At 37.9% G+C, this 438,856-nt stretch carries 412 protein-coding genes, 1 tRNA gene and 6 pseudogenes (1 of these 419 running past the window's edge); 235 read left to right on the top strand and 184 right to left on the bottom strand.

All coding sequences use genetic code 11. From position 1 onward, the window contains the following. The 3 genes from I5515_RS05575 to I5515_RS05585 all read right to left on the bottom strand — a co-directional run. A protein-coding gene (locus tag I5515_RS05575) for a 3-hydroxyacyl-CoA dehydrogenase (RefSeq protein ID WP_199965149.1) crosses the window boundary here: on the bottom strand, window positions 1-1,288 show its 5' portion. It extends 236 nt beyond the left edge of the window; 1,288 of the gene's 1,524 nt are visible here — the first part of the coding sequence; the start codon lies at window positions 1,286-1,288; the stop codon falls past the left edge of the window. A 61-nt stretch (window positions 1,289-1,349) separates the two neighbouring features. Next, entirely contained in the window at window positions 1,350-2,111 is a 762-nt protein-coding gene (locus tag I5515_RS05580) for an SDR family oxidoreductase (RefSeq protein ID WP_199965150.1), read from the bottom strand. A 29-nt stretch (window positions 2,112-2,140) separates the two neighbouring features. Continuing rightward, on the bottom strand, window positions 2,141-2,929 hold the full coding sequence (locus I5515_RS05585; RefSeq protein WP_199965151.1) for an enoyl-CoA hydratase: 789 nt from the start codon (window positions 2,927-2,929) through the stop codon (window positions 2,141-2,143). Window positions 2,930-3,240: 311 nt separating this feature from the next. On the opposite strand from I5515_RS05585, the gene I5515_RS05590 reads away from it, so the two are divergent. From I5515_RS05590 to I5515_RS05615, 6 genes are read left to right on the top strand one after another with little or no spacing between them, the layout of a single operon-like run. Then, complete coding sequence (locus tag I5515_RS05590) at window positions 3,241-4,395, top strand: acyl-CoA dehydrogenase family protein (protein WP_199965152.1); 1,155 nt, start codon at window positions 3,241-3,243, stop codon at window positions 4,393-4,395. Between the two features lie 58 nt (window positions 4,396-4,453). Continuing rightward, window positions 4,454-5,737, top strand: a complete 1,284-nt coding sequence (locus I5515_RS05595) for an MFS transporter (RefSeq protein ID WP_199965153.1) — start codon at window positions 4,454-4,456, stop codon at window positions 5,735-5,737. Window positions 5,738-5,784: 47 nt separating this feature from the next. Further along, window positions 5,785-6,453, top strand: coding sequence for a 3-oxoacid CoA-transferase subunit A (locus I5515_RS05600; RefSeq protein ID WP_000608703.1), 669 nt, complete (start codon window positions 5,785-5,787; stop codon window positions 6,451-6,453). Beyond that, complete coding sequence (locus tag I5515_RS05605; protein WP_199965154.1) at window positions 6,453-7,106, top strand: 3-oxoacid CoA-transferase subunit B; 654 nt, start codon at window positions 6,453-6,455, stop codon at window positions 7,104-7,106. The genes I5515_RS05600 and I5515_RS05605 overlap by 1 nt, the downstream gene beginning before the upstream one ends. A gap of 37 nt (window positions 7,107-7,143) precedes the next feature. Continuing rightward, complete coding sequence (gene dcaP, locus I5515_RS05610; protein WP_199965155.1) at window positions 7,144-8,460, top strand: outer membrane trimeric porin-like protein DcaP; 1,317 nt, start codon at window positions 7,144-7,146, stop codon at window positions 8,458-8,460. A gap of 18 nt (window positions 8,461-8,478) precedes the next feature. Beyond that, the gene (locus tag I5515_RS05615; RefSeq protein WP_199965156.1) at window positions 8,479-9,696 is read left to right on the top strand and encodes an MFS transporter; all 1,218 of its coding nucleotides are present in this window, start codon (window positions 8,479-8,481) and stop codon (window positions 9,694-9,696) included. A gap of 20 nt (window positions 9,697-9,716) precedes the next feature. Here the strand turns inward: I5515_RS05615 and I5515_RS05620 are convergent, their stop codons facing one another. Further along, a complete protein-coding gene (locus I5515_RS05620) occupies window positions 9,717-10,166 on the bottom strand; it encodes a PaaI family thioesterase (protein WP_199965513.1) in 450 nt (149 codons plus the stop codon). Between the two features lie 304 nt (window positions 10,167-10,470). Here I5515_RS05620 and I5515_RS05625 point away from each other — a divergent pair, with 304 nt between their 5' ends. Then, entirely contained in the window at window positions 10,471-12,273 is a 1,803-nt protein-coding gene (locus tag I5515_RS05625; protein ID WP_199965157.1) for an acyl-CoA dehydrogenase C-terminal domain-containing protein, read from the top strand. A gap of 196 nt (window positions 12,274-12,469) precedes the next feature. Beyond that, window positions 12,470-13,273: a thioesterase family protein gene (locus I5515_RS05630; RefSeq protein ID WP_199965158.1), complete on the top strand. Its 804-nt coding sequence runs from the start codon at window positions 12,470-12,472 to the stop codon at window positions 13,271-13,273. A 61-nt stretch (window positions 13,274-13,334) separates the two neighbouring features. On the opposite strand, the gene I5515_RS05635 is transcribed toward I5515_RS05630, so the two are convergent. Further along, on the bottom strand, window positions 13,335-16,817 hold the full coding sequence (locus tag I5515_RS05635; RefSeq protein ID WP_199965159.1) for an indolepyruvate ferredoxin oxidoreductase family protein: 3,483 nt from the start codon (window positions 16,815-16,817) through the stop codon (window positions 13,335-13,337). Between the two features lie 204 nt (window positions 16,818-17,021). Between I5515_RS05635 and I5515_RS05640 the strand changes: the two genes are divergently transcribed. Next, window positions 17,022-17,963, top strand: coding sequence for a LysR family transcriptional regulator (locus tag I5515_RS05640; RefSeq protein WP_199965160.1), 942 nt, complete (start codon window positions 17,022-17,024; stop codon window positions 17,961-17,963). Window positions 17,964-18,214: 251 nt separating this feature from the next. Here the strand turns inward: I5515_RS05640 and I5515_RS05645 are convergent, their stop codons facing one another. From I5515_RS05645 to I5515_RS05665, 5 genes are read right to left on the bottom strand one after another with little or no spacing between them, the layout of a single operon-like run. Further along, window positions 18,215-19,117: a hydroxymethylglutaryl-CoA lyase gene (locus I5515_RS05645; protein ID WP_199965161.1), complete on the bottom strand. Its 903-nt coding sequence runs from the start codon at window positions 19,115-19,117 to the stop codon at window positions 18,215-18,217. Beyond that, window positions 19,114-21,105, bottom strand: a complete 1,992-nt coding sequence (locus I5515_RS05650) for an acetyl/propionyl/methylcrotonyl-CoA carboxylase subunit alpha (protein ID WP_199965162.1) — start codon at window positions 21,103-21,105, stop codon at window positions 19,114-19,116. The genes I5515_RS05645 and I5515_RS05650 overlap by 4 nt, the downstream gene beginning before the upstream one ends. A gap of 11 nt (window positions 21,106-21,116) precedes the next feature. Continuing rightward, window positions 21,117-21,920, bottom strand: coding sequence for an enoyl-CoA hydratase/isomerase family protein (locus I5515_RS05655; protein ID WP_199965163.1), 804 nt, complete (start codon window positions 21,918-21,920; stop codon window positions 21,117-21,119). Between the two features lie 9 nt (window positions 21,921-21,929). After that, complete coding sequence (locus I5515_RS05660; protein ID WP_199965164.1) at window positions 21,930-23,531, bottom strand: carboxyl transferase domain-containing protein; 1,602 nt, start codon at window positions 23,529-23,531, stop codon at window positions 21,930-21,932. Window positions 23,532-23,555: 24 nt separating this feature from the next. Beyond that, window positions 23,556-24,728 (bottom strand): isovaleryl-CoA dehydrogenase, encoded by a 1,173-nt coding sequence (locus tag I5515_RS05665; RefSeq protein ID WP_199965165.1) that lies wholly within the window; start codon window positions 24,726-24,728, stop codon window positions 23,556-23,558. 143 nt (window positions 24,729-24,871) lie between these two features. Here I5515_RS05665 and I5515_RS05670 point away from each other — a divergent pair, with 143 nt between their 5' ends. From I5515_RS05670 to I5515_RS05685, 4 genes are all read left to right on the top strand, one after another. Then, window positions 24,872-25,489 carry a TetR/AcrR family transcriptional regulator gene (locus I5515_RS05670; protein WP_000120687.1) on the top strand — a complete coding sequence of 206 codons (618 nt, stop codon included), beginning with the start codon at window positions 24,872-24,874 and terminating at the stop codon, window positions 25,487-25,489. 111 nt (window positions 25,490-25,600) lie between these two features. Further along, window positions 25,601-27,295, top strand: coding sequence for an AMP-binding protein (locus I5515_RS05675; protein WP_199965166.1), 1,695 nt, complete (start codon window positions 25,601-25,603; stop codon window positions 27,293-27,295). A gap of 71 nt (window positions 27,296-27,366) precedes the next feature. Further along, on the top strand, window positions 27,367-28,038 hold the full coding sequence (locus I5515_RS05680) for a class I SAM-dependent methyltransferase (protein WP_199965167.1): 672 nt from the start codon (window positions 27,367-27,369) through the stop codon (window positions 28,036-28,038). Window positions 28,039-28,280: 242 nt separating this feature from the next. Continuing rightward, on the top strand, window positions 28,281-29,564 hold the full coding sequence (locus I5515_RS05685; RefSeq protein WP_199965514.1) for a DcaP family trimeric outer membrane transporter: 1,284 nt from the start codon (window positions 28,281-28,283) through the stop codon (window positions 29,562-29,564). A 45-nt stretch (window positions 29,565-29,609) separates the two neighbouring features. Here I5515_RS05685 and I5515_RS05690 read toward each other — a convergent pair whose 3' ends face one another. Beyond that, window positions 29,610-30,848 carry an SGNH/GDSL hydrolase family protein gene (locus I5515_RS05690; protein ID WP_199965168.1) on the bottom strand — a complete coding sequence of 413 codons (1,239 nt, stop codon included), beginning with the start codon at window positions 30,846-30,848 and terminating at the stop codon, window positions 29,610-29,612. Window positions 30,849-30,959: 111 nt separating this feature from the next. Here I5515_RS05690 and I5515_RS05695 point away from each other — a divergent pair, with 111 nt between their 5' ends. Further along, window positions 30,960-31,865: a LysR family transcriptional regulator gene (locus tag I5515_RS05695; protein WP_199965169.1), complete on the top strand. Its 906-nt coding sequence runs from the start codon at window positions 30,960-30,962 to the stop codon at window positions 31,863-31,865. 1 nt (window position 31,866) lies between these two features. Here I5515_RS05695 and I5515_RS17505 read toward each other — a convergent pair whose 3' ends face one another. Continuing rightward, a complete protein-coding gene (locus I5515_RS17505; protein ID WP_227562642.1) occupies window positions 31,867-32,160 on the bottom strand; it encodes a hypothetical protein in 294 nt (97 codons plus the stop codon). A 903-nt stretch (window positions 32,161-33,063) separates the two neighbouring features. Here I5515_RS17505 and I5515_RS05700 point away from each other — a divergent pair. Next, the gene (locus I5515_RS05700) at window positions 33,064-33,207 is read left to right on the top strand and encodes a hypothetical protein (protein ID WP_199965170.1); all 144 of its coding nucleotides are present in this window, start codon (window positions 33,064-33,066) and stop codon (window positions 33,205-33,207) included. A gap of 255 nt (window positions 33,208-33,462) precedes the next feature. Then, the gene (locus I5515_RS05705; protein WP_199965171.1) at window positions 33,463-33,891 is read left to right on the top strand and encodes a hypothetical protein; all 429 of its coding nucleotides are present in this window, start codon (window positions 33,463-33,465) and stop codon (window positions 33,889-33,891) included. A gap of 91 nt (window positions 33,892-33,982) precedes the next feature. On the opposite strand, the gene I5515_RS05710 is transcribed toward I5515_RS05705, so the two are convergent. From I5515_RS05710 to I5515_RS17510, 3 genes and pseudogenes are all read right to left on the bottom strand, one after another. Beyond that, a complete protein-coding gene (locus tag I5515_RS05710) occupies window positions 33,983-34,300 on the bottom strand; it encodes a hypothetical protein (RefSeq protein ID WP_199965172.1) in 318 nt (105 codons plus the stop codon). 115 nt (window positions 34,301-34,415) lie between these two features. Next, window positions 34,416-34,625: a hypothetical protein gene (locus I5515_RS05715; protein WP_199965173.1), complete on the bottom strand. Its 210-nt coding sequence runs from the start codon at window positions 34,623-34,625 to the stop codon at window positions 34,416-34,418. Window positions 34,626-34,958: 333 nt separating this feature from the next. Then, window positions 34,959-35,371: pseudogene (locus tag I5515_RS17510) on the bottom strand (damage-inducible protein CinA). Window positions 35,372-35,630: 259 nt separating this feature from the next. On the opposite strand from I5515_RS17510, the gene I5515_RS05720 reads away from it, so the two are divergent. Then, window positions 35,631-37,043 carry an iron-containing redox enzyme family protein gene (locus tag I5515_RS05720; protein WP_199965174.1) on the top strand — a complete coding sequence of 471 codons (1,413 nt, stop codon included), beginning with the start codon at window positions 35,631-35,633 and terminating at the stop codon, window positions 37,041-37,043. A 50-nt stretch (window positions 37,044-37,093) separates the two neighbouring features. Then, entirely contained in the window at window positions 37,094-39,238 is a 2,145-nt protein-coding gene (katE, locus tag I5515_RS05725; protein ID WP_199965175.1) for a catalase HPII, read from the top strand. A 53-nt stretch (window positions 39,239-39,291) separates the two neighbouring features. On the opposite strand, the gene I5515_RS05730 is transcribed toward katE, so the two are convergent. Further along, the gene (locus tag I5515_RS05730; protein ID WP_009388226.1) at window positions 39,292-39,525 is read right to left on the bottom strand and encodes a hypothetical protein; all 234 of its coding nucleotides are present in this window, start codon (window positions 39,523-39,525) and stop codon (window positions 39,292-39,294) included. A 286-nt stretch (window positions 39,526-39,811) separates the two neighbouring features. Here I5515_RS05730 and I5515_RS05735 point away from each other — a divergent pair, with 286 nt between their 5' ends. Beyond that, window positions 39,812-40,423: a LexA family protein gene (locus I5515_RS05735; RefSeq protein ID WP_199965176.1), complete on the top strand. Its 612-nt coding sequence runs from the start codon at window positions 39,812-39,814 to the stop codon at window positions 40,421-40,423. Window positions 40,424-40,494: 71 nt separating this feature from the next. On the opposite strand, the gene I5515_RS05740 is transcribed toward I5515_RS05735, so the two are convergent. After that, complete coding sequence (locus I5515_RS05740; RefSeq protein ID WP_199965177.1) at window positions 40,495-41,106, bottom strand: LysE family translocator; 612 nt, start codon at window positions 41,104-41,106, stop codon at window positions 40,495-40,497. Between the two features lie 156 nt (window positions 41,107-41,262). Between I5515_RS05740 and I5515_RS05745 the strand changes: the two genes are divergently transcribed. Next, window positions 41,263-41,718 (top strand): Lrp/AsnC family transcriptional regulator, encoded by a 456-nt coding sequence (locus I5515_RS05745; RefSeq protein ID WP_000376211.1) that lies wholly within the window; start codon window positions 41,263-41,265, stop codon window positions 41,716-41,718. Between the two features lie 56 nt (window positions 41,719-41,774). Here I5515_RS05745 and I5515_RS05750 read toward each other — a convergent pair whose 3' ends face one another. Continuing rightward, the gene (locus I5515_RS05750) at window positions 41,775-43,391 is read right to left on the bottom strand and encodes a purine-cytosine permease family protein (RefSeq protein WP_199965178.1); all 1,617 of its coding nucleotides are present in this window, start codon (window positions 43,389-43,391) and stop codon (window positions 41,775-41,777) included. 196 nt (window positions 43,392-43,587) lie between these two features. Here I5515_RS05750 and I5515_RS05755 point away from each other — a divergent pair, with 196 nt between their 5' ends. Both I5515_RS05755 and I5515_RS05760 read left to right on the top strand, forming a co-directional pair. Next, window positions 43,588-47,052, top strand: coding sequence for an ATP-binding protein (locus tag I5515_RS05755; protein WP_199965179.1), 3,465 nt, complete (start codon window positions 43,588-43,590; stop codon window positions 47,050-47,052). After that, complete coding sequence (locus tag I5515_RS05760) at window positions 47,049-48,008, top strand: response regulator transcription factor (RefSeq protein WP_199965180.1); 960 nt, start codon at window positions 47,049-47,051, stop codon at window positions 48,006-48,008. Before I5515_RS05755 ends, I5515_RS05760 begins: the two co-directional genes overlap by 4 nt. A gap of 46 nt (window positions 48,009-48,054) precedes the next feature. Here the strand turns inward: I5515_RS05760 and I5515_RS05765 are convergent, their stop codons facing one another. After that, window positions 48,055-49,125, bottom strand: coding sequence for an alpha/beta hydrolase (locus tag I5515_RS05765; RefSeq protein WP_199965181.1), 1,071 nt, complete (start codon window positions 49,123-49,125; stop codon window positions 48,055-48,057). A 44-nt stretch (window positions 49,126-49,169) separates the two neighbouring features. Then, complete coding sequence (locus I5515_RS05770; RefSeq protein WP_199965182.1) at window positions 49,170-49,646, bottom strand: cyclophilin-like fold protein; 477 nt, start codon at window positions 49,644-49,646, stop codon at window positions 49,170-49,172. A gap of 287 nt (window positions 49,647-49,933) precedes the next feature. Here I5515_RS05770 and I5515_RS05775 point away from each other — a divergent pair, with 287 nt between their 5' ends. Next, a complete protein-coding gene (locus tag I5515_RS05775) occupies window positions 49,934-50,824 on the top strand; it encodes a LysR family transcriptional regulator (protein WP_199965183.1) in 891 nt (296 codons plus the stop codon). On the opposite strand, the gene I5515_RS05780 is transcribed toward I5515_RS05775, so the two are convergent. Continuing rightward, on the bottom strand, window positions 50,802-52,007 hold the full coding sequence (locus I5515_RS05780) for an MFS transporter (RefSeq protein WP_199965184.1): 1,206 nt from the start codon (window positions 52,005-52,007) through the stop codon (window positions 50,802-50,804). The two genes, I5515_RS05775 and I5515_RS05780, sit on opposite strands and share 23 nt — an antisense overlap. Before the next feature lie 261 nt (window positions 52,008-52,268). Here I5515_RS05780 and I5515_RS05785 point away from each other — a divergent pair, with 261 nt between their 5' ends. Further along, window positions 52,269-52,553, top strand: a complete 285-nt coding sequence (locus I5515_RS05785; RefSeq protein WP_199965185.1) for a GNAT family N-acetyltransferase — start codon at window positions 52,269-52,271, stop codon at window positions 52,551-52,553. Window positions 52,554-52,656: 103 nt separating this feature from the next. Here the strand turns inward: I5515_RS05785 and I5515_RS05790 are convergent, their stop codons facing one another. Beyond that, window positions 52,657-52,776, bottom strand: a complete 120-nt coding sequence (locus I5515_RS05790) for a hypothetical protein (RefSeq protein ID WP_199965186.1) — start codon at window positions 52,774-52,776, stop codon at window positions 52,657-52,659. 62 nt (window positions 52,777-52,838) lie between these two features. Between I5515_RS05790 and I5515_RS05795 the strand changes: the two genes are divergently transcribed. From I5515_RS05795 to I5515_RS05815, 5 genes are all read left to right on the top strand, one after another. Continuing rightward, complete coding sequence (locus tag I5515_RS05795; protein WP_199965187.1) at window positions 52,839-53,498, top strand: amino acid ABC transporter permease; 660 nt, start codon at window positions 52,839-52,841, stop codon at window positions 53,496-53,498. Beyond that, window positions 53,488-54,153, top strand: a complete 666-nt coding sequence (locus I5515_RS05800; protein WP_199965188.1) for an amino acid ABC transporter permease — start codon at window positions 53,488-53,490, stop codon at window positions 54,151-54,153. The genes I5515_RS05795 and I5515_RS05800 overlap by 11 nt, the downstream gene beginning before the upstream one ends. A 2-nt stretch (window positions 54,154-54,155) precedes the next feature. Then, window positions 54,156-54,887, top strand: coding sequence for an amino acid ABC transporter ATP-binding protein (locus tag I5515_RS05805; protein WP_199965189.1), 732 nt, complete (start codon window positions 54,156-54,158; stop codon window positions 54,885-54,887). Between the two features lie 30 nt (window positions 54,888-54,917). Beyond that, window positions 54,918-55,778, top strand: a complete 861-nt coding sequence (locus I5515_RS05810) for a transporter substrate-binding domain-containing protein (RefSeq protein ID WP_199965190.1) — start codon at window positions 54,918-54,920, stop codon at window positions 55,776-55,778. A gap of 82 nt (window positions 55,779-55,860) precedes the next feature. After that, a complete protein-coding gene (locus I5515_RS05815) occupies window positions 55,861-56,727 on the top strand; it encodes a cysteine ABC transporter substrate-binding protein (protein WP_199965191.1) in 867 nt (288 codons plus the stop codon). Window positions 56,728-56,786: 59 nt separating this feature from the next. Here I5515_RS05815 and I5515_RS05820 read toward each other — a convergent pair. Continuing rightward, window positions 56,787-56,900: pseudogene (locus tag I5515_RS05820) on the bottom strand (hypothetical protein); the annotation flags it as partial. A 76-nt stretch (window positions 56,901-56,976) separates the two neighbouring features. After that, complete coding sequence (locus I5515_RS05825) at window positions 56,977-57,912, bottom strand: LysR family transcriptional regulator (protein WP_199965193.1); 936 nt, start codon at window positions 57,910-57,912, stop codon at window positions 56,977-56,979. A 90-nt stretch (window positions 57,913-58,002) separates the two neighbouring features. Between I5515_RS05825 and I5515_RS05830 the strand changes: the two genes are divergently transcribed. Together I5515_RS05830 and I5515_RS05835 are read left to right on the top strand one after the other, a co-directional pair. Next, a complete protein-coding gene (locus I5515_RS05830) occupies window positions 58,003-58,644 on the top strand; it encodes an alanyl-tRNA editing protein (protein ID WP_199965194.1) in 642 nt (213 codons plus the stop codon). Further along, the gene (locus I5515_RS05835) at window positions 58,645-59,283 is read left to right on the top strand and encodes a LysE family translocator (protein WP_199965195.1); all 639 of its coding nucleotides are present in this window, start codon (window positions 58,645-58,647) and stop codon (window positions 59,281-59,283) included. Between the two features lie 467 nt (window positions 59,284-59,750). Here I5515_RS05835 and I5515_RS05840 read toward each other — a convergent pair whose 3' ends face one another. From I5515_RS05840 to I5515_RS05860, 5 genes are all read right to left on the bottom strand, one after another. Further along, window positions 59,751-61,712, bottom strand: a complete 1,962-nt coding sequence (locus I5515_RS05840) for a family 2A encapsulin nanocompartment cargo protein cysteine desulfurase (RefSeq protein WP_199965196.1) — start codon at window positions 61,710-61,712, stop codon at window positions 59,751-59,753. Further along, window positions 61,687-62,619: a family 2A encapsulin nanocompartment shell protein gene (locus I5515_RS05845; protein ID WP_199965197.1), complete on the bottom strand. Its 933-nt coding sequence runs from the start codon at window positions 62,617-62,619 to the stop codon at window positions 61,687-61,689. Before I5515_RS05845 ends, I5515_RS05840 begins: the two co-directional genes overlap by 26 nt. 243 nt (window positions 62,620-62,862) lie before the next feature. Beyond that, on the bottom strand, window positions 62,863-63,804 hold the full coding sequence (gene epsC / locus I5515_RS05850) for a serine O-acetyltransferase EpsC (protein WP_199965198.1): 942 nt from the start codon (window positions 63,802-63,804) through the stop codon (window positions 62,863-62,865). Window positions 63,805-63,822: 18 nt separating this feature from the next. Then, window positions 63,823-64,332, bottom strand: coding sequence for a rhodanese-like domain-containing protein (locus tag I5515_RS05855; RefSeq protein WP_199965199.1), 510 nt, complete (start codon window positions 64,330-64,332; stop codon window positions 63,823-63,825). Window positions 64,333-64,568: 236 nt separating this feature from the next. Beyond that, window positions 64,569-65,306 carry an SDR family oxidoreductase gene (locus tag I5515_RS05860; RefSeq protein ID WP_199965200.1) on the bottom strand — a complete coding sequence of 246 codons (738 nt, stop codon included), beginning with the start codon at window positions 65,304-65,306 and terminating at the stop codon, window positions 64,569-64,571. Between the two features lie 126 nt (window positions 65,307-65,432). Here I5515_RS05860 and I5515_RS05865 point away from each other — a divergent pair, with 126 nt between their 5' ends. Next, window positions 65,433-66,353 carry a LysR family transcriptional regulator gene (locus tag I5515_RS05865; RefSeq protein WP_199965201.1) on the top strand — a complete coding sequence of 307 codons (921 nt, stop codon included), beginning with the start codon at window positions 65,433-65,435 and terminating at the stop codon, window positions 66,351-66,353. 39 nt (window positions 66,354-66,392) lie between these two features. Further along, on the top strand, window positions 66,393-67,211 hold the full coding sequence (locus tag I5515_RS05870; protein ID WP_199965202.1) for an AraC family transcriptional regulator: 819 nt from the start codon (window positions 66,393-66,395) through the stop codon (window positions 67,209-67,211). 49 nt (window positions 67,212-67,260) lie between these two features. Here I5515_RS05870 and I5515_RS05875 read toward each other — a convergent pair whose 3' ends face one another. Continuing rightward, complete coding sequence (locus I5515_RS05875; RefSeq protein WP_199965203.1) at window positions 67,261-67,863, bottom strand: LysE family translocator; 603 nt, start codon at window positions 67,861-67,863, stop codon at window positions 67,261-67,263. Between the two features lie 161 nt (window positions 67,864-68,024). Between I5515_RS05875 and I5515_RS05880 the strand changes: the two genes are divergently transcribed. Then, the gene (locus tag I5515_RS05880) at window positions 68,025-68,432 is read left to right on the top strand and encodes a DUF2000 domain-containing protein (RefSeq protein ID WP_199965204.1); all 408 of its coding nucleotides are present in this window, start codon (window positions 68,025-68,027) and stop codon (window positions 68,430-68,432) included. Window positions 68,433-68,509: 77 nt separating this feature from the next. On the opposite strand, the gene yghU is transcribed toward I5515_RS05880, so the two are convergent. The 3 genes from yghU to I5515_RS05895 all read right to left on the bottom strand — a co-directional run bounded on the left by yghU (window position 68,510) and on the right by I5515_RS05895 (window position 71,044). Then, window positions 68,510-69,358 (bottom strand): glutathione-dependent disulfide-bond oxidoreductase, encoded by an 849-nt coding sequence (gene yghU, locus I5515_RS05885; protein ID WP_199965205.1) that lies wholly within the window; start codon window positions 69,356-69,358, stop codon window positions 68,510-68,512. A gap of 33 nt (window positions 69,359-69,391) precedes the next feature. Then, window positions 69,392-70,018 carry a glutathione transferase gene (gene yfcF / locus I5515_RS05890; RefSeq protein ID WP_199965206.1) on the bottom strand — a complete coding sequence of 209 codons (627 nt, stop codon included), beginning with the start codon at window positions 70,016-70,018 and terminating at the stop codon, window positions 69,392-69,394. A gap of 120 nt (window positions 70,019-70,138) precedes the next feature. Further along, complete coding sequence (locus tag I5515_RS05895) at window positions 70,139-71,044, bottom strand: LysR family transcriptional regulator (protein WP_199965207.1); 906 nt, start codon at window positions 71,042-71,044, stop codon at window positions 70,139-70,141. A gap of 110 nt (window positions 71,045-71,154) precedes the next feature. Here I5515_RS05895 and I5515_RS05900 point away from each other — a divergent pair, with 110 nt between their 5' ends. Together I5515_RS05900 and I5515_RS05905 are read left to right on the top strand one after the other, a co-directional pair. Continuing rightward, window positions 71,155-71,586, top strand: a complete 432-nt coding sequence (locus I5515_RS05900) for a CidA/LrgA family protein (protein ID WP_199965208.1) — start codon at window positions 71,155-71,157, stop codon at window positions 71,584-71,586. A 13-nt stretch (window positions 71,587-71,599) separates the two neighbouring features. After that, the gene (locus I5515_RS05905; RefSeq protein WP_002157453.1) at window positions 71,600-72,289 is read left to right on the top strand and encodes an LrgB family protein; all 690 of its coding nucleotides are present in this window, start codon (window positions 71,600-71,602) and stop codon (window positions 72,287-72,289) included. A gap of 7 nt (window positions 72,290-72,296) precedes the next feature. On the opposite strand, the gene I5515_RS05910 is transcribed toward I5515_RS05905, so the two are convergent. Further along, a complete protein-coding gene (locus tag I5515_RS05910) occupies window positions 72,297-73,790 on the bottom strand; it encodes a PLP-dependent aminotransferase family protein (protein ID WP_199965209.1) in 1,494 nt (497 codons plus the stop codon). A gap of 114 nt (window positions 73,791-73,904) precedes the next feature. Between I5515_RS05910 and I5515_RS05915 the strand changes: the two genes are divergently transcribed. Both I5515_RS05915 and I5515_RS05920 read left to right on the top strand, forming a co-directional pair. Next, a complete protein-coding gene (locus I5515_RS05915; protein WP_199965210.1) occupies window positions 73,905-74,540 on the top strand; it encodes an FMN-binding negative transcriptional regulator in 636 nt (211 codons plus the stop codon). A gap of 42 nt (window positions 74,541-74,582) precedes the next feature. Continuing rightward, the gene (locus tag I5515_RS05920) at window positions 74,583-75,176 is read left to right on the top strand and encodes a GNAT family N-acetyltransferase (protein ID WP_199965211.1); all 594 of its coding nucleotides are present in this window, start codon (window positions 74,583-74,585) and stop codon (window positions 75,174-75,176) included. Window positions 75,177-75,185: 9 nt separating this feature from the next. On the opposite strand, the gene I5515_RS05925 is transcribed toward I5515_RS05920, so the two are convergent. Beyond that, window positions 75,186-76,373: an MFS transporter gene (locus tag I5515_RS05925; RefSeq protein WP_199965212.1), complete on the bottom strand. Its 1,188-nt coding sequence runs from the start codon at window positions 76,371-76,373 to the stop codon at window positions 75,186-75,188. A 408-nt stretch (window positions 76,374-76,781) separates the two neighbouring features. On the opposite strand from I5515_RS05925, the gene mdcA reads away from it, so the two are divergent. The 9 genes from mdcA to madM are packed head-to-tail and all read left to right on the top strand — an operon-like array spanning window position 76,782 to window position 84,087. Next, the gene (mdcA, locus tag I5515_RS05930) at window positions 76,782-78,461 is read left to right on the top strand and encodes a malonate decarboxylase subunit alpha (protein WP_199965213.1); all 1,680 of its coding nucleotides are present in this window, start codon (window positions 76,782-76,784) and stop codon (window positions 78,459-78,461) included. Then, complete coding sequence (locus I5515_RS05935) at window positions 78,461-79,345, top strand: triphosphoribosyl-dephospho-CoA synthase (RefSeq protein ID WP_199965214.1); 885 nt, start codon at window positions 78,461-78,463, stop codon at window positions 79,343-79,345. The genes mdcA and I5515_RS05935 overlap by 1 nt, the downstream gene beginning before the upstream one ends. Window positions 79,346-79,347: 2 nt before the next feature. After that, the gene (locus tag I5515_RS05940; RefSeq protein WP_199965215.1) at window positions 79,348-79,647 is read left to right on the top strand and encodes a malonate decarboxylase subunit delta; all 300 of its coding nucleotides are present in this window, start codon (window positions 79,348-79,350) and stop codon (window positions 79,645-79,647) included. Further along, window positions 79,640-80,491: a biotin-independent malonate decarboxylase subunit beta gene (locus I5515_RS05945; protein WP_199965216.1), complete on the top strand. Its 852-nt coding sequence runs from the start codon at window positions 79,640-79,642 to the stop codon at window positions 80,489-80,491. The genes I5515_RS05940 and I5515_RS05945 overlap by 8 nt, the downstream gene beginning before the upstream one ends. Then, a complete protein-coding gene (gene mdcE / locus I5515_RS05950) occupies window positions 80,488-81,315 on the top strand; it encodes a biotin-independent malonate decarboxylase subunit gamma (protein ID WP_199965217.1) in 828 nt (275 codons plus the stop codon). Before I5515_RS05945 ends, mdcE begins: the two co-directional genes overlap by 4 nt. Further along, window positions 81,306-81,914, top strand: a complete 609-nt coding sequence (locus I5515_RS05955) for a malonate decarboxylase holo-ACP synthase (RefSeq protein WP_199965218.1) — start codon at window positions 81,306-81,308, stop codon at window positions 81,912-81,914. Before mdcE ends, I5515_RS05955 begins: the two co-directional genes overlap by 10 nt. 12 nt (window positions 81,915-81,926) lie before the next feature. Continuing rightward, window positions 81,927-82,865 carry a malonate decarboxylase subunit epsilon gene (mdcH, locus tag I5515_RS05960; protein ID WP_199965219.1) on the top strand — a complete coding sequence of 313 codons (939 nt, stop codon included), beginning with the start codon at window positions 81,927-81,929 and terminating at the stop codon, window positions 82,863-82,865. Between the two features lie 48 nt (window positions 82,866-82,913). After that, window positions 82,914-83,330: a malonate transporter subunit MadL gene (madL, locus tag I5515_RS05965; RefSeq protein WP_199965220.1), complete on the top strand. Its 417-nt coding sequence runs from the start codon at window positions 82,914-82,916 to the stop codon at window positions 83,328-83,330. Continuing rightward, window positions 83,323-84,087, top strand: a complete 765-nt coding sequence (madM, locus tag I5515_RS05970) for a malonate transporter subunit MadM (RefSeq protein ID WP_199965221.1) — start codon at window positions 83,323-83,325, stop codon at window positions 84,085-84,087. The genes madL and madM overlap by 8 nt, the downstream gene beginning before the upstream one ends. 57 nt (window positions 84,088-84,144) lie before the next feature. On the opposite strand, the gene I5515_RS05975 is transcribed toward madM, so the two are convergent. The 5 genes from I5515_RS05975 to I5515_RS05995 form a co-directional block, all read right to left on the bottom strand. After that, complete coding sequence (locus I5515_RS05975; RefSeq protein WP_199965222.1) at window positions 84,145-85,062, bottom strand: LysR family transcriptional regulator; 918 nt, start codon at window positions 85,060-85,062, stop codon at window positions 84,145-84,147. Between the two features lie 101 nt (window positions 85,063-85,163). Beyond that, the gene (locus I5515_RS05980; protein WP_199965223.1) at window positions 85,164-86,582 is read right to left on the bottom strand and encodes a PLP-dependent aminotransferase family protein; all 1,419 of its coding nucleotides are present in this window, start codon (window positions 86,580-86,582) and stop codon (window positions 85,164-85,166) included. A 98-nt stretch (window positions 86,583-86,680) separates the two neighbouring features. Beyond that, on the bottom strand, window positions 86,681-86,815 hold the full coding sequence (locus tag I5515_RS05985; RefSeq protein ID WP_199965224.1) for a DUF2474 domain-containing protein: 135 nt from the start codon (window positions 86,813-86,815) through the stop codon (window positions 86,681-86,683). Window positions 86,816-86,829: 14 nt separating this feature from the next. Then, a complete protein-coding gene (gene cydB, locus I5515_RS05990; protein WP_199965225.1) occupies window positions 86,830-87,837 on the bottom strand; it encodes a cytochrome d ubiquinol oxidase subunit II in 1,008 nt (335 codons plus the stop codon). After that, window positions 87,830-89,275 (bottom strand): cytochrome ubiquinol oxidase subunit I, encoded by a 1,446-nt coding sequence (locus I5515_RS05995; protein WP_199965226.1) that lies wholly within the window; start codon window positions 89,273-89,275, stop codon window positions 87,830-87,832. Before I5515_RS05995 ends, cydB begins: the two co-directional genes overlap by 8 nt. Before the next feature lie 653 nt (window positions 89,276-89,928). Between I5515_RS05995 and I5515_RS06000 the strand changes: the two genes are divergently transcribed. From I5515_RS06000 to I5515_RS06015, 4 genes are all read left to right on the top strand, one after another. Continuing rightward, complete coding sequence (locus I5515_RS06000; protein ID WP_199965227.1) at window positions 89,929-90,747, top strand: hypothetical protein; 819 nt, start codon at window positions 89,929-89,931, stop codon at window positions 90,745-90,747. Window positions 90,748-90,864: 117 nt separating this feature from the next. Then, complete coding sequence (locus I5515_RS06005) at window positions 90,865-92,160, top strand: acyl-CoA dehydrogenase family protein (protein WP_199965228.1); 1,296 nt, start codon at window positions 90,865-90,867, stop codon at window positions 92,158-92,160. A gap of 175 nt (window positions 92,161-92,335) precedes the next feature. Further along, on the top strand, window positions 92,336-93,727 hold the full coding sequence (locus I5515_RS06010) for an LLM class flavin-dependent oxidoreductase (protein ID WP_004642499.1): 1,392 nt from the start codon (window positions 92,336-92,338) through the stop codon (window positions 93,725-93,727). Window positions 93,728-93,920: 193 nt separating this feature from the next. Next, window positions 93,921-95,387 (top strand): MFS transporter, encoded by a 1,467-nt coding sequence (locus I5515_RS06015; protein WP_199965229.1) that lies wholly within the window; start codon window positions 93,921-93,923, stop codon window positions 95,385-95,387. 61 nt (window positions 95,388-95,448) lie between these two features. On the opposite strand, the gene I5515_RS06020 is transcribed toward I5515_RS06015, so the two are convergent. Beyond that, window positions 95,449-96,633 (bottom strand): hypothetical protein, encoded by a 1,185-nt coding sequence (locus I5515_RS06020; protein WP_199965230.1) that lies wholly within the window; start codon window positions 96,631-96,633, stop codon window positions 95,449-95,451. A gap of 440 nt (window positions 96,634-97,073) precedes the next feature. On the opposite strand from I5515_RS06020, the gene tauA reads away from it, so the two are divergent. The 4 genes from tauA to tauD are packed head-to-tail and all read left to right on the top strand — an operon-like array spanning window position 97,074 to window position 100,671. Beyond that, on the top strand, window positions 97,074-98,114 hold the full coding sequence (gene tauA, locus I5515_RS06025) for a taurine ABC transporter substrate-binding protein (RefSeq protein WP_199965231.1): 1,041 nt from the start codon (window positions 97,074-97,076) through the stop codon (window positions 98,112-98,114). 9 nt (window positions 98,115-98,123) lie between these two features. Further along, window positions 98,124-98,918: a taurine ABC transporter ATP-binding protein gene (locus I5515_RS06030; RefSeq protein ID WP_199965232.1), complete on the top strand. Its 795-nt coding sequence runs from the start codon at window positions 98,124-98,126 to the stop codon at window positions 98,916-98,918. Continuing rightward, window positions 98,915-99,784 carry a taurine ABC transporter permease TauC gene (gene tauC / locus I5515_RS06035; RefSeq protein WP_199965233.1) on the top strand — a complete coding sequence of 290 codons (870 nt, stop codon included), beginning with the start codon at window positions 98,915-98,917 and terminating at the stop codon, window positions 99,782-99,784. Before I5515_RS06030 ends, tauC begins: the two co-directional genes overlap by 4 nt. A gap of 8 nt (window positions 99,785-99,792) precedes the next feature. Next, window positions 99,793-100,671: a taurine dioxygenase gene (tauD, locus tag I5515_RS06040; RefSeq protein ID WP_199965234.1), complete on the top strand. Its 879-nt coding sequence runs from the start codon at window positions 99,793-99,795 to the stop codon at window positions 100,669-100,671. Between the two features lie 94 nt (window positions 100,672-100,765). Here tauD and I5515_RS06045 read toward each other — a convergent pair whose 3' ends face one another. Then, the gene (locus I5515_RS06045; RefSeq protein WP_199965235.1) at window positions 100,766-101,656 is read right to left on the bottom strand and encodes a LysR family transcriptional regulator; all 891 of its coding nucleotides are present in this window, start codon (window positions 101,654-101,656) and stop codon (window positions 100,766-100,768) included. 197 nt (window positions 101,657-101,853) lie between these two features. Here I5515_RS06045 and I5515_RS06050 point away from each other — a divergent pair, with 197 nt between their 5' ends. The 3 genes from I5515_RS06050 to I5515_RS06060 all read left to right on the top strand — a co-directional run bounded on the left by I5515_RS06050 (window position 101,854) and on the right by I5515_RS06060 (window position 104,749). After that, a complete protein-coding gene (locus tag I5515_RS06050; protein WP_199965236.1) occupies window positions 101,854-102,540 on the top strand; it encodes a hydrolase in 687 nt (228 codons plus the stop codon). A gap of 115 nt (window positions 102,541-102,655) precedes the next feature. Then, entirely contained in the window at window positions 102,656-104,530 is a 1,875-nt protein-coding gene (locus tag I5515_RS06055) for an amidohydrolase (protein ID WP_199965237.1), read from the top strand. Window positions 104,531-104,587: 57 nt separating this feature from the next. Beyond that, window positions 104,588-104,749 (top strand): DUF1427 family protein, encoded by a 162-nt coding sequence (locus tag I5515_RS06060; protein ID WP_199965238.1) that lies wholly within the window; start codon window positions 104,588-104,590, stop codon window positions 104,747-104,749. A gap of 71 nt (window positions 104,750-104,820) precedes the next feature. Here I5515_RS06060 and arsC read toward each other — a convergent pair whose 3' ends face one another. Continuing rightward, on the bottom strand, window positions 104,821-105,249 hold the full coding sequence (arsC, locus tag I5515_RS06065; RefSeq protein WP_199965239.1) for an arsenate reductase (glutaredoxin): 429 nt from the start codon (window positions 105,247-105,249) through the stop codon (window positions 104,821-104,823). 83 nt (window positions 105,250-105,332) lie between these two features. On the opposite strand from arsC, the gene I5515_RS06070 reads away from it, so the two are divergent. Both I5515_RS06070 and arsB read left to right on the top strand, forming a co-directional pair. After that, complete coding sequence (locus I5515_RS06070; RefSeq protein ID WP_199965240.1) at window positions 105,333-105,662, top strand: ArsR/SmtB family transcription factor; 330 nt, start codon at window positions 105,333-105,335, stop codon at window positions 105,660-105,662. A gap of 103 nt (window positions 105,663-105,765) precedes the next feature. Continuing rightward, on the top strand, window positions 105,766-106,809 hold the full coding sequence (arsB, locus tag I5515_RS06075; RefSeq protein WP_199965241.1) for an ACR3 family arsenite efflux transporter: 1,044 nt from the start codon (window positions 105,766-105,768) through the stop codon (window positions 106,807-106,809). Between the two features lie 87 nt (window positions 106,810-106,896). Here the strand turns inward: arsB and I5515_RS06080 are convergent, their stop codons facing one another. Continuing rightward, window positions 106,897-107,799 carry a LysR family transcriptional regulator gene (locus tag I5515_RS06080; protein WP_199965242.1) on the bottom strand — a complete coding sequence of 301 codons (903 nt, stop codon included), beginning with the start codon at window positions 107,797-107,799 and terminating at the stop codon, window positions 106,897-106,899. A 101-nt stretch (window positions 107,800-107,900) separates the two neighbouring features. Between I5515_RS06080 and I5515_RS06085 the strand changes: the two genes are divergently transcribed. From I5515_RS06085 to ahpF, 3 genes are all read left to right on the top strand, one after another. Further along, the gene (locus I5515_RS06085) at window positions 107,901-108,461 is read left to right on the top strand and encodes a chromate transporter (protein ID WP_199965243.1); all 561 of its coding nucleotides are present in this window, start codon (window positions 107,901-107,903) and stop codon (window positions 108,459-108,461) included. After that, entirely contained in the window at window positions 108,461-108,982 is a 522-nt protein-coding gene (locus I5515_RS06090; RefSeq protein ID WP_199965244.1) for a chromate transporter, read from the top strand. The genes I5515_RS06085 and I5515_RS06090 overlap by 1 nt, the downstream gene beginning before the upstream one ends. A gap of 173 nt (window positions 108,983-109,155) precedes the next feature. After that, the gene (gene ahpF / locus I5515_RS06095) at window positions 109,156-110,721 is read left to right on the top strand and encodes an alkyl hydroperoxide reductase subunit F (RefSeq protein ID WP_151987887.1); all 1,566 of its coding nucleotides are present in this window, start codon (window positions 109,156-109,158) and stop codon (window positions 110,719-110,721) included. Between the two features lie 54 nt (window positions 110,722-110,775). Here ahpF and I5515_RS06100 read toward each other — a convergent pair whose 3' ends face one another. From I5515_RS06100 to I5515_RS06135, 8 genes are all read right to left on the bottom strand, one after another. Then, entirely contained in the window at window positions 110,776-112,782 is a 2,007-nt protein-coding gene (locus I5515_RS06100; RefSeq protein WP_199965245.1) for an esterase/lipase family protein, read from the bottom strand. Window positions 112,783-112,898: 116 nt separating this feature from the next. Beyond that, on the bottom strand, window positions 112,899-113,840 hold the full coding sequence (locus I5515_RS06105; RefSeq protein ID WP_199965246.1) for an ABUW_2363 family tetratricopeptide repeat lipoprotein: 942 nt from the start codon (window positions 113,838-113,840) through the stop codon (window positions 112,899-112,901). Between the two features lie 105 nt (window positions 113,841-113,945). Next, entirely contained in the window at window positions 113,946-114,761 is an 816-nt protein-coding gene (cysE, locus tag I5515_RS06110) for a serine O-acetyltransferase (RefSeq protein ID WP_009388236.1), read from the bottom strand. Next, the gene (locus I5515_RS06115; RefSeq protein WP_199965247.1) at window positions 114,754-115,593 is read right to left on the bottom strand and encodes an RNA methyltransferase; all 840 of its coding nucleotides are present in this window, start codon (window positions 115,591-115,593) and stop codon (window positions 114,754-114,756) included. Before I5515_RS06115 ends, cysE begins: the two co-directional genes overlap by 8 nt. A gap of 14 nt (window positions 115,594-115,607) precedes the next feature. Next, window positions 115,608-119,171: a DNA polymerase III subunit alpha gene (gene dnaE / locus I5515_RS06120; RefSeq protein ID WP_199965248.1), complete on the bottom strand. Its 3,564-nt coding sequence runs from the start codon at window positions 119,169-119,171 to the stop codon at window positions 115,608-115,610. Window positions 119,172-119,370: 199 nt separating this feature from the next. Then, window positions 119,371-120,438, bottom strand: a complete 1,068-nt coding sequence (locus I5515_RS06125; RefSeq protein ID WP_199965249.1) for a type II asparaginase — start codon at window positions 120,436-120,438, stop codon at window positions 119,371-119,373. Window positions 120,439-121,123: 685 nt separating this feature from the next. Further along, window positions 121,124-122,431, bottom strand: coding sequence for a dicarboxylate/amino acid:cation symporter (locus I5515_RS06130; protein ID WP_199965250.1), 1,308 nt, complete (start codon window positions 122,429-122,431; stop codon window positions 121,124-121,126). A gap of 475 nt (window positions 122,432-122,906) precedes the next feature. After that, complete coding sequence (locus I5515_RS06135) at window positions 122,907-124,337, bottom strand: pyridoxal phosphate-dependent aminotransferase (protein ID WP_199965251.1); 1,431 nt, start codon at window positions 124,335-124,337, stop codon at window positions 122,907-122,909. Window positions 124,338-124,576: 239 nt separating this feature from the next. Between I5515_RS06135 and msrB the strand changes: the two genes are divergently transcribed. The 4 genes from msrB to I5515_RS06155 all read left to right on the top strand — a co-directional run bounded on the left by msrB (window position 124,577) and on the right by I5515_RS06155 (window position 127,020). Beyond that, the gene (gene msrB / locus I5515_RS06140; RefSeq protein WP_199965252.1) at window positions 124,577-124,996 is read left to right on the top strand and encodes a peptide-methionine (R)-S-oxide reductase MsrB; all 420 of its coding nucleotides are present in this window, start codon (window positions 124,577-124,579) and stop codon (window positions 124,994-124,996) included. Beyond that, entirely contained in the window at window positions 124,993-125,478 is a 486-nt protein-coding gene (locus tag I5515_RS06145; RefSeq protein ID WP_003651303.1) for a glutathione peroxidase, read from the top strand. Before msrB ends, I5515_RS06145 begins: the two co-directional genes overlap by 4 nt. Next, window positions 125,478-126,323, top strand: a complete 846-nt coding sequence (locus tag I5515_RS06150; protein ID WP_199965253.1) for an AraC family transcriptional regulator — start codon at window positions 125,478-125,480, stop codon at window positions 126,321-126,323. The genes I5515_RS06145 and I5515_RS06150 overlap by 1 nt, the downstream gene beginning before the upstream one ends. A gap of 64 nt (window positions 126,324-126,387) precedes the next feature. Beyond that, window positions 126,388-127,020: a LysE family translocator gene (locus tag I5515_RS06155; protein ID WP_199965254.1), complete on the top strand. Its 633-nt coding sequence runs from the start codon at window positions 126,388-126,390 to the stop codon at window positions 127,018-127,020. Window positions 127,021-127,076: 56 nt separating this feature from the next. Here the strand turns inward: I5515_RS06155 and dapC are convergent, their stop codons facing one another. The 6 genes from dapC to I5515_RS06185 form a co-directional block, all read right to left on the bottom strand. Continuing rightward, window positions 127,077-128,246: a succinyldiaminopimelate transaminase gene (gene dapC / locus I5515_RS06160; protein WP_199965515.1), complete on the bottom strand. Its 1,170-nt coding sequence runs from the start codon at window positions 128,244-128,246 to the stop codon at window positions 127,077-127,079. A gap of 25 nt (window positions 128,247-128,271) precedes the next feature. Further along, window positions 128,272-130,935, bottom strand: coding sequence for a [protein-PII] uridylyltransferase (glnD, locus tag I5515_RS06165; RefSeq protein WP_199965255.1), 2,664 nt, complete (start codon window positions 130,933-130,935; stop codon window positions 128,272-128,274). A gap of 27 nt (window positions 130,936-130,962) precedes the next feature. Continuing rightward, window positions 130,963-132,180: a formate-dependent phosphoribosylglycinamide formyltransferase gene (gene purT / locus I5515_RS06170; RefSeq protein ID WP_199965256.1), complete on the bottom strand. Its 1,218-nt coding sequence runs from the start codon at window positions 132,178-132,180 to the stop codon at window positions 130,963-130,965. Between the two features lie 102 nt (window positions 132,181-132,282). Further along, window positions 132,283-132,672, bottom strand: coding sequence for a tautomerase family protein (locus I5515_RS06175; RefSeq protein WP_199965257.1), 390 nt, complete (start codon window positions 132,670-132,672; stop codon window positions 132,283-132,285). Window positions 132,673-132,793: 121 nt separating this feature from the next. Further along, window positions 132,794-133,135: an L-valine transporter subunit YgaH gene (gene ygaH / locus I5515_RS06180; RefSeq protein ID WP_199965258.1), complete on the bottom strand. Its 342-nt coding sequence runs from the start codon at window positions 133,133-133,135 to the stop codon at window positions 132,794-132,796. 1 nt (window position 133,136) lies between these two features. Further along, window positions 133,137-133,859 (bottom strand): AzlC family ABC transporter permease, encoded by a 723-nt coding sequence (locus tag I5515_RS06185; protein ID WP_199965516.1) that lies wholly within the window; start codon window positions 133,857-133,859, stop codon window positions 133,137-133,139. A 119-nt stretch (window positions 133,860-133,978) separates the two neighbouring features. On the opposite strand from I5515_RS06185, the gene I5515_RS06190 reads away from it, so the two are divergent. Further along, window positions 133,979-134,449, top strand: coding sequence for a hypothetical protein (locus I5515_RS06190; protein WP_199965259.1), 471 nt, complete (start codon window positions 133,979-133,981; stop codon window positions 134,447-134,449). A gap of 73 nt (window positions 134,450-134,522) precedes the next feature. Here I5515_RS06190 and I5515_RS06195 read toward each other — a convergent pair whose 3' ends face one another. Together I5515_RS06195 and I5515_RS06200 are read right to left on the bottom strand one after the other, a co-directional pair. Next, window positions 134,523-134,837: a hypothetical protein gene (locus I5515_RS06195; RefSeq protein WP_199965260.1), complete on the bottom strand. Its 315-nt coding sequence runs from the start codon at window positions 134,835-134,837 to the stop codon at window positions 134,523-134,525. A gap of 171 nt (window positions 134,838-135,008) precedes the next feature. Then, on the bottom strand, window positions 135,009-135,716 hold the full coding sequence (locus tag I5515_RS06200; RefSeq protein ID WP_199965261.1) for a Crp/Fnr family transcriptional regulator: 708 nt from the start codon (window positions 135,714-135,716) through the stop codon (window positions 135,009-135,011). A 91-nt stretch (window positions 135,717-135,807) separates the two neighbouring features. Between I5515_RS06200 and I5515_RS06205 the strand changes: the two genes are divergently transcribed. Further along, entirely contained in the window at window positions 135,808-136,332 is a 525-nt protein-coding gene (locus I5515_RS06205; RefSeq protein WP_199965262.1) for a DUF962 domain-containing protein, read from the top strand. Window positions 136,333-136,381: 49 nt separating this feature from the next. On the opposite strand, the gene ychF is transcribed toward I5515_RS06205, so the two are convergent. The 7 genes from ychF to I5515_RS06240 all read right to left on the bottom strand — a co-directional run bounded on the left by ychF (window position 136,382) and on the right by I5515_RS06240 (window position 144,017). Further along, complete coding sequence (gene ychF / locus I5515_RS06210; protein ID WP_004642544.1) at window positions 136,382-137,473, bottom strand: redox-regulated ATPase YchF; 1,092 nt, start codon at window positions 137,471-137,473, stop codon at window positions 136,382-136,384. 93 nt (window positions 137,474-137,566) lie between these two features. After that, window positions 137,567-138,226 carry a methionine ABC transporter permease gene (locus tag I5515_RS06215; RefSeq protein WP_199965263.1) on the bottom strand — a complete coding sequence of 220 codons (660 nt, stop codon included), beginning with the start codon at window positions 138,224-138,226 and terminating at the stop codon, window positions 137,567-137,569. Further along, window positions 138,207-139,283 carry a methionine ABC transporter ATP-binding protein gene (locus I5515_RS06220; protein WP_199965264.1) on the bottom strand — a complete coding sequence of 359 codons (1,077 nt, stop codon included), beginning with the start codon at window positions 139,281-139,283 and terminating at the stop codon, window positions 138,207-138,209. Before I5515_RS06220 ends, I5515_RS06215 begins: the two co-directional genes overlap by 20 nt. Before the next feature lie 5 nt (window positions 139,284-139,288). Beyond that, on the bottom strand, window positions 139,289-140,119 hold the full coding sequence (locus I5515_RS06225) for a MetQ/NlpA family ABC transporter substrate-binding protein (protein ID WP_199965265.1): 831 nt from the start codon (window positions 140,117-140,119) through the stop codon (window positions 139,289-139,291). A 14-nt stretch (window positions 140,120-140,133) separates the two neighbouring features. Continuing rightward, window positions 140,134-141,546 carry an LLM class flavin-dependent oxidoreductase gene (locus I5515_RS06230; protein ID WP_199965266.1) on the bottom strand — a complete coding sequence of 471 codons (1,413 nt, stop codon included), beginning with the start codon at window positions 141,544-141,546 and terminating at the stop codon, window positions 140,134-140,136. Next, window positions 141,546-142,769, bottom strand: coding sequence for an SfnB family sulfur acquisition oxidoreductase (locus I5515_RS06235; RefSeq protein WP_199965267.1), 1,224 nt, complete (start codon window positions 142,767-142,769; stop codon window positions 141,546-141,548). The genes I5515_RS06230 and I5515_RS06235 overlap by 1 nt, the downstream gene beginning before the upstream one ends. Window positions 142,770-142,781: 12 nt before the next feature. Continuing rightward, a complete protein-coding gene (locus tag I5515_RS06240) occupies window positions 142,782-144,017 on the bottom strand; it encodes an SfnB family sulfur acquisition oxidoreductase (protein WP_199965268.1) in 1,236 nt (411 codons plus the stop codon). 344 nt (window positions 144,018-144,361) lie between these two features. On the opposite strand from I5515_RS06240, the gene I5515_RS06245 reads away from it, so the two are divergent. The 5 genes from I5515_RS06245 (at window position 144,362) to I5515_RS06265 (ending at window position 148,926) form a co-directional block, all read left to right on the top strand. Then, window positions 144,362-145,126 carry a glutathione S-transferase family protein gene (locus I5515_RS06245; protein WP_199965269.1) on the top strand — a complete coding sequence of 255 codons (765 nt, stop codon included), beginning with the start codon at window positions 144,362-144,364 and terminating at the stop codon, window positions 145,124-145,126. Between the two features lie 534 nt (window positions 145,127-145,660). Further along, a complete protein-coding gene (locus I5515_RS06250) occupies window positions 145,661-146,554 on the top strand; it encodes an amino acid ABC transporter substrate-binding protein (protein ID WP_199965270.1) in 894 nt (297 codons plus the stop codon). A gap of 92 nt (window positions 146,555-146,646) precedes the next feature. Continuing rightward, on the top strand, window positions 146,647-147,489 hold the full coding sequence (locus tag I5515_RS06255; RefSeq protein ID WP_199965271.1) for an amino acid ABC transporter permease: 843 nt from the start codon (window positions 146,647-146,649) through the stop codon (window positions 147,487-147,489). 2 nt (window positions 147,490-147,491) lie between these two features. Next, window positions 147,492-148,169 carry an amino acid ABC transporter permease gene (locus I5515_RS06260; protein WP_199965272.1) on the top strand — a complete coding sequence of 226 codons (678 nt, stop codon included), beginning with the start codon at window positions 147,492-147,494 and terminating at the stop codon, window positions 148,167-148,169. 13 nt (window positions 148,170-148,182) lie between these two features. Beyond that, window positions 148,183-148,926 carry an amino acid ABC transporter ATP-binding protein gene (locus tag I5515_RS06265; protein WP_042896581.1) on the top strand — a complete coding sequence of 248 codons (744 nt, stop codon included), beginning with the start codon at window positions 148,183-148,185 and terminating at the stop codon, window positions 148,924-148,926. Window positions 148,927-148,978: 52 nt separating this feature from the next. Here the strand turns inward: I5515_RS06265 and I5515_RS06270 are convergent, their stop codons facing one another. Further along, on the bottom strand, window positions 148,979-150,292 hold the full coding sequence (locus tag I5515_RS06270) for a DcaP family trimeric outer membrane transporter (RefSeq protein ID WP_199965273.1): 1,314 nt from the start codon (window positions 150,290-150,292) through the stop codon (window positions 148,979-148,981). Between the two features lie 343 nt (window positions 150,293-150,635). Here I5515_RS06270 and I5515_RS06275 point away from each other — a divergent pair, with 343 nt between their 5' ends. Further along, window positions 150,636-151,106, top strand: a complete 471-nt coding sequence (locus I5515_RS06275; RefSeq protein WP_004642558.1) for an Lrp/AsnC family transcriptional regulator — start codon at window positions 150,636-150,638, stop codon at window positions 151,104-151,106. Window positions 151,107-151,150: 44 nt separating this feature from the next. On the opposite strand, the gene I5515_RS06280 is transcribed toward I5515_RS06275, so the two are convergent. The 3 genes from I5515_RS06280 to I5515_RS06290 all read right to left on the bottom strand — a co-directional run bounded on the left by I5515_RS06280 (window position 151,151) and on the right by I5515_RS06290 (window position 153,355). Beyond that, the gene (locus I5515_RS06280; RefSeq protein ID WP_003651352.1) at window positions 151,151-151,900 is read right to left on the bottom strand and encodes a YebC/PmpR family DNA-binding transcriptional regulator; all 750 of its coding nucleotides are present in this window, start codon (window positions 151,898-151,900) and stop codon (window positions 151,151-151,153) included. A gap of 161 nt (window positions 151,901-152,061) precedes the next feature. Then, window positions 152,062-152,607: a 1-acyl-sn-glycerol-3-phosphate acyltransferase gene (locus tag I5515_RS06285; protein ID WP_151827946.1), complete on the bottom strand. Its 546-nt coding sequence runs from the start codon at window positions 152,605-152,607 to the stop codon at window positions 152,062-152,064. A 175-nt stretch (window positions 152,608-152,782) separates the two neighbouring features. Further along, entirely contained in the window at window positions 152,783-153,355 is a 573-nt protein-coding gene (locus I5515_RS06290) for a TetR/AcrR family transcriptional regulator (protein WP_199965274.1), read from the bottom strand. A gap of 280 nt (window positions 153,356-153,635) precedes the next feature. On the opposite strand from I5515_RS06290, the gene I5515_RS06295 reads away from it, so the two are divergent. Continuing rightward, window positions 153,636-154,499 carry a hypothetical protein gene (locus I5515_RS06295; RefSeq protein ID WP_199965275.1) on the top strand — a complete coding sequence of 288 codons (864 nt, stop codon included), beginning with the start codon at window positions 153,636-153,638 and terminating at the stop codon, window positions 154,497-154,499. A 174-nt stretch (window positions 154,500-154,673) separates the two neighbouring features. Here I5515_RS06295 and I5515_RS06300 read toward each other — a convergent pair. Together I5515_RS06300 and I5515_RS06305 are read right to left on the bottom strand one after the other, a co-directional pair. Next, window positions 154,674-154,750 (bottom strand) — tRNA-Ile (locus I5515_RS06300). A 1,266-nt stretch (window positions 154,751-156,016) separates the two neighbouring features. Beyond that, complete coding sequence (locus I5515_RS06305) at window positions 156,017-156,901, bottom strand: LysR family transcriptional regulator (RefSeq protein WP_199965276.1); 885 nt, start codon at window positions 156,899-156,901, stop codon at window positions 156,017-156,019. Window positions 156,902-156,990: 89 nt separating this feature from the next. Here I5515_RS06305 and I5515_RS06310 point away from each other — a divergent pair, with 89 nt between their 5' ends. Next, the gene (locus I5515_RS06310) at window positions 156,991-157,428 is read left to right on the top strand and encodes a PACE efflux transporter (protein ID WP_199965277.1); all 438 of its coding nucleotides are present in this window, start codon (window positions 156,991-156,993) and stop codon (window positions 157,426-157,428) included. A 58-nt stretch (window positions 157,429-157,486) separates the two neighbouring features. Here I5515_RS06310 and I5515_RS06315 read toward each other — a convergent pair whose 3' ends face one another. The 3 genes from I5515_RS06315 to I5515_RS06325 all read right to left on the bottom strand — a co-directional run bounded on the left by I5515_RS06315 (window position 157,487) and on the right by I5515_RS06325 (window position 160,791). Beyond that, complete coding sequence (locus tag I5515_RS06315) at window positions 157,487-158,902, bottom strand: purine-cytosine permease family protein (protein WP_199965278.1); 1,416 nt, start codon at window positions 158,900-158,902, stop codon at window positions 157,487-157,489. 242 nt (window positions 158,903-159,144) lie between these two features. Further along, complete coding sequence (locus I5515_RS06320; RefSeq protein WP_199965279.1) at window positions 159,145-159,609, bottom strand: hypothetical protein; 465 nt, start codon at window positions 159,607-159,609, stop codon at window positions 159,145-159,147. A gap of 252 nt (window positions 159,610-159,861) precedes the next feature. After that, window positions 159,862-160,791, bottom strand: coding sequence for a DMT family transporter (locus I5515_RS06325; RefSeq protein ID WP_199965280.1), 930 nt, complete (start codon window positions 160,789-160,791; stop codon window positions 159,862-159,864). Between the two features lie 94 nt (window positions 160,792-160,885). On the opposite strand from I5515_RS06325, the gene I5515_RS06330 reads away from it, so the two are divergent. Then, the gene (locus I5515_RS06330) at window positions 160,886-161,737 is read left to right on the top strand and encodes a LysR family transcriptional regulator (protein ID WP_199965281.1); all 852 of its coding nucleotides are present in this window, start codon (window positions 160,886-160,888) and stop codon (window positions 161,735-161,737) included. Window positions 161,738-161,901: 164 nt separating this feature from the next. Here I5515_RS06330 and I5515_RS06335 read toward each other — a convergent pair whose 3' ends face one another. From I5515_RS06335 to I5515_RS06355, 5 genes are all read right to left on the bottom strand, one after another. Then, window positions 161,902-162,081, bottom strand: coding sequence for a hypothetical protein (locus tag I5515_RS06335; RefSeq protein ID WP_199965282.1), 180 nt, complete (start codon window positions 162,079-162,081; stop codon window positions 161,902-161,904). A 557-nt stretch (window positions 162,082-162,638) separates the two neighbouring features. Continuing rightward, window positions 162,639-163,658: a fimbrial protein gene (locus tag I5515_RS06340; RefSeq protein WP_199965283.1), complete on the bottom strand. Its 1,020-nt coding sequence runs from the start codon at window positions 163,656-163,658 to the stop codon at window positions 162,639-162,641. Beyond that, window positions 163,655-166,111: a fimbria/pilus outer membrane usher protein gene (locus tag I5515_RS06345; RefSeq protein WP_199965517.1), complete on the bottom strand. Its 2,457-nt coding sequence runs from the start codon at window positions 166,109-166,111 to the stop codon at window positions 163,655-163,657. Before I5515_RS06345 ends, I5515_RS06340 begins: the two co-directional genes overlap by 4 nt. Before the next feature lie 140 nt (window positions 166,112-166,251). Further along, window positions 166,252-166,995: a molecular chaperone gene (locus I5515_RS06350; protein ID WP_199965284.1), complete on the bottom strand. Its 744-nt coding sequence runs from the start codon at window positions 166,993-166,995 to the stop codon at window positions 166,252-166,254. 73 nt (window positions 166,996-167,068) lie between these two features. Next, entirely contained in the window at window positions 167,069-167,641 is a 573-nt protein-coding gene (locus tag I5515_RS06355) for a fimbrial protein (protein ID WP_199965518.1), read from the bottom strand. A gap of 398 nt (window positions 167,642-168,039) precedes the next feature. On the opposite strand from I5515_RS06355, the gene I5515_RS06360 reads away from it, so the two are divergent. Then, window positions 168,040-168,390, top strand: a complete 351-nt coding sequence (locus tag I5515_RS06360; RefSeq protein ID WP_199965285.1) for a hypothetical protein — start codon at window positions 168,040-168,042, stop codon at window positions 168,388-168,390. Between the two features lie 63 nt (window positions 168,391-168,453). Further along, complete coding sequence (locus I5515_RS06365) at window positions 168,454-168,666, top strand: hypothetical protein (protein WP_199965286.1); 213 nt, start codon at window positions 168,454-168,456, stop codon at window positions 168,664-168,666. 48 nt (window positions 168,667-168,714) lie between these two features. Here I5515_RS06365 and bioB read toward each other — a convergent pair whose 3' ends face one another. Both bioB and queG read right to left on the bottom strand, forming a co-directional pair. Then, the gene (gene bioB, locus I5515_RS06370; protein ID WP_199965287.1) at window positions 168,715-169,704 is read right to left on the bottom strand and encodes a biotin synthase BioB; all 990 of its coding nucleotides are present in this window, start codon (window positions 169,702-169,704) and stop codon (window positions 168,715-168,717) included. Between the two features lie 87 nt (window positions 169,705-169,791). After that, the gene (gene queG, locus I5515_RS06375; protein ID WP_199965519.1) at window positions 169,792-170,892 is read right to left on the bottom strand and encodes a tRNA epoxyqueuosine(34) reductase QueG; all 1,101 of its coding nucleotides are present in this window, start codon (window positions 170,890-170,892) and stop codon (window positions 169,792-169,794) included. A 26-nt stretch (window positions 170,893-170,918) separates the two neighbouring features. Here queG and I5515_RS06380 point away from each other — a divergent pair, with 26 nt between their 5' ends. Continuing rightward, window positions 170,919-172,379, top strand: coding sequence for an NAD(P)H-hydrate dehydratase (locus I5515_RS06380; RefSeq protein WP_199965288.1), 1,461 nt, complete (start codon window positions 170,919-170,921; stop codon window positions 172,377-172,379). Window positions 172,380-172,383: 4 nt separating this feature from the next. On the opposite strand, the gene ruvC is transcribed toward I5515_RS06380, so the two are convergent. Further along, entirely contained in the window at window positions 172,384-172,929 is a 546-nt protein-coding gene (gene ruvC / locus I5515_RS06385; protein WP_016138349.1) for a crossover junction endodeoxyribonuclease RuvC, read from the bottom strand. Between the two features lie 239 nt (window positions 172,930-173,168). Between ruvC and I5515_RS06390 the strand changes: the two genes are divergently transcribed. Both I5515_RS06390 and I5515_RS06395 read left to right on the top strand, forming a co-directional pair. Next, a complete protein-coding gene (locus tag I5515_RS06390; RefSeq protein WP_199965289.1) occupies window positions 173,169-173,762 on the top strand; it encodes a helix-turn-helix domain-containing protein in 594 nt (197 codons plus the stop codon). Continuing rightward, window positions 173,759-174,304 carry a GNAT family N-acetyltransferase gene (locus tag I5515_RS06395; protein ID WP_199965290.1) on the top strand — a complete coding sequence of 182 codons (546 nt, stop codon included), beginning with the start codon at window positions 173,759-173,761 and terminating at the stop codon, window positions 174,302-174,304. Before I5515_RS06390 ends, I5515_RS06395 begins: the two co-directional genes overlap by 4 nt. A gap of 70 nt (window positions 174,305-174,374) precedes the next feature. Here the strand turns inward: I5515_RS06395 and blaOXA are convergent, their stop codons facing one another. Then, window positions 174,375-175,196 carry an OXA-213 family carbapenem-hydrolyzing class D beta-lactamase gene (gene blaOXA, locus I5515_RS06400; protein ID WP_199965291.1) on the bottom strand — a complete coding sequence of 274 codons (822 nt, stop codon included), beginning with the start codon at window positions 175,194-175,196 and terminating at the stop codon, window positions 174,375-174,377. A gap of 497 nt (window positions 175,197-175,693) precedes the next feature. On the opposite strand from blaOXA, the gene I5515_RS06405 reads away from it, so the two are divergent. Next, window positions 175,694-176,257, top strand: coding sequence for an FxsA family protein (locus I5515_RS06405; RefSeq protein WP_199965292.1), 564 nt, complete (start codon window positions 175,694-175,696; stop codon window positions 176,255-176,257). Between the two features lie 60 nt (window positions 176,258-176,317). On the opposite strand, the gene I5515_RS06410 is transcribed toward I5515_RS06405, so the two are convergent. After that, entirely contained in the window at window positions 176,318-176,512 is a 195-nt protein-coding gene (locus I5515_RS06410; protein WP_199965293.1) for a hypothetical protein, read from the bottom strand. A 258-nt stretch (window positions 176,513-176,770) separates the two neighbouring features. Here I5515_RS06410 and I5515_RS06415 point away from each other — a divergent pair, with 258 nt between their 5' ends. Continuing rightward, window positions 176,771-177,019: a hypothetical protein gene (locus I5515_RS06415; RefSeq protein ID WP_199965294.1), complete on the top strand. Its 249-nt coding sequence runs from the start codon at window positions 176,771-176,773 to the stop codon at window positions 177,017-177,019. A 124-nt stretch (window positions 177,020-177,143) separates the two neighbouring features. On the opposite strand, the gene metK is transcribed toward I5515_RS06415, so the two are convergent. Next, window positions 177,144-178,310 carry a methionine adenosyltransferase gene (metK, locus tag I5515_RS06420; protein ID WP_199965295.1) on the bottom strand — a complete coding sequence of 389 codons (1,167 nt, stop codon included), beginning with the start codon at window positions 178,308-178,310 and terminating at the stop codon, window positions 177,144-177,146. A gap of 538 nt (window positions 178,311-178,848) precedes the next feature. On the opposite strand from metK, the gene tkt reads away from it, so the two are divergent. Then, entirely contained in the window at window positions 178,849-180,837 is a 1,989-nt protein-coding gene (gene tkt / locus I5515_RS06425) for a transketolase (protein WP_199965296.1), read from the top strand. A 56-nt stretch (window positions 180,838-180,893) separates the two neighbouring features. Here the strand turns inward: tkt and I5515_RS06430 are convergent, their stop codons facing one another. Beyond that, entirely contained in the window at window positions 180,894-181,301 is a 408-nt protein-coding gene (locus I5515_RS06430) for an OsmC family protein (protein ID WP_199965297.1), read from the bottom strand. A gap of 218 nt (window positions 181,302-181,519) precedes the next feature. Between I5515_RS06430 and I5515_RS06435 the strand changes: the two genes are divergently transcribed. Continuing rightward, window positions 181,520-182,101, top strand: a complete 582-nt coding sequence (locus tag I5515_RS06435; protein ID WP_068566101.1) for a YceI family protein — start codon at window positions 181,520-181,522, stop codon at window positions 182,099-182,101. Window positions 182,102-182,143: 42 nt separating this feature from the next. Here the strand turns inward: I5515_RS06435 and I5515_RS06440 are convergent, their stop codons facing one another. Further along, complete coding sequence (locus I5515_RS06440) at window positions 182,144-182,734, bottom strand: lecithin retinol acyltransferase family protein (RefSeq protein WP_199965298.1); 591 nt, start codon at window positions 182,732-182,734, stop codon at window positions 182,144-182,146. 193 nt (window positions 182,735-182,927) lie between these two features. Between I5515_RS06440 and I5515_RS06445 the strand changes: the two genes are divergently transcribed. Continuing rightward, a complete protein-coding gene (locus I5515_RS06445; protein WP_199965299.1) occupies window positions 182,928-183,674 on the top strand; it encodes a phosphodiester glycosidase family protein in 747 nt (248 codons plus the stop codon). 30 nt (window positions 183,675-183,704) lie between these two features. Here I5515_RS06445 and I5515_RS06450 read toward each other — a convergent pair whose 3' ends face one another. From I5515_RS06450 to putA, 4 genes and pseudogenes are all read right to left on the bottom strand, one after another. After that, window positions 183,705-183,935, bottom strand: coding sequence for a hypothetical protein (locus tag I5515_RS06450; RefSeq protein WP_199965300.1), 231 nt, complete (start codon window positions 183,933-183,935; stop codon window positions 183,705-183,707). A gap of 248 nt (window positions 183,936-184,183) precedes the next feature. Then, window positions 184,184-185,269 carry a tRNA (uridine(54)-C5)-methyltransferase TrmA gene (trmA, locus tag I5515_RS06455; RefSeq protein WP_199965301.1) on the bottom strand — a complete coding sequence of 362 codons (1,086 nt, stop codon included), beginning with the start codon at window positions 185,267-185,269 and terminating at the stop codon, window positions 184,184-184,186. A gap of 100 nt (window positions 185,270-185,369) precedes the next feature. Beyond that, window positions 185,370-185,633: pseudogene (locus I5515_RS06460) on the bottom strand (hypothetical protein). A 105-nt stretch (window positions 185,634-185,738) separates the two neighbouring features. Continuing rightward, a complete protein-coding gene (putA, locus tag I5515_RS06465) occupies window positions 185,739-189,491 on the bottom strand; it encodes a trifunctional transcriptional regulator/proline dehydrogenase/L-glutamate gamma-semialdehyde dehydrogenase (RefSeq protein ID WP_199965302.1) in 3,753 nt (1,250 codons plus the stop codon). A 124-nt stretch (window positions 189,492-189,615) separates the two neighbouring features. Here putA and I5515_RS06470 point away from each other — a divergent pair, with 124 nt between their 5' ends. Beyond that, window positions 189,616-190,104, top strand: coding sequence for an Lrp/AsnC ligand binding domain-containing protein (locus I5515_RS06470; RefSeq protein ID WP_199965303.1), 489 nt, complete (start codon window positions 189,616-189,618; stop codon window positions 190,102-190,104). A gap of 33 nt (window positions 190,105-190,137) precedes the next feature. Here the strand turns inward: I5515_RS06470 and putP are convergent, their stop codons facing one another. From putP to I5515_RS06540, 14 genes are all read right to left on the bottom strand, one after another. Then, window positions 190,138-191,628 carry a sodium/proline symporter PutP gene (gene putP, locus I5515_RS06475; protein ID WP_199965304.1) on the bottom strand — a complete coding sequence of 497 codons (1,491 nt, stop codon included), beginning with the start codon at window positions 191,626-191,628 and terminating at the stop codon, window positions 190,138-190,140. A gap of 401 nt (window positions 191,629-192,029) precedes the next feature. Further along, window positions 192,030-192,737, bottom strand: coding sequence for an SIR2 family NAD-dependent protein deacylase (locus tag I5515_RS06480; protein WP_199965305.1), 708 nt, complete (start codon window positions 192,735-192,737; stop codon window positions 192,030-192,032). Between the two features lie 101 nt (window positions 192,738-192,838). Beyond that, window positions 192,839-193,213 carry a glycine cleavage system protein GcvH gene (gene gcvH, locus I5515_RS06485; protein ID WP_199965306.1) on the bottom strand — a complete coding sequence of 125 codons (375 nt, stop codon included), beginning with the start codon at window positions 193,211-193,213 and terminating at the stop codon, window positions 192,839-192,841. A gap of 37 nt (window positions 193,214-193,250) precedes the next feature. Next, window positions 193,251-194,276 (bottom strand): AraC family transcriptional regulator, encoded by a 1,026-nt coding sequence (locus I5515_RS06490; protein WP_199965307.1) that lies wholly within the window; start codon window positions 194,274-194,276, stop codon window positions 193,251-193,253. Between the two features lie 107 nt (window positions 194,277-194,383). After that, a complete protein-coding gene (locus I5515_RS06495; RefSeq protein ID WP_199965308.1) occupies window positions 194,384-194,824 on the bottom strand; it encodes a MaoC family dehydratase in 441 nt (146 codons plus the stop codon). After that, the gene (locus I5515_RS06500; protein ID WP_199965309.1) at window positions 194,824-196,671 is read right to left on the bottom strand and encodes an ABC transporter ATP-binding protein; all 1,848 of its coding nucleotides are present in this window, start codon (window positions 196,669-196,671) and stop codon (window positions 194,824-194,826) included. Before I5515_RS06500 ends, I5515_RS06495 begins: the two co-directional genes overlap by 1 nt. Before the next feature lie 373 nt (window positions 196,672-197,044). Beyond that, complete coding sequence (locus I5515_RS06505) at window positions 197,045-197,581, bottom strand: DUF2058 domain-containing protein (RefSeq protein WP_199965310.1); 537 nt, start codon at window positions 197,579-197,581, stop codon at window positions 197,045-197,047. Window positions 197,582-197,584: 3 nt separating this feature from the next. Beyond that, the gene (locus tag I5515_RS06510) at window positions 197,585-198,265 is read right to left on the bottom strand and encodes a YoaK family protein (RefSeq protein WP_199965311.1); all 681 of its coding nucleotides are present in this window, start codon (window positions 198,263-198,265) and stop codon (window positions 197,585-197,587) included. Between the two features lie 5 nt (window positions 198,266-198,270). Beyond that, window positions 198,271-199,473, bottom strand: a complete 1,203-nt coding sequence (gene sstT / locus I5515_RS06515) for a serine/threonine transporter SstT (protein WP_199965312.1) — start codon at window positions 199,471-199,473, stop codon at window positions 198,271-198,273. Window positions 199,474-199,884: 411 nt separating this feature from the next. Continuing rightward, entirely contained in the window at window positions 199,885-200,196 is a 312-nt protein-coding gene (locus I5515_RS06520) for an ArsR/SmtB family transcription factor (protein WP_199965313.1), read from the bottom strand. A 466-nt stretch (window positions 200,197-200,662) separates the two neighbouring features. Continuing rightward, window positions 200,663-201,226, bottom strand: a complete 564-nt coding sequence (locus tag I5515_RS06525) for a TetR/AcrR family transcriptional regulator (RefSeq protein WP_199965314.1) — start codon at window positions 201,224-201,226, stop codon at window positions 200,663-200,665. A 365-nt stretch (window positions 201,227-201,591) separates the two neighbouring features. Then, on the bottom strand, window positions 201,592-202,755 hold the full coding sequence (locus tag I5515_RS06530) for a cupin domain-containing protein (protein ID WP_199965315.1): 1,164 nt from the start codon (window positions 202,753-202,755) through the stop codon (window positions 201,592-201,594). Between the two features lie 30 nt (window positions 202,756-202,785). Next, window positions 202,786-203,379 carry a Maf family protein gene (locus I5515_RS06535; protein WP_199965316.1) on the bottom strand — a complete coding sequence of 198 codons (594 nt, stop codon included), beginning with the start codon at window positions 203,377-203,379 and terminating at the stop codon, window positions 202,786-202,788. Next, entirely contained in the window at window positions 203,379-203,762 is a 384-nt protein-coding gene (locus tag I5515_RS06540) for a DUF2237 family protein (RefSeq protein WP_003651438.1), read from the bottom strand. Before I5515_RS06540 ends, I5515_RS06535 begins: the two co-directional genes overlap by 1 nt. Before the next feature lie 138 nt (window positions 203,763-203,900). On the opposite strand from I5515_RS06540, the gene I5515_RS06545 reads away from it, so the two are divergent. The 3 genes from I5515_RS06545 to fba all read left to right on the top strand — a co-directional run bounded on the left by I5515_RS06545 (window position 203,901) and on the right by fba (window position 206,616). After that, window positions 203,901-205,088 carry a phosphoglycerate kinase gene (locus I5515_RS06545; protein WP_199965317.1) on the top strand — a complete coding sequence of 396 codons (1,188 nt, stop codon included), beginning with the start codon at window positions 203,901-203,903 and terminating at the stop codon, window positions 205,086-205,088. Between the two features lie 123 nt (window positions 205,089-205,211). Then, on the top strand, window positions 205,212-205,457 hold the full coding sequence (locus I5515_RS06550; protein ID WP_199965318.1) for a hypothetical protein: 246 nt from the start codon (window positions 205,212-205,214) through the stop codon (window positions 205,455-205,457). Between the two features lie 121 nt (window positions 205,458-205,578). Beyond that, window positions 205,579-206,616: a class II fructose-bisphosphate aldolase gene (fba, locus tag I5515_RS06555; protein ID WP_003651441.1), complete on the top strand. Its 1,038-nt coding sequence runs from the start codon at window positions 205,579-205,581 to the stop codon at window positions 206,614-206,616. A 119-nt stretch (window positions 206,617-206,735) separates the two neighbouring features. Here fba and I5515_RS06560 read toward each other — a convergent pair whose 3' ends face one another. Further along, window positions 206,736-208,046 (bottom strand): peptidylprolyl isomerase, encoded by a 1,311-nt coding sequence (locus I5515_RS06560; RefSeq protein WP_199965319.1) that lies wholly within the window; start codon window positions 208,044-208,046, stop codon window positions 206,736-206,738. Further along, window positions 208,046-210,484 carry an LPS-assembly protein LptD gene (locus tag I5515_RS06565; protein WP_199965320.1) on the bottom strand — a complete coding sequence of 813 codons (2,439 nt, stop codon included), beginning with the start codon at window positions 210,482-210,484 and terminating at the stop codon, window positions 208,046-208,048. Before I5515_RS06565 ends, I5515_RS06560 begins: the two co-directional genes overlap by 1 nt. A 120-nt stretch (window positions 210,485-210,604) precedes the next feature. On the opposite strand from I5515_RS06565, the gene I5515_RS06570 reads away from it, so the two are divergent. The 28 genes from I5515_RS06570 to pyrF all read left to right on the top strand — a co-directional run bounded on the left by I5515_RS06570 (window position 210,605) and on the right by pyrF (window position 232,673). Then, window positions 210,605-211,618: an aminoglycoside phosphotransferase family protein gene (locus I5515_RS06570; protein WP_199965321.1), complete on the top strand. Its 1,014-nt coding sequence runs from the start codon at window positions 210,605-210,607 to the stop codon at window positions 211,616-211,618. After that, complete coding sequence (gene murU, locus I5515_RS06575) at window positions 211,618-212,307, top strand: N-acetylmuramate alpha-1-phosphate uridylyltransferase MurU (protein WP_199965322.1); 690 nt, start codon at window positions 211,618-211,620, stop codon at window positions 212,305-212,307. Before I5515_RS06570 ends, murU begins: the two co-directional genes overlap by 1 nt. 87 nt (window positions 212,308-212,394) lie before the next feature. Next, window positions 212,395-213,027 (top strand): 16S rRNA (guanine(527)-N(7))-methyltransferase RsmG, encoded by a 633-nt coding sequence (gene rsmG, locus I5515_RS06580; RefSeq protein WP_199965323.1) that lies wholly within the window; start codon window positions 212,395-212,397, stop codon window positions 213,025-213,027. Between the two features lie 21 nt (window positions 213,028-213,048). Further along, window positions 213,049-213,831 (top strand): ParA family protein, encoded by a 783-nt coding sequence (locus tag I5515_RS06585; RefSeq protein ID WP_003651453.1) that lies wholly within the window; start codon window positions 213,049-213,051, stop codon window positions 213,829-213,831. Further along, window positions 213,828-214,715, top strand: a complete 888-nt coding sequence (locus I5515_RS06590) for a ParB/RepB/Spo0J family partition protein (RefSeq protein WP_199965324.1) — start codon at window positions 213,828-213,830, stop codon at window positions 214,713-214,715. Before I5515_RS06585 ends, I5515_RS06590 begins: the two co-directional genes overlap by 4 nt. Before the next feature lie 50 nt (window positions 214,716-214,765). Then, on the top strand, window positions 214,766-215,401 hold the full coding sequence (locus tag I5515_RS06595) for a MotA/TolQ/ExbB proton channel family protein (RefSeq protein WP_199965325.1): 636 nt from the start codon (window positions 214,766-214,768) through the stop codon (window positions 215,399-215,401). Window positions 215,402-215,416: 15 nt separating this feature from the next. After that, window positions 215,417-215,845 (top strand): ExbD/TolR family protein, encoded by a 429-nt coding sequence (locus I5515_RS06600; RefSeq protein WP_199965326.1) that lies wholly within the window; start codon window positions 215,417-215,419, stop codon window positions 215,843-215,845. Beyond that, on the top strand, window positions 215,842-217,569 hold the full coding sequence (gene msbA, locus I5515_RS06605; protein WP_199965327.1) for a lipid A export permease/ATP-binding protein MsbA: 1,728 nt from the start codon (window positions 215,842-215,844) through the stop codon (window positions 217,567-217,569). Before I5515_RS06600 ends, msbA begins: the two co-directional genes overlap by 4 nt. A gap of 2 nt (window positions 217,570-217,571) precedes the next feature. Next, on the top strand, window positions 217,572-218,582 hold the full coding sequence (gene lpxK, locus I5515_RS06610; RefSeq protein WP_199965328.1) for a tetraacyldisaccharide 4'-kinase: 1,011 nt from the start codon (window positions 217,572-217,574) through the stop codon (window positions 218,580-218,582). Window positions 218,583-218,591: 9 nt separating this feature from the next. Further along, a complete protein-coding gene (gene kdsB, locus I5515_RS06615) occupies window positions 218,592-219,353 on the top strand; it encodes a 3-deoxy-manno-octulosonate cytidylyltransferase (protein ID WP_199965329.1) in 762 nt (253 codons plus the stop codon). 12 nt (window positions 219,354-219,365) lie between these two features. Beyond that, complete coding sequence (locus I5515_RS06620) at window positions 219,366-220,346, top strand: DNA polymerase III subunit delta' (RefSeq protein WP_199965330.1); 981 nt, start codon at window positions 219,366-219,368, stop codon at window positions 220,344-220,346. Window positions 220,347-220,356: 10 nt separating this feature from the next. Next, window positions 220,357-220,698, top strand: coding sequence for a PilZ domain-containing protein (locus I5515_RS06625; RefSeq protein WP_199965331.1), 342 nt, complete (start codon window positions 220,357-220,359; stop codon window positions 220,696-220,698). 17 nt (window positions 220,699-220,715) lie between these two features. Further along, window positions 220,716-221,489, top strand: coding sequence for a TatD family hydrolase (locus I5515_RS06630; RefSeq protein ID WP_199965332.1), 774 nt, complete (start codon window positions 220,716-220,718; stop codon window positions 221,487-221,489). Window positions 221,490-221,525: 36 nt separating this feature from the next. After that, a complete protein-coding gene (locus I5515_RS06635; RefSeq protein WP_005041096.1) occupies window positions 221,526-222,134 on the top strand; it encodes a TetR/AcrR family transcriptional regulator in 609 nt (202 codons plus the stop codon). 9 nt (window positions 222,135-222,143) lie between these two features. After that, window positions 222,144-222,698: a type II secretion system protein gene (locus tag I5515_RS06640; RefSeq protein WP_199965333.1), complete on the top strand. Its 555-nt coding sequence runs from the start codon at window positions 222,144-222,146 to the stop codon at window positions 222,696-222,698. Beyond that, window positions 222,688-223,068 carry a type II secretion system minor pseudopilin GspI gene (gspI, locus tag I5515_RS06645; RefSeq protein WP_199965334.1) on the top strand — a complete coding sequence of 127 codons (381 nt, stop codon included), beginning with the start codon at window positions 222,688-222,690 and terminating at the stop codon, window positions 223,066-223,068. The genes I5515_RS06640 and gspI overlap by 11 nt, the downstream gene beginning before the upstream one ends. Beyond that, window positions 223,068-223,769, top strand: a complete 702-nt coding sequence (gene gspJ / locus I5515_RS06650; RefSeq protein WP_199965335.1) for a type II secretion system minor pseudopilin GspJ — start codon at window positions 223,068-223,070, stop codon at window positions 223,767-223,769. The genes gspI and gspJ overlap by 1 nt, the downstream gene beginning before the upstream one ends. Further along, the gene (gene gspK / locus I5515_RS06655; protein WP_199965520.1) at window positions 223,769-224,728 is read left to right on the top strand and encodes a type II secretion system minor pseudopilin GspK; all 960 of its coding nucleotides are present in this window, start codon (window positions 223,769-223,771) and stop codon (window positions 224,726-224,728) included. The genes gspJ and gspK overlap by 1 nt, the downstream gene beginning before the upstream one ends. A gap of 229 nt (window positions 224,729-224,957) precedes the next feature. Then, a complete protein-coding gene (locus I5515_RS06660; RefSeq protein ID WP_199965336.1) occupies window positions 224,958-225,554 on the top strand; it encodes a 6-pyruvoyl trahydropterin synthase family protein in 597 nt (198 codons plus the stop codon). Window positions 225,555-225,603: 49 nt separating this feature from the next. After that, a complete protein-coding gene (ung, locus tag I5515_RS06665) occupies window positions 225,604-226,317 on the top strand; it encodes a uracil-DNA glycosylase (RefSeq protein ID WP_199965337.1) in 714 nt (237 codons plus the stop codon). Next, window positions 226,314-227,438 carry an enoyl-CoA hydratase/isomerase family protein gene (locus I5515_RS06670; RefSeq protein WP_199965338.1) on the top strand — a complete coding sequence of 375 codons (1,125 nt, stop codon included), beginning with the start codon at window positions 226,314-226,316 and terminating at the stop codon, window positions 227,436-227,438. The genes ung and I5515_RS06670 overlap by 4 nt, the downstream gene beginning before the upstream one ends. Before the next feature lie 5 nt (window positions 227,439-227,443). Further along, window positions 227,444-227,947, top strand: a complete 504-nt coding sequence (gene tadA, locus I5515_RS06675; protein WP_199965339.1) for a tRNA adenosine(34) deaminase TadA — start codon at window positions 227,444-227,446, stop codon at window positions 227,945-227,947. A 75-nt stretch (window positions 227,948-228,022) separates the two neighbouring features. After that, window positions 228,023-228,463: an SRPBCC family protein gene (locus I5515_RS06680; protein WP_199965340.1), complete on the top strand. Its 441-nt coding sequence runs from the start codon at window positions 228,023-228,025 to the stop codon at window positions 228,461-228,463. A 10-nt stretch (window positions 228,464-228,473) separates the two neighbouring features. Further along, on the top strand, window positions 228,474-229,154 hold the full coding sequence (cmk, locus tag I5515_RS06685; protein WP_199965341.1) for a (d)CMP kinase: 681 nt from the start codon (window positions 228,474-228,476) through the stop codon (window positions 229,152-229,154). 111 nt (window positions 229,155-229,265) lie between these two features. After that, entirely contained in the window at window positions 229,266-230,939 is a 1,674-nt protein-coding gene (gene rpsA, locus I5515_RS06690) for a 30S ribosomal protein S1 (RefSeq protein WP_009387126.1), read from the top strand. 156 nt (window positions 230,940-231,095) lie between these two features. Then, window positions 231,096-231,398, top strand: a complete 303-nt coding sequence (locus I5515_RS06695; protein WP_003651488.1) for an integration host factor subunit beta — start codon at window positions 231,096-231,098, stop codon at window positions 231,396-231,398. A gap of 25 nt (window positions 231,399-231,423) precedes the next feature. Continuing rightward, on the top strand, window positions 231,424-231,789 hold the full coding sequence (locus I5515_RS06700) for a lipopolysaccharide assembly protein LapA domain-containing protein (RefSeq protein WP_199965342.1): 366 nt from the start codon (window positions 231,424-231,426) through the stop codon (window positions 231,787-231,789). Window positions 231,790-231,974: 185 nt separating this feature from the next. Then, a complete protein-coding gene (gene pyrF / locus I5515_RS06705) occupies window positions 231,975-232,673 on the top strand; it encodes an orotidine-5'-phosphate decarboxylase (RefSeq protein ID WP_199965343.1) in 699 nt (232 codons plus the stop codon). Here pyrF and I5515_RS06710 read toward each other — a convergent pair. Next, a complete protein-coding gene (locus tag I5515_RS06710) occupies window positions 232,670-233,581 on the bottom strand; it encodes a lysine exporter LysO family protein (protein WP_199965344.1) in 912 nt (303 codons plus the stop codon). The two genes, pyrF and I5515_RS06710, sit on opposite strands and share 4 nt — an antisense overlap. Before the next feature lie 49 nt (window positions 233,582-233,630). Next, window positions 233,631-235,178: a flavin-containing monooxygenase gene (locus I5515_RS06715; RefSeq protein ID WP_199965345.1), complete on the bottom strand. Its 1,548-nt coding sequence runs from the start codon at window positions 235,176-235,178 to the stop codon at window positions 233,631-233,633. 121 nt (window positions 235,179-235,299) lie between these two features. Here I5515_RS06715 and I5515_RS06720 point away from each other — a divergent pair, with 121 nt between their 5' ends. The 3 genes from I5515_RS06720 to I5515_RS06730 all read left to right on the top strand — a co-directional run bounded on the left by I5515_RS06720 (window position 235,300) and on the right by I5515_RS06730 (window position 240,077). Then, a complete protein-coding gene (locus I5515_RS06720) occupies window positions 235,300-236,322 on the top strand; it encodes an AraC family transcriptional regulator (protein ID WP_199965346.1) in 1,023 nt (340 codons plus the stop codon). Between the two features lie 77 nt (window positions 236,323-236,399). Further along, complete coding sequence (gene zapE, locus I5515_RS06725) at window positions 236,400-237,542, top strand: cell division protein ZapE (protein WP_199965347.1); 1,143 nt, start codon at window positions 236,400-236,402, stop codon at window positions 237,540-237,542. Between the two features lie 369 nt (window positions 237,543-237,911). Then, window positions 237,912-240,077, top strand: a complete 2,166-nt coding sequence (locus I5515_RS06730) for a malate synthase G (RefSeq protein ID WP_199965348.1) — start codon at window positions 237,912-237,914, stop codon at window positions 240,075-240,077. A gap of 69 nt (window positions 240,078-240,146) precedes the next feature. Here I5515_RS06730 and I5515_RS06735 read toward each other — a convergent pair whose 3' ends face one another. The 5 genes from I5515_RS06735 to I5515_RS06755 all read right to left on the bottom strand — a co-directional run bounded on the left by I5515_RS06735 (window position 240,147) and on the right by I5515_RS06755 (window position 245,433). Further along, window positions 240,147-240,560 (bottom strand): ExbD/TolR family protein, encoded by a 414-nt coding sequence (locus I5515_RS06735; protein ID WP_199965349.1) that lies wholly within the window; start codon window positions 240,558-240,560, stop codon window positions 240,147-240,149. Between the two features lie 17 nt (window positions 240,561-240,577). After that, the gene (locus I5515_RS06740; RefSeq protein ID WP_199965350.1) at window positions 240,578-241,000 is read right to left on the bottom strand and encodes an ExbD/TolR family protein; all 423 of its coding nucleotides are present in this window, start codon (window positions 240,998-241,000) and stop codon (window positions 240,578-240,580) included. Window positions 241,001-241,015: 15 nt separating this feature from the next. Then, window positions 241,016-241,897, bottom strand: coding sequence for a MotA/TolQ/ExbB proton channel family protein (locus I5515_RS06745; protein ID WP_199965351.1), 882 nt, complete (start codon window positions 241,895-241,897; stop codon window positions 241,016-241,018). A gap of 40 nt (window positions 241,898-241,937) precedes the next feature. Then, entirely contained in the window at window positions 241,938-242,651 is a 714-nt protein-coding gene (locus tag I5515_RS06750; RefSeq protein WP_199965352.1) for an energy transducer TonB, read from the bottom strand. 109 nt (window positions 242,652-242,760) lie between these two features. Next, the gene (locus I5515_RS06755; protein ID WP_199965353.1) at window positions 242,761-245,433 is read right to left on the bottom strand and encodes a TonB-dependent receptor; all 2,673 of its coding nucleotides are present in this window, start codon (window positions 245,431-245,433) and stop codon (window positions 242,761-242,763) included. A 665-nt stretch (window positions 245,434-246,098) separates the two neighbouring features. On the opposite strand from I5515_RS06755, the gene I5515_RS06760 reads away from it, so the two are divergent. The 7 genes from I5515_RS06760 to I5515_RS06790 all read left to right on the top strand — a co-directional run bounded on the left by I5515_RS06760 (window position 246,099) and on the right by I5515_RS06790 (window position 256,366). Next, window positions 246,099-247,883, top strand: coding sequence for an ABC transporter substrate-binding protein (locus tag I5515_RS06760; protein ID WP_199965354.1), 1,785 nt, complete (start codon window positions 246,099-246,101; stop codon window positions 247,881-247,883). A 15-nt stretch (window positions 247,884-247,898) separates the two neighbouring features. After that, on the top strand, window positions 247,899-249,722 hold the full coding sequence (locus tag I5515_RS06765; RefSeq protein WP_199965521.1) for an ABC transporter substrate-binding protein: 1,824 nt from the start codon (window positions 247,899-247,901) through the stop codon (window positions 249,720-249,722). Window positions 249,723-249,742: 20 nt separating this feature from the next. After that, a complete protein-coding gene (locus tag I5515_RS06770) occupies window positions 249,743-251,755 on the top strand; it encodes a M3 family metallopeptidase (protein ID WP_199965355.1) in 2,013 nt (670 codons plus the stop codon). 11 nt (window positions 251,756-251,766) lie between these two features. Further along, the gene (locus tag I5515_RS06775; RefSeq protein ID WP_199965356.1) at window positions 251,767-252,705 is read left to right on the top strand and encodes an ABC transporter permease; all 939 of its coding nucleotides are present in this window, start codon (window positions 251,767-251,769) and stop codon (window positions 252,703-252,705) included. A 7-nt stretch (window positions 252,706-252,712) separates the two neighbouring features. Continuing rightward, window positions 252,713-253,855 (top strand): ABC transporter permease, encoded by a 1,143-nt coding sequence (locus tag I5515_RS06780; protein ID WP_199965357.1) that lies wholly within the window; start codon window positions 252,713-252,715, stop codon window positions 253,853-253,855. Window positions 253,856-253,867: 12 nt separating this feature from the next. After that, the gene (locus I5515_RS06785) at window positions 253,868-255,601 is read left to right on the top strand and encodes an ABC transporter ATP-binding protein (protein ID WP_199965358.1); all 1,734 of its coding nucleotides are present in this window, start codon (window positions 253,868-253,870) and stop codon (window positions 255,599-255,601) included. 105 nt (window positions 255,602-255,706) lie between these two features. Next, window positions 255,707-256,366, top strand: a complete 660-nt coding sequence (locus I5515_RS06790) for an SOS response-associated peptidase family protein (RefSeq protein WP_199965359.1) — start codon at window positions 255,707-255,709, stop codon at window positions 256,364-256,366. Window positions 256,367-256,425: 59 nt separating this feature from the next. On the opposite strand, the gene I5515_RS06795 is transcribed toward I5515_RS06790, so the two are convergent. Further along, a complete protein-coding gene (locus I5515_RS06795; RefSeq protein WP_009387158.1) occupies window positions 256,426-256,794 on the bottom strand; it encodes a hypothetical protein in 369 nt (122 codons plus the stop codon). A 295-nt stretch (window positions 256,795-257,089) separates the two neighbouring features. Between I5515_RS06795 and I5515_RS06800 the strand changes: the two genes are divergently transcribed. Beyond that, window positions 257,090-257,947, top strand: a complete 858-nt coding sequence (locus I5515_RS06800; protein ID WP_199965360.1) for a 3'(2'),5'-bisphosphate nucleotidase CysQ — start codon at window positions 257,090-257,092, stop codon at window positions 257,945-257,947. A 57-nt stretch (window positions 257,948-258,004) separates the two neighbouring features. Beyond that, window positions 258,005-258,739, top strand: coding sequence for a histidine phosphatase family protein (locus I5515_RS06805; protein WP_199965361.1), 735 nt, complete (start codon window positions 258,005-258,007; stop codon window positions 258,737-258,739). A 57-nt stretch (window positions 258,740-258,796) separates the two neighbouring features. Here I5515_RS06805 and rpsT read toward each other — a convergent pair whose 3' ends face one another. Further along, a complete protein-coding gene (gene rpsT, locus I5515_RS06810) occupies window positions 258,797-259,063 on the bottom strand; it encodes a 30S ribosomal protein S20 (RefSeq protein WP_199965362.1) in 267 nt (88 codons plus the stop codon). Between the two features lie 212 nt (window positions 259,064-259,275). On the opposite strand from rpsT, the gene I5515_RS06815 reads away from it, so the two are divergent. The 8 genes from I5515_RS06815 to I5515_RS06850 all read left to right on the top strand — a co-directional run bounded on the left by I5515_RS06815 (window position 259,276) and on the right by I5515_RS06850 (window position 268,536). Further along, window positions 259,276-259,941, top strand: a complete 666-nt coding sequence (locus tag I5515_RS06815; RefSeq protein WP_199965363.1) for an NAD(P)H-binding protein — start codon at window positions 259,276-259,278, stop codon at window positions 259,939-259,941. Window positions 259,942-259,953: 12 nt separating this feature from the next. Further along, the gene (gene rraA, locus I5515_RS06820; protein WP_199965364.1) at window positions 259,954-260,460 is read left to right on the top strand and encodes a ribonuclease E activity regulator RraA; all 507 of its coding nucleotides are present in this window, start codon (window positions 259,954-259,956) and stop codon (window positions 260,458-260,460) included. 24 nt (window positions 260,461-260,484) lie between these two features. After that, a complete protein-coding gene (locus I5515_RS06825) occupies window positions 260,485-261,264 on the top strand; it encodes a glutathione S-transferase N-terminal domain-containing protein (RefSeq protein ID WP_199965365.1) in 780 nt (259 codons plus the stop codon). Window positions 261,265-261,409: 145 nt separating this feature from the next. Next, window positions 261,410-262,342 (top strand): Dyp-type peroxidase, encoded by a 933-nt coding sequence (locus I5515_RS06830; RefSeq protein WP_199965522.1) that lies wholly within the window; start codon window positions 261,410-261,412, stop codon window positions 262,340-262,342. Window positions 262,343-262,424: 82 nt separating this feature from the next. After that, window positions 262,425-262,781, top strand: coding sequence for a hypothetical protein (locus tag I5515_RS06835; protein WP_199965366.1), 357 nt, complete (start codon window positions 262,425-262,427; stop codon window positions 262,779-262,781). A 134-nt stretch (window positions 262,782-262,915) separates the two neighbouring features. Next, window positions 262,916-266,377: a transcription-repair coupling factor gene (mfd, locus tag I5515_RS06840; protein ID WP_199965367.1), complete on the top strand. Its 3,462-nt coding sequence runs from the start codon at window positions 262,916-262,918 to the stop codon at window positions 266,375-266,377. A 201-nt stretch (window positions 266,378-266,578) separates the two neighbouring features. Further along, a complete protein-coding gene (locus I5515_RS06845; RefSeq protein ID WP_002117900.1) occupies window positions 266,579-267,013 on the top strand; it encodes an HIT domain-containing protein in 435 nt (144 codons plus the stop codon). A gap of 56 nt (window positions 267,014-267,069) precedes the next feature. Continuing rightward, window positions 267,070-268,536, top strand: a complete 1,467-nt coding sequence (locus I5515_RS06850; protein WP_199965368.1) for an adenylate/guanylate cyclase domain-containing protein — start codon at window positions 267,070-267,072, stop codon at window positions 268,534-268,536. 45 nt (window positions 268,537-268,581) lie between these two features. Here the strand turns inward: I5515_RS06850 and fdx are convergent, their stop codons facing one another. The 8 genes from fdx to I5515_RS06890 form a co-directional block, all read right to left on the bottom strand. Beyond that, window positions 268,582-268,920 (bottom strand): ISC system 2Fe-2S type ferredoxin, encoded by a 339-nt coding sequence (gene fdx / locus I5515_RS06855; RefSeq protein WP_009387062.1) that lies wholly within the window; start codon window positions 268,918-268,920, stop codon window positions 268,582-268,584. A gap of 17 nt (window positions 268,921-268,937) precedes the next feature. Next, window positions 268,938-270,797 carry a Fe-S protein assembly chaperone HscA gene (hscA, locus tag I5515_RS06860; RefSeq protein WP_199965369.1) on the bottom strand — a complete coding sequence of 620 codons (1,860 nt, stop codon included), beginning with the start codon at window positions 270,795-270,797 and terminating at the stop codon, window positions 268,938-268,940. Window positions 270,798-270,835: 38 nt separating this feature from the next. Then, on the bottom strand, window positions 270,836-271,354 hold the full coding sequence (gene hscB, locus I5515_RS06865) for a Fe-S protein assembly co-chaperone HscB (protein WP_199965370.1): 519 nt from the start codon (window positions 271,352-271,354) through the stop codon (window positions 270,836-270,838). An 84-nt stretch (window positions 271,355-271,438) separates the two neighbouring features. Then, entirely contained in the window at window positions 271,439-271,759 is a 321-nt protein-coding gene (gene iscA / locus I5515_RS06870) for an iron-sulfur cluster assembly protein IscA (RefSeq protein WP_009387121.1), read from the bottom strand. 30 nt (window positions 271,760-271,789) lie between these two features. Next, window positions 271,790-272,176: a Fe-S cluster assembly scaffold IscU gene (gene iscU / locus I5515_RS06875; RefSeq protein WP_004792646.1), complete on the bottom strand. Its 387-nt coding sequence runs from the start codon at window positions 272,174-272,176 to the stop codon at window positions 271,790-271,792. Between the two features lie 67 nt (window positions 272,177-272,243). Next, window positions 272,244-273,461, bottom strand: coding sequence for an IscS subfamily cysteine desulfurase (locus tag I5515_RS06880; RefSeq protein WP_009387124.1), 1,218 nt, complete (start codon window positions 273,459-273,461; stop codon window positions 272,244-272,246). Between the two features lies 1 nt (window position 273,462). After that, window positions 273,463-273,936: an Rrf2 family transcriptional regulator gene (locus I5515_RS06885; protein WP_003651563.1), complete on the bottom strand. Its 474-nt coding sequence runs from the start codon at window positions 273,934-273,936 to the stop codon at window positions 273,463-273,465. A gap of 109 nt (window positions 273,937-274,045) precedes the next feature. Then, window positions 274,046-274,693, bottom strand: a complete 648-nt coding sequence (locus I5515_RS06890; RefSeq protein ID WP_199965371.1) for a hypothetical protein — start codon at window positions 274,691-274,693, stop codon at window positions 274,046-274,048. A gap of 208 nt (window positions 274,694-274,901) precedes the next feature. On the opposite strand from I5515_RS06890, the gene I5515_RS06895 reads away from it, so the two are divergent. The 3 genes from I5515_RS06895 to I5515_RS06905 all read left to right on the top strand — a co-directional run bounded on the left by I5515_RS06895 (window position 274,902) and on the right by I5515_RS06905 (window position 277,795). Then, the gene (locus tag I5515_RS06895; RefSeq protein WP_199965372.1) at window positions 274,902-275,357 is read left to right on the top strand and encodes a phasin family protein; all 456 of its coding nucleotides are present in this window, start codon (window positions 274,902-274,904) and stop codon (window positions 275,355-275,357) included. A 168-nt stretch (window positions 275,358-275,525) separates the two neighbouring features. Beyond that, window positions 275,526-275,798 carry an HU family DNA-binding protein gene (locus tag I5515_RS06900; RefSeq protein ID WP_001043034.1) on the top strand — a complete coding sequence of 91 codons (273 nt, stop codon included), beginning with the start codon at window positions 275,526-275,528 and terminating at the stop codon, window positions 275,796-275,798. Between the two features lie 131 nt (window positions 275,799-275,929). After that, entirely contained in the window at window positions 275,930-277,795 is a 1,866-nt protein-coding gene (locus I5515_RS06905) for a SurA N-terminal domain-containing protein (protein WP_199965373.1), read from the top strand. A 48-nt stretch (window positions 277,796-277,843) separates the two neighbouring features. On the opposite strand, the gene I5515_RS06910 is transcribed toward I5515_RS06905, so the two are convergent. Next, a complete protein-coding gene (locus tag I5515_RS06910) occupies window positions 277,844-278,788 on the bottom strand; it encodes an AraC family transcriptional regulator (RefSeq protein WP_413784475.1) in 945 nt (314 codons plus the stop codon). Between the two features lie 189 nt (window positions 278,789-278,977). Here I5515_RS06910 and I5515_RS06915 point away from each other — a divergent pair, with 189 nt between their 5' ends. Continuing rightward, window positions 278,978-280,198, top strand: a complete 1,221-nt coding sequence (locus I5515_RS06915) for an alkane 1-monooxygenase (protein ID WP_199965375.1) — start codon at window positions 278,978-278,980, stop codon at window positions 280,196-280,198. Window positions 280,199-280,293: 95 nt separating this feature from the next. Here the strand turns inward: I5515_RS06915 and I5515_RS06920 are convergent, their stop codons facing one another. From I5515_RS06920 to I5515_RS06935, 4 genes are all read right to left on the bottom strand, one after another. Next, on the bottom strand, window positions 280,294-281,499 hold the full coding sequence (locus tag I5515_RS06920; RefSeq protein ID WP_199965376.1) for an acyl-CoA dehydrogenase family protein: 1,206 nt from the start codon (window positions 281,497-281,499) through the stop codon (window positions 280,294-280,296). Between the two features lie 24 nt (window positions 281,500-281,523). Continuing rightward, window positions 281,524-282,807: an acyl-CoA dehydrogenase family protein gene (locus I5515_RS06925; RefSeq protein WP_199965523.1), complete on the bottom strand. Its 1,284-nt coding sequence runs from the start codon at window positions 282,805-282,807 to the stop codon at window positions 281,524-281,526. Window positions 282,808-283,036: 229 nt separating this feature from the next. After that, on the bottom strand, window positions 283,037-284,410 hold the full coding sequence (locus I5515_RS06930) for an ABC1 kinase family protein (protein ID WP_199965377.1): 1,374 nt from the start codon (window positions 284,408-284,410) through the stop codon (window positions 283,037-283,039). A 232-nt stretch (window positions 284,411-284,642) separates the two neighbouring features. Next, complete coding sequence (locus tag I5515_RS06935) at window positions 284,643-284,945, bottom strand: hypothetical protein (protein ID WP_199965378.1); 303 nt, start codon at window positions 284,943-284,945, stop codon at window positions 284,643-284,645. Window positions 284,946-285,136: 191 nt separating this feature from the next. Here I5515_RS06935 and ybaK point away from each other — a divergent pair, with 191 nt between their 5' ends. The 8 genes from ybaK to I5515_RS06975 all read left to right on the top strand — a co-directional run bounded on the left by ybaK (window position 285,137) and on the right by I5515_RS06975 (window position 293,737). Further along, entirely contained in the window at window positions 285,137-285,604 is a 468-nt protein-coding gene (ybaK, locus tag I5515_RS06940; RefSeq protein ID WP_199965379.1) for a Cys-tRNA(Pro) deacylase, read from the top strand. Between the two features lie 561 nt (window positions 285,605-286,165). Continuing rightward, on the top strand, window positions 286,166-288,313 hold the full coding sequence (mtlD, locus tag I5515_RS06945; protein WP_199965380.1) for a bifunctional mannitol-1-phosphate dehydrogenase/phosphatase: 2,148 nt from the start codon (window positions 286,166-286,168) through the stop codon (window positions 288,311-288,313). 105 nt (window positions 288,314-288,418) lie between these two features. Next, window positions 288,419-289,045, top strand: a complete 627-nt coding sequence (locus I5515_RS06950; protein ID WP_199965524.1) for a 2'-5' RNA ligase family protein — start codon at window positions 288,419-288,421, stop codon at window positions 289,043-289,045. Further along, the gene (cobU, locus tag I5515_RS06955) at window positions 289,033-289,551 is read left to right on the top strand and encodes a bifunctional adenosylcobinamide kinase/adenosylcobinamide-phosphate guanylyltransferase (protein WP_199965381.1); all 519 of its coding nucleotides are present in this window, start codon (window positions 289,033-289,035) and stop codon (window positions 289,549-289,551) included. The genes I5515_RS06950 and cobU overlap by 13 nt, the downstream gene beginning before the upstream one ends. 1 nt (window position 289,552) lies before the next feature. After that, window positions 289,553-290,614: a nicotinate-nucleotide--dimethylbenzimidazole phosphoribosyltransferase gene (cobT, locus tag I5515_RS06960; RefSeq protein ID WP_199965382.1), complete on the top strand. Its 1,062-nt coding sequence runs from the start codon at window positions 289,553-289,555 to the stop codon at window positions 290,612-290,614. Continuing rightward, window positions 290,601-291,200 (top strand): histidine phosphatase family protein, encoded by a 600-nt coding sequence (locus tag I5515_RS06965; protein WP_199965383.1) that lies wholly within the window; start codon window positions 290,601-290,603, stop codon window positions 291,198-291,200. Before cobT ends, I5515_RS06965 begins: the two co-directional genes overlap by 14 nt. A gap of 124 nt (window positions 291,201-291,324) precedes the next feature. Continuing rightward, the gene (locus I5515_RS06970; protein ID WP_199965384.1) at window positions 291,325-292,890 is read left to right on the top strand and encodes a histidine-type phosphatase; all 1,566 of its coding nucleotides are present in this window, start codon (window positions 291,325-291,327) and stop codon (window positions 292,888-292,890) included. A 106-nt stretch (window positions 292,891-292,996) separates the two neighbouring features. Further along, on the top strand, window positions 292,997-293,737 hold the full coding sequence (locus I5515_RS06975) for an adenosylcobinamide-GDP ribazoletransferase (RefSeq protein WP_199965385.1): 741 nt from the start codon (window positions 292,997-292,999) through the stop codon (window positions 293,735-293,737). 118 nt (window positions 293,738-293,855) lie between these two features. Here I5515_RS06975 and I5515_RS06980 read toward each other — a convergent pair whose 3' ends face one another. The 6 genes from I5515_RS06980 to I5515_RS07005 all read right to left on the bottom strand — a co-directional run bounded on the left by I5515_RS06980 (window position 293,856) and on the right by I5515_RS07005 (window position 300,431). Beyond that, window positions 293,856-294,965 carry a 3-deoxy-7-phosphoheptulonate synthase gene (locus I5515_RS06980; protein WP_133746676.1) on the bottom strand — a complete coding sequence of 370 codons (1,110 nt, stop codon included), beginning with the start codon at window positions 294,963-294,965 and terminating at the stop codon, window positions 293,856-293,858. A gap of 96 nt (window positions 294,966-295,061) precedes the next feature. Beyond that, window positions 295,062-295,949, bottom strand: a complete 888-nt coding sequence (locus I5515_RS06985; protein ID WP_199965387.1) for a sulfite exporter TauE/SafE family protein — start codon at window positions 295,947-295,949, stop codon at window positions 295,062-295,064. Between the two features lie 153 nt (window positions 295,950-296,102). Beyond that, window positions 296,103-296,384: a DUF1634 domain-containing protein gene (locus tag I5515_RS06990; RefSeq protein WP_199965388.1), complete on the bottom strand. Its 282-nt coding sequence runs from the start codon at window positions 296,382-296,384 to the stop codon at window positions 296,103-296,105. Next, window positions 296,381-297,937: a PepSY-associated TM helix domain-containing protein gene (locus I5515_RS06995; RefSeq protein WP_199965389.1), complete on the bottom strand. Its 1,557-nt coding sequence runs from the start codon at window positions 297,935-297,937 to the stop codon at window positions 296,381-296,383. The genes I5515_RS06990 and I5515_RS06995 overlap by 4 nt, the downstream gene beginning before the upstream one ends. Further along, window positions 297,930-298,229 carry a hypothetical protein gene (locus I5515_RS07000; RefSeq protein ID WP_199965390.1) on the bottom strand — a complete coding sequence of 100 codons (300 nt, stop codon included), beginning with the start codon at window positions 298,227-298,229 and terminating at the stop codon, window positions 297,930-297,932. Before I5515_RS07000 ends, I5515_RS06995 begins: the two co-directional genes overlap by 8 nt. A 66-nt stretch (window positions 298,230-298,295) precedes the next feature. Then, window positions 298,296-300,431, bottom strand: a complete 2,136-nt coding sequence (locus tag I5515_RS07005; RefSeq protein ID WP_199965391.1) for a TonB-dependent siderophore receptor — start codon at window positions 300,429-300,431, stop codon at window positions 298,296-298,298. Window positions 300,432-300,651: 220 nt separating this feature from the next. Between I5515_RS07005 and lpxB the strand changes: the two genes are divergently transcribed. Continuing rightward, complete coding sequence (gene lpxB, locus I5515_RS07010; protein ID WP_199965392.1) at window positions 300,652-301,827, top strand: lipid-A-disaccharide synthase; 1,176 nt, start codon at window positions 300,652-300,654, stop codon at window positions 301,825-301,827. Window positions 301,828-301,829: 2 nt separating this feature from the next. Here the strand turns inward: lpxB and I5515_RS07015 are convergent, their stop codons facing one another. After that, a complete protein-coding gene (locus I5515_RS07015; RefSeq protein ID WP_199965393.1) occupies window positions 301,830-302,471 on the bottom strand; it encodes a TetR/AcrR family transcriptional regulator in 642 nt (213 codons plus the stop codon). 118 nt (window positions 302,472-302,589) lie between these two features. On the opposite strand from I5515_RS07015, the gene I5515_RS07020 reads away from it, so the two are divergent. Genes I5515_RS07020 through I5515_RS07035 form a run of 4 tightly spaced genes read left to right on the top strand, consistent with a single transcriptional unit; the run spans window position 302,590 to window position 307,626 of the window. Further along, window positions 302,590-303,612, top strand: a complete 1,023-nt coding sequence (locus I5515_RS07020) for an HlyD family efflux transporter periplasmic adaptor subunit (protein WP_199965394.1) — start codon at window positions 302,590-302,592, stop codon at window positions 303,610-303,612. Beyond that, window positions 303,602-305,365 carry an ATP-binding cassette domain-containing protein gene (locus I5515_RS07025; protein ID WP_199965395.1) on the top strand — a complete coding sequence of 588 codons (1,764 nt, stop codon included), beginning with the start codon at window positions 303,602-303,604 and terminating at the stop codon, window positions 305,363-305,365. Before I5515_RS07020 ends, I5515_RS07025 begins: the two co-directional genes overlap by 11 nt. A gap of 10 nt (window positions 305,366-305,375) precedes the next feature. Continuing rightward, window positions 305,376-306,503: an ABC transporter permease gene (locus I5515_RS07030; protein ID WP_199965396.1), complete on the top strand. Its 1,128-nt coding sequence runs from the start codon at window positions 305,376-305,378 to the stop codon at window positions 306,501-306,503. A gap of 4 nt (window positions 306,504-306,507) precedes the next feature. Next, window positions 306,508-307,626, top strand: a complete 1,119-nt coding sequence (locus tag I5515_RS07035; protein ID WP_199965397.1) for an ABC transporter permease — start codon at window positions 306,508-306,510, stop codon at window positions 307,624-307,626. 44 nt (window positions 307,627-307,670) lie between these two features. On the opposite strand, the gene I5515_RS07040 is transcribed toward I5515_RS07035, so the two are convergent. Beyond that, complete coding sequence (locus I5515_RS07040) at window positions 307,671-308,540, bottom strand: DUF2797 domain-containing protein (protein WP_198078578.1); 870 nt, start codon at window positions 308,538-308,540, stop codon at window positions 307,671-307,673. Between the two features lie 39 nt (window positions 308,541-308,579). On the opposite strand from I5515_RS07040, the gene I5515_RS07045 reads away from it, so the two are divergent. Together I5515_RS07045 and I5515_RS07050 are read left to right on the top strand one after the other, a co-directional pair. Further along, window positions 308,580-309,041 (top strand): DUF6231 family protein, encoded by a 462-nt coding sequence (locus I5515_RS07045; protein WP_199965398.1) that lies wholly within the window; start codon window positions 308,580-308,582, stop codon window positions 309,039-309,041. A gap of 99 nt (window positions 309,042-309,140) precedes the next feature. Then, a complete protein-coding gene (locus tag I5515_RS07050) occupies window positions 309,141-309,728 on the top strand; it encodes a YidB family protein (protein ID WP_199965399.1) in 588 nt (195 codons plus the stop codon). Window positions 309,729-309,841: 113 nt separating this feature from the next. On the opposite strand, the gene I5515_RS07055 is transcribed toward I5515_RS07050, so the two are convergent. The 4 genes from I5515_RS07055 to I5515_RS07070 form a co-directional block, all read right to left on the bottom strand. Next, a complete protein-coding gene (locus I5515_RS07055; protein WP_199965400.1) occupies window positions 309,842-310,948 on the bottom strand; it encodes a porin in 1,107 nt (368 codons plus the stop codon). A gap of 254 nt (window positions 310,949-311,202) precedes the next feature. Then, window positions 311,203-311,616, bottom strand: coding sequence for an HIT family protein (locus tag I5515_RS07060; protein WP_199965401.1), 414 nt, complete (start codon window positions 311,614-311,616; stop codon window positions 311,203-311,205). 17 nt (window positions 311,617-311,633) lie between these two features. After that, on the bottom strand, window positions 311,634-311,903 hold the full coding sequence (locus I5515_RS07065; RefSeq protein WP_004792570.1) for a YARHG domain-containing protein: 270 nt from the start codon (window positions 311,901-311,903) through the stop codon (window positions 311,634-311,636). A gap of 650 nt (window positions 311,904-312,553) precedes the next feature. Further along, window positions 312,554-313,639, bottom strand: a complete 1,086-nt coding sequence (locus I5515_RS07070; protein ID WP_199965402.1) for an alpha/beta fold hydrolase — start codon at window positions 313,637-313,639, stop codon at window positions 312,554-312,556. Between the two features lie 135 nt (window positions 313,640-313,774). Between I5515_RS07070 and I5515_RS07075 the strand changes: the two genes are divergently transcribed. The 8 genes and pseudogenes from I5515_RS07075 (at window position 313,775) to I5515_RS07105 (ending at window position 319,572) form a co-directional block, all read left to right on the top strand. Next, window positions 313,775-314,962, top strand: coding sequence for an O-succinylhomoserine sulfhydrylase (locus I5515_RS07075; RefSeq protein ID WP_199965403.1), 1,188 nt, complete (start codon window positions 313,775-313,777; stop codon window positions 314,960-314,962). A 177-nt stretch (window positions 314,963-315,139) separates the two neighbouring features. Beyond that, the gene (locus I5515_RS07080) at window positions 315,140-315,373 is read left to right on the top strand and encodes a hypothetical protein (RefSeq protein ID WP_199965404.1); all 234 of its coding nucleotides are present in this window, start codon (window positions 315,140-315,142) and stop codon (window positions 315,371-315,373) included. 276 nt (window positions 315,374-315,649) lie between these two features. Next, complete coding sequence (locus I5515_RS07085) at window positions 315,650-315,979, top strand: YbaB/EbfC family nucleoid-associated protein (protein WP_004642711.1); 330 nt, start codon at window positions 315,650-315,652, stop codon at window positions 315,977-315,979. Window positions 315,980-315,988: 9 nt separating this feature from the next. Further along, complete coding sequence (gene recR / locus I5515_RS07090) at window positions 315,989-316,585, top strand: recombination mediator RecR (RefSeq protein WP_199965405.1); 597 nt, start codon at window positions 315,989-315,991, stop codon at window positions 316,583-316,585. Window positions 316,586-316,912: 327 nt separating this feature from the next. Beyond that, on the top strand, window positions 316,913-318,037 hold the full coding sequence (locus I5515_RS07095) for a ribonuclease D (protein WP_199965406.1): 1,125 nt from the start codon (window positions 316,913-316,915) through the stop codon (window positions 318,035-318,037). A 578-nt stretch (window positions 318,038-318,615) separates the two neighbouring features. Beyond that, a pseudogene (locus tag I5515_RS17525) lies at window positions 318,616-318,713 on the top strand (LysR family transcriptional regulator); the annotation flags it as partial. Between the two features lie 96 nt (window positions 318,714-318,809). Then, the gene (locus I5515_RS07100; RefSeq protein ID WP_199965407.1) at window positions 318,810-319,076 is read left to right on the top strand and encodes a hypothetical protein; all 267 of its coding nucleotides are present in this window, start codon (window positions 318,810-318,812) and stop codon (window positions 319,074-319,076) included. Between the two features lie 160 nt (window positions 319,077-319,236). Next, window positions 319,237-319,572, top strand: a complete 336-nt coding sequence (locus I5515_RS07105) for a hypothetical protein (RefSeq protein WP_199965408.1) — start codon at window positions 319,237-319,239, stop codon at window positions 319,570-319,572. Window positions 319,573-319,638: 66 nt separating this feature from the next. Here I5515_RS07105 and I5515_RS07110 read toward each other — a convergent pair whose 3' ends face one another. Next, the gene (locus tag I5515_RS07110; protein WP_199965409.1) at window positions 319,639-319,803 is read right to left on the bottom strand and encodes a hypothetical protein; all 165 of its coding nucleotides are present in this window, start codon (window positions 319,801-319,803) and stop codon (window positions 319,639-319,641) included. 469 nt (window positions 319,804-320,272) lie between these two features. On the opposite strand from I5515_RS07110, the gene I5515_RS07115 reads away from it, so the two are divergent. The 8 genes from I5515_RS07115 (at window position 320,273) to I5515_RS07150 (ending at window position 327,689) form a co-directional block, all read left to right on the top strand. Continuing rightward, the gene (locus I5515_RS07115) at window positions 320,273-320,578 is read left to right on the top strand and encodes a YcgL domain-containing protein (RefSeq protein ID WP_199965410.1); all 306 of its coding nucleotides are present in this window, start codon (window positions 320,273-320,275) and stop codon (window positions 320,576-320,578) included. Continuing rightward, window positions 320,571-320,957 carry a hypothetical protein gene (locus tag I5515_RS07120; protein WP_199965411.1) on the top strand — a complete coding sequence of 129 codons (387 nt, stop codon included), beginning with the start codon at window positions 320,571-320,573 and terminating at the stop codon, window positions 320,955-320,957. Before I5515_RS07115 ends, I5515_RS07120 begins: the two co-directional genes overlap by 8 nt. Window positions 320,958-320,986: 29 nt before the next feature. Next, complete coding sequence (locus I5515_RS07125) at window positions 320,987-321,838, top strand: AAA family ATPase (RefSeq protein WP_199965412.1); 852 nt, start codon at window positions 320,987-320,989, stop codon at window positions 321,836-321,838. A gap of 15 nt (window positions 321,839-321,853) precedes the next feature. After that, entirely contained in the window at window positions 321,854-323,041 is a 1,188-nt protein-coding gene (locus I5515_RS07130; RefSeq protein WP_199965413.1) for a vWA domain-containing protein, read from the top strand. Between the two features lie 37 nt (window positions 323,042-323,078). Next, complete coding sequence (gene trpB, locus I5515_RS07135; protein ID WP_199965414.1) at window positions 323,079-324,284, top strand: tryptophan synthase subunit beta; 1,206 nt, start codon at window positions 323,079-323,081, stop codon at window positions 324,282-324,284. Window positions 324,285-324,525: 241 nt separating this feature from the next. After that, entirely contained in the window at window positions 324,526-325,530 is a 1,005-nt protein-coding gene (gene prmB, locus I5515_RS07140) for a 50S ribosomal protein L3 N(5)-glutamine methyltransferase (RefSeq protein ID WP_199965415.1), read from the top strand. Between the two features lie 12 nt (window positions 325,531-325,542). Continuing rightward, window positions 325,543-326,634: a chorismate synthase gene (gene aroC, locus I5515_RS07145; RefSeq protein ID WP_199965416.1), complete on the top strand. Its 1,092-nt coding sequence runs from the start codon at window positions 325,543-325,545 to the stop codon at window positions 326,632-326,634. A gap of 329 nt (window positions 326,635-326,963) precedes the next feature. Then, window positions 326,964-327,689, top strand: a complete 726-nt coding sequence (locus tag I5515_RS07150; RefSeq protein ID WP_199965417.1) for a hypothetical protein — start codon at window positions 326,964-326,966, stop codon at window positions 327,687-327,689. 251 nt (window positions 327,690-327,940) lie between these two features. Here I5515_RS07150 and I5515_RS07155 read toward each other — a convergent pair whose 3' ends face one another. Next, complete coding sequence (locus tag I5515_RS07155; RefSeq protein WP_199965418.1) at window positions 327,941-329,170, bottom strand: GGDEF domain-containing protein; 1,230 nt, start codon at window positions 329,168-329,170, stop codon at window positions 327,941-327,943. A gap of 319 nt (window positions 329,171-329,489) precedes the next feature. Here I5515_RS07155 and I5515_RS07160 point away from each other — a divergent pair, with 319 nt between their 5' ends. Further along, window positions 329,490-330,242 carry a TenA family transcriptional regulator gene (locus I5515_RS07160; RefSeq protein ID WP_199965419.1) on the top strand — a complete coding sequence of 251 codons (753 nt, stop codon included), beginning with the start codon at window positions 329,490-329,492 and terminating at the stop codon, window positions 330,240-330,242. Between the two features lie 54 nt (window positions 330,243-330,296). Here I5515_RS07160 and I5515_RS07165 read toward each other — a convergent pair whose 3' ends face one another. Both I5515_RS07165 and lipA read right to left on the bottom strand, forming a co-directional pair. After that, window positions 330,297-331,436: a helix-turn-helix domain-containing protein gene (locus I5515_RS07165; protein WP_199965420.1), complete on the bottom strand. Its 1,140-nt coding sequence runs from the start codon at window positions 331,434-331,436 to the stop codon at window positions 330,297-330,299. 156 nt (window positions 331,437-331,592) lie between these two features. Then, window positions 331,593-332,579 (bottom strand): lipoyl synthase, encoded by a 987-nt coding sequence (lipA, locus tag I5515_RS07170; protein ID WP_199965421.1) that lies wholly within the window; start codon window positions 332,577-332,579, stop codon window positions 331,593-331,595. Between the two features lie 349 nt (window positions 332,580-332,928). On the opposite strand from lipA, the gene I5515_RS07175 reads away from it, so the two are divergent. From I5515_RS07175 to I5515_RS07200, 6 genes are read left to right on the top strand one after another with little or no spacing between them, the layout of a single operon-like run. Beyond that, window positions 332,929-333,891 carry a thiamine pyrophosphate-dependent dehydrogenase E1 component subunit alpha gene (locus tag I5515_RS07175; protein ID WP_199965422.1) on the top strand — a complete coding sequence of 321 codons (963 nt, stop codon included), beginning with the start codon at window positions 332,929-332,931 and terminating at the stop codon, window positions 333,889-333,891. 13 nt (window positions 333,892-333,904) lie between these two features. Beyond that, entirely contained in the window at window positions 333,905-334,924 is a 1,020-nt protein-coding gene (locus I5515_RS07180) for an alpha-ketoacid dehydrogenase subunit beta (RefSeq protein WP_199965423.1), read from the top strand. A 1-nt stretch (window position 334,925) separates the two neighbouring features. Continuing rightward, entirely contained in the window at window positions 334,926-336,467 is a 1,542-nt protein-coding gene (locus I5515_RS07185; protein ID WP_199965424.1) for a 2-oxo acid dehydrogenase subunit E2, read from the top strand. Between the two features lie 10 nt (window positions 336,468-336,477). Further along, a complete protein-coding gene (lpdA, locus tag I5515_RS07190; RefSeq protein ID WP_199965425.1) occupies window positions 336,478-337,881 on the top strand; it encodes a dihydrolipoyl dehydrogenase in 1,404 nt (467 codons plus the stop codon). Between the two features lie 26 nt (window positions 337,882-337,907). Then, window positions 337,908-338,693, top strand: a complete 786-nt coding sequence (locus I5515_RS07195; RefSeq protein ID WP_199965426.1) for an acetoin reductase — start codon at window positions 337,908-337,910, stop codon at window positions 338,691-338,693. Between the two features lie 29 nt (window positions 338,694-338,722). Beyond that, entirely contained in the window at window positions 338,723-339,781 is a 1,059-nt protein-coding gene (locus I5515_RS07200) for a 2,3-butanediol dehydrogenase (protein WP_199965427.1), read from the top strand. Window positions 339,782-339,828: 47 nt separating this feature from the next. Here the strand turns inward: I5515_RS07200 and I5515_RS07205 are convergent, their stop codons facing one another. Together I5515_RS07205 and I5515_RS07210 are read right to left on the bottom strand one after the other, a co-directional pair. Beyond that, window positions 339,829-340,740 carry a bestrophin family protein gene (locus I5515_RS07205; protein ID WP_199965428.1) on the bottom strand — a complete coding sequence of 304 codons (912 nt, stop codon included), beginning with the start codon at window positions 340,738-340,740 and terminating at the stop codon, window positions 339,829-339,831. A gap of 69 nt (window positions 340,741-340,809) precedes the next feature. Then, window positions 340,810-342,081: a sigma-54 interaction domain-containing protein gene (locus tag I5515_RS07210; RefSeq protein ID WP_199965429.1), complete on the bottom strand. Its 1,272-nt coding sequence runs from the start codon at window positions 342,079-342,081 to the stop codon at window positions 340,810-340,812. Window positions 342,082-342,273: 192 nt separating this feature from the next. On the opposite strand from I5515_RS07210, the gene I5515_RS07215 reads away from it, so the two are divergent. The 4 genes from I5515_RS07215 (at window position 342,274) to I5515_RS07230 (ending at window position 346,801) form a co-directional block, all read left to right on the top strand. Beyond that, on the top strand, window positions 342,274-342,969 hold the full coding sequence (locus tag I5515_RS07215; protein ID WP_199965430.1) for an MBL fold metallo-hydrolase: 696 nt from the start codon (window positions 342,274-342,276) through the stop codon (window positions 342,967-342,969). Window positions 342,970-342,978: 9 nt separating this feature from the next. After that, window positions 342,979-344,634: a bifunctional protein tyrosine phosphatase family protein/NAD(P)/FAD-dependent oxidoreductase gene (locus tag I5515_RS07220; protein WP_199965431.1), complete on the top strand. Its 1,656-nt coding sequence runs from the start codon at window positions 342,979-342,981 to the stop codon at window positions 344,632-344,634. Between the two features lie 251 nt (window positions 344,635-344,885). After that, window positions 344,886-345,677, top strand: a complete 792-nt coding sequence (locus I5515_RS07225) for a sulfite exporter TauE/SafE family protein (protein WP_199965432.1) — start codon at window positions 344,886-344,888, stop codon at window positions 345,675-345,677. A 113-nt stretch (window positions 345,678-345,790) separates the two neighbouring features. Beyond that, complete coding sequence (locus I5515_RS07230; protein WP_199965433.1) at window positions 345,791-346,801, top strand: homoserine dehydrogenase; 1,011 nt, start codon at window positions 345,791-345,793, stop codon at window positions 346,799-346,801. 25 nt (window positions 346,802-346,826) lie between these two features. Here I5515_RS07230 and I5515_RS07235 read toward each other — a convergent pair whose 3' ends face one another. Further along, window positions 346,827-347,744, bottom strand: coding sequence for a DMT family transporter (locus I5515_RS07235; RefSeq protein ID WP_199965434.1), 918 nt, complete (start codon window positions 347,742-347,744; stop codon window positions 346,827-346,829). A 166-nt stretch (window positions 347,745-347,910) separates the two neighbouring features. On the opposite strand from I5515_RS07235, the gene I5515_RS07240 reads away from it, so the two are divergent. After that, window positions 347,911-348,765 (top strand): helix-turn-helix domain-containing protein, encoded by an 855-nt coding sequence (locus tag I5515_RS07240; protein WP_199965435.1) that lies wholly within the window; start codon window positions 347,911-347,913, stop codon window positions 348,763-348,765. A 17-nt stretch (window positions 348,766-348,782) separates the two neighbouring features. Here the strand turns inward: I5515_RS07240 and chrA are convergent, their stop codons facing one another. Continuing rightward, entirely contained in the window at window positions 348,783-350,132 is a 1,350-nt protein-coding gene (gene chrA, locus I5515_RS07245; RefSeq protein WP_199965436.1) for a chromate efflux transporter, read from the bottom strand. 250 nt (window positions 350,133-350,382) lie between these two features. Between chrA and I5515_RS07250 the strand changes: the two genes are divergently transcribed. The 5 genes from I5515_RS07250 to I5515_RS07270 are packed head-to-tail and all read left to right on the top strand — an operon-like array spanning window position 350,383 to window position 354,437. After that, complete coding sequence (locus tag I5515_RS07250; protein WP_199965437.1) at window positions 350,383-351,126, top strand: GntR family transcriptional regulator; 744 nt, start codon at window positions 350,383-350,385, stop codon at window positions 351,124-351,126. A 28-nt stretch (window positions 351,127-351,154) separates the two neighbouring features. Beyond that, complete coding sequence (locus I5515_RS07255) at window positions 351,155-352,888, top strand: fumarate reductase/succinate dehydrogenase flavoprotein subunit (protein ID WP_199965438.1); 1,734 nt, start codon at window positions 351,155-351,157, stop codon at window positions 352,886-352,888. Window positions 352,889-352,908: 20 nt separating this feature from the next. Continuing rightward, window positions 352,909-353,154, top strand: a complete 246-nt coding sequence (locus I5515_RS07260) for a ferredoxin family protein (protein WP_004739001.1) — start codon at window positions 352,909-352,911, stop codon at window positions 353,152-353,154. Window positions 353,155-353,173: 19 nt separating this feature from the next. Further along, window positions 353,174-354,172 carry a HEAT repeat domain-containing protein gene (locus tag I5515_RS07265; RefSeq protein ID WP_199965439.1) on the top strand — a complete coding sequence of 333 codons (999 nt, stop codon included), beginning with the start codon at window positions 353,174-353,176 and terminating at the stop codon, window positions 354,170-354,172. Then, entirely contained in the window at window positions 354,156-354,437 is a 282-nt protein-coding gene (locus I5515_RS07270; protein WP_199965440.1) for a gamma-butyrobetaine hydroxylase-like domain-containing protein, read from the top strand. Before I5515_RS07265 ends, I5515_RS07270 begins: the two co-directional genes overlap by 17 nt. A gap of 39 nt (window positions 354,438-354,476) precedes the next feature. Here the strand turns inward: I5515_RS07270 and I5515_RS07275 are convergent, their stop codons facing one another. Continuing rightward, the gene (locus I5515_RS07275) at window positions 354,477-355,763 is read right to left on the bottom strand and encodes an MFS transporter (RefSeq protein WP_199965441.1); all 1,287 of its coding nucleotides are present in this window, start codon (window positions 355,761-355,763) and stop codon (window positions 354,477-354,479) included. Between the two features lie 523 nt (window positions 355,764-356,286). Between I5515_RS07275 and I5515_RS07280 the strand changes: the two genes are divergently transcribed. Continuing rightward, entirely contained in the window at window positions 356,287-358,500 is a 2,214-nt protein-coding gene (locus I5515_RS07280; protein ID WP_199965442.1) for a TonB-dependent siderophore receptor, read from the top strand. A gap of 54 nt (window positions 358,501-358,554) precedes the next feature. Here I5515_RS07280 and I5515_RS07285 read toward each other — a convergent pair whose 3' ends face one another. Continuing rightward, window positions 358,555-359,973, bottom strand: coding sequence for an aspartate ammonia-lyase (locus tag I5515_RS07285; protein ID WP_199965443.1), 1,419 nt, complete (start codon window positions 359,971-359,973; stop codon window positions 358,555-358,557). A 418-nt stretch (window positions 359,974-360,391) separates the two neighbouring features. Between I5515_RS07285 and I5515_RS07290 the strand changes: the two genes are divergently transcribed. From I5515_RS07290 to I5515_RS07305, 4 genes are all read left to right on the top strand, one after another. Then, window positions 360,392-360,574 (top strand): hypothetical protein, encoded by a 183-nt coding sequence (locus I5515_RS07290; RefSeq protein ID WP_199965444.1) that lies wholly within the window; start codon window positions 360,392-360,394, stop codon window positions 360,572-360,574. A gap of 112 nt (window positions 360,575-360,686) precedes the next feature. Then, window positions 360,687-360,908: a hypothetical protein gene (locus tag I5515_RS07295; RefSeq protein ID WP_199965525.1), complete on the top strand. Its 222-nt coding sequence runs from the start codon at window positions 360,687-360,689 to the stop codon at window positions 360,906-360,908. Window positions 360,909-361,453: 545 nt separating this feature from the next. Then, on the top strand, window positions 361,454-362,347 hold the full coding sequence (locus I5515_RS07300) for a LysR substrate-binding domain-containing protein (RefSeq protein WP_199965445.1): 894 nt from the start codon (window positions 361,454-361,456) through the stop codon (window positions 362,345-362,347). Between the two features lie 232 nt (window positions 362,348-362,579). Then, the gene (locus I5515_RS07305) at window positions 362,580-363,473 is read left to right on the top strand and encodes a LysR family transcriptional regulator (protein ID WP_003651675.1); all 894 of its coding nucleotides are present in this window, start codon (window positions 362,580-362,582) and stop codon (window positions 363,471-363,473) included. Window positions 363,474-363,524: 51 nt separating this feature from the next. On the opposite strand, the gene I5515_RS07310 is transcribed toward I5515_RS07305, so the two are convergent. From I5515_RS07310 to I5515_RS07335, 6 genes are all read right to left on the bottom strand, one after another. Continuing rightward, window positions 363,525-364,697: a thiolase family protein gene (locus tag I5515_RS07310; protein WP_199965446.1), complete on the bottom strand. Its 1,173-nt coding sequence runs from the start codon at window positions 364,695-364,697 to the stop codon at window positions 363,525-363,527. A 66-nt stretch (window positions 364,698-364,763) separates the two neighbouring features. Then, complete coding sequence (locus I5515_RS07315) at window positions 364,764-366,173, bottom strand: short-chain fatty acid transporter (protein WP_199965447.1); 1,410 nt, start codon at window positions 366,171-366,173, stop codon at window positions 364,764-364,766. A gap of 111 nt (window positions 366,174-366,284) precedes the next feature. After that, entirely contained in the window at window positions 366,285-366,926 is a 642-nt protein-coding gene (locus I5515_RS07320; protein WP_199965448.1) for a 3-oxoacid CoA-transferase subunit B, read from the bottom strand. Window position 366,927: 1 nt separating this feature from the next. After that, window positions 366,928-367,632, bottom strand: coding sequence for a CoA transferase subunit A (locus I5515_RS07325; protein WP_199965449.1), 705 nt, complete (start codon window positions 367,630-367,632; stop codon window positions 366,928-366,930). A 245-nt stretch (window positions 367,633-367,877) separates the two neighbouring features. Next, a complete protein-coding gene (locus tag I5515_RS07330) occupies window positions 367,878-368,759 on the bottom strand; it encodes a LysR family transcriptional regulator (protein ID WP_199965450.1) in 882 nt (293 codons plus the stop codon). Window positions 368,760-368,873: 114 nt separating this feature from the next. Beyond that, window positions 368,874-369,263: a hypothetical protein gene (locus tag I5515_RS07335; RefSeq protein WP_199965451.1), complete on the bottom strand. Its 390-nt coding sequence runs from the start codon at window positions 369,261-369,263 to the stop codon at window positions 368,874-368,876. 150 nt (window positions 369,264-369,413) lie between these two features. Here I5515_RS07335 and I5515_RS07340 point away from each other — a divergent pair, with 150 nt between their 5' ends. Beyond that, window positions 369,414-369,761, top strand: coding sequence for a hypothetical protein (locus tag I5515_RS07340; RefSeq protein WP_199965452.1), 348 nt, complete (start codon window positions 369,414-369,416; stop codon window positions 369,759-369,761). A gap of 37 nt (window positions 369,762-369,798) precedes the next feature. On the opposite strand, the gene I5515_RS07345 is transcribed toward I5515_RS07340, so the two are convergent. The 3 genes from I5515_RS07345 to I5515_RS07355 form a co-directional block, all read right to left on the bottom strand. Beyond that, window positions 369,799-370,212 carry a hypothetical protein gene (locus I5515_RS07345; protein ID WP_199965453.1) on the bottom strand — a complete coding sequence of 138 codons (414 nt, stop codon included), beginning with the start codon at window positions 370,210-370,212 and terminating at the stop codon, window positions 369,799-369,801. Window positions 370,213-370,316: 104 nt separating this feature from the next. Beyond that, window positions 370,317-370,778: a hypothetical protein gene (locus I5515_RS17535; protein ID WP_227562647.1), complete on the bottom strand. Its 462-nt coding sequence runs from the start codon at window positions 370,776-370,778 to the stop codon at window positions 370,317-370,319. Window positions 370,779-370,808: 30 nt separating this feature from the next. After that, window positions 370,809-371,072 carry a hypothetical protein gene (locus I5515_RS07355; protein ID WP_004792482.1) on the bottom strand — a complete coding sequence of 88 codons (264 nt, stop codon included), beginning with the start codon at window positions 371,070-371,072 and terminating at the stop codon, window positions 370,809-370,811. Between the two features lie 230 nt (window positions 371,073-371,302). On the opposite strand from I5515_RS07355, the gene I5515_RS07360 reads away from it, so the two are divergent. The 7 genes from I5515_RS07360 (at window position 371,303) to I5515_RS07390 (ending at window position 377,582) form a co-directional block, all read left to right on the top strand. Continuing rightward, window positions 371,303-371,746, top strand: coding sequence for a BLUF domain-containing protein (locus tag I5515_RS07360; RefSeq protein WP_199965454.1), 444 nt, complete (start codon window positions 371,303-371,305; stop codon window positions 371,744-371,746). Between the two features lie 104 nt (window positions 371,747-371,850). Continuing rightward, window positions 371,851-372,225 carry a hypothetical protein gene (locus I5515_RS07365; RefSeq protein WP_199965455.1) on the top strand — a complete coding sequence of 125 codons (375 nt, stop codon included), beginning with the start codon at window positions 371,851-371,853 and terminating at the stop codon, window positions 372,223-372,225. A 147-nt stretch (window positions 372,226-372,372) separates the two neighbouring features. Beyond that, a complete protein-coding gene (locus I5515_RS07370) occupies window positions 372,373-372,876 on the top strand; it encodes an SH3 domain-containing protein (RefSeq protein WP_199965456.1) in 504 nt (167 codons plus the stop codon). A gap of 269 nt (window positions 372,877-373,145) precedes the next feature. Continuing rightward, window positions 373,146-373,562, top strand: coding sequence for a hypothetical protein (locus I5515_RS07375; protein ID WP_199965457.1), 417 nt, complete (start codon window positions 373,146-373,148; stop codon window positions 373,560-373,562). Between the two features lie 466 nt (window positions 373,563-374,028). Next, complete coding sequence (locus I5515_RS07380) at window positions 374,029-375,450, top strand: GntP family permease (RefSeq protein ID WP_199965458.1); 1,422 nt, start codon at window positions 374,029-374,031, stop codon at window positions 375,448-375,450. A 33-nt stretch (window positions 375,451-375,483) separates the two neighbouring features. Beyond that, complete coding sequence (locus tag I5515_RS07385; RefSeq protein WP_199965459.1) at window positions 375,484-376,269, top strand: 3-hydroxybutyrate dehydrogenase; 786 nt, start codon at window positions 375,484-375,486, stop codon at window positions 376,267-376,269. 326 nt (window positions 376,270-376,595) lie between these two features. After that, window positions 376,596-377,582 carry an AraC family transcriptional regulator gene (locus I5515_RS07390; RefSeq protein WP_199965460.1) on the top strand — a complete coding sequence of 329 codons (987 nt, stop codon included), beginning with the start codon at window positions 376,596-376,598 and terminating at the stop codon, window positions 377,580-377,582. 67 nt (window positions 377,583-377,649) lie between these two features. Here the strand turns inward: I5515_RS07390 and I5515_RS07395 are convergent. Continuing rightward, window positions 377,650-377,820 (bottom strand): annotated as a pseudogene (locus I5515_RS07395) (MFS transporter); the annotation flags it as partial. A 333-nt stretch (window positions 377,821-378,153) separates the two neighbouring features. Here I5515_RS07395 and I5515_RS07400 point away from each other — a divergent pair. The 5 genes from I5515_RS07400 to I5515_RS07420 are packed head-to-tail and all read left to right on the top strand — an operon-like array spanning window position 378,154 to window position 383,042. After that, window positions 378,154-379,404: a dienelactone hydrolase family protein gene (locus I5515_RS07400; RefSeq protein ID WP_199965461.1), complete on the top strand. Its 1,251-nt coding sequence runs from the start codon at window positions 378,154-378,156 to the stop codon at window positions 379,402-379,404. A 12-nt stretch (window positions 379,405-379,416) separates the two neighbouring features. Then, on the top strand, window positions 379,417-380,202 hold the full coding sequence (locus I5515_RS07405) for an SDR family oxidoreductase (protein ID WP_199965462.1): 786 nt from the start codon (window positions 379,417-379,419) through the stop codon (window positions 380,200-380,202). 43 nt (window positions 380,203-380,245) lie between these two features. After that, window positions 380,246-381,484, top strand: coding sequence for a styrene monooxygenase/indole monooxygenase family protein (locus tag I5515_RS07410; RefSeq protein ID WP_199965463.1), 1,239 nt, complete (start codon window positions 380,246-380,248; stop codon window positions 381,482-381,484). Window positions 381,485-381,510: 26 nt separating this feature from the next. Next, window positions 381,511-382,041, top strand: a complete 531-nt coding sequence (locus I5515_RS07415; protein WP_199965464.1) for a flavin reductase family protein — start codon at window positions 381,511-381,513, stop codon at window positions 382,039-382,041. A 53-nt stretch (window positions 382,042-382,094) separates the two neighbouring features. Then, on the top strand, window positions 382,095-383,042 hold the full coding sequence (locus tag I5515_RS07420) for a transporter (protein ID WP_199965465.1): 948 nt from the start codon (window positions 382,095-382,097) through the stop codon (window positions 383,040-383,042). Window positions 383,043-383,098: 56 nt separating this feature from the next. Here I5515_RS07420 and I5515_RS07425 read toward each other — a convergent pair whose 3' ends face one another. The 4 genes from I5515_RS07425 to antA all read right to left on the bottom strand — a co-directional run bounded on the left by I5515_RS07425 (window position 383,099) and on the right by antA (window position 387,548). Further along, on the bottom strand, window positions 383,099-384,151 hold the full coding sequence (locus I5515_RS07425) for an AraC family transcriptional regulator (RefSeq protein WP_199965466.1): 1,053 nt from the start codon (window positions 384,149-384,151) through the stop codon (window positions 383,099-383,101). Window positions 384,152-384,598: 447 nt separating this feature from the next. After that, complete coding sequence (gene antC / locus I5515_RS07430) at window positions 384,599-385,633, bottom strand: anthranilate 1,2-dioxygenase electron transfer component AntC (RefSeq protein WP_199965527.1); 1,035 nt, start codon at window positions 385,631-385,633, stop codon at window positions 384,599-384,601. A 5-nt stretch (window positions 385,634-385,638) separates the two neighbouring features. Beyond that, window positions 385,639-386,130: an anthranilate 1,2-dioxygenase small subunit gene (gene antB / locus I5515_RS07435; RefSeq protein ID WP_199965467.1), complete on the bottom strand. Its 492-nt coding sequence runs from the start codon at window positions 386,128-386,130 to the stop codon at window positions 385,639-385,641. A gap of 2 nt (window positions 386,131-386,132) precedes the next feature. Further along, window positions 386,133-387,548, bottom strand: coding sequence for an anthranilate 1,2-dioxygenase large subunit (gene antA, locus I5515_RS07440; protein ID WP_199965468.1), 1,416 nt, complete (start codon window positions 387,546-387,548; stop codon window positions 386,133-386,135). Window positions 387,549-387,767: 219 nt separating this feature from the next. Here antA and I5515_RS07445 point away from each other — a divergent pair, with 219 nt between their 5' ends. The 4 genes from I5515_RS07445 to I5515_RS07460 all read left to right on the top strand — a co-directional run bounded on the left by I5515_RS07445 (window position 387,768) and on the right by I5515_RS07460 (window position 390,401). After that, window positions 387,768-388,118: a winged helix-turn-helix domain-containing protein gene (locus I5515_RS07445; protein WP_199965469.1), complete on the top strand. Its 351-nt coding sequence runs from the start codon at window positions 387,768-387,770 to the stop codon at window positions 388,116-388,118. Window positions 388,119-388,301: 183 nt separating this feature from the next. Continuing rightward, the gene (modA, locus tag I5515_RS07450) at window positions 388,302-389,087 is read left to right on the top strand and encodes a molybdate ABC transporter substrate-binding protein (RefSeq protein ID WP_199965470.1); all 786 of its coding nucleotides are present in this window, start codon (window positions 388,302-388,304) and stop codon (window positions 389,085-389,087) included. Continuing rightward, on the top strand, window positions 389,084-389,776 hold the full coding sequence (gene modB, locus I5515_RS07455; protein ID WP_199965471.1) for a molybdate ABC transporter permease subunit: 693 nt from the start codon (window positions 389,084-389,086) through the stop codon (window positions 389,774-389,776). The genes modA and modB overlap by 4 nt, the downstream gene beginning before the upstream one ends. 4 nt (window positions 389,777-389,780) lie before the next feature. Beyond that, window positions 389,781-390,401 carry an ATP-binding cassette domain-containing protein gene (locus tag I5515_RS07460; protein ID WP_199965472.1) on the top strand — a complete coding sequence of 207 codons (621 nt, stop codon included), beginning with the start codon at window positions 389,781-389,783 and terminating at the stop codon, window positions 390,399-390,401. A gap of 46 nt (window positions 390,402-390,447) precedes the next feature. On the opposite strand, the gene I5515_RS07465 is transcribed toward I5515_RS07460, so the two are convergent. The 3 genes from I5515_RS07465 to I5515_RS07475 are packed head-to-tail and all read right to left on the bottom strand — an operon-like array spanning window position 390,448 to window position 392,578. Continuing rightward, entirely contained in the window at window positions 390,448-392,052 is a 1,605-nt protein-coding gene (locus I5515_RS07465; RefSeq protein WP_199965473.1) for a PepSY-associated TM helix domain-containing protein, read from the bottom strand. Between the two features lie 2 nt (window positions 392,053-392,054). Next, on the bottom strand, window positions 392,055-392,345 hold the full coding sequence (locus I5515_RS07470; RefSeq protein WP_199965474.1) for a hypothetical protein: 291 nt from the start codon (window positions 392,343-392,345) through the stop codon (window positions 392,055-392,057). Beyond that, entirely contained in the window at window positions 392,342-392,578 is a 237-nt protein-coding gene (locus tag I5515_RS07475; RefSeq protein ID WP_227562649.1) for a hypothetical protein, read from the bottom strand. The genes I5515_RS07470 and I5515_RS07475 overlap by 4 nt, the downstream gene beginning before the upstream one ends. Window positions 392,579-392,758: 180 nt before the next feature. Between I5515_RS07475 and I5515_RS07480 the strand changes: the two genes are divergently transcribed. After that, a complete protein-coding gene (locus I5515_RS07480; protein WP_199965476.1) occupies window positions 392,759-393,490 on the top strand; it encodes a 4'-phosphopantetheinyl transferase family protein in 732 nt (243 codons plus the stop codon). 42 nt (window positions 393,491-393,532) lie between these two features. Here the strand turns inward: I5515_RS07480 and entS are convergent, their stop codons facing one another. The 4 genes from entS to fes are packed head-to-tail and all read right to left on the bottom strand — an operon-like array spanning window position 393,533 to window position 403,388. Continuing rightward, a complete protein-coding gene (gene entS, locus I5515_RS07485; protein WP_199965477.1) occupies window positions 393,533-394,783 on the bottom strand; it encodes an enterobactin transporter EntS in 1,251 nt (416 codons plus the stop codon). Next, entirely contained in the window at window positions 394,780-401,931 is a 7,152-nt protein-coding gene (locus tag I5515_RS07490; RefSeq protein WP_199965478.1) for a non-ribosomal peptide synthetase, read from the bottom strand. Before I5515_RS07490 ends, entS begins: the two co-directional genes overlap by 4 nt. 12 nt (window positions 401,932-401,943) lie before the next feature. Beyond that, the gene (locus tag I5515_RS07495; protein ID WP_003651732.1) at window positions 401,944-402,159 is read right to left on the bottom strand and encodes an MbtH family protein; all 216 of its coding nucleotides are present in this window, start codon (window positions 402,157-402,159) and stop codon (window positions 401,944-401,946) included. 29 nt (window positions 402,160-402,188) lie between these two features. After that, complete coding sequence (gene fes / locus I5515_RS07500; protein WP_199965479.1) at window positions 402,189-403,388, bottom strand: enterochelin esterase; 1,200 nt, start codon at window positions 403,386-403,388, stop codon at window positions 402,189-402,191. Between the two features lie 266 nt (window positions 403,389-403,654). Here fes and I5515_RS07505 point away from each other — a divergent pair, with 266 nt between their 5' ends. From I5515_RS07505 to I5515_RS17540, 5 genes and pseudogenes are all read left to right on the top strand, one after another. Further along, on the top strand, window positions 403,655-404,425 hold the full coding sequence (locus I5515_RS07505; protein WP_199965480.1) for an SDR family oxidoreductase: 771 nt from the start codon (window positions 403,655-403,657) through the stop codon (window positions 404,423-404,425). 44 nt (window positions 404,426-404,469) lie between these two features. Then, entirely contained in the window at window positions 404,470-405,693 is a 1,224-nt protein-coding gene (locus I5515_RS07510) for an isochorismate synthase MenF (protein ID WP_199965481.1), read from the top strand. A gap of 11 nt (window positions 405,694-405,704) precedes the next feature. Further along, a complete protein-coding gene (locus tag I5515_RS07515) occupies window positions 405,705-407,369 on the top strand; it encodes a (2,3-dihydroxybenzoyl)adenylate synthase (RefSeq protein WP_199965482.1) in 1,665 nt (554 codons plus the stop codon). A 21-nt stretch (window positions 407,370-407,390) separates the two neighbouring features. After that, window positions 407,391-408,041 (top strand): annotated as a pseudogene (locus I5515_RS07520) (isochorismatase family protein); the annotation flags it as partial. Between the two features lie 30 nt (window positions 408,042-408,071). Then, window positions 408,072-408,260 carry a phosphopantetheine-binding protein gene (locus tag I5515_RS17540; RefSeq protein ID WP_235823111.1) on the top strand — a complete coding sequence of 63 codons (189 nt, stop codon included), beginning with the start codon at window positions 408,072-408,074 and terminating at the stop codon, window positions 408,258-408,260. 54 nt (window positions 408,261-408,314) lie between these two features. Here the strand turns inward: I5515_RS17540 and I5515_RS07525 are convergent, their stop codons facing one another. Beyond that, on the bottom strand, window positions 408,315-411,476 hold the full coding sequence (locus tag I5515_RS07525) for a multidrug efflux RND transporter permease subunit (RefSeq protein ID WP_199965484.1): 3,162 nt from the start codon (window positions 411,474-411,476) through the stop codon (window positions 408,315-408,317). 217 nt (window positions 411,477-411,693) lie between these two features. Between I5515_RS07525 and I5515_RS07530 the strand changes: the two genes are divergently transcribed. Both I5515_RS07530 and I5515_RS07535 read left to right on the top strand, forming a co-directional pair. After that, window positions 411,694-413,655, top strand: a complete 1,962-nt coding sequence (locus tag I5515_RS07530; RefSeq protein WP_199965485.1) for a TonB-dependent receptor plug domain-containing protein — start codon at window positions 411,694-411,696, stop codon at window positions 413,653-413,655. Between the two features lie 140 nt (window positions 413,656-413,795). Then, window positions 413,796-414,197 carry a transcriptional repressor gene (locus I5515_RS07535; RefSeq protein ID WP_199965486.1) on the top strand — a complete coding sequence of 134 codons (402 nt, stop codon included), beginning with the start codon at window positions 413,796-413,798 and terminating at the stop codon, window positions 414,195-414,197. Between the two features lie 57 nt (window positions 414,198-414,254). Here the strand turns inward: I5515_RS07535 and I5515_RS07540 are convergent, their stop codons facing one another. Next, window positions 414,255-416,036 carry a bifunctional metallophosphatase/5'-nucleotidase gene (locus I5515_RS07540; protein WP_199965487.1) on the bottom strand — a complete coding sequence of 594 codons (1,782 nt, stop codon included), beginning with the start codon at window positions 416,034-416,036 and terminating at the stop codon, window positions 414,255-414,257. A 306-nt stretch (window positions 416,037-416,342) separates the two neighbouring features. Here I5515_RS07540 and ppk1 point away from each other — a divergent pair, with 306 nt between their 5' ends. The 10 genes from ppk1 to I5515_RS07590 all read left to right on the top strand — a co-directional run bounded on the left by ppk1 (window position 416,343) and on the right by I5515_RS07590 (window position 424,817). After that, entirely contained in the window at window positions 416,343-418,418 is a 2,076-nt protein-coding gene (gene ppk1, locus I5515_RS07545) for a polyphosphate kinase 1 (protein ID WP_199965488.1), read from the top strand. Between the two features lie 224 nt (window positions 418,419-418,642). Next, window positions 418,643-418,717 carry a pyrroloquinoline quinone precursor peptide PqqA gene (gene pqqA, locus I5515_RS07550; RefSeq protein ID WP_001982218.1) on the top strand — a complete coding sequence of 25 codons (75 nt, stop codon included), beginning with the start codon at window positions 418,643-418,645 and terminating at the stop codon, window positions 418,715-418,717. A 75-nt stretch (window positions 418,718-418,792) separates the two neighbouring features. Further along, window positions 418,793-419,704, top strand: coding sequence for a pyrroloquinoline quinone biosynthesis protein PqqB (pqqB, locus tag I5515_RS07555; protein WP_199965489.1), 912 nt, complete (start codon window positions 418,793-418,795; stop codon window positions 419,702-419,704). Window positions 419,705-419,712: 8 nt separating this feature from the next. Next, a complete protein-coding gene (gene pqqC / locus I5515_RS07560; protein ID WP_199965490.1) occupies window positions 419,713-420,471 on the top strand; it encodes a pyrroloquinoline-quinone synthase PqqC in 759 nt (252 codons plus the stop codon). Continuing rightward, the gene (pqqD, locus tag I5515_RS07565; RefSeq protein WP_199965491.1) at window positions 420,468-420,752 is read left to right on the top strand and encodes a pyrroloquinoline quinone biosynthesis peptide chaperone PqqD; all 285 of its coding nucleotides are present in this window, start codon (window positions 420,468-420,470) and stop codon (window positions 420,750-420,752) included. The genes pqqC and pqqD overlap by 4 nt, the downstream gene beginning before the upstream one ends. Continuing rightward, window positions 420,749-421,903 carry a pyrroloquinoline quinone biosynthesis protein PqqE gene (gene pqqE, locus I5515_RS07570; protein WP_199965492.1) on the top strand — a complete coding sequence of 385 codons (1,155 nt, stop codon included), beginning with the start codon at window positions 420,749-420,751 and terminating at the stop codon, window positions 421,901-421,903. The genes pqqD and pqqE overlap by 4 nt, the downstream gene beginning before the upstream one ends. Window positions 421,904-421,921: 18 nt before the next feature. Next, window positions 421,922-422,974, top strand: coding sequence for a dipeptidase (locus I5515_RS07575; protein ID WP_199965493.1), 1,053 nt, complete (start codon window positions 421,922-421,924; stop codon window positions 422,972-422,974). Window positions 422,975-423,379: 405 nt separating this feature from the next. Continuing rightward, window positions 423,380-423,556, top strand: a complete 177-nt coding sequence (locus tag I5515_RS07580) for a hypothetical protein (protein ID WP_199965494.1) — start codon at window positions 423,380-423,382, stop codon at window positions 423,554-423,556. A 234-nt stretch (window positions 423,557-423,790) separates the two neighbouring features. Then, window positions 423,791-424,027, top strand: a complete 237-nt coding sequence (locus tag I5515_RS07585; RefSeq protein WP_199965495.1) for a hypothetical protein — start codon at window positions 423,791-423,793, stop codon at window positions 424,025-424,027. A 202-nt stretch (window positions 424,028-424,229) separates the two neighbouring features. Next, the gene (locus I5515_RS07590; RefSeq protein WP_199965496.1) at window positions 424,230-424,817 is read left to right on the top strand and encodes a uracil-DNA glycosylase family protein; all 588 of its coding nucleotides are present in this window, start codon (window positions 424,230-424,232) and stop codon (window positions 424,815-424,817) included. Window positions 424,818-424,834: 17 nt separating this feature from the next. On the opposite strand, the gene I5515_RS07595 is transcribed toward I5515_RS07590, so the two are convergent. Next, window positions 424,835-426,406 carry a phospholipase D family protein gene (locus I5515_RS07595; protein WP_199965497.1) on the bottom strand — a complete coding sequence of 524 codons (1,572 nt, stop codon included), beginning with the start codon at window positions 426,404-426,406 and terminating at the stop codon, window positions 424,835-424,837. A 534-nt stretch (window positions 426,407-426,940) separates the two neighbouring features. Here I5515_RS07595 and I5515_RS07600 point away from each other — a divergent pair. Then, complete coding sequence (locus tag I5515_RS07600) at window positions 426,941-427,249, top strand: hypothetical protein (protein ID WP_199965498.1); 309 nt, start codon at window positions 426,941-426,943, stop codon at window positions 427,247-427,249. Between the two features lie 63 nt (window positions 427,250-427,312). Here the strand turns inward: I5515_RS07600 and I5515_RS07605 are convergent, their stop codons facing one another. Next, window positions 427,313-428,470, bottom strand: a complete 1,158-nt coding sequence (locus I5515_RS07605) for a catalase family protein (RefSeq protein WP_199965499.1) — start codon at window positions 428,468-428,470, stop codon at window positions 427,313-427,315. 185 nt (window positions 428,471-428,655) lie between these two features. On the opposite strand from I5515_RS07605, the gene I5515_RS07610 reads away from it, so the two are divergent. Beyond that, on the top strand, window positions 428,656-430,527 hold the full coding sequence (locus tag I5515_RS07610) for a phage capsid protein (protein WP_199965500.1): 1,872 nt from the start codon (window positions 428,656-428,658) through the stop codon (window positions 430,525-430,527). Between the two features lie 228 nt (window positions 430,528-430,755). Further along, on the top strand, window positions 430,756-431,865 hold the full coding sequence (locus I5515_RS07615) for an S-(hydroxymethyl)glutathione dehydrogenase/class III alcohol dehydrogenase (RefSeq protein WP_199965501.1): 1,110 nt from the start codon (window positions 430,756-430,758) through the stop codon (window positions 431,863-431,865). 56 nt (window positions 431,866-431,921) lie between these two features. Here the strand turns inward: I5515_RS07615 and I5515_RS07620 are convergent, their stop codons facing one another. From I5515_RS07620 to I5515_RS07645, 6 genes are all read right to left on the bottom strand, one after another. Further along, the gene (locus I5515_RS07620) at window positions 431,922-432,872 is read right to left on the bottom strand and encodes a DUF4882 family protein (RefSeq protein WP_199965502.1); all 951 of its coding nucleotides are present in this window, start codon (window positions 432,870-432,872) and stop codon (window positions 431,922-431,924) included. A 113-nt stretch (window positions 432,873-432,985) separates the two neighbouring features. Next, window positions 432,986-434,014: a fimbrial protein gene (locus I5515_RS07625; RefSeq protein ID WP_199965503.1), complete on the bottom strand. Its 1,029-nt coding sequence runs from the start codon at window positions 434,012-434,014 to the stop codon at window positions 432,986-432,988. Next, window positions 434,011-436,569, bottom strand: a complete 2,559-nt coding sequence (locus tag I5515_RS07630; protein WP_199965504.1) for a fimbria/pilus outer membrane usher protein — start codon at window positions 436,567-436,569, stop codon at window positions 434,011-434,013. The genes I5515_RS07625 and I5515_RS07630 overlap by 4 nt, the downstream gene beginning before the upstream one ends. 58 nt (window positions 436,570-436,627) lie before the next feature. Continuing rightward, window positions 436,628-437,362 carry a molecular chaperone gene (locus tag I5515_RS07635; RefSeq protein ID WP_199965505.1) on the bottom strand — a complete coding sequence of 245 codons (735 nt, stop codon included), beginning with the start codon at window positions 437,360-437,362 and terminating at the stop codon, window positions 436,628-436,630. A gap of 86 nt (window positions 437,363-437,448) precedes the next feature. Then, window positions 437,449-437,982: a fimbrial protein gene (locus tag I5515_RS07640; RefSeq protein ID WP_000731817.1), complete on the bottom strand. Its 534-nt coding sequence runs from the start codon at window positions 437,980-437,982 to the stop codon at window positions 437,449-437,451. A gap of 491 nt (window positions 437,983-438,473) precedes the next feature. Further along, on the bottom strand, window positions 438,474-438,764 hold the full coding sequence (locus I5515_RS07645; RefSeq protein ID WP_199965506.1) for a hypothetical protein: 291 nt from the start codon (window positions 438,762-438,764) through the stop codon (window positions 438,474-438,476). Window positions 438,765-438,856: the final 92 nt, after the last annotated feature.

Raw genomic sequence — 438,856 nt, forward strand, 5'->3', positions numbered from 1 at the left:
AGCCTAAATTAATCACCATTGCTAAAACGCGCTGTGCAACAAAGCCAATACTTTCAGCAATCATACTGACCAGATTTCCATCTAGATTGAAAATAGAGTGAGCTGCCTGACGATATTCAGGTTTAGTAATGAGTGATGGCATTAAGGTTCGATGCTTTGCAATGCCATAAAGCATGTCGATAGCCACGGTTTGCTCTGGATTAACGCCTAGGCGTGTAGCCGCTTGAGTCGTATCTTCGCCGTAACAAGCCAGTAAACATAAGCTATCTGTTTGAGGCTGGGTGTTGGTGTCTAAAGCAATATTTTGCTGAGTTAAATAATTTTCAAGCTGCTTTTTATCATCTAAAAAATCTGCCGCAATCCAAACTTTGGGATATTGCGCTAAACGCTCTACAAACTTCGCAGGTTGTTCACCTGTTTTTGAACCAGTTTCGTAGTTATAAAAACCTTGATTAACCTTACGTCCAAGTTGCTTGGCGTCTAGCATTTGCTTGGTCAGCGGGTTCGGTTTGTAGCGGGCTTCTTCATAATACTGATGATAAATCGACTCCATCACAGGATGAGAAACATCAAGGCCTGTTAAATCGAGTAATTCAAATGGCCCCATTCTAAAACCAACGCCGTCACGTAAAATTCGGTCAATTTCACTAATATCACAGACATTCTCGTTTAAAATTTTGAGCGCTTCGGTTCCATAAGCCCGACCTGCATGATTAATAATAAAGCCTGGTGTATCTTTTGCCACAACAGGGCGATGGCCAAATGCACGAGACAGATCGTTTAAGGCCTCAATAATAAGTAGGTCAGTTTTTAAACCACGAATCACTTCGACCACTTTCATGAGTGGAACTGGGTTAAAAAAGTGATAACCCACAACACGCTCAGGCTTTTTGCAATTTGCCGCAATGGCTGTAATAGACAGAGAAGACGTATTTGAAGCTAAAATGGTATTTTCTGAAACGACCTCTTCAAGCTGCTGCATCAAGCTTTGTTTGATGTCCAAACGTTCAACAATTGCTTCTACAATCAGGTCGCAATTTTTTAAATCTTCAATTTGCTGGGCAACAATTAAATGGCTATTTGCCGTTGCTGCTTGCTCAGGGGTAATTTTATTTTTGTCGACTAACTTCTGAAATGTCGCGGCAAGTTTTTCTTTAGCCTGTTCTGCTGCACCCGCTTTAGTATCATATAAATAAGTGGTATGACCTGACTGCGCGGCAATTTGAGCAATGCCGCTGCCCATAATACCGACACCAATCACAGCCATGCTTTGAATATCATAAGTCATGTCGATCATCCTGATGATTAATCTATATTTGAAATTAAACGGAAAAATAGGGTTTGAGGATTTAGGTTAAGCATTGTTTATCACCATCAATTGGTAAGATTTGACCTGAAATAGAGCGTCCGCTATCTGATGCTATAAATAGGCATAAATCTGCAATATGCTTTGGATTTACAAAATATTTGAGCGACTGATTTTTTAGTGCGTTTTGAGTCACTTCTTCAAGTGAGGTATGGGCTACCTCGGCACGAGCCTGTAATACACGTTGAACCCGATCACCATCAACAGCCCCCGGAAGAATAGCGTTAACCCGAATATTCTCTGCACCAAGTTCCATAGAAAGCGTTTTGGTAAAACCGATCAGCCCCCATTTTGAAGTGGAATAGGCCAAGCGGTATGGATAGCCTAAGCGACCTGCAATAGACGACATATTAATAATTACGCCTGCTTGTGCTTTCTTTAAATAGGGAATGGCTAACTGGGTAATTAAAAAAGTGCTATTCAGGTTTAAATTAATGACCGTATTCCAATCTTCAAAACTTAGTTCATCTGCGGCAACAGTCGGGCCTGAGATGCCTGTGTTATTGACTAAAATATCAATACCGCCAAGTTTTTGAACTGCTTGGCTAAACATCAGCTTAATTTGCTCATGATTAGCTAAATCACATGTGTATATGTGCAGCTTTGGGTAATCTTGCTGAAACTGTTCTAGGCTTTTAGCATTAATATCACAAATGAAAACTTCATCATGATTATTTAAAAATGCTTCGGCAATGCATCGTCCAATCCCTGAACCACCTGCACTAATCAATACTTTTCTGGTCATTTTCATTCCTTTGTTCTTATTGATTTAAATTATTTGCCTTGATAAGACGGTTTACGCTTTTCAATAAAAGCTTGAACGCCTTCATTTTTATCTTCGGTAGAAAACAATAACTGGAATGCTTTACGTTCTAGGGTTAGGCCTGCATTTAATGGAACGTCTTCACTCATAAGGGCGACTTCTTTAATTTGTTGCAGGGCAATTGGAGGCTTTTTGGCTAGGCTTTGTGCCATTTGAATTGCTGTTGGAATAGTTTGGTCGTCTTCTGTGACTTGTGAAACAAGACCAATGGTATAGGCTTCTTCTGCTTTCACCATGGCACCCGTCATAATCATGCGCATGGCATGAAACTTACCGACTGCCCGAAATAAACGTTGTGTACCACCAGCACCCGGCATTAAACCGACTTTAATTTCTGGTTGACCAAAAGTCGCACCCTTACCCGCAATAATAATGTCGGCATGCATTGCAAGTTCACAGCCACCACCTAATGCATAACCATTTACAGCGGCAATCACAGGTTTAGGACACTGCGCAATTGCGTTCCAATAACGTTCAGTGTGTCTTAATAACATTTCTGTTGAAGTTGCAGTTGCCATTTCTTTTAAATCGGCACCTGCGGCAAAAACTTCTTCACCACCCGTAAGCACAACTGCATTGATCTCATCATTAAAACTTAATTCGGTAAAAGCTTGAGCTAATTGTTTGCGAACTTCTGTATTGAGTGCATTTTTAGCATCAGGTCGGTTTATTTTTACTATGGCTACTTTTTGAATAGAAAAGTCGATTTCTACGAAATTGTTCCCTGTTGACACACTCATTTTTGAATTCCTTGTTTCGCATATCAAAACTATATTCCTTTTATGATGCTTATTTTGGAATTTATTTCAAGTCTTATTTAGTTGAATAGCTCATTTGTAAATCTATTTTGATTGTAAGTCATTGATATTGTGTGTTGGTCTATTTTTAAATTTCGTTTAACGAAATTAATTTTCAAAAAAGCTTGAATTTTGTATTTTTGTTCTCGTACTATGAAACACATTCGCAGTAAACAAGATTTAAAACATGGTATCCAGACAAGCTGGAGATGGCTGATGGGTGCGATGTAAATACATAAAAAGGGAGATCACAGATGATCCGTGATGAAGGGATGTTGGAGCAGTTACTTTCAACAATTCGAGATTTTGTAAAAAATGAATTGATCCCTCGTGAAAACGAAGTGGTAGAGAAAGACAAAATTCCGGATGACATTGTGCAGCAAATGCGTGAGCTTGGCTTATTCGGCCTCACAATTCCAGAAGAATATGGTGGCTTAGGCATCACCATGGAAGAAGAAGTAAGAGTCGCATTTGAACTTGGACAAACTTCACCAGCTTTTCGTTCTTTAATTGGCACCAATAACGGAATTGGTTCAAGTGCAATCTTGATTGATGGTACAGAAGAGCAAAAGCAAAAATATTTACCACGTTATGCAAGTGGTGAAATTATTGGTTCATTTTGTTTAACCGAGCCTGAATCTGGTTCTGATGCTGCCTCTTTAAAAACCAGTGCCGTAAAAGATGGCGATTTTTATGTGTTAAACGGTACCAAACGTTTTATTACCAACGCTCCCCATGCTGCAACTTTCACTGTAATGGCGCGAACGAATCCTGAAATTAAAGGGTCGGGTGGTATTTCAGCTTTTTTAGTAGAAGCCAACACACCAGGCATTACCTTGGGCAAAATTGACCAGAAAATGGGTCAAAAAGGTTCGCACACGTGCGACGTGATTTTTGAAAATTGTCGTGTACCTGCATCTGCTCTTATTGGTGGGGTAGAAGGTGTCGGTTTTAAAACGGCCATGAAAGTGCTTGATAAAGGGCGTTTGCATATTGGTGCATATAGTGTAGGCGTTGCCGAGCGCATGTTAAATGATGCACTTCATTATGCCATTGAGCGTAAACAGTTCGGCCAACCTATTGCGAACTTCCAGCTTATTCAAGCCATGCTTGCTGACTCAAAAGCTGAAATTTATGCCGCTAAATGTATGGTTCTAGATGCTGCTCGCCTACGTGATGCAGGACACAACGTCAGTACTGAAGCCTCATGTGCAAAAATGTTTGCAACGGAAATGTGTGGCCGCGTCGCAGATCGCTGTGTACAGATTCACGGTGGCGCTGGTTATATCAGTGAATATGCCATTGAGCGTTTTTATCGAGATGTCCGTTTGTTCCGCCTATATGAAGGAACCACGCAAGTTCAACAAATTATTATTGCTAAAAATATGATTAGGGAAGCTACAACCTAATAAAAAATTAAATGCCATGAGGCATTGGATGCCTCATGTTCCTCCTGAGGATATGGACATGACAACAGAAACAATTACACAAAATACGGCTAGCAATGAAGCTATTCAAACGCCGAAAAAGATTTGGATTACAGCATTTATATTCGCTTTTTTAACATTGTTGTGTGATGGGGCTGACTTAGGTTTTTTGGCATTAAGTCTGACTAGTCTTAAATCTGAGTTTCATTTAAGTGGTGTGCAAACTGGAACATTAGGTAGCTTAACACTTTTCGGTTCAGCAATTGGTGGCCTCATTGGTGGTTGGGCATGTGACCGTTTTGGACGGGTTCGCATTATTGTGTTCTTTATTGCTTATTCTTCAGTTTTAACCTGTGCACTTGGCTTTACTGACTCTTATATGCAATTTGCAGTTTTAAGAACATTTGGAGCGATGGGCTTAGGCGCACTTTATATTGCCTGTAATATTTTAATGTCAGAAATGGTTCCGACCAAACATCGTTCGACTGTTTTGGCAACCCTCATGACAGGTTATACCTTGGGTTCTTTACTCGCGACCTTATTGGCAGGACATATTATTCCTGAACATGGCTGGCGTTTTCTGTACTGGATTGCAATTACCCCTCTAGTGTTATCAGTTTTGATGCACTTTTGTGTGCCTGAACCTGAATCATGGAAAAAAGCCCGTCAATTAAAAACTTTAGAGGTGGCTCAAAGTACACACCCTAGAAAACGTCAAAATCCATATCTTGAGATTTTAAGAGATAAAAAACATGGCACCATGTTTGTGCTTTGGATTATCAGTACAGGTGCTTTGCAGTTCGGTTATTACGGCGTAAGTAACTGGTTACCGGCTTATTTAGAGTCCGATCTTGGCATCAAATTTAAAGAAATGGCCATGTATATGGTCGGTACCTTCCTGATTATGATGTTTGCCAAAGTGATTGCAGGGATCGTGGCAGATAAATTGGGTCGCCGTGCTGTGTTTGCATTTGGAACCATTGGTACAGCACTCTTTATTCCTGTCATTGTCTATTTAAATACACCTACCAATATTTTATGGATGATGCTGTTCTTTGGTTTCCTTTACGGTATTCCATACGCAATTAATGCCACGTATATGACGGAAAGTTTCCCAACTTCAATTCGTGGTTCAGCAGTGGGCGGTGCTTATAACATTGGTAAAGTGCTTTCAATTTTCTCTCCATTAACAATTGGTTATCTGTCTCAAAATGGTTCTATTGGCTTAGGACTTTTGGTGATGGCCGCTGCGTACTTTATCTGTGGCGTAATCCCGTTGTTATTTATTAAAGACCGACTATTTAACCCGCAAAAGGCAGAGTGACAGATCAATCTGTCACCTTAAATTAAGGATGAAAAGGGACAAGTGAGATGATAAATAAAATCACCAGTGACATTGAACCAATTTTAAAAGCTATTCCTGATGGAGCAACCATCATGACGGGCGGATTCGGTGTTACAGGGCAACCTGCTGAATTAATTGAGGCCTTAATTGATTTAGGAAAAAAAGAACTCACGATTGTAAATAACAATGCAGCTTCTGGTGACCGTGGTTTAACAAATCTGATTATTGCTGGCTGTGTAAAAAAAATGATTTGTTCGTTTCCAAAATCTGCTGGATCAACCGTTTTTCAAGATTTATATCGTGCGGGAAAAATCGAGTTGGAACTGGTTCCGCAAGGTAATTTGGCTTGTCGTATTCAGGCTGCGGGTGCAGGTTTGGGTGCTATTTTTACTCCGACTGGTTATGGCACTAAAGTTGCCGAAGGTAAAGAAACCAGAACCATTAATGGTAAAAATTACGTACTTGAATATCCACTTGAAGCTGACTTTGCATTGATCTATGCCGATAAAGCCGACCGCTGGGGTAATTTAACCTACCGTAAAGCGGCCCGTAATTTTGGGCCAATTATGGCAAAAGCTGCCAAGACCACGATTGTTCAAGTCAATGACACCGTAGAGCTAGGAACGCTTGACCCAGAGTGCATTATTACACCGGGAATTTTTGTACAGCACGTTGTAAAAGTAGGAGATATCTAATGTCAGTTCAAAAACGTTCTCGTGAAGATATTGCCAAACTCATTGCCAATGATATTCCCGAAGGTTCTTATGTCAATTTAGGTATTGGCTTACCGACCAACGTTGCTAAGTTTCTGCCAAAAGACAAAGAAATCTTTTTACATTCGGAAAATGGTGTTTTGGCTTTTGGTCCACCGCCACAACCGGGTGAAGAAGATGAAGATTTAGTCAATGCTGGCAAAGAACTCGTGACTTTGTTAGACGGTGGATGCTTTATGCATCATGGTGACTCATTTGACATCATGCGTGGCGGTCATTTAGACATTTGCGTGATTGGGGCTTTTCAAGTTGCTGTAAATGGAGACTTGGCAAATTGGCATACTGGTAAAGCAGATGATGTCCCAGCCGTAGGCGGTGCTATGGATCTGGCTGTCGGTGCTAAAACGATTTATGTCTACATGGAACATGTCACCAAAAAAGGTGAGTCCAAAATTGTAAAAGAGCTTACATACCCAATGACGGGTGAGCAGTGTGTAAACCGTATTTATACCGATTTATGCATTATTGAACTCAAAGACCAAAAAGCTTATGTCACGGAAATGGTAGAAGGCTTAACTTTCGATGAATTACAGGCAGTCACAGACTGTGAGCTGATAGATGCACGTGTAGCCTAAATTACACACGGAAAAACGCTTCTTTAAGGATTAAAAGATGAAAAAATTAATTTTAGCTGCAGCTTGCGCTGCGGCTTCAGGGACTATTTTTGCAAATTCTTCAGATATAACAGAACAAAGAATTAATTTGCTAGAAACCGAGCTGCAAAAATTAAAAGCAGACCTTGCCGCTCAAAAAGAAACTCAAAATAATTTACAAGTCAAACAGGTAAAAATTGAAGAAAACATCGAAAAAAATAAAACGATTGAACCTGCTAAACCTATTGCTCCGTCATGGGTGACTTGGACGGATAATGTGAAGGTATATGGTATTGCCCGTATTGATGCAGCGGTCGATTTTAAGTCATCACCTGACTCGGGTGGTCGAACAACAAGCAGTCTGTATCGAACACCTTTTGAAAGTGATAAACGTTCTAATCATGCGCGTTCCGATGCCATGATTAATGCAAGCCGAATTGGTGTTTATTTTAATAGCCCAAATAAAGCTGTTACGGGAAATATTGAAGCCGATTTCTTTGATAGCTCTAACATGGGAACGGGTGATGGGAAATTCCGTATCCGCCATGCATTTTTTACTTATAAAGATTGGACCTTTGGTCAAACATGGTCACTCATGTCCAATATGGAAACCCGTACAGAAGCAGTCGACTACACGCAATTTGTGGGAACCTCATATACACGTACTCCGCAAATTCGTTATGACTGGAAAATCGATGCCAATAATGATTTAAAAGTAGCTCTAGAATATACAGGGTCTAGAGTTTCAGCACTGCCATCTTTAACGGGTCGCTATTCTTTTAAACAAGGGCCTTTAACTGCACTTGCTCAAGGTTTTATTAATGAGAAATCAGCAGATGTAGCAACTGCCACGGTTAAAAAAGTAAGTTGGGGTGCAGGAGGTGGCTTAAAATATCAATTAACGCCACAACAATCGGTACAAGCGAATTATCAATATATTGTCGGTGATCAAAAGTTTATGCCGTACACCACGCAAAGTGGCTTGGCAAATTCGACAAGTTTAAATGCAGCGGGTGATTTTTCTTTAAATGAAGATAAAACAGATTTAGTGATGAATAAGTTGAATAGCGTAAATATTGGTTATTCATATAAATTCAATGAACAATGGCGTGCAAACTTATCGGCTTCAATGTTTGATTATGATGATGATACAGCTTATGCAAAACTCAATCCGGATGCCAATAAGCGTTTAATTGACTATGCAGCTAACGTCTTTTATTCACCGATTGAACAAATGGATATTGGTATGGAATATCATCAAGGCAAGCGAGAAGTTTTTGATGGCAGAACCGCTGACGTGTCACGTGTAAACTTTGTGTCGATGTATAAATTTTAAAATAGGGCGTAATTAAAAATGGAAAAAATAGTTGAGCCCAATGCAGAAAATATACTGTCAAAAAGCTTTATTTTTATCATGGCAATGACATGTGGAATTTGTGCGGGTTCAAACTATTATAACCAGCCCTTAATCTATTCAATTGCTGAAGCATTAAAAGTAAATGCCGATCAAGTGGCTTTAACCATTGTCATTAGCCAACTGTCCTATGCCGTTGGCCTTTTTATATTGGTTCCTTTAGGCGACTTTTTTGAAAAGCGTAGTTATATTTGTTTGCTCATGTGTTGTACGGGCTTTGCACAGGTGGGGCTTTCACTCAGCCAAACCTTGCCAGCTTTATATGGCTTTACTTTTTTAGCGACATTCTTTTCTATTGCGACTCAAGTTCTAGTTCCTTTCGCTGCAGGTTTAGCTGGCCCGCAAAAAAGTCCACAAGTTGTGGGTACTCTCATGAGTGGTTTGTTCTTAGGGATTTTATTGGCGCGCTCTATTGCTGGCTTACTTTCTACAGTTTGGTCTTGGCATGCGGTCTATTTAATTAGTGGAATCGTCATTTTAATTTTTGCTGGGGTGATGTGGACAAAGTTACCAATTGCACGTAAGTCGCACCAACTCAATATTCTACAGATTTATGGTTCGCTATTTTCATTAGCTGTTCATCAACCTCATTTGCTACGCCGTGGTTTGGCAGGGGGAATTGGCTTTGGTATTTTGGCGCTCATTTTTACCACCATGACTTTTATTTTGGCGAATGCACCGTATCACTTTAATGATTTTCAAATTGGTTTATTTGGAATTGTTGGATTGGCTGGCGTATTTGCAACGCCTTGGGCGGGTAAGAAAATTGCGGCGGGACTTGAAAATAAAATTGCTGTGATTTGTATGGTGTTATTAATTAGTGCGTGGATTCCTCTATTTTTTGCACAGCAATCTTTAGTGGCGTATGCAGTCGGTGTGATCATGGCATATTTTGGATTATCGGCATTTCATGTGTTGAACCAAAATCTGGTCTACCGAATTTCTGCAGAAGCTCGTTCCCGTATTAATTCAATCTATATGACTCTATATTTTGGTGGAGCTGCCTTAGGTTCTTTTATTGCAGTGTATGCATGGAAGCATTGGGGCTGGGAAGCATGTGCCGCTTTAGGTTTAGCAATGGCAATATTAAGTTTTATGATTGATCGCTTAGATTTTTATGAAATGGGCAAGCTTGCAAAGCAAGAAAAAGCTCCATAAAGAGGAGCTTAGATATTTTATTATTTTCGAATAATCATTAAGGTTGCCGAGGCAAAGGCATATACTTTGCCATTTTCATCTACGATTTTACCTTCGGTACTAATAATATTGCGTCCCGCATTAATTAATTCGGCTGTCGCATAGTAAGACGTGTCAACTTGCATGGGGCGAATCATTTTTACATTTAAATCAATAGTTCCATAGCCAACCCCATGTTCAAGTAAGGTATGAGCTGCACTGCCTGTAGCGGTGTCTAGCGCTGTCGCGCAAAAACCGCCGTGTACACCGCCTTGTATATTCCGATGTTCTTTGCGAGGAGTAACTTTATACGTTGCTTTACCTTCGGACACCTCTACGAGTTCCATCGGTATGGTGTGAGCCATAGGTGAGGGTGAAACTTCACAATTTTTTAAAGCGGTTAAAAACTCAAGACCTGTGTATTTCGGGCTTTCCATGAATCGTCCTTGGATGATTAAGCAATGTAATCACCATACTATAAATTGAATTTTTACGGAATAAAATTTTGCAATACAAAATTTAAATTTATTCTTGTTAAGTGAACCTAATTACTTTTTATTTCATGTTTATATTTAAAACATATACTTATATTTCATGATTATTATTGAGTTGTAATAATTATATTAAATTAGTGAAAATATATTTTGCTATAAGAAATTTTTTGATATTTTGGTGAAGTTGAAATAATAAAAGTCCATTTTAAGGAAAAAACGATATCTGCCTCTCTCACCGGCAGTATCGTGGAAGGGAAAAACTATGCCTTTATATAAAGCTCCATTACGTGACATGCAATTTGTGCTGCATGAAATGCTTCAAACAGAACAGAACTACCAAGGTTTAAGCAAATATCAGGAAAGCGTAAATCGAGAGTTAATTGATCAATATTTAGAGGCGGCAGCAGATTTTTGTGAAAATGAGTTGGCGCCCATAAATCAAAATGGCGATCAGGAAGGATGCCATTTAAATCAAGGCGTGGTGACAACTCCGAAAGGTTTTAAAGAAGCCTACCAAAAATATGCCGAGCTTGGATTCACTTCACTAACGGCTAACCCTGAATATGGCGGACAAGGCTTACCGACTTTATTACGGATTGCCATTTCCGAAATGTTATGTGGTTCTAATTGGGCTTGGGCGATGTATCCGGGACTGTCACATGGCGCAATGAGAACAATTGAGCATCATGGAACCGAGCAACAAAAACAAAAGTTTTTAACTAAACTCATTAGTGGTGTTTGGACGGGAACCATGTGTTTAACCGAATCACATGCGGGCTCAGACCTCGGTTTAATTAGAACAAAAGCAGAACCAAATCCGGATGGTAGTTACTCAATTACAGGTGAAAAGATTTTTATCTCGGCGGGTGAACATGACCTTTCTGAAAATATTATTCATATTGTTTTAGCTCGGTTGCCTCAAGCACCGGCAGGGACTAAAGGTATTTCTTTATTTATTGTGCCTAAATTTAATGTGAGTGATGATGGGAATTTAGAGGACCGTAATAAAGTCGTCTGTAGTGCCATTGAACATAAAATGGGTATTCATGGCAACGCGACGTGTGTGCTTAATTTTGATGGTGCAAAAGGTTATTTGATTGGTCCGGAAAATCGTGGCCTAAATTGTATGTTTACCTTTATGAATACGGCGCGTATTGGAACTGCGGTACAGGGACTGGCAGCTTCTGAAATTTCATTTCAAGGGGCATTAAATTATGCCAAAGAGCGACTCGCTATGCGTTCGTTATCTGGCCCCAAATATCCAGAAAAAAATGCTGACCCAATTATTGTGCATCCCGCTGTGCGTTCGATGTTGATGACCCAAAAAGCTTTTTCTGAAGGTGGTCGTGCACTGGCTTACTTTCTAGCTCAGCATGTCGATATTGTGGAAAGTTCAGCCGATCAGGAGCAACAAAAACAATCTGATGAGTTACTCGCTTTTTTAACACCAATTGCTAAAGCTTTTTTAACCGAGTCTGGCAATGAATCTGCAAAACATGGTGTTCAGGTGTTTGGCGGCCATGGCTTTATTGTTGAGCATGGAATGGAGCAAATTGTACGCGATGCACGGATTTCAACATTGTATGAGGGAACAACCGAAATCCAGTCTTTAGATCTGCTTGCACGTAAAGTCCTCAAGTCAGAAGGTAAACTTTTAAAGAATATGACTGGTTTAATTGATCAATTTATTAGTCAACAGCAAGCCAATGAAGTGCTTAAATCTTATTTAGAAAAATTAGCTGACCTTAAACAACAATGGTTGTCACTAACTAAAACGATTGCCGAGAAAGCGAAGCACAACCCTGAAGAAATTGGTGCAGCTTCGGTCGATTATCTTTATTTTTCTAGTTACGTCGTCTTTGCTTATCTTTGGGCTCGAATGGCACAAGTTGCCCATGAAAGATTAGAGGCAGGTACACAAGAGGAAGCTTTCTATAAAGCGAAGTTAACAACAGCTAAGTTTTTCTATCAAAAACTTCTGCATCGGACACAAAGCCATGCTGCTTCTATTGAGTCTGGAGCTGAATCGGTCATGGAGCTCGACCAAGATGCTTTTGCATTTTAGTGAATCGTCATTTTTAGGATCACTGGGTGAAATTTAAATGTTTGATTTTACCCAGTGATTAAATTTGTAACTTTAGACTCATGAGTTTTTGGTAGGAAAAACCAATTTAGCCAAAGAAATAGATGGTTAACATAAGCATTAAAACGTGAATTTTCATTAAATATTGATGTTGGATAAGGACTATGGAAAGAAAGTCATGAATGCTTATTATCAATTAATAGATAGAACAATTGGCTCTCAATGTGAAGTAATTGCTCGTTATTGTTCAACTGTTCATGCACAAGGGGCATGGAACCCTCATGAACAGCATATGGCACCTGCAAGTGGGGTTATTGCTGCAGAGTTAGAGCAATTTTCACCACGACAAGATATGCGAATTGGTCGAATTAGTTTTGATATTTTCGGCTTGATTGCATTTGGTGAATTTACCATTAAGACACAAGTGATTCGTGCTGGAAAAACTATTGAATTGATTGAAGCCGAAATGCAAGCACAAGGCAAAACTTGCATTGTGGCTAGAGCATGGCGCATGTGTACTCAAGATAGCTCAGATATTGCTGGGCTTGAAGATCGGCCTGTCCATCATCCAGATACCTTTACAGAGTGGAAGGGTATGAAAAGATGGCCGGGTGGTTTTATTCAAACGCTAGTAACTAAAACTGACGATCAACATCGTGCGGGCAAAGGCATTGTTTGGCTCAATAATGATAACGAAATCATTGAAGGACAGCCAACGACAGATTTTGCACATTTGATTGGCATGGTAGATACCGCAAACGGAATTGTACCTAGACAAGAAGGTGAATTTACGTGGGGCTTTCCAAATCTTGATTTGCAAATTCACATGCACCGCTATCCGCAAGGTAAATGGTTGGGTTTGGAAACCGTTCAGCAATATGGTTCGGATGGCATTGGCTTAACGAGTGCTGTTTTACATGATGTATATGGCCCATTTGGACGAAGCGAACAAATTTTGACTTTACGTAAAATGGCTAAATAAATATGCGACCCAATAAAAAAGTCATCTCTAAGGATGACTTTTTTATTATAGGACTAAATTTTTAACTGCGAACTTTAATCAGTGTTGGTGTAAGTTCATCCCAACGAGCTTTTGCAGCATCCATTGCTTTCATTTTGATATGGCCATAACCACGAACTTCTGCTGGTAATTTTGCAATTTGTTCAGCAACTGCCAAGTTGTGATTGTTTGGTGCTTCAACAAGTGCTTCAACGAAAGTAATATAACGATCACGCCATGCTTGTTCATGTTGACGCTCTTCTTGACGCGCAAATGGGTCAAGGAAAGTCTCACGAAGCCATTGTAAGCGGGCAAGCATCATCATTGGGAAGCGCATCCAGTAACCAAACGCACGTTTACGAACATTTTTCAGACCACCGAGTAAGGCGGGTGGAGCAAGATGGTAAGTTAAACGTAGGTCTTTACCAAACTGTGTTTCAATCGATTCTTTGAAGCTTTTGCCTGTTAAAAGACGTGCAACTTCATATTCATCTTTATACGCCATAACTCTGTATAGCTGAGTCGCAATCGTACCTGTTAATTCTTCTGGTAACTTTTTAGCTGCCAGCTCTACAAGCGTACGGTATTTAGTCGCATACGCGTCATTCCAATACTCTGTTAGACGAGCAGAGCGGTCTTCAACAAGTTCAGCCAAAGTTTGCGGCGTTTTTGTTTTTGGCATTGCTGCAAGTAGACGAGCAGCTAACGTTGGATCACTTGCAAGGTGACAACCCACACGGAAAGCTTCAAGGTTCTTTTCAACAGCCGTACCATTTAACTTAATTGCTTTTTCAATGCTTTCACGTAATAACGGGATACGACCAGATTGCCACGCCATACCGAGTAACAACTGATTTGTATAAATTGCATCACCTAAGAGTTGTGTTGCAATGCGAGCTGCTGGCAGAGAAACAAGTTGACCTTGATGAACACGAACACGGAGACGATCAATTAAATCGGTAATTGGCGCAAACCAGTCACGAGATTTAATAAATTCAGAAGTAGGAGTGCTGTCTTCATTTACAATAACCAAAGCATCATCTCTTAAGCGAGAAAGAGCTGCACTACCACCTGCGACTACGGCATCGGCACCAATCAATAATTCACATTGACCTGCCGGAATTTTAGTAGAAGAAATTTGCTCATCAGTTGCTGCAAGTTGTACATATGAATAAACCGTACCGCCTTTTTGGGCAAGTCCAGCCATGTCCATGACACGTGTTGCTTTGCCTTCTAGGTGAGCTGCCATACCAAGTAGTGCACCAACAGTCACAACACCTGTACCACCAATACCACCGACCATAATACGACTTGGAACATCATATAATTGAGGAATGATTGGTGAGGTAGGCCAGCCTGCGCTAATTCCTTCAAATTTAGCAGGGCGTTTCATATCACGTGTATGAACAGTCACAAAACTTGGGCAGAACCCTTCAGCACAAGTAAAGTCTTTATTACAGCTACTTTGGTTAATTTGACGTTTAGTGCCTAACGCAGTCTCTACAGGTTCAATAGATAAGCAATTTGATTTTTTCGAACAGTCGCCACAGCCTTCGCAAATATCGCTGTTGATGTATAGACGTTCGGCTGGGTCAGGATATGCATCACGTTTACGGCGACGGCGTTTTTCACTTGCACAAGTTTGTACATAAATTAAAGCGGTTACACCTGAAACTTCACGCAATTCACGTTGAACGGCATCGAGTTCATTGCGGTGGCGAATTTCCACGCCTGGTGCAATGCCATCTTCTTCGTTTAATAGTTTAACTTCATCAGTCACAATGACTTGTTTTTTAATACCTTCGGCATCGAGCTGGCGCGTTAACTGTGCAACGCTCAAATGTCCATCTACATGTTGACCACCTGTCATCGCAACAGCATCGTTGTAGAGGATTTTGTAGGTAATATTAATTTTTGCAGCAATAGACTGACGAATTGCTAAGTAACCTGAGTGGAAATAAGTTCCATCACCAAGGTTAGCGAAAATATGTTTTTCATTGGTAAAGTGCGATGCACCCGCCCAACTTACACCTTCACCGCCCATTTGCGAGAACGTTTCTGTACCACGGTCAAGTGAAACGGCAATATAGTGGCAACCAATACCACCGAGTGCGCGGCTACCTTCAGGGACGACTGTTGATGAGTTATGTGGGCAACCACTACAGAAATACGGTTTACGTTCAGCAAGATCAATGACACGTTTTGATTCTTGCTCTGCTTTTAGCAGTAAGTCGATTCTACTTTGAATTTGTACTTTTAAGCTTTCTGGAATATCTAATTTTAAGAAGCGTGCAGCCAGCATTTTTGCAATCGGTTCAGGCTGGTACTCATAGTGACCAATGAGTGGGGCTTCTTCAATTGAGGTACTCCATTCACCTTTACCATCGGTTGCTTTACCAATCACATGTGGACGTTTGTCATCAGGAAGTGAGTACAGCTCATCCTTAATTTGTGTTTCAATAATTGGACGTTTTTCTTCAATAACGATCAGTTCTTGCAAGCCTTCGGCAAACTCACGAACGCCTTGAGGTTCTAAAGGCCAAATCAGACCAACTTGATAAACACGTAGCCCAAGCTGCTGAGCAGTTTCATCTTCAATACCTAAAATGCGTAAGGCTTCAATTGTATCTAAATAACCTTTACCACTTGCGGCAATACCAATACGGGCATTTTCACAAGGCCATGTAACGGTATTGATTTTATTGGCACGGGCATAGGCCAAAACAGCAGGTAAGCGATATTTATAAAGACGTTCTTCTTGCTGAATTCCGTGATCTGGCCAACGAATATTAACGCCGTCGGCAGGGAAATTAACGTCTTTTGGTATAACAGGGGTGACTCGGTCTAGATCAACATGAACTGAAGCGGAAGTTTCTACAATTTCACTGACCAGTTTCATTGAAGACCAGAGACCAGAAAAACGTGAAATAGCAATGGCGTGAACACCAAAGTCTAAAATTTGTTGAACGGATGTTGGATAGAAAATTGGAATACCGCAACCAATCATGACATGTTCGGATTGGTGAGGGATTGTAGAAGATTTACATGAGTGGTCATCACCAAATAAAGCAACGACACCACCACGTTCAGAGGTACCAGCTAAGTTAGCATGGCGGAGTACATCGCCTGAACGATCAACACCCGGGCCTTTACCATACCACCATGAAGACACTCCATCATATTTGCCTTGACCTGAAAGGTTAACTTGTTGAGTACCCCAAATTGCGGTAGCAGCCAAGTCTTCATTTACGCCAGGTTGAAATACGACATTATGGGATTTAAGTAATCCTTCAACTTGCCAAAGGAAACTATCATAGTTACCAACAGGGGAGCCGCGATAACCAGAAATAAAACCAGCAGTATGATAACCATTAATGGCGTCACGGCGAGTTTGGGCAAGAGGCAACCGAACAAGCGCCTGAATACCCGTCATATATGCTGTACCGTTATCACTTACATATTTATCTTCAAGTGACACATCCTTTGTTGCAATAATATTTGGAGTGACTTTTGTAGCTATATTCATTTATATCTCCTTAGAATTTTTAGTAGCTCGGACTACTTTCTTTTTTCAACATCCAGTTGAATATTTGGAGCAAGTGACATACAAAATAAAAAGAATCGGTTCCTCTTCTTAAAAAAGAATTAGTGCCAATGTATGTACATTTAGTCATTGTGGTTGATCTAAACTGGTGCAACAATCCGTAATTTAGGAAAAGATATTTACGTTATGCGCAAAAATCTCGATGGTGGACTTTTGCATGCCATGCATGCATTCCTGAAAGTGATTGATAGCGGGAGTTTCACAGCAGCAGCTGAGCAGATGGATCTGACCACAGCACAGGTTTCACGTCTTATCAGCGAGCTAGAAACACGCTTAGGTACAAAACTAATACAACGATCGACCCGTCAGCAGTCACTAACCGATATTGGTGCGGCTTATGCAGAACGTTGTCGTCAAGTGATTTCAATGGTGGATGAGGCCGAATCAGAAGTCGCTGGAACTGCTTCAAAACCGAAAGGACGTTTGCGTGTATTAAGCATGGGAAGTTTTGGGCATCACTATGTTTTTCCAGTCATGGCCGAATTTTGCAAAAATTACCCTGAACTAACCGTGGAATATACGACCTCACAATACGTTCCAGACCTGTTAGCAAAAGGGGTTGATGTCAGTCTATATCTCACTGAATCATTAACAGACTCTCGTTTTGTTGCACGTAGAATTGGTACTATTTTTTCTGTTTTATGTGCTTCACCTGCATACCTCGAGAAACATGGTGTACCGAATTCTCCAGAAGACTTAAAAAATCATGCCTGTTTACGCTTGGTAAACCCGTCTATTACTCCAGATTGGCACCTATTAAATGCCAAAGGTGAGTCTTGCCAAATCGATATTGGTGGGCAACTCATTGCAGATAACCCTGAGTTATTGTTAGATGTGGTGCAGCAAGATATGGGAATTGCATTATTACCGATGTTTTCGGCTTTAGATGCGGTTCAAAATGGAAGATTATGTCATATCTTGCCAGAGTGGCGTTCGCCCGATATTGGGGTATATACCTTATTACCTTCACGCCATTTTATTGATGCTAAAACACGCGCATGGTTGGATTGGGTAGAAGAATATATTTCACCAAGAATTGAAATGGATGCTTCTTATTTTTATAAATAATGAGATAAATTTTTAAGGACTACAATTGAAAAAGGATGAAGAATAATACGGATTAGAATAAAAATAGGGTAAAGAATGCTTCTGTTGAGAGAGGCATTTAATACAAAGATAAATAATAGATTTTAAATAAAATGTGCAAAGAGATTTAATCCCAATTCCGGAACGGAATGAGATAGAGACTAGACATAATGATCTGGTACTCGGCCTAATATTAAGCCTTATACCAGAAGTTAAGCTATTTTAATTTATTGTTACGCACACTTGGTTTGCCAATAAGCATTTGCATAATTCGACAAGCTTTTTCGGTTTAATACATTGCTAATATTTTGGCTGGCTTGCATCAGTTTTTCTAAGTCAATGCCAGTTTCAAATCCCATGTGTGAAAGCAAATAAAACAGATCTTCGGTCGATACATTGCCAGAGGCGCCTTTGGCATAAGGACAACCACCAAGTCCTGCAAGGGACGAATCAAAAACTCGAATCCCTTGCTGTAGAGACTGATAAATATTGGCAATCGCCATGCCATAGGTGTTGTGGAAATGCCCAGCTAAGACCTTGCTGTCAAGTTCAGCGAGACAAGCTTGCCAAACCTTTTGAACTCGATCTGGTGTTGCCGTACCAATGGTTTCACCTAAAGATACTTCATAGCAGCCCATGTCATAGAGCCGCTTAACAACTTTCACCACTTGCTCAGGTGCAATTGCGCCTTCATAAGGACAATCGACAATACAAGAGACATAACCGCGTACACGGATGTTATGGGCTTTTGCCGCTGCCATGACATCACTAAACTTCTCAAAGCTTTCATCAATAGAGCAATTAATATTTTTACGAGTAAAGCTTTCAGAAGCTGCGGTAAATACTGCAACTTCTTTGCATCCTACCGCTTGAGCAGTTTCAAAACCTTTAATATTGGGCGTGAGCAGGCTAAATTGCACATTGGCTGTTTGGGGTAATTGCTCAAATAGCTCATCACTTTGAGCCATTTGCGGCACCCATTTTGCCGAGACGCATGAACCCACTTCAATCGATTTTAGGCCAGCACCAATTAGGTCCTTAATAAAGTCTAAGCGTTGTTCGACGGTTAAAGCCTGCTTCTCGTTTTGGAGGCCATCTCTGGGACCGACCTCCACGATTTTGACAAACTCACTCATGCAACTTCCTCCTGAGCAGGCTGAAATTCCACAAGCTCATCGCCAGCTTTGACCTGATCGCCAACTTGGAAATATGAATCTACAATCAAGCCGTCTTTAGGGGCACGAATGGTATATTCCATCTTCATCGCTTCAAGCGTCATTAAAATATCGTCTTTCTTCACGCTATGATTTGCACTTACTAGCACTTGAGTGACTACACCCGGCATTGGTGCTTTAAGGTGACCTTCGTCAGCTTGGCTATCTGCTTGATTAAAGTCTTGACGGATATAAGCAAACTTATAGCTTTGTCCATTTTTGAATAAGGTGATGCCTTGCTGACTTTGATTAAAAGACAGCTTTTGCTGAGTACCATTAATTTTAATAGACGCGGTGTGGGCATCAATCAACTCACCCGAAATCGGGTAGCTTTGACCGTTATATTCTGCGGTGAATTCACCTTCATTTGAGGCAAACTTGATTTGGATATTTTGGTTTAAATAGTTCAGTTTAATACTGTGCTGATAAGCAATATTTAAACGCCAAAGTGGTTGAGCCTGCCAAAGCTGTTTTTGGCTTGAGCTGTTGTTATTAAGTTTACTTAGAAACTCAATAAATGCCGCTGCCACCACAAGTTCTGGTTTGATTTCTTCAGGACTAAACAAGAAGTTTTGTTCACGTTGAATCAGGTTGGTATCAAGCTTGGCTTGTTTAAACGATTCGCTACGAACAATCTTTTCCAGAAAGGCAATGTTGTTGCCTAAGCCATCTACATGGAATTGGCTTAACGCGTGTTGCATTTGAATAAGTGCAGCTTCACGGTTTTTACCCCATACGATGAGTTTGGCAATCATTGGGTCGTAATACGTTGTGATTTCATCGCCTTCGACAATACCGCTATCTACACGTACATATTGGTTTTGAGTTGGGTAGTGTAGATAGTCAATTTTACCAATGGCAGGTAAAAAGCCTTTTTCAGGTTCTTCTGCGTAGATACGTGCTTCGAGTGCATGTCCGTGAATGTGTAATTCGTTTTGTAGTTTAGGTAAAGGTTCGCCATAAGCCACACGAAGTTGCCATTCAACAAGGTCTTCACCTGTAATCATTTCGGTGACAGGGTGCTCGACTTGTAAGCGCGTATTCATTTCCATGAAATACGCCGTACCATCTTGTTCCACAATAAACTCAACCGTACCTGCGCCGACATAATCTACCGCACGTGCAGCATCAATTGCAGCTTGGCGCATTGCATTGAGCTTTTCGCTGGGCATTTGTGGAGCAGGGGCTTCTTCTAGCACTTTTTGATGGCGACGCTGTACCGAACAATCACGTTCAAACAAATGCACATAGTTGCCATGCGTGTCACCAAACACTTGCACTTCAATATGACGCGGTTGAATCACATAACGCTCAATCAAGACATCATCATTACCAAAGCTCGATTTGGCTTCACGTTTACAAGAGGCTAAGGCATGCAGAAAATCTTCACTGCGTTCAACCAGACTCATGCCTTTACCACCACCGCCGGCACTGGCTTTAATTAAAACTGGATAGCCAATTTGGTCGGCCTGTTGTTTTAAAAATTCGGCATCTTGGTTGGTTCCGTGATAACCCGGTGTTAATGGTACACCTGCTTTTTCCATTAGAGATTTAGAGGTGGCCTTTAAACCCATTGCTAAAATGGCATCCACTGGTGGGCCAATAAAGCAAATATTGTGTTGTTGGCAAGCAAGCGCAAATTGGTCATTTTCTGATAAAAAACCGTAACCCGGATGAATCGCTTGGCTGCCTGTATCAATTGCTGCCTGAATAATACGGTCAGCTTGTAAATAACTTTGCGTTGCAGGGGACTGACCAATATAGATGGCTTCATCGGCAAGTTTGACGTGTTGTGCATTTGCATCTGCATCGGAGTAAACAGCAACTGTTGCGATACCTAATTTTTTGGCTGTACGAATCACACGACAGGCAATCTCGCCACGGTTCGCAATTAAAATCTTTTCAAACATGATGATCGTCCTTAATTATTGTTATTTGAGTTAGAAACCCACGCAGGCTGTTGTTTATTTAAAAAGGCGCTTAGTCCTTCTTTTGCCTCGCTGCCTTGACGAACTTGAGCAATATGATGCGCCGTTTGTTGCAGCAAGTCATTGCTCATGGTTTGGTTACTTACCATTTGAATGAGTTCCTTTGATGCTGCTTGAGCGTATGGGCCACCGAGTAATAGAGCATCAATAATTTCTTGAACTTTTCTGTCTAAGTCTTCTGCATCTGCAACTTCGTGTGCCAAGCCAATTTGTTTAGCATCACGTGCTGAAATTCTCTCAGCTGTCAAGAAGTAACGAGAAGCTTGTCGTGCACCAATTGCACGGATCACATAGGGACTAATGGTAGAAGGAGCAAGACCTAAACGTACTTCAGAAGTTGCAAATTTAGCGTCAGTACTGGCAATGCAAATATCACAAGCTGATGCCAAACCCATACCGCCACCAAAGGCAATGCCATGCACACGAGCAATAGTCGGTTGCTTAAGCGTTGCAAGTGCATCTAACATTTGTGCAAGTTTCAATGCATCTGCTTCATTTTCTGCTGAAGATGCCTGACCCGCCTGTTTCATCCAGTTCAGGTCAGCACCTGCCGAAAAGCTTTTGCCGCGACCCGCTAGGACTACCACACGTATATCATCACGTGTATTAATTTGCTTAAAACAAGCATGTAACTCTTCAATAACTGTTGTATTAAAGGCATTGTGCAATTCAGGGCGATTCAGCCAAACATAGGCAACTTGACCTTGTTGTTCGAGTTGTAAAAATTGATAGCTCATATACACCTCTTACATGCGGAATACGCCAAATTTGGTTGGCTGGATTGGGGCATTCATAGCAGCGGCAAGACTTAAACCAAGTACCTGACGAGTTTGAGCTGGGTCAATTACACCATCATCCCAAAGGCGGGCAGAAGCATAGTACGGATGGCCTTGGCGCTCGTATTGTTCACGAATTGGTTGTTTAAACTCATCTTCCTCTTGCGCTGACCACTCTGCACCTTTTTGCTCAATTTGATCACGTTTTAAGGTTGAGAGTACGCTTGCTGCTTGCTCGCCACCCATCACTGAAATACGAGAGTTCGGCCAAGTCCATAAAAAGCGCGGTGAATAAGCACGGCCACACATCCCGTAGTTACCTGCACCAAAAGAACCACCAATAATCAGGGTGAGTTTAGGTACATTTGCAGTCGCAACTGCCATCACCAATTTGGCACCATTTTTTGCAATGCCTTCATTTTCATACTGACGGCCAACCATAAAGCCCGTAATATTTTGCAAAAATAACAATGGAATATTGCGCTGTGTGCATAGCTCAATAAAGTGTGCACCTTTTTGTGCAGACTCTGAAAATAAAATCCCGTTATTGGCAATAATGCCGACTGGCATACCGTAAAGCGAAGCAAATCCAGTAATCAGTGTTGAACCGAAGCGAGCTTTAAACTCATCAAAACGCGAGCCGTCTACAATACGCGCAATGACTTCGCGAATGTCAAAAGGCTTACGTGCATCACTTGGCACCACACCATAGAGTTCCGATGCATCAAACAGCGGTTCATCAACTTGTTTACTTAAGTCATTTGGCTTTTTATTGAGGTTAGCAACAATGTTCCGTGCAATCGCAATTGCATGTTCATCATTTTCAGCTAAATGGTCAGCTACACCTGAAAGACGTGTGTGTACATCGCCACCGCCTAAGTCTTCACTGCTCACCACTTCGCCTGTTGCAGCTTTTACAAGTGGAGGGCCACCTAAGAAAATCGTACCCTGATTACGTACAATAATGGTTTCATCAGACATGGCAGGTACATAAGCCCCACCTGCGGTACAGCTCCCCATCACCACAGCAATTTGAGCAATCCCTAGGCTCGACATACGTGCCTGATTATAGAAAATACGCCCGAAGTGATCGCGGTCTGGGAAGACTTCATCTTGCATTGGTAAATAGGCACCGCCTGAATCTACCAAATAAATACAAGGCAAGTGATTTTGTTCAGCAATTTCTTGTGCGCGTAAATGTTTTTTAACCGTAAGGGGATAATACGTACCGCCTTTAACCGTTGCATCGTTGGCAACGATCATGCAAGTGATGCCGTTGACTTGACCAATACCAGCAATCACACCCGCAGCAGGAACATCATCTTGATAAACGTTGTATGCTGCCAATTGACCAATTTCTAAAAATGCCGTGCCGACGTCAATCAATTGATCAATACGTTCACGGGGTAAAAGTTTACCTCGAGCCAAATGTTTTTGACGGGCATTTTCACCACCACCTAAAGCAACACGCTGTGCAACTTGTTTTAGATCTGTGACCAATGTTTGCATGGCTTGTTGGTTTGTTTTGAAGTCTTCACTTCTAACATTAATCTTGCTTTGTAATTGGTTCATAAGATGCGTCCTTATTTATAATTATTATTTGGTTTCATTGAAGAGTTCGCGGCCAATCAGCATACGGCGAATTTCAGAAGTTCCAGCACCAATTTCATAAAGTTTTGCATCGCGCCATAAACGGCCAGCAGGGAATTCATTGATATAACCGTTGCCGCCTAAAGTCTGAATTGCTTCACCAGCCATCCATGTTGCTTTTTCAGCAGCATATAAAATGGCACTTGCGGCATCTTTACGTAGGCTGCGGTCATGGTCAGCTTTATCGCAAGCAGCACCAACGGCATAGACGAGGGCTTTACAAGCTAACCAAGTTGAATACATATCGGCAAGTTTTCCTTGCATGAGCTGGAATTCACCTAAAGCCTGACCAAACTGTTCACGCTGATGTACATAAGGAATCACGACATCTAAACAGGCATCCATAATTCCTAAAGGTCCAGCACTTAAAACCGCACGTTCGTAGTCCAGACCACTCATAAGCACTTTGGTGCCATTACCCACGCCGCCAAGCACGTTTTCCGCAGGTACTTCCACATTGTCAAAAAACAGAGGGTAAGTGTTAGAACCACGCATACCCAGTTTGTCTAAGTGGTTACCATGACTAAAGCCTTTCATGTCTTTTTCAATTAAAAAAGCAGTCATGCCTTTTGCACCAGCTTTTGGGTCAGTTTTGGCATAAACCACAAGCACATCTGCATCACCACCATTGGTGATCCACATTTTTGAACCGTTTAACACGAAATGATCACCTTTTTGTTCGGCACGTAATTTCATGCTAACCACATCAGAACCGGCGTTTGGTTCAGACATAGCGAGGGCACCTACATATTCACCAGAAATCAGTTTGGGTAAATATTTCTGTTTTTGTTGTTCGTTACCGTTACGGTTAATTTGGTTTACACATAAATTAGAATGAGCGCCGTAAGAAAGGCCAATGGCTGCCGAAGCGCGAGAAATTTCTTGCAGGGCAATAATATGAGCCAGATAACCCATATTGGCACCGCCATATTCTTCAGAAACTGTCATGCCTAAAAGACCCATATCTCCGAATTTTTTCCAGAGATGTGCAGGGAATTTATTGTCTTGATCAACTTGTTGAGCAATCGGCGCAATTTCCTTTGCACAAAATGCAGCAACTGAATCTTGAAGCGCAATTAAAGTTTCATCTAGACCGAAATTCAAGCTGCGTAGGTTCATAATCTTTTCATCCTATTGGTTATATTTGTTGTCCATAAATATTTTGTGGGTGTTTGATAAGTAACATACAATGATTTTTCAAAAAAGTGAATACTGATTCATAAAATGATTTACAATTCATTTTATTTGTTAGAGAATAAATTATGAGCTATAAACGATCATCTTTAATGCAGGAGCGGATGGAGCAAAATCGTAAGTCGATTTTGAATTCAGCCAGAAAAATAATTTCAGAAGGAGGGTTTAAAGACGCGCAAATACAAACAATTGCAGAGCAAGCGGGTGTATCAAGTGGTCTGGTTTATCGCTACTTCGATAATAAAAGCCAAGTACTCATTGAGGTTTTGTCTGATGCCATTAATACAGAACTCTTGGTGATTGATTCAATTACCGAAAGTGACTTATCGGCAAAGCAGAAATTACACAAGGCGGTGGCAACCTTTGTAAAACGGGCACTCAATAGTCCTCAGCTTGCATATTCACTCATGTTTGAACCCGTCGATTCAACGGTTGAGCATGAGCGTTTTCGTGTGAAGCAATTGATTAAGCAAAGTATTAAAAAAATACTGGCAGATGGAAATGCAAGTGGTGAGTTTGTCTTGGATGATTTAAACACAGCCGCACTTTGTGTTGTTGGAGCCATGACTTATGTGGTGGTTGAACCTCTAGACCCAGCTCAAAATACCAAGTTTGATCATGCGCACAAAGACTATTTTTCAAAACAGATTGCTGACTTTTGTGTGGATGCTGTGCAAAAGAAATAGGGCATATAAAAGATAAACGTCACAAAATAAGCAGTTTAGGAAAGTAGTTGCAGTAACAATAATTAGGATTAGGTAAGAAGAGAATTACAAAGAATCAAGGAGAATGATTCAATGCAACAAGAACGGTTAAGCTACGCCTCGGGACCAAGCACACAGCCCTTATTGGGTATGACTATTGGTGAACAATTTGATCAGGCCTGTCGGCAATATGCAGAAAAGGAAGCAATCGTCAGTTTCCACCAAAACAGACGATTAACCTATAAAGCTTTACAGGATGAAGTAAACGCTTTTGCTTGTAGTCTTTTAAAATTGGGATTAAAAAAAGGAGATCGGTTAGCCATCTGGTCGCCAAACTGTGTGGAATGGACTGTAACCCAATTTGCAGCTTTTAAAGCAGGGATTATCTTAGTTAATTTAAATACAGCTTATAAAAGTCATGAACTTGAATATGTGTTGAATAAAGTCTCATGCAAAGCATTGATTATTGCTTCCCAATTCAAAACGACTGATTACCAAGAATTACTGACAAAAATTGCCCCTGAGCTAACCAACAGTCCTGATAAAGTGCTCAGTTCAGAGCGGCTGCCACATTTAAACTTTGTGATTAAAATAGATGATCAGCAACATACAGGCATCCATCGTTTTAGTGATTTAGTCACTACACCCACTTCTGAACAGCTAGAACAATTAATACAATTAGCGAAGCAACATCAGTTTGATGAGACTATTAATATTCAATTTACCTCAGGTACAACAGGTAACCCTAAAGGGACCATGTTGACCCACCATAATATTTTAAATAATGGTTATTTTGTGGGTGAAGGTATTCGTTTAACACCTCAAGATAAAGTCTGTATTTCTGTGCCGTTGTTTCATTGTTTTGGCATGGTTATGGGGAATTTAGCATGCGTTACGCATGGTTCAACCATGGTCTATCCATCGGCGGTATTTAATCCTTTAGAGACTTTAAAAGCGATTCATCAAGAACGTTGTACGGCAGCTTATGGCGTACCAACTATGTTTATTGCAACTCTAGAACATGAGCAGTTTAATGAGTTTGATCTGTCGAGTTTAAGAACAGGTATTATGGCAGGCAGCCCTTGTCCACGTGAAATCATGCAGCGGGTCATAGACCGCATGCATATGTCTGAAATCACCATTTGTTATGGCATGACCGAAACCTCGCCAGTGAGTGTACAAAGTTCAGTAAATGATTCAATTGATAAACGCGTGAGTACAGTTGGACATGTTCACCCACATGTTGAAATTAAAATTGTCGATTTAGAAGGGCAGATTGTTCCGCAAGCAACTTTAGGTGAATTATGCGTTCGTGGTTATTCAGTGATGGCTGGTTATTGGGGCGAAGAAGAAAAGACTAAAGAGGTCATTGATTCAGCTGGCTGGATGCATACGGGTGATATTGCCGAAATGGATCAAGATGGTTTTATTAAAATTAAAGGCCGTATTAAAGATGTCGTGATTCGTGGTGGAGAAAACCTCTTTCCAAAAGAAATTGAAGACTTTCTATATACCCATCCTGATGTAAGTGATGTCCAAGTGATTGGTTTGCCAGATGCGAGATATGGTGAAGAACTCTGTGCTTGTATTATTTTGCATGAACATCATCAAATTGATGAAAATAGTATTCGCCAATTCTGCAAAGAGCATATTTCACATAACAAAGTGCCGCGCTATGTCCGATTCTTTAATGAGTTTCCAATGACTGCTTCTGGTAAAGCCCAAAAGTTTAAGTTACAAGAAATTATGCGTGCTGAGCTTAACTTAACAGGAAATGTCTTTGATTGAAGAGGTCTAAAGCTCCGTTAAATTGCAGCAAATTATAAAGTGAAAGGTAGTTTCAAAAGGGATAAAACAAAATGGCAAAAGACTTTAATAGCCCAAAAGTAGTCGAAGGATATGACGAACATATTCGTAAATTAATTCCAGGTTATGAAGTCATCCATCAACAGGTGGATGCCATTTTGCAATCGGTATTGCCTACAAATGCTCATATATTAATTGTGGGCTGTGGTACGGGTTATGAACTTGAATATTTATTGAAAAGACATCCTGACTGGAAATTTACAGCGGTTGATCCGTCTTTAACCATGCTGCAAAAAGCACAGGAACAAGTTGAACTTTTAGGTAAATCTTCACAAGTTACCTTTGTACATGGTGAAACTTCAGTACTGTCTTTGGAACCTTGTTTCGATGCGGCACTGTCTATTCTTGTGGCACATTTCGTTGCTGATGATATCAAGCCTACATTCTTTAAAGATATTTATGATCGTTTAAAAGAAAATGCAGTTTTGCTTACTTATGACCTCATGACCTGTACAAACCCTAAGCAGCTTCAGGCACTCCGTTATTTATGTTTAGCTCAAGGTTTAACAGAAGAACAATGTCAAAAAATGCTAGAGCGTATGGCACAAGACTTTTTTAGTCTGACAACTGAGGGGTATATAAAACTTTTAGAAAAAACTGGCTTTGTAAGCGTACAGTCTTATACACAAATTTTGACTTATCAGGGGTTTATTGCAAATAAATAATACGATTGGGGGATATAAATAAGGACTTAAAACCGAATATTCTCAATGTGGAAGAGAATATAAAAATGAAAAATTAAAAGGTTGCTTTTGCTGCTTTAGGGAGGATGGGGCTAAAAAATATGAGAGAACGTCTTTCTTGTGAAAGAAAGGCAAATTTTCAAGGATCTATTTTAGATAGGTACATAACAAAAAGGATGTCGAGATCTTTAAGTCTATTTAAAGGTCTAAAGGAAAATTTCATGATGAAAGTTTTTAATACAATGGTTCAAAAAAGCCTATTGGCGGTTTCTGTGTCTTTGCTCGTGTCTTCTGCTTTTGCGGGTCAAGTAAATCCTGAAATAGAGCAACTTCGCCAAGAAGTAAATGAGCTACGGGCAATGCTACAGGCAGATATACAAACTCAAAAATCTTTAGCACAAGAAAGAGTAGAACAAGCAACTCCTGTAGCTACCCAAGCCCCGCAACCTATACAACAAGTATTAACGAAGTCTGGTACAGAATTTAACTTATATGGATATATACGAGCAGATGCTTCTTATCAAATTAAGGGCGCATCTACGATGTATAACAATATTAGTGGGGTTCCACTTGAACATACGCCAGAGGAATCTGCCCAGAAAGACCAATTGCACAGTACGGTCTATGTGACGCGTTTCGGGTTCAATTTTAAAACGCCGACAAGCGTTGGTGATGTAGGCGGAAAACTGGAAATGGACTTCTTTGGGGCCGCCACTCGTGATCAGTTTCGTATACGCCATGCTTATTTAACTTTTGATAAATGGCTCATCGGTCAAACATGGTCGACATTTATTGCACCTGAATATTACCCAGAAACAATTGATGCAGGAACATTTGTAGGTAGTGCCTTGCTTAGATCGCCAATGGTTCGCTATAGCGATAACTTAACGGCAAATACAAGTTTTGCAGTATCAGTTGAAGACCCGAAATATACAGCGGCAACAGACCCAGATAACAAAATGCGCTTACCTGCTTTAGTGGGACGCTTAAATCATAAATTTGCGAATGGTTCGATGCTTTCAGGTCGTAGTTTTGTTGCTGAAAAAAGAACGAATAATGATAGTGAATGGGCATGGGGTGTAGGTCTAGGCGGTAAATACCAAATGACACCTGATACTTTACTTAAAGCTGATTATTACCATGTTAAGGGTGATGGACGTTTCTTGTTATGGAGCAACAGTGGCTATGCAATAGATGATCAAAACAACATGCATAGCAATGAATTTGACACGATTTCATTAGGTATAACCCATCAGTTTACACCGAAAATTCGCTCGACTTTAGCTTATGGCTATATGAAGGCCAAAGACGATAACCGTTTTGCCGAATTACAGCGCAATAGCACGACTCAAAACAAACAGCTTTGGCAGGGCTGGGTAAATACGATGTATAACCCATATAAACCCATTACCTTAGGTGTTGAGTATGTATATGGAGAACGAGAAACTTTCGATGGTCGAAACGGCATTGATAACCGCTTTAACATGATAGCGAGTTATGATTTCTAAATAGATATTCCCATCAGGTGAGCATTTCACCTGATGGGGTAATCATTAATTGTGAATCATTTGATTTAAGTTTACCAAATCTGCCATGTGTTGATTGCCACGATCATTAGGATGTAAATGATCACCAGAATCATAAATTGGATTTAATCGATCAGGGTATTTTGGATCTTTTAAGCCTTGATCAAGGTCAAGTACACCATCAAACGTATGACTGGTTCTAATCCATTGGTTGATGCGCTGACGTAATTGATCTTTGTTGGGTTGATAGTAATTATCTAAAGGGGTATTGGGTAAAGCGCCTGAAAACGGTAATAAGGTTGCCCCAATCACCTGAATACCTTGTTTGTGAGCTTCATTCACGATACGTTGATAACCTTGGGTTAAAGCTTCAAAAGACGGTATTTGTTGTTTTGGTGCAAAAGCTGTACCAGGCCATGAAATATCATTTATACCAATTAAAACAATGAGTGTTTTAACTCCAGAATATTGAAATACCTCTTTTTTTAAGCGTTCTAGTGCACTGTCACCCATACCATCTGTAAGCAGTCGGTTTCCTGAAATTCCGCTATTAATCACAGCCACTTCGTGTGGCGATAAACGCTTAGCTAAAAAGTCTGTCCATCTGCTATTAGCATCTAAAGTTGCAGTAGCTCCATCGGTAATGGAGTCTCCAATGACTGCAACCACATGAGTTTTTCGTTTTGGTTTTACCTCTACAGCAGACAGTAATAAACGTGCTGTTGTTGTTTGGGCATGAGCAGGAGTGCTTAAACTGGCTGTCTGATTTCCAGCAATTAGCCAACTGGTTTGTTTAGCATCCCAATGGAACGTTTTAAATTGGGTTGGTTTTTGAATAAAGGTATTTACCATTAATTGACTATGGTCTGGAACAGGTAGCTGAATTGGGTCACTAATCAGTTGTTTGCCCGGTAAAACTTGTGCTTTAAGCTTTCCAGAAAAATAAACAGGATAAGCGCTCTTAGATTTTAGATTTTTCGAATTAACTAAACCTACGGTGGTTTTATCAATATAAAGCGGTTTTTTGCCATATTGATTGGTAAAAACAAGTCGAATAGCTTCACCACCTAAGCTAATTTGGCTCACCTGTCTAATTGTCTGATTAGATATTTGCTCTGGAATAAGTGTTGGAAAAATGAAGTCTTTATTCCAGACTTTTTGGGGACTAGCAGACCAAGTGGTAACCCATTGGCCCGTTTGTAGCTCTGCTTGTGCAAAGCTTGTAAATAATACTAAAGAGAATAAAGCAGATTTATAAAGTTTCATCTCATGAACTCTTTAAAACGAATTAGAGTTATCTTGAAACAAATTAGTGGCTTGTTATAGCGGTCTAAGCGGAATAAGATTTGTGAATCAAATTCATAAATAGATTTTTTTATGGCTTATTTTGATATAAATCGATCGGGTGAGCTGGCGATATTTATTCGAGCGGTTGAGTTGGGAAGTTTTTCTGCCGTAGCAAGGGCTTGTGACATGACGCCGTCTGCTGTTAGTAAGTTGATTTCCCGTTTAGAAAAACGACTTGGCGTAAGGTTACTTAACCGTTCAACACGCCAGTTTCAGCTTACGAGTGAAGGGTGCCAGTTTTATGAGCAAGGCATTCAAATTCTTAATGATCTGGATGAGCTTGAACAATCGGTTACGGCAAATCATATGCCTCAAGGGCGAATTAGAATACATACGAGTCTTTCATATTGGACTCATTTTTTATTGCCTTGCATCGCTTTATTTAATGAGCATTATCCTCAAATTGAACTAGAAGCTCACTTAAGTGATGAAGTCATTAATTTAGTTGAGCAAAGAATTGATGTAGCCATTCGAACTGGCCCTTTAAAAAGCTCCAATTTGGTGGCTCGTTCATTAGGCAGTACGACAAAGCACTATGTGTGTTCATCTGAATATATTGCTCGATATGGCCACCCGCAACATCCTGATGAACTACAAGCACATCAACTTTTAGATGTGAGTTATCAGCGCCAAAATAAAACATGGCAATTTAAAAAAGAGCATCAAGAAATCACACTCATACCTACTCAGGTTTTAAGAGTAAATCATGGAGAAGCGATTTTGCAGTTAGCACTTGCCGATGTGGGCATTGCACAGCTAAATGAATTTCAAGTTCGAAAAGCACTAGAACAAAAGCAGTTAATTAAAATTCTTGAAGACTGGAATATTAATGCTTCTGAAGAGTTTCATGCTGTCTGGATCGGTCATGATAAATATGTTCCTAAACGTGTAAGGGTCTTTTTAGATTTCTTAGTGGAACATGCAAATTTAAGCTAGTTTAATCATTTCTGACACTTAACTGACATTTGTGAATTGTTTCATTCATGGTTTCCACAAAGTTCATATTCGCATCAATATTTTGTAGGCTTACTTTTTCTAGATCTTCTACAAACTGTGGCGAATAATGTTCTTCTAAAGAGTTGTAAATACAATTGCATTGTGAGAGCGCACGGCCTGACCACACACAATGTGTATTGAATTCGTTTTTACTGATAGGTCTGCAACCTAATAAACTTATAGAACTTATTAATAGGATGCACACTAAAACAATACGATATGAAAAAAACATCATTATTGCTCTTCGTTGGTTGTTGTTATCGTTAAGTCATGTTTATGAGAGTTCTAATCTTTAACTGGCAATAAATCTTGCGATTTTTTCAGTATAGAGATGAAAGTGTGGATAGATAAAAAGGTGTGAGGAGTTCTTTAAAAGTGTTTTAAGCTGAACAATAAGATAATGAAGGTTAAGAAAAATAAAATGATATAAAATAATAGTCATTAGAGACTCCTTGATAAAAGAAGTTGTGCCCAATCACTGCTATTAATTATGGTGGTGAAACGAAAGAGGGTTAGCAGACTGATACCTAAGAAACCAGCACACCCGAAGGTGTCCCACTCCCGTTCCTCCGTCAAAGGCACGAGGGGCTCCACACCAAAAAACGTGTTTTTAGTGCACTTAGGTAGACGATCTGCTAAAACCGACTGACAAAATAGGTCAGCCGGAGCATCATAAGCCGAGCATTAAAGCGGGTCAATTGCAAAAATAAAATATTGGTTTATATAAACAAATATTAATATTCTTAAAATTTCACTAATAAAATAACCAATTATTTAGAATTTAAACGATTGAATAATGATTAAATATGATCTCAATAATTGAGTTTTAATGTTTATATATCAAATATTTATTAATTGTTAATTTATATATTGTTTGCAATCATTGACTTAATAAGACACAAACTCAGAAAGGATGAACAATTTTACTTTTACGAATATGATAATCTTAAATAATTAACCTTTGCCAAAATTTAATTAAAATATCAATTGCAAGAATGATATTTTTTAATCATTTATTTAATTTTGATTTTTACAAAAGCTTGCATAATCTACAAAAGTTAAGAGAAGCACAGCGGTAGGCCAACAGAAGATAATGTTATTCATAAGCCTACATCTTAAAATTATAAGGGTGAACTCAATGTTAAGAATCTGTTGTGCCGTTAGCATGGTCGTTGCAATCGCAATAGGTATGAGTGCTTGCCAAGATCGAGATTCAAGGAGTGATGGAACTCATGGTGTTAATGACCCAACGACGCCTCACCAAATGGATAAAAATTCATAACTATTTTTTAAGAAAACTTACTTTTTTGTGAGTTTTCTTATCGTTATTTTCTATAAAATATGTAACATAATAAAAAACCAATTATATAAAATTAATCAGTTAATTAGTGGGTTATTCGATTTATATGAATTTATTGTCAATGAATTGTTTCTAAAAAGAGCTGTGGTTTCAAAAAATTAATAAAATATACACAATAAATTACTTATATTCATCCAAAATTCATTTTAGTGATGACAATTTTATAAAGGTAAGGATATGCCCCAATACTTAAGAATAGCTGAGAAAATATATCAAAATGTTAAAGAAAAAAAAGGCTTTACAGATGAGCCTATGGAAGATCTTAACAATTTGATGATCGAACTCAGACATGAGCTTAAGGGGACAAAGCTTAAGCTTTTATACAATTATATTGATTTTGCTGAATTACTGATTAAACCGCTACAAGAATCTAAAATTAAATTAGATTTAAGTATTATTCCCAAGAGTAAAAATACTCAAGAATTTGTACTTTGGCTTGCGGGGTTTATAGAGCGAATTACAACTGGCGGACAGGAAAAATTGCCTCCTATTCAGGCTAAGATTGGCCTACCTTCTTATGCCTATGAAGAAACATATCCTTCAACAGGAAACCCTGTAAATAATGGGGATGAGATTATTGAATATTTCAAGAAAAAAGACGGCTAAATAAAATGATGCAAAAAGAGCTTATTTCCGATGATCAATAGGAAATAAGCTCATATTTTTTCACACTATAGAAAATGCTAAATTACAGATTCTATCTATCGTTCCATGCATCTTTAATGGCTTGTTTAGCATGTTCCCATTTTAAACGAGATTCAGCTTTAAGCTCTTCCCATTTTTGTTGCAGGCTGCCTTCAATATCTTCAAACTGAGCACCTTCTTTTGACTCAGTACGGGCACGATGACCTATTTCATAGGCTGCTGAGAAATCTCGATCATAATTTAAATCTGGCGTAGTAAGCTGAGCTTCTTGATAGTAAGGACGAGTAACGTAACTTTCACGCCAATAAGAATCAGAGTAATTATGATCGCCAGCTGGCAGACGTGCATGATCGTTATTTAGATCTGTCATTAGTCTTTCCTCATCTATTATTGAATTTTATGCTTATGGTAAATTTAGGAAGGTGAGGGCACCTTCCTAAATAAAATGAATGGCCGTATCAAATGACAATTAAGTCAACAAAGAATTAACGTTGCTGATTGTTGTTATTTGATTTTTGTTGGCCTGAGTCTTTTTGATTAGAGCCTTGTTGTTGGTGACGATTGTCATTTTGCTGTTGTTGCTGTTGATCGTTTTGCTGTTGGTTGCCTTGTTGCTGCTGGTTATTGCGGTTGTCATTCTGCTGTTGTTGCTGCTGATTATTACGTTGATTGCTTTGATTATTAGTAGTGCTCATCTTTAATTACCTCATATCATTTATGATGTGTGTTTTATCTGAGAGCTTCAGATAGGTTTATTAAAACATGAAAATTTTTAATGTATAGCCTTAGGGTGTTACCCTATATTTAACTGTAACTTTCAAAATTAAATAAAACCTTGATTTCTATAAAATGTAATTTTAATCAATAAACATAATTAATATGAAGAGTGATTAAATTACATTTAGGTACATTGGCGTTAAACAAATGCTATGGTCGTTTCTAAATGTGTATTTGTTATCTTTTATGAAAAATCTATTTTTATTATCTACTATAATAAACTCAATATCTTGTGTAATGTAATAGGAATTCTATTTAATTTTAATGAGGGGAGCTTTAAAAGTAAACTTAAAATTATAAAATTGATTTTTATAGTAAATAGAATAAAAAAGGTTCCTTTAGTTTTTTCCTCAATTTAAATTCCACCTTATTTTTAATAAACCCGTAGGCAACATAAAGGTCGGAATGTATAGGTTTTTTACCTTTTTTGATTATTTTTATAGTCACTTATATTGTCTTAAGTGTATATTTTTAAAAAATTTATGAAGAAATGTGAAGAGTGTTTTCTTTTATCCGTAGGTCATAATTGACTAAGTGTCTAATAAGAATATCGCCTGAATAAAGGTTAAAAGGAAAATGATAGGATAAGTAACCAGTATAAGCACTTTCAAAAAATTAATTTTAATTTTTCATCAGCCAATAATTTGCAATATAAATTAAATATTTTGTTAAATTTTTAATCTTTGTAGTTTTAAAGGTAACTCTATGTAATGAAAAATTAATATTTATATATTTTTTATAAAAACAAGGGGTTAAATTATTCTAAAGGTTAGAATGTAATCTTGTGTTAATTGTTATGTTGCTGATTTTTATTGCTTTAATAAGATATCAATTGCTTTTAATAACCTAAACTCACAAAGATAGGGTGGGATTATAAAATGAGTAAAGTATGGTAGTTTATATCTCACAAAAGGAGAATGGAAATGCCTGTTGTAGTAAAAGAAAGATTATTAGACTTATTAAAAGATAATCAACAGAACTATTACGAATTATTTATTTTTTTCCTTGATCCTGATATTTCTAGTTTTGAGAAAGAGAAAAAAGCAAGAGATTTTCTTGCTCATGAAATTGATAAGGTAGATCAGACAGAAATTGATTTTCCTTCAAACATAAATATGATTAATGAATGGTGCCATAAAAATAGTAAAGAAAATTGTGAGATATTTCAGTCTTATTTAAACCGTCGGCAAGCCGGTGGTGAGAGAGAATATTTTAATAATGTTGGTCAAGCATTTGAATTTTTAATTAAAGTCTCTCCCACCAAAAAAGTCGATGGCGCATGGCTATATAGTACAGTTCACTATTGGAATGACCCTGTCTTCCATGACTTAATCGTTACATATCTGGAAGAGCTTGGGTTAGGTGAACCGAAAGCAAACCATGTATGTATTTATGATGATTTACTCAGTAGTTTGGGACTGGATAGTTTTGATCTGCTTTTAGAAGACGAATATTATTATCAGGCTGTCATTCAGTTGGCACTTGCTTATGCTCCACCTGAGTTTATTCCCGAAATTGTGGGCTTTAATCTGGGCTATGAGCAGCTACCTTTGCATCTATTGATTACTAATTATGAGTTGGCTGAACTTGGTATTGATTCTAAGTATTTCAACCTGCATATCACCATTGATAACATTGACAATGGGCATGCCAGTAAAGCCATTAAAGTTATAGAAAATATTTTTGATAAGTACCGAGATAAAGAGCTTTTTCTGACTAAATTAAAGCGTGGTTTTGCGCTTAATAATCATGGCGTAACTTCTTCTACAATTATAAAAAATTTAAATCTTGAAAATTTTGTTCTTAAAATTTTAAAGAGAAAGGCTCTGGTTGGACAGTTAATTCATAACCAAACTAGAGAGTTCGGATGTAAAACGATTAATCAATGGTTATCTAATCCTGAGGATGTTGGTGGGCTCCTATCTCATTTAATTGAAAATAAGTGGATTAAACTTAATACCGATCCGGAACAAAGCATTTTCTGGAGATTAATTAATGATGAGAATGGAAAAATGTATGGGGTATTTAACCCTGTAGAGCGCCAGATCATTCACGACTGGATTGCAGGCAATGACCACTCTTCTAATTTCCTGACATATAGCAGGGCACTAAATAACAGCCGACGTATTCAGGATTATCTATTTAGCTATATCTCTGATGGTGAGCTTGATGCTTTGCAAGAGCGTTTACAGCAATCGAATGATCTTGCTATAAAAATATGCAAACTGACTCCGTTTTTGGGGCCAGATTCACATCACAAAAGTATTGGGCTTTGGAGCACACGCAAATATGTCGAGCTTCTTTTTCCATATTTAAGTTCTTTTAATAAAAACTAGTTCTTTAATTTTTTTTACTTCACCCCACGTTTAACTTTAAAACATAGGTAATGAACATGACTGATAACGGCAAATTAACAAATAAAACAAGTGAAATGGCTGGAGCAGATGCTGCCAATAAAGCTAACACTACTCAAAAAACTGAACAGTTAGACACAGTAAGAGATGATGCAACCAATCAGGCTTTAACCACAAATCAGGGGGTTAAAATAGCTGATAACCAAAATAGTCTCAAAGCAGGAACACGTGGTTCAACACTATTAGAAGATTTTATTTTAAGAGAAAAGATTACTCACTTTGACCATGAACGAATTCCCGAACGTATCGTACATGCACGTGGGGTAGGAGCTCATGGTTACTTTCAGGCCTATGAAGGCAATGAGCGTTTGACAAAAGCTGGTTTTCTAACTGACCCAAGCATTCAGACGCCAATTTTTGTACGATTCTCGACGGTGCAAGGACCACGTGGTTCAGCCGACACTGTGCGTGATATTCGCGGATTTGCTATTAAGTTTTATACCCAAGAAGGTAACTTCGATTTAGTCGGAAATAATGCTCCGGTTTTCTTTGTTCAAGATGGTATTAAGTTTCCCGATTTTGTACATGCTGTAAAACCTGAGCCAGACACAGAAATGCCTACTGGTGCGTCTGCTCATGATACATTCTGGGATTTTGTTTCTTTAGTACCAGAATCCGCACATGCAGTAATTTGGGCGATGTCAGATCGCGCAATTCCGAGAAACTTACGCTCAATTCAAGGGTTTGGGGTGCATACTTTCCGCCTAATTAATGCAGAAGGTAAAGCTCATTTTGTTAAATTCCACTGGACACCTAAACAGGGTTTAAGTGCTTTAGTTTGGGATGAAGCACAAAAACTTGCAGGTAAAGACCCAGATTTTCATCGTCGAGATCTGTACGAAGCCATTGAGCTGGGCGTTTATCCTGAGTGGGAATTAGGGGTTCAAATTGTTGAAGAAAAAGATGAAATGAAGTTTGACTTCGACTTGCTTGATCCAACTAAAATTATTCCTGAAGAGTTGGTGCCAGTAACACCTATTGGTCGTTTTGTTTTAAATCGAAATGTTGATAACTTCTTTGCTGAAACAGAGCAGGTGGCATTTTGTCCAGGCCATATTGTACCGGGGATCGATTTTACAAATGATCCGCTGTTACAAGCACGATTATTTTCTTACACCGATACACAGCTCAGCCGTTTAGGTGGTCCGAATTTCCATCAAATACCAATTAATAAACCTGTGTGCCCATTCCACAACAATCAACGTGATGGTATTCATCAGCATACGATTCATAAAGGGCAAGCCTCTTATCAACCAAACTCAATTGATGGTAACTGGCCAGTTGAGACGCCTCCAGCTGCGGAAAATGGCGGATTTGAAAGTTATTATGAAAAAGTGAGTGGTCAAAAGATTCGTGAAAGAAGTGAGTCTTTCTCGGATCATTTTTCTCAACCACGACTTTACTATAAGAGTCTTGCACCTCATGAGCAAAAACATGTGGTTGATGCCTATACCTTTGAATTGAGTAAGGTGAAAAGAAAACATATTCGAGAGCGCCAAGTTCAGCAAATTTTGGCAAATATTGATCTCGATTTAGCACGACAAGTAGGTGCAAATTTAGGTATTGAAGTACCTGATTTGAACCTTGATTTTAAACATCAGGCTGTTGAAAAATCAGCGAAGTTATCTATGGTGGCTTTTCCACCAGCAGATATTCAAGGCCGAAAAATTGCCGTACTGATTCATAATCTAGTGAAATCTGATGCACTAGAAGCTATGAAAAAATGGGCAATTAAAGAAGGTGTAACCCTACACTTATTAGCACCAAGCTTGGCCCCTGTTAAAGATCATCAAGACAAAGTTATTGCCGTAGACGGTATGCAAATGGCAGAACCTTCTATTGCCTATGATGCCGTAATTATTCCCGATGGCGATAATTTAAATGCTGTGATGCAGGATGGTGTAACTCGTCATTATGTACTTGAAGCCTATAAGCATTTAAAACCAATTGTTTTTTTAGGCAATAAATCTGAATTACTTGAACCGTTAGGTCTAGTCGCAGACGAAGGCACTTTAATTGAGGATGACTTCAAACCTATTTCAGATAAACTTAAAAATCTCATCAAAGCTCACCGTGTTTGGGCGCGAGAGCAAACAGCTCAACACGTTCCTGCTTAATAAACAAAAAACAAAGGAGGCTTTTGCCTCCTTTGTTTTTTAATTTATTTACTTTACTGTGGGAGCAGTTGTAGTCCTTTTACAATATCAATGTATTCAGAACCGTTTAACCAAAAAGATTTTTTTAAGAATAACGTTGTCATAATACTTTCTGCTGCTTCACTCTCTGGATTTTCACAGAATAATCCGTAGCTTTCACCCAAAACCGCATCATTTTCAATCAGGCGAATATAGTAGGCATGTTGCTCATTTGCATAACCTAAAACTGCATCACGTTGATTTTTCATTTCGCATGTCTCCATACCAAAAAACTGAATTTAACCAGAATGTTAAATGCTCAGAATCTTATTTGATAAAAATCATAAACAGTCAGTCATAAAGACTATCTCGAAACAGGTTTCGATTTTCTTCAAATTACCATTTTAGTTTAAACATCCCTGTTAAAAGCAAAATGGATTAAAATCTGATCATGGGATTTATTGTTATGCAAAAAAAATATTTCGTCAACTTGAAAATGTAACTTTTTCAAGTTACATTGTCTCTATAGGATTTGAACGGTGAAATGGGGGCAATATGTCAAAGAAAAAAGAATTTGAGCATGGTGGCGTCCGAGAAAATGCTGGTCGTAAAGCACAGTTCAATGAACCTACAAAAGTGATTCGTGTTCCCGAGTCTCAAGTGAACTTTATCAAAAATTGGTTACTAAATAATGTCAAAACCAATAACTTGACCGATTTTAATTCAAAACTTAACGTTCAGCCGGTCCATCCAAACAACGATAAAATTTACCATATTCCTTTGGCCACGGAACGTGTTGCTGCGGGTTTTCCTTCACCAGCACAAGATGACATTGAGCAAGCACTAGATTTAAATGAATATTTAATTAGAAATGAAAATGCTACGTTTATTGTCAAAGCCAATTCTTTGTCGATGTTAGATGCGGGAATTGATATTAATGACCCGCTTATTGTTGACCGTAGTCTTCCCGCTAAATCTGGCGATATCGTTATTGCGCTTATTGACAATGATTTTACCGTTAAACGTTTAATGATCGATAACAATTACCACCCAGCTAAAATTTGGCTAAAAGCTGAAAATTCTGATTATCAAAATATTTATATTGAAGATGGGCAAGAGTTGGTCATTTGGGGAGTTGTGACTTATAACTTAAAACGAATGAGATAAATTTTTTCTCGTATTTGCTATTTAAGTTACTGACCTGAAATGGTGGCCAGTAACTTTTGGCTGAGTAACTTTTAAATTTGCCCAATCAATAAACATGTAGCGATAACCACCATAAGACCACCTGAAAAACGGCCTATTAAGCGTGCTGCTTGTGGTCTGGTTTTAAGAATGGCTTCTGAGCCATAGCCCACCATTAAGTAAATAATCGCGCAGCTAATCATGTGGACAACACCGAAAGCAACAATTTGTGTCGTCACAGACCATGAAGCGGTGGTGTCAATAAATTGAGGAAGCAAGGCTAAAAAGAGTAAAAACACTTTCGGATTTAACCCGCTTACATAAACGCCTTTAGTTGCCCATCTCAACCATGACTGTGCCTTTTCAGAATCGGACTGATTTGGAGTAGGAGGGGTAATGAGTAAATTTATTCCCATCCATAATAAATAAGCAGAACCCGCAATTGTTAGAATCATGAGTGCGGTCGGGTTATTTGCCACAAGTAGGCCAACACCAGCCGCTACCAATAAAATAGTTATAAAGTGCCCACATAACATACCTGCAACAGCAGGTACGACGACTTTGCCTTTAATTCCTGCCGAAATGGCATAGGCCCAATCTGCCCCTGGCGTAATAATAAAAAGAATGGATACACTCCAAAATGCAATAAAAATGTTAAAAGCCATATGCTTATCTCGGCAAACTATTTCCTAATGGTTTCGCTCGTGATTTAGAAAAAATTTCTATTCATTCGAACTTGTTGAAAATAATATGCTCATGTATTTAGAATGTGCTTTTAAATGTTTGCTCATATCACACTCATTTGGGGTAAATTTTTCTAAATGGATCGCACAGATAAAAAGATTCTTGCTGAATTGCAGTTAAATGGCCGATTATCTATTACTGAATTGGCAGAAAAAGTAGGTTTAAGCATTTCACCATGTCATAGACGAGTGAAGGCTTTAGAAGAGTCGGGAGCCATCAAAGGGTATCGGGCAGAACTCGACCCCAATTTAGTTGGATTTGAATTTTCAGCTATTGTTTTTATTACACTTAAAGAAGGTGATAAGCAGGCAGTTGAGAAGTTTGAAAATGCCGTGATTGATATTCCACAAATTATTCAGGCTCAGCGGTTGTTTGGTGAACCAGACTATTTGCTGCATGTAGTGGCTAAAGATTTACCTGCTTTCCAGCGACTATACGATGAAAAGTTATCTGCTATTCCGAGTGTGCAAAGGCTCATCTCAACCATTGTGATGAAAGATGTGGTGCCTGAACGTTTATTCCCGATTGGCTAAGAATAGTTAGACGTAAAAAAGAAGCTTAAAAGCTTCTTTTTTATTTTTAGATCATTTTAGGTATCTAGTGTTTTACACAAAGAGCAAATCGTACCGTTATGTTTATGAGAGAACATGATATCTGGGCGTTCATAACCTTCTTCACATACACGGCAGTGGTAAACTGTCGCAACTGGTGTACCTTCAGCGTCATAACGTGGTTCTTTAATGCCATCATCGTGTGACTTGATATAGTATTTTCCTTTGGTTAATAAGCCCATGATTGGGGTTAATACAAAAGCAAGTACCAGTGCGATAAGCGGTGAGTAAGGAGCCAAGAAGCTACCAAATAATCCGAAGAATGCGGCAATCGATAATCCTGCTGACACAAGGAACGCCACCATACCAACAGGGTTTACGTTGTATAGCATGTCGCGGCGATATTCAGGTTCTTTTGGTGAAAGTTTTAAAACGTATTTGTTGATTGAAATGTCTGTTGCAACAACCACAACCCACGCAATGGCAAAGTTTGAATAGAACCCTAAGATTTTACCCAGTACCGCAAACATGTTGCCTTCCATTAAGGCAAGTGCAATTACTAAGTTTACGATCACAAATACAATACGACCCGGATAATGTTTGCTAATACGTGTGTAGGCGCTTGTCCATGCAAGGGAACCAGAGTAAGCATTGGTCACGTTAATCTTAATTTGAGAAATGACCACCAAAATAACCGCAAGTGTTAAAGCAGCCCAGCCCGGAAGCATGTCATGAAACGCTGCATTAAACTGTTGAACAGGTTCAGTGCTGTTTACGCCCGGTATTTTAGTGAGTAAATAGAAACCTAAAAATGCCCCAATAACTTGTTTGATCGCACCTAAAATGACCCAACCCGGACCCGCTGAAATAACCGCAGCCCACCATGCTCTGCTATTTTCTTTTGTTTTAGCCGGCATGAAACGTAAATAATCAATTTGCTCACCAATTTGCATAATCAAAGATAAACAGATACCAGCACCTAACATGATGGCTGCCATGTCTACAGTTGCAAAACCTTCTTTACCAGTAAAAGTAGCAAATTGGCTGACTAAGGTTGGTTCTTGGTAAATCAGATAGGCGACCGGACCAATCATGAGAATAAGCCAAAGTGGAGTGGTCCAGACTTGTAATTTACTTAAGGCTTTCATGCCGTAAATCACCAGCGGAATAACCATAATGGTCGAGATGAGATAGCCTGCCCAAAGTGGAATGCCTAAACCGAGCAATAACCCTTGCGCCATGATTGAACCTTCAAGTGCAAAGAAAATAAATGTGAAACTGGCGAAAATGATACTGGTCAGAACTGAGCCGATATAACCGAAACCTGCACCACGGGTAATCAAGTCAAGGTCGATGTTATAACGTGCGGCGTAGTAGGCTAAAGGAATGCCAGTTAAGAAGATAATAATTGCTGCAAATAAAATGGAGAAAACAGCATTGGTTGTTCCATAAGACATACCAATACTGGCACCAATAGAAAAGTCAGCAAGATAGGCAATACCGCCAAGTGCAGTAATAGCAACAACTTTGGGACTCCAGCGCCGAAAGCTGTGTGGAGCATAACGTAAAGTATAATCTTCTAAGGTTTCATTCACGGCTTTTTGTGAATCTGTACCTTGCACAGTGTCCAGATTTGGATGTTCAGATACACTCATAACATCAATCTCCCAATCATTTTCGGTCAATCAACACAAATATTGATCATTGTTTTTTAATGAATCTGAGTGTGTGATTTTTGGGAAAAATTGAAAATACGTTATTTTGCGTATATGTGCGTATTAGAAAAAATAGCCATGATAAATGACTTTTGGCATAAGGATTGCTGGGTTTAATACCTGCCACATCCTAAACATGAGTGTTATGCCAGATTCTTCACGCCCCCAACAAGCGCCACAACGTGTGATTAAAACACGCCGTGAATATAATATTTGGGTGGCAGATGAAAGTATCGAAGATTATGCACTCCGCTATGCGCCGACCTCAGTACGTAAATGGTCACCTTGGACGGTGACCAATACTGCAATTTCTACGGTCAGCTTTTTGGCAATGGAAGCCATTGGGGCGACCATGCTTTGGCAGTATGGCTTTAGCAATGCGGTGTGGGCAGCAATAGTGGTATGTACCATTATATTTTTAACCAGTTGGCCGATTAGTTACTACGCTGCAAAATATAATGTAGATGTCGATTTGCTCACTCGTGGTGCAGGTTTTGGTTACATTGGCTCGACCATTACGTCTCTGATTTATGCCAGCTTTACCTTTATTTTGCTTGCATTTGAAGCCGCAATTATGGCGATGGCACTTGAGCTGGCTTTAGGCATTCCACAAGTTATTGGTTACTTAATTTCCGCACTAGTGATTTTGCCTTTAGTGGTCAAAGGTATTGGTTTTATTAACAAAGTTCAGGCAATCACTCAGCCCATCTGGCTCTTATTGCTTTTATTGCCGTGGTTTTTTGTACTTTGGAAACAACCACAAATTTTAAGTAGTAGCCTGCATTTTGTTGGTGCGGTTTCGAACTCGACCGATTTTAATCTGTATTATTTTGGTGCGGCATGCACTCTTATATTTTCGTTTGTGATACAAATTGGTGAGCAAGCCGACTATTTACGCTTTTTGCCGCAACAAGAAAACAATAGAACTGCATGGCGCTTTGCTGTTTTTCTGGGTGGTCCATCTTGGATTATTTTCGGATTTTTAAAAGTTTTGATGGGCATGCTGCTCATGGTTCTGGCTTTTCAACTTTTTATTCCTGCTTCTGAACTGGACAACCCAACTTATCTGTATTGGATTGCCTATCAACAATTTATTCCAAACCCACAGCTTGCTTTAATCTTGACTCTGGCACTGGTCTGCGTGGCCCAAATTAAAATTAATATGACCAATGCCTACGCTGGCTCATTGGCATGGTCAAACTTTTTTGCCCGTTTGACGCATAGCCATCCGGGGCGAATTGTTTGGCTTCTTTTTAATGTTTTTATTGCTATTGTTTTGATGGAAATGGGCATTAGCCATGCAGTTGAACGCATTTTGGGGTTATATAGCAATGTTGCGTTGGCATGGATTGGCGCCGTTGTTGCCGATTTAATTATCTGTAAGCCTTTAGGTTTAAGTCCAAAGGGAATTGAATTTCGCCGTGCTTATTTATATGACATTAATCCCGTAGGTGTGGGGGCTTTACTGATTGCTTCAGTTTTATCGATGCTCAGTTATCTAGGCTTTTTCGGATTGATGGCGAAAGGTTTGGCAAGTTTCATTGCTTTGGGGAGCGCGATGTTATGTGTTCCTATCATTGCTTATTTAACCAAAGGCAAATATTACATTGCTCGGCAGCCTGAAAAGATTCAGGCAACTTCAGTGGCAAACTGTGTGGTGTGTGAAAGGGACTATGAACTGGCTGATATGGCGGGCTGCCCAGCCTATAACGGTACGATTTGTTCTTTATGCTGTTCACTTGAAGCACGCTGTCACGATTTATGTAAACCTGATGCACGTTGGTCAGTACAACTAAAAAAAGCCATTTGGCAGTATTTACCTGAACGTTGGGCTAGTCGTTTAAATAGCAGGGTCAGTTTATATTTATTACTCACTTTAGGGCTATCGATCGTTTTGGCAGTGAGTTTAAGTCTGGTTTATATCCAAGAAAAAACCTACTTAGAAACAATTAATGCGGCAGCCGTTCCTCAGTTATTTACACTGTTTGTCAAAATTTACACCATCTTATTTTTATTGATGAGCGTTGCTGCATGGTGGTTAGTGTTAAATGATGAAAGCCGTCGTAATGCCGAAATCGAAACGCATCAGCAAACAGCATTATTGTTTGATGAAATTGCTGCCCATGAAGTCACTTCAAAAGACCTGCAAGACGCCAGAATTTTAGCAGAACGGGCAAATGATGCAAAAAGTCGTTATGTCATTGGTATTAGCCACGAATTACGAACACCTCTAAATAGTATTTTGGGCTATAGCCAATTGCTTCAAAAACAAGAGCAGCTTTCAGAACAAGGCAAAATGGCGCTCGGGGTGATTAGCCGTAGTGGGCAGCATCTGACTTCACTGATTGACGGTTTACTGGATTTAGCACGAATTGAAACGGGCAAAATTTCTTTAAATGTGGTGGATGTGCATTTTCCAAATTTTATTGAACAGATTATTCAAATGTTTCAGCCGCAGTTTGAACAGAAGAATTTACAGTTTGTTTATGAAATTGGAGATAACCTGCCGCACTATGTTCGTACCGACAAAAAACGCTTAGAGCAAGTGCTCATCAATTTGCTGGGCAATGCTTTAAAATTTACGATGAGCGGCACAATAACGTTGAAAGTCGAGTATCGTTTTCAAACGGCTTATTTTGAAATTAGAGATACAGGCTGTGGTATCGCCGAAGGGGATTTGGAGCGGATATTTAACCCGTTTGAGCGTGGCAGTAACGTGGTTCAAGGTGGGTTTACCGGAACAGGACTCGGACTGCCGATTGTAAAATTATTGGTAGATTTACTCGGTGGCCAGCTATCTGTGAGTAGCCAGCTCAATCAGGGTTCGCAGTTTAAAGTTAAGTTTTATTTGCCTTCAAAAGAAGTGGTTCATCCAATTTCTAATGTTTATTCCAATCAAATTACTGGCTATCAAGGTGAGCGGAAACGAATTTTGGTTGTCGATAATGAAGCGGTAGACCGAGGTTTAGTCGCTAATTTTCTAAAACCTTTAGGGTTTATTATTGAAGAAGCCGAGTCGGGCATTGATTGTTTAAGACGTGTTCCTATTTTTCAGCCTAACTTAATTTTGATGGATTTGAATATGCCTTTGATGGGCGGGTGGGAAACTGCACGGTTATTGCGTCAGAACAATATTACCAATGTGCCCATTTTAATTATTTCGGCCAATGCAGGTGAGCGCGAAGTCAATCCACAAGATGCAGTCTTAAGTGAAGACTTCATGTTAAAGCCAATCGACCTCAATTTATTGCTCAGTAAAATTGGAGACAAGTTAGGTTTGGTGTGGGTTGATTCTAAATCAACTTCACGAGAAGAAAATAATTTGTTTAATCCTATCGATATAAAGGTGTTAAAAAAAGAACAAGACGCGGGGCAAGAACCTCAATTAAAACCGGAAAATAATGATATACAAGATTTAACTCAAGCGCTGCAACAGTTAAATGAGTTAATTGGACAAGGTTATATACGTGGAATTCAACAGACTTTAACGCAATGCCGTCAAAATTTTCCAGAGCATAACGAGTTATGGGAACAGCTTACCCAAGCAATTCAAAGATTTGATTTAAAACATGCCCAACGATTGATTCAGGATAAACAATGAGTACGCAACACGTTTCTTTTCAGCAAGCTTCGCCAAACGAGCAGGTTGTTATTCTGATTGTGGATGATGTGCCGGAGAATCTGGGCTTGCTGCATGAAAGTCTGGATCAGGCAGGTTATCGCGTGCTTGTCACAACGGATGGGTTGAGCGCAATTGAAATTGCACATCGTTGCTTACCAGATATGATTTTGCTTGATGGCAATATGCCACATATGGATGGCTTTGAAAGTTGTATACAACTTAAAGCGAGTCCAATTACGCAGTTTATTCCCGTTATTTTTATGACAGGCTTGTCTGAAACAGAACATATTGTGCGTGGTTTTCAGGTCGGTGGGGTAGACTACGTAACCAAACCACTGAATATTGAAGAAGTACTGGCAAGAGTAAAAACGCATTTGGCACATGCCAAACTGTTGCAACAACAAAAACAGGTGATTGATGCAACGGAAACAGCAATTCTTGCGCTAGATGTTCACGGTAAAATTGTTTGGAAAACTCAAAAAGCCAGTGATTTATTAAACCAATATTTGCCTGAAATAGAAGGTTTTGAGGCAGGTTTGAAAGCATGGTTTTCAGACTTAGAGCAAGAAAAAGACCCTAAAAAACTAACAAGCTGTTCTTATTCGACACCATCTCAGCAATTACAACTTTTATTACTCACGCCGTGGCAAACACAAACAAGTGTGGCTAAAAATTATCTTATACAGATTAAAACTTCTACACCTGCCTTGGAAATGGCTGATATTTTGAAATATTGCCCACAATTGACTCAGCGTGAAGCCGAAGTTATGCACTGGCTATTATTGGGTAAAACCAATAAAGATATTGCAGAAATTTTAGAGCTTAGCCCACGGACGGTAAACAAACATTTAGAACATGTTTTTGAAAAACTTTGCGTTGAAAACCGAACCGCTGCCGTGGCACATATTAATAGTCTGGTGCAAGAATTTCATTAAGCAAATTAAAAAGCTAGAGGCTCTCATTGAGCCTCTATTGTTTGTATTACTTCAAGTTCTGTTTAAAGAAACTGGTCAATTTATCAAATGGAATAAGATCGGTCCGATCATATAAATCAACATGTCCAGCGCCTTTAACGTAGTAAAGCTCTTTAGGTTGGCCTGCGAGTTTATAAGCTTCTTCACTAAACTCTTTTGAATGGGCCTGATCACCTGTAATAAACAACATTGGACGTGGTGAAATTGTTTCAATGTCGTTAAATGGATAGAAGTTTAAAAATTTGACATTACTTGTCAGTGTTGGATGTGTTGTAAGGTCTCTTGATGATCCTTTAGGCGTATATTCTCCACGTGGAGTACGATAAAAATCATAAAATTCACGCTGAATAGGGTGTGTATTTGCGGTTAACTCATGCGTAGTGCCGCTGGTATATTTTTTTTCACCGCCTGTAAATTCAACATAACGCTGAGCAGCCGCTTCTGCAATATTTTGCTTTCTCTGCTCTAAGGTTTGCGAGTGACGTAAGCCATTTCGGTTTACTGCACCCATGTCGTACATGCTGACAGTTGCTATCGCTTTCATACGCGGATCAATTTTTGCAGCACTAATGACAAAACTTCCACTTCCACAAATGCCCAGAGCACCAATATGTTCACGATCAATAAAGGATTGTGTTCCCAAATAATCTACAGCGGCACTAAACGCTTCTGCATAAATGTCTGGTGCAACCACATTTCTTGGTTGGCCCGAGCTTTCACCCCAAAATGATTGATCAATTGCTAAGGTTACAAAACCCTGTTCAGCCAGTTTTTGTGCATAAAGCATAGAGCTTTGTTCTTTGACAGCACCCATAGGGTGACCAATTACAATTGCAGGTGCTTTAACCTTTTTATTCAGATTTTTGGGAATAACCAGATTGCCGACAATATCCATATTGTATTGATTTTTAAAAGTCACCTTTTGAATGGTCACTTGCTGACTTTGATAGAAGTTATTTGCACCATTAGACATATCGGCCGCCATACCAGAAGTTGAAGAAAATAGACCAATAGTTGCTGCACAAATTGCAGCCGCCGTATGGGTTTTAAGCTTTTTAAACAAGGGAGATGTAGTCATAGATACCTCAATAAAACCATTTAAAGTGGGGGATTAATTCACGCTTATTTCACTTGAGAAATTGAAATTTTGATCGGTCGGTTCTGCTTAAATTGTTGAGGAATGGCATCCAGTTTCCCAAGAAAAATGAGACCATTTGCATAGCCAACATGAGAATTTTTATAGAAAAAAGCCAGATTACCCCACGGAGCATAATAGGTAAGATCACCAGCTTTGCCCGCATAACCAAGAGGCGCATTCTGCATAGTTAGCTTGTTTGGTAGATTGGCTATTTTTTCAGTAGAGTCATAATCTTTAAGTGTTAATGTCAGTGGAAGTTGTTTGATAAAATCTTCAACAGTAGGTGTCATGCGTAATGTGGCAAATAGCGGTTGCTGTGTTTCATCAATATCAATACGGATTTTCATCATCGATACCCTTTGTTGATTTTTACCTTGAGGCTTTATTGCATAAGAGGCGGAAGTAACTGAGAACAAAACACATAGGCTGACTAAGCCTTTAAAAAACTTATGATTAACCATATCAAATTACCTCACTTCTTTAAGAAACAAGCACATAAATGCGATGAAACTATTTATTCTTTAACGTAAAGATATGAATGGAATTTATTAATTTTTTACAATAATAAAAATGACTCATAATAATCGCCTCAGTTTATTTAAATCTTCATGTTTACTGCTTAATATGGATTTTAACGAATCTTCTTTTTAATAATTAGTCTAAAAAACAAACATGGACTTATGAGTAATATTCATGAATGGTTTTATGCTCTATAATGAGATTGACTTCCCAATAAGAGATAAAGCAGATGATAAATAAAGAAAACTATAATGATCTTTATGCCTTTCTAATGGTGGCTCGAGAGGGCAGTTTTACTAAGGCTGCTGGGAAAATGGGAATTTCACAATCTGCCCTAAGCCATACCATTCGAGGGTTAGAAGAGCGGTTAGGCATGTTACTTTTGACTCGAACCACACGAAGTGTTTCACCAACAGCAGCAGGCGAAAGGTTGAAACAAACGATTAGTGCCAGCTTCGATCAGATTGATAATGAATTATCTCTTTTAACTTCATTTCGAGATCAACCTGCTGGCACGGTTCGGATTAATGCCAGTAGTCATGCAATACGGGAAGTACTTATTCCAAAACTTAAAAAGATTGCAGGTGAGTATCCAGATGTACAAGTTGAGCTGACTGCCAATAGTGGGATGGTCGATATTGTTGCTGAGCGGTTTGATGCAGGTGTTCGTTTTGGAAGCCGTGTGGCTGATGGCATGATTGCAGTACGTATAAGCCCAGATGTCAAAATGGTGGTCATAGCAACTCCGGCATATTTTGAAAAATATGGAATTCCACAAACACCGAAAGATTTATTGAGTCATCAATGTATTGGCTTTCGTTTAACGACCCAAGGCAGTGTTTATGCATGGGAATTTATGAAAGATGGTCAAGAAACAAAAATGAAAATTCAGGGTCAATGGATATTTAATGAAAGCTACGATATCGTCGAGGCGGTTAGAGCTGGATTTGGACTTGCTTATATTCCAGAAGACTTGATTCGAGGAGATCTAAAAGAGGGGAAGCTTGTGCAGGTCTTAAAAGATTATAGTATCCAGTTTCCCGGATACCATTTGTACTACCCACATCGCAGACAACTTTCACCTGCGTTACGATTGGTTATTGATGTGTTGCGTGAGTAGCACTACGCCATGTAAGAAAAGCAGTGATAGACCCTAACAATAAGATAATAGCGCTCAGATAAAATGTCGCGGTATAGCCATGTGAGTCATATAACAACCCGCCTACGGTTGCACCTAAAGTAATTGCAAACTGAATAATCGCAACCATCAAACCACCGCCAATTTCGGCATCTTGATGTAGTGTTTGGGCAAGCCACGTGTTCCATGCAACAGGTGCCGACGTTCCGATAAAGCCCCATAAACCCATCAATATGGCAACAAACCATATATGCTGACCACCCAGCACAAAGGCTCCCGCAGTGCCTGCCATCATGAAAGGAATGATGATGAGATAACGATAAACATGTCGGTGAAGCATCAAACTAATAAGGAACGTACCCACTAAGCCTGTAACACCTAATATTAATAACAAGGTAGATAGTTGGGCTGCATCGACATGAGTGATAGTTTCTAAAAATGGACGCAAATAGGTAAAGAGTGCGAATTGCCCCATAAAGAGTAATAAAACACCTAACATGCCGTACAGTACAATAGGACGTTTAAGCAGGCCAAAAGGGTTTTTTGACTTCTCAGCCGATATAATTGCAGGTAAAGCAGGCATACTTTTAAATTGCCAAATAAGCGCAAAAACCGCAATTGGCACAATACAGAAAAAAGCACCGCGCCAACCAATGATTGAACCTAAAAAACTTCCTAAAGGTGCAGCAATGGTTGTCGCTAAGGCATTTCCTCCATTTAACAAACCTAATGCTTTAGGAACTGCTAAAGGGGGTACAAGCCGCATAACGATTGAGGTAGACATGGCCCAAAAGCCACCAATAACTACACCTAAAATTGCACGGCCCAACATAAATAAAACAGCAGAATGGGCGAATGTAATAATAATGCCTGAAATAATCATAAGTAGGGTTAGCAACAGCATGATAGGGCGTCGGTCCCATGTTTTAAAAACACGGCTAATTGATAGGCTGGTTATCACAGCAAAAATGCCTGAAATGGCAATAGCTTGACCGACTTGCCCTTCACTCATGTTTAAATCTGCAGAGATTGGCGTGAGTAAACTGACGGGCATGAACTCCGAGGCAATTAATACTGAACAGCAGAGTGACATTACAAATACGGCACCCCATGCGGGTGTATTGTTTTCCTGTAAGTTCTGCTCAATTTGACGAAAAGAAGACATAAAAGTTCCGATTTTAAAACCTTTGAATGTTCATGTGAGAAATGAATCAATTTGATCAGAGAGCTTAACAGCAATGGTTTGAAAGGATTAGGCACGAAATTACGAATAGAATTATGAGTTTTATGCATGAATTGTATTTAAAAAGCATACAGACTCACTGCTAAAAACAGGCTATTTTTTTACACTTAAATTTGTTCTTATAGTCAAAGATAAACAAAGTCATTTTTAAATAAATATGAGTCGTAATACGAGGAATTCATTGTGAATATTCAACAAAAAGATGATACGAAACATGGTAGTTTTAGTTTGCTTGATGGTGAAACCGTCGCGGGTGAAATGACGTATACATGGGCTGGCGAAGGCATGTTGATTATTGATGCCACAGATGTAAATGAAAATTATCGGGGACAAGGCGTAGGTAGACAAATGCTAGATGCACTAGTTGCCTTTGTTCGTGAAAAAGACGTAAAGGTAATTCCGCTTTGCCCCTATGCAAAATCGGTATTTGATAAAGATCCAAGCACTGGTGATGTACTTAAAAAATAAATGAATAGACTTAAAACTATTTAATGAGAATCGGACATTTAATGTCCGATTTTTTTATGGATTTTGTTAGGTAGTATGAGTGTGGCGAATATGTTTTAAGCAGTTATAAAATACTGATTTTAACGTTGTAGACTGCCAACTCAGAGTTATCAAACTTATAGAAAAGCTTATCAAATAAAAATAGTTTTAGACCAATTGGGAAAAAAATAAACTCGCTACACAAATATTTAATGGCTGATGAAAGCCAAATATTTATAACGTTTTTATATTATTTTGGAATTTTCCTTGAACTGGCAGTATATCCATAGTGTGTTGCCGCAATTTTTCTCTGCAACTTTGACCACGCTGAAAATTTCAATTATCAGCATTATTCTGGCTATTATTGTAGGGCTGATTTGCAGCATTTTAATCACATATCGCGTGCGGGTGCTAAATAGAATTGCCCAGTTCTATATTGAGTTATCTCGAAATACCCCTTTATTAATTCAACTGTTCTTTTTGTATTACGGTTTGCCAAAACTTGGTATCAAAATCGATGGTTTTGCCTGCGGTGTGATCGGACTGACCTTTTTAGGCGGCAGCTATATGGCTGAAGCTTTTCGAGCAGGTTTGCAATCGATTGCAAAAGGCCAGATTGACTCTGCAAAAAGTATTGGCTTACAACCGACTCAAATTTTTAGATATGTCATTTTTCCTCAAGCGCTTGCCATTTCAATTCCGGCAATAGGGGCAAATTGTCTATTTCTCATTAAAGAAAGTTCTGTGGTGAGTGCTATTGCTGTGGTTGAGCTGCTTTTTGTCACCAAAGACTTAATTGGCATGGACTATAAAACCACGGAAGCTTTGTTTTTACTCATCATGGCTTATCTGATTATTTTATTGCCCGTATCGATTTTAACCAGTTATCTGGAGCACAGAAGTCGGAAGGTGAGCCATGGAACTTGATTATCTATTTCAAGCGAGTCACCTCGAACGTCTAATGTGGGGACTTTGGTCAACTGCAAAAATTGCTTTTATTTCAGTGTTTTTCTCTGCAATTTTCGGCACGGTTTTAGGAGTCATTATGACTTCTAAAAACATAGTCGTTAAAGCGCTGTGCCGCCTGTATTTAGAAGCGATTCGGATTATTCCAATTTTAGTTTTGCTGTTTGTGTTTTATTTCGGCTTTGCGACATGGTTTAACTGGCAGTTTTCTGCAATGTGGGTCTGTGTTGTTGTGTTTGTCTTGTGGGGTACGGCTGAAATGGGAGACTTGGTCCGTGCAGCCATTACTTCAATTGATCAACATCAACGCGATTCAGCCTATGCGCTCGGACTTACCCATGTTCAAGCTTTGGTCTACGTCATTTTTCCGCAAAGTCTAAAACGAGTAACACCTGGCGCGATTAATTTATTTACTCGAATGGTGAAAACCAGCTCTTTGGCAGTGCTTATTGGTGTGGTTGAGGTGATTAAAGTTGGCCAGCAAATTATTGAAAATTCGCTATTGACCGTGCCGAGCGCTTCTCTTTGGATTTATGGCTTTATTTTTATTTTGTATTTTCTGATTTGCTATCCCTTATCTCGTTTGGCGGCACATTTAGAAAAGGTCTGGGAGTAATTATGCCTTTGTTATCGATACAACAATTACAGAAATCATTTGCACAAAGTCATATTTTACAAGGCATTGATCTGGATGTAGAACAAGGTGAGGTCGTTGTAATTTTAGGTCCATCGGGCTGCGGTAAAAGTACCTTATTGCGCTGTATTAACGGCTTAGAACCGATTCAGGGTGGTGAAATCCATTTAACTGGTTCAGGTGTTTTGGGTAAAGATGTGGACTGGACTAATGCTCGTCAAAAAATTGGCATGGTTTTTCAAAACTATGAGCTGTTTGGGCATATGAACGTCATTGACAATATTTTGCTTGGACCACTCAAAGTACAAAAACGCCACCGTGATGAAGCTGAACAAGTAGCAGATGAGTTGTTAAAGCGAGTTGGACTGTTTGAGCGAAAACTTGATTATCCACGACAGCTTTCAGGCGGACAAAAACAACGTATCGCTATTGTGCGTTCACTGGTAATGCAACCTAAAGTCATTTTGCTTGATGAAATTACTGCTGCGCTTGACCCAGAAATGGTTAGAGAAGTGCTCGATGTAGTCCTTAAGTTGGCGAATGAAGGAATGACCATGTTGATTGTGACACATGAGATGTCCTTTGCCCGCAAGGTTGCTGACCGCATTATTTTTATGGATAAGGGTAAAATTATTGAACAGGCCACACCTGAAGATTTTTTTGAACAGCCGAAAACAGAACGAGCGAAAGCTTTCTTAAATATTTTGTCGTACTAAATTTTTATTATTTGAATCATGAGGAAGTGAATGTTTAAACGTAATTCAATAAAAATATTAAGCAGTCTTGCTGTTGCTGGGGTGTTGTTAACTGCATGTAGTAAAACGCCATCAACTGAACAGGCAAGCAATAGTCAAGAAGACCATTCTTTAGAGCAAGTCAAAAAAAATGGAGTTCTACGAGTTGCCGTTTTTGCCGATGATCCGCCGTTTGGTTATGTAGACAGTGCTGGGAATAATCAGGGTTTTGATGTGGCTTTAGCAAAACGGGTGACTAAAGATTTGCTCGGTGATGATAAGAAAATTGAATTTATTGTGACTGAAGCTTCAAATCGGGTAGAGTTTTTAAAATCAAATCGTGCCGATGTGGTGTTCGCGACATTTACAGTGACGCCTGAACGTAAGGAAGTTGTAGATTTTGCTGAACCTTATTTAAAAGGTGCATTTGGTATTGTCTCGCCTAAAACCAAGCCGATTACAGATATTGCCCAATTAGAAGGTAAGACCTTAATTGTAAATAAAGGCACAAGTTCAGATACCTACTTTACCAAGCATTATCCTAAAGTGAATTTATTAAAGTTTGAAAGAAACTCAGATGCTTTTAAAGCCTTAACCGACGGTCGTGGTGACGCAATTTCACAAGATAGTACCTATGCTTTAGCGTGGGCCGCGAAGAACCCAAGTTATGTGGCGGGTATCCAGTCTATTGGTGATCAAGAGTTTATTGCACCAGCAGTTAAAAAGGGCAATACCCAATTATTGAATTGGCTCAATACTGAAATAAAGCAACTGAGAACCAGCGGTGAAATCAAGAAAATTTATGATGAAACCTTAAAACCAATTTACGGTGACTCGGTAAATCCGAATGTGTTTTTAGATGTAGGCCAATAATTTTCGATATCGCTGAAGCAGTGTCTAAAAGTAGGCGCTGCGATTTTAAATAAGACTTTTACAAGAACGATAGGGTGAAATAATGACAACATTAACATTTCAAAACGTGAAGCATATTTTGGCTGCATCTTTACTGAGTTTAGGTTTGGTTGCATGTGATAAAGGAAGCCAATCTACTGAAAAAAAGGCCGATACTACACAAACTACGTCAAGTATTGAACAGATTAAAAAGAATGGTGTGGTACGAATTGGCGTATTTAGTGATAAACCGCCGTTTGGATATTTAGATGCTCAAGGTAAAAATCAGGGCTTTGATGTAGAAATTGCCAAGCATGTCGCTAAAGATCTGTTGGGCGATGAAAACAAAGTAGAGTTTGTTTTAACTGAAGCGGCTAACCGTGTTGAATATTTAAAAGCCAATAAAGTGGATATTATTTTTGCAAACTTTACTGTTACGCAAGAACGTAAAGAAGTCGTCGATTTTGCTAAGCCTTATTTGAAAGTAGCACTAGGTGTCGTTTCTCCTAAAAGCCATCCGATTACCGATGTTGCTCAACTTAAGGACAAAACTTTGTTGGTGAACAAAGGGACGACAGCTGATTCATTCTTCACCAAGACCCATCCTGAAATTAAGCTACAAAAGTATGAGCAAAACACTGAAACTTTTGATGCTCTAAAAGATGGCCGTGGCGCTGCGCTTGCACATGATAACTTGCTGGTTTTAGCGTGGGCTAAAGAAAATCCAAATTACACCGTTGGCATTACCAATTTAGGTGAGCAAGACTTAATTGCACCAGCAGTGAAAAAAGGCGATAAAGAGTTATTGGACTGGTTGAATCAAGATTTAGAGAAATTGGCGAAAGAAGGTGTGATTCATCAAGCCTATGAAAAAACTTTAAAACCAGTCTATGGCGATACCATTAATCCAAAAGATTTATTGGTTGATTAATCGTGCTAATCATCTTTAATGATTAAGATTCTTCTAAATAGTATTTGCTCGAGCAAAGGGTCATCTACAGCCTGCCCATAATTTTTAAAAATAATGTTTTTGCAATATTTTTTATAGATGTAAACAGTGGTCAGGTTCTGTAGATGAGAAAGTTTTTTGGTTACTTTTTTCAAAAAAAGTAATCGTATTAGCTGTTTGTTTTAGAGATTAAAAGGTAGGATTTTATTGTGCTAATTATTTGATTTTATATTACTTCAACTTAAATAAAGTCGGCTCTGCTGCTAATTTATCTGCCAAATATTGAATCAACACACTTAATTTAGGTGGTACATGGCGCGTTGGTGGGTAAAGTAACCAAAGCCCACCACTATAGTACGTTTTAAAGTACCAGTCGGGTAAAACCTGAACTAAGCTCCCTTCTTGCAGGGCATGACGGGCAACAAAGTACGGTAAGCTCGCAATACCCAAATGCTGTAATGCTGCACTCAAACGCACACCTGTATGGTTTGCAGCGTAGCGGCCACGTACTGCAACACTAATTGATTTATTGCCTTGTTGAAATTTCCATTTTGAATCACTGGTTTGTTCACCCAAATAGATACAGTCGTGCTGCTTTAAATCATGCGGATGGATCGGCGTTCCATGCTTTGCTAAATATTCAGGTGTGGCACAAACCAAATGATCAATATCAATGAGCTTTCTACCCATGAGGCCACCCGCTGGCTGTTCGGTAATTCGAAGTGCTAAATCGACTCCATCATCAATAAGGTCTACATAGCGATCTTCTAAAAGCATTTGTATATCAATTTTAGGGTGACGTGCTAAAAATTCGGGTAAATGTGGGTGAATCATAAAATGCCCCACGGCTTTTGGAACACTCATGCGAATAATACCTTCGGGTTCGACATGGAATTGACCTGAACTTTCCATAACAGCTTGAGCTGCATTCACCATGTCTAAACAACGTTGATACACCTGTTGCCCACTTTCACTTAAACGAAGTTTCCGTGTAGTCCGATAGAGTAAGCGGGTGCCCAACGCACGTTCTAAACGAGCAATCGCGCGGCTAACAGCGGAAGGCGTAGTACCAAGTTGCCTTGCAGTTTCGGAAAAACTTTCCGACTCGACAACTTTAACGAAAGTTGCCATTTCATTTAACAGAACCAGACTGTGATTTGTGCTCATGAGGCAAAAGTTATTTGGATTTTAATTGGATTATCGCGCCTAATAAATCGCAATACAATCTTTTTCATCTTAAGGGGTGTGTGAAAAAGTATGACACAAGCATTGTATTTAGAAGGTGTACTGAGTGCTGAAATTGAAATTTTAGCGTGTAACCCATGTGAAGATGGGCGTTTTGCAGTGCGTTTATCTGCAACACCTTTTCATCCTCAAGGTGGTGGACAGCCAAGTGATACGGGAAAAATTGCAGAAGCAGATGTTGTTCATGTAGTGATTGAACAAGGGGAAATCATTCATTACTGCACACAGCCTGTTGAGTTAGGAGCAGCATTGGCACAAGTGGATGAAAAGAAGCGAAATTATCATAGTCGATTACATTCGGCTGGACATCTCATTGCCCATGTAATGCATTTATTTGGCTGGCAAGCCACAAAAGCTCAGCACTGGCCCAACGATGCTCGGGTTCAGTTTATTCCTTTGGAAGCGGCCGAACAACTTGATGCTGAAATGCTTCAGAACCAATGTTTAAAGTATATTCAGGCCAATTTTCCCACCAATCTGCATCAACATGGTGATGGTTTTCGTGAAATTAATTTTGGAGATTTTCCTGCATTTCCATGTGGTGGAACCCATGTCGCAGCATTAGGGGATATTGGCTCTATAGACATTCAGTCTTATCAGTTTAAAAAAGGAAAGCTGAGTATCAGTTATGGCGTGGCCGAGGAGACTGAATAGATGTGGCAGTTGTATGGACATGAGTTTTTGACGCTAGCTGTGATTCATTTTTTAGCCGTAATTTTACCGGGGCCTGATTTTGTGATTACGGTCAGACAAAGTGTGCGTTATGGCTATTTAATTGGATGTTTGACTGCAATTGGTATTGGTGTCGGGATTTCGGTTCATGTGTTTTATACACTCGTTGGTATTGGCTTTTTGATTCAACAAAGCGAATGGCTCATGTCACTTATCAGAACAGCGGGGGCAGCTTATTTATTGTATTTAGGATGGCAGTGTTTACGTAGCCAGCCGAATACCAATATTGATATTAATGGCCAAACTGATAGTGATGCTCCAAGTTTATTTAAAGCTTTTACAATGGGTTTTCTTACCAATGCGTTAAACCCGAAAGCCACCATCTTTTTTCTCGCAATTTTTACGACGATTGTAAGTACGGCTACACCAATGAAAGTTCAGGTCTTTTATGGGGTTTGGATGTGTATGGTCAATGCCATTTGGTTTATGGTGGTAAGTGTCCTGTTTGCACAGCCTATTGTACGTAAAAGATTTTTGGAATTTGGGGTTTATTTTGAGCGGGTGATGGGAGTGTTGTTGATTGGGATTGCATTGAGATTGATTTGGGGATTGTTTGTTTAATTGCTGTGAGTATTTGAGGATATTACAGAAGTACGATTGTAGATTGTATATATAGTTTTCACGACAGTCATACCAGTATTTGCTCGTGCTAAATTTCATCCACAGCCTGCCCATAATTTATAAAGATAATGTATTTGCAATTTTTTTTGAAAAATGAAAACAGAGAACAGGTTCTGTGGATGAGAAAGTTTTTGGTTACTTTTAAAAAAAAGTAACAGAATTAGCTACTTTCTTTGGAGGCAAAACGGTAAGACTCCGCCGTGATAATTACTTTAAATTGTCTAGAGTATTAATAACTCTTAGCGCGAGCCGAAGGCTAATCCAGAAATCGAATTTAAAATAATAAGACTCCGCCGTGATAATTACTTTGACTTGTTACTTCTATATTTAACTTTTGAGCTAAAGTAGCTTCAGTAAATAATCCATAAAAAAGACCACTCGAAAGCAGTCTTTTTTCAAAAATAGAATTAACTCGTACGCCTATTACGCGTAAGTTGATGTAACACTGAAACCAATAAATCAATTTCTTCGGTCGTATTATAAAAAGCCAAAGATGGACGTACAGTTTGTTCTACACCAAAACGACGTAAAATTGGCTGTGCACAGTGGTGACCAGAACGTACAGCAATACCATGTTGATTTAAAGCTTTACCGACTTGTTCAGTTGAATAGCCTTGTAAAATAAAGGACATGACACTGGCTTTGTTATGTGCCGTTCCAATTAAACGTAAACCCGACACACTGCTCAGCGCATTTTGACCATATTCGAGTAGATCATGTTCATAGCGAGCAATGTTATGAATACCTAGACTTTCGACATATTCAAGTGCAGCACCTAAACCAACAGCATCGGCAATGTTTCCAGTTCCAGCTTCAAACTTGTTTGGTGCAGGTTGGTAAACTACTTGTTCGAAGGTAACATCCTGAATCATGTTACCGCCGCCTTCCCAAACGGGCATGCTTTCTAGCAACTCTGGTTTTGCATAGACCGCGCCAATACCCGTTGGACCAAACACTTTATGTCCAGAAAACACAAAAAAGTCTGCATCGAGAGCTTGTACATCGGTAGGGATGTGCGAAACAGATTGAGCACCATCAACTAAAACACGTACACCTTTGGCATGTGCAATTTTAATGACTTCAGCAACAGGTGTGACTGTACCTAAAGCATTCGAAACTTGAGTAATCGACAGCAGTTTAGTGCGCTCATTAATTAGTTTTGGCAACTCTTCTAAAATAATCTGACCCGTATCATCCACAGGAATGACTCTTAATTTTGCACCAGTTTTTTTAGTGAGTTGATACCAAGGCACAATATTGGCATGGTGTTCTAAGTGAGAAACAATAATTTCGTCACCCTCGCCAATATTTTGCTCACCCCATGTTTTTGCAATGAGGTTAATCCCTTCAGTTGTTCCTCGGACAAAGATAATTTCTTTGGAAGAGGGTGCACCAATGAATCGGGCAACTACATTTCTTGCATGCTCATAGGCATCAGTTGCACGAGCCGCTAACTCATGTGCAGCACGGTGAATATTTGAGTTTTCATGCTGGTAAAAATAAGCAATCCGGTCAATCACGCGCTGCGGTTTTTGTGTGGTCGCAGCATTATCCAACCAGACCAGAGGTCGGCCATTGACGCGTTCCTGTAAAATGGGAAAATCGCGACGTATGGCATGCACATCAAGTGGTTGAGCACTACTTGCTACAAAAGTGGGTTGTGATGGTTGATAGTGACTATAACTTTGTCCACTTTGAGGCAAATCTAAAAAATAAAATCCAGAGCCTGCCGAACTTTGGGTAGGTGTGTTCGTTGCAAAACGATCTTCCGTCAGCAACGATTTTAGCTGGTCACCATGTGGTAACTGAAAAGACTGCGCAACCGAATAATTATCTTCAACACCTTTAACAGATGGCTCTGCTGCATTTGGGGCAGAAAAATCATTTAAAAAATAATAAGGTGATTCACCAGCACCAGTGGGTAAGTTTGGTTCAATGCGTGGCACATTTGGTTCACTATGAGCAGCTTGTGGCAAATGTGGTTCAAATGGTGGGCGTGGCAAATTAGCTCCACCAACCACAGGTGCTGAGGCTACAATTCGTCGTTCAGGATAGTCTGGCAAATTTGGAATATGTTCAGGATATTCCGGATTGAGACTTTTCTGAAAGGCGATATTGGGCGCACGACCACTGAGTGCAGAAAATGATTCACCCGGTTGTGGTGGGTGCGGTGGCGCTCCGACAGGTAAGTCCAAGTTAAGGCCCGATGGAGAAGTCGAACTGCTTGAGCTGGGTAATGCTGAAAAAAACTCATTGGCAAGTCGAGCAATGGTGGACTCATTGGGTAAGTTGGCTGGTGGGTGAGCACCAGTCACTTCCGGCCCTGTTGGACTACCTTGCAGATTATTTGTAGTTAACTGGGTAGTCATGATATTTGTCCACCTCCACATCATCTAGCACTGCTAATGCATCATCAGTGAGTACTGCAAGTGAGCAATATAATGAGATCAGATATGACGCAATCGCGTTACGGTTAATTCCCATAAAACGTACTGAAAGCCCAGGTGACTGTTCACCAGCAAGACCCGGTTGGAACAATCCAACAATCCCTTGACGCTTTTCACCAACACGAAGCAGCAAAATTTTAGTTTTGCCGTCTTCTACAGGAATTTTATTGGATGGAATAAGTGGAATCCCGCGCCATGTAATAAATTGCGAACCAAATAAACTAACCGTTGGTGGTGGTACACCACGACGTGTACATTCACGGCCAAATGCTGCAATCGCATCAGGATGTGCTAAGAAAAATCCCGGTTCTTTCCAAACTTTACGCAGCAAATCGTCAAAATCATCTGGAGTAGGCGGGCCATTTAAGGTCGAGATACGTTGGTCATCAGTCACACTCGCCAACAAACCATATTCAGGGTTATTAATGAGTTCACTTTCTTGGCGTTCTTTAATCGTTTCAATGGTTAAACGAAGTTGTTCTTTAATTTGGTCGTGTGGGCTGCTGTAAAGGTCAGCAACACGTGTATGCACATCTAAAACGGTAGATACGCCATTTAAAAAGTATTCACGTGGCTCTGGGTCATAATCAACAAAAGTTTGAGGTAATGTTGCTTCATCACGTTGTGTGCAGGCTACTTGAATATCATCGGTATTATTGACACGGTTTAGGCGATAAATACCTGCTTCAACAGGCAACCATTGAAGTAAGTGAGTCAGCCATCGGGGAGTAATTGTAGAAAGTTGAGGAGCTGTCTTGGTTGCATTGGCCAGTTGGCGTGCTGCGTGGTCCCCAAGTGCAAGCTGGGCTTTTTCAGTATTTTTCGCCATGAATCATTTTTCCTTATTACATTGGCTTTTGAAAATAAAAATTCTAGAATTTATATAAACTAGAATTAGTTCTGGTTTTAAAAATAAAATAACGATCTAAATTTTTTAAATAGAGAGCTTATTAATCATTAATCTATCTTTTGAATAAAAATATATTTAGATTAGAAATAAGCATTAAATTAACTTGTTAAATTCTTACTATTTATTTTTTCTCCTTATCTATTTATTTCACATCTATAGTTTTTAACCAGCAATATGATTTTTTTGATAAGACTCATTGGGAGACTGTAATATCTGGCTACCTGCGGAAACACTATGTGTTAACCAGACATTCCCCCCAATAATTGAGCCACGCCCAATCGTAATACGACCTAAAATGGTGGCACCTGCATAGATCACGACGTCATCTTCAACAATTGGATGGCGCGTATAATCTTTTTTTAAGGCACCATCTTCATGAGTTTCAAAACGTTTTGCCCCAAGTGTTACGGCTTGATAAATGCGGACACGCTCACCAATAACGCTGGTTTCCCCAATCACTACACCAGTACCATGGTCAATAAAAAAACCTTTTCCAATATGAGCGCCGGGGTGAATATCAATACCCGTTGCAGAATGCGCCAACTCGGAAATAATGCGAGACAATAAAGGCACTTGGGCATAGAGCTGATGCGCAATTCGATGATGAATAATCGCAAATATGCCCGGATAGCAAAGTAGTACCTCGTCTACACTATGTGCTGCCGGATCTCCTTCATAGGCTGCATGTACGTCTGCATCTAAAAGACGCCGTATAGAGGGCAAAGTGTTGGCAAAATCCTGCACAATATTTTGAGCAATTTCTTGTGACTGCTGCGCTTTGTTTAAATGATCGGCGTGGCGTTTTGCTTCATAATTTAAAGCGAGCTGTACCTGCGTATGTAACGCGGTAAGTACCCGATTTAAAGTGTAGGCAATATAAGAATCTTCAGTTTCTTGGCGTAAGTCAGCAGGGCCTAAACGCATTGGAAATAAAATACCGCATAGGTCATCCAAAATAGCTTTTAGAGATTCTTTAGAAGGAAGCTCGCGCCCACCAAACTCTTTGATTCTGTGTTGCTGCTGACGCCAGTCATGCCGTGCTTGTTGTAAACCCTGTACAACAGCATTAATGTTCCATTGAGTCACAAGCTTTCCTTGATTCACTGAAAATTGATTAAAGTATTAGTCTTGTTGCCAAGGAAGTTGATGGATGCGCCAGCCATTTTTCTGATTACGCTGTTGCTGATCATTTAGATCGCCTTCGAAGCCTTCAAGAACGTTATAAATGTGCTCAAAACCAGCATTAAATGCGGCCTCGGCAGCTTGTGCTGAACGGTTGCCACTACGGCATAACAAAAGAATGGTTTTATCTTTGCCGACCTTTGATTCGAGTTCTTTTAAAAAGCGTGGATTGCGGTTAAATGACGTGCCTGTTGCCCATGCAACATGAACACTTTCAGAAACATATCCTACAAATTTACGTTCTTCATTGGTGCGTACATCAACTAAAACAGCTTGTCCTTGTTCTACGAGCTGCCATGCCTCAGTAGGAGATAAACTGCCACTAAAATTCAGTTCGTGGTCTTGTGCATATTGCTGAGCTTTACTCAGAATTTCTTCAGTTGAAAAGGATGTATTTGAACCATTTGAGATAAAGCTTTGAGGAGCTTCTGTATTTAATTTAGCATTCATTGAATATATCCTTATCTTCGATTCAGATTGTTAATAATCAATTTACGCTGAATCGAATATAAGAAAAAATAAGGAATATCTATTTATATATATTTTTTTGATAAATAAGGAGGGTAAATATTTTTTATAAAATAGTATTAATTAATCTTATAAAGCCCTTGAAATAAAATGGATTGAATAAATTAATATTAAGTAAAAAACCGTATAGATTAAAATAATCCACACGGTTTTAAAATTTAAGCAAATCCACCATTTACCCGAATCACTTGAGAGTTTACCCAGCCTCCATCTGGACCAGCTAGCATGGCAACTACACTGGCAATTTCTTCAGGTGTTCCAATTCTTTCCAATGGGGCAAGTTTTGCAATAGCCGAAACCTGCTCGTCAGTTTTTCCATTGTAAAAAAGGTTAGTACCTGTTGGACCGGGCGCAACTGCATTTACAGTGATATTGCGTCCGCGTAACTCATTTGCTAACACATGTACCAAGCCTTCTACACCTACTTTTGAAGCAATGTAGGGGCCATATGCCGGAAAAGATTTAGCAATCACACTGGTTGAAAGCGTAATAATTCGGCCACCATCTGGCACTGTTTCGGCCGCATGAGCCAATATTAAAAATGCGCCCCGTAAATTGGTATGAATTACTTTATCGAAATCAGGCAGAGCTTCAGGTGTAATTTTTGCCATTGGCATAATGCCTGCGCTATGAACTACGACATCTAATTGACCATTAATCGCTTTTGCTTCTTGAAATAAACGACTGACATCATGTTCATTTGCGACATCTGCTTGAATGGCAGAGGCTTGACCACCTTGCTCAATAATGTGATCTACAGCTGCTTGGGCATGAGTTGCATTGCCAGCATAATTAATCACCACATAAAAACCATCTTGAGCTAGACGTTCGGCAATAGCACGTCCAATCCCGCGAGATGCACCAGTGACAAGAGCTGTTTTTTTTGAAATATTCATTTTTAGGTCGCCTGTTCGAGTAAGTATGGTTTATTTTAATAATGTAGAAATATGGGATAAAGTCTCATAATTGGATAAGATAATTCCATATGCATTAATAATATGGCGGGCTAGAAAGAGAGCATCATGGATAAATTTGATACCTTACAACTTTTTACCCGAATCGTAGAGCTGGGTAGTTTTAGTCAGGCAGCAGACCAACTGAATATTCCACGTGCCACAGCCAGTAATGCCATTAAAGAGTTAGAGAATAATTTACAGTGCCGTTTACTGGAACGGACTACGCGACATGTCAGGCCATCACTCGATGGGCAGGCATTTTATGAGCGTTGTACACAAATATTATCGGAACTGGATGATGCTGAATCTTCACTGCGCAATGTCGTTGCACAGCCACGAGGCTTATTACGTGTCGATTTATCGGGTGCGCATGCGACTAAAATTGTTTTACCGCATATTGATCAATTTCATCAGCAGTACCCCGACATTGAACTAGTCATTAGTACAGGAGATCGCTTGGTTGACCTTATTAGGGAAGGGATAGACTGTGTGGTACGAGCTGGACGTTTGGATGATTCATCTTTAATTGCTCGACATTTGGCCGATATGCCGCAAGTCATTTGTGCGAGTCCTGACTATTTACATACATATGGAACGCCTCAGCAGCCAGAAGAGTTGTTATCCCATTATTGTGTTAATTTTTTCTCGACAACAGGTGGGCGTAATTACCCATTTGAACTGATGGTGAATGGCAAAAAACAAGATTATTTTTTGAAAAGCTGGATAGCGGTAAATGATGCCGAAAACTATGTATTATGTGCTTTACGTGGTGCAGGTTTAATTCAGGTACCGCGTTACCATGTGGCCGCTGAGTTAAAAGATGGGCAACTGGTCGAGGTTTTGTCTGAGTGGAAAAGCCCGAATATGTCGGTTTCTGCATTGTACCCGCAACATCGGCAGCTATCACCACGCGTGCGAGCTTTTGTGGCTTGGTTGAATGAGCTATATACAGGCTATTTTCAAGTGAACAATAGCGTAAATGGATAGGCTGAATTTTGCTGGCACATATAAAATTTTGGTGAATATGTGATTGAACTACCCAATGCAAATGATTGGATTGTCAGGGACTCTGACCCAAATAGTCTGGAAAGAATAGAAGCATTTTTTACCGATCATGCTTACGAGTCGCATCGCCATGATACTTTTGCAATTGGACGAACATTAACTGGTGTTCAAAGTTTTCATTATCGTGGAGAAATGAAACATAGCTTGCCGGGCATGACTATGGTTATACATCCTGATGAAAAACATGATGGAGAGTCAGGTACGCGTGAAGGTTTTAGATACCGGATGGTGTACGTAAAACCTGCGATATTACAGGAAATTATGAAGGGTAAACCTTTACCATTTTTTGATAATGGGTTGAGTCAAGATATTCGACTATTTAAGGCAACTGATGTTTTATTACAAGGGATGGATCAACATATCGACCCTTTAGAGAACCAAGATGCTCTTTATGATTTGGCAACCACACTTTATGAAATTTCTGACAAAAATGTGCGAGCTTCCCATTCGTATGACTATGTGGCTGCGGAGCGCGCCAGAGAATTTATACATGCCTCTTTATATGAAAATATTTCTTTAGATGATATTGAAAAAAATGTTGGACGAGACCGTTGGAATCTTTCTAGGGACTTCCGGCTATTATTTGGTACAAGTCCACATCGATATATGACTATGCGTAGGCTGGAAGTTGTGAAGTCCTGTCTAATGTATGGAGAGTCCTTAACTCAAGCTTCATTAATTGCCGGATTTTTTGATCAAAGCCACATGACACGTCATTTTCTAAAAGCGTTCGGTTTAACTCCAGCCAGATGGCGAATGATCAATAAGCTATCTTCCTAAACAAGCTATTCAAAAGTCAGCCTGTTTTTAGACTGACCTCAACTTTGTTCTACATTAGATTTATGCCTTTTAAGAAATCATAAAGCATAAATATGCCGGAAACGATCAGCATTGTTCCCATGGCTTTGTTTATACGATTAAACCAAATTTTATTTTTGATTTTTTTTCCTAATACTGCACCTGCCCATGAGTAAAGGCAGGGCGCGCCTGCTGCACCAATCGAAATGAGCAATGACACTAAAAAGATTTGAATGCCAGTAATGTGTGCTGTCGGGTACATAATCGTGGTTACAGGCAAAATGACTAAAATCCCTTTTGGATTTAAAGCTTGTATCCAAAAACCATTCCAGAAAGACAAAGTCTGGACTTCAGTGGTTTCATCACTAATATCGATATCTGACTTTAACATTTGATATGAAAGATAAAACGTATAAAGTGCACCGAACAAAGCAATATAGTGCAAGGCATTTTGTGGAATGATCGCTGCGCCGATATATCCAAAAATCATGAATAACATCAACATGGCACAGCCTACACCCATGAAAAAATAAATCGTTTTTTTGAATTGTCCGGTAAGTCCCGCATTTAAGCCCATAAAATTTACTGGACCGGGGCTATACATCACACTCAAGGTATAAAGAAAGATTTCCATAACGTATCTACTGAATCAAAACAACCTCAGCATAATGAGCAATCAATTTAGGATCTTGTACGTTTGTGATAAGTCTTAAGTCTGCACAAACGTACAAGACGAGAAAAATCTGAATTCGTCATGATGAGTGACTTAAAGCTAATGATTCAGGACAAAATTGAATGTTTGACACAAAAATCGCGTTGGTTGTTCGTAATGATCTTGCGACTTGGCAAAGGCTAAATGTTGTGGCTTTTTTGGCAACAGGGGTTGCCTCGGCTGTTCCAGAAATGTTGGGTAAACCTTATATCGATGCGAATGGGTATGAATATGGCAATATGCTAGGGCAGCCGATGTTGGTATTTGAAGGGGATTTATTAGGACTGCAAAAAGCGCATCGTAAGGCAATTGAGCAAGATTTAACGATTATTCCCTATGTACATGCCATGTTTTCTACAGGTAATGATGAGGATAATCGAGCTGTTTTTTTAGCTGAAGATGCGAATCAATTAAATTTGGTCGGAGTAGCGTTAAGAGGACCTAAAAAAGCAGTTGATAAAGCAATGAAGGGACTTTCATTACATCAATAAGTTAAATATTTTTTGATATTGAATAGGAATAAAACCCACGATTTGAGCAAAAGTGGGTTTTATTTTAACAATGACGATTAAACTTTATCTTGAGTCTTGGTTTCAAAATCACTTGCATCATGACGTTCATGCAATTGGGTAGCTAAATCGCCAAAAGTACGATTGACCATACGTCCGCGTTGAACCGCAGGGCGCGCTAAAATCGCATCTGCCCAACGCTTAACATTTTTATATTGATCAACACCTAAAAACTCTGCGCCGTTATATACCCAGTTTTCAACAACGCCACCATACCAAGGGAAAGCAGCAATATCGGCAATGGTGTATTCAGACCCTGCTAAATATTCATTTTTTGCTAGATGCTGATCTAAGACATCAAGCAATCGTTTTGTTTCCATAGCAAAACGGTTAATTGCATATTCAATTTTAACGGGTGCGTAGGCATAAAAATGTCCAAAACCACCACCTAAATATGGTGCGCTACCCATTTGCCAGAATAACCAATTAAGACATTCAGTGCGTGCGGCAATATTGGTAGGAATGAACGCTTTAAACTTTTCAGCCAAGTAAAGCAAAATTGAACCAGACTCGAAAACTCTTAATGGTGGATTTTGACTATGATCAACCAATGCTGGAATTTTAGAGTTTGGATTAACTTCTACAAAACCACTGCCAAATTGTTGTCCTTCACCAATTTTGATCAGCCACGCATCATATTCAGCATCTTGATGCCCTAATGCCAAAAGCTCTTCAAGCAAAATAGTGACTTTTTGACCATTCGGCGTGGCTAAAGAGTAGAGCTGTAGCGGATGTTTTCCGACAGGAAGGGTATGTTCGTAGCGAGCGCCTGAGGTCGGCTGGTTTAAATCGGTTTTTTCTCCAGTCCATTGCCAAACTTGTGGAGGAATATAGTTTGAATCACTCATTTTTTATCTCATGTTTGGTTGAAATATAAGGGCTTAGTTATGTCGCAAAGCAAGCCATTTTTGTACGGTCGGGCGTTGCCATTGTTGCAGTGCATAATTTTTTAATCGCTGTGGTACAGCATCACCATTTTGAATGAGGCGCTGCAACATCAGTGCAAGTTCAGCATCCACAATGCTCCATGAACCAAATAGAAATTCGGCGTTAGGCGCTAGAAGTTTTTCTGCAACAAAGAAAAGTTTCTCGGCTGCTTTTTGACCTTGTTCAGAAAGTGGAATAGATTTGGGCTGAATAAAAATGACATCGGTTGGACGCTCAGTTCTTAAAGCGATCAAGTCTGATCTGAGCCATGCTTGAATTTGTCGTGCTCTTGCACGTGCCTGAATATCTTTTGGATAAATTGTTGTATCTGGGTAGAGATCTTCAAGATATTCCAAAATAGCAGATGATTCTGATAAGGCAAAATCATCATGTTCAAGCACAGGCACTTTGGCTGTTAATGACTTTTCTACGTAAGATTTTTCAAACTGGCCTTGCTGGCCTAAGTTGATAGGTGCTATTTCAAATGGAATTTGTTTTTCATGTAGCCCTACAAAAACTGTAAAAGCATAGGGGCTTAAAAATTGTGAATCTGTGTATAGCTTAAAATGTTCATTATTCATTGTTATTGTCCATGTCGTAAAACAGATGCGATCTAGTCTAAGTGAGCTAAGCCAAGATTGGGTAGCTTTTTTGTGGAAAAGCTTTATTGGTTTTGAATCATACTATTTCAGTATTTAAGATTAGGGCTTAATGTGCTGAAAATGTTGGTGCACAATGCTGAGCCAAGCTTGTACCGCTGGTGAGACAGGAAGATTCTTTTTCCAAGCCATGACTAAGTGCCATTGAATATTTGGTTTTTCAAGCGGCACTGCTGCAAATAAAGTAGGGTCAAGCATGTCAGTATAATATTGAGGCAAAAGCGCAATACCCATGCGCTGTAGCACCATGTCTGCCAAGAGGTGCCATTGACTGGTACGACACGCAATGGTTGGATAAAAACCATGCTGTTTACATGCATCGAGAATAATACTGTTTAAAGAGAAATTTTCAGGAAACATTAAAAACGATTGGTGTTGTAGCTCTTCTAGATTTATTTTTTTACGGGCTGCCCAAGTTGCATCTCGACGTAAAAGGACCATTAAAGGGTAATTACATAACTCAATACTATTAAAAATTTGCGTATCAAAAGGCTGCAATAAAACGCCAACATCTAGCTCATTATTGAGTAAAGCTTGTTCAATACCGCGTGAACCGACTTCCATAAAAGCCAATTCAATATCTGGCCACTGTTGGTGATAATCAAACAGGGCAGTCGTTAGAAGCTGGGAGCCTAAAGGGGGAACGCCAAGTTTTAAAGTTCCTGTTTTTAATTGTTGATAGTTTTCAATTTCAAGAAAGATATTTTGCTCTGCCTGAAGAAGCTCAATCGCATGCTGATAAATACGCTCTCCAATTTCAGTTAGTTCAATTTGTCTTTTACGGCCGTGATCAGGTTTAACCAACAGCTGTACCTGAAGCTGCTCTTCAAGTTGTTGTACTATTTTACTAATGGTGGGTTGGGTCAGATACAGCTCTTCAGCGGTACGAGTAAAGCTTTTAGTTCTAACTAGTGTAACGAAGCACTGTAAGGATTTTAGAGAAAGCATAATAAAGAATAGATTATTCCATTTTGGAATAATATTAACATGAATAATTCATATTCAGCATCTTTAACCCAGATAACATAATGGTGTAGTTAACCATTTAATCTTAAAACATGAGTACTGAATCTGCTTCTGGAACACCCGCACAATCTTCGCTTTTAGAGTTAGTTAAACAAATTTTGATCTTGGCCGGATTTTGGTGGGTCGGATATCTCTTGCATCAAAAACTTGGTGTGCCTGTGTCGGCAGGCATTTTAGGTATGTTTTTATTGCTTTTATGCCTGTTCTTTAAAGTGATCAAAATGGATCAGGTAGCAATGGGAGCAACCGTAGTTTTAGGTGAGTTATTACTGTTTTTTGTGCCTGTTGTAGTCGCCGTAGTCCAATATAAAACTTTATTTATGACCGAAGGGTGGCAAATTGTTTTGAGCATTGCAGTAGGGACCATTTCAGTCATGCTCAGTACGTGTTTGACCATCCACTATTACAATCGTTTGAAGACTTATTTACAGGCCCGAAAACGTCTTCAACATAAGCATATCTAAAGAGCAAAACAACATGAATATTTGGTCAATTCTTTGCCTGATTTGGACGTTGGCAGCCTATGTAGTAGCAAAGCGAATCTATCAGAAAAATCCGAAACTTTGGCTGTCTCCTGCGATTAGTGTGCCTGTACTTACCATTATTTTGATGACGATTTTTGGAATTTCATATCAAACTTATGCAGAAGATACGCAGTGGATTGTTAATTTATTAGGACCTGCAACGGTAGCTTTCGCTGTACCGATTTATCGCTATCGGGAAACGATTCGTAAAAACCTCGGGGTTCTCTCGATTGCGATCATTGTGGGAATGAGTGTGGGCGTAATGTCTGCCTACGAAATGGCGCAGTGGTTCCATTTTAGTCCTGAAGTGACTAACAGTTTAATGGCCCGTTCTATTTCAACGCCGTTTGCCATGATTTTAGCGGAAGATATTCACGGTTCGGCAGCTTTGGTTTCACTATTTACCGTCATTACTGGTTTGGTGGGGATGATTTGTGGTGATGCGATTTTAGCGATTACTAAAATTCGTTCTAATGTCGCAAATGGAGCTGCTTTTGGCAATGCAGCCCATGGTTTTGGTACGGTCAGAGCCCAGCAGCGCAATAGCGAAGAAGGTGTGATTGCAAGTTTAACCATGGTGATTGCAGGTATTTTAATGGTACTCATTGGACCATTTGCGATTCACCTATGGTTGCTGTTGTAAGCTTTGTCTACATTGGCTTAGCATGTTGTTGAATAATTTTTGATAGCTTTTTTATAGCTTGTTGCAGGAGTTCGGGTTCAAAGTCGCTTAATCCAATAATTAAACCCGAACGTTGTCGCTCTTTTGAAAATGTTGATGAAATGGCTTTAATCGCAATGTCAGCGTTGACCGCTGTGCTTGCAACTTCAATATCGTTAATATGAGGCGCAAGCCATAACACCATGTGCATGCCTTGATCGCCCGGCTGTAACCAAGCCAGTTCTTGAGGGATGTATTTATCAATTAAACCAATAATGTGTTCTCGAACTTCTGCGTAAACATTTCGGATACGTCGAATATGCCGCTCTAAATAGCCTTCTTGAATGAAAGCAGCTAAAACGTGTTGGTCCGCAGCAGGCGGATGACGATCAATTAATACTCTAAGCCCACAAAACGGTGCTACCAGTTCTTTAGGCAGCACTGCATAACCCAGTCTCAGTGATGGAAATAATACTTTGCTAAACGTACCGAGATAAATGACTTGATCGGGTGCCATGCCTTGTAAGGATGGGAAGGGCTGACCGTTATAACGAAGTTCACTGTCATAATCATCTTCAATGATCCACGCATTTTGTTGTTTTGCCCAAGCCAATAACGCAGTGCGTCTTGCTAGGCTCATCGGCATGCCGAGTGGATATTGGTGAGATGGCGTCACAAAAGCCGCACGAGCATGCTTAGACAGTTTTATACCAGCCTCAACCTGAATACCTTCTTCATCGACGGGAACACGGACCATACCAATATTTTGTACAGCGTGTTCAAAAATGGCTGTGGTCCCACGATAAGCTGGATCTTCAATCCAGACTTCATCCTTAGCCTCAAATAAAATCTGGCTGCAAATATAGAGTGCTTGTTGAATGCCGGGGGTAATCACAATTTGGTCAGGTTCGCAGTGTACAGAACGTGATCGGCGTACGTAGTCTGCTATAGCAATTCTGAGTGACAACACACCTTGCGGTTCACCATATCCCGAAGGAGCACCTGCTCCTCGAGATCTAAATTTATTGCCAAACTTACGCCAGACATCACTTGGTTTTGTTCGACCAACGGGTACAGATACGGCAAATGGAACATGCGGAAGCGGCTTAAATTCTTTGAGTACTTGGGCATAAGAAAGTGCAGATTTAGTTAAAGATATTGAGGTACGTTTAAAAGTTTCTTTTTTAGCATGTTGTTGAGCAGTTGTTTTAACTAAAGCATGGGATACATAAGTTCCAGTTCGTGCTTGAGAGTCAAAAACACCTTCGGCCAAAAGCTGATCATAAGCTTCAATAATGGTTCCGCGAGCGACTCCAAGTGTTTGAGCCAGTTCCCGAGAAGATGGTAAAGGATCTCCTGATTGCAAATCGCCACTTTGTACGGCTTCGCGTAAGGCTTGAGTCAGTTGAGCACTGATTTTACCTTGGCTTTTATCAATCTTTGCAATAGACGGAAGTTCAACAACTTTTGCCATTCTTGCCATAATTCTGGTCTACTTAAAAAAATACAAAGTGGTTCTTTTTAATAATCCACATAAACCAGAAAATTTACAACACAAAATATAAATAACCCTAATATTTACAGCGAGGTTTTAGCCATGTATATCCCTGATGATTTTGCAGAAAACCAATTGGATGTATTGCATGCTCTTATTAGAGAGTATCCATTTGGTGTTCTTTTGACTCATGGAAGTAATGGTTTAGATGCAAATCATCTTCCTTTTGAGTTGCAGGCAAATGAAGGGAACTTTGGTATGTTGCATGCGCATGTATCTAGAATTAATCCTGTTTGGCAGGACATTAAAAATGGAGATGAGGTACTGGTCGTGTTTCAAGCGGGCGATGCTTATATTTCCCCAAACTGGTATCCATCTAAACATGAACAGCACAGACAAGTACCTACATGGAACTATAGGGTTGTGCATGCTTATGGCAAGGTAACCATTCGAGATGATGAGCGCTTTGTTCGCGGTGTAGTAGCTCGATTAACCCGTACGCATGAAGCCTCTCAGCCTAAACCATGGAAAATGTCAGATGCACCAAAAGACTATCTTGAACCTATGCTAAAAGCCATTGTTGGTCTAGAAATTGAAATTACCAAGCTTCGGGGTAAATCAAAACTTGGGCAGAACAAAGAGCATCGAGACATTTTAGGGGCAGCAGATGGGCTATCTAAATCTGGTCATCAAACCATAGCAGACGCTATGTACAGTGTGGCTGAATTAAATAAATAATTTTGCAAATATAAAAGTTTAGTACTTATTGAGGAGAAAAATATGTCTTGGACCACACCTGTTGAGCTGGTAGGCGAACACGTTATTTTAAAGCCGCTAAATCTAACTCAAGCTGAATCTCTAGCAGAAGCAGTTTGCGATGGGGAGCTCTACAATCTTTGGTACACGCGTGTTCCAAGACCAGAGCAGATGATTGCTGAAATTGAAAGACGTCTTGGTTTGCAACAATCAGGAAGCATGTTGCCATTTTATATTGAAGACCGAAAAACTGGGCAAGCGGTGGGTATGACGACCTTAATGCATATTGAAGCAGCTCATCGCCGTGCAGAGATTGGTTCGACTTGGTATCGTAAATCTGCACAGCGCACGCCTGTGAACACTGAGTGTAAAAAACTATTGTTGGCTCATGCATTTGAGTCTTTAGACTGCATTGCGGTTGAGTTACGAACATCTTCTTTAAATGTGCAAAGCCAAGCCGCAATTGTACGTTTAGGTGCAAAGCTCGATGGCGTACTTAGAAGTCATCAAATTGTCAAAGATGATATTTTACGGGACACTCATGTTTATAGCATTTTAAAACATGAATGGCCTGCGGTTCGTCAAAACTTGGAATGGCTGTTAAGCAAACCGCGTTAGAAATCATTTTTAAACAAGCTGCTTTTCTCTTTTAGGGCTGAGCCAGAAAAGAGAAACTGCTGCAATGACTAACCACGGTATTAAAGCCATATTCATTGCTTTCCAGCCAACTAAGTCGAGTAACGCACCTGCGCTAAAAGAACAGATTAATCCGACAATAAAAACAGTCATATCGTTAATTGCTTGGGCCTTGGCTTTTTCAGCTGGTGTATACGTTCCTATTAATAAAGAAGTACTGCCAATAAATAAAAAGTTCCATCCCACGCCTAATAAAATTAAGGAGATAGCAAAAGATTCGAACTGAATACCAGAGAGGGCAAAACCAATGTAGCAAGCAAATAACACAAGACCTGCAAACATGATTTTAAGCACACCAAATCGGGCGATTAAATTTCCAGTAAAGAATGAAGGCAGGAACATACCGAGTACATGCAGTTGAATGACTGTCGTAATCGATCCAAGTTCATGATGTGAGTGTCGCATGGCGATCGGTGTGGCAGTCATACCTAAAATCATGATGCCATAGCCTGTTACCGCCCCAAACAAAGCAACTAAATAGGTAGGTTTAAATACAATCTCTTGCCATGGTCGACCAGCAGTAAAGTCAGACTTTTGTTCAACTGTATGAGCAATATTTAAGCTGGATAAAATACCCATTGCTATGAGCGAAATGATGCTGATAATTAAAAATGAACCGATATATTCTAAATGTTGGAATAAAGGGCCACCAAAACGTGCCAAAGTTGGGCCAATGAGTGCAGCAACAATACCACCTGCCATAACCCAAGAAATAGCACGTGAACGGAATGCATCATTTGCAACTTCACTGGCAGCAAAACGATAAAACTGAGCAAAAGATTGATATGCTCCAACACATAGCGTGCCTAATGCAAGAAGGATTAGTGAGCTATAAAAGATGCCAATTGAGGCAATAATGCCGCCAAGCACGCCTAAAGAAGCGCCGAATAAAAAACCGTTACGTCGTCCTACATGCGCCATGAGCATCGAGGCAGGAAACATCATTAAAGCCGTACCCAAAAACATAGATGCAATGGGTAAAGTTGCAAGCGTAGGAGTATTTGCAATATTAGCCCCAGCCAAACCACCAATGGTCATGACGATCACTGATATCGTTTGAAAAAGTGACTGGGAGCTCGCCAAAATTAGAACTTGGCGATACATGGTATTTTGAAGCATAAAGAGCCTTTAATTATAAGTATTAATTGATGAGTCTGGATGTTTTCGGTTTTTATATAGTGAAGTATCAACAGGCCAGCTTGAAAATGTGCATGAGTTTTTTGCGGCAGGTATATCTATATTTTTTGGCATAATCTATTTTTTATCAATTAATTGCAGCGGCTTAATCAGACTTAATATTCTATCATCTGATAGTTTGATACAAAACAGTTGAATCACCCTTTTTCTAAATGGGTCTATTAATACAGCATGTTTATTGCGTTTATCCTTTTAGATTTCTCTTTTGATTCATCTTAAAATAAATCATTAACCTGAAGTTAATGACTGCTGATGTAGGTTGATTGATCGAAATTCCATAAAGCGTTTTTATAGATTCAGAATAAAACTGCGATCTATAGGTAAGCACACATGGAAGGCTCAGTTCAGAATAAAGAACGGTTATGGATAAAGCGGCGTCATGCTAAACAGCTAAAACTGGACATGGCAAACCAATACACTGATGGCGTGGTCATTCCAACTCAAGACATTATTAAAGTCTTGGAAACACTTATCACACCAGGTGACAGAGTTGTACTCGAAGGAAATAACCAAAAGCAGGCAGACTTCTTATCTCGCTCTTTGGCTCAAACCAATCCAGATATTTTGCATGATTTACATATGATTATGCCGAGCGTTGGACGTTCGGAACATCTTGATCTGTTTGAAAAAGGCATTGCACGTAAGCTCGATTTTTCTTTTGCTGGCCCACAGAGTTTGCGTATTAGTCAGTTAATTGAAGATGGATTGTTAGAGATCGGTGCGATTCACACCTATATCGAGTTGTATTCACGTCTCGTGGTCGATCTTATTCCAAATGTAGTGCTTTCGGCTGGTTTTATGGCAGACCGCCAAGGCAATATCTATACAGGCCCAAGTACCGAAGATTCACCTGCACTCATTGAACCTGCGGCTTTTAGCGATGGTATTGTGATTGTTCAGGTCAATGAACTGGTTAATGACGTCTCTGATTTACCACGTGTCGATATCCCCGCATCTTGGGTTGATTATGTGGTTGTGGCAGACCAGCCTTTTTATATCGAACCGTTATTTACCCGTGACCCAAAACATATCAAGCCCGTTCATGTGCTTATGGCGATGATGGCAATTCGCGGTATCTATGAAAAACATAATGTGCAGTCATTGAATCATGGTATTGGTTTTAATACTGCGGCAATTGAGTTGATTTTACCGACCTATGGTGAGTCTTTAGGATTAAAAGGAAAAATTTGCCGAAACTGGACACTTAATCCGCATCCAACCTTAATTCCTGCCATCGAAACGGGGTGGGTAGAAAGCGTGCATTGTTTTGGTACTGAACTTGGTATGGAAAAATATGTTGCAGCTCGACCAGACATTTTCTTTACAGGTCGGGATGGCGCGTTACGTTCCAACCGCATGATGTGTCAGCTTGCAGGTCAATACGCCGTTGATTTATTTATCGGTGCGACTTTACAAGTTGATGGCATGGGGCATTCTTCGACGGTCACCAAAGGTCGTTTGGCTGGTTTTGGTGGTGCACCAAACATGGGACATGATCCGCGTGGTCGTCGTCACGATACACCTGCATGGTTAGATATGCGTTTACAAGGTGCCAATGAAACAGAAACTTATTTGGCACGTGGTAAAAAGTTAGTTGTTCAAATGGTGGAAACCTTCCAAGAAGGTGGCAAGCCAACTTTTGTAGAACGTCTAGATGCGATTGATGTGGCTAAAACGGCAGGTCTACCTTTAGCACCAATCATGATTTATGGCGATGATGTTACTCATTTACTGACTGAAGAAGGCATTGCTTATCTATATAAAGCAAGAAGCCAAGAAGAGCGTCAAGCCATGATCGCTGCGGTGGCAGGAGTGACCAGCATTGGTTTAAGTCAAGATCCTAAAACAACAGCACGTTTAAGAAGCGAAGGTTTAGTTGTATTCCCTGAAGATTTAGGCATTCGTCGTACCGATGCAACACGTGAGCTTTTAGCTGCAAAAAATATTGCCGACTTGGTGACATGGTCAGATGGTCTATATCAACCCCCTGCAAAATTCAGGAGTTGGTAATGATGGCACAAGTTCAATATCAAACACTTAGCGATAGTCAGCTTTTGGCAAGTTTAGCGGTTGAGGCTTTGATTGATGAAGTTAATCTAACGCCTAAGCCAGCATTGGTCGATCGCCGTGGCAGTGGCGCTCATGATGACCTGACTTTAGAGTTAATGGAACGCTCTGCGAAAAGTTTACGCCCAATGTTTGAAGCAATGGCTCAAGCAGCCATGCACCACGGTGAAGTTTGTTTGGCTTTACGTGAAGACATTGGTGAAATTGGTCGCCAAGGTGAAAAGGTCATGATGTTGGCAACAAATGGCGTTAACACACACCGCGGTGCAATCTGGGCCTTGGGGTTAATGGTGACGGCAGCATCATTGGCACGTACCAATCAACAGTACTTATCGGCTGTTGAGCTATGCCAGTTAGCCGGTCAGATTGCTCAGCTTGAAGATCGTTTTATTCCAAAGCAGACGTTGAGCCATGGTCAACAGGTACAAAAAAAATTAGGCGTCTTAGGTGCAAAAGAACAGGCTCAGCAAGGTTTTCCAACCATCGTAAATTTTGGCCTAAAGCAACTTTATCAAAGCCGTAGTAAACCCATGAAAGAAGAGTTTGCTCGTCTAGATGCTTTACTTGCCATGATGACTGATTTGACCGATACCTGTGTACTTTATCGCTCTGGAACATCTGGTTTAAAGCGTATGCAACAAGGTGCTCAGCAAGTACTCGATTTGGGTGGCAGCTCAAGCTTGGAAGGTCGCCGTGCTTTGCATCTTTTAGAGATTGACTTACTTCGGATGAAAGCCTCTGCTGGTGGTGCCGCAGATTTGTTGGCAGCAACCTTGTTTATAGATCGTGTTGAGCAGTCATCTTTAAAAAATAAAGAGGGATTTTGATTATGGAAACACTTCATTTTGAATTTGTGGCAACCAAGCCACCTGTAAAAAAAGCGTTGGTGGGGTGTGTTGGCTCAGGTGACCTAGAAATTTTGATGGAGCCTGGTGAAGTGGGGAAAACCTCTATTCAGGTGGTGACGTCGGTAGATGGTAGTGCTGCACGTTGGAAAAATCTATTTGAGCGAATTTTCACTGCACAAATACCACCAGCGGTAAATATTGATATTCATGACTTTGGTGCAACCCCTGGTGTCGTTCGCTTACGTCTGGAACAAGCTTTAGAGGAGATTGCTCATGACTGATATCGAGAGCTTGTTAAATAAACAAGATTTTATTGAACTCAGCGCAAGAGAGCGTGCTAAAGCATTATTAGATGTAGGGACGTTTCGAGAGTTACTCGACCCATTCGCCCGTGTTATGTCGCCTTGGCTGGTTAAGCAAAATATTGTGCCGCAAGCCGATGATGGTGTAGTGATTGCAAAGGGATCTATTCAAGAACAACCAGTAGTTTTAATTTCTATTGAAGGCTTATTTCAAGGTGGAAGCTTAGGTGAGGTGGGTGGTGCCAAAATTGCAGGTGCCCTAGAACTTGCGGTTGAAGACAATCTGAAAGGTATTCCAACCGCTGCAATTTTACTGCTAGAGACGGGTGGCGTTCGTTTACAAGAAGCAAATCTAGGCTTGGCCGCCATTGCTGAAATACAGGCTGCAATTTTGAACTTACGTCAGTATCAACCCGTGGTTGCAGTCGTTGCTGGCAGTGTAGGGTGCTTCGGTGGTATGTCGATTGCGGCTGGACTTTGTAGCTACATCGTAATGACACAAGAAGGACGTTTGGGCTTAAATGGTCCACAAGTGATCGAACAAGAAGCTGGTGTACAAGAATATAACGCCAAAGATCGTCCATTTATATGGGGTGTTACTGGCGGGAACCAACGGTTTGCTAGTGGTTTGGCAGATGCTTATGTTGATGATGATCGTCAAAAAGTTCGTCAGCAAGTGATCGATTATTTAGTCCAAGGCATACCCGATCAGCATCGTAGTTCAAATTACTCATTCTATTTAACAAAGCTACAACACATTGATACTGCTGAGCAAATTACACCACTACAGGTTCAGGCTTTGTATCAAGGAGAGCAAGCATGAATATCGCAGTTGATACATTAAAAGCATCTACTCGTGGTGCACATTGGTTTAAGGCACTCACGCAGGGCTTTAATACAGTTGAAGGTTTTCCAGCTTCGGTTTGGGTGGCTGATGGTCAGATTGATCAGCAAGCCGTACGTGTGATTGCCATTGTTCAAGACAGTAATAATGTTTTTCCACGGGCAAGACAAGGTGAAGTCGGACTCTTGGAAGGCTGGAGTTTGGCAAAAGTGGTTGATGAAGTGATTCAGGCCGATGCACTGGCTGAAACTAAACGCGGCATTTTATGCTTGGTTGACGTACCTAGTCAGGCCTATGGACGCCGTGAAGAATTGTTAGGCATCCATCAAGCGTTAGCAGGTGCGGTAGACAGCTATGCCAGAGCCAGATTAGCAGGCCATCCTATTGTGAGTTTATTGGTTGGTAAGTCAATGTCAGGCGCTTTTTTAGCTCACGGTTACCAAGCCAATCGTATTATTGCCTTAAAAGATTCAGGTGTTATGGTGCATGCAATGGGTAAAGAATCTGCCGCGCGCGTTACCTTACGCTCGGTTGATGAACTAGAACAATTAGCTTCAAGCATTCCTCCAATGGCTTATGACATCGAGAGTTATGCAACGCTTGGTTTGTTATCTGAACTTTTATCTGTTGAGAACCCTGAGCAGCCTACAAACCATGATCTTTCGTTAGCGAAGCAGGCAATTGCACAAGCGTTTAAAGAAATTAATGCTGAGCAATCGAGAGGATTAGAACAAAGACTTCACGGGCAAAACCGCCAGATGTCTAAAAAGGTTCGTGAATTATTGCGTGAGCAATGGTCATGAAACTTGATCTTGAAGCCCATGATTTACTATGGGGCATGACGGTCGATTTTTTGACTGAAGATGCGCCGCTTTGGGTGAAAGAGATATTACAACGAGGCGACCCTGTTGTAGTTCGACGGGCAATCACTCCTGTAGATCAAGTTGCTGTGGGTGTTAGAGGACAATTTCGTCATCAACGATATGCTGCACAAATGCCAAGATCTGCGATTAGCAGACAACTTAAGCCAGAAGCACTGACTCACGTTGATACAAAGCAGTTTGAACACTTGGCAGAACGTTTACAGACTATTTCCAGCATTATGAAAAACTTTTCAGGCTGTTGGGGATATACAGGAAGTTTCGGGTTTGAGCTGGCAACTGGCGTTAAAACAGTTACCCAGCAAAGTGACATAGATTTGTTGATTCGAGCTGAACAGCCTTTTGAAAAAAAGCAGGCGATTGAGCTACTCGAAACTTTTCAGCAAGCAGGGCTGAATGTGGATATACAGCTACAACTTCCACAAGGTGGTTTAGCTTTAAAAGAATGGGCTAGGAATAGCGGAAAAGTTCTATTAAAACGTGGTGATGGTGCTGTTTTAGTAGAAAACCCATGGAATTAGGGAATAGATATCATGGCTTCGATTTGGGTATATCCGGGGCAAGGTGTGCAGCGATGCAATATGCTGCACGACCTACCACAAACCGCTCTGGTTAAGGAACATCTTGAGCGTGCGTCGGATGCACTTAAAGAAAATGTCTTGATGCTAGACAGTTCGGCTGCATTGCAATCGACACGTGCAGTACAACTATGCTTACTCATTTCAGGCGTAGTAAGTTCAGCTTTATTAAGGGCTGAGAACTTGAAACCTGATTATGTCGCGGGTTTATCGATTGGTGCATGGTCGGCTGCGGTTGCCGCAGGGGTTTTAGCCTTTGAGGATGCCGTTCGCTTGGTTGCCTACCGAGGTGAGCTCATGCAAAAGGCTTATCCAACTGGTTATGGAATGACCGCGTTAATAGGTGCAGACCACGCAGCTGTAGAAGCGTGGGTGAAACAAGTTTATGAAATAGCGCCACAGGTGTATGTCGCCAACATCAATGCGCATAACCAGATCGTTATTTCTGGCAGCTTTGATGCCATGCAACAAGTTGCTACTTTGGCAAAACAGCATGGTGTCGTAGCAAAAAAATTAGATGTATCGGTGCCTTCGCATTGTGAATTATTAAGTCAGCAAGCGGAGCAACTTGCAGCGTCTATGGAGGGAATCACTTTAACGCAGCCTAAAATTCGTTATCTAAGTGGTACAACGGCTCGTACGCTTGGTAAGCCAGAACAGATTGGTGAAGACTTGGCTTTTAATATGAGTCGAACTGTAGATTGGGAAAGTACCATTCAAGCTGCATGGGAAAGAGGTGTCAGGTTACAGATTGAAGCTTTACCGGGAACGGTACTCACTACACTTGCACGTCGAACATTTAAAGAAGGGACCGTGTTGTCATTTCAAGGAACACGTATAGACAGCATTCAGATTGCGATGCAAAAAGAACAGGCCAATGAGTTTTCTTTTTGAATCTGATTTTACAAAAGCATAAATGATCCAAGGATATGAGGGATTGTCATGATTATATATGGAGTTGGTTTACTCGCACTTTGCACCTTGGTAGGTGTTATTGTCGGTGATCTGTTGGGCGTTTTATTAGGTGTAAAGTCCAACGTTGGTGGCGTAGGTATCGCCATGATTTTACTTATTTGCATACGATTATGGATGGAAAAACGCGGTGTAATGACAGTTGAAACCGAAAAAGGCGTTTCATTCTGGGGCACGATGTATATTCCGGTTGTTGTTGCCATGGCAGCACAACAAAACGTAGTTACAGCATTATCTAGTGGACATATGGCACTTTTTGCGGCGGTAGTTTCAGTTGCAGTTTGTACACTCACAATTGCGGGCTTAAGCCGCTACAACAAGGCAAGCCCTTTACCGAAGGAAGAAGACACCACATTAAACAGCATTGGAGGCAAAGTTCATGGTTGAATTATTATTAAAAGACTTAACCCATTTGGGTTTAATTACAGCTTTCGCCTTAATTGCTTTAATTATGTGGTTGTCGACCAAGCTATCTAAATATCTAACCAAGGGACGAGTGCATGCTTCAGCAATTGCGATTGTAATTGGCTTAATCTTGGCATGGTTTGGCGGAAAAATGACGGGTGGTGAAAAAGGCATAACCGATCTTGCACTTTTTACAGGGGTAGGACTCATGGGCGGTGCAATGCTACGTGACTTTACCATTGTAGCGACAGCATTTGAGGTACAAGCGACTGAGGCGAAAAAAGCCGGATTTATTGGGGCTTTCTCTTTATTTCTTGGAACGATTTTACCGTTTATTGTGGGCTGTATGTTTGCTTGGATTTTTGGCTATCGAGATGCCGTGAGTATTACAACGATCGGTGCGGGTGCGGTGACTTACATTGTGGGGCCAGTTACGGGAGCTGCAATTGGTGCGAGTTCCACTGTTATGGCATTGTCGATTGCAACCGGTTTGGTGAAATCAATTTGTGTGATGGTTTCAACACCGCTTACTGCGAAATTTATGGGGCTCGATAATCCACGTTCTGCCATGATTTTTGGTGGCTTGGCTGGAACAGTAAGTGGTGTGTCGGCTGGTTTAGCAGCAACAGATCGCCGTTTAGTTCCTTACGGTGCCCTTACTGCAACTTTCCATACAGGCCTTGGCTGTTTAATGGGACCTACCGTTTTATTCTTTGCTGTTAAAGCTTTAGTGGGTTAATAAGCATTTAGTGTTTAAACAAAAGGGCTGTTGTTATCAAAACAACGGCCCTTATTTTTATCTTTTAAAATTGGATGCAAACATACGACATTCAGCAATCAGAGCAAGTAAGTTCGGGTCTCGTTCCTTACTTTTTAAAAAGACCAAACCAATTTCTTGTTGCATGTGATATTGCTGTTTCAATGGAATGAGTTTTACTGAACTCTCATAAACCGCAGAAATACGACCGGGCAATAGTGCGAAGCCTACGCCTGAGCTGACCATACTAATGAGGGTGAAAATATCATTTACTTGCAAAGCAACTTTAGGTGAAAAGCCCGCCTTTTTAAAAATGATATCGCTATCGTGATGGGTCGCAAATCCTTTGGTTAAAGTCAGAAAAGTTTCTTCTTTTAATAGACTTAAATCAATTTCTTTAAATTCTGCATATTGAGAATCTTTGTTTACTGCTAGAAAAATGTCATCTGAGAACATCGGCAAAATCTCAAAGTCATCATCTTGAGTCGTTTCATTTAATGCCACAATAATGGCATCAAGCTCCGTTGCTTTAAGCTTTTTAACCAAATCCTGATTTGAACTCAGCAACAGTTGAATATCAAGTTCACTACGTCTGAGTTTAAGTCCGCTAATCACATTTGGAATTGTGTTTACTGTCAAAGAATAAAGAGAACCCAAGTGTAAAACCTTTGCTGCAAAGCCAGCAGCCTCTCTGGTTTTATTTACGGTAATAAAAATGTCCTGTACGATTTTTTGTGCCCGTTCTTCAAATACATAAGCACTTTTTAAAGGAATAAGATTGCGTCCTTCATTTTTAAATAGCGGACAACGTAAGGCACTTTCTAGAGAGTGTAGTGCTTTATGAACACTGACATTACTCAGCTCCATTTCAGTCGCTGTTTTAGTCAAATTGCCACAGCGCATAAAGGCTAAAAAAATCTGTATTTTTTTAAGGGTGAGTTCTTCATCAATTTCCATATTAATCCTTTGAACCTGTTTCCTTTAAAAATATAGATTTAAGCTATAACGTTACCACAAAACAACGACTATAAAATTGTGCTTAGGTCGAAGAGCTTTATTTAAGAAACAGCTTCAACTCGCTGTTGTATTGTCTTAATGATTTGTTCTACAGCACTCTGAATTTTAGGGTTCCATTCAAAAGAGCAGTTAATTCTTAAATAATGCTGCTGCGCAGGTAAAACACTAAATAGTGGACTTGGAGCCACCCCAATATTTTTCTGAATCAGTTCTTCATAAATTTGCATGCTATCTAAACTATTAGGTAATTTAACCCAAAGAAAATAACCACTTGGGTAGTAATACACTTCGCAAGAGGCAGGCAGGTGCTGCTTTAAATAATGATAAAATTGCTTTTTATAACGCTCAAGTGAAAGTCTAAGAGTACGCAAGTGTTTTTCATAGTGATGATGAGACAAAAACTCGACCAATGCATTTTGAATGAGTGCATTTACTGAAATGGTACTCATGAGTTGTAAGTGTTGAATATGGTCTGAAAACTTCCCCGCATAGACCCAACCGACCCGAAAACCTGCACCTAGAGTTTTAGAAAACGAAGAGCAGTGAAGCACCAGATTTTGCTGATCAAAATACTTCATTGAAAGTGGCTTTTGTCCGCCATAAAACAGCTCTTCGTAGACATCATCTTCAATCAAATAAATCTGGTGCTCATGAAGCAATTTGGCAATTTTATATTTAATCTCATCGCTGACTGTAAACCCAATTGGATTATGGCTATTGAGCATGAGCCAACATACTTTAATTGGATAATTGTTAATGACCTGTTCAAAAGCTTCTAGATCAAAACCATGTTGAGGATGTTCAGGAATGGTAATAACTTTTAACCCTAAACGTTCTGCTGCCTGCCAAGCTCCATAAAATACATTTTGCTGTAATAAAATATAGTCGCCAGGCTGAGCAACTGCTTGTAAAGAAAGATTGAGTGCATCCAATCCTCCCGATGTAATGACAATGTCATCTGGGTCGGTCTGTATACCTTGCATGCAGTAGCGTTGAGCAATAAGTTTTCGTAAAGCTAAATTACCCGGAGGTAGGCTTGTAGTTTGGTCATAACTTTGTCTTTGCCGTGCAAGCTGCCCCATAATTTGGATGAGTTTGGGTGCGGCTAAAAGCTGACTATCTGGAAAAGCTGAGCCGAAAGGTATGACAGATTCGTTTTGAATCGATTTAAGATATTTAAAAACTAATGAGTTAATTTCAATTTTAGAGTTGAGTGAAACAACCGAATATTGTTCCAAAGGTTTAAGTGCAATTTGTTCAGCAACAAAGTAGCCCGATTTTTCTTTTGAATAGATCAGGCCTTGTGATTCAAGCTCTTGGTAAGCGTTCATGACCGTCATTAAACTAAAGCCAGAGCGTTGCACCTGATCTCTTAAAGAAGGAAGTTTTTCATGTGCATTTAAAGTGCCGCTCTCAATGAGTTGGCGAATGCTATGGGCGAGTTGTTCTGATTTATACATGTATGGACTGCACGAAATAACAAAATGAAAGATGCACTGAATTAATAATAAATGCCGTTTGCAGAATCTACAAACGGCATTTGTTTATAAAGATGGTTTTACTTTAAGTAAGGGGCAGCATAAATCAATATCACTTTAAACAAACCTGCAATCACAGCTAAGGCTAAAAAACCAGCAAGCCATAACAGAATAAACCATTGAGTTTGAGTCAGTTTAGAAGATAAATTTTTCATAAAACCCTCCATACTTAATGATAGCCTTCATCACCTACACGCACTTTGTCTCTAAATACCCAGTAAGACACAATGGTGTAAGCAATAATAATTGGAATCAGAATTAACGCACCAACCAAGGCAAACATCTGGCTTGAATGTGGCGCTGCGGCCTGCCAGATAGTCACTGATGGTGGAATAATATATGGCCATAAACTAATCACAAAACCAGTGAAAGCAAGGAAGACCAGTGCCAGCGTATATATAAAGGGTTTAAGGTCATGCTGCCGCTTTTTACAAGCCGATAAAATCAGACTCACAAAGAGTAAAACTAAAATAGGTACAGGGCTAAAGTAAAACAGATTTGGTAAAGAGAACCAGCGATCTGCAATTTCAGGATGAGTTAAAGGGGTATATAGGCTCACACCACCAAAAATAATCAGCAGTGCAATTATCAGTTTTGGCATAAGTTCATACATACGTTGCTGCAAGCCCTTTTCAGTTTTTAAAATGAGCCAGCCACAACCTAATGTTGCATACATAACCACCACACCAATACCGGTAAAGAAGGTAAATGGTGTTAACCAATCCAGTGAGCCGCCAGAAAAAATACCATTGGTGGTTTTAATCCCTTGGATATAGGCACCCAAAATAATCCCTTGTAGGAAGCTGGTTAAAACTGAACCCCAAATAAAAGCCAAGTCCCAAAGATGCTTGGTACGATGAGCCTTAAAGCGGAATTCAAAAGCAACGCCACGGAAAATCAGGGCAATCACCATGAAAATAATAGGTAGATAGAGTGCCGATAAAACCGTTGAATAAACCAATGGGAAAGCTGCATAGAGACCGGCACCACCGAGTACCATCCATGTTTCATTCCCATCCCAGACAGGGGCGACAGTATTCATCATCACGTCACGTTCTTGGCTGTTCTTAATGAAAGGGAACATGATTCCAATTCCTAAGTCAAAACCATCCATGACCACATAAATCATGACGCCTAAACCGATAATACCGACCCATATCAAAGAAAGATCAATCATGACGGTTCTCCCCAGAATTTTGTTTGCTGTCAATGTTTTCATCGACTGCACTGAGCGGACGCATTGGTGTTTTAAAATGTCCAACACCACCAGACTCGATATTTGGCGTATCGATAAAAGATGGGCCTTTGTTAATCAATTTTAAGGTGTAGTAGATACCGCTGCCAAAAACGATGGTGTACACCACAACAAAAATAAAGAGACTCAGTCCGACTTGATCTGCCGACACTGTATGAGATAACCCATCTTTAGTACGCAGGATGCCATATACAACCCATGGTTGGCGGCCTACTTCAGTCGTTACCCAACCTGCAAGCATTGCGACATAACCCGATGGTCCCATTACTAAAGCAAATTTATGGAACCATGAAGTTTCATAAAGTTTTCCACTTTTACGTAGCCAAAGGGCAATTAAAGACAGTGTGACCATGAGTACACCAAGCCCGACCATCACACGGAAACTCCAGAAAACGATGGTTGAGTTTGGTCGATCTTCAGGTGCGAAATCTTTTAAACCCGTGACTTGACCATCTAAACTGTGCGTTAAAATTAAGCTGCCTAAGTAAGGAACACCCACTTCGAAGTGGTTACGTTCTTCATTCATATCTGGAATTGCGAATAGCAACAGTGGCATAGGTTCATTATGATTCGTTTCCCAGTGACCTTCCATTGCTGCAAGTTTGGCAGGTTGATGTTCACGAGTATTCAAACCATGGTTATCGCCAATAACTACTTGTAGACATGAAGTCACAAGCACCATCCATAAACCCATCGAAAACGATTTTTTGACCAATTCATCACGACGGCCTTTTACCAAGTGCCATGCAGATGTACCAACAACTAACAAAGATGAAACTAAGAAGGCTGCAGCACCCATGTGGGCAAAGCGGTACGGGAAGGATGGGTTAAAAACAATAGCAAACCAGTCTTTTGGCACAATAATGCCGTTTTCTATAGCAAAGCCTTGAGGTGTCTGCATCCAGCTATTGGAAGATAAAATCCAGAACATGGAAATACAGGTACCAATTGCAACCATGAGTGTGGCAAAGAAATGGGCTCTGGGACCGACACGTCCCCAACCAAACAACATGATTCCTAAGAAACCAGCTTCTAAAAAGAAGGCACTCAAGACTTCATAGGTAAGTAACGGACCAGTAATACTGCCGGCAATACGAGAAAATTCACTCCAGTTGGTACCGAACTGATAACTCATGACTACGCCCGAGACAACACCCATACCAAAGGCAACTGCAAAGATCTTGATCCAGTATTTAAATAGATCTTTATAAATTGGGTTTTGCGTTCTTAACCACTTCCACTCTAAAACTGCTAAAAAGCAGGCAAGACCGATCGAGGTAGCCGGAAAAATAATGTGGAAAGATACTGTGAAAGCAAATTGTATTCGCGCTAATTCTAGAGCGGTTAGACCGAGGCTCATAAACTTTCCCCCTGTGAACTAGCTGATGATGATGGATTGTGTTAAATGCTTAAATTCAGATGAAAAAACATTTTGACCATTAGACTTGCCGATGTGATGAGTATTCTTAGCAAGTAAAATGCCAAATGTTGAAATCAATGTAATTGATTGATATTTCAAGAGAATAGAATGGTTAATTGTTTTTAATCTGTTAACAAAGTTTAGGCTTGATGTTGCATTTGTAAAAAAGCATGTTGCACTGAAACATTGATGAAATATCTGTTGGTACATATAAGTACGTTTCATGAAAACTACCTACCTTAAGAAGTTTTCTTAATCATGCACTCACTGTTTTTGTATATGTAGATACAGAAATTTTTTATAAAACTATAACAGTTTGAAGCAAATATGATGGGTGCTATAGTTTTTTTTCAATTATCTGTAGCTATATATCCAGCTATCTAACGTTCAAAATAAAAATGAACAAGATTTATGGATGACCAAAATCAACCTTCAAAAACAATGTGAATGCGACTTTGGACTTACCTATAAGCGCAGAATAAATTTCTTCTTTTCTATTCCCTTGTTGTTCTGTATGAGGTCTGGTTGTTGCATAGATTATTAAAGACCTTGGTTTAAGTGTAGCTCTTCTCAAATAGCTTGGATGTTAAAAAATGTTTATTACTTCTCAACTCAATATCCTAAAGAAACTTATTAAAGATCAAACTATTCCAACATCTATAGCGACTCAACTAGAAAAAACTTATGTAAATCTTGAAGCAACTTTACTTAGAGCAAAGGTGCTCAGAGATTTTTCTAAATCTCAAACTGTATATTTAATTCAATCTCATATTGAGCCGCAGCAAAGCAGTGTGGCCTATCTATTTTCGCCTTTTATTTTTGCAAACTTAAATAAGCCTGCCATTTATACAACACCTGCGACTGAACCTGTTCTTACAATTCTCAATAAATACTATCAAGCCGATAAAAAAGTGTTGTTTAAGGTAGATGAAGTTTTAGAGAGCCTAAAAATATATCTGGATTTAGAATTAGCAGCGCTGAGTGAAGTTGAATTTATTTATTTAAGTTTAATTAAGGCGTTATGTCGAAGTGATATCTCAACAATTTTTTTAATTACAAATTTGGCGATTGATGTAGACCTTTTAAAGCAACTTGAGCAGTTCTTAAAAGTTAAAATTTATTGGGTTAACCCAAAGCAAAGTGATGATTTAAAAGATATACATGATTTGGAAATGCGTAAATTATTATTTAAAAATAAAGATGAAAGCTATGTGAAATTATGCGCGCAGTTTGCATTGATGAATGCTGAGCTGGTAGGGCTATGCGATACGTTCACCACACCTCAAATGACACATTTAATTGACGATATGTTTTATTCAGAGCATATTTTTGAAAAATTATCTGTCTATTCTGAATATATGCAAACCTTATTGCAAAGTCAGCATAGTCTATCGAAGAAAGAGCTAGCTTAGTGTTTGCAGGCTTTTTTTTACGTTATATAAAGAATGAATACTGTTATAAAAAAATAATCGTTTTCATGTGAAATAAATATTTTATGGTAAAAGCAAAGCAATATTGGTTTTACTTACATGACAAATTTAAATTTTGAACATCATCTCGGTTCACTAACACATGCTGCACTTAGTCAAGCTTCTCAGATTTCTCGGGCTTGGGGGCAAGGTCCTTCTGATCGTTATGATGAATTAGCACAACATTTTAGGGCGACTTTTGCGCGTATTAAAGAAGGGGCTTTAATCCGTGAGCAACAGCATATTTTGCCTTATGAACAACTTCAGTGGCTTAAAGATGTTGGCTTTACTCGATTACGGCTGCCTAAAACTCATGGAGGCTTTGAGGCAACCATTCCAGAACTATTTGCATTGCTAATCGAACTTGCAGAAGCAGACTCAAATTTACCGCAAGCTTTACGTGTACATTTCGGTTTTACTGAAGATGTGTTGGTCAGTAAAAATAAAGAATTTCAAGAACGTTGGCTCAGCCGAATTGCTCAGGGCGAAACTATTGGTAGTGCTTGGTCTGAAGGTGGAAAAGAATCGATTGATCAATTCGAAACTCATTTGTATCAAGATGGTGACGGCAAAATTTGTGTTAAAGGTCAAAAATACTACACCACAGGAAGTCTATATGCCGACTGGGTAGAAATTGGTGTCACAGATTTAAAAGGTGAATCTGGATCTGTCGTTGTTCGCCGTGAAGATGAAGGCGTTGAAATTGTTGATGACTGGAATGGTTTTGGTCAGCAACTCACCGCAAGTGGTACAGCATATTTCCATGATGTATTGGTCGATGAAGCTGAAATCTTACCTGACGATGATCGTTTTAAATATTCGGCTGCCTACTATCAACTGGTGCAATTAGCAATTATTACGGGCTTAGGGCGAGCTGCGACTTATGATGTTTCACAAGCGGTGGCGAAACGTACCCGAAACTATACTCATGCGAATGCTCAATTTGTAAAACAGGACCCCCAAATTTTACAAGTGGTGGGACAAATCCGTGGTGCGGCTTACAGTGCAGGGGCGATTGTTGAAAAAGTTGCGCAAAGCTTACAGCGTGCTTATTTGTCAGCATTTCAAAATAATGAACAGCTTGAAGAAGAACAAAATGCAATTGCCGAGCTTGAAAGTGCGCAGTCTCAAACAGTAATTACTGATTTAATTTTAAATGCTTCTACAATCTTATTTGATGCTTTGGGGGCCTCGGCTACAGATAAAGATTTAGGCTTAGATCGATATTGGCGTAATGTCCGAACCTTATCTTCACATAACCCTAGAGTATTTAAAAATCGAATTATTGGTGATTTTAGTGTGAATGGTACATTACCACCTTATCAGTGGAGAATTGGTGAAGTTGCTAAACAGTAAATTATAGTTTTAGATATTAAGCTGCTATTTTTAGCGGCTTAATATTATTTATTTTTTTTAAATAAATTATAAAAATCTATTAGAATAAAATCGTATTTTGTTTGGGGTTTATATTATAAAGAAAACACGGAAATTGATTTAGTATAAAACTAGAAAAAATGATGGTTGATATTTTATGACTAAGAAAATTAGTTTTAATGCTTTTGAAATGAATTGTATTGCTCACCAATCTCCCGGATTATGGCGACACCCTCAAGACCGATCTGTTGAATATAAAGATTTAGAATATTGGACAGATTTAGCACAAATTTTGGAACGTGGTTTTTTTGACGGTATTTTTATTGCAGATGTGCTTGGCATTTATGATGTTTACCATCAAAGCGCTGAACATGCCTTAACAGGTGCAGTGCAAGTTCCAGTCAATGATCCGCTACAGATTGTGCCAGCGATGGCGGCCGTCACCAAGCATCTGGGTTTTGGTGTAACCACATCTATTTCCTTTGAGCATCCTTATCCTTTTGCCAGACGTATTAGTACGCTAGACCATTTAACCAAAGGACGAGTTGGTTGGAATATCGTGACTTCTTATTTGGAAAGTGGTTCGAAAAACTTGGGCCTCAAAACTCAGGTTAATCATGACAATCGCTATGATATTGCTGATGAATATTTAGAAGTCCTTTACAAACTTTGGGAAGGTTCTTGGGAGGAAGGTTCGGTACTTCGTGATCGTGAAAGCGGTATCTTTGCTGATCATAAAAAAGTGCATCCAATTCAGCACGAAGGTAAATACTTTACTGTACCAGGCATCCATATTTGTGAGCCATCACCACAGCGAACGCCAGTACTTTACCAAGCAGGTGCTTCATCACGCGGGCAGAAGTTTGCGAGTCAAAATGCCGAGTGTGTCTTTATTGCAGCGCCGTCTAAAATTGCCACTAAAAAAGTGGTACAGGGTATTCGTCAGAAATTAGCTCAAGAAGGCCGCGATCCGTACTCTGTCAAAATTTACGCACTCTTGTCGATTGTAACTGATGAAACCGATGCAAAAGCTCAAGCCAAGTTTAAAGAGTATCAAAGCTACGGAAGCTATGACGGTGCTTTAACGTTGCTTTCTGGCTGGTCAGGTGTCGATTTTTCACAATATCAACCGACCGATAAAGTTGAATATATTCAAACCAACGCGATTCAATCTTTGCTAGATTCTTATGTAAATGCAGATCCAGAGCGTGTCTGGACTATTGAAGAAATTGCAAACTGGAACAGCTTAGGTGGTAATGGGCCAGTATTGGTAGGTTCGGCAGAAACAGTTTCGGATGCTTTGCAGCAATGGGTTGAAGATACTGATATCGATGGTTTCAACCTCGCTTATATTTTGGCTCATCAAACCTTTGCCGATGTGGTTGAATTTATTGTTCCAGAGTTGCAAAAACGTGGGGTATATCAAACCTCGTATGCACAAGGAACATTAAGAGAAAAATTATTTGGTGCTGGACCATATTTACCTGAAAATCACCGTGGTGCAAAATATCGCAATCTAAAGGAATTAAAACTTGCTGAAGCAAGTTAATATTTTAAAGTCTAGTAAATAAATAGCTGGTTAAATACCAGCTTTTATTTTGTCTTTTTATATCGGTTTTATTGCTGAGTTAATAATGAAAAGATAATTCTATAATTTAGATTAAAAAATCAGATTAATTTGTTTTTGTATTGAGTGAATAATCATTATTTTGTTTCTGTTATTAAAATTCAGGAATTATTAAGTGAGCACACAAGAACTCGATCATAACCACCGTTATGAAATTAAATCTCCCGATGATGTTTCACAATTAATTTCCAAATTTGCAGGGAAGGGTAAGTCGAATAAAGTTATTTGGTTGGCACTGATTGGGGTGTTTATTGATGCTTATGATTTAACAACGCTCTCCTTTGGTATTGAGCAAGTCATATCCGAGTTTTCTTTAAGCCCTGTGATGACAGGTGTGGTGGCTTCAGCAATTGTCTGCGGAACCATTGTTGGTAACCTGATTGGTGGTTGGCTGACAGATAAAATTGGCCGTTATCGGGTCTTTATGGCGGACATGGTACTCTTCGTCATTGCGGCAATTGTCGCAGGCTTTGCACCCAATGTCTGGGTTTTGATTTTAGCCAGATTTATTATGGGAATTAGTGTTGGTATTGATTTGCCGGTGGCAATGTCATACTTATCTGAGTTTTCCAAATTTAATGGGAGTAGTAACAAGGCAGCGCGTTTAGCAGCATGGTGCCCAATGTGGTATGCCGCTTCTTCAGTCTGCTTTGGTCTGGTTCTGGCGCTTTACTTTCTTTTACCTCCTGAGCATAGCAACTGGTTATGGCGAGCTTCCTTAATTTTTGGAGCAGTGCCAGCTTTACTCATTATTTTTATTCGCGGGAAATATTTAACTGAATCACCAATCTGGCTTGCAAACCAAGGCGATTTAAAAGGGGCGGCTAAAGTTTTGCAAGAGTCCTATGCAATTAATGCAGTCGCTACAGTTGAAAAAGTAGAAAGAACTGCTGATAAGAAAAAGCGCGAGGGTTTTGCAATTTTATTTAATAAAACCTATTTGCCAAGAACGATAGTGGCAATTGTGATTCATATTTCGGTGGCATTTCAGTACACGACCATTGCTTTCTTTTTACCTTCTATTTTAACGCGTTTCTTTCATACCGATGTCTTGACGACCATTACCACCACACTTGGACTCAATTTACTGTTTGCATTTACGGGCGGGCTGTTAGGCGTATTTGTTGCTAGTAGATTTAAATCTCGTCATGTGTTGCTTACAGGCTTTTTACTCCAGTTTATAGCCCTCATTGCCTTAGCATTCATTGGTGAACCTAGTAATAGCTTTTTACTCTACACCGCAATTGGCATGCTCGGTTTGTGGCTTTTTGCCGAAGGTTTCGGACCAGGAGCACAAATGATGGTCTATCCAACAATGGCTTATCCTGCTTCGATTCGTGGCGTTGGTGTCGGCTTTAACCGTGCGGTAACGGGCGTTGCTCAAGCAATTGCTTTGTTTGTTTTGCCGATCTGGATGGCGGGATATAAAACCGATGTGTACCTGATTATTTCTATCTTTGCCTTTATTCCTTTAATTGTGATTGGACTACTCATTAAGTTTGAGCCTACCGCCCAAGATGTAGATATTATCGATGAATCTAGTCCAGAACTTCCTCTCAATAATTCACCAGTAATCGACTAGAGTAAAAATAGATATCTAGATAAAAACAAAGGCCAACATCTGTTGGCCTTTGTTCTTGGAGTTAGAAGTAATAAGCAAAAATCACAAACGCTTTTTTGTTCCATTTATCATTGGTTCCACCAGCCGCAAGACCTTCACTGTCTCCTAGGTATGGATCATGTTTGCCCATCAGCAATTCGGCTTGTACTGTCAATTTTTGATAGTTAAAGGCAATGCCGGGAATAAAACGGGCGGAGTCTTTAAAGCCATCTTGTTCTTTTCGATAAGAACTATAGTTTAGGTAAGGACGAACAGAGGTAATCGGGCCAAACTGCTGAGGAAATAAATAGCTCAGTTCGGCCGAATAAATCTGACCTTTGGTTGCAGAGTTAAATGAATAATCGAAACCACCCAAAGTCAGGTGATCTTTATATTCAGTGTCGGCATTATCAATGTCTTGATAACCTGCTAAAAGTTGTAAATTCCATTGGTTATAATTGGTATTACTAAAAACTGAATAGACTTGGCGATCGCCATCTTGGCCTGAACGTTTGTTTTCAATAGTGGAATACCAAAGAGAGGCACCCAGTTGGGTAGAGAAATTTTCTTGGCCTAAGACATTTTTAAAGGTATGAGCACCGCGAACAACAATTGAGTTCTTCTCTTTAGTATTGGTGCCTTGTGGTACTGAGTCATCCGCATTGACAGGGTTGATACTAAATCGACTCGAGTCTTTGCTTTTACCTCTATAGGTGCCACCATCGGTAGGATAAAAGGCGAGTTGTGCTTCATTGATTCCATCATTGAAATCATATTTCACGCCAAGGTTGTGTACATCTTCCCAACCTGCGCTATTGGCAATGCCTAAATAATAAGTATTTCCCCAAAAGCGACCCAAGCCAAAAGGAACGGGGTTTAAGCCAGCAATAATTTTACTGTTGTCATTAATTTTATAACCCAACCACGCATCGGTAAGCCAATTGGCATCGCCTAAACGCCCGTAATATTCATAAACCCGATAATCTAGGCGGCCAATCCATTTCGGGGAGTTGTAGTCCAGCCATAATACCGCGTCATTAAAGGAAAATTTACTGGTAGTGGGATCAGAGTCAAAATCATAAACATATTTGGCCCGAACAGTACCACTTACTTTAAGTTGGCCTTCTTCAGCATTACCAAAGGTAAGGGCTGCATGACTTGAGAGGCTGAATGTAATCAAAGTCGTCGCGATGAATATTTTTTTGAAAGTTGTGGTGCGTTTAAACAAGAGATTATTTCTCCTCTTAAAAATAAAAATTAAATTTGCGTCATGTATAAACCAGAAAAAGATTTGTCCAAATCTTAATATTTGCAGAAGTTTTAAGATAAAAAGATAATAAAATCTGAACTTTATAAAAAATCAAAAAGTAATTAGACGTAAATCTTTGGATGTAAGAGATAAAAATAAAAATGATGAAATATAAGTAGGATAAAATAATTAGAGGTTATGTGTCAGGTTTTTCTCATCATGTGTTTTTTGAATATCTTTTTTAATTATTGATATATAGGTATTTTAATTTTACCGCTAGCCTGTAAGTTTGTTTAATATTTGCTTTTTACCAAAAGATAAAAACTTATCAAGAAAAGTTATTTATAAAAATGAGATAAGCAACGCACATTTTTTTATTTTTCATTATAAAGCCAGCTGCATACCATGAGCTTATATTATTGAAAGATCATGAAATTATGAGCACTAAGACCAAACCGTTAATTATCACGGCAATTGTTGTAGTCGCAATTGTTGCTTTTATCGTATGGCAAAATAAGAAAGACAATAATACAAGTGCCTCAGTTCGTGATAGCAAACCTGTTGTGATTGCTTATCAAACAGGGGTTGACCCAAGCAAAGTTGCGCAGGCCAATGGAGACTATGAAAAACATAGCCAGCGGACCATCCAGTGGAAAAAATTTGATGCGGGTTCAGACGTTGTAAACGCACTTGCTTCAGGCGATGTAGTGCTTGGTAATATTGGTTCAAGCCCACTTGCTGCTGCGGCCAGCCGTGATTTACCTATTGAGGTATTTTTAATTACGTCAAAACTTGGTGGGTCTGAAGCATTAGTGCTGAGTAATAAATCAGGCATCAAAACCCCTCAAGATTTAATTGGTAAAACCATTGCTGTACCTTTTGTTTCGACCACACATTACAGCCTTTTGTCTGCACTTAAACATTGGAACATTCCTGAAGACAAAGTAAAAATTGTTAATTTGCGTCCCCCTGAAATTTCAGCTGCTTGGGAACGTGGCGATATTGATGCTGCATATGTTTGGGAACCTGCTTTAAGTAAAGCGAAGGCATCTGGCACAGTTTTAACTGACTCAAAACAAGTGGGTGAATGGGGCGCACCAACCTATGATTTATGGGTTGTACGTAAAGACTTTGCAGAGAAAAATCCTGATTTCTTAAAAGCTTTTGTTAAAACCACACTTGAGCAGCTTGAAAAATATAATCAAGACCCAGCTGCTTACGTTAAAGATGCCGATAACGTGCAAAAAATTGCGCAGTTAACAGGTTCTGATGCAAAAGATATCCCGCTTTTATTAGGTGGAAATATTTACCTTGACCACGCTCAGCAAAAACAAACTTTAGAGGGTGAATTTGCGCAAAATATTTTTGATACAGCGAAGTTCTTAAAAGGTCAGGGCAAGGTCGATCAACTTAAAGCCGATTATAAAGGCAATGTGAACTCTTCATTTTTGCAGCCTTAAGGAGTTGTCATGAGTGTATTAGAAGCCAAACATATTCATCTGACTTTTCCTAAACAGCAAAAGCTAGTTCTACAAGACATTAACTTGAAAATTGAAGAAGGCTCTTTAACTGTCATTTTGGGTGAGTCAGGTTGCGGTAAAACAACTTTACTCAATATTCTGGCGGGTTTTCAAAAGCCAAGCTCAGGTGATGTGCTTGTAAATCATGAAGTGGTCAATGGCCCAGATGTAACACGTGCTGTCGTATTTCAAGACCATGCATTACTTCCTTGGTTGAACGTTGCAGATAATGTTGGCTTCGCTTTGCAGTTAAAAGGTTTAAAACGCGCAGATATCGAAGCGCAAGTAAGCTCAATTTTGAAAATTGTGGGTTTAAGCCACGTTGAAAAAGCAAATATCTGGGAACTCTCTGGTGGCATGAAACAACGTGTTGGTATTGCCAGAGCTTTGATCAGCCATGCGCCTTTTATTTTGTTAGATGAACCTTTTGCCGCATTAGATGCTTTTACTCGTGAAAACATGCAGCAGTTAGTGCTCGATTTATGGATTCAGCAAAATAAAAGCTTCTTTTTAATTACTCATGACATTGAAGAAGCGTTGTTGCTCAGCAATCAACTGGTGTTGATGACCGCGCATCCAGGCAAAATTGTAGAAACTTTAAAACTTGATTTTGCTCAACGATATCGTCAGGGCGAGTCTATTCGTTCAATCAAGTCGGATCTTCAATTCATTCAGCTCAGAGAACAGCTATTTGAAAGTTTAAGGGCGCAAAAGCAAAGCAGTAAGGAGGCGTTAACCACATGAGCACTAAAGATAACGTCTATGAATATGACAAAGCAGGGCTAAAACTTAAGCCAGATGTGCAAACGGGAAATGCTTCATTTTTATCGTCATTTTTTGAGAAGCATCGAACTTTGGCGGTCAGCATGATTAGTGTTGCAAGTGTTGTGGCGCTCTGGTTCCTCATTACTGCTTTGCATGTCGTACCCGAACTGTTTTTACCGAGTCCACAGGCAGTCTGGCAAAAATTTATATCGGTCAGCCAAGACGGCTTTATGAAGGCAACCTTGTGGCAACACTTAGCTGCCAGCATTTCACGCGTATTTCTAGCTTTGATTGGTGCTGTGGTTATTGGTGTTCCGCTTGGTTTATGGATGGGACTAAACAAATGGGTTCGAGCTGTTTTAGATCCGTTAGTTGAGTTATTACGTCCAATTCCACCGTTAGCCTATTTGCCGTTATTGGTGATTTGGTTTGGTATTGGTGAAACGACTAAAGTGCTTTTGATTTTCTTGTCGATATTGGCACCCGTCATTATTAGTAGTGCGCATGGTGTGTTAAGCCATCAGCTTAATCGTGAACGTGCTGCATTATCGCTAGGGGCAAGTGAGTCACAAGTCTTTTGGCATGTCATTTTGCCGACGGCGTTACCTCATATTATTACCGGTATTCGTATTGGACTTGGGGTGGGTTGGTCAACATTGGTTGCAGCAGAACTGGTTGCAGCAGACCGTGGTATTGGTTTTATGGTGCAATCAGCAGCACAATTCTTAATTACCGATACGGTGATTCTGGGCATTATTGTGATTGCGATTGTCGCAGTTAGTTTTGAGCTGTTTTTACGTTGGTTACAAAAACAGTTTTCTCCTTGGTATGGTCAGCAGTTGTAGTAAAGAAGATGAATACAGTAGTAGCAAACTTAAATATTGAAGTGATCAAGCCAGCAATTGGCGCAATTATTCACGATATCGATTTGAATACGTTAGATGAAAAGACGACGCAACAAATCCAGCAGGCTTTGCTTGATCATCAAGTCATCTTTTTCCGAAAGCAACAATTAGCGCCGCAGGCACAAGCCGATTTGGCGCGTAGTTTCGGAACTTTACATGTGCACCCGATTTATCCTTCAATTGAAGAAGTGCCTGAAGTGATGGTGCTCGATAGTTGGAAACAAGACTTACGTGACAATGAGCTTTGGCATACAGACGTAACTTTTAGCAAAAATCCGCCATTAGGTTGTGTGCTGCAAGCAATTAAAATTCCGCCTGTAGGTGGTGACACTCTATGGGCAAGTAATACCGCAGCTTTTAAAGGGCTTACGCTGGAGCTACAAGAAAAATTAAGAGGCCTGACAGCCACTCATGATATTCGTAAGTCTTTCCCACTTGAACGTTTTGCCCATAACGAAGAAGAGCGTGAAAAACTGTTGCAAACCTTTAAGCGTAATCCGCCAGTTGTTCATCCCGTTGTGCGTACACATCCAGTCACAGGCGAACCACTCTTATTCGTGAGTGAAGGCTTTACCACTCAAATTAACGAGTTATCCGAGCAAGAAAGCGAGCAGTTGCTTAACTTCTTATTTGAACATGCAACGAAAGAACAGTTCCATTTGCGTTGGAAATGGCAAGATGGTGATGTGGCAATTTGGGATAATCGTTGCACGCAACATAAAGCATTATTTGATTATGGCGATGCACATCGCATTATGCACCGCGCAACGATTAACGGTGATACACCGTTCTATCGACAGGAACAGCCAGAGCTTGCAGTGGTTTAAGCAGAGCAAAATTTATTTAAAAATGAGTAGATTGAAACTACTCAAACCAACTAAAAAATAGTGGGCCAATTCATATAGAAAAGGCCCAGATTACTTATTTTGTAGGAATGATTTGTTGCGTCAGAAAATCGATAAATAGTTTTACTTTTTTCGATAAAATTTTACGATTTGGCCATGTCACATATAAATGAACGGGTTGACTCGTATAATCCTCCAAGCATTTTTGTAATTTACCTTCTTTATAGTAAGGCTCTGCAATAAACTCTGGAAGAAAGACGATACCGTGATCTTTTAAGCACATATCTAATAATAATTCGCCATTATTACAAGTCATGACGGGGAAGCAATTAAAAGACACCTCTTTTTGATCCTTTTGTAAAATCAATTTTTTATGGCGGCTATCTTGATAATAAACTAAAAATTTATGATCTTTGAGTTCTTCTAAAGAGGTTGGTAAGCCATGCTGTTTAAAATACTCAGGTGTTGCATATAGATACCGTTGATAGGTATTTAATATTTTACTATTTGCCAAACTTGGAGGTGAACCATCTATACGTATTGTCAGGTCAAATTTGTTGTTATTCATATCTAATAGCTGATCTGTCATAAACAAATCAATGGTAATACTTGGATATTTCCCCATAAAATCTGAAATTATATTTTGAAGAAAAATATTGCTAAAAGACATAGGGGTATTGAGTTTGAGTTCACCTTCAGGATACTGCTGGTTATAGCTAATTTCATAGGCAGCCCATTCGAACTCACTTAAAATCACTTGGCTATGTTGATAGAACTTTTCCCCGCAAGAGGTGAGACTCATTTGCCTTGTAGTTCGATTTAAAAGCGTTGTTTTTAAGTCATTTTCAAGGTAACAAACACGTTTGGCAACTAAGTCACGTGAAATATCGAGGGCTCTGGCAGCACTACTAAAATTTCCATGTTCTACGACACTTACAAAAGTGGAAATACAGTCTAAACGGTCCATGGATAAGAGAAATTTAAAAAATATATATCTATGATTAAACTATAAAAATTAAAAAGCAATGATTGTTTTTTATTGTATTCATACAGGATACAGATTCATGCTGATTTACTCTCTATCCCTTTACATTTTTATCTGTTTTGATAATGACCAGTAAGCAATTCAAACGCTTTACACATAAGGAACAATGGAGTTCACCCATGAATAAATCACTTTTAGAACAACTTTCACCAACGAACTGTCAGGTTATTTTTATTGATCATCAACCACAAATGGCTTTTGGGGTACAGTCAATAGATCGTCAGGTGTTAAAAAATAATACCGTTGGTTTAGCTAAAGCTGCAAAAACATTCAATATTCCTGTCACCATCACTACGGTTGAAACTGAAAGCTTTTCAGGTCATACCTATCCTGAACTTTTAGATGTATTTCCAGATGCTCCATTACTAGAACGTAGTTCAATGAACTCTTGGGATGATCAAAAAGTACGTGATTCGCTTGCAAAAAATAATCGCAAAAAAGTAATTGTTTCAGGCTTATGGACAGAAGTGTGCAATAACACATTTGCTTTTGGTGCCATGCTTGAAGGTGATTATGAAATTTATATGGTGGCAGATGCATCAGGTGGTACTTCTAAAGAAGCACATGATTACTCGATGCAACGTATGATTCAAGCAGGTGTTGTGCCTGTAACTTGGCAACAAGTATTACTTGAATGGCAGCGTGATTGGGCAAACCGTGATACATATGATGCAGTCATGGCAATTGTACGTGAGCATTCTGGTGCTTATGGTATGGGTGTGGATTATGCTTATACGATGGTACACAAAGCGCCTGAACGCACAACTTCAAAACACGAAGTACTTGCACCGGTTCCGGCAAAATAAAGTAGTACTTCTTTAGATTTAGGTAAAGGCATGTCTAGTATTCAATATTTACATGATATTAATACGGATATGCCTTTCTTTTTTAGAACGATAATTCACAAGAATGGAGTTCAAAATGACCGAAATAACCCTCATACTTAAAAACGGTAAAATCACTACATTAGATTCTCAAAACCCAGAAGTACAAGCAGTTGCCATAACAAATGGTAAAGTTGTAAGAACAGGTACGAATGATGAGATCATGAAGTTGGTATCAGCAACGACCAAAGTTGTGGATTTAAATGGTCGTCGTGTTATACCGGGTCTAAATGACAGTCATCTGCATATTATTCGTGGTGGCCTAAACTACAATATGGAGCTGCGTTGGGAAGGTGTGCCATCCGTTGCAGATGCACTACGCTTACTCAAAGAACAAGCCGATAATACTCCGGCACCTCAATGGGTACGTGTAGTAGGTGGTTGGACCGAATTCCAGTTTGCCGAAAAGCGTTTACCAACCATAGAAGAAATTAATAAAGCTGCGCCAGATACTCCAGTCTTTGTTTTACATTTATATGCGAGTGCCATGCTGAACCGAGCTGCGCTTGATGTATTGGGCTTTAATAAAGATACACCTGATCCACCAGGTGGCAAAATTGTACGAGATGAAAAAGGCGAACCTACAGGTCTGTTGCTTGCCACACCATCAGCCATGATTTTGTATTCAACTTTAGGTAAAGCTCCTAAATTACCAGTCGAAGATCAAGTCAATTCAACACGTCATTTCATGCGTGAACTAAATCGATTAGGTATTACTTCTGCAATTGATGCTGGTGGTGGCGGACAAAACTATCCAGAAGATTATGATGTGATTAAGCAATTACATGATCAAAATCAAATGACAGTTCGAATTGCTTATAACTTATTTGCTCAAAAAGCAGGTCAAGAGCTTGATGATTATCGCCGTTGGACAGAAATGACATTTCCGGGCGATGGTGATGAACTATTTAGAATGAATGGTGCAGGCGAGAACCTGACATGGTCGGCGGGTGATTTCGAAGATTTCTATGAGCCACGACCTGATTTGCCGGAAAAAATGGAAGGCGAACTCGAAGCCATCGTAGAGCACTTATCCGAAAAGAAATGGCCATTCCGTATTCATGCAACCTATGATGAAAGTATTAATCGGTTACTCAATGTTTTTGAGCGAGTAAATGCCAAACAGCCATTTGCAACCCGATTTATTATTGATCATGCTGAAACTGTATCTGAGCGTAATATCGAACGTATTGGTGCATTAGGGGGCGGTATTGCTATTCAACACCGAATGGCATATCAAGGCGAAATTTTCGTAAAACGCTATGGAGCTGAAGCCGCTCAGGAAACGCCACCCGTCAAGAAAATGCTAGAACTTGGCGTTCCTGTCGGTGCAGGGACAGATGCCACACGTGTTGCTTCTTATAACCCTTGGGTGTGTTTGTATTGGCTGAGTACAGGGAAAACAGTAGGTGGTTTGCCTTTATATGATGAAAAAAATCTACTAGATCGCCAAACTGCACTCCAACTCTGGACCAAAGGTTCTGCATGGTTTTCAGGTGAACAAAATGTCAAAGGGGCTTTAAAGGCTGGTGAACTTGCCGATCTGGTTGTATTGTCCGATGACTACTTCAAAGTTGAAGCGGAAGATATTCAGTGGATTGAGTCTGTTTTAACAGTATTAGGCGGAAAAGTGGTATATGCAGGGGCTGAGTTTAAGCAAGACGACCCGCCATTACCACCAGCGTCGCCAACATGGTCGCCAGTAAAACGTTTTGGTGGTCAGTGGCGCCTATCAGAAAACCGTAATGCTCCATCAAATCAATCATTACAGTCACAAAGTGCATTGTGCGCTTGTGCCAGCAGTTGTGGCATGCATGGGCATAGTCATGCATGGATGCTTGATGTTCCTGTAAATGATAAGGATAAAAAATCTTTCTGGGGCGCACTGGGTTGTTCGTGTTTTGCATTTTAAATAAAACAGTATGGGAACTTGCCTCTTTAAATGGCTTGATTCCCTAAGGTATGTACGATGAAAGTGTACTTGTTATCTTTGGCTGTAGGGTTGCTCGTTGGTGTTTTATATTATGTTTTAAATGTTAAATCACCAGCTCCACCTCTTGTTGCATTAGTCGGCTTATTAGGCATGGTAATAGGAGAGCAACTTCTTCCTTTTATTAAGTCTTATTTTTAACTGCTCTATTCAACAAAAAAAGCTAAATGGCGCCGTGTCATTTAGCTTTTTATAGTTTTGTGAACCTAAGATTATTTTATGCGATGACCTTGTTCATCAATAATCACTTCACCATCTTCTTTTGCAAAATAGCTTAAGTTTTCTGAATCTAAAATATCCAATACAACTTCAGAAGGGCGGCAAAGACGTGTGCCTTTGGGTGTAACCACAAATGGGCGGTTAATTAAAATGGGGTACTGAACCATAAAATCAATTAATTGCTCATCTGTCCAATGATCTTGTTCCAAATCTAAATCTTTATATGGGTCAACATTTTTACGAATCGATTCACGTACCGTTAAACCTGAATTTTTAATGAGTTGAATCAGTTCATCTTTACTTGGTGGTTTTTGTAAATATTCAATAACTATAGGTTCAACCCCTGCATGACGAATGAGTGCCAATGTATTGCGTGATGTTCCGCAAGCAGGGTTATGATAGATTTTCACTAGTTCACTCATGATAAATTCACGTCGAATTAAGATATTGCATTTATATATGGATATACGTATATTTGCAATAACGAATATATACTGTTGAAGATATGATCAACCAAGTCGATTTCTTTAAATGTCTATCTGACCAAACTCGGTTAAACATTCTTAAATTAGTTTTAAACAAACAAAATATTTGTGTTTGTGAACTAACTGAACAGCTTGAGTTGAGCCAACCGAAAATTTCCAGACATTTAGCTCTATTACGTACTCATGGCGTATTGCTTGATGAACGAAAAGGGCAATGGGTTTACTACAGCTTAAATTCGGATTTACCCGTTTGGGCTTTAGATATTTTAAAAGTGATAGAAGGCGAACAACACGGAACTATAGGCAAACAACGAGGTCAGTCTTTAACCACCACAACGTGTTGTGATTAATATTTTTAGATCTTTAATCTGAAAAATATAAGCTTGTTCAAGCTAAGGGCATTAATCCCCCTGTGTGCTGAACAAATTAATGAATTCTTTTGCCGAGTAGAACATGACTAAACAAGGACTTTCCTTTTTAGATAGAAACCTAACGCTATGGATTTTTATTGCGATGGCTTTAGGTGTAGCCATTGGTGTCTTTTTTCCACAAGCATCAGTGTCTTTAAATGAGTTAAGTATTGATAACGTTAATATTCCAATTGCGATTGGTTTAATTTTAATGATGTATCCACCTTTGGCAAAAGTTGACTATGCCGCTTTACCAGAAGTATTTAAAGATAAGAAAACGTTGACCTTGTCTTTAGTACAGAACTGGATTATTGCTCCAGTTTTGATGTTTATCCTTGCCATTATTTTTTTACATAGCTACCCAGAGTACATGACGGGCCTTATTTTGATTGGGTTAGCACGTTGTATTGCAATGGTGCTGGTCTGGAATGGCTTGGCGTGTGGCGATAACCAATACGTAGCTGCTTTAGTTGCCTTTAACAGTATCTTCCAGATTTTATTCTTTAGCACTTACGCATGGCTTTTCTTAAGCTTTTTGCCACCCTACTTTGGTGTTGCAGAACAAGTTATTAATGTCGATTTCTGGACTATTACCCATGCTGTATTGGTGTATTTGGGTATCCCATTTTTAATGGGTTTCTTAACACGGTTGGTTTTAGTTAAAGCAAAAGGTTTAGATTGGTATCAAACCAAGTTTCTGCCAAAAATTAGCCCGTTAAGCCTGATTGCATTACTCTTTACTATTGTCGCCATGTTTAGTTTAAAAGGTGGTGATGTGGTGAGTTTACCTCTAGATGTGTTGCTTATTGCAGTACCACTGACTATCTACTTTGTGGTGATGTTCTTTGTTAGTTTCTTTATGAGTAAACGGATGGGAAATAACTACCCACGTACAGCAGCTATTTCATTTACAGCAGCAGGAAATAACTTTGAATTGGCTTTAGCGGTTGCCATTGCAACTTTTGGTTTGGCATCGCCCGTTGCATTTACAACAGTAATTGGACCATTGGTGGAAGTGCCTGTACTTATTTCACTAGTTTCAGTTTCGCTATGGTTAAAGAAAAAATATTACTCTTCAGAAACATAGCAGAATTTATTTGCATCAGACTTTGCTTAAAATAATTCATTCAAGTGCCATTAATTCGGCACTTTTTTATTATTTGGCTGCTTACATTCAGGTCATTGTGGGTAAAAGTTTTTGCAATAATTCAATGAAGTTTGAAACTTTAGCTGAGTTTTCATTTTCTCTTGTAATCAAATAAATAGGAGCATTAAGTTTTATTGAATCATCAAACTCGCGATAGACAATTTCATGGTCCCAAAAGTTATGCATGGAGGCGGGCACAATAGTGATGCCAATTCCGGCAGCAACTAAATTTAATGTTGCGGTAGGACGAGGAGCTTCCTGAATAATGCGCGGACTAAAACCTGCCTGATAGCAGCTATATAGAATATTGTCATATAAACCTTGCCCTGAAGAGCGGCGGTATAAAACAAAATTTTCATTTGATAAGTCACTTGAACTAATTTTCTCTTTTTGCGTAAGTGGATGCCCTATAGGTAATGCAACCATCATTGGCTCATCTAATATGTGATGATGTTTTAAACCTATATCACGGCTGATGGGTGCTCTTAGAAAAGCAATATCTAGTTTTTCCGAAATTAGCCAATCCAGTTGCTTTTGACTGCCTGCTTCTTCGAGTTTGGTCTGTACCTTGGGATATATTTCTCGATATGAGCGTAATACTAATGAAATAAGCGGATGCAAGCCGGCAGAACTTGTAAACCCAATATTGAGTTGTCCAGTTTTACCTTGGCTAACATCTTGGACTAGTTTTGGAATATGTCTGGCATGTTCTAATAAAAGTTGTGCTTCTTTAAATAAGGCTAAACCTGCTTCTGTAGGCTCAATACCGCGAGGTTGGCGAATAAGTAATTGTGTGTCGAGTTCTTCTTCAAGTTTTTTGAGTAAACGCGTTAAGGGTGGCTGTTGAATAAATAATCGGCTTGCTGCATGCGTGATATTTCGTTCTTCTACTACCACCACAAAGGCATGAAGCTTATCTAAATCTAGCATAGGAATACCTTTTAGGTATGGTTAGTGATAATAAAAGCATTTGTAGATATATCACAAAAGTAGCATTCTATCTTGGTCAGATAAAGTGAAAAGTAACGAAAATGAACCATGTTGAGATTGCCATGCAGAAGGAGAGCGTACCGACCTGCACAGAACTGTTTTTGGGTTTTTTAACATTAGGTTTAATCGGGTTTGGTGGAGTTTTGCCTTTAGCTCGTAAAGTCATTGTTGAGCAACGACAATGGCTAACCCCTGAAAAATTCACTGAGTTACTAGGCCTGTGTCAATTTTTACCGGGCGGCAATATTATTAATTTATCTGTTGCGATTGGCATGGAGTTTCGCGGTGTTCGTGGAGCGGTAAGTTCACTGATTGGTCTCATCTTTGCCCCAACAGTCATTGTTGTACTTCTGCATTATGTGTATGAACAGTTCCAAGATAATTTAATGGTGAAGCATCTTTTCGAAGGATTAGGTGCAGCAGCAGCAGGGCTTTTGGTCGCAACAGGCTTAAAAATGTTGAAACCATTATTGCGTAATCCACTAGCCATTTGTGTGGTTGCAGTTGCCATTGTCAGTATTGCATTTCTGAAAATATCTCTACTCATAACGATGTTGATTTTGCTATCAATTTATTCAGCCATCATTTGGAGACGTGTGTAATGGGTGCAGTTCTACTTACTTTAGCCATCATTTTCACTCAGCTATCCCTCATTGCATTTGGTGGCGGCAATACGATTTTGCCAGAAATGCAGCGTCAAGTGGTCGATATTCATCATTGGATGACAGCGCAAGAGTTTAGTGCCTTGTTTGCAATGGCTCAAGCAGCACCAGGGCCGAATATGATGATCGTTCCACTGGTGGGTTGGCATGTAGCCGGGTTGTCAGGTCTACTTGTAGCATCTACAGCCAAGTTTCTACCTTCTTCTATTATTACTGTGTTTGTGATGAGAGGCTGGTCAAAGTTCAAAGATAAAAAATGGCGCCGTGTGTTACAGCTTGCTTTACAGCCTGTTACCGTCGGAACTGTGCTTGCCAGTGCGTGGATTATATCTGAGGCGGCTGCTACTAATACTTTGCTTATTATTATGGTTGTTGTTGCAACTTTACTATCGTTAATTAAAAAAGTTCATCCTTTACATGTCCTGATTGCTGGGGCTGCATTTGGGGTTGTTTTACTCTAGTTTAATTAGTTTGCCGACCTGTACTGGGATAAGTTCAAGTTGGTTTTTTTAAATGAAAAGAATAAAATCTAAAAAACCGATTAAATCTATAAAAACATACTGTTTCACCTATTTTATGTTTTAACGTACTATGCATCTATTGAAAGAATTTGGATGCATTGGAGAAAAAACAGATGTTAGATCAAAACATTAAAACTCAATTAAAAGCTTACTTAGAACGTTTAGAAAGTCCAATCGAATTAGTTGCTGCTTTAGATCAATCAGATAAAGCTGCTCAAATTAAAGAACTTGTCACTGAAATTGCCGAACTTTCTGACAAGGTCACTGCGCGTTTTGATGGCAACAATACACGTCGTCCTAGCTTTGGTGTTGCTAAAGCTGGTGAACAACCTCGTGTGTTCTTTGCTGGCTTACCAATGGGCCATGAGTTTACTTCTTTGATCTTGGCACTGTTACAAGTCTCTGGCTATGCCCCTAAAGTGTCAAATGAAGTCCTTAACCAGATTAAAGGTTTAAACCTCAAAGCAAACTTTGATGTGTTTGTATCTTTAAGCTGTCATAACTGTCCGGATGTGGTACAGGCGCTTAACCTGATTGCAATTTATAACCCAAACACAACTGCAACCATGATTGATGGTTCATTCTTCCAAGATGAAGTCGAACAACGCAAAATCATGGCCGTACCGATGGTGTTCCAAGACAATGAACACATTGGTCAAGGCCGCATGACCCTTGAAGAAATTGTGGCAAAACTCGATACCAACTCTGCCGAAAAAGATGCAGCAGCACTCAATGCCAAAGATGCTTTTGATGTATTGGTGATTGGTGGTGGTCCTGCGGGTGCAACAGCAGCAATCTATGCAGCACGTAAAGGCATTAACACAGGTATCGTGGCTGAACGCTTTGGCGGTCAGGTGATGGATACCATGGACATTGAAAACTTTACCTCTGTGCAAAAGACTCAAGGCCCTAAGTTTGCTGCTGAAATGGAAGCCCATGTTCGTGAATACGATGTCGACATTATGAACCTACAACGTGTGAGTAAAATCACAGGTGCAAACCAGACTGCAAATGGCTTGGTTGAAGTTGAACTTGAAAACGGTGCAAAACTTGAATCGAAAACAGTGATCCTTTCAACAGGTGCACGTTGGAGAGAAATGAATGTACCGGGTGAGCAAGAATACCGTACCCGTGGTGTCGCGTACTGTCCACACTGTGATGGCCCGTTGTTCAAAGGCAAACGTGTTGCTGTGATTGGTGGTGGTAACTCAGGTGTAGAAGCTGCAATTGACCTTGCAGGGATTGTTGAACATGTGACTTTAGTTGAATTCGATACTAAACTTCGTGCTGACCAAGTGTTGCAAAACAAATTGCATAGTCTGCCAAACACAACTGTGATTATGAATGCCTTAAGTACAGAAGTGTTGGGTGATGGCTCACAAGTGACTGGTCTTAAATATAAAGACCGTGCCACTGATGAAGAGCATGTGGTCGAGCTTGCTGGTATCTTTGTACAGATTGGTTTACTGCCAAACACTGACTTCTTAAAAGACAGTGAAGTTGAGTTAACCAACCGCGGCGAGATCATTGTGAATGACCGCAATGAAACCAATGTCAAAGGTGTATTTGCTGCGGGTGACTGTACAACAGTACCTTACAAGCAAATCATTATTGCCACAGGTGAAGGCGCTAAAGCATCACTCTCTGCGTTTGATTACATCATCCGCTCTGGGCAATAAAATTTAAGGCTAAAACAAAAGAGCCAAAGGTTATCCTTTGGCTCTTTTTTATTTTTATGGTTTATATAAACCATGTTCGACTAAATGCTCTCGTAAAATACGGCGGAGTTCTAATACAGCTTGCGGAGTGAGCTGGATTGAATGTCCCCCTGGGAGAACTTTCTCAGACTTGGCACCTTCTAAGTGAGCACTCTTATAAGGAACAATACCATCCGTAATTACATTGGGATCATCACTCTTGGTGATATTTCCCATAATTGAGTGAAAAACCAATCCTTTATGAGGGTTAATATTTTCTGTAAGTTCCATAAATTTAGATTGATGACTTAAGTCACTTGGACCATTTTGAATCAAGCCATTATCAATATTACCCAAGAAATCTTTAACATCTAGATTTTCGGTGGTGAGAGACGTTGCTACAGCTGACAAAAATGCACCTGGTAGGCGAATAATTTTACGAGCAGCTAAAGTAAACCAACGATCTGCATAGTCTGTACCTTTGTGAGGTGATGCCAAGAAAATTGCACGATCAAAATTATTGATGGAATGCATTTGCAATCGTTCAGTAACCATTGGGTGTTTCTTAAAGCGGTTTTGCTGACGAATCGTCATCAACTCTAAAGCTGGTTTAGTGATATCTGCGTCACTGACCAATAATCGGCTAATAATCCCACCCATACTATGTCCAACAAGTACAGCATCATGTGCAGCAGGGTCACTTGGGTTCAACGAACCAAACGCTTGTTTAAGCAGAGCATAAGTTTGGAAACGGCTTTCCAAAATAGGCATGTTGGTCGAATAGAAAACTTGCCAAACTTGATAATGATCTCTTAAAACCGTGTCACCCATAACATCATTGGTCAAAGCAATCCATGCCTCAGGACTACTTGCTAGCCCATGAACTAACACAATAATTTTCTTATTTGGATTATAAGGCTCAAGCATATATAGATGTGGCATGGTCAAGTGCTGATCACGATCAATCAAACTTAAATAAGCCGCAACACCTAAATTATTTTCCGCTAACCATAAACCATAAGGTGCCGAAAAGTTGGCCGCTAATGGATATTGTTTTCCTGCGACATTAATGTTGTCGGTACGGTACGGATCATAAACTCGAATCACAAATTCGGGGTTATTTATAATTTCTTCAACAGTTGTTGCATGTTTAGGCTCTGCGACAATAGTTGCAGCTAAATAACGCGCATGATGAATATTAGGATTCATCCCATCTTTATAAGTGTAGTTGAGAGGATCTAAAATATATTCATTGGTTTCATTTTTCACAGTATTTGGAAAAACGGCCACAAACTCTGATCCAAAACCATCTCTACGATTTATGGTTCTTAAACCAGAAAAATTTAAGTTATAACTCGAAATTAATTTTTCTAGTTTTTGACCTGTAAGTTGTCGATGAAATTCAAAATCAATTGAATAGACACTTTTACCAATACGTATTTGAGGTTCTACAGTATCTTTTTTAGGATAGCGTAAATCATAAATACTCACCATTTTAGCGATGGCTTGATTGTAAAAGTCACGAATTTGAACTTGCCTATTATCAAAAATACGATCGGCAGGTAAGCGTTTCGTTGCAAAAAGATAAGCGTAGCTATAACGGATACTTTTATCGAGTAAATCTAATTGTTGGTCTAAACAATCATCATATTTATTTTGAATCGTTTTCTGTTCTTCTATGCCTCTATGTTTGCTAAATCTACTAATTTTACAATCTGAAGAGTTTGACAATGCCATCGCCTTGGCGAGATACATTTCACTGGCAGATGAGAGAAATTGTTCATCAAGAACCTGAGGAAGCTTTTTTAACTGATTAACACAAGTTTCAGGTGATTCGGTACATACCTTGGCTTCTTGACCTGACATTGATAAAACATTCAAGCTTGCTTCACTCAGTTTGTCTTGAGTGAGAATGCTATTACGTTCATTTGCAATAGTCACATTCAAAGCTTGCTGTTTAACATTTACGACCTGACAGCCACTCAGAATTGAACCGAGTAGCATGACCGTCAGTACTGTTTTGTTTCTTTTTATTGAAAACATTAGGGTCAAAATATAGTGGCTCAATGGTGTGTAGATCATACAAATTTTAAAATATTTTTCAAATGATCAAATAAAAAAAAGGGCTGTCAAAACAGCCCTTTTTTATCTAATTAAGCTTATTTCTTAGGTGTAGCACTAGGCGTAGTTGCAGACATTGCAGGGTTAGTTAAAACTTGCCATACATTCCAACGACCTTGTTTTTCAATTTCTTGAATTAAACGATCAGCAATTTCCGATTCATCTGGATATTTAACTTTATAATTTTTAAGCGTCTGGATAGCATTTTTCTTTTGCTCCATCGCAATATAGTTATTTGCAGAAGCTAAATAAGCTTCTTGAACATTGCCTTTAATTGCTTTATCTAAATATGGAATGGCTTCACGTTGACCGCCACCTTCAGATAAACCAAAACCAAACCAGAAGTTTGTTTCTGCATCATCAGGACTTATTTTTAAAAGTCTTTGAGCATATTCTAAAGATCTAGTGGTGTGAGCAGTACCTAAATCAAGGTTACGTGCAAGAACACTTGCTTTAAAAGCGCGAAGTAAAATATCAAATGATGCATTTGGATTTGCAGCGAGTGTATCGAGTTGCTGTGTTACTTCTTTAAGTTTACTTTCGAAGCCTTTACGTTCTTGGCGGTCAGTAAAGCGAGGTGGGTAGTGACGTGCTTTGCCTTCTACTAACTGTAAGAAGTCATCAATACTGGTAACATCAATTTCATTCTCACCAGCTAAAACGGCATACTTCATTGAACGCTGTGAATTATTTACAGTCGGAACAATGAGTTTATTGGTGTCGAGAGTAAGCTGTTTGGTTGGGTCATCTTGACGGTTAACCACCATTTTCGTTACTGGCTGCGCAGCAGCTTCTTTTAACGCAACTTCAAATGCTGGTGGTTGATCATAGTTAAAAGGATTTAGTGCATAAAAAGGTGGAGTAAGCTCTGGTTCCTTGAAAACAAAAGGCTCAATTTTTTGTTCTTTTACGGGTGCCATTGTACAAGCGGTTAAACTTGAGGTCGCAAGGATGATGTACGCCAAAGGCTTAAAATTCATAGGATCTTCCGTTCATTTTAGTAAAGTCAGATTTGGTACTGGTAAGTCTAGGAAAAGCTAAACCGACATGCAAGGGTAAGCGTGTTACATTATGAATCAAGAATATTACGTTTTCGATATCTTGTTTTGTGCACCACATTCACGACGCACTTCTTCAAGTATTTTTAGCTCTTCATCACTAAAGGGCTGTTCATCTTGGCTTTCTTTCTTGAAGCTAGGGTCTAGCTCTGATAAACGCTGGCATAAATTATTCATACGCGTTTCATTGTGCTGAATACGATCAAGTAAAACGCGCATGCCTTCTAAAATAGGGTCTGATTGATCAGCAGTTGTCGCATATGGGGCAAAACCAATACTTTGCGCATAATCACGGCGACGTGCTTCATCTTTATCGTTATTTTTGTCGGCATCCTTATAGATATAGCGAGCTGGGTTTCCTACAGCAGTCACACCAGCAGGAACAGCTTTGGTTACGACAGCGTTGGAACCGACCTTGGCACCTTTACCTACCGTAAATGGACCCAAAATTTTCGCACCAGCACCAACAACCACACCATCTTCTAAAGTTGGATGGCGTTTGCCGGTCTTCCATGTTGTACCACCTAAGGTAACACCATGATAAAGCGTAACATCGTCACCAATTTCAGCAGTTTCACCAATCACAACACCCATACCATGATCAATAAAAAAACGCTTACCGATTTTAGCACCCGGATGGATTTCAATTCCTGTTGCAAAACGGCTAAATGAAGAAAGCAGGCGAGCTGCGCCTTTACAATCTTTTTGCCATAATTCATGTGCAACGCGATGCATCATAATTGCATGAATGCCAGGATAAGTAGTAAGCACTTCGAGTGTATTGCGGGCAGCAGGATCTCGCGCAAATACAGCCTTTATATCTTCTTTAAGCTGCTTAAGCATTGGGTTGATCCTCCTTGTCAGATAATGCTTTTTTCCATTTACCACTTGTTAAAGCTTGCACACGGCTAAAAATACCGCGAAGTAAATGATATTCCATACGATCTAATTGTATACGACCAAACAAACGACGCAAGCGTAAAGGCAGTAAACGTGGATTTTCTGGATCTAAAAATTCAATTTCAGTCAGCATTTTTTCTAGATGAGGATAAAACTCTTCCATTTGTTGCTGAGTAACCAAAGGTTCATCCCATTGCATGCTTTGGCCTTGAACTAACGGCATTTCATCTACATTTTGATCAACTTTGTCTTGTTCCAAAGCAGACATTCGAAGTTCGTAACATACGACCTGAATCGCTTGCGCAACATTTAATACGCCATAGTCCGGATTTACAGGAATCGTTAAATGGTAATTTGCCAGAGCTAATTCTTCGTTAGTTAAACCACGATCTTCACGACCAAAAACAATAGCAATTTGTTGTCCTTGAGCGGTTGCTTTAATGGCTTCTTTAGCGGCAGGTCGCACATCAAGTAAAGGCCAAGGAATAGTGCGACTACGTGCACTTGTTCCAAAGACCAAATGGCAATCTTTAATCGCATCTTCTAAGGTGTCTACAATCTCAAGGTGCTCAAATAAATCTTGGGCACCAGCAGCAAGCGCTTGTATATCTGGATGAGGATATATTTTTGGTGCTACAAGAACTAATTTAATGAGTCCCATTGTTTTCATGGCACGTAAAGCACTGCCAATATTAGCAGGCAAAGTAGTATTTACCATGACAATACGCACTTGTGCTAATTGTTTTGACACGGTGGTTTGGTCAAACGAACTCATAAGATTTCCAGAAATTACGAATATTGAGAAACTTCGCTTTGGTATAAATCCAATGCATCATCCATAGACATACCCGCAGGAGGAGGGGCAACAGCATGTGGACGAACAGGGTCTGCTGCTTTAGCTGCTTTCGACTTTACTTGATATTCAATATAAATATTATCTTTACCAAAATAATCTCTGAGTTTAGCAAGTAATTCATCTAGAGGAGCGACTTTCCATTGAGGACCAAACTGAAGCTCGGCTTGAGCATAGGGTTGGTCAATCTGTAACTGTAGAGTGATATGTTGATGCATATCTACATTGCAAAATGGCAAGATCATGTTTTGCAGATCTTTTGCCAATGTTGGCTGCATGAACTCTTCTGCTAATTTGATTTGAATACTGTTAGCACGTTTTTGTCTTATTTCATTTAAGGTGAAAGCTTTGGTTAAACGTCCCATTGGACGCTCAAAGCCTTCTCGTTCATAGATTTCGCCTTCGAAAACTACAACGCGTTCAACTTGAATAATATCTTTAAAACGTTGGAAGCGCTCATGGTTACAGCTGACTTCAATACGTGATGTACCATCATCAAGCACAATAACAACTCGGTTTGGGAAGTTTGCCACATCAATGACTAAACCTGCATAAACCGTAGTAACGCCACGACGTGTAGCTGTAATTTCATTTAGTTTTACAGGAACAAAAGCTTTGAGTTCTTGTCGATAAACATCAATTGGATGGCCTGTTAAATATAAACCAAGTGTATCTTTTTCACCTTTTAGGCGGACCTCGTCACTCCACGGTTTAACAGGTTTGGCTGGCTTACGCTGAACTTCTTCAACCTCACCAAATAAATCCATAATACCGCTTTCACGGTTACTTCGAGCTTGTTCAGCAGCTTGAACAGCTTCAGGCAATTGAGCCATTAAGCTTGCACGTTCAATTCCTAAGCAATCGAGTGCACCCGCACGAATTAAAGCTTCAAGAGTACGCTTATTGATTTTCTTTAAATCAATACGATGGCAAAAATCAAATAGATCTGTATAAGGGCCATATTGTCGACGAGAGTCAATGACTGACTGCATTGCTTGTTCGCCGACACCTTTAATTGCGCCTAAACCGTAAACAATGGTTTTATCGTTACTTGCATGGAAGTGATAAGTCGACATATTGACCGAGGGTGGTAAAACCTCAAGATTATTATTTCGACAGTCATCAATCAAAAACACAACACTGTCTGTATTTTGCATTTCCGATGTCATCACCGCTGCCATAAACTCAGCAGGGTAATGAGCTTTTAACCATGCCGTATGGTAGGCAACTAGCGCATAAGCAGCGGCGTGAGATTTGTTAAAACCATAGCCTGCGAACTTTTCCATATAGTCAAAGATATGGTTGGCTGTGCTTTCATCAATCCCTTTTACAGCAGCACCTTCTAAGAAAATTTGGCGCTGCTTGACCATTTCCTCAGGTTTCTTTTTACCCATTGCACGGCGTAATAAGTCTGCGCCGCCTAGTGTGTAACCTGCACAGATCTGTGCAGCCTGCATCACCTGTTCCTGATAAACCATAATCCCGTAAGTTGGTTCTAATACCCCTTCGAGAAGAGGGTGAAGATATTCAAAATCTCCACCATGCATACGGTGAATAAAGTCAGGAATCAGGTCCATTGGACCTGGACGATACAATGATACGAACGCAATAATTTCTTCGAATTTACTTGGGCGTGCTTCTTTAAGCATCCGTTTCATGCCGACGGATTCAAACTGGAATACCGCTGTCGTATTTGCATCGGCAAAGACAGAATATGCTTTAGCGTCGTCAAGAGGAACATGCAAGATATTCAGCTGATCATTACTGTCGCGGTTTTTATTAATATTTTGAATCGCGTCTTCAATAACGGTTAAGTTACGTAAGCCCAAGAAGTCGAATTTAACCAGACCAGCTGCTTCTACATCGTCTTTATCATATTGAGCAACGCGGTTTGTTCCATCTGCATCACAAAGTACAGCCGAGAAATCGGTAATTTTACCAGGTGCAATAACTACACCTCCGGCATGTTTACCAGTATTTCGGGTTACACCTTCTAATTTTAATGCCATTTCCCAGATTTCACTGGCATCGTCGTTATCTGGGTTAGATGGGTTGGTTACAATATCTTTAAGCTGGGGTTCCATATCAATAGCGGTGGCTAAGTCCACACCAAGTGGCTTGGTAGGCACCATTTTTGAAATACGGTCAGCTAAACCGTAAGATTTACCCAATACACGCGCAACGTCACGAATCGCACCTTTTGCTGCCATGGTTCCGAACGTTGCAATTTGTGAAACGGCTTCGCGACCATAAGTACGCGATACGTAATCAATGACGCGGTCACGTCCAGCAATACAGAAATCGACGTCAAAGTCGGGCATTGACACACGTTCTGGGTTCAAGAAACGTTCAAAGAGTAGATCGTAACGAAGTGGGTCGAGGTCAGTAATTTTTAAGCTATATGCGACTAATGAACCTGCACCTGAACCACGGCCTGGTCCCACAGGAACACCATTATTTTTTGCCCATTGAATGAAGTCCATGACGATGAGGAAGTATCCAGGGAAACCCATTTTTAGGATAATACCAACTTCATAATCAATTCGTTCATCGTAAGGCTTACGAATCTCTGGCCAGTCCTCGCCACGTTTTTCAACAGGGTAAAGATAATTTAGGCGCTCTTCCAAACCTACTTTAGATAAATGTTCAAAATAAGTGTCAATGGTAAAACCATCTGGAATTGGGTAATCAGGTAAAAAGTAAGTACCAAGTTGTAGTTTAACGTTGCAGCGTTTAGCAATATGATAGGTGTTCTCGATAGCACTAGGAATATCGGAAAACAATTCGATCATTTCATCTGAGGTTTTAAAGTACTGCTCAGGACTATATATGCGTGGGCGGCGGTTATCTGCTAATACATAACCATCAGCAATACAAACACGCGCTTCATGTGCCTCGAAATCTTCTTTTTCTACAAAGTGCACATCATTATGTGCAACTACACCAACATTATATTTTGCAGCAAGCTTAGCTGCTTCTTGAATAAAGTCTTCTTCACCGGGGCGGTCAGTACGTGTCAAAGCAAGATAAACACGGTTACCAAACTTTTCGATCCATGCTTCTAAAAGGGGAGCCGCTTTTTGAGGATTAGATGAGCAAAGCATCTGACCAACATCACTATGCTGGCCAAGTAAAACGATAATATCTTGATGCTGTTCAAGTACCCATTCTTTTTGTACACATGGAATACTGAGCTGTTGCCCTTCAATAAAACCGCGTGAAACGATTTCGGTAAGACTTTTCCATCCAACATCACTCATTGCAAGTAAAGTTGCACGATGTTGAGCATCATCAAGGCGAATTGTGCTACCTAAAAGAGGCTTAATTCCTTTTTTTAAACAAGAATTATAAAACTTTACCGCCGCATGGAGGTTAGATAGGTCCGTTAATGCCAACGCAGGCATTTGGTCCTTAACCGCAGCATTGACCAAGTCAGGTATGCGAACTATCGACTCTGTAATCGAAAATTCTGTATAAATACCTAGATGAACAAACTGCATAAACCAATCCTTAATGCGACCGAAGCATAGTTTAACACGCAAAGTTAAAAGGAAATGGTTAATATTTTGGCAAACTGTTAGTGATTTTATTATTCAATAAGAGTGAGTTGAACATCTATTGTACAGTTTTAATATAAAAGAGATTATTTTTATAAAATATGACCAGCTCAAACACCAAGGTTTGAGCTGGTTGAAAAACTTAGTACTGCCAGAACATACGTTGAATTTCTTTAGCGTCATTAGTCTTAGTAAGAGCTAATGCAGCAAGAAGGCGCGATTTTTGAGGGTTTAAGTCATGAGCAGCTACCCAACCATATTTATCATCAGGTTGTTCAGCATTACGTAATACGAAACCTTGTGGTACACGTGATGAACGGATAATTTGAATACCGTCTTTATCATGGAGTTTTTGTAAAGTTGGAACGATATAGTTCGCAACAGAACCGTTACCTGTACCTGCATGGATAATCGCTTTAGCACCAGCTTTTGCATATGCTTCATAAGCATCAGGAAGCATAGAGTCTGAACCGTAAACGATTTGTACCAGTGGAAGTGCATCACCTTTAATATTTTCGATATTAAATTCTGAAGCATTTGTAAAACGTTTTACAGACTGTCTGAACCAGTATGGCTTGCCTTCAACTAATGTGCCTAAAGCGCCCCATTGGCTAACAAAAGCATTCGTATGAATGTTAATGCCTTTAGTTACATCACGCGCAGCAAAAATAGAGTCGTTCATAAGAACCATAACGCCTTTATTTTTTGCATCATCAGAAGCTGCTAAAGCAACTGCACTATAAAGGTTAAGTGGTCCATCTGCTGAAAGAGCAGTTGAAGGGCGCATTGAACCAACAATAACAATCGGTTTATCAGTGTGAACAACCAGATTTAAGAAAAATGCTGTTTCTTCTAAAGTATCTGTACCGTGAGTAATCACGACACCATTAACAGATGGTTTTTTTACTAGCTCATTTACTTGACGAGCAATTTGTAATAATTCCTTGTCAGTAATACTTTCAGAAGCAACCTGTAATGCCTGAATGCCAGTTACATTCGCCAAATCTTTGATTTGTGGAACTGCATTAATTAAAGCATCAACTGGAACTTTTGCAGCAGTATAAGTTGCACTGTTTGCTGAGCTTGCACCAGCACCTGCGATAGTACCGCCAGTGGCAACAACAACTACATTGTTTTTTGCGTAAAGTGGGAGAGAGCAGGCTAATAAGCCCATCGCTAAACCTAAAGATTTAACAGTTTTAGTCAACATCGAAAATATCCTTATGAAGTGACGAAAGAAAAAGTTTGTCGAATATGTCTGCTTTTCCTAAGCAAAATACATACCATGTAAAACATATTCGTAACTTAATGAATAAAAAGCATCCCTGAATAGCATTTTGTTTCACCAACAATTACTTAGTCATTGCTTTTATTCAGCGCTAATAAATATCATGAATAAAATAAAAAATCTATTAAGTTTTTCTAATTTATCTCGATTTATTTGCTTTTTAATATAAAGAAAGCAAATGATTTTTTTATCTTTATAAAATTAGAAAATAATGGGTTTGGTGGGGGTTTTATTTACCACTTGGTATTTATATAGTATTGATTTTAAATATTATTGGTCTAAATTAAAATAATAATATTTCCTTTGTAGGGAAACTAAATAATAATTTCAATAGTTTAATATAATTAAGTTGTAATAAAGTGAATTAAAATTTAATCATTTGATGTTTGTTTTTAAAAGTGTAAATGCTGTTTGTTTGTTTTTTATTCTGTTTTTAAGGTTTGCATTAAAGAAATTTTATAGGAGTTAAAAATTATTATTTGGCTCATTATTTAATATGAAAATATACATAAATTTTTATTGTTTAATTTTAGAATAAAAAGAAGAGCAATTTTATAAGGTCATATAAAATTGCTCTTAAGTTGGGAGAGTGGGAGAAAAGAGAAACTTAAGCGGTCGTTTGTTCTTGAGTTGGTTTGATTAAAACAGGCTCTGGTAGTTCTTCAGTATCAGCTACTTTTTCACCTTCAAGTTTGGCAACAACTGCGGTAGCAATACTGTTACCTACTACATTGGTTGCAGTGCGGCCCATATCAAGGAACTGATCGATACCAAGTAATAAGAGAATGCCTGCTTCAGGTAAATGGAACATGGTGAGTGTTGCTGAAATAACGACGATAGAAGCTCGTGATACACCTGCAATACCTTTACTTGTCACCATAAGAGTTAACAGAATTAAGATTTGTTGAGTGAAACTAAGGTCGATGTTGTAAGCTTGAGCAATAAAGAGTATCGCAAACGTGGTGTACATCATTGAACCATCTAGGTTGAATGAATAACCCAATGGTAATACGAAGCTTGTAACTTTTTTGGGTACACCAAATTTATTTAAGGCATCCATTACTTTTGGGTAGGCAGATTCACTCGAAGCCGTAGCAAAAGCGAGAGTCACTGGTTCACGAATTAATTTACCTAAGCGGAAAATGTCTTTTTTAAGTACGATTGCACCAACAGAGAACAAAACAATCCAAAGCAATAAAAGACCAAAATAAAACTCGGCGATTAAAATACCATAGTCAATAATTAAGCCTAGACCTTGTACTGTAATTGCTGAGGCGATTGCAGCAAATACTGCAAAAGGTGCAAACATCATTACGTAATCGGTAATACGGAACATGATCTTGCTAAGTTCTTCAGTCAAACGAACAATAACAGAGTCTTTTTCGTTGCCTTGATTCACAAAAGCGAGTGCTGAACCAAAGAAAATAGCAAAAACAAGCACTTGTAAAATATCGTTATTTGCCATTGCTTCTGCAATGCTGCGTGGAAACACATGACTTAAGAATGATTGCAACGTAAAGCCAGTGGTCGCGGGGAGAGACGCGCCACTAAGTTGTTGAGCTGTTGGTAGTGTTAAATGTAGAGCCGCGCCAGGTTGGAAAAAGTTTGCTAAACCCATACCGATGGCGAGTGATACAAACGAAGCCGTAATAAACCAAGTCATTGACTTGAGTGTGATACTACCGATTGATGTTGATTTCCCCATTGATACAATGCCTGAAACAATTGTGGCAAATACCAATGGAGCAATAATCATTTTGATGAGGCGTAAAAAGATGTCTGTAGCGATGCTGAAATAAGAAGCGATCTGCTTGAGTTGTTCACCCTCATTGAAAAAGTGGTGACAAATCCAACCCGTCAGTACGCCAAGTAAAATAGCAATAACAATATATTTGAGCAATTTCTTTTGCTTCATATAAACCTCTATCCATTTGATTCAAACATTCTTTGATGGGATTTGAATGATTGAAAGCTTTCCTTGTTAGTTCAGTCCGGTCGTTCTACCGATTTTATCTTCCTAGATATCTGTATCTGTTTTAACCGAATCGAATATGGTGATGTTGTTATGGAAAGGGATTGTTGCTCGATTTTGAAGCAGTGTGAAATGCAAAAATATATTGATCCATGCATTTTTTGCATAATAAAGATGAAGGAAATTGCGAAATTACATGTAAATTTGAACGGACGGTAAAAAATATATAAATGAAATTTTGAGCTGAATTTAGAGATTAAAAGAATTAAATTTTCAATGAAAAGTATTTAACTTCAAAGTATTGTTTTTGAATAAGCAAGAAAGTGGAAGCGTTTGTGATTATTCTTTTTTTAAGCATTAAAATAGAATTATTAAAAAAGGCATCCAATTTAAGATGCCTTTTTTATTATGCATTTTTTTAACGGCGGTTGGCTAAAAAACGACCTAATCGAGTAATTGCTTCTCGTAATTCATTTTCAGCAGGTAAGAAAACCACGCGGAAATGATCTGGAGTTGGCCAATTAAAGCCCGTACCTTGCACCAATAACACTTTTTCTGCACGTAACAAATCAAGCATTAACTTTTCATCATCTTCAACTGGATAGATGTTTGGATCGAGGCGAGGGAAACAGTACATTGCTCCCTCTGGTTTTACGCAGCTTACCCCAGGAATCTCATTTAGCATTTCCCAAGCAATATTACGTTGTTCGTATAAACGACCACCCGGACGAATCAGGTCATTAATTGATTGATAACCGCCTAAAGCAGTTTGAATCGCATATTGGGCTTGAACGTTTGCACATAAGCGCATAGAGGCCAACATGTCTAAACCTTCGATATAGTCAGCAGCACGGCTTTTATCACCAGTAATTGCCATCCAGCCTGAACGGAAACCTGCAATACGATACGCTTTTGACAAGCCATTAAAAGATACGCAAAGCTGGTCACCAGCTAATGAAGCTACTGAAACATGTTCAATACCGTCATAAATAATTTTGTCGTAAATTTCATCAGCAAATAAAATTAGATCATATTTTTTCGCAAGCACTACAATCTGTTCAAGAATATGACGTGGATAGACTGAACCAGTAGGGTTATTCGGGTTGATAATGACAATACCGCGGGTATTCGGTGTAATTTTGCTTTCAATATCAGCAATATCTGGATACCAGCTATTTTCTTCATCGCATTTGTAGTGGATTGCAGTCCCGCCTGAAAGATTAACAGCTGCTGTCCAAAGCGGATAATCTGGCATTGGAATAAGCATTTCGTCGCCATCATCAAGCAGGCCTTGCATCGCCATGACAATGAGTTCAGACACGCCGTTGCCAATATACACGTCATTAACGTGCATATTTAGGATGCCTTTTTGTTGATAGTACTGGCAGATAGCTTTACGTGCTGGAAAGATACCTTTTGAATCAACATAACCAATTGCATTTGGCAGGTTTAAAGCAACGTCATTAATAATTTCTTGTGGCGCTTCAAAACCAAATGGAGCAGGGTTACCAATATTTAATTTGATAATTTTATGTCCTTGCTCTTCCATTTCATTGGCGGCTCGCAATACCGGCCCACGAATGTCATAACAAACATGCTCAAGTTTTGATGATTTTTTAATTTCTCGAGAAGTTGGCATAGATTGGAGAGTAGCAGTATTTTTAGACATAACTGGATTCACTTTTGCATATCGGTATAAATAACTTTTAAATGTTTTAACTGATACCAAATTTAGATCATGTTGATCTTTTAGCAACTCAACAATTTTTTCATGGGTAAAACCCGATTGTTGATATTGTTTAATAATTGGTAGTAGCTGCTGGAAAACCACACTTTTTTTCTGAGACATGTTTTGTCCTATACAACCGTGCTGAATAAGAATAGCACTATGTTTGCCTACTTGAAAGAAAATTGGTAATAAATTTGCTTACTTTTGAATTTGTGTTTTGCTTACTTTTTGCTTTTTGTTCTTTATATGTTTAAATTCCAACAAATTTTACGTTCAGAGACTAGTGTTTTTGTGATGAATGGCGTAAATATAAAACTCGATCATCAGAAATGTTTACATCAGAATAAAAGGTGCATGTCATGGGAAAAGTCAATAAAACAGACCGGGAATGGCAAAGAGAGTTATCACCAGAAGAGTATCGGATTACACGACAAAAGGGCACTGAACCTGCATTTACGGGGCAATACTGGAATACTAAGCAACATGGTACCTATGTCTGCCGTTGCTGCGGCGCAGAATTGTTCTCATCAGATACTAAATATGACAGTGGTTGTGGTTGGCCTAGCTTCTTTAAACCGATTGAGGCAACTGCAATTGAAGAACATGACGATTTATCGCATGGTATGGTCAGAACGGAAATAGTTTGTCATGATTGCGAAGCCCATTTAGGGCATGTTTTTGAAGATGGACCACAGCCGACTGGTTTGCGCTATTGTGTAAACTCGGCATCATTACAACTGAAAACACAAGAAAAAAATGATGAGGAAACCTATCCATGAGTAATATTTATCAGTTTGAAGCTGAACTGTTAGAGGGTGAAGTTAAGCAATTAGCTGATTACAAAGGTAAAGTTTTACTAATTGTAAATACTGCAAGTAAATGTGGTTTTACACCACAATTTGCTGGACTAGAAAAACTTTATGAGAAATATAAAGATCAAGGCTTGGAAGTTTTAGGTTTTCCCTGCAACCAGTTTGGGGGACAAGATCCCGGTAACAATAAAGAAATCGGTACGTTCTGTCAGCGCAACTATGGGGTGAAATTCCCGATGTTTGCAAAAGTTGATGTAAAAGGACCAGAAGCGCATGTGATTTTTAGATATTTAACACGTGAAGCTAAAGGCATTTTAGGCAGTAGTACGATTAAATGGAACTTTACCAAATTTTTGGTAGGGAGAGATGGTGCTGTGCTAAATCGCTATGCTCCTACGACTAAACCAGAAGCATTAGAAGCTGATATTGAAAAAGCATTAGCAAGTTAATGAGTTCAATGAACGCTATTCCTCAAGCTTTTGAGTTTTGGCAAGATGGGCGAATGCCTTATGTTGAAACCAGAAGATCTTGTTTTAGTCGAACTTGTTATAAATCTCATAGCCATCCAACGTTTTCAATTGGTGCTATAGATGAAGGGAATAGCGTTTTTCAAAGCTCATTTGGTACAGCACAGAAAATTTCTGCTGGTACTTTAGTCATTGTACCCGCGCATATTGAGCATTCATGTAACCCCTTGCCTGATCAGGCTTGGAGCTACCAGATGCTGCATCTGGATATATCTTGGCTTAGTCAATGGTATGCCGAGTTTCAAAAAGAGGGCTTCGATTTAAACTTGCCCCAGCACCGACCTCTCATTATTAAAGATGAAACTTTATATCAGGCTTTTTCTGATATGAATGAAACTTTATTTGATTCTCAAAAATTAATTCTTGAAAAAGAACAGTCGCTTATCTATTGCCTTACACAGTTATTACTCCCTCATTTTATATTAGAAGAAATACAGAAAACTCAATATTTATACGAAGACTTCTTGGGCTTAATTCATATTATTAAATCATCAGAGCAGTTTATTTCTTTAGAAGAGCTAGCCCAACAAGTAGGACTTAGTCGATATGCAATCATTCGTCTATTTAAAGCCAATATTGGATTAACACCTCATGCATTTCAAATTAATTTAAAGGTTAACCAAGCTCGAGAACTGCTTAAACAAGGAATTTCACTCGCAGAGCTAGCTGCAAATTTAGGCTTTAGTGATCAGAGTCATTTTCATAAAACATTCAAAGCCCATACGGGAATTACTCCTCGACAGTTCCAACTCGCTGCCGCGCAATAATTTACAAGAAATTATCTTTCTCTATTTTTAAGCTATTCCATACTGTTTTACAGATGAAGCCGTTATGGAAGTTTTTTTAGTTATCGCCTTGACTCACTTTTTAGCTTTGTTATCTCCGGGACCGGATTTCTTTCTTATTCTTACTAGTCTTTTGCAAAAGGGTTCGCGCTATACACATGGTGTCATTGTAGGAATTACATTAGGTAATGCCTTAATTTTGATGGCATGCATGTTTGGATTTATGTTGCTTGGAAATTTGAGTACGACCATTCTTTTAGTACTTAAATGGCTTGGGGCTGGGTATTTAGTTTATTTGAGTTATCTTTGTTTTAATGCTGCTCGGTCTGACACCTTAACTTTTGCTATTGAAAAGAATGAGTTGATTGATCAAGAGCCTCAATATCAGGATAAAGTTAAAAGTTTAATGTTGGGAATACAATCTAGTCTTCTTAATCCCAAAAATATTATGTTTTATAGTAGCTTAATGTTGCTCATTCAGCACGATTTTAGTCTGCTTCAAAAATTGCTGATGAGTACGTGGATGACTGGGGTTGTACTTGGTTGGAACGTATTGTTGGTGCGTCTACTGCTTCAAAATCGGGTTCTAGAACAGATTAAGCGTTCTGCTATAGGGTTATATTATTGCTCTAGTCTGGTTTTTATATTTTTCGCTGGGTTGTTAGTTGCTTATAGTTAATCTATTTTACAGCCCTCCAGTTGAATAATAGGGAAGGCTGTAAAATTTATTTTTACTTATAGAATTGCTTTTAAACGTTTAACCACTTCTTCACACTGTGCTAAATCGGCAACCAATGCCATACGTACATGATTTTCTCCCGGATTTCCTTGATCTGTATCGCGAGATAAATAACGACCTGGTAAAACTTTAATATGAGCTTTTTCCATGAGCATTTTGGCAAAAGTTTCATCATTGTCTACCTTCAACCAATAGTAAAAACCAGCATCTGGTTTTTGTAATGGTAGTAGATGGCCTAGCTCAGATTGGAACAAGTCAAATTTTGCACGGTATTGCTTGCGGTTTTCTTCAACATGCGTTTCATCATTCCATGCTGCAATTGATGCAAGTTGGTTTTGTACCGGCATCGCTGCGCCATGATAGGTACGGTATTGTAAATATGGTTTTAATAATGCGGCATCACCCGCTACAAAACCCGAGCGCATACCCGGCAAGTTTGAACGCTTTGAAAGCGAGTGAAATACGATACAGTTTTTATAGTCATCACGACCAAGTTCAGCACAAACTTCGAGTAAACCTGTAGGTGCTTGATCGAACCAAAGCTCTGAATAGCATTCATCAGATGCGATAACGAAATTATATTGATCAGATAAGGCAATGAGCTTTTTGAATTGTTTTTTAGAAAGAACGGTACCGGTCGGATTACCAGGTGTGCATACAAAAAGTAGGGCTGTTTTTTCCCATACTTCCGCTGGTACAGCATCAAAATCACCTAAATAACCATTTTCTTCAGTGCAATTGATAAAATATGGTTTGGCACCTGCAAGTAAAGCCGCACCTTCATAAATTTGATAAAACGGGTTTGGCATTACCACATAAGGTGCATCTTCGCGGTTAATGAGCGCCTGAACAAATGAGAAAATCCCTTCACGAGTACCTGATACAGGTAAAATATGATTTTCAGCACTAATGCTATTGAGCTTAAAGCGCTTGGTTAACCACTGTGCAATACTTTGGCGAAGTTCAGGTACACCCTTACTATTTGGGTATGTCGATAGATGATTAAAGTTATCAATAATTGCTTGTTTAACAAACTCTGGTGCTGGGTGCTTAGGTTCGCCAATTGATAGTGGAATCAATGGAAGATTAGCTGGAGTAATATCCTGAAAAAGTTGGTTTAACTTTTCAAATGGATAAGGGTGCAATAACGACAAGCTAGAGTTCATTAAACAGTTACCAAGTAGTTGAGTTTCAGTGCTGACAAATTTCATTAGATGCTTCATCTAATGCAGCTTTAAGTTTTTCCGAGAAGAGTTTGACCTCTTCATTATTCAGCGGTTTTCCATCTTTTTTGGTGACAAAGAAAATATCTTCAGCACGTTCACCTAAAGTTGCGATTCTAGCTGAATGAATATCTAAACCTTGCATCATAAATAAGCCACCCACACGTGCAAGTAGGCCAGGGTGATCAAGTGTTGAAATTTCGACCATGTTTTGCTGTAAAGCTTCATTCAATGTAACGTCAACTGTATTTTCAATATCAAAATGACGCAATTGACGCGGAATTCTGCGCTGCATGAGTCCTGGATATTGGTCTGGCTGACTAAGTGCTTTCACTAATGCATTTTTAACTGTTTTTTCACGTTCAGGGTCGGTTAATAGTGTTCCGAAACGATCAAGTACCACATAGGTATCTAGGCTAAATGCTGTACTCGCCGTGATAATTTTTGCATCTTGAACGTCTAAGTTCATGCGATCTAAAACTGCAACAGTCGTAGCAAAGAGGTTGGGCTGGTCGCGCGTATAGATAAAGATTTGCACTGCATCTTGGGCAGCTTTACGATGAGCACGCAACAGTACTAACGGTTCTGGATTATCACCATGTTTTAAAATTGCTTGAGTGTGCCATGCAATTTCATCTGCCGACTCTTTAATGAAGTATTCATCACCCAGCTCTTGCCATACTTTTTCGACATCTGCCAATGAGAAGTTGTTCACCAGTAATTCACTTGCTGCAAATTTGGTATCTTCAATCAGCATTTGGTAGTCAACAGGACGACTTAACCCTGTACGAATGACATCACGGGCATGCGTATAAAGTTGACGCATAAGCGAGGCGCGCCATGTGTTCCACAGTTTGGGGTTTGTCGCATTAATATCCGCAACCGTTAAGGTATATAAATAATCAAGATGTTCCATATCGCCAAGTTTTTCAGCAAAATCTTTAACAACATCCGGATCGGAAATATCCTTTTTCTGAGCAGTCAGTGACATGAGCAAATGGTTGTGAATAAGCCATGCAATTAATTTACACTCACGCTCTGTAAAGCCGTGTGCACGTCCAAACTCGATTGCATCTTCAGCACCAAGTTCACTATGGTCACCACCACGGCCTTTTGCGATGTCATGGAATAATGCAGCGATAAATACAATATCTTGACGAGCAAGGCGCTGGAAAACCGAGCTTACAACAGGGAACTCTTTTGCAAATTCAGGTTCTCTAAAGCGATTTAAATTACGCAGCAATAATAATGTGTGGGCATCGACTGTATAGATATGGAATAGGTCATATTGCATAAGACCCATGATTTGACCAAATGCAGGAATATAATTGCCTAAAACACCATAGCGCTTCATCGCAACCAAAGTGTCGTATAGACGATAGGGGGAGCGAATAATCGACATAAACAGTGCTTGATGTTCAGGATTATCTCGATAATTTTGATTAATCCGTTTTGCAGCAAGAATCAGTAAGCGCAAAGTACGAGCGCGGATTCCTTCAATATCTGGTCGATTAGCTAAGATATAGAACAATTCTAAAATGGCACTTGGGTGTTCTGCGAATATTTTGTGGTGCTGTACTGCAAGTTTGTTATCAACGATTTTAAAATGATCATTAACGACTTCAATTTTACGTTCGTAATTTGGTAAGCGCGGAGTAATGACTGATTCGCTAAAATATGCCAACAACATTTCATTGAGTGTTGAAACCTGTTGAGCAGTACGGTAGTAGCGTTTCATGAACTGCTCGACACCGTAATTTACAGGCTGACCTTCCTGACGGACATAACCAAATTGAGCCGCAATTTCTCTTTGATGATCGAACAGAAGACGGTTTTCATCACGCTTCGCTAAGCGGTGTAAATGGTGGCGAATTTCCCAAAGAAAACTTTCAGCTTCTTCTAAAACTGTTAACTCAAACTCTGAAATAAAACCTAAATGCACTAAATCATAAATGCGGTTTACACGGAAATGACGCTTAGCAATCCAACCAATTTGGTTAATGTCACGAATACCACCCGGTGCATTCTTAATATCAGGTTCTAAGTTGCTTTCAGTGTTGTTGTGTTGGTGGTAACGCTTGGCTTGTTCAGCCATCTTTGCATCAAAAAAAGTTTTGTCTGTCCACGTTTGAGAAACGATACGACGTGGCCATTTTGCAAGTTGACTATTACCTGTAATTAAACGGGCTTCAATGAGTGTAGTGGCAACGGTTAGATCTGTCGCTGCCTGTTCAACACAACTTTGAATGGTACGAACGCTAATGCCGGGTTTGAAATTACCAACATCCCACAAAGAGGAAATAAATGTAGAAATACGCTTTTCGTTTTCTTCGTTAATTTCATGTTCTGACAAAATCATGATATCAACGTCGGAATAGGGCAACATTTCACGGCGCCCATAACCACCTACAGCAAAAAGACCTAGTCCTGTCTGGTCGAGTTCGGCATGTTTCCATAAAAAGATCAGTGCTTCGTCTACGAGGTCTGAGCGTGCTTTAATGACTTCTCGTATAGATTGCCCATTTTCATACGAATCCTGCAATTGCTTTTCTACATCCGTTCGCCACTGATTAATGGCTTTAATATCATGATGGCTTGTAACGTAGTTCAGCAATGGCGATGTATTGATCATGAAAATGGGTCTACCAATAAGTAAATATTAAGAGTTGGTTTTTACGCTTACTTGATCAGCGGTTTCTTTCGCTAAAGTACGAGCAAGATCAGTATTGTCTGCACGAGCAGTTGCAACACCCATACGACGTCGTTTGAAACCTTCTGGTTTACCAAACAGGCGTAGGTCGGTGTTTGGGTTAGCTAATGCCGTATTTAAGTTACTGTAGCTTAGGTTGTTGGCATCGACCCCTGCATAAATGACAGCACTAGCAGCAACACTATGACGAGCTGTATTTACTGGTAATCCTAAGATTGCACGAGCATGCAGTTCAAATTCGCTTTGAAATTGCGATGCTAGAGTAACGAGTCCTGTATCATGTGGGCGAGGTGATACTTCACTGAACCAAACTTTATCGCCTTTAATAAACAGTTCTACACCAAAAATACCACAGCCACCGAGTGCTGTTGTAACTTTATTGGCGATCCGTTTTGATTCTTCAAGTGCAGCAACTGTCATGGGTTGCGGTTGCCAGCTTTCTACATAATCACCTGCATCTTGACGGTGACCAATCGGGTCGCAGTAGTGAGTTTCGATTTCACCAGTTTCAGGATTTTTTGCACGAACGGTAAGTAATGTAATTTCAAAATCAAAATCAATTTGGGATTCAATGATAACTGTACCTTGGTTAACACGACCACCTTGCATCGCATATTCCCAAGCTGCATCGACTTCATCGAAACTTTTGACACGAGACTGACCTTTACCAGAAGATGACATTACTGGTTTTACAAAATTTGGATAACCAATATCATCACAAGCAGCACGGAAACTTTCTAGTGAGTTGGCAAAGCGGTAAGCAGAGGTTGGCAAACCAAGTTCTTCAGCAGCAAGACGGCGAATACCTTCTCGGTTCATTGTCAGGTTTACAGCTTTAGCAGAAGGAATAACCGTTGCCATTTGGTTCGCTTCAATTTCAATGAGAACTTCTGTAGCGATGGCTTCAATTTCTGGAACAATTAAATTCGGTTTAATTTTTTCAATGAGTTGTTTTAATTCAGTTGGATTAGCCATATTTAGCACATAAGAAAAATGTGCAACTTGCATGGCTGGTGCATGATCATAACGGTCGGCTGCATGTACTTCTACACCAAGGCGTTGTAAGGAAATTACAACTTCTTTGCCAAGTTCTCCTGAACCTAACAATAAAACTTTAAATGCAGAAGATTGAAGTGGGGTTCCGAGTGTCACGCTCATGCGAATCATCCTGACAAAATTATTTTTTTAAGCATAGCAGAACTTCTGATGGAGTTAAGCCTTATCACACATAAAAAGATTAATTTTGTCGGACAATTAAGAAGTCACTTTCTAGATATTAACCTGATAATTTAAAAGCATCTCATCTGCATTTTTACCGCGGATACCCCAATTCTCTTTAGGGGTTTCAAAAATGGTAATTTCAATGTCTTGCGGAGCAATTTTGCATTGTTCTTCAATATTACGAAAGAGGGTTTGAATGAGTTGCTTCTTAGTGGCAGGGCTACGTCCTGCGAACATTGAAAGTTCAATAATAATATAATGCTGACTGCGGTCAGAAGGATAAATAAAGTTTTCTGGTTTAAGGCTTATAAAGCGTTGAAACTTTTTCTCAATGGGATATTTCAATTCTTGAATGAGCGCTTGATGGATTGCATGAGAAAGTAGCTCTCGATATTGCATAATTGTGTGTTCATTCGCATAAATTTTAATTTGTGACATTTTTTAATCTCTAGTCATTGTTAAGATAAAGTTGTATTTCTAATCGGTACAAATTTCAGAAGTATCTATTTTAGAAGCCTGATTCTGATTTATTTTATATAAGGGTGATGAGTTTAGCTATTTATAATGGTAAATAGGTATAGATCAAGCCATAAACAATTGCGGCAGTTAAAGTTGCTGGAACAATTTTCTTAAATTTAAAATAAAGACCAGCTAAAACTAAAAAGCCAATTAACATTGCCAAGCTTTTATTGGGATTTTCAAGTAATGGTGGAAGAGTAGCAACAACAAGCATGGCACTAATTGCAGATATACCAATACTACCCAAGGCAATCTTCAACCAGACAGAGCCACGTTTTTGCTGAGAGCCTTGCAGTTTTTGTATTACAAAGAATGGACCAAAACGTGAGGCGAAATTGGCAATACCAACAATAATACCTACCAGAATAATTTCAAGGTTCATATTAAATTTCGACCTCTTCTTGTTGTCTTAACACATAATGTTTAAACAAGCCTGCTAAAATGCCTGAAAGAATACCAATAAAAATAGCAGCAGATAAATTAATCCAATAACAAGCTAAAGCTGAAACGACTAAAGTTACAGCGACTACAAGGCTATGCTTTCTTTCAAAAGCAGCTAATAAAAAACTTAAAAATAAAGCCGGAAGTAAAAAGTCTAATGCCGCTTGTAAAAATTTTGGAAGATGGGATACCTGATCTGCAAATAACCCACCTAATAATGAGCCAGTTGCCCAAGACATCCAACTAAACAGACTTAAGCCCAACATCCAAGACTCAGACCATTGCTGCCTGCGCTGGGAAAGTTGAATCATTCCGCTTGCAAAAACTTCATCAGTTAAACCCCAAGCCCAGACTGCTGTCTTTTTAAGATTTAATTTATTTGGAATCAGGTTGTACAGAGCCGGCCCATAAAGAACATGACGAATATCAAGTGCAATGACAGTTAGGGCAGTTAACCAGATAGATGAGCCGCTGGCCAAAAGTGCGACCACCAAGAACTGGCTTGCACCTGCATACATAGAGCAAGAGAGGAAAAAAGCTTCCCACGGTGTAAAACCAAACTGCGATGCAGAAACGCCAAAAGCAAAAGAAACGGGCAAATAGGTGAGTACGATAGCTTGACTATCTTTGGCACCTTGCCAAAAAGTTGCCGTTTGATCAGCTATCAATTGTTGTTTGGACACAATACACCTTGGCAGGAAAACAATTATAAAAACTTGAAAGATTGAGTATTGTAGCCGAATTTAATAGCATAGTGCCGAAATGTTTAATTCGGCAGTTTGATATGTTCAAGTCAAAAACTCGTTTAGTTTATATCGCCATCCTGAGTGCGAGCGTATTTATATTGCAAGGCTGTGATAATGGGAATCAGAATCCTGATCAAAAAGTTGAAATTAAGCCAGCGCCGAAATTAACCAACGATGCAACGGTTTATGCTCAAAAAGCTTGGACTTTAATTAATAGCGTTGAACATCTGGTCTATGAAAAACAGCTTAACCAGATAAATGATAATGTTCGTAAACCATTACGCCAGCTGAGTACGGATTGGCGAATCAACGTTAAAATGACAGATTCAGTTACTGAAGGAAAATATGCGCTTTGCCGTAAAGCTTTAACCAGTCTAGATGTATGGGCGCGTGAAACTTTAGAAAACACAAATTCTGTTGCTCAAAAACAGGCTGATTATGAGCGTGATAAACAGCAGTGTAAGGAAGCAATTGATAATCCAAATTTAGGAAATACCTCTCCTAAATAAAATCATTGGAAATAAAAAAACGAGATTTTGAATCTCGTTTTTTTATTTTGAACCCATAATTAATCAATATTAATTATGGTTTTGTCGCAGTTTTAGCAGTGTTCGTAGTTTTTACAGCATCTTGTTTCATTTGATGAGTAGCTTGATTTGCTTCTTGTTTAGCGTGAGTTGCGCTAGTCATTGCAGCATGTTTCTTCTCATTCATATCTTTTTTAGCTTCTTTTTTTGCTTTTTGAGCAGTAGTTTTGCCGTTTACAACAACACATTTACCGCCTTTATGATGTGGTCCTGTTCCTCCTTGGAGTTGTGTTCCCTTTGGACATGCAAATGCCGAAACACTTAACATTGCCAATACGCCTGCTGTAAGAATTGTTGATAATTTTTTCATGATAATCAGCGCCTTGTTGAGTATTATTGCTCAGCTTGAGTGTAAGATGAAAATTTCTGTTTTGGAATACTTATTTTGTGAAATAGAGTGTGAACAATGTTTAATTTTGCAGTGTTATCTGATTTTTTAATTTAATTTTAAGTTTTTATTATATGGTTACTTGTTGAGCAGCTATATATAGGATTTTGCAATCAAATTTAATTTCTCAATATCTAAAATCTCAATTTTTCTAAATGCAATTTTAATAATATTTTGTTTTTCTAATAGACTCAATTCATGATTAACCGTTTGTCTGGAAATGGTTAACATATTGGCTAATTGTTCTTGAGAAATATGAATTTCTCTTTCGTGAATAATAACATGGTTACCATAGCCCTCCAAAATAAATAGCAGGCGTTGAGCAAGCCTTTGAGAAATATTGCGGGTTTGTATTGCAATTTGTTCTAAGAAAACATATCTAAGTTTTTGGCTCGTTAAACGTGCAAAATAGTACCAGTAATAAGGATTTTCTTTGAGTAGCTCATTTAAGGGTTTCGCAGGAATATGCAAAACTGTACTTTTTTTTAAAGCAATAGCATCGTGTGAGCGAGGTTCATGGTCAATGAGGGATATTTCACCAAACCACATAATTGGCTCAGCAATTGCGGAAAGAGCTTCATTACCATTTACATCGACATAACACAAGCTAATTGAGCCTTCAAGCACAGTATAAATGCCATCAAACACATCTTGGGCACGGAAAACATAGCCGTTTTTTTCATAGATTATTTGCTTACCATGCTCCAGAATAAAGTTTTGGAATGTTTCTGGAAGCACACTAAACCATGTGTTTTCTTTTAATCGGTTAATATAAATAATGTCCAATATTGGGCCATCCATGAAAAAATCATTACTTTGTCAAATAGCTGACAGCTTTAAGTTTTCTTTATTTGTACAGTATGACTATATGTTGATGAATAGGGAATAACTCATGTCAAATCTGGAGCAACAGCTTAGCAAATATGCGGCTTATCATTTAAATCATAAAAATATTTTGACGCATTTTATTGGTATTCCACTGATTGTGTTTTCAATTTTATGTTTAACAGCCAGAGCAGGGATAGAGATTAGTGATTTTAAACTTACTTTAGCCATGGTGTTGATTGTAGTCAGTACGATTTATTATTTTATTTTAGATAAAATATTTGGTTTACTCATGCTAATTCTTTTAATCGCTGTGTATCCGCTAGCGAGTCAAATTGCCCAATTATCTTGGGGAGAATGGTTAGCAGCAAGTATTGGTTTCTTTGTCGTGGGGTGGGTCTTTCAATTTGTTGGCCATTATTTCGAAAAGAAAAAACCAGCTTTTGTGGATGATGTGATTGGACTTGCGATAGGGCCACTATTTGTATTGGCAGAATTTATATTTATGCTGGGTTTTAGAAAGCCATTGCATGAGCGAATTTTGAAAGAGGCACATATTAAACGAGACATGATGGATTTGAAGCATTCATGATAAATATAAAAAAAGCCCCAATATGATGGGGCTTTTTTTAAGCTTTAACTTAAACGTTGAAACGGAAGTGCATTACATCGCCATCTTGAACAACGTAAGTTTTACCTTCTAAACGCCATTTACCAGCTTCTTTAGCGCCATTTTCACCGTTGTATTGTACGAAGTCATCATATGCAACAACTTCAGCACGGATAAAGCCTTTTTCAAAGTCAGTATGAATAACACCAGCTGCTTGAGGAGCAGTTGCACCAACTTTTACTGTCCATGCACGAACTTCTTGTACACCAGCAGTGAAATAAGTCTGTAAACCTAAAAGTGCATAACCTGCACGAATAACCACGTTTAAGCCTGGTTCTTCCATGCCCATTGCTTCTAGGAACTCAGCACGATCTTCATCTTCTAATAATGAAATTTCAGCTTCGATTTGGTTGCAAAGAGGAACAACAATTGCGTTTTCTTCCGCAGCAAGTTTTTTTACTGCGTCTAAGTGCGGGTTATTTTCAAAACCGTCTTCAGCAACGTTTGCAATATACATCGTTGGTTTTAAAGTCATTAAACCAAAACCACGAACTAATTTACGTTCATCATCAGACAAATCAGCCGCGCGAGCTGGTTTACCTTCGTCTAATAATGGTTGGATTTTTTCTAAAACAGCTTTAGTTGCAACGGCTTCTTTGTCACCGCCTTTAGCAACTTTAGTTAAACGTAAAATTGCTTTAGCAACTGTTTCAAGATCGGCGAGCGCAAGTTCAGTATTGATGGTTGCGATGTCGTCTAGCGGATCAATTTTACCATTTACGTGAATTACGTTTTCGTCTTCGAAACAACGTACAACGTGAGCAATTGCATCAGTTTCACGAATGTTGGCAAGGAACTGGTTACCCAAGCCTTCACCTTTTGATGCACCAGCAACAAGACCTGCAATATCTACAAATTCCATTGTCGTTGGTAAAATGCGCTGTGGTTTAACAATAGCAGCAAGTTTGTCTAAACGTGGATCTGGTACAGGAACAATACCTGTGTTTGGTTCAATGGTACAGAAAGGGAAGTTTTCCGCTGCAATCGCTGCTTTCGTTAATGCATTGAAAAGGGTAGATTTCCCTACGTTTGGCAGACCAACAATACCGCAATTAAAACCCATGAAAACCACTCACAAATGTGTAAATTAAAAATTGTCGCTGATTTTACATGAAAGCCATGACAAAGTCATGGCTAGAGCAGGGTTGTATTGCGTTTAAACTTTACGTTTATCAAGTTGCTGGGCTAATGCATCGCCAGTCGCTTGTACCAGCATGACTAAAACAATTAATACTAAAATGACAGCAACCATAATTTGCATATCAAAACGTTGATAACCATATCTATATGCGATATCTCCTAGACCACCTGCACCAATGGCACCTGCAATTGCTGATGAGTTAATCATAGTCACAATAGTTACGGTAAAGCCCGCAACAATACCCGGTAAAGCTTCTGGTAAAAGCACGTGCCAGATAATTTGTTTGCGGTTACAACCCATGGCCTGTGCTGCTTCGATTAAGCCTTGATCGACTTCACGTAAGCTAACTTCTGCAATACGGGCAAAGAAGGGAATTGCAGCAATAGTTAGTGGAACAACGGCTGCCCAAACGCCATAACTTGTACCGACAATCCAGCGAGTAAGCGGAATAAGGGCAACCATTAAAATAAGAAAAGGTACAGAGCGAGTAATGTTAATGACCCAACCTAAAGCCTGATTAAGCTTTTGTGAAGGATGGATACCATGTTCTGAAGTACTGACTAAAACAACTGCAATCGGTAAGCCAATTAAAAAAGCAATAAACGCAGATGCACCTACCATAAGTAAGGTATCTACAGTTCCAGTAATTAATAAATCAATGAGCTGGTCGTGCATAGCCAAGTACCTCAAATTGTGCAATTGCTGTTAATGCATCTTGTCGTATGGATGAAAGATCAATTTCTACATTAGGAATACCGACTAAAAGTGAACCAATAATATGTCCTTGAATGGTATCAACCTGACTTTGATATAAATTGACTGGCGCTTTAAACCTAGAGAGTAGTTCTTGAATATCTGGAACGTGATGAGCTTCTGCTTCATATTTAAGTTTTACGATAATATGAGTTGAATTTTCATCGGGTAGAGGACTGATTTGAAAAGGCAAGCTGATCTGTTCAAGATTAAGTAATTCTTGGGTAATCCGTTGCTCTGGTCGTGAAAATACCGACCAAACCTTACCAGCCTCTACAATCTCTCCTTGGTCAATCACCACGACTTGATCACATATTTCGCGAATCACCTGCATTTCATGAGTAATGAGCACAATGGTGAGACCAAGTTCCTGATTAATCTTTTTAAGTAAAGCCAAAATAGTGGCAGTACTTTCAGGGTCGAGTGCCGAAGTTGCTTCATCGCAAAGTAAAATTTCAGGATGATGAACAAGTGCACGTGCAATACCGACACGTTGCTTTTGTCCGCCCGAAAGTTGTGATGGGTAGTAGTCAGATTTATCTGCAAGACCAACGAGTGCCAGAACTTCATTTACTCGGCTTTCTATATCTGCTTTGTTGTAATGGGAAACTTTTAAGGGCAATGCCACATTTTCCCAAACTGTTTTTGCAGACATTAAGTTGAAATGCTGAAAAATCATTCCAATTCGTTGACGAGTTTGAATAAGCTCGGCATGACTCAATTCAGCAATGTTTTGTTGATGAATATGAATACTGCCGCTATTCACTTGTTCTAAGCCATTTAAAGTGCGGAGTAGGGATGATTTTCCTGCACCACTTTTACCAATAATGCCTAAAATCTTAGCTTGAGGAATATCAAGGTTAATCTCTTTTAAAGCATGCAGTTTTTGACCTTGAGACTGGTAAAACTTATTTAAACCACGAATTTTGATATGGGGTAGAGAAAAATCAACTTGTGATCCGAAACTCACCATTGTCATTCTCCTTATTTCCAGCCAGGGAACCAAAGTTTTGGCCCAATTTCAGCATCTAAAACAGCTTTAACTTTTGGCGAGTTTTGATAGATCTCAACAAATTTCTTTAATTTGTCGCCCTTATCTTGGTAGTCATCACGCACTACAAACAAAATGGCATAACGTTTATTGGTATTATCATCAAGTAAAAGCGCACTTTCAGGGTCAGCTGTTTTTGCTAAACGCAAGTAATGTGGGTAGCCAAAAGCCAAGTCAACATCGTCAATTGCACGAGCAGTCTGTGGTCCTTCAACTTCGATGAATTGCAAATTTTTAGGGTTTGAAACAACATCTTTAAGTGCAGATAAATGGTTGTTTGAATCTTTAAGCGTAATTAATTTAGCTTGTTGTAAGAGTAGTAGGGCACGACCTTGATTGACTGGGTCATTTGGAATGACGACACGTGCGTTTTGTGGCAATTCATCTAAGCTTTTATATTTCTTTGAATAAAGTCCCACATGTGATGCGGCCCCCACTGCAAATGCCTTTAATTTAAAGCCAGTTTCTTTAATTACATTATCTAAGAAAGGCTGATGCTGGAAAAAGTTCGCATCAATATCCCCATGATTTAAAGTAATGTTTGGTGTGTTCCAGTCGGAAAACTCAACCAGTTTCACATTTAGACCCTGTTGCTTTGCTTCATCGGCAGCAGCTTGTAAAGTTTTGGCAAATGGTGGACTAATGCCAATCACAAGTTCATTTGAGCCACTTTGACGGTGTTTATTCCAAAAGAATAAAGCAACAAAAAGGACTACAACGACTAAGCCTACGCCTAGCCATTTTTTAGAGGCGGTTTGAGCCATGTCTATCTCCAAATTTAAGCAGTTATTTCTTCAATTTTTGTTAAGTTTTTGCTGTTGTTATAGGGACTACATCGGAACGCTTGAACAGGGTGTTGTTCTGGTAATTGATCACCCCGATTAAAGATTTTGTTCCGTAGTGAACCCGTTTTATATGCAGTTTTATAGCGACCACGTTGTTGTAGCTCTGGAATGACCAAGCGAATAAAGTCGTGATGAGACTCGGGTGCAACAGTACGGGTCAAATTAAAGCCATCAATATCGGTCTCATCTAAAAGATGAATTAAGTATTCAGCAACTTCTTCGCCACTACCGACAATGAGGGGATAGCGACCACCCAAAACATGCTGAGCTTTTAAGTCATTTTTCGTGATTTGTTGCTCTTTAAATTTTTCGGTAATCGAAACAATGCTGTTACTTTTTTGGTAAGGGATCGCTTCATCGTCAGCAAACTTACTTAGATCAATACCAGTTGAACTCGCATAATGCGCTAAGCCTGCTTCAGGACTTGCATACTGACGATATTCATTAAGTTTTTGTATTGCGATGTCGTGCGTTTCGGCAACAACAACGGTTATGCCAACAAAGACTTTAATGTCATTCGCTGAACGGCCTTGCTGTTCGGTAAGAGCACGAATTTTTTTCACTTGATCGCGAATTTTTTCGGGTTTGTCGCCGCCAATAAATACACATTCAGCATGGCGAGTAGCAAACTGCATGCCTTTTGGTGAAGCACCAGCTTGAAACAGTGTTGGGGTGCGTTGCACAGAAGGAGACACTTGAAACACACCTTCACTTTGGTAATATTTCCCATGGTGATGAATGGTGTGAACTTTAGATGGGTCTGTAAAAACACGCTGTACTTTATCTTTTTTTACAGCGTCATTTTCCCATGAACCTTCCCAATATTTGTAGCAAAGCTCTAAAAACTCTTCGGCTTGCTCATAGCGGGCATCGTGGTCTTTTAAACCTTTTTGACCAATCAAACGTTCCGCACTATCTAGATAGCCCGTTACGATATTCCAGCCAATACGACCTTGAGTTAAATGGTCTAGACTCGCAAAGCGGCGGGCAAATTGATACGGATGCTCATAGCTTAAGTTCACAGTGATCCCAAAACTTAAGTTTTGAGTGACTGCTGCCATAGCAGAAATGAGTGTAGAAGGGTCATGACTTGGAAGCTGAATTGATTCTTTTAAAGTCAGATCTATACCATTTTGATAGACATCGTACACACCGGTAATATCTGCAATAAACAAACCGTCAAATAAACCACTTTCTAAGGTTTTTGCTTGTTCTGTCCAATAGCTGAGCTCATTAAAGCGGTGTGATTCATCACGTGGATGTGTCCATAAACCATGATTAATATGCCCAACACAGTTCATATCAAAGGCGTTCAGCAAAATCTCTTTAGCTTTAAAATCTGCCATTACAATGTCCCCCGACGAGGTGGTAGAACACCGTTAAGAACATAATTCCCAATAAAGTAATATTTCCATCGTGCAGCATCATGCAAGGTATGTACACGTGCATTGCGCCAGAAACGGTCTAGACCATCTTGTGATTGGCTACCGCGGCTTCCTGCAAGTTCGATCAGCTTAGATGACGCTTTTAGTGCGATATCGCTACTATGAGCACGTACTTTGGCAACATCAATTGACGCTTTAGCAATACTTTCGGGTGTGGTTTCAATTTTTGCGGCATCAATTGATTGAGCAGCTTGTTTTAATAAAACTTCACTTGCTCGTACATCTACAGCAATACGCCCTAATTCATAAATCGTTAAAGGGTCTTGGCTTGCGGTTTCTACTTGTGAATCAATCCATGGGCGAGCTTGGTGCACTCTTTGCAAGCTTTCTTCAAAGGCTGCACGTGCAATGCCTACCTCAATCGAGGCATGCATAATTTGTGCAAAAGGACCCACTAAGGTTGGTTGTAAAAATGCAGTATCAAAAGGAATGACATCATCGGCATCTACAAAAACCTGATCAAATTTAACTGTACCGCTGCCTGTGGTTTTCTGTCCAAAGCCAGACCAGTCATCGACTAGTTTTAGACCTTGTGAACCACTTTTTACAAATGCTAAATACTCTCGACCCGCATCATCTAAAACTAAAGTTGGAATACGGTGTGCAAATAAACTTCCTGTGCAATAAAACTTTTCACCCTGAATCAAATATCCATTTTCATAAGGACGAATATTTGTTTGTTTATGGGTCGAAGTTTTAGTTTTGAACTCAGCAAGCGCGTTACCAAAGCGAGTGCCATTTAAAACTTCGCTATATAAGCGTTGTTTTTGAGCTTCTGTTCCCGTATTGCGTAAGACTTCTAATGCATAGAAATGGTTTTGTGGAATTTGTCCGATTGAACCATCTGCACCGCTTAAAAGAGCAATTACTTTGGCAACGGTATGACTTGAAACTTCAGCACCTCCATATTGCTTTGGTACTGTAATTGCCCAAAGACCAGATTGGCTCAATGCATCAATTTCGGTATACGGTAAAATTCGCTTAGTGTCTCGCTCAACTGCGGTTTTTTTAAATTGTTCGGCAAATTGTTTGGCAATTTCTAGTGCTTCAGCATCATTTTGAATAATGTGTGCATGGTTTGATGCCGATGTTTGTTTGGTTTGAACCGATTGATATGAAGTCATGACAATTTCTCCTTAAATCCAGGCATGGCGGGCAGGGAAATGACCATTAAGGTAATAATTGCCAATGGCATGTAATTTCCAGCGAACAGGGTCATGTAAGGTATGTACACGGGCATTTCGCCAATGTTGATCTAAATTATGCTGGCTTAAACTTGAGCGGCTACCACCCAGTTCCAATAGTTTTTCAGAGATTTGTAGAGCAGCATCATTGGCATAGACTTTTGCTTCTGCAACCAAAATAGATGCTTTTGCAGTCTGTTCATCAGTCACATTTTGAAGTTGATCAAGTTCATCTAAATATTCAGCAGCTTCATCAAGCAATAAGATTGCTGCGTCGAGCAAAATATTTAACTTACCCACTTCTTGTAGGGTGTAATGTTCAAAGCTAGCTTTTTCAACTTTGGCATCGATAATTGGACGTGCTTTATGAATGGTCGATAAGGTATCTTCAAAAGCGGCTTCTGCAATGCCGACATCAATTGCAACTTGTAATAATTGTGAATAGGCACCCCGATAGGTTGGGGCTTTAGTCAATAAGCGCTCATCAAAAATAAGTTCAGGATTAACTTCAACATGATTTAATTTAACTGTGCCGCTTGCCGTTGTACGCTGACCAAAACCATTCCAGTCATTAATGACTTCAATACCTTGAGCGTCCGAATTCACAATCACTAAAACAACATGACCGTCGGGATGAACCGCTTTAATTGCGAGCCAATGCGCAAAACTTGTACCTGTCGAATAGAATTTTTCACCGTTTAGAATATATTTACCATTTTCAATGGTAAGGGTAGTTTCTAATGTTTTTGAGTCATGCGTATTTCGCTCTGGGCCGCCGTTAGCAAGACGTTTACCTGCTAATATTTCTGAAAAGATAAATTGTTTTTGTTGTTCTGTGCCCATGATTTCAATTAGGTTTAAAAGGCTAATCTGATTTTGTGGAATTTGACCAACGTTCGCATCAGCTTTACTTAAAATACGAAAAACGTGCGCTAAGGTTTTATTTGAAACAAAAGCTCCACCATATTTTTGAGAAATGCGAATTCCACCTAAGCCTTTTTGGCTAAAGCTTTCGATTTGCTCATGAGGTAATAAGCGTTGTTGATCACGTGTATTACGACCCTCTAAAGCATAATCCGCCACTTGATAGGCTGCATTAATCGCTTGTTGATCATTTTGAATGATTTGGACGTATGCCGTCGTTTTAGATAGAGAATTAGACATAATGACACCTTGTATTACTGTCATTACCTTACAAAAGAAATATTTTTCCACTAAACGAGGACTTATGCTCAGCTTATGAAATAAAGTGCAAAGCAATTTTTTTGCTTTTTAATGGAGAAATAAAGATATTGAAAAACTATAAAAATCAATAGCTTGTTATTTTTATGCAAAAAATTAATAATAAAATTGGTTTTAATATGAAAAAGAGCAATAAGTACGGTAAAAAAAGATATAAAAAAAATAGACTTAACTGTCAGTAAAAATGAGCACAATATCCATTGTTTTAACTAAAAATAGCTTCTAAAGTATCTACTTACCATCGACCATTTTTGTACAAATAGTCAAATAAAAATAAACGTGGAGATTTTATGCGGGTTTTGTATCAGTTTCCTTTGTCCCATTATTGTGAAAAAGCTCGCTGGTTGTTAGACCATAAAGAACTTGATTATGTGGCTCATAACTTGATTCCTGGGTTTCATCGTGCTTTCGCTCAACTCAAAACAGGGCAAAATTTACTGCCAATTTTGAAAGATGATCATCAATGGATCGCTGAATCAACCAAAATTGCACTTTATCTGGATGATACCTACCCAGAACATGCACTTTTACGTCGTGATGAGCAACTTAGACAACAAACCCTTAAAATTGATAGTTTGGCTGATGAGCTTGGTATACATGTGCGCCGTTGGGCATTAGCACATAATTTAGCCCAAGGGGACCATGCTTTAGAAATTATGATGGGTGAACAAGGCTACTTACGTCAGTTTGAAAAAATATCAAAACCTTTTCTCAAAACACTCGTAAAGAAGAACTATAAACTTGAAGGTGAGTTAGTGAGCCAGTCCAAAGAGCGAATGGACGAACTTGTAAATGAACTAAATCATTACTTAATAGAAAATCAAGCACGTTATATGGTGGGAGACCGATTAAGTCTTGCTGATATTTCTGTCTGTTCGATGCTTGCACCACTGTTAGAGGTAAAAGGTACGCCGTGGGAGCGTGAAGACGCAGAAGAAGTTTGTGAGGAATGGAGCAACTATCAAAAATATTTACATGATTTGCCTTTAGGCCAATATGTTTTAAGAATATATCAGACCGAAAGAAATGCCCGCGTAGATTGGCGAGGAATTTAAACTTTATAAAATGCCCTGATTTACTCAGGGCATTTTTGTAATATTTCTAAATCCTCTCATTTATCTAAATATTACTATCAATTTTCTAAATGATTTTTATTAAAGCATTTGTATATATTATTTTGATGTTTAAGTTGTTTTACAATGTGCGTTTAATGTTTAGCTAAATCTTTAATAAGTTTAATTTTTATAATTTTTAAGAAAATAAAGTTTTTCTAAAAAGAATTTTTAGTAAAAGTTAAGCCACTTTATTGTGCATGTGTTTACATTGTAATCAATAATTGCCACATTTAAGTGTAAATAGATGAGCTTAATAATAGACAGAAGATTAAAACATAGATTAAAGTAGAAACATGTTAGCAGTTTTAAAGGTATTAACTCTGCAAAACAGATTGAATAAAATAAGTGAAGCAAATGGATGTGTCCTACTTGGAAAAGTTGGCTCGATAATTGCAATTTAATAATAAATCACTCTATTGCTCTATATGAATGATTCTATAGCTAAATAGAGAGAATGATCCTCAAGGAGTTCTTATGAAACGTTCTGCAACCTCTCTCATTATTTCAACATTTATGCTTTGTACGGTTGGTGCTACTTCTCAAATTCAGGCAGCAGATACATTAGCTAAAATTAAAAGTACCGGAAAAATCGTCATTGGCCATCGAGAATCTTCTGACCCAATTTCATATGTTGTTGCAGGTAAACCAGTAGGTTATGCAGTCGATATCTGTAACCAGTTTGCAAATGACATTAAAAAAGAATTGAAAATGCCTGGGTTAAAAGTTGAATACAAGGCAGTAACTTCTTCAACGCGTATTCCTGAGCTTTTAGCAGGCAATATTGATATGGAATGTGGTACCACGACCAACTCTAAACAGCGTCAGGAACAAGTTGGTTTCTCAACAAACTATTATGCGACAGAAGTGCGCATGGCAGTTAAAGCAAATTCTGGTATTAAGAGCTTGGCAGATTTAAACGGCAAAGCAGTTGTTACTACTCAAGGCACCACATCTGATAAATATATCAAGATGAATGAAAAAGGACAGGCGCTCAAGATCCAAAATATCTATGGTAAAGATCACTCTGACTCTTTTGCAATGATGGCATCTGGCCGTGCAGCTGCATTTGTTATGGATGACAATATTTTAGCTGGTTTGGTTGCCAAGTCTTCTACACCTAAAGCTTTTGCAATTGTTGGTCCGGTACTTTCATCAGAGCCTTATGGCATTATGCTTGCTAAAGGTGATACGAAATTTAAAGCGATTGCTGACCGTACTGTAAATAATTTATGGAAAACTGGTCAAATGGATGCTTTATATAAGAAGTGGTTCCTATCACCAATTCCACCAAAAAATACAAATTTGAACATGCCACAAAGTTCATCTTATAAAAAATTAAAAGCTCACCCAACAGATGTAGGGATCTAACGAGATCTTTTTGTCCTAACTTTACTTAAGCAAGTGAAAACTCACTTGCTTAAGCGGTCCATTTTCCTAAAGATATTCATTAAGGGGCAAACATGTCAGTCGGCTCGCTAAACTGGACTATATTCTGTGCGGAGTCTAATGAATATGGTGTCGATAAAGCCGCATGGGCAGAATCAGTCTGTAGAGTAATTGGTAGCTCAAGCTACAATGCTCATGCAGAAGCGCCCACATGGTTACAAATGTTAGGTTCAGGCGTCTTTACTATGGTTTGGACAGCTGTTATAGCCTTTCTTATCGCATTTTTATTAGGTTCTCTCCTCGGGGTAATTCGTACGTTACCCAACAAACCTCTCGCATTTATTGGCAATTGTTACGTTGAAATCTTTCGTAATATTCCACTTATTGTGCAGCTATTTTTCTGGGCTTTTGTTTTTCCGGAATTTTTACCGGACAGCTTAAGTGCAGGCAGTGGGGATGTTGTTGCAGGTGGATGGTGGAAAAATATTTTAAATCATCAGCCTGCGGTTATTGGTGTTTTTGCATTAGGTCTCTACACTGCTGCGCGTGTATCTGAGCACATACGTGCTGGTATTAATACTGTTTCTCGTGGACAAAAGTTTGCAGCTTCCGCGATGGGTTTTACCACTGCGCAAAGCTATCGTTATGTCATTTTACCTGTTGCATATCGTACTGTGTGGCCAACGATTACGTCTGAAGCCATGAACGTTTTCAAAAACTCAGCTGTTTTATATGCTTTGAGTGTTTTGAACTTCTTCGCTTATACAAAAACCATGCGGGAAGAAACTTCTCAGGACATCATTATTCTTATTCTTTCTACTCCTGTTTATTTGATTATTACTTATAGCATTAAATTTATCATGGCATGGATTGAGAAACGAATGGCTGTACCTGGCTTAGGTTCAGGAGGGAAGTAATTATGGATTTTTCTTTATTACACAATCCTGACGTGGTCGCGGCACTCAAAGAAGGTTTCATCTTTACCCTTACCGTGACTGTATTGGCGATGATGGGCGGTATCCTGATTGGAACCCCATTGGCAATGATGCGTTTATCAAGCAATGCCATCGCAAGTAATTTCGCAAAATTTTATGTCGATCTGTTTCGTGGTATTCCATTGATTCAGGTGATCTTTATTTTCTACTTTTTGTTGCCGAAAATATTTGAGTTTCAATCTGATACCTATTGGGGACCATTGTTTTCGAGTGTTGTGACTTTTGCTATTTTTGAGGCTGCATTTTTCTCGGAAATTGTACGGTCTGGGATTCAGTCTATTTCAAGAGGTCAAGTACATGCAGGCTACGCGCTAGGTTTTACTTATGGTCAATCAATGCGCTACGTGGTCTTACCTCAAGCCTTTCGTAACATGCTCCCTGTATTGCTAACTCAAACAATTATTTTATTTCAGGATATCTCATTAGTGTATGTGATTAGTGCACCAGACTTTTTAGGTCGTGCAGATACATTGGCCAATACGTATGGTCCTGAAACGAAAGCAACATTCTATTTAATCGTCGCTGTAGTGTACTTCTGTAGTTCGTTTGTGCTGTCGCAATTAGTCAAACGCTTACAGCAAAAAATTGCCATCATTCGCTAATTGGAGATTTTAAATGCCAATGATAGACATCCAACATATCTCTAAATGGTATGGTGATTTTCAGGTTTTAACAGATTGCACGACGAGTATTGAAAAAGGTGATGTCGTTGTTGTTTGCGGACCATCTGGTTCAGGAAAATCAACACTCATTAAAACAGTAAATGCGTTAGAACCATTTCAACAAGGCGACATTATTGTTGATGGTGTTTCTCTGAAAGATCCAAAAACAGATCTTGCTAAATTCCGTTCACGAGTGGGAATGGTCTTTCAACACTTTGAGCTTTTTCCGCACATGACTGTTTTGGAAAATCTAACAATTGCTCAAGTTAAAGTGTTAAAGCGTTCAGTTGCCGATGCTCGTGCAAAAGGTTTGAAATATTTAGAGCGTGTAGGTTTACTTGCACATAAAGATAAGTTTCCGGGTCAATTGTCTGGTGGTCAGCAGCAACGTGTAGCTATTGCGCGTGGGTTGTCCATGGACCCAATCTGTATGTTGTTTGATGAACCAACTTCTGCACTTGACCCAGAAATGGTCGGCGAAGTACTTGAAGTGATGGTACAACTTGCACATGAAGGTATGACCATGATGTGTGTTACACATGAAATGGGATTTGCTAAAAGAGTATCTAACCGTTTAATTTTTATGGATGAAGGTAAGATTTTAGAAGACTGCCCAACGCATGAGTTCTTTGATAATTTAGATGCTCGCCACGAGCGCGCGAAGCTCTTCTTAGAAAAAATTCAAGCCATGCACTAATACAGTTAATAAAAAAAGAGCCTTTTAAAGGCTCTTTTTTTACATCCGATTTTTAGAAATTATATTTTGCTAATAAATTGATACGAGAGTAATCACCCTTATCACCTGCGAAAGTTTCTCGCTGGCCGTAAGTATATTCTGCACCTAAATCAATATTTTTAACTGGATTCCAGATTAAATTAACCAAGGCATTATAAATTTCTTTGTTATAGCTGGTACTGGTTAAATTGCTATTTGCATAGATGTTATCATCTTTATATTGAATACCACCTATTGCAAAAGTAGAGCGGAGGATAGGGCTCCATTTTCGTTGATAGCCAATCACGGCACTATCAAATTCGCCTAAATTAATATCTTGTGTTGTTGTGTCATAGGCATAAGCAGAATTGCTATAAGATAAATAGCGGCCGTCTCCTTTAACATGATAGTAGTTAGCAACCAAGCTATCTTGAGGGGTTAAATCATATTTACCGCCAACACCAACACCCCAACCAAATTTTTCTTCAGAAGAGCTATCTTTGGGCGCTACACGGTTTTCGTGAGCAAGCCCATGTAATTGAAATAGACCTTTATTATCAGCGGTTTTAAAATCATAACGAGTTGTTAGAGCAGGGAAACGGCTTCCACCCGCTACATTTCCTACTTTTTCAACATCGCCGCCTTCTAAAGCAAATAAGATTTTTTGTTGTGCATCGATTGGTTGAGTATAACGAACCTGTACAGTACGAGTAGTACCTGTGCCAACAGCTCCAGTGAAATCTAGTGTTTCTGGCGATGTATCAGTATTTACAAAAGGTGAAGTCGTTTGACCGGCTAACCATTTACCTAAAGACATATAGGCATGGCGAATGCGGAAGGTACCATTGCCATTGTCGCCATTTCCACCCATGAAATCGGCTTCAATTTTACCTGTTAAATCTCCGTATTGAGTAGGTCGGGCAATATCTAGACCAATTCGTGTGGTTGCAGCAGATACATTTAACGAATCTTGTCGTGGGTCATCTTTGTTTAAAGGGTAGTTAGCTGCATTTGAAATACTTCCATTTGAACCTTTGAAGTCATAGGTTGCATCTACGCGGACATTACCATAAAGCTTAACTTGGGTTTGCCCATCCGCCATTGCCATCCAACCTGGTTTTGATATAGGAGAGGGAGAAGCAGAAGGAGTTGTGGGAGGTACTGCTGGAGCACTGACTGATAAAGCTATTTTTTGTTGGTCAGACAGTTTCTGGACCAGCTGTTTTAAGTCATTTACTTCATTACGTAATGCATCAACTTCAGCATCTGAGGCTGCATGTAAAGGCATTGTTATGCTAGTTACACCTACAGTACCCATTGCTAGTACTAATGTTTTGATCTTATTCACGGGAACTCCAAACAAGGATAAAAGTTTTCCTGCAAATACATAACAATAATAATGCCAACTTTAAGAATTTAGAAAAATAGTAAAATTTCTATGATTATCATTAGCCTACGTTTAAATAGTAAGGTGGGTAAGACTTTATATTAAAAAAATGAAATGAGAGCATGAAATGGACTCGCTAAAGTGCATCATCTGCTCCATTATTTGCACGGTTAAAATGCATAGCTGCAATAAAATATGTAAAAGAAATAAACGTTTTAGCTATTTTTAAACCGTCGTATTTTAAATACAGGGGAGTTGTATAGGGTATACTGTCCTCATTGAAAAATTCTGGCTGGAGATAACAATGGAGTTAGATCGTTTTGATAAACAAATTCTAGAAATTTTGTCTCATGAAGACTTAAATTTGAATGAACTTTCAGAACGGATCAATCTGTCAGTCAGTTCAGTGCATCGTCGGATTAAGCACCTAATTGAAGCCAACGTTATGGGGCAGCTCAAAAGGGAAATTAATTTTAGTAAACTCGGATTTACCTTGCACATCTTATTGCAAGTTTCATTGAGTAAACATGACACTGAAACATTTGATAAGTTTCTTTCCGAAATAGAAGCAATTCCAGAAGTGACCAATGCATTTCTAGTGACAGGACAAAGTGCTGATTTTATTTTGGAACTTGTAGCCCGTAATATGGATGACTACAGTGAAATTTTATTGAGACGTATTGGAAAAATTGACAATGTTGTTGCTTTACATTCCAGCTTCGTTATTAAAAAATATAATGTTTTTAACTGTTATAACTTACTAAATAAACTATAAAAAAACGCACCCAATGGTGCGTTTTTTCAATTCAAATGTTTGATTTAGGCGTCAAGTTGAGCCAAAACCTCATCTGTGAACTCAACGTTAGTATAAACGTTTTGCACATCATCGAGATCTTCAAACATATCAATCATTTTAAGAATTTGTTTTGCTTGGTCGACATCAGTAATTTCAGCTTTGGTTGATGGACTCATAACCACTTCTGCGTTGTCAGATTTTAAACCAGCAGCAGTAAGAGCATCTTGAACTTCACCAAAAGTTTCTGGTGAGGTGATTACCAAAATTTCATCTTCAGAAATTTCAATATCTTCAGCGCCAGCTTCTAAAGCAACTTCCATGATTTTATCTTCTAAAGAAACATCTTCAAAAGTAATTTCACCACGTTTAGTAAATAGATAAGCTACAGAACCTGCTGTACCTAAGTTGCCATTTGTTTTACTAAAACAGTGACGTACATCCGGTACTGTACGGTTTAAGTTATCTGTCATTGTTTCAACAAGAACAGCAACACCGCCAACACCATAACCTTCGTAAGTTACTTCTTTTAAATCATCATTATCTTCACCACCGGCACCACGTTGGATTGCACGGTTGATGGTGTCACGTGTCATATTAACTGAAAGAGCTTTTTCAACTACCGCACGCAGACGAGGGTTACTAGCAGCATCTCCACCACCAAGTCTGGCAGCAGTCACAATTTCACGAATATATTTAGTAAAAACTTTACCGCGACTTGCATCTTGTTTCGCTTTACGATGCTTAATATTGGCCCATTTAGAATGACCCGCCATGGACGTGAACTCCAAAAAAAGAAAATGCAAAAGTGCTGGAATATTAGCATAGGCTTAGTTTTGTTGAAAACTGTTGCCCTGTGTTTTGTTAGCCAATTGAATAAGAATAATAAGCTTAAGGTCTAATGAGCGAGATTAGACAGAATTAAGCCTAATTTGATTTAGTTAATTTTGACGTCTATGTCAAATTGCGCATATAGCTCTTTAATCGTTTCCAAATCTTTTTGTAAGTCTGTTGGGTAAATTTTACCTAGAATTCCACCTTGTTTGCTTCGAGCATTGGCATACATGAGTACAATAGGAACATTAGCTGCTTTTGCAATATGCCAAAAGCCTGTACGGATAGGTTTACGTTCAGAGCCATCTTTTGCACGAGTAGCTTCAGGAGCAATAACCAAGTTAAAAGTTTCATGAGTTTGAAATTGTTCAACCATTTGAGAAACAATATCTTTACTTGCTTTGCGGTCAACGGGAATGCCACCAAGTTTTTCTAAAATTGGTTTAAGGGGACCTTTAAAAAGTTCTTTTTTTATTAAAGTATGAATTTTAATGTCTAAAATTTGGAAGAGGGCAATAGAGAGCACTGCGTCTAGATTTGAAGTATGTTCAAAGCCAATAATAACTTGTTTTTTCTCAAGAATTTCGGGATCTACATTATAGGTCCAACCAGCAGCTTTAAAGATAGAGTTACCTAGAAATTTTTTCATAGATCAGTGCAAGGTGATAAATTTTCAGGATTCTAATATGAGTTTGTAAAAAAGCCTAGAAAATTATGAAAGCTAAAGTAGAGCATTAAAAATTAAGATTATCTAAGCTATAGAAGATTTAAAAAAGTTCTTTTTATTTTTCTTTTAAATATAATAAACTTAGATAATTTTAAAATTAAGAAACCTGTTGAGGTATCTCTTCATTAATTAAATATTTAATATATTTCCAGATTTTTTCAGGGTTAATAAGTGTTTTATCTGTTGTTCCATCAATAATCATCCCATCAATAATAGAAATAATGATGTGAGTAAGCGGAGTAGGGTTTTCTATACCTAATCCAGTAAGCTGTTCTTGTAATAAATTGGTCAACCACTTTGTATATTCGTAAAATGGTTCACGAATTGAAGTATATTGTTTAGATACTTCAATAAATGCTTTTTTAAATAAACATCCATTAAATGTCTCGCTATTGATCCATTCAATATACCAATTAAAAATAATATGAATTTTTTCAAGTGGGTTGGCGTCTTTTCGTAAACTTAGCTGTTCATTAATTGAATTTTGAATATTTAAATTTCGATGTTGCAAACACTCCATAATTAAATTTTCTTTTGAAGGAAAATATTTATAAAATGTCATTTTTGCCACATTCGATTCAGCAATAATACGGTCAACACCAGTAGCATTGTAACCAATCTGATTAAATAAATTTAAAGCAGTATTTATAATATCTTCTTTTTTTGACATTACTATTCCATATAGTTAGAACTAATTATAACTTAATCTAAAAAATTAAAATTTTAATACAAATTATCATAGTAAAAAAAGGGACTTGATTCAAGTTTATATTGTGTTAATGATTATCATTAACTAAAGTTTTTTTTAATTTTCTATTTGATTTCGTATGATTTTAATTCTAATATTGATTGTTGAAGGAACATGTTTAAATATCAATTTAAGTCATTGTTTTTATAATAAAATATGTAAAAATCGATCAGGCTTCAAAATAAGTTTAATGAGAGTGGATATGCCTAAGAAATTTGAGAATTTTAATAATCCTAGAAAGAAAGCACTCACAGGGATGAAGCAAAGCATTTCAGCCGAATTATGGGGAAAAAATTCAGAATTTTTGACCCAATTAAGAGAAAAAATTGCTAAACATGCAGTGTCACATCATCCCGCGATTGATATTTTAAATAACGGAGAAATTAATAAAGAAAATTTAAAAAAAATTCACTTAGAATATCGTCATGCAATTGTGCAAACTTTTACTGATGCACTGCTCATGGCTCAATTTCAAACTAAACAGTTAGAGCCAAGATTGCATGCTGGTGCGAAAATGTTTCCACGCTTTCTTTTAAGTCTCAATATTTTTGATGAGTTTGGCTTTCGACCTGGTTTAGACAAAGATGGTTACTATCAGGGAAATCCTGAATATGCTCACTATCCTTTATTTGAAGACGTATTAAATGATTTTGGCATTACAGAAGAAGATCGTCTGACTTATCATCCAAGCGACATTGCACATCAAGTTAGAGTATTTTTAGAAAATGCTTATGGTGACTATAAAGCTGTTTCAGCCTTATTAGCAGTCGCAGAAGAAGAAGTCATCCTTTATAGTCCACCGTTACGTAAAGCAACTAAAGCCGTAGGTTTAGACGTTGAGGGTGGTGGTTATTACCACGTGCATGGTATTTCTGAGGATGAAAGCGCAGAAGCCGCAGACGATGATCATGAAGAAGACTTATGGTATGTCTTAATGCAAGCTTGTACAGAAGAAGACTATAACTACATTGAAAAGATATGTTTAGAGTATTGTGATTTATGGGAAAAGTTCTGGGATACTCAGTTAGAGCATTCGAAACCTATACGGAAACAAATCTTAGCCTAATTGATGAAATAGAAATATTCAGCGCACGAAGAAAATTTATTTTAAAAAGTTAAAATTTGGAAATAAAAATAAATTTGATAATTAAATTTTAAGTATTTTTTATAACGGTGAACCATATTCTATTCGAATACATATTAAAAACCCCATAAACTTTTAGTTTATGGGGTTAGTATTTGGTGGGCCCACCGTGACTTGAACACGGGACCAACGGATTATGAGTCCGCTGCTCTAACCAACTGAGCTATAGGCCCTATATACAAGAAAAGCTTTTAATCTCAAGGCTTTTCAGTGCGTGCAATACTAATCAATTTTTTAATTAAACACAAGTAATTTTCTAAAGTAGTACATAGTAGACCCAAAAAATATTGTGTTGTTTTGGTTAAATATTACAAGCGACACCGATTCTAACGTATGAGTACTTCATGAGTAAAGCGAACTAAGTTATTTATCGATCAGTTAGAACTTATTCTAGCCAGAAGTTTATAGTGATTGATGTGCAATTGTCTTTTCGATTCAAATCATTATTCTTTTAAAATACATATTGTTTGAAATTTAACCGTATGATGAGAGGCGGTATTTGAATATTGCTAAAAATATAATTTAGATTATTTTAGAGAAACTAGTAGAGTAGAAGCTAATTTATGTATGTCTTACGCGAAATTTATAAATTTTAGATATAATATTCTTTTTATAAAGCTTATAAGGATTTTAGAGTAAATATTATTTCATAAAATTATATTTATAGAATTAATAACTTCTTATCAAAGCTAGGTCTATATCATTGTAATGAGGGTTTTAAATTTTAATAAAAATTAATGAATATATTATCGATGACTCGGGTTTATTCTAAGTGATCTGAGTCAGAGTAAATAATTAATATTTCAAAATTAAGGGTGCAGAATGATAATGTTTATGGTGTTAATTTCATTCTGGGACTTACTATATAATCTCTCTTTAATTTTTGAAAACTTTGGGTAGTATATATTTTTGAAATTACTCATAAAAAATTAATAATCAGATTATTTGAGAATAAAGAGTCTAATAAATATATATGATGAACAAAGTTTTAAAGGTGAAATAAGAAAAGTAATGAGTAAAAGTAAGTCCATCTTAAAAGTAAATGCTTTATCTCATTTTATTAAAAATTAGAACTTTTTATTGAAGAAATTTGCATTTTTTACCCTTGGAATTTCTTTCTTTTTCTAATGTGTTTTCTATATAAAACTTAAAATGTGATTGTTTTCACAATGAAGACAAATGATTGTATTTTATTGATTTTATTCTTGACTAAAATGCTGGGTTTTAATAAAGTATAAATGTATTTTATCCAAAATAAAAAACTATTGCTTAGTCCTGAAATACAGTAAGAGGCCTGCTTTTTTAAGTAGGCCTCTTGCTTTCTGTAATATTGAAAAAAATAAGGGAACAATAAGCTAAATTTTTAAAGTAAGTACATATAACCAGAAATAAAACGATAAAAAAGAGACCATAGGTGCTTAGAACTAAAGTATAAAAAATTATAAATTTTCTTGAATAATTTGGATGAGTTCTCGAGCTGCTTTAGATAAGGGGAGGTCTTGAAGCCAAATTAAGTAAATGGATAGAGGTAAATGATTTTTTGTATTTTTAAAATCTAAAAGCACTAAGTGGCCTTGATCGATTTTTTCTTGTACTAGTGATAAAGGGAAATTTCCCCAACCGAGCCCCGCTTCAACCATATTAATTGCTGTTTGTAGATTATTAGTTTTCCAGTACATTGCACTAATAATTGAACGGGAATCTGTCATCTCATGCTCACTACTCGCCACTACAATTTGTCTAATATTGATTAATTCTTCAATAGAAAAATGCTTTGTTTTTTCTTGTAGAAAATGATGATTAGACGAGATAGTTGCAACTACTGTTTCAGCCATTACCAATTGCAAATTTTCACGCATTTTTATATTTAAATCTGACCCCGCCAAGCAAAGACTAATTTCTTCCGCATAAAGTAAATTGACGATGTCATCTTGAGGGGCAGTAATAACTTCTATATTAAGTAACGGGAATTTATCGGCTAATTTTTTTATTGAATAGAATAATAATTTGGTATTTACATCTGAGACAACGCCAATGCGTAATTTAGTTTCAAGCCCTAAAGAAAGTTCATAGGCATGAGTACTAAATAGCCTAAGTTGTTCAGAAATAATACGCGCCTGCGGTTCTAAAGCTAATGCTTTAGCAGTTGGAATGACCTTGCGAGGAGTCCGTTCAAATAAGGTGTAACCCAATTCTGCTTCAAGATTGGCAGCCGCCATACTTACGGCTGAAGGTACTCGATTTAATTTACGAGCGGCCGCAGAGAAAGATCCTGTATCTAGTACGGTGATGAAGAGTTCAATATTTTCACTGTTAAAATTCATTTTGATATCAGTCAAACTGAAAGCTATTAACTTTATATATGATTTTAACTGAAATTAAAATAAAAAGAATTAAGTAGAGTTTGTTTATTATGCAAGGTGTAAAGCGTCGAATCGTATATGTTTCTTCTTATGAAGTGATTGGAATGATTATTTCATCAGTAGGGTTAGCTCTTTTGGCAGGTGACAGTGTGGAACATACGGGGCCTCTATCTGTCATGATCACGACCATCGCAGTAACTTGGAACTTTATCTACAATGTTTTATATGAGAAGTGGGAGGCGAGGCAAAGTAGTAATATCCGTACAGTCAAACGTAGGGTTGGGCACGCAATTGGTTTTCAGCTTAGCTTAGTTGTATTTTTGATTCCGCTTATTGCATGGTGGATGGATATTTCGCTGGTCAAAGCTTTTTGGTTAGATCTCGCCTTTATTATTATTATTCCGATTTACACTTTTATATTTAATTGGTGTTTTGATAAGTTATTCGGGCTTCCTTCTTCAGCACAGGTTAGACCATTACACGAGTAACGGTTTATACATACCCATAAGATATCAAAGCCGAATGCTTTGATATCTTATTTTTTATTTATTGGCTTTGTTCAAGTGATAATCGCTGGGCAAATTTAATTTGTGCTCTTTTTGCGAAAATATAATAAATCAATGCGGTAGCGATAAGGCCTACAAGCCATGATAAATCGATCCCTCCTAACATTGCAGCAATTTGCCCTGTATAGAATTTACTTTCAATAAATGGCAGTTGAATCAAAATACCTAAAAAGTAGCAAGCAATGCCAATTCGATTCCAACGGCCATATCTACCATTTGGGTCATATAGCGCATCGACATCACATTCTTCTTTAGAGATAAAGTAGTAGTCGACAAGATTAATTGCACTCCATGGAATAAAGAATGTGAGTAAGAATAAGATAAAAGCTTTGAAAGCATTTAAAAAAGTATGTTCTCCTATAATTGCGATGAAAGTAGATATCACAACCATTGCAAGAACAATGAGTAATCTTGTTATTTTTGAGATTTGATTTGTCGATTTAAAACTATTCCAAATGGTAGCAACACACATAAAACTACCGTAAGCATTTAAAGTAGTCAGTGTAACTTTGCCAAAAGCAATACTAAAATATAAAAAGGTAACCACTAAGGCAATGGGGTTCATACCCACAACATATTGGACTTCATTTCCAACAAAATGACCGTTTGCAACTTGAGCGATCAAGACTCCTAAGGTCATGGAAATTTGTGAACCCAATAAAGAACCTAAGCCAACGGCCCAAAAAACGCGAGATGAAGACGTTTTGGTTGGAAGATAACGAGAGTAGTCCGCAACATAAGGTCCAAAAGAGATTTGCCAAGAAGCAGAAAGTGAAACTGCTAACAAAAATGAAGACCAACTAAAATGACGGACTGCTAAGAGTTCTGAAAAATCAGAAAGAGCTAAAATTTGAGTCAGAATAATAACAAAAGCAATCAAGCCAATAATACTGGCTACTTTGCCTACCCAGTGAATTAAACGATATCCAATGGTTGCAAATATGATAATCAAACATGCATAAATTAAGATGCCTGTTGTATTGCTGACATGTGCTAGGTGTGCAATTGCTTTACCCGCGAGCACCTCACCGGTTGCGGTAAATCCCAGATACATGAGACAGACGAGTATGATTGGAATGCACGCACCATATACCCCAAATTGAACACGACTTGAAATCATTTGGGGAAGGCCAAGTTTTGGACCTTGAGCAGCGTGTAGAGCCATGACAGCAGCACCAAAACACTGCCCCACAAATAAACCAATAATCGACCAAAAAACATCACCGCCTAATACAACTGCTAGTGCACCCGTCACAATGGCCGTGATTTGCAAATTGGCACCAAACCAGAGGGTGAATTGAGCGAACACTCCGCCATGTCTTTCATTCTCTGGAATAAAATCAATGCTTCGGTTTTCAATAAAACTACTATTTGGTTTCTCAGCCGATGAGTCCATTACACTCTCCTTGTCCTTTAAGAGTCCACTCTTTTTTTATTAAGTCCGTATTTGTACAAACAAATACAAACATGTATATACAAGTAATTTAAAAAATAATCAAATATTTTTTGAGCTGATAGATACAAAAAGTGGCTTAAATATTTCATAGATAAATAGAAAAATGAGTCTGATTTTATTTTTAATAAATTTAGGTGATAAAAAAATAATATATAAAAAAGCCCTCTATTGAGGGCCTTAATTTATGCTTCTGTGTCTAAGATAGCTTGAAAAAAAGTTGGAAGTTCAGAAAGTTGGACGAGTTGGGTTTTATCTTCTTGTTTATAGTAATACTGATAGTTTGGAGTTTCTGAGGAATTATCTAGATATTGAGTTGCATCGGTAAATTGGGCTTTTGCAACTGGTTTATCTTTTTTGCATTTAATAATAACGGGGTTTACCGAATTTAATTTTACAGGCACACCATTTTCAAATTTAGCAGTCTCAATCAATAAAGAAATTTTATAATTTCCAAAATTTACACAAAAATGACCTCCATTTTCCGTTTTAATTTCATGGTTTGAGAAAAGATCTTTAAATAAATTCTTTAAAGATTCTCTGTGCTTATCTAAAGCAACTTGAAAGTCATGGTCTTGTTGCTCTATTTTCTCTTGCTCTTCTTGCAGCAATTTAGCTTGCTTTTCAATGGTTGTAAAATCCAGTTTCATTTTAATATCTCCGTTGGTTGTTTTAAAACTATACATGGCAGCCTTTTATTAACTTTTAAAGAAACATATATCATTTGTTACAACGGAATAATTAAGATGTGCTTTTGTGATAAATAATAAAAAATGTAAAAATTTACTTTAAAAATAAACCTATAAAATTAAAGAGTTTATTAAATCGATAATTTTTCTATTTTGTATTTTAAAATGCTGCTACATGATAAATATAGAGTTTTTAATGTAGCAGCATATTTCCTATTTAGTACAATGTTTAGCTATAAGAGAAGTACGTTTAATTTTTAAAAGACCTCCGCTAATCATTACACCAAGCATGACTAATGCTGTGCCTACCACTTGCCAGATATTTAGAGATTGTCCTGTAAGTAGGGCAATCAGCATACTAAATACTGGTACAAAGTTAAAAAAGACGGAAGCACGTCCAGCGCCTAACTTTTGTATGCCATTAAACCAGAATAAATAAGCAATCATTGTAGAGCAGATAATGACATATCCCATAGCCAAATGCGCATTTATAGGTGCAGATGTGATGGCCGTAAGAGGATCTTCAAATATCAGACTCATCATGCCAAGTGTTATTGCACCGAACATCATAGAAAAAGTCGTTGTTTCTAATGGGGTAGCATTTTTTACATAACGGTGAGATAGAACATTTGCTAAGCAAAACCCAAAAGCCCCTAGTAATATAAATAGATCTCCAATGTCTATTTTTAGGTGAAGTAAAGTTGTTATATGCCCTTGACTAATAACGAGTAGCACACCGCTTAAGCCGAATAAAACACCTAAAAACTTATTCGGGGTAAGTTTTTCTCCGTCCAAAATAATCGTCATTAATAAAGTCATCAACGGTGTAGTTGCCATAATTAAAGCCCCATTTACGGCAGATGTCGTTTGTAAGCCATAAAAACAACCTATGTTGAAGCCCGCAATGCCGACAACCCCAATAATAAGATAGATGAATACATTCTGACTTAAGGCGGCCCACCTTAGTTTTCCTGTTATTGAAAAGATCAGAAGTAAGGCTAGGCTTGCAATTGAAAACCGTTCAGATGCGGCAGATAGCGGAGGCATATGGTGAATAATATAAGACATTGCATTAAATGCTGATCCCCAAAAAAACATCGTTAATACAACGCCAGCATAGGCATAAGCCACCGTTCTGTTCATCGTCAGGCTCCCAATAATAAAGGTTTTATTCTGGGCAATTATATAAAGGTGTACAATTCCGTATTAATACACTTCTAATGTGAAAATTTGCACAATGATTGATTGGGAAAATTTACATTACTTTTCTGTTTTTACTGAAGAGAAGTCACTGTCTGCTGCCGCAAGAAAATTGGGTGTAGACCACGCAACTGTATCCAGAAGAATTGCCCAGTTAGAACAAAACTTAAAACTTAAATTAGTCGATCGTAGACCACGGACATACATTCTTACTCCTGATGGGGAGCGACTTGCACAAGTGGTTGCTCGTATGATGGAAGAAACTTTTTCTATTGAACGTTTAACCCAGGCTGGTCAGCAAGAGGTGAAGGGTAGTGTTTCTATTAGTATGCCTCCTTTAACTGCTGCGCATCTCATCATGCCTCATCTGGGGCGATTTTATCGTCATTATTCTCAATTAAAATTGCGTGTACTCGGTGATGTTCATTATGTTTCTTTACAGCATAGTGAAGCTGATATTGCTGTACGATTTGGCCGTCCTAAAGATGAAAATTTAGTTGCTCGCAAAGTAGGTGAAATTCCTTTTGGAATATATGCGGCTCCAAATTATTTAGCCTCAACTGATCCTGAAAATTATGAATGGATTAGCGTAGAGGTAGGGGGCGTACACGGTCAAAAACAGCAGAAGTTAAAAGAACGATTAGGTAATAAAGAACCTGTAATGGTTACAAACCATCCTGAGTTACAGTGGAGAGCTGCATGTGGGGAAGTCGGTTTAGCGGTCTTACCTGATTTTTTAGGAGCGCTCGGCAATTTAGTAAGATTGCAAGACGATCATCCTATGAGCGCGGAAATCTGGTTAGTAACACATGAAGATTTACGGTATAGCCCAGCGATACGTGTGGCAATGGACTTTCTTATGAGTTGTTTTGAATCTTTTAAGGTTTAAATTTACTTTATTACAATGTTTGCATCTTGGCTAATTTTTTCTGCTGCTGTCCAAAACCTTTGTTGAGTAGAACTCTCTCTACGAATATTTTTATCGGGCGGTTGATGAGGGGAGTTTACACTTGCAAAAATAGACGAGGCTATATCAAACATATTCATAATAATTTAATCATCTGGAAAAAAAACAGCATCTTCACGTGCTTGCATTAAAGCCAAGATAAAGCAGGTTAAGAAAAGGAAACCTATAAAAAAAAGAAAAAGATCAATTTTACTAATCGCAAAACCTATACTTGTAGCACCTAGACTTAGTAATAAGATACATAATATTTTCCAAAAAATGAGCATGTTACGTTCTGATAAAAAGTCTAAAGATATTATTTGCAATTGAAGGGGAATTCTAAATTTATTTATGTTTTTTTTATTATAAATTATGTAATTCTGTAAAATTTAAATTTTTATGAATCCTAAATAACTATTTGAAATTAAATTGATTTTTAATTTATTAAACTAGATAAATATCTTTTAATTTTTCTTAAAATTAAGTTTTTATTAATTGATAGAATGATAATTCTTTAGAAACACTATAAAATACTTTTTATAAATTAAATTTATTTTTTAATTTATTTAAAACAGCATCTTATGTTATTTTTTAGAATTCTTGTTAAAAAAAAGACTTGATCTTTAAGCTGATTTTTGAAATTATACCCATGCAAATTGTGATCTATTTCCCATAATTTGTATTTCAGGTTAAGTGGTTATCACTAATGCTCATTTGCTATTTTTGCTTATGAGCATTTTTTTATGTGATTTTTTAATAAAACTACAAAGTTTGAAAAAATAATTTTTTGAGTTCTCTTTGTAGCATTAAGCTTATTTATTTCTAGTAATTTTATAGATAGTAACTAATCATATTGAATAGTCACAGTCGCTGTAGCTTTAACCTCACCTGAGGTTACATTAGTAGCAGTTTGATAATAACGAGCAGTTAAAGGAATATCATATTCTACAGTTTGGTTGGAACTCACCGTACCTATATTGAGTTTGGTTGCTTTTTGAATCGGCTTATTTGCTCCATTCATATTCCATAACAATTCTACACCCACACCGTTAGCTTTTATTGAATTCGCGGCACTGTTGTTAATTACCTGATTATTTGAGGTATCAGAATTATAATCAAAACTTAAGCTGATCGTATTGCTCGTAGCGATACCAGAGTTGTTTTCACCACCATTACATAAGATTGATAGATTAAAACTTTCTTCACCTTGGGTTGACCCAATAGCTCTAAAGCCTGATTTCATCACGGTTGGAAGTTGAACTGGTGAATCTACACCATTTTGAATTTCACAAGATGAGGATGCAATAAGAATAGGGGTATTACTTAATACGGTAGTTGTTAAAAATGGTCGGTTCTGCTGTCCTGATACGTAATAGGTACTGTAACGGCCTGCTACTAATGCTCCAGAACCAGTAGTCGCAGCAGTTTTAATAATCTCCATAACAAAATACCCGGGGGAAAGTGTATATGCTTTATTGGGTGTTAACGTACGTCTATAGGGATAATATCCTGAAAAATCTGAAGCATCGGCAGCTTCACGGTAAAGACGAATGCCAATACCAGGAATATTGGTCGCATAGACATTATTACCAATAGGACTAATTGGATAATTTAAGGGGAGAGCTGCAATAATTTGATCACTCCCACGATTACAAGTTGCTGTTGAATTATTAGGAGATACTGTAAAAGTATTCTTTTGTAAGATCGTTCCTATTGGATCATTTGGTTTTACTACGATTTTACCGATAGTCATCGGAATATCGACGGTAGTAAATCCTTTACTTAAATTACAATTTGCATTTGTATGACTATAAGCAAATAGGCTCACTGCCAAAAATCCAATTTTTTTTAAAATATTATTCATTTACAGACTGCCTTTGTCATAATAATTGGTTGGTTGTTATGCATTATTTGATCCGCTATATCGTATTCAAGTTCACATTTTTCAGTACTCGTATTTCCCCATTTCACATATAAACGGTCATGGGTTAAGGGTGTTCGTAAATAAATGCGGCTGCCTTGCGCGACAATGCCTATTACTTCGTTATTCTGGTTGTATACCTGTGCTGCAAAAGGTAGATGTGAACCATCTAATGTTGTTGTACTAATAAAAAGTGCATAACCTTTTTTTGTTGAGAATTGAACTTTAGTGATTGAGCCTGCATAAGGAGCAATCCGTAAACTGCTTTCAGCAAGTTCAACTTGTGTGGACATATCTTGTGGGTCAAGACTGATATCATTCATACGGTAAGGTGTAACATAGGGAATAACTGCATATCCCTTTTTGTTAATACTGAGTCCAGGTGTATTACCGACTTTTGCTCCAGTAGCATCTGGTGCATAGACCAGTACCATGGTTTGAGCCTGATCTGGCCCAAACAGAACTCCTTGGGAATGTGCAACAATATTGCCACTGAGGCTCAGCATTTCTTGTTGGTATGAGTTTGCGTGACTGAATGACGTACCAAATGTTGTATAGTTTGTTTTATAGGTAGCATTAATATTTAGGTTCGTTTGACCACGGTCTTGATTAGAAATTGATGCGCCGTAGTTTAAGCGACTTCCTGTAAAGCCACTGAGGCTTAAAGTCTGACTATCTTCACCAATAACACTATTAAAAGTCAGAGAATTTTTCTTAAGATCTAGTGGAAAAGATAAAGAGGCAAGGTACTGTGTATCTTGACCTGTGCGACTGCCGCCTTCATCAATTTCGCTGCTAATTGCAGATAAACTGTAAGTTAAATCTTTAAATTGATTGCTATAACCTAATTGGAGCTGTTTGTTGGTCGTGGGTTGATTCCAATAGTTTATCCATGAACCCACTAAATAAAAATTTCCCCATTGTTTTGGAAAAACTTGATTTAAAGTAATCTGGAATTCACTTTTTTGTTTTCCCACCGAAAAGCTATCAATATTTTGTTGTTGTAAATCTTGAATTAAAATTGCATCACGCAATTTGAGGTAGTTTTCTGTTGAATAGCGATAAGTCGCTAATGTGAAATTAGTATTTGTTGGAGAAAATAATCTGCTGTAACTTAAACGATAACTTTGCCCTGTCATTTTAGGTTGATGATCAAACTCAGATTTTGACTGAGTCGCATCAAAAGAGATAGCTCCAATAGGTGTTGAAAAAGCTGTACCTAGTAATAGTGAAAGATACTGCTGAGTCGCTTGAACTGCACTGTAAGTTGTGAAGTAATTATTAATTCCCCGTTGATATTTGCCCTGCATCAACCACGGAGTTAAACCAAGGTTTGAATCTCGAAATTGCCCTACAGTAAAAGAGTAACGGCTCATTTTGGGGCGTAGCATTTCGATGACAGAAGAATAGGGAATAGAGAATTTTTGAATTAATCCATTAGATTCAATTACTGAAACTTGTAGCTCGCCTCCAAATCCTGTTGGGTAAAGATCATTAATTTCAAAGTTTCCGGGGGGCACTGTTGTCTGATAAATTAAATTGCCTTGTTGTCTAACCTCGACTTTCGCATTGGTTTTTGCATAACCTTTTACTCTGGGAGCATAACCGAGCATACTGTTTGGAAGCATTCGGTCATCACTTGAAATATTTATGCCGCGATACGGTAAAGAATCGATAAAATCACTATCAGTAAAATAATCACCTAAAGTCACAACACCATGAATTTTCGGAAAAGCTTTTTGGATATATGTGTTTGTTGAAGTATAAGAAGAATTATTAGATTGAAAATCAGTATGGTCTTGCCATTTCCATTGTCCATTATGGCGAAATTGCCAGCTCTCTAAATTTGCTCCAAGATTAGTCCCCATAAAAGCATATGCACTTTCATGTTGTTCGTTAACTATTCGATAGGCAGCCGCGTTATATGTCAAAAAAGCTGCATTAATGCCTCGATCCCAAAGATGTGGATCGATATAGCCCTGTGCATTTTTTTCTAATGTGACTTGGGGGATAGAAATATCAATTCGTAAGCGGGAGCTATCAAATAAATAAAAAGCATTATCTATCCAAGTACCTAGTGCATCACAAGAAAGAGATGATGCATGAGAATGTTGGTTAAGCACATCTGCTTTTACGCCATATTCTAGTAACATGGCTTTCGTGAAACAGGTTTCGGCATTTGTATTAGGAGTGCGGGCATTAAAGTGCATCCGTCGTTTACCCAACCATTGACCATTGATATAGACATCTAAGCTATATTCACCAGCTAAGATGGGGTTTCCATATTTGAAACGACCAATATCAATTTTTTGTGCATTACCTACTAAAAAATTGCTATCAAACTCTGCTTTTGAGAAACCTGAAACATCGGTACTATTTTCAGCATATACAGCCAAAGGCATAAATATCGCAATACTTGAGGCCACATAACAACTAAAAGGGCTTATTAAACATATATAAGGTATAAACCATTTAGACATAGTTTTAGAGCCTATTCATGATAGGTATTTAGGTTTTCTTAAGTAATACAGTAAGGTTAGAACTTTATTGGGTGCTCAACTCTTCCACCATAATCATTGATATATATAAAGCTCATATCTGCTAAATTTTTATTTTTCAGTTTTATTTTATCTTCGGAAAAAGGGGCAATCATTAAACCTTGTTGTAATAAGTCTGTTTTATGGCCTTCATTTCCTTGAAAAACGGAACTTATAGTGAGGAAAAAGGGTGTCGGGTTTTTCACTAATAGATATGGGTCATTCATTTTCCATTCGACTTTCTCACTTAGTTGATCAATATTTTCTTTTAGATTTATAGGACGATAAAAAAATTTAATTCGCGAACGAACAGCCAGCTGCAAAAAATTATTAGAAATAGAGGTGGTTTGATCTTGTTGAGTTTTGCCTTCGGGTTTAGGAGGTATATCTAAAACATTAAGCCAAAAAATAGATTCTTGTTGCTGACTTAATTGAGAAGAATTAGGTAGAGCTGTAATTCTTAAGGTCTGGCCTTTAGTCGCTTCTACTCGTGAAATTGGTGGTGTAATAATGAAAGGAACATTTGCTTCATCGGGAGTTAACTTCGCATTTCCATCATCAATCCAAGCTTGAACGAGAGAGGGAGCTGTTCCGTTATTACTTAGTTGTAATGTGATCTCACGCGCATTTGAAGGATAAATGACACGCGTTCCATGTAAAACAATTTCAGTATGACCTGAGGTAGATAGTGCTACCTGTAGGCAAACTAATCCCCACAAAAACTTACGACCACGAAAAAGCATGAGTCATATTCTCAATATTAAATAATAGACAGGAGATAGCTTCTACTTAAAGATAGAAGCTTCAATTTTAATTTTATTGATAAATAATGGTGTATTTTACTTGCGACGTTACTGTACCAGCAGTAGAAGCACCGGTAGCATAATATTCAGCGTAATAGTTAAGGTCAGCATTACCACCTGCTGAAACGCTCACCCATTGTGAGTTGGTCTGAGCTTCATTCGTACCTGTAGCAAGTACAGGGATTACAGCATTATTACTACCTAGCAACTGGATATTCACATTTGTTGCCCCGCCTGAGGTTGCTTGGTTTAATAAACGACCAGTATTAAAGTCAACGGTAGCACCCGGCTCAAAATAGGTAGCTACTTTTCCAGCAGAGGCGCAGTTCGTTAAATTAATTTGAAATGGGGTACGACCAGCCACATCACCTGCATTTTTTAAAGTTTGAGATGAAACTGTAGGCAGATTGATTATTAGATTTTTATCTCCAGTATCAATAGTACAAGTATTATCTGTGACAAGACCATTAATAGTAATTGTGCCATCTGCAGCTTGTGCATTTGTTATATTTAAGAGAGAAACCGCCGCCATAAAAATAAACTTTTTCATAAAATCCCCAGAATAGCCTTTTAAAATAAAATCCAATACTTTTAGCAATTTTATTCTGCTTAAGTAAGGCGAAGGAAATATATCACTTTTCAACCAAAAAACAAGGAAAACATTATATTTATATATATTTTGATCAGTTGTTTTTATTAATAAATATTTTGAAAATATATTTTTTATCATTTGGTAAAATATCTTGGAATTCATTTTTTAAAATAAAATTAAAAAACTCGTAATATTTAAGTGATTGTATTTTATTAAGTTAATCTAATTTTAAAATATTTAAGATAGAAATTTTCTATAACCTTATGTTTTTTAACAATTAAAATGTTTTTTTATTTGTCGTGTGAATATGTTTATTTTTTAAGAATTTTTTAAGATTCAATTCCTACTGTTTTAGTTGTAATTTAATAAAAGATAATCTGGAGTTCCGTTCCATGAATAGTATGAAGTATAGTTATAAACCTAATTACTTTTTCTTTGCTCATAAACTAGTTTTGTTTTTAAAGGATTATCTCATTAAGCACCCAACGGAGCAGCAGACAACGTTTAATTTACAAACGATTTATGACATCTTTAGTCATGACCTTGCTTCAAGTACAACTAATCTTGAGGGCATCTTAAATATTGCAGATGAATACGTATTTGAAACAGAAGAAGGTTTACTTCCATTGATTAGTAAGCATTCTGTTAATCTCAAGAATCATGTGCTTTCATTGGAATTCTCACCTCAAGCTTTGACAAGTTTATTGTCTGGTCATTCTTTAGTGAATCCTAAAGTAGCTTAGATTTTCTTTTAAGGTCGAGTTAACTCATATAAAATTCATAAAATTTATTTTCAAGAGTGATTCATGAGTAAAGACTTTAAAGCCTTAACTTATATTGCGGATGATAATATAGCAGATACAGTGACTTGGCTCTTACATCATCAAGATGTTTTTGATTCTTTTAATTTTGATGTGTTGAGCCAAGAGTTGTCTGTAACGCATGCAGCAGGAAAAGACATTATTCGAGTAGGGACATTTCTTAATGCCACTTATGGAATTTTAGTTACTTCTGTTTAAATAAAAAAGCCCTGAAGAATCAGGGCTTTTTTATTTTACTGTCTTGAGTTATGCACTCATGGCATTTACTGATAAGTCAGCAACAGCTGGTTTTGGTTTTTCTGCGGTTAAGCCCAGTTTATTAAACAACGCTTGGTCTTTACCTTCACCTGCATTTGGTGTGGTAAGTAATTTATCACCAGAGAATAATGAATTTGCGCCTGCCATAAATGCTAATGCTTGATCTGAATCACTTAATGACTCACGACCAGCAGATAAACGAATATAGCTATGCGGCATAATAATACGCGCAACTGCAATAGTACGAATCCATTCAATTACATCAAGCTTTTCAACATCTGCTAAAGGTGTTCCTTCAATTGGAACAAGCATGTTGATTGGCACAGATTCAGGATGAATTGGTAGAGTAGCTAATTCGTGCAATAAACCAACACGGTCTTCACGACTTTCGCCTAAACCAACAATACCGCCACTACAAACTTTCATTCCAGCTTGGCGAACATAATCTAGGGTATTTAAACGATCATCAAAAGTACGCGTGCTAATGATGTGAGAGTAATACTCACGAGATGTATCTAGGTTGTGATTGTAATAATCTAAACCAGCAACTTGTAGGCGCTCTGCTTGAGATTGGTTAAGCATGCCTAAAGTCATACATGTTTCCAGACCTAAAGCTTTTACTTCACGTACCATTTCTAAAACATAAGGCATATCGCGTTCATGCGGGTTACGCCAAGCTGCGCCCATGCAAAAACGTGAAGAACCTGAATCTTTTGCAGCTTTTGCTTCGCTAATCACTTTTTCTACAGCAATACGTTTTTCTGCTTCTAATTTTGATTCGTAATGTGCAGATTGTGAGCAATATTTGCAATCTTCAGGGCATTTACCCGTTTTAATAGATAAAAGGGTGCTGACCTGAATCGCATTGGCAGTGAAGTGCTCGCGATGTACTTGCTGAGCCTTGAAAACTAAATCCAAGAAGGGTTGTTCATATAAAGCTTGGATTTCTTCACGATTCCAATCATTACGTAGAGTCATTGTCATATCCATGATGATGGCATTAATTCACTACACATAATCATACAGAATTCGTATTAAAGCTATAGGGCAAAAAACATCATTTTTTTAATTTGATAGCTTAAGTTGATTAAGTTGTTGTTCAATTGCCCAATCAATATGCACATTGACAATATCATCATGCAAAATTTTGCCATTTTGTAGTTGAGCTACAATTTCCGTTGAATAGGGTGCATTTCCTAAACCGATGGCAATATTCCGTTTGAATGATTGATAACCTGTTCGGCGAATTGGACTACCTTCTGTATTTGCTAAAAAAGTAGTTTCATCCCACTGCCAGATATCAAGCAGACTAATATTATCTAATCCATTTCTAGGATTGAAATCGCTAATAGAAGCTGTTTTTGCAAAACTGTTCCACGGGCAAATTAACTGACAGTCATCGCAACCAAAAATTCGATTACCAATACCTGCACGTAATTCTTCAGCAATAATTCCTTTATATTCGATAGTTAGATAAGCAATGCACCGCCTCGCATCTAGCATATAAGGTTCCACAATTGCTTGCGTCGGGCAAATATCAATACATGCACTACAAGAACCACAATGGGAAGTCGTTGGTCCATCAAAAGGTAAATCTAGTGACGTAAATAGTTCACCCAAAACAAAAAAAGAACCTGACTTTTTGTGAATGAGCAATGTATGTTTACCCGTCCAACCCATTCCGGCATTTTCAGCCAACGATTTTTCAAAAATAGGGGCTGAATCGGCGAAAGGACGTGACTCAAAATCACCAACTTTTTCACGAATTCGAGTGGCTAGGGTTTTCAATCTGCCACGCATGACTTTGTGGTAGTCTCGACCACGTGCATATCGCGCAATAATTGCAGAATTAGGTTCAAAAGGTACATAACGAGGCTTTGGGGACTCGACCAAATAGTTCATGCGAACGCAAATAATACTTTTTGTGCCAGGAACTAATAAGGTTGGATCAGCTCGCTTTTCTAGATTTTCTTCTAAATAGGTCATATCTGCATGATAACCACGTTCAAGGTATTCTAAAAAACGTGGCATTTGCTCTTGAGCATCTGGTTTTGCAATGACACAATCAGCAAAACCCAAGTCTAATGCTTGAGTCTTGATCCATGCTTTTAATTCATGAAGATCAAATTGTTGTACTGCAATGCGTGATGTGTCGGAAGATGTCATAAACCAGAATGAAAGAGGATAATAATATGCAGACGGTAGTTTACCATAGCGATGATATTCAAGCATGGGAGCAACGCTGGTTTGCTGCGCAAAACTCATCATTAGGTTTAATGCAACAAGCGGCTTGGTCAATTGCTCAACAGTTAATTGAAATTTTTAAAGAGCAGTCTATTAAGAATGCTGCTATTTGGTGTGGACAGGGCAACAATGCTGGGGATGGTTATTTTCTAGCAAGCTATTTAACACAAGCGGGATTTCATGTTGAAATATTTGCGGCTGAATTAGGTTCATCAGCTAGTCTTCATTGTGCTGTGCAATTTGCCCAAGAAAAGAAAGTTCCGATTCATCAAGGTTTTAATGTTAAAAAAACATTTGATTGTCATATTGATGCTTTATTTGGTATTGGTTTAAATCGCGAATTAAATGCTAATTGGCAACAGGTTATTCAACAATTTAATGAACAAACAGGTCTAAAAATTTCTGTAGATATTCCAAGTGGCTTGCATGCAAATACAGGTCGTACTTTGCCTTGTGCAATACGAGCTGATCATACATTTACAGTTTTGGGACTTAAAGCAGGATTATTCACAGGTCAAGGCAAAGAATACACAGGTAAGCTTCATTTAATTGATTTAATTCCTATAGACCAAGAGCTGAAACCGTTAGCTTATTTAACATCAACAAATATTAAACTTCCTAAGCGTATGGCATTTGGGCATAAGGGAAGCTATGGACATGTCTTAGTGGTTGGTGGACATGAACAAATGGGTGGTGCTGTAATTATGGCTGCCGAGGCTGCTTTTCATGCTGGAGCTGGTAAAGTCACGGTGGTTTGTCATCAAAACCATCATCAGGCTATTTTGTCTCGTTCACCAAATATTATGCTCCGTGATATTAATAGCTTAGATGAAAAGTCGATTAAGGAGATTTTATCTCAGGTCGATTCAGTATGTTTCGGAATGGGGTTGGGGCGTGATGATTGGGCAAAGCAAATCTACCAACATTGGTTTAATTTATTAAATGAGAGTACTTATCTAGAAATTGTTTTAGATGCAGATGCTTTATGGTTTTTAGCTAAACAGCCTCAAAAATTGAATGCACATATTTATTTAACGCCCCATCCTGGAGAAGCTGCAACATTGCTTGAGTGTTCTACTACTCAGATTGAGGCGGACCGAATCTCTGCAATTTATGCGTTACAAAAAAAATATGCAGGGCAATGGGTGCTAAAAGGAGCAGGTAGCCTGATTTTAGAAGATGCTCTTTATATTTGTATGCAAGGTAATGCAGGTATGGGAACTGGAGGAATGGGAGATGTACTAGCTGGAATGATTGCCAGTCTAAAAGCACAATTTCATAAGGCTATTGCATTACATGAAATTGTTACCCTCCATGCTCAGGCCGGTGACCGACTGGCAAAAGAAGGTATGCGTGGTTTACAGGCTTTTGAGATGAATCAGGCAATTACTCAAGTAGTGAACCAATAAAGCTTTAACGTCTACGACTGCTAGAGCGGCTTCGGCCACGTGCCATACCACCTAAGGCATTAAGGACAGAGAGTTTACTCATACTTCCAGATGCATGAGCATGGCAAATTGCTGCTGCTAGTGCATCGGCTGCATCGGATTGAGGCTTAACGGTCAGATTAAGTAATCGCATGACCATCATTTGTACTTGTTCTTTATCTGCGGCTCCATAACCGACAACAGATTGTTTAATTTGACGGGCGGTATATTCTGCAACTTGTAAGTCTAAATTAACTAAAGCGGCTATTGCTGCGCCACGTGCTTGTCCAAGTTTTAGGGCTGAATCAGGATTTTGAGCCATAAATACCTGTTCAACGGCAGCTTCGGTGGGACCATGAAATTTAACAATACGTTCAATACCAGCAAAAATACGTTTTAAGCGTTCGGGCATTTCCTTTGTTTCTGTTCGAATAGTACCTGCATCGATAAAACGTAGTTTGCTACCATCTTTTTCAATGATTCCATAACCTGTTAAGCGTGAACCAGGGTCAATCCCAATAATCAAAGACATGCGAAGGCTTACATAAATAATTTAAAGGTATTGTTACATACCAAAATATGATCTGCATGAGTTATTTAAGCAAGTCACTTATGAGTGGTTATTTTTCGTTTTTTAAATAGATTCTATTTTGATTGCTACGAAGAATAATTTTCAAGATTTCTATAAAAGATAAAATTCTTTAATAATTGACAAGATTCTAGTTTAGTGGAATATTTGTCTATAATTTTGGACGTAAAATTTGTGGGTATATGGAAGATATTAATATTCGCATTGCACAGCAAGTACGTGAACTGCGTTTAGCCCGTGGATATACCTTAGATGTTCTTGCTACACGATGTCAGGTGAGCCGCTCTGCAATTTCTTTAATTGAGAGAGGCGAGGCAAGCCCAACAGCAGTTGTCCTTGAAAAGCTGGCAAATGGTTTAGATGTGCCTTTGACTCAACTCTTCGCTAACCAACAGGGTGATCAATCACCTCAGCCTATTGTTCGGCGTAGCAAACAATCAGAATGGAAAGACCCAGAAACAGGTTATATACGCCGTCAAATTTCACCTCCAAATTGGAAGTCCCCATTTCAAATTGTTGAAATTGAATTTCCCCCTCATTCACGAATTACTTATGAAACAAGTGGGAATTCTAAAGCTATACGACAGCAACTGTGGGTAATAGAAGGTCAAATTGATATTCAGTTGGGTGAAAAAAATTATGCTTTACAAGAGGGTGATTGTTTAGCCATGCAATTAGATCAACCCATTATGTATAGTAATCCTTCTTCTAAAGCGGCCCGCTATATTTTAGTTATTTGCAATGAGTTCGTTTCTGTTCTTAAGGAATTTTCATGATTAAAAATACTAATCATCATCTACGTTTAATTGATTGTCATGAAGCAAATCATGCAAAGGCTATTTTAGATATTTTGAATGAAGCAATTATTAATTCGACTGCTCTATATGATTATTTGCCGCGCTCTGAAGAGTCGATGAAAAATTGGTTTTCGGTTAAAAGACAAAATGGTTTTCCAGTGATTGGCATTGTTGATGAGACAGACAAGTTATTGGGTTTCGCGAGCTGGGGAACCTTTAGGGCTTTTCCTGCCTATAAATATACCGTTGAGCATAGTATTTATATTCATTATGAACATCGGGGTTGTGGGCTAAGTAAAATTTTAATGCAAGAGTTGATTCAGCGAGCTCAAGAGGCCGAACTCCATGTATTGATTGGTTGTATTGATGCGACCAATCAGGCAAGCATCGGTTTACATAAGAAAATGGGCTTTACTCATGCTGGCACTTTTAAACAAGTCGGTTTTAAGTTTGGGGAATGGCTTGATGCAGCTTTTTATCAGTTAAATTTAACTACGCCATTACATCCAGTCGATGGCTAACAAATTTAGTTCAATTTTGAAAATTATAGAGATAGCCCAGTCTATACTGGGCAATGCTATAGAGTTTAACTTATAAGATACCCAGTTGTTCTAATCCTTTATAAGCAATTTCTTTTCGAATAGAACTAGGAATTCCTTTTTTCATTTCTAAATTGAGTGAAAACGCTACAATTTCTCCTTGTGGTTGAACGACCCAACCGGTTAACCAGCCAACTTGTGGTTCAACATCCCATCCCCAACCACTTTTAGCATAAATTTTACGTCCATTTTTTTCTTCTATGAACACCATTGATTGTACTTGTTCTTGCACATTTTTACTAAATGGAAGCGTTTTATTGGCTAATTGATAAGCAAATTGCGATTCTTGTTGAGGTGTTATTTTTAGAGGACCAACAAGCCAAAAATTATCTACTTTTGAACCAATGTTAGCATTACCGAAACCAATTCGCTTTACCTCTTTGGACATAAGATCTAGGCCAATTCTTCGGGCTAATTCTTGATAAACTGGAATAGCAGAAGCTTTCATTGCATCGCCCAGAGTCATGTCTTTTTCCCAATCAGGAAATAAACGTTTTTGCCCATCCCATTTAAATACTTCAGTTGTAGTTACCTTATAGTGTTCAAGCCCAATTAAAGCATTTAACATTTTAAAGGTAGAAGCGGGAACATACTCTGTTGATGCTCTCTTAAGATCATTGCCATAAATTTCTTCTGTTTGTCCTCGCTTAATAACCAAAACACCTGTGGTTTGGGCTTGATCAAACAGCGATTTAATTTCTTCTGAATTTTTATTGACAGAAATAGAATGTATTTGATGATGTTCTACTGTTTTAGAGGCGCAGGCAGATAAAAATAGGGAACCTGTTGCAATGATAAGAGCTTTTTTATACATAAGTCTGACTAAGTCTAATTTTGAAGTATTATTAATTAATTTAACTTGAATGGAACTGCCTTTAGTAAGAGGAAATGTAAGTTATCTAGAAAATTTTATATTGATGCATTACTTTTAAAGTCTGCTAATAAGTAAAATATAAACAAAGAAATGCTTCTAATCTTGCTAAGTAGATAAGACTTTATTTGAATAAAAAGCCCTTTTTAAAGGGGTTTTTACTTAAGTAGAGTAAAAAAATTCAAATCTGATTGAAGTGGCACTTGATAAAGTCGATATAGCACTCATTAATAATAAAGCATGTTTGTTTTTATCGAGTTAAAATCAAATGTACTCCAGTATTGCAGACTCTTGTCGATACGATCGTTTTTTTTGATTTTTAGAAATTAGACAGAATAATCGGTGCTAAGAGGAATGCTTAATCCTTATTTTTAACTTAAATAAGGTTAGGTCAAATAAAACTGCAATGAATTTTCTTTTTGAGATAGATAAAGTTTTACATGAATTTACTTCTTATTGTAGTTCTGGGCGCGATTGTTGAAATTGCCGTATGGATTGGCGTAGCACAGTTCATCAGTGGATGGTATGTGTTCTTTTGGTTCATTATTGCTTTCTTTATTGGTTTGGGGCTTATTCGCAGAAGTACTGCTGGCATCATGCCTCAATTACAGCAAATGCAGATGACAGGCCAACTAGGTAGTGATCCAACAGTGACTAAAAAACTTGCTTATGCTTTTGCAGGTTTCTTATTAATGTTGCCAGGTCTTGTATCTGATGTTTTGGCTCTTTTAATTTTGATCCCTGGCGTTCAAACCGCATTTCGTAATATAGCGATGAGAACTCTGGCAAAACGCCAACAAGCTATGATGAATAAAATGATGGGTGATATGGGCGGTAATGCTTCGGGACAAAACCCATTTGCTGATTTAATGCGTCAAATGCAAGATATGCAGAATCAGCAGGGCGGTGGCCAAGGCCAATACCATGATTCAAGCATTATTGATGGTGAAGCGAGAGATGTTACTCCTGACCATAAAAAAATAGAGCATAAAAATAAAGATTAATAAATGTTTTATAAAAAAGCTTAAACCCATAAGGTTTAAGCTTTTTTATTTCTAAAATTATTATTTATTCTGACAAACAGAAGTAGATGAATCAGTCTCGTCCAGTTCTAATTTAGTTTCTTCTTGTGGTTTTGACTGAGGTTGATATTTATTCGAAGGTAGATCGGTTTGCTTGTTTTCAGATTGTTGATAACCTCGACTTCGGTTAGCTCTTTCGCGAAAGCCACCCTTATTAATGAGCTGTGTATGTGACATGCATTTGCCTAAAATGTGAGATTATTCGCTTATTTTAACAAATTTGACAAAATATCAAAATAAGAAAAATAGTGCCAAAAAATAATAGTTAACTTATATTGTTGTATTTTAATAATATTTTTTTAATTGACTCAATTGTTCATTCAGATTGAATTATCTTTTCATTTCACATAGGATAAATATAAAGGATGTATAAATTAAAAATGTAGCAAACCTATTAAAACAACAACGGTTGAAATGAGTGAAGGAGGGTTACTTATGCTATATCAATACCATTGTGCGTGTTGCGACAAAGTTGTGGCATCAACTGATAAATCATGTCCATATTGTGGTTCGCAACATATTCGAAGCCCGTATGGTTTGTGGATGTTTTGTGTGATGGCTTGTCTAGCGGTTGTAGTCGTATTCAAAGTTGTCCATATTTATGTCGAGAACCATCAAGATACTCCAATGCAGTCAACTTTACTTGATGTGTTAAATCAAGATAATAAAACGACAAGACAATAAATTTTGTTCAAAACTAGAAATGATATGGAATCACGGATGGTTGCTAAAAGAGTAAACCCTACATACTATAAAATTTGAACTATAAAAAAGCCCGCTCATTGGCGGGCTTTTTTATGAATTTATATTAGAGGCCAGCAGCATCTTTAAGGGCATCAACTTTATCAGTTTTTTCCCATGTAAATGCAGAGTCTGATCCTTCGCGACCAAAGTGGCCATAAGCCGCAGTTTGTTTATACATTGGTTGAATCAGATCCAACATGCGAGTAATACCAAACGGTCTTAAATCGAAATGATCACGTACAAGTTGAATAATCAACTCATCAGAAACTTTTGCTGTACCGAACGTGTTAATTGAAATTGAAGTAGGCTCAGCTACACCAATTGCGTAACTCACCTGAATTTCACATTTGTCAGCAAGACCAGCAGCTACAATATTTTTTGCAACGTAACGACCCGCATATGCCGCAGAACGGTCGACTTTAGATGGATCTTTACCAGAGAAAGCACCACCGCCGTGACGAGCCATACCACCATAAGTATCTACAATAATTTTACGGCCTGTTAAACCACAGTCACCCACAGGTCCACCAATAACGAACATGCCAGTTGGGTTAATATGGAACTTAGTAGCAGCATGGAACATTTCAGCAGGGATAATCGGCTTGATAATTTCCTCAATGATCGCTTCTTTAAGCTGGCTTTGAGTAATTTCAGGATCATGTTGAGTAGACAAAACGACTGCATCTAGACGTACAGGCTTGCCATTTTCATATGCAAAAGTAACTTGGCTTTTTGCATCCGGACGTAACCATGGAAGTGTGCCTGAGCGACGAAGTTCAGCCTGACGTTCCATTAAACGGTGAGCATAAGAAATCGGAGCAGGCATTAACACATCTGTTTCACGGCTTGCATAACCGAACATCAAACCTTGGTCACCGGCACCTTGATCTTCAGGTTTTTGACGATCTACACCTTGTGCAATCTCTGGAGATTGTTTACCAATCATATTGATTACCGCACATGTTGATCCATCAAAGCCAAGATCAGAGTGGTGGTATCCAATACCGTTAACAGTATTACGAACAACAGCTTCAACATCAATATTAGCAGTCGTTGTTACTTCACCAGCAAGTACAACAGCGCCTGTTTTTACCAGTGTTTCACAAGCAACACGTGCGTATGGGTCTTCTTTTAAGATTGCATCCAAAATAGCGTCGCTAATTTGGTCGGCCATTTTATCGGGATGACCTTCGCTTACAGATTCCGAGGTAAAAACAGCGTACTCGCGCATGAAAGTCCTATCTTGGTTATTTCAAAAGACATAATATGTTACATCGACTTGAGCTTAAGGACCAGTTCATACTGACCAAAAAGCATGAATTTGTTTCATTTATACTGTGTTTTAATTGATAAGTGTATTAGTAAAATTGATATAAAGAATGTTAATTTAAAGTATTGGTATTTTAATAACTTGTTGTTAGTGCGTTTTTTAGACATATGATTTAACAAAAAGATTGTGTCCTACAAGTAGGATTTTAAAGAAAAGAAACATGATCAATCTAGAGAGAGTTTTCAAAATATTTTGCCCATATATCAAAGTCTAATAGAATTACCTGTTCGCATATTTAGGTCGTATTTAAGAAAATGAGCAATGTTTTGTATAACTTAAAGGTCTAAATGTTTTTTGTGTAACCAAGAAACGGTTAAAAATAAAGAAATATACTGTGTTGGGGTTTACCCTCAGCCTTTTTTTTAAGACAATATAGCGGCATTGAATTGTTATTCATCTTCTTCTTTTCATCAATCTATTAAAATTGGATTCTGATCTTATGACGACCCCTTTAAACGAACGTCGTATTGCAAATGCAATTCGTGTATTGGCAATGGATGCTGTGCAACAGGCAAACTCAGGGCATCCTGGTGCTCCAATGGGGATGGCAGATATTGCTGACGTCGTCTGGCGCGAGTTTTTAAATCACAACCCAACTAATCCACAATGGGCAAATCGCGACCGTTTTGTTTTATCAAACGGCCATGGTTCAATGTTGCAATATGCTTTGCTTCATTTAACAGGTTATGATCTTTCAATTGAAGATTTAAAACAGTTCCGTCAATTGCATTCTAGAACTCCGGGCCATCCTGAATATGGTTATGCGCCGGGTGTAGAAACAACAACTGGTCCTTTAGGTCAAGGTATTGCTAATGCTGTTGGTTTTGCTTTAGCAGAAAAAACTTTGGCTGCTCAGTTTAATAAAGATGATTTAAACGTTGTAGACCATTTCACTTACTGTTTCTTGGGCGATGGCTGTCTAATGGAAGGTATTTCTCACGAAGTATGTTCTTTAGCGGGCACATTACAACTTGGCAAATTGATTGCTTATTATGATGATAATGGCATTTCAATTGATGGTGAAGTAGAAGGCTGGTTCAGCGATGATACAGAAGAGCGCTTTAAAGCCTATGGTTGGCAAGTTCTTCGTGTAGATGGGCATGATGCTGATGCGATTCGTCAAGCAACAATCGAAGCAAAAGCTGAAACTCAAAAACCAACCATTATTATGTGTAAAACCATTATTGGTTTAGGTTCACCAAATAAGCAGGGTAAAGAAGACTGTCATGGTGCACCATTAGGTAAAGATGAAATTACTTTAACTCGTGAAGCATTAGGCTGGAAAGAAGAAGCATTTGTTATTCCTGCTGATGTATATGCTGCATGGGATGCTAAAGCAAAGGGTAGTGAATCTGAAGCAGCTTGGAATATAGTGTTTGCACAATATCAAGCAAAATATCCAACTGAAGCAGCTGAGTTACTTCGTCGTATTAGCGGTGACTTACCAGCAGAGTTTGCTGCACAAGCAGATGCATTCATTCGTGAAACAAATGCGAAAGGCGAAACAATCGCTACACGTAAAGCGAGCCAAAATACATTACAAGCATTTGGTCCTTTATTGCCTGAATTGCTAGGTGGTTCTGCTGACTTAGCTGGTTCTAACTTAACGCTTTGGAAAGGTTGCCAAGGCATTCAAGAAAACCCAGCTGGTAACTACGTATATTATGGCGTACGTGAGTTCGGTATGACTGCAATTGCGAATGGCGTTGCATTGCATGGTGGTTTTGTTCCTTACGTTGCAACATTCTTAATGTTTATGGAATATGCGCGTAATGCAGTACGTATGTCTGCATTGATGAAACAACGTGTAATTCATGTTTATACACATGACTCAATTGGTTTGGGTGAAGATGGTCCAACTCACCAACCAATCGAACAAATTGCTTCTTTACGTGGTACACCTAACCTAAATACATGGCGTCCTGCTGATACAGTAGAAACTGCTACTGCATGGAAATCTGCTTTAGAGCGTAAAGATGGCCCTACAGCACTTATTTTCTCTCGTCAAAACTTACCATTCCAAACACGTTCTGAAGAACAAATTCAAAACGTTGCAAAAGGTGGTTACGTTCTTGCTCAAGAAAAAGGCGAATTAAAAGCAATTATTATTGCAACTGGTTCTGAAATTTCTTTAGCAATGGAAGCTTATGCTCAGCTTGACGGCGTGCGTGTAGTTTCTATGCCATGTGCTGAAGAATTTATGAAACAAGACGCTGCATATCGTGAAGCTGTATTACCAGCTCATATCCGTGCGCGTGTTGCAGTTGAAGCTGCTCATGTTGATTACTGGTGGAAGTTTGTTGGTCTTGATGGCAAAGTGATTGGTATGACAACTTATGGTGAGTCTGCCCCAGCAAAAGATTTGTTCCAATTCTTTGGTATTACAACTGAAGCTGTTGTTGCGGCAGTAAAAGAGTTAACTGCTTAAATATTGAAGTAGTATAAAAAAGCGCTCCTAATGGAGCGCTTTTTTTATTTAAAATTTTAAATACTAAGTTCGGTTTGAATATTGATTTGAGACGTCAGTAACTTATGAATAGGGCAGCTTTCGGCAACTTTTAAAAGTCGCTTATGTTGATCTTCAGTAAATTCACCCTTTAGAGTAATTTTGCGTTCAATATTATTTTGACCTTTCTCTGGTTCACCATTTGGGTTTAAAGCTAAGTCTACTTGAACATGATCAATCTTAATTCCTTTAAGATTTGCATACATCTCTAGTGTAATGGTGGTACAAGCGCCCAAAGCAGACAGTAATATTTGAACTGGGTTAGGAGCAGTATCTAGACCACCTTTGTCTGTAGGTTCATCAGCAAACCATTGATGACCCGAAGAATCGGTAAGGGTTACTCGATATGGAGTAGATGTACTTTGTGCTTGAGCAGTATTAGCCATGTTTTACCTTGTTATTGATCAATAAAATCGAAGTAAAAACGAATTAATTTGAGAATTCGAAAACGGTATGACAATACCGATATCTCATAATATTGTTTTTAAATAATAACTGTAACGCTTTTATTGTTGCATGGATGAAACATATCGTTTTATAAAGAATAGTGAATTAAATTACTTGATGTATACACTAACGACTATATCAATAAAGGATACGAAAAATGCATCTTAAAACATTAAGCTTTGGTTTGGCAGTAGCATTGGCTAGTTCAGTTACTTTAGCTGCGCCAGTGGACTACAAAATTGATCCAACACATACAGCTACTGTTTTCTCTTGGAATCACTTTGGTTTCTCTACTCCAAGCGCTAACTTCTCGGATATCCAAGGTGTAATTAAAGTTGATAATGCTAAACCAGCAAATTCATCTGTAAATGTAACTATTCCTTTAAGCAGCGTTAATACAAACGTTCCTGCTTTAGATAAAGAGTTCCAAGAAGAAGCTTGGTTTAATGCAGCTAAATATCCAAATATTACGTTTAAAAGTACTAAAGTTGAAACCAAAGACAAAAAGCACTTTAAAATTACTGGTGACTTAACTGTTAAAGGCGTAACTAAGCCAGTTGTACTTGATGCTGTTTTAAACAAGCAAGGCGAACACCCAATGGCAAAAGTTCCAGCGATTGGTTTTAATGCTACAACTTCATTCAAGCGTTCTGACTTTGGTCTTGGAAGCTATGTGCCGAATGTTGGCGATAAGATCACTGTAAACATTACGACTGAAGCAAAAGTTGACAAAAAATAAGCTTTAAGTTTCTAAAAGCCCTCATTTTTGAGGGCTTTTTTATTAAATTGGTTCTTTTTCATCTGGTTCTATAAACACTAAAGGTTGATCAGGATCTACATTTCTTTTTTCAGATTTTTCTCTAAGAAATTGATAGGTAGGGACCTTCATTTTTGCCTGATCACGTAATTTCTTTTTAATATAAAGAACAAGAGCAAAACATGTAGTTGCAACAGTGAGCATCATACCATTCATATAACTCATGATTGAACTTACATAGCCAATCGTCGTTAATCGATGCATCATACGTTCAACTTGGGTACTACTTTCAATTCCGGTAATTGCCCAACTACATAAATGTTCGCAGTTATTAATAATCAGATGGTAATGGTTTTCATGCATACGTGAACGCATCCGGCGCACAACAGCTTTTCCTTTATAGCGTGGCGTGTCATAAGAGCGAACGTGTATTTTTTTGCCATGCGAGAATGCATCTATTGAAGTGATTTCAATCGGGCGTTTTTTTATGAAATGCGCTAAGCCTGAATAATGGATAACTCGACCTCTCCCTGCGTATATACCATGATGGCTATAGCCGAGATGTCTTACGATGAGATGAGCCCCTAGGGGGTAGCGCTTATTTTGTTGTTGCATGCTTACGCTGATCCAATAAAGTGTAAATGGCTTTTATTGAAAAGCTGCCCAACATTATAACCAATATCAGCTATGTGGAGTGTATTGATTACGTCGAATGAATGAGTTTGGTACATACCCAATCTATTTGTGCTTATTGTATATAATTTAAAGATTTAATATGAAGGAAAAAAGTCATGTCTGGTGATATTAAATGAAATGGTTGATGTGGTGCTTAACCTTATATGGGCTTTTGATTCAGTCTGTCTATGCTATAGAACACAAGCAAGTTAAAACAATGGAAGGTGATCAATATGATGTGGTTGTAATTAGCAATTTAAAACAGCTACGTTTGTTTCTTAAGAATCCCACTAATCAACAGTATTACAAAAGCTTTAACAATATTCAGGAACATTTAAAGCAATGTGAACGACTTTCTTTCGCAATGAATGCAGGTATGTTCCATCCAGGATTTTCTCCAGTAGGACTGTATGTTGAACAAGCTAAGTTAATTCGGCCCTTAAATGAAGATAAAGGATTGGGAAATTTCTTTTTACAACCCAATGGTGTGTTAGGTTGGAATAAAAAACAGGCCTTTATTTTAACAACGCAGCAATATAGCCGACGAGATTTCAACGTTGATTATGCGACACAATCTGGCCCGATGTTAGTTATTGATGGAAAGATAAATTCCCTTTTTTTACCCGACTCTCAATCAAATAAAATTCGTAATGGAGTTGGTGTTCGGAATAATAAACTCTACTTTGTAATATCGAAAAATAGGGTGAGTTTTTATAAATTTGCTCAATTTTTTCAAAGAAATCTTAGGGTAGAGCAGGCTTTATATCTTGATGGTTCTATTTCTAGTTTATATGTTCAAAAAGACAATCGTAATGATCAACAATTTGAAATGGGACCAATTATTGGTTGGGTAGATCAGACAGGTTGCAGTTTAAAGTGAAAAAAAGCCAGTACAAGACTGGCTTTTCTATTAGTGAATAGATGGTTTTTGAGTGAGTTCATTTAACTCTTTTCGGCTATAACCACGGGAAATAAGAACTTTTTTGATTCCCTTAATGACATCTTCATCTGTTGCTAATGCAAGAGCGCTTAGAAGTTGTTCATTTGTTTTACATGAGCAGTCATTTTCAATACAAGCAGTTTGGTTTTTATGCTCGTTATGCTGTTGATCTGCTAAGAACAGCTTTTGCCAAAAACTCATAGAGCCTTCATATACAACTTAACATAGCTCGAAATATAGCCAATTTAAAATAAAATACAAGCCTCTATAAGTGATAAAACCACCAATTGAACTCAAGAATTTTCGATAGGAATACTCGAGTTAAACGAAATTATGACAGATAGATGACTTGATATTTTTTAAAAACTTAAATGATTAAATAAAAAATATTTAAAAAATAAGGAGATATATAACCTCCTTATTTAAAAATTTACAATGAAATCTTTTGTTTAAATTTTCTCAAGTAATACACCTGATTCAACATGATGGGTATATGGGAACTGATCGAACAATGCAAACTTGGTAATACGATGAGTTAAACCTAATATTTTTAAATTTTCATATAGGGTATCTGGGTTGCATGATATATAAATAATACGCTCAAAGCCTTGTAATAATTTTAAAGTTTCATCATCAATCCCTGCGCGTGGGGGATCAACAAATACGGTATCAAAGTCATAACTCTGGATATCAATATTGGCTTCTTGTAAGCGGCGGAATTCGCGCTCACCCTGATAGGCTTGAGTAAATTCTTCAGCTGAAAGACGGGCTACTTGAATGTTATTAATCTGGTTTTGTTCTATGTTCCATTGAGCAGCATAAACCGAAGATTTTGCAAGTTCTGTCGCTAGAACACGTTCAAACTTTAAAGAAAGGGGAAGAGTAAAGTTACCATTGCCACAATAAAGTTCTAATAAGTGTTTTTTCGATCCTTCAGCAGCATCACATGCCCATTGCAGCATCTTTTTGCAAACTTGTGCGTTAGGCTGAGTAAAGCTACTTTCAATTTGTTTGTATTTAAATGAGCGGTTTAAAAGTTCAAATTCTTCAACGACGAAATCATCGCCAATAATAATTTTCTGGCCACGACTGCGGCCCATAATTTTAATGTCTAACTTCTCAGCAAGTGCTTTAGCTGCCTGTTCCCATTCTTGATCTAATTTACGGTGGTAGATTAAGGTAACTAACATTTCTCCGCTAAGTGTAGCGAGGAAATCAGCTTCAAATATACGGCTAGAAAGCTTGGGTTCCGCTTTGAGTTCTTCCAAAAGTTTCGGCATTAAATCATTAATGCTTTGGTCCGCAATCGGAAACTCATCAATGCGTACAACGGTTTTCTGTTTGTCATCATCGTTACGTTCAAACATGGCATAGAACATGTCATTTTCTGTATGCCAGATACGAAACTCAGCACGCATACGGAAGTGTTGTTCAGGTGACTCAAACACTTCTAATGTAGGTGGAGTAAATTCAGAAAATTGGGCAGTAATGCGGTCAATTTTAGTTTGAAGTTGTTGATGATAAGAAGAGGTCATAGACAAAGAAAATTTAGACAGAATCAAATAGTGAATGGTATCAAAAAAAACGAGGTTACAGGAGCCAATTTTAGCTAGATATCAATAAGGAAAACTATTGTTAAAATTCAGGATGTTTCAAAACGCGACTAATAAAATTTGATTTGATTGTTCTATCTTGATCTAAATGATTACACTGTAATTTTAATTGATTATATTCAATAAATATCTACTCTAAATCACCTTTTGAAATCGCATTAGGTATTGCAGATGCACTAATATGCTCAATTTTGGCAAATGGTAGAAGTGTAGAAACATCTTTTTGATATGAATTAAAAAGCTGAGCGCATTTTTGTTGATATTGTTCTGGTTCTAAAAAGATCATTATTAGAATCTCAAATTTATAAAACTTATATATTTAAGAATAGATTAGTTTATTAAATAAAAAAGCCCAAATACTAAGATTTGGGCTTTTTTAGAAAATCATGGGTTAGTCAGACATTGTCATTAAGCTTGCGTTACCACCAGCCGCAGCTGTATTCACACTAATTGCACGTTCAATCACTAAACGCTCAAGTGGAATATTATCATTTGACTCAACATGGGTAATACCCACAATTGCTCCAGAACGCGTAGCAATTTCTTGCTGTAATGAGAAGATTTCTTCACGGTTACCATGATGCAGAACAGCATCAAAATCATCTGAACTGATGTTTTTGACCGTAGTAATTGCAGCAAGCACATCTTTTGGCAAAGTTTGTTTATGTTTTGCCAAGAATGGACTGTTCGGCATTACCGCAGCTTGACTACCAACTGCGAAAATTGCGAGCAATTGATGCAATTGATTTTCTTCAGTATCTGCAATAGAAAGAACCCGATGACGTGGCAAAATAATATATTGGTTACTTTCCCCAGTAGGGCCTTGTAACTCATAGAACTTACCAACACCAAATGGTCCAATATCACGATTTGCTTGCGGTAAATGTTGTTTTACCCAATTTTGTAAGCTCTGATAAACCTCACGGTTAAAGCCTTCAAAAGCAGTTTGCTCAGTCTTCATAGCAAATGGTGTTGCCAATACTTTGTTTGAACAATGCTGCATTAAGCGGTACATGTAAAGAGGGCCGCCAGCTTTTGGACCAGTACCAGATAAACCTTCACCACCAAATGGTTGAACACCTACAACAGCACCCACAATATTACGGTTGATATAAAGGTTACCAACTTCAGCATGTTGAATGACTGTTTGGATAGTTTCATCAATACGGGTATGCAGACCCATTGTTAAACCATAACCTTTGGCATTAATTCGCGAGATGAGTTGTTCGAGCTCACCATACTTATAGGTAATGATGTGTAAAACGGGACCAAAGACTTCACGTTGTAAGTCATCAAGGTTAGGTAATTCAATTGCTGTTGGTACAACAAAAGTTCCTTTATCTAATTCATGTTGGCTTGTTCCACCAAACATGAGCTGGTGTACTGGATAGCCTTTAGACTTCATTTTTTGAATGTGCTGGTCGATCGTCTGTTTTGCTTCATCATCAATAACAGGACCAATGTCAGTTTTCAAAATCGCAGGATTACCTACGATCAACTGTTGCATTGCACCTTTAAGCATTTTTACGACGCTTGCAGCACTATCTTCTTGCACACATAAAATACGTAAAGCAGAGCAACGTTGACCAGCGCTATCAAAAGCTGAACTAACCACATCAAGTACGACTTGTTCAGTTAAAGCTGATGAGTCCACAATCATTGCATTTTGACCACCAGTTTCTGCAATGAGAGGAATGGATTGGCCATTTTCAGATAAACGTTTCGCAACGGTTTTCTGTAAAATTTTTGCAACTTCAGTTGAACCAGTAAACATGATGCCATCAATGCGGCTATCTTGGCTAAGCTGAGCACCAACTGTTTCACCGCGGCCAGGAAGTAGCTGTACTGCACCATGTGGAATACCAGCTTCCCATAAAATTTGAACTGCTTGAGCCGCAATTAATGGTGTCTGCTCAGCAGGTTTAGCAATAACACAGTTACCACTTACTAATGCAGCTGCAATTTGACCTGAGAAAATTGCAAGAGGGAAGTTCCATGGACTAATACAAAGTACAGTACCTAAAGGCTGAATTGTTGTATTTGCAGGAAGATTCTCAACTTGAGTAGCATAGTAACGTAAGAAATCTACAGCTTCACGAACTTCTGCAATCGCATTTGCATAAGTTTTACCACTTTCGCGGCAGAGAAGAACCATAAGTTCTTGCATACGACCTTCCATGAGGTCTGCTGCACGTTTTAAGTATTGAGCACGTTGATCTTTAGATGTATTTGACCATTCAGATTGAGCTTGTTCAGCGGCATTAAGTGCAATTTCAACATGCTTCAGATCAGCTTCTTGTACATGACCAACAATTTCATCATTTTGTGCTGGGTTTGTAATTGCAATGGAATGGCCTTGATCTAACGAATCGTTATTTGCCAATAATGGATGGCTTTGCCAAATACGATTGCGGAGTTGTTGAGCCGTGCTGTCTAAAGCTTCAAGTGGAGCATCATTTGCTAAATCATATCCTTTAGAGTTTTTACGGAGTGATCCATACATATCTAAAGGTAATGGAATAGATGGGTGTTTTAAACCGACCAAACCTTCAAGTTTAGCTGTATTACGAATATCGTAAATTGGAGACTGAATGAGATCTTCAACTTTAAGTGTTTTATCCGCAATACGGTTAACAAATGAAGTATTCGCACCATTTTCAAGTAAACGACGAACTAAGTAAGCCAGTAAAGTTTCATGGTTACCAACTGGAGCATAAATACGGCATGGTACGCCTAATTTATTTTGCTCGCGTGGGCCAACAACTTGTTCGTAAAGTGGTTCACCCATACCGTGCAAACATTGGAACTCATATTGACCAGCATAATATTTGCTTGGGTCAGCTAAATGATAGATTGTTGCCAATGTTTGAGCGTTATGAGTCGCAAATTGCGGATAGATAAACTCTGGTGCAGCAAGTAATTTTTTAGCACAAGCAATATAAGATAAATCAGTATGTACTTTACGCGTGAAGACAGGATAGTCATCCATACCATCGATTTGCGCTTTCTTAATTTCACTATCCCAATACGCACCTTTCACAAGGCGGATCATGAGGCGCTTTTGGCTGCGTTTAGCAAGATCAATAATATAATCTACGACAAAGAAACAGCGTTTTTGGTAAGCTTGGATTACGAAACCAATGCCTTTCCAGTTTGCAAGTTCTGGCTCAAAGCAAAGGCGTTCAAGCAATTCAAGAGAAATTTCTAAACGCTCTGATTCTTCTGCATCGATATTTAAACCAATGTTGTACTGTTTAGCTAAGCGAGCAAGTTCAAATACTTTGCCGTAAAGCTCTTGGTGAACGCGTTCGATTTGTGCACGTTGGTAACGAGGATGTAAAGCGGAAAGTTTAATTGAAATACCAGGACCATCATAAACGCCTTTACCGTTAGACGCTTTGCCAATTGCATGGATGGCTTGCGTATAATCGTTAAAGTAACGTTCAGCATCATGGTCGGTTAGAGCTGCTTCACCTAACATATCATATGAATAGCGAAAACCTTTATCTTCAAGCACTTTCGCATGATCAACAGCTTCTTCAATGGTTTCACCAGTAACAAACTGTTCGCCCATCATGCGCATTGCAACGTCAACTGCTTTACGAATAATGCCACGGCCACTACGCGCCAACAAGCCAGTAAGTACGCTTGAAAGACTGGTTTGCTTTGGAGTTTCCATCAGCTTGCCAGTTAACATGAGGCCCCATGCCGCAGCATTTACAAACATTAAGCTGCTGTGACCAACATGTTCTTTCCAGTTGCCTTGATTGATTTTATCTCGAATGAGTAAGTCACGTGTTGCTGAGTCTGGAATACGAAGCAAAGCTTCGGCAAGACACATCAATGCCACCCCTTCTTGTGAAGAAAGAGAGAATTCCTGTAATAACCCTTGAACAATACCAGCCTTACCCGAAGAGGTCTTACGTTCACGTAAGTTATGGGCAAGATTAAAAGCAAGGTCATAAATTTTATGATCTAAATCATCAGATACCGCGGCAGCTTGTAACAGCTCTTCTACAGCTTCTGGTTCAGCACGGCGCCAAGCTGTATTAATGCGTTGTTCAAACTCACTTTTATCGTTGAATTCGGTGATATAGCCTTGGTGAGATTTATCCATTTGATGAAAAGTATCCATTGTATTCATATCTGTTTCCGACAACCGACTCTCGTACAAATATCTTGAGTAGAGAGGTTTAGATAATTTATCATTACAGAAGAAACACCGAATAACTCACTATATTTGCCCCATTTTTTAGAGGAAAATTCAGATGAATGGCCCGTTATTAAGCCTTGATCGCACTGATTTAAAAATTTTGGATATTCTTCAAACAGATGGGCGTATTTCGAACAGTAAATTAGCCGAGCTTGTGAATTTATCTCCAACTGCTGTGATGGCACGAGTTCAAAAGCTAACAAAAGATGAATTCATTTTGGGATACGAGGCTAAGTTAAACCCTGTTAATTTAAATGCTAATTTTCTGGTGTTTGTTGAGGTATTACTGGATAAAACAACACCAAATGTTTTAGATGAATTTATTGATGCTGTGGTGCACTATCCAGAGATTGTTGAATGTCACATGGTAAGTGGAGGCTTCGATTTTTTAATTAAATTACGAAGTGGCAGTATGGAAGAATTTAGACGCATTGCGGGGCAGGTGTTATGGCAGTTACCTGGGGTAAAAGAAACCCGGAGTTACCCAGTGATGCAGGTAGTAAAAGATACTTCAAAAATTAAAATCAAAATTAAAAATAAATAAAGAGGCCGAAGCCCCTTTATTTATTTCAATGATTTATACGCTTTCTTTGTAGAGTTTATCTGCTTGTTCAAAGCGTCCAGTTACTGTGGTATTTGGCGCTTTGGTTAAAAGACTAACAACAATGATGCTGATAAACGCAAGGATAAAGCCAGGAATGATTTCGTAAACACCAGTGCCTGCGAAAAGATTTTTCCAGCCAATAACTACAACTGCACCAACGATCATACCTGCTAAAGCACCTTGTAAATTCATACGTTTCCAGAACAATGACAAGATGATAAGCGGACCAAACGCTGCACCGAAGCCAGCCCAAGCATAAGCAACAAGACCAAGAACCTTACTATCTGGGTTCCCTGCAAGAACGATAGCAAGAACAGCAATGACAAGAACCATTACACGGCCAACCCATACAAGTTCTTTTTGAGATGCATTTTTACGAAGGAAACCTTTGTATAAATCTTCAGTTAAGGCACTTGAACATACCAAAAGTTGACAGCTTAACGTGCTCATAACAGCAGCTAAAATTGCAGCCAAAATGATACCCACAATCCATGGATTGAATAAAATTTTAGTCAATTCCATAAATACAGTTTCAGGATTTTTGCTTACAACTGCTGCTAATTCAGGGTGTTGCTCAAAATAAGCAATACCGAAGAAACCAGCACCTACAGCACCCATTAAGCATAAAATCATCCATGTCATACCGATACGACGAGCAGCAGGAATTGATTTTACTGAGTCGGCTGCCATGAAACGTACAAGGATGTGTGGTTGACCAAAGTAACCAAGTCCCCATGCCATGGAGGATAAAACAGCTACCACACCAAAATCTGAGATGAGATTAAATGCATGCGGACGTGCAGTTTCAATGAGGGTAACAAAATGAGTTGTGTCCCCGATCGCCAGATAAGTCACGATTGGTGTTAATATCAGGGCAAAAATCATTAGTCCTGCTTGGAATGTATCCGTCCAGCTGATTGCTAAGAATCCACCAATACAAACATAACTGATTGTCGCAATAGCACTGAGCCAAATAGCTGTGTTATATGACATACCGAATAAGTTTTCAAACAAACGGGCGCCCGCTACCATGCCAGAAGCACAGTAAATAGCGAAGAAAACTAAAATAATAACCGCCGAGAATATACGAAGTATTTTTTTCTGGTCATCAAAACGGCTTGTAAAATAATCTGGCAAAGTTAATGCATTATTTTGGATTTCAGTATGAACGCGTAATCGACCAGCAACCAGTAGCCAGTTAAGCCAAGCACCGATAATTAGACCAATTGCAATCCACGCTTCAGATAAACCAGAAAGATAAATCGCTCCTGGTAAACCCATGAGTAGCCAACCACTCATGTCTGATGCGCCTGCGGATAATGCAGTAACAAAACTGCCTAAACTACGACCACCGAGAATATAATCTGAGAAGTCGCTTGTAGCACGGTAGGCAAATAAGCCAATAAGTACCATTGCTACGATGTACACCATAAACATGATGAGGGTGGGATCAAAATAACTCATGATGGATGTGTGTCCTTATATCCATAATCCGTGATTGTAACCTAATCCAGGTCGCTGTTTTCTTGTACGGCATTCAAGAGGTTGAGATTCAACCACAAAAGATTTTTTTTGCTCTGTTGTTTTTGTATTGTATTTTTTGTATCTTTGCGTAAATCACTGTAAATAAAATTACAAACTAAAAAAATATATTACTAATCATTTGCTTATGATATTTTTAATATTTTATTTTTTTAAATTATTTTGAGAAAAACAAGTTTTAAAAAAAATAACTCGATATTTAGTTATAAAGAGCGCGAAGAGCAAAATTTTATTGTGTGAAATTAGAACAATGTTAGGAAATTTTATCCAAAAAATAATAGTTTTCATTCAAATTAAGTTTATTTAGTCCTTAAAAATAGCACTTAATTAGTTAAATTCTCGAAAATTTTATGCATTCCTTGAGTGGCTGGTATCTTTAACAATTCGTATTGTTGAGGAACACGGACATGATCTGTTTTGGGATCTATATAATAAGCTTTACATTGATCTGAAATTTCATGCACTAAACCTGCAACCGGATATACGCTTAATGTCGATCCAATTACAATAAAAATATCTGCACTTTGCACAAGCCTAATTGCTTCTTCATAAGCAGGGACAGCTTCACCAAACCAAACAACATGTGGGCGAAGAGGGTAGCCATCTGGGCAAAAGTCACGCTCTAAGTCTAATTTCCAACCTTTAACCTCATAAAACTGAGTAGTGAATTGTGCATTTGGACCTGAACTTTTTGCTAACCGAATGTTTCCATGCAAATGTAAAACGTTGGAGCTTCCCGCGCGTTCATGCAAATCATCAATGTTTTGAGTAATAACTTCTACATCAAAATAATCTTGTAGTTTGAAAATATATTGATGAGCTGAATTAGGTTCAGACTCTAAGATATTTTTACGTCGTTCATTATAAAAGCGTTGAACTAAAGCTGGATTTTTCCTCCATGCTTCAGGTGTAGCAACTTGCTGAATGTCATAATTTTCCCATAGACCATTACTATCACGAAAAGTGCTAATTCCACTTTCGGCACTCATACCCGCGCCAGAGAACACAACAAGTTTTGTCATATAGGTCACCCAATCAGATAACTGACTTCAAATTAATTGTATGAACAAAGAAAAAAACCAGTCTAAATCTAAACTGGTTTTTTTATTAAATATTGAAAACTATACCTATCTTATAGGCCAGCTTCATATTCTGCATTTGTTAAAAGTTTTTCAACATCTGCAATATTGTCTGGTTTGATTTTATAAATCCAGCCTTTACCGTATGGATCGTCATTTACAAAATCAGGATCATCTTCAAGGTCAACATTTACTTCTACTACAGTGCCTGAAACAGGAGCATGGATGTCAGAAGCAGTTTTTACTGATTCAACAACTCCAGCTTGTTCGCCTGCTGTAACTTGACTACCAACTGCTGGAGTTTCAACGTAAACCAAATCGCCAAGTTCATCTTGTGCGTGGTCAGTAATTCCTGTAATAACAAGATCACCTTCAATTTTTACCCACTCATGTGTACGTGCATACTTCAGTTCCGAAGGATGATTCATGGTAACTCCTTAAGCTTGTGTCCAATAGTTTTAAAAATTATAAGTATGGGTCTTTACGCCAGTTGCTCGGACTGCGGCCGCTCCAGCGTTTAAAAGCACGGCTAAAATTTGCAACGTCTGAATAACCAAGTTCGTCTGCAATCTGTTCAAGACTATAATCTGTACGCGAAAGCAGAGATGTTGCATGCCGATAGCGTACTTCATCAACTAATGTAGAAAATGAAGTTCCTTCTGCGGCCAACTGACGTTTAAGTGTGCGATCTGACATATGTAGGTATTCTGCTACATTTTCAATGCTTAAGTAATGTTGTTCAGAATTACTTAAAATATCGCGAACTCGCATTGCTAAACGACGACGCTCACCCAAAGCAGAAAGTTCAGCTTCACATTGATTAATGGCAACTTGACTGGCGATTGGATCTGAATTAATTAATTTAAGTCCTAGATATTTTTTATCAAAACTTGAAATTAAATGTGGTTGATTAAAGCGAATAGTGCTACTTAGTTTATTTCTATATTTGTCAAAACCTTCGGGTTCTGGGAAATCTAAATCTACATCACCAGCTAAATCTTCAATACCCGTCATGGCTTTCGCCATACTCATGATACCAATAGTTAAACCTAAAACGATTTCTGTACGTAAAGGCTCAAGTTCAATATCACACTGTAATTGCAAGGTAGCCTTAGGGCCAAAAGTTGAGAAATATAATTGTAAAAAGGGCAAGCGTAGTTGAATAAAGCGTGCTGCAAGCGCAATTGCTTCTGTAATGTCTTTGGCTGTCATAATTGCATAGCCAATGAAACCATGAATTGAAATACGCATTTGAGTACCAATATGGTAACCCAAAGTAGTTTCACCAGTTAAATTAAGAGCGTGTTTAACCAGTTCATTTGCTACTGGTGTAGAAATACGATAGTCAGGGTCAGCCAGTTGCTCGCTGGTAAGATGAAATGGAGCAAATAATGTTTCATCGTTGTATCCCCAACGTGAAACAACATCTAATAGCAATAAGCCATAGACACCTGGAATACCCTGATCTTGACGAGCTGAGGTAATTTTCATATGCGTTCCATTGCTCTCATCAATTTTTCACATGCATTTCTTACACATATTGTCATGAAATATAATCTGAGTTTATAAAAACTGTTAGACAATCATATTAACCATTTTTAAACATTTTTTTTAAAGACAACAATTTTTGTTGTTGAAATAAGTAAAACATCCCCATGTTGATTTAAGGCTTGCGTAACGTAACTTACAATACCACGATCTAATTTTGTTTTGGACGGGGTGATCGCTGAAATTTCAGCTTCAACATGAATTCTGTCACCCGGTCGGGTAGGACGTGGCCACCTCAAACTAGACTCAGAGCCGATCAAACCACCATGAATAGGTATGCATTCTGTCCATAAGCGCATAGTGATGGCTGAGGTGTGCCAACCACTGGCTGCAATCCCTTGAAAAATAGGGTCATGCTTAGCTTGCTCTTCATCTGTATGAAATGGTTGAGGATCATAGAAATTTGCAAATTTTTTGATTTCATCTAAGGTGATTTCATATTCACGGCTAATGAAACGATCACCAATTTTCAAATCTTCTAAATAAAGCATTAATCTTGACCCTGTAAAACTTTTTGTTCAAACAGGAAGCCGCCTGTTTGGCGTTTCCATAATTGTGCATATATTCCATTTTGAGCAATTAATTCTTCATGTGTTCCTTGCTCAGCAATTTGACCTTCATCTAGAACAATTAAACGGTCCATCTGTGCAATAGTAGATAATCGGTGTGCAATTGCAATAACCGTTTTATCAACCATAAGGTCATTTAAACTTGATTGAATAGCTGCTTCAACTTCTGAATCTAATGCACTGGTCGCTTCATCTAAAATGAGAATAGGCGCATCTTTTAAGAATACGCGTGCAATAGCAATACGTTGTCTTTGACCGCCAGAAAGTTTTACACCACGTTCACCTACTTGGGCGTGATATCCATTACGACCTTTTAAATCAACCAGTTGAGGTATAAATTCGGCCGCTTTGGCTTTATTTACAGCGTTCTCCATTTCAGCATCAGATGCATCTGGGCGGCCATATTTAATATTTTCAGCCACTGAGCGATGTAATAAAGACGTATCTTGGGTTACTAAGGCAATATTCGCTCTTAGACTATCTTGAGTCACATTTTCAATATTTTGGCCATCAATTAAAATTTCACCGTCTTTAAGATGATAAAAATGTAAAAGTAACTGAATAAGCGTAGACTTTCCTGCTCCAGAGCGTCCGACAATTCCTATCTTTTCACCTGCTTTAATATGTAAGTTGAAGTGATCAATGACATTTTTATTATTATAAGCAAAGCTTACGTCTTTAAATACAATTTCGCCTTTGGTTACTTTAAGTGTTTTTGCATCTGCTTTGTCTTGAATATTGATTTTTTTACCTAATGTTTGCATACCATCTTGAATGGTTCCAACATTTTCAAATAACGCGGACATATGCCACATCATAAATTCAGCCATACTATTAAGCTTTAAAATCATGGCAGTAGTCGCTGCAATTACCCCTAATGCTGCTAAACCTTGAGTCCATAGCCAAACTGAGGTACCAATAACGCCAATAAATAAAACGGCTGATAGCATGTTGATACTTATTTCAAAAAGAGTGCCTAAACGCATCTGAGCATAGACTGTCGTCATAAACTCTTTCATTGATGCTTTTGCATATTGGCTCTCACGTCCTGCATGAGCAAACAATTTAACAGTTTGAATGTTGGTATAGGCATCAGTAATGCGGCCAGTCATAACCGCTCTGGCATCAGCTTGTTGTTGCGAAACTTTACTTAAACGGGGAATAAAGAACCATGCACTTAATAGAAATAAAGCTAACCAAACTAAAAGTGGTATGAGCAAAATTGGTGAAATCGCCCCAAGAACAATGCTAACGGTAATAAAGTAAATAGCGACGTAAGCCAACATGTCGCCCAAAATAATCCAGAATTCACGGATTGCTAGAGCAGTTTGCATCACTTTTGCAGAAAGTCTGCCAGCAAAGTCATTGTGGAAAAAATCTAAGCTTTGTTTTAATAACAGATTATGAAAACGCCAACGCAAACGCATTGGAAAAGTACTATATAAAATCTGATGTTTAATAATAGATTGAAAGTTTACGAAAAAGATATTAGCAAATAAAACACCAATTAAAATCAGTAAATCAGTCGTGTGTTGACTTAAAAAACTTTCAGGGTGACTTTTACTTAACCAATCTACGAGTTGTCCAATCTTTGAAAAAAGTAAGGCTTCAAAGCTTGCAGCACCTGCTGTAAACAAAATAAGTAAGAATAAGTATGGGCGTAAGCCTTCCGTCGCTTGCCAGACAAATGGAAAAAAACGAGTTGGTAAAGGTTCATCCAGACCTTTTGTTGGGTAGGGATCTACAAGTTTTTCAAACCACTTCAGCATGAATTACTACCTTTGAGACAAAAGCCACTTAATTAAGTCTTTGCAGTTAAATTTACAGAAAAGTCAGTTAGATCAATATTACTTAGGTTTTCGATCTTTTGAATATGTGCAAATACACATGAACTGATTACGTTGTACGTCATTCATTAGTAGATGACGTAAAATTTGGATGCCTGAAGAAATCTTCAAGACTGTCGCGAGGACTTAAAAAATTATGATTTATTATATCGGGATTAATAGATAAAGTGGTGAAGGAATTTATTCTTTAAGTATTTTTTCTTAATATTTTGAACATTTGTTGAATTAATACTTTTTAAACCAATTGGAAAAAGGCCTTTACTTTATATGTGCATCATAAAGGCCTTTGTATGTGTTACCACATTAAATCATCAGGAATAACATAGGCTGCATAAGGATCTTCTTCATTTGTGGTTTGTTCATTGGATTCAGCATTGTTCAATAAAATAAAACCTTTCATCTTCTGATCAATTTTTTCAGCTAATGCTTTGGGTAAGTAAGCATATTGATTTTGATCTTTAGCAATCAGCAAACTGCCTGCAACAAGGGCATTATATATTTGCTGAGAAATATATACTTTTTTGATCTTACCCTCATCAATAAATTGATAAACACTATCACCATCAGTATTTGAAATCTTATGATGTTTAATCATTTGAATGATTGATGCTTTGAGGGCTTTCTCCTCAAGTTGTTGCTGTTTTTCTAAGTTTAAGGCCTGATCTTTAGCTAACTTTTCTTGTTGAGCTTTTTCAATATTTGCTTTGATTTCAGGCTCATCGCTTTGACCGATACGTTGTTCATGATGAGCTTGTTTTGTTAGTTTTTTTGCTTTTTTATTGTCTACTAACCCAGCTTTTAGTAACTGTGCTTGTAAGGCATTTTTAACCATGACTTAATCCTTATGTGAAGTTGATGGGCTGTACAGGTAAACTACCCAGTAAGAAATACTTAAGACTAAGCTTAGAGTTGCCGGCAATAAAAATGCTTGTAACTTTAAATGCGGATGTACCAGCGCTGCGAGAATTCCACCAAGAAGAAAACCAGTAAAAATAAGTAAATGTAAAACAATACGTCGGTTTTCTACTGGTAAGCCTCGGGCTTTATATCCAAGTGCTAAACCAATATCTGTCAAAACGCCAGATAGATGGGTAGTTCGAATAATAGTTCCTTTATAATGGCTCACCATTGCATTTTGTAGTCCCATCGCTGTACAAGCCCATAATAATCCATAGCGTGGAAAATAAGGAAGTAATAACCAGCAAAGAAAAATGAATAAGGCAACAAGACTCAAAGGTAAACCATAGCGACGACCTAGTCGAAAATGGCTACTGCCTAAAATAAAGCCACTATAAAATGAACCACAAACATAACAAATAATTACCAGAAATAAAAAGATGATATGTTCTGGTTGCCACTCCACCAAACTCATAGCTAACATACTAACGTTGCCAGTCATATGTGAAATAGATTGATGCAAAAGGGTAATTAGCCCTAATACATTAATCATTCCGGCATTGAATGCCAGCAAAAAGGCTCCGAGTTGGAACCAGTTTGGTAGACGTTGAAATGGCATTTTGTTTAAGAAGCTTGTTTAGAACGAATATCTACAGCTGCGGTAAATAAAACATCCGTAGATGAGTTAAGCGCTGTTTCTGTAGAGTCTTGTAATACACTAATAATCATACCAATAGCCACAACTTGCATAGCAATTTCAGTTGAAATACCAAATAAACTACAAGCTACTGGAATGAGAAGTAAAGAACCACCAGCGACACCAGAAGCACCGCATGCTGAAACTGTAGCAACAACTGACAAAATAAGCATTGTTGCGAAATCAACATGAATTCCAAGCGTATGCACAGTTGCTAGTGTGAGTACAGTAATTGTCACTGCTGCACCCGCCATATTTACTGTTGCACCCAAGGGAATAGAAACACTTGCCGTAGATGGATTAACACCTAAGCGCTCTGCCAAATCTAGGTTAACTGGAATATTGGCTGCTGAACTTCGTGTGAAGAAAGCAGTAATCCCACTTTCTTTAAGACACTTCAACACGAGAGGGTATGGATTTCCACGTATAGTAAGTGCAACAAGAATTGGATTGATGACTAAAGCAACAAAGAACATCGTACCTAATAGTACTATTAATAATTGCGCATAACTTTCAAGTGTTGCGAGGCCAGCGTCTGCAAAAGTTACTGCAACCAAACCGAAAATGCCGACAGGTGCAAAAGCAATTACTTTATGAATAATAGCACTGACAGCATGTGCAATATCCTGCATTACTTCTTTTGTGGTGTCTGAGCTATGGCGCATAGCTAAACCTAAGCCAATTGCCCAAGCTAGGATACCGATAAAGTTTGCTTCACTCATTGCCTGAACAGGGTTGGCAATAAAGCTTAAAAGCAGATTTTTTAAAATATCAGCTAAACTGCCTGGTGCTTGCAAATCATTGTGTGAAACGGTGTTAAGGAACAAATTACTAGGAAAAGAAAGACTAACAATCACAGCTGTGAAAGCAGCAAGCAACATGCCTACTATATATAAAATCATGATTGGACGTAGATTTGCACTATGACCCACTTGAAAGTTGGCGATAGATGAAAGCACCAATACAAAAACTAAAATAGGGGCAACAGATTTTAATGCTTTAATAAAAAGCTCACCAAACAAACTTAAATATGGCGTAACGTCTGGGAATAATAATGCAACGCCAATACCTAAAATAATGGCGAAAATAATCTTGGCTACCAAGCTTAATCGAGAAAGAAATTCAAGCATATAAAGACCTTATTAACCTATTCATGGCTAAAGGTTGAACAAGCGGAGTATTTTATACTTAAGTTATGTGAATCTTAAGCTTTTTTATGCCAACTAGAGTTTTTTATAATGATTGGTAATATTAAAATATTGTTTTAATTGTATTTATTGTTTAAATTTAACTTTTTCTATTGGTGGATTTGCTTGTTAAATGTTCGTTAATAAAACGGATTATTTCAAAAAGCTGTGAAAGTACCGTATGAGTTAAAGAGAAATGAATTGTTGCAACAGTAAAGGGGATAAATGAGACTTTGGAAAAGCTACGCGAATTTTCAAAACTTTGTGCTTGGATTAGACTCTAAGCTTTCAAGCTGAAAAATCGCATATTTCAGGAAACTACGAATATTATTATAAATTTATAATTTAAAGATATTATTTATTTACACAGTACAGTTGGTGAAGTGTATTTAAAATTGAATGCATATTGTCATCCTTAATAGAATAGAAAATTTGCTTACCATCGCGACGAGTTGATACAACATCACTTTTACGTAACATCATAAGCTGTTGAGAAAGAGTGGGCTGTGTAATTTGAGTCTTCTCTTCAATTTGTGAGACATTTAGCTCCTCATAAGCTAAGTGACATAAAATTAATAAACGATCTGTATTAGCCAAAGATTTGAGAATTCCAACGACTGAATCAGCCGCATTTTTCATTTCTTCAATTTGGAGTCCATCTTTCATACTTTATACCTATATCAATATAGCGGGCATAGTATAGATTGATCTTGCGGAAATGAATGTAGCAAAACTAATCAATCCAATTGTTTTTGTTGAAAAGCAATATAAGGGGAACTGATAAATAAGTAGTATTTTTAATTAAAAACAGTTGTTTGTATCTCTTTTGTGTTTAAAGTGTTGCATTGTGTTATAAGTTTAATTGTTAAGTATAAGTGAATGGATGCCAACATGAAATAACCGCTATTTCACTCCGATAAATAGTTAAATCTAATTTATCTTTGAATGAAACATAAAAAATGATTGAGTTTTTATTTTTTAAATATATAATCTGTTTTGTACAGACAGGTCTGTATATTTTGGTTTAGTGAAGTCGAAAAAAACGTCTAATTTTGAACCAAAATGACTTTCAGACGCAGCGTGATAGAGAAGAAGAATATTAATATAAGAAGAAGAATATCACGCTTTATTTTTAAGCAGCTCTTTCAAAGTCGATTAATTTTTCAACTCGACTCCAATAATCATAAATTTTTATTGAACCATGTTCGACCTGAGCTTGAATAGTCATACCTTCTAATATATTAACCAGTAACAAAGATAAAGGACCAGGTTCTTTTACATCATATTGGTTAAGAAGATTTTGCATGAGTTGAGTCAACCAAGCTTTATACAAAGTCGCAGGTTGATGAGTTGATGGGTACTGTTTTAAAACTTCTTCCAAAGCTTTCTGAAACATACAGCCATTAAAGTCTTCACTATTAAACCAGTCGGAATACCATAAAAATACAGCTTTAATTCTCGCAAGAGGGTCTAACTCATCATGTTTTGATAAGGCAGAGGTAAGAGAGTTTTGTAAAAGCGTATTCCGTAGAAGTAGGCATTCTTCAATTAATTTTTCTTTTGATGGAAAATGCTTATAAAAAGTCATTTTTGCAACGCCAGATTCATTAATGATGCGATCTACACCTATAGAATTATAGCTATACGAGTTAAAAAGTCTTAATGCGGTGTTAATAATGTCATCTTTCTTTGACATGTTTGTAGCCTCTCACAAATGAATTGCTATTCGCTTGAAATGTGATCTGTATTAATGAGAATCTGGACCTTTAATTTTACAAGGTATTGTTTGTTATTGATAGAAAAAAGATATTATTTTTTTAAACGATATCGTTTAAATTTTAAGGAAAAAGTAAGTAAGAGGTATCTCATTTTTTATAAGTAGGCTGTTTTATTTTTAATTCTCATTTCAAGATTTCTTTAGGTTTAATAATCTTAGTCACTCATTATTTAAGATCTTGTAGATAAATCTAATGAATAATAATCGAACGTATTTTGAGTTCAGTTACTAATCTAAAAGTAGACTTTTTCACTTTCATAAAAAGTCTACTTTTATTAAAACGGTTACTCTGCAGGAGGTAAAAGCATCAGAATAGATTCATTTAACAAGTGAGCAACGTTTTCTAGTATTTCATCATCATTAAATTGGTTATCGAATGGGAGGCTATCTCCATTTGCAATCGCTTTTAATTTTTGCTCAAAGGACTCAGCTATAAATAAGGCTTCACCATTTCCCCAAAAGTTTAGGGCTCCGTTTTGTTCTGTATAAAGTAGGCGAGAGGCTGGTTCCAAAAGAACTTCATATCCTTCGTGTAAAATTTCTTTCAAGTCATCAGCTTCGATTTCATCAGCTTCTGGAATATTATCTGGATATTTAGCTTCACTCATATACGACATGATAGCGGCATCAAGTGCCGATGAATCTTGTAATTGAGCTAAAACTAAGCCTTTTAAGTGGTTCAGTTCAGTTACGTTAATTTCACCAATTTGACTCATCTGTTTGCGTGCGATGTCTGTAACAGGATTTTGCAATATAGTATTAGCTGAAAATTGATCACTAATACGTTCCATCATCCCAGCAACGTTTGGCATGCGAAAGCCAAATGAGAATGTTAGGCAATCATCTTCGGCAACACCATAATGCGCCATTCCGGGTGGGACATAGAGCAAATCGCCAGGCGCTAAGACTTCATCAAATTGCACATCTATTTCTGGTAAAAGTTTTAATGGTTGATTAGGTACAAATGCAGTGTTTACATCACACATTTGTCCTAATTGCCAGCGACGATGTCCGTGCCCCTGAACTAAAAACACATCATAAAAATCAAAATGTTTTCCTACTGAGCCGCCTTTAGGGGCGTAGGAGACCATAATGTCGTCACGACGCCATTGAGGAATAAAAGGAAATTTTTTCCAAAGTTCAGAAAGATCAAAAGAGTAGTGATCTACAGCTTGTACTAAAAGCGTCCATAGTTTTGGTAGCTTTTGAAAGTCACCTTTGGTTAGAGGGGAGGATTTAACGTGCCACTCATTTGGATTTCTATCTTTTTGGCGAATGAGTCGGGCGCTCGCATGTTCTTCTAAAGCAAGTTCTTGCACATCTTGGGGTTCTAAAAGACCTACAATCTCGGGAAGTCCATTGCGCACAAGTAAAGGTTTTTTCTGCCAATATTCTGCTAAAAATTGTTCGGCAGTAATACCGCCTAATACTGCTAAAGGTTCTGTCATGAAAATAACCTGTTTATAAAATATCTAAAATTAAGGAATTTGGAGATCTAGCTGCCTTAATATCTGGCAAAGTTGAATCATCGGTAGGCCCATAAGAGTCGTTTGATCTTGGCCTATCATTTTTTCGAACAAACTAATTCCTAAACTTTCACACTTAAAGCTACCAGCACAATGGAGTGGTTGGTCTAATGCAATATATCTTTCAATTTCGGCTTGATTCAAGGTTCGGAATTTAACTTGATAATGTTCAACAAGCGTTTGCTCAAAATTTTTCTCAAGCCATTGCACACTAAGTGCAGTACTAAAAAAGACAGTTCGACCTGAATTTGCTGCTAATTGTGCTTTGGCATTTTCAATGGTCATGGGTTTGCCAATGAAGTCGTCAGGGGCATGTTCTCGCCACGCAACTTGATCTGAACCAATAACAATTGCAGTTGGGTTCTGTGTAGCAATCACTTGGGCTTTTGTAAAAGCCAGCCTTTTCGCAAGTTCGTCAGCATGGAGCTCATCGCGAGGACTCTCGTCAATATCTGGACTAACACAGATATAGTTAATCGCTAAGCGATCCATTAAGGCTTTACGCGTTTGACTGCTTGATGCCAAAATAATTTGTGGCTGCACCATTACACTGCAAATTCCATTAAAACATCTAAAGGTACATAGCTTAATACAGCTTGATGACATGCATGTATTTTGATGGGAGGGGCTTGACCCGCTTGATAAGCTTCTACCCAACGAGTAACACAGATACACCAGAAATCACCGGGTTTTAGGCCAGGGAAATCTACTTCTGGTAAAGGGGTAATAAGATCATTACCAATTTTTTGTGAAAAATTTAAGAAATCAGAGGTCATTTGCGCACATACGGTATGTTGACCAAGGTCTGTTACTGCTGTGTGGCAGAAGCCATTTCTAAAATAGCCGGTAATAGGGTCAAAACAGCAACTTGCTAAAGGTTCCCCTAAAACATTTAAACGATTGATTTGTGGATCTGGATGAATAGACATAATGGATGAAATATCAAATGACTATCTCTATCATAATCAAAACTGGGGCTTTCTACAGCTTTTATGCAAAAAAACTAACCTTTTTTGATGTAATCATTTAAAATTAGCGCGTTTTTAAAATCATAAAGAGAGCTTTACATGAATTTTCAGCGTATGACTGACCTTAACTTAACAGGTAAACGTGTCCTTATTCGTGAAGATTTAAACGTTCCTGTCAAAAATGGTGTGATTACTAGCGATGCTCGCTTGCGCGCGGCATTACCAACTATCAAAGCTGCTTTAGAAAAAGGTGCAGCTGTGATGGTGTTTTCACATCTTGGTCGTCCTGTTGAAGGTGAACCAAAGCCAGAACAATCACTTGCGCCAGTCGCTGCTTATTTAACAGAAGTATTGGGCCAAGAAGTTAAACTGTTAACAGATTACCTAGATGGCGTAGAAGTTCAAGCTGGTCAAGTCGTATTGCTTGAGAATGTACGCTTTAATCATGGTGAAAAGAAAAATAATCCTGAACTAGCTCAAAAATATGCTGCATTATGCGATGTATTTGTTATGGATGCATTTGGTACTGCTCACCGTGCAGAAGCATCTACTGAAGGTGTAGCTCGTTTGGCTCCTGTAGCAGCAGCAGGACCTTTGTTGGCAGCTGAGTTAGATGCACTAGGCCGCGCAATGCAAACTCCTGAAAAGCCAATGGTTGCAATTGTTGCAGGTTCTAAAGTTTCAACTAAACTTGATGTTCTAAACTCTCTTTCTACTATTTGTGATCAACTTATTGTTGGTGGTGGTATTGCAAATACATTCTTGGCTGCGGCTGGTTTTAATGTTGGTAAATCATTATACGAAGCTGACTTGGTTGAAACTGCAAAACAAATTGCTGCGAAAGTAAGTGTTCCACTTCCTACAGACGTGGTGGTTGCCGATGCATCGCAAATTAATTTTGAAGATTTCTTAGGTTCTCTAGCGGCAACAGAAGCTGTTGTGAAGAAAGTAGAAGATGTTACTGCGACTGATATGATTTTAGATGTTGGTCCGGAAACAGCTAAAGCATTTTCAAATATTTTAAAAACATCAAAAACGATTCTTTGGAATGGTCCAGTAGGTGTATTTGAAGTTGATCAGTTTGGTGAAGGTACTAAAGCGCTTTCTCTTGCTGTTGCACAATCTGCTGGTTTCTCGATTGCGGGTGGCGGAGATACATTAGCTGCGATTGATAAATATAACGTTGCTGATCAAATTGGGTATATTTCTACAGGTGGCGGTGCATTCCTTGAGTTTGTTGAAGGGAAGACTTTACCTGCGGTTGCTGTTTTACTTGAGCGTGCTTAATACTGTTATCTAAAAATAAGAAGGGATTGGGTTGCCAATCCCTTTTTCATTGATAAGTCATTAAACTGTCATATATCTGAAATAAAATAGCAAAAATTAAATCACCAACTGTGGACAATAGTGATGAATTTAAAGCTTACATTTGCTGCTCTTTTAATTGTACCGATGATGTTAACTGCTTGTGCTAAGAAAGATGAGTCATCTCAAGCTGGACAAGAATCGGCAGCTTCTACTTCTGTTGCTGAGAAAGTAACACCTGAGCAACAAGCAACAATTGATGCGATTGATAAGCCAGTTTTAGATGAAAAGAATACAGATGTGGTTGAAGGTAGTGCACCAAGTGAGGTTGCTGCTTCAGAAACACATTAATTTGTTGTTTTTTGTTAAAAAATCCCTGCATATGCAGGGATTTTTTTTGAAATACTGTGATTTGTTGCTGAATTGAAATAAATGAAAGGGTAGAATAAGACGCACTACCTGGGAGGATATTATGGCACTCATTTCAATGCGCCAGCTCTTGGATCACGCTGCTGAACATAACTACGGCGTACCAGCATTTAACGTAAATAATTTAGAACAAATGCGTGCAATCATGCTTGCCGCAGATGCAACCAATTCACCTGTAATTGTTCAAGCATCAGCTGGAGCTCGCAAATATGCAGGCGCTCCATTCTTACGCCATCTTATTTTGGCTGCAATTGAAGAATGGCCGCATATTCCAGTGGTAATGCACCAAGACCATGGTACAAGCCCTGATATCTGTCAGCGTTCAATTCAGCTTGGCTTTAGCTCAGTAATGATGGACGGTTCATTAGGAGTAGATGGTAAAACACCAACATCTTACGAATACAATGTTGATGTGACTCGTAATGTTGTTGCTTTAGCACATGCATGTGGTGTTTCTGTCGAAGGTGAAATTGGCTGTTTAGGTAGCCTTGAAACTGGTATGGCTGGTGAAGAAGATGGTGTTGGTGCAGAAGGTGTGCTTGACCACTCACAACTTTTGACTTCTGTTGAAGAAGCGACTCAGTTCGTTGCCGATACAAATGTTGATGCACTAGCAATTGCAGTGGGTACTTCACACGGCGCATATAAATTTACGCGTCCACCTACAGGCGATATTTTGGCAATTGACCGCATTAAAGAAATTCATGCAGCATTACCAAATACTCACCTTGTAATGCATGGTTCGAGTTCTGTTCCACAAGAATGGTTAAAGGTAATCAATGAGTTCGGTGGTAATATCGGCGAAACTTATGGTGTACCTGTTGAGCAGCTTGTAGAAGCAATCAAACACGGCGTACGCAAAATCAATATTGATACTGATTTACGTTTAGCGTCAACTGGTGCGATTCGTCAATTTATGGCTGAAAACCCATCTGAGTTTGATCCACGCAAATATTTTGCTAAAACAGTTGATACAATGAAGCAAATTTGTATCGATCGTTATGAAGCATTTGGTACAGCTGGAAATGCTGATAAGATCCGCCCAATTTCTTTAGAGAAAATGGTTGATCGTTATAAATAATTCCCGTCAGGGTTTAATTTATAGAAACCGGTTAGTTATATAACCGGTTTTTTTATTAGGTAAATTTCATTCATAAAAAAACCTGTGATAAACACAGGTTTTGATGACGATAAAAGAGCTTACTTTTGTAAGTTCTTTTTGTCTAGACTTGGATCTTTGATTTCTACATACGCATTTGCACGTATTTCACGTAACCAACTATCGACTTCGGTATTAAATTGGCGTTCACCTAAAATCTGACGTGCCATGCGCTCTTGATATTCATGAGTCATATCTTTTTCACGTTTTTCAGTTACTTGTAAGATATGCCAACCGAATTGAGTTTGGAAAGGTTCGCTGATTTCACCTACAGGAATTTCCTGCATTTTTTTGTCAAATTCAGGCACCATCATGCCTGGTGTTACCCAACCTAAACTACCGCCATCACGCGCTGAACCCGTATCATTTGAATAGGTAGCTGCAAGGGTTGCAAAATCATCGCCAGCTTTTAAGCGTTTATAGATGCTGTCAATAATCTGTTTAGCATTTTCAAGGCTAACTACTTCAGAAGGTTGAATAAGAATATGGCGAGTTTGAAATTGAGGTACTAAAGCTTTTTGCTCATTTTGTTTACGTTCAATAAGCTTTAAAACATGTATACCATCACGTACTGAAATTAAGTCAGTTGTTTGACCTTCTTGTAGTGGAGTAATACGTGCTGCAAGTTCGGCAGGAATATCTGAAAGTGGGCGGAATCCCATGTCAGCACCATCAACTTTTACATTTGCAGTTGAAAGTTTTTTCAACGCGTTTATATCATTACTCTGCGCAAGCTTTGAACGCACTTCTTGAGCCACAGATTGAACTTCCTTAGGATTATCACCAGCAATACGTATATGAATTACATGTGCTTGGTTGCCTAAAGCAGCTTGTCCCTGAGGTGATTTTAAGAAGTTATCAACATCCTGATCACTAATTTTAATACGAGACATGACTTGTTGTTGGCGCAAACGACTAATCGCTAAATCTTCAGAAATTCGACTACGTAAACTCTCATAAGTCCCAGGTGCCATAGCATCTAACTTTTGCTGGAAGGCTTCTAAATTTTTAGCCCCAGATTGATTTGCTACTTTTAATACGGCTTCATTTAAGCTTTTTTCATCAGGTTTGATACCATATTTTTTAACTTGTTCAAGTTGTGCCTGACGCAAAATTAATTGGTCTAAGACTTGAAACTGTAAATATTGCTGAGGTGGAACCTCTTTTTTTTGTGCTTGTAGTTCGTGAGCAGCTTCAGCCATCCCTTGTTGAAGGTCGCTTTTTAAAATTACGCTATTGTCCACAATTGCCACAACTTCATCAGCGGGTTGGGCAAAACTATGCATTGATGAAGAGATTAGGGCAGCAAGAGTAGTTGCTTTAAAAAACTGTTTAAGATGCTTTGTCTTCATTAACGTTGTGTCCAAGATTGATTAATTTTGTTAAAACCTAAAACGCGATTTTCAAGTAGAGATGCGAGTTTATTGTTTAAACCACCTAAACCTTTCAGTGTAATTTCGGCCATAATCGCACGTTTTTCACTAACGCCTGGAGATTTTGGATCATCTAGATCGTTATAGTACGAGCGGCCATAAACTGAGATACCCCAACAGCATGATTCGTAATTAACACCGAGTAAAATTTCGCGGGCAACATCATTGTCCATGTCATATTGTACGTGACCCATGATACGCCAATTGTCTTTAATTGGTTGTATAAACGATGCAACAACTTGATCGTACGTATCTTGGCGGCCTGGAATATCTTTACGGTAGAAGTAACCTAAGTTATATAGATTCCCTTTATCTCCAGTATAATAAACTTGGAAATCACGTTGTGCGTTATCACCATTAGACATCCACGCTGAGTTGGCTGCGATAGTGAAGTTTTGGTTTAGTTGGCTTGTTAAACTTACAACCGGACCAGTGTTGCGTTCGGTATCAATCTCATCTTGCTCATTTAAAGTAACACGGCGATCTTCAAAGTAATAACTTTGACCTATGCTTGCACGTAAACGTTCTAAGCCTACTGTATCAAAAAGGCTATAACTTACACCAAGTGATAAGAAATTGTTGTCTTCAATGCGGTCATGACCATAGAAGCGGTATGGGTTAAATAATTGATCGTAATTAACCGACGCTGAAGTTGAGTCGAAGTTTGGATAACCGTTCTGATTTTTGTAAGGAGCGTAAGCATAAAATGCACGAGGGGTAATTGTCTGAAGATATTTACCTTCTCGTTCAAAAGTCAGCCCACTGTCCAAAGTAAACTGAGGTGCAACTACTGATTTAGATTCCGAGCTAGCATCTAGACCTTGTGAGGCGATACTATCTTTGTCATAGAATGTTTGAATAGAACGTACAGACACTTCAGGAATAATAAAGGCCGCTGGTGTACGGTAGTTATAACGCGTTGCGAACTGGTTATAAATACGAGTACCACTACTTTCTTGAGCGGAGCCATCATTAATTGACTTTTTGAAATATGCCGTATCGTTATTAAATTCGTATTGTAAACCTAATGGGTTGCCAGTGACATAATTTAATAAGAATTGTGGCAAACGGGCATAAGGTTTATTTGCATCCGAAATGAGAGGATCTAGTGTCTGGAAATCCTCAACTTTAAGCTGAGCTTTTAGGCCTGGAATTCCATGTTGATAGTTAAGTTCCCAGGCTCTACGTAAGTTTAGGTCTGTTTTAGAGTTGGGACTGTTATCTAAATCGGCAAAATAATCTTTATCCGAAGCATAGCGATATTCAAGGTTAGTAGACCACTGATCGTTAATATCCCAGTTATGAAGGAAATTGAAATTTTTACGATCTTTGTCGTCATATTTTTTATCAGACGGAAGTAAGCCACCCCATATTTGACCTGAACCGAAGCCATCAGTTAAATATCGGAACGAACCTTGTAACATTGCACCACGGTCAGCTAAATAACGTGGGGTAATCGTTGCATCATAGTTAGGTGCAAGGTTTAAATAAACAGGTACTGAAAGTTCAACACCGCCATCGTTTGAGAATCCAAACTGAGGGGTAAGAATACCTGTAGTTCGGCGATCATCAATCGGAAAGTTAAAGTAAGGAATTGCTAAAACTGGAACATCTTTAACATATAGTTTTGTTCCGTGAGTTACGCCACGTCCAGTTTCTTGATTTAATTCAATTTTATTTGCTTGAATTTTCCAGCTCGGTTTTTGACCCGGTGGGCAAGTCGTATAGGTGGCATCGTTAAGAACCATAACATTTGGCGATGTCCTCTCGATTTTTCCTGCATGACCATGGGCATGTTGCTGTTCAGAAATATAAAAACTATTGTCTAAATCACCCGTCTGGTTTTTTAGATTGTAATTAATTTCGTCACTCTGTGAAAGTAACCCGCCTTGAGCTAGTTGCACTCGGCCTTGTGCATGTGCAAAGGTTTGAGTTTTATCAATCGTAACCTTGTCAGCACGAACCGTGCGTCCTTCCTGATCAATAATGACATCGCCTTCTAAAACAGAGTCACCGGCAGGGTTGTAATGTCCATAATTAGCCGTAACGACAGAACTCGTTTTGTCGGCATCTAGTAATTTGGTCTCAGGGTTAATCGGTGTAACCCATGTACCCTGGCAAAATGCCGAGCTTAAATATTTATTGTTACGAAGCTGTGCCTCAGGTGCAGATTTATCAACATAATACTGTTGAAAGAATTCTTGACCTGGGTAGGCTTCTTTGATGCTCGCTTTAAGTTGATTATTGTCTATATTGGAGACAACATCAGCTGACTCAGCATAACTTGATTGTATGGAGCCACATAAGAGCGTAAAAATAGCTGTCGCTAAGGGATTAAATTTAAACTGATGCTTCATTGTCTCATTAACCAAGTATGCTAATTCACAATTAATTATTGTCGCATCATAGAGAAAAAGTTTATAAGTGGCTACACTTAACCCTTCAAAAATCTCAGCTTGTTTTAGATTTTATTGCAAATGAATACACAACGTGAACAATTGATATATACATGGCTTACATCTGTTCTTGAAAATGATCAATTTAAGATCGCTTTTTTAGCAGGTGATGCAAGCTTCCGCCGTTATGCGCGTATCCGGTTACAAAATAAAACGTATATGCTCATGGATGCCCCTCCAGAAAAAGAAGACTGTGTTCCGTTTGTGACCATTGACGAATTTTTTGCAGGCCATGGTGTACGCGTACCTCAGATCGTCGCGAAAGATTTAGCTCAAGGTTTTCTGTTATTGGAAGATTTTGGTGATGTACTGTTGTCGACATTATTAAATGATGAAACAGTCGATAAATATTATGAACAAAGCTTTAAACAGTTGATTCATTTACAGTCTGTGAGTGGTCAGGAACAGTTTCCTACATATTCCTATGAGAAATTGTTAACTGAAATGAAACTGTTGACTGACTGGATGCTGCCATCTTTGCAGATTACTCCCAATGCGGAACAGCAACAGGTGATTGATGATGCTTTCGATATGTTGGCAAAAACTGCACTGGCTCAGCCGCAAGTGATTGTACATCGTGATTTTCACAGTCGTAATTTGATGAAGATTGAAAATGAACAAGAGCTTGGGGTAATTGATTTTCAGGATGCCGTCATTGGTGCAGATACTTATGACCTAATTTCGATTACTCGCGATGCTTATGTTCAGTGGAATGCAGAGCGGGTGTATCAATGGTTTAGAGTTTTTTATGATTTATTACCTGAGTCTGCCAAACAGAACCGTACTTTTGAACAGTTCAAGCGTGATGCAGACTTAATGGCCATTCAGCGCCATATTAAAATTCTTGGTATTTTTGTGCGTCTGTTTGAACGTGATGGTAAGTCAGGTTACTTAAAAGATTTACCACGTGTCATGTGGTATTTGCTTGAAGAAAGCCGTGGTTACGCTGAACTTGATGAGTTTGTGTTATTCATAAATGACATAGTTATGCCTAAATTTATCGAGAAATATGGTAGTTACGAGGTGGCAGCATAATGAAGGCAATGATTCTTGCTGCTGGCTTGGGTAATCGGATGCGTCCACTTACGCTATATACACCTAAGCCTCTGCTTGAGGTGGGCGGTAAGCCGCTTATTGTGTGGCATATTGAAAAACTTAAAAAAATTGGTGTGACTGAAATCGTCATCAATTCTGCATGGTTGGCCGATAAACTCATCAGCAGCTTAGGCGATGGCTCTCAATTTGGTGTGGACATCCGTTGGACACGAGAGGATGAAGGTTTAGAAACAGCTGGTGGAATTATTAATGCTTTGCCACTGCTTGGGACAGATCCGTTTATTCTAGTGAATGGAGATGTATGGACCACAATGGATTTTGAAGCTCTACGCCATATTAAGCTAAATGATGATTTAGCACATCTTGTGTTGGTTGATAATCCCAAACAGCATCTTGAAGGCGACTTTACACTATTGAATGGACGCGCTTTTACATTCGATCAAGATATGACGGGTGAGAACCTCACTTTTAGTGGTGTATCTGTTATCCATCCAAAGCTTTTTGATGGATTGGAACCTGGTAAACGTCCTTTAGCTCCACTGTTGAAGCAAGCGATGCACAATCAAAAAATATCTGGTGAAAAGCTTAACGGTGCATGGGTCGATGTGGGAACGCCTGAGCGTTTAATGGAGCTAGATTTGCAAATTCGTGAAGGCTTCTACGATTAACTGCGTAATCCCTAATCGTTAACTAGTGTTCCACGATGCATAAATGGGTATACTTTGTTTTAAATTTTACTTAGATGTTATCTGTTTATGCATCCGTTTTTTCAAGAGTTACAACAGGGTAGTCAAAAATTAGGTTTATCGCTTAGCGATGAAGCTTTGGCATTATTGTTAAAGTATCAAGATGCTTTGGTACTTTGGAATAAAGCTTATAATCTGACAGCAATTCGTGATCCGAAAGAAATGTTAGTGAAGCATTTGTTGGATAGTCTAAGTATTTTAAATGATTTACCTGAAGGTAGACTACTTGATGTGGGTACAGGTGGTGGTATGCCTGGCATGATTATTGCGCTTTGTCAGCCTCAACGCCAATGTGTTCTTTTAGATTCTAATGGTAAAAAAATTCGTTTTTTGAAGCAATTTATTGCTGATCTTAAATTGAGCAACGTTGTGGCAGTACAAACACGTGTTGAGAATCAAGATACAATTGATGAGCTTGGCCAGTTTGATGTCATAACAAGTCGAGCTTTTGCTTCTTTAACGGACTTTGTAGATGCAGCTCAGCCATACCTTCATCAGAGCAGTATAATCGCAGCGATGAAAGGTATAGTGCCAGTTGAGGAGATTGAGCAGCTTAAGCAGGACTTTTCATGTAAAGTGATTGAACTGCACGTACCAAGACTTGATGAACAACGTCATTTACTTTTACTTCAACGTATTTAAATAAAAAGTATTAGGGTTACCATGGCTCAAATTATTGCGATTGCAAACCAAAAGGGTGGTGTTGGTAAAACAACGACTGCAGTAAATCTTGCAGCGTCTCTAGCTGTATTAAAGAAACGTGTATTACTTGTAGATATGGACTCACAAGGTAATGCTACGATGGGGTCTGGTATTCAAAAGAATGATCTTTTGTATTCAATTACAGATGTTCTACTTGGTGAAGTGCCAATTGAAACAGCGATTCAAAAAGCGGAAGTTGGATATAAAGTTCTAGGCTCTAATCGTGAGCTTTCAGGTGTTGAGCTGGCAATTGCGGAACAAGAAGGCCGTGAATTCATTTTAAAGAATGCTTTGAATGAAATCAGAAACTCATTTGACTATATCATTGTGGATTGTGCTCCAAGCTTGAGTTTGATTACTGTAAATGCTTTGGCTGCCGTAGATAGTGTAATTATTCCAATGCAATGCGAATATTATGCACTAGAGGGGTTAGCTGATTTAACTCAGACTATTGATCGTATTCAAAAAGCACTTAATCCTGATTTAGAAATTATTGGTGTATTACGTACAATGTACGATGCACGAAATGCTTTAACACGTGATGTGTCTGCAGAGCTAGAGCAGTATTTCGGCAAAAAACTTTATGATACTGTTGTTCCACGTAATGTTCGCTTAGCAGAAGCGCCAGCACACGGGTTACCTGTTATCTATTTCGAAAAAAGTTCTAAAGGTGCGGTTGCATACTTAAATCTTGCAGCTGAGATGTTAAAGAGAAGTAAAGTGAAGAAAGGAAGTAAAGTATGAGCATCAAAAAACGCGGATTGGCTAAAGGACGTGGTTTAGATGCATTACTTGGTTCAATTCAAAAAGAAAAACTACAACTGGAAGCACAGGCATTAGACCACGGACAGTTAAAGCAAATTGATGTGAATTTACTGAAACGTGGTGAATATCAACCACGTCGTTTTATTCATGAGCATGATTTACAAGAGTTGGCATCTTCTATTGAAAAACATGGGGTGATGCAGCCTATTGTAATCCGTCCAGTCGATGATGAAGCCCATCCATATGAAATCATTGCGGGTGAACGTCGTTGGCGTGCAGCACAACTTGCAGGCTTAACTGAAATTCCAGCAATTGTGCGTGATTTAAATGATCAGGTTGCAATTGCATTAGCGTTAATTGAAAACATTCAGCGTCAAGATTTAAATCCAATTGATCAGGCAATAGCGCTACAGCGTTTTCATGATGAATTTGGTTTAAGTCATCAGGAAATTGCCGACACGGTAGGTAAAGCACGTACTACTGTAAGTAATTTATTGCGGTTATTGAGTTTAGCTGATGATATTAAAGATTTCATGCAGCAAGGTCAGCTTGATATGGGCCATGCTAGAGCAATTTTGACACTGAAAGGGAAAGATCAATTAGAAGTTGCTAAAATTGTAATTGAAAAAGGATTATCTGTCCGTCAGACAGAGCAATTGGTGCGTGATAGAAGTGAGCCTAAACAGGAGAAGGAAAAAGCGCCTGTAGCACCAGATATTGAGCAATTGACACAAAAACTATCAGAGCGTTTTGGTGCTAATGTGAAAATTGATCATAACCAAAAAGGTAAGGGTAAACTTGTTATTCATTATCATACCTTAGATGAGTTAGATGGCATTTTAAATATTTGTTTGCCAGAATAATTTGCAGTTGGGTCATGTATTTCTAATTTTATATTCTTGGGGAAGAACATATGTGGGAACTTGTGAGAGCGGGTGGCTGGTTAATGCTGCCTTTAATTCTATGCTCGATTTTAACTGTGGCGATCAGTATTGAGCGTTTTATTCGGTTAAGACGTTCACAAGTTCTACCCGAAGCATTAATCGGTAAGCACTCTTTAAGAGTTGAAGATATCGTAGAAAGTTTAGAACAAAATGTAGAAGTGCAAAGTAGTGCATTGGGACATATTTTAAAAGCAGGTTTTGAGCATCGCGAGCATGGTGAGCAATTTGCTCGTGCGCAAATGGAAGTGGCAGCTTCTCAAGAAATTTCTTATCTGGAAAAAAATATTAATTTTTTGGGAACTATAAGTGCGGTAGCACCACTACTAGGGTTGCTTGGTACTGTGGTGGGAATTATTGAGTCATTTCTTGTTATTGATTTTGGATCAGCTGGTAGTCCAAGTTTAATGATTCCAGGTATCTCTAAAGCATTAATTACCACAGCTGTTGGAATGTTAATCGCAATTCCTGCTTTAATTGCCTATCGCTATTTTCAAAGAGTAGTGCAAGATTATATTGCCGAGTTAGAGCAGCAGTCGACTTTATTTCATGCTTCATTGTTCTATAAGCGCTCTTCTTCTGTAGCTGAACACCGCCGTGTTGGTTGATAGGTAGATGCCAATATGAAGTTTAAACGTTCTCAAGTTGAAGACATTCATATCAATCTAACGCCTATGATTGACTGTTTGTTGTTCATTCTAGTGTTTTTATTGTTATCTACCACTTTTAATCAGCCAAGTCGCATCAATTTAACATTACCAGATGCACAAGGCGTCCCACCAAAACAGTACGATCATAAAATTGAAGTCGTGGTAGACTCAAGCGGTCATTACGCTGTGAATGGTCAGGCACTGTCTTCTCAAGATATGGCTGATTTGAGCACTGCCATTAAGCAAACTGCTCAAGAGCGGCGAGATTTTATGTTTATCATCGCTGCTGATGCTAAAGCGTCTCATCAGGATGTTATCCGTGTTATGGATGTAGCAGGACAACTCGGTTTTGTTAACATCAATATTAGTACCAAAGTTCCTTCTAGAGGTTTTTCTGAGTGAATCAAGATTTTAAGGTTTATTTACGTCTTATATCCTATTTAAAACCTTATTGGGGCGTGGGCTTATTAGTTCTTATCGGATTCGGTGTGAACTCAGCAACAGAAGTTTCTGTTGCTAAGCTCATTAAATTTATTATTGATGCCATTCAAAACTCGAGTAGAGCGGATCTGGATTGGTTCCCTTTACTAATCATTTTATTAGTTTTTTTTCGTGGCCTGGGCCTATTCATGGGCGGCTACTATACTGCTGTAATCTCTCGTAGTTTGGTTTTTAGTATTCGCCAAGAAGTATATGCAAAACTTTTAAGACTACCTGCTCAATATTATCTCGATAATTCTTCGGGTCATATTACAGCCAAAATTATGTATAACGTTGAACAACTCACAGCTGCTTCATCTGAGTCATTAAAAACGATTATTCGAGATGGCATGATTACGTTGGGATTGTTAGGTTATTTGTTCTATACAAATTGGCGTTTAACCATCTGTATTATGGTGTTCTTACCAATTATTGGCATTTTGGTGCGTAAAGCATCGAAAAGAATGCGTAAACTTTCGCTACAAGTTCAAGATACTATGGGTGATGTTAACCATGTAGTACAAGAAAGTATTGGCGGTAGTGCAGTTGTTAAAAGTTTTGCTGGTGGAGAATCAGAGCAAGAACGTTTTTATAAGTCATCGGAAGAGAACTTAAAACGTGGTTTAAAAATGGTCATTGTGCAAAACCTAAATAGCCCTGTTGTTCAAGTCGTAATGGCTTGTGCAATGGCTTTAATTGTATGGTTAGCTTTACGACCACAAATTTTAGGGAATACAAGTGCTGGTGAGTTCGTTGCCTATATTACGGCAGCAGGTTTACTTTCCAAGCCTGTTAAAAACTTGACGGATATTAATGAGAAGTTGCAACGCGGTTTAGCAGCAGCACATTCAGTTTTTGAATTATTAGATTTACCAGAAGAGGAAAATAGCGGGCAGCTTAAACCTCAACTTCATGGTGCAATTCGTTTTGACCATGTTGTGCTTAACTATGCCGATGGTACTCAGGCCATTAAAGATTTCTCTTTAGATATTCGTCCAGGTCAAACTGTGGCACTGGTTGGTCGTTCAGGGGCTGGTAAAACCTCTTTAGTCAATATGTTGGTACGTTTTCAAGAAGTATCGAGTGGACAAATTTATTTAGATGATTTGCCAATTAATGATATTGAGCTTTCTTGTCTTCGTACACAAATTGCAATGGTAAATCAACAGGTTATATTGTTTAACCGTACTGTTCGTGAAAATATCGCATATGGTCAGTTGGAAGGTGCATCAGATGAAGAAATCTATGCGGCGGCAAAAGCAGCATACGCACATGACTTCATTATGAATTTACCAAACGGTTATAACACTGTTTTAGGTGCACAAGGTCTAAACCTATCAGGTGGACAGCGTCAGCGAATTGCAATCGCTCGAGCAATTTTAAAGAATGCTCCAATTCTAATTTTAGATGAAGCTACAAGTGCTCTCGATAATGAATCTGAGCACTTTATTCAGCAAGCATTTGATGAAGCGATGCAAGACCGTACAACGATCGTTATTGCACACCGTTTGTCAACAATTGAGAATGCTGATCGTATTGTAGTGATGGATCAAGGGCAAATTGTTGAGCAAGGTACTCATCTAGAACTTCTCGAAAAACATGGTGCTTATTATCAATTGCATCAACGTAATTTTGAGGATACCTAAGCATGTCATTGGCCCAGCTGATCCAGAATGCATGGAATAAGCAATCGAGTTGGTTGATTGCTTTACGTCCACTATCTTGTTTGTATCGTGCTGGGTTTCTATTAAATCGTAATTTCTATACCGCAGGTTTAAAGAAAGTTTATAAAGCACCTGTACCTGTCATGGTTATAGGTAATATTACGGTGGGTGGAAGTGGAAAAACTCCATTATTAATACAACTGGTGAATTACCTACAACAGCATAATGTGAAAGTAGGGGTAATTAGTCGGGGATATGGTGGTACTGGTCCTTTCCCAATGTTAGTTACTTCGGGTGCTCAAACGACTCAGGTTGGTGATGAACCTGCATTAATTGTTCAATCGACAGGTGTGCCTATGGCAGTAGGGCCAAATAGACAAGCGGCGATTGAGTTATTACTAGCATCTAACAAATTAGATTTAATTATCAGTGATGATGGTTTACAGCATTGGGCATTAGGTCGTCAAATAGAATGGATCGTGCTTGATCAAAATCGTGGACTTGGAAATGGTAAGTTATTACCAGAAGGCTATTTGCGTGAACCTGCTGAGCGTTTGGAAAATGACACAGTAATTGAACATGCGTATAAACCTGCTACAGAATTAAATATGCATCTCGAGACAGGGCAGCCATATTTACTGAATCCTTCCTCAATGACCGAATACGATTTCAATCCTCAAAGTAATTATCATGCTGTAGTGGGTATTGGCTTTCCACAGCGTTTTTATCAGACACTTAAAGATTTAGGCTTGAAACAATTTCAAGAACATGCTTTTCGTGACCATCATGATTACACAATCAATGATTTAATTTTTAATGATGACCTGCCACTTATTACAACTGAAAAAGATGCAGTTAAATTATTACCTTTGCTTGAAAAACATTCGGAATTTAAACAATCTATTTGGGTGGTTCCTGTTAAAGCTATCCTGTCTGTAGAGTGTTATCAGGTTTTAAAACAGCAATTGAAAGAACTTGATATTCAATTATCTTAGGAAGAAAAAATGAAACACATCGTCATTCCAGCACGCTTCTCAAGCTCGCGGTTGCCTGGTAAACCATTGTTACTTATTCATGACCGTCCTATGATTTTACGTGTCGTGGACCAAGCAAAAAAAGTCGAGGGTTTTGATGATCTCTGTGTGGCAACAGATGATGAGCGTATCGCTGAGATTTGTCGTGCAGATGGTGTGGATGTTGTTCTTACGAGTCCTGATCATCCATCAGGAACTGACCGTTTAAGTGAAGTTGCTCGTGTTAAGGGTTGGGCTGCAGATGATATCATTGTAAATGTTCAAGGGGATGAACCTTTACTGCCAGCCCAACTTGTTCAACAAGTTGCAAAACTTTTGGTTGGTAAACCAAATTGCTCGATGTCCACATTGTGTGAACCTATTCATACCTTAGATGAGTTTCAGCGTGATAGTATTGTAAAAGTAGTCATGTCTAAACAAAATGAAGCGCTATATTTTAGCAGGGCAACCATTCCTTATGACAGGGATGGAGCTAAACAAGCTGAACCGACTTTACATACACAAGCTTTTCGTCATTTAGGTTTATATGCTTATCGAGTGAACTTGTTGCAAGAATATGTGACGTGGGATATGGGTAATCTTGAAAAGTTAGAAAGTCTTGAACAATTGCGCGTTTTAGAAAATGGACATCGAATTGCGATTGCTGTCGCTCAAGCAAATTTACCTCCTGGTGTCGATACCCAAGCTGATCTTGATCGCTTAAATAAAATGCCTGTTGAATCTTTTGAATAAGCGTTAATTTTAATGAATCCGAATGTAACTTCAAAGGTTTATCCTTGGCAGCAAACAACATGGGATACCTTAACAACAAGGTTTCCCAATATTGGACATGGCCTATTATTTTATGGCAAGCAAGGGTGTGGGAAACATGCTTTTGCTAAGCATTTTTTGGCATGGGTACTTTGCCTAAATAAGCAGCCTAAGGGTGCTTGTGGTGAGTGTAGTAGTTGCCAATGGCTAAAATCAGACACTCATCCAAATTATGTCCACATAACAACAGATGAAGAAAATAAAAAACAGAATGCAAAAATAAAAATAGAAAAGATTCGAGATTTACTGCCTTTTGTGCAGCAAACGGGAGAAGGTTGGCGCGTTATTGTTATTGAGCCTGCGGAAGCTCTTAATTTGGCATCATCAAATGCGCTATTAAAAACTTTAGAAGAACCTGGTGAACGTGTTGTTTTAATTTTACTGGCTGATCACTACCTTAAATTACCAGCTACTATTCGTAGTAGGTTGCAGCATTTTGCTTTAGATCGTATTTCGTATGAACAGGCTACTTCATATTTAAATGAACATTTGTCTGAGCTTGCAGCTGTGCAACTCGATTTGTTACTTGGGCTATCTAATGATATGCCTTTACAGGCAATAGAAATTGCAAAAAGTGATTGGTTTGCTAAACGACAGATTTTCTTAAATGATTGGCTTAAAATTGTTGCTCAAAAAAATATGCCTTTATTTTTTTCTGCAAAATGGCAAAAAGAATTAAGTTTTAGTGATTTTATCGTACTTTTTGAATACTTGTTGGGGGACTTGATTTGTGTCAAGCTAAATCAACCACAGAAAAATACTGATTTAGATTTTGATCAGTTGAATCCGTATTATGATTTGGAAAGCTTATTCAATATTTATAGCGAATTACAACAGGCAAAAAAGCTAGTTGAGCAAAATGTACAAAACCAATTAATTACAGATCAGTTATTTATAAAGTTAATGAATATTTAAGGGGAAGATTATGCAACCGCAAATGGGGGGGATTATTCAGGTAAATATTCCTGATAGAGCTACTTTGCAAGCAAGCTATATGGGGTATGTGCAAGGTGGAGGTCTGTTTGTACCATCAAAACAAAAGGTGCAGATGGGGCAAGAAATTTTCATTCTTGCAACGTTACCAGAACAATCTCAAAAAATTCCTCTCACTGGTAAGGTGATTTGGATATCTCATAAGCAAAGTGGATTTAAACCTCAAGGTTTTGCTATTCAGTTAAGTGGAGATAAAGGAATTTACTATAAAGCTGAGGCAGAAAGAGTTTTGGCTGGTAGTATGTCTCTAGATCGTCCAAGTTATACCATGTAATCAAATAGGATAGAAAAGTGTTTGTTGATACGCATTGCCATTTAACGATGTTAGATTTAACGCCTTATAACGGTGATCTGGATCTTGCGCTCGCAGCAGCGCGAGCAGAAGGAGTGTCTAAATTTATGGCAATTTCCGTTGATCTTGATGACCACATTGCACTAGCAGAAATTGCAAAGAGACATGAAGACGTTGGCTATACGGTAGGTGTCCATCCTTGTGAGGATGTAGATACAATGGCACGTGCAACGACCGAGTACCTGATTGAATTGGCTCAGTCCGGAAAAGTGTGGGCTCTAGGTGAAACTGGACTGGACTATTATCACAGTACAGATTTTATTGAAGAGCAAAAGACATGTTTTGCAAGGCATATCCAAGCTTCGAAAGTTGTAAAAAAACCAGTCGTAGTTCATACGCGTTCTGCAAAGCACGATACGGTAGATATTATCCGTGCTGAACACTCAACGCATGGAATTTTGCATTGCTTTACTGAAGATTGGGAAACCGCTAAGGCTGTGCTGGATTGTGGTTATTACATTTCTTTTTCAGGTATTGTGTCATTTAAAAACGCACAAGACTTGCGTGATGTAGCTAAACAAGTTCCTCTAGACCGACTTTTAATTGAAACAGATAGTCCTTATTTAGCACCAGTCCCATACCGCGGTAAAACAAATGAACCAAAATATGTGCCTTATGTAGCCAAAGCGCTCAGTGATGTATATGATAAATCGGTCGAGGAAATTGCAATGATCACCTCGCAAAATTTTGAGAACTTGCTAAAAGCGATTTAAGTTATAGAAACTATATAAGAGAGTAATTGCGTGAAGATGGATCGTCAGGCTCAGTTCCGAGCAAGAGAAGTATTAATATTTCAGGTTGCGGAGCAATTATTGCTAGAAAATGGCGAAGCCGGAATGACACTTGATGTCTTGGCTGCTGAGCTTGATTTAGCAAAAGGAACTTTGTACAAACACTTTCAAAGCAAAGATGAATTGTACATGCTATTGATTATTCGTAATGAACGTATGTTACTAGAAATGGTTCAAGATACTGAAAAGGCCTTTCCAGAGCACTTGGCTTTTTTTATGTTGCATCATTTACATCATCCTGAGCGGACAGTTTTATTTCATCAAATTGAGGAAAAACTTTCGATTACGGCTCAAGGTGTGCATCACCTTTTTAATGAGCTTTATCAAGTGCGTAAACAGCGATTACGAATTATCATTCGCATGACAGATCACTATTTAGAATCTATTCAAAGTAATATGACGACTCGAGATTATCTGGCATCTATTTGGTCATTAACTCATGGTGCAGCAGCTATTCTTAACTCAAGTTTTTACCAACGATATTTAGGCTCAAGGGACACGTTAAGAGTGGCCTATATTGATCAGGCATTAGCCTTACCTAAACAAGCTGTTGAACAATACGCTTAATAGGTCGATATGAAATCTCAATCACCACTTAAATCACAAAAAGGTTTTACCCTCATTGAAGTGATGGTGGTGATTGTTATTATGACCATTATGACCTCTTTGGTTGTACTCAACATAGGCGGGGTTGACCAAAAGAAAGCGATGCAAGCAAGAGAGTTATTTTTGCTTGATGTACATAAAGTTGGTAAAGAATCTCTTGATCAGTCTCGTGTTTTAGCTTTATCTACTATGAGTGAGACTGACGTTTCCCCATTTTCTTATGAACTGTATGAATACCACGACCAGAGTAAATTACAGGTTCAGGATTTAAAAAACCGCTGGCAAAAATACCCAGAATTTACTACGCGTCAATTGCCTAAACATGTATATTTTACAGTACAGCCTCTAGACGGGCAGAGCTATTCAAAAGCGACTAATACGGATTTAGTTGGAGGCCAGACTCCCCAGTTAATCTGGTTTGGAAATGGTGAAGCTAAAACAGTTAAAATACAGTTTTACTTTGAACAGAAACCAATTGGTTCAGAAATACAAATTGATCATTTGGGTAAAATAAATGAAATCTAAAGGCTTTACTCTATTAGAAGTAATGGTGGCTTTAGCAATTTTTGCAGTAGCTGCTGTCGCATTAACTAAAGTGGCCATGCAATATACCCAATCTACCTCAAATGCAATTCTTAGAACAAAAGCTCAGTTTGTGGCAATGAATGAAGTCGCCTTGATGGAGATAAATCAAGAATGGCTCCAAGGCACTCAAAGTAAGCAGGCGACGTCTCAAGGTGAAACTTGGCAGATTGATAAATCTGCCCAATCCACAGTCAGTCCCAATGTTCAGAAAGTAGACTTGCAAATTAGCTTATATGATTCTGACAAGGGTAAAGTTCAAAATGGTATTACCCACTTGGTATTTTTTAATTATCCAATGAAAGCAAAATAATGATAAAAAATAAATGTTTTCGCACTCGAAGCATAGCTCCTCGTCTTGCGGCACGATCGAGCAGTGTTCGATTAACTCGTGCCTCAGGATTTACTTTAGTTGAACTTTTAGTCGCCATTGCAATTTTTGCTGTTCTCTCCTTGTTAGGTTGGAAGATTTTTGATTATTTATTAAAAGTTCGTGATCGTAATGCTCAACATGAAGTACAGTTATTTGAATTACAAGATGCATATCAACAAGTTTTGCGAGATACATTACAAATTATACCTGTATCGGCAAATCAAGGCGGGCAGCTTCATCCAGCTTTAGAACTTGATAATCAGGTGCTCCATTTTAGTAAGGCAGGTGTTACTGATCCTTTAAAACAAGGTTTATCACCTTTTGAGCGTATTGAATATCGATATGATCCTGATCAGAAAAAACTGTATCGTCTTAAATATAGCAATTTAAATACCTCAAATAGAGAGCAGCCTTTATCTAGCACTTTATTAAATCAGGTCGAACAGTTTCAAGTTATGGTGCTAACGCCGCAAGAAGTGGCAAAGTGGCCAGAAATTAATCTGGATCCTACAAAGCCTGAAGAGTTTAGAAAACTGCCTAAAGGAATAAAAATACAACTCACAGTTGCAGGCGTAAGTTATGAGTGGATTTACAGCTTAAATCAAGCGGATTTGTCACTTTCAAAGCAAGGTGGACAATAATGTTACTCAATAAAAAAAATCAACAAGGTGTAGCGTTACTCACAATTTTGATTATGGTGGCATTGGCTACAATTTTAGCGGCTTCTATTGCAAAGCATCAGACCAATACGATGGAAAATACTGGTTATTTAATGCGTCAAAATCAGTCATTATTATATGCCAAAAGTGCTGAAGCTTTTTTTTCAGAGTTATTAATTCAAGATGCAAACAATGCTGGTGGTGTTGATCATTTAAAAGAAACATGGGCACAGCCAATGCCTCCTTTTCCAATAGAAGATGGATCTGTGTCAGGGCGTTTAATAGATGAATCAGGGAAATTTAACCTAAACAATTTAACAACCAATGACGGCAAGGTAAATGAAGCTGCTAAAAACTGGTTTGAGCGCTTACTTGTACGTGTGGGCTTGCCGGCAGAGTTAAGCCAAGCTGTTATTGATTGGCAAGATCCAGATGATGAACCATCTGGACCTATGGGAGCAGAAAGTAGTTATTATGAAGGCCTTGATCCTAGTTATTTAGCTTCAAATGCTAAATTTCATAGTATTGAAGAATTGAAGTTAGTAAAGGGTTTTGATGGCAAGAAATATGATTTAATTGCTCCATATATTTCTGCCTTACCCGGAAATACAAAAGTAAATATTAATACGGCCTCACCATTAGTCTTAGCGAGTATTGATCAAAAAATAGATTTAGGGGCAGTAGAAAAAGAACTTCAAATGCGCCAACAAAATTTGAAATTCTTTCAAAACGTTGATGAATTATGGCAATTGAATACTTTTTCAACAGTTGATACTCAAAAGAGAACTGAGGTGAATAGCCTTTTAGATGTAAAGTCGAGTTTTTTTCAAGCACAAATTGAGGTCATGCTAAATAATAGAAAAAGACAATTTACAAGTGCACTAATGCGTAATGATAAACGGGTTTATGTTTATTCTAGAAATATTTCGCCATTTAACTAGTTGAAAAAATATAATTTATTTATTTCTGTAGTGTTGTTGAATAGGCATTATTAGGTATTATTCTAATGGGCATAATAGAATAAAGATCAATTTTCCATATGTTTATCTTCAATATTTCTTCATAAGTCTTATCATACTTTTCGCTAATTGTTTCTAATTGAAAAGTGGTGCGAAGTTTTTGCCTTTTGCTTTATAATAATGTTCTTAGAAGGAATGATCGATTTGGCACATGTTAATTCGTAAGTTATTTAAGTTTGAAAATGCACATGTTGTACGTAACTGTACTTCGGATCGTTGTAAGCGATCAATTCATGGACATAGCTATAAGGTCGAATTATTGCTTAAAGCTTCAAAATTAGATCATGGACAAATGGTTTATGATTTTGGGCTTTTAAAAGGAGTAATAAAAGACCTTATTGATAGCTTCGATCATGCAATCTGTTTTTGGGAAAAAGATGATTCTCAATATATTGATGCTTGTCAGACTTTTAGTGCTCGTTGGATTTCTTTACCTATTTCACCGTCGGCTGAGCAGTTCTCTCGTATTTTCTTTTATCTAGCTCAGCAAGTTTTAAAATCAACAATCACTCAAAATGGGGAAGGTGATGTTGAGGTTTATTCAGTTATTGTTCATGAGACTGATACTGGATATGCTCAAAGTTTTATTGAAGATATTCAAAACGAACAAATGGGAATTTTAAGTCTTGATGGAATTGTTTTTTCAGAACAAATTCAGATAGAGTGGGCAAATCCGCAAATGTATGAAGACTTGAAAAAAGGGATGAAATTTAATAATCCTCAAGTTGATTTGCAAGTCGAAGTGTAAATCGAATTACTCTATTTGTAGAATTGAAAATTGATCTAGGATGACATTAATGCAATTAACTGAGCAACAGCAAGATAAACTCAGTAAAGTTCAATTAGAAGAAAGCTGGAAAAGATCTTTAGCACCTTTTTTGTTAAGTCCTCAAATGGATAATTTGCGCGATTTCTTATTTCAAGAAAAACAAGCCCAAAAAATAATATATCCACCGAGTAAACAAATCTTTAGCGCCCTAAATACGACACCATTGGCTGATGTGAAAGTCGTGATTTTAGGGCAAGATCCATATCATGGGCCGAACCAAGCAAATGGATTAAGTTTTTCTGTTCAAAAAGGTATTGCATTACCCCCGTCTTTACGTAATATTTTTCATGAATTGCATACAGATTTGGGTATTCCAGCTCCTCGCCATGGTGACTTAACGAAATGGGCTAACCAAGGTGTGCTTTTACTGAATAGCGTGCTTACTGTTGAAGCTGGGCAGCCAACTTCCCATCAAAAGCAAGGTTGGGAAGCATTTACTGATGAAGTTATTGATGTTCTGAATGAGCAAAGAGAGCATGTAGTATTTATTTTGTGGGGTGCTTATGCACAGCGCAAAGGACAACGTATAAATAGAGATAGACACCTGGTTTTAACCGCCGCACATCCATCACCTCTTGCTGCAAATAGAGGTGGTTTTTTTGGATGCAAAGTGTTCTCAAAAACAAATCAATATTTGAAACAACATGGCATTGAGCCCATAGACTGGCAATTGGACGCATGATGAACTCTCCCAATGTAAATAACTATCACCCGGATTTGGTGGTTGAAGAAGCAAAAAACGGCTGGCGTATAGTACGTTTGAATCGTCCTAAGTCATTGCATGCTTTAGATGAATCAATCGTAACGGCATTATTACGTGTATTTGAAGATTTTCGTGATGATGAGAGCGTTAAAGCAATTTGGTTAGATTCAACTACTCCAAAAGCTTTTTGTGCAGGTGGTGACGTTAGAAAATTGCGTCAGCTTGTTATAAATCAAGAAGTAGACACTGCGAATAAGTTTTTTCAGCAAGAATATGCTTTAGACTTACTCTTGCATAATTACGCTAAACCCGTGGTTGTTTGGGGTGAAGGCTATGTTATGGGTGGTGGTTTGGGCTTGTTTATGGCAGCACCATTCCGTCTAGTAACTCCATATTCTCGTTTGGCAATGCCTGAGATTAATATTGGTTTATATCCTGATGTGGGGGCGAGCCGTTTTCTTGCAGATCGTGGTCCAATAGGTTTGTTTACTGGTTTAACTGGTTCAATCATGACGGCTGCTGGAGCGTATAGCATCGGTTGGGCAACACATATTTGTGAAGCACAGCGTGATAATGTTTTGCAAAAAGTTTTAAATATTAATTGGGCTCATTATCCTGCTGGGGATTTCCGCGCGATTGATGATACTTTAAATAGTTTGCATCGCCCAGTTGCGGCAGGCCCATTGCAGAACTCGCTTGATGTGATTCATAGCGTTTGCCGTGGTTTTAATTTTGAACAAGATTATCAAGCTATTGTTAGTTTGCGTGATGCTAGTAGTGATTGGCTTCGTCAAGCGAGTGAGAACTTGCAAAAAGGATCTCCTAGTACTGCGGCAATTACTTGGTTACTGTGGCAATGGGGTAAACAGATACACTCTTGGGATGAGGTTTTTGATCTAGAAGCTCAGATTTCTGAGTGGAAAATTCGTCATCCTGACTTTGTAGAAGGGGTTCGTGCGCGCTTGGTTGATAAAGATTTATCTCCAGAGTGGAAACCATGTGAAGACTTAAGTCTAAGAGGTATATTAGCTGATGGTCCACCAATCACTTCAATAGATAGTTGGAATGCTTTGCTTAGACAACATGGTGTGATCACTTAAAATACATGACTGAATATAGTGATGAATATTGGATGCAGCTTGCTTACGAGCAAGCTGAATTAGCCGCTCAGCAGGGCGAGATCCCGGTTGGAGCGGTTGTGGTGAGCCAAAATCAAGTGATTGGATCTGGCTATAATGCTCCAATTAGTTTGTTAGATCCAACTGCACATGCAGAAATTCAAGCTATCCGCGCAGCATGCTTATCATTAGATAATTATCGCTTACCCGAAGATGCAATTTTATATGTCACTCTTGAGCCATGCACAATGTGTGTAGGTGCATTAGTCCATGCGAGAATCAAACATGTAGTTTTTGGCACAACAGAACCTAAAGCAGGTTCATTAGTGAGTACTCGTCAATTACTGCAACATGGTTATTACAATCACAGATTTACCTTTCAACAAGGTTGCTTGCAAGAAAAATGTGCCCAACAACTCAGTCATTTTTTTAAACAAAGACGTGAGCAAAAGAAACTCGAAAAACAACAAAAAACGTCCTTAAATGATTAAAAAGTAACATGGGCTTATGGCAAACTAGCGCAATTTTACTGCCATAATTCTATTTAATTTAATAAGGAATATTCAATGCGTAATGTAATTACTGTAAAAAAAGAATTTAATGCACCTCTTACCGATGTATTTAATTTGCTCTCTAAACATGCAACCTACAATACTGCTTTTGCACCTTTGCAAGTTGTACGTGTGAAAGACTCAGCCGATTCTAAAAGACCTGATGGTTTAGGCTCTGTTCGTCGTATGGGATTTGGTCCAATCAAGCCACTAAAAGAAGAAATTACATTGCTTGAAGAAAATAAAAGCATTGAATATAAATTAATAGACAATCCTTTGATTAAACACCATTTAGGTAGAATCGAGTTTTCTGAAATTACCCCCTATATAACTTTAGTTACATATCGCATCGAGTTAACAGCAAAAGCTCCAGTGGTAAGTAAATTAATCCTTGCACAGCTAAAACTAGCCATTACACTAGGCTTTTCGAGATTAGCTAAAGCAATTGCTTCTTAGTGAGAGTTCAATGACAGTTCAAATTATTACTATTGATGGTCCGAGTGGTTCAGGTAAAGGAACATTGGCTGCGAAACTTGCAGCACATTATCAATATCATTTACTCGATTCGGGTGCCTTATATCGTTTATTAGGGTTGTCATTACATAAACACGATTTATTAGAGAAATTAGACAGTCAACTCGATCAGTGCATTCAATATGCACGTCAACTGGATATTAAGTTTGAAACTTCCGCAGCAGGGATTTTAGTTTTTCTAGATGGCGAAGATGTATCTCAAACAATTCGTACGGAACGCGTGGGTGAATATGCATCGAAAGTTGCAGCAATTCCAGAACTTAGACAGGCATTATTTGAGCGACAAAGAGCTTTTGCACAAAATCCAGGTTTAGTTGCAGATGGTCGTGACATGGCAACGGCTATTTTTCCTGAAGCAAATGCGAAAATTTATCTAACAGCTTCAGCTGAGTCGCGTGCCGAGCGAAGAGTAAAACAGTTGCAGGGCATGGGCCTAGATGCTAAAATAAACGACATTTTAGCTAATATACAGGCGCGTGACAAAAGAGATATGGAGCGAGAAGTTGCTCCGCTCAAGCCAGCCAAAGATGCTTATATCATTGATAGTTCGGAATTAACGATCGATCAGGTATTTAAATTAATGGTTGAGTATGTCGATAGCCGTACCATTTAGCAAATAGAATTATCAGTGGACGCATAGCTTGATCAGTCTATAAAGACTATGTTGATACTTAACTAAACCGGCCTTGTCTGATCCAAGACCGCGGAATTTATCAGGTATATCATGACCGAATCTTTTGCAGCCCTCTTTGAAGAAAGTGAATTAAACCTCAACGTTGAAAAGGGTGCAGTCATCCAAGGTGTTGTTGTAAACATCGATAGCGACTGGGTAACTGTTGACACTGGCCTAAAGTCTGAAGGCATTGTTGACCGTGCTGAATTTTTAAATGAACAACGTGAACTTGAAGTTCAGGTTGGTGATACTGTTGACGTAGTTGTTGAAGCTCTTGACAACGGTATGGGTCAAACAGTTTTATCACGTGAAAAAGCTAAGCGTGCTGAAACTTGGACTAAACTTGAAAAAATCTTTGAAGATGGCGAAATCGTTACTGGTGTTATCTCTGGTAAAGTTAAAGGCGGTTTCACTGTTGACATCGGTCCTGTTCGTGCATTCTTACCAGGTTCATTAGTTGACACTCGTCCTATCCGTGACACTACTCACCTTGAAGGTAAAGAGTTAGAGTTTAAAGTAATCAAACTTGATGCTAAACGTAATAACGTTGTTGTATCTCGTCGTGCTGTTATGGAAGCTGAATCTTCTGCTGACCGTGAAGCATTACTTGCTCAACTTGAAGAAGGTCAAACAGTTACAGGTACAATCAAGAACCTTACTGATTACGGCGCATTCGTTGATCTTGGCGGTATTGATGGTCTTCTCCATATCACAGATATGGCTTGGAAACGTATCAAGCACCCTTCAGAAGTTGTTGAAGTTGGTCAAGAAGTTACTGTTAAAGTACTTAAATTTGACCGTGAGCGTAACCGCGTATCTTTAGGCCTTAAACAATTAGGCGAAGATCCATGGTTAGCGATCATGAGCCGTTACCCTAAAGGTTCTATCGTTAAAGCTCGTGTAACTAACTTAACTGACTACGGTTGTTTCGCTGAAATCGCTGAAGGCGTTGAAGGTTTAGTTCACGTTTCTGAAATGGACCACACTAACAAAAACATCCACCCATCTAAAGTTGTTCAGATCGGTGATGAAGTTGATGTTATGGTTCTTGAAGTTGACGAAGAACGTCGTCGTATCAGCCTTGGTATCAAACAAACTCGTGCTAACCCATGGGAAGAGTTTGCTAAAGCTCATGAGAAAGGCGAAAAAGTATCTGGTACTATCAAGTCTATCACTGACTTTGGTATCTTCATTGGCTTGAATGGCGGTATCGACGGTTTAGTACACTTGTCTGATATTTCTTGGAACGAGCAAGGTGAAGAAGCTATTCGTCGTTACAAGAAAGGTGACACTGTTGAAGCTGTTATCTTGTCTGTAGACGCTGAAGGCAACCGTATCAGCCTTGGTATCAAGCAATTGAACAGCGATCCGTTCAATGATTTCTTAGCTGCTAACGAACGCGGTGCTTTAGTTAAAGGTACTGTAACTGCAGTTGATGCTCGTGGCGCAACTGTTAAGTTAGCTGACGAAGTAGAAGCTACTCTTAAAGCTTCTGAAATCAACCGTGACCGCGTTGAAGATGCAACTAAATTCTTAGAAGTTGGTCAAGAAGTTGAAGCGAAAATCATCAACGTTGATCGTAAATCTCGCTCTATCAACTTGTCTGTTAAAGCAAAAGACGAAGCTGAAGAGAAAGAAGCAGTTGCTAGCTTGCGTACAGCAACAACAAGTCAAGAAAATGGTCCTAAGACTATTGGTGACTTGATCAAAGCACAAATGAAGTAATACGTTAACAAAGTACAGTTTCATGTAACGGAATTGTACTTTTTATACAAATTACTGTAAACGGTAGCCTAGTATTCAACATACTGCGCTACCGTTTTGTATTTAAACAGGTTATTATCAGATGACATAGAGTAGCAATAAATAACGAGGTCGTAGATGACTACTGAAGCTCTTAATAAGTCTGATTTGATTGAACGCATTGCGCTAAAAAACCCACACTTAGCTGAACCTTTGGTGGAAGAAGCGGTTAAAATTATGATTGATCAAATGATAGAAGCCCTATCAACTGATAATCGAATTGAAATCCGTGGTTTTGGTAGCTTTGCTTTACACCACCGTGATCCAAGAGTTGGTCGCAATCCTAAAACAGGAAGATCAGTAGAAGTGGCGGCTAAAGCTGTTCCACATTTCAAACCTGGTAAAGCACTGCGTGATGCAGTCAACGAATCCGGGAAATAAATAAAAATTTATAAGCGGGGTGCCTATGCGTTATATTTTAATTGCATTGCTCATTGTTGTATTTGGTTATTCTTTAGCACTAGTCTTGCAAAATCCAACAGAGCTTTCTGTTGATTTGTTATTTACACAAGTTCCAGCTATGCGATTAGGCTTATTATTGCTACTCACATTGGTACTTGGAACGGTGGTTGGTCTTTTGTTAGGTGTGCAAGTTTTCAGAGTATTTCAAAAAGGCTGGGAAATTAAACGTCTTCGTAAAGATATCGACTATTTGAGAAAAGAACAGATTCAAAGTGCTCAATTAGCAGCAGCAGAAGCCGCTGCAAATGTAAGACATGAAAAAACCGTTTTAGATGTTTATCCTCAAGATAAAAATTCTACTCCGTTATAATTCGAACACTACTCTTTATTCACGAGTAAAGAGTAGTATATTTTTTAATTTATTCGCATTTTCTTCTTTTTATTTTTCTAAAAATCAGCCCCCGTGGCCTTATTATCTCTAAATTTGAAAGCCTTCTTTATACATTCCTTTATTACTTGATCACTTGTCTATTATAATGACGCTGATTTTATGTGATGGAAGAAAGTCTCTTGAGTATCATTGTTGCGTTAGATGCAAAAAGCCAATATGACGCTTTAAAAATTGTTGAACAACTTGATCCTACTTTATGCCGTGTAAAAGTGGGTAAAGAGCTTTTTACTCATGAAGGTCCATCTGTTGTAAAAAAACTTCAAGAACAAAATTTTGAAGTTTTTCTTGATCTTAAATTTCATGATATTCCAAATACTACCGCTCAGGCTGTTTGTGCAGCAGCTGATTTGGGAGTGTGGATGGTAAATGTTCATGCTTCAGGTGGCCGTAAAATGATGGAAACTTGTGTAGAGCGTTTAAAAGCAGGCAACTATCAAACTCAGTTAATTGCGGTCACTGTATTGACGTCAATGGGACGTGAAGATTTAAAAGATATTGGTTTAGATGTTGAACCTGTAGAGCATGTAAAGCGCTTAGCTAAACTCACTAAAGAAAGTGGCTTGGATGGCGTGGTTTGTTCTGCACAAGAAGCTAAAATTCTTCGTGAATTGATTGGACAAGACTTCTCTTTAGTGACACCTGGTATTCGTCCAGAAGGGACAAATGCAGACGACCAAAAGCGTATTGTGACTCCGAAGCAAGCTATGCTTGATGGTTCTACACATTTGGTCATTGGTCGACCGATTACTAAAGCAGAAAATCCAACAGAAATGTTGAAATCTATTCTTGCTTCAATTGCTTAAAAACTTAGGAATAAGCTAATTAATAGCGGGGCGAGTAGACTTAATAATAAGCCGCTCATCATGGCATGTGGTACATAATGTGTGCCACATGACTGTTTTACCATCGCTAATGTAACATCCATTGATGTTGCGCCAGCACTTGAGATAGCAGGGCGTGGAAAGCGCCATCCCATTGTATACATTAAAAATATAGCAACGATTTCTCTAAATAGATCAGTTAATAATGCGACACCACCAAGTTCTGCCGAGTGTAATTGTGTAAACAAGATACCTGACATTGAATACCAACCATAACCTTGTGCTAATGCTAACGTTTCGTTAAGTGCAAAATGCTTGCTAAGCAAAAAGTAGTTGAAGAAACCTGCGATACAGGACCCTATAAAAGCCGCTAAGGGTACAATTAAAATTTTCCAGCTTAACCATGTGCGGTTGAAATGAGTAAAGGCAAGCTCAACGCCAATTAAGAAAATAAACAGTAATAATAAATACCAACTATTAAATGCCATATGTGAATTGAATTGAGTAGCGATAGCTCCTAATAGAACACCTATGCCTAAGGCAAGAAAAGCTTTTGCAATATTCTTTAGAGCATTTACAAAGAGCTGAAGTGAGATTTTTCCTTTCACACTTTGTTTATCAAAAATTGTATAAGCCAATAAACATGTAAAAAAAGAACCAAAAGAGGTGGTTAACGCAATGATTATAGCCGGTGGAAGGATGGCAGAAGGATTCTCAATTTGATCAAGTGCTAATGTTAACTCTAAAGCCACACTTGCTAAGAGAATATAAGAAAAATAAGGCAGTATTTTAAAAATAAACTGTTGGATATTTAGGGATAGTTTGGGCGCTAGAAAATAGCCGGAAGCAAGTGCTAAAAAAATTTGAATGATGAGATAAAAAGATTGCATATAATAATAGGTGGATTGTTTTTAACCCACCTATTATGTATTGAACATTTTAAGCTGCATAGCTCTGTGAGCTTTTATTTAAGAGTAAATAATCTTTAGGATTAACTTTGCGTGTTTCTAACCAGTACTTCCATGTATAGGTGGGCCATAACGAAAAGTTTTTTCCATCGGCAGATTGATACCAGCTACTACAACCTCCAGCTTGCCACACAGTTCCTTGAAGCTGAGTTTGAACCCGCTCGTTAAAAGCATCTTGAACTTCTGGTTTAATCTCAACAGCTTTTTGCCCAGATTTTTCTACAAGTTGGATGAGTTGTAAAATGTAATTTACTTGAGATTCAATCATAAAAATAACTGAATTATGGCCTAGTACTGTATTAGGACCAACTAATTGGAAGAGATTGGGGAAGTTTTTAGTCATAATGCCATAATAACTTTCTGCACCATTTTTCCACGCTTGTTTTAACTCAATTTGATTTCGTCCAATACAAGTGAAATGTTTCAAATAAATACGCGGGTCAGTAATAAAACCAGTACCGTAAATTAAACAATCGATAGATCGTTCTTTACCATCTTTAGTAACGATACTATTTTCTTTAATTTCTTGAATACCATCCGTTACTAGCTCAACATTTTTACGGTTAAATGTAGGGAAATATTTATTTGAAATAAGAATACGTTTACATCCCATCACAAAGTCAGGTGTAAGTTTCTTGGCTACTTCTTTGTCTTTCACTTGGAAGCGAATGAAAGCTTCTGCCAACTTTTGACCATATTTCATAATTTGGGGTTGAACTATGGGTACAACGCGCGACTCATTACTCCAATAAAGACGACTACGATGAATTTGACGATAAAGATTGGAAGATTTGAATAATGCTTTACTCAAACGAGAGTATTTGCGTTCATCTCGTGGTATTACCCAAGCTGCTGTTCTTTGGAATACATAGAGCTGCTTAACATCTCCAGCTATTTCTGGAATATATTGAATTGCACTACCACCCGTACCGATAGATGCGACTGATTTACCATTTAGATTATAGTTATGTTCCCACTGTGAGGAATGAAAAAATTTTCCTTTGAATTTTTCGATGCCTTGAATATGAGGGATTTGTGGGATGTGTAGAGGGCCTGATGCAAAAACTACAAATTGAGCTTCAATCGAAGGCTGATTTTTAAAATCTAGAGTCCACACGTGGCGCATTTCATCATATTGAACATGAGTTACATCGTGATTGAACTTACAGTAATTTTTAATCTTATATTTTTCTGTAATATCCTGAATATATTCAAATATCTCTAGTGCTTCAGCGTAACGTTTTGACCAGTCAGTTTTAGGAGCAAACGAGAGAGAATACATATGAGATTGAACATCACATGCCGCACCAGGGTAGCGATTTTCGCGCCAAGTTCCGCCGACATCGTCTGATTTTTCTAAAATAACAAAGTCTTGCTGTTGATTTTGCAGTAAGCGAATTGCCATTGCTAGGCCACCAAATCCAGCACCAATAATCGCGATTTTAGTTTTTTGAATAGCATCTTGCTTTGTGTTTAGCATTAGAAACCCTGCATAAGCTGAAAAGAGGATTGCAGGCAAGACTAACGTTTTTTGATCAGTTTAAACATGATTGGATCGACGTGAAAATTGATAGATTCGGCAATTAATTTTCTTTCTTCTTTATAGTAAAACATTTGAGTCTAGGGAAATTGATAGAAGAATGAAACGGTCGATACTTGGTTTAATGTATTTAATTCAAGGAATGCGCAATGCGGGCATTGATGTCGACTCACGTTTGGCTGGTATAGGAATTAAAGTGGATGCTTTAGATCCGAGTTCTACAATTCATGATCGCCTAGAATGGGATATACAACAAATTATTAGCGAGAATGTTGAGCCTGAAAAGGGTCTATTCATTGGACAGCATTATGCTTTAGCGGGTTATGGACCACTACTTATGTTACTTGTAACAAGTAATGATGTTCAAACTGCATTAAGTAAAGGGATAAAATACCAAAGACTTACTCATTTATTTGGTGCTTTAGGGCTTTATGAAACGGATGAGCGCACCATCTTAAATTATTTGCCTGTTGATTTGAAAACCCAAGTGGGACAGTTGCGGGCACAATGTGAAGTTTCAGGAACTTATAAATTTATTCAAGATATTTATATAATGATGGGATTAGAAATGCCCGCTATGCGTATAGAACTTCCATTTGAAAAACCAACAGATTCAGATACCTTATCTCGCTATTTTGCATACTATGGCGATGATGTGCACTTTAATGGTAAATATGCAGCATTTAGCCTAAGCAAGGATGTGCTTGAAATCAAAATCCCTTCTGCGGACATCATTACACATCGTATTTATGAATCAAAATGTATTACAGAAATAACAAGATTAAATCAACAAGATCACCAAACTCCACATATCATACAGTGCGTGCAAGATTATCTTGAGTTGCAGCAGGGAATTATCCCGAGCATGGCGGAAACAGCTTTTGCATTGAAAATGCCTGAAAGGACATTAAGGCATCAATTGCAACAGTTAAATACGAGTTATAAGCAAATTCGTGAACAAATTATCAAGAATAAGGCATTAAAGCTTATGGAATATAGGGAATACTCAATAGAAGTTATTGCTGAATTGCTCGGTTATTCTGAACCAGCGGCATTTAATCATGCATTTAAACGATGGTTTGGACAGAGTCCTCGACAATATGGCAAAGAGTCATCGTCGTAATTCTTGATGCTAAAAGCTAATGTGGTTGAACAAAATGTTCGCTATACTCCTATCAGTTAAAATTGAAATAAAACGATATGTTAAATTTAAAATCTTCTCATAGTACTGCATTCTCACCTTCTTCCCCAGCAGAACGCTATGCTGAGGCTTTAGCATCAGGCCAGTTTATGGCAGATGAAGCGCAAGCACAGGCAGTGCAAGAATTAGATCGCGTATGGAAAGAACTTTTAAACCGTTATAAAGCCTCTAAAAAAGCCTTCCGTCGTTTTCGCCGCCAAACTTCACCTAAAGGTGTCTATATGTGGGGTGGAGTCGGACGTGGAAAAACTTGGCTTATGGATCAATTTTATGAGTCAGTGCCATTTCGTCGTAAAACACGTATGCATTTTCATCATTTCATGCAACATGTTCATAAAGAGCTAAATAAGCTTTCAGGCCAACGTAATCCACTTGAAATCGTGGCTGACCAAATTTATAAAGATGCAGTCGTTATTTGTTTTGATGAGTTCTTTGTATCAAATGTAACGGATGCAATGATTTTAAGTGATTTATTTCAAAAATTATTTGTTCGTGGCGTGACATTAATTGCAACATCAAATATTGCACCAGATGGTTTATATAAAAACGGTATTCACCGTGATCGCTTTTTACCAACAATTGAAATGGTTAAAAAGAATTGTGCTGTTTTAAATGTTGATGCAGGTGTGGATTATCGCTTACGTGTATTAAAACAAGCTCAATTATTTAAATCGCCATTAAGTAATGAAGTTCAAAACTGGATGTCAGAACGTTTTAATGCATTAACTCACACACAAACTAATTCTCAAGAGCCGATTGTAATTAATAATCGCATTGTTGAGACGTTAGGACATACAGAAGATGTATTGTGGTGTGAGTTTTCCGAACTTTGTTTTAAGCCGCGTAGTCCAGCAGATTTTATTGAAATTGCTAATATTTATAATACTGTTCTGGTGAGTAATGTTCCACATTTAACGGATTTCTTGTCGGAAGGCACACGACGTTTTATTTATCTAGTTGATGAATTTTATGATCGTGGAGTGAAATTACTTTTGACATCTCAAGATAGCATTATTGATATCTATCAAGGCGAAAAATTAGCTTTTGAAATTGAGCGTACTCGTTCACGTTTGTTAGAAATGCAGTCAGATGAATACTTGCATTCAGAACACCGACATATTGATGAAACTAAAACTTCTTAAAGAAGATAGAAATGAAAAGCGCTCTTAAATGGGCGCTTTTTTTACAACAAAAATAGATAAATTTAGCTAAATAATACTTTTTCACTGAGCAAAGTTTGATATAACTAAATACGCTTTAGAAAAAATAAGATAGTGAAATTTTTTGTCTGTTAACAAAAAGTCTAGTTTCAGTATCTTTAAATATTAAATAAATTGTTGGGAATCCTAGTTAGAATTTTAATATTTCCTATATAGAAAAGTTTATCTTTGTCAATAGTTTTGCAAGGGAAAATGCCCACTATTTAGGAATGTGATATTAGTATTCAGCTTAATTTAAATCGGTATACTAGGATTCTCTTGGTATAAAAAGTAGCAACTTCAGGAAAGACAATGACTGCACGTATTCAAAAAGGCAAGTTAGCGATTGCTAAAGAACTTTACGATTTTATCGAAAATGAAGCTTTACCAGGTTCTGGTTTAGATAGTGAAACTTACTGGAAGAACTTTGAGCAAGTTGTTGTCGATCTTAGCCCAAAAAATAAAGCATTATTGGCTAAGCGTGATGAATTACAAGCAAAAATTGATGAATGGCACCGTAACAATAAATTTGAATTAGGTGCTTATAAAGCGTTTTTAACTGAAATTGGTTATTTACTGCCAGAAGTTGAAGATTTCCAAATTAGCACTGAAAATGTGGATGAAGAAATTGCATTGTTAGCAGGACCGCAGTTGGTTGTACCTGTACGTAATGCACGTTATTGCTTAAATGCAGCAAACGCTCGTTGGGGTTCTTTGTATGATGCGCTATATGGCTTCGATGTAATTTCAGAAGAAGGTGGTGCCGAAAAAGGGAAAGGATATAACCCTGTACGCGGTGCAAAAGTTATTGAGTTTGCTAAAAACTTCTTAAATGAGGTTTTCCCGCTTGCCAATGGTTCACACGCAGATGCAACAAAATATGCAATTGAGCAAAATAAACTTGCTGTCACTCTGAAAGATGGTTCAAAAACAGGTTTAGCTCATGAAGCTCAATTCGTTGGTTTCAATGGTGAAGAAGCGAATCCGACAGAAGTTGTACTTTTAAGTAATGGTTTACACGTCATTATCGAAATTGATGCTTCTAGCCCAATTGGTCAAACTGATTTAGCTGATGTTAAAGACTTAACATTCGAAGCAGCCGTAACAACAATTCAGGACTTAGAAGATTCTGTTGCAGCAGTAGATGCTGAAGAAAAAGTTGAAGGCTACCGTAACTGGTTAGGTTTAATGAAGGGTACGCTTCAAGAATCTATCGAGAAGAATGGCAAAACGATTGTTCGTGATTTAAATAAAGACCGCGAAATTAAAAACTTAATTGGTGGTACTACAAAACTCCATGGCCGTTCACTTATGTTACTTCGTAACGTAGGTCACTTAATGACTAACCCAGCTATTTTGGTAGATGGGGAAGAAATTTTTGAAGGCATTATGGATGCATTAGTTACTCCATTGTTGTCAGTTGCGGACATTCGTAGTGAAAACGAAAACAAGAACTCTCGTAAAGGTTCTATGTATATTGTTAAGCCAAAAATGCATGGTCCAGAAGAAGTTGCGTTTGCTGTAGAGTTATTTGAACGTGCTGAACAGGCGATTGGGTTACCACCTAAATCGTTAAAAATCGGTATTATGGATGAAGAGCGCCGTACATCTGTAAACTTGAAGAACTGTATTGCTGCTGCAAAAGACCGTACTATCTTTATTAATACTGGTTTCATGGACCGTACTGGTGATGAAATTCATACTTCAATGGAAGCTGCACCAGTTGTACGTAAAGAAGCTGTAAAAATACAAAAATGGATCGCTGCTTACGAAAACCGTAACGTTGCAATTGGTTTGAAGTGTGGTTTACAAGGTAAAGCACAAATTGGTAAAGGCATGTGGCCAAAACCAGATAGTATGAAAGATATGTTGGCGACTAAGGCTGCGCATCCAAATGCGGGTGCGTCATGTGCTTGGGTTCCATCTCCAGCGGGTGCTGTGCTTCATGCAATGCATTACCATCAAGTTAATGTAAAAGCACGTCAAGATCAGTTAAAAGCTGAAGAAATGTTGTCTTTAGATGATTTGTTGACTCCACCATTTGCACCTGAAACAAATTGGTCAGCAGAAGAGATCAATAACGAACTTGAAAATAACTGCCAAGGTATTTTAGGTTACGTAGTTCGTTGGGTTGACTTAGGTGTGGGTTGTTCGAAAGTTCCAGACATTAACAACGTAGGCTTAATGGAAGACCGTGCAACATTACGTATTTCTTCTCAACACGTTGCGAACTGGTTGCGTCACGGCATTGTAACTCGTGAAGAAGTTGAAGAAGTGCTTAAACGCATGGCAAAAATTGTTGATGAGCAAAACGCAAATGACCCATTGTATAAGCCAATGGCAGCTAACTTTGAAACCAACATTGCTTTCCAAGCGGCTTCTGACCTCATCTTTAAAGGTTGTGAACAGCCTTCTGGTTATACTGAGCCGTTACTACACGCTGCTCGTTTAAAGTTAAAAGGTTATACAGGTGACTAATTTTTACCTGTCATAAAAAAAGCCTCTTCGGAGGCTTTTTTATTTGTAAGAATAAATCACATATATGACCTAATTATTACTCACAATTCCAATTTTACTGACACCTAAACGTTGAGCTGTAGCCATGACCATAGCTACATTTTTATATTCAGCCATTTGATCAGGTTTGAGTTTAATCTGGTCTTGATCTTTTTTGGCAACAACGCCTTGAAATAAAGTTTCTAGGGCCTTGCGGTCAGAAACTTGTTGGTTATTCCAAAATACTTTACCTGTTGCATCAATTCTTACATCAATCACTTCAGGCGGCTTTTCATTTGTTGGAGGTGGTGTGCCGTTTGGCAAATTAATATTGATCGCGTTATTTGGTGCAGGGATGGTAATAATGAACATAATAATAAGTACCAACATGACATCAATAAGAGGTGTCATGTTAACTTCTAACATCACATCGTCATCATTATTTGAACCGACATTCATACCCATAAAATTCTCCTTAATAATTACTGGGAGGCTGGTGGGGTAGTAACAAATGCAATTTTGCCAATACCAGCTTGTTTCGTCGTGCTAATAACCTGATCTATCGCCTCAAAATGAGTAAGCTGATCTCCACGAATATGAACTTCTGGCTGAGGCCTTTTTTGTGCAACTGCTTGAAGCTTTGATAGCAATATTTCTTTATTAGGCACATAGCTTTCATTCCAGAAAATATCTCCTTTCTTATTTACTGAAAGTTGAATATTTTCAGGAGTGGTTGCGTATGGAGTATTTTTTTCTTCTGGTAGTTTCACTGGAACCGTATGTGTAACTACCGGAATCGTAATTAGAAAAATAATAAGTAAAACCAACATGACATCAACGAGAGGCGTTGTGTTAATTGTGCCAATCATTTCGTCATCATCTTCAGAACCAACACTCATACCCATAATGTTTGCTCCTGATTATTTAATACTGCGGTTAACTGAATTATTGGTATTAATTTCTCCACTTAATAAAACAGCATGTAAGTCCGAACCAAATGAACGGACATTTTCCATAACGGCTTTATTACGACGAGTAAGCCAGTTGTAGCCAAGTACGGCAGGTACAGCGACCGCAAGCCCAATGGCTGTCATAATTAAAGCCTCACCGACAGGACCTGCAACTTTATCAATCGATGCCTGCCCCGAGATACCGATTGCTGTTAATGCATGATAGATTCCCCATACAGTCCCGAATAGACCAACGAACGGTGCTGTAGAACCTACTGTTGCTAAAAAGGCTAAACCGCCACCTAAATGATTTTGTATTTTTTCAATAGCCCGTTGAATTGAAATGCTCACCCATGTATTAAAATCAATGCGCTCAAGTAAAGAACCGCCGTGTGATTTAGTCGAATTAATTCCTTTTTCTGCAATAAAACGATATGCACTACTTTGTTCTAAATTATCAGCTGCATTATCTAGCGAGGTTGCTTCCCAAAAACTTTTTTCTGCCTCTTTACCTTGGCGTTTTACTTTTGCTTGCTGTAAAAATTTCGAGACAATGATGTACCACGTTCCAATCGACATCAGTACTAATATAAATAACGTAGATTTAGCAACTAAGTCACCTTCACGCCAAAGAGCTTCTAGGCCATATGGGTTTTTAACAGTTTCGCTTGTTGCTGGCTTGGGTGGTGGAGTTGGAGTTGCAGCATTTGAATTTGTTTCTGTAGTTGCTGTTGCAACAGGAGCATTATTCGTTTCTTCTGCCAAAACTGAGTTTAATGGAAGTAAAGAGCATGCTGCGATTAAACTTGCAGAAGCGAAACGTACTAGCGGTTGAGTTGATTTTTTCATCATATTATCTCCAATATTTTTAATTTCTTACTAATTTGATCGTTTATTCAATTACGAATGGATATTCAATTTCATACCAGTCTTGCTGAGGCACGCCGTCTTTCATTGCTGGTTTGAACGTACATAAGCTATAAGCTTTAGTTGCTGCCTTATCTAAGGTTTTGCTGCCACTTGATTTCTTGACTTTGGCGTCAATGACTTTGCCTGAAGTATCAACCAGAACACGTATGCGCACCGTCCCTTGCTCTTCATTCATCAGTGCTTCACGTGGATATTCAGGTTTTTCACAACCCGCGGAGCCTTCTGAAACACCACGAGTTGCGCCAGCTGGTTTAGGTGCAGGAGCAGCCGCTGCTGGAGCGGGTGCTGCAACTGGACTTGGCGATGGCGCACTAGGTGCAGCCGGAGCCGGAGTTGCAACTTTAGTTGGCTGAGCTACCGGAGTCGTTTTTTGTACCGGAGTTGCTACTTTCTCAACTTGTTTTGGCGGTTCAGGAGCCTTGGCAACTTTTTCTACCATTTTGGGTGGTTCTGGTGGCTTTTCCTTAGGTTTAGGCTCCTCTGGTTTTGGTGGAGGAGGCGGTTTTATATCCTGAATAATTTGTAATTCCACAGGTTTTTCTGCTGGTTTTTGAATATTGTTTGCTAAACCTGACATCAGAATATAGGCAACAAGAAGATGCAGAAAAAGCACTGCGGCAATACCAATAAGGCGTTTGGCAGATTTATTTTCTATGTCTGTAAAAGTCATGCCCATAGTTACTCCTGAAACTGTAGACAAACAATTTTTTGAAATCACTGTTTGCTAAGAATGAGTATTTGTTCTGCAAACTAACTTTTGAGGGTTATATTTGCAGAACAACCATTTAGAACTTATATGTACCTCGTACAAAATAAGTACGTCCTAAAGGATCTGCGTAACGTGGGTCATATCCCATTTGGAAGTTATCAATTACGTTAGAAGCAGGCGGGTCTTCATCAAAAATATTTTTAATGCCTGCTGTTAACTCTAGATTTTTAAAGCCTTTGTAAGTACCTGAAATATTGTAGGTTGTATAATCACTGACTCGATGGTTTTGATCATTCGCGTTTTGATCTTGATAACCGCGTGAGAAGTTTTGTTGTAGGTTTAAAGCCCAGTTTTCATAGTTCCAGTTTAGATTGGCTGTATGTTTCCAGCGCAAAATAATCGATTGATAATCTAAGCCGCTATATGACCCTGCAACACCTTTCCAGTCACCACCTGGTTCAGATTGATATTTGTAATCTGTTACATATGTCCCATCGATATTGAAACCAAATCGACCTGTGGCAGTCATTGGAGAAACCCAACTTAAGCCCACATCAAAACCAGACGTTTTAATACCACCTAAATTTTGTTGTGTAGTAATAATATAATTTAGTGAACCATCAGCATTACGGACAAATTTATCTGCATATTTCACCGGATCCGCAAAAATAGCAGCTTCCGATAGTGTGGCAATTTGCTTATCTACTTCTATGTTGAAGTAATCAAGAGTGAAGGCTAGATTTTTAACAGGTTCAAATACTAAGCCTGCTGTAAAAGACGTTGACTCTTCTGGTTTTAGACTTTTGTTCCCACCATTTTGGCGTTTGAACTGCATATTACAGTCACGTTCTTGTTTACCACCGGGTTGTACAACTCCACCAGAGCAAAGTGCTGGGTCGTCATATGTTCCACCTGTATTTGTTACTGAGTTTGGCCCATCAACTTCCCAAAGTGTAGGTGCTCTGAAACCTGTACTATAAGTTGTACGGAACATTAATTGTTTAATTGGTTCCCAACGAAGTGCAAACTTCGGATTAAATGTATTACCAAAATCACTGTAATCATCATAACGGGCAGCAATTTGAGCTTCTAAAGTTTTGTGCAGTGGAATATGAAACTCGGTAAACACCGACTTAATATTACGATCGCCTTTATTTTCTGGTTCGTTCGGATCACTACCAGTACTTGGAGCTAGTCGAGCAACATCTGCAATTACTTTTGAAGTCCAATCTTCATAACGATAGCTTGCCCCAACGGCGAATCCGACATCACCTGCTGGTAGTTTAAATATAGGTCGACTTGCAGTGAAATCCACAGTGGTCGTATCTAGGTTGGCTTTTAAATATTTGCCTTTAACACCTAGCTGGTCCCATACACCGGCATCTTCAGGGTTCTGAGGTCCGAATGGATTTAAGGTGCCATTGTTTAAAGCTTCTTGAGTTTTGTCATAGTTCAAATAGCCACTTAAGATTGCATCGGAAGCACTACTATGTGCATATGTAACCCCTGAATTAATATCCCAACCATGCGTTTCACCTTCAATACCAGCAAATAATCTATGTGATTGATTAATACTGTTACTTATACGATTGCCAGCTTGTGAACGTAAGTAAAGATCAAGAGGGCCTGATGCACCAGCAAGTGCAGGGGTTATGCCATTTCCTGGATAATATTTACTGTTAGGGTCTAGGCTTAAATCAAAAAATACGTCTGGTGCGACTGAAGTGGTGACCTCATTTCTTGCATATAAATATTCAGCAATCGCATTAAAGTTATCATTAAGTTTAAAAGTGGCACGGCCCATTACAGAAATATCTTCTGTTTTTGGAACAATTCCAATGACAGCTTGGCTGTTATATCTACATGTTTTCCCATCAGGACTGCTTACTAGAGGGTCATTGCCACAACCTGTGGATGCATAAGGATTACCTAAACCAGGAACATTCGCAGGGAATGAACCACTACTGGTTTTATTGACGCCTAATTCAGGTAGTATGCCTCCGCGTCGACTAACCTTGCGATCTTTGGCCAGAACGTCATCGCCTTTTCGATAGTCGACAACGCCAAAAACGTTATAGCCATTTTCATCTAAATCACCAAAGCCGCCAAAGATACTGTAGTCTTGTTGGCCACCACCTTTTTCCTCGGGTTTTTGATATCCGGCGGTTAAGTTAAGACCCGTAAACTGCTTTTTAGTAATGAAGTTGATAACCCCACCGATCGCATCTGTTCCGTAAATGGAAGAAGCGCCATCACGTAAAACTTCAATACGATCTAACATAGCGAGTGGAATAATATTTAAATTTGTCACGCCACTATCGTATGCATTTGCAGCCAATCGACGACCATTCAGCAAAATAAGTGTCTTATTTGCACCTAAAGCTCTCAGGTTTGCTGCTGACCCTACAGTTTTACTCGTACCCACGTTATTTGCAGTTACAAAGTTCGATTGGTTTGCACTAATCTTAGCCAAGGCTTCTTCAGTTGTGGTTACCCCTTGTTTTAAAATTTCATCAACTTTTACAACGGTAATGGGCGACGCGCTTTGTGCTGCAACTCCTTTAATGGATGAACCTGTCACAGCAACTTTTACCACTTTTGCAGGTTTATCTTCATTGGTGGATTGTTCTGTTTCTGCCGCTTGTGCCAGGGTAAAGCACATCATGCTTAAACTAAGGGTACTTAATTTAAGTATTGTTTTGCCGACCATGCGGGTTACCTGAGATCGAACATTGTATTTTTTTTTCATCTTGGATTTGATCCCTTTTTGTTGTAGTTAGCGATATTGCTGAAAAGTGTTTAAGCAAAGCAAGTGCCAACTATATAATTTTCTTGTTTTAGTTTATGCAAAATATTGATATATATTGATTTTATTATGTTTGAGGCACTAATTAAGTAAATATAGAGGAGTAAATTATTTTTCCATTTGGGAAAAATCAACAGGGTGGCTAAAAGTTTCAAATTTATTTGTATAAAAAATATACATTGTTGGATTGTTCATGTATTTGACAAGTAGTTTTGTATTTTTTTAGAACATTTTTAAAATGTAATTTTATACTGTAACATTTCTTGTTATTTAATATTTTCTTATATAAAACAAATTGATATGCTTGCATTTGGTATAAATAACCTAAATTTTTTCTGTATCATAATGAAACATGTGTGACTTTTAATTGTGCATTGTTGTTTAATAGTGAATAAGATATATCAATATAATATTTGGCATAAACTTACTTTTATTTATATAGTCCAAGTAGTTTTAAGTGCCTAATAAAAATGTAAATTTTAAATACTTTTATATAAATCATTATTGATAATAAAAGATGGCATGAAATTCGCTTTGTATTAAAGAGTTATAAGGCTCTTGTTTTATTGAAGTGTTTTCCATTTGGTCAAAATGTTAATTAAGTAGGTATGAACTTGAAATTAAAAATTTTTAAGCTCGCCATTTTTAGTATGGCCATAACATCTGTTTCTTACGCCGTAGCCAAAACACCTGCACAACCAGACAAGATATTGCATGTTGCCTACGAGGCACCTGATGATGGTTTTGATATGGTCAAAACCACCAATTTTTATAGTGCGAGTATTGCAGAAGCTATTTTTGAGCCTTTACTAAAATATGATTATTTAGCTCGTCCATTACAATTGGTGCCTTATACTGCTGAAAGTATGCCTAAGGTTGAACAAGACGGCAAAGTTTATATATTTAAAATTAAGCCCGGTATTTATTTTACTGCGGACCCGGCTTTTAAAGGCACACATCGCGAGCTTGTGGCAGAAGACTATGTATATGCAATTAAACGGATTCTAGACCCTAAAAACAGAGCACCTTCTGTTTCTTTTCTTGATGGCAAATTAGTTGGAGCTGATGCAGTTGTAGCTCAAGCAAAGAAAACTGGAAAATTTGATTATGCTACGCCAATTGCAGGGCTTAAATCGATTGATCGATATACTCTACAATTCACTTTAACACGGCAAGACTTTAATTTTCCTTATATTCTTGCCTATATTACATTTGGGGCCGTTGCTAAAGAGGTGGTTGATTATTACGGTGACCGTATTGGTATGCATCCAGTTGGTACCGGACCTTACATGTTGAGTAAATATGTACCGAGAAGTAAAGTCGAGCTGATTGCAAATCCTGATTATCGGGGTTTTGTCTGGAATTTTAAATCGACAGGAACTGCTTGGGATGACCAACTTGTTAAGGAAATGAGCGGTAAGAATATGCCACAAGTTGGCAAGGTGGTGGTCAGTATTATTGAAGAAGAGCAATCGCGTTGGTTAGCTTTTCAGTCAGGACAGTTAGATTTCGATCGACTTACTGCGAATGCGGTTCCTCAAGCTTTAGATGGAAACCAGCTTAAACTCTCTTTTCAGAAAAAGGGGATTAAGCATTATCCAAATAAGGAACCCGAAATTACCTATACCATGATGAATATGCGGGATCCAGTCATTGGTGGTTTTAGTCCAGAAAAAATTGCGCTTCGTCGAGCAATCACTTTGGCCTATGACCAAAAAGAAAGCATAAAACAGGCATATAAAGGTCAGGCTGTTAGAGCAGAAATGTTTATACCTGAAGGTGTAAATGGGTATAACCCGAAGTATAAAAGTAGCGTAGGATATAATCCGCTGTTAGCAAATAAACTACTTGATTATTATGGTTATAAAAAAGGTGCTGATGGCTATCGGACCTTACCAAATGGCAAATCTTTAGTTTTAAAAATTAATAATGAGAATAGCTCAGCATCCGTTATTCACTCGGAACTCTGGAAAAAAAATCTGGATGCAATAGGCATTCGTGCTGACTTTAAAGTAAGTAATTTTGCAGATAACTTAAAAGCCGCAACTCAATGTAAATATATGATGTGGAGTGGAGCATGGATTGCTGACTATCCTGAAGGAGATAATTTTGCACAATTACTATATGGTCCAAATGCTGGACAGGGAAACCATGCCTGTTATCAGTCTAAAACTTATGATGCTCTCTATACTCAGGCCATTCATTTACCACCGCAACAACGTCTACCATATTATGAAAAGCTCAATCGCCAGATTGAAGCTGACAATCCTTGGATTATTCATGTAACTCGAATTCGTAATTGGTTGATACGGCCACAAGTTCAGGGTTTTAAACCTCACCCGATGATGAATACAAACTGGCAATATCTTGATATTACCCCTATTAAAAAATAATTTTAGATAAAGATCATCATGACTGAAAATTTAAAACAAAAGCTCAAACATTGTAGTATCGGTCTATTGGTTGCCAGTATGGCATTGACGGGTGCCACGACTATTTTTGCCAAAAGCCCAGCCGATCCAAATAAAGTTTTACATTATACGTTCCCAACAGCTGAAACAGGTTTCGACCCAGCTTATATCCATGACTTATATTCGGCACATGTAACCACTTCGATATTTGAAACTTTATATACCTATGACTATTTAGCAAGGCCAGCAAAGCTTATTCCCCAGATCGCAACCACTATGCCAGAAATGAGTGCAGATGGTCTGACTTATACTATTCACATTAAAAAAGGTATTTATTTTACGCCGGACCCTGTTTTTAAAGGTAAACCTAGAGAGTTAACGGCTTACGATTATGCGTACTCTTTTAAGCGGTTATTGGACCCGAATTTACGTTCGCCAAATAGCTGGTTGTTGGAGAACAAAATTGAAGGTATGGATGCGTTAGTACAATCAGCCAGTAAAACAGGAAAGTTTAACTACGATCAAAGTGTGAGTGGTTTACAAACACCTGATAAGTACACCTTGGTTATTCGGTTAGTGAAGCCTGATTATAACTTTCCTTTATTACTAGCACATGACCCTACAGGGGCTGTAGCGCGTGAAGTTATCGAAAAATATAAAGATAAATCTGGCTTTGTGATGGGGCATCCAGTAGGGACAGGACCTTATATGCTCAGTAAGTGGGTGCCTGCTTCGCGTATTGTTTTAAAAGCGAATCCTGATTATCGCGGTTTTACTTGGAATTTTGTAGCCAGTAGTGCTGAGGACCAAGCGATTGTGAAACGCCTCAAAGGTAAACAAATGCCTCAAATCGGCACAATTGATATTCAGGTAATGGAAGAAAACCAGTCACGATGGTTAGCATTCCAACGTGGTGAAGTTGATATTATTCAACTTGAAGGGCAATTAGTCTCGAAAGCCATTAAAGATGGCAAGTTAAGACCTGAACTTGCAAAAGATGGCGTGCATTTATCCCGTATTGTTGATCCGGAAATTAGTTACAACTATTGGAACCTTAAGAATCCTCTTGTTGGAGGAATGAGTAAAGAGAAAATCGCTTTACGCCGTGCAATTGCAATGTCTCGTTCAATAGATCAAGAAATTAAATTAGTACGTAATAGTGATGCTGAGCGTCTACATTTTCCAGTACCGCCAGGTGTAGTGGGGGCTGACCCGCAATATAGAAGCAGTACCCCATATTCGGTAAAAGCAGCAAATCTATTATTAGATAAATATAACTACAAAAAAGATGCATCAGGATGGCGTACACAACCAAATGGCAAGCCTCTGGTCATTGAATATATGGCGCGTAATGACAGTATTGGTCAGCAAAGCGCTGAGCTTTGGAAAAAGAACTTTGACAGTTTGAATATCCGTATGGTGTACAAGCCTATGCTTTTTTCAGATCTCATTCGGGCGCAAAAACAGTGTGACGGAATGTTTGGTTCTTCTGCATGGATTGCCGATTATCCAGATGGGGATAATTTTATGCAGAATTTTTATGGCCCCAATACTCATATGACCAACTGGTCTTGCGGTTCAATACCAGAGTTTGATCAATTATACCGTCAGTCTCAACAGGTTAAGCCAGGCCCAGAACGCGACGTGATTTATCGAAAAATGACACGTTTGTTAGAAGTGTATATGCCAGTGCAAGTGTTGTATGCACGTTATAGAAATATGTTGGCTCAACCAAGAATTATTGGATATAAGAAGCATCCGATTTTACATGCCGAATGGATGTACTTCGATATTGATACAAATATTAAATCTAATCATTAAATGAAAAATCTGGAGATATGATGAAAAATAAAACACTAAAAATGACAACACTATGTATGTTAGCTATAGGCCTAAATCAGTATGCTTCAGCTGAAACAACGCGTGCTACATTGCCGCTACTGAATGTAAAACAGCTTCCAGCATGGTGCGATTCTAATTTAAAAAAAATTCAGCAAGAGATTTTAAGTTTTGAAAAAATGCCTGTTAAAACCGATGCAGCAGCAGCTCCAATATTGGCAAAATGGGATAAAATTTTTGCTCACCTTGAAGATTTTTCAGGCCCAATAGGTCTATATAGTAATGTAGACCCAGATGCAAAATTACGTAAAGCGGCAGAAGACTGTGAAATCAAGATTAATCAGTTTCATACTGATATATTTCAAAATTCAAAATTATATAACGTAATTAAGAATACAAAAGCCACAGATCCGATAGATAAAAAATACCGTCAGGATATTCTTGATCAGTTTGAAGACACAGGGGTTCAATTAGAACCAACAAAACGTGCAAGAATGAAGGCCATTCTAGATGAGTTGACTAAACTCGAACAAGACTATGCCCGTAATGTTCGCGATAATCCTGAAAAACTTGAATTTACTCCAGCCGAAATGAAAGGGTTACCAGAAAGCTATATTTCTGGGTTAAAGAAAAATGCGAAAGGAAATTATTTATTAGGCTTTGAATATCCTGAATATCGCCCATTTATGGAATTGGCGGATAATGATGATGCTCGGAAACGCTATCAAATCGCATTTACCCGTCGTGGTACTGAGCAAAATTTAAAGCTACTTAAACAGGCTATTGATTTACGTTTTGAACTCGCCCAGCTATTTGGAAAATCGAGTTATGCCGATTGGACTTTAAAAGATCGTATGGCTAAAACACCTGAAGCTGTGAATCAGTTCTTGGCAGAAGTACAAAAGACAGTGGCGCCGCTTGAACGTAAAGAAGTTGAAGAATTACGAACTTTCAAAGCACAAACTTTAAAAACTCCCTTAGATAAAACTGAAATTACACGTTGGAGTGAAGCTTACTGGAGTGAAAAACTTCGAAAGAGTAAATATCAGATTGATCAAGAGAAACTTCGCGACTATTTTCCGACTTTAGCTTCTCAAAAATGGTTATTTGCCATCTCATCTGACCTTTATGGTATTGATTTTAGACCTGTCAAAGTCAAAGCATGGCAAGATGAAGTCGAATATTATGATGTAGTGGATAAAAAGACCGGAAAACTTCTGGGTGGCCTATATATGGATAAATTTCCTCGCGAAGGAAAATATGGTCATGCCGCAGTTTGGGGAGTGTATGGTGGCAGCAGTTTAACCAACAGGTTACCTGTTTCTGTGTTGGTCACGAACTTTAACCGTAAAGGTTTAAATAGTGATGAGCTGGAAACATTTGTTCATGAGTTTGGTCATGCCTTGCATGGTATTTTGTCAAATACACGCTATGCCAGTCAGTCTGGAACATCTGTAGAACGTGATTTTGTTGAAGCACCATCTCAAATGTATGAAGAATGGGCGCGTCGTAAAGAAACATTATCTAAAGTCGCTGACTATTGTAGTCCGGCTTGTCCACGTGTTGATGATGAGCTAATTGGTCGTTTAAAAGCAGTTCATAACTATGGGCGTGGTTTGCGTTATGCACGTCAGACACTCTATGCACAGTACGATATGGCGCTCCATACAGCAGATGCATTAAAAGTTCAGCCTTTGGAAACTTGGCAAAAAATGGAAGCTGCTACGGCATTAGGCTATGTACCAACGACTGAGTTTCCGGGGCAGTTTGGACATTTGATGGGAGGTTACCAAGCAGGCTATTACGGCTATATGTGGTCAGAGGTTCTGGCTTTAGACATGCTTTCAGCTTATGGCGATAACCTAAATAATCCGCAGGTAGGGCAACGTTACCGTCAAACAATTTTATCGCAAGGTAGTCAAAAACCGGCAGCTGAGTTGGTTAAAGATTTCCTTGGTCGTGAGCCTGACAATAAAGCGTTCTTTAATGAAATTACCGGACAACGGGTTAAATAGGAATTATCACTATGCTGGCATATGTTATTCGGCGTTTATGGCAGATGATTCCCACCATGTTGGGCGTAGTTTTGCTTATTTTTATTTTATTTAATTGGGTTGGTGGAGATCCTGCCTATATTCTGGCAGGGAAAATGTCTAACCCTGAGCAGATTGAAAACATCCGCAAACAGCTAGGTGTTGATCAGCCTTACTATGTTCAACTCTGGATTTTTATAAAGCAAATTCTCACTTTTGATTACGGTGCGAGTTGGAGTACTGGTGAGCCAGTTTCACAAATTCTTTTAACCCGTTTGGGACCATCTCTAACACTTTTAATTCCACTCACTATTTTACAAACTGTTATTTCAATTATCCTGGCTTTAGCAGTAGCGGCGGTACGAGGTTCTTTAACCGATCGCATGGTAATGATGCTGTGCACAATTGGCATGTCGATCAGTATTTTGGTTTATATCATTGTTTTCCAATATGTGTTGGCTTATCAGCTAAGCTGGTTTCCTGTACAGGGATGGAGCGATAACTTTAGCGATAATTTATTTAAATTTGCACTACTGCCAATTTTAATCATGCTGGTTGTGAGTATTGCACCGACCTTACGTTTGTATCGCAGTTTTGTACTTGATGAAATTAATCAGGACTATGTTCGAACAGCACGCGCTAAAGGTGTAAGTGAAAGTCGAATTTTAGGTGTACATGTACTGCGTAACGCTTCAATTCCCATTATTACTGATGTGATGTCAACTTTACCTGCTTTACTGATAGGCGCATTTTTAATTGAACGTTTTTTTGGTATTCCGGGTATTGGTCGTGAAGTCATCATCGCTGTTGAGCGAAGTGATTTTCCAGTCATTAAAGCTATTACCGTATACATTGCAGCGGCAACCATGATCTTTAACCTGATTGCCGACTTGGTCTACAAAGTGGTTGATCCACGTGTACAGTTGAAGTAGGTGGGCTATGCTGAGTGTTTTATCAAAAAGAAAAGAAGAAACCAATGCAGTACCTGCTTCTTCAGGTCTATGGAAACTTGCGATGCGCCGCCTTCGGGCCGACAAGATCGCAATGTCATCACTAGTGATCGTATTGTTTTATTTTATTATCTTGGTTCTATCAATGACTGGTGTAATTGCATCGGACTGGAATAAAGAAGTCGCTGTAAGTTATGCACCGCCTACATTTATAGGCGCAGATAAATCTACAGGGTCGGCACAAAACACAAACATTGTAGAGCAGGAGTTACCGGAAAATCCGGTAGACCCTTTAAAAGATGTCATCAAAGAACTGAATGCACAGATTAAACAAAGTAAAAGTTCAGCGGGCGCGATTGATTACTATGGCGTAGTTGATCCATTAGCTGATGATATGAAAGCAATTGATCAGCAACTTGGCGGGCATTTATTAGACCAGCAAGTGCAACTTAAAAGTACACTTGTGTTTGGTGCTGATAAGTGGGGACAAGATGTTTTAAAGAAAACAATTAAGGGGGCTGAAACTTCAATTATTGTTGGAGTCATCTCTGCTTTACTTGCAGTAGTTATTGGTACGTTATTAGGTGCAATTTCAGGATATTTTGGCGGTTGGGTGGATGATATTCTCAACTGGTTCTATAACATTTTTACCTCAATTCCATATTTATTATTGGTGCTTGCTATTGCTGCCGTACTTCAACAGAAAGGCATTTTATCTATTGTTTTGATTTTGGGTTTAACGGGTTGGACGGGAGTTTACCGACTCATTCGTGCCGAGTATATGAAGCATACCGCACGGGAGTATGTACTTGCTGCCAAGGCAATTGGCGTTGGACATTTCCGCCGTATGTTTATTCATATTTTTCCAAACGTCAGTCATATTGCTTTGGTACAAATGTCGATTTTGGTGGTTTCTTTTATTAAATCTGAAGTCATTTTAAGTTTCTTGGGTTTTGGTGTACCTGTAGGCGTGGTGTCTTGGGGCAGCATGTTAAACGAAGCACAAAGTGAACTTCTTTTAGGTAAATGGTGGCAGCTTGTTGCAGCCTCTGTTGCGATGGCTGTTTTGGTGACCGCATTTTCAATGTTTACTGATGCACTTCGTGATGCATTAGATCCAAAACTAAAATAAGAGGAAGACCAGATGAAAGCACAAGAACAGAATAATAGCCCTTTACTTCATGTAAAAAATTTGCGTGTAAGCTTTAAAGCTGAAAACAGGCAATATATTGAAACTGTAAAGGGAATCTCGTTTGATATTCCCGCTAATACAACTGTTGCTTTGGTTGGCGAGTCAGGGAGTGGTAAATCGGTCACCTCATTGGCGACTATGGGATTGTTACCAGTCGGACAAAGTAAAATTGATGAGCAAAGTAAAATTATTTTTGAAGGTAAAGATTTACTAAGTTTATCGCGTACAGAGATGCGTAAAATTTGTGGTAAAGATATTGCGATGATCTTTCAGGAACCAATGTCATCATTAAATCCTGTTTTTACCGTGGGTGACCAAATCGCTGAAGTGCTACGTCTACATATGGGCATGAAACGTAAACAAGCACGACAACGCGTTTTAGAATTACTTAAAGAGGTGGGTATTCCATCACCTGAAATGAAGATCGATGCATATCCGAATCAGCTTTCAGGTGGACAGCAGCAACGTGTCATGATTGCGATGGCGATTGCTTGTGAACCTAAGTTACTCATTGCTGATGAACCTACTACGGCACTCGATGTCACAATTCAGAAGCAGATTATTGATTTGCTGGAGTCGTTACGCCAGCGTCGCCAAATGTCGATGCTTTTTATTACGCATGATCTTGCTTTGGTTGGTGAAATTGCCGATAAGGTCATTGTCATGCGTCATGGGGAAATTAGAGAACAGGGCGAGGCTGAGCAGGTTTTAGAGCAGCCTAAAGATGTCTATACCCGTGCTTTACTTTATTGTCGTCCGCAAATTTCACAGCGACCTTATCGCTTGCCTGTTACCAGCGATTTTATGCGTCAAGAAGATCAGGTTCTGGTTGAAACAGTTTTTGATGTATCAGAAATTCCACAGCGTAAAAGGGGGTTGACTGGAAGTGAGCCAATTATTTTAGAAGTAAAAGATCTGAAAAAATGCTTTTATAGTCGTAAGGGATTATTCGGTAAAGAAGAGTTTCAAGCAGTCAAAGGTGTTTCTTTTAAGCTCGCAAAAGGAAAAACTTTAGGTCTGGTTGGAGAGTCAGGTTCTGGTAAAACCACTGTAGGCTTATTACTTATGCGCTTACATCAAGCTTCAGGTGGGCAAGCTTTAATTGAAGGTAAAGACATTCTGACATTAAGTGAAAAAGAATTTACTAAGTATCAACGGAAAATCCAGATTATTTTTCAAAATCCGTATGCTTCTCTTAATCCACGCTTTACCATTGGACAGATTCTTTTGGAACCTATGCAAATTCATAACATTGGTAAAGATGATGCTGAGCGTAAGCAAATTGCACTTGAGCTTTTAGAACGTGTAAATTTACCCGAACAAGCCTATTACCGTTATCCGCATGAGTTTTCAGGAGGACAACGCCAACGTATAGCGATAGCGCGTTGTTTAACTCTGAAACCTGAAATTTTAATATGTGATGAATCAGTTTCTGCGCTTGATGTTTCTGTTCAGGCTCAAGTACTTAATCTATTGCAAGATTTACAAGATGAGTTCGGTTTAAGTTATATCTTTATCTCGCATGATTTATCTGTAGTTAAATATATTTCTGACCAGGTGATGGTGATGAATCACGGTGAAGTAGTTGAAATTGCAAATTCAGATGAGCTTTATGCCCATCCGCAACATGATTATACCAAACGTCTTTTACAAGCCATTCCACAGGGTATCCATCACGCATTGTAAACGTAAAGTTATGTCGTTGAAGGCACTGAAAGGTGCCTTTTTATTTGGTTTCTAAGAAAGATTCTTTTAAAATAAGATATATAAAATATTGTTTTAGCCCTTACTATGTGTGCCAATTTTAGACCTCTTACTCTTGTTCAATTGCAGCAACTCCAATTGCCTGAGGTGGGCTTTAGCTATGCAGAAGAGGTTTATCCTGCGGGAACAACGCCACTATTATTCAAATCATCACAAGGTCTTGAGTGGCGAGAAGTGATGTTCGGTTTAGTTCCTAAATGGGCTGAAGATACGAATATTGCTAAACACACTTACAATGCTCGTCATGAAACGATTTTCCAGAAACCGAGTTTTCAAGAATCAGCTCTTAAATGTAAATTCGGTGTGATTCCAGTGACTGAGTTCTATGAAAGCAAATATATCAATGATAAACCTGAGCGGTGGGGTGTACGCCGTAAAGATGGTCAGGCTTTTTTTATTGCGGCTATTTATGAAATCTGCAAAATGAATGAAGACATTGTCCGTTCTGCAAGTATGCTAACCATGGATGCCATAGACCATCCCATGATGAAAGATTTTCATGAACCGGGCGATGTGAAACGATCAGTGATTGTAATTCCTCATGACCGATTAGAAGAATGGCTGAGTTTGGAAACACCAGACATCTCAAGTTTTATTGAGGGCTTTCCTGTCGAAGAGTTTGAATGTTCTCATGTACCAAAAGAAAAAGTGATAAAACCTACACCACAGCTAAGCATGTTTGACTGACATAAATAAAATCAAAATGAGGTTATTGATGTCAAATCTGAATCAATAACCTATGTCGCTTATTCAATAGTTTTACTTAATGTTTGCACTTGAGAATCTTGAGCTAGGTAGCTCAACTCAATTGGTGAAATAACAAAAGTTGTATTATCTGATGTCTGTTTAAATACAAAGCCATATTCAAAAGACTGGCTATTTTTACTTGGTAACCAGAATAGATAAGGACATCCAGTGTAACTTCCATCCCATCCCATTTCTCTTGCCAGTGCTAGAGCTGTATCAGATTTAGCAATGATTTCTTTCAGAGACTCTTTATCTCTTGTTGAAACATCACCATCATCATCTGCAAATGTTTGTAGGAACTCATTTAAGGGAGTGAGTTCTTCCCAGTTATGTTCTATTGTCGAGAAATGATATCCATATAGCATCATGTGCACTTTCTTCCATCTTGTTATTGTGAGATTGAACATAACAAGAAATACATGAAAAAGAAATGGATGAATCTGATTTAAGTTGTTTATTTTTCATAACTTATAGATTGCTTTATGTAAGGAATAAAGTTTTTTTAATCTCATAATTATTCATATTTACTATATAGCGCGCATAGAAAGCAGCGATCACCTCATGGTTAAGATAAATTACTATTTTAGTAAATCAAACTGTTGGCGAATACTGAATTGTTCATAATTCACCTATAATAGAAATGAAACTATGTAGAGCATATTTATGTTTATAACAACTACGCGCCCACAAGATGACTTGATTAATCAGCTTCTTCCAGTTTTGGAACAAGCGAGCCAAATTTTATTAGAAGAATATCAAAACTATTCTGCGGGTTATGAGTTTACTATTCACGAAAAACACGATGATTCACCAGTAACTCAAGCAGATTTAAAAGTGAACCTTTTCTTATTAAAACATTTGGCAGAGATTACTCCAGACCTGCCGGTTTTGTCTGAAGAAAGTGATTATAGTGCCCGGCATGACTGGTCATCATGCTGGATGTTGGATCCTCTTGATGGAACTAAAGAATTTATCCATGAGCGTGATGAGTTTACGATAAACCTAAGTTTGATTAAGGGTAAAGAAACGATCTTTTCAGTTATTGCTGTGCCATGCGAACAAGTTATGTATTTGGGCTACCTAAACGATTTACCTTTTAAATATAGTTTTACTCAAAAACAATGGTACCAATATCAAATTCCCTCAGCTTTGCTGGATGCACCTATACAAATAGGACTTAGTCACGGCAGTAAAAATCCGAAATACCAAAAATTTATTCAACCGATTGAAGAAAAACATAGCATTATTCGACGAGAAGCTGGAAGCGCCTACAAATTCTGCATGATGTTGGAAGGTGAAATAGATATTTATCCACGATTTCATCCAACGTCTGAATGGGATACAAGTTCGGGTCAAGGGCTGTTAGAGAGTATAGGTGGTGGGTTACTTACTTTAGATGGTAAGCCTTTTGAATATAATCAAAGACACACGGTTCTAAATAAGGGCTTTATCGCATTTCGTGATCAGCAAAGCAAAAAAATAGCATTTGAAGCGCTAGCTCAATCCGGTGTTATGGATTGAGAGTTATGCCAGACATGCTATAGTGGCAAAATATTGAAAGAAGATGACAAGATAAAAATGGCACTCGATTTATTGCCTAAAAGTATGTTCGAAGCAATTGATTTATTGCCTAGTGCTTCAACCCCTGTAACGCTATTTACGCGCCATTCTTTAAGAGAGCTCGTAAATGGACAAGGCTTGGCTGGCTATGACTTACAACTCACTCCTCAAGGGCGTGAGTTAGCTCAAGCATGGGGAAGCTATTTAATAAAAAATACGGATCGTGTTATTCAGCACTGTATTTCTAGTCCAATTCAACGATGTGTCGATACGGCTGCGCTAATGATTGAAGGGGCTGATGATGTAAGCCCTGAGCCAAATACACATACGATTGAAATTATTGAGCAAGGGTTACTCGTTGAACCCGGAAGTTTCGTACTCGATATACAACAAGCCGCACCTTATTTTAGAGAGCAAGGGGCATTGGGTTTTATTAATAGTTTTGTAAATAATGCATTGCCTGGTATGAAACACCCAATTACAGGCGTTCTAGATGTATTGGAGCTTATTTACCAGACCCATCCTAAGACACAAGGTGGTTTAAGTTTAGCTGTCAGTCATGACACGATTATTGCAGCCATTGTCGCCGTAATTTCGGGTAATAATCAAATACAAAAAGAAGATTGGCCAGAAATGATGGAAGGACTATTTGTCTGGTTTGAGGGGGCAGAGTTTCCAAATTGTAAATTAAAATGGATTTGGAGAGGAAAGGCCTACGAGCTAGATGTAGCCAAATTTCATAAAGTGCTATAAGCTCAAAAACGATAGATAATAAAAAAAGCCCAATAGGGCTTTTTTTACATGCTTCAATTAGTTAGCTAATGCTTTAACTTGAGCATTTAAACGGCTCTTATGACGAGCAGCTTTATTTTTGTGGATGATGCCTTTATCAGCCATACGGTCGATTACAGGAACAGCTTTGTTATAAGCTTCTGTAGCAACAGCATGATCACCACCAGCAATTGCACTTAAAGTACGTTTGATGTATGTACGAACCATAGAACGCAAGCTTGCGTTGTGTTTACGTGCAGTAACGTTTTGACGCGCACGTTTTTTAGCTTGAGCAGAGTTTGCCACTCTTGCACTCCTTGAAAATAAGTTGGTCTGGGCGGGCTGTGGTCAATCCAGTAAACTGGTGTAACCATCACCAGCCCGTAAACAAGTGCCATATTGTGATGAATAGACACCGTGAAGTCAAGCCTTGAGAACGTTTTAAGCTGTTTTAGGGGCTGTTAAAACGGTAAGAAAAGGTTAAATTTAAAACAAAGCTAAAGAGGGTTGGATAAAAAATGACAGTAACTAAGAAAAAAGCAATTGTGATCGGTGCAACGGGACTGGTAGGGTTAGCGCTTGTAGAACGGTTACAGCAGGCTCCTGAATTTGAAGCTATTACAGTCGTGGTCAGAAAAGAATCTCAAATATTTAATACATATGAAAAAGTTACACAATTGGTTGTAGATGATTTATTGATGCTAAATGATGAAGATGTAAATGATCATACTCATGCATTTAGCTGTCTGGGCACAACGTTAAAAGTGGCTGGCTCAAAGCAAGCTTTTTACGCGGTAGACTATGAAATTAATGCCCATTTTGCAGATCTGATACAGGATAAGCATATTCACTTGTTGTTAGTGAGTGCTCTTGGCGCAAATGCAAATTCACCCATTTTCTATAATAAGGTGAAAGGACAGTTGGAAGATTATATCCAGAGTTTGGGAATTGAAAAGTTATCTATTTTTAGACCATCTTTACTGATTGGTAAACGCAGTGATGTACGCTTTCTTGAAGACTTAGGACAAAGTCTTTTTAAATTTATTGAGAATAAATTACAAAAACCATTCAAATATAAGCCTATAACAGCGGAGCAATTGGCTCATACGATGGTCGTAGCGGCGCTAACGCAAATTGAAGCATTCAAACGATATGATAATCTGAGCATACAGAAAACTCGATAAGGGAGAATAGAAGTGTCGACAGTACCATTTGTAACATGTGATTTATTAGATGATAACCCTGAAAAAGACTTACAAGTTGTAATTCCCTCAATGGATGGAAAGTTCTTTCAAAGCTATGGAGCACGTAAAACTTTTGGGGGGCAGATCGTAACAGTAAAGTGTTTTGAAGATAACTCGTGCGTAAAAGAGTTATTGGCGACAGATGGGACAGATAAAGTATTAGTTGTAGATGGCGGTGCATCTATGCGCTGTGCACTCATGGGTGACATGATTGCGGAGTCGGCAGTTAAAAACAACTGGAATGGTGTCGTAATTTATGGCTGTGTACGGGATGTTGATGCACTTGCAACTTTAGATTTGGGAGTACATGCATTGGCTGCAATTCCGCAAAAAAGTAATCGTAAAGGCATTGGCGAAGTAGGCACCACTTTGTATTTTGGTGGTGTCACAATTCAATCGGGCGATTTTATCTATGTTGATAATAATGGAATTGTGATTTCAAAAGAAAAATTAGTTTAATCACACTCTATAGAGGATTGCAGGATGGTGAACCATCAAATTAAAGTATTACAGGCAGTTGTATCTGCAATTGCTGGAGGGGGTAGAGGTGTAACAGGTACGGCTTTTCCTCAGCAACCTGTAAAAGCTTTGAAGCTATATGAATTTGAGGGTTCACCATTTTGTCGTCGCGTTCGCGAAGTCATTACACTTTTAAATTTGGATGTCGAAATTTATCCATGCCCTAAAGGTGGGTTGAAGTATCGCTCTATTGTTAAAGAGACTGGTGGTAAATTACAGTTTCCTTTTCTAATTGATGAAAATACTGGCGATAAGCTATACGAATCGCAAGAAATTATTCATCATTTATTTAAACATTACGGTAAGACCGGAAAGACACCTCTGAAATTTTCGAGTTATCCGAACGTCCCTTATGTTGCATTTGCTGGAACGATATTAAATGGTGCTCGGGGCGTCTGGATAAATAAAAAAATCATTAATAGAGCTGCACCTGAGCAAAAGCTTGAGTTATGGAGTTTTGAAGCAAGCCCTTATTCACGAATAGTAAGAGGCTTACTCTGTGAACTTGAGCTTCCTTATATTCTGCATAATGTGGCAAAAGAACGATGGCAAGATCAAGGCCCAGCCATTTTTCGTTTAAAACCGGGTAAATATGTACCTCTAAAATGTGGAAAACGAGAAAAAATGCTGCCTGTTATGCAAGGTAAAATGCAGGTGCCTTATTTGATAGATCCAAATACTGGAGTGAAGATGTTTGAGTCTGCTCAAATCGTAAAATATTTAAAGAAACAATATGGGCGTTGATTAATTAAGATAATTTCTCAGAGTTTAATACAACTTACTTAGACTCTGAGAAAGATCAGATTTCATAAGAGTATGTATAAAAAGAATATGAATATGCTAAATTAATAAAGATAAATACCTAAATAAGGCATATTTTATGGAATGTATGAGAATTCAACCTGTAACGAGCGCTCCTGGTGAAAATGCATTATTTATTGTATTGGGACTAGCTCAAGGTGATTCTGTAATAGAAAAAGTAAAAGATTTTGCTGCTAATTTTTCAGCATTAACCAGAAGCCTGTCTAATCGTTATCCAGAAAGTAAATTTAATGCTACGTTGGGTTTTAGTTCAAATGCATGGGATATTTTATTTCCAGAGCAAGCTAAGCCTCAAGAATTAGAAATATTTCAAGAAATTAAAGGGCCGAAGTACACTGCTGTTTCAACCCCTGGTGATCTATTTTTTCATATTCGCGCTGATCGTCAGGCTCTATGTTATGAGCTGGGTAATATAATCAATCAACAACTTGGTAAAGTGACTTATCCAATTGATGAAGTCCATGGTTTTCGTTATTTTGATGGACGGGCAATTATTGGCTTTGTAGATGGAACAGAAAACCCAGAACCCGTTATTGCAGCGCAGTGGGCATTAGTGGGGAATGAAGATCCTGATTTTATCGGCGGAAGTTATGCTTTTATCCAGAAATACACACACGACATGGAAAAGTGGCGTGGATTGAGTGATGAAGAGCAAGAAAAGGTGATTGGCCGTAAAAAGTTCAATGATGTTGAGCTGGGTGATGATGAAAAGCCAGTAACTGCTCATAATGTAGTAAGTAAAGCTCATGATGCAGAAGGTAATGAGCTCAAAATTATGCGAGCTAATATGCCTTTTTCAAACCCATCAAAAAATGAATATGGCACATTTTTTATTGGTTATTCGCGTAAATTTAGCACAACCCGTCAAATGCTCGAAAATATGTTCTTAGGAAATGAGCATGGTAATCTCGATCGGTTACTTGACTTTAGTACTGCTCAGACTGGTACTTTATTTTTTGTACCAACTGTCGATTTCCTCGATGATTTAGGCGATGAATAGTCGTTAAATTAGAAGGCTTAAATGATGGGAGTAGCTAGACTACTTCCATTGCTTGAATTGAAAATTAATGTGATGTGATTAAATGTTTAAGAAGATAACGCAGCTTTTTCAAGGCTCAAAAGAAACACCAGAGCAAATTTATTTGCAAGAGAATCTATTAAAATTTGATTCTGAACGAGGACCTATCATTAACGATGTAGTGATTAATGAGAAATGGTCAGAACATCTTGAGTATTTCTCAAACCGTAAATTACAAAATTTTGATAACCTTCAGAAGTTATTCCTCATTACTCCACAAATTAATGAAAAGATTGATCTGGAAATTGCAACGCAGCGTTATGTAGAAAGATTAGGAAATACCCAAGAAAAGCTACTTCAGCTTAAAGCGATTATACAAATATTAAATCAATATTACGTTCTGTTTTTACGTGATAAATAATCATAGTTGATTGATTAAAAAATATAAAAAGTAGAGCTAACTAGTAGTTTGATTTTCAAAAAAATAACTCAATTCACTAAAAACATCATGCTACTATTAGGCTTATATCTTCTTAGCTGATAAAAGCCATATACATGTTTCAACAAGAAATCTCTCAATTGAATTTACAACAGCTCAAAGCCGGTGAAAAGCGTTGGGTGGGGTCGTTATTAGGTTCATCTGCTGCATTATTATTTAAAGAAATTGCTGTTCAGCATCCATCTTTACTTGTTGTGGTCGCCAGAAATAACCAACATGTTGCTCAATTAGAAAGTGAACTTGAGTTTTATGGCATAAAACCGACAATTTTTCCTGATTGGGAAATCTTACCGTATGATCGCTTGTCACCTCATCAAGATATTGTTTCAGAACGTCTAGCAATTTTATCTAATATGCCTCAGAAGGGCGTATTGCTCCTTTCAGCAAGTACTTTAGCTCAAAGAGTGGCACCGTATTCATGGGTTTTGGGTGAACATTTTGATATTCATGTTGGGCAAAAATTTGATTTAGAACAGCAGAAGTTACGTTTAGTACAAGCCGGTTATCATTTGGTAGATACTGTTTATGATCACGGTGAGTTTGCTGTACGTGGCAGTATTATGGATATTTTTGCGTCAGGACAAGAAGCACCTATTCGTATTGATCTGTTTGATGATGAAATCGATACATTAAAATTCTTTGATCCAGAAACACAGAGAACCACCACAACTCTAAAAAGTTTTACAGTTTTACCTGCAAAAGAATTCCCATTAAAAGAAGCCCGTTCAATTTTTAGAGATCGATATTCTGAACTTTTTCCTACGGCTAATCCAAAGAAAAATCCGATTTATCAAGATGTCCTTGAGGGAATTGCTTCGCCGGGAATTGAATTCTATCTACCATTATTTTTTGATAAAGCGCACATGCAATCGCAAAGTACAATTACAACGTACTTTCCAAAGAATTGCATTGTAATTACAACTCATGAAGTGGACACTGATTTAACTAACTTTTGGAAAGAAGTTTATCGTCGTTATGAAGATAGACGTCATAACGTAGATCAGCCAATTCTTCCTCCTGAAGAATTATTTATTGCTCCAAACCATTTGCTCAGTGCTTTAAATCAGTTTCCACGTATGCTGGTGAGTGCGGAGTTGGTTGAAGAAAAAACTGGTGCATTAAACCTTAAGGTAGAGCAGCCACCGAAGTTAGCAGTCGATCCTAAAAAAGAAAAACCATTTTCAATAGTCAAAAAATATATTGATGAAGCAAATCATCCTGTTTTATTGGTTGCAGAAAGTGCAGGTAGACGTGAAAGCTTAAGAGATGGTTTACGAGCTAGTTTGGGAGATATCCCTGGCGTAGATAGTTTTGAACAATTTCAGACAAGTCAGTTTGCAATTGCTATTACAAATGCACCGCTAGACCGAGGATTGCTTTTAACAGACCAATTGTCGGTTATTTCAGAAAACCAGTTATATGAGCATCGGGTAGTTCAACGTCGACGCAAACGTCAGCAAGAAGTTTCAGAAGAGTTCTTAATTCGCAGTTTGACTGAGTTAAGTATTGGTGCTCCTGTTGTCCATATCGATCATGGTGTGGGACGTTATGCAGGATTAGTGACTTTAGCAATTGAAGGGCAAGACTATGAGTTCTTGCAATTAAATTATGCGGACGAGGCAAAAGTTTATGTGCCCGTGACTAATTTGCATCTTATCAGTCGCTACAGTGGCGGAGACCCAGATTTAGCTCCACTTCATAAAATTGGAAGTGATGCGTGGAGTAAAGCTAAACGTAAAGCTTTAGAACAAATTCATGATGTTGCAGCCGAGTTATTACATATACAAGCACGTCGTCAGTCAAAACCTGGTTTTGGTTTTGAACTCGATCAATCGCTTTATATGCAATTTGCCAGTGGATTTGCCTATGAAGAAACACTTGATCAGGCGAATGCTATTGAAGCGACTCTTCACGACATGCAACAAGCTAGACCTATGGATCGCCTTGTTTGTGGCGATGTAGGTTTCGGTAAAACTGAAGTGGCAATGCGAGCTGCGTTTGTTGCTGTGCAAAATGGTAAGCAAGTAGCTGTTTTAGTACCTACAACTTTACTTGCACAACAACATTATGAGTCTTTTAAAGATCGTTTTGCTGATTGGCCTGTGCGTATAGAAGTGTTGTCACGCTTTGGCTCAAATAAAACCCATACAAAAAATATTGAAGATTTAATTGCTGGTAAAGTCGATATTGTGGTGGGAACACATAAGCTTTTACAAGAAAATGTGCAATTTAAAGACTTGGGCCTAATGGTGGTTGACGAAGAACATCGATTTGGTGTGCGTGATAAAGAGCGTATCAAGGCATTGCGTGCAGATGTAGATATGTTGACACTTACCGCAACACCAATTCCACGAACTTTAAATATGGCTTTTTCGGGAATGCGTGATTTATCTATCATTGCTACACCGCCAGCCCGTCGTTTAGCGGTTAAAACATTTGTACAAGAACATACAGAAGCTTCTATTAAAGAAGCCATCTTGCGTGAATTATTACGTGGCGGCCAAGTATATTTCTTACATAATGAAGTCGATACGATTGAAAGAGCTGCTGAAAACATCCGTGTTCTTGTGCCTGAAGCTCGTGTTGCAGTAGCTCATGGACAAATGAGAGAAAGAGAACTCGAACAAGTCATGCAGCAGTTCTATCACAAAGAATTTAATGTATTGGTATGCTCAACTATCATTGAAACTGGAATTGATGTTCCAAATGCCAATACAATTTTGATAGAAAGGGCTGACAAACTTGGTTTAGCTCAATTACATCAATTACGCGGCCGTGTAGGACGATCACATCACCAAGCCTATGCTTATCTATTAGTTCCTTCTATAAAACATTTAAAAGGTGATGCAGAAAAACGTTTAGATGCAATCCAGCGTGCTTCAACTCTGGGGGCTGGTTTCATGCTCGCTACAGAAGATTTAGAAATTCGCGGTGCGGGTGAGCTTTTAGGTGAGCAACAAAGCGGCTCAATGCAGGCAATTGGATATAGTCTGTATATGGAAATGCTGGAGAAAGCCACTAAGGCAATTCAGCAAGGTAAGACCCCGAATTTTGATGCACCTTTATCGCTAACAGCAGAAATTAATTTGCATATTCCTGCGCTTATTCCAGATGAATATCTAGGTGATGTTCACCAGCGTCTATTGTTTTATAAACGTATTAGTAATACAGATACGCAAGAAAAACTGGACAATATCCGTATGGAGTTAATTGACCGTTTTGGAGTTCCACCGCAATCGGTTAAACATTTGTTTAGTGTTCATCAGGTTCGTTTGAAAGCAGAGCAATTGGGTATCACCAAAATCGATATTAATACTCAAGGTGGCAATATTGAATTCTCACCTGATACGCCTGTTCAGGCCATTAGTATTATCCAACTCATGCAAAAGCATCCGACCTATTATCGTATGGAAGGTGGTCAGCGTTTAAAGGTTATGGTTCAACTTGAAGAATACGAAAAACGCATTCAATTTATTAATGATTTATTAGCGAAATTATTAAATGAATTACATGCTTAAATAGTGTTTTAAAGTGATTTTTATTCGATACAAATTTTTTGTAAGTTGATATCAGAATTTTATGCACGATTTCTCGGATCATAGGAGGAATAAGTGCATAAAATCATTGTTATTTGTAATCAAACCAGCCACTAGCAATACTCACATCAAAACTGATGTGATAGTATTAGCCATTATTGTTTATTGTCATTTATAAAAGATATGTTTAGTTTGCATCCACAACTTGCTCAAGATACTTTTTTTGTAGGCGATTTTCCGCTTTCAACATGTCGTTTAATGAATGATATGCAATTCCCGTGGTTGATTTTAATCCCTCGTGTTCCGGGAATCACAGAATTATATGAATTGAGCCAAGCTGATCAAGAGCAGTTTTTACGTGAATCAAGTTGGTTGTCTAGCCAACTATCTCGAGTATTCCGTGCTGATAAAATGAATGTTGCAGCTCTAGGTAACATGGTACCTCAGTTGCATTTCCATCATGTCGTGCGTTATCAAAATGATGTTGCATGGCCTAAGCCAGTTTGGGGCACACCTGCAGTTCCATACACAAATGATGTACTGGCTCATATGCGTCAAACCCTTATGCTTGCTTTACGTGGTCAAGGTGATATGCCTTTTGATTGGCGCATGGATTAAATCAATGCAATGCCACATTTATATGAATGTGGCTACATTGAGGTGTGGAGGACAGGGTGCAATTAGAGAGGTTTATCGATAGAGAGCCTAAGCAGTTTGCATATTTTCATCGCTTGATGGGATATTCAATTCTGTCCTTAATTTTAGTGATCTATGCTTTTACCTCACCTAATACAAATTATCAGATCTACGTTCCACCTTTTTTCTTATTTTTGCTTTTTATTAGCTCGAAGTTAGAACACTGGCTTCAGTATCAATTTGACAAAAAAACTCAAAAGAGTGTTTTCTTTGCAATCGATGCAATTGTTGTAGCAGTCACCTTAGCAGGTCTGCATCTTAACTTAGTACCTACATTTATTGCAGTATTTGCATTATTTTATTCAGCAATTAATAGTCGTATTTCTTTTGCAGTCATTTGTTTGACTAGCTTGTTAGGCGCGATAATTTTCTATTTAAGTACTTTTTTCCTATTTGGTTTTTATACATATTTTGAACCTACTAGCCAAGAGTTAACTGTAATTACACTCTTGGGCTTGGTTATGTTTATTACCATTGGAAATTATTACCAACATCGCTGGGTTAAAAAAATCAGTCAGCAACGTCAACATTACTATGATCAAATGACGCGTTATATTGCTTTTGCTAATCAGTTAAGCCGTTATGCGCCACTACAGTTGTGGCAGTCTATTATGCGTGGTGAAGCGGAAGCAAAAATTGAATATAAACGTAAAAAAATGACTGTATTTTTTTCTGATATTCAGGGCTTTACAGAGTTATCTGAAACTTTAATTCCTGATGATTTAGCATTTTTGCTTAATGACTATTTAAGCCATATGACGGAAATTGCGAAGCAGTATGAAGCTACTGTCGATAAATTTATGGGGGATGCTATCCTCATATTTTTTGGCGATCCGAATTCTCAGGGGGTAGAGCAAGATGCTAAAGCATGTGTAGAGATGGCAATCGCTATGCGTCAAGAAATGAAATTGTTACGTGAGCGTTGGAAAAAAATGGGCTATTCAGCCTTACACATTCGTATGGGGATTAGTACGGGTTACTGCCACGTGGGAAATTATGGGGCAACACATCGTATGGCTTATACGATTGTAGGTCGTGATGTGAATTTGGCAGCTCGTTTACAATATGCTGCTGAAATAGATGAAATTTTAATTTCAGATGATACTTATCAATTAATCAAAAGTGATTTTCTTTGTGCTCCAAAAACGCCAATTTACTTAAAAGGTATTCAAGGTGCAGTAAAGACATGGCAGGTGATGGAGAAGTACACAGGGAATAAGTCAGATCATCAACAATGGTTCGACTATGAGTATAAAGGCTTTCATCTAGTACTTAATTTAGAAGAAGTACAAAACTATGAATATCCAGAGTTGGTAGAAGTACTTGAGAAAATGATTCAACGGATTAAAGTTCAACAAACTTTAATTAATACTCAAGGTATTGCCCGATTAAGACTCGAAGATGAAGTTAAGCCTATTGAAGTTGATCAGCAAGATCAGGTTTAAAAAATGAAGTTAAAAAAAAGCTGCTTTTAAAGCAGCTTTTTTATTTTAATGATTTTCAGAGGCGTGGTTGATTGTATATTTAGGAATCTCAATTTCTAAATCTTCATCAACAATCTTCACCTGGCAAGAAAGACGAGAATCTGGTTCAAGACCCCAAGCCCGATCTAAAAGATCTGCTTCAACATCATCCATTTCTTCTAGACTATCAAAGCCCTTGCGAACAACTACATGACACGTTGTACAAGCACACGACATGTCACAAGCGTGTTCAATTTTAATTCCTCGATCAAGCAAACTTTGACAAAGATTTGCATTTTGTTCGACTTCAAATTCTGCGCCTTCAGGGCAAAACTGAGCATGAGGAAGTACTTTAATACGGGGCATATTGATCACCTATACCTTTAGTTTGAATTTGACCAATCTTCAAGTTTTGTACCTTTTAAGGCGTGGTCAATATGTCGATTCATACGTAGTGCGGCAAAAGCATCACTATGTACTTTAAGTTGTTCTACAGCTTTTTCAATCGCTTGAATCTCATCGCCTTCAAGTTGAACTTTCAGGAAATTTTCAGCAGTTTTAAGTGCTTCGAGCTGCTCATTATTAAGTAAATCAGCATCAACTTTGAGAGCTTGTTCTAAAGCTTCAAGCTCACGTTGAGCTTCAACTTTGGTTTCTTTTAAATGGCGCAGATTTTTATCTTCTTCCGCGTGTTGGAAACCTTCAATTAATAAGCGTTCAGTATCAGTTTCTGATAACCCATAAGATGGCTTAATATCAATTTGAGCCTGTACGCCTGAAGTCGTTTCACGAGCCGAAACAGTGAGTAGGCCATCTGCATCTACCTGAAAGGTAACTTCAATGCGTGCTTGACCCGCAGTCATTGAAGGAATGCCGTGAAGGACAAATTTTCCTAGTGAACGGCAATGTTCTACCAAATCACGTTCACCTTGAACCACATGGATAAGCATGGCAGTTTGGCCATCTTGATAAGTTGTGAATTCTTGGCGACGAGCAACTGGAATAGCAGTGTTACGTGAAATAAGGCGTTCTACTAATCCACCCATGGTTTCTAAACCAAGTGAAAGAGGAGTTACATCTAAAAGTAATGAACCGTCTTGACTGTTTCCAATTAATTGGTTGGCAGTAATGGAAGCACCTATTGCAACTACTTCATCAGGGTTGATCGTACAAAGCGGTTCTTGATTAAATACATTACGAACCGCTTGTTGAACAGCATACGAACGGGTAGAGCCACCCACTAAAACAACATTTTGAATGTCTGATAATTCAAGTTTTGCATCACGTAAAACACGTTTACAAACACTGATTGTTTTATCTAAAGCAACTTGAATAATGCTTTCAAAAGTTGGACGATCAAGTGTTAGTACATTTTCAAGTAGTCTTAACTGAACTGATTCTTGCGAAGATAGTTGTTCTTTTGCTTGACGAGCAGCAACAATAAATACTGCATATGCTTCATCGCTCAAGGTATCAATATCTAACTGCTTTTTAGCCCATTTAACAATGAGACGATCTAAATCATCACCACCTAAAGCAGTGTGGCCGCCTGTAGCTAATACTTCAAAGACACCTTGTGAGAAACGCAAGATTGATACGTCAAAAGTACCACCACCTAAATCATAAATTACATAGTTATGATCTGTCGCTAAATTAGTTTCTTGGTCTAAACCATAAGCTACTGCAGCAGCGGTTGGCTCATTTAATAAACGTAATACATTCAAACCAGCAAGTTGTGCTGCATCACGAGTAGCTTGTCGCTGAGCTTCATCGAAATAGGCAGGAACAGTAATGACTGCACCATTTACTGGATTCTGTAAGCTAGTTTCAGCACGATCTTTTAATTGTTTTAAAATTTCAGCAGAAATTTCAACAGGGGTTTTACGACCAGCGCGTGTTTCAAAAGCTGGCATCTCATTTTCAGAGCCCATTAACTCATACGGATGCTGAAATTTGATATCTGCTTTTGAACGACCCATAAAGCGTTTTACAGAAACAATTGTATTTTTGGGGTCGGCAATAAGGAAAGGCTTTGCTTCTTCACCATAGTGAGTTACATCATTTCCATAGTGCACAATAGAAGGAAGTAGTCTTCTTTCTTTTTCGTCATTGAGTACTTTAGGTTTGCCTGATAACACTGTCGCAACTAAAGAATGTGTTGTTCCTAGGTCGATACCAATCGCAATGCGGTGTTCATGTGGGGCACTGGATTGACCCGGTTCAGCAATTTGCAAAAGTGCCATGAGTTAAATCCCTTGAATATAAATTGGAAAAAGCAAAATTAAAAATCATCGTCTAAATCAAAGTTGTCTTCGTCATCCAACATTCGATCTTCTGCTTTTTCAATATCATTAAGAACGCGCTGAAAGAACCGTAATTTACGTACAGTATCGCGAGCTTCACCCCAGTCTTCATCTGAGTAATCAATTTTAAATTCGCGAACTAAACTTTCTATCCACTGAAACACTTCTTGTTTAAGAGTGCTTAGATGCTCTTGTGAGGTTGCTTCATCAAGTTGTTCACGAAGTTCTAAAGCCGATTGTAAGAATTCAAAATCGCTAATAGATTGATCAAGGTGATGGTCTTGCTTTTTTAATGCTAAAAGATAAGCAGCGCGGCTATCTATTTGCGATAAGGTTTTAAAAGCTTGATTAATTTCACTTGATTTGATCAACGCTTGATTTTTATCTTCTGCTTTATCTGGATGATATTGCTGCTGTAAATTCAAGAAACTAGATTTTAAGCTCGCCAAATCGATATCGAGTTCTACGGGTAAATTGAACAACTCAAAATGATTCATTAGAAAGGAGGTCCACGTTAATTAAATACATTAAAACAGTGCTATAAAAAGACACTGTTTTAATGAGAGATGGAAGGAGAAGGGTTATACAGTGAAAGACTCACCGCAACCACATTCACCTTTTTTATTAGGATTGTTAAATTCGAACCCTTCATTAAGGCCATTTTTAACGTAGTCCATTTCTAAGCCTTCTAAATACACAAGACTTTTTGGATCTACAAATACCTTAACGCCAAATTGATCGAAAACTTCGTCATGTTCATCGACAGAATCAACAAATTCAAGAACGTAAGCCAACCCAGAACAACCAGAAGTTTTCACACCCACGCGAATGCCTTCACCCTTACCTCGGTTCTTAAGGTAATTGCTAATATGAGTCGCAGCATTTTCAGTTAAATGAATCATGAAAACTCCAACGTTTACAGTAATAACAAATTAAGCTTTTGATTTTTTAGTGCGGTAATCTTCAATCGCAGCTTTAATCGCATCTTCAGCTAGTACAGAGCAGTGAACTTTTACTGGTGGAAGTGCAAGCTCAGTTGCGATATCAATATTCTTGATCGCTTGAGCTTCATCAAGAGTCTTGCCTTTTAACCACTCGGTTACAAGTGAGCTTGATGCAATTGCAGAACCACAGCCATAAGTTTTAAAGCGTGCTTCTTCAATCACACCGCTATCGTTTACTTGAATTTGTAAACGCATCACGTCGCCACATGCTGGTGCACCCACCATGCCTGTACCTACATTTTCAGAGTTTTTGTCTAAAACACCAACATTACGAGGGTTTTCGTAATGATCAATTACCTTTTCGCTATAAGCCATTTCGCTTCTCCAAACCTCGGGGTCAGCCTAATATTAATATGAGGGTAAAAACACTAATTTCAATGAATTAGTGTTCAGCCCATTCAACTGTAGAAAGATCAATACCTTCTTTATACATATCCCAAAGCGGAGAAAGTTCACGTAATTTCTCAACAGCGGCTTTGGTAATTGTAAGCACATGATCAATATCTTCTTCAGTTGTGTATTTACCAAAACTGAAACGGATCGAGCTGTGTGCTAGCTCATCAGATAAACCTAATGCGCGAAGAACGTATGAAGGCTCTAATGTTGCAGAAGTACAAGCAGAACCACTTGATACAGCTGCATCTTTAAGTGCCATCATTAAAGATTCACCTTCAACAAAGTTAAAGCTGACATTTAAATAGTTAGCAACGTTTTGAGTTGGATGGCCGTTTAAGAAAACCTGTTCAAGGCCTTGTAAACCATTCCAAAGCTTGTCGCGTAGTTTGCGAATGCGCTCTTGTTCTGCATGCATTGTTTTGCCGGCAATTTCAAAAGCTTCACCCATACCAACAATTTGGTGAGTAGCTAAAGTACCAGAACGCATACCACGTTCATGACCACCGCCATGAATTTGTGCTTTTAAGCGAACACGTGGGCTGCGACGTACATATAATGCACCGATACCTTTTGGACCATAAATTTTATGAGCAGAGAAGCTCATAAGATCAATCTTCATGGTAGATAGATCGATTTCAACTTTACCAGCAGCTTGAGCAGCATCTACATGGAAGAATGTTTTATTGGCACGTGTTAATTCACCAATCGCTGCTACATCTGTCACAGTACCAATTTCATTGTTTACCATCATAAGGGAAACAAGAACAGTATCAGGACGAAGAGCAGCCTTTACCATTTCAGGAGTAATTAAACCAGTTCGAGGTTCTGGTTCTAAATAGGTGATTTCAAAACCTTGTTCTTCTAATTCACGACAAGGATCTAGAACAGCTTTGTGTTCAATTTTACTTGTAATAATATGTTTGCCTTTAGATGCATAAAATTGTGCTACACCTTTAAGAGCAAGGTTATCTGATTCAGTTGCACCAGAAGTCCAAACGATTTCACGTGGGTCAGCTTTAATTAAATTTGCGACTTGCTCACGTGCATATTCAACTTTTTCTTCTGCCTGCCAGCCATACGCATGGGAACGAGATGCAGCATTACCAAAGGTACCGTCGAAAGTTAAACACTCCATCATACGTTCTGCAACTTGCGGATCTACTGGAGTGGTTGCTGCGTAATCAAGATAAATTGGACGTTTCATATCAAATACCTGTACCCGATAAAAGAGCTGAATCTGTGCCAGTCACATTTTGGCGCAATGCAACAGTTTGAACGTTGTCTCGGCTAATGAGGTCGGCAAGAGAGATTTTTGCTAAATAGTCGGCAATATGATGAGAGAGTTCTTGCCATAAATCGTGGGTGAGACACATTGCACCATTTTGGCAGTTAGCTTTGTGGTCGCAACGTGTTGCATCAACAGTTTCATTTACAGCTTCAATAATTTCTAACACAGTAATTTCATCAGCATTTCGAGCCAAATGATAACCACCATTTGCACCACGAACACTAGAAACTAAGCCATGACGCTTAAGTTTTGCGAATAACTGTTCTAAATAAGCAACTGAAATGGACTGGCGAGCGGCAATTTCTGCGAGCGTGATCGTTTGTTCAGTTGGCTGCAAAGCTAAATCAAGTAGAGCAGTCACTGCGTAGCGACCGCGAGTTGTAAGGCGCATGATTCGATACACATGTTAAGACTAGATAATAGGATTTTATGAATCCCGACTAAAATAGTCAAGTTTTTTTATTTTTAATTCAAGTGCAGGAACAAAATGGAAAAATAAATTAAGCAACCCACAAATTATATATGAAATAAACAACAAATATTAGGCTAATTATACCAAAGGCGAGGTTAATGTTACGTTGACGCTGCTGTAAGCGAGTAATGCGATTTTGATATTGTTTGATTTCCACATGAAGTGAATTGATTTCTGAACGTTGTTGGTCAATTTTTTCAAGTAAAGGAGCAATTCGTTTACGTGAAGTAAGGGTTTCTGCCTCATCATCAGGTGTGTTAAACCACTGCTTCCAGTCAGCTAAAAGCTTGGGCAGAGTAAGATGAGAAATCAAATCTAATAGCTCTTTTTTCGTTTGTTCGTCACCATCAATACGCATGTTCTTAAGACTACGCTGGTTTGAAAAAGCGAAAATCTTAATCAAATCGATAAGCGTACTATTGATTTCAAGATCGACACGTCTGTCAAAAGAGTGAATATCGAACAGCAAACCCTTTTCTGTAAATTGAACATAAAAGTTGAAAAAAGGGAGGTAACTATTGATACGAATAGTTGTTTTGTTTGAAATAAACTTTTTCGCTTGCAAGCGAAGAACACCATCGTGGGTGAGAATAAATGAAAAGAAAGTTTCTAAAATAATTAGAACAATATTCAGCAACAGACGGGGATGTTTTTGTCTTTGTTGCGTTTCACTCATAAAAGTTTATCCTTACAAATAGCAGTTAACCGAAGAATGGGACATCCTATCCCAAACTTTAATAAATGTCCTGTTAAATATATTTACATGACTTAATTGCTTTGTAGAACAGTTTTGTAAATGGATCAAGTCTTTACTTTGATATTATAGAAATATTTTGTGGTCAAATCAGTCATCAACTCTCTCATCTGATTAGGAGCTTAGATCAATGGATAATGCAAATATAGATACCCAGACAGAAGAGTCAGAAGAAAAAACTAAATTAAAATCAAAAAGTTCAAGAAAATCGGCTTTGGATTTTAGAAAGTATACCAAGCAAATTTGGTTAGCAGGGCTAGGGGCTTTTTCACGCGCGGAAGAAGAAGGTAATAAGCTATTTGATTCTTTGGTCAAAGTCGGTGAAGAGTTAGAATCTAAAACGGGCGATTTAGCAGATACTACTGTTGGTAAGGTCACAGAAAAAGCAAAAGAATCTGTATCTGAAACAAAAGATAAAGTAGAAAAAATTCTTGATACCAGTGTTAACCATTCTTTAAACCGGATTGGATTGGTCACTCCGAAGGATTTACAGCACATTGAACAGCTCTTGGTACAGCTCCATATTAAGGTCGATGCTTTAATAGAAGAAAACCAACAGTTGAAAGAAAAATTGAATAAAAAGTAAAAAATGTTGGGATTTAGCAAATATATAACAGTTTTTTAGCATTTATTTTCGCTAAAAGCCCTGCTCTAGTATTGCGTTTTCCCCCAAAGCATTGCTATAAAGGCGTCATGGCCTTTTAAACTATAGCCTTGGACCTTAAACAAACGATATTAAGAGGATGTTTTATTCATGAATAAATCAGAATTAATCGATGCAATTGCTGAAAAAGGGGGAGTATCTAAGACTGATGCAGGCAAGGCACTCGATGCGACAATTGCGTCAATTACTGAAGCCCTTAAAAAAGGTGACACAGTAACTTTAGTTGGTTTTGGTACTTTCAGTGTTAAAGAACGTGCTGCACGCACTGGTCGTAACCCTAAAACTGGTGAAGAGCTTCAAATTAAAGCAACAAAAGTACCTAGTTTCAAAGCTGGTAAAGGTCTTAAAGATTCAGTAGCTTAATCTTTTAAGATGATTAAACGCGCCAATATAGGCGCGTTTTTTATTAAAAATCTGAATTGACCAATATTGCTCATTCATTGATTGTGGTTTTTCAGTTAAAATTCTCCTCGAAATAAAATATTGGAATACTTATGGAATCGTTTCGTACAGTCATTAAGGGTTGGCTCGGCAAAGTCCTTCTAATTTTGTTTTTGACCCCTTTAGCACTTGTAGGTATTGAAGGATATTTTAATAGGGGAAACAAGGCTGATGTTGCAAAGACAGTAAATGGCCAAGAAATATCTAAAAAAGACCTTGAAACTTTAACTCAGTCTTACAAACAACAATATTTAGCTGCTGTTAAAGGTGATGAGAGTTTACTTAATTTACCTGTTATTCAGGCTAAAGCACTCGATATTTTAGTGTCACGTAATTTACTCATTCAACAAGCTGAAAAATTAGGTATTTCATTGAGTGATACTCAGATTGAGCAAATGTTAGCTCAGCAGCCTAGTTTGCAAGAGAATGGACAATTCTCGCAAAAACTCTATGAAAATTATTTACGTTCTATTGGTATGACGAGTCAGGGCTTAATATCTAGCCTTCGTCAAGATCATGCTTTAAAAATGCTAACATCAACTTTTTCTGATTACTCTCTGGTAAGTAAAGTTGATTTAATGCAAATTGCGAATTTGCAAACTGAACAACGTACATTACATTTGGCTAGTATTAAATTAGATGGTTATAAAACAGGTTTAACTGCATCTAATCAAGAAGCTACAGATTATTACAACAAGCATCAAAATGAGTTTAAACAACTGGCTTCTGTTGATGTGGATTATGTTGTGCTATCTCCATCAATGATGGCTAAACCAGCTCCTGCAACTGAAGCTGAACTTCAGCAGGCATATAGCAAGTTTGTTGAAACTCAGAAAAAAGATGCTAAACGGACTGTGAAGCATATTTTAATTACTACTGATGCTCGTGATGATGCCGCTGCTCAAAAACTTGCAAAAGAAGTATATGCCAAAATTCAAGGCGGTCTTACATTTGCACAAGCTGCATCTCAGTTCTCTGAAGACCCAAGTTCAAAAACGAAGGGTGGTTTAGTTGAGGCATATGCACCGGGTGTTTTCTCTGATGCATTTGATAAAACTGTTTTAAGTTTAAAAAGTGGTCAAGTTTCACAGCCAGTGAAAACTCAATATGGTTATCATATTATTGAAGTTGAAACTCAAGCTAACCAGATTCCTTCATTTGAGTCTGAAAAAGCTCGTTTAGTAGCAGAAGTTGAGAAGAATAAAATTGCCAATGTTTATTCTGATTCAGTAAATAGTTTAAATGAAATGGTTGTAGGTAATGATTCTTTAGAAGGCATTGTACAAGAAGTTAAGAGTACAAAAGTTGAATCATTAAATGGCGTAACCTTAGCTACACAAAATCCATATTTAAGTCAGCCAAACGTTAAAATTAAGCTATTTAATGATGATGTTAAAAATGGTGACCGTAATGCATCATCTAATATTCAGTTAGCGAATGGTGATACGGTATGGATTAAAGTGCGTGATTATCATGCTGCTGGTGTGAAGCCTTTAGCACAAGCGATGAATGATGCAAAAGCAAAAGTTATCGATGAAAAAGCACGTAAAGCTGTTCAAGCAAAAATTGCTACAATGTTGGCTGAATTTAAAACTCAACCAGCAGATCAAGTTGTTGCTAAAAATAAAGTGACATTCGAATCAGCTGGTGTATTTACTCGTTCACAAGGATTAAAACGCGAAATTGAACGCGCAGCGTTTAGCTTAGCTACACCTAAACCAGGTATGTGGTCTGTTACAACAGCGAATTTACCAAATGAGCTGGTTGTTGTCGCAGTTTCAAATGTAAATTCATCTGCTGCGAATGCTATTCCTGCTGATCAATTACAACAATTAAAACAACTTTATCGCCAATCGCGTGGTCAACAAATATTGGAAGATTACAGTCAATATTTAAAATCACATGCGAAAATTAAATAGTAATTTGATTCAATAAAAAAAGCGCCTCGGCGCTTTTTTTATTGGTAGTTAATCTAAGCTGTGTTCAATATATTGTTGTCTATATTGTTTAGGAGATAAATCAAAAATTCGTTTGAATGCCTGACTGAATGCTGTTTCGGATGAGTAACCGACCTTATTTGATATTTGCTGAATTGATAAGTTACTCGTGCGTAAATATTGACTTGCTAAGCGGAAACGATAATGTTGTAAGTAAGTTAGAGGTGGTTCACCAATAACACTACTAAATAGGTTTGCAAATTTAGAGCGAGACATACAGCATTGTTCAGCTAAAGATTCAACTGTCCATGTGACTTCAGGTTGGCTATGAATAGCAGAGAGTGCATTACTCAGCTCAGGATGCGTTAAGGCACTTAACCAGTTTTGTTGATCTGTCATCTGTTGAATATGATCACGAATGCATTCAATGAGCAAAATACTGACTAAGTGATCAATAATTTTGTCATGACCCGGCCTGATTTTTTGAGTTTCAATTGCGAGAAAATAAAGTCCAATTTGTAACCATTCAGGTGGGTTAGTTTGATTTTCATGCTGAATATGCATGATGGCCGGCAGCGCATTAATGAGCGGTCCAGCCATATGAGTATCAATTTGGCAGCGTAAACATAGCAATAATGTATTATCTGGAGATGAAGTACCAAACTCGATTGCGTCTTGTCTGTGACCGTTAAAAAGTGAAGTGATATCTAGAGAATTTACCAGCTTACTCGCTGTTGATTTTGAGTCAGTTGCACTATGTGCTTTCCCTGAAGGAATTAAAATAATATCACCAGCAGCCGCAGTTATTTTTTCTGAAGCGTTAAGTTGAATATATACTGAACCAGTTAAAACAATATAAGCAAGTAAAGCAGATTGATCTTGTGTTTTAAAAGCCCATTCTCCTTGCGCTTTTAAATAGATGTATTCAGACTTATTAAGGTGAATATCATCAAAAAATTTACTTAGTGCATCCATACTTAAATGATCAATCATTATTTTAATAAAATTATAGTGAGCTATAAGAATAGATCAACATGTGTTTTTAGGACAAAAAAGTGGAAGAAAATGCCAAAGACTTTAACATAGGTTTTTTGGACGGTTACTACTGTTAACTAAACACTATTTCTTTAACTATATAGACATATAGAAAAAGGAAATATGACTATGAACGCACCAGTAAATGTTCAGCAAGAACTTATGGCAGTGCCTGCGTCTATGCGTGAAATAGATCGCAAACGCTATTTATGGATGATTAGTCCGGCTTTGCCTGTAATTGGGTTGGCAATTTTAGCTGGTTATCAATTTGGTCCCCGCCCATTAAAAAAAGTCTTTGCATTAGGTGGCCCACTTTTATTACATGTATTAATTCCTGCAATTGACACTGTTATTGGAAAGGATGCACGAAATCCGACAGATGAAGAAATTAAGCTTTTAGAAAAAGATCCATATTATTCACGTCTTGTGAAGAGTTTTATTCCTTTGCAATATGCTGCAAACGTTTATGCATGTTATTTAACAAGTCGTAAAACCACATCTTTTATCGATAAGATTTTGCTTGGTGTTTCAATGGGGGCAATCAATGGTATTGCAATTAATACAGCTCATGAGCTGAGCCATAAGCATGATCGCATTGACCATATTTTGTCTCATCTTGCTTTAGTCCCTACAGGTTATAACCATTTCCGTATTGAGCATCCTTATGGCCATCATAAGCGTGCCGCGACACCTGAAGACCCAGCTTCTTCGCGTATGGGGGAAACATTTTATGAGTTCTGGCCACGTACTGTGATTGGTTCTTTTAAATCCGCAATAGAAATTGAAACAAATCGTTTAAAACGTAAAGGTAAAGAATTCTGGTCTTCCGACAATGAATTATTACAAGGCTGGGGAATGACTGCTGCATTCCATACATCCATGTTGGGTATATTTGGAAAAGGCACGCTTCCATATTTAGCGACTCAAGCTTTTTATGGTATTAGCCTTTTTGAAATCATTAACTATATTGAGCATTATGGTTTATTGCGTCAGAAAAAAGAAAATGGCCAATATGAACGGACTATGCCTGAGCATAGTTGGAACAACAATAATGTAGTAACAAACCTATTCTTGTACCAATTGCAACGTCATTCAGATCATCATGCTTATCCGACTCGTCCATTCCAAGCATTACGCCATTTTGATGAGGCTCCAGATTTGCCAAGCGGTTATGCAAGTATGTTATTACCAGCATTAATTCCTTCGTTGTGGTTTAAAATCATGGATAAACGTGTTTTTGATCACTATAAAGGTGATTTAAATAAAGCTAATATTTCTTCAAAACGTCGCGCTAAAATCTTTAAGAAATTTGGTGTAGTAGATCAATCATTAGAAACAACAACTGAATAAATAAAAATATTAATTCCTGAAATACGAAAGCCCTCTCATTATTTTAATGAGAGGGCTTTTTAAATTTCCGAAATTTGGAAATTCCCTTTACACTATTATTTTAATTCACTAGATGATTTGCCAAGTTCACGTCTGGCAATGATCAATTGTTGAATTTGTTGAGTACCTTCAAAAATATCAAGAATTTTTGAATCGCGTGCCCATTTCTCTAATAGCTCATCTTCGTTGTAGCCCACACTTGCTGCGAGTTCTACACATTTTAAGGTAATCTCGTTACCAACACGGCCAGCTTTGGCTTTCGCAATAGAAGCTTCTTTAGAGTTTGGCTTTTTGTTATCTGCCATCCACGTTGCCTTTAACATAAGTAGGCGAGCAGCTTCCCATTCAGCCTCCATACGGTAGATTTGAGCAGCAAGATTGGAAGCTTGCAGATAAGGTGTTGAATAGTTTGCATCAAGTTGGTCTTTAAAGATCTCTTTAATGCGCTCTAATGAAGCTTTTGCACAACCAATTGCCATAGCTGCGACTAAAGGGCGCGTATTGTCAAAAGTTTCCATAACGCCCGCAAAGCCTTTTGCAACATCGACTTCGGCATTTCCTAAAAGATTTTCAGCTGGTACGCGGCAATCCGTAAAGTTAATCACAGCTGTATCTGAGGCTTTAATACCCAATTTGTACTCAAGTCGTTCAACCTTCATTCCAGGTGTACCTTTGGGTACTACAAATGATTTTATGGCCGCACGTCCAGCCTTACGGTCAAGTGTAGCCCAGACAACAACAGAGTCGGCACGCTCACCAGAAGTCACGAATATTTTTTCGCCATTTAAAATATAGTCATCGCCATCTTTTGTTGCAGTCGTACGAATAGCAGCAGAGTCAGAACCACAGCCCGGCTCAGTAATTGCCATTGCTGCCCATGTTCCTTTGAAACGCTCTAGCTGTTCATCATTTGCGACAGCAGCAATGGCTGAGTTGCCAAGACCTTGACGAGGCATGCTGAGCAATAAGCCTGTATCGCCATAACACATTTCAATAATGCCCAGAGCTGTCGACATGTTGGTTCCATTAAGAATACCTTCGTTATCGGAATCACCACGTTTACCAGCACCTGCTGCGCCTGCATTAATGCCTTCACCACCTTCGTTCATACCATCGATAAGAGAAGCAAGCATATCGAGTTCTTTAGGATATGCATGCTCTGCTTTATCATATTTACGCGAGATTGGACGTAAAACATTGATCGCAACATCATGTGCTTGATCAATCATCATTTTGAATTTTTTAGGATTCTGTAAATTCATGAAATTATCCTCTGATTGATCAATTTAGGCGTGCAGGCCAGATTGTAAAATTGCAGTTGCGCGTAAATCACGATACCAACGTTCTACTGGGTGTTCTTTAGTGAAGCCGTGACCACCCAGAATTTGTACGCCATCTGTACCAATTTTCATGGATTTTTCAGCACAAAGTAGATGAGCTAGGTAAGCCTCTCGATGAAACGGTTTGCCTGATTCTGCAAGGCTGGCTGCGTTTAAAATCAACATACGCATTGCATCAATTTCGATTGCCATGTCTGCAATCATGAAAGCTACACTTTGGCGATGAGAGATAGGTTCGCCAAAAGCTGTTCTTTCATTGGCATATTTAATGCAATATGCTTTAACCGCTTCGCAAGTACCCACAGCCATTGCACACCACATTAAATTACCTAAATCTAGAAAGGCAGTGTAATCAAAATCTGCTGCACCTAAGCGTAGAGCAGGTGTGTGATTGAAACGCAATGTAGCAGTCTCAGTTGCTTTAAGTCCCATGGCAGGAGAATTTTTAATGGAAATACTCTCATTGCATTGAACAACAAATACATCCGGCTTACCGTTAAAGTCCGCATTAACTATGAATATATCGGCAAGGTCGCCTAAAATAACAAGTGTTTTTTCACCATCAATATAGAATTGGTCATTTTCAAGAGACGCTTTTGTTTTTAGCTCATAAGGGTTAAAAGCAGGGGTCGCTTCTTGAATAGCGAATGTCGCGGTAATATGAGAATCTTCGGCAAAACAGGGTAGGTACATCGACTGTACTTCAGTAGATCCCCAGCGTGTAATTGCATTAATGACACTAAACGTGCTGAGTAAACCTGCTGTAAGACTAAAATCACCTTCAGCTAGCTTCTCAGCAATGAGTAAATTGCTGACAATATTTTGTTCGGCAGCCACACCTCCTAACGCTTCGGGAAGTGCATAATAGTTGAGTCCTAAATCTTCTATATATTGCCAAAGACTTTCAGGAAACTCGGCAGCATGATCTGCGTCATGTGCTAATCCAAGTAAAACTTCTTGAGCAAATTGGGACATTGCATCAGAAGTCATTTTCTGTTCTTCGGTTAGGCTTAAATCAAACAGATTTTTTTGCTGTTGAGGCAAACGTTGTTGTGAAATTTGTTTAGGTTTAAATGCTTTTTGAGTCTGGCTTAATGCTCTAAAGCCAGCTTTTGAACCTTGGTAAAGTGATTTCTCTACAAATTTACGTAATTTGAGTTGATCAAGTACATCGCTTCCAGCCAATTTTGTGATCAGCGATAAACCCAAACCCTGAGCTTTATTGATCATACTTGTCATGATTATTGTGTCCTAACACGTTGTTATGGTTTTATGCTGACACGCCTCATAGTAAAAAACTATGTCGTTACTGACATTCGAAAAATGAGTAGATAAATGGTAGGTAGAAAATAATATTATTATAAATTATTGATTTTATTTATTTAAAATAATTTGATTATTGGGGGAATAGAGATGTATTGACTAGAATGACATAGAGTCATTCTAGTCCATCACTAGATTATGCGAAGTTACGTATCATGCGACGTACATTTGTTTTGGCATCAATGACCGTCATAAATGTATAGGCTCCAATAAATTTACGGCTAATAAACATAAATTCTTTTGGAGGAACAGAGAAATAACGTGACGCCATCGATTTACTCGCTTGCTGTATTACACGGCTATGTAATTGACTTTTTTTCCAGTCATAGCGTTCGTGTTCATCCATTAAGTCGCGTGGCATATCCGGATTATTTGATGGGGTACTAAATGCTTCTGTGGCCAATAAGAAAACATCAGCCATACCTGGTTTAATACTTTCAGGCATTGCATCAAAAAATTCGTATCCAGTCATGGCATTTACCATGGCTTGTTTATCGTGATTGTAACCTGCTTGAATTAAATGACGTGCAACAGAAAGTAAATGTTCATCAAACTGACGGATTGCACCAAAATCTAGTAATACGATTTTATCTTGAACATCTTGTCCATTGCCTAAACGAACGAGGTAATTACCAAAATTCGGATCAGTTTGCATTTCACCCCATTCAAAAATCTCACGAACAGCAATTTCTAGAGAGGCTTCACCAAGTTGATTACGTCGCTCTTGAGGTAGAGATAGCATCACTGGGCTATTAATTGGAACACCACGTTCAAATGTCATGCACAATACTTGGTTGGTACAATATTCATCTACAATTGTAGGAACGATATAGCGTTCGTCATCTTTTAAGCGCTCACCAAAACGACGTGTAGTTGCTGCTTCAACATCATAGTCGACTTCCCGATGCATCATTTCACGTACTTCATCAAACCACTGATCAAATTCACGGGTTTGCGGCACCATACGTGTTAGTTTGAGCATGTTTTTAAACAAGCTCATGTCTGAATCAATCGCAGAGGCTACGCCTGGATATTGAATTTTTAAAACCAGCTCTAAACCATCTGATTTACGGGTCGCACGATGTACTTGTGCAAGAGATGCTGTACCAATTGGTTCATGGTCGATCGTTAAGTCATTTAACTTAGAACCCAGCTGCTCTTGTAAATGAGGTTTAATTGCAGGCCAGTCTAAAGCAACAGTCTGATTATTTAGGGTGTTTAATGCTTGCGTAATTTCTTCGGGTAAAAAATGTTCACCATAGAGGGCCATCATTTGCCCAATTTTAACAATAGAACCCTTAAGTTTGCCTATTTCAGAAACCAGATAATTAGCTTGTTCGCTCATTGCTTTTTTACGTTTCTTTTCTTTTTCCTCATCACTAGAAAAAAGGGAAGTAGCACTTGCAGTAGCCCAACGTGTTCCTGCCAGTAAAGAAGCTTTCGCGATTGATAAGCGTCGATCCATGGAAGAAGTTTTTAAACTCTTAAGCTTATCGTTCTGATTTGACATGAAAATAGAATCCTATGCGCATCATGCAGCCAAACGCTGGTGATCTAAAATTGTAACGAATATTACATGTTTTGAGCGTATTAAAATAGTTCTCTCAGACCGAATGATAAGTCGAAAGTCTTTAAATTTTTGCTATTTACCATAAAATAGCCTAAGTAAATTAAAAAATTTAAAATACAAACCTTTTAGTAGGGTGAATTAGACTAAAACGACTTGCCAATATAAGAGTAGATTACATTTTAAATTGGATTTTCAATTCAGATTTCTGCATCAAATGTAAGCGATTAGTCTGAATATGCTGTAATAACATCTGTTTGACTGAATCATGCATAAAGCCAAGTGCATGAGCTTTTACAATAATGATGCTAGGTAAGGTGTAAAAAAAATACTTAACATCCTCAAGCGTTGCATTATTAAAAATGCCTTGCTCAATTAATGTCTGCTGTAAAAAGTGCTTTTCGTTTAATACATAATCTGAAGATTCATCCCAAAAACGGTGACGCATTGCCATCAGGTTGTTGTGCTTATAACTCATAAAATTGCCAGCTCAGACTTCAAATCTAAGTAAAATATAGGGAGTCGATGAGCGAATATCAAGTTTAGATTATTTTTTATTCAGTTGTGGATTAAGTTTTTATGTAACTCATGTAAATAGCCTAAGCAAATTTTAATTTTCTTTTTAAAATAAATATAATCGAAACAATTTCATCTATAACATTACTTACTATGACACCTGCATGTAGATTGTTAAAAAGCAATAAAATCGAATTTTCTATTCATGAATATGAACATGATGCAAATGCTAAAAGTTTTGGTTTAGAAGCAGCAGAAAAGTTAAATCTTGATGTAAACGAAGTATTTAAAACCCTCATGGTGACTGATGACAAAAATTATTTTGTGGCCGTTTTACCGGTTAATCATCAATTAAATTTAAAGAAAGTTGCTACGGCGTTGGGCTGTAAAAAATTACAAATGGCAAATCCTAAAGATGCCGAGCGTTTAACGGGGTATTTAGTGGGTGGTATTAGCCCTTTAGGTCAAAAGAAAAGGCTTAAAACAATTATTGATGCAAGTGCAGTGCAATTTAAGAAAATTTATGTGAGTGGAGGCAAGAGAGGACTTGATATTGGTTTAGATCCTAAAGATTTAGCACAGCTTTTAAATGCACAATTTGCAGATGTCCTTGATCAATAGATGTAATCGAAAAGAAGAGTTTTGTCCTTTTAACAGACATCTAAGGGAACTAATTAAATAATTGAGTAAATTTAAGCTTGCATATTTAAATACAAATGATTATCATTATCGATAATGAATATGCAATTGTGGGTGATGCTAAATAGGTTATTGAATTTAAGCAATCATTAGATTTTGAAAGATTATTTAGTTATACCAGACGTCATAAAAAGGACAAAAACGGCGATTTGATTTCTGGTATGAGAGTGCCTGTAAAATAATATAAAAATATGCAGGTATTTACAGCGGTAAAAGGAACTAAGAAAAATAAGATTATCAGCGCAATAAAAAGAATAAACAAAAGTAGCAAGAGAGGATAGCTTGCTACTTTTGTATTTAAAATTACTTTCATAATTACGCTTATAGTTCAACCTTTTTAGAATTTTAACTCTGATCAGTAACAGATCACTTATATTTTTGATTAAAAAATAATCACTAATGTTTCATTTATTAACATCCTGCCTTTTGAGCCATTTTTTTGTATACCCTGAATAAAACATGATCAAAAAAAGAGGTGAAAACGTGCTTATTTTTCATGGAAAACCTGTTCATGGAGCCATTTTTGATATGGATGGGACAATGTTTGATACTGAACGATTACGGTTTCAAACATTGCAACAGGCATCTCAAGAACTTATTGGACAGGAATTTTCACACGAATATTTAATGCAATGTTTAGGATTAAGTGCAGCTACAGCTGAACAATTGGCTCAACGTTTATATGGTGTAAATGTTCCATATAAAGAAATTAGGAAAAGAGCTGATGAGATGGAACTTGAACATATTCGAAAACATGGAGTACCCATCAAAAAGGGGTTAGTTCAAGTTCTGGAACGGTTAAGAAAATCCGGTTTAAGAATGGCAGTGGCAACCTCAAGCCGTAGAGTCATTGCCGAAGAATATTTAATTAATGCGAATGTTTATAAGTTTTTTGATGTAATTACTTGTGGAGATGAAGTACAACAAGGGAAGCCTCATCCTGAAATTTTTCTAAAAGCCGCAGGGCAACTTCACTTGGATGCTAACCAGTGCCTCATGTTTGAAGACTCTGAAAATGGTTTAACTTCAGCTCATATGGCGGAAGGTCTAACAATTTTATTAAAAGATATTAAAGAGCCAAATGATGAAATGTTGGCAAAAGCCAATTTTTATTATGATCAAATGTATGACTTTTTAACTGATCTTGATCAGTTTATTCCAGTTATGGACATGCCAGAAATACAAGAACCTTTTCCACAAAGTCTTAATCAACTTACGGTTGGGATACATGGTTTTGGGGCTATTGGCGGTGGCTATGTAGCGCAAATTTTGTCGCACTGGGATGGGTATACTAAACCCAAACGTATTATTGCTTCCACACGTAATAGTTTATTCCGCGAAGCTGTGAATGCTTTTGGAACTTATAGCATCCGTTATGGACTGTTTTCTTACGATGAACGTATTGAAAATATGACAATTGTTGATTCTGATCATGAACAACATATGTTAGAGATGTATATTCATTCAAGTTTGATTGCTTTATGTTTACCCGAAGAAGCTATTGAAGCTGAGTCCAAAATCATTGCAAAAGGATTATATGCACGCTTTAACTCGGCACTTGAAACATGCAAAGAGCCTCTGACATTTTTAATTATTTTGAATAAAGTCGGTGCAAAATATTTGGTCATGAAGCATGTTAGAGAAGCATTGTTAGAGTTAACCAATGATGAAGACGTGACTGAGCATATTTTAAAAGAGCATTACTTTTGCGACACCGTTGTGAACCGTATGGTTTCAAAATTGTCTAACCAGAATCTATATCGTCAACTCCGAATTAAACATAATTTTCTTGAACAGCATTTAGCTGATGTAGAGCAAGATGATCATGTTGAAATTGAAGATTGCAATAAACTGACGCAAATCCAGCAAAATCAGGCATCTTTATATGTTGATAATATGCGTCGTAATTTCCAACCAGGACATATTCTACAAAGCATGGATCTAATTTTATTCCATAGTGAAATTGATATGCCAATTTACGTGGAAAAAGGTAGTCCTTTACTAGAGAAGTTACGTCAAGTGGTATTGGTTGACCAGATTACTGATATTCAGTTAATTAAAAATCGATTATGGAACGGCATACACGCCATGCTTGCTTGGTATGCTTCTTTACTTGGCTATGATTCAATTGGTATTGCAGCAGGTGATAGTTCGGTTAAAGCATTTGCCGAGAATTTATGTACAGAAGTAAAGCAGGGATTGGCAATAATCTTGCCTAAATATGCAAAAGATCTTGATCGAATGGCGCAAAGTTTTTTAGATTCATGTGAATATGCATTTAAAGATCCATGCCAACGTGTGGCAAGAGATCCTTTACGTAAACTGTCTCATAATGAACGGGTAATGGCTTCAATTGCAGTGAATATACATCATGATTTATCCCATAAAAATTTACTAAAAGGTGCTGCTTTAGGTTATGCCTATGCAATTCAATTTTTAGGAATTAAAGAGACTGATGCCATTAAGCATTTGCAAGAACAAATCCAAAATTTAGATATTAGCACTGCTCAAAAAGAGCACCTTGAGGTCGGTTTGACTCAAATGATTCGATATTTATTTTCTGAACAAGGCATAAAGCCTTTGCACATGAACGTTACCAGCTCCAAAGTCACACACACTCAATATGCTTAAATGTGTGTAATGTTTTAATACTCTACAATTAAATAGCAAACATGCTTTAATACAAAGACTAAGTTATTTTGAATTAAAGCTGTGCTGCTAAAACCTTCGACGCTCTTGGTGCCAACACCTATACGGGATTACCCAGAATGGCACTGTGGGCGTCAAAATTATGCTCTATGGTATTTGGAAATTAATAATCACAAACTGATTGATTATTTAGATATGCTACGCTCACATTTTTCAGAATTTTTATTAGAACCGAATACTCGCCAATATCATGTCACGCTGTTTATATGTGGCTTTTTAACTCAAGAAACTAATGTTCATAGTGATGACTTTAGTTTTAGTGAATTTGAACAACAAATCGAAATTTTAAGAAAAGACTCTTTTGATCCATTTCAATTAAAAATCGGGTTAGTCGATAGTTTCAGTAGTGCTTTATTTGTACAAATCCAAGACCATCAAAACGTTTTATCTCAATTGCGGAAAAGACTAGCATTGGTTTCTAATGAAATTGCAGCTTTAGATTATTGTCCCCACATCACACTAGGTTTATATAAAAAAGCTTATAGTAGTGATTTGATTTTACAAAAAATTTCTGAATTACCTGTACAATACAAACACGCTGAATTTGAACTTAAAGTTGAGCATTTAACGTTTGGTTATTATGACGCTCAAACTTTACAAGGTAAGTTATATCCGCATCGGCATTTGTTTTTAGGTGATTCATGTTGCAACTGATTTTGGGCGGTGCCCGTTCTGGCAAAAGTCGACTGGCTGAACAAACGGCAATGTCTGCACAATTAGCTGTGACTTATGTAGCCACGGCGCAAGCGCTTGATCCAGAAATGCAAAATCGAATTGCCCATCATCAAAATCAGCGTCCTACGGAATGGCTTTTGCTTGAAGAACCCTTATATTTAGCAGAAGTTTTACAAAAAATTGATCGACCAAATCAGCTCATTTTGGTGGATTGTTTAACGCTTTGGCTAACGAATTTATTACTTTTAGAAGATCAAGACGTTCAACAGTTTGAGTGTGAGCAGCTTTTAAAAGTCTTACCTAAGCTTCAGTCCGAAATTATTTTAGTAAGTAATGAGACAGGACTTGGGGTTGTGCCACTTGGTGAGATTACTCGTCGTTTTGTAGATGAGGCGGGAAGACTGCATCAAGCTCTAGGGCAAATTGCAGATAAGGTTATTTTTTGTGTAGCGGGTTTTCCAATGATTTTAAAAGGTGAGAAGTAAAATGAACTGGTGGTTAGAATCTGTACAGCAACCTAATCTGGAAGCAAAACAACAAGCGGAGCAACATCAACTCCAACTCACTAAACCTACAGGTGCTTTGGGTGATTTAGAACAGATTGCAGTTACACTTGCCAGTTTACAGTCAAATGCCCATCCTCAGGTTAACCTTCCATGGATCACAATTTTTGCGGGCGACCATGGAGTAGTCGAAGAAAATATCTCTGCATACCCTCAAGCTGTTACACGTCAAATGCTGCAAAACTTCACAACAGGTGGGGCTGCAATTAGTGTAATTGCTAAATATCATCAGGCTCATTTACAAGTCATTGATTGTGGCACAGTTGGCGATGCATATGAATATGCTGGTGTTGAGCGTCATTGTATTCGTGCGGGTACGGCAAATTTTGCCAAACAAGCTGCAATGAACGTAGATGAATGTCGTGCTGCTTTAGAGTTAGGAAAAAATAGCGTAGATACGGCTAAAGCGAATGGCGCAGATATTTATATTGCTGGTGAAATGGGAATTGGAAATACATGTTCTGCTTCTGCCTTAGCATGCCTTTTACTAAATGATACAGCTGAACAATTAACTGGTGTGGGTACTGGAATTGGTGCTGATCAATTAAGACATAAAATTGAAGTGATTGAGCAAGCCATAGAGCTTCATCATCAACATGTTATTGGTGATGCATTTAAAACATTGTGTGCAGTGGGTGGCTTAGAAATTGCGGCAATTACAGGTGCATACATTCGATGTGCTCAAGTGGGTTTACCTGTCATTGTGGATGGCTTTATTAGTTCGGTAGCCGCTTTGTGCGCAGTAAGAATGAATACTAAAGTACGTGAGTGGATGTTATTTGGCCATCAATCGGCAGAATATGGTCATCGTCGTATTTTGCAGGCATTGAATGCTGAACCAATTTTAAAGATGAACTTGCGTTTAGGTGAAGGTAGCGGTGCAGGTACTGCCTTGGGATTGGTTAAAATGGCATGTGTATTACATAACCAAATGGCAACCTTTGCTCAAGCTGCTGTAAGCGGGGATAAAATTGAGCAAATTTAAAATTGATTTGCTCAGACATGGTGAAAGTCAATATAGCCATACATTACGTGGTCATTTGGATGATGAATTGACTCCAAAAGGTTGGCAGCAAATGCAGTCAACCATTAACCAAGTCATAGAACCAAAATGGGATGTGATTGTAAGTTCTTCATTAAAACGCTGTGCTTGTTTTGCTGAGCAACTTGCACAAACAACTGAACTTCCTTTGCTTTTAAATGATGACTTAAAAGAAATGTTTTTTGGTGATTGGGAAGGTGTTTCGACACAGCAAATTTATGAAACCTCACCAGAGTTGTTAGCAAATTTTTGGCAAAAACCGAGTCAATATTGCCCGCCTCGGGCAGAAACGTTAATGCAGTTTCAAATGAGGGTTTTGAAAGGTTTTCAAAACCTATTAGAATATATGCAAAAACAAAACTGGCAACATGCATTGGTTGTTACTCATGGTGGTGTCATTAAGCTATTGACTTGTTTAGCACAACAGCATCCTTTGGATGATTTACTAAAAATGCCTGCGGAACTTGGGAAATTATATTCATTCGAATTTTCTGAAACAGATGGTCAATTAACTTTCATGTTGAGATAGCAAATTTATATTTCTATACACTTGTAAGTTATTATTTTTATAAAGATATTTCATGTGATGTAATAGAACTGTCATTGCTAAAAACTAAGATACGGGCATTTCTTATTAATAACTTATCAGACTCATGAATATTATATTTAAAACAACGATGCTCGCAGCATCATTATTACTTGTGGCTTGTAACGATAATGATAAAGATGTTCAAACGACGACACCTACCAACCAATCAAAATACTATCAAACAAAAGCACCTTATCAACCGCAACAAGACCTAAAAAGTTATGAACAAGCACCAACTGGGTTCCAACCAGTTTTTACAGAATTAGTGGCACGTCATGGATCAAGAGGTCTATCAAGCCTTAAATATGATTTGGCACTTTATAATTTATGGAAGCAGGCAAAAGCAGAAAATGCCTTAACGCCGTTAGGAGAACAATTAGGTGCTGATTTAGAAGCAATGATGAAAGCTAATATCCTATTAGGTTATGGGGTTGAAGGAATTCGCCAGTATGGTTATGGAAATGAAACCATGACAGGTATTTTAGAACACCGCGGCATTGCAGATCGATTATTGCAGCGTTTACCAAATCTATTAAATTCACAAGCGTCTATATTGGTACAAAGTTCTGGAGTTGATCGCGCGGTGGATAGTGCTAAATTCTTCACTGCTGAACTTATTAAACAGCAACCGCCACTTAAAGATAAAATTGTTCCAGTGTCTTATACCAGTTTATCGAGTACAAGCGTTCCTAGTCTTGGAGATGGTGGAGTTGATCGTTTTAAACTTTATTTTCATAGCTTAAATGCGGCTGACGACTTCACCCAACCACTTACTGCTAGCCAACAAAAAATTTATGATGCAAGTCAGGCTTATCAAGATTTTGAAGCAAATAATAAAAATTTAGCCCAAAAGTTGAATGAGTTATCAACAAATACTGAGGCTGAAAAAACGGCACAGACAGTAATTAGCCCAATTTTTAAAGCGGACTTTATTAAAAAACTTGGTACAACGGGTTATAGCTTTAGTAATATCGGATCCTTTACGGTAACTTCACCTAAAGGTGAACAAATTACAGAAAAAGGCAAGGGTAAAAATACAATCGCAAGTGCAGTTGATGCCGCAGCTTATGTTTATGAACTCTATTCAATTTCTGGTGGTATGAAAGATGAGTTAAAGGGCATCGATTTTGATAAATATATGCCTTTAGAAGCTGCAAGGTTCTATGCTGAATTTAATGATGGCAATGATTTTTACGAAAAAGGCCCAAGTTTTACCGAGTCTAATCAGGTCACAAGTGAAATTGCACAAGGTTTGAAACAAGATCTATTCCAACAGGTTGATGCTGTCGTGAATAAAGCACAGCCTTACAAAGCCGTTTTACGTTTTGCTCATGCTGAAATTATTATTCCTCTGGCAACTAGCTTAGATTTACATAATATGATGCAGCCTTTACCACTTCGCCAGACTTATAACTATTCAACAAGCTCATGGCGCGGTGAGGTGGTTTCACCTATGGCAGCAAATGTACAGTGGGATATTTATCAAAATAGCCAAGGCAATACTTTGGTAAAAATGCTTTATAACGAAAAAGAGATTTTATTTAAGTCAGCATGCAACTATGCCCGCTACAACCCAACGAGTTTCTACTACGACTACTCAAAATTGAAACAGTGCTATCAAATGCAATAGTTTTTTAGTTTTCTGAGGTCTTTAATGGGAATAGGGATTGCTATTCCCATTTTTATTTCTTCATAATTCAATCTGTTTTGAATATAGATCAGTTAGAGACTTGGATATGACACCATTTTGGATTGCATTGCAATTTTTAACTGTTCTGCCGATTGAGTTAAAGACAATCCCAACGGCGCAACAAAATGGTCGAGCTATTTTGTTTTATCCATTAGTTGGGCTCATTATTGGTGGAATTCTTTTCCTTGTAGTGAGCCTTTTCGCTAAATTACCAGTTCTTCTGCTTGCTGCCATCACAGTAACCTTATGGATTTTGCTGACAGGCGGACTACATCTAGACGGGCTGGCGGATACGGCAGATGCGTGGGTAGGTGGCTTTGGAGACAAGCTACGTACTTTACAAATTATGAAAGATCCAAGTTGTGGTCCAATTGGAGTATTGAGTTTAGTTGTTATCTGTTTGCTCAAATTTGCGCTGGTCTATGTATTGATTGAACAACAGCAAACACTATTTTTAATATTGGTTCCCACACTCGGACGTGTTGTGCCATCTATTTTGTTTTTAACTACCTTATATGTTCGCGAAAAAGGTTTAGGCCGTTCTCTAACTGATCATTTACCTAAAACAGCTTCATGGATAATAACTGGGTTAGTTCTGCTGTTACCTTTGTATTGGAAATGGCAAGGATTGATTGCCATCATTGGCTTCTTAATGAGTCTTGTTTATTTAAGACATCTATTTATAAAACGAATTGGCGGTATTACTGGCGATACAGTGGGGGCAGCGATTGAGCTTAGTGAAACTGTGCTACTTTTTACTTTTGTCATCAGTTATTTTTACTTATAAAAAACATCAGTATTAATATATTTTTTAATCTGGTTTCTTATTTATTTCACATGCAAAAAATTAACAATATAAAAAGCCCTCAAAAATGAGGGCTTTTTATGGACTATTAAAAGATGGATTAACGATTTGGTAAAACGTCTTTTAAAGCTTCATGCATTTCAAGCAATGTTTTTTCGGTCGTTTCCCAGTCAATACAGCCATCAGTCACTGATTTACCATATTCAAGATCACAAAGGTTTTCAGGAATATCTTGACGGCCGCCTTTTAAGTGACTTTCAACCATAAGACCGACAATTGACTTATTACCATCTAAAATTTGTTCCGTAATATTTTTAAGAACAAGTGGCTGTAAGTACGGGTCTTTATTTGAGTTCGCGTGACTCGCATCAATCATGATTTTATTGCTAACTTTTGCTTTCGCTAAAGCATTTTCTGCTTCTTCAACAGAGCCAGCATCATAGTTAGGCTTACCATTACCACCGCGTAATACAACGTGTGCATAAGGGTTACCATTTGTATTAATAATTGAAACCTGACCATCTTCATTAAGGCCTAAGAAACTATGGCCATATTTAACCGATTGCATGGCATTGGTGGCAACAGTTAAACCGCCGTCTGTACCATTTTTAAAACCAACTGGTGATGATAGACCAGAAGACATTTCACGGTGAGTTTGGCTCTCGGTTGTACGTGCACCAATTGCAGACCATGAAATTAAGTCTTGGTAATATTGTGGAGAGTTAGGATCAAGTGCTTCGGTTGCACATGGCAAACCTTTTTCATTTAACTCAAGCAAGAGTTTACGACCAATACGTAAACCTTTTTCGATGTTAAATGAGTCATTCATATCAGGGTCATTGATTAGACCTTTCCAACCAATTGTCGTACGTGGTTTTTCAAAATAAACACGCATAACTAAATACAATGAATCTTTAACTTTTTCGCTTAGCACTTTTAAGCGATCGGCATATTCGTGAGCAGCTTTAGGGTCGTGAATAGAGCAAGGACCAATAACGACAAACAAACGTTTATCTGAACCATCTAAAATATTACGAATAGTTTCGCGACCTTTTAGAACGGTTTGTGAAGCAACATCAGATAGAGGAAGCTCTGATTTAAGCTCAGCTGGTGTTACAAGAGTTTGAATGCTTTTAATATTAAGGTCGTCGATATCTGGCTTTGAAACGGATTTTGAATGTGTAGTCATTACTGTCACTGGTTCGATCATACTAAAGGTTGTTTTGTGTACTGAATATACCATGAAATAATTATGAAAATCTTACATCTCATGGTATTTCACTTTTGAAAAATCTTATTGATTTTACTATCTTTCAGTTGTATTGCTTGTTTTTTCAGCAATCACGACTTGTTGTTGTACCACAGGTGCTTTTGGTTTTGCTTTGACTGGATGGACCATAAAGTTAACACCAAGGGCAAATAGGGTAATGCCTAAAATTTTTCGGATTAAACGTTCAGGCATGCGAGAACTAATGAGCGTCCCTACAATAATTGCTGGAATTGAACCCACCAGTAACCACATAAGAAGCGTAAAGTCGACGTTACCAGCGCTCATGTGTCCAAGACCCGCCACTAAGGTAAGTAATACAGCATGTACAACATCTGATCCAATAATTCGGATCATTGGCAAATTAGGAAACATAATCACAAGTGCCATGATGCCAAATGCACCAGCACCGACAGATGAAAGCGTTACGAATACACCTAAAATGATACCCATAATCACGATAAAGCTACGTTTTTTATGGATAGCTAAATGCTCATTTTCACTTTGAGTTACTTCGTTACTTCTAAAACGATTAAAGAACTTTTCAATGCGTGAACGGAAAATGATGGAAACACCAGTTAAAGTTAGCATAAAGCCTAATACCATAGTTAACACAGCTTTATAGTGTGTTGACTGACTTAAATAATGCTCTAGTAACCACGTGGTGCCGAAAGATGCAGGAATACTGCCTACTGCTAACCATAAAACGATTGGCCAGACAATATTTAGCTTTCTAGCGTGGACCATTGATCCACAGAATTTTGAAATTGCGGCATAAAGTAAATCGGTACCAATGGCGATATGTGGTTCAATTCTAAAAAGACCAATTAAAATTGGTGTCATTAATGATCCACCACCAACTCCTGTAATCCCTACACAGAAACCAACTAACATACCCGCTAAGATAAATTCAAAAGCACCAGACATCTTTATCGCCACTTATCACGAAACGCCCATATCTTATTCCTTTTAGAGATAAACAGTTGTCATGAATAGTGATTTACTTATGCAAAAAAAAGCTAAGCAATCAAAAAATTGCTTAGCTTGAACTATTTTTCATCAACTTATTAAGGTCTAAGATTATTTTGATGATTTTAATGGGTTAAGTAGAAGAATGAGACCAAAAGTTAACGGCGTTGCAAAGATCCACCAACTGACAAAACCAATTGAAAAGTTATAATGTTGAATCAGAATATATGCGCATAAAATAAACAATATGAATGCAGCTATCTTAAAGTGTTGGTAATATTTTTGAGCTAATGGTTTGAAATGGCCTGTTGATTTTGGCGATCGATATTTTTCACTCGACATAAATAACAAATACATTCCTAATAAAATTAAGATGAAAGCTATAAAGATCATGAGCTCACCTCTGTATTTAATTTATTCAGCTTCTTTTGGATTTTTTCTACAGCTTTATGCTGAATAGGTTGAATTTTGCAGAATATAAAAATTGCTAAGACTGCAAGTATCCATAAAAAGACATCTATACGTGCAAATGCCCAATAACTGTTGAAGCTTTGAATATAGTCATGTTGAAGTAAATAGCTTAAATTTAAGATTGGAAGCATCATACAAAGCATAATAAAAATACTAAGTTGAGTTCGCCATAAATATTGTTTTTTAGTGACTAAAGCGATGATTAAGCTCATAAGCCAAACAAGGAAAAAACTATAGATTTCATAATTGATCGTGGTTGACGTAACTGTAAACAATCGATTTGCACTTAAATAAGCAACAGTGGCACAAGGTAATCCTACAAAAGTTGCGACATTTAAACGGTCAACTAAATAGTGTCCAAAATGAAATTGGCTTTTTTTATTTTGGATTTGACGTTTTAAACTCCAAAGTAACAGGCCAGAAGCAATCATTACGCAACCTAAAATACCAGAGAAAAAGAATCCTAAGCGAAGTAAAGGCTGGGCAAATGTTGCCATGTGTAGACCGTAGACACCCGCATTAAGCGTGGCAATAGCACTATCATTACGCGTATCTGCTAAGACTTTGCCAGTTGATGCATTTAATGTAATTTGAGCCTGATTACGGGTAATTGAATGATCTTCTTTTTGAATAAAAGTAATTTGTGCCTGATTGGTATTTGGATTTTTTACACTAATTGTAGATAGGGTTTGATCGCCCCAACTTTGTTGCACTTGGCCTACTAACTGTTCGATAGATAAATTTTGAGCAGGCTGTATTGATTGGCTTTCAGGCACAGTCTTTGTGCGTATTTCGGTAAAATATTGATATGGATTTTCAGGATAGAGCTTTTGCATTCCCCAAGGCAGATATAAGTAAAAGAAAATAGCTAAGCCTGTAAATGTAATGGTTAAAAAGAAGGGTAGTGCAACAACTGAAGAAATATTATGAAAATCTAGCCATGAACGCTGCGACTTAAATGTACGTAAAGTAAAAAAGTCGGTAAATATTTTTTTATGGGTAATAATGCCTGAAACCAAAGCAATCAACATAATAAATGCCGCGATGCATACTAATAATCGTCCGATTAGGATGGGCATGCCAAAAAGCTGATAATGGAAGCGGTAAAAGAAATCGCCACCTTCAGTTGCGGAAAGTTGAAGCTCTCGTCCCGTATTGGCATCTAGTGTTGCATTACCATAACCGCCGTCTGGCTTTTCCCAATACATCGTATTTACTGGACTTTCATGCGTTGCAACGTTTATGTACCACGATTTGGCATCTGGAGCATGTTCTTGTAAATATTGGTAGGCTGTTTTAATCGCAACATCTTGCTTTATTTCATATTGTGCAAGAGGAGGTTGCATCCATAAGTTAATTTCGTGGCGGTAGTAAGATAAGCTACCCATGAAGAAAATAGCAAATACAAGCCATCCGAAAATTAAGCCAGTCCATGAATGTAGCCATGCCATAGATTGGCGTATACCTTTATGCATAACTCACCATCCGTGTTGCAACAAAGAATAGAACGCACAGAAAAATTGATAGCCCCGTTAATTTTCGGAGTGATTGAATGCAAAAACCTAAAATCACAAAAAATACATAAAATAAAATGGAAATAAATGCGGCCAAATAAATAGCTTCTGCCTTGTTTAATGTCAAACGGAATAGTCCTGTTAGTCCAAGACTTAAATACGCCATACAAGCAAAGCCGATACCGAAAATGAGCAAGAATCGATAGAAAACTTTTATGCGATATGACATAGAGAGATTTACGGTTTTGGACATGTTTAATGAGGCATACACAAAAGAAAATAAAAAACCAAGCTCTAAAATTAGAGCTTGGCGATGGTATTAATATTTAAACTTCACAGCAACTGTATAGTTAGCTGAAGGGCCATAAAAGCCTTGGCCATCAGGGAAACTATATAAATATTTCTTATCGAAAATGTTATTACCATTTGCTTGAAGCGTAATATGATTATTTACTTCATAACTTGCCATTAAGTTAACTAAGGCATAGGCGTCTTGTGTGATGGTACTGTTTACAGTTGAGTCATATAGCTTTACGCCATCTTGCCACTGCAAACCTGCACCAACTTTCAGCTTAGGTAGAGCTGATGGAGTATAGGTTGTCAGCAAATTAAGAGTCTGGTTCGGATTATAAGTTCTTGCCTCGCCACCATTCTTAATATCTTTAATACTAAATTGGGCATAACCGAAAGAAAGATTCACATTATCTGTGATTTGGCCCGATAACCCGACTTCTACACCTTGCGATTCTAAATCACTGGTTGGTACTTTTCTGTTGAGAGGGTTTCCATCAGAATTACGTAATGGGTAATTATTTTGTTCTGTTTTAAATACTGAAAGTGTGCCCGTTAAACGGTCATCTAGCCATGAACTTTTTATCCCCATTTCATAGCTTTTACCTTCAATAGGTTTTAAAGCCTGATTGGTGTCTTTATCAATACCTGTTTGCGGACGGAAAATAGAGGTATAACTCATATAACCCGTATATTCAGGTGTGAAGTTATAGGTTAGGCCGGCATATGGCGAAACTTTACTTTCACTATATGACATTGGTGAGCCGTAGCTTTCACCTTTGCTCTCCGCTTTAACATAGTTTGCACCCAATAAAAGTTTTAGGTCTTCAGTAAGGTGTAAGCGTGTCGCAGCATAGATTGAATTAATATTCTGTGTATAGTTGGCTGCTTCTGTGAAATCTGACCAAGTTACAGATTGAGGTGTCCAACTTGCCCAGTCTGTAGTGGTCGACTTAACAACATTGCTATCATTAATTGTTCCAGTAGATTGTTTATCTTGCTGATGGCTACGTACATAGCTATAGCCTAAAGTTGCTTCATGCTCTTGATTGAAAAGCTTATAGGTTCCTTCAAGATTAAAATCGACGGCGTGTTTTTCTTGATGTTCCTGACCACCCCACGGCGTTAAAGATATCCCTGAACCATCAGCTTGCGGATAACCATAGTAATAAAGAAGGCGACTATTATGTTTCGTGTCAAGATAGTTATAAGTTAGTTTAGCAGTCCATTGATCATTAATTTTTTGTTTTAATTCAGCAAAAGCATTTTGTGTTTCATTATCCCAATGTGCCCAATCTGGGTTGGGGTTATATGAACGATCATAAGAAATTTGTTTACCATTGGCATCGAGTAAGGGTAAAGCACCCCAGTTGTTTGCATTAGGTTTATTTTTTTCTTGGCTATAGCCTACAGTGAGTAAAGTACTATCTGTTAAATCAGCTTCAATAACGCCAGCAAATCCATTTTTTTCTGAAGAATATCGGTCAAGATAAGAATCACCAGTTTGCTCGTAGCCCATGATACGGCCACGTACTTTTTCACTCGGAATAATTGAGCCTGATACGTCAGTTTCATAACGTTGAGTATCCCAAGAACCATAACTTACACCGCCAGTTGCTTGGAACTCTTGAGTTGGTCGCTTACGAATATTATTGATCGTTGCGCTTGGGTCGCCAAAGGCATTCGTTAAAGAATCTGCACCTTTAACTATCTCTACACGATCGTAAAAGTAGGTATCCGGGTTAGTGTTATTGTAGTTATAACCTGAGAGGGGAAAGCCTACGCCGTCAGTTAAAATATTTGAAATCTCAAAACCACGGGCCATGTAAGAAGTACGTTCGGTTTCCTGATTGCTTACAGTTACTCCTGGAGTATTTTTTAGAACATCTCTCGTACTTGTTAGACCAAAATCTTCAATTTGTTGACGAGTAACCACATTAATGGTTTGAGGAGTTTCTTTAGCTTCAATATTAAGTTTGGTGGCACTATTTGAGTTCTTAACATTATATGCTTTTGTCTGTTCAGAGGACTGCTCTACATTTGATGCTTTGACTTCAATAGTTTGAAGAGCTTGTACCTCTGAATCTTGAGCATAAGCGAGATGGGCATAACAAATCGCACAGGCAATGACAGAAAGTTTGAACGGTCGAGCAGGGGTATTCATAAGGCTAAAGATAATGTAAATAATTATCATTTATTCTATTGTTTGTAAATGAAAGCTACAATTGAAAATGAATTGTTAATTTAGATTAAAATATAAGTGCTTAATGTAATTTTAGATGGAAGATCAAATTTTCTATAGTTCCCATCGCTTAAGCAGCAAGTTCAAGATTAATAAGTCTCTATGCTAGAATGCATTATTTCTAATTTTTGGATAAATCGCCTTGGTAAACCGAAAACTTAAAATAGGCATTGTAGTTGGGGAAGTTTCTGGAGATACGCTGGGTGTAAAACTGATGCGTAGTTTCCGTGAACAAGGAATCGATGCCGAATTTGAGGGAATTGGTGGACCTCAAATGATTGCTGAAGGTTTTAAGAGTTACTATTCAATGGAAACCTTGTCTGTGATGGGCATTGTTGAAGTATTAAAAGATCTTAAAAAGCTATTTGCTGTACGTGATGGTTTAATTAATCAATGGACTGAGCAACCAGTTGATATTTTTATAGGCATTGATGCACCAGACTTTAATCTTCGACTTTCTAAAAGTATTAAAGAAAAGAATCTTCCAATAAAAACAGTTCAATATGTGAGTCCATCAGTTTGGGCATGGCGCCAAGGGCGTGTACATGGCATTAAACAAAGTATAGATTTAGTCCTTTGTTTATTTCCTTTTGAAAAAGTCTTTTATGAGCGATATGAAGTTCCAGCAGCCTTTGTAGGCCATCCATTAGCTAAACAATTGCCACTTGAAAATCCAATTAAAATAGCAAAGCAGCAATTGGGTATTGATGAAAATCAAAAACATATTGCTTTATTGCCGGGTAGCCGAAAAGGAGAAGTAGAGCGATTACTGCCTATGCTATTGGGTGCTGCCAATATTCTGCATAGCAAATATCCAGATCTTCAATTTTTAGTTCCAGCAATTAATGATGCGCGTAAACAACAGATTGAGCAGGGTGTTGAACAAATTGCTCCAAACTTGAAAGCAAAAATTCATATTTTAGAAAATACAGATAGTGAGTCAAAAATTGGCCGTATGGTCATGAATGCAAGTGACATTATTGCTTTAGCATCTGGGACAGCAACATTGGAAGCAATGTTAATGCATAGACCGATGGTCACTTTCTATAAATTACATTGGTTGACCTATTTAATTGCAAAGTTCTTGGTCAAAATTCCTTACTATTCTTTGCCTAATATTATTGCGGGTAAAAAAGTGATTGAAGAGCTGATTCAGACTGATGCTACGCCAGAAAATTTAGCAACTGAAATAGAAAAACTAATGAATGTTGAAAAAGCTCAAATTCAAGTGATGCAACATTTAACTATGCATAAGCAGCTTATTTCAGGAAATACCGAAGATCCGGTTCAGGTTATTTTGCAATGCTTAAACAGCTAACGTTAAGTACTTGATTGGCTAATTGCTTTTAATCCAGCTAATGAGAATTTTTTAAAATGCTCAACTAAATCATGTAATGGCATCTGGGCAATATTTTTTAGAGGCTGAGGTGCCTGAGCATTAGGTCCTGCAATAATGAGCATCATACAGGGTGTCATAACACTTAAAATGCAAGGTAAAACGGCTGGATCATTTTCATCGAGACAGGCAACTTGGCTAATAATTTTACGAATAAGAAAAAATTTTCTCATGCCTGCAAACTCGATGAAACTTAATAAATGTTCAGAAGGTGAAAACAGTTCACGAATAAATACTTTGCCGTGCCATACATCTTTTTTGGTTAATTTATGCAGCAAAGTCTCAAGTAGTGAGCTTAATTTTTCTTCTGGGGTGAGAGAACTTTCAACAAGTGCTAGTAGGTGATTTTCATCTAAATAATGAGCATGAGCTTCGACTAAAACAGCCTGATATAGACCATCACGACCATCAAAGTGATAATTAATGGTAGCCAAATCAACATTTGCTGCTTTGGCAATTGTTTTATTAGGCGTTTTTGCAAAACCATATTGGGCAATTAAAGGACCTGCTGCCTCTAAAATTTTAGATTTTGTTAAATTACCATCACTTCGTCTAGATCTGGACATATTTAAACCTAATTTTCGTTCACCATAAAAGTATATCTTTTATTCAAAGATGAGAGTAATTTAAATTTAAATTGAATTTAAACTAATAAAATTTGAATTTGATAAGAAGGCCAATAAGATGAATAAAAAAGTGATTGCCGGTGTTTTAGTTATTATAGCTGTAGCTGCCTTCAGTTTTTTGGCATGGAAATATAATAATAAAAAACAATCAGATAATAATTTAACTTTATATGGGAACGTAGATATTCGCCAAGTTTCACTTGCATTTGAAGAGTCGGGGCGTATTCAGAAACTTCTTGTCCAAGAGGGTGATAAAGTTCAAACAGGTCAGTTACTCGCGACACTTAATACCAACGCATTACAGATTCAGGCAAAGCAAGCACAAGCACAACTTAAAGCGCAACAAGAGGCAATTGTTAAACAAGAGGCGGGGGCTCGTCCCGAAGAAATTATTCAAGCAAAAGCACAACTCGCTTCTGCCCAAGCTGACTTAGATAAAACCAATAAAAATTTACAGCGTTTACAGATATTGGTAAGTAGTACAGATGGTCGGGCAATTAGTCAACAAGAGTTGGACTATGCAAAAAGTAATCAACATAGTGCCGAAGCAGCAGTTCGTGAAAGACAAGCCAATTTAGAATTAATAATTAAAGGCGCACGCAAAGAAGATCGAGAGGCAACAAAAGCACAATATGAGGCGACTAAAGCCAATCTGGATTTAATTAATTATAATCTTACCCAAGCTGAGTTAAGAGCTCCTGTAAATGCAGTTGTAAGAGCACGACTACAGGAAATTGGCGATATGACCTCAGCTCAAAAAGCAGTTTATACATTGGCACTAACTAATCCTAAATGGATTCGTGTATATGTGAATGAGCAAGATTTAAGTGTAATTAAAATGGGTGAAAATATCCAAGTCATCCATGATTCAAATCCTGATCAACCTATTAAAGGCACAATTGGTTATATCTCTTCTGTTGCTGAATTTACCCCTAAAACTGTACAGACAGAAGAAATTAGAACAACACTCGTGTACGAAGTGCGTGTATATGTAAATGATCCAAATGATCAATTAAAAATGGGGCAGCCCGTTACGGTAAAAGTTCCACTTGTTTCAGGTGAGAAAGCTTATGACCGATGAAGAAACAGTAGTTGAAGCCCATAATTTAGTCATGACTTTTAAAACTGAAAGTAAAATGTCAGCTGATATTACGGCAATTGATAATTTGAATATAGAAATCAATAAAGGGGAGCTTACAGCTTTAGTTGGGCCAGATGGGGCTGGAAAAACTACATTTTTAAGACTGGTTGCGGGACTATATCAACCTACTTGTGGCTCTTTAACTGTATTGGGATTAGATGTTGTTAAAAATCCACAAGCGGTACAAAACCGTATTAGTTATATGCCGCAACGTTTTGGACTATATGAAGATTTAAGCGTACAAGAAAATCTTGATTTATATGCTGATTTACACGATGTTCCAAAAGAAATTCGTACTCAACGATTTAAACGTTTATTGGAAATGACAGACCTTGCTCAATTCACTCGACGTTTAGCGGGTCAACTTTCTGGTGGAATGAAACAAAAACTAGGGCTAGCATGTACTTTAGTTCGTTCCCCAGAGTTACTATTGCTTGACGAGCCTAGTGTTGGTGTAGACCCTTTATCAAGACGGGACTTATGGATCATTATTGAACAGCTTGTTCAGGAAGAAAACCTAAGTGTAATTATAAGTACTGCTTATATGGATGAAGCAGAAAAATGTGCACAAGTTTATATCATGCACGAGGGGAAAATTTTAAAGCAGGGCTCTCCAGAGCAATTAAAAGAAATAGCACGTGGCCAAACATGGCAAGTAAAACCTCCTGCAAATATTAAGGCGCGGACTGTACAAGCCCAATTACTTGATAATCATCTAGAGATTATTGATGCTGTTCCAAAAGGTGAACAAGTACGTTTTATTAGTCGCCAGAAAGAATTATCAGCCAGTGCTTTACTTCAGGGGCTAATAGCAAATACCCGAGAACCTGAACTTGAAGATGCTTTTATGATGTTATTACAACAAAATCAAAAGCAACGAAAACAAATGTCCATTTCTGAACGAGCTTTTGATTCACTGCAAAATCATGAGTTGGAATCAGACCAACCTATCATTGTGGTCAAAGATTTAGTCAGAACTTTTGGAGATTTTACTGCTGTCGCTAACACTTCATTTGATGTGCAGCGCGGTGAAATTTTTGGATTACTTGGGCCTAATGGAGCTGGGAAAACAACGACATTTCGAATGCTATGTGGATTGTTGCCAGCAAGTAGTGGGTATCTAGAAGTTGCTGGTAAAAACTTACGGACAGCTCGTGCTGAAGCTAGGGCTAACGTAGGTTATGTCTCTCAGAAATTTGCACTTTATAGTAATTTAACTGTTTTAGAGAATCTCAAATTTTTTGGTGGAGCCTATGGCTTATCGGGCGAAAAACTAAAACATCAAATTGATAAGGCATTACAGCAATACGATTTAAAAACCCATATTAAAAGTGGTGATTTACCGGGTGGCTATAAACAACGCTTATCGATGGCTGCTGCATTGCTACATGAACCAGAAATTTTGTTTTTAGATGAACCTACGAGCGGAATTGATCCACTTGCACGGCGTTTATTTTGGTACAGCATTGGTGAGCTTGCAAATCAGGGCATTACCATTATTATTACGACCCATTTTATGGAAGAAGCGGAATATTGTGATCGAATTGCCATACAGGATGCTGGAAAGTTATTAGCCTTAGGCTCACCTCAACAAGTACGCCAGTTAGCAAGTAAAGATAAACAGATTGGTGATATGAATGAGGCTTTTATTGCAATTGTGGAGCAAGCACGTGCGTTAAGGCATGCTGTTTAGGAGGTCTACAATGAGTCAGTTTGCATTTTGGAATCGATTGATAGCATTAGTTCGTAAAGAAACTAAGCAGTTAGTTCGTGATAAAAGTAGTCTCGCAATTGGTTTGGTTCTGCCTATCATCTTAATTTTACTTTTTGGTTATGGACTTTCCTTTGACTTAAATCAGGCACGAGTTGGTGTTGTAGTTGATCAGTCTTCACCACAGATCAATCAGGTTTTAGCGGGTTTAAATGGTTCGCAATATTTAACGAGTCAAGAGTTTCATAATTTGCCTGAAGCAGAGCAGGCCATTCGAGATGGCGAGATTGATGCCATTTTGCATTTCCCTTCAGATTTCGCGAGTCAGGCACAACAAGGTAACGCAAAGGCTCAACTGTTATTAAATGGTACGTCTACCACCATAGCAACAGCTTTGGAAGGATATGTCACAGGTGCTTTGGCTACCGCGCCGTCTATACAAGTTGACCGTAGTCCAATATTAGCAACTTCAAGCGCCGTTAATATTGAACAACGAATATGGTTTAACGAATCTGCTAACAGTACTTGGTTTTTAGTCCCAGGTTTGATGGTATTAATCTTAACTTTAATCGGTGCATTTTTAACGGGGTTGCTTATTGCCCGTGAAAGGGAGCGAGGAACACTAGAGGCCTTATTTGTGACGCCTGTAAGACCATTTGAAATTGTATTAGCAAAGCTCATTCCCTATGTTGTGGTCGGCATGATTGATATCGTGATCTGTATTATTGCTGCGTATTTTATTTTTGAAGTACCCATGCGCGGTTCATTATTCTCAATTTTATCAGCTTCATTTTTATATTTAATTGTTTCGTTATTACTTGGTTTAACCATATCAGGCTTTGCTCAAAGCCAGTTTCAGGCGAGTCAAATTGCTTTATTGGCAAGTTTTATGCCTGCACTCATGCTTTCAGGTTTTGTTTTCGATACACGAAATTTACCCTTGGTTGTACAAATTGTTAGCCAGTTACTTCCAGCTACGCATTTTATGATTTTAATTAAAACCCTATTTATGGGAGGTGATGATTGGAAGTTATGGTTTAAAGAATGCGGTATTTTATTAGGATATATCGTTGTTTTGATATGTGCTGTGAACTTTTCACTGAAAAAACGGTTGAGATAAAGTTATGTGGCAGCAACTAATCGCTTGGCTAAAACATTTAAGTTTTTTAGTCAAAAAGGAATTCCTGACCATTTTTAGTGACCCTGCAAATAGAGTCATTCTATTTGTACCGGCACTGATGCAAGCACTTTTGTTTGGTTATGCTGCAACTTATGATGTTAACCGTGTGGATTATGCAATTTTAGATCAGAGTAATGGGCAAGTTTCGCATGAACTGATCTCAAAGCTCGATGGCTCTGGTATTTTTAAGCGGATTGCAACACTTCAATATACAGATCAAATCAAACAGGTCATTGATAGTCGTCAGGCATTGGTCGTGATTACGATTCCTTCAGACTTCGAGAGCAAATTAAATAATAATCAAAGCTCTCCTATACAGGTCATTGTTGATGGCAGAAACTCATCAACTGCTGTTGTGGCTGGTTCATATCTAAATAAAATTATTGGTCAGTTTAATCAGCAAAAATTTAACTCAGCCTTACCGATTAGTCTTGAAACAAGAACATGGTACAACCCAAATCAGGAATCTCGTTGGAGCCTAATGCCTTCATTAATTGCGGCATTAAGTATGATGCAAACATTGCTTTTATCTGCTTTATCTGTAGCACGTGAACGTGAGCAAGGTACATTTGATCAGTTATTAGTTACGCCGTATACACCATTACAAATTATGATTGGTAAGGCCTTACCTCCAATTTTTGTAGGATTGATGCAATCAACCATTATTTTATTGATCATTTTATTCTGGTTTAAAATTCCAATGAATGGTTCTATTGGACTGCTTTATTTTGGTTTATTAAGTTTTAATGTGGCTGTAGTCGGAGTGGGCCTATCAATTTCGGCTTTATCTTTAAATATGCAACAAGCCATGCTTTTTACATTTTTATTGATTATGCCTTTGATGTTGCTTTCAGGTTTACTTACACCAGTAGAAAACATGCCGAAAGTACTACAAATAGCAACTTACGCAAACCCTTTAAGGTTTGGAATTAACTTGGTACAACGGGTTTATTTGGAAGGTGCGAGCTTTGCACAAGTCAAATTCAACTTTATTCCAATGATCATACTTGGAGTAGTAACTTTACCCTTAGCTGCTTGGCTATTTAGGAACAGATTATCTTAATCATGTTAATTAAAAAGCCCCATTTTAGGGGCTTTAAAACTTACTTAGGCACGTATAATCAGTTGGTAACCCGTATATTTACGGATGTTAATAACACCAATATCAAAAATTAAATATTGACCTTTAATGCCCTGTAATACACCGCGAATTTTTGGAGTTTTATCCAAATTTAGAGACTTAATTTTTTCAGGGTACTGCTCAACAGGGTAAACAAACTCACGTGGTAGCTCATCTTCTAATAATTCAACGGTTTCGTTAAATTCAAGATTTTGGCTAAATTCCTCACGAATCGTTTGAATTTTAGGTGCAAACTCTTCGATTAACTGATCACGTTGCTCAGTTAGTTTTAGAGGTTCAGCTTCTCCCTTAAGGAGTTTACGCCAATCAGTTTTGTCAGCAACTAAAGAACCAAACATTGTTTCAAGCTGACCAGATAAACGACGTGATCCAACTTTCATAATTGGTAAGGCCTGAGTTGCACCTTGATCTAACCAACGACCTGGCATATGACTAACGCGGGTAATACCAACTTTCAAAGCGCTCGAATTTGCTAAATAAACAATATGAGGCTGGAAACAAACATTGTGGGCAAAGTCATCTTCACGACATGTACCTAAGTGGTAATGGCATGTTTCTGGCTTCATAATACAGAGGTCACATTCCGCTTTCGTTTTAAAACATTTAAAACAGTGACCTTGAGAATAAGATTTTGGTGTTTTAGTGCCACAAGAAGTGCAATAAATATTACCTGTCCATTCGATTTCTAGTTCTTGTCCTAAATTAAAAGGAAGATCAATTTCTGAACGGTCTAATACAAATTTGTATTCAACATTTGCTTTGGTTGTCTGTTGATCAGTTACACTAGCATCTTTTAGGCCTGCATGCATTTTATGGCAAATGCCTTGTAGTTCCATAAAGTTTAAACTCACATCTTTCAATTAAGGGTTGCAGTTATGGCTGAACAAAATGTCATCACTTCTATGCTAGACGATTTATCAAACGAACAGCCCATTCATACTGCACTTTGTATTGGCCAGAAAATTGACCTGAATAACGCAATTCAATGGCACTATTTTACCGTAACTGAGCTTTTAAGTCTGCCTTTTACTCAGCGTTATGATTTGGGTTTTGTATTGTTTGATACAGATGAAATGCAGAACATAACTGAAGTACAAAAATCACAATTATTAGTAAAACTACGTGATTTATTAGCAAAACGAATTGTTGTGGTAAGCAAACGCAGTGATGAGCAGTTATTACGTTCTTTAGGCTTCACTCAACTCATTGATAAGATGTCGCATGATAGCGATTTTGCTTTATGGCAATTTAATATAATGACCTATAAACATGTTCCAGATTGGTTTAATTCAAAGTTTTGGGCGAACCCAGAAAACTGGAATAAATTCCGCTGGTAAAAGAGCACTAAATCTCTTTCAAAATTTAACAATTTGGCTTTTGCTGTCTTAACAAGAATCCGCGTATGCTCATGTGTAAACCATACATAAGAGTTACACATGACAAATTTAAGCAACATTGTAGAAGTTCTGGCTCAGCAGGCTTTAGGTGGGAACCAACAAGCGTCAGGCCAAGGTGGTTTAGGTGGGATTTTAGGTTCAGTACTTGGACAAATGGGCGGCAATACTCAAGGTTCACAAGGTGGACTTGGGGGAGTACTGGGTTCTGTATTAGGGCAAGTGACTGGGAACAATAGCGCACCTCAAGCTGGTGGTGGGGTACAAAGTTTATTAATTGCAGTTGTACCTTTAATTTTAGGTTGGGTTCAACAACAAGGTGGTTTACAGGCCGCGCTTGAAAAATTAAAAGGTGCTGGTTTAAGCAGCCAAGTTCAAAGCTGGGTTGACCCAAACCAAAACAATAGTGAGGTTCCTACTCAACAATTACAGAGTTTATTTAATCCAGCTGACATTGAACAAGTTGCCGAGCAAGCTCAAGCTCCGAAAGAGCAAGTTTATGGTGCAATTGCGACAGTTCTACCAAAAGTGATTGATTCACTTACACCACAAGGTGCGAATACAGACCATCAGGAGGCAAATCAGGACATTCAAAATGTCATGAATCTTGTGAGTGGTTTTTTAAAATAATATATAAATTTTTACGAAAGCCGATAACTTTGATATATCGGCTTTTTTATTCTGCACAATAAACTAAAAGGGCAGAAGCCCTTTTAGTTTATATCTGAATTGAATGTAACTGATTAGAAGTTATATTCGATACCAGTACCAACAACAGTTTGTTTGTCGTTATCACTCAACCAATCACGTTTTTGCTGAGCAACAATGCCGTAGAAACGAGCTTGTTTGTTGATTTGGTAATCAAGACCTACGCCGTACAAGTCAATTGTACGATCTGCTAGACCACTTACTTGTGTTTGCGCAGAAGAATATTCTGCTTTCACTTTAAGTTTAGTATTCGGGATTTTATAAGCAGCTGTTATTGAATATGCTTCTTCTTGTAAATCACGGTAAGCTTTACCAGCTTTATCAATTGAACCATCAGTTTTGTATGTTTGACCATATGCAGTCAACTGATCAGTAGGTTCAGCGTGTTGCCATAAAGCACCTATTACAAGACCTGTTTTTGCGATGTCATAAGAGCCTGTTACGCGGTAAGCATCTGTATAAATATCTTTCAGACTGTAAGCCGCATATTTACCTCGAATACCAAAGTCACCAGCAGCAGCAACTGCTAAACCAAGGTCTTTGTTTTCATAACCAAGCGCAGTTGATACAGAGTCAAACCCATTATTTTTACTGTCTTTACCAGTTTCACCTGGTTTATTATCAGTAGTACTTTCACCAGTTTGCGCCATGATGTTGAAAGTTATACCAGCTAATAATTTAGGGTCTAATTCAAAACCAATTACGTTATCTAAACGGTTTTCACCATACATGATATTAGTAATATCTAAACGTGTATCGTCATTAAAGATATCTTGGTTATTACCAGCAGCAGTTTTAAAGTAAGAATCGTATTTACCTACTTTTAATGTACCAACACCTTCAGTTTTTAAACCGATAAAACGGTTACGAGCGCTGAGATCACTATCAGAACCTGAACCATCAGTAGCAATTGCCCATTCAGCTAAATAAACAGCAGATAGCTTGTCAGTTAATTTTTCTTCGCCTTTCACCCCAATGCGAGAAGCGTTTGAGTTAATTTCAGTAACGTCACTTTTTCCATCGAAATTTTTATTGTCAACTTGGTTAATAGAAACATTCAGTTTGCCATACAAAGTTGGCGCTGCTTGCACCGCGTTTATGCTCAAAGTTGCAACTGCGGCAGCGAGTAGCAATTTCTTCATTGAGATTTCTCCAAAAGTATTTAAAAATGGCGTATGCCTAGTTAACTATTTATTTTGTAGTTGACTTGTGTACAAAAAATTACAAAAGCTCACCAACTTGCTAAGCAGTATCGGTAAATTTTGTGACAGGGGCGTGAAAAATAAATGACAGTTTTATGACGATTAAAATTTAGAAATAAATTAGTTATATTCGTTTTTTATAGTTTTTAGACGAAAAAAAACGGAGTCAAAACTCCGTTTTAATGAATTAAAAATCAAAGAGCTGCTTTAATTTTCTCAGCTAATACTTTAATTTTTTCTTGATCTCCTAACTCTACAGCATGGCGTCCAAGTTGATGCACATTTGTAGGAATAAGGTGAAAATGAACATGCGGAACAGTTTGTCCTGCCGCAGCTCCAGAAAGTTGCATCAACACAATACCTTCTAAATTGAGGGCTTTTTCCATTGCTTTCGCAATTTTCTGGACAATTTGTATGGTATATGCGGCTGCTTCTGGGGGTAAATCAAGGAAAGTTACAGCAGGTGTTTTTGGAATAACTAATGTATGACCATCGGCTTGAGGCATAATATCCATAAAAGCTAGAACTTGATCATCTTCATAGATTTTTATCGCTGGAAGTTCATCACGTAAAATTTTTGCGAAGATATTTTGATCATCGTATGCCATGTATTATTCCTTTAAAATTATTTACATTTCAATTCTTTCTGACGCTCTTTAATAGCATCAAGACGTTGTTGCTCTTTGTCAGAAAATTTTGGTTTTGTCGTATGACAGTTTTCATTACCATATTTTTCTTTTGCATCAGGATCTTTAAAACAAAAGCCTTTTGATGCATAAATCAAATTATAATCGTCTTGCAATTTCTGACATTCTTGCTCAGGCGTTGCAGCTTGAACGCTTAAACCAGCAATGCTCACCATGCCAGTAAAGACTGCAACCATAAATTTATTCATGAGCGTTTCCTCAATTAAAGGTATGAACCTGTACTCAATATAAGGTTTATTACCAATATTTCAATGACTATTAATTACTCAAGTGTCATTTTGGTTGATAATTTGTTCATAAAATAAATAAAAACTTTACATATCAATCATTTATAAAAATCAAATAAAAACATAAACTTAAGGAAAATTATATATATATTTACAGGATTTGATTCTCGTTTATTCTATTTTAACTCTTATTAATGAAAGAAAAATATACTTCTCGTTAAGTTGATAATGTATAAAAAATGTGGAGAAATGAGATTTTACAGGTTCTTTTATTTGCTAAATAGACGGTTTGAGTTTGAAATTTGGTCAATGAAAAAGAAAGAAATCAGTGACATTATCGAGAATACAGATGTGATAATTATCACGTTTTGTATTTCAGGATTAAGTGGAATTCACTATGCCCATTTTACTTTAGACGGAAATGGGCTTTTTCTTTTTTAGAAAAATATAAAAAAGCTAGAATTAAGCATAGTTTTTATTTTACAAACCAACTGAAAGATGTATTGATTTTACATGTTTCGGATTATATTATATGGTCCTTAATTGCTGCGTTTGATAGTTTTTTGTTTTTGTAGCCCATTTCTAAAATTGAAATGGGCTTTTTTTTATCCTTAAATTTGTGTTGAACGTTCAGTCAACCATTTCGCCATTTTTGGCCAAAATTCCAGAGCACTTGCTTGACTCGACATTAGGCCTAAATGCCCGCCAGGGATGAGAGTGAATGTGACATCTTGGCTGTTTGTCAATTGACTTAATGGAGAGGCAGCATCAGCAGTCACCAACTGATCACTACGACCAGCGCCAACTAAGAGAGAGCAATCTATATTTTTTAATTCAATTTTCTTATTTTTTAACTGAATAAAGCCACGTTTTAATGGATTTTGTAGCCAGACATTAAACAACATATCTTGATTAATCCCACCTGGGTAATCAATCATATTATTTAAAAAGCTACTTAAGGTTGCATGTTCTTGTACAAATTGCAGGTCATCAAGATTTTTTAGCAATTGAATATGTCCATCAAACCAACCTTTAGGATCAAGAATTTTGAAACCTAATGAATTTAAAACTCCTGGACTGTGGATCAGATATTTTGGTAATCCAGAATAAATACGGTTCTGAAGTTTTTTATTGCGACCAATCAAATGGTTCATGGTTTGATAGAGCTTGCCAATATAGCCAGATGCATAACTATCTATTGGACTACCAAGAACAATAAGGTTTTTAATATAGTTGGGTTGGTTAAGAGCAGTATATAAAGTGACGAATATGCCAGACATGCTCCATCCATGTAGCGAGATTTGCTCACTTCTTGAATGTGTTCGGATAAGTTCAATTGCTTTAGGAATAAAATCTTCAATAAATGATAAAAAATTAAGATGTCTATCTTTGAATTTTAAATGACCCCAATCGACAAGATAGATATCGAAGCCTGCGTTTTGGAAGTATTTAATAAGCGAACGATAAGGATATAAATCATAAATCGCCATATTAATTGCGAGTGGGGCAATAAATACTAAAGGTTCTTTAAACTTTTTTTGTGTTGCTGCGTAATAGCGAATACGGGTTTGATTGAATTTACCAATCACTTCATAGGGTGTGCTTTGTGATAGAACCAACGTTTTTGGATGAAATAGTCGGGCAGAAAGGTGCTTGATTTGACTTTGTTCAGAGACAAGGGACTTTAAGCGATTCATCTGGCTTTACCAACTATTTACTAAATATTGAATAAAGTCTAAGCGATAATTTTAAGGTTTACCTTGACCTTAAATACCTTAGACACTCAAAATGATGATAGTTTTTAGTACATGACCAGTAAAGGCGAACATTTAATGAACCAGTCTGATGATTTAGAATACCAACTTGATACTTTAGCCATTCGTACCGGACATACTCGTAGTTTTGAAGGTGAACATGGCGAACCGATTTTTTTGACTTCATCATTCGTATATGAAAATGCAGCTGAAGCTGCAGCAAAATTTTCTGGTCAGGTTCAAGGAAATATCTATTCTCGTTTTACCAATCCGACTGTAGGCATGTTCGAAAAACGATTGGCAGCTTTAGAAGGCGCTGAACGAGCTGTTGCGACAAGCTCGGGAATGGGCGCAATTTTGTCAGTTGCTATGGCATATTTAAAAGCAGGTGATCATGTTATTTGTTCAAGAGCAGTTTTTGGTTCAGTTGTTGCCTTGTTTGAAAAATATATTACCAAGTTTGGTGTAGATATTACATTTGTTGATTTATGTGATTTAGACGTATGGAAAAATGCAGTACGTCCAGAAACTAAACTTTTCTTTGTTGAGTCGCCGTCTAATCCATTAGCTGAAATTGCTGATATTCAAGCACTTGCCGATATTGCCCATGCTAACAGCGCATTACTTGCGGTTGATAACAGTTTCTGTACACCTGTTTTGCAACAACCATTAAAATTTGGGGCAGACCTTGTAATTTACTCGGCAACTAAATATTTAGATGGGCAAGGACGTGCATTAGGCGGAGCTGTTGTCGGTAATCATCAGCTATTAGAAGAAGTTTTTGGTGTTGTTCGTACGCTTGGGCCATCAATGAGTCCATTTAATGCATGGGTTTTCTTAAAAGGTCTAGAAACTTTACGTTTACGTATGAAAGCACACTGTGAGAGTGCTCAAATTCTTGCAGAATGGTTATCTACTCATGAAAAAGTAGAGAAAGTTTACTACGCTGGTTTACCAACTCATGAAGGCCATGAACTTGCTGCGAAACAGCAAAATGGTTTTGGCGGGATTGTTTCTTTCGTTGTTAAAGGCGAACGTGAAGGTGCTTGGAAGGTTATTGATAATACCAAGTTTATTTCTATTACTGGTAATTTGGGTGATGTGAAGTCAACAATTACACATCCTGCAACGACTACACATGGCAAACTTTCTGCCGAAGCTAAAGTAGCGGCAGGCATCCAAGAGGGCTTAATACGTGTATCGGTAGGCTTAGAAGATATCAATGATATTATCCGTGATATTTCACGCGGTCTGGATCTAATCTAATCAATTAGTTCTTTTTTGATATTTTTTTCATCAAACCATCTCTTTAATCGAGATGGTTTTTTATCCTTAAATGTTACTCTAATTTCAGAATTACAATAAAAAACCTACATTTTTATTCAAATTAGAGCTCAGAGTATAAAGACTCTAAATTTAATTAAAAGAAATGTGAGTTTTAAAATGCTTAAGCCTGTTGCTATTGTTGTGGTGGTGGGGGTAATTGGTGTAGTTGGATACAAATTACTGACTAAACCAAATCCGAACCCAGCGAATGAGACAACCCTATTGATTAGCAATGCAGAAAAGTCTGTGCAAGAAGCAGATAAATCTATTCAAGAAGCAAATACCTCCTTTAAGAAAGTTCCTCTAAGTGAATATAAAACACCTGATAAAGGGTTACAGGCATCTCAATAGTGACATAAATATAAGGCTTCAATGTATAAGATTTAGGCATTTATGAGATGTACCTAAGTTTCACCATGCTACTTCTGTAGCTACATGAAATAGAGCTAGAGATACTGATAGAAAACATTACTCTATTGTGTCAGAATTATAGATTAATTTGAGTTCAATGCACTAATCTGTATGGATTTTAATCAGATGGGTTGGTTCAATGGCATTAAGTTTTTATAAAGTATTATCAGAAACGAATAATACTTTAAAGATTTGATAGAGATACGGAGTAAAGTTATGAATATCAATATGCTCATGCAGCAAGCGCAGCGCATGCAAAAAGATATGGAAACAAATATAAAAAAGGCTAAAGAAGAGCTTGCCCAAACTGAAGTCCAAGCGGAAGCTGGTGGTGGTTTGGTTAAAGTAACCATGAATGGTCGCTATCTTGTAAAACGTATCGAAATTAACCCTGAATTACTTCAAGATGAACCAGATATGATTGAAGACTTGATTGCAGCAGCGGTCAATGATGCTGTACGTCAAGCAGAAGTTATTTCTGAAGAAAAAATGCAAAAAGCAAATTCTGGTATGGGCTTGCCACCTGGCTTAGCGGGCATGTTCTAAGGAATTTCTGTGTTTAGTGATAGATTTGAACAACTCGTTCAAGCTTTACGTATATTGCCTAGCGTTGGTCCGAAGTCGGCTCAACGTATGGCATTACATCTTTTGATGAAAAATCGAGAAGGTGCATTTGCATTAGCTCATGCTTTACATGAAGCTTCAAGTTATATTCATGAGTGCAGCATTTGCCATTCTCTAACGGAACATGAAATTTGTGATATTTGCGCCTCAACTGACCGAGAAGATCAACTATTGTGTGTAGTTGAATCACCAGCAGATGTCATGGCGATTGAGCAAAGTGGTAGTTTCCGTGGTAAATACCATGTTTTAGGAGGACATCTTTCTCCCTTAGATGGTATTGGCCCAGAAGAAATTGGCATTCCTTATCTGATTCAGCGCTTAAGCCAAGGCACTATTGAAGAAGTGATTTTGGCCACGAATGCGACTGTAGAGGGGCAGGCGACCGCTCATTATTTGGTAGAGGCGACTAAGCACTTACCACTACAAATGACACGAATTGCTCAGGGCGTACCGCAAGGTGGTGAACTTGAGTATGTGGATAGCCATACTTTAAGCCAGGCAGTTCATAACCGCATGAGAATGAAATAAGCATTCCGATGCTTATTTCATTGATGCCATATAAAATTGAATTAAATTTATTAATTGGCTATTAAAAGGCAAATATTCTTTTGTCTTTAATTAGAAAAGATAGTTTTAATAAAATATGAAAGCACACAAGAATGAAAATGATCTTAGAGATTTTAAAGAATGAATATTTGGAGTTAACTTTTAAAATATAAATAAAAGATCAAAAAATTATCTATTTTTGAAAAATTGTTCAAAAATAGAGTATTCAAAAAGGTTTAAGTGGTAATTTCCTACTTCTATGTTATATATACCAGAGTTCTTAGCACTCTTTGCATTACTTGAGAAAGCATGTTTCAGTTTATCCAACAGCAAACCGAATTGGTTGATGTTCTTCAAAAAATGGATCAATGTTCAATATATGGACTTGATACAGAATTTATTAAGGTTGACACACTCTGGCCTAAACTTGGAGTATGCCAAGTCAATGTAAATGGCAATGTCTATCTGTTGGATGGTGTTTCATTAGATCTAAGTCAGTTTTGGAAAAAAATATTTCTCGCACAGCAAAATATTTTTCATGCATGTGGGGAAGACATCGATTTAATCTACCATTACGCTGATCAAGAAGATCTGCTTAATGTGTTTGATACTCAAGTGGGTCTTTCTTTCTTAGGCCATGGGTTGCAAGTTAGTTACCAAGGCGCTTTAAAGCTTTGTCTCGACATTGACATTGAAAAAGATCAAACAAGATCTGATTGGTTGGCTCGACCTTTGTCTCCTCAGCAACTCTGTTATGCAGCCAATGATGTTCTATATATAATGAAGTTAGCTCACCATATTCAAGAACAGCTTAAACAGAAAGGGCTTTATGACTATGTTCTTGAAGATTGTAGTAGCTTAACTAAAGAAATTATTAGTGAAACACCTACAGAGTTACTCTATACCGATGTTGGTAATTATCGTCATTCGCGCCGTCAATTGATGCAACTGCAAAATTTAAGCGAATGGCGTGAATACATTGTTAAAGCAACAAATCAGCCACGCAGTTTTATTCTTAGAAACTCCACCATGATTGACATGGTTGAAAAGAATCCACGTAATAGTTTTCAACTTTCGCAAGTTAGAGATATTCGCCCAAATGTAGTTCGTGAATATGGGAAAACTATTTTAGAATTACTTAAAGATTTACCTAATGAAAGTGAGTGGCCAACAAGAATTGGCAAGCCTTTTAAAGTAACATCTAAAGAAACTTTAAATAAAATGGATATGGTACTTGCCCATGCAATAAGTGAAACTTCTATTCCTAAAGAAGTATTACTTAGAAAAAAATGGTTAAATGCAATTCATCAGCACGTTCTTTCTAAAGGGGATGAACAGGATTTACCTGATTATCTTTTGGGTTGGCGTTATGAGCTATTAACTCAACCATTAATTCATTTATTTCAAGAAGAAAAAGAAAGTCTATCAATTTAAAATGATCTGATCGTTAAAATTTAAAAAGCTCATCTTTGTGATGAGCTTTTTTAGTTAAAAATAGTGAATGGTTTAAAGTTTTAATTGAGTAGTTTTTATTTAAAAATAACAGATATTCAATATTAATAGTTAATAATATGGATAATTATATTAGCTATATTAAATAATCAACTTATTTTAACAGCTAGTAAAGTGATGATTTGAAGTGATTTTAATTCGTAAAAGTGATAATGAATTAAATTAACTTATTTGATGAGAAAAATTCAATTGATTAAACATACAGGTCTGTATATTGTTGGATGCAAGAAAAACAATTTCAATATAAATAATATATAACTATAAGTTTGTTTCGGTTCAGAAATAAGAAAGCCTACCCAATTGGGTAGGCTTTTTATTTTTTAATGATATAGATATAGCTCAGTTAAAATGTCATTAGGTTATTAAATTTTAAAATCAACTATTGATACTCTATATATTTTGTGTGAATGAAGCGGTAAGTTGTGACGAATATCCTCTTTCTCAAAGCCAAACTCTTTACTAGAGGTGATGATGATTAAAATTTTAGGCTATTGGTTTTTCCATCAGAGTTATACTATTACATTAAAATAAAGAAGATTTTGAAAATAGAAATGCGAGAAACTTCATTAAATGGATAGAAAATTTCTTTAATCAATAGGCTTATATCTCTAATTGGAATTAACTACATAACACTAAAACTATATAATCTTTTTATGCTATAAAAGTATATATATTAATAATTAGAGAGATAAATATGCTTAACAACTTTAGTGCTGAACAAGCGCGACAAAATGCTAAAAACTTTAAAATCAATCAAGAGGCCATGTTGGAAAAAATTTTAACAGGCACTGAAACTGAATCTAAGGCAGGGAAGCGAAAAGCAACTTTCTTGTTTCCTATTGATGCTGTAATTCCTGATCACCTTACACAAGTAGAAGACGAACTTAGAGGTAGAGGCTTCAATGTATCAACTAATATTGAACACTCTGGTACTACGATAACGATAGAAATAAGCTTTTAAATATCGTTTTTCTATTAGACCGCTCTTTTAAGAGCGGTATTTTATAGTGTATTAAAAAAGGGATCATAAATTTATTTACATTTAAACTTATGTTAATCATGATTTTATTTGACAGGTTCTATCATCTTCTGTAGCTTTATTTTTTGAGTGGAATATGGATATGAACTTCCAAACAATACTTTTATCTTTCAAAAATCAATCTACTGGTACAGATGCATTTAAAGATTTAAAAAATGCTTGTGAACAGTCTCTTAAAGAATCTCAAAATACAAAAGAAAAAACAGCCATCTATTTAATCTATGGTTTTGCACGTAGTTACGTGATTTTATATGAAGATGAAGCAGTAACATCTGAATTTGCTAACACATCTAAGACTAAGCTCGTAGGCTACATGGAATGCCTCAATGAAGTTCTGTTAAGCCAAGATGATAGCGCTATTTTGAATGCTCTAAATCAAGTAAGCGATGACTATATAAAGAGTTCACGAGTCTTCTAAATATCACTCATTATTTTGATAAAAATACTTCTTTAGCCCAAGCTAAAGAAGTATTCAAAGCGTGTATTAATGAGACTTTTTCTTACCACCACCATCTTGTTTATTGACAGTAGACCAAGCAATACGTTCAGCCTCTTCTTGAGAGTGACCTCTGTCTACTTCACTCTCAAGAATATGTTTAGCCTGACGTTTTTGCTTTGCTGTGTAAGCTGTTTTATCACCGCGAGGCATAAGTTCATCCTCCACATCTATTATTAAGATACTTATTATTGAAACATTTTGAGAATTTAAACCAGTTAAGTAATGTCTGCTAATGTGTATTAGTGGTTAGAAGTTTTAGTTAAATGTGAATTTTAAAAAGTAATCGCTAACTTGAATGTGATAAATTTCATAGTACTAAAGAGTAAAAGTATTTAAACAGATCACAGAAAGTACTCAGTAATAAACGATTTCTTATTTTTTTCTAAAATTATTTTTATTTTACTAAAATGAATAATTATATTTAATGTTTAAAATCAAATGCTTGTTGGTTTTTTATAAAAGCTAACTTTTGTGTAGAACAAAGTTATTATCGACCTTAATCAATGTTGTAGGTTAATATTTCCCTAGAATTAAAAAAACGACTGATGCGTAAACAAACCTGCGTGTGTGAGTCGTTTTTTTTCATGTATGCTGTCCTTAGTTCAAGAGTTGATTTGAAATGTACTGTGATATTTATAGATCGAGCAAAAAAGATGAAATGTACATGTATATTGCTCGTCCAAACTATCCTGACGACGCGGAACAAGCTGATCCGTTTGAAAAAGTTCCTGAAGCTGTTATACAAGCGTTTGGTCGTGCAACGTTTGTCATGCATTTAGAATTAGCTCCAACACGTAAATTGGCGCGTGCTAATGTTTTACATGTTTTAGACTCATTACAAACAAAAGGTTTCTTTATTCAGATGCCACCAGAAGGGTTAATTAACCCAAATGCGGTTGAACCAGAGGGCTTACGTGGTGCGTGAAAATCAAACTGGAATAATGAATCAATTATTCTCTTTTTTGGATGTTATTCCTGAAGATGCTATTGCTTTAACAGCTTATGGAATAGGCGCTATTATTGCTTTATGGTGTTGGTGGCGATTGATGCGCCGTCTTCCTACAACTTTTGGTGCAATTAGTTGGCTTATTGCATTTGCTGTTTTAGTTACACCAACAGTGTCTGAAGGGCCGAATGCATCGGTAGCACCTGCTATTTTTGGACTACTTTTTGGTGTTTTAACCAAAGATAGTCCTCTGATTTGGTCAAATTTATCTTTAATTCTGTTTGTAGTTGGTCTAGGTTTAGTTGTTGGCTATTTTTGGTCAAAATATTCAACAAGCAAAAGCATGCGTTCCATCTAACCATTGAAATAGAAAAATAAGGTCTTTACATGTCTGCTGATACCCAACATTTTACTGGTACAGATCAATATATTGCGACTGACAGTCTTAAGCTCGCTGTAAAAGCAGCTCGTGCTTTACAAAAACCTTTGCTGGTTAAAGGTGAACCTGGTACGGGCAAAACTTTACTTGCTGAACAAGTAGCACAAAGCTTGGGTTTAAAACTCATTACTTGGCATATCAAATCGACAACCAAAGCACAGCAAGGGTTGTATGAATATGATGCTGTTTCTCGTTTACGAGACAGTCAGCTGGGTGATGATCGCGTTTACGATATTAAGAACTATATTAAACCCGGTAAATTGTGGGAAGCTTTCATAAGTGAAGAGCGTTGTGTCTTGCTAATTGATGAAATTGACAAAGCCGATATCGAGTTTCCAAATGATCTGTTGCATGAACTCGATAAAATGTCTTTCTATGTTTATGAAACGAGTGAGACAATTACGGCAACACAACGCCCAATCGTAATTATTACTTCGAATAATGAAAAAGAGTTACCAGATGCTTTCTTGCGTCGTTGTTTCTTTCATTATATTGAGTTCCCAGATGAAGTGACCATGCGAGAGATTATCGATGTTCATTTCCCGAATATTTCTGCAACACTCGTCAACGAAGCTTTACAGGTTTTCTTTAAATTACGCGAAATCCCTAATTTGAAGAAACCACCCTCAACGTCTGAGTTAATTGATTGGTTAAGCTTGCTCATGGCAGATGATATGCCTGAAGATGTATTACGCAATCGAGATACATCTAAAGCTATTCCACCTTTATATGGTGCGCTGATCAAAAACGAGCAGGATGTACAACTCCTCGAACGTTTGGCTTTCATGTCTCGACGTTAAAGGAGGGAATAACCCATGTTTGTGCGGTTATTTTACACCTTACGTAAATACGGTGTTCCAGTTACAACTCGTGAACTTATTGACTTAAACCGTGCAGTAAGTGAAGGTTTGGTTTTTGCTGATCAAGAAGAGTTCTATCAACTTGCTAAAACTATTTTAGTTAAAGATGAACGATTTTTTGACAAGTTTGACCGCGCCATAAAGGACTACTTTGATGGTATCGAAACCTTTGATCTGGATGAGTTACTCAAGCAAGTTCATAAACTTCCAAAAGATTGGTTTGATTTAGAACTTCTAGAAAAGCATTTAACGCCGGAACAACGGGCAGAACTCCAAAAAGCAGGTTCCTTAGAAGAACTGATGAAAATGCTGGAAGAGCGGTTACGCGAACAGCATAAAAAACATCAGGGTGGTAACCGCATGGTTGGCACAGGTGGAACCTCACCTTTTGGGGCCTTTGGGGATCATCCTGAAGGAGTAAGAATTGGTGGGCCAGGGCGTAAACGTTCGGCAGTAAAAGTATGGGAACAGCGTAAATATCAAAATCTAGATGATGACCAAGTTCTTGGTACACGTCAGATGCAAATTGCTTTGCGCCGTTTGCGTAAATTTGCGCGCCAAGGTGCTGCTGAAGAGTTGGATGTTGACGGTACAATCCGTGAAACAGCCAAGCAAGGTATTCTTGATGTTCAAATGGTACCTGAGCGTCGAAATCGAATAAAAGTACTGATGTTATTCGATGTAGGCGGTTCTATGGATGCGCATATTGCCCAATGTGAAAAACTCTTTAGTGCGGCTAAAAGCGAGTTTAAAACACTTGAGTATTTTTATTTCCATAACTGTCTCTATGACTATGTTTGGAAAGATAATCATCGCCGCACAGCCACGCGTATGAATACATGGGATCTGTTTCACACCTATGGCCGCGACTATCGTGTAATTGTAGTCGGTGATGCCAGTATGGCACCTTATGAATTGAAATCGGTAGGTGGTTCGGTTGAATATATGAATGATGAGACAGGTGAGGTTTGGTTACGCCGCTTGCGTCAGCATTTTGACAAAACCGCATGGTTAAATCCAGAGACCGAAGGATATTGGCATTACACTCAAACCATTGGCGGGATTAAGGAAATTTTTGAAAATCATATGTATCCAATGACGCTAAAGGGCATTGAAGATATGACTCGCTACCTTTCTAGATAAGCTTAATAACTTTAATAATTTAAAAAAGAGGGATGATATGCAACATCAAATTAACGGTATTGCTTTGCCGAATGAACAAGGATTTTTTGGTGAATATGGTGGACAGTTCATTCCTCCGCATTTAAAAGAGGCAATGGATGAAATTAATGTTGCTTATGAAGAAATTCGTCACACCCCTGAATTTCAAAATGAATTGAACGATCTTTTTGTGAATTATGTTGGCCGTCCAAGTCCTTTATTTCATGCCAAACGCCTTTCAGATCAATTAGGCGGTGCGCAAATTTATTTAAAACGTGAAGACTTAAACCACACAGGTGCCCATAAAATTAATCACTGCTTAGGTGAAGCTTTACTTGCTAAATATATGGGCAAAAAGAAAGTTATTGCTGAAACAGGTGCTGGTCAGCATGGGGTTGCTTTGGCAACAGCTTGTGCATTAGTCGGTATCCCTTGTGAAATTCACATGGGACAAGTAGATATTGAAAAAGAACATCCCAATGTGGTCAAAATGAAAATTTTGGGCGCTCATTTGGTAGCAGTAACTTGTGGTACAGCAACACTAAAAGATGCGGTAGATAGTGCATTTGAAGAATATTTAAAAGATCCAAAAAACTTTATATATGCGATTGGTTCTGTGGTTGGACCACATCCATTTCCTAAAATGGTTCGTGATTTTCAATCAATAATTGGCAATGAAATTAAAGAGCAAACACATCATCGCTTTGGTAAAAATCCAGATTATGTTGTGGCATGTGTAGGCGGTGGTTCAAATGCAATCGGTGCTTTTACAGCATTTTTAAATGATTCAGATGTAAAGCTCGTAGGCGTTGAACCGGCTGGGCATGGTTTAGACACTAATATGCATTCGGCAACACTAACTTTAGGTAAACCAAGTCAAATTCATGGTATGGCGTGTTATGTGCTTGAAAATGAAGCAGGTGAACCTTTACCGGTGCATTCTATTGCTTCGGGGCTAGACTATCCGGGTGTTGGCCCACAACACAGTTTTTTAAAAGATTTAGGTCGTGTTGAATATAGCACTGCAACTGACCAAGAGTGCTTAGATGCTTTTATGACACTTTCTCGTGTTGAAGGTATTGTTCCTGCGCTTGAAAGTTCGCATGCAGTTGCATGGGCAATTCGTGAAGCGCCCCAATTGGCTAAAGAAACCATGATCGTGGTGAATCTATCGGGTCGTGGAGATAAAGATTCTGATTACGTTGCCGAAAAACTTAAGCTTTAAAATTAATTAATCTCTTAAAGCGGCCAGTACTCCTAAAGGCCGCTTTTTTATTTCAAAAATATTATCTTTTCTTTTATTAAAAGTTCATCATTTCTTAATTAAAACAAAGTATTCTGATTTTTAGTGAAGGATTGTTAGAGATTCACTTGTAAAACTCTGGTTCACAAGGCAAAGCGTTGCTTTGCTTTACCTCACTCAGTAGAATAGTCACTTTGCAAAATTTGCCTTTGGAGACGCCTAAGTGGAGCGACCGACGATTAGCCCTGAAAATTTACAGGAAGCAGCTGAAAATTTATCGACAATTCGAGATTTTATTCGTTTTGGGGTATCAGCATTACGTCAACATGATGCACATTTAGGACAAGGTACTGAAGATTATTTTGCAGAAAGCTCTGCATTAGTTTTACAAACCTTATCTCTTGAATGGTCAGCAGACGCAGAAATTCTAGATGCGAAGTTATTACCAAGCGAGAAAGCAGAATTCTTAAGCTTATTGGAACGTCGTATCAATGACCGTATTCCAACATCTTATTTATTAAACCTTGCGTATTTCTTTAATAAACCATTCTATGTAGATGAGCGTGTACTGATTCCACGTTCACCAATTGCAGAATTAATTGAGCAACGTTTTGCACCATATTGTTTAGATGAAAATGGTCAAATGCGCGAAGCGCTTAATAACCTACCAGAAAATGCAAAGCCTAAGACCCCACAGCGTATTTTAGATATGTGTACAGGTTCAGGTTGTATTGCAGTTGCTTTGGCTTATGCTTATCCAGATGCTGAAATAGATGCAACTGACATCTCTAAAGAAGCTTTAGAAGTTGCTTCAATTAATACTGAACACCACAATAAGCAATATCAAGTTGCATTGCTTGAATCGGATCTATTTGCCAAGATTCCAGCTGAAAACCAGTATGATTTGATTGTAAGTAATCCACCGTACGTCGATGCTGAAGATATGGCTGACTTACCGGAAGAGTTTTTACATGAACCTGAACTTGCATTGGCCGCAGGTCAAGATGGTTTAGACTTAGTTCGTAAAATGCTTGCACAAGCGACAGATTACTTAACTGAAGATGGTCTTATTGTCATTGAAGTTGGTAATTCTGAATGGTCAATGCGTCAGAACTTTAATACGATTGATTTCAACTGGCTCACTTTCCAAAAAGGTGGTTCAGGTATTTTTGCTTTGACTGCTGAACAATGTCGCCGTTATAGAAAACTATTTGAAGAGCAAATATAAGGAGTTGGGCATATGGCAGGGAATAGTATTGGGCAACTCTTTCGTGTAACTACTTGTGGTGAGTCTCATGGCGTTGGCTTAATGGCAATTGTTGATGGCGTGCCACCGGGCCTTGAGTTATCTGAAGAAGACTTGCAAAAAGATCTTGACCGTCGTAAACCGGGCACTTCTAAGTTTGCAACTCAACGTAAAGAGCCTGATCAGGTTAAAATCATTTCGGGTGTTTTTGAAGGTAAAACGACAGGTACGCCAATTGGTTTACTGATTGAGAATACTGATCAGAAATCAAAAGATTATGGCAATATTGCCCAAACTTTTAGACCTGGCCATGCCGACTATACATATACGCAAAAATACGGTTTCCGTGACTATCGTGGCGGGGGCCGTTCAAGTGCTCGTGAAACTGCTATGCGTGTTGCAGCAGGGGCAATTGCGAAAAAATATTTAGCAGAAAAATTTGGCGTCTTGATTCGTGGTCATGTTACCCAAATTGGTAATGAAATTGCCGAAAAACTGGATTGGAATGAAGTTCCGAATAATCCATTTTTCTGTGGCGATGTAGATGCTGTTTCACGTTTTGAAGCTTTGGTGACTTCTTTACGCGAACAGGGAACAAGCTGCGGCGCAAAGCTAGAAATTTTAGCTGAAAAAGTTCCTGTAGGCTGGGGTGAACCTGTTTTTGATCGTTTAGATGCTGACATTGCTCATGCTATGATGAGCATTAATGCAGTTAAAGGTGTTGAAATTGGCGATGGTTTTGCAGTTGCTGGACAGTTTGGTCATGAAACTCGTGATGAATTGACCAGTAATGGCTTTTTAGCGAATCATGCAGGCGGAATTTTGGGTGGTATCTCAAGTGGCCAGACCATTCGAGTTGCTATTGCATTAAAACCTACCGCAAGCATCACGACACCTGGTAAAACGATTGATTTAAATCGTCAAGATACAGATGTGTTGACTAAAGGACGCCATGATCCATGCGTCGGTGTACGTGCGACACCGATTGCTGAAGCAATGTTAGCAATTGTTTTAATGGACCATTTTTTACGTCATCGTGCTCAAAATGCAGATGTTGTTCCACCATTTGCTGCAATTGAACCATAATCATAATTTTTGACTATGTTAATTAAAACTCCATATTTAATTTAAATATGGGGTTTTAATTTTTTATTATATTGAGTTTGATTAAATTTTAAATTATTTCCTTGTTTTATAATATTTATATAAATATAATGTTGTGCAATTTATTTTTGAATATATTCATCTGTAGATGTTGGTAATTAAATATTGGTAATTTTTACTCACCAGATATTTATATTTATCACTCAAAGTTAATTTACTCAAATTGTTTTTATATAAGTTTATTACAGATTTAAATTTTATTACTTTAAACTAAGAATTTTAAAGTCATCATTGAAATTGGGGAAATATCAATGAATCAAAGTACATATAGAATTGGCTGTATGTCAAAAGATAGGCTATTGCCTAAAAATTTAGAGGCAATGATAAAAGTTATTCATGACTTATCTTTATCATCTCATCTTTTGGGGAGTTGGATATATAGTGAAGATAATCCAGATATACATATTATTGATTTAGATAGTGGTTATACCAATATACTTATTCCTAGAAAAATTAAGATTGTATTAAGTAATAACCCTGAGCTTTTAAAAGGTTATCAGTATGGTTTAAAGAGGCCAATAAGATATCAGGAGCTTTTGAATATTTTGCAAGAGGTTGAGAAGAATGAATATTTTAAAATAAGTCACCAACAACGTATAATAAATAATGAAAATATAGTGTCTACAGATCATTTAGAGACAAAAATTCTTTATAAGCTTGTTTGTTATCCAAACTTTAAAAATATTCATGCAGAACAAATTGTTAATGTCACTCGGGTTTGTGCTTTGCTATCAATTGAATCAAAAACAGCCCAAGAAATTAAAAGATTTTTGAATTTATCTATTGATGAAATACAAAAAATTATAGAAATAATTAAAAATGAAGCTTATCCAAATTATGAAACAATACATGAAAATATTGTTTCGATTTTACCATTTTCAAATGAAACCATTTCTACCGCACCTCAAAGAATAGAACAAAATTCATTATCTTACTTTTTAATTAAATTCTGGAAAAAGTTGAAAGGTGAGCTTTAATGAACTGGAATTTTTATATTAAATTGGCTGGAGCTAGTAATTTCCATTAGCTAAATAAAGATGGCTAAACTTATAATATAATTTATTAAGTTTATATAAGTCACTTTTTAATAGATTGTTTAATCTTAAATAAAAGAGGCTGTTCGCACGTACTCGTTCTAAATTATATCTTAGCTTTACCATGGATGGAAAAGCTAATTACTTCTTTCTATTCATTTTAATTGGAAAAGGGCCTATAACAGTCTGAGTGCCTAAGTTAAATCTACAATTTGTTCTTCATTTACCGCTATTTTATATTGATTACGACCACTTGTTTTTGCTTTATACAATGCATGATCGGCACGTGCAACAAAGGCTGAAATTGAATCATTTAAACGTGGAATCGTGGTCGCGACACCTGCACTAATTGTTACAGACGGAGAAACACTGCTACATGGATGTTCAATAGCGATTTTATCAATGGCACTCATCAACCGCTCAACTTGGATCAAGGCTTGCTGAGCATTTGTCATTGGAAACAAAAGTAAAAACTCTTCTCCACCATAACGGGCAACCAGATCACCGCTTCGAGCAGCAATAGAAGAAATAGCAATTGCGATTTCTTTTAAGCATTCATCACCTTTCAGATGTCCTAATGTGTCGTTATATGACTTAAAATAATCGATATCGACCATCATGATGGTGAGGGGCGTTTCATGGCGTAAAGCGCGGCGCCATTCGTTATCCAGTGTTTCATCTAAATAGCGTCTATTGGCTAAGCCTGTAAGCGAATCCTGCTGTGAAAGTAATGAGAGTTGCTGTGCTTGTTGCATCAATTCAATACGATTCAGTTCAATCATGCAGTTTTGTAAGTAGTTTTCTCGATGTTGACGGTCAGTTGCGTAGGCAAGGGTCATTCCCAAAAAACTACTGAAAGTGTAAGTTCGATTTAAGAATGTCCAATCGATCACCCCATTTAAGTAATTACTTACTAAAATTCCAACGAGTCCTCCAATCCATCCAGCGAATATGGCGGTATAAAAGCGCATACCTACAGCACCATAAATAATGACAATTGCGTACATCATTGCTGCATGAAAAAGAACATTATCTTGTCCATTTTCGATTACGTTAATTAAAATAAAAGTAATCGCAACTGCTAAAGCTGAACCAATTCCTACATAATAATCAAAATACTGATTCAATTTTTTAATAAATGATAAAATCCACGCAATAAAAATAATTACACCTACCCAAGAATAATAACTAAACCAGGATAAAACTTGTTCTGTCGGTAAAACTTGATATATACCAAAGCTTAAAAATATATATAATATTAAAATAATAGGAGCCCGATAGCGGAACTCATAGGCAGCACCGTTTTGGTATTGATAACGATAAATCGTTTCAAGCTGCTTTGGAAACCATACGAAGTTTAATCCTCGTGTGGTTAATAAATCTATTTGTTCCTGTCCCAATATATTGGAACCCTGCAACTTCATAATTAATACTCTCTATATTGGAAGTTGTCATGAAATGAGACTTATTTTAGTAAAGTTCCATCTAAAAATATTGATTATATAATGTGTGGTTTATTCAAAATAATAATACAGTTTTTTTAAAAAAGTAATGATTTTTATCTATGTTAAATGTGATAAAAATCACGACATTTCAATGATTAGCGTAGTAATTATCTAAAGACTCACAATCCATCGAAAAAAGTTACAAATGGTCGATTAACGATTGTATCTTTATCATTTTCGGATAGACTTATAGCGTGAAATACAGATGATTGCTGTCATATAAATAGGAAAATTAGCAATGACTGCTCTAAATCAATATGGAATGCATTTAGAAATTACGCCGCATAATGAATGGTCGCAGCAGTTCTGGGATGATCTGCTACCAGTGAAAGAACGAGTAAGTAAACATCCGTTTTTTACGGAAATGGCCAATGGGGGATTGAGCCTAGATAGTTTTCGCTATGCCTTACTTAACTTTTATCCATTGGTAGCACATTTCCCGTCATACATGGCTGGAGCATTAGCTAAAGCAACGGGGTTTTCTGAACCTGGGGTTACAGAAGCACGAGATTGGTTAATTCAAAATATCAAGGTAGAAGAGCGACATTTACGATGGTATCGCGATTGGGCTGGAGGTTTTGGCTTAACTCTTGATGAACTCGACCATGTACGACCACCAGCTGCGATGAATGCGGTAAATCATTTTTTATGGAATATGAGTCACCGTGGTAATTTGGCAGAATGCCTTGCTGCAACAAATTTGGCAATTGAATGGGCGACAGGTGATTGGTCTATTCAAGTATACAAAGGTATTCACACCTATACCGATCACCCGCAAGTGACCATTAATAAACGTTCATTAGCTTGGTTACGCGCACATGCGCATTATGATGATTTACATCCTTATGAGGCTATGGAGTTGATTAAGCGTTTATGTAATGACCGGCCTGATTGGCAGAAAAAAGCATTTCATGCTGCCGAAGAAGGGCTACGCTACTATGAATTAGCCTTAGACGATTGCTATAAGGTACAGCTTCAAGCCTCTGCTTGATCTCACCTTAAAAAAGGAAAGGGAAATATACTATGTGTATTTCCCTTTTTTATTTTATTCGAGCAATTTTAAAAGTTTTGTTCGATACGGTGTTTCTTCGGGTAATAACTCAAGTAAACGTTCAACCGCATCTACACGGTCAGGCACTCGACTGACCACTCTTAATAATTGATCAATGTTTTCAATTTGATAAATTACGTGGCTTAAACGCGCATCAAAACAATCTCTCCATGCACACAAAAATGGACTTTCCGATTTAGCTAAAAAACTTCCTCTATAGAGAGTTAGTGTCGTTGCTGTGAAGCCTAGATTTAATGCTTGTTCTGCCATTAAAAAATCACATTGAATTTCACAATTAAGTCGATAAGGCCGCGACTCAATGACATCGGGTATTAAATTTCTAAGTTGAGAAAGTTCTGCTTTTAAAGTTGTGGTACTTACTGGCCGATCGCCATATAAAGCATAGTGTAACTCTTCAAGATTTATGCCTTCAGGGCAAAGTGTCAGAATGCAGAGAATCTCAATTTGGCGCTGAGTCAAAGTAAGACTACGTTGGTTATATTGAACTTTTGGAGTGCCAAAAGCCTTAATATATAAAATATTTTTTTGATGAAGTTGAATTGCTTGTTTAACAATGTCAGCGCAGCGTTCGACAGCCAATAGACCAAGAGAATTATGTTTATGTGATTTAGTAGATAAATTCATAATTCCATAAAACTGGCCTGTCTGTGTGTCTGTAATCGGTGCTGCATAACACACCCAATCTCTAACACTATTCATTTGGTTTTCATGTGAGTAAACGCAGTTAGCCGAATGAGTATTTAATGCTAAACCAATTGCATTTTGTCCAACTGCTTGAGTAGACCACTGACCACCTTCAACAAAGTGGACTTGCTCTGCTGATGAACGCATTGGGTGACTACTCCATGTCCAAAGCAGAGTGCCATGTGGGTCGGTCACACCAATTGCCATATCAGCATCTTCGGCAATATGCATTAAGTTGCGATGACACTCATGAATCGAACGACCAAATAATGAATGTTCCCATTCTTCGGGTAGGTCAAATAACGGAGCCGCATCAAGGTCAACTGGTGGTTTTTTTCCTAATTGTTGAGAATGAGATGACTTTTCTGGCCTGAATAATGACGGCGTAGTATCTATAAAAGGCGATGATAATTGTTCTGACATATCCATATCGAAATTCCTTTATCATTGAAATGGCGTATCCGTAGCCGCTCAACAGTTATAACTTTTTTATTGTGACTATTTCCTCGTTATCTCCTTACCTTAAATAATTTTATAAGTCTTGACCATTATCCTATTGGATTAGTTTTGTTAATTACCTAATTTTTATGATAAGGCATCTTGTCGACTAAAAGGCTTTGGTACTGCTTCTCCAAAATATTGTCGATCAGCAAAGTAGCTGGAACGGACCATCGGTGCACTCCAAATATTTTTAAAACCCAATCGTTTACCGTGTCGCGTGTATCTTTCAAATTCTTGTAAATTTACAAACCGATGAATAGGTGCATGTGACTTTGAAGGTTGTAAGTACTGTCCAATAGTGATTAAGTCGACTTGATAGTCTTTTAAGTCATTGAGTAGGGCAAGCACTTCTGCTTCAATTTCTCCTAATCCAACCATTAAACCAGATTTGGTTTTGATATCGGGACAATATGCTTTAAAGCGTTTTAGTAATTCTAGTGAATGTTGATAGTCTGAGCCTGGGCGCATCGCTTTATATAAACGCGGAACAGTTTCAATATTATGATTAAACACATCTGGGGGGGATAAGCTCAAAGTCGAAAGAGCTGTTTCTAAACGACCGCGAAAATCCGGTACCAAAATCTCAATCAAAGTTTCTGGGCAGAGTGTTCTGATTTCTTCAATACACTTTACAAAATGAGCAGCACCGCCGTCGTGTAGATCATCGCGGTCAACAGAGGTAATTACGACATACTTTAAGTTTAGGTTTGCGACCGTTTCTGCCAAATGTTTAGGTTCATCTTCGTCTAAAGGCTTTGGGCGACCATGAGCGACATCACAAAAAGGGCAGCGCCTTGTACAGATGTCTCCCATAATCATAAAGGTTGCTGTACCTCCACCAAAACATTCGGGTAAGTTTGGACATGCCGCTTCTTCGCAAATACTATGCAACTTCTGTTGGCGAAGCAAATTTTTTATGCGTTTGATTTCTTCAAAATCAGTTATTTTTGCTCTAATCCAGTCTGGTTTAGTCGGTAACTCTTCTGTAGGTAAAATTTTAATAGGAATGCGAGCGACTTTATCGGCTCCTCTTAATTTAATACCCGTTTCTACTTGTCTTTTAAAATCCATATTAATAATTCCATTTTACTTAAAACCTGCTTAAACTCCTGTTTGTTTAATTTAAAGTACATTAAAAAATCACAATTAATTAAAAATACAGGATATGGCGAGCATTATAAAACAACAAAGGTTGGTTAAAGGTTTGTTTTGCAACTAAATGAAAATTATAAAATTTTTTTTAAATTATTTTTATCGATTAAGTTTTTGAAAATAAAATAATAATTGAGGTTATCTAGAGTAAAAACTTTTTAGTCTAATAGATTGATTATTAATTTTGAGTTTAATTATTTATAGCGAATTAGATTTTCGCTTGAAACTTGGTTGAATTTTTAAAATCAAGATAATAAAGGAAAAGGATATGCAATTAACGGAAGAGCAATTACTCGCAGCATATAAACGTATGCGTGATATTCGTGAATTTGAGGATCGACTTCACGAAGAAAATACCAATGGTGATATTCCAGGTTTCATTCACTTATATAGTGGTGAAGAGGCTGTAGCAGTCGGGATTTGTGAAAATCTAACCGACAAAGATTATATCACTTCAACCCATCGTGGACATGGTCATTGTATTGCAAAAGGTTGTGACATTCACGGCATGATGTTGGAAATTTTCGGTAAAGATGACGGGTTATGCCGTGGAAAAGGCGGTTCGATGCATATTGCCGATTTGGATAAAGGCATGCTCGGTGCCAACGGGATTGTGGGCGGTGGACCTCCTTTAGCCATTGGTGCAGCATTGACAGCAAAAACCTTAAAGACAGGTGGTGTCGGACTGTCTTTTACAGGTGATGGTGGCTCAAATCAAGGTCTTACTTTCGAAGCAATGAACATGGCTGTTGTTCTTAAACTTCCAGTCATTTTCGTTTTCGAAAATAACGGTTTTGGTGAAGGTACTGGTCATGACTACGCAGTAGGAAGCAAGGACATTGCTGGTCGTGCGGCAGGTTTTGGTCTACCGGCGGTTAAAGTTGATGGTACCGATTTCTTTGCAGTCTATGAAGCCGCTCAAAATGCCATTGAACGTGCGCGCCGCGGGGAAGGTCCAAGTGTAATTGAATCGGTAACTAACCGTTTTTATGGGCACTTTGAAGGTGATCCAGGTTTGATTCGCTCTAAAGAAGAAGTCGAATTCATCAAAGAAAATAAAGATCCTTTGAAAATTTTCCGAGAGAAAGTTAAAGGCAAAATTGATGAAGCCAAACTAGACGAGATTGATGCAGCATCTAAAGCAAATATCGATGATGCAGTGGCTAAAGCTCGTGCTGCGGCATACCCACAACCTGAACAACTCCTTACCGACGTCTATGTCTCTTACTAAAGGAATAGTAAAGATGCCAAATAAAAGTTTTCGTAATGCAATTAAAGAAGCCATTGAATCAGAAATGCGCCGTGACCCAACTGTTTTTGTGGTTGGTGAAGATGTGCGCGGTGGGCATGGTGGTAAAAATACTGAAGATAACCAGCTTGAAGGCTTCGGTGGTGTGTTGGGTGTAACCAAAGGTTTGTGGACAGAGTTTGGTTCAGAACGTGTTATTGATACCCCAATTACCGAATCAGCAATTATTGGTATGGCTGCTGGTGCTGCGGCAACAGGCTTACGTCCTGTTGCCGATCTAATGTTTATGGATTTCTATGGCGTGTGTCATGACATGCTTTATAACCAAGCTGCCAAGTTCCGCTATATGTTTGGTGGCAAAGCAAAAGCGCCAATGGTTGTACGTGGCATGATTGGTGCAGGTTTTTCTGCGGCAGCTCAGCATTCGCAATCACCATATAACGTATTTGCCGCGGTTCCAGGCTTAAAAGTTGTGGTTCCCTCTAGCCCATACGACGTGAAAGGGCTTTTAATTCAGGCTATTCGTGATGACGATCCAGTGGTGTTCTGTGAGCACAAAATGCTCTATGACATTAAAGGTGACGTTCCAGATGAGGCCTATACCATTCCTTTTGGTGTAGCAAATTACACCCGCGAAGGAACAGATGTGACCATTATCGCTTTAGGTTTGATGGTACACCGCGCCAATGAAGTGGCAGACAAACTGGCAAAAGATGGTATTTCGGTTGAAGTGGTAGATCCTCGTACAATTTCGCCTCTTGATGAAGAAGGAATTTTAGAGTCTGTTGCATCGACTGGGCGTGTGGTTATTGTGGATGAATCAGCAGCACGTTGTGGCTTCGGGCATGATGTGGCTGCACTGGTCGCACAAAAAGGTTTCCATTATTTAAAAGCACCTATTGAACTCGTAACGCCACCACATACGCCTGTTCCATTCTCTCCAGTTTTAGAAAAAGAATGGATTCCTAGTGTAGAGCGTATTGAGCAAACTGTGCGAAAAACATTGGAGGCTTAGGATGAGCGAAATTAAAACGCTGGAGATCCCGAAATGGGGATTATCCATGGAAGAAGGCACAATTGCCCAATGGTTGATTAAAGAAGGCGATAGCTTTAATAAGGGTGATGAAATTTGTGAAATTGAAACCACAAAAATCGTCAATGTATTAGAAGCGCCTTTTGCTGGAACACTCCGTAAAATTTTAGCAAAAGACGGTGATACTTTACTCGTCGGTGGTCTTATTGCGGTATGTGCTGAAAGTGAAGTTTCTGATGCAGAAATTGAAAAATTTATTGCATCACTAGGTGGTTCAGCAGCTAAAGCCCCTGAAGCATCTTCGGAACAGAGTAAAGCGGAAACATCTGCACCTGTTGCTGAAAAAGCGGAACAACCACAGTCTGTAGCTGCAAGTGCTTCGGCTCCTGTGAAGGTTGCCAAAGGTGACTATGCTGTACCCGAGTCATTACAAGGCTATCAAACATCTAATGACCTGTTTACAACACCGCATGCCTTAAAACTTGCAGAAAAGCATAATGTGAACTTGGCGAAAGTGTCTGGCTCTGGTCGTGAAGGACGTATCAGTGTCCAAGACATCCAGAAGGCCGTGCAGGCTGCGGGAGGTCAGTGGCCTGATGTTAAACAGCAAACTCAAGCTAAAGCGGTTAAATCTACTGCCGACGATAGCCGAGTTTCAGCGACACCTGTAGCACGTCGTTTAGCAAAACAATGGGGCATTAATCTAAATGACTGCCGTGTTTCAGGTACTCGGGGCCGAGTCTGTAAAGAAGATGTTGAAGCAGTTTACTATCGTAATAATCCGAATTCGGTAGGCGTTGAACAATCTGCTCAATGTGCTGTTGCTCAACCACAGTCGACCGTTACCACTGTCGCGATGAATGGTATGCGTAAAGCGATTGCTTCACGGTTACAGGCTGCTAAACGCAATGCACCGCATTTCCGCTTAGTAGTTGATCTAAACGTAGAGGCTTTGCAAAATTTACGTAAGCAAATTAATGAAACTGTGCCACAGGTGAAGCTTTCTATTAATGACATGCTGATTAAAGCAGCGGCAGCAGCACTCATTAAAGTACCCGAGGTGAATGTTCAATTTGATGAGGCGACTCAATCAATTTTACAGTTTTCTCAAGCTGATATTTCGGTGGCCGTGGCGATTCCAAACGGTTTGATTACCCCAATAGTAAAAGCTGCAAATCAAAAATCGTTAGCACAAATTTCCGATGACATGCGAGATTTGGCAACGCGTGCCAAGACTGGCAAATTACAACCTGACGAGTTTCAGGGAGGTAGCTTTAGCATTTCAAATTTAGGAATGCTAGGGGTTAAAGAGTTCGATGCCATTATTAACCCACCGCAAGGTGCAATTATGGCATTGGGTGCTTCAGAATCACGTGCTGTTGTTGAAAATGGCAATGTAGTGGTTCGTGAGATTATCACAGCAACGTTGTCATGCGATCACCGAGTCATTGACGGTGCAGTTGGGGCGAAATTCTTGGCCAGCTTTAAGCAGTTTGTTGAAAATCCTGCTTTAATTTTGGTGTAGGAGAACCCGCATGTCAGAAGCTCAATTTGATTTAATTGTGATTGGCGCGGGACCGGGTGGGTATGTGGCTGCAATTCGTGCAGCCCAGCTCGGGTTAAAAACCGCAATTGTAGAAGAGCAACATTTAGGTGGAATTTGCCTAAATTGGGGCTGTATTCCAACTAAAGCTTTACTTGCAGGGGCAGAGCTTGCAACTCGGTTTAAAAATGCTGGTCAGTTTGGCTTTCAAGTATCCCAACTCGATTTTGATATTCAAAAGCTTGTACAACATAGCCGACAAGTTTCAGCGCAGTTAGTACAAGGCATTGATTACTTGCTTAAAAAGAATCAGGTAATTGTGTTTAATGGTCGTGCTCAGCTTACTGCGAAAGAAAAACTTGAAGTGACTGATGCTCAAGGTAAAAGTCAGGCTTTAAGTGCACCTCATATTATTTTGGCAACTGGAGCTAAAGCTCGACATGTTTCGCAGCTTCCTGTCGATGGAACTTATGTCTGGAGCTATAAAGAAGCACTCGTTCCAGAAGAGTTACCAAAAAGCTTACTTGTTGTAGGTTCAGGTGCAATTGGTAGTGAGTTTGCTAGCCTTTATCAAGATTTAGGATGTCAGGTCACGCTGATTGATTTAGCCAAGCAGATTTTACCGACTGAAGATGCAGAAGTTGCTCAATTTGTCAGAAAACAGTTTGAACAAAAAGGAGTGAAGGTCTTAACCGATGCTGTCGTTCAAAGTATTCAAATTGAAAATGGTCAAGTCCACTGTGTGATTGAAACGGCAAATGACGTTCAAACAGTCGTTTTTGACCGTGTCCTTTCAGCAATTGGCGTACAGCCGAATACCGCGGGGCTAGGTCTGGAACGTTTGGGCGTAGAACTAAACCCACAAGGTTTCGTAGCAATTGATGACTATTGTAAAACCAACGTAGCAGGGCTTTATGCCATTGGCGATGTTGCCGGAGCACCATGTCTTGCACATAAAGCAAGTCATGAAGCTGTGTTATGTGTCGAGAAAATTGCTGGCGTGGCAAACGTACATTCACTCGATCGTGACCAGATTCCGGGTTGTATTTTTACGCATCCACAAGTGGCTAGCATTGGATTAACTGAAAATGCTGCAAAAGTTCAAAACTTACCTGTACGAATCGGCAAATTTTCTCTAACTGCGAATGGCAAAGCTTTGGCAATTGGAGATGCGACAGGTTTCGTTAAAACGATCATACATGCAGAAACGGGCGAACTACTCGGTGCTCATATGGTGGGTCATGAAGTGACCGAGCACATTCAAGGCTTCGCGATTGCTAAATATCTAGAAGCGACTGATGAAAGCTTAGCTCACGTGATTTTCCCGCATCCAACATTATCAGAAGCCATGCATGAGTCCATTCTGGCTTCAATGCAAAGAGCGATTCATATGTAGAAATTCTGCATTTACAGGAGTTGAACATGGTTAAGGGATTAAAAAATAAAGTCGCTTTAGTGACTGGGGCAGCTCAAGGCATTGGCCGTGGGATTGCCCTGCGCTTAGCGCAAGAAGGAGCACACATTGCATTAGTCGATATGAAACAAGATCGACTTAATGATGTGCAACAAGAAATTCAGGCATTAGGTGTAAATGTCAGCACATTTATTGCCGATGTAAGTGACCGCGAGCAAGTGTATGCAGCTATAAATTATGCTGAGCAAACTCTTGGCGGGTTTGATGTCATGATTAATAATGCTGGAATTGCACAAGTTCAGGCTATTGCTGATGTTACACCTGATGAATTTCAAAAAATTGTCGATATTAATATTGGTGGAGTACTGTGGGGAATACAGGCTGCTGCTGCAAAATTTAAGCAACGCCAACATAAAGGTAAAATCATTAACGCTTGCTCAATTGCAGGCCATGATGGGTTTGCTTTACTGGGTGTTTATTCTGCGACTAAGTTTGCGGTAAGAGCACTTACTCAAGCTGCAGCAAAAGAATATGCCAGTCACGGTATTACAGTAAACGGATACTGTCCCGGAATTGTGGGAACAGATATGTGGGTTGAAATCGATAAACGATTTGCTGAAATTACAGGCGCGCCTATAGGTGAAACTTATAAAAAGTATGTCGAAGGTATTGCATTGGGTAGAGCTCAGACACCAGATGATGTCGCTGCATTAGTGGCTTTTCTGGCAAGTGAAGATTCGGACTATATTACGGGTCAATCCATTTTAACGGACGGCGGCATTGTCTATCGCTAAAATAACATCCTAATTTGAGGGAGATAATAATGAAAGCAGCACGTTTTTATGACAGAGGCGATATACGTATTGAAGATATCCCTGAGCCAGAAGTCATTGCTGGAACTGTAGGTATTAAGGTGGCTTGGTGTGGAATTTGTGGTACAGATTTGCATGAGTTTATGGAAGGGCCAATTTTTATCCCACCGTGCGGACATCCGCATCCAATTTCAGGCGAATCTGCGCCGATTACCATGGGGCATGAATTCTCAGGTGTGGTGTATGCAGTAGGTGAAGGTGTTACTGATATTGAAATTGGCCAGCATGTAGTCGTAGAGCCTTATATTGTGGCTGATGATGTACCGACTGGGCCGGGCGATAATTATCATCTTTCCAAAAATATGAATTTTATTGGTTTAGGTGGGCGTGGCGGTGGTTTGTCGGAAAAAATTGCGGTTAAACGCCGTTGGGTGCATCCAATTTCCAATAAAATTCCACTCGATCAAGCGGCCTTAATTGAACCGTTATCGGTTGGTCATCATGCTTTTGTACGTAGTGGTGCAAAGGTTGGTGATATTGCATTGGTTGGGGGAGCGGGGCCAATTGGTTTATTGCTTTCGGCAATTTTAAAAGCGAAAGGGCTTAGGGTCATTATTACCGAGCTAAGTGCAAAACGTAAAGAAAAAGCCAAAGAGTCGGGAGTGGCAGATTATATTTTAGACCCGTCAGAAGTTGATGTTGTTTCTGAGGTCATGAAAATTACCAATGGTGATGGCGTCGATGTGGCGTTTGAATGTAGTAGCGTGAACAAAGTATTAGATACTTTGGTTGCGGCAGTCAAACCAACAGGCGTTATTGTTATTGTTTCGATCTGGAGTCATCCAGCATCAATTAATGTGCATAGTGTGGTGATGAAAGAGCTTGATGTACGAGGCACAATTGCCTACGTAAATGACCATCAGGAAACCATTAAACTGGTCGAAGAAGGTAAAATAAATCTGGAACCTTTTATTACCCAGCGCATTCAACTTGATGATTTGATTTCACAAGGTTTTGAAACCTTAATTCACAACAATGAGTCAGCCGTAAAGATTATTGTACATCCCTAAATAAACACTTAAGCCTATAAAAAAAGAGCGATTATTCGCTCTTTTTTTTAAAGTAAATTGTTGTTTTGGGCTTCAATAATAGGCGGTAATGGCTGTCCTAAAGAGCTTAAAGACTCTCGTTCAATCAAACGTACAATTGAATCAAGCGGTAAATCATTTTCTTGTAAACCAAAAGGTTCTTCAATTTGAGCACTTAAGGCATCTAAGCCTAAAAACATATAAGCAATTAAACCAACAATAAGCGGTGTCCAAATACCTAAAGCTGCTTCAAGACTAAATGGTAAGATGAAACAGAAACAATAAACGGCACGGTGTAAAAGTACTGAATAAGAGTAGGGTAAAGGTGTCCCAGCAATACGGTCACAACCCGCTTGGATATTGCCTAGCTCAACAATATGACGCGTCAGTGTGCCATAGATAATGTCACTAATTTCACCGTCTTTTAGGGTTTTGACTAAATCTTTTTGAATGTTTTCGAGTACAAACTGCGGTGCATTAATATGCTCATTTAAATAATCAAGTGAAGAGTTATTTAAATAGGCATGTTCAAGAAATTTGGTTGGTTCGGCGGTTTGCTGTCGCAGTCGATCACGCAATAGATTGCTAAAAATTAAGACCTGATGAATTAAATGCTCACGTTGTTCATTGGAGAGAACATGGCTGTCTCTAACAATATGTCTGGCATTGGCAATTAAGGCTCCCCAAAGTTTACGGCCTTCCCACCAACGGTCATAACACGCGTTATTTCTGAAGCCCGTACAAATGGAAAGAATCACACCAAAGATCGTAAAACCAATTGCGGGTACGGTAGGAATTTGAATCCAATGATAATAAGAAAGCCAAACTACACAGGCTGAAATAAGTACAACAAAAATGAGAGCAGGTAAAACCTTGGGTAGAACTGTTCCTTTCCATGCAAATAATAGTTTAAAAACGCTGCTTTTATCGCGAACAATCATAGAAAGCCTTTGAACTAATGGAACTAACCAACTGCAATATGATACGCCTTAGATGAGCTAAATACCTAGCTAAAGCTTGTGCTTTTGTCTATAGCGCCAAAGGGTTGTACGGCTAATACCGAAAATGTTGGCGACCATATTTAGATTATGGTTATATTTTTCTAGAGCCGCCTGAACATTTTCAGGTGTAAGTTCTGCATTATTTTCAGGTAATTTAACGTATTCGTCTGCATCTAATAGTTCATTTGGTAAATCTTCTAAATCAATTTCTACCTTACCATTAGCCATTGTGAGGGCATAAAGCAGAGTGTTTTTAAGCTCACGCACGTTCCCTGGCCAATCATAATTAAGCAAAACCTGCATTGCCTTTTGATTGACTTGATGTGGCATCGTGTCTAGTTGAGTTGAGCTTTCTTTTAAAATCTGCTCGACAATGAGTGGAATATCAACTTTACGCTCTCGAAGTGGCGGTATAAAAATTGGAATCACGCGCAAACGATAGAGTAGATCGTGACGAAAACGCCCAGCCTTAGCTTCTTCGCGTAAAGCTTTGTGTGTTGCCGTAATAATTCGGACATTGGCCTGAATAGATTTTTCACCACCGACTGGCGTAAATTCACCAGTTTCTAGCACCCGTAATAATTTAGCTTGAAGCTCTAAAGGAATTTCTGCAATTTCATCCAAAAAAAGTGTTCCACCTGCAGCACGTTCAAACACGCCTTTATGGTCACGAATTGCTCCCGTGAAAGCACCTTTCACATGCCCAAATAGTTCACTTTCTAAAATATTGGCATTGAGGGCAGCACAGTTAATGGCTACAAAAATCTTGTTTTTACGTTGGCTATAATCATGAATTGCTTGTGCTACAAGTTCTTTACCACTACCAGATTCACCGCGGACGAGCACTGGAAACTCAGTAATTGCAACCCGTTGAATGATTGAAAACATACGGGTCATTTCTGGTGAGCAGCTATTAAAAATCTTAGCTAAGTCTTGTACTTTCTCTGTTAATTCTACTGAATCTGCAAGGTCATTTTCTGTGCCAATCGGCTGTAAAACATGTAGCTTTCCAGCAAAATGGTTTTCGTTAATATAAATATCATGCTCTTGGTAGATAAATCGCTTTCTAATTTTATGGGTATTAATTTCAAGATATTGATTGTGATGATCTTGAGTAAGCGCTGCCATACTCTCGACTGAAATATCATCCGCATTAAACTTATAGTGAATTTTTTGAGTCGCTGTGTCTGCTAAAAATAGACTAGCACGTGGGAATAACGCTTTTAATTGCTCAAATAAAATATAAAAATTTTGTTCTGATTCAAAATTCAACTTTGCCATTGCATATGTTTCAAAAATGTTTCATTGAAACATACTTGAGTTGCACAGAAACATCAAGAAAAGTTTATTTCTAAATTCAATTCTTAAATTAAAGCCTATTTATATGATTTTTATATTTATTATTTAATTTTTAATAATTGGCATCTTATTTGCAAAATATAGGAAAGAAATAAACTATTGGGGTTGTAAACCATGTTCTTTAAGCAGTTTTTTGAGCAAGAAAGTTCCACTTATACCTATATGCTTGCATGTAAAGAAACGTTAGAGGCCGTTTTAATTGACCCAGTTGCATCAGATATAGAGATTTATGCAAAAGAATTAGAGCAGCATCAATTTACGCTCATCTATACCTTAGATACACACGTTCATGCAGATCATATTACTGCTGCAAATCTGTTACGTGAACGTTTCCATTGCAAATCGGTTTTACACCGTAATTCAGATGTAAGTTGCGGAGATATTTTAATTACCGATGGCTGTACGCTTAAATTAGGTAACCTCACTATTGAAGCGCGCTATACACCAGGTCACACCAACGCTTGTACGAGTTATTTGGTTGGAAATATGGTTTTCACGGGTGATGCATTATTAATTGACGGCTGCGGTCGAACTGACTTCCAGCAGGGCAATGCAGGAACACTCTATGACAGTATTCATAAACAACTTTTCAGTCTGCCTGACGACACTATTGTTTATCCGGGCCATGATTACAAAGGTCGTTTGTCTTCGACTATTGGTAACGAGCGTTTATATAACTCACGTTTAGGACAGAATCGCTCGCGCGAAGATTTTATTCAATTGATGAATAATTTAAATCTTCCATATCCAAAACAAATCGATAAAGCACTACCTGCCAATCAGGCCTGTGGCTCAACTTCGAAATCTTAAGGTGGCAATATGGAACTCAAACAAATTAATCAAGATTTTTATGTTTCTGATCAGATTACTGCCGATGAGGTCGCAAAAATTGCAGATCAAGGTATAAAAACATTGATATGTAATCGTCCTGATGGAGAAGGTCCAGATCAGCCGAATGTGATTGAAATTGAAGAAGCAGCTCATAAACTCGGCCTAAATGTAATTTATCAACCCGTGTCGAGTGGCAAAATTACTGATCAACAAGTTACCGAGTTTAAGCAGCTTTACCACAATGCACAGAAACCCGTTTTAGGATATTGCCGCTCTGGCATGCGCGCGATTAGTTTATGGGCTTTGGCCGAAGTTGACCCTTCGAATGCAGCACTTTTAGTAGAAACGGGTAATAAACTTGGATTTAACTTAAAAGGTTTAGTGCCACGTATTTTAAAACGTGACCATGAGCCAGCCACTATTCCTTGTTATAGCGTTGTGATTGTTGGGGCTGGAGCAGCCGGAATTTCTGTCGCGTCTAGTCTTTTATGTCGTGAACCTAACCTTGATATTGTCATTATTGATCCAGCCGATACACATTATTACCAACCCGGCTGGACCATGGTAGGGGCTGGTATTTTTCAGCCTCAAGAGACGGCACGATCAATGGCGAGTGTTATTCCTTCAAAAGTGAAATGGATGAAAGCCGCTGTTGCAGGGTTCGATCCGGAACAGAACCAAGTTATTTTGGAAGGCTGTCAGCCTATTCAATACAAAGCATTAGTGGTATGTCCCGGCTTAAAACTTAATTGGCACGGTATTGAAGGTTTAGTCGAAACCTTGGGTAAAAATGGGGTGACGTCTAACTATCGTTATGATTTAGCGCCGTATACATGGCAATTGGTGCAAGAGCTAAACGGTGGGAAGGCAATCTTTACCCAACCGCCTATGCCAATTAAATGCGCGGGGGCTCCCCAAAAAGCAATGTACCTTTCAGCCGACTATTGGTTAAAGCAAGGCAAACTTAAAGATATCTCTATCCATTTTTATAACACTGGTGGTGTTTTATTTGGTGTGAAAGAATATGTACCTGCACTAATGCAATATGTCGAAAAATATGGTTCTGAACTGCATTTTAATCATCAACTTGTCAAAGTAGATGGGCCTGCAAAAAAAGCATGGTTTAAGGTAGTGAACGATGAAAATGCAGCATTGGTCGAGACTGATTTCGATATGTTGCATGTTGTTCCATCGCAACAAGCGCCGGACTTTATTCGTGCGAGTACTCTAGCCGATGAAGCCGGATGGATAAATGTTAACCCTCAAACCTTACAACACACCGAACATGCAAATATTTTTGCTTTAGGTGATGTGATGAATGCACCTAATGCCAAAACTGCTGCTGCGGCAAGGGCACAAGCTCCAATCGTTGCTGTAAATGTTCTAGAGCAGCTTAAGGGTGAGCAGAACTTTTGTGAATATAATGGTTATGGCTCATGTCCACTCACTGTCGAACGTGGAAAAATAGTTCTGGCTGAATTTGGTTATGGCGGCAAGTTACTACCAAGTTTTCCAAAATGGGTGATTGATGGACAAAAACCATCGCGTTTGGCATGGTTACTTAAAGAGCAAATTCTGCCACCTATTTACTGGCAAGGCATGCTTAAAGGTCGCGAATGGATGGTCAAACCTGAGCGAGGATAAGTAAAGATTAATAATCTTTACCCGAGCGCAAGACGAGAACTATGTTCGAGTTAAGAGGATAAGCAAAGCAACGCTTTGTCCTGAGAAGCGGCTAAAGCTTCGCAAGAAGGCGAGAGCTGTGCTCGAGTAGAAGAGTTAAACAAAGGTTTATTCTGAAGGGCGGTAAAAGCTTCGTAGAAATGAATAACTTTTACCGCTTTAAATACAGCAGTTCACTGCAAATGAAAAACATGAAATTTTAGGTTTCTGATATGTTATTACTTGTCGTTGAAGGCATTGTGATTGGCTTTTTGCTTGGTCTTACTGGTGCAGGTGGTGGTATTTTGGCTGTACCTGCACTAATGACAAGCCAAGGCTGGAGTGTGGCTCAAGCAGCACCTATTGGTTTATTAGCTGTTGCGCTGTCTACGCTGATTGGAACTATTGAAGGTCTATTTAAAAAGATTGTGCGTTATCGCGCTGCAATCTGGATTGCCATTATCGGTGCACCAATGGCGCATATTGGGATTTTAATCGCTAATACCATCTCACCAATTTGGCTAATGTTAATGTTTAGCTTAGTCATGTTTATAGTCGGCTATCGCTTAATTAGTAACAGAGTATCTGACTTTCATAATCCACCATGTCAGGTGAATCCGAGCACGGGCCGTTTTATTTGGAACTATAAAACTGGTGGGGTGCTAGCTGGTATTGGAATTATTGCGGGGCTTTTAACGGGAATGTTAGGTGTTGGTGGGGGCTTTGTGATTGTGCCAGCGCTTAGAAAAGTCACTAATTTGGATATGCATAGTATTGTTGCAACCTCCCTCATGATTATTTTTCTCATTAGTGGGATAAGTATTGTGATGCATATTGCAGAGGGGTTTCACTATCCAGTAGGTATTACGAGTGCGTTTGCCTTGGCATGTGCATTAGGTATGTTAGTTGGTCGCCGTGCGATCCGGTTTATTCCTCCTGCAATTGTGCAAAAAGTCTTTGCCTTAATGGTTTTTGCCGTGGCAATTTATATGGTGATTAAGATTGTTAATCTAACAAATATCTAAGAGATATAGTATCTTAACTAATCTTTATAAATACAAAGTTTCAAAAGTTAAGCTTTAAAACTATCTTTGGGAACATTTGCAATTTAAACCATTTAAATTTTTGAGAAAACGGTATGAAGCGAGTTAACGTGGCAATTTGTGGTTTTGGACGGATTGGACAACAAATTGCAGAGCTTCTTTTAAATCGATCGACATACTATAAACAAAAATATCAAATTGATGCCCGCTTAGTGGGTGTCTGTAATTCATCATCTGGATTAATTGATCAAGAAGGTTTACGCGCTGCTGAGTGGCTAGATAAGTCAAAATACAAAGTAGGCTTAACTGAACAGCAGTTTTTAGAACAGGTTCAAGCCGATGTCATTATTGAGACTGGGCCAAGTGATTATGTGACAGGTGGCAAAGGGCTATTTTATTTAAATTATGCTTTAACGCACAACATGAATGCGATTGCTGTGTCAAAAGGTGCATTAGTTGTAGATAGTAAAAATTTAATTAATTTGGCACATCAACGCCATCAAAAATTATTTTTTAGCGGCGCGACTGCCGCAGCTTTACCAACCATTGATTTGTTTGAATATAACTTGGCTGGCTGTCAAATTTTAGAAATAGAAGGTGTTTTTACTGGCACTACAAATTTCATTCTGAATGATATGTTGCAACATGAATGTGCATTTGCAGAATCTCTTGCAAAAGCTCAAGCAAAAGGTATTGCGGAACCTGACAGTTCTTTCGATGTAGATGGATGGGACACCGCAGCCAAAATTACAATACTGGCAAATACCGTTTTGGGAGCTGATATAAAAATTAAAGATGTACTAAGACAAGGAATCAGTCATGTTACTGCCGATCATATTCGTGATTGGAAAAAAGAAAATCTAATTCCTCGTTTAGTCGGTTTTATTCATATTGAAAATCAGCAAATTCAAACAGGCGTTGAATTACGGTTAGTTCCGACAACTCATCCTTTTGCTCATCTTCAAGGTTCTAATAAATGCATTCGAGTGTTAACTCAAGAAATGGGTGAACTTGTTGTAAGTGGAGGAGCATCTGCACCGTTGGCAACAGCCGCGGCAGCTTTAAAAGATTTCGAACTGATGCTAAAACATACTGCTAAAAATTAATTATGATTTATAAAAAAGCAGGCTTTTAAGCCTGTTTCTCACAATTTTTTTGAGTATTAAATAACTTTTTTCCAATTTCAAATTTGCTGAACATTAAGTAGTTACCGAGCAAGATTAATAAAATGCCAATTAATGCATTTAAGGTCCACTCGTATCCCTCAAAGAAAGTAGAAACTGAAAGAGCAACTAACGGAAAGAGTAAAGTGCTATATGCTGCTTTTGAAGCACCAATTCGTCCGACCAGTGAAAAATAGGCAGAAAAACCAATAACAGTACCAAATACAGCGAGATAAAGTACCGAACTTAGAAATGGAAAATTCATTGGAGGCATTAAATCCTGTCCACTAAATAAAGCCAAACTTAACATGACCAATGCACCATAAGTCATGGCATAACAGTTTGTTGAAAAAATATTTAAGCCGCGTTTTTGATGTCTAACACTAATCATATTTCCTAGAGAGAAACCATAAGTTCCTATCATACAAAACCCAATGCCTGTTAACAGCTGAAGGTTAAACTGGCTACTGACTAAGTCATGCCAAAAGAGCAAAACAATACCAATTAAGCCTAAAATTGCAGCAGCAGCAAAATTGGGCGAAGGTTTCTGTTTAAAAAAGATAAGCGCATTAATGGCATTAAAGAAAACGGCCATCGAAAAAATAACGGACTCTAAACCGCTATTTACATATTTAACGGCGGTATAGAAACAAATAAAGTTTAGACCAAAAACACATAGCCCTTGCAGCATACAAAACAGATGATCTTTTAAAGCAATTCGCTGTAGTTTTCCTGAAAATAGTAAGGCAGCCCAAAGTAATAGGGCAGAAATGGCAAAACGCCATAAAATTGCGACCACAGGCGTGGCGTAATGACTCTGAATAGCGATTCCAATCCATGTTGTTCCCCAAATCAACACCACCGCAACATAGAGTAAAATATTCATAAATTCATCCTCGAGTACCAAGTTTAAGTATCCATGAATGCTTAATTTTTCACGTATATATTCTTGTGTTTTACATGCAAGATCTTGCGTTTTTTAGATGGTTGAACTAGCTCATTTTTGCTGAATATGGTTAACTTAAGGTCAATGATATTCGTTTTAATTTTGCATGGCCTATCAAACTTTAGAACAGCTACAGCAATCTAAAGCCAAGCTCCACGAAACCGTAGTGCTTGATGAAAATATGCAACTTGCATTTTGGTCTAATCAGCAAGATCGTGTAAGTGTCTGTAGCGATCACCACACTTTAAGTCTGTATATTCAAGATGGCTATGAAAGCTATCAAAAAACTCCTGCGGGCTGGAAAAATGGCGGTGGGCCGGGTCGTTTTTGCTTATTGCCAGAGCATCAGGAGTCAACTTGGGATATACGAGGTGGGCTTAAATTCGTTCATTTGTATTATACCGACCAGCATTTAAGAGATGTTGCTGAAAAAATATGGGACAAAGAACCCAATCAGATTGAACTGAATGAAGTTGTTTTTAATGATGATGAGCGTATTCGTGCGTTATATCAGTTTTTCTTACTTGACTGCGACTGGCAAGATTCTTCAAATCATTTACAGATGAGTACAACGGCCAGTTTATTGCTGAATCATTTAATTCGAAGATATAGCAATGTTAAGTGGCAACAGCCTGTCATTAAGGGGGGATTAGCACCTCATAAACTCAAATATATTCAAGACTGGATTGAAGAACATCTCGATCAGGCACTTACTTTGTCTGATTTAGCAAATGTGGTGAACTTAAGCGAATATCATTTTGCTCATATGTTTAAACAATCCATGAATATGGCACCTCACCAATATGTCATGCAAAGACGTTTAACCAAAGCAAAAGGGCTAATTCAAGTGTCTCAGCTTTCTTTACAAGATATTGCCTTAGTGTGTGGTTTTAGTTCAGCGAGTCATTTAAGCCATCGCTTCAAACAGTTTTATGGAATGAGCCCTTCACAGTTACGGTAAAGGACTCATGACTAACTTTATAAAAGATAGGCCAGTAAACCAACAAGTGCTGATGCAAAAATCACATATAACACATTAATTTCAAAACGGAATAAGGCAATAAATGCTGTAATTGTAATTAAAGCTGCAACCACATCAAAGTGACCAGAAAAACCGTGCGGCCATAACACGTGATAGCTAAAGAATAATGCCAGATTTAAAATTACACCAACCACGGCTGCGGTAATTGCAGTGAGCGGCGCCGTAAACTTAATTTCATTATGCGTAGATTCAATAAAAGGACCACCAGCAAAAATAAAAACAAATGAAAAAAGAAAAGTAAACCAAGTGACAATAACAGCCCCTAATGCACCAGCCAAAAATAAGTGCTCGGGACCAAGTAAGGCATGATTTACACCCCCTAAAAAGCCCACAAAGGCCACTACCATAATGAGTGGACCGGGCGTTGTTTCACCCAAAGCTAATCCATCAATCATTTGCGTAGGCGAAAGCCAACCAAAAGAATTCACAGCCCCTTGGTAAACATAAGGTAAAACGGCATATGCACCACCAAAAGTGAGTAAAGCTGCTTTAGTAAAAAACCATGCCATTTGAGTATAGGAATGATGCCATCCAAAATATAAACCCAATGCTAAAATTGGTAATAACCACAAAAATAATGCAATTAGAAGTAACCTAAACAAACGCATCCAATGAAATTTAGCATGGTCTGGTGTAGGTGTATCATCGTCAATTAATGCAGTACCGTAATCTTTTTGACTGGCTTTATGTCCAGCTGCGGATGAAAATAGCTCAGGATATTTTTTACTTGTTAAATAGCCAGCAACACCTGCTGATAAAACAATAACAGGAAAAGGAAGTTTTAAAACAAAAATAGCAAAGAAAGCAGCAATTGCGACTCCCCATAAAAATTTATTTTTAAGAGAACGACTGCCTATACGGTAAGTTGCATGAAAAACAATTGCTGTAATGGCAGGTTTAATCCCATAAAAGATTCCAGCAATAACGGGAACATCTCCAAATTTTATATAGATCCAAGATAGTCCAATCAAAATAAATAAAGAGGGTAAGACAAATAAAATACCGGCGACTAGCCCACCAGCCGTTCTGTGCATGAGCCAACCAATATAGGTTGCTAATTGCTGTGCTTCAGGGCCGGGTAATAACATGCAGTAATTAAGAGCATGTAAAAATCTTTTTTCAGATATCCAGCGCTTTCGTTCAACCAATTCCTGATGCATCACAGCGATTTGTCCAGCTGGCCCACCAAAACTAATAAAGCCAAGCTTGAGCCAAAATAAAAAGGCTTGCCAAAAGCTCACATTTTTGATGGGGCCTTCTAAGACATTTTCTTGTTTTTCTTGCATATCCATCTCTTAAAAATAGAGCTTAATTAATAAAAATATCGGTTCAGAAAAACCAAATTATTTTTTAATAGCATAGCAAAGGCAGATGTACCTTTTATGATAAATATTTTGGTTATACGACTTTTTATATATCAATACATTGAAATTAATAAAAATTATTTTTTCAACTAACCTTATCGCTTTAAATTATTTCCAAAACAGAAACATTTTAAACATTATTTATTCAAGTTGTTATAACAAGTTAAAAGTAATGAGCCAGCTACCGCAAAACTCTAAAAATCATAAGCCTCTTTACGATCAGTTAAGGGAACTTATTCTCAACAAAATCGTGAATGGTGAATATGCTGTATTAAGTCAAATTCCATCTGAAAACGAGTTTGCTGAACAGTTTGGTGTAAGCCGAATTACAGTTCGCCAAGCGCTTAATCAATTACAGTTGGAAGGCTATATTTTTAAGGTTCCGGGTAAAGGAACTTTTGTGAGTAAACCAAAAACATTCCAGAACATATCAAGTTTGCAGGGTTTTGCTGAAGCAATGTCATCTGCTGGGCATGAAATTTTAAACCGTGTCATCTCGGCCGAGCTTAAGCAGATTCCGATGCACGTTGTACCGAAATTAAAGTTACCTGTTAAAGCCAATGTGTATGAAATCCAACGTGTACGTTTGCTAAACCGTCAGCCTGTGTCTTATGAGTTGACCTATTTGCCAGAACATATTGGTTTGAAACTAAAAGAGAAAACGATTGATTTACGTACTACTGATATTTTCAAAGCATTGGAACAAGAGTGTGATATTCCACTGGGACATGCGGATTTAAGCATTGATGCCACGGTAGCGGATGAAGAGTTGGCTGCTTTGTTACAAGTCGAAATCGGAACTCCGGTCTTACGGGTTGAACGTTTAACTCATGATGCAAACGGCCAACCGATTGACTATGAATATCTCTATTTTTCGGGCGATACCTTCCAGTACCGCTTACGTATTCATCGTTAATAACTCAGATAAAAATAAGGAATTTACAATGGAAACTAAATATCTTGAGTTTGATATTGTGGTTATTGGTGGCGGGACTGCTGGACCAATGGCAGCAATTAAAGCAAAACAAGAAAACCCTAATTTAAAAGTCTTACTCATTGAAAAAGCTAACGTGAAGCGCAGTGGGGCGATTTCAATGGGAATGGACGGTCTGAATAATGCTGTCATTCCGGGCTATGCAACGCCTGAGCAATACACCAAAGAAATTACCATCGCTAATGATGGGGTGGTTAATCAGACAACGGTATACGCTTATGCCAAACATAGTTTCAAAACCATTCAACAGCTTGACCAATGGGGCATTAAATTTGACAAAGATGAGACAGGTGAATTTGCAGTAAAAAAAGTACATCACATGGGGGTATATGTTTTACCCATGCCCGAAGGCCATGACGTTAAAAAAGTTTTATATCGTCAGTTAAAGCGTGCTCAAGTCAAAATTAATAATCGGATTGTTACCACCAAGCTTTTAAAAAATGAGCAAGGTGCAATCAATGGTGTACTTGGCTTTGACTGTCGTAGTGGTGACTTTTATGTCATTAAAACGAAAGCTGCCATTTTATGTTGTGGTGCAGCAGGTCGTTTAGGTTTACCAGCTTCTGGCTACTTAATGGGAACTTATGAAAACCCAACCAATGCGGGTGATGGCTATGCAATGGCGTACCATGCAGGTGCAGAGCTTGCCAATTTAGAATGCTTCCAGATCAATCCTTTGATTAAAGATTATAACGGCCCAGCTTGTGCCTATGTGACCGGTCCTTTAGGAGGTTATACGGCCAATAGTAAAGGTGAACGTTTCATTGAATGTGACTACTGGAGTGGTCAAATGATGTGGGAGTTTTACCAAGAACTGGAAAGTGGTAATGGTCCTGTTTATTTAAAAGTAGATCATTTGGCCGAAGAAACCATTCAGACCATTGAAGAGATCTTGCATACCAATGAACGCCCAAGTCGTGGACGTTTTCATGAGGGCCGAGGAACCAATTACCGTCAAGATATGGTGGAAATGCATATTTCAGAAATTGGTTTCTGTAGCGGACACAGTGCTTCTGGTGTATGGGTCAATGAAAAAGCCGAAACTTCGGTTAAGGGGTTATATAGTGCTGGTGATATGGCGGCTGTACCTCATAACTATATGCTTGGTGCATTTACCTACGGTTGGTTTGCAGGAGTAAATGCCGCGCAATATGTGAATGCAGTTGAAGATAGCGAACTAAACCAAAGTGAAATAGAGACAGAAAAAGCTCGAATATTTGCACCCCTTGATTGCTCAGAAGGTTTACCAGCAGAACAGGTGGAATATAAGCTGCGTCGTTTTGTAAATGATTATTTGCAGCCCCCTAAAACTCGTCAAAAAATGGAAATTGGACTCAAGCGCTTTGAAGAAATAAAACAGGATATAACTCGAATTTCTGCAAGAAACCCGCATGAACTGATGCGTGCCGCTGAAGTGTCTTTCATTCGAGACTGTGCAGAAATGGCAGCAAGAGCCTCATTGTTTAGGGAAGAAAGCCGCTGGGGACTGTACCACTATAGAGCAGATTTCCCTCAAAAAAATAACTCGGATTGGTTCTGTCACGCTCATTTGAAAAAAGATGAACAGGGCAACATGGTCAGTTTCAAAAAACAAATCGAGCCTTATGTGGTTTCAATTAATCAAGATGAAGCTGTGTCGTATGACCGTTTACGTATTCAAAAAGATGTTGCTCTTGCAGATTAAATAAATCAGGAATTCAAATCATGGCTTTTATTTTTAAAGAAGTTCAGCACCGTACTGTCGCACCCGTCATTATTGATGAAGATAAATGTATTGCGGATAAAGGATGCACAGTGTGTGTAGATGTTTGCCCAATGGACTTATTGGCGATCGATCCTATAACTCAAAAAGCTTATATGCAATTTGATGAATGTTGGTACTGCATGCCTTGTGAAAAGGACTGCCCAACAGATGCAGTCAAAGTCAATATCCCATATTTACTCAAATAATTAACTTGGAATACTCAACATGAGTTTTTATTATCAAGCTTTAGATGACCTCGATGAATATAATCAAGAATTTCTTGCACAATTAAACCATCAAGATGAAAAGGTGCGTTTTGTCGCTTTAATGAATATTGGTGATGAAGAAAATCCTGATTTACTTCCTTGGTTACATGCGGCACTGCAACATGACTCTTCAGCTTTAGTCCGTGAAGAGGCGGCAAAAAAATTAGAAAGTTGGGAAGATCCAACCAGTTTACAAGTATTAGCTCAAGCCTTATCTGATGCCGATATGAATGTTAGACAAGCAGCAAGCCAAAGCTTAAGTGAAGTCAAAAATGCGGCATCAGCCCAGATACTAGCACCTTATTTAAAGCATTCGGATACTTTTACACTCAGCTCAATTTTACGTGCTTTAAAACCTTTACGACCACAGCAATTATTCGCAGAAATATCCGCTTTGGTACACCATGAAGCTGTTCTTGTGCGCCGTGAAGCAGTAAGTGCATTAAGTTGGTTAAAACGAGATCAAGCGATTACGATATTGGCAAAAACTGCCCAAGCAGATACAGATGATGAAGTCCGCCGAATTGCAACTGGTGGACTAGCTTATGGTCAGAATATATCCGCTGAGGTCATTCAATCCCTTAAGCATTCTTTAGCTGCTGAAAGTTGGCAACTAAGAGTGGAAGCTGCATTCACTATTGGTAAGTTACGTATTGTTCAGCTCGAAGCTCCATTAATTTATGCTGTATCGGACTTATATTGGCAAGTACGTATTGCAGCAGTGCGAAGCTTAGGACTACTCAAATCGCATCTGGCAGTTGCTTATTTGTTTGATAACTTTAAGCATGAGATTAGTAATTTAAGAAAAGAAGTCGCTTTAGCACTTGGTGAAATTGGTACAGCAGAAGCTCAGTGCTTATTGGAACAACATCAAAATGACCCAGATCCAGAAGTACGAAAAGCAATTCGTATTGGATTAAATCAAATTGGTGAGGTGAAGTATGCAAACCAGACCTGATATTTGTGTTGATACTATCAATAAACAGGTTCACTTTATATGGACCGATGGCTCGAGCGTATGTCTAAGTCATCAAAGCTTAAGAGAAATTTGCCCATGTGGCTTTTGCCGAGCGAAACGAATTAAACAAATTAAAATTGAGCATCAAAATATTGAAGTGACAGCAATGTTCGATCAAGGATATGGCGCCCAGATTTGTTTTAGTGATGGACATGATAAAGGGATTTTTCCGTGGGCTTTTTTAAAAGAGTTTGCTCAGGGTTAAAGATACCTTCTGCTTGGGAGCAGAAGGTATCTATTTTAATTAATGATCATGTTCTAAATAATCTGGTTTTTTCGGAAGTGCAAAGCTACACAAGAAACAGATAATGAGCATGGCAATCACATAAATAAAGAACGTGTTTTCAATTCCGGCAGCTTTAAATTGCAAAGCAACCGAAGGGGCTGATCCACCAAAAATGGCATTACCTACCGCATAAGAGAACCCAACCCCTAGAGCACGTACGTGAGGTGGGAACATCTCAGCTTTTACTAAGCCACTAATAGAGGTATAGAAACTCAAAATCATCATCATGAAAATGAGTAGCAAAGTAATGATAATTGGTGAATCTATATAGTTAGGCATTCCGATTGCCATCACTGGATAGATAAAAATCGCAGATAATAAGCTAAATGCCAGCATTGAAGAACGTCGGCCAATACGGTCGGAAATTGAACCAAATAAAGGTTGAGCACACATATAGACAAATAGCGCGAAGGTCATGATATAACCAACGGTTTTTCCATCCATCCCTAAATTAGTTAAATAGGTTTTTGAATAAACGGTTTCAACATAAAAAGTTAATGAACCTGCAGAGGTATAACCAACCACCAATAAAAAGGTTTTCCAATGTTTTTTAAAGAGTTCTCTTAAGCTACCAGATTCTTTGCGTTCACTGTCTTGATGAGAAAGCGTTTCTTCTAAACGACTACGTGCCAATAAAGATAAAATTGCCGCAATACCACCAATAACAAATGGAATACGCCAACCGCCATTAAGCAATTGATCTTCACTTAAAAACGTTAATAGAATTACACCGAGTAAGCTTGCCAGTAATTGACCACCAGAAAGTGTGACGTATTGGAAAGAGGAATAAAAACCACGTTGACCTTTTAAACCTAATTCACTCATGTAGGTTGCTACGGCACCATATTCACCACCCACCGATAGACCTTGAAGTAAGCGGACTACCAATAACAGGAAAGGGGCAAATAAGCCAACTTGGTCATAAGTCGGTAAGGCTGCAAATAAAAAGGAACTCAAAGCCATTAAGCAAATAGAGACAATCATCGATTTTTTTCGACCATGTCGATCTGCAATACGCCCAAATATCCAGCTACCAATAGGACGCATAAAAAAGCTTGCTGCAAATACACCCCATACGTAAATAGATTTGGTTGTACTATCCATATCTGGTGCAGTCAGAGCTTGAGTAAAATAAGTGGCAAATACTGCATAGATATAAAAGTCAAACCATTCGACCAAATTACCTGAAGCTGCGCCTACAATCCCTCGTATTCTGCTGCTCTTTTCTTCCTTTGTATATGTCATAGATATTCCGTCAGTTAGCAGAAAAAAATAGAAATTTTCAGATGTACCTAACAGGAAATAGAATGAATCTTTAAATATCACTCAATCCTGAGTACTTTCATAGAATTCCTCTCCATTCATTTTTTATAATTTTAAATTTCCATTCTAGTGAGTCTAGGATCTTTTGTTCGATTTAAAGATGTTTTTATCGATTATCGAACATTTCCTTAATTTAGACAGTTGATCAACCCACCATAAACTTCATTTAAAATCAAACAACTAATTTATCAACCATATTCGTTATTGTATTCCTCCTTGGTCTAGGCTCATTTGTGAGCTTAGTTTTATTTTGACTATTTGGTAATACTTAAAAAGTTATAATCCCAATTTCAAAGAAAATAAATAAAATTCATATAATGATGACTATTCATGTACAAAATTCACTTAATCTAAAAGCGATAGAATTTGTTGTTTCTCTATATCTGGCACTGTATTCTTGCGGGGCTAAAATTATGGAATATTTCCTTTTTAGTCTATTTAGATTATGCACGGTATGGCAGGTAGTTATTCAATGGAAAGACGTTCGTTAAATCTTCACTTTATGACATGCTCTAAAACAGCATTGGCTTCATCTATTGCACTTATCACATCTGTAGTCTATGCAAATGAGGCGGAGGTTTCACAGCTCCCAACTATGACCGTGAACGCTACACAAAACAATGAGACTTTGTATAATTCAAAAAAAGTTGATTTATCAGGTTTTCAATCAACCGACATAAAAAAAATTCCTGCTTCCATTTCCACTATTACCGCCGAACGCATAGCAGATCAACATGCAAAAACGCTAACTGATGTTATTAAAAATGATTCATCGTTAGGAGATGGCTACGCTGCTATTGGCTACTATCCAAACTTTGTAGCACGCGGTTTTTCCCTCGATTTAGGCTCTAGTTATCTCATTAACGGCCATACCATACGTGGCGAGCAAAATATTGCTTTAGAAAATAAAGAGCAAGTTGAAATTTTAAAAGGCATTTCTGCGATTCAAAGTGGAATGTCAACACCAGGTGGTGTGGTTAACTATGTAACCAAAAGACCTGCCGATGTTAAAACTATTATGGTCGATGCAAATTCAGAAGGTGGTTATACACTAGCAACGGATGTAGGCGGCTTTATTAATGATAATTTTGGCTATCGAGTCAATTTAGCGCATGAAAGTATTCACCCAAATGTCGATCATGCAAATGGTAAACGTGAGTTTGGATCAGTTGCTTTAGACTGGAAAATTAATGATCGCTCTAAATTACTCTTTGATATTGAAGCTCAGCATCAAAGCCAACGTTCAGTACCGGGTTATCAACTGCTTGATGGGCAAGAAGTACCAACAAATGTAGATCAAGACCGTTTATTAGGGTATCAGTCTTGGAGTAAACCGGTTGTAAATAACAGTGTAAATGCGAGTTTAAAATATCAATATGCATTTAACGATCAATGGAATGGTAGCTTAAGTGCGTCTCAAAGCCGTGTTGTGATTGATGATAATAGTGCTTTCCCATGGGGATGTTATAACGATAATTGTGAAGTTACTGGTTTAGGCAATACTTTTGATAAACACGGTAATTATGGTATTTATGATTTCCGTAGTCCAGATGACACACGCATTACCAACCAGTTTGCTGCTGGGTTAAATGGTCAATTCAACACTGGCACCATTCAGCATCAAATCGCTTTTGAATTACAACATACTTATAAAACTTTAAAACGCTATAATTCTAATTCAATGGAGCTGGATCCTATCGGATTAGGTAATATCTATGAAGAAACACGGGATTATGCACCAGCTCAGATTGACTTAAGAAATTACTACAAAGCCCTAGAAAGTGATCAGACTGCTTTCACCATATCTGACCGAGTTCAATTTAACGATCAATGGTCAACTTTATTGGGTGGAAAACTTATTCACCTTGATGAACAAGCGTATGATCCAGATGGACAGCAAAGCCGTGATACAGATTTAAATAAGTTCTTACCGCAATTAGCTCTCATGTATAGCCCAACTGCTATGACTAATCTTTATGCTTCATATGCCAAAGGATTATCGGATGGTGGTGAAGCACCTTGGTTTGCTAATAATGCTCTAGAAGTTTTATCACCTAAAAGTTCTGAACAATATGAACTTGGTGTTAAACAACAAATTCGAAACTTCTTGGTAACAGCAGCTATTTTTGATTTAAAACAAGACAATCAATATAGCAAAGTAAATGCAGATGGAACTTTCGATTTTATTGAACAAGGCGAACAACACAACCAAGGTATTGAGTTAGGTTTAACGGGTGCTTTAACCGATACAGTTGACGTAAGCTCTGGCGTTACCTATACCAAATCTCGTCTTGTTGATATTGAGAGTGACAGCTACAAAGGACATCAAACTCAAAATGTACCAAAGGTACGCGCAACGGCACAGTTATCTTATAAAGTACCTTCAGTTGAAGGATTAAGATTATTGAGTGGCATGCAATACAGTAGCAGTAAATATGCAAATAAAGAGGGAACGGCAAAAGTAGGTGGTTATAGCGTCTTTAATATTGGTGCTGCCTATAAAACAAATTTTGCTGGGCATGACACGACCTTCAGATTCAATATTGATAACTTATTTAATAAGAAGTATTGGCGTGATGTAGGTACATTTATGGGAGATGACTATCTATTTTTAGGTAATCCTCGTACAGCTCAGTTCTCTACAACTTTTAGTTTTTAAAGTATAGAACAAATAAAAAAGGAGCTTATAAAAGCTCCTTTTTTATTTCAGGAATTAAGCCGACATTTTTGGTTTAACCATATTATTAATCGACAGAATATCATCAAGCATTTGTGCCGATAATAAGCCTTCATTTTGAACAAGCGCTAATACACTTTGTCCAGTTTCGTTTGCAGTTTTAGCAATACGAGTTGTAGTTTCATAACCCAAATATGGGTTAAGTGCAGTCACAATACCAATTGAGTTTTCAACTAAAGCTTTACAATGTTCAGGGTTCGCCGTAATCGTATCAATACATTTAGTTTGGAACATTGCCATCGCGTTACCAAGCAAATCCATAGATTCAAATAGTTTGAATGCAATAAGTGGTTCCATTGCATTTAACTGCAGTTGACCAGCTTCAGCAGCTAAAGTTACAGCTAAATCATTTGCAATAATCTGGAAGCAAGCAAGGTTCATTGCTTCAGGAATTACAGGGTTTACTTTACCCGGCATGATCGAACTACCCGGTTGACGTGCTTCCAAGTTAATTTCATTAATGCCAGTACGTGGACCACTTGAAAGTAAACGTAAGTCGTTAGCAATTTTCGATAGTTTAGTTGCTGTACGTTTTAATAAACCAGATAAAAGAACAAAATCGCCCATATCTGAAGTTGCTTCGATTAGATCAGGAGATGACTTAATTTTCTTACCAGAGATTTTTGCAAGTGCCTGAATCGCAAGCTCACGGTAACTATATTCAGTGGTAATTCCCGTACCAATCGCTGTACCACCAAGGTTCATGTAAGCTAAAACATTTGGAATAAGCGTATTAATTTGCTCAAGGTCTTTTTGTAAAGTTACAGCAAAAGCACCAAACTCTTGACCCAATGTCATTGGCACAGCATCTTGCAACTGAGTACGACCCATTTTTAAGATGTGGGCAAATTCTTGAGATTTGTTGCGGAAACTCAAAATCAGATTATTAAAAGGAAGATTTAACTCATCTAAGTTTAATAGTAAGCCTAAACGAATAGCAGTAGGGTACACGTCATTTGTAGACTGTGACATGTTAATATCATTATTAGGATGTAAATATTGATATTGGCCTTTTGCATGCCCCATATATTCTAAAGCAACATTCGCCAATACTTCATTTGCATTCATATTGGTTGAAGTACCAGCACCACCTTGCAACATATCGATCGGAAATTGATCGTGAAAATTACCGCGAATAAGTTGATTACAACTATATTCAATTGCTTCAAATTTAGTTTGATCTAAGCTTTTAAGATTATGATTAGCTTCAGCACAAGCAAGTTTTACCATTGCTAACGCTTTAATCAAATGAGGAAAGTTCCCAACTTTACTTTGGGTTAAGTTAAAGTTTTCTAGAGCACGTAATGTTTGAACTCCGTAATAATCATTGTTATTGATTTCTCTATAACCAATAAGATCCTTCTCAATACGGGTGGTAATTTCAGCGTTCATCATTAAACTTCGAATTAGTAGAGTAGATAATTCATATTAGATTTCGAAATGCTTCACTTCTAATGCATTTATCAAGTTAATTATGCATTTTTTGCATATCGAACTTATAGCTTGAGAAAAGTTGTATAAAAAAACTTACATCTACAATAAGTAAAAACATAAATTTTATTTTTAAAAAACAATATCTTAATATTTGATTGGGTTTAATAAGTAATCACTTCAAGTGAAGCATTTAACGATTAAATTTTTTTTAAAGCCATGCTAGTTAAAGCGGTGCATTGATTAATTTAAGTGAAATATCAACTAATTTAGCTTTATTGTTAGCAATAAAAGTGTAGTTTATCTAACAAATTTATATATAAATGTGATGCATTTCACATAAAAAACACTATAATACGAAAAATTCTTAGTTCTTAAGTTTATGTTAAAAGTCACAGCTGCATTAATTATTTTGGGTAGTTTTACATACTTTGTATTTTTCCATAGTGAAGAGAAAAGTGAGTCTAAAACTTCTCGACTGCTTAAAGAAGCAAAGCAGTCTATTGCTTCTGCGGAAACTACTGTAAATAAGGCAAATAGTATGGTAGCAATATCTTATAAATAGCCACGGTTACACAGGTTAACTATCTTATATTATCCATCAAAATATTGTTTTATCTAAATTTTATTTAGACTTTAGATAAAAGACTGTATGTATAGAGACAAAATTCATGAGAATGAAGTTTATCGCCTATGATCCCAATTCTGGGGAAAAAGTAAGCTTAAAAGAGCATATCCATCAGATGGATAAATACACCACTTATATTTTTTTTAGTGATGAAAAAGATAATATGGTTTTTAATCCTCAGAAAAAACAAGTTTTTGAAATTAGCCAATATACTTCTAATATGATGGTTGAAATTTCAAGGAAGTTATATTACCTCATCGGTGAATATTAAAAACTTGTCTTAGTTCAGTGAAGTAAATACTTTAGTAGAATAGTCAGGTTTTTTGAGTTGAGCTATACTGCAAATATATCTTCTGATTTGAATAAGTTTATTTGGTCAGAAAGCTTAAATCCTGAAATGATCAAATTAGCAACATTTTAGTTTTACAGTCCGTATTCTTCCCCAAGGTGCGGACTTTTTTTATTGCAAATAAAAATATGATTAAATTATAAGAATATTTTTGCTATTTATTAACCTTAAATTCTTTATTTACTTACTTTATAATTGTATTAGCTTTTGATTTTAAATATTTTTTATAAAAATCATTTTAGAATTGTACGCGTTCATGAGTTAAATCCAAGTCTTTTATTCTCTTACGCTCTAATCTATGTCAGAATTATTGAATACTTATTTTTTATCGTTTGGCTTTGCCATTCTTCCATCGCATTTTTGCAGGTACTCCCTATGTTTTATATTTTTTATTCATCTATTCAGTTGTTTATGAAACTTCCCCGTATGACAAATTAAGGACATAAATATAAAAAGGGAATGCAAAAATGAACTTAGAAGTGCGTTGGGTAGAGGATCTACTCACATTAGAGCGCGAGCGTTCTATTTCAAAAGCTGCTGAAAAACGTTTTATTAGTCAATCAGCTTTTACCCGTAGAATTCAGCAAATAGAAGAAATGATTGGAGCTGAAGTTATTATTAGAAATAATAAAAATAATATTGAGTTTACGGACATTGGGCGAATTATGCTCGTCATGTCTAAAAATATTGAGAAGCAAGTTGAAGAGACCGCCAAGTTAATTAAGAACATTAAAAATGAAACTGAATCTACAGTTCGTTTTTGTGTTGTTCATTCCCTAGCTTCAGGTTTTTTAACTACTTTTTTAAAAAAATTCCCCACCTTTATGCGTGATTTAAAAATCGAAATTGTCGCGACCAATAGTGGTGAAGGGCTCTCTCTTTTAAAAGAGGGTGCTTGTGATTTTATGATTTGCTATGCAGATAGATCGAATATTAATCGCATGGGGGATGATATTTTAAGCGGTATCAAAATCGCGGAAACAGAGATAGTTCCCGTATCTGCGACTGAAGAAAATCATATACCTAAACATACCATTGAAAATAATTTTCCATTGCTTGCATATAGCAAACATGCTTATTTGAGAAAATTGGTGGACCAACTTATTGAAGGTAAGTTGATCTATAAAACTTTATATGAAACTGATAATGCCACTAATTTAAAGGAATTGGTTTTACAAGGTCTTGGTGTCGCTTGGATTCCAAAAATTAATGTAGAGGAAGACCTGGCGACAGGAAAGCTGGTTAGATTAGATCATGGTGATTATTGTCTTCCACAAGATATTTACATTTTTAAAAATAACCTGAGCGACAATAAATCTGTGCAACAAATCTGGAAAGGATTTCAGACCCAACATGATTAAAATGATAAATATGGGAGTTGTTATCACATATCTATATACAAAGTAATCAAATAAGCAGACTATCCTTTTGTCTTTATGATGAAAGGCTTTATAAAGCATTGCCCAGAGTCTAGATTCTTTGTTAATTTAAGCTATGCATCAATAATTCAAAAACAGGTTTAGCATTTTTTGTAAAAGCTATACCTGTTTCAGCCTATTTTTAATGGATTATTTGATCCAGACGGAGACAATTTTGTTTGATCTAGATAGTAGATTACTAAATATTTTTTATCACATTTATCGGTTTAAAAGTGTTTCAATGGCTGCTGATGCTATTGGCCTTACACAACCGAGCGTTAGTAATGGTCTAAACAAAATCCGTCAGCATTTTAATGATCCACTTTTTATTCGTGTTGGCAATGAAATGATTCCAACTGAATTAGCCAAAGAAATCTTTCCACTCATTAGTGAAGTGATTGATAAAGTAGAAAGTATTAATAATTTTAGTGTGAATTTTGATCCGCTCACCTCGGATCAACTTTTTACAATTGCAATGACCGATGTATCACATCTGGTTTTATTGCCACAATTAACCAATTATTTAAAAGAGAAAGCACCTTTAATTCGTTTGAATATTAGGCCCATTACGCCAGAAACAAGCTATCAAATGGCGAATGGCGAAATTGACCTCGCGATTGGATTTCTACCCCAATTGGAAGAAGGCTTTTATCAACAGAAATTTTTTAAACAACATTATGTGGTGATTAGCTCTAAGAGCCATCCCCGTTTAGACCCAAATAATTTTACTTTAGATGATTATATGCGTGAATATCACATCGATATTGATGCAGGTATTGGGCATTATCATATTAAAAATGAATTGCAAAACAAAGGATTAGATAGAAACATTCTAATTCGATTGCCAAGTTACTTAGGTGTTGGATTGGTAGTTCAAGAGACTGATGCTATTGCAACTGTGCCATATTATTTAAGTCAGGTATTATTGGTCAGAGAAAACTTACAAATTTTACCAGCACCACTCGATTTCCCGACTTACGATGTTAAACAGCATTGGCATATGTCTTGTCACCATAAAAGTAGCCATAAATGGTTCCGACAAACTTGCTATGAGCTGTTTAAAGTTTAAAAAACAAAGAAGATGTAATTAGAATTATTACATCTTCTTCTTATTCTATTTTTAGATTTCAATTGCCACAGCAGTCGCTTCACCGCCACCAATACATAGTGCAGCAACGCCTTTCTTTTTACCTAAGCGCTTTAAAGCATAGATGAGAGAAAGAATAATACGTGAACCTGTCGCACCGATAGGATGTCCTAAAGCACATGCGCCGCCATGTACGTTAACTTTAGATTCATCAATGCCTAACTCATGAATTGGTGCCATTGCAACCATGGCAAATGCTTCATTAATTTCCCAAGCATCTACTTCCTCAACAGACCAACCAGCACGCTCAAGTACTTTTTGAATCGCACTAATCGGGGCAATCGTAAATTCGCTTGGATGTTGCGAATGAGTCGAAGTTGCAACAATTTTTGCTAAAGTATTTAAACCATGTGATTTTGCATATTCTTCAGTAGTAAGTACTAACGCAGCAGCACCATCAGAAATTGAGCTTGAGTTTGCCGCTGTAATTGTGCCGTCTTTGCTAAAAGCAGGGCGCAATGTTGGAATTTTTTCAAGATTTGCTTTTAAGGGTTGCTCATCCTGATCAACAACCTCTACGCCTTTACGCGTTTTTACTTCAACAGGAACAATCTCTTCTTTGAAGTAGCCTTCAGTAATTGCTGTTTGTGCTTTTTTGAGTGATGAAATCGCAAAATCATCCATTTGCTCACGAGTAAAACCTTTGGTGTTTGCCATGTCTTGAGCAAAAGAACCCATTAGACGCCCTGTTTCTGCATCTTCAAGGCCATCTAAAAACATGTGGTCTTTAATTTCTCCGTGACCCATACGATAGCCACCACGTGCTTTTGGCAAAATATATGGAGCATTACTCATAGACTCCATACCACCTGCAACAATAATATCTGCACTTCCTGCTTTGAGGGTGTCAGAGGCCATCAAGACAGCCTTCATAGCAGATCCACACAGTTTATTAATGGTGACTGCACCCACATGATCAGGTACACCTGCTTTACGCATCGCTTGACGAGCAGGGCCTTGGCCTATGCCTGCACTTAGTACACAGCCAAAAATAACTTCATTGACCTGATCAGGGGCAATACCTGCACGTTTAATCGATTCACGGATGACAGCAGCACCCAACTCTGGGGCAGTTAGGGCTGATAAATTACCTTGAAAACCGCCCATTGCAGTACGACTGCCTGAAACAATAACGATTGAGCTCATTTTAATATCTCTTAAAATTAGTGTATTTGTTAAATGTCTTTAACCGAAGCTAAAGACGCCAATAAATTAAAAAGTGGGTGGGGTATAACTCAGTGTTCTTCCCAAGAACCACAATAAAAATAGAACTAAGGGAAAGTGGACAACTAGCTGAGTCACTGTAAAACCGATTACATCTTTTGCTTTTAGTTTTAAAATGCCTAACATTGGAAGCATGAAAAATGGATTAATTAAGTTTGGTAATGCTTCAGCCGCGTTATAAATTTGTACCGACCAGCCTAGATGGACTTTCAAATCATTTGCTGCTTGCATAACATATGGGGCTTCAATAATCCATTTACCACCACCAGATGGCACAAAGAACCCAAGTACAGCAGAGTAAATTCCCATCACAATCGCAAAAGTTTCTTTTGAAGCAATAGAAACGAAGAATTCAGCAACATAGTGCGACAGCGATAAATTCTGACTGTTTAAAGCTTGCGTCATAATAAAAGCAATACTTCCGTATAACGGAAATTGAATTAAAATTCCTGAAACAGCAGGAACTGCCTTTGCAACAGCATTTAGAAAATTACGTGGTGTTCCATGCAAGGCTAGGCCAAGCATTAAAAAGACAAAGTTATATGTGTTGAGGCTTGAAATCGCAATAATTGGGTTACTTTTCGAGAACTCAAAAAACATCCAGATTAAGCCTAAAGCCACCACAATAATGGTTAAAATAGGGGAGTTTTCTAACCAGTCACCAGGACGATTAGATTTTTCTTCATGTGCTTTTTCTTCTTCAAATTGAATATTAAAACTATCTATCGTTTTAACATTATTACCTTTTGGCGCGGACCAATAAGCAATTGCTAGTGAAACAATAACCAAAATAATGGTCATAGCAATGGATTGCCAAAGAAAGATCGTTTCGGTAAATGGAATAACACCCGTCAGGTTATAAATGGACTCTGGCAGACTACTTTTATTTGCTTGAAGCTGTGCTGCTGAAGAACTAATTCCAAGTGCCCAAGTCGCACCCATACCAATAATTGCAGCTGCCGCAGCTGCGCGATAATCCATATTGAGTTCTTTACGTTTCGCCAGCGCTATAACTAATAATGCAGTAAGGATGGTACTTACTGCCCAATTGACCAGAGAAATTAACAAGCTAACGGTTGCAACCAAAACAATAGCACCGCGCCCAGAGTTTGGAATACGAGCCATTTTCTGGATAAGGAATTTCACAGGCTTAGATACAGAAACGACATAACCAACAATGATGAGCATGGTCATTTGTAGGGTAAACGGAATAAGACTCCAAAAACCATTACCAAATGAAGTTGCTACATCCTGAATAGGTGCTCCAATTCCTAAAGCAGCAATTGAGACAATAATGACGCCTAGCAATGCAAAAATGTATGAATCTGGAAACCATTTTTCAGACCAGTTACTAATTCGAAGGGCAAATCTTTCAAAAATTCCTTGCTGTTTATCCATATCTAAAAAATCCTTCTAATTCTTATTCATTGAAAGCACATCCGGTGCTTAAAGGGTTAAGACTCAAGTTCACTTTCTAACTTGAGCCTTGGTACTCAATAGAATTAAATTTTAAGCCACTAATGTTTTATAAAATTGAACACCTGTAACTGCTTGAATCTGTTCAAGAGTGACATCTTTCGCAAGTTCAATAAGTTCAACACCTTGAGGAGTAATATCCATTACACCTAAGTCGGTGATTACTCGGTGCACGACACCTTTACCTGTTAAAGGTAAACTACAGTTTTTCACAATTTTTGGTGTACCGTCTTTTGCACAATGTTCCATAAGAACCACTACTTTTTGGACACCAACAACTAAGTCCATTGCACCGCCCATGCCTTTGACTTTTTTACTCGGAATCATCCAGTTGGCCAAGTCACCATTTTCGGAAACTTCCATTGCCCCTAAAATTGCAATATTTACATGGCCACCACGAATCATTGCAAAAGATTCTGAGCTTGAGAAAAATGCGGCTCCAGAGCGCGCAGTAACTGTTTGTTTACCTGCATTAATTAAATCAGCATCAACGGTTTCTTCTGTTGGAAACTCGCCAATACCCAACAACCCATTTTCAGACTGGAGCCAAACATTAATATTTTCTGGAATATAGTTAGCCACAAGGGTAGGTAAACCAATACCTAAATTCACATAGAAACCGTCTTCAAGTTCTTGTGCAGCACGTTGTGCCATTTCATTACGAGACCAAGCCATCTTATACTGCCTCCGTGCTTAAAGTTTTATGCTCAATACGTTTTTCAGGTGATGCATTCAGTACAATGCGGTTTATATAGATACCCGCTAAATGGATTTCATCCGGATCCAATTCACCAATTTCAACAACCTGTTCAACTTCTGCGATTGTAATTTTTCCAGCCATCGCACATTCAGGGTTAAAATTCTGTGCAGTTTTACGGAATACTAAATTTCCTGCTTTGTCTGCCTTATATGCTTTAACTAGCGCAACATCTGCGGTTAAAGATTCTTCTAAAATATAGTTTTTACCTTTAAATGTACGTTCTTCTTTACCTTCAGCAATAAGTGTTCCTACACCCGTTTGAGTATAGAAAGCAGGGATTCCTGCACCACCAGCACGTAATTTTTCTGCTAATGTTCCTTGTGGAGTGAGTTCGACATCAAGCTCACCATTTAAATATTGGCGCTCAAACTCTTTATTTTCACCCACATAAGATGAAATCATTTTCTTGATTTGTTTGGTTTGCAGCAAAATACCTAAACCGAAGTCATCTACACCTGCGTTATTAGAAATACAGGTTAAACCAGTTACTCCACTTTGCTTTACAGCCACAATGAGTTTTTCAGGAATACCGCATAGGCCAAAACCACCAACGGCAAGTGTTTGATTATCGGCAATAATATCTTTAATAGCTGCCTCTGCACTGGCATAAACTTTATTCATTCTATTGTTTTCCTATATCCCTTAGTGGTTTTAGTTTTAGCATCTTGATTTACGTTATAGAAGTTAATTTTTTTAAAGGATTAATGAGTATATTCAATGAATGCTATCAAATTAACAACAAAAAAACAGACGTATAGAACGCTAAAATCTTTAGTAATTTATTTTAAGATATTGAAAATTATATAAATTAATAAATTTGGCTTAAGCGTGCACGTAGCTCACTCTAAAATGCAGTCTTTAATTTTTTAAAATTTATATTGAAGTAACGCCTCAATAAACTGAGTCGAAATATTTGAAATTTCAAAGTTCTTTTTATAAACAATTCCCACTGTCTTATGAATAGTTTCGTCTTTTAATTCAATCAATACGTTATGTTCTTTATCTATGTGTTTAGCAAAATGCCTTGGAATCGCACTTACCCCAATTCCATAAGCGACAAAACTTGAAAGTGATGAAATTTGATGACATTCAACCTTTAAATCAAGGGTTAAGTTATTACGAAGACAATTTTGCTCAACCAAATAACGAACAATTGAAGGCTTTTGTAAAGTAACAAATGGATTTGAACAGAGCTGCTCCCAAGTAATTGAGGAAGCACCTGCCAGTGGATGAGTCTTGGGTAATAATGCTAAAAAATCTTCTTCAAAGAGCGGTTGGAACTCTAAACCTTCAATGAGGTCTGGCTCAAAACACAAACCAAGCTCAAAAATACCATCTTGTACTTTTTCAATAATGTTTTCATTTGGAATATCATGAATTGAAAAGTTAAGGTTTGGATGAAGCGCTAAAAATTGATGAATTACTTCAGGTAAAATTGCATGAGTCACAAAAGGCATAGAAGCAATACTTAAAGTACCACGATTAAGCTTAAATCGTTGCTTCACATCATTTTCCATTTCATCCCAATTGGCGAGCAATTTCTTTGCATAAGGAATAAGGGATTTACCTTCCTGAGTCAGTTCAACACGGCGAGTATTTCGGTTAAATAGTTTTCCGCCTAATTCTTCTTCTAAGCTTTTGATGCTGAGACTTAAAGCTGATTGGCTTAGATGTAGCTCTAAAGATGCATTGGCATAGTTGAGTGTACGCGCAAGGGCTAAAAAAGCTTTTAGTTGTTTAAGCGTCATTTCATTCCTTTAGATTACTCAACTTATCTAGAAGGGTAATTTATACGAAAATTTGTCTAATATGATGTTTTTTGACAAAAATTAAGAAAAGAAAGTAGGGAAGAATATGCTGAACTACTTTAGTAAATTTTCCCAACAGAATTCATCTGTGTTGTTTGCAAAATATAGAGCCATTCCAACTAAATGGAAAAATAAATGACCTAGCCAAATTGCTTGAGGGGAAATTTTTAAGCCTTCTAATAAAATAGTTATTGAATAGATTGCTAATAAAAAGGTGAAAAAGATGATGTATGTAGTACTCGCTACAAATTTATATTTGGGCGCTAATTGAGGAATTTTATATCCAATCAAAATTTGCATACCATAATTTATGATCAGCACAATTATAGTTACAACTATTTGTGGTACATGTAAATATTCTAGAGAGAGTTGTGCGATCATGAAAATGATTTGCCACAGTAGAAACATACCAAGAGGGTATAATATAAATTTAATCCACATCATATTTTGTTTTCTTATCAAGATCTTACATTGTCATTCTATTGAATAATTTAAATTAAATAAATACTATTTTTCAAAAATTTAAACCATCGATTTGGGTGGTTTGTATTATCCTTAACTGTTAAATTTAAATTAATTAAAGTGGATAATGTCATGAAAAAGAGTATTTTTTTAGGGTTAGTTTCAAGTTTTGCTTTTTTTAATGGTTGCCAATCTATAGAACAGCAAACGGAAAATAAAGCTGATGTAGTATTAACAACTCAAAAATCTACAGCTGAATACAAAAATTGTGTTCTTGAAAATACATCTGTGCTTTTGCCTCTAACTGCGACTGAGACTAAAAATGGTTTTAGGCTTGCTAAAGGAGAAATGGGATATGCTGGAGTGACTATATATATAGCAAATGAAAATGGTATCACAATGGTAAAAGGATATATTCCCTCATCCTCTTGGGCAGTTATTCCGAAAAAAATGAAGCAAGCACTTAATGATTGCGCCTAAAAGATATTAATATGTAATAAATAATACGTAATCGTCTTTAAGTTTCACATTTTGAATTATTGGTTTTGAAATGATCTAAATATTCCTGAGATTGAAAGAAAATTGGTTTCGCATCTTTCTGTTGTAAAAGCTTTGGATAGTACTGCATATACACTGCCAGAAGTTTTTGAGCATCTGCAAGATAATCACATTCTGCTTGAAGTTTATCTTGTAAATTATTTGCAAATTTAATTCTTGGTTCATGGTGAGCTTTAAAGATATCAACCTGTTTTTTCATTCTTTGGTCAAAAATTTCTCTAGATGCTTTTTCACCATCCGAAAAGAATACGTAATGAAAATCAAAACCCTGCCAATTCAAATCATTTTTAGGTATGTAAATAATTTGTGCTGCACGGGTAAATTTATAAGATATTAAGGAAAGAATAATAATTAAAATTGTCTTTTTTATCATTTTTTAACTCTTTTCAAAATTTTAAGGAGATTTTATCAAATAACTAATTTCTCACAATAATATCCAAGACTTAATTTTACGATGATATTAAGCCGAATAAGAGCTTATTTTACTTCCATAGGACCAGCTAACCAATAACCATAATCTGCACAAGCTTTAGAAATAGAAGGAGTAACTTGAGTAGATTTCACTTCATATAACCCACCACCTAGTGATATCTGTTCACCAATTACAGCAGATTGATTTGTAAAACCATTAGTAATTTTAAATTTACCATTTCCTAAGTTTTCTAATTTGCTGCCATAGGGCCAAATAATTAGTGGAGCCGTTTCATCTCCAAGTCTGATACATCCACTTTCATCTACTATAAGCTTTCCTTGTGCTGAAGCCATCATTGAAATATTACTTCTCGTATTGCTTGTGATAAGTACAGGTTGAATAGAGATATCTTCATTGGTAGCTATAGTAGGCTTTACCATGCAAGATGTAAGGCTAATAGTCATTAAATATAATAAGAGTTGTATTTCATATAATGATTTAAAAACCTTGAATAATAACCATTTCATAAGCTTCTATCTTATTCGTACAGCTATATGTTATGACGGCCTAACCTTAGTTTTCTTTGTCAAAATCTTGATAATTTTAAAAACCTGATTATCTAGTTTTATCTTTTGATGAACAGTTGCATTGTCGAGCTGATCCCACAACTCGAATGGGAAAAACTCTGAACTATGATCAAATACCCATAACCATTGATAACTATTGTTAAGGGTATTTACATCAAAACGTACATCCTGGACTTTGACAATCTTAAGTTGTTTATGATGTTCGTCTTGAAGAATAATTTCATGGTTCTCCATTAGACATCCACAAATTAAAGACAATTCTTGATTTTACTGAAAATAATATTTTCTAGTTAGTTTGTTAAGTTGAGATTAATTTACAAAAGATTTCTGGTTGTTAAAGTTTGTCATTTTCAAAATGATAATAATCTTTACTCTTGAAATACAAGGTTTTAAATAGGTCAGGTTGTAAGCGTGGTATGTAGCTGTCAGAATGCCAAACTGACATCTATCTTCGAGTTATCGCTATGAATTTAATAGGCTTTATGTATGCAAGTAAAACCAATAGTGAACATAGTCAAGTAAAACAAGATTTAATTGATATCCTCACAGAAGCAGTCAAATTCAACTCTTATAATGATATTACGGGAGTACTTTACTATGGTAATGGGTATTTCTTGCAGTACTTAGAGGGCGAGAAAGAACAGGTTGAATCGCTGTTTTATAATTCAATTCTGAAAGATTCGCGACATCAGAACTGCGAAATCATCTTTTCGGAACCATCCGAGCAGCGGTTATTTAAGCATTGGAGCATGAAATTTGCTCCTATAAATACGAAAATAAAGGATTTCTTTTTTCATCATCATGTCGATGAGTTTAACCCGTATTTGCTTAACACTACCTCAATTCCATCTTTTATTGAACTGCTTGTAGATCAACCACATCTTAAAGCTGATCAATATCAGATTTAATCAACGATAGGATATGGATTAGAGTAGTTTTTTTCTACTTAAAAAGCCCTTTGAAGAGGGCTTTTTTGGTTAAGTGATGATTGGATATAGAGTTAATTAAATACATGAAGAAAATTTTAATTTTATTATTTACATATTTATTATTATCAAATGCTAGTTATGCAATTTCTGAAAATGAGGCATTACACACACATTTTACATATACTCAAAATGAAAAGTATTGTACAGATTTAAGAAGATATGCATTTACATTTATGCATGTTAGGCAAGATGGTATACCTCTTGATGATCTACTTGGATATATAGAAGCTGAAAAGAGTTTTTATAATAAGAAAGAAGCGAATAGGATTGCTAAACTGGCATATGAATGGCCAATTCCAGAAACTTATGATGAAAATGAACTTCCTCCGATTCTTAAGTTTGGTGACAGTATCGAAAACGCATGCTTAGGAAAAGAGACAACAAATGAAGAAAGGTAATCACTTTTTTTAAAGTATTTTGAAAATAGTTAAACTGCCTTAAGGCGGTTTAATATTTATTACTATTAGACTAGTGGTTAATAGGCTGATTTTTATTTTTAATTACACTCTGTTACAGTAAGAAAAATATAAAATAAATGGTAAATCATGAAAAAATCTACTTTAGGCTGGGGTGCCGTAGGAATAGTTGCTTTAGGAATTTTTGGTTCTGGAAATGACAATACCTCAAGAAACAATTCAAGCTCAGTTGAAGAGATTGTAGAATCAAAATATATCAATACCAATACACTTAATATTAGAGATAAGCCTAATGGTAGTGTTGTAGCAAAACTTGGGCGTGGTGAAAAAGTTGATATTTATGAGAAAAAAGAAAACTGGGTACGTATTTCGCTAAACTCATCATCACCTCAATGGATCTCCGAGAAACTTTTGTGTGAAACAGAAGACTGTTTTAAACAAAAGACTAGAAAGTCTAAGTCCAATAATTATCAGGCTTTAAAATCGCAATCGCATCATTCAGTAAAAAAGCAGTCTCAAAGATACTATGATAGTGATTGTTCTTGTGCTGTAGTTGATTATTGTGTGGGACCAAGAGGTGGACACTATTGTATTACGAGTGGAGGAAATAAGAGATATAAGCCAAGGTATTAACAAATTTAAATTTATTTAAAACTTCTTTTTTGAAGGTGGTAAAGATTTGAAGAAGTAGTGGCTTATAAGAGTTAGATAATTTAGTTTTAGAAGAATTCCGCAAAAAGCCAAACTCTTATCCTCTGATAATTAACGGCAAACCTTATCCTATTAGTGATACTACAAATTTACTCTCACTACTAAAATTTCATTAAGTTTTAAGACACCTTTGGGTAGTTTTTCGTTTTCTGAACTGTTAAATTTTACTCATTATTAAAATGGATAATTTCATGAAAAACATTATTTTTTTAGGACTAGTTCTCAGCTTAATTGGGTGTTCAACAGCTCCAGTTGCTTCAAATACAGCCAAGCCAGTACCTAATGAGAGAGTATACAATCAGAACTATCTAAAGAAACACAGTCCTGAACAAGCAAAAGTTACTTTTTTAAGAGATAAAGGTTTTTTAGGATCTGGCTGTAGCCATGATATGTATGTTAATAACGAAAAAGTATTCTCAATTCGTTCAAATGAAATAGCTACGATTTATCTTGAGCCCAAATATTATATTTTTAGATTAGAAACAGGTGGTGGGATGTGCCCAAATATTGCAACTTCTCAAGAAACGGAAGTCAAACCAAGCGTGGAGATAGAATATCGAATCCTACTTCCATCTGACTTTAATTTAAGACTAACTCGAATGAAATAAAAGCGTAAGAGCTTGTGTCTAAGGTAGTCGAGTAATATTAAATTTTAATTGAACCCACTCATCATTAAGTGGGTTTTTTATTACTTATAAAAGATTACTGATCTTAGCTAAGAAAATATTTATCAAATTAATTTAAAGAATATAATATTTAATTGTCTTTATTAAATAATATATAAATATTAATTAAATTTACTCAATAATTAATAAGTTTTATCAAACAATAATAAATTTTAAATATTTGAATTTTACCAACTATGCAATATAAGTATTTGTATTTTATTTGTATTTTAAAATTTAAATAAATTACATTGTTTTTAAATATTTTAGTGATATTTTATTTTTAAGCTCATTTACCTATTGCCACACATAGATATTGTGATTTTTATCATTTTAGGTTTGGGATAACCTAAATATCTTTTGGTAATTTTATTGAACCTAATATCTATTCTTTAGGGAGAAAGAATATATGTGGGAATTATTTGTAATTCTACTTTCGCTTGGGCTGTTAATGTATACAGCTTACAAGGGCTTTTCAGTCATTCTCATGGCACCAATTTGTGCCTTACTTGCAGTTCTACTTATAAATCCAGCCAATGTTTTACCATTTTATTCAGGTGTTTTTATGCCCAAAATGGTGAACTTTATTAAAGATTATTTTCTTGTCTTTTTGCTTGGCGCAATTTTCGGTAAAGTCGTTGAAATGTCAGGAATTGCTGAGTCTATCGCTCGAACCATTGTGAGATGGATTGGGGCAAAAAAGGCAATTTTAACTGTTGTACTACTAGGTGCAATTTTAACCTATAGCGGTGTCAGTTTATTTGTTGCAGTCTTTGCGATCTATCCTTTTGCAAATCAGCTTTTTAGACAAGCTAATATTCCAAAACGTTTAATTCCGGGAACCATCGCGCTTGGTGCATTTACATTCACCATGGATGCCTTGCCAGGCACGCCACAAATTCAAAACGTAATTCCAACTACATTCTTTGGTACTAATATTTATGCCGCACCATTTCTAGGGATTATCGGCGCCATTTTTGTGTTGTGTATGGGTTTAACCTATTTGGAATGGCGTCGCCGTACTGCTGCAAAAGCGGGGGAAGGATTCTCTGGTTTTGGTATAGAAAATACGCCGTCTCAAGAAGCGGATTCTGAAATTTCTCTACAAAACAAAGGAAGCTCCGCTCGCCAGTTCTTAGCTTTTGTACCTCTTATTTTAGTTGCAGTAATGAACAAATATTTGTCTAAAGCAATTAAAGAGTGGTACCCAAATGGTTTTGATTTTGCCGCAGTTGGTCTAGCTGATTACACCGTAGATGTTGCAAAAACTAGTGCGATCTGGGCTGTTGGTCTTGCGCTTATTGTAGGGATTATTGCTGCAATTTTGTTTGATTATCAGCGCGTAGTAACTAATTTTAAAGAAGGTATTAATGCAAGTATTGGTGGCTCACTTTTAGCTGTGATGAATACGGCTTCTGAATATGGTTTTGGTGCGATTATTGCGTCATTACCGGGCTTTGCTCTGATTAGCCATGCAATGAGCAATACCTTTACAAATCCGTTAGTGAATGGAGCTGTGACGACAACCGTTTTAGCTGGTATTACTGGTTCAGCTTCTGGCGGTATGAGTATCGCTTTAAGTGCAATGGCTGAACACTATAACGCCGCGATTTTAGCCGCTGGTATTCCACCAGAAGTCATGCACCGTGTGGTTGCAATGGCATCGGGTGGTATGGATACCCTACCTCACAACGGCGCTGTCATTACCTTACTCGCTGTTACTGGGTTAACCCATAAACAATCGTATAAAGATATTTTTGCAGTTACGGTAATTAAAACATTAGCGGTATTTGTGGTGATTACGGTCTTTACCGTAACGGGTATTGTTTAAATCAGCACGTTATAAGTATTAAGGAGTAAATACATGACTAAACTTTTAGACGGTAAAGTAGCTTTTATTACAGGTTCTGCGAGTGGTATCGGTCTAGAAATTGCCAAGAAATTTGCTCAAGAAGGTGCAAAGGTCGTCATTTCCGATATGAACGCTGAGAAATGCCAAGAAACAGCAAATCTGCTCAAAGGACAAGGCTTTGAAGCTTTGTCTGCTCCATGCGATGTAACCGATGAAGATGCTTATAAACAAGCTATCGAGCTGACTCAAAAGACTTTTGGCACAGTTGATATTTTGATTAATAATGCTGGTTTCCAACATGTCGCGCCTATTGAAGAGTTTCCAACTGCTGTTTACCAGAAACTGATTCAAGTCATGCTCACAGGTTCTTTTATTGGCATTAAACATGTCTTTCCAATTATGAAAGCTCAAAAGTCTGGCCGTATTATTAATATGGCATCGATTAATGGCTTAATTGGTTTCGCTGGGAAAGCTGGTTATAACAGTGCTAAACATGGCGTGATTGGCCTAACAAAAGTTGCAGCATTAGAATGTGCACGTGATGGCATTACGGTAAATGCCTTATGCCCAGGTTATGTAGACACACCACTGGTGCGTGGTCAAATTGCAGATTTGGCTAAAACTCGTAATGTGAGTTTAGACAGCGCACTTGAAGATGTAATTTTAGCAATGGTTCCTCAAAAGCGTTTGTTATCGGTTGAGGAAATTGCTGATTATGCAATTTTCCTTGCGAGTGACAAAGCGGGTGGAGTAACAGGTCAAGCTGTGGTCATGGATGGTGGTTATACTGCCCAATAATTTAAGTGTTTTATAAAAACCGCTTATTTAAAATAGGCGGTTTTTTTATTTGTTGAAATTTACGATAGTCTACTGTTCAAAATAATAATTTATCTCTACTGTATTTGTTTATAAAAAATCTAATAAAATAAGTTTGTTAAAGTATGAAATTATACTTTAAAGGTATTTAACTTATTTCCATTTTTAAAATCTAATAGAGTATGAGAAAGTAATCTTTACTCTCTTTCTTGATTCGATATTTTTCAGGAAAATGCGTCAATTAAAGGATATTAATTGGCATACAAGTTGCTTTTTAAGCAATAAGTTATTAGCTAGGTGAAAAGGATATGACATCACTCAGCCAACAGACGGAACTCAATCATTATTCGCGCAAAGCTGAATTTGCGCAGAATTTGATGTCCACGATTTGTGGTGAACACCGTCTAGATACAATCTACAAAGACACTCTCGATTTTCACTATGACGGAATGCGTTTGCCTAATAAAAAAATGGCGATCGGTACAATCAGTTATGGTGCAAACGTTGCCATTAACATCTCAAATTTAAAAGCGTATAGCATTAGTTTGCCTATACAAGGTCGACAAGCTCTCAACATTCGTGGCGCTCATTATCAATCTGATGAAAATCGAGGCCTTATAGTTTCAAATAACGATCAACAAGATTTGATTATCGATAAAGATTGCAGAAAATTTCAGGTGGTTATTCCTGAGCGGAGTATGCAGATTGTCCTTGCAGATCTACTAAATAAACCTATAGAAACTCCTATTATTTTTAATCCTGAAATGCATCTAGACTCCGAGCAACTCATTGGTGCATGGTGGAAGAATATTCAAAATTTTGTACAGTTGAAATCTCAATATAGCAATTTTTATGGTTTGCAGATGTTGTCTGAAGACTACGAAAATTTTGTTATTAAAGCACTGTTGTTGTCTCAAGAAAATAACTACTCTGAAGCCTTAAAGTCTCTCTCACATCAAGATGAGCCAGCATATATCCGTAAGGTCCGTAATTTTATTATTGAACATGCCCATGAAGAAATCTGTGCAGAGGACTTACAGCGTCTGGCTGGGGTTTCAAAATCAAAATTGTATGACGAATTTCAACAGTACTACGGCACAAGCCCAATGTCATATTTGAAAAAATATCGTCTCCAACAAATTTATAAAATCTTGAGCACCACAGGTGCAGATAGAAAGGTTTCTATTTCAAAGCTTGCCTATGACTGGGGCTTTAACCATTTAAGTCGTTTTTCTCAAGAATATCGCGAAGAATTTGGCGAAAATCCAAGTGAGACCAAAGGCAAAATTTTCTGATATTTAACTTTCGCAATAAAAAACTGATTTAGGCAACGAAATCAGTTTTTTATTTATCGATTAATATTTATAGACTTTCTTCTAGCTTTAACACTTGTTTGTTTTTAGATTTTTCATAAATCACTTTCAGGCTAAGTGCAATAAATGAGATGAAGGTTGGTAGTGCAAGAATAAAGAAAATACAGCTTAAGCTTAGGTTAAAAGTGAAAATGAGTGAGCCAAAGAAAGCATCTATCATTTTCATACGTATTCCTTCTTAAAATTATTTAATTCCCTGATTAATTCAATGCATTCGTTACAAAACCTGTGACTTTGATTGAACTATTTTTAGCCAGTCTTCACTATCCAATAAGTCCTCATCTTCATCCATTTTTCCAAATGAGATAAAAAGCATTAATTTCATTTTTTAATTTAATCTTTTGAAATATATATGTTTATTTTTTTAATTTTTTATCCGGTTTGATTGTTTTTGATAATTGCGCAGAGATTGGATAGTGCTTGCAGCTTTTGGACAGTCTAGAAAAAAATTTGGATAGAAGATAAAGCCATAACAATGTCAGGAGTTGACACTATGGCTGGTCAAACCATTCAAATTAAAACAGCATCTGGAAAGCAGTTCAGTGCATATCTAGCGACACCAGAAACAGGAAAAGGACCCGGTGTGGTGCTTTGTCAGGAAATCTTTGGCGTTAATGCAGCCATGCGAGAAAAAGCAGAATTTCTTGCAGAAGAAGGCTATACCGTTTTGGTTCCTGATTTATTTTGGCGTGTAGTTCCCAATATTGAACTCGGTTATACGCCAGAAGACTTCCAAAAAGCTTTCGAACTTTATCAGCAATATGATGAAAACCTCGGAGTTGAAGATATTCAGGACAGCTTATCTTTTTTAAAGAAGCGACCAGAATGTGACACCTCTACAGGCCTCGGTGTGGTGGGGTACTGTTTAGGTGGAAAGCTTGCGTATCTTGCAGGATGTCGACTTTCGGAAGTGGCATGTGCTGTAGGTTATTACGGTGTAGGCATTGAAAAAGCGTTAGATGAGCTAGCCAACGTACAAGGAAGTTTGGTTTTACATATTGCAGAACTGGACCAATTTATACCGCCAGATGCGAGACAAGCGATTGTTGATGCAGCCAACCAATATTCAAATGTACAAGCTTATGTTTATGAAGGTGTTGATCATGCTTTTGCACGCCCAAAAAGCAATCATTATCACAAACCTTCAGCACGCTTTGCCCACGAGCGTACAGTAACAGCTCTACATGACACGATTGGACCGAAATATGACCTAGTCGCGCTATGGGAAGAGCATATTCGTCATGAGTTCGATACGCGTGATGTGCCTGCAACCATGGCCACGATGGTCGCAGAACCGTATGTCAACCATATTCCAACCTTAACCGGCGGTGTAGGTCAAAGCCAGCTTGCTCGTTTTTATCAATATCACTTTGTTCACCAAAACCCAGAAGATATGAAGATTACTTCAATCTCTCGTACCGTTGGCTCAACGCAAGTGGTAGACGAGTTCATTATGAGCTTTACCCATGACGCTGAAATTGACTGGTTATTACCGGGTGTAAAACCGACTGGTAAATATGTCGAAATTCCAATGTTAGGTGTAATTCAGTTCAGAGGTTCAAAGTTGTGCCATGAACATATTTACTGGGACCAAGCGTCGGTACTCGTTCAAATTGGTTTATTAGATCCGACAGGCTTACCAGTTGCAGGTGTCGAGACAGCACGAAAACTTCTTGATGAAGACCTTCCTTCAAATACGTTGATGCCATCTTGGTCAAGTAGTGAAGGCAAGCCAGTCAATTAAGGAGTATCGACAATGAATATAGATTTAAAAGGAAAAGTTGCTGTAGTGAGCGGCGGCGCAACACTTATTGGTAAAGCTGTTGTACAAGCTTTGGTGAGTGTGGGTGCTCATGTCGCTATCTTAGATATTGATGCCAAAGGCAAGGCAATTGCAGAAAGCTTTAATCATGATGTGATGTTTATTCAAACCGATTTAACCAGCGATGTGGCTATTCAACAAGCTGTGGCAGATATTCACCAACATTTAGGTGAAGTGAACTACTTGGTGAATTTGGCATGTACTTACTTAGATGACGGTTTTAAATCTTCACGTCAGGACTGGTTACAAGCACTCGATATTAATTTGGTCTCTACAGTTGAGCTGAGCCGTGCCTTATATCATGACCTAAAAAAGCAGCAAGGTTCAATCGTTAATTTTACTTCAATCTCGGCCAAAGTGGCACAAACAGGGCGCTGGTTATATCCAGTTTCTAAAGCCGCGATACGTCAACTCACACAAAGCATGGCAATGGATTTTGCTGCTGATGGTATTCGTGTCAACTCCGTTTCACCGGGTTGGACATGGTCTCGCGTGATTGCGGAAGTCAGCGGTAATAACCGCGAAAAGGCCGATAGCGTGGCAGCCGATTATCACTTGCTAGGCCGATTGGGTCATCCCGAAGAAGTCGCCAATGTTGTTTTGTTTTTATTGTCACCCGCTGCAAGTTTTGTCACCGGAGCAGATTATGCGGTCGATGGCGGATATTCAGTGATGGGCCCTGAAGGATCACAGCCTGCTATTCCACGTTTAGCCGAATAGCACAGCGTTTTAAAAGCACATTTAGAAAATTATGGAGAATATTATGCGCCGTATCGCAATTGTTGGAGCAGGACAGTCTGGTTTACAGCTTGGTTTAGGCTTATTAGATACAGGCTATGACGTGACAATGATCACCAACCGAACTGCCGATGAAATCCGCCAAGGTAAAGTCATGTCAAGCCAGTGTATGTTTCATACCGCTTTACAAACTGAACGTGACTTGGGACTGAATTTTTGGGAAGAACAATGCCCAGCAGTAGAAGGCATCGGGCTAGCTTTAGTCAATCCTGAAAATGGTGGTAAAGCATTTGAATGGAGTGCTCGTCTTGAGCGTTACGCTCAATCGGTCGATCAACGCGTCAAAATGCCATATTGGATGGAAGAATTTGAACGCCGTGGCGGTCGATTAGTAATTCAGGATGTTGGAATAGAAGAGTTAGAACAACTCGCAAACGACTACGAGCTTGTATTACTCGCGGCTGGTAAAGGTGAAGTCGTTAAACAGTTTGAACGTGATGATGTACGCAGTGTTTTTGATAAGCCTCAACGCGCTTTGGCTTTGACCTACGTCAAAAACATGAAGCCAATTTCACCTTATTCACGTGTGACTTTTAACATTATTCCTGAAGTCGGCGAATACTTTTCATTTCCAGCACTTACCGTTAATGGTCCTTGCGACATCATGGTGTTTGAAGGAATTCCAAATGGGCCAATGGATTGCTGGCAAGATGTGAAAACACCAGAACAGCATTTGCAGTGCAGTTTGGACTTACTCAAGAAATTTGTGCCTTGGGAATATGAACGCTGCACAAATGTTGAGTTAACCGATGCTGGTGGATATTTAGCAGGACGTTTCCCACCGACAGTACGCAAACCAATTTTGACATTACCGTCTGGCAAGAAAATTTTTGGGATGGCAGATGCCTTGGTGGTGAATGACCCGATTACTGGTCAAGGCTCAAACAACGCTGCTAAGTGTAGCAAAATCTATTTCGATGCCATTTTAGCCAATGATAATCAAAACTTTAGCGAACAATGGATGGTTCAAACTTTTGAACGTTATTGGGCTTATGCAGAAAAAGTCGTAGCTTGGACCAATAGCCTGTTAGTTCCACCACAGCCTCATGTCGTTGAACTATTAGCAGCCGCAAGCCAAAACCAAAGCATTGCTTCCATTATGGCCAATAACTTTGATGACCCGCGCTCTTTTGCCCCTTGGTGGTTTGATGCAGATCAAGCTCAAGCATTCTTGGCCTCAAAAACCGCAGCAAAAGTAGCCTAGGTCATAGTCAAAGGGAGATATGAAAAATGGACACAATTGAAACTTTAGCTTTACAAGCGATTAATGCTGAAAACCCAAGAGAAATCCGTAATTTACTTGGACAATTTGCAACTGGCGTTACCGTGATTACAACTCGTGGTAAAGATGGTCGGAAAATAGGAATGACAGCCAATTCATTTTCGTCGCTGTCTTTAGATCCGCCATTAATTTTGTGGAGTCTTTCAAAAACAGCGCCAAGTTTGTCAGATTTTGTAGAGGCTGAATATTTTGCCATTCACATGTTGGCACAGGAGCATCACCAGCTTTCGGGACATTTTGCTCGAGGTGCCGAAGATAAATTTGCAGGTATTTCACATCAACAATGCAAGGCAGGTGTTCCAATTTTGGCAGATGCACTCGCAACCTTGGTTTGCCGCAATGTAAATCAGTATGAAGGCGGAGATCATTTGATTTTTATTGGTCAAATTGAACAGTACCAACAACGTCAAGGTGAACCATTGGTATTCCACGCAGGAAAGTATCGGATTGCTGCTGAGCATCCAGAATTAGCACATTAATTCACCATAATCACGATCAATCCGGTCGTGATTTTTTTATAGGAAATAAGAAGATGAAAAGCACTTTAATTAAACATGGATTTTTAGCAGGGACATTGTTGGGTTTGCCCTTGGTTACACATGCCTATGATTTACCGACCGTAAACTTAGGCATGACCAGCTTTCTCGATGGCGGATTACCCGCAGGGCCTGGCTGGTATGCTCAAACCTATTTTCAAAATTACGATAGTAATAAACTGGTCGATGCCAATGGACAAAAATTAGGTTTACCTAAAACAGATTTAAATTATCAAGTACTGGTTGAACAAGTTAGTTATTTATCGAATGTTCGAGTAAAAGATAAAGCCAGTTTAGGTATAAATTTTTTAATTCCTTTTGTCAGCAAAATGGACATGGATGATGGCTTGAATAATGCTGCTATTAAAGCCCAAAGTGGCTTTGGGGACATTATGATTGGACCTTTTATTCAGTTCGATCCAATCATGGGCGCACAAGGACCGAAGTTTGTACATCGTTTTGAGTTTCAGGTGAATTTACCTACTGGGGAATACGACCAGCAAAAAGATATTAACCCAAGTAATAACGCTGTTTCATTTGATCCTTATTGGGCTGCCACATATTGGTTTAATCCCAAATGGACCGCTTCAACACGCATCCATTATCTCTATAACTTTAAAAATGATGACCCAAGCTATGCTTTTGCTGGAGCAAATGATATGCAGGTAGGGCAAGCAATTCATGCAAACTTTGCAACAGATTATGCCATTACCGAACAATTCCGCTTAGGACTAAATGGCTATTGGCTAAAACAAGTCACTGACACCGAAGTCGATGGTGAAAAAGTCAAAGGTAGACGTGAGCAAGTCTGGGCAATTGGTCCGGGTGCGATGTATAGTTTTTCTAAAAATGATCACTTGGTTGCAAATGCTTATTTTGAGCAAGATGCTGAAAACCGACCAGAAGGAACACGATTACAAGTTCGTTATGTTCATCATTTCTAAGTCATAAAAAAAGCCTTTTATATTTATTGATATAAAAGGCTTTATCTATTTTTAGTTTACGAAAAAATTGAAGTAATTAAGCCTTCACTTTGACCAGAACGGCGGGTAGACGAAGGTAATTCACCATAACGGCGTTTGTACTCTTGAGAAAAACGGCCTAAGTGAGTAAATCCCCATTTAAATGCAACGTCAGTAACCGATAGATTTTCATTGTGCATCAGCTCTAAATGAGCCTGTTCAAAACGTAATTCTTTTAAATAAGACATTGGGGTTGTCCCCAAATAATTTTTAAAACCGGTAAATAGGGTTCTTACGCTCACGCCAGCATGTTCAGCCAAAATTTCGACGTTAAGCGGCTCATGTAAATGTTCTTTTATGTAGGCTTCTGTACGCTTCACAAAATAAGGAGAGACAGTTTTTTCTTTATGCTGATCTATTTTATGTAATGCGTTATTGGGTTGACCATAGATCAGTGCATTAAAAAGATTTGACTCAAACTGTTTAAAGGCTAGAGGATGATGAAGAGGGTGTTGCTCGCATGCTAAAGCATCCATTAAAGTTCTAACGAGCTGTAAAAAATAAGCACCGCTTTGAGTAGCAAAGTCTAATTTTGGGTCGAAAACGAGTAAGTTATTTTCTGAACCGGCAATGTGCTGACGGCAATGGTAAGTAAAATCATCCTTTGAAACTTTTAGAATGAGCTGTGGTGAGTTTGTGTGCCAGCGCATACGTAAAGGTTGCTGAGGAGAAATAAGAGATGCAACTTGAGAATAAGAAATAAACTTTTGTGAACCAAACTCGATTTCTGCATAGCCCTGAGTTGGAATTTGAATGAGGTAAAAGTTATCAAGGTGATCTGGTTCAATAATGACATCCGCGCCATATTCCAAGCGGCTAATAGACAGTGCGCCTGTTTTAACATGGTGCATAGTTGCACTGAAATCTCGCTTCTGATGAGAGATTTTAAGATCATGTGGTTTAAAAATTTGGCCTACATTGCGGCAGGTTTCGCTTAAATCGTGGTGATCAAACACCAAATTACCAGTGGTAAAGATAGACTCATTTTGAAAATGACGTCCACTGAGTTCTCGGGAGTTGGCTTGGTTCATATATATCCCTTTTGGCTCACTCCTGTATTTACTGTGCAAAATGTGTGAATCTTAACTTTGCAACGCGTAAATACGGCACTTAAAAAAATTAAGTTACTCGCAAATTACAATGAGATATAAGCAAAATACAGACCAATTTATCCGCTAATTAATGTGTTTTTCTCAAATTTTTACGTCGGATTTTGTCCATCAATTTAATACATTCGAGAAATAGAATAGGGGGATATAAAAGGTGCTATAAGTTAATCTCATCATGATCTTATTCCTTAAGATCTATCAAAATTTATAGCAAATCCGAGCGAACTGGTCAATTTATTTTGTCAGAATTAATTATTTTATATTACTGATATATAAAAACTTTTAATTTAAATGCAAAAATTCAATATACCCCTTGCAGAGTATATTGAATCATTTAAGGTTTTAGTGGTTTTTAAATTATTTATACTTTTAACGTGAGGCATTACTCTGTAAAAACTTCTCGCTATAAATACGATAGTTTTGCAAAGATTGTTCATCTAACCAGTTTTTCACGGCTTCAATCATTGGTGGTGGGCCACATAAATACATATCAAAAGCCTGTTCAGCCAGTTGATCTTTATTTAAGTGTTCATGAATATAACCCGCTTTACCTTGCCAAGCTTCGGTTGCTCTAGTCACAATTGGGTGATAAATAAAGTTTGGAAGTTGTTCTGCGTAGGCATGTAAACGCTGTTGCTCACACAAATCGGTTTCACTATTTACGCCGTAATACAACTGAACGGCTGGTGAGTTTGGTTGATCAACCAAGTTATCTAGCATTCCCAAGAAAGCCGATAAACCTGTTCCACCAGCTACAAAAACCAGTGGTCGCTGTACTTCACGTAAATAGAAACTACCAAGCGGGGCTTCAATGAGTAGGGTTTGTCCAACCTGACACCGGTCACGCAAGTAATTACTCATGACGCCGTCTGGCAAGAGACGAATTAGAAATTGCAATTGATTGGTTGCGTTTGGTCTATTGGCAAATGAATATGAACGCCAATCTTCAGTATCTGGAATTTGCAAACGAGCATATTGACCCGGTAAAAACTGAAGCTGTTCAACATGACTGCTCGCATCAAGATGCAAAATTGCTGTTGTTTCAGAAACCAGCTCAACCGCAGTCACTTTGGTTTCAATTTTTAAAGTATCACCAGCGTTACAGATAGCAGAATCATGATCGAAATAAAAAGCTGCATCTGATTTCACACGCGTCTGGCAAGCTAACATTTTACGCTCAGCCAAATCACGCTCACTTAATGCATCTTCATCAACATATTCTTGTTCATAAATACCAGTTTCACACTGACCCTGACAGGTACCACAAACACCTTCACGGCAGTCTAGCGGCAGGTTAATTCCCTGACGAACTGCTGCATCTAGCAACAATTCATCCTTATTTACCGAAATGAAAAAGGTTTTACCATCGGCAAAGTTAAGTGCAACTGAATGTCCCATTTTTATTCCCCTTAAACGTGATAGAAGTCTAAAACGGAATCAATTTTGTCATTGAGCAAAATGCTGTGCTGACGACGAATGCGGAAACCATCTGCGGTTTGGCGTAAAAGATAAGTGGCATGTCCGTAAAAACAGCCTTCTAAGCCTTGACGGTTATAAAGCGTTTGCCATACAACTTTTGCCTCAACCAATCCATCATCCAGTGTTTTTACACGAATGTTATTCATGCTGTGTAACGTACGTGGTAACGGCGTTGCAGACGCAGCTTTACCTGTACGAATACGGAATACACGGTCTTCAAGGCCTGTACGGTCTGCATAATAAATATAAGACAAACCCTGATTTGGATCTTGAACATAGTTATGGTCATCAATCCACTGAGGAATATGATATTCACTATCTTCATCGTAAAGATCTAGATAGGCATCCCAGTCATAAGCATCACAAAGTTCTGCTTTTTTGTACAAAAACTGAGATACAGCAAAATGTAGTTCTTGTGACATGGTTACACCTCATCCATTAGGGTATTGTTTTCGAAAGTAATATCCTGCATTTTCAGCGCTTTCTTGTTTAAGCCGTCGAGCATCAGACGTTGCCAATGTCCATGTTGATTTACATAGAGTCCTTCATGGGTAAACTCACGGCCAGTAATGACAGGTTGAATGCCTAAATCTTCCGAGTTTTTCGTTGCGCCATATTCCCAAGACTGGCAGCCACGAGAAATATCACTCCAGCGCTCAAGTCGTGCTTGAAAGCCTTTTTGCTGTTCACGGAATTCGACCAAATCATCTGGTGTACCTAAACCAGAAACGTTAAAGAAATCTTCAAACTGGCGGATACGGTTACGGCGTGCTTCAGCAGATTCACCTTTAACACCAATACATTGACTGATGACTTCGGTTTTATTCCAAGCAACAGGCCGAACAATGCGAAGCTGTGAGCTAATCTGATCCATAAAGAATAGACTAGGGTACAAGTTCAAGTTTCTTAAACGATGCATTGCCCATTCAGCATATTTGTCGCCGTATTTTTCGACCATATATGGCATAACAGTGCTGTAACCCGGACGAACAGTTGGGTTTGGCATGTCACTGAATAAAACACTATGGCCATTTTTGAAGCTGAACCAGCCATCGTCAGTTTCTGAGTCACCCGCACCTAACTTGCTATAGTCAAGCGTATCGAGTTCTTCACCTTTTGATGCATTGACTTGCTGGCGGTGTTGGACTGTAGAGACATAGTTATAGTGAACAGTACTTACATGGTAGCCATCTAAGCCATTTTCATTTTGTAGCTTCCAGTTGCCTGCAAAGGTATAAGATGATTTGCCTTGAAGTACTTCTAGTTCACCTGTTGGGGACTGGTTAACCATTAAATCAAGGAACAGTTTTGCATCGCCCAAAAAGTCTTCTAGAGTATCTGTTGCTTGAGTATCGAGGCTTACAAATACGAAACCACGGTAGCTGGCAATACGGCCTTGTTTTAAGCCACGGCTTGATTTATCAAAATCTTCACAATATTCGCTTGGTGCTTTGACTTTAACCAAACGGCCATCTGACTTATAACACCATGCGTGGAACGGGCATGTAAAGGTTGACTGGTTGCCTTTTGCAACGCGTGTTAAAGTCGCGCCGCGGTGTTCACAAGCGTTTACCATCGCATGTAGTTCGCCTTTACCATCACGGCTCACAATAATTGGTTGACGACCAATTTGAATTGTTAGGAAATCATGATTGTTTGGAATTTCACTTTCATGGCATGCATAAATCCAAACCTTTTCAAAAATGAATTCCATTTCCAAGTCAAACAGCTCAGGCTCGGTAAACATATTTCGTGCAATACGAAACACGCCATCGTTAGGACGGAAGTCGATACATCCATCAACAAAATCATTCCATTGTTTTAAATTAGATGAGGTCATTTGCTCAATCCTATTCATTCAGCTTTTAACTGATTGAACCGCGATTAGGCCTTGGTCTCTATCCGTTTTTTCCAGATCTTTATCCACTTTGTGCAGTTTTGATTTTTTAATAAGACTATCTTCAAGATGTAATCGCATTTTAAAAATGTATATGTCCTATCTTTTTAAATTTCCATATAATCTTAACCAGAATAAAATCAAATCTTGTGAATTAAGCCTATGAAAGAACACAACTTAAAATTACAGCTTAGAATTCTTTTAGAGCAAAACATTGCATTTGGTCCGGGTAAGGCCGACTTACTTGAAGCAATTGAGAGAACTGGTTCAATTTCACAAGCTGCAAAATCTATGAATATGAGCTATCGCCGTGCATGGCAGTTGGTCGATACGATGAATCAGTGCTTTGAAACAGCCTTAGTTGAAACTCAAACAGGTGGAACACATGGTGGTGGGGCCGCGGTTACAGTTTTGGGCCAGAAAGTCTTAAAGCACTATCGCCAAATGGAAATCAATGCTCTACAAGCCTTAGTACATGATTATCAAATCATGAGTGGTTATCTAAAGAAATAAGATTAAAAGGAAGACTTTATAAATCAAAGAATTTAAGCACGAATCAGTTTTACCAACCTATGATTTTCAATTACCCAGAAAAAATATCTATCTTTATAAATAATTTCTACTTTTCATCGTCTATGCTTATCGCTATATTCTTGGGTATATATCGCTGAAAAAAACGACAAAAGGTAAAACATAATGGTAAGTGATACGAAGATAAAAAAATTAGCTTTGGTCTCATCAATCTTAACTATGGGATTGGCCCTTAATGTTCCAGCAAAGGCTGAATCGGTTACTGTCTATGCGGCAGCGAGCTTAACCAATGCCATTAACGAATTAGAAAAAATTTACGAAAAACAAAATAATATAGAAGTTAAAACGTCGTATGCAGGTTCATCGACCTTAGCTAAACAAATTGAAGCTGGGGCGCCAGCTGATGTATTTATCTCTGCTGATACACAGTGGATGGATTATCTGCAAAACAAAAAATTAGTTGCAGCAAATGACCGTGTAAATTTATTAGGCAACCGTTTAGTTCTAATTACTCCAAAAGGGCAGTCACTAAACGTAAAACTAGATAAAACAACCGATCCAAATAAAGTGTTTACAGGAAAGATTTGTACAGGGGATACCAAAAGTGTGCCTGTAGGTAAATATGCTAAACAAGCTTTTACCAATTTAGGTTGGTGGAGTCGTATTGAGCCGAAGTTAGTTGAAACAGAAGATGTTCGAGCTGCCTTAAACTTTGTTGCACGAGGTGAATGTCAGGTTGGGATTGTCTATGCAACCGATGCAGCGATTAGCAAAGATGTAAAAGTAGTTGGTATATTTCCAGAAAACACTCATATGCCAATTACGTATCCTGTAGGGATGATTAAAAAGAATCCGAACTCAATAAAGTTCTATCAATTTTTACAAAGCAATCAAGCCAAAGCTGTCTTTAAAAAATATGGCTTTAGCGTATTGGCTCCAATTAAGCCATGATGTTTTCTTTAACCCCAGAAGAGCTCAGCGTTTTGCAACTTTCTTGTAAGGTTGCAGCAAGTTGTCTTGTCGTCAGCATTATTCCTGCAATTTGCGTGGGATGGTTTTTGGCACGTAAAGAGTTCTGGGGTAAGTCATTCATTGAAACATTGGTGTTTTTACCTTTGGTGTTACCGCCAGTTGTTCCTGGTTACTTGCTTTTACAAGTTTTTGGGAGCCGCGGCATTATTGGACAATATTTGGCGCCACTCGGAATTGATTTTGCATTTAACTGGAAAGGGGCTGTTCTTGCATCAGCAGTGATGGGTTTCCCGCTATTGGTGCAATCTATTCGGCTAGCGATTGAACTGGTTGATCAGCGTTTAGAAATGGCAGCAAAGACATTAGGTGCCTCATCTTTAGGGGCATTTTTTCATGTCACGATGCCACTTGCCAGCAGTGGTATTTTAATTGGTGCTATTTTATGTTTTTGCCGCAGTTTAGGTGAATTTGGTGCCACCATTACCTTTGTGGGTAATATTTCAAATGAAACACGAACTTTGCCTTTGGCCATGTATAGCCTAATGCAACAACCCGATACAGAGGCCGCTATTCAACGGCTTATAGTTTTATCGTTAAGCGTGGCTTTTTTAGCGCTATGGTTTGCACAGTGGTTTCATCGTTATCAAAAGAGGCGCTTAGGGCGGTAGAAATATGTTAATTGATTGCCGTTTTCAGCTACAACTGGGCCAGTTTCATATTGAACCCAGTTTCCAATCAGATGCTTCTGTTATTGGGCTATTTGGTGCCTCTGGGTCAGGTAAAACATCAATTTTACATGCCATTGCAGGATTAAATACACCGCGTAGTGGAATCATTAAAATACAAGAGCAAACGTGGTTTGATTCAAATCAGAAAATTAATTTGAGCACGCAAAAGCGGCATATAGGACTAGTTTTTCAAGATGCTCAGCTTTTTCCGCATAAAACGGTAAAGCAAAATTTATTATTTGGTTTTAAGCATCTTGCCCAGCAAGAACGTCACTTTGAAGCTGATTATATTATTGAATTATTAAAGTTAGAGCATTTATTACAACGTATGCCCATCAAGCTCTCAGGTGGTGAAAAGCAACGAGTAGCATTAGGACGCGCATTGTTATATTCACCTAAGCTTTTACTACTTGATGAACCTTTATCGGCACTAGATGCGAATCATAAAGCTGAAATTATTCCTTTTTTTCAAAGGGTAAAACAGGAAATAAAAATTCCCATGATTTATGTGAGTCATGATATTCAAGAAATTAAACAACTGACTGAAACAATGTGGATTTTATAATTTTTTATATTTCACACATTATTTCAGTCTAGTTAGTTCATGGTTGTTAGTTAGCCCATAAACTGCCCGTTGGCGCAGATTTTCGGCGATCTTGGGCTTTTTGATAAAAACGCCAGAAAGCGAAAGCAAAAATGATAGCCAAGAAATCAACGACTAAGATTTCTCCGCCATGTACCCATAAGCCACTTTGTGGAATGAAGTAGGCTAAAAGGGATGTAAGCGGAATCGCAAATAACACCAAAACCAAGGTTAACAGCAGTTGTGGTAAAGCTTTTGCATAGCCAATCACAAAGGTATAAATCAAAGTCAGTAGGAAAATCACATAATAACCATACATGAAAAGATGGTTTATGCTTTCAATATTGAGTGCTGCAAAAAGCCAACGACTAACCAACATTGTGCCCACGACTGCTAAAACACACCCTAAACATGTACCTATAGTTAAGTTCGCAAGGAACACAACATCTTTTCGTTGAACAGGAATAGGGTCATCAACACGCTTTTGCTTACGTGCACGAGTTTCAACCCAAAGAATGTTTCCTGTATAAAATAAGAAAGCGCCACCGACACCTAACACAAAATAAATCCAGCGTACGCCCGTACCACCAAAACTTCCAAAATGTAGGCTAAACATTGCGTTGATTAACTTATTACCAGCATCAGTCTGTGTGTTAATGCCTTTATGATTAAAGTGCTCAACTGCATATGGGTTCATACGCATAAAGTCGTGATTCGCACCGCGCAACATCTGATCTGAACTATATAAAGCTATACGTGCATTGGCTTTTTCAGGTTTATCTAGACCACTGAACTGGATATAGTCAACTGAATATTCAGGTGCTACTTTTTTAGTTTGAGCTAATATTTGCTGCACATCAATCTGTGTTTGTTTAGGCTCAATAAGTGCAGGGGGAGAACGCTGAAAAACAGGCTGGCCTTTGAGTGCAAGTTGCCCAATCGCATCATAAAAAAAGTCATGAAAAGCAAAGACAATAACGCTAATACTAATAATGATGTGGAAAGGTAAGCTGGTAATTCCAATCACGTTATGCGCATCTAACCAAAAACGCTTTTTATTTTTACCAGGTCGAATGACAAAGTAGTCCTTTACCAAGGTCGGTAATAAGATGATTACCCCTGAAAGCAGGGCAAGAAAATATAAAATCGAAACAACACCCATCACATAGAGACCTAATCCGTGATGGCCTGCCATGCCCGGTATGCCTGCTGTTTCATGTAACTGTTCAATTAGCCAACCTGCCTTAGATAAGTTTTCTTGAGCAACGATTAGTTGACCTTTATCGTCTAAGCTTGCCATCCATGTTGACTGAGCAGTATTAAAGCCATCGCCACGTTCATGCTCACTCCAAGTAATCGGCGCATAGTGAAACTCATTGGATGATAAATTTAGTGTGAAGTTCTTTTGCGCAGCAGGATAGGTGGTTTGTACTTTTTGAATAAGTTCATTATATTGATGTGGTGATATTTTCGGTAATACTTGCTGTGTTGGCGTAGCCCACTTACTAATGTGGTGCTGAAACATGCTGAGCCCACCAGCAAAGAAACAGATAAAAAGCAAAATCCCCGCACATACACCCACCCAAGTATGCATGTTTTTTGCTAATTTCATGATGTCTGAACGTACTTTCATGTTTAACCCCGTAAGACAAAAATACAGCTATACGCTAGGGCATTCGCAATCAATAAATAGATAAGCGCTTTTCGTCCAGTCGTGAAAAAATAACTGCCAAACATAATAGGCATCCACACCCAAGGAACACTCCACATTCCCACTTGCACTAATAAGTCCATGGCAACATAAGGTTCGCCTAATAAAACAATTAAATTACCAATCGCGATAGAAAGACTTAGACCTAAAACACCACCTGCAAAAGTTTTACTCCACCAGTCTGGCTGGATCAGAGACTGAATTTTAGCTTTCATGAAACCAGTTTCCGTTTAAAAAGCGCCATAAATGGAAGAAACGACCACGCAAAAATGATGAGCATGAACCAATAAAAAGCAGCAACAACTTTTGGTAAGCTTGCAAAGAGCACAATAAGTCCAATGCCTAATAGCAATAGACCCAAATACTTAAAGAAAGTAGGAAGATGTTGAGACAACAGATTTTGGTTGCTATGACTACAATAGATACTGACCGCTCCCAACAGGGTCAAAAAAAGTCCTATAAGTTTCATAATCGATGTTTATAAGTAAATTAAAGTCAAAATTTACCCAACAGTATAAGTAAATAATAATTATTATCAAATGATAAATATAATTATTTATCATTTGGCGGTGAGTAAGTTAAGATAGGAGATAACTCATTAAAAATATTTATTTTGAAGTCGAATACAGTGAGCAATTATCTATATATTCCTGAACAAATCAGTAAATCAATTTATGAAATTTCGAGTCCTATTTTTCTTACATCAGAGCTATTTTGTTATTGGCTAGATTTATCGCAAACAACGCATTTGCATATAGACCAACAATTAGAGCATCCTCTAAAAATTGCTCAAGCGCGTGTCGAACGTAAAAATGAGTACTTATGTGGCAGGGTCTTAGCTCAAGCTGTTTTAAATCATCATTTTGGTTTAGATCAGCCAATAACCTCTATGCACGAACCTTTGCCCATCTGGCCAAATCATGTTTTGGGGAGTATCAGTCATTCACAAAATAAGTTAATTGTTGCGCTATCTAATAATGCGGTTTATTTGGGAATTGATATCGAGCACTGGGTGACCTCAGAATTTGCTCAAGAGAGTGCACATCTTATTTTAACGCCGTCTGAGTTTGATTTATGGAAAAGTAAAGCCTGCGAGTTTTTTGATTTTGCCGGTTATGTGAGCTTAATTTTTTCTATAAAAGAAAGCCTATATAAAGCGGTTTATCCCACTGCAAAGCAATATATCGATTTCTTAGAAGCATCTATCGTTGATATTAATTTTGAAAATCAAAAATTAACGCTAACTTTTTTGCCAGAAATTCAGCAGCGCTATCAACTCTTAGAACAATATCAAGGTGGCTGGACCATAGAACAAGACCATATTATGACTTGGGTTTTTCAAGCACGAAATTTTGCTTAAAATAAAAGAAGGCAACGAATTGCCTTCTTTCTTTTTTAAGGTTTAATTTTCTTGTAACTTAGGATCTTGGAAACCTGTTTCACGCATATCTTGAGAGTTGAATAAGAACATAAATCCTACTGCAAAGCTTAGTATGCCAAAGAAGAGGATACTTCCTGATATTGGTAGAAAACGAGTTAAAAGGCCTAAAGTTGTGGTGGCAATTGAGTCACCTAATGCATCTTGTGCAAGCCAGATTGCGTTAATACGCCCTAGATATTCATCAGGTGTATGTCCTTGCACAATGCTGTATTGAAGCAAGTTGGCAATCGACATCAAATATCCGAAAACACATAAAATTGGTAAAGTCACGATGAGCCAAGGTGAAAGCCCAATCATAATCATGCAGCTAAAAATACCTAAGCATGTATAGAGCATGACTAAGCCGGGTCTGAGTAAGCGTGTTGTCCAACCACTGAGTAAAGCACCCAAAGTCGAGCCTAAAGGCACGGCCGAATACATAAGTCCAAGTTCAAATGCACCGCCGTGAAAAATTTCATCTGCCATTTGCGGAAAAATAATTCGAATAGCACTGCTAAAACTGAGCAGTGTTCCAATTAAAATGGTGCTACCGATCACTTTATTTTTAAAAACAAATTTAAACCCCTGGGCTAATTGGCGAAGAGGACTTTCACCATTTGATGCGTGTTGTGGTTTAAGCGCAGGTAACCCCATTAATAAAAACACAGTAAGTAAAGTACCCACGGTTGAGACCCAATACACGGTCGCAACACCGCTAGCAGCAATTAATATACCGCCGATTGCTGGTGAAATAACGGTTGCAAGCCGTACGGATACCATGCTGATCGCACGGGCTTGTACAATATTTTCGCGCCCTACAATCACAGGCATGATAGACATCATTGCGGTTACACCCAGTGCACCAAAGAAACCATCCGATGCTGATAGAAAATAAATAGCATAAAGCGAAGGATGCTCAAACATGGCATTGATGGCGAGGCCAGCAAAGCCTAAACCACACACACCTCGTGCTAATAAAATTAGCCATTTCCGATCTTTGCGATCTGACAGCAAACCACCAAGTAACAAACCAATAAACATAGCAATGCCTTCAAAAGCCATTGCAACTGCAACATTTAATGAACTACCCGTAATATCGTAGACTTGTTTGGGAATAGCCACGACCAACATACCAATGGTTAACAATGACAATGTGCGGGCAATAAATACATGTCGGAAATGAGCATTACGTTTTAAAAGACTAAAATCGGTCAATATAGATTTAAAACTCATGGCGTGTGCTCCTCTAAACCGCGCGCCTGACAAATCATGCGGTTTAAAATTGGGCCAAGTGTTTCAAGTTGCTTCGGAGACAATATATCGGTATGGTCCGCTTCCCTTAGTCGAACAATATTAAGTTTTTTAACTAAAGGTGACCATTGTTGTTCTGGTTGGATATATGGCAGCAAGTCTTTTTCAGCGACAACTAAGTGTAGTTCACCGTCAAAATGCGGCATTTTATACGGTTTTAATAAACGGACGGCATCGCGATAGTTTGCAAAAATATCCTCTTGTAAACGGCGGGTTTCTTCATTTAATGCCGTATCTGCATCGGCTAAAATATCATTGAAGAATTGAAGCTGTTCTTGTTCAGCTTCAGCATTCATTTCCTCTACCGACAAATCTAACCACTGATGAATTTCAGCAGGGTAAGTGTCTAACAAGCCGAGATAATCAACTTTTTCACCTTGTTCAGTTAACTTCGCTGCAACTGCATAAGCCACAGTGCCGCCAAGTGAATAACCTAATAAAGTATAAGGGCCTATTGATTGTTGCTTACGAATAATCTCAAGTTGTTTTTCAACCAGCTCATCCATATCAGCGCTATTTGCCAATAGACCCTCAGGTCGAGGAGACTGTAACCCAATAATGGGTAAATCAGAATGCAAATAACGATTCAGCACCGTATATTGCCATGCCGAACCAGAACCAGGGAAGAAACAGAACAATGGATGCCCTGAACCAGAACGGATTGGTAAAATAGGTTGCATGCCAGTTTGTTCAACTTCTGCCAAACGTTCTTGTGTAAGAAGTAAAGCCGCTAAACGTTGAATCGTGACATGACTCATCAATTGACCAATTGGAATGGTCCGCTTGAATACTTTTCGGATTTCAATTGCGAGCTTCATCACCAAAATGGAATGCCCACCAATGGCAAAGAAATCTTCGTTCACACCAATATTTTGATCGGTGTTTAAAACTTGCTGGAAAATATGTGTCAGTTCATGTTCAAAGGTAGTAGTGGCGTACTGTTTTTCTATATTTGAAAGAACAAGCTGTGGTTGTGGCAGCGCTTTACGATCCAGCTTACCATTATGACTTAATGGGAATTTCTCGACTAACACATAGTGTGTCGGCACCATATATGCAGGAAGCTGTTTCGCCAATATTTTCTTTAACTGCTCAATGTCCACAGGTGCTGTTGTTTGCACGTAAGCAACCAACTGAACATCAGCTTTATTTTGTTCAGAAGAAATAGGATGTACCACCACATCTAGACCGCTGATTAAACGTAATTGCTGTTCAATTTCACCCAGTTCAATACGTTGCCCTCGTATTTTTAGCTGATCATCAGCACGGCCCACATATTGAATACTGCCGTCTGCATGCCAACGGGCAATATCACCAGTGCGATACATGCGTTGACCTGCTGCAAATGGATTTGCGACAAAACGTGTTGCAGTTAAGTCTGCTCGATGTAAATAACCCATCGCCAATTGGTGACCTGCTAAATAAAGCTCACCATCCACTCCAACAGGAACAGGGCGTAAGTATTGATCTAATATATAAAGCTGGGTATTCCAGACTGGATAACCAATTGCAACGCTACTTTCTTTCGGATGTAATCCCAGTGTTGCATCCATATAACTCACATCTACCGCAGCTTCTGTTGGGCCATATAAGTTATGTAGCTCACAGCTAAAGTGCTCAGTAAATGATTTTGCTAAAGCCGTTGGTAATGCTTCACCACTACAGAACACTCGGCGGATTGGTAAACTTTGACGCTGAGCAGGTGATAAAATTTCGGTAGCAGCATTTTCAAAAACAGCCAACATTGACGGTACAAAATGTAATGTTGTTATCTGATATTTTTGAATGAGGCTTAATAATGCCAATGGGTCACGGTGTGCATCCACAGGTGCCATAACCAATCGTGCACCCACTAAATATGACCAGAAAAACTCCCATACAGAGACATCAAAAGTGCATGGTGTTTTTTGCAAAATCGTATCGTTGGCTGATAGTGGATACTCTGATTGCATCCATAAAATACGGTTCACAATGGCTTGGTGAGAAACCATGACACCTTTTGGCTGGCCTGTTGTACCCGATGTATAGATTAAATATGCCGGATGCTGTGGAGTAATGACTGTTGTTTTATAGCTGCTTAAATCAACCTTGGTCTCATCAAACAATTCATTAAAAGCAAAAGTGGCTATTGATGGATGGGCAATAGCAGCTAGATCATTTTGTTCACCAATCACAAGTTTAGATTTGGCATCCTGCAACATAAATTTGATGCGTTCAGTTGGATGTTGTAAATCAATAGGTAAATAAGCTGCACCTACTTCAATCACCGCCAAAATAGCGATACTCAGTTTGACTGAACGTGGTAAGGCAACCGCAACAATATCTCCAGCCTGTACGCCAGCTCCTTGCAATTGCTGTGCTAAAGCACAAACTTGCAAACGCACTCCACTGAAACTGAGCTGATGAATTTCATCACTTAACGCCGTTTGCTCAGGAGTAATTCGAGCTTGTTCTCTAAGCAATTGCTGTAAGGTTGTTAGGGGAACTTCATGTTGGGTTTGATTAACTTTCTGGATTAAATCGCGTTCTTCGGCCAGTTGTAAGCGATAGTGACTAAGAGACGTCTCTGGTTCATTTAATGCAATTTCAATCAACTGAACCATTCGCTCTAAGAAATGCTCTGGTTGATCAATTACACCACGTTGTTCGAGTAATAGCTCAATTTGATGATCAGGGATAACTAACAAAGCAAGCGGGTAATGGCTATAACCACGATTTATGAGTTTTGAAATCGCAGCATCACCAAGTTTTTGCTGTAAATACTGGTTATCAGGGTAGTTTTCTACGACTAACAAACTATCGAAAAGATTGCCTTGAGCCACCAATTGCTGAATTGCACCCAGTCCTAAACCATCATGCTCTAAATGTTCAACATGCAATTGCCGTAACTGAGTCAATTGTTCCCAAAGTGTTTGCTGCATGTTGAGCTTTACACGCACCGGAATCGTATTTAAAAACAATCCGATTTGTTGCTCTAAACCATTGATAGGTGCCGAACGCCCAGAAACAGGAGTACCAAACACAATATCTTCACGATGAGCATAAATATTTAAAGTCATTGCCCAAATCATTTGCATGAAAACATTGAGCGTGATGCCTTGCTCACGTAATTTCTGTTGAAGTTTCGCGCCCAGCTCAGCACTTAAACGATATGAAGTTTCCTGTACAGCTTGCTGTGCTTGATTAAATAAAATAAGTGGCTGTAAATCTGCTAAATCACGTTGCCAAATTACTTTTGATGTTTCATGGTCACGTCCAGATAAAGCTTTAATCACTGTTTCATAACTATATTCAAGCACAGGCAATTGTTGATTAGTTTGCTGATAGGCTTTAATAAAGTCTTGTAAAAACAGCGGAGTTGACCAACCATCTGTTAACAGATGATGCACCATAATCAATAATTCTGACTGTTCTGGAGCATGTTGAATTAAGGTTGCCCGAATTAAGCCATAGGGTTGGTTGAGGTGAATTGGTTGCTGTAATGCTTCTTGAATGGTTTGCTCTAGCAGATCGGGAGTGACTGAGCAAAACTGAACTGGCCAAGCTTGAGTAGGATGTAATGAATAGATAAAAACAGGTTCTTCAGCTAATTCACTATCAAAATGCCCACCTAATTGAGGGTGACGTTTTAATACGGTAATCAACGCTTGCTGTAAACGTACTGGATCAATGTCTCCATTTAAACTAAGCTGAGTAAAGGCATTATAATTTGATTGATTTTCTACTTGAGATAAGAACAGCATGCCTTTTTGCAAAGGAAGCAAAGGTAAAATAGTACTGTTTTTTCCATATTTTTCTTGAACATTTTGTTCTAGGTCTGCTGAAAATAACGTTTTTGAAACGGCCGCTTGTTGTTCATCTAAACGGGTGAGATGCGGCGCTATAGCAGCGACTGTTTTAAATTGGAATACATCGCTTGGTCTTAAGCCGTAACCACGTTGGCGCAATTGGGTACAAAGCATAATGGCCGAAATACTATCGCCACCTGTCATAAAGAAGTCATCATCAATCCCAATTGCGTCAAGCTTAAGAACAGATGCAGTAATTTGACATAAAAGCTGTTGTTCAGACGTTTCGGCCATTCGGCTATGGGTACGAATTTGAGGCTTTGGCAGTGCTTTTTTATCGACTTTGCCACTTACATTTCGTGGAAATTCGGACATAACAGTCAGGGCAGATGGCACCATATATTCAGGTAAGTTTTGACGTAAATGACTTAAATATTGCTGACTTAATTGCTCACTGTTTTTTTCATCGAGTTCAATGTCTTTAACCACACAATAACCGAGTAAACGATGACTGTTGTTAATCGGTTCTGCAATCACGACTGCGCTTTCAACATTGGCTAAAACTGAAAGCGCGTTTTCAACTTCGCCAATCTCAACTCGATAACCACGAATTTTAATCTGGTCATCACAGCGTCCCATAAATTCAAGTTTACCCGCACTATTCCAGCGGACTAAGTCACCTGTACGGTACATGCGCTGTCCATGTTCAAATGGATTTGCTACAAAGCGAGCAGCACTTAAGTCGGCGCGATCTAAATAACCATTGGCGATACCAAAACCAGAAATATAAAGCTCACCAATGACACCAGTTGGGCATCGTTGCAAGTGGCGATCTAGTACATAGGCCTGTGTATTACCAATAGGGTTGCCAATGATAGGGCGAGCTGTCTGCTTTAATTCTGCTCGGAAAGTATCAACGGTATATTCTGTTGGGCCATATAAGTTATGAGCAAAAAGCGCTGGCTGAGCATTAAGCTGTTGCCATAAAGCTAACGGTGCAGCTTCACCACCAATCAAAATAAGACTTGGATGATGCTGATTTTCAGCAAATAAACCATTCGTCATCATTTGCGCACAAAAAGATGGTGGTAAATCGAGTGTATCGATTTGTCGTTGCTGAATTTCTTGAACTAAACCAAATGCATCACGTCGCATGTTTTCATCAAAAATATGTAGCTCTTGGCCCCATAACATCCAGAAAACTTGTAACCAAGATGAGTCAAATGAGAAAGAGTGTGTATGCGCTGCACGTAACGGACGCTCAGGGAAACGCTCATTTACAGCTTCTAATACAGGCCAATAAATGGTTGGTCTATGCGACAAAATGAGGTTGAGTAAAGAACCATGTGTGTTCATTACCCCTTTAGGACGACCCGTACTTCCTGAGGTAAAAATTACATATGCAACATCTTGGAAATCAAATTTACGATTTTCGGCAGCAATATCACTCGCATCTTGCGTTCGAATTTGCGTTTGAACATATTCATGATCAAGATATAACTGCTGAATATTTTGAGGTAATTGCTGTGCAAGTGCTTGTGTGGTTAATACAAATAATGGATTTGCATCTTCACACATCATTTGCATACGATCGATTGGGTAATCTAAATCGAGAGGTAAGAAACTTGCCCCAGAATTGAGTACAGCTAACATCACCACAACTGAGTCAATCGAACGAGGAATAGCTCCAGCAATGACAGTTTGCTTTTTGGCCCCATTTTCTTGTAAAAAACGAGTCAATTGATTCACTTTTACTGCAAGCTCAGCAAAACTAAGATGCTGAAGGTTTGGACGTTCACCACTCACAATTGCGGTACGTTCAGGATATTTTTTAACTTGTTCATAAAAAATATCTAGAACATTATTATATTGTTCAGGGTGACTAACACGCGGACCAATACCACTTTGGGTCAGGGCAGCAAGCTCTTGGGGTGTTGTGATATTAAAATGACTACATGCCTGTTCAGGATGAATCAGAGCTTGTTCGAGCAATAAAGTTAAGCGTTGACCATGGGTAAATAGTTCATCTTGCGTATAACGCTGCGAATCTGCACGTAATTCGATAATGAGTTCATGATCTTGAACAATAAAAGAAAACTCAAAGTCATCAATTGGGCCTGTGCAAATATGGTGTGTTTTCACCTTTTCACCATCTAACATCAGGTCTTGATCAAAAGCTTTATAGTTTAAAATAGGGCCGTACATTCGTTCATGAATGTCGATACTGTTTAAATCTCTTAAAATTTGTTCAGCGTCATATTTCTGATGCGGGCGAATTTGTCGTAATTGCTCTTGTACATGTTGAGCCAAGCTCACCCAACTGTCTTTTTCAGCAACTTTAAACTTCACAGGTAGGACATTTACTGTCGGTAAGGTTGAGCGAATCGCTTTTGAACCTAAACGGCGCATAAATGGAATACCGTTAACCAAATCAGCTTTATCGGTCATTTTGTAGATATAATGTAATGACAGTGACATCATCATATCATTCAAAGCTAATTTAGATTGCGCAGCTAAAGCCTGAATTTGCTCTAAAATTCCTGTCGAAAAACGCAGCTGATGCTTAATAAATGTCGCTGTGGTTTTTGCCGCTAAATGGTGGGTACTCAAACTAACTGGACTAGGTAGATCTTCACAATAAGCTTTCCAGAAAGCTTGGTCTATTGTAAATTGATGGCTATTTTCATAAGCCTGACGTTCCGAAATAACCTCATTCACGCCAATGAACGGAGAAACCGAAAGGTCTTTTTCTTCTTGTAATTGTTGATATAAATCAACAATACGTTTGGTCAGGTTAATCATGCTAAAACCATCAAGCATGATGTGGTGATAACGTTGGTACCAATATACTTTGTCATGCGTCGTAAATAATACCTGACGAAACAGTTGAGATTCACCAGCTTTAAGCGATTTAGCACATTGACGGTCTGATGGCATCCAGTCCCATAAGCGTTGTTGAGCTTTTTTAGGCGTTAAATGACAAAAATCAAATTCTTCGATTTGAAACTGAACTTGGTTATTAAGCTCAATAAACGGTTGAGACGGGTCAGATGAATAAGTGGCTATTACCGTATCGGCTTCATTTAAGCCGATTTGAATTGCTTTTTTAAACGTTGGGATATCGACAATTTTTGGTAGTTCCAAACAATGCGCAATGGTATATAAATCTTCAATCGAACTTAAATGATCGGCAAGAAAAATGCCGAGCTGAGTAGATGCCAGTTCAAAACGAGCTGGTTGTGAAAGGTCAGGAGTAAATTCATTGTTTAATGCTTGATTCATGACAATACTCCTTTACGCTTGTTGAAAGGGGTTAATCGCAACCCAATGTTTTTCTACATATGCAATACACGAAGCCCGTGTATCTGGACCATGCTGAACATCCCACCCCGACGGCACCTGATGTTGGGCAGGCCATAAACTGAACTCACCTTGTTGATTTTTTAAAACCTGAAAAGACAAACTCTCGTTATCGAAAGGATTAATATAGTTTTCCTGTAAGTTGCTCATGATATTGTTATCCTTGATGAAACAAATGGTTATAGTGAAAGAATTTTTTGCAATGCCTTTAACAAGTCAGAACGCCAGTTCACAGCATCATGTCCGCCTGAAAAACTGTGGAAACTCACTTGATTGAATGATTGCAATTGTTGATAAAGCTGGTAAGCATCGTCCCGCATATCGGTCTCATACGTGCCTGCACTGATATAAATTTGAGTTGTTTTTGATAATTGATGAGATACGTTTTGAAGCAGTTTTAAAATGTTACCTGTGTGATCCTGTCCTAAAGTACTATTTGAAAAATCTGACCACCAGTAAGAGCCTGACTGTAAAATCAGAGAGTGGAAAACCTTTGGAAAAAGCAGTGCGCTATACAACGTACACAACCCACCTAAACTTTGACCACATAACGTAATGTCTGTTTTAGAAATAAAGGAATATTCTTTTAAGAGTATTTCAATGAGTTCATCAACCAACGCCTGACTAAACGCATCATGACAACCATAATCTTGTTGGCGTTGTTGACTATTTAAACTATGAACAAAAACATAAACTGCTGGACGAATTTTATTTGAATCAGTCAAATGTTGAATTTCGGAAATAATCGATAGCTCTCGACCCCAGATTTGGCCATCAAGCAAAATGATGAGTGGCAAGTCTTCTTGAGTTGATTGGTGACTAATAAAAACGTCGACTAAATAGTCCTGTTGGCATAACTGACTTGACCATTGAAATGTCTTTGTAATTGGGCAATCGTCTATGAAAGATTTTGTGTTTTCGAGTTGAATTTGATTGATGTATCGTGCCAGATGTCCCGTATAAAACGCATGTTGATTGAATGAGTCAATTTGAGCATTTTGTTTAAGCTGTTTTTGCCACCATAAGCGTCGTGTTGTAGCACAATCTGTTTCTGGTGCTTCTTCACTAGCGGTCACTACAACATAACTACCAGTCCAAGCTAGGGGCAGCTCTATTTCAAAGAAGTACACATTTGTTCCAGCTATATGGCTAAAACGATTCCACTTTTGATAGATAGAAGGGCTCTGTGAATAGATATCAATATAGACAAAGATACTTTCTTTAGGCTCAAGACTACGCCAAACAAAGGTATATAGCGCTTTATTTTTTTGTAGGTTAACTAGCGGAGTACCTATTTTTTTAACGGTATTCCACCAGACCTCATTCCCAACATTGAGTTGTTGAAATAGGGGATGTAAGGGATGAGAAAATGGCTTCATTTTGAGTCCATCTCGACAAGAAAGCGCGGTCAAGTTATCAAAATGATTCTCATTAGTAAATGAAAACAATTATCATTATAATCAATAAAAAAAGATGGTTTTCATTAATGTTGTTTAAAAACAATTATATACCATCAAATTATGGTTAATAAATAACTTGATTTAGATTGTAAGCTCATATTTGATATTTATCGCACTTGATAATAATGATAATTATTTGCAATTATGTTTCGCAGTTTAATGATCAAATCAAACTGGAGTAAAACATGAGCTCTACCATCGTAGTCACAGGTGCTGCAAGAGGTATCGGAGCTGCTATTGCAAAACAATTATTGCAACAGGGGTATCAAGTTGTCGGTATCGACCGACAGGAAAATCCAGAGAATTGGGAAATTACTCAACAGTTGCAAGGTAGTGAAATTTCACGTTGGCAAAGTTTTCAGCAAGATATTACTGAAAAAAAATCAACTGAACTTTTGCTTCATCAAATTTTAAAGCAATACGATGTTACGGGTCTGGTGAATGCAGCAGGCGTGTTAATTATGCGTTCTATGCTCGAAGCAAAAACAGAAGACTGGGAAACTCTTTTTGCAGTAAATGTCATGGCACCTATTGCGATTAGTCAACAACTTGCCAAGCATTTCTGTGAAAAAAAGCAGGGAAGTATTGTCACGATTAGCTCAAATAGTTCACGTATGCCACGTATACAACTTGGCATGTATGCGACTAGCAAAGCTGCACTCAGTCATTACTGTCGTAATCTTGCGCTTGAAATTGCACCTCATCAAGTAAGGCTTAATATCGTTTCCCCAGGTTCTACTCTAACTCAAATGCAAAAGCAGCTTTGGACAGACAATGTACCTCCGCCTGCGGTAATTGATGGAGATTTAAACCAATACCGTACGGGCATTCCTTTAAGAAAATTAGCTCAACCTGAAGATATCGCAAACACGGTCAGCTTTTTACTTTCAGACCAAGCAGCACAAATTACTATGCAAGAAATTGTGGTTGATGGGGGAGCCACACTAGGCGTTTAAATATTAATTCATCACAACAAAATAATTTTATAAGGAGTTGCGAGATGTCGGCACAGCATCCATATTTTATCCAACGAGAAAATTTTACAGAAAGTCGCGTTGCATTAGCACAAGAGGTTCTACAGTGTAATCAAGAAGCAGGCTTTATTTTTACCACACCCGAATACACCATCAATAGCCATCAGAAACTGCGGGATATCTCTGTTGCTCACCAAAGTCTTCTAAAAGACTGGTTACAAGAAGCACGAACTCAACTAGAGATGGCTGTGGCAGAGGGGCATAAAGACGTCAAAATTATGGGCGGACTACCATTTTGTTCGGCAGCAGATGTCAATTTAATGCTGATGCAAAATGCAAAAATATGTCAAAAGGTTCTTTATGCTCAATCGGATCTTGATCTTGGCGCTTTAACCTTAAAAAAGGCCGATTACTTTCCCTCTGGTGAACATTATCAGCAACAAGTTGAATATTTGGTTCAACAAATGCAGGCAAAAAAGCTAGATAAAGCCGTACTAGCACGCATTTTACAACTTGAATATGAACAAGTAATTCCTGTTTCAGACTTATTCTTTAATCTGGCCAAGCATAATCCAGAGGGCTATAACTATGCAGTCGCGAGGCATCCTCAAAGTGAAGGGTGGTTTGTCGGTGCAAGCCCCGAACTCTTAATTGCAAAGCAAAATACAAGAATCTGGAGTAAACCTGTTGCTGGTACATTGGCTCGTGATGATGATCCAACTCTAGACCAGAATAACGCTAGAGCATTACTTGCTTCTCAAAAAGATCAACATGAGCATGCACTCGTCATCGAAATGATTGCCGATGAGCTCACACCGTTCTGCAAGCAATTAAAAGTACCTAAGCAACCATCTCTCATTCGTACCAAAAGACTTTGGCACTTGGCATCACACATTACGGGTGAACTTAAGCAAGCTGATACGCATGTTTTCGACTTAATTGAACGCTTACACCCAACACCTGCAATTTGTGGTGAACCAAGTTTTGTCGCGAAAGATTTAATTCAGCAACTCGAACCATTTAATCGTGAGCTTTTTGCAGGAACTATGGGCTGGGCAGATGAACAAGGTAATGGTGAGTGGTCTGTGACTGTTCGCTGTGCCCGAATTTATCAAAATATTGCCCGCCTATTTGCTGGTGCAGGCATTGTTGAAGCATCACGTCCACAAGCTGAACATGCTGAAACTGCCGCTAAATTTCGCACTGTGCTGGACGGATTCCAGATTTCACCAAATCAATTGCCACAATAAGGAATAAATAGATGCCAATAAAAAATTATTTAATGGGAGCTGTACCATATCCAGAAGAATTTGCTGAGGCTTACCGTAAAAAAGGTTATTGGCTTGGACAAAACTTGAGTGATTTCTTGCGTGAAATTACTCAAAAATACCCGCAAAATATAGCGGTATATGATGGTGATAAAGTCGTCAGTTACACTGAGTTTGACCATTTAGTCGATTGCTGTACGAGCCACCTATATCAACATGGGCTAAGAGCAGGTGATAAAGCGGTTGTACAAATGCCGAATCACTATCAGTTCTATGTTTTATTTTTTGCACTGATTCGGCTTGGTGCTTTACCTGTGATGTCTTTACCTGCACATCGCTATGCAGAACTCAGTAGTTTTTTCAAACAAACCCAAGCAAAAGCTTATTTCTGTGCTGATTTTGGTGCACAAAAATTTGATTACCGAGAGCTTGCTGAAAAGCTTCAGCAAACAGCTCCTTGCTTACAACATGTATTTGTACTTGGAAATGCCGACAAATTTGTAGCGATTCAAGGCCTATTAAAAGAAACCCATATTTTGGATGAGGCGATTGCTCCAACTACGGCAGATCAGGTTGCTTTTTTACAACTTTCAGGTGGAAGTACCGGGGTTCCTAAACTGATTCCACGGACCCATGACGACTATCTATATAGCGTACGTGAGAGCGCGAAAATCTGCCGTCTTAATCAGTCATCACGTTTACTCATGGTTTTACCCGCGGCACATAACTTTTCAATGAGTTCGGCAGGTTCTTTAGGTATTTTTTATGCTGGTGGTGCTGTGGTTTTAGGCACTGATCCAAGCCCTGAAGCTGCTTTTTCATTGATCAAAAAACACGGTGTAACTGACGCATGCCTTGTTCCCGCATTAGTTCGACCTTGGATGGATAAAGCTGCAAAAGATCAAGATTCAATATTATCAACTTTACGTTGTCTGCAAGTTGGTGGAGCACGATTACCCGATGCGGTTGCCTCAAGACTTATTGATGAGTTTCAAGTCAATTTGCAACAAGTGTTTGGAATGGCTGAAGGGCTGGTGAACTACACCCGTTTTGGCATGACCAAAGATCAGATCGTTCATACACAGGGTTTAAAAATTTCAGAAGATGATGAAATTTTAGTTCTGGACGATAACGACCAAGCTGTTGAAGCTGGGCAGGTAGGCCACTTGCTTACACGCGGCCCATATACCATACGTGGGTATTATCACGCACCCGAGCACAACGAACGTTCTTTTACACCGGATGGTTTTTATCGGACAGGCGACTTGGTTCGAATTCGAGAGGATGGCTGCATTGTAGTAGAAGGGCGTTCAAAAGAACAAATCAATCGCGCTGGTGAAAAAATTGCGACCGAAGAAGTTGAACAAGCTTTATTAACCCATCCACAAATTCGCCTAGCAGCGCTGGTCGCTATGTCTGATGAAGTCATGGGTGAAAAAAGCTGTGCCTTTGTTGCATGGCAATCACAAACTGATGACCCAAGTCCAATCCGTTTGGGTATGTCAGTACGCCAACATCTAAAAGACTATGGACTTGCAACCTACAAAATTCCAGATCGAGTCGAATTTATCGAACAATTTCCATATACAGCCTTTGGAAAAATCGACAAAAAAAGATTACGTCAACAACTTGAAACTAAAACCAATGTTCTTGCTTAAAGATAAAAAAGGAAAAAATTGATGAGTATTCCTAAAATTACTGGCTATGACATGCCTCAAGCCCATGAGTTTACACCGAATAAAACACATTGGCAGTTGCACACCAACCGCGCCGTTTTATTAGTACATGATATGCAGCAATATTTTTTAGATTTTTATGACCAGACTCAAGCACCAATTCCTGAGCTCATTAAAAATACCAAAGAACTGATTGAAACTGCGCGTAAGTTTAATATCCCGGTGGTCTATACCGCACAGCCTGGTAACCAGACACCTGAACATCGCCAGTTATTAACTGACTTTTGGGGAACTGGCCTAAAAGATGATCCGAAAATCACTCAAATTTTGCCGGAAATTACCCCGCAGAAAAATGATACCGTCTTAACAAAATGGCGATATAGTGCCTTTAAATTTTCACCGCTTGAACAACTCATGCGTGAGTCAAACCGTGACCAGCTCATCATTTGTGGTGTTTATGCTCATATTGGCTGCCTCATGAGTGCAGCAGAAGCTTTTATGCTAAATATTCAGCCGTTTTTATGTGGTGATGCACTCGCTGACTTTAGCCGCGAAGAACACGATATGGCTTTGAAATATGCAAGTACACGTTGTGGGCAAGTCATGACAACTCAGCAAGTTACGCGCGCATGGGCACTTGAACAAGCTGCATCACCACTTACTCAAGAAGGGATTGTCTTGGCGGTGAGTGAACAATTACAAATTCCTGCTTCAGACATTCAGTTAAATGATGATTTACTCATGCTTGGACTTGATTCGGTACGACTCATGACATTAGTGGGTAAATGGCAAGCCTACGGCGCACAGGTGAGCTTTGAAGATTTAGCTGAACAACCAACACTAGAAGTTTGGATTGATAAGCTAGTCGCTTAAATTCAAAGAATAAAAAAATGGCAGATTTAATATCTGCCATTTTTATTTTAACAGTTAGAAGGATGTATTGTCTTTTTTAATACGACTATTCAATCTTAAAGTTCGGCTCAACCATAGTTTGCTCATGGACCACTTAAAATTTGGTACGCTATGAACCATAACAAAGAAGAATACAGTAAATAGCGGTACCAGTAATGTACCAAACACGACACTACCGAATACGCTCATGCCAATTTCATAACGACTGGTAGCGCCTGCACCTGTTGCAAAAATTAAAGGAATAACACCCGCACCAAAAGCCAGCGATGTCATCAAAATAGGACGCAACCGCAAAGCCAATCCCTCACATGCGGCAGTAATTTTACTTTTACCTTGCTCGACTGCTTTAGTTGCAAACTCAACAATTAAAATTGCATTTTTACAAGACAAGCCAATACCTGTTAATAGGGCAATTTGAAAGTAAACATCATTGGGTAAATTAAAAATTTGAGCAAAAATAACAGTACCAGTAACACCTAAAGGAAGCCCTAATAAAATAATAAAAGGAACTTTCCAACTTTCGTATAAGGCAGCCAAACATAAGAAAATAAATAAAATAGAGATGAGATATAAAAAAATCGCTTGGCGGCTAGACTGTTGTTCTTGTAACGAGAGGCCACTCCATGCAACATCTACGCCAGCCTGTTTAGCTACCATATCACTAAGCTCTTGCATTGCTTGTCCGGAACTAAAGCCTGAACTAATATTTGCCTCAAGTTGTATAGCAGCTAAACCCATAAATCGAGTAAGTGCTTCTGGTCCACCAGTCCACTGACTTTGAGCAAAATGGGCGAGAGAAAGCATGCCACCAGAGTTATTACGTACATGCCAATAACCTAAATCTTCAGGTTTAGAGCGGAATTCTGCATCGCCTTGCATAATAATTCTTTTAATTCGGCCTCTTTCAACAAAGTCTCCCACATAGTTGCCACCCCAAGCAGTAGATAAAGTCGAACGAATTGCTTGCTGGTCAATTCCTAACATTTTGGCCTTATTTTGATCGATCTGAATAAAGACTTCGGCTTTATTTTCACTCACAAGGGGACTTAAATTTTCAAAGGCAGAATAATTCTTAGATGCATTTTCTAAGGCTTTATATTGTTTGATTAATTCATCACGCCCTTGACCATTTACATCTCTAAGCCAAAGTTCCAAAGCATCAGACTGCCCCAAACCAGAAACGCTTGGTGGCATTCCTACCATGACTTTGGCTGGTAAGTTTTTTTGCAAGTAAGCTTGAGCACGTTCACGAATAGCACTTGCAGTATTTGCTTCACCTTTACGTTCATTCCAATGTTTGAGTGAAACAAAAGCCATTCCTAAATTTGGACCACTCCCTGAAAAGTTTTGTCCATTCACGACCAGTACCGTATTAATATTTTTAGCTTCATGCTCGAAAAAATAGTTATTGACGAGTTTCCCGACTTCTTCGGTTTGGCTTATTGACGCGCTATTATGCAAACTATAGGGAACTGCCAGTAAACCCTGATCTTCATTAGGAATAAAGCTAGTAGGTAAGCCACGATAAATTATGAATAAAAGTACAGCTATGCCTACCACTAACAGGCAGGAAAACACTTTAAATTGAATTAAACGAACTGATACGAAACCAAAACCAGATCTAATTTTTTGAAGTGCAAGCTCAAGCTTTTGTCCCCATTTAGGTTTTTTATGCTGCTTTTTTAATAAAACTGCACATAGGGCTGGTGTAATTGTCATAGCAACAAATAACGATAACAACATCGCTGCTGCTAATGTAATGGAGAACTGGCGGTAAATCATGCCAGTTGAACCACTAAAAAATGCCATGGGAATAAATACAGCGGTTAACACCAATGTAATACCGACCAAAGCTCCACTAATTTCTTGCATCGAAATTAAGCAAGCCTCACGCACATTTAATTGTTGCTCATGCATCAACCTTTCAACATTTTCAACCACTACAATGGTGTCATCGACCAGTAATCCGATCGCTAAAACCAAAGCAAACAGAGTGAGGGTGTTAATGCTCATTCCAAACAGGTACAACACAATAAATGTGCCACTAATGACGATGGGAACCGTAATTGTTGGAATAAGAGTTGCACGCCAATTTTGTAAAAAGAGATACATCACAATCACAACAAGCACAATGGCTTCAAGCAAAGTGATAATGACCTGCTTAATAGACTCTTCAATAAATGGTGTATTGTCTCGCGGATAAACCACTTTATATCCAGCTGGTAAATGCTGGCTAAGCTGAGCCATTTTTTCTTTAATAAGTGCAGAGGTTTCAATTGCATTGGCATCTGGGCTAAGCGAAATACCTAAACCTGCCGAGGGATAGCCATTAAGTGTATTAATGCTTTCATAATTTTCTGCACCCAATTCGATCCGTGCAACATCTTTTAAATAAACCAGACTGCCATCAATATTTGCTTTAACGACTACCGATTTAAAATCATCTATTGTTTTTAAACGTGAACCTGCTTTTACTTTTGCATAAATATTTTGGTCAGAAGCAGAGGGCATTGCACCAATCGAACCCGCAGCAATCTGGGTATTATAATCTTCAAGAGCCTTTTCAATATCACTCGGTACAAGTTGGTAATTTCTAAGCTGATTTGGGTTCAGCCAAATGCGCATAGCATAACTTGAACCAAACACATCAACCTCACCAATTCCTTGCAACTGACTTAAAGGCTGTTCAAAGTGATTCACCATGTAATCTGATAAATCAATATTGCTGGCTTTTCCAGTTTGATCGTACAAACCCACAATAAGCAGCATATCACCTGTGGTTTTCCAGATATTTACCCCTTGTCGCTGAACTTCTTCAGGCAATCGGTTCAATGCACTATTAATTCGGTTTTGTACTTGTAATTGTGCTTTATCAATATCAGTTCCAATTTTAAAATGGATATCGATGCTACTTGTTCCAGACGATTCACTATTAGACGTAAAGTAAAGCAGGTGATCTAGACCTTTTATTTGTTGTTCTAAAATTTGTGTCACGCTTTCTTCAACAGTATCAGCAGATGCACCACGATAATTGGCAACAACCGTGACACTGGGCGGTGCAAGGTTAGGATAACGCTCAACAGGCATTGCTAACGTCGTGAAAAATCCAAAAATAAGAATAGTAATTGCAATGACAGAAACAAATATGGGGTGATAGATAAAAAAACGAGAGAGCATTGTTATGTCAACTTTAAACTTGTTTTAGATAGATTTTTAGGCACACAGAAATGCAATCATAAAGCTTTTTTTACCATCAAACAATAATGATTATCATTATATTATTAATACTTATTTTTATCTTGAACCTAAAAAGTCATGAGTATATGATGCACCCCATATTACAAATGATAATAATTATCATATGGTAATAATTATTTAAAATAGGGGTCAAGCAATGACATTAAACAAAAAGACTTTGGTGGTCGCCATCTCAACATTACTTCCATTTGCAGTACAAGCAAATGCGGACACCGAAATATCTGACAAAAATGAATCTGTTCAGAAACTTAAAACAATTGTGGTTTCAGCAGCATTAAAAGAACAAGACGTCGATAAAGCACCTGCATCTATTAGCGTGATTAGCAGCGAAGATATCGAACGCAGTGCGGCACTTAGCCTTGCAGATGTATTACAAAAACAGGCTGGGGTTTATAACTACAACAGTGGACAAGACAAAATTGTTATACGAGGTATGCTCAACACATCGGGTAACTACACGCTAATTTTACTCAATGGTAAACGCATGTCATCCAATGGAGCGATGTGGCGAGGTAATGACTTTGACTGGAGTGCGATTCCTTTAAATAGCATTGAGCGTGTTGAAGTGATTCGTGGCCCGATGTCATCACTCTATGGTGCAGATGCTATGGGTGGGGTAATTAATATCATTACCAAGAAAGCCGAAGACGGGCAACTGCATGGTTCGGTCTTTGGGCAATACAACCGAGCAGACCGTGGAAATGGAAAAGATCAATTCCGTTACGGATTTAACTTATACGGTGGCTTAACCGATAATTTAAGTTTTACTTTGGCAGGAGATGCTTATAACCGCGACGCATGGTATCGAAACGGTAAACCAGATCCAGATGGAGCATACTTTGTAGAGAAAGATACTAAAAACGTAAATGGTACTTTAAGCTGGAATATTAATGATCAACAAACTTTAGATCTAGATTTAGGCTATAACAACGATAAACGCCCACTTACGCAAGATGCACCTACATCAATTCAAGAATCAGAAATGAAACGTACCAATGTGGGAGTTGCCCACCGCGGGAAATGGGAATGGGGTAAAACAGAAGCTTATATTGGAAAAGAAACAGCCAAAATTTATGACTATGACAGTGAATATGATGCACCACAAAGCCGTCACTATAAGCAAGAAAACCTAATTGGCCGTGCCTTTGCCAACTTTGACTGGCTGATGAATAACACCACAGCTGGTTTTGATTATAAAGACCAGAAAATTACAGATGTTGTGAGTTATATCGGCACTGGGAAAAACCAACAGAAGAGCTACGGCGTATTTGCTCAAAATGATACCCATATTAACGATGCGCTTACTTTAACTTTAGGTGGTCGTTATGATGACTTTGATGATTTTGACGGCAAATCGACTGGTAAAGCCTATTTAACCTATGAGCTAGCTGAAGGTGTAGTTCTTAAAGGTGGTGTAGGACAAGCTTATAAAGTTCCAGCGCCTGCTCAGCTAGACATCAATTATTCAATGATCTCTTGTGGTGGTAGCTGTCACATTCGAGGCAATCCAGATTTAGCACCCGAAGAAAGTACAAACTATGAAGCATCCTTAATTGTGACACGTCCAAACTGGAATGCAGGTGTTACGGTTTTCCAAAATGATGTGAAGAACTTAATTGAAGCCATTACCTTAAGTGATGGCGATCCACGTTTAGTCGGCGATTTTAGAAAAATCTGGACCAATGTGAGCCGTGCAGAACTTAAAGGGGTTGAGCTTACAGGTGGTTATGATTTCACTGACAATTTAGGCGTTAAAGCAAACGCAACTTACCTCGATGCAAAAAATAAAACCACAGGTAAAGACTTAACAGAACGACCTGAATGGCTTGCCAATGGCTCAATTTCTTGGGCACTCGTTGAAGACTTCCGAGTAAATGCAGGGGTGAGCTACGTAGGCAAACAAATGTACTCTGCAACTAAAGAGTTACCAGCTTATACCACCTATGACGTGACATTTACTTCACCACTTTCACCACGTTTAACATTGGACTATGGTGTAAAAAACCTAACCGATGTTGATCTGGAAGATAAAAATAAAACCTTCAACACTAAACTCTATGGACGTAACTATTTTGTAAAAGCAACTTATAGTTTCTAAGATTTAACTAGGCTCAAAGCTTGTTCATAGGGAAATAAGCTTTGAGTTTTCTTATTAAAAATATCCATAATTTTCAGTTAAGTATAGACAAAATAATTTTTAAAAATTTCTATACTCCTCAACATTAAGGCTAAATCAATATGACGGCAACTTCAAAATCATTATTAAATGGACTACCGATAAAAAAATCGAGAATACAGGTTTTTGAAATTTTAAATCAAAATCCACAAGGCTTAAGTGCAGTCAGTATTTATGCACAAATTAAAAATGAACATAAAATAACACTAGGAACGATTTACCGAATTTTATCGGAATTTGAAAATCGTAAACTCATCAAAAGAGTGTTCTTAGGAAAGAGTAAAAGTATCTATAAGCTTAGAAAAGATAAAATGAGCTGTAACTTAATTTGCCTAAAAACAGCAGAAGCGACCAGTTATGAGCATGAAAAAGTGAAAGAACTACTTTATGAAGTCATAGATGTTATTTTTGCAAACACTGGAGCAGACATCAGTAGCATTGAACTTAATCTCTATACAGAATAAAAGTTTATATAAAAATAAAGGACAGCCGAAACTGTCCTTTATTTTTCTTGAATTAAGTTATTTGATAACTTTAATTCGGGTGGTTGCTGGAGTAATTAATGGTGAGTTTTTCGTAATATAGCTTTCTAGTGCATCGATATCCTGACCACCACCTACACGGTTTTGACCATCTTTTAATACAGTAAAGTTGTCACCACCATCCGCTAAGAAACTATTTACAGTTACGCGGTATACTTTAGTGTCGACCAATGGTGAGCCTGCAACCATAATATTGCTTACTCTTGGAGATACAGAAGCATTTGCCGCATATTGATAACTTAACTCTTTCGAAGGTTGTAAAATTTTAACTGAATTGGCATTTGCCCCAGACCATTGCTGCTCAAGAACATCTCTAATCTGTTTGCCAGTTAGACTCAAAGTCACAATAGAGTTACCGAAAGGTTGAACCGCAAAAACATCACCAAAAGTAATTTGGTTACTGCTATTAATGAGTAGATCAGCACGTACACCACCTGGATTCATTAATGTAAAGTCTGAACCCTGATCACTTGCTTTGAGGGCGTAAGCTTGCTGTGCATCAGCAATCATATCTCCTAACGGGCTTTCACCACTCTCCACTTGAGTACGATTCACAACAGTAGTGGAAGTTCCGACAACACGACTTGAAATAGTGGTTACTGCTTGACGATATTTATCTAAAATAGCTTCGATACTTGGGGTCTTACTGAATTTTTGATAAAGATCTGAAAGGCTTACAGTAGTTGTACCAGATGTATAGGCTTCACTTTGTATCGGAATTTGTTTAGCGTCTTTTTTAATAATGTCGCCAGTTTTACCATCTAGCTCAATTTTAATATCTGTAATAAGGGTGCCATATTGACCTGCTGAGGTAAGTAAGAACGGTTTAGCCGGATTTTTAGTTGCATAATCACAAATATAAGATTGATGAGTATGTCCAGAAACCACAATATCAACTGCTGGATTTAACTTATCTAAAATACCTATAATAGGTCCACTTAAACCATCACATGTTTTTTCATTAAGCTTAGTACTCTGTGCCGCACCTTCGTGTACCACAACGACAATTGCTTGAATTCCTTGCTTCTGCAATTCAGGAATGAGGGCATTTACTGTATCTGCCTCATCACGGAACTCAACATCTTTAATACCAGCCGCAGAAACAATACTTGGAGTAGCTTTAAGCGTTAAACCAATAAATGCGACTGGAATCCCGCCATAAGTTTTGATTTTGTAGGCTGGAAAAATCGTTTTACTCGCATCGTTTTTCATTGCGACGTTAGCTGCAAGGAAATTAAATTTTGCCCCACCAAAATTTTTATTAATTTGACAAGGAGGGGTGCTGGTATATTGCTGACAGCCACCATTTTGTAAACGACGTAATTCATCTGTACCGCGGTCAAATTCATGGTTCCCGACCGCATTAAAGTCAATTTGAATATCATTCATGACATCAATGGTAGGCTCATCCAAAAATAATGAAGAAGTCAGTGGAGAAGCACTAATTAAGTCACCTGCTGAAACTACTGCATTATTTGGATTTTGAGCTTTGAGCTTCTTAATTGCATCAGCAAAATAACTCACACCACCCACCGGAATACGAACAGTTTTAGACGCATCATTTGGGTTAGCTGCATCAACGTAGCGCTTAGGTGGTTCTAAATTTCCATGAAAGTCATTAAAAGCTAAAATATCTACAGTCTGGTTACTTCTTGGCGCTGGTGTAGTTGATCCATTATCATCGTTATCATTACAGCCGACTAACACGGCCATTGCTAGACATAAAGCTGATGTCTTAAATAATAAATTTAAAGTCGTCATTTTTTTATCAATTGGTTAATTAAGGTGTATAAAAAATACGCTTTTTGTATGAATATTTGATGAAAAGTGAATGTAACCTCAAATAGAGTGATCTTTAAAAAATTAATGCTAAGATGAGGTCAGGTAAATATAAAGAAAAGGAATGAATAAAGCACAAAAGAAAGAATTACTTTTAATTTTTCATAAAAAATTCATAAACTTGTAATAAAGCAGTTACAAAATATCTGGTGAATAAAATCGCTTTTAAATTATTAAATTAACCCTTTTTATTCATATTAATTTTTTACCACTTAATAAGAGTCAAGAATGACATCATTGCCTACTTTATCTAGCTCAACCCAGCATAATTTAGAAACTTATATTAATAGAGAACTCTCTTTATTAGAGTTCCATAAACGAGTGCTTGCTCAAGCAAAAGATATTGAACACCCATTACTTGAACGCTTAAATTTTTTAATTATTTTTTCACGTAATCTGGATGAATTTTTTGAAATTCGTGTGGCAAGTTTAATTCAAAAAATTAGCTTAATGAGTCAAGTAACTGGACCAGAGGGGCTGCCATTACCAGAGGTATTAAAGCAAATTTCGAAAAATGCTCATGAAGCGGTTGAAGAGCAATATAAAATTTTAAATTATACTTTGTTGCCCCAACTGCAAGGCTATGGCGTTCATTTTATTCAACATGCAGACATCTTAGAAAAACATAAAGAGTGGATTAAAGAATACTTTTTTAAAGAAGTACAACCTGTCGTTACTCCTATTAGTCTTGATCCTGCACATCCATTTCCAAGATTGGTTAATAAAAGCCTTAATTTTATAGTGACCCTAGAAGGTAAAGACGCTTTCGGTCGCCAAATTGATTTGGCGATTGTGCCAGCGCCACGTTCCTTACCAAGACTTGTTAAAATTCCAGAGCATATTTCTGGTGGTGCTGAGCATTACATTCTATTGTCCGCCATTATTCATCAACATATTTCAGATTTATTTCCTGGTATGAAAGCGACGGGGTGCTATCAATTTCGAGTAACCCGAAATGCTGATTTAACTGTATCTGAGGATGTAGAAGACTTAGCCGAAGCCTTAAAAGGTGAGTTATCTTCACGTCGCTTTGGACAAGCCGTTCGCCTCGAAGTAGGCAAAAAATGCCCTAAGGAAATTGCAAATTATTTATTAGAACAATTTGATTTAGATGCTGAACATCTTTATTACGTAGATGGACCAGTAAATTTAGCCCGTTTTATTTCGAATTTTGATTTGCCAGATCTACGCTATAAACCTTATCAGCAGGTCTTGCCTCCGCTTCTCTATAACAAGAAACCAATTTTCAGTGTATTAAAAGCAGGGGATGTTTTACTACATCATCCATTCGATTCTTTTGCGCCTGTCATTAAGTTTCTTAGAGAAGCAGCACAAGATCCAAATGTGTTGGCAATTAAACAGACCTTGTACCGTAGTGGCGCAAATTCTGAAATAGTTCAACTGCTTGCAGAAGCTGCACGCAACGGAAAAGAAGTTACTGCTGTTATTGAGTTACGTGCACGCTTTGACGAAGAGTCCAATATTGAAGTTGCTAACGTACTCCAAGAAGCTGGTGCAGTCGTAGTTTATGGAATTGTGGGTTATAAAACTCACGCCAAGATGATTTTAGTTGTTCGCCGTGAACAAGATAAAATTAAAAGATATGTACACTTAGGTACAGGTAATTACCATGCAGTGAATGCCAAAATTTATACAGATTTTGGTTTACTTACGAGTGATGCCGAAATTTGTGAAGACGTGCATAAAATTTTTCAGGAACTCACTGGCATGGGTAAAATGGCGAAGCTTAAAAAACTTTTTCATGCACCGTTTACCTTGCACTCACAATTGCTTGAGTTGATTGATCAAGAAACTAAAAACAGCCTAGCAGGCAAAAAAGCCCATATCATCATTAAAGTGAATGCGCTCACTGAACCACAGCTCATTAGTGCACTTTATAAGGCATCACAAGCAGGTGTACAAATTGATTTAATTATTCGTTCAATTTGCTGCCTAAGACCCCAAGTTGCAGGTTTATCTGAAAATATTCGTGTACGTTCAATTATTGGCCGTTATTTAGAACATACTCGCGTTTACTATTTTTATAATGACGGCGATACAAAGGTTTACTGTGCAAGCGCAGACTGGATGGAACGTAATTTGTTCTCTCGGATTGAAACATGTTTCCCTATTGCAGATAAAAAATTGAAGAAACAAATCATTGAAGATGGTTTAAATAATTATTTAAGAGATAATCGTCAAGCATGGGAATTGCAAGCAGATGGGACATGGGTGCAATTCCAACCTAGACGTGGGCAACAGCTTTATATTGCACAGCAGCATTTAATGAATTTGTCTGTTTAAAACAGCAGTCACAACAGTATTTTAAACTGTTGTGACTTTTTAGAAATTGATTTGAATGTTATTGAGTTATTAAAATTTGGACAAAAAACACAATTATCGAACAATATCTTAGCTAGAGGTTGTCTACAAACCCAATTTTTTTATTTAGAATAAATTTTTAATTACCTTATAAGATTTAATCAAGTGATTAATTTCACAAGATTAATATTCACCGGAGATAATTTATGCAATGGACTAAACCAGCTTTTACTGATTTACGTATTGGTTTCGAAGTTACAATGTACTTTGAAGCGCGTTAATTAGCCTCACACAAATACAGCATAAGCCCTAGTCTTGTTCTAGGGCTTATCTCTTTCTAATAAGATATTAATTTTATGTATATTCATGTTTTAGGCTCAGCTGCAGGAGGTGGGTTTCCTCAGTGGAATTGTAACTGCCCCAACTGCCATGGTGTCCGTACAGGAACAATTCAGGCAAAGACCCGAACTCAATCATCAATTGCAGTTTCTGAAAATGGAACGGACTGGGTTTTATTAAATGCATCACCCGATATTCGTCAGCAACTTTTCGAATTTAAAGCCGCACAGCCTGCACGTAAATTACGTGATACAGGAATAACGAGCGTCATTTTGATGGATAGCCAACTCGACCATACCACTGGGCTTTTAACCTTACGTGAAGGTTGTCCAATGAATGTATGGTGTACAGAAATGGTCTATCAAGATCTAACTACAGGCTTTCCAGTTTTTAATATGCTCAAACACTGGAATGGTGGTCTTCAATACCACGAGATTGATCCTAAGCAAGCTTTTAAAATTGATGGCTTTGAAAATTTAGAATTTTTACCTTTAATTATTAAAAGTGCCGCACCGCCATATTCACCACATCGTAATGACCCACATGACGGTGACAACATTGCTTTAATCATCAAAGATCATAAAACACAAAAACAGTTATTTTATGCACCAGGCCTTGGAAAAATTGATGATCACATCATGCAAATTATGCAAAATTCAGATTGCGTCATGATTGACGGCACACTCTGGACAGATGATGAAATGCAACAAACGGGTGTTGGTAAAAAAACTGGACGTGAAATGGGCCATTTATATATTAGCGGTGAAGGTGGTTCATTGTCTCATTTGAATCAACTCAGTAAACCTAAAAAAGTGCTTATTCATATTAATAATACCAACCCAATTCTAAACGAAAACTCTGTGCAGTTTGCCGAGCTTAAAGCAAACAATGTAGATGTTGCCTATGATGGCATGCAGATTGAACTCTAAGGTGAATCATGACTCAAGCACCTGAAGCATTAACGACTGAACAATTTAAACAGGCCATTATTGATAAAGGTCAGTATTACCATATCTATCATCCATTTCATGTGATGATGTATGAAGGCAAAGCCACGCAAAAGCAAATTCAGGCATGGGTGGCAAACCGCTATTATTATCAGATTAATATTCCGCTCAAAGATGCAGCCATTATGGCAAATTGTCCTGATCAGCGTGTTCGTCAAGAATGGATTCAACGCATGATCGACCAAGATGGTGAATACCCTGATGGTGGTGGGCGAGAAGCATGGTTGCGTTTGGCAGAAGCTGTTGGCTTGAGTCGCGAGCAAGTCATTTCCGAAGAATTAGTCTTGCCGGGTGTTCGCTTTGCTGTAGATGCCTATGTGAATTTTGCACGCCGTGCCACATGGCGTGAAGCAGCAAGTAGTTCTTTAACTGAACTTTTTGCACCTCAAATTCATCAATCACGTCTAGAATCATGGCCTCAGCACTACCCATGGATTGATGACAAGGGCTATGAATATTTTCGTTCTCGTTTAAGCCAAGCACGACGTGATGTTGAACATGGGTTAACGATTACACTTGATTCATTTACCACACATGAACAACAACAGCGAATGCTTGAAATATTGCAGTTTAAACTGGATATTTTGTGGAGCATCTTAGATGCGCTGACCTTGGCCCATGTTCACAATGAAGAGCCGTACCACAGCGTAACAGCCGAACGAGTTTGGCATAGAGGATTATTTCGATGAATAAAGAACAGTTTGATTTAAACCTGATTCCAACTTGGCGACAAGGTTACCGCTTCCAGTTCGAACCTGCTCAAAACAGCTTTGTCATTTTATATCCTGAAGGCATGATCAAGTTAAATGAAAGTGCAGGGGCAATCGGGCAGTATATTGATGGGCAAAAGAACGTCTCTGCTATTATTGGTGAGTTAAAACAACAATTTGGTGATATTGCTGAAATTGACCAAGACGTAATTGATTATATGTTGGTTGCAAAGCAGCAGCACTGGATTGATTTTATATGACAGAAGGTGTTGGTTTACCTTTATGGCTGTTAGCGGAATTAACCTATCGTTGTCCGCTACAATGTCCATATTGTTCAAACCCATTGGACTACGCACAACATAAAAATGAACTAACCACTCAAGAATGGTTTGATGTTTTTGATCAGGCTCGCCAAATGGGCGCCGTCCAACTTGGTTTTTCCGGTGGTGAACCATTGGTACGTCAAGATTTAGAGCAACTCGTTGAACATGCTCATCAGCTAGGTTTCTATACCAACTTAATTACCTCTGGTATGGGACTCACTGAACAGCGTATTGCGAATCTAAAACAAGCAGGTCTAGATCATATTCAAATCAGCTTTCAAGCCAGTGACCCTGTGGTGAATGATGCGTTGGCAGGTTCAAAACATGCTTTTGAACAAAAATATGAAATGTGTCGGTTAGTTAAAAAATATGATTATCCGATGGTTCTTAATTTTGTGATTCATCGACATAATATTGATCAGATCGATCAAATTATTGAACTTTGTCTTGAGCTAAATGCAGATACAGTCGAGTTGGCAATATGTCAGTTTTACGGTTGGGCTTTTTTAAACCGCCAAGGTTTATTGCCAACACAGGAACAACTAACACGCGCCGAACGTATTACCAATGAATATCGCGAAAAATTAAAAGCACAAAACCATCCTTGCAAGCTCATTTTTGTAGTGCCTGACTATTACGAAGAACGACCAAAAGCTTGTATGAATGGCTGGGGTAAAATCTTTTTTACAGTAGCTCCAGATGGTATGGCACTGCCTTGCCACGCAGCACGACAGCTTCCGATCTCATTTCCAAACGTTCGTGAACAGAAATTGTCTGATATCTGGTACAAGTCGACCGGATTCAATCATTTCCGTGGTGATGCATGGATGCCTGAAACATGTCAAAGTTGCCCAGATAAAGAGCGAGACTTTGGCGGATGTCGCTGTCAATCCTATATGTTAACTGGAGACGCGGCTAACGCAGATCCTGTATGTGGAAAATCGCCATATCATCAATTCATTGAACAGGCACGTACAGAAAGTCAGTTAGCTACACCACTTCAGCAATTGGTATTTCGTAATAGTCGAAACTCTAAGTCTTTAAGTTCCACACAAAATATTCCAGTCCACACGATTACAGATATATAGCAAGTAGTAGGAATACTCATGAAGCCTAGCCATATTCCAGTTTTTGATGGACATAATGATGCTTTAACGCGTTTATGGCTAAGTAATCATCCAGATCCTGTACATGTTTTTATTCATGAGCGCTTAGCAGGTCATCTCGACTTAAAACGCTGTCAAGAAGCTGGTTTTATTGGGGGAATGTTTGCGATTTTTTTACCGCCATATAGCTATGTTCAACAGCATCATCCCAATAAACTATTTGATCAAAATGCTTCTGATTTTACGCAACAGCAAATTGAGCAAATTTGCTTAGAACAACTTGATTTCGCCCACCAACTTGCTCAACGTTCTACAGACATACACATTTGCACAACTGTTCAAGATATCGAAGATTGCTTAGCAGAGCAAAAGCTAGGAATTGTGTTGCATATGGAAGGTGCTGAAGCTTTACAGCATAACCCTGACTTACTCGATGTGTTTTATGAAGCAGGGCTTCGTAGCATCGGCCCACTGTGGAATAGACCTAGTTGTTTTGGACATGGGTTAAATGCAAAATTCCCTCACTCACCCGATACAGGCGAAGGCCTTACACTAGAGGGTAAAGCGTTTATAAAGCGTTGTAGTGATAAAAAAATGGTGATTGATGTATCTCATATGAATGAGCGAGCTTTTTGGGATACTGTAGATATTCTTCAACAACCTATTGTGGCTACTCATTCGAATGCACATGCTTTATGCCCACAAGCACGGAATCTCACGAATCTTCAACTTAACGCGATACGAGATAGTAAAGGTATGGTTGGGGTGAATTTCGATGTCGCTTTTTTGAGGTCGGATGGACAACGTAATGCAAACACATCCATAGATGTGATTTTGGATCACCTAGATTACTTAATCGATCAAATGGGGGAGGAACATGTTGGGTTTGGTTCGGACTTTGACGGCGCACTTATTGGTACTGAACTTGAAGATGTGACAGGCTTACATCGCTTAATTGAACGTATGCAACAGCGCCATTACTCCAATACACTTATTCAAAATTTATGTATGAATAATTGGATGAAGGTACTTTATAGAATTTTTGGTCAATAAGATGAACATTTAATATTTCAGGTCTTTTGCGGTTTTTCTTATCCTACCTAAACAAATGTGATGATCATCACAATAATAGCTAATTATCAGCAGATCCCCTCATTCCCATCTTGACTAAAAGTTCAGCATTAAATACATTGAAGAGGTATTCAAAGATAAATAAAATTACTTAAAAGTAATTAATAATACTGCTTAATCCTGAAATACAGTAAAAGGTCTACCCATTTGAGTAGGCTTTTTACTTTGTATCAAAATTTATTTTTTTAACCATTACGCTCTTCAATTAACATAAAAATTAAACACCTTACAAAAGCGGAGCAAATGAAAGCCGTTAAATAACAAATTATGTGCTATTAATTTAAGTTGATTTATCAAAAGTTACTCCGTCAATCGAAGAGGTGCAAAATGTTAAAGTCAATTTTAGTGATAGGAACAGGTATTGCGATTGGGATGTGTATGTACAAGAAAAAGCAAAAGAACAGTAAGAGTTTTAATACGGATAGCGATACTGACTCAGTGATTAGTAAAGACAGTGCTAAAAATCAAGATGGAGGCTCACTTGATAACGCTGTACAAGTTTAGAATTAATAAAAAAGGGTTCAGTGAATGAACCCTTTAATTTCTATTAAAACTAATAACTATTTTAAATAGATTAACTTAAAGATAATATTTAAATTAAATCATCATTCAACTATTCATTTAAATTTTACTCAAATGTGATAAAACAAAAAAACAGTTTAAATGCTAAATTTTACACACTATAACAAAACACTCTTTATTATTTTTTACGTTAAGAATAAAAAAATGGAGACTAGAATGACAAAGCGCCATATTTTAAAAGAAGTTAACGCCAAAAGTATGTGTGGTATGGAAATTGTGGTAGAACAAATTTTTGAGAATATTAATGAAAAAAACTTTGTTGAAGCTGGAATGAAGCAAAATTGGTTACCACTTTCTAAAATTGTGATTTCCGATAGAGTCATTAATTTAGATCAAGACAATACCTTTGCTCATCCTCGCACAGGCAAGGTTTTTAAAGTCCTGAACTCTTAATAAATTCTTAGCTCACCGGCACATTTTGAAAGTTATAAGTTATTGAGGCGATTTCTATAGAGGTATCGTCTTAATGCATTTAACTGAGAGCTCATTTTCTACCATTAATGCTTGAGTTAAGAGAATTTGCATTTTTTGACTCGTGATTAACCTAAAAATGCGTTAAGTTATTTATAAAATTTGAAGTAAATGCCGATTTTTTATGATAATTGAGATAGAAACCCATCCGCTTGAACCATTTTTGCCAGAAAATGCCCGTTTATTAATGCTAGGTAGTTTTCCGCCACCGCGTAATAAATGGAAGATGGATTTTTACTATCCAAATTTTCAGAATGATATGTGGCGAATTTTTGGTTTAATATTTTTTCAAGATAAGACTTACTTTTTGAGTGAAAACCAAAAAAACTTTAATGAAGAACGTATCCGAAAGTTCTTGATTGAAACAGGTATTGCAATCTTTGACACCGCTTATCAAATTAAGCGTTTAAAGGGCAATGCTGCTGATAAATTTCTTGAAATAGTGATGCCTACAGATCTTGCTGCTCTATTGGAACAGATTCCTCAATGTCAGACCATTATGACAACAGGTGATAAAGCAACCGACACTTTAATTTCTGTTTTACCCGAGCATACCGAAAAACCATTAATAGGAACGTCTACCTCGACTTACTTTGCAGAGCGGAATATTGATCTATATCGTTTACCATCTTCGTCAAGGGCTTATCCATTAGCACTTGAGAAGAAAGCTGAAGCCTATCAAAGATTTTTTAAAGAAATTGGTATTTTATAAACTCATACAAGGCATTCTCACATCATCCATTCTATGGGTAAATATGAAACTGCTTTAATCATTGTTCTTTGAAAAAGGCTTGTATCTGGGTCTTTTTCATATTCAACTACTTTTCCATTCGATTGATAATCTAACCAAATGATTTTTCCTTCACTATTTAACTTAAGTTTGTAGGCAACTTGAGGCAAATGCTGATCTAACATCATCGAGATTTGAGTTTGTAATTGACTTGATTCAATAACCAGGCCAACCTCAGTATTTAAATAAGTTGAGCGGGGGTCAAAGTTAAATGAACCAATAAATACTTTACCGTCAACATCAAAAAACTTGGCATGGAGGCTCGATTTATTTTTACCTTTTGCAGGAATTACGCTTCCAGTTACCACCTCATACCACGTTCTACGTCGACGCTCTAAAACTGGCTTAAATTCATATAGCTCTACGCCACTTTTTAGCATTTCAACTCGATATTGACTATAAAATGCATGCACGATCGCTACATCATTTGCCGCGAAAGAGTTAGTTAATACACGCACTTTAACGCCTTGTACTCTTAGTTGTTTTAAATAGTAAGTACCTTGCTGTGTAGGAACAAAATAAGCCGAAGCTAATTCAATATGCTGCTTGGGTTCCCCCATAATAGCCCTAACTTGTTCATACAGCATTTCTTGTTCAGATGCTGTTCCCATGATTTTTTTTGGTGAATCTGCAACAAAATGTGCTTTTGACCATTGAATTGGATAATGTTCAAGAAGCTCTTTTAAATAACTTTGGGCATCATATAACTTATCTTCGGTTTGATTCTGACTTTCATTTTCTTGAAGCAAATCATGATAGTGCTGTCTAAGTGATTCTAAATGATGTGCAGAACAGGTCCCCACAAACTTAACAGCATCTTGGCTTAAATCACTTTGCCAGAAATCGTTAAAAACCGCTTGCGCATGCTGAACTGCATCTCCGTAAAATAAGATATCTAAATCAGTGAATTGAAACTTACTGCTCGCATCAAAATACTCACTGCTAATATTTCGTCCACCCGTTACAGCAACGACTTCATCAGCAATAATTAATTTATTATGCATGCGATGATTTACTTTCTTGAATCGAAAAATATAATCTAATATTCTTAAATATCTAAATTTATAAGGATTAAACAAACGAATTTCAAAATTAGGATGTTGTAAAAGACTTCTTAAGATCCCATCGAGTTTTATGCCATTTTGATCATCAATCAATAAACGGATTTTTATTCCACGATCTGCTGCCTTGAGCAATTCATACAAGATAAGGTTACCTACAAAATCATTAGTCCAAATGTAATATTGTAGATCAATCGTTTCCTTGGCATTCCTGATCAAATATATACGTGAAGCTATACTCATAAATGCATCGTCAAGAGCTACAAAAGCGGTGAGGCCCTGACGCGTTTTTTCTTCTGCTGTAACATCATTCAACCAATTATTTGTCTTTCTCACTATATCTTTCTCATTAGGATCATATGTATCTGTATAAGAAGGTAAATCAGTAAAACCCCAAGCGCTTAGGGCAATAGTACTATATTGGCGATATAATTGATGCAAACTAAGCATATATGATTTTAATCTTTTTTATTTTTTATAGAATACAAACGGATAAGAAGATAAATAGTTATGTTCAACCTTAATTTGACCATCTATAGTTACACCCAAAGGTTACTTTTAGCTATTTTTGACACAAGATTGTTAAAGTAAAAAGAAATCTACACTAGAAAAATAAAGCATCATTCGATCTTTTCTTAAATGGGACTAACTTACTGAATGAAGAAGCGCGACCACAAAACTCTCCTCTAAAATATATTGCCCCACTACCAGGTCGAGCTTTTCAACTTGGAATAACTATGCATATTTAGACTGTTGGATGAGTTCTATTCAACTACGTCTACTATACTTCTATATGCCACTGTAAATTTAGTAACCGCCGTCTTGAGTTGAGGCGGTTTTTTATTTAAAACAATAAATATTTGTGATATATATAACTTATTAATTAAAATTAAAAAAACAGTAACAATTTAATAAAATTAGAACTTATTTTTATAACTGCGATCTTATACTTATATTTGATAAATCATTAATAAGGAGATAAAAATGCCCAAGTACTTATTCTTAGCAGAAAAAATTAACAGGAATATTAAAAATAAATATTCAAACAACCACTTCAAAAATTTAAATAATTTAATTACGGAAATCAAAAACGCTATTTCAGGCACAGAATTAAAATTTTTATATAACTTTGTGAACTTCGAAGGTGCTGTTGTTAGCGTGAAAAGTGAATTACCCATTAAAGTCGATATAAGCTTGGTTCCAAAACATAAAAATGAGGATGACTTTATTTTATGGTTGGCAGATTTTATCGACCGAATCACTATAGACACCAGCAAAGAAATCATTAAATAAAAAAGTTGCTCCTTCCTACTAACACGAGGTCACTTAAATGCCAAACCGAAAAAGATAACGCATTTAAGGTTCTTGTCTAGGGGCTGAGTTCATATCATGTCGAACTCTACTAATGTCTTCATAAATGATTTTACGCATTCGGTTTACTGCACCCAATGGTTTATGTTCGGGTAAGGCATGCCAAGGCGTAAAAGACAGATTTTCACAGAACTTATTTTGCTCTGGTGTGTCAAAGTCTTGCTTTGGAATATGAATAGTTGCTACTTGATAAAAAGGAGCTGCTTTCTCATCCCATTCTGTCATCGCATCTTCTACTAGCATTTTACTTGAAGTTCGTGGCTGAATAAGAAACTCCATACAAGCATCTGTTTGCTGCAAAGAATTCTTTAAAGCCTCTCTTAAAAAATCATGACTAGGATTTTTAGGTAGATTGTTTGGTCGCATTGAACAAGAACGAACTGAATACTTAACTGCTTGTCGATCATTATCAAGCCCTAATTGATAGGGAACCATAGACCAATAACGCGCATAGAGTGGGTTTGCAATTTGTGAGTTGCGTGCCCCAAGTGCATTCATTGTTCCTTTAAAACCCAACGCAAACGGAATGTGAAGTTTTCGGATCATATTATGGCTATTCACATCATTCATAAAAGAAAGGTATCGTTTTGCGTCATTTGCAAAAAAGACAGGGTGATTAATCATAATAAAATCTTGGGTGGTTGCTTGCTTTTCACTTTCTAAAATTTTCTGTCCAGATACACCTAAAAGTTTTATCGCTATGCCACGTGCGTCTTTGTCAATGTCGGCACTAGAGGCATCATTAGAAGCATTGGAAAAACGAATCCATGCTTGATAATTTTGATCGGGGATGAAAACCCCTTTAGCAAACTGAGTAGGAATATTGTTTGAGACATGAAATTCGGCTCGAACACATCCATGTGCTTTAGGATGCGCATCACGTAAAGCATTTCCTGCCGTATATTGTTGGCGAATTGACTTTTCAATAACTTGGGCTATGTTTTGGGTTAAAGCTTCCTCATTGGGCTGTAACTTTTCCCCTAAAGCTGCATCAACTTCTGGATAAGCTATGCTTTCTGAAGATATCTTTACTGGTGTAGTTCTTTGGGAATGTAAAGTTTCACTACAACCTGTTAGTGCAATCACAAGAGAAGTAAATACAAAAAATGCCCTAAAATGTATAGGCTGTATAAAATTTGACATTTATTATCTCCTTAGTGCTGAAAATATTTCAGGATAATATTAAGTTTTCTTATTTAATATTATTTTGATATTTATAAAAAATATTAACTGTAAATAATTTAAACGTCATTGTTACTTATCTGAACAATAAAAGAAGAATTATTATTTAATATAAAACCTCTTAAATACATTAAGAGAATGACGACATGATAACTAATCGACAAAATGTGCAAAATAATTCTAATTCATCACCCTCACCAATCACTCAGAATACACTTATTGATCGATTTAGCCCTATTTATTGGCGAATAGACGGCCCACAAACAATATCTTTCGCGATTACCAATTATGGCAATGGTTTTGAAGCATCTTTTAGAGCACGGATGGCAAATGATCTGGTCGGAATTAGTTGGGATTCTTATGATACTAAAGATCATAAATTTTTAGCTTATGAAACTAAATATAGCTATGCAGGGGTAATTTGGGACTTTGATATTGAATTGTCGGCTTCTATGCCTGTGCTTAACAATGCAAGTTTAACGCCGACTTTAACGGTGTACTATAATGACAATGGTGTAGATAAAGTTGCTTATATTGTCTTATTTAATTATGCAAATAATCCGTCGTCTCGTACAGCGCACATCCATATTAACTGGGATACAGTAAAAGCCGGTTTTTCTGCTACAGATAATTTTCCGGTAACGAACATCCAGCGAATTTCATTTTCCGGCTTCACCAGCGATTATAATGGTCAATCAGCCACACCTTTAAGCCAGCCAGAAGACGGCTACATTCGTCTGACCAATTCCACTGTAACCGGAACAAATGCGACGTTAAATTTGAGTCGTGTTGTTGTGCCACAGCATAATTATGGCATCTGTACCAGCTATGATGATCATTATGACTTAAACCCACAGCGCCTAGTCAATAATATGGCCGCTTTGGGATATCAAGGTTTGGTTAACCACTATTGTGGAATGTCGCATTACCCTGAAATGACATGGAAAAGCGATATTAATAAATGGCAAATACCAGATACATTGGTTACAGGTGAGTCAGTCGTTAACTCATGTACGCGTAAATGGCATGAGAAATATGCTCAAGCGTTACATAGTGCCAGTATGCAGCCCATCTTTGGGGTAAGTTTTGAAATGTATTCCTTGGGGGCGAATGAGTATTGGGCACAGCGTGACTGGAATAGTAATTTAGGTCGTACAGGTTATGAGCCACCAAGTTATTTTTTCAGTTTAAGTGACCAAAATGCTTTGGCATATCTACATAAAGTCTTTATTGAATTTGCAGATGCAATGGTTGTAGGGGGATGTGATGTAAACATGCAGATTGGTGAGCCGTGGTGGTGGTATAACACTGGCACAAACTTACCTTGTGTATATGACTACCCAACAAAACTTGCCTTTAATGCAGATACAGGTTTATATGCGCCAGATCTAGGCACTATTTATGATGCAATGAATAAAACAGGAACTCCTTATGATGAGTTTAAGACTTGGCTTAGAAATAAACTAGGGCAAACTTGCCAAGACATTCGAACGGTCATTAAAGCTAAATATGCAACTGCCACAGTTTCCCCATTAATCTTTTTCCCTTCTATCCGATCCCCAATCCAAACTCTTGCAACTTATATCAACTATCCAAGCGAACATTATTCATATCCTAATTTTGATTCCATTATGACGGAAGCCTATGACTGGCTTTTAGAAGCCAAATTAGATCTAGCCCATCAAGCTGTTTCTCAAATTCCAACTCAAGATTTAGGCTATCCTGCAAATAAAGTCACTTATTTATCTGGTTTTGTACCAGATGCATCAATTGCCTATATCTATGGATTTGACAAAAACAAACCTTATCGAACACCAATCTGGCAACGGATTTTTGGCGATATGAAAAATAATGTTTCTTTAGGGTTGATGAAGCAGTTCATCTGGGCCTATCCACAAGTTATGGCTGATTCAATTACGATTGATACAACTCAGGCACCAGATGGGTTCTTTGTTGAGAATATGCTCTATACGCCTATTACTGATAACACACCATATCCACCAGATATTTACCTATAAGTAAATATAAAGCTGTTTAATATATGAATGTTTAGATAAGAAGCCTCTTAAGTCAGAGGCTTCATCTTTTTGAAACACAGGCTTGCTTAGACGTAATTGACTGGCTATGCTGTGATGGATTGTCATGAAAGCCAATTTTAATTTAAGCAAAATTAAGCTCTTGTATTACTGTTACATCATCTATTTTGCTCGACTATAAATACCGAATGATTTAAAGGAAACCCAAAGATGAAATCTCGTGCAGCTGTCGCCTTTGCCCCAGGAAAACCTTTAGAAATTGTTGAAGTTGATGTTGCACCACCTCAAGCGGGTGAAGTTTTAATCAAAATTACGCATACAGGCGTTTGTCATACCGATGCCTTTACTTTATCTGGAGATGATCCAGAAGGTGTATTTCCTGCAATTTTAGGTCATGAAGGTGCAGGTGTAGTGGTGGAGATAGGTGAGGGCGTGACGAGCGTTCAACCTGGTGATCATGTTATTCCACTCTATACAGCAGAATGTAAAGAATGTCTGTTTTGTAAATCTGGAAAAACCAACTTATGTGTTGCAGTACGTGCGACTCAAGGTAAAGGTGTAATGCCAGATGGAACTACACGTTTTTCTTATAATGGTGAACCCATTTATCACTACATGGGATGTTCAACCTTTAGTGAATATACGGTAGTTGCAGAAGTCTCTTTAGCAAAAATCAATCCTGAAGCCAATCATGAACAAGTATGTTTACTTGGATGTGGCGTGACTACTGGTATTGGCGCCGTGCATAACACAGCAAAAGTACAAGAAGGTGATTCTGTTGCTGTATTTGGCTTAGGCGGTATTGGTTTGGCTGTTGTACAAGGTGCCCGTCAAGCGAAAGCTGGGCAAATTATTGTGGTAGACACCAACCCAGATAAATTTGAACTTGCTAAAGAGTTTGGTGCTACAGATTTCTTAAACCCTAAAGATTACGATAAACCAATTCAACAAGTCATTGTAGAAATGACAGGCTGGGGCGTAGATCATTCATTTGAATGTATTGGTAACGTCAATGTTATGCGTTCAGCTTTAGAGTGTGCACATCGTGGTTGGGGACAATCCGTTATTATTGGTGTTGCTGGTGCCGGTCAAGAAATTTCGACTCGTCCATTCCAGTTGGTTACCGGCCGTAAATGGTTAGGCACAGCTTTTGGTGGGGTAAAAGGCCGTTCGCAGCTTCCTAAAATGGTTGAAGATGCGATGAAAGGTGAAATTCAACTTGAGCCTTTCATCACTCATACCATGCCTCTACAAGACATTAATACCGCTTTTGACTTAATGCATGAAGGTAAATCAATTCGTACCGTTATTCATTTTTAAATGAAATAAAAAAGGGCTGTGATTCAGCCCTTTTTTACAACTTATAGTTTTATATCTTAAATAGCATTACCGCACATATCAGTTGTGCCCTGAGGGTAGCTAAACTGTAGCGCATTACGGTCAGTAATGAGTTCATTAGAAAACTCTTTTCCAAATAAATTCGTAGAAAGAATATTTATATTTCCATTCATTGAGAAAGCTATTTTCTGTAGTGCACCAGGTAATTTAAATTGATAACCTTCATCAACGCCATTGGAAATAAACCCGACTTGGTTCGTATTTTGATTAATGTAAACACCTAAGCGTTGATATTCATTTGTGTTATCCGTCATTTTCTTGTTTTTAAAGTAACTATCGATAAGTTCATAATCTCCCACCTCCGATGATACGCTATGATATAAACGAGGTGGATTCTCACCAAACTCAAAATCATAAGCACCAATATCAAAATGATAATTTGATCTAATTGTATAGTTATTATCTGTTATACCGTTAAAACTAATGTCCGCTGAGTAAGAGGAGCTGCTCGAAGAAAGCGTAGGTATTTTAAGCTCCATCTCAAAAGCAACAATACCTTTATGCGGTAATAAAAAATCACCTTCATAACTTGTTGAATTCATTTTAGCCTTACTTTTTGCATTATAATCAAGATAACCATAATTATCTTCTGTGACAGGCTCCACTTTGAAACCGAATTTTTGACCATTTATTGATGGAAATATTTTCATGGGCAAATATTCAGGGTGTTGATTATTCCATAAATCATAATCTTCTTGAGTCGCATCAAAATTGTATTGACAGACTGGGGCCGAATTAAGGGAGTTAGTTTGGGCCAAGAGCATTTGATGTGCTAATTTTTCATTCTTTGTAGTTGATGAAATGCTTTTTGATGCTACTTTTTGGCTAGATTCATTACGCGATACGGTAGTCGTATTATCAGAAGATACCTCATACATAGCCCAACATAATGTAATAGCGCTAACAGCAACTATACCTATTTTTTTCATAAAATATTCCTATCGAGTTAAGTATTAAATTTTTAGAAAGTAGTGATAAAGTAAAACTTATTATTAATTTTTAAGTATTTGAAATTATTTGTTTTATAAACTATTGAATATGATTAATCATATTCAATAGTTACGGTAGCCATCGCACGTACTTTACCAGCAGTCACATTTGCAGCTGTTTGATAGTAGCGAGCGGTCATTGGTACGTTATATTGAATTGTCTGGTTAGATGACAAAGTACCTAAAGCGAGCTTATCGCCTTTTTTGATGACCTGATTTTTATTTTGATAGTTCCAGAGTAACTGCACACCTACGCCGTTTGCTTTTTCAGATGTTGGAGCAGTATTTGCAAGTACCTGATTATTTGTGCCATCTTGGGTAAAGTCGTAAGTTAAACTAATGAGGTTTTTCTCTTCATAACCTGTCGGGTTGATACCGCCATTACAGAGAATGTTCATATCAAAAGTTTGTTCACCTTGAGTAGAACCAACGCCTTTGAAACCTGCTTTTGTTACTGTTGGAAGCTGTACAACTTTATTGATGTTACCTTGAATTTCACACGAAGATGATGCAATAGTAATTGCATTACCATATACAGTACTTGTTAACCAAGGAACAGCTGAATAGCCCGAGGCATTATAAGCACTATAACGACCGGGTACTAAGGTACCTGAGCCAGTCTGTGTTGCAGTTTTAACAATCTCGACTACAAAATACCCTGTTGCTAGGGTATACCTTGTACTTCTTTGAGTGGCTGCTCTATAAGGATAATAACCCGAGAAATTTGTAGCATTCTCTGCTTCACGGTATAAACGAATACCAATCCCAGGAATATTTGTTGAATAGACGTTATTTCCGATGGGGCTAATAGCATAATTTTGTGTAAGATTAGCTTCTAAATATCCTCCGTATGAATCACACCAGTAAGTTGAGCCATTGGAACTAATGGGGAAGGTAGCTTTCCTTAACACCTTTCCAACTTCATCAGTTGGGCGAACTACCACACGTCCAACTGCCATAGGAACGTCTAGAGTCTTAAATACTTTGCCAGATCCAGTTTCAGGAGTACAAGCAGCATTAGCCTCACCATATACACCAAGGCCAGCCGTAAATAAGAAACCTGTTAATAATATTCTTTTCATTTGCAGACAGCCTCAGTCATTACCATGCTTTGTTGCTTATTTTGCAACTGATTACTGATGTTGTACTCAACCGAACAACGCTCATTACTTTCATCACCCCATTTCACATAGAGACGATCTTGAGCAAGTGGAGTGCGTAAGTAAATCATACTACCTTGTGCCACAATACCTACAGCTTCATCTTTCTGATTAAAGACTTGAGCGGCAAATGGTAAACTGTTGCCATCAGCAGTTTTACTATTAATGTAAACTGCATAACCTGTTTTAGTCGCAAAATCTACTTTAGCAATTGCGCCAGCAAAAGGTGCAATACGTTGACTTGTTTCTTCAAGTTCAACTTTGCTCGACATTTCTTGTGGGTCAAGAGTAATATCATTAAGACGATATGGAGTGACATAAGGAATTACTGCATAACCCGCCTTATTCACACTTAAACCAACGGCATTATTAACTTTTGCTCCAGCAGCTTCTGGTGCATGCACAAGTACCATTGTTTGACCTTGCTCAGGTCCAAATAAAATACCTTCTGAATGCGCAACCACGCTACCAGTTAAGCTAACCATTGCTTGTTGGTAAGAATCAGCAATACTATAAGAACCACCCACCGTTGTATAGTTAGTACGATAACGACCATTTACGTTAAATGATGGATTTGCATAGTCCTGATGGGACATTGAAGCGCCGTAACTAAAGCGATCTCCAACCATTCCACTTGCACCAACAGTACGGCTATTTTCAGAAGCAGTGACATTGACGTTAACCGAATTCTTTTTGAAATCAATCGGGAACGATAATGTCATTAAATATTCAGTATCGTGTGTTTGATTCGTTGATCCATATTCAACTTTGCGGTTAATTGCAGATAAACCGTAAGTTAAGCCATGGAAATTATTACTATAACCAACTTGGTATTGTTTAGTACTTTCGCTACGGTTCCAATAGTCAACCCAGGAACCCACGACATAGAAATTACCCCAACCTTCAGGAAGTCCTTGGTTCAAAGTAATTTGGAATTCACTACGTTGGCGACCAGCAGAGTAGGTATTAATACCTTTTTCTTCAAAATCACGGATAAGTAGAGCATCACGTAATTTATAGAAGTTTTCTGTTGAGTAGCGATACGCAGCCAGCGTTAAGTTCGTGTTGGTCGGAGAAATTAACTTACTATAACTTAAACGGAAACTTTGCCCCGACTGTGATGACTGTTTTTCAAACTCAGCTTCAGAATGCGTAACGTCAAATGCAATCGCACCAATTGGTGTGGCAACAGCAGCTCCTAATAAAAAAGCAGCATAATTTTCAGAAGCTTGAATTCCGGTATAACCAGTTAAATAGTTATTAATACCTTGTTGATACTTACCTTGAACTACCCAAGGATTAAGATCAATATCACGATCGCGGAACTGACCTACAGTTAAAGAATAACGATTCATACCAGGGCGTAACATCTGCACTACAGATGCATAAGGCACAGCAAATTTCTGTATTTCACCATTTGCTTCAATAACAGTAACTTCAATCTCGCCACCAAAACCAGTAGGGTAAAGGTCATTAATTTCAAAGTTACCTGGTGCAACAGTAGTTTGATAGATAAGTTGACCCTGTTGACGAACTTCAATTTTTGCATTGGTTTTAGCATTACCACGAATACGAGGAGCATAACCCAACATACTATTCGGCAACATTCGATCATCGCTTGAGAAATCGATACCACGGTACCCATAAGAGTCAAATACTTCACCGTTTGTAAAACTATCCCCGAGTGTTAAAACACCACGATATTTCGGGAATGCTCGTTGTAAGTAAGTACTTGTTTCTTCATAACTCGATTTAGATTGATTTTCGGCAGGGGTATCTTGCCATTGCCACTGACCATTGTGACGTAATTGCCAGCCACCTAAATTTAAACCAGCAGTGATTCCCATAAATGCATTTGACGTTTCACTTCTGTCATTAGAATGAGTAAACGTCTTATACGCACTACCGTTATAAGATAGAAAAGCAGCATTGATCCCGCGATCCCATAAACTTGGGTCGACATAGCCTTGCGCATTTTTTTGCAAAGCAACTTGTGGAATCGAAATATCTACACGTAAACGAGAGTTATCAAACTCATAAAATGCATTTTCAACCCATTCTTCAATTTTATAACAACTACTATTTTCTTTTTGAAGAGGGGCATGCTGCGCTAAAATCTCTTGTTTTACACCATATTCAGCAAGAGTATTTCCCGTAAAGCAAGTTACTGCATTTTTATTTGGATCTAATGCTTTAAAGAACATACGACGTTTGCCAAACCATTGGCCATTTACATAAACGTCAACATTATATTCACCTGGTAAGACAGGGTTGCCATATTTAAAACGAGAAATATCAACTTTTTGTGCATCACCAATTAAAAAAGCAGAATCAAATTCAGCTTCTACAGGAGCACTCGCGACTGTTTCTTCAGCGTGCACGAATACAGGCATTGTCATTGTGACAACACCAGAAGCCAAGTAGTAACAAATATGGCGTTTTAATAATTTATAAGATTCTTGCCTTTTTTTTGGCATAGCTAAGTCCGCCTACTCACATAATAGGTGCTTAAATTTATTAAAAAGATAAATCTGATTACTGAAGTTTTATTTGGTGCTCGACTCGACCACCATAGTCATTGACATTCATAAAACTCATATCTTGAAGATTGCTATTCTTAAGCTGAACAGCCTCTTCAGAAAAAGGTTTAATCATTAACCCTTGAGGTAATAAATCAACTTTTTTATCACCTGCCTTTTGGTAAACAGAAGTCATCGTGATATGAAAAGGAGTTGGATTTTTTACCTTTAAATTTTGACCAGATTTAACCCATTGAAGCTTATCAGCTGCTAAATTCGCATCGTCTTTAATCGATGATGGACGATAGAAGAATTTAATTCTTGAGCGAATTGCAAGTTGCAGGAAATTATCAGGCGTCGTATCTTCACTTTTTGAAGTAGGTCTAGGTGGAATATCTAAAATATTCAACCACAAAACCGTTTCTTGCTTCTGATTTAACTGAGAAGCAGTGGGTAAAGCAGTAATACGCAGAGTCTGACTTTTAGTAGCTTCAACACGAGAAATTGGTGGAGCAATCATAAAAGGTACTTTTGACTGATCCGGAGTACTTTTTGGGTCACCTTCATCAAGCCATGCTTGGACAAGTGCTGGTTTTGAACCGTTATTACTAACTTGTAGTGTAACTTCTCTAGCATCTGAAGGATAAATCACACGAGTGCCATGAATTACAATTTCTGCTTGAGTAGCAGGTGCAACAATTGCTGAAGCAAATGCCAAACTTAACAAAAAATTATAACTGTTCAATTTCATTTCAGAATTCTCAAGCAAGAAAGATTCGGGAAAGTGCCACAAAAAGAGGGTTTCTATATAAATATAGAAACCCTGTCATCCATCAATTATTGATAGATAATTGTGTATTGAACAGAAGTATTTACTTTACCAGCTGTAGAAGCACCAGTTGCATAGTATTCAGCATAGTAGTTAAGGTCAGCGCTACCAGCAGCAGCTACATCAACCCATTGAGAGTTTGCTTGAGCGCCGTTTGCACCCGCAGCAAGAACAGGGATGAAATTATTGTTGCTACCTAAAAGTTGAACGTTAACGTTTTTAGCACCAGTAGCGTCTTTGTTAAGTAAACGACCAGTATTAAAGTCAACATTTGCACCTGGTTCAAAGTAAGTAGCTACTTTACCTTCAGAACAGTTAGCTAATTTAATTTGGAAAGGAGTACGACCAGCAACATCCCCAGCAACAGCTAAAGTTTGTTTAGAAACAGTTGGAAGAGTAACTGTGAAATCTTTACCAGCTGGGGTAACGATGTCACAAGTTTTGTCTGTAACTAAACCATTAATTGTAATTGTACCATCAGCAGCTTGAGCATTAGCAATCCCTACAACCGAAAGAGCAGCGATCAAAGCAAGTTTTTTCATAGTGTTTTCTCAAAAGTCTGGATATAAAGTTAAATTCCTTACTTTTCCAGTGTTTGACATCTTGAAAAGTAATGTAACGATGCTAACACTTTTTGAACAAAATGCAAACTATGTCACATTATTTTTTCATAATAAAACTTATGTCACACCATAAAAATATGATTAAAGGCTGCCATTTACAGCTTATATATCTGTTTATAAATCGTTTTTTATTTTTTTAAAAAGCGGAACCGCAGAGATGGGCAAGTTACATATGAACACTATGTAAATATAAAAGAATTGAACAATTTATATAAAAATAAGTTTAAACCCTTAGAATACAATTATATAGAATAAATTATGTGGATGTATACAGAAAAAGATAAAAAATAGTCATTTTTATATAAAAAGAGTGACTCATCTACTACTTCATAAAAATATGAGATGAAGTCGACAAATCACTCTTTAATCAAGCTGTTTCTAAGAATCAACTTAATGATATGGCTAGTAAGTTAATGATAGTTAACAAGAACTACCTTCTTATTAGCACTTATAGTCTCAATACTTGTATCCATTTTCTCAGTATGTCTTGCTAAGCTAAATACATTATCTTTGCTTAAATATTGAGTATCAATAGTCGCATTTAGAGTGTTGATTTGAGCACACTCTTGTTCAATATTTACTGTAGAACAAGTATCTTCAACAATATTTCCATTAATCATTATTGTGTTATTTGCATAACAAAATAGTGGGGAAGTAGAGAGTACCGCTAAAACTACAATCTTAAATATATTATTTTTCATTTTATATATACCTATTTATTAAATAGTTAATATAAGAGATACAATATTTTTTATTTAAAAACAACATGCAAATTCATTTTAATAAAAATTAA

Origin of the sequence: Acinetobacter calcoaceticus, from assembly GCF_016508255.1 — a bacterium.
Taxonomy (GTDB): Bacteria; Pseudomonadota; Gammaproteobacteria; order Pseudomonadales; family Moraxellaceae; genus Acinetobacter; species Acinetobacter calcoaceticus_E.

Coding starts and splice junctions, on each gene's coding strand:
- I5515_RS05580 (WP_199965150.1), bottom strand. CDS start 2,111: ATGACCAGAAAAGTATTGATTAGTGCAGGTGGTTCAGGGATTGGACGA.
- I5515_RS05585 (WP_199965151.1), bottom strand. CDS start 2,929: ATGAGTGTGTCAACAGGGAACAATTTCGTAGAAATCGACTTTTCTATT.
- I5515_RS05590 (WP_199965152.1), top strand. CDS start 3,241: ATGATCCGTGATGAAGGGATGTTGGAGCAGTTACTTTCAACAATTCGA.
- I5515_RS05595 (WP_199965153.1), top strand. CDS start 4,454: ATGACAACAGAAACAATTACACAAAATACGGCTAGCAATGAAGCTATT.
- I5515_RS05600 (WP_000608703.1), top strand. CDS start 5,785: ATGATAAATAAAATCACCAGTGACATTGAACCAATTTTAAAAGCTATT.
- I5515_RS05605 (WP_199965154.1), top strand. CDS start 6,453: ATGTCAGTTCAAAAACGTTCTCGTGAAGATATTGCCAAACTCATTGCC.
- dcaP (WP_199965155.1), top strand. CDS start 7,144: ATGAAAAAATTAATTTTAGCTGCAGCTTGCGCTGCGGCTTCAGGGACT.
- I5515_RS05615 (WP_199965156.1), top strand. CDS start 8,479: ATGGAAAAAATAGTTGAGCCCAATGCAGAAAATATACTGTCAAAAAGC.
- I5515_RS05625 (WP_199965157.1), top strand. CDS start 10,471: ATGCCTTTATATAAAGCTCCATTACGTGACATGCAATTTGTGCTGCAT.
- I5515_RS05630 (WP_199965158.1), top strand. CDS start 12,470: ATGAATGCTTATTATCAATTAATAGATAGAACAATTGGCTCTCAATGT.
- I5515_RS05635 (WP_199965159.1), bottom strand. CDS start 16,817: ATGAATATAGCTACAAAAGTCACTCCAAATATTATTGCAACAAAGGAT.
- I5515_RS05640 (WP_199965160.1), top strand. CDS start 17,022: ATGCGCAAAAATCTCGATGGTGGACTTTTGCATGCCATGCATGCATTC.
- I5515_RS05645 (WP_199965161.1), bottom strand. CDS start 19,117: ATGAGTGAGTTTGTCAAAATCGTGGAGGTCGGTCCCAGAGATGGCCTC.
- I5515_RS05650 (WP_199965162.1), bottom strand. CDS start 21,105: ATGTTTGAAAAGATTTTAATTGCGAACCGTGGCGAGATTGCCTGTCGT.
- I5515_RS05655 (WP_199965163.1), bottom strand. CDS start 21,920: ATGAGCTATCAATTTTTACAACTCGAACAACAAGGTCAAGTTGCCTAT.
- I5515_RS05660 (WP_199965164.1), bottom strand. CDS start 23,531: ATGAACCAATTACAAAGCAAGATTAATGTTAGAAGTGAAGACTTCAAA.
- I5515_RS05665 (WP_199965165.1), bottom strand. CDS start 24,728: ATGAACCTACGCAGCTTGAATTTCGGTCTAGATGAAACTTTAATTGCG.
- I5515_RS05670 (WP_000120687.1), top strand. CDS start 24,872: ATGAGCTATAAACGATCATCTTTAATGCAGGAGCGGATGGAGCAAAAT.
- I5515_RS05675 (WP_199965166.1), top strand. CDS start 25,601: ATGCAACAAGAACGGTTAAGCTACGCCTCGGGACCAAGCACACAGCCC.
- I5515_RS05680 (WP_199965167.1), top strand. CDS start 27,367: ATGGCAAAAGACTTTAATAGCCCAAAAGTAGTCGAAGGATATGACGAA.
- I5515_RS05685 (WP_199965514.1), top strand. CDS start 28,281: ATGAAAGTTTTTAATACAATGGTTCAAAAAAGCCTATTGGCGGTTTCT.
- I5515_RS05690 (WP_199965168.1), bottom strand. CDS start 30,848: ATGAAACTTTATAAATCTGCTTTATTCTCTTTAGTATTATTTACAAGC.
- I5515_RS05695 (WP_199965169.1), top strand. CDS start 30,960: ATGGCTTATTTTGATATAAATCGATCGGGTGAGCTGGCGATATTTATT.
- I5515_RS17505 (WP_227562642.1), bottom strand. CDS start 32,160: ATGATGTTTTTTTCATATCGTATTGTTTTAGTGTGCATCCTATTAATA.
- I5515_RS05700 (WP_199965170.1), top strand. CDS start 33,064: ATGTTAAGAATCTGTTGTGCCGTTAGCATGGTCGTTGCAATCGCAATA.
- I5515_RS05705 (WP_199965171.1), top strand. CDS start 33,463: ATGCCCCAATACTTAAGAATAGCTGAGAAAATATATCAAAATGTTAAA.
- I5515_RS05710 (WP_199965172.1), bottom strand. CDS start 34,300: ATGACAGATCTAAATAACGATCATGCACGTCTGCCAGCTGGCGATCAT.
- I5515_RS05715 (WP_199965173.1), bottom strand. CDS start 34,625: ATGAGCACTACTAATAATCAAAGCAATCAACGTAATAATCAGCAGCAA.
- I5515_RS05720 (WP_199965174.1), top strand. CDS start 35,631: ATGCCTGTTGTAGTAAAAGAAAGATTATTAGACTTATTAAAAGATAAT.
- katE (WP_199965175.1), top strand. CDS start 37,094: ATGAACATGACTGATAACGGCAAATTAACAAATAAAACAAGTGAAATG.
- I5515_RS05730 (WP_009388226.1), bottom strand. CDS start 39,525: ATGAAAAATCAACGTGATGCAGTTTTAGGTTATGCAAATGAGCAACAT.
- I5515_RS05735 (WP_199965176.1), top strand. CDS start 39,812: ATGTCAAAGAAAAAAGAATTTGAGCATGGTGGCGTCCGAGAAAATGCT.
- I5515_RS05740 (WP_199965177.1), bottom strand. CDS start 41,106: ATGGCTTTTAACATTTTTATTGCATTTTGGAGTGTATCCATTCTTTTT.
- I5515_RS05745 (WP_000376211.1), top strand. CDS start 41,263: ATGGATCGCACAGATAAAAAGATTCTTGCTGAATTGCAGTTAAATGGC.
- I5515_RS05750 (WP_199965178.1), bottom strand. CDS start 43,391: ATGAGTGTATCTGAACATCCAAATCTGGACACTGTGCAAGGTACAGAT.
- I5515_RS05755 (WP_199965179.1), top strand. CDS start 43,588: ATGAGTGTTATGCCAGATTCTTCACGCCCCCAACAAGCGCCACAACGT.
- I5515_RS05760 (WP_199965180.1), top strand. CDS start 47,049: ATGAGTACGCAACACGTTTCTTTTCAGCAAGCTTCGCCAAACGAGCAG.
- I5515_RS05765 (WP_199965181.1), bottom strand. CDS start 49,125: ATGACTACATCTCCCTTGTTTAAAAAGCTTAAAACCCATACGGCGGCT.
- I5515_RS05770 (WP_199965182.1), bottom strand. CDS start 49,646: ATGGTTAATCATAAGTTTTTTAAAGGCTTAGTCAGCCTATGTGTTTTG.
- I5515_RS05775 (WP_199965183.1), top strand. CDS start 49,934: ATGATAAATAAAGAAAACTATAATGATCTTTATGCCTTTCTAATGGTG.
- I5515_RS05780 (WP_199965184.1), bottom strand. CDS start 52,007: ATGTCTTCTTTTCGTCAAATTGAGCAGAACTTACAGGAAAACAATACA.
- I5515_RS05800 (WP_199965188.1), top strand. CDS start 53,488: ATGGAACTTGATTATCTATTTCAAGCGAGTCACCTCGAACGTCTAATG.
- I5515_RS05805 (WP_199965189.1), top strand. CDS start 54,156: ATGCCTTTGTTATCGATACAACAATTACAGAAATCATTTGCACAAAGT.
- I5515_RS05810 (WP_199965190.1), top strand. CDS start 54,918: ATGTTTAAACGTAATTCAATAAAAATATTAAGCAGTCTTGCTGTTGCT.
- I5515_RS05815 (WP_199965191.1), top strand. CDS start 55,861: ATGACAACATTAACATTTCAAAACGTGAAGCATATTTTGGCTGCATCT.
- I5515_RS05825 (WP_199965193.1), bottom strand. CDS start 57,912: ATGAGCACAAATCACAGTCTGGTTCTGTTAAATGAAATGGCAACTTTC.
- I5515_RS05830 (WP_199965194.1), top strand. CDS start 58,003: ATGACACAAGCATTGTATTTAGAAGGTGTACTGAGTGCTGAAATTGAA.
- I5515_RS05835 (WP_199965195.1), top strand. CDS start 58,645: ATGTGGCAGTTGTATGGACATGAGTTTTTGACGCTAGCTGTGATTCAT.
- I5515_RS05840 (WP_199965196.1), bottom strand. CDS start 61,712: ATGACTACCCAGTTAACTACAAATAATCTGCAAGGTAGTCCAACAGGG.
- I5515_RS05845 (WP_199965197.1), bottom strand. CDS start 62,619: ATGGCGAAAAATACTGAAAAAGCCCAGCTTGCACTTGGGGACCACGCA.
- I5515_RS05855 (WP_199965199.1), bottom strand. CDS start 64,332: ATGAATGCTAAATTAAATACAGAAGCTCCTCAAAGCTTTATCTCAAAT.
- I5515_RS05860 (WP_199965200.1), bottom strand. CDS start 65,306: ATGAATATTTCAAAAAAAACAGCTCTTGTCACTGGTGCATCTCGCGGG.
- I5515_RS05865 (WP_199965201.1), top strand. CDS start 65,433: ATGGATAAATTTGATACCTTACAACTTTTTACCCGAATCGTAGAGCTG.
- I5515_RS05875 (WP_199965203.1), bottom strand. CDS start 67,863: ATGGAAATCTTTCTTTATACCTTGAGTGTGATGTATAGCCCCGGTCCA.
- I5515_RS05880 (WP_199965204.1), top strand. CDS start 68,025: ATGTTTGACACAAAAATCGCGTTGGTTGTTCGTAATGATCTTGCGACT.
- yghU (WP_199965205.1), bottom strand. CDS start 69,358: ATGAGTGATTCAAACTATATTCCTCCACAAGTTTGGCAATGGACTGGA.
- yfcF (WP_199965206.1), bottom strand. CDS start 70,018: ATGAATAATGAACATTTTAAGCTATACACAGATTCACAATTTTTAAGC.
- I5515_RS05895 (WP_199965207.1), bottom strand. CDS start 71,044: ATGCTTTCTCTAAAATCCTTACAGTGCTTCGTTACACTAGTTAGAACT.
- I5515_RS05900 (WP_199965208.1), top strand. CDS start 71,155: ATGAGTACTGAATCTGCTTCTGGAACACCCGCACAATCTTCGCTTTTA.
- I5515_RS05905 (WP_002157453.1), top strand. CDS start 71,600: ATGAATATTTGGTCAATTCTTTGCCTGATTTGGACGTTGGCAGCCTAT.
- I5515_RS05910 (WP_199965209.1), bottom strand. CDS start 73,790: ATGGCAAGAATGGCAAAAGTTGTTGAACTTCCGTCTATTGCAAAGATT.
- I5515_RS05915 (WP_199965210.1), top strand. CDS start 73,905: ATGTATATCCCTGATGATTTTGCAGAAAACCAATTGGATGTATTGCAT.
- I5515_RS05920 (WP_199965211.1), top strand. CDS start 74,583: ATGTCTTGGACCACACCTGTTGAGCTGGTAGGCGAACACGTTATTTTA.
- I5515_RS05925 (WP_199965212.1), bottom strand. CDS start 76,373: ATGCTTCAAAATACCATGTATCGCCAAGTTCTAATTTTGGCGAGCTCC.
- mdcA (WP_199965213.1), top strand. CDS start 76,782: ATGGAAGGCTCAGTTCAGAATAAAGAACGGTTATGGATAAAGCGGCGT.
- I5515_RS05935 (WP_199965214.1), top strand. CDS start 78,461: ATGATGGCACAAGTTCAATATCAAACACTTAGCGATAGTCAGCTTTTG.
- I5515_RS05940 (WP_199965215.1), top strand. CDS start 79,348: ATGGAAACACTTCATTTTGAATTTGTGGCAACCAAGCCACCTGTAAAA.
- I5515_RS05945 (WP_199965216.1), top strand. CDS start 79,640: ATGACTGATATCGAGAGCTTGTTAAATAAACAAGATTTTATTGAACTC.
- mdcE (WP_199965217.1), top strand. CDS start 80,488: ATGAATATCGCAGTTGATACATTAAAAGCATCTACTCGTGGTGCACAT.
- I5515_RS05955 (WP_199965218.1), top strand. CDS start 81,306: ATGGTCATGAAACTTGATCTTGAAGCCCATGATTTACTATGGGGCATG.
- mdcH (WP_199965219.1), top strand. CDS start 81,927: ATGGCTTCGATTTGGGTATATCCGGGGCAAGGTGTGCAGCGATGCAAT.
- madL (WP_199965220.1), top strand. CDS start 82,914: ATGATTATATATGGAGTTGGTTTACTCGCACTTTGCACCTTGGTAGGT.
- madM (WP_199965221.1), top strand. CDS start 83,323: ATGGTTGAATTATTATTAAAAGACTTAACCCATTTGGGTTTAATTACA.
- I5515_RS05975 (WP_199965222.1), bottom strand. CDS start 85,062: ATGGAAATTGATGAAGAACTCACCCTTAAAAAAATACAGATTTTTTTA.
- I5515_RS05980 (WP_199965223.1), bottom strand. CDS start 86,582: ATGTATAAATCAGAACAACTCGCCCATAGCATTCGCCAACTCATTGAG.
- I5515_RS05985 (WP_199965224.1), bottom strand. CDS start 86,815: ATGAAAAATTTATCTTCTAAACTGACTCAAACTCAATGGTTTATTCTG.
- cydB (WP_199965225.1), bottom strand. CDS start 87,837: ATGATTGATCTTTCTTTGATATGGGTCGGTATTATCGGTTTAGGCGTC.
- I5515_RS05995 (WP_199965226.1), bottom strand. CDS start 89,275: ATGAGCCTCGGTCTAACCGCTCTAGAATTAGCGCGAATACAATTTGCT.
- I5515_RS06000 (WP_199965227.1), top strand. CDS start 89,929: ATGTTTATTACTTCTCAACTCAATATCCTAAAGAAACTTATTAAAGAT.
- I5515_RS06005 (WP_199965228.1), top strand. CDS start 90,865: ATGACAAATTTAAATTTTGAACATCATCTCGGTTCACTAACACATGCT.
- I5515_RS06010 (WP_004642499.1), top strand. CDS start 92,336: ATGACTAAGAAAATTAGTTTTAATGCTTTTGAAATGAATTGTATTGCT.
- I5515_RS06030 (WP_199965232.1), top strand. CDS start 98,124: ATGAGTGTATTAGAAGCCAAACATATTCATCTGACTTTTCCTAAACAG.
- tauC (WP_199965233.1), top strand. CDS start 98,915: ATGAGCACTAAAGATAACGTCTATGAATATGACAAAGCAGGGCTAAAA.
- tauD (WP_199965234.1), top strand. CDS start 99,793: ATGAATACAGTAGTAGCAAACTTAAATATTGAAGTGATCAAGCCAGCA.
- I5515_RS06045 (WP_199965235.1), bottom strand. CDS start 101,656: ATGGACCGTTTAGACTGTATTTCCACTTTTGTAAGTGTCGTAGAACAT.
- I5515_RS06050 (WP_199965236.1), top strand. CDS start 101,854: ATGAATAAATCACTTTTAGAACAACTTTCACCAACGAACTGTCAGGTT.
- I5515_RS06055 (WP_199965237.1), top strand. CDS start 102,656: ATGACCGAAATAACCCTCATACTTAAAAACGGTAAAATCACTACATTA.
- I5515_RS06060 (WP_199965238.1), top strand. CDS start 104,588: ATGAAAGTGTACTTGTTATCTTTGGCTGTAGGGTTGCTCGTTGGTGTT.
- arsC (WP_199965239.1), bottom strand. CDS start 105,249: ATGAGTGAACTAGTGAAAATCTATCATAACCCTGCTTGCGGAACATCA.
- I5515_RS06070 (WP_199965240.1), top strand. CDS start 105,333: ATGATCAACCAAGTCGATTTCTTTAAATGTCTATCTGACCAAACTCGG.
- arsB (WP_199965241.1), top strand. CDS start 105,766: ATGACTAAACAAGGACTTTCCTTTTTAGATAGAAACCTAACGCTATGG.
- I5515_RS06080 (WP_199965242.1), bottom strand. CDS start 107,799: ATGCTAGATTTAGATAAGCTTCATGCCTTTGTGGTGGTAGTAGAAGAA.
- I5515_RS06085 (WP_199965243.1), top strand. CDS start 107,901: ATGAACCATGTTGAGATTGCCATGCAGAAGGAGAGCGTACCGACCTGC.
- I5515_RS06090 (WP_199965244.1), top strand. CDS start 108,461: ATGGGTGCAGTTCTACTTACTTTAGCCATCATTTTCACTCAGCTATCC.
- ahpF (WP_151987887.1), top strand. CDS start 109,156: ATGTTAGATCAAAACATTAAAACTCAATTAAAAGCTTACTTAGAACGT.
- I5515_RS06100 (WP_199965245.1), bottom strand. CDS start 112,782: ATGTTTTCAATAAAAAGAAACAAAACAGTACTGACGGTCATGCTACTC.
- I5515_RS06105 (WP_199965246.1), bottom strand. CDS start 113,840: ATGAATTTTAAGCCTTTGGCGTACATCATCCTTGCGACCTCAAGTTTA.
- cysE (WP_009388236.1), bottom strand. CDS start 114,761: ATGCTTAAGCAGCTTAAAGAAGATATAAAGGCTGTATTTGCGCGAGAT.
- I5515_RS06115 (WP_199965247.1), bottom strand. CDS start 115,593: ATGAGTTCGTTTGACCAAACCACCGTGTCAAAACAATTAGCACAAGTG.
- dnaE (WP_199965248.1), bottom strand. CDS start 119,171: ATGCAGTTTGTTCATCTAGGTATTTATACAGAATTTTCGATTACAGAG.
- I5515_RS06125 (WP_199965249.1), bottom strand. CDS start 120,438: ATGTTGACTAAAACTGTTAAATCTTTAGGTTTAGCGATGGGCTTATTA.
- I5515_RS06130 (WP_199965250.1), bottom strand. CDS start 122,431: ATGAAGCAAAAGAAATTGCTCAAATATATTGTTATTGCTATTTTACTT.
- I5515_RS06135 (WP_199965251.1), bottom strand. CDS start 124,337: ATGTCTCAGAAAAAAAGTGTGGTTTTCCAGCAGCTACTACCAATTATT.
- msrB (WP_199965252.1), top strand. CDS start 124,577: ATGGGAAAAGTCAATAAAACAGACCGGGAATGGCAAAGAGAGTTATCA.
- I5515_RS06145 (WP_003651303.1), top strand. CDS start 124,993: ATGAGTAATATTTATCAGTTTGAAGCTGAACTGTTAGAGGGTGAAGTT.
- I5515_RS06150 (WP_199965253.1), top strand. CDS start 125,478: ATGAGTTCAATGAACGCTATTCCTCAAGCTTTTGAGTTTTGGCAAGAT.
- I5515_RS06155 (WP_199965254.1), top strand. CDS start 126,388: ATGGAAGTTTTTTTAGTTATCGCCTTGACTCACTTTTTAGCTTTGTTA.
- dapC (WP_199965515.1), bottom strand. CDS start 128,246: ATGAACTCTAGCTTGTCGTTATTGCACCCTTATCCATTTGAAAAGTTA.
- glnD (WP_199965255.1), bottom strand. CDS start 130,935: ATGATCAATACATCGCCATTGCTGAACTACGTTACAAGCCATCATGAT.
- purT (WP_199965256.1), bottom strand. CDS start 132,180: ATGATTCGCATGAGCGTGACACTCGGAACCCCACTTCAATCTTCTGCA.
- I5515_RS06175 (WP_199965257.1), bottom strand. CDS start 132,672: ATGTCACAAATTAAAATTTATGCGAATGAACACACAATTATGCAATAT.
- ygaH (WP_199965258.1), bottom strand. CDS start 133,135: ATGAACCTTGAAATTATTCTGGTAGGTATTATTGTTGGTATTGCCAAT.
- I5515_RS06190 (WP_199965259.1), top strand. CDS start 133,979: ATGTTCAAGTCAAAAACTCGTTTAGTTTATATCGCCATCCTGAGTGCG.
- I5515_RS06195 (WP_199965260.1), bottom strand. CDS start 134,837: ATGAAAAAATTATCAACAATTCTTACAGCAGGCGTATTGGCAATGTTA.
- I5515_RS06200 (WP_199965261.1), bottom strand. CDS start 135,716: ATGGATGGCCCAATATTGGACATTATTTATATTAACCGATTAAAAGAA.
- I5515_RS06205 (WP_199965262.1), top strand. CDS start 135,808: ATGTCAAATCTGGAGCAACAGCTTAGCAAATATGCGGCTTATCATTTA.
- ychF (WP_004642544.1), bottom strand. CDS start 137,473: ATGGGTTTTAATTGCGGTATTGTTGGTCTGCCAAACGTAGGGAAATCT.
- I5515_RS06215 (WP_199965263.1), bottom strand. CDS start 138,226: ATGCACGACCAGCTCATTGATTTATTAATTACTGGAACTGTAGATACC.
- I5515_RS06220 (WP_199965264.1), bottom strand. CDS start 139,283: ATGACAATGGTGAGTTTCGGATCACAAGTTGATTTTTCTCTACCCCAT.
- I5515_RS06225 (WP_199965265.1), bottom strand. CDS start 140,119: ATGGCTCAAACCGCCTCTAAAAAATGGCTAGGCGTAGGCTTAGTCGTT.
- I5515_RS06230 (WP_199965266.1), bottom strand. CDS start 141,546: ATGGCAGATTTTAAAGCTAAAGAGATTTTGCTGAACGCCTTTGATATG.
- I5515_RS06235 (WP_199965267.1), bottom strand. CDS start 142,769: ATGACTTCATATCAATCGGTTCAAACCAAACAAACATCGGCATCAAAC.
- I5515_RS06240 (WP_199965268.1), bottom strand. CDS start 144,017: ATGACAGTAATACAAGGTGTCATTATGTCTAATTCTCTATCTAAAACG.
- I5515_RS06245 (WP_199965269.1), top strand. CDS start 144,362: ATGCGGGTTTTGTATCAGTTTCCTTTGTCCCATTATTGTGAAAAAGCT.
- I5515_RS06250 (WP_199965270.1), top strand. CDS start 145,661: ATGAAACGTTCTGCAACCTCTCTCATTATTTCAACATTTATGCTTTGT.
- I5515_RS06255 (WP_199965271.1), top strand. CDS start 146,647: ATGTCAGTCGGCTCGCTAAACTGGACTATATTCTGTGCGGAGTCTAAT.
- I5515_RS06260 (WP_199965272.1), top strand. CDS start 147,492: ATGGATTTTTCTTTATTACACAATCCTGACGTGGTCGCGGCACTCAAA.
- I5515_RS06265 (WP_042896581.1), top strand. CDS start 148,183: ATGCCAATGATAGACATCCAACATATCTCTAAATGGTATGGTGATTTT.
- I5515_RS06275 (WP_004642558.1), top strand. CDS start 150,636: ATGGAGTTAGATCGTTTTGATAAACAAATTCTAGAAATTTTGTCTCAT.
- I5515_RS06280 (WP_003651352.1), bottom strand. CDS start 151,900: ATGGCGGGTCATTCTAAATGGGCCAATATTAAGCATCGTAAAGCGAAA.
- I5515_RS06285 (WP_151827946.1), bottom strand. CDS start 152,607: ATGAAAAAATTTCTAGGTAACTCTATCTTTAAAGCTGCTGGTTGGACC.
- I5515_RS06290 (WP_199965274.1), bottom strand. CDS start 153,355: ATGTCAAAAAAAGAAGATATTATAAATACTGCTTTAAATTTATTTAAT.
- I5515_RS06295 (WP_199965275.1), top strand. CDS start 153,636: ATGCCTAAGAAATTTGAGAATTTTAATAATCCTAGAAAGAAAGCACTC.
- I5515_RS06305 (WP_199965276.1), bottom strand. CDS start 156,901: ATGAATTTTAACAGTGAAAATATTGAACTCTTCATCACCGTACTAGAT.
- I5515_RS06310 (WP_199965277.1), top strand. CDS start 156,991: ATGCAAGGTGTAAAGCGTCGAATCGTATATGTTTCTTCTTATGAAGTG.
- I5515_RS06315 (WP_199965278.1), bottom strand. CDS start 158,902: ATGGACTCATCGGCTGAGAAACCAAATAGTAGTTTTATTGAAAACCGA.
- I5515_RS06320 (WP_199965279.1), bottom strand. CDS start 159,609: ATGAAACTGGATTTTACAACCATTGAAAAGCAAGCTAAATTGCTGCAA.
- I5515_RS06325 (WP_199965280.1), bottom strand. CDS start 160,791: ATGAACAGAACGGTGGCTTATGCCTATGCTGGCGTTGTATTAACGATG.
- I5515_RS06330 (WP_199965281.1), top strand. CDS start 160,886: ATGATTGATTGGGAAAATTTACATTACTTTTCTGTTTTTACTGAAGAG.
- I5515_RS06335 (WP_199965282.1), bottom strand. CDS start 162,081: ATGCTCATTTTTTGGAAAATATTATGTATCTTATTACTAAGTCTAGGT.
- I5515_RS06340 (WP_199965283.1), bottom strand. CDS start 163,658: ATGAATAATATTTTAAAAAAAATTGGATTTTTGGCAGTGAGCCTATTT.
- I5515_RS06350 (WP_199965284.1), bottom strand. CDS start 166,995: ATGCTTTTTCGTGGTCGTAAGTTTTTGTGGGGATTAGTTTGCCTACAG.
- I5515_RS06360 (WP_199965285.1), top strand. CDS start 168,040: ATGAATAGTATGAAGTATAGTTATAAACCTAATTACTTTTTCTTTGCT.
- I5515_RS06365 (WP_199965286.1), top strand. CDS start 168,454: ATGAGTAAAGACTTTAAAGCCTTAACTTATATTGCGGATGATAATATA.
- bioB (WP_199965287.1), bottom strand. CDS start 169,704: ATGACTCTACGTAATGATTGGAATCGTGAAGAAATCCAAGCTTTATAT.
- queG (WP_199965519.1), bottom strand. CDS start 170,892: ATGACATCTTCCGACACATCACGCATTGCAGTACAACAATTTGATCTT.
- I5515_RS06380 (WP_199965288.1), top strand. CDS start 170,919: ATGCAGACGGTAGTTTACCATAGCGATGATATTCAAGCATGGGAGCAA.
- ruvC (WP_016138349.1), bottom strand. CDS start 172,929: ATGTCTTTGATTATTGGGATTGACCCTGGTTCACGCTTAACAGGTTAT.
- I5515_RS06390 (WP_199965289.1), top strand. CDS start 173,169: ATGGAAGATATTAATATTCGCATTGCACAGCAAGTACGTGAACTGCGT.
- I5515_RS06395 (WP_199965290.1), top strand. CDS start 173,759: ATGATTAAAAATACTAATCATCATCTACGTTTAATTGATTGTCATGAA.
- blaOXA (WP_199965291.1), bottom strand. CDS start 175,196: ATGTATAAAAAAGCTCTTATCATTGCAACAGGTTCCCTATTTTTATCT.
- I5515_RS06405 (WP_199965292.1), top strand. CDS start 175,694: ATGAATTTACTTCTTATTGTAGTTCTGGGCGCGATTGTTGAAATTGCC.
- I5515_RS06410 (WP_199965293.1), bottom strand. CDS start 176,512: ATGTCACATACACAGCTCATTAATAAGGGTGGCTTTCGCGAAAGAGCT.
- I5515_RS06415 (WP_199965294.1), top strand. CDS start 176,771: ATGCTATATCAATACCATTGTGCGTGTTGCGACAAAGTTGTGGCATCA.
- metK (WP_199965295.1), bottom strand. CDS start 178,310: ATGCGCGAGTACGCTGTTTTTACCTCGGAATCTGTAAGCGAAGGTCAT.
- tkt (WP_199965296.1), top strand. CDS start 178,849: ATGACGACCCCTTTAAACGAACGTCGTATTGCAAATGCAATTCGTGTA.
- I5515_RS06430 (WP_199965297.1), bottom strand. CDS start 181,301: ATGGCTAATACTGCTCAAGCACAAAGTACATCTACTCCATATCGAGTA.
- I5515_RS06435 (WP_068566101.1), top strand. CDS start 181,520: ATGCATCTTAAAACATTAAGCTTTGGTTTGGCAGTAGCATTGGCTAGT.
- I5515_RS06440 (WP_199965298.1), bottom strand. CDS start 182,734: ATGCAACAACAAAATAAGCGCTACCCCCTAGGGGCTCATCTCATCGTA.
- I5515_RS06445 (WP_199965299.1), top strand. CDS start 182,928: ATGAAATGGTTGATGTGGTGCTTAACCTTATATGGGCTTTTGATTCAG.
- I5515_RS06450 (WP_199965300.1), bottom strand. CDS start 183,935: ATGAGTTTTTGGCAAAAGCTGTTCTTAGCAGATCAACAGCATAACGAG.
- trmA (WP_199965301.1), bottom strand. CDS start 185,269: ATGACCTCTTCTTATCATCAACAACTTCAAACTAAAATTGACCGCATT.
- putA (WP_199965302.1), bottom strand. CDS start 189,491: ATGAATACAATGGATACTTTTCATCAAATGGATAAATCTCACCAAGGC.
- I5515_RS06470 (WP_199965303.1), top strand. CDS start 189,616: ATGAATGGCCCGTTATTAAGCCTTGATCGCACTGATTTAAAAATTTTG.
- putP (WP_199965304.1), bottom strand. CDS start 191,628: ATGAGTTATTTTGATCCCACCCTCATCATGTTTATGGTGTACATCGTA.
- gcvH (WP_199965306.1), bottom strand. CDS start 193,213: ATGAATCATCCTTCGGAACTGAAGTATGCACGTACACATGAGTGGGTA.
- I5515_RS06490 (WP_199965307.1), bottom strand. CDS start 194,276: ATGAAAATTACCTCAGCTCGTCAAGATCAGGGTATTCCAGGTGTCTAT.
- I5515_RS06495 (WP_199965308.1), bottom strand. CDS start 194,824: ATGCTTTATTTAGAAGATTTGAAAATTGGTGATCGTTTCATTAGCCGT.
- I5515_RS06500 (WP_199965309.1), bottom strand. CDS start 196,671: ATGCTGAAGTGGTTTGAAAAACTTGTAGATCCCTACCCAACAAAAGGT.
- I5515_RS06505 (WP_199965310.1), bottom strand. CDS start 197,581: ATGGTTAAAAATGCCTTACAAGCACAGTTACTAAAAGCTGGGTTAGTA.
- I5515_RS06510 (WP_199965311.1), bottom strand. CDS start 198,265: ATGCCATTTCAACGTCTACCAAACTGGTTCCAACTCGGAGCCTTTTTG.
- sstT (WP_199965312.1), bottom strand. CDS start 199,473: ATGCTTGAATTTCTTTCTCGATTAAGCTTGGTAGCCAAGATTATTTTC.
- I5515_RS06520 (WP_199965313.1), bottom strand. CDS start 200,196: ATGAAAGATGGACTCCAAATTGAAGAAATGAAAAATGCGGCTGATTCA.
- I5515_RS06525 (WP_199965314.1), bottom strand. CDS start 201,226: ATGTCAAAGAAAGATGACATTATTAACACCGCATTAAGACTTTTTAAC.
- I5515_RS06530 (WP_199965315.1), bottom strand. CDS start 202,755: ATGACAGAACCTTTAGCAGTATTAGGCGGTATTACTGCCGAACAATTT.
- I5515_RS06535 (WP_199965316.1), bottom strand. CDS start 203,379: ATGGTGCAGCCACAAATTATTTTGGCATCAAGCAGTCAAACGCGTAAA.
- I5515_RS06540 (WP_003651438.1), bottom strand. CDS start 203,762: ATGTCTATTCATCCAGATCCACAAATCAATCGTTTAAATGTTTTAGGG.
- I5515_RS06545 (WP_199965317.1), top strand. CDS start 203,901: ATGAATTTTCAGCGTATGACTGACCTTAACTTAACAGGTAAACGTGTC.
- I5515_RS06550 (WP_199965318.1), top strand. CDS start 205,212: ATGAATTTAAAGCTTACATTTGCTGCTCTTTTAATTGTACCGATGATG.
- fba (WP_003651441.1), top strand. CDS start 205,579: ATGGCACTCATTTCAATGCGCCAGCTCTTGGATCACGCTGCTGAACAT.
- I5515_RS06560 (WP_199965319.1), bottom strand. CDS start 208,046: ATGAAGACAAAGCATCTTAAACAGTTTTTTAAAGCAACTACTCTTGCT.
- I5515_RS06565 (WP_199965320.1), bottom strand. CDS start 210,484: ATGAAGCATCAGTTTAAATTTAATCCCTTAGCGACAGCTATTTTTACG.
- I5515_RS06570 (WP_199965321.1), top strand. CDS start 210,605: ATGAATACACAACGTGAACAATTGATATATACATGGCTTACATCTGTT.
- murU (WP_199965322.1), top strand. CDS start 211,618: ATGAAGGCAATGATTCTTGCTGCTGGCTTGGGTAATCGGATGCGTCCA.
- rsmG (WP_199965323.1), top strand. CDS start 212,395: ATGCATCCGTTTTTTCAAGAGTTACAACAGGGTAGTCAAAAATTAGGT.
- I5515_RS06585 (WP_003651453.1), top strand. CDS start 213,049: ATGGCTCAAATTATTGCGATTGCAAACCAAAAGGGTGGTGTTGGTAAA.
- I5515_RS06590 (WP_199965324.1), top strand. CDS start 213,828: ATGAGCATCAAAAAACGCGGATTGGCTAAAGGACGTGGTTTAGATGCA.
- I5515_RS06595 (WP_199965325.1), top strand. CDS start 214,766: ATGTGGGAACTTGTGAGAGCGGGTGGCTGGTTAATGCTGCCTTTAATT.
- I5515_RS06600 (WP_199965326.1), top strand. CDS start 215,417: ATGAAGTTTAAACGTTCTCAAGTTGAAGACATTCATATCAATCTAACG.
- lpxK (WP_199965328.1), top strand. CDS start 217,572: ATGTCATTGGCCCAGCTGATCCAGAATGCATGGAATAAGCAATCGAGT.
- kdsB (WP_199965329.1), top strand. CDS start 218,592: ATGAAACACATCGTCATTCCAGCACGCTTCTCAAGCTCGCGGTTGCCT.
- I5515_RS06620 (WP_199965330.1), top strand. CDS start 219,366: ATGAATCCGAATGTAACTTCAAAGGTTTATCCTTGGCAGCAAACAACA.
- I5515_RS06625 (WP_199965331.1), top strand. CDS start 220,357: ATGCAACCGCAAATGGGGGGGATTATTCAGGTAAATATTCCTGATAGA.
- I5515_RS06635 (WP_005041096.1), top strand. CDS start 221,526: ATGGATCGTCAGGCTCAGTTCCGAGCAAGAGAAGTATTAATATTTCAG.
- I5515_RS06640 (WP_199965333.1), top strand. CDS start 222,144: ATGAAATCTCAATCACCACTTAAATCACAAAAAGGTTTTACCCTCATT.
- gspI (WP_199965334.1), top strand. CDS start 222,688: ATGAAATCTAAAGGCTTTACTCTATTAGAAGTAATGGTGGCTTTAGCA.
- gspJ (WP_199965335.1), top strand. CDS start 223,068: ATGATAAAAAATAAATGTTTTCGCACTCGAAGCATAGCTCCTCGTCTT.
- gspK (WP_199965520.1), top strand. CDS start 223,769: ATGTTACTCAATAAAAAAAATCAACAAGGTGTAGCGTTACTCACAATT.
- I5515_RS06660 (WP_199965336.1), top strand. CDS start 224,958: ATGTTAATTCGTAAGTTATTTAAGTTTGAAAATGCACATGTTGTACGT.
- ung (WP_199965337.1), top strand. CDS start 225,604: ATGCAATTAACTGAGCAACAGCAAGATAAACTCAGTAAAGTTCAATTA.
- I5515_RS06670 (WP_199965338.1), top strand. CDS start 226,314: ATGATGAACTCTCCCAATGTAAATAACTATCACCCGGATTTGGTGGTT.
- tadA (WP_199965339.1), top strand. CDS start 227,444: ATGACTGAATATAGTGATGAATATTGGATGCAGCTTGCTTACGAGCAA.
- I5515_RS06680 (WP_199965340.1), top strand. CDS start 228,023: ATGCGTAATGTAATTACTGTAAAAAAAGAATTTAATGCACCTCTTACC.
- cmk (WP_199965341.1), top strand. CDS start 228,474: ATGACAGTTCAAATTATTACTATTGATGGTCCGAGTGGTTCAGGTAAA.
- rpsA (WP_009387126.1), top strand. CDS start 229,266: ATGACCGAATCTTTTGCAGCCCTCTTTGAAGAAAGTGAATTAAACCTC.
- I5515_RS06695 (WP_003651488.1), top strand. CDS start 231,096: ATGACTACTGAAGCTCTTAATAAGTCTGATTTGATTGAACGCATTGCG.
- I5515_RS06700 (WP_199965342.1), top strand. CDS start 231,424: ATGCGTTATATTTTAATTGCATTGCTCATTGTTGTATTTGGTTATTCT.
- pyrF (WP_199965343.1), top strand. CDS start 231,975: ATGGAAGAAAGTCTCTTGAGTATCATTGTTGCGTTAGATGCAAAAAGC.
- I5515_RS06710 (WP_199965344.1), bottom strand. CDS start 233,581: ATGCAATCTTTTTATCTCATCATTCAAATTTTTTTAGCACTTGCTTCC.
- I5515_RS06720 (WP_199965346.1), top strand. CDS start 235,300: ATGAAACGGTCGATACTTGGTTTAATGTATTTAATTCAAGGAATGCGC.
- zapE (WP_199965347.1), top strand. CDS start 236,400: ATGTTAAATTTAAAATCTTCTCATAGTACTGCATTCTCACCTTCTTCC.
- I5515_RS06730 (WP_199965348.1), top strand. CDS start 237,912: ATGACTGCACGTATTCAAAAAGGCAAGTTAGCGATTGCTAAAGAACTT.
- I5515_RS06735 (WP_199965349.1), bottom strand. CDS start 240,560: ATGGGTATGAATGTCGGTTCAAATAATGATGACGATGTGATGTTAGAA.
- I5515_RS06740 (WP_199965350.1), bottom strand. CDS start 241,000: ATGGGTATGAGTGTTGGTTCTGAAGATGATGACGAAATGATTGGCACA.
- I5515_RS06745 (WP_199965351.1), bottom strand. CDS start 241,897: ATGATGAAAAAATCAACTCAACCGCTAGTACGTTTCGCTTCTGCAAGT.
- I5515_RS06750 (WP_199965352.1), bottom strand. CDS start 242,651: ATGGGCATGACTTTTACAGACATAGAAAATAAATCTGCCAAACGCCTT.
- I5515_RS06755 (WP_199965353.1), bottom strand. CDS start 245,433: ATGAAAAAAAAATACAATGTTCGATCTCAGGTAACCCGCATGGTCGGC.
- I5515_RS06760 (WP_199965354.1), top strand. CDS start 246,099: ATGAACTTGAAATTAAAAATTTTTAAGCTCGCCATTTTTAGTATGGCC.
- I5515_RS06770 (WP_199965355.1), top strand. CDS start 249,743: ATGAAAAATAAAACACTAAAAATGACAACACTATGTATGTTAGCTATA.
- I5515_RS06775 (WP_199965356.1), top strand. CDS start 251,767: ATGCTGGCATATGTTATTCGGCGTTTATGGCAGATGATTCCCACCATG.
- I5515_RS06780 (WP_199965357.1), top strand. CDS start 252,713: ATGCTGAGTGTTTTATCAAAAAGAAAAGAAGAAACCAATGCAGTACCT.
- I5515_RS06785 (WP_199965358.1), top strand. CDS start 253,868: ATGAAAGCACAAGAACAGAATAATAGCCCTTTACTTCATGTAAAAAAT.
- I5515_RS06790 (WP_199965359.1), top strand. CDS start 255,707: ATGTGTGCCAATTTTAGACCTCTTACTCTTGTTCAATTGCAGCAACTC.
- I5515_RS06795 (WP_009387158.1), bottom strand. CDS start 256,794: ATGATGCTATATGGATATCATTTCTCGACAATAGAACATAACTGGGAA.
- I5515_RS06800 (WP_199965360.1), top strand. CDS start 257,090: ATGTTTATAACAACTACGCGCCCACAAGATGACTTGATTAATCAGCTT.
- I5515_RS06805 (WP_199965361.1), top strand. CDS start 258,005: ATGGCACTCGATTTATTGCCTAAAAGTATGTTCGAAGCAATTGATTTA.
- I5515_RS06815 (WP_199965363.1), top strand. CDS start 259,276: ATGACAGTAACTAAGAAAAAAGCAATTGTGATCGGTGCAACGGGACTG.
- I5515_RS06825 (WP_199965365.1), top strand. CDS start 260,485: ATGGTGAACCATCAAATTAAAGTATTACAGGCAGTTGTATCTGCAATT.
- I5515_RS06830 (WP_199965522.1), top strand. CDS start 261,410: ATGAGAATTCAACCTGTAACGAGCGCTCCTGGTGAAAATGCATTATTT.
- I5515_RS06835 (WP_199965366.1), top strand. CDS start 262,425: ATGTTTAAGAAGATAACGCAGCTTTTTCAAGGCTCAAAAGAAACACCA.
- mfd (WP_199965367.1), top strand. CDS start 262,916: ATGTTTCAACAAGAAATCTCTCAATTGAATTTACAACAGCTCAAAGCC.
- I5515_RS06845 (WP_002117900.1), top strand. CDS start 266,579: ATGTTTAGTTTGCATCCACAACTTGCTCAAGATACTTTTTTTGTAGGC.
- fdx (WP_009387062.1), bottom strand. CDS start 268,920: ATGCCCCGTATTAAAGTACTTCCTCATGCTCAGTTTTGCCCTGAAGGC.
- hscA (WP_199965369.1), bottom strand. CDS start 270,797: ATGGCACTTTTGCAAATTGCTGAACCGGGTCAATCCAGTGCCCCACAT.
- hscB (WP_199965370.1), bottom strand. CDS start 271,354: ATGAATCATTTTGAGTTGTTCAATTTACCCGTAGAACTCGATATCGAT.
- iscA (WP_009387121.1), bottom strand. CDS start 271,759: ATGATTCATTTAACTGAAAATGCTGCGACTCATATTAGCAATTACCTT.
- iscU (WP_004792646.1), bottom strand. CDS start 272,176: ATGGCTTATAGCGAAAAGGTAATTGATCATTACGAAAACCCTCGTAAT.
- I5515_RS06880 (WP_009387124.1), bottom strand. CDS start 273,461: ATGAAACGTCCAATTTATCTTGATTACGCAGCAACCACTCCAGTAGAT.
- I5515_RS06885 (WP_003651563.1), bottom strand. CDS start 273,936: ATGCGCCTTACAACTCGCGGTCGCTACGCAGTGACTGCTCTACTTGAT.
- I5515_RS06890 (WP_199965371.1), bottom strand. CDS start 274,693: ATGAGTGAAACGCAACAAAGACAAAAACATCCCCGTCTGTTGCTGAAT.
- I5515_RS06895 (WP_199965372.1), top strand. CDS start 274,902: ATGGATAATGCAAATATAGATACCCAGACAGAAGAGTCAGAAGAAAAA.
- I5515_RS06900 (WP_001043034.1), top strand. CDS start 275,526: ATGAATAAATCAGAATTAATCGATGCAATTGCTGAAAAAGGGGGAGTA.
- I5515_RS06905 (WP_199965373.1), top strand. CDS start 275,930: ATGGAATCGTTTCGTACAGTCATTAAGGGTTGGCTCGGCAAAGTCCTT.
- I5515_RS06910 (WP_413784475.1), bottom strand. CDS start 278,788: ATGGATGCACTAAGTAAATTTTTTGATGATATTCACCTTAATAAGTCT.
- I5515_RS06915 (WP_199965375.1), top strand. CDS start 278,978: ATGAACGCACCAGTAAATGTTCAGCAAGAACTTATGGCAGTGCCTGCG.
- I5515_RS06920 (WP_199965376.1), bottom strand. CDS start 281,499: ATGAATTTACAGAATCCTAAAAAATTCAAAATGATGATTGATCAAGCA.
- I5515_RS06925 (WP_199965523.1), bottom strand. CDS start 282,807: ATGATCAATAAAGCTCAGGGTTTGGGTTTATCGCTGATCACAAAATTG.
- I5515_RS06930 (WP_199965377.1), bottom strand. CDS start 284,410: ATGTCAAATCAGAACGATAAGCTTAAGAGTTTAAAAACTTCTTCCATG.
- I5515_RS06935 (WP_199965378.1), bottom strand. CDS start 284,945: ATGAGTTATAAGCACAACAACCTGATGGCAATGCGTCACCGTTTTTGG.
- ybaK (WP_199965379.1), top strand. CDS start 285,137: ATGACACCTGCATGTAGATTGTTAAAAAGCAATAAAATCGAATTTTCT.
- cobU (WP_199965381.1), top strand. CDS start 289,033: ATGTTGCAACTGATTTTGGGCGGTGCCCGTTCTGGCAAAAGTCGACTG.
- cobT (WP_199965382.1), top strand. CDS start 289,553: ATGAACTGGTGGTTAGAATCTGTACAGCAACCTAATCTGGAAGCAAAA.
- I5515_RS06970 (WP_199965384.1), top strand. CDS start 291,325: ATGAATATTATATTTAAAACAACGATGCTCGCAGCATCATTATTACTT.
- I5515_RS06975 (WP_199965385.1), top strand. CDS start 292,997: ATGACACCATTTTGGATTGCATTGCAATTTTTAACTGTTCTGCCGATT.
- I5515_RS06980 (WP_133746676.1), bottom strand. CDS start 294,965: ATGATCGAACCAGTGACAGTAATGACTACACATTCAAAATCCGTTTCA.
- I5515_RS06985 (WP_199965387.1), bottom strand. CDS start 295,949: ATGTCTGGTGCTTTTGAATTTATCTTAGCGGGTATGTTAGTTGGTTTC.
- I5515_RS06990 (WP_199965388.1), bottom strand. CDS start 296,384: ATGATCTTTATAGCTTTCATCTTAATTTTATTAGGAATGTATTTGTTA.
- I5515_RS06995 (WP_199965389.1), bottom strand. CDS start 297,937: ATGCATAAAGGTATACGCCAATCTATGGCATGGCTACATTCATGGACT.
- I5515_RS07000 (WP_199965390.1), bottom strand. CDS start 298,229: ATGTCCAAAACCGTAAATCTCTCTATGTCATATCGCATAAAAGTTTTC.
- I5515_RS07005 (WP_199965391.1), bottom strand. CDS start 300,431: ATGAATACCCCTGCTCGACCGTTCAAACTTTCTGTCATTGCCTGTGCG.
- I5515_RS07015 (WP_199965393.1), bottom strand. CDS start 302,471: ATGTCCAGATCTAGACGAAGTGATGGTAATTTAACAAAATCTAAAATT.
- I5515_RS07020 (WP_199965394.1), top strand. CDS start 302,590: ATGAATAAAAAAGTGATTGCCGGTGTTTTAGTTATTATAGCTGTAGCT.
- I5515_RS07025 (WP_199965395.1), top strand. CDS start 303,602: ATGACCGATGAAGAAACAGTAGTTGAAGCCCATAATTTAGTCATGACT.
- I5515_RS07030 (WP_199965396.1), top strand. CDS start 305,376: ATGAGTCAGTTTGCATTTTGGAATCGATTGATAGCATTAGTTCGTAAA.
- I5515_RS07035 (WP_199965397.1), top strand. CDS start 306,508: ATGTGGCAGCAACTAATCGCTTGGCTAAAACATTTAAGTTTTTTAGTC.
- I5515_RS07040 (WP_198078578.1), bottom strand. CDS start 308,540: ATGGAACTACAAGGCATTTGCCATAAAATGCATGCAGGCCTAAAAGAT.
- I5515_RS07045 (WP_199965398.1), top strand. CDS start 308,580: ATGGCTGAACAAAATGTCATCACTTCTATGCTAGACGATTTATCAAAC.
- I5515_RS07050 (WP_199965399.1), top strand. CDS start 309,141: ATGACAAATTTAAGCAACATTGTAGAAGTTCTGGCTCAGCAGGCTTTA.
- I5515_RS07055 (WP_199965400.1), bottom strand. CDS start 310,948: ATGAAGAAATTGCTACTCGCTGCCGCAGTTGCAACTTTGAGCATAAAC.
- I5515_RS07060 (WP_199965401.1), bottom strand. CDS start 311,616: ATGGCATACGATGATCAAAATATCTTCGCAAAAATTTTACGTGATGAA.
- I5515_RS07065 (WP_004792570.1), bottom strand. CDS start 311,903: ATGAATAAATTTATGGTTGCAGTCTTTACTGGCATGGTGAGCATTGCT.
- I5515_RS07070 (WP_199965402.1), bottom strand. CDS start 313,639: ATGAATCGCTTAAAGTCCCTTGTCTCTGAACAAAGTCAAATCAAGCAC.
- I5515_RS07075 (WP_199965403.1), top strand. CDS start 313,775: ATGAACCAGTCTGATGATTTAGAATACCAACTTGATACTTTAGCCATT.
- I5515_RS07080 (WP_199965404.1), top strand. CDS start 315,140: ATGCTTAAGCCTGTTGCTATTGTTGTGGTGGTGGGGGTAATTGGTGTA.
- I5515_RS07085 (WP_004642711.1), top strand. CDS start 315,650: ATGAATATCAATATGCTCATGCAGCAAGCGCAGCGCATGCAAAAAGAT.
- I5515_RS07095 (WP_199965406.1), top strand. CDS start 316,913: ATGTTTCAGTTTATCCAACAGCAAACCGAATTGGTTGATGTTCTTCAA.
- I5515_RS07100 (WP_199965407.1), top strand. CDS start 318,810: ATGCTTAACAACTTTAGTGCTGAACAAGCGCGACAAAATGCTAAAAAC.
- I5515_RS07105 (WP_199965408.1), top strand. CDS start 319,237: ATGAACTTCCAAACAATACTTTTATCTTTCAAAAATCAATCTACTGGT.
- I5515_RS07110 (WP_199965409.1), bottom strand. CDS start 319,803: ATGCCTCGCGGTGATAAAACAGCTTACACAGCAAAGCAAAAACGTCAG.
- I5515_RS07115 (WP_199965410.1), top strand. CDS start 320,273: ATGTACTGTGATATTTATAGATCGAGCAAAAAAGATGAAATGTACATG.
- I5515_RS07125 (WP_199965412.1), top strand. CDS start 320,987: ATGTCTGCTGATACCCAACATTTTACTGGTACAGATCAATATATTGCG.
- I5515_RS07130 (WP_199965413.1), top strand. CDS start 321,854: ATGTTTGTGCGGTTATTTTACACCTTACGTAAATACGGTGTTCCAGTT.
- trpB (WP_199965414.1), top strand. CDS start 323,079: ATGCAACATCAAATTAACGGTATTGCTTTGCCGAATGAACAAGGATTT.
- aroC (WP_199965416.1), top strand. CDS start 325,543: ATGGCAGGGAATAGTATTGGGCAACTCTTTCGTGTAACTACTTGTGGT.
- I5515_RS07150 (WP_199965417.1), top strand. CDS start 326,964: ATGAATCAAAGTACATATAGAATTGGCTGTATGTCAAAAGATAGGCTA.
- I5515_RS07155 (WP_199965418.1), bottom strand. CDS start 329,170: ATGAAGTTGCAGGGTTCCAATATATTGGGACAGGAACAAATAGATTTA.
- I5515_RS07160 (WP_199965419.1), top strand. CDS start 329,490: ATGACTGCTCTAAATCAATATGGAATGCATTTAGAAATTACGCCGCAT.
- I5515_RS07165 (WP_199965420.1), bottom strand. CDS start 331,436: ATGGATATGTCAGAACAATTATCATCGCCTTTTATAGATACTACGCCG.
- lipA (WP_199965421.1), bottom strand. CDS start 332,579: ATGGATTTTAAAAGACAAGTAGAAACGGGTATTAAATTAAGAGGAGCC.
- I5515_RS07175 (WP_199965422.1), top strand. CDS start 332,929: ATGCAATTAACGGAAGAGCAATTACTCGCAGCATATAAACGTATGCGT.
- I5515_RS07180 (WP_199965423.1), top strand. CDS start 333,905: ATGCCAAATAAAAGTTTTCGTAATGCAATTAAAGAAGCCATTGAATCA.
- I5515_RS07185 (WP_199965424.1), top strand. CDS start 334,926: ATGAGCGAAATTAAAACGCTGGAGATCCCGAAATGGGGATTATCCATG.
- lpdA (WP_199965425.1), top strand. CDS start 336,478: ATGTCAGAAGCTCAATTTGATTTAATTGTGATTGGCGCGGGACCGGGT.
- I5515_RS07195 (WP_199965426.1), top strand. CDS start 337,908: ATGGTTAAGGGATTAAAAAATAAAGTCGCTTTAGTGACTGGGGCAGCT.
- I5515_RS07200 (WP_199965427.1), top strand. CDS start 338,723: ATGAAAGCAGCACGTTTTTATGACAGAGGCGATATACGTATTGAAGAT.
- I5515_RS07205 (WP_199965428.1), bottom strand. CDS start 340,740: ATGATTGTTCGCGATAAAAGCAGCGTTTTTAAACTATTATTTGCATGG.
- I5515_RS07210 (WP_199965429.1), bottom strand. CDS start 342,081: ATGGCAAAGTTGAATTTTGAATCAGAACAAAATTTTTATATTTTATTT.
- I5515_RS07215 (WP_199965430.1), top strand. CDS start 342,274: ATGTTCTTTAAGCAGTTTTTTGAGCAAGAAAGTTCCACTTATACCTAT.
- I5515_RS07220 (WP_199965431.1), top strand. CDS start 342,979: ATGGAACTCAAACAAATTAATCAAGATTTTTATGTTTCTGATCAGATT.
- I5515_RS07225 (WP_199965432.1), top strand. CDS start 344,886: ATGTTATTACTTGTCGTTGAAGGCATTGTGATTGGCTTTTTGCTTGGT.
- I5515_RS07230 (WP_199965433.1), top strand. CDS start 345,791: ATGAAGCGAGTTAACGTGGCAATTTGTGGTTTTGGACGGATTGGACAA.
- I5515_RS07235 (WP_199965434.1), bottom strand. CDS start 347,744: ATGAATATTTTACTCTATGTTGCGGTGGTGTTGATTTGGGGAACAACA.
- I5515_RS07240 (WP_199965435.1), top strand. CDS start 347,911: ATGGCCTATCAAACTTTAGAACAGCTACAGCAATCTAAAGCCAAGCTC.
- chrA (WP_199965436.1), bottom strand. CDS start 350,132: ATGCAAGAAAAACAAGAAAATGTCTTAGAAGGCCCCATCAAAAATGTG.
- I5515_RS07250 (WP_199965437.1), top strand. CDS start 350,383: ATGAGCCAGCTACCGCAAAACTCTAAAAATCATAAGCCTCTTTACGAT.
- I5515_RS07255 (WP_199965438.1), top strand. CDS start 351,155: ATGGAAACTAAATATCTTGAGTTTGATATTGTGGTTATTGGTGGCGGG.
- I5515_RS07260 (WP_004739001.1), top strand. CDS start 352,909: ATGGCTTTTATTTTTAAAGAAGTTCAGCACCGTACTGTCGCACCCGTC.
- I5515_RS07265 (WP_199965439.1), top strand. CDS start 353,174: ATGAGTTTTTATTATCAAGCTTTAGATGACCTCGATGAATATAATCAA.
- I5515_RS07270 (WP_199965440.1), top strand. CDS start 354,156: ATGCAAACCAGACCTGATATTTGTGTTGATACTATCAATAAACAGGTT.
- I5515_RS07275 (WP_199965441.1), bottom strand. CDS start 355,763: ATGACATATACAAAGGAAGAAAAGAGCAGCAGAATACGAGGGATTGTA.
- I5515_RS07280 (WP_199965442.1), top strand. CDS start 356,287: ATGCACGGTATGGCAGGTAGTTATTCAATGGAAAGACGTTCGTTAAAT.
- I5515_RS07285 (WP_199965443.1), bottom strand. CDS start 359,973: ATGATGAACGCTGAAATTACCACCCGTATTGAGAAGGATCTTATTGGT.
- I5515_RS07290 (WP_199965444.1), top strand. CDS start 360,392: ATGTTAAAAGTCACAGCTGCATTAATTATTTTGGGTAGTTTTACATAC.
- I5515_RS07295 (WP_199965525.1), top strand. CDS start 360,687: ATGAAGTTTATCGCCTATGATCCCAATTCTGGGGAAAAAGTAAGCTTA.
- I5515_RS07300 (WP_199965445.1), top strand. CDS start 361,454: ATGAACTTAGAAGTGCGTTGGGTAGAGGATCTACTCACATTAGAGCGC.
- I5515_RS07310 (WP_199965446.1), bottom strand. CDS start 364,697: ATGAGCTCAATCGTTATTGTTTCAGGCAGTCGTACTGCAATGGGCGGT.
- I5515_RS07315 (WP_199965447.1), bottom strand. CDS start 366,173: ATGGATAAACAGCAAGGAATTTTTGAAAGATTTGCCCTTCGAATTAGT.
- I5515_RS07320 (WP_199965448.1), bottom strand. CDS start 366,926: ATGGCTTGGTCTCGTAATGAAATGGCACAACGTGCTGCACAAGAACTT.
- I5515_RS07325 (WP_199965449.1), bottom strand. CDS start 367,632: ATGAATAAAGTTTATGCCAGTGCAGAGGCAGCTATTAAAGATATTATT.
- I5515_RS07330 (WP_199965450.1), bottom strand. CDS start 368,759: ATGACGCTTAAACAACTAAAAGCTTTTTTAGCCCTTGCGCGTACACTC.
- I5515_RS07335 (WP_199965451.1), bottom strand. CDS start 369,263: ATGATGTGGATTAAATTTATATTATACCCTCTTGGTATGTTTCTACTG.
- I5515_RS07340 (WP_199965452.1), top strand. CDS start 369,414: ATGAAAAAGAGTATTTTTTTAGGGTTAGTTTCAAGTTTTGCTTTTTTT.
- I5515_RS07345 (WP_199965453.1), bottom strand. CDS start 370,212: ATGATAAAAAAGACAATTTTAATTATTATTCTTTCCTTAATATCTTAT.
- I5515_RS17535 (WP_227562647.1), bottom strand. CDS start 370,778: ATGAAATGGTTATTATTCAAGGTTTTTAAATCATTATATGAAATACAA.
- I5515_RS07355 (WP_004792482.1), bottom strand. CDS start 371,072: ATGGAGAACCATGAAATTATTCTTCAAGACGAACATCATAAACAACTT.
- I5515_RS07360 (WP_199965454.1), top strand. CDS start 371,303: ATGAATTTAATAGGCTTTATGTATGCAAGTAAAACCAATAGTGAACAT.
- I5515_RS07365 (WP_199965455.1), top strand. CDS start 371,851: ATGAAGAAAATTTTAATTTTATTATTTACATATTTATTATTATCAAAT.
- I5515_RS07370 (WP_199965456.1), top strand. CDS start 372,373: ATGAAAAAATCTACTTTAGGCTGGGGTGCCGTAGGAATAGTTGCTTTA.
- I5515_RS07375 (WP_199965457.1), top strand. CDS start 373,146: ATGAAAAACATTATTTTTTTAGGACTAGTTCTCAGCTTAATTGGGTGT.
- I5515_RS07380 (WP_199965458.1), top strand. CDS start 374,029: ATGTGGGAATTATTTGTAATTCTACTTTCGCTTGGGCTGTTAATGTAT.
- I5515_RS07385 (WP_199965459.1), top strand. CDS start 375,484: ATGACTAAACTTTTAGACGGTAAAGTAGCTTTTATTACAGGTTCTGCG.
- I5515_RS07390 (WP_199965460.1), top strand. CDS start 376,596: ATGACATCACTCAGCCAACAGACGGAACTCAATCATTATTCGCGCAAA.
- I5515_RS07400 (WP_199965461.1), top strand. CDS start 378,154: ATGGCTGGTCAAACCATTCAAATTAAAACAGCATCTGGAAAGCAGTTC.
- I5515_RS07405 (WP_199965462.1), top strand. CDS start 379,417: ATGAATATAGATTTAAAAGGAAAAGTTGCTGTAGTGAGCGGCGGCGCA.
- I5515_RS07410 (WP_199965463.1), top strand. CDS start 380,246: ATGCGCCGTATCGCAATTGTTGGAGCAGGACAGTCTGGTTTACAGCTT.
- I5515_RS07415 (WP_199965464.1), top strand. CDS start 381,511: ATGGACACAATTGAAACTTTAGCTTTACAAGCGATTAATGCTGAAAAC.
- I5515_RS07420 (WP_199965465.1), top strand. CDS start 382,095: ATGAAAAGCACTTTAATTAAACATGGATTTTTAGCAGGGACATTGTTG.
- I5515_RS07425 (WP_199965466.1), bottom strand. CDS start 384,151: ATGAACCAAGCCAACTCCCGAGAACTCAGTGGACGTCATTTTCAAAAT.
- antB (WP_199965467.1), bottom strand. CDS start 386,130: ATGTCACAAGAACTACATTTTGCTGTATCTCAGTTTTTGTACAAAAAA.
- antA (WP_199965468.1), bottom strand. CDS start 387,548: ATGACCTCATCTAATTTAAAACAATGGAATGATTTTGTTGATGGATGT.
- I5515_RS07445 (WP_199965469.1), top strand. CDS start 387,768: ATGAAAGAACACAACTTAAAATTACAGCTTAGAATTCTTTTAGAGCAA.
- modA (WP_199965470.1), top strand. CDS start 388,302: ATGGTAAGTGATACGAAGATAAAAAAATTAGCTTTGGTCTCATCAATC.
- modB (WP_199965471.1), top strand. CDS start 389,084: ATGATGTTTTCTTTAACCCCAGAAGAGCTCAGCGTTTTGCAACTTTCT.
- I5515_RS07460 (WP_199965472.1), top strand. CDS start 389,781: ATGTTAATTGATTGCCGTTTTCAGCTACAACTGGGCCAGTTTCATATT.
- I5515_RS07465 (WP_199965473.1), bottom strand. CDS start 392,052: ATGAAAGTACGTTCAGACATCATGAAATTAGCAAAAAACATGCATACT.
- I5515_RS07470 (WP_199965474.1), bottom strand. CDS start 392,345: ATGAAAGCTAAAATTCAGTCTCTGATCCAGCCAGACTGGTGGAGTAAA.
- entS (WP_199965477.1), bottom strand. CDS start 394,783: ATGAGTTTTAAATCTATATTGACCGATTTTAGTCTTTTAAAACGTAAT.
- I5515_RS07490 (WP_199965478.1), bottom strand. CDS start 401,931: ATGAATCAAGCATTAAACAATGAATTTACTCCTGACCTTTCACAACCA.
- I5515_RS07495 (WP_003651732.1), bottom strand. CDS start 402,159: ATGAGCAACTTACAGGAAAACTATATTAATCCTTTCGATAACGAGAGT.
- fes (WP_199965479.1), bottom strand. CDS start 403,388: ATGAAGCCATTTTCTCATCCCTTACATCCCCTATTTCAACAACTCAAT.
- I5515_RS07505 (WP_199965480.1), top strand. CDS start 403,655: ATGAGCTCTACCATCGTAGTCACAGGTGCTGCAAGAGGTATCGGAGCT.
- I5515_RS07510 (WP_199965481.1), top strand. CDS start 404,470: ATGTCGGCACAGCATCCATATTTTATCCAACGAGAAAATTTTACAGAA.
- I5515_RS07515 (WP_199965482.1), top strand. CDS start 405,705: ATGCCAATAAAAAATTATTTAATGGGAGCTGTACCATATCCAGAAGAA.
- I5515_RS07525 (WP_199965484.1), bottom strand. CDS start 411,476: ATGCTCTCTCGTTTTTTTATCTATCACCCCATATTTGTTTCTGTCATT.
- I5515_RS07530 (WP_199965485.1), top strand. CDS start 411,694: ATGACATTAAACAAAAAGACTTTGGTGGTCGCCATCTCAACATTACTT.
- I5515_RS07535 (WP_199965486.1), top strand. CDS start 413,796: ATGACGGCAACTTCAAAATCATTATTAAATGGACTACCGATAAAAAAA.
- I5515_RS07540 (WP_199965487.1), bottom strand. CDS start 416,036: ATGACGACTTTAAATTTATTATTTAAGACATCAGCTTTATGTCTAGCA.
- ppk1 (WP_199965488.1), top strand. CDS start 416,343: ATGACATCATTGCCTACTTTATCTAGCTCAACCCAGCATAATTTAGAA.
- pqqB (WP_199965489.1), top strand. CDS start 418,793: ATGTATATTCATGTTTTAGGCTCAGCTGCAGGAGGTGGGTTTCCTCAG.
- pqqC (WP_199965490.1), top strand. CDS start 419,713: ATGACTCAAGCACCTGAAGCATTAACGACTGAACAATTTAAACAGGCC.
- pqqD (WP_199965491.1), top strand. CDS start 420,468: ATGAATAAAGAACAGTTTGATTTAAACCTGATTCCAACTTGGCGACAA.
- pqqE (WP_199965492.1), top strand. CDS start 420,749: ATGACAGAAGGTGTTGGTTTACCTTTATGGCTGTTAGCGGAATTAACC.
- I5515_RS07575 (WP_199965493.1), top strand. CDS start 421,922: ATGAAGCCTAGCCATATTCCAGTTTTTGATGGACATAATGATGCTTTA.
- I5515_RS07580 (WP_199965494.1), top strand. CDS start 423,380: ATGTTAAAGTCAATTTTAGTGATAGGAACAGGTATTGCGATTGGGATG.
- I5515_RS07585 (WP_199965495.1), top strand. CDS start 423,791: ATGACAAAGCGCCATATTTTAAAAGAAGTTAACGCCAAAAGTATGTGT.
- I5515_RS07590 (WP_199965496.1), top strand. CDS start 424,230: ATGATAATTGAGATAGAAACCCATCCGCTTGAACCATTTTTGCCAGAA.
- I5515_RS07595 (WP_199965497.1), bottom strand. CDS start 426,406: ATGCTTAGTTTGCATCAATTATATCGCCAATATAGTACTATTGCCCTA.
- I5515_RS07600 (WP_199965498.1), top strand. CDS start 426,941: ATGCCCAAGTACTTATTCTTAGCAGAAAAAATTAACAGGAATATTAAA.
- I5515_RS07605 (WP_199965499.1), bottom strand. CDS start 428,470: ATGTCAAATTTTATACAGCCTATACATTTTAGGGCATTTTTTGTATTT.
- I5515_RS07610 (WP_199965500.1), top strand. CDS start 428,656: ATGATAACTAATCGACAAAATGTGCAAAATAATTCTAATTCATCACCC.
- I5515_RS07615 (WP_199965501.1), top strand. CDS start 430,756: ATGAAATCTCGTGCAGCTGTCGCCTTTGCCCCAGGAAAACCTTTAGAA.
- I5515_RS07620 (WP_199965502.1), bottom strand. CDS start 432,872: ATGAAAAAAATAGGTATAGTTGCTGTTAGCGCTATTACATTATGTTGG.
- I5515_RS07625 (WP_199965503.1), bottom strand. CDS start 434,014: ATGAAAAGAATATTATTAACAGGTTTCTTATTTACGGCTGGCCTTGGT.
- I5515_RS07630 (WP_199965504.1), bottom strand. CDS start 436,569: ATGCCAAAAAAAAGGCAAGAATCTTATAAATTATTAAAACGCCATATT.
- I5515_RS07635 (WP_199965505.1), bottom strand. CDS start 437,362: ATGAAATTGAACAGTTATAATTTTTTGTTAAGTTTGGCATTTGCTTCA.
- I5515_RS07640 (WP_000731817.1), bottom strand. CDS start 437,982: ATGAAAAAACTTGCTTTGATCGCTGCTCTTTCGGTTGTAGGGATTGCT.
- I5515_RS07645 (WP_199965506.1), bottom strand. CDS start 438,764: ATGAAAAATAATATATTTAAGATTGTAGTTTTAGCGGTACTCTCTACT.